Annotated in this window: 302 protein-coding genes, 4 tRNA genes, 1 rRNA gene, 1 other RNA gene, 8 pseudogenes and 1 riboswitch; of the genes and pseudogenes, 149 read left to right on the top strand and 167 right to left on the bottom strand. The window is 55.7% G+C overall.

The window, feature by feature from the left end:
• Positions 1-506: 506 nt before the first annotated feature.
• On the bottom strand, positions 507-1,880 hold the full coding sequence (locus ACOKCT_RS13285) for a PTS transporter subunit EIIC (RefSeq protein ID WP_103176941.1): 1,374 nt from the start codon (positions 1,878-1,880) through the stop codon (positions 507-509).
• A 274-nt stretch (positions 1,881-2,154) separates the two neighbouring features.
• Here ACOKCT_RS13285 and ACOKCT_RS13280 point away from each other — a divergent pair, with 274 nt between their 5' ends.
• Positions 2,155-3,354 carry an enolase C-terminal domain-like protein gene (locus ACOKCT_RS13280; protein WP_420193554.1) on the top strand — a complete coding sequence of 400 codons (1,200 nt, stop codon included), beginning with the start codon at positions 2,155-2,157 and terminating at the stop codon, positions 3,352-3,354.
• Here ACOKCT_RS13280 and ACOKCT_RS13275 read toward each other — a convergent pair.
• Positions 3,342-4,061, bottom strand: coding sequence for a GntR family transcriptional regulator (locus ACOKCT_RS13275; protein ID WP_156655217.1), 720 nt, complete (start codon positions 4,059-4,061; stop codon positions 3,342-3,344). The two genes, ACOKCT_RS13280 and ACOKCT_RS13275, sit on opposite strands and share 13 nt — an antisense overlap.
• A 36-nt stretch (positions 4,062-4,097) precedes the next feature.
• Entirely contained in the window at positions 4,098-4,937 is an 840-nt protein-coding gene (locus tag ACOKCT_RS13270) for an alpha/beta hydrolase (protein ID WP_103176944.1), read from the bottom strand.
• Positions 4,938-5,124: 187 nt separating this feature from the next.
• On the opposite strand from ACOKCT_RS13270, the gene ACOKCT_RS13265 reads away from it, so the two are divergent.
• The 5 genes from ACOKCT_RS13265 (at position 5,125) to fucR (ending at position 11,522) form a co-directional block, all read left to right on the top strand.
• Complete coding sequence (locus tag ACOKCT_RS13265) at positions 5,125-8,124, top strand: autotransporter domain-containing protein (protein WP_420193553.1); 3,000 nt, start codon at positions 5,125-5,127, stop codon at positions 8,122-8,124.
• Positions 8,125-8,306: 182 nt separating this feature from the next.
• Entirely contained in the window at positions 8,307-9,176 is an 870-nt protein-coding gene (gene yghU, locus ACOKCT_RS13260; RefSeq protein ID WP_103176946.1) for a glutathione-dependent disulfide-bond oxidoreductase, read from the top strand.
• A gap of 140 nt (positions 9,177-9,316) precedes the next feature.
• Positions 9,317-9,649: a glycine zipper family protein gene (locus ACOKCT_RS13255; RefSeq protein WP_103176947.1), complete on the top strand. Its 333-nt coding sequence runs from the start codon at positions 9,317-9,319 to the stop codon at positions 9,647-9,649.
• A gap of 176 nt (positions 9,650-9,825) precedes the next feature.
• Positions 9,826-10,809, top strand: coding sequence for a sensor domain-containing diguanylate cyclase (locus ACOKCT_RS13250; RefSeq protein ID WP_159339953.1), 984 nt, complete (start codon positions 9,826-9,828; stop codon positions 10,807-10,809).
• A complete protein-coding gene (gene fucR / locus ACOKCT_RS13245) occupies positions 10,806-11,522 on the top strand; it encodes an L-fucose operon activator (RefSeq protein ID WP_214422385.1) in 717 nt (238 codons plus the stop codon). Before ACOKCT_RS13250 ends, fucR begins: the two co-directional genes overlap by 4 nt.
• On the opposite strand, the gene ACOKCT_RS13240 is transcribed toward fucR, so the two are convergent.
• The gene (locus ACOKCT_RS13240; RefSeq protein WP_420193552.1) at positions 11,519-13,066 is read right to left on the bottom strand and encodes a methyl-accepting chemotaxis protein; all 1,548 of its coding nucleotides are present in this window, start codon (positions 13,064-13,066) and stop codon (positions 11,519-11,521) included. The two genes, fucR and ACOKCT_RS13240, sit on opposite strands and share 4 nt — an antisense overlap.
• Before the next feature lie 515 nt (positions 13,067-13,581).
• Between ACOKCT_RS13240 and ACOKCT_RS13235 the strand changes: the two genes are divergently transcribed.
• Positions 13,582-16,134: an autotransporter domain-containing protein gene (locus ACOKCT_RS13235; protein ID WP_420193551.1), complete on the top strand. Its 2,553-nt coding sequence runs from the start codon at positions 13,582-13,584 to the stop codon at positions 16,132-16,134.
• A gap of 42 nt (positions 16,135-16,176) precedes the next feature.
• Here ACOKCT_RS13235 and yghX read toward each other — a convergent pair whose 3' ends face one another.
• The gene (gene yghX, locus ACOKCT_RS13230; protein ID WP_103176952.1) at positions 16,177-17,064 is read right to left on the bottom strand and encodes a YghX family hydrolase; all 888 of its coding nucleotides are present in this window, start codon (positions 17,062-17,064) and stop codon (positions 16,177-16,179) included.
• Positions 17,065-17,147: 83 nt separating this feature from the next.
• On the opposite strand from yghX, the gene ACOKCT_RS13225 reads away from it, so the two are divergent.
• Positions 17,148-18,188 carry an aldo/keto reductase gene (locus tag ACOKCT_RS13225; RefSeq protein ID WP_159339951.1) on the top strand — a complete coding sequence of 347 codons (1,041 nt, stop codon included), beginning with the start codon at positions 17,148-17,150 and terminating at the stop codon, positions 18,186-18,188.
• A 91-nt stretch (positions 18,189-18,279) separates the two neighbouring features.
• Here the strand turns inward: ACOKCT_RS13225 and ACOKCT_RS13220 are convergent, their stop codons facing one another.
• The gene (locus ACOKCT_RS13220; RefSeq protein WP_103176954.1) at positions 18,280-18,768 is read right to left on the bottom strand and encodes a TIGR00645 family protein; all 489 of its coding nucleotides are present in this window, start codon (positions 18,766-18,768) and stop codon (positions 18,280-18,282) included.
• A gap of 81 nt (positions 18,769-18,849) precedes the next feature.
• Positions 18,850-19,353: an ESA_00282 family adhesion-associated protein gene (locus ACOKCT_RS13215; RefSeq protein WP_420193550.1), complete on the bottom strand. Its 504-nt coding sequence runs from the start codon at positions 19,351-19,353 to the stop codon at positions 18,850-18,852.
• A 105-nt stretch (positions 19,354-19,458) separates the two neighbouring features.
• Between ACOKCT_RS13215 and ACOKCT_RS13210 the strand changes: the two genes are divergently transcribed.
• The 3 genes from ACOKCT_RS13210 (at position 19,459) to ACOKCT_RS13200 (ending at position 21,338) form a co-directional block, all read left to right on the top strand.
• A complete protein-coding gene (locus tag ACOKCT_RS13210; RefSeq protein ID WP_103176956.1) occupies positions 19,459-19,863 on the top strand; it encodes a hypothetical protein in 405 nt (134 codons plus the stop codon).
• Complete coding sequence (locus ACOKCT_RS13205) at positions 19,856-20,308, top strand: cytoplasmic protein (protein ID WP_103176957.1); 453 nt, start codon at positions 19,856-19,858, stop codon at positions 20,306-20,308. Before ACOKCT_RS13210 ends, ACOKCT_RS13205 begins: the two co-directional genes overlap by 8 nt.
• A 133-nt stretch (positions 20,309-20,441) precedes the next feature.
• Positions 20,442-21,338, top strand: coding sequence for an SDR family oxidoreductase (locus ACOKCT_RS13200; protein ID WP_156655224.1), 897 nt, complete (start codon positions 20,442-20,444; stop codon positions 21,336-21,338).
• A gap of 104 nt (positions 21,339-21,442) precedes the next feature.
• On the opposite strand, the gene exbD is transcribed toward ACOKCT_RS13200, so the two are convergent.
• Positions 21,443-21,868, bottom strand: coding sequence for a TonB system transport protein ExbD (exbD, locus tag ACOKCT_RS13195; RefSeq protein WP_103176959.1), 426 nt, complete (start codon positions 21,866-21,868; stop codon positions 21,443-21,445).
• 6 nt (positions 21,869-21,874) lie between these two features.
• Entirely contained in the window at positions 21,875-22,606 is a 732-nt protein-coding gene (exbB, locus tag ACOKCT_RS13190; protein WP_103176960.1) for a tol-pal system-associated acyl-CoA thioesterase, read from the bottom strand.
• A 251-nt stretch (positions 22,607-22,857) separates the two neighbouring features.
• Between exbB and metC the strand changes: the two genes are divergently transcribed.
• Both metC and yghB read left to right on the top strand, forming a co-directional pair.
• Positions 22,858-24,045, top strand: coding sequence for a cystathionine beta-lyase (metC, locus tag ACOKCT_RS13185; RefSeq protein ID WP_103176961.1), 1,188 nt, complete (start codon positions 22,858-22,860; stop codon positions 24,043-24,045).
• A 141-nt stretch (positions 24,046-24,186) separates the two neighbouring features.
• Complete coding sequence (gene yghB / locus ACOKCT_RS13180) at positions 24,187-24,846, top strand: DedA family general envelope maintenance protein YghB (protein ID WP_103176962.1); 660 nt, start codon at positions 24,187-24,189, stop codon at positions 24,844-24,846.
• An 88-nt stretch (positions 24,847-24,934) separates the two neighbouring features.
• Here the strand turns inward: yghB and ACOKCT_RS13175 are convergent, their stop codons facing one another.
• Positions 24,935-25,834, bottom strand: coding sequence for an AraC family transcriptional regulator (locus ACOKCT_RS13175; RefSeq protein ID WP_103176963.1), 900 nt, complete (start codon positions 25,832-25,834; stop codon positions 24,935-24,937).
• Positions 25,835-26,029: 195 nt separating this feature from the next.
• On the opposite strand from ACOKCT_RS13175, the gene yqhD reads away from it, so the two are divergent.
• Both yqhD and dkgA read left to right on the top strand, forming a co-directional pair.
• Positions 26,030-27,193, top strand: coding sequence for an alcohol dehydrogenase (gene yqhD / locus ACOKCT_RS13170; protein ID WP_103176964.1), 1,164 nt, complete (start codon positions 26,030-26,032; stop codon positions 27,191-27,193).
• A gap of 105 nt (positions 27,194-27,298) precedes the next feature.
• Entirely contained in the window at positions 27,299-28,126 is an 828-nt protein-coding gene (dkgA, locus tag ACOKCT_RS13165) for a 2,5-didehydrogluconate reductase DkgA (protein WP_420193549.1), read from the top strand.
• A 90-nt stretch (positions 28,127-28,216) separates the two neighbouring features.
• Here the strand turns inward: dkgA and ACOKCT_RS13160 are convergent, their stop codons facing one another.
• Positions 28,217-30,391: a YgiQ family radical SAM protein gene (locus ACOKCT_RS13160; protein WP_420193548.1), complete on the bottom strand. Its 2,175-nt coding sequence runs from the start codon at positions 30,389-30,391 to the stop codon at positions 28,217-28,219.
• A 205-nt stretch (positions 30,392-30,596) separates the two neighbouring features.
• Between ACOKCT_RS13160 and ACOKCT_RS13155 the strand changes: the two genes are divergently transcribed.
• Entirely contained in the window at positions 30,597-32,090 is a 1,494-nt protein-coding gene (locus ACOKCT_RS13155; RefSeq protein WP_197431823.1) for a TrkH family potassium uptake protein, read from the top strand.
• 39 nt (positions 32,091-32,129) lie between these two features.
• Here the strand turns inward: ACOKCT_RS13155 and ftsP are convergent, their stop codons facing one another.
• The 4 genes from ftsP to ACOKCT_RS13135 all read right to left on the bottom strand — a co-directional run bounded on the left by ftsP (position 32,130) and on the right by ACOKCT_RS13135 (position 37,241).
• Positions 32,130-33,542 (bottom strand): cell division protein FtsP, encoded by a 1,413-nt coding sequence (gene ftsP, locus ACOKCT_RS13150; protein ID WP_103176967.1) that lies wholly within the window; start codon positions 33,540-33,542, stop codon positions 32,130-32,132.
• 58 nt (positions 33,543-33,600) lie between these two features.
• A complete protein-coding gene (gene plsC / locus ACOKCT_RS13145; RefSeq protein WP_103180982.1) occupies positions 33,601-34,338 on the bottom strand; it encodes a 1-acylglycerol-3-phosphate O-acyltransferase in 738 nt (245 codons plus the stop codon).
• Positions 34,339-34,460: 122 nt separating this feature from the next.
• Entirely contained in the window at positions 34,461-36,719 is a 2,259-nt protein-coding gene (parC, locus tag ACOKCT_RS13140; protein WP_159339947.1) for a DNA topoisomerase IV subunit A, read from the bottom strand.
• Positions 36,720-36,839: 120 nt separating this feature from the next.
• Positions 36,840-37,241 carry a YgiW/YdeI family stress tolerance OB fold protein gene (locus ACOKCT_RS13135; RefSeq protein WP_103176969.1) on the bottom strand — a complete coding sequence of 134 codons (402 nt, stop codon included), beginning with the start codon at positions 37,239-37,241 and terminating at the stop codon, positions 36,840-36,842.
• A 139-nt stretch (positions 37,242-37,380) separates the two neighbouring features.
• On the opposite strand from ACOKCT_RS13135, the gene qseB reads away from it, so the two are divergent.
• From qseB to ACOKCT_RS13105, 6 genes are all read left to right on the top strand, one after another.
• Positions 37,381-38,040, top strand: coding sequence for a quorum sensing response regulator transcription factor QseB (qseB, locus tag ACOKCT_RS13130; RefSeq protein ID WP_420193547.1), 660 nt, complete (start codon positions 37,381-37,383; stop codon positions 38,038-38,040).
• Positions 38,037-39,386 (top strand): quorum sensing histidine kinase QseC, encoded by a 1,350-nt coding sequence (gene qseC / locus ACOKCT_RS13125; protein ID WP_420193546.1) that lies wholly within the window; start codon positions 38,037-38,039, stop codon positions 39,384-39,386. The genes qseB and qseC overlap by 4 nt, the downstream gene beginning before the upstream one ends.
• A gap of 106 nt (positions 39,387-39,492) precedes the next feature.
• Complete coding sequence (locus ACOKCT_RS13120; RefSeq protein WP_420193545.1) at positions 39,493-40,074, top strand: NAD(P)H-dependent oxidoreductase; 582 nt, start codon at positions 39,493-39,495, stop codon at positions 40,072-40,074.
• A gap of 29 nt (positions 40,075-40,103) precedes the next feature.
• On the top strand, positions 40,104-40,418 hold the full coding sequence (locus tag ACOKCT_RS13115; protein ID WP_032614615.1) for a putative quinol monooxygenase: 315 nt from the start codon (positions 40,104-40,106) through the stop codon (positions 40,416-40,418).
• 193 nt (positions 40,419-40,611) lie between these two features.
• Entirely contained in the window at positions 40,612-41,052 is a 441-nt protein-coding gene (gene lysM / locus ACOKCT_RS13110) for a peptidoglycan-binding protein LysM (RefSeq protein ID WP_103176973.1), read from the top strand.
• Between the two features lie 20 nt (positions 41,053-41,072).
• On the top strand, positions 41,073-41,603 hold the full coding sequence (locus tag ACOKCT_RS13105) for a hypothetical protein (RefSeq protein WP_371816533.1): 531 nt from the start codon (positions 41,073-41,075) through the stop codon (positions 41,601-41,603).
• Positions 41,604-41,624: 21 nt separating this feature from the next.
• Here ACOKCT_RS13105 and ACOKCT_RS13100 read toward each other — a convergent pair whose 3' ends face one another.
• The 3 genes from ACOKCT_RS13100 to ACOKCT_RS13090 are packed head-to-tail and all read right to left on the bottom strand — an operon-like array spanning position 41,625 to position 45,925.
• Positions 41,625-42,812, bottom strand: a complete 1,188-nt coding sequence (locus ACOKCT_RS13100) for a glycoside hydrolase family 88 protein (protein ID WP_103176975.1) — start codon at positions 42,810-42,812, stop codon at positions 41,625-41,627.
• Between the two features lie 28 nt (positions 42,813-42,840).
• Entirely contained in the window at positions 42,841-44,085 is a 1,245-nt protein-coding gene (locus ACOKCT_RS13095) for an oligosaccharide MFS transporter (RefSeq protein ID WP_197431824.1), read from the bottom strand.
• 31 nt (positions 44,086-44,116) lie between these two features.
• Complete coding sequence (locus tag ACOKCT_RS13090; protein ID WP_420193544.1) at positions 44,117-45,925, bottom strand: DUF2264 domain-containing protein; 1,809 nt, start codon at positions 45,923-45,925, stop codon at positions 44,117-44,119.
• 166 nt (positions 45,926-46,091) lie between these two features.
• On the opposite strand from ACOKCT_RS13090, the gene ACOKCT_RS13085 reads away from it, so the two are divergent.
• Positions 46,092-46,931 carry an AraC family transcriptional regulator gene (locus ACOKCT_RS13085; protein ID WP_103176978.1) on the top strand — a complete coding sequence of 280 codons (840 nt, stop codon included), beginning with the start codon at positions 46,092-46,094 and terminating at the stop codon, positions 46,929-46,931.
• A gap of 71 nt (positions 46,932-47,002) precedes the next feature.
• Here the strand turns inward: ACOKCT_RS13085 and ACOKCT_RS13080 are convergent, their stop codons facing one another.
• Both ACOKCT_RS13080 and ACOKCT_RS13075 read right to left on the bottom strand, forming a co-directional pair.
• Positions 47,003-48,475 carry a Cu(+)/Ag(+) sensor histidine kinase gene (locus tag ACOKCT_RS13080; RefSeq protein ID WP_420193543.1) on the bottom strand — a complete coding sequence of 491 codons (1,473 nt, stop codon included), beginning with the start codon at positions 48,473-48,475 and terminating at the stop codon, positions 47,003-47,005.
• Positions 48,465-49,148, bottom strand: coding sequence for a copper/silver response regulator transcription factor (locus ACOKCT_RS13075; protein WP_103176980.1), 684 nt, complete (start codon positions 49,146-49,148; stop codon positions 48,465-48,467). Before ACOKCT_RS13075 ends, ACOKCT_RS13080 begins: the two co-directional genes overlap by 11 nt.
• A 184-nt stretch (positions 49,149-49,332) precedes the next feature.
• On the opposite strand from ACOKCT_RS13075, the gene ACOKCT_RS13070 reads away from it, so the two are divergent.
• The 4 genes from ACOKCT_RS13070 to ACOKCT_RS13055 are packed head-to-tail and all read left to right on the top strand — an operon-like array spanning position 49,333 to position 55,540.
• Positions 49,333-50,718 (top strand): Cu(I)/Ag(I) efflux RND transporter outer membrane protein, encoded by a 1,386-nt coding sequence (locus ACOKCT_RS13070; RefSeq protein ID WP_103176981.1) that lies wholly within the window; start codon positions 49,333-49,335, stop codon positions 50,716-50,718.
• Between the two features lie 29 nt (positions 50,719-50,747).
• Positions 50,748-51,098: a cation efflux system protein CusF gene (gene cusF, locus ACOKCT_RS13065; protein ID WP_420193542.1), complete on the top strand. Its 351-nt coding sequence runs from the start codon at positions 50,748-50,750 to the stop codon at positions 51,096-51,098.
• Between the two features lie 40 nt (positions 51,099-51,138).
• On the top strand, positions 51,139-52,401 hold the full coding sequence (locus ACOKCT_RS13060; RefSeq protein ID WP_420193541.1) for an efflux RND transporter periplasmic adaptor subunit: 1,263 nt from the start codon (positions 51,139-51,141) through the stop codon (positions 52,399-52,401).
• The gene (locus tag ACOKCT_RS13055; protein ID WP_325941814.1) at positions 52,394-55,540 is read left to right on the top strand and encodes a CusA/CzcA family heavy metal efflux RND transporter; all 3,147 of its coding nucleotides are present in this window, start codon (positions 52,394-52,396) and stop codon (positions 55,538-55,540) included. The genes ACOKCT_RS13060 and ACOKCT_RS13055 overlap by 8 nt, the downstream gene beginning before the upstream one ends.
• Before the next feature lie 156 nt (positions 55,541-55,696).
• Here ACOKCT_RS13055 and parE read toward each other — a convergent pair whose 3' ends face one another.
• The 5 genes from parE to nudF are packed head-to-tail and all read right to left on the bottom strand — an operon-like array spanning position 55,697 to position 60,106.
• Entirely contained in the window at positions 55,697-57,589 is a 1,893-nt protein-coding gene (parE, locus tag ACOKCT_RS13050) for a DNA topoisomerase IV subunit B (RefSeq protein WP_103176985.1), read from the bottom strand.
• Between the two features lie 28 nt (positions 57,590-57,617).
• The gene (yqiA, locus tag ACOKCT_RS13045) at positions 57,618-58,199 is read right to left on the bottom strand and encodes an esterase YqiA (protein WP_103176986.1); all 582 of its coding nucleotides are present in this window, start codon (positions 58,197-58,199) and stop codon (positions 57,618-57,620) included.
• Positions 58,199-59,026: a 3',5'-cyclic-AMP phosphodiesterase gene (gene cpdA / locus ACOKCT_RS13040; RefSeq protein WP_420193540.1), complete on the bottom strand. Its 828-nt coding sequence runs from the start codon at positions 59,024-59,026 to the stop codon at positions 58,199-58,201. The genes yqiA and cpdA overlap by 1 nt, the downstream gene beginning before the upstream one ends.
• Before the next feature lie 28 nt (positions 59,027-59,054).
• Positions 59,055-59,477, bottom strand: coding sequence for a DUF1249 family protein (locus ACOKCT_RS13035; RefSeq protein ID WP_003862516.1), 423 nt, complete (start codon positions 59,475-59,477; stop codon positions 59,055-59,057).
• On the bottom strand, positions 59,474-60,106 hold the full coding sequence (nudF, locus tag ACOKCT_RS13030) for an ADP-ribose diphosphatase (protein ID WP_159339938.1): 633 nt from the start codon (positions 60,104-60,106) through the stop codon (positions 59,474-59,476). Before nudF ends, ACOKCT_RS13035 begins: the two co-directional genes overlap by 4 nt.
• Positions 60,107-60,310: 204 nt before the next feature.
• On the opposite strand from nudF, the gene tolC reads away from it, so the two are divergent.
• The 3 genes from tolC to ACOKCT_RS13015 all read left to right on the top strand — a co-directional run bounded on the left by tolC (position 60,311) and on the right by ACOKCT_RS13015 (position 63,741).
• On the top strand, positions 60,311-61,732 hold the full coding sequence (gene tolC / locus ACOKCT_RS13025) for an outer membrane channel protein TolC (protein WP_103176989.1): 1,422 nt from the start codon (positions 60,311-60,313) through the stop codon (positions 61,730-61,732).
• Between the two features lie 174 nt (positions 61,733-61,906).
• Positions 61,907-62,578: a DUF1190 family protein gene (locus tag ACOKCT_RS13020; RefSeq protein ID WP_103176990.1), complete on the top strand. Its 672-nt coding sequence runs from the start codon at positions 61,907-61,909 to the stop codon at positions 62,576-62,578.
• Positions 62,579-62,580: 2 nt separating this feature from the next.
• Positions 62,581-63,741 carry a glutathionylspermidine synthase family protein gene (locus ACOKCT_RS13015; protein WP_159339937.1) on the top strand — a complete coding sequence of 387 codons (1,161 nt, stop codon included), beginning with the start codon at positions 62,581-62,583 and terminating at the stop codon, positions 63,739-63,741.
• Positions 63,742-63,822: 81 nt separating this feature from the next.
• Here the strand turns inward: ACOKCT_RS13015 and ygiD are convergent, their stop codons facing one another.
• Entirely contained in the window at positions 63,823-64,611 is a 789-nt protein-coding gene (gene ygiD, locus ACOKCT_RS13010; RefSeq protein WP_159339936.1) for a 4,5-DOPA dioxygenase extradiol, read from the bottom strand.
• A gap of 196 nt (positions 64,612-64,807) precedes the next feature.
• Here ygiD and zupT point away from each other — a divergent pair, with 196 nt between their 5' ends.
• On the top strand, positions 64,808-65,581 hold the full coding sequence (zupT, locus tag ACOKCT_RS13005; protein WP_103176993.1) for a zinc transporter ZupT: 774 nt from the start codon (positions 64,808-64,810) through the stop codon (positions 65,579-65,581).
• Positions 65,582-65,622: 41 nt separating this feature from the next.
• Here zupT and ribB read toward each other — a convergent pair whose 3' ends face one another.
• Positions 65,623-66,276, bottom strand: a complete 654-nt coding sequence (ribB, locus tag ACOKCT_RS13000; RefSeq protein WP_103176994.1) for a 3,4-dihydroxy-2-butanone-4-phosphate synthase — start codon at positions 66,274-66,276, stop codon at positions 65,623-65,625.
• A gap of 104 nt (positions 66,277-66,380) precedes the next feature.
• Positions 66,381-66,531, bottom strand: a riboswitch (FMN riboswitch).
• 120 nt (positions 66,532-66,651) lie between these two features.
• On the opposite strand from ribB, the gene ubiK reads away from it, so the two are divergent.
• A complete protein-coding gene (gene ubiK, locus ACOKCT_RS12995) occupies positions 66,652-66,951 on the top strand; it encodes a ubiquinone biosynthesis accessory factor UbiK (RefSeq protein WP_263951643.1) in 300 nt (99 codons plus the stop codon).
• Between the two features lie 74 nt (positions 66,952-67,025).
• Here ubiK and hldE read toward each other — a convergent pair whose 3' ends face one another.
• From hldE to ACOKCT_RS12980, 3 genes are read right to left on the bottom strand one after another with little or no spacing between them, the layout of a single operon-like run.
• Complete coding sequence (gene hldE, locus ACOKCT_RS12990) at positions 67,026-68,459, bottom strand: bifunctional D-glycero-beta-D-manno-heptose-7-phosphate kinase/D-glycero-beta-D-manno-heptose 1-phosphate adenylyltransferase HldE (RefSeq protein WP_103176996.1); 1,434 nt, start codon at positions 68,457-68,459, stop codon at positions 67,026-67,028.
• A gap of 40 nt (positions 68,460-68,499) precedes the next feature.
• Positions 68,500-71,358, bottom strand: coding sequence for a bifunctional [glutamate--ammonia ligase]-adenylyl-L-tyrosine phosphorylase/[glutamate--ammonia-ligase] adenylyltransferase (gene glnE / locus ACOKCT_RS12985; protein WP_420193539.1), 2,859 nt, complete (start codon positions 71,356-71,358; stop codon positions 68,500-68,502).
• Between the two features lie 18 nt (positions 71,359-71,376).
• Positions 71,377-72,678, bottom strand: a complete 1,302-nt coding sequence (locus ACOKCT_RS12980) for an inorganic triphosphatase (RefSeq protein ID WP_263950257.1) — start codon at positions 72,676-72,678, stop codon at positions 71,377-71,379.
• Between the two features lie 238 nt (positions 72,679-72,916).
• Between ACOKCT_RS12980 and ACOKCT_RS12975 the strand changes: the two genes are divergently transcribed.
• Both ACOKCT_RS12975 and ACOKCT_RS12970 read left to right on the top strand, forming a co-directional pair.
• On the top strand, positions 72,917-73,537 hold the full coding sequence (locus ACOKCT_RS12975; protein ID WP_039031844.1) for a TIGR04211 family SH3 domain-containing protein: 621 nt from the start codon (positions 72,917-72,919) through the stop codon (positions 73,535-73,537).
• 58 nt (positions 73,538-73,595) lie between these two features.
• Positions 73,596-74,837 carry a multifunctional CCA addition/repair protein gene (locus tag ACOKCT_RS12970; RefSeq protein ID WP_103177000.1) on the top strand — a complete coding sequence of 414 codons (1,242 nt, stop codon included), beginning with the start codon at positions 73,596-73,598 and terminating at the stop codon, positions 74,835-74,837.
• Positions 74,838-74,847: 10 nt separating this feature from the next.
• Here ACOKCT_RS12970 and bacA read toward each other — a convergent pair whose 3' ends face one another.
• Complete coding sequence (gene bacA, locus ACOKCT_RS12965) at positions 74,848-75,666, bottom strand: undecaprenyl-diphosphate phosphatase (RefSeq protein ID WP_420193538.1); 819 nt, start codon at positions 75,664-75,666, stop codon at positions 74,848-74,850.
• 103 nt (positions 75,667-75,769) lie between these two features.
• Positions 75,770-76,138 (bottom strand): bifunctional dihydroneopterin aldolase/7,8-dihydroneopterin epimerase, encoded by a 369-nt coding sequence (folB, locus tag ACOKCT_RS12960; RefSeq protein WP_103177002.1) that lies wholly within the window; start codon positions 76,136-76,138, stop codon positions 75,770-75,772.
• A gap of 107 nt (positions 76,139-76,245) precedes the next feature.
• On the opposite strand from folB, the gene plsY reads away from it, so the two are divergent.
• The 9 genes from plsY to ureG all read left to right on the top strand — a co-directional run bounded on the left by plsY (position 76,246) and on the right by ureG (position 83,078).
• Complete coding sequence (gene plsY / locus ACOKCT_RS12955; RefSeq protein ID WP_159339933.1) at positions 76,246-76,860, top strand: glycerol-3-phosphate 1-O-acyltransferase PlsY; 615 nt, start codon at positions 76,246-76,248, stop codon at positions 76,858-76,860.
• Positions 76,861-77,599: 739 nt separating this feature from the next.
• The gene (locus ACOKCT_RS12950; protein WP_263950256.1) at positions 77,600-78,427 is read left to right on the top strand and encodes an urease accessory protein UreD; all 828 of its coding nucleotides are present in this window, start codon (positions 77,600-77,602) and stop codon (positions 78,425-78,427) included.
• A 10-nt stretch (positions 78,428-78,437) separates the two neighbouring features.
• Positions 78,438-78,740 (top strand): urease subunit gamma, encoded by a 303-nt coding sequence (locus tag ACOKCT_RS12945; protein ID WP_039031754.1) that lies wholly within the window; start codon positions 78,438-78,440, stop codon positions 78,738-78,740.
• Positions 78,741-78,749: 9 nt separating this feature from the next.
• On the top strand, positions 78,750-79,064 hold the full coding sequence (locus tag ACOKCT_RS12940) for an urease subunit beta (RefSeq protein ID WP_103177005.1): 315 nt from the start codon (positions 78,750-78,752) through the stop codon (positions 79,062-79,064).
• Positions 79,057-80,760: an urease subunit alpha gene (gene ureC, locus ACOKCT_RS12935; RefSeq protein ID WP_103177006.1), complete on the top strand. Its 1,704-nt coding sequence runs from the start codon at positions 79,057-79,059 to the stop codon at positions 80,758-80,760. The genes ACOKCT_RS12940 and ureC overlap by 8 nt, the downstream gene beginning before the upstream one ends.
• A gap of 9 nt (positions 80,761-80,769) precedes the next feature.
• The gene (gene ureE, locus ACOKCT_RS12930) at positions 80,770-81,228 is read left to right on the top strand and encodes an urease accessory protein UreE (protein ID WP_103177007.1); all 459 of its coding nucleotides are present in this window, start codon (positions 80,770-80,772) and stop codon (positions 81,226-81,228) included.
• Between the two features lie 9 nt (positions 81,229-81,237).
• The gene (locus tag ACOKCT_RS12925) at positions 81,238-81,777 is read left to right on the top strand and encodes a HupE/UreJ family protein (RefSeq protein WP_103177008.1); all 540 of its coding nucleotides are present in this window, start codon (positions 81,238-81,240) and stop codon (positions 81,775-81,777) included.
• On the top strand, positions 81,777-82,451 hold the full coding sequence (locus tag ACOKCT_RS12920) for an urease accessory protein UreF (RefSeq protein WP_103177009.1): 675 nt from the start codon (positions 81,777-81,779) through the stop codon (positions 82,449-82,451). Before ACOKCT_RS12925 ends, ACOKCT_RS12920 begins: the two co-directional genes overlap by 1 nt.
• 9 nt (positions 82,452-82,460) lie before the next feature.
• Positions 82,461-83,078 carry an urease accessory protein UreG gene (gene ureG / locus ACOKCT_RS12915; RefSeq protein WP_103177010.1) on the top strand — a complete coding sequence of 206 codons (618 nt, stop codon included), beginning with the start codon at positions 82,461-82,463 and terminating at the stop codon, positions 83,076-83,078.
• Between the two features lie 263 nt (positions 83,079-83,341).
• Here the strand turns inward: ureG and ACOKCT_RS12910 are convergent.
• Positions 83,342-84,648: S8 family serine peptidase (locus ACOKCT_RS12910; RefSeq protein ID WP_420193555.1), on the bottom strand; the 1,307-nt coding region annotated here is incomplete at its 3' end.
• 897 nt (positions 84,649-85,545) lie between these two features.
• Between ACOKCT_RS12910 and ACOKCT_RS12905 the strand changes: the two genes are divergently transcribed.
• Positions 85,546-86,214: a response regulator transcription factor gene (locus ACOKCT_RS12905; protein WP_103177012.1), complete on the top strand. Its 669-nt coding sequence runs from the start codon at positions 85,546-85,548 to the stop codon at positions 86,212-86,214.
• 20 nt (positions 86,215-86,234) lie between these two features.
• On the opposite strand, the gene tsaD is transcribed toward ACOKCT_RS12905, so the two are convergent.
• Positions 86,235-87,248 (bottom strand): tRNA (adenosine(37)-N6)-threonylcarbamoyltransferase complex transferase subunit TsaD, encoded by a 1,014-nt coding sequence (tsaD, locus tag ACOKCT_RS12900; protein WP_159339927.1) that lies wholly within the window; start codon positions 87,246-87,248, stop codon positions 86,235-86,237.
• Positions 87,249-87,485: 237 nt separating this feature from the next.
• On the opposite strand from tsaD, the gene rpsU reads away from it, so the two are divergent.
• The 3 genes from rpsU to rpoD all read left to right on the top strand — a co-directional run bounded on the left by rpsU (position 87,486) and on the right by rpoD (position 91,575).
• Positions 87,486-87,701 (top strand): 30S ribosomal protein S21, encoded by a 216-nt coding sequence (gene rpsU, locus ACOKCT_RS12895; RefSeq protein ID WP_001144069.1) that lies wholly within the window; start codon positions 87,486-87,488, stop codon positions 87,699-87,701.
• Positions 87,702-87,817: 116 nt separating this feature from the next.
• Positions 87,818-89,563: a DNA primase gene (dnaG, locus tag ACOKCT_RS12890; RefSeq protein WP_103177014.1), complete on the top strand. Its 1,746-nt coding sequence runs from the start codon at positions 87,818-87,820 to the stop codon at positions 89,561-89,563.
• A gap of 122 nt (positions 89,564-89,685) precedes the next feature.
• Entirely contained in the window at positions 89,686-91,575 is a 1,890-nt protein-coding gene (gene rpoD / locus ACOKCT_RS12885; RefSeq protein ID WP_255410825.1) for an RNA polymerase sigma factor RpoD, read from the top strand.
• A 61-nt stretch (positions 91,576-91,636) separates the two neighbouring features.
• Here the strand turns inward: rpoD and mug are convergent, their stop codons facing one another.
• On the bottom strand, positions 91,637-92,143 hold the full coding sequence (gene mug, locus ACOKCT_RS12880) for a G/U mismatch-specific DNA glycosylase (RefSeq protein WP_103177016.1): 507 nt from the start codon (positions 92,141-92,143) through the stop codon (positions 91,637-91,639).
• Positions 92,144-92,268: 125 nt separating this feature from the next.
• Between mug and ACOKCT_RS12875 the strand changes: the two genes are divergently transcribed.
• The 6 genes from ACOKCT_RS12875 (at position 92,269) to ACOKCT_RS12850 (ending at position 95,736) form a co-directional block, all read left to right on the top strand.
• A tRNA-Ile gene (locus tag ACOKCT_RS12875) sits at positions 92,269-92,344 on the top strand.
• Between the two features lie 117 nt (positions 92,345-92,461).
• Positions 92,462-93,250 (top strand): hypothetical protein, encoded by a 789-nt coding sequence (locus ACOKCT_RS12870; RefSeq protein WP_114316749.1) that lies wholly within the window; start codon positions 92,462-92,464, stop codon positions 93,248-93,250.
• 135 nt (positions 93,251-93,385) lie between these two features.
• Positions 93,386-93,589, top strand: coding sequence for a helix-turn-helix transcriptional regulator (locus ACOKCT_RS12865; protein ID WP_077226360.1), 204 nt, complete (start codon positions 93,386-93,388; stop codon positions 93,587-93,589).
• Between the two features lie 117 nt (positions 93,590-93,706).
• A complete protein-coding gene (locus tag ACOKCT_RS12860) occupies positions 93,707-94,822 on the top strand; it encodes a YagK/YfjJ domain-containing protein (RefSeq protein ID WP_114316748.1) in 1,116 nt (371 codons plus the stop codon).
• A 27-nt stretch (positions 94,823-94,849) separates the two neighbouring features.
• Positions 94,850-95,413: a hypothetical protein gene (locus ACOKCT_RS12855; RefSeq protein WP_336997635.1), complete on the top strand. Its 564-nt coding sequence runs from the start codon at positions 94,850-94,852 to the stop codon at positions 95,411-95,413.
• A 152-nt stretch (positions 95,414-95,565) separates the two neighbouring features.
• Entirely contained in the window at positions 95,566-95,736 is a 171-nt protein-coding gene (locus tag ACOKCT_RS12850) for a hypothetical protein (protein WP_175637237.1), read from the top strand.
• 1,184 nt (positions 95,737-96,920) lie between these two features.
• Here ACOKCT_RS12850 and ACOKCT_RS12845 read toward each other — a convergent pair.
• From ACOKCT_RS12845 to ACOKCT_RS12810, 8 genes and pseudogenes are all read right to left on the bottom strand, one after another.
• Positions 96,921-97,058: an HNH endonuclease signature motif containing protein gene (locus ACOKCT_RS12845; protein ID WP_327061316.1), complete on the bottom strand. Its 138-nt coding sequence runs from the start codon at positions 97,056-97,058 to the stop codon at positions 96,921-96,923.
• Between the two features lie 112 nt (positions 97,059-97,170).
• A pseudogene (locus tag ACOKCT_RS12840) lies at positions 97,171-97,910 on the bottom strand (IS3 family transposase); the annotation flags it as partial.
• A 567-nt stretch (positions 97,911-98,477) separates the two neighbouring features.
• A complete protein-coding gene (locus tag ACOKCT_RS12835; protein WP_000851062.1) occupies positions 98,478-99,482 on the bottom strand; it encodes a LacI family DNA-binding transcriptional regulator in 1,005 nt (334 codons plus the stop codon).
• 29 nt (positions 99,483-99,511) lie between these two features.
• Positions 99,512-100,912, bottom strand: coding sequence for a sucrose-6-phosphate hydrolase (locus ACOKCT_RS12830; RefSeq protein ID WP_062779778.1), 1,401 nt, complete (start codon positions 100,910-100,912; stop codon positions 99,512-99,514).
• Entirely contained in the window at positions 100,912-102,282 is a 1,371-nt protein-coding gene (locus ACOKCT_RS12825; protein ID WP_420193537.1) for a sucrose-specific PTS transporter subunit IIBC, read from the bottom strand. Before ACOKCT_RS12825 ends, ACOKCT_RS12830 begins: the two co-directional genes overlap by 1 nt.
• Before the next feature lie 135 nt (positions 102,283-102,417).
• On the bottom strand, positions 102,418-103,935 hold the full coding sequence (locus ACOKCT_RS12820) for a carbohydrate porin (RefSeq protein ID WP_420193536.1): 1,518 nt from the start codon (positions 103,933-103,935) through the stop codon (positions 102,418-102,420).
• Positions 103,936-104,100: 165 nt separating this feature from the next.
• Entirely contained in the window at positions 104,101-105,024 is a 924-nt protein-coding gene (locus ACOKCT_RS12815) for an aminoimidazole riboside kinase (RefSeq protein WP_114316740.1), read from the bottom strand.
• 299 nt (positions 105,025-105,323) lie between these two features.
• Positions 105,324-106,471 (bottom strand): IS3 family transposase gene (locus ACOKCT_RS12810; RefSeq protein ID WP_114316739.1). Its coding sequence is split into 2 segments (ribosomal slippage): positions 105,324-106,234 and positions 106,234-106,471, totalling 1,149 coding nucleotides; the frame shifts between segments, so codons are not numbered across the junction.
• Between the two features lie 184 nt (positions 106,472-106,655).
• Between ACOKCT_RS12810 and ACOKCT_RS12805 the strand changes: the two genes are divergently transcribed.
• The gene (locus tag ACOKCT_RS12805) at positions 106,656-107,531 is read left to right on the top strand and encodes an MBL fold metallo-hydrolase (protein WP_114316737.1); all 876 of its coding nucleotides are present in this window, start codon (positions 106,656-106,658) and stop codon (positions 107,529-107,531) included.
• A gap of 102 nt (positions 107,532-107,633) precedes the next feature.
• Positions 107,634-108,161: pseudogene (locus ACOKCT_RS12800) on the top strand (EAL domain-containing protein); the annotation flags it as partial.
• On the opposite strand, the gene ACOKCT_RS12795 reads toward ACOKCT_RS12800, so the two are convergent.
• From ACOKCT_RS12795 to ACOKCT_RS12780, 4 genes are read right to left on the bottom strand one after another with little or no spacing between them, the layout of a single operon-like run.
• Positions 108,076-108,399 carry a diguanylate cyclase gene (locus ACOKCT_RS12795; protein WP_371414003.1) on the bottom strand — a complete coding sequence of 108 codons (324 nt, stop codon included), beginning with the start codon at positions 108,397-108,399 and terminating at the stop codon, positions 108,076-108,078. The pseudogene ACOKCT_RS12800 and the gene ACOKCT_RS12795 overlap by 86 nt on opposite strands.
• A 4-nt stretch (positions 108,400-108,403) precedes the next feature.
• On the bottom strand, positions 108,404-108,577 hold the full coding sequence (locus tag ACOKCT_RS12790; protein ID WP_371414002.1) for a hypothetical protein: 174 nt from the start codon (positions 108,575-108,577) through the stop codon (positions 108,404-108,406).
• A 9-nt stretch (positions 108,578-108,586) separates the two neighbouring features.
• The gene (locus tag ACOKCT_RS12785) at positions 108,587-108,796 is read right to left on the bottom strand and encodes a hypothetical protein (RefSeq protein WP_371414000.1); all 210 of its coding nucleotides are present in this window, start codon (positions 108,794-108,796) and stop codon (positions 108,587-108,589) included.
• Between the two features lie 19 nt (positions 108,797-108,815).
• Positions 108,816-109,049 carry a hypothetical protein gene (locus ACOKCT_RS12780; RefSeq protein WP_371413999.1) on the bottom strand — a complete coding sequence of 78 codons (234 nt, stop codon included), beginning with the start codon at positions 109,047-109,049 and terminating at the stop codon, positions 108,816-108,818.
• Positions 109,050-109,190: 141 nt separating this feature from the next.
• Between ACOKCT_RS12780 and ACOKCT_RS12775 the strand changes: the two are divergent.
• Positions 109,191-109,262, top strand: a pseudogene (locus tag ACOKCT_RS12775) (IS1 family transposase); the annotation flags it as partial.
• 283 nt (positions 109,263-109,545) lie between these two features.
• On the opposite strand, the gene ACOKCT_RS12770 reads toward ACOKCT_RS12775, so the two are convergent.
• A complete protein-coding gene (locus ACOKCT_RS12770) occupies positions 109,546-110,679 on the bottom strand; it encodes a glutathione-independent formaldehyde dehydrogenase (RefSeq protein ID WP_114316735.1) in 1,134 nt (377 codons plus the stop codon).
• A gap of 410 nt (positions 110,680-111,089) precedes the next feature.
• Here ACOKCT_RS12770 and ACOKCT_RS12765 point away from each other — a divergent pair.
• Positions 111,090-111,272 (top strand): annotated as a pseudogene (locus ACOKCT_RS12765) (transposase); the annotation flags it as partial.
• Positions 111,264-112,047, top strand: a pseudogene (locus tag ACOKCT_RS12760) (IS1 family transposase). The pseudogenes ACOKCT_RS12765 and ACOKCT_RS12760, both read left to right, overlap by 9 nt.
• A gap of 152 nt (positions 112,048-112,199) precedes the next feature.
• Here the strand turns inward: ACOKCT_RS12760 and ACOKCT_RS12755 are convergent.
• The 13 genes and pseudogenes from ACOKCT_RS12755 to ACOKCT_RS12695 form a co-directional block, all read right to left on the bottom strand.
• A complete protein-coding gene (locus tag ACOKCT_RS12755; protein WP_114316733.1) occupies positions 112,200-113,507 on the bottom strand; it encodes a tyrosine-type recombinase/integrase in 1,308 nt (435 codons plus the stop codon).
• A 326-nt stretch (positions 113,508-113,833) separates the two neighbouring features.
• The gene (locus ACOKCT_RS12750; protein WP_103177085.1) at positions 113,834-114,286 is read right to left on the bottom strand and encodes a hypothetical protein; all 453 of its coding nucleotides are present in this window, start codon (positions 114,284-114,286) and stop codon (positions 113,834-113,836) included.
• A 337-nt stretch (positions 114,287-114,623) separates the two neighbouring features.
• The gene (locus ACOKCT_RS12745; protein ID WP_159339926.1) at positions 114,624-115,613 is read right to left on the bottom strand and encodes a glycosyl hydrolase family 8; all 990 of its coding nucleotides are present in this window, start codon (positions 115,611-115,613) and stop codon (positions 114,624-114,626) included.
• 9 nt (positions 115,614-115,622) lie between these two features.
• Positions 115,623-116,090, bottom strand: a complete 468-nt coding sequence (bcsD, locus tag ACOKCT_RS12740; RefSeq protein ID WP_180210935.1) for a cellulose biosynthesis protein BcsD — start codon at positions 116,088-116,090, stop codon at positions 115,623-115,625.
• The gene (locus tag ACOKCT_RS12735; protein ID WP_420193535.1) at positions 116,090-119,962 is read right to left on the bottom strand and encodes a cellulose synthase subunit BcsC-related outer membrane protein; all 3,873 of its coding nucleotides are present in this window, start codon (positions 119,960-119,962) and stop codon (positions 116,090-116,092) included. Before ACOKCT_RS12735 ends, bcsD begins: the two co-directional genes overlap by 1 nt.
• 13 nt (positions 119,963-119,975) lie before the next feature.
• Complete coding sequence (bcsB, locus tag ACOKCT_RS12730; RefSeq protein WP_420193534.1) at positions 119,976-122,438, bottom strand: cellulose biosynthesis cyclic di-GMP-binding regulatory protein BcsB; 2,463 nt, start codon at positions 122,436-122,438, stop codon at positions 119,976-119,978.
• On the bottom strand, positions 122,435-124,555 hold the full coding sequence (bcsA, locus tag ACOKCT_RS12725; protein WP_114316629.1) for a UDP-forming cellulose synthase catalytic subunit: 2,121 nt from the start codon (positions 124,553-124,555) through the stop codon (positions 122,435-122,437). The genes bcsB and bcsA overlap by 4 nt, the downstream gene beginning before the upstream one ends.
• A gap of 22 nt (positions 124,556-124,577) precedes the next feature.
• The gene (bcsQ, locus tag ACOKCT_RS12720) at positions 124,578-125,384 is read right to left on the bottom strand and encodes a cellulose biosynthesis protein BcsQ (protein ID WP_103177091.1); all 807 of its coding nucleotides are present in this window, start codon (positions 125,382-125,384) and stop codon (positions 124,578-124,580) included.
• On the bottom strand, positions 125,375-125,947 hold the full coding sequence (gene bcsO, locus ACOKCT_RS12715) for a cellulose biosynthesis protein BcsO (RefSeq protein WP_420193533.1): 573 nt from the start codon (positions 125,945-125,947) through the stop codon (positions 125,375-125,377). The genes bcsQ and bcsO overlap by 10 nt, the downstream gene beginning before the upstream one ends.
• Before the next feature lie 460 nt (positions 125,948-126,407).
• A complete protein-coding gene (locus ACOKCT_RS12710; protein WP_263950248.1) occupies positions 126,408-127,070 on the bottom strand; it encodes a DUF799 domain-containing protein in 663 nt (220 codons plus the stop codon).
• An 11-nt stretch (positions 127,071-127,081) separates the two neighbouring features.
• Positions 127,082-127,426 (bottom strand): DUF4810 domain-containing protein, encoded by a 345-nt coding sequence (locus tag ACOKCT_RS12705; protein WP_103177094.1) that lies wholly within the window; start codon positions 127,424-127,426, stop codon positions 127,082-127,084.
• A 12-nt stretch (positions 127,427-127,438) separates the two neighbouring features.
• Positions 127,439-128,116: a CsgG/HfaB family protein gene (locus tag ACOKCT_RS12700; protein ID WP_156655249.1), complete on the bottom strand. Its 678-nt coding sequence runs from the start codon at positions 128,114-128,116 to the stop codon at positions 127,439-127,441.
• A 313-nt stretch (positions 128,117-128,429) separates the two neighbouring features.
• Positions 128,430-128,702, bottom strand: a pseudogene (locus ACOKCT_RS12695) (hemagglutinin repeat-containing protein); the annotation flags it as partial.
• 63 nt (positions 128,703-128,765) lie between these two features.
• Here ACOKCT_RS12695 and ACOKCT_RS12690 point away from each other — a divergent pair.
• Positions 128,766-128,903 (top strand): SymE family type I addiction module toxin, encoded by a 138-nt coding sequence (locus tag ACOKCT_RS12690; protein WP_156655251.1) that lies wholly within the window; start codon positions 128,766-128,768, stop codon positions 128,901-128,903.
• A gap of 38 nt (positions 128,904-128,941) precedes the next feature.
• Here ACOKCT_RS12690 and ACOKCT_RS12685 read toward each other — a convergent pair whose 3' ends face one another.
• From ACOKCT_RS12685 to ACOKCT_RS12660, 6 genes and pseudogenes are all read right to left on the bottom strand, one after another.
• The gene (locus ACOKCT_RS12685; RefSeq protein ID WP_103177098.1) at positions 128,942-129,238 is read right to left on the bottom strand and encodes a barstar family protein; all 297 of its coding nucleotides are present in this window, start codon (positions 129,236-129,238) and stop codon (positions 128,942-128,944) included.
• Entirely contained in the window at positions 129,235-129,708 is a 474-nt protein-coding gene (locus tag ACOKCT_RS12680) for a ribonuclease domain-containing protein (RefSeq protein ID WP_197431825.1), read from the bottom strand. The genes ACOKCT_RS12685 and ACOKCT_RS12680 overlap by 4 nt, the downstream gene beginning before the upstream one ends.
• A 279-nt stretch (positions 129,709-129,987) precedes the next feature.
• Positions 129,988-130,210 (bottom strand): annotated as a pseudogene (locus ACOKCT_RS12675) (VENN motif pre-toxin domain-containing protein); the annotation flags it as partial.
• 39 nt (positions 130,211-130,249) lie between these two features.
• A complete protein-coding gene (locus ACOKCT_RS12670) occupies positions 130,250-130,690 on the bottom strand; it encodes a hypothetical protein (protein WP_156655252.1) in 441 nt (146 codons plus the stop codon).
• Positions 130,687-131,034: a hypothetical protein gene (locus ACOKCT_RS12665; protein WP_103177100.1), complete on the bottom strand. Its 348-nt coding sequence runs from the start codon at positions 131,032-131,034 to the stop codon at positions 130,687-130,689. Before ACOKCT_RS12665 ends, ACOKCT_RS12670 begins: the two co-directional genes overlap by 4 nt.
• 42 nt (positions 131,035-131,076) lie before the next feature.
• Positions 131,077-131,355 (bottom strand): annotated as a pseudogene (locus tag ACOKCT_RS12660) (VENN motif pre-toxin domain-containing protein); the annotation flags it as partial.
• A gap of 157 nt (positions 131,356-131,512) precedes the next feature.
• Here ACOKCT_RS12660 and ACOKCT_RS12655 point away from each other — a divergent pair.
• The gene (locus ACOKCT_RS12655) at positions 131,513-132,682 is read left to right on the top strand and encodes a DNA repair protein (RefSeq protein WP_263950247.1); all 1,170 of its coding nucleotides are present in this window, start codon (positions 131,513-131,515) and stop codon (positions 132,680-132,682) included.
• Here ACOKCT_RS12655 and ACOKCT_RS12650 read toward each other — a convergent pair whose 3' ends face one another.
• Positions 132,683-133,447, bottom strand: coding sequence for a siderophore-interacting protein (locus ACOKCT_RS12650; protein ID WP_159339919.1), 765 nt, complete (start codon positions 133,445-133,447; stop codon positions 132,683-132,685).
• Positions 133,448-133,683: 236 nt separating this feature from the next.
• On the opposite strand from ACOKCT_RS12650, the gene ACOKCT_RS12645 reads away from it, so the two are divergent.
• Positions 133,684-134,226: a PadR family transcriptional regulator gene (locus ACOKCT_RS12645; RefSeq protein ID WP_159339918.1), complete on the top strand. Its 543-nt coding sequence runs from the start codon at positions 133,684-133,686 to the stop codon at positions 134,224-134,226.
• Here ACOKCT_RS12645 and ACOKCT_RS12640 read toward each other — a convergent pair.
• Together ACOKCT_RS12640 and ACOKCT_RS12635 are read right to left on the bottom strand one after the other, a co-directional pair.
• On the bottom strand, positions 134,223-135,773 hold the full coding sequence (locus tag ACOKCT_RS12640) for a methyl-accepting chemotaxis protein (RefSeq protein ID WP_103177104.1): 1,551 nt from the start codon (positions 135,771-135,773) through the stop codon (positions 134,223-134,225). The genes ACOKCT_RS12645 and ACOKCT_RS12640 overlap by 4 nt on opposite strands.
• Before the next feature lie 335 nt (positions 135,774-136,108).
• Complete coding sequence (locus ACOKCT_RS12635) at positions 136,109-137,629, bottom strand: methyl-accepting chemotaxis protein (protein WP_103177105.1); 1,521 nt, start codon at positions 137,627-137,629, stop codon at positions 136,109-136,111.
• 420 nt (positions 137,630-138,049) lie between these two features.
• On the opposite strand from ACOKCT_RS12635, the gene ygjG reads away from it, so the two are divergent.
• Positions 138,050-139,429 carry a putrescine aminotransferase gene (gene ygjG, locus ACOKCT_RS12630; RefSeq protein ID WP_420193532.1) on the top strand — a complete coding sequence of 460 codons (1,380 nt, stop codon included), beginning with the start codon at positions 138,050-138,052 and terminating at the stop codon, positions 139,427-139,429.
• Between the two features lie 68 nt (positions 139,430-139,497).
• On the opposite strand, the gene ACOKCT_RS12625 is transcribed toward ygjG, so the two are convergent.
• Positions 139,498-140,079 (bottom strand): helix-turn-helix domain-containing protein, encoded by a 582-nt coding sequence (locus ACOKCT_RS12625; protein ID WP_409201141.1) that lies wholly within the window; start codon positions 140,077-140,079, stop codon positions 139,498-139,500.
• A gap of 63 nt (positions 140,080-140,142) precedes the next feature.
• Between ACOKCT_RS12625 and ACOKCT_RS12620 the strand changes: the two genes are divergently transcribed.
• Entirely contained in the window at positions 140,143-140,832 is a 690-nt protein-coding gene (locus tag ACOKCT_RS12620; protein ID WP_103177107.1) for a B3/4 domain-containing protein, read from the top strand.
• 191 nt (positions 140,833-141,023) lie between these two features.
• Here the strand turns inward: ACOKCT_RS12620 and lsrG are convergent, their stop codons facing one another.
• From lsrG to lsrA, 6 genes are read right to left on the bottom strand one after another with little or no spacing between them, the layout of a single operon-like run.
• A complete protein-coding gene (gene lsrG, locus ACOKCT_RS12615) occupies positions 141,024-141,317 on the bottom strand; it encodes a (4S)-4-hydroxy-5-phosphonooxypentane-2,3-dione isomerase (protein WP_103177108.1) in 294 nt (97 codons plus the stop codon).
• Positions 141,314-142,201: a 3-hydroxy-5-phosphonooxypentane-2,4-dione thiolase gene (lsrF, locus tag ACOKCT_RS12610; RefSeq protein ID WP_103177109.1), complete on the bottom strand. Its 888-nt coding sequence runs from the start codon at positions 142,199-142,201 to the stop codon at positions 141,314-141,316. Before lsrF ends, lsrG begins: the two co-directional genes overlap by 4 nt.
• Before the next feature lie 11 nt (positions 142,202-142,212).
• Positions 142,213-143,214, bottom strand: a complete 1,002-nt coding sequence (lsrB, locus tag ACOKCT_RS12605; protein WP_103177110.1) for an autoinducer 2 ABC transporter substrate-binding protein LsrB — start codon at positions 143,212-143,214, stop codon at positions 142,213-142,215.
• A 1-nt stretch (position 143,215) separates the two neighbouring features.
• Entirely contained in the window at positions 143,216-144,193 is a 978-nt protein-coding gene (gene lsrD / locus ACOKCT_RS12600; RefSeq protein WP_103177111.1) for an autoinducer 2 ABC transporter permease LsrD, read from the bottom strand.
• Positions 144,194-145,225 carry an autoinducer 2 ABC transporter permease LsrC gene (lsrC, locus tag ACOKCT_RS12595; protein WP_159339913.1) on the bottom strand — a complete coding sequence of 344 codons (1,032 nt, stop codon included), beginning with the start codon at positions 145,223-145,225 and terminating at the stop codon, positions 144,194-144,196.
• Positions 145,222-146,709 carry an autoinducer 2 ABC transporter ATP-binding protein LsrA gene (gene lsrA / locus ACOKCT_RS12590; RefSeq protein ID WP_103177113.1) on the bottom strand — a complete coding sequence of 496 codons (1,488 nt, stop codon included), beginning with the start codon at positions 146,707-146,709 and terminating at the stop codon, positions 145,222-145,224. The genes lsrC and lsrA overlap by 4 nt, the downstream gene beginning before the upstream one ends.
• Positions 146,710-146,923: 214 nt before the next feature.
• On the opposite strand from lsrA, the gene lsrR reads away from it, so the two are divergent.
• From lsrR to ACOKCT_RS12575, 3 genes are all read left to right on the top strand, one after another.
• Positions 146,924-147,895, top strand: a complete 972-nt coding sequence (gene lsrR / locus ACOKCT_RS12585; RefSeq protein ID WP_103177114.1) for a transcriptional regulator LsrR — start codon at positions 146,924-146,926, stop codon at positions 147,893-147,895.
• Between the two features lie 32 nt (positions 147,896-147,927).
• Positions 147,928-149,508, top strand: coding sequence for an autoinducer-2 kinase (gene lsrK, locus ACOKCT_RS12580; RefSeq protein ID WP_103177115.1), 1,581 nt, complete (start codon positions 147,928-147,930; stop codon positions 149,506-149,508).
• Positions 149,509-149,692: 184 nt separating this feature from the next.
• Positions 149,693-151,714, top strand: coding sequence for an NADPH-dependent 2,4-dienoyl-CoA reductase (locus ACOKCT_RS12575; RefSeq protein WP_159339910.1), 2,022 nt, complete (start codon positions 149,693-149,695; stop codon positions 151,712-151,714).
• An 82-nt stretch (positions 151,715-151,796) separates the two neighbouring features.
• Here ACOKCT_RS12575 and rlmG read toward each other — a convergent pair whose 3' ends face one another.
• Positions 151,797-152,933 (bottom strand): 23S rRNA (guanine(1835)-N(2))-methyltransferase RlmG, encoded by a 1,137-nt coding sequence (gene rlmG / locus ACOKCT_RS12570; RefSeq protein WP_159339909.1) that lies wholly within the window; start codon positions 152,931-152,933, stop codon positions 151,797-151,799.
• Between the two features lie 85 nt (positions 152,934-153,018).
• Between rlmG and ACOKCT_RS12565 the strand changes: the two genes are divergently transcribed.
• The 4 genes from ACOKCT_RS12565 to sstT all read left to right on the top strand — a co-directional run bounded on the left by ACOKCT_RS12565 (position 153,019) and on the right by sstT (position 157,370).
• Positions 153,019-153,522 (top strand): YgjP-like metallopeptidase domain-containing protein, encoded by a 504-nt coding sequence (locus tag ACOKCT_RS12565; RefSeq protein WP_103177118.1) that lies wholly within the window; start codon positions 153,019-153,021, stop codon positions 153,520-153,522.
• A 70-nt stretch (positions 153,523-153,592) separates the two neighbouring features.
• Positions 153,593-154,591, top strand: coding sequence for a Gfo/Idh/MocA family protein (locus ACOKCT_RS12560; RefSeq protein ID WP_103177119.1), 999 nt, complete (start codon positions 153,593-153,595; stop codon positions 154,589-154,591).
• 271 nt (positions 154,592-154,862) lie between these two features.
• Positions 154,863-155,831, top strand: a complete 969-nt coding sequence (locus ACOKCT_RS12555; RefSeq protein WP_103177120.1) for a TerC family protein — start codon at positions 154,863-154,865, stop codon at positions 155,829-155,831.
• Between the two features lie 297 nt (positions 155,832-156,128).
• Positions 156,129-157,370, top strand: coding sequence for a serine/threonine transporter SstT (sstT, locus tag ACOKCT_RS12550; protein WP_159339907.1), 1,242 nt, complete (start codon positions 156,129-156,131; stop codon positions 157,368-157,370).
• An 86-nt stretch (positions 157,371-157,456) separates the two neighbouring features.
• Here the strand turns inward: sstT and ACOKCT_RS12545 are convergent, their stop codons facing one another.
• Together ACOKCT_RS12545 and uxaC are read right to left on the bottom strand one after the other, a co-directional pair.
• Complete coding sequence (locus ACOKCT_RS12545; RefSeq protein ID WP_159339906.1) at positions 157,457-158,944, bottom strand: UxaA family hydrolase; 1,488 nt, start codon at positions 158,942-158,944, stop codon at positions 157,457-157,459.
• A gap of 17 nt (positions 158,945-158,961) precedes the next feature.
• Positions 158,962-160,374, bottom strand: coding sequence for a glucuronate isomerase (gene uxaC, locus ACOKCT_RS12540; protein WP_159339905.1), 1,413 nt, complete (start codon positions 160,372-160,374; stop codon positions 158,962-158,964).
• A gap of 471 nt (positions 160,375-160,845) precedes the next feature.
• Between uxaC and ACOKCT_RS12535 the strand changes: the two genes are divergently transcribed.
• The 11 genes from ACOKCT_RS12535 (at position 160,846) to ACOKCT_RS12485 (ending at position 168,207) form a co-directional block, all read left to right on the top strand.
• Positions 160,846-162,144 (top strand): MFS transporter, encoded by a 1,299-nt coding sequence (locus ACOKCT_RS12535; RefSeq protein ID WP_159339904.1) that lies wholly within the window; start codon positions 160,846-160,848, stop codon positions 162,142-162,144.
• A gap of 177 nt (positions 162,145-162,321) precedes the next feature.
• The gene (exuR, locus tag ACOKCT_RS12530; RefSeq protein ID WP_159339903.1) at positions 162,322-163,098 is read left to right on the top strand and encodes a transcriptional regulator ExuR; all 777 of its coding nucleotides are present in this window, start codon (positions 162,322-162,324) and stop codon (positions 163,096-163,098) included.
• 350 nt (positions 163,099-163,448) lie between these two features.
• Positions 163,449-164,111, top strand: coding sequence for a DedA family general envelope maintenance protein YqjA (yqjA, locus tag ACOKCT_RS12525; RefSeq protein WP_059307126.1), 663 nt, complete (start codon positions 163,449-163,451; stop codon positions 164,109-164,111).
• A 4-nt stretch (positions 164,112-164,115) separates the two neighbouring features.
• Positions 164,116-164,499: an EnvZ/OmpR regulon moderator MzrA gene (gene mzrA / locus ACOKCT_RS12520; RefSeq protein WP_103180990.1), complete on the top strand. Its 384-nt coding sequence runs from the start codon at positions 164,116-164,118 to the stop codon at positions 164,497-164,499.
• A gap of 154 nt (positions 164,500-164,653) precedes the next feature.
• On the top strand, positions 164,654-165,022 hold the full coding sequence (locus ACOKCT_RS12515) for a DUF1090 domain-containing protein (RefSeq protein WP_103177128.1): 369 nt from the start codon (positions 164,654-164,656) through the stop codon (positions 165,020-165,022).
• Positions 165,023-165,051: 29 nt separating this feature from the next.
• Positions 165,052-165,357 carry a DUF883 family protein gene (locus ACOKCT_RS12510; RefSeq protein WP_103177129.1) on the top strand — a complete coding sequence of 102 codons (306 nt, stop codon included), beginning with the start codon at positions 165,052-165,054 and terminating at the stop codon, positions 165,355-165,357.
• 2 nt (positions 165,358-165,359) lie between these two features.
• Entirely contained in the window at positions 165,360-165,758 is a 399-nt protein-coding gene (locus tag ACOKCT_RS12505; RefSeq protein WP_103177130.1) for a phage holin family protein, read from the top strand.
• Entirely contained in the window at positions 165,755-166,069 is a 315-nt protein-coding gene (locus ACOKCT_RS12500) for a YqjK-like family protein (protein WP_420193531.1), read from the top strand. The genes ACOKCT_RS12505 and ACOKCT_RS12500 overlap by 4 nt, the downstream gene beginning before the upstream one ends.
• A gap of 220 nt (positions 166,070-166,289) precedes the next feature.
• Positions 166,290-166,682: a DoxX family protein gene (locus tag ACOKCT_RS12495; protein WP_168191992.1), complete on the top strand. Its 393-nt coding sequence runs from the start codon at positions 166,290-166,292 to the stop codon at positions 166,680-166,682.
• Between the two features lie 65 nt (positions 166,683-166,747).
• Positions 166,748-167,734, top strand: coding sequence for a glutathione S-transferase family protein (locus ACOKCT_RS12490; RefSeq protein ID WP_103177133.1), 987 nt, complete (start codon positions 166,748-166,750; stop codon positions 167,732-167,734).
• 107 nt (positions 167,735-167,841) lie between these two features.
• A complete protein-coding gene (locus ACOKCT_RS12485; protein WP_103177134.1) occupies positions 167,842-168,207 on the top strand; it encodes a DUF805 domain-containing protein in 366 nt (121 codons plus the stop codon).
• Between the two features lie 39 nt (positions 168,208-168,246).
• Here the strand turns inward: ACOKCT_RS12485 and yhaJ are convergent, their stop codons facing one another.
• On the bottom strand, positions 168,247-169,143 hold the full coding sequence (yhaJ, locus tag ACOKCT_RS12480; protein ID WP_103177135.1) for a DNA-binding transcriptional regulator YhaJ: 897 nt from the start codon (positions 169,141-169,143) through the stop codon (positions 168,247-168,249).
• A gap of 105 nt (positions 169,144-169,248) precedes the next feature.
• Between yhaJ and ACOKCT_RS12475 the strand changes: the two genes are divergently transcribed.
• Entirely contained in the window at positions 169,249-169,950 is a 702-nt protein-coding gene (locus tag ACOKCT_RS12475) for a pirin family protein (protein WP_103177136.1), read from the top strand.
• A 38-nt stretch (positions 169,951-169,988) separates the two neighbouring features.
• Here the strand turns inward: ACOKCT_RS12475 and ACOKCT_RS12470 are convergent, their stop codons facing one another.
• The 3 genes from ACOKCT_RS12470 to ACOKCT_RS12460 all read right to left on the bottom strand — a co-directional run bounded on the left by ACOKCT_RS12470 (position 169,989) and on the right by ACOKCT_RS12460 (position 173,340).
• On the bottom strand, positions 169,989-171,293 hold the full coding sequence (locus ACOKCT_RS12470; RefSeq protein ID WP_420193530.1) for a serine dehydratase subunit alpha family protein: 1,305 nt from the start codon (positions 171,291-171,293) through the stop codon (positions 169,989-169,991).
• A gap of 21 nt (positions 171,294-171,314) precedes the next feature.
• Positions 171,315-172,646, bottom strand: coding sequence for an amino acid permease (locus tag ACOKCT_RS12465; protein WP_156655264.1), 1,332 nt, complete (start codon positions 172,644-172,646; stop codon positions 171,315-171,317).
• Between the two features lie 283 nt (positions 172,647-172,929).
• Complete coding sequence (locus tag ACOKCT_RS12460; protein WP_263950241.1) at positions 172,930-173,340, bottom strand: Spy/CpxP family protein refolding chaperone; 411 nt, start codon at positions 173,338-173,340, stop codon at positions 172,930-172,932.
• Positions 173,341-173,491: 151 nt separating this feature from the next.
• Here ACOKCT_RS12460 and ACOKCT_RS12455 point away from each other — a divergent pair, with 151 nt between their 5' ends.
• On the top strand, positions 173,492-173,950 hold the full coding sequence (locus ACOKCT_RS12455) for a hypothetical protein (protein ID WP_420193529.1): 459 nt from the start codon (positions 173,492-173,494) through the stop codon (positions 173,948-173,950).
• Between the two features lie 343 nt (positions 173,951-174,293).
• Here the strand turns inward: ACOKCT_RS12455 and ACOKCT_RS12450 are convergent, their stop codons facing one another.
• Together ACOKCT_RS12450 and ACOKCT_RS12445 are read right to left on the bottom strand one after the other, a co-directional pair.
• Positions 174,294-174,878, bottom strand: coding sequence for a HEPN domain-containing protein (locus ACOKCT_RS12450; RefSeq protein ID WP_220317083.1), 585 nt, complete (start codon positions 174,876-174,878; stop codon positions 174,294-174,296).
• A complete protein-coding gene (locus tag ACOKCT_RS12445; RefSeq protein WP_220317084.1) occupies positions 174,865-175,914 on the bottom strand; it encodes a DUF262 domain-containing protein in 1,050 nt (349 codons plus the stop codon). The genes ACOKCT_RS12450 and ACOKCT_RS12445 overlap by 14 nt, the downstream gene beginning before the upstream one ends.
• A gap of 458 nt (positions 175,915-176,372) precedes the next feature.
• On the opposite strand from ACOKCT_RS12445, the gene ACOKCT_RS12440 reads away from it, so the two are divergent.
• The gene (locus ACOKCT_RS12440; protein ID WP_105604601.1) at positions 176,373-176,987 is read left to right on the top strand and encodes a recombinase family protein; all 615 of its coding nucleotides are present in this window, start codon (positions 176,373-176,375) and stop codon (positions 176,985-176,987) included.
• A 16-nt stretch (positions 176,988-177,003) separates the two neighbouring features.
• Here ACOKCT_RS12440 and ACOKCT_RS12435 read toward each other — a convergent pair whose 3' ends face one another.
• A complete protein-coding gene (locus ACOKCT_RS12435) occupies positions 177,004-177,354 on the bottom strand; it encodes a hypothetical protein (RefSeq protein ID WP_048998060.1) in 351 nt (116 codons plus the stop codon).
• Positions 177,355-177,534: 180 nt separating this feature from the next.
• On the opposite strand from ACOKCT_RS12435, the gene ACOKCT_RS12430 reads away from it, so the two are divergent.
• Positions 177,535-177,741, top strand: coding sequence for a hypothetical protein (locus tag ACOKCT_RS12430; RefSeq protein WP_141437889.1), 207 nt, complete (start codon positions 177,535-177,537; stop codon positions 177,739-177,741).
• A 46-nt stretch (positions 177,742-177,787) separates the two neighbouring features.
• Here the strand turns inward: ACOKCT_RS12430 and ACOKCT_RS12425 are convergent, their stop codons facing one another.
• The 10 genes from ACOKCT_RS12425 to ACOKCT_RS12380 all read right to left on the bottom strand — a co-directional run bounded on the left by ACOKCT_RS12425 (position 177,788) and on the right by ACOKCT_RS12380 (position 187,721).
• Positions 177,788-178,078, bottom strand: a complete 291-nt coding sequence (locus ACOKCT_RS12425; protein WP_063155291.1) for a hypothetical protein — start codon at positions 178,076-178,078, stop codon at positions 177,788-177,790.
• A gap of 338 nt (positions 178,079-178,416) precedes the next feature.
• Positions 178,417-179,682: a primase-helicase family protein gene (locus tag ACOKCT_RS12420; protein ID WP_227660981.1), complete on the bottom strand. Its 1,266-nt coding sequence runs from the start codon at positions 179,680-179,682 to the stop codon at positions 178,417-178,419.
• 582 nt (positions 179,683-180,264) lie between these two features.
• Positions 180,265-180,693: a hypothetical protein gene (locus ACOKCT_RS12415; protein WP_064179037.1), complete on the bottom strand. Its 429-nt coding sequence runs from the start codon at positions 180,691-180,693 to the stop codon at positions 180,265-180,267.
• A complete protein-coding gene (locus ACOKCT_RS12410; RefSeq protein WP_003844871.1) occupies positions 180,680-181,072 on the bottom strand; it encodes a hypothetical protein in 393 nt (130 codons plus the stop codon). The genes ACOKCT_RS12415 and ACOKCT_RS12410 overlap by 14 nt, the downstream gene beginning before the upstream one ends.
• 308 nt (positions 181,073-181,380) lie before the next feature.
• Positions 181,381-182,787 carry a tyrosine-type recombinase/integrase gene (locus ACOKCT_RS12405; RefSeq protein WP_226876165.1) on the bottom strand — a complete coding sequence of 469 codons (1,407 nt, stop codon included), beginning with the start codon at positions 182,785-182,787 and terminating at the stop codon, positions 181,381-181,383.
• Positions 182,788-183,062: 275 nt separating this feature from the next.
• Positions 183,063-183,440, bottom strand: an RNA gene (rnpB, locus tag ACOKCT_RS12400) — RNase P RNA component class A.
• A 32-nt stretch (positions 183,441-183,472) separates the two neighbouring features.
• The gene (garK, locus tag ACOKCT_RS12395; RefSeq protein WP_159339896.1) at positions 183,473-184,618 is read right to left on the bottom strand and encodes a glycerate 2-kinase; all 1,146 of its coding nucleotides are present in this window, start codon (positions 184,616-184,618) and stop codon (positions 183,473-183,475) included.
• Between the two features lie 60 nt (positions 184,619-184,678).
• The gene (gene garR / locus ACOKCT_RS12390; protein ID WP_103177141.1) at positions 184,679-185,569 is read right to left on the bottom strand and encodes a 2-hydroxy-3-oxopropionate reductase; all 891 of its coding nucleotides are present in this window, start codon (positions 185,567-185,569) and stop codon (positions 184,679-184,681) included.
• A gap of 31 nt (positions 185,570-185,600) precedes the next feature.
• On the bottom strand, positions 185,601-186,371 hold the full coding sequence (gene garL, locus ACOKCT_RS12385) for a 2-dehydro-3-deoxyglucarate aldolase (RefSeq protein ID WP_103177142.1): 771 nt from the start codon (positions 186,369-186,371) through the stop codon (positions 185,601-185,603).
• A 15-nt stretch (positions 186,372-186,386) separates the two neighbouring features.
• On the bottom strand, positions 186,387-187,721 hold the full coding sequence (locus tag ACOKCT_RS12380; RefSeq protein WP_103177143.1) for an MFS transporter: 1,335 nt from the start codon (positions 187,719-187,721) through the stop codon (positions 186,387-186,389).
• A 418-nt stretch (positions 187,722-188,139) separates the two neighbouring features.
• On the opposite strand from ACOKCT_RS12380, the gene garD reads away from it, so the two are divergent.
• Entirely contained in the window at positions 188,140-189,711 is a 1,572-nt protein-coding gene (gene garD, locus ACOKCT_RS12375; protein ID WP_420193528.1) for a galactarate dehydratase, read from the top strand.
• 127 nt (positions 189,712-189,838) lie between these two features.
• Here the strand turns inward: garD and ACOKCT_RS12370 are convergent, their stop codons facing one another.
• Positions 189,839-190,819 (bottom strand): Fic family protein, encoded by a 981-nt coding sequence (locus tag ACOKCT_RS12370; RefSeq protein ID WP_159339895.1) that lies wholly within the window; start codon positions 190,817-190,819, stop codon positions 189,839-189,841.
• Positions 190,820-190,823: 4 nt separating this feature from the next.
• Positions 190,824-191,687: a 16S rRNA (cytidine(1402)-2'-O)-methyltransferase gene (rsmI, locus tag ACOKCT_RS12365; protein WP_103177146.1), complete on the bottom strand. Its 864-nt coding sequence runs from the start codon at positions 191,685-191,687 to the stop codon at positions 190,824-190,826.
• A gap of 62 nt (positions 191,688-191,749) precedes the next feature.
• Between rsmI and ACOKCT_RS12360 the strand changes: the two genes are divergently transcribed.
• Genes ACOKCT_RS12360 through dolP form a run of 4 tightly spaced genes read left to right on the top strand, consistent with a single transcriptional unit; the run spans position 191,750 to position 195,417 of the window.
• Complete coding sequence (locus tag ACOKCT_RS12360; RefSeq protein WP_420193527.1) at positions 191,750-193,867, top strand: penicillin-binding protein activator; 2,118 nt, start codon at positions 191,750-191,752, stop codon at positions 193,865-193,867.
• A complete protein-coding gene (locus ACOKCT_RS12355) occupies positions 193,825-194,220 on the top strand; it encodes a YraN family protein (protein ID WP_103177148.1) in 396 nt (131 codons plus the stop codon). The genes ACOKCT_RS12360 and ACOKCT_RS12355 overlap by 43 nt, the downstream gene beginning before the upstream one ends.
• A gap of 21 nt (positions 194,221-194,241) precedes the next feature.
• A complete protein-coding gene (gene diaA / locus ACOKCT_RS12350; protein ID WP_032614385.1) occupies positions 194,242-194,832 on the top strand; it encodes a DnaA initiator-associating protein DiaA in 591 nt (196 codons plus the stop codon).
• A gap of 9 nt (positions 194,833-194,841) precedes the next feature.
• Positions 194,842-195,417, top strand: a complete 576-nt coding sequence (gene dolP, locus ACOKCT_RS12345; protein WP_103177149.1) for a division/outer membrane stress-associated lipid-binding lipoprotein — start codon at positions 194,842-194,844, stop codon at positions 195,415-195,417.
• Positions 195,418-195,450: 33 nt separating this feature from the next.
• Here dolP and ACOKCT_RS12340 read toward each other — a convergent pair whose 3' ends face one another.
• Positions 195,451-196,095, bottom strand: a complete 645-nt coding sequence (locus ACOKCT_RS12340) for an NAD(P)H-binding protein (protein WP_103177150.1) — start codon at positions 196,093-196,095, stop codon at positions 195,451-195,453.
• 126 nt (positions 196,096-196,221) lie between these two features.
• Between ACOKCT_RS12340 and ACOKCT_RS12335 the strand changes: the two genes are divergently transcribed.
• Entirely contained in the window at positions 196,222-196,740 is a 519-nt protein-coding gene (locus ACOKCT_RS12335) for a type 1 glutamine amidotransferase domain-containing protein (protein ID WP_420193526.1), read from the top strand.
• Here ACOKCT_RS12335 and ACOKCT_RS12330 read toward each other — a convergent pair.
• Positions 196,726-197,154 (bottom strand): YhbP family protein, encoded by a 429-nt coding sequence (locus tag ACOKCT_RS12330; protein WP_214422441.1) that lies wholly within the window; start codon positions 197,152-197,154, stop codon positions 196,726-196,728. The genes ACOKCT_RS12335 and ACOKCT_RS12330 overlap by 15 nt on opposite strands.
• Before the next feature lie 55 nt (positions 197,155-197,209).
• Between ACOKCT_RS12330 and ACOKCT_RS12325 the strand changes: the two genes are divergently transcribed.
• Positions 197,210-197,509 carry a GIY-YIG nuclease family protein gene (locus ACOKCT_RS12325; RefSeq protein WP_103177153.1) on the top strand — a complete coding sequence of 100 codons (300 nt, stop codon included), beginning with the start codon at positions 197,210-197,212 and terminating at the stop codon, positions 197,507-197,509.
• Here ACOKCT_RS12325 and ACOKCT_RS12320 read toward each other — a convergent pair.
• Positions 197,496-197,999 (bottom strand): GNAT family N-acetyltransferase, encoded by a 504-nt coding sequence (locus ACOKCT_RS12320; protein WP_103177154.1) that lies wholly within the window; start codon positions 197,997-197,999, stop codon positions 197,496-197,498. The genes ACOKCT_RS12325 and ACOKCT_RS12320 overlap by 14 nt on opposite strands.
• Positions 197,993-198,517 (bottom strand): ubiquinone anaerobic biosynthesis accessory factor UbiT, encoded by a 525-nt coding sequence (gene ubiT / locus ACOKCT_RS12315; protein ID WP_103824910.1) that lies wholly within the window; start codon positions 198,515-198,517, stop codon positions 197,993-197,995. Before ubiT ends, ACOKCT_RS12320 begins: the two co-directional genes overlap by 7 nt.
• A gap of 220 nt (positions 198,518-198,737) precedes the next feature.
• Between ubiT and ubiU the strand changes: the two genes are divergently transcribed.
• The 3 genes from ubiU (at position 198,738) to ACOKCT_RS12300 (ending at position 201,706) form a co-directional block, all read left to right on the top strand.
• Positions 198,738-199,733, top strand: coding sequence for a ubiquinone anaerobic biosynthesis protein UbiU (gene ubiU / locus ACOKCT_RS12310; protein ID WP_103177156.1), 996 nt, complete (start codon positions 198,738-198,740; stop codon positions 199,731-199,733).
• Between the two features lie 8 nt (positions 199,734-199,741).
• Positions 199,742-200,620 carry a U32 family peptidase gene (locus tag ACOKCT_RS12305; protein ID WP_156655270.1) on the top strand — a complete coding sequence of 293 codons (879 nt, stop codon included), beginning with the start codon at positions 199,742-199,744 and terminating at the stop codon, positions 200,618-200,620.
• 78 nt (positions 200,621-200,698) lie between these two features.
• Entirely contained in the window at positions 200,699-201,706 is a 1,008-nt protein-coding gene (locus tag ACOKCT_RS12300; RefSeq protein ID WP_103824913.1) for a luciferase-like monooxygenase, read from the top strand.
• Positions 201,707-201,788: 82 nt separating this feature from the next.
• Here the strand turns inward: ACOKCT_RS12300 and mtr are convergent, their stop codons facing one another.
• The 12 genes from mtr to ACOKCT_RS12240 form a co-directional block, all read right to left on the bottom strand.
• Positions 201,789-203,033: a tryptophan permease gene (gene mtr, locus ACOKCT_RS12295; protein WP_156655271.1), complete on the bottom strand. Its 1,245-nt coding sequence runs from the start codon at positions 203,031-203,033 to the stop codon at positions 201,789-201,791.
• A 143-nt stretch (positions 203,034-203,176) separates the two neighbouring features.
• Positions 203,177-205,075, bottom strand: a complete 1,899-nt coding sequence (locus ACOKCT_RS12290; protein WP_103177160.1) for a DEAD/DEAH family ATP-dependent RNA helicase — start codon at positions 205,073-205,075, stop codon at positions 203,177-203,179.
• Positions 205,068-205,148, bottom strand: a complete 81-nt coding sequence (gene yrbN / locus ACOKCT_RS12285; RefSeq protein ID WP_103177161.1) for a protein YrbN — start codon at positions 205,146-205,148, stop codon at positions 205,068-205,070. The genes ACOKCT_RS12290 and yrbN overlap by 8 nt, the downstream gene beginning before the upstream one ends.
• 106 nt (positions 205,149-205,254) lie before the next feature.
• Complete coding sequence (nlpI, locus tag ACOKCT_RS12280; RefSeq protein ID WP_103177162.1) at positions 205,255-206,139, bottom strand: lipoprotein NlpI; 885 nt, start codon at positions 206,137-206,139, stop codon at positions 205,255-205,257.
• Positions 206,140-206,249: 110 nt separating this feature from the next.
• On the bottom strand, positions 206,250-208,385 hold the full coding sequence (pnp, locus tag ACOKCT_RS12275) for a polyribonucleotide nucleotidyltransferase (protein WP_103177163.1): 2,136 nt from the start codon (positions 208,383-208,385) through the stop codon (positions 206,250-206,252).
• Positions 208,386-208,625: 240 nt separating this feature from the next.
• Complete coding sequence (gene rpsO, locus ACOKCT_RS12270; protein ID WP_032614416.1) at positions 208,626-208,895, bottom strand: 30S ribosomal protein S15; 270 nt, start codon at positions 208,893-208,895, stop codon at positions 208,626-208,628.
• 152 nt (positions 208,896-209,047) lie between these two features.
• On the bottom strand, positions 209,048-209,992 hold the full coding sequence (gene truB, locus ACOKCT_RS12265) for a tRNA pseudouridine(55) synthase TruB (RefSeq protein ID WP_103177164.1): 945 nt from the start codon (positions 209,990-209,992) through the stop codon (positions 209,048-209,050).
• A complete protein-coding gene (gene rbfA / locus ACOKCT_RS12260) occupies positions 209,992-210,393 on the bottom strand; it encodes a 30S ribosome-binding factor RbfA (RefSeq protein WP_103177165.1) in 402 nt (133 codons plus the stop codon). The genes truB and rbfA overlap by 1 nt, the downstream gene beginning before the upstream one ends.
• A gap of 101 nt (positions 210,394-210,494) precedes the next feature.
• Complete coding sequence (infB, locus tag ACOKCT_RS12255) at positions 210,495-213,182, bottom strand: translation initiation factor IF-2 (protein WP_103177166.1); 2,688 nt, start codon at positions 213,180-213,182, stop codon at positions 210,495-210,497.
• A 24-nt stretch (positions 213,183-213,206) separates the two neighbouring features.
• Entirely contained in the window at positions 213,207-214,694 is a 1,488-nt protein-coding gene (gene nusA / locus ACOKCT_RS12250) for a transcription termination factor NusA (RefSeq protein ID WP_103177167.1), read from the bottom strand.
• 28 nt (positions 214,695-214,722) lie between these two features.
• On the bottom strand, positions 214,723-215,175 hold the full coding sequence (gene rimP / locus ACOKCT_RS12245) for a ribosome maturation factor RimP (RefSeq protein ID WP_139156304.1): 453 nt from the start codon (positions 215,173-215,175) through the stop codon (positions 214,723-214,725).
• A 207-nt stretch (positions 215,176-215,382) separates the two neighbouring features.
• Positions 215,383-215,459 (bottom strand) — tRNA-Met (locus tag ACOKCT_RS12240).
• 286 nt (positions 215,460-215,745) lie between these two features.
• Here ACOKCT_RS12240 and argG point away from each other — a divergent pair.
• Positions 215,746-217,092 carry an argininosuccinate synthase gene (gene argG / locus ACOKCT_RS12235; RefSeq protein WP_114316586.1) on the top strand — a complete coding sequence of 449 codons (1,347 nt, stop codon included), beginning with the start codon at positions 215,746-215,748 and terminating at the stop codon, positions 217,090-217,092.
• Positions 217,093-217,256: 164 nt separating this feature from the next.
• Here the strand turns inward: argG and ACOKCT_RS12230 are convergent.
• The 6 genes from ACOKCT_RS12230 to rlmE form a co-directional block, all read right to left on the bottom strand.
• Positions 217,257-217,343, bottom strand: a tRNA-Leu gene (locus ACOKCT_RS12230).
• 13 nt (positions 217,344-217,356) lie between these two features.
• Complete coding sequence (secG, locus tag ACOKCT_RS12225; protein ID WP_039031650.1) at positions 217,357-217,689, bottom strand: preprotein translocase subunit SecG; 333 nt, start codon at positions 217,687-217,689, stop codon at positions 217,357-217,359.
• 221 nt (positions 217,690-217,910) lie between these two features.
• Positions 217,911-219,248: a phosphoglucosamine mutase gene (gene glmM, locus ACOKCT_RS12220; protein WP_420193525.1), complete on the bottom strand. Its 1,338-nt coding sequence runs from the start codon at positions 219,246-219,248 to the stop codon at positions 217,911-217,913.
• Positions 219,241-220,089 carry a dihydropteroate synthase gene (gene folP, locus ACOKCT_RS12215; RefSeq protein ID WP_103177172.1) on the bottom strand — a complete coding sequence of 283 codons (849 nt, stop codon included), beginning with the start codon at positions 220,087-220,089 and terminating at the stop codon, positions 219,241-219,243. Before folP ends, glmM begins: the two co-directional genes overlap by 8 nt.
• A 93-nt stretch (positions 220,090-220,182) precedes the next feature.
• On the bottom strand, positions 220,183-222,117 hold the full coding sequence (gene ftsH, locus ACOKCT_RS12210; protein WP_039031647.1) for an ATP-dependent zinc metalloprotease FtsH: 1,935 nt from the start codon (positions 222,115-222,117) through the stop codon (positions 220,183-220,185).
• A gap of 102 nt (positions 222,118-222,219) precedes the next feature.
• Positions 222,220-222,846 carry a 23S rRNA (uridine(2552)-2'-O)-methyltransferase RlmE gene (gene rlmE / locus ACOKCT_RS12205; protein WP_103177173.1) on the bottom strand — a complete coding sequence of 209 codons (627 nt, stop codon included), beginning with the start codon at positions 222,844-222,846 and terminating at the stop codon, positions 222,220-222,222.
• A gap of 122 nt (positions 222,847-222,968) precedes the next feature.
• Between rlmE and yhbY the strand changes: the two genes are divergently transcribed.
• A complete protein-coding gene (yhbY, locus tag ACOKCT_RS12200) occupies positions 222,969-223,262 on the top strand; it encodes a ribosome assembly RNA-binding protein YhbY (protein ID WP_032614629.1) in 294 nt (97 codons plus the stop codon).
• Positions 223,263-223,414: 152 nt separating this feature from the next.
• Here yhbY and greA read toward each other — a convergent pair whose 3' ends face one another.
• Positions 223,415-223,891 carry a transcription elongation factor GreA gene (gene greA, locus ACOKCT_RS12195; protein ID WP_103177174.1) on the bottom strand — a complete coding sequence of 159 codons (477 nt, stop codon included), beginning with the start codon at positions 223,889-223,891 and terminating at the stop codon, positions 223,415-223,417.
• Positions 223,892-224,137: 246 nt separating this feature from the next.
• On the opposite strand from greA, the gene dacB reads away from it, so the two are divergent.
• The 3 genes from dacB to pmrB are packed head-to-tail and all read left to right on the top strand — an operon-like array spanning position 224,138 to position 227,276.
• Positions 224,138-225,571, top strand: coding sequence for a serine-type D-Ala-D-Ala carboxypeptidase (gene dacB, locus ACOKCT_RS12190; RefSeq protein WP_156655273.1), 1,434 nt, complete (start codon positions 224,138-224,140; stop codon positions 225,569-225,571).
• 2 nt (positions 225,572-225,573) lie between these two features.
• Positions 225,574-226,236, top strand: coding sequence for a two-component system response regulator PmrA (pmrA, locus tag ACOKCT_RS12185; RefSeq protein WP_103177176.1), 663 nt, complete (start codon positions 225,574-225,576; stop codon positions 226,234-226,236).
• Complete coding sequence (gene pmrB, locus ACOKCT_RS12180) at positions 226,233-227,276, top strand: two-component system sensor histidine kinase PmrB (protein WP_103177177.1); 1,044 nt, start codon at positions 226,233-226,235, stop codon at positions 227,274-227,276. Before pmrA ends, pmrB begins: the two co-directional genes overlap by 4 nt.
• Positions 227,277-227,309: 33 nt before the next feature.
• On the opposite strand, the gene cgtA is transcribed toward pmrB, so the two are convergent.
• The 4 genes from cgtA to rplU all read right to left on the bottom strand — a co-directional run bounded on the left by cgtA (position 227,310) and on the right by rplU (position 230,138).
• Complete coding sequence (gene cgtA, locus ACOKCT_RS12175) at positions 227,310-228,482, bottom strand: Obg family GTPase CgtA (RefSeq protein WP_103177178.1); 1,173 nt, start codon at positions 228,480-228,482, stop codon at positions 227,310-227,312.
• Complete coding sequence (locus tag ACOKCT_RS12170) at positions 228,479-229,453, bottom strand: DMT family transporter (RefSeq protein WP_103177179.1); 975 nt, start codon at positions 229,451-229,453, stop codon at positions 228,479-228,481. Before ACOKCT_RS12170 ends, cgtA begins: the two co-directional genes overlap by 4 nt.
• Positions 229,454-229,549: 96 nt before the next feature.
• Entirely contained in the window at positions 229,550-229,807 is a 258-nt protein-coding gene (rpmA, locus tag ACOKCT_RS12165) for a 50S ribosomal protein L27 (protein WP_007673187.1), read from the bottom strand.
• Between the two features lie 19 nt (positions 229,808-229,826).
• The gene (gene rplU / locus ACOKCT_RS12160; protein ID WP_042325074.1) at positions 229,827-230,138 is read right to left on the bottom strand and encodes a 50S ribosomal protein L21; all 312 of its coding nucleotides are present in this window, start codon (positions 230,136-230,138) and stop codon (positions 229,827-229,829) included.
• Positions 230,139-230,394: 256 nt separating this feature from the next.
• On the opposite strand from rplU, the gene ispB reads away from it, so the two are divergent.
• Together ispB and sfsB are read left to right on the top strand one after the other, a co-directional pair.
• The gene (gene ispB / locus ACOKCT_RS12155) at positions 230,395-231,366 is read left to right on the top strand and encodes an octaprenyl diphosphate synthase (protein ID WP_103177180.1); all 972 of its coding nucleotides are present in this window, start codon (positions 230,395-230,397) and stop codon (positions 231,364-231,366) included.
• A 229-nt stretch (positions 231,367-231,595) separates the two neighbouring features.
• Complete coding sequence (gene sfsB, locus ACOKCT_RS12150) at positions 231,596-231,883, top strand: DNA-binding transcriptional regulator SfsB (protein WP_156655274.1); 288 nt, start codon at positions 231,596-231,598, stop codon at positions 231,881-231,883.
• 60 nt (positions 231,884-231,943) lie between these two features.
• Here sfsB and murA read toward each other — a convergent pair whose 3' ends face one another.
• From murA to mlaF, 7 genes are all read right to left on the bottom strand, one after another.
• Positions 231,944-233,203 (bottom strand): UDP-N-acetylglucosamine 1-carboxyvinyltransferase, encoded by a 1,260-nt coding sequence (murA, locus tag ACOKCT_RS12145; protein ID WP_039031637.1) that lies wholly within the window; start codon positions 233,201-233,203, stop codon positions 231,944-231,946.
• A gap of 52 nt (positions 233,204-233,255) precedes the next feature.
• A complete protein-coding gene (gene ibaG / locus ACOKCT_RS12140; RefSeq protein ID WP_103177182.1) occupies positions 233,256-233,510 on the bottom strand; it encodes a BolA family iron metabolism protein IbaG in 255 nt (84 codons plus the stop codon).
• Positions 233,511-233,636: 126 nt separating this feature from the next.
• On the bottom strand, positions 233,637-233,930 hold the full coding sequence (gene mlaB, locus ACOKCT_RS12135; protein ID WP_103177183.1) for a lipid asymmetry maintenance protein MlaB: 294 nt from the start codon (positions 233,928-233,930) through the stop codon (positions 233,637-233,639).
• Entirely contained in the window at positions 233,930-234,565 is a 636-nt protein-coding gene (mlaC, locus tag ACOKCT_RS12130) for a phospholipid-binding protein MlaC (RefSeq protein ID WP_103177184.1), read from the bottom strand. Before mlaC ends, mlaB begins: the two co-directional genes overlap by 1 nt.
• Positions 234,566-234,568: 3 nt before the next feature.
• Positions 234,569-235,129 carry an outer membrane lipid asymmetry maintenance protein MlaD gene (mlaD, locus tag ACOKCT_RS12125; RefSeq protein ID WP_103177185.1) on the bottom strand — a complete coding sequence of 187 codons (561 nt, stop codon included), beginning with the start codon at positions 235,127-235,129 and terminating at the stop codon, positions 234,569-234,571.
• A 4-nt stretch (positions 235,130-235,133) separates the two neighbouring features.
• On the bottom strand, positions 235,134-235,916 hold the full coding sequence (gene mlaE, locus ACOKCT_RS12120; RefSeq protein WP_420193524.1) for a lipid asymmetry maintenance ABC transporter permease subunit MlaE: 783 nt from the start codon (positions 235,914-235,916) through the stop codon (positions 235,134-235,136).
• Between the two features lie 7 nt (positions 235,917-235,923).
• Positions 235,924-236,736: a phospholipid ABC transporter ATP-binding protein MlaF gene (gene mlaF, locus ACOKCT_RS12115; protein ID WP_103177186.1), complete on the bottom strand. Its 813-nt coding sequence runs from the start codon at positions 236,734-236,736 to the stop codon at positions 235,924-235,926.
• Between the two features lie 228 nt (positions 236,737-236,964).
• Here mlaF and ACOKCT_RS12110 point away from each other — a divergent pair, with 228 nt between their 5' ends.
• From ACOKCT_RS12110 to npr, 11 genes are all read left to right on the top strand, one after another.
• Positions 236,965-237,942 carry a calcium/sodium antiporter gene (locus ACOKCT_RS12110; protein ID WP_263950235.1) on the top strand — a complete coding sequence of 326 codons (978 nt, stop codon included), beginning with the start codon at positions 236,965-236,967 and terminating at the stop codon, positions 237,940-237,942.
• A gap of 13 nt (positions 237,943-237,955) precedes the next feature.
• Positions 237,956-238,942, top strand: a complete 987-nt coding sequence (kdsD, locus tag ACOKCT_RS12105) for an arabinose-5-phosphate isomerase KdsD (RefSeq protein WP_103177188.1) — start codon at positions 237,956-237,958, stop codon at positions 238,940-238,942.
• Between the two features lie 14 nt (positions 238,943-238,956).
• Positions 238,957-239,523 carry a 3-deoxy-manno-octulosonate-8-phosphatase KdsC gene (gene kdsC / locus ACOKCT_RS12100; RefSeq protein WP_103824984.1) on the top strand — a complete coding sequence of 189 codons (567 nt, stop codon included), beginning with the start codon at positions 238,957-238,959 and terminating at the stop codon, positions 239,521-239,523.
• Positions 239,520-240,095, top strand: coding sequence for an LPS export ABC transporter periplasmic protein LptC (gene lptC / locus ACOKCT_RS12095; protein WP_103177189.1), 576 nt, complete (start codon positions 239,520-239,522; stop codon positions 240,093-240,095). The genes kdsC and lptC overlap by 4 nt, the downstream gene beginning before the upstream one ends.
• Positions 240,064-240,618 carry a lipopolysaccharide ABC transporter substrate-binding protein LptA gene (lptA, locus tag ACOKCT_RS12090; RefSeq protein WP_420193523.1) on the top strand — a complete coding sequence of 185 codons (555 nt, stop codon included), beginning with the start codon at positions 240,064-240,066 and terminating at the stop codon, positions 240,616-240,618. Before lptC ends, lptA begins: the two co-directional genes overlap by 32 nt.
• Before the next feature lie 6 nt (positions 240,619-240,624).
• Positions 240,625-241,350 carry an LPS export ABC transporter ATP-binding protein gene (gene lptB, locus ACOKCT_RS12085; protein ID WP_103177191.1) on the top strand — a complete coding sequence of 242 codons (726 nt, stop codon included), beginning with the start codon at positions 240,625-240,627 and terminating at the stop codon, positions 241,348-241,350.
• 47 nt (positions 241,351-241,397) lie between these two features.
• Positions 241,398-242,831 carry an RNA polymerase factor sigma-54 gene (gene rpoN / locus ACOKCT_RS12080; RefSeq protein WP_103177192.1) on the top strand — a complete coding sequence of 478 codons (1,434 nt, stop codon included), beginning with the start codon at positions 241,398-241,400 and terminating at the stop codon, positions 242,829-242,831.
• A gap of 22 nt (positions 242,832-242,853) precedes the next feature.
• On the top strand, positions 242,854-243,141 hold the full coding sequence (gene hpf / locus ACOKCT_RS12075) for a ribosome hibernation promoting factor (protein WP_103177193.1): 288 nt from the start codon (positions 242,854-242,856) through the stop codon (positions 243,139-243,141).
• An 82-nt stretch (positions 243,142-243,223) separates the two neighbouring features.
• Positions 243,224-243,715 (top strand): PTS IIA-like nitrogen regulatory protein PtsN, encoded by a 492-nt coding sequence (gene ptsN / locus ACOKCT_RS12070; protein ID WP_103177194.1) that lies wholly within the window; start codon positions 243,224-243,226, stop codon positions 243,713-243,715.
• 45 nt (positions 243,716-243,760) lie between these two features.
• The gene (gene rapZ / locus ACOKCT_RS12065; protein WP_032614487.1) at positions 243,761-244,615 is read left to right on the top strand and encodes an RNase adapter RapZ; all 855 of its coding nucleotides are present in this window, start codon (positions 243,761-243,763) and stop codon (positions 244,613-244,615) included.
• A complete protein-coding gene (gene npr / locus ACOKCT_RS12060) occupies positions 244,612-244,884 on the top strand; it encodes a PTS phosphocarrier protein NPr (protein ID WP_032614489.1) in 273 nt (90 codons plus the stop codon). Before rapZ ends, npr begins: the two co-directional genes overlap by 4 nt.
• On the opposite strand, the gene mtgA is transcribed toward npr, so the two are convergent.
• From mtgA to lptF, 5 genes are all read right to left on the bottom strand, one after another.
• Positions 244,881-245,606 carry a monofunctional biosynthetic peptidoglycan transglycosylase gene (gene mtgA / locus ACOKCT_RS12055; RefSeq protein WP_159339888.1) on the bottom strand — a complete coding sequence of 242 codons (726 nt, stop codon included), beginning with the start codon at positions 245,604-245,606 and terminating at the stop codon, positions 244,881-244,883. The two genes, npr and mtgA, sit on opposite strands and share 4 nt — an antisense overlap.
• Entirely contained in the window at positions 245,603-246,256 is a 654-nt protein-coding gene (elbB, locus tag ACOKCT_RS12050) for an isoprenoid biosynthesis glyoxalase ElbB (RefSeq protein ID WP_159339887.1), read from the bottom strand. Before elbB ends, mtgA begins: the two co-directional genes overlap by 4 nt.
• Before the next feature lie 230 nt (positions 246,257-246,486).
• Positions 246,487-248,820: an aerobic respiration two-component sensor histidine kinase ArcB gene (arcB, locus tag ACOKCT_RS12045; protein ID WP_156655279.1), complete on the bottom strand. Its 2,334-nt coding sequence runs from the start codon at positions 248,818-248,820 to the stop codon at positions 246,487-246,489.
• Positions 248,821-248,955: 135 nt separating this feature from the next.
• On the bottom strand, positions 248,956-250,038 hold the full coding sequence (gene lptG, locus ACOKCT_RS12040) for an LPS export ABC transporter permease LptG (protein ID WP_103177198.1): 1,083 nt from the start codon (positions 250,036-250,038) through the stop codon (positions 248,956-248,958).
• Positions 250,038-251,138, bottom strand: a complete 1,101-nt coding sequence (gene lptF / locus ACOKCT_RS12035; RefSeq protein WP_103177199.1) for an LPS export ABC transporter permease LptF — start codon at positions 251,136-251,138, stop codon at positions 250,038-250,040. Before lptF ends, lptG begins: the two co-directional genes overlap by 1 nt.
• A 266-nt stretch (positions 251,139-251,404) precedes the next feature.
• Between lptF and pepA the strand changes: the two genes are divergently transcribed.
• The 5 genes from pepA to ahr all read left to right on the top strand — a co-directional run bounded on the left by pepA (position 251,405) and on the right by ahr (position 257,952).
• On the top strand, positions 251,405-252,916 hold the full coding sequence (gene pepA, locus ACOKCT_RS12030; protein WP_103177200.1) for a leucyl aminopeptidase: 1,512 nt from the start codon (positions 251,405-251,407) through the stop codon (positions 252,914-252,916).
• A gap of 120 nt (positions 252,917-253,036) precedes the next feature.
• Positions 253,037-253,480 carry a DNA polymerase III subunit chi gene (gene holC, locus ACOKCT_RS12025; protein ID WP_103177201.1) on the top strand — a complete coding sequence of 148 codons (444 nt, stop codon included), beginning with the start codon at positions 253,037-253,039 and terminating at the stop codon, positions 253,478-253,480.
• Positions 253,480-256,335, top strand: a complete 2,856-nt coding sequence (locus ACOKCT_RS12020; protein WP_156655280.1) for a valine--tRNA ligase — start codon at positions 253,480-253,482, stop codon at positions 256,333-256,335. Before holC ends, ACOKCT_RS12020 begins: the two co-directional genes overlap by 1 nt.
• Positions 256,336-256,346: 11 nt before the next feature.
• The gene (locus tag ACOKCT_RS12015; RefSeq protein WP_103177203.1) at positions 256,347-256,850 is read left to right on the top strand and encodes a GNAT family N-acetyltransferase; all 504 of its coding nucleotides are present in this window, start codon (positions 256,347-256,349) and stop codon (positions 256,848-256,850) included.
• Between the two features lie 82 nt (positions 256,851-256,932).
• Positions 256,933-257,952, top strand: a complete 1,020-nt coding sequence (gene ahr / locus ACOKCT_RS12010) for an NADPH-dependent aldehyde reductase Ahr (RefSeq protein WP_103177204.1) — start codon at positions 256,933-256,935, stop codon at positions 257,950-257,952.
• An 86-nt stretch (positions 257,953-258,038) separates the two neighbouring features.
• On the opposite strand, the gene ACOKCT_RS12005 is transcribed toward ahr, so the two are convergent.
• A complete protein-coding gene (locus ACOKCT_RS12005; RefSeq protein WP_103177205.1) occupies positions 258,039-259,679 on the bottom strand; it encodes a dihydroxyacetone kinase subunit DhaK in 1,641 nt (546 codons plus the stop codon).
• A gap of 137 nt (positions 259,680-259,816) precedes the next feature.
• Here ACOKCT_RS12005 and ACOKCT_RS12000 point away from each other — a divergent pair, with 137 nt between their 5' ends.
• Positions 259,817-261,319: a helicase HerA-like C-terminal domain-containing protein gene (locus ACOKCT_RS12000; RefSeq protein ID WP_420193522.1), complete on the top strand. Its 1,503-nt coding sequence runs from the start codon at positions 259,817-259,819 to the stop codon at positions 261,317-261,319.
• Here ACOKCT_RS12000 and ACOKCT_RS11995 read toward each other — a convergent pair.
• Positions 261,296-262,240 carry a TIGR01212 family radical SAM protein gene (locus tag ACOKCT_RS11995; RefSeq protein WP_159339883.1) on the bottom strand — a complete coding sequence of 315 codons (945 nt, stop codon included), beginning with the start codon at positions 262,238-262,240 and terminating at the stop codon, positions 261,296-261,298. The two genes, ACOKCT_RS12000 and ACOKCT_RS11995, sit on opposite strands and share 24 nt — an antisense overlap.
• 681 nt (positions 262,241-262,921) lie before the next feature.
• Between ACOKCT_RS11995 and gltB the strand changes: the two genes are divergently transcribed.
• Together gltB and gltD are read left to right on the top strand one after the other, a co-directional pair.
• Positions 262,922-267,382: a glutamate synthase large subunit gene (gene gltB / locus ACOKCT_RS11990; protein ID WP_156655282.1), complete on the top strand. Its 4,461-nt coding sequence runs from the start codon at positions 262,922-262,924 to the stop codon at positions 267,380-267,382.
• 9 nt (positions 267,383-267,391) lie between these two features.
• Positions 267,392-268,810, top strand: coding sequence for a glutamate synthase subunit GltD (gene gltD, locus ACOKCT_RS11985; protein ID WP_103177208.1), 1,419 nt, complete (start codon positions 267,392-267,394; stop codon positions 268,808-268,810).
• Positions 268,811-268,845: 35 nt separating this feature from the next.
• Here the strand turns inward: gltD and ACOKCT_RS11980 are convergent, their stop codons facing one another.
• The 10 genes from ACOKCT_RS11980 to zapE all read right to left on the bottom strand — a co-directional run bounded on the left by ACOKCT_RS11980 (position 268,846) and on the right by zapE (position 278,155).
• Entirely contained in the window at positions 268,846-269,547 is a 702-nt protein-coding gene (locus ACOKCT_RS11980; RefSeq protein ID WP_231736565.1) for a DUF1120 domain-containing protein, read from the bottom strand.
• Positions 269,544-270,074 (bottom strand): hypothetical protein, encoded by a 531-nt coding sequence (locus tag ACOKCT_RS11975; protein ID WP_420193521.1) that lies wholly within the window; start codon positions 270,072-270,074, stop codon positions 269,544-269,546. The genes ACOKCT_RS11980 and ACOKCT_RS11975 overlap by 4 nt, the downstream gene beginning before the upstream one ends.
• Positions 270,071-272,443, bottom strand: coding sequence for a fimbrial biogenesis usher protein (locus tag ACOKCT_RS11970; RefSeq protein ID WP_420193520.1), 2,373 nt, complete (start codon positions 272,441-272,443; stop codon positions 270,071-270,073). The genes ACOKCT_RS11975 and ACOKCT_RS11970 overlap by 4 nt, the downstream gene beginning before the upstream one ends.
• A gap of 20 nt (positions 272,444-272,463) precedes the next feature.
• Positions 272,464-273,135 carry a fimbria/pilus chaperone family protein gene (locus ACOKCT_RS11965; RefSeq protein ID WP_159339880.1) on the bottom strand — a complete coding sequence of 224 codons (672 nt, stop codon included), beginning with the start codon at positions 273,133-273,135 and terminating at the stop codon, positions 272,464-272,466.
• 160 nt (positions 273,136-273,295) lie between these two features.
• The gene (locus tag ACOKCT_RS11960; RefSeq protein ID WP_159339879.1) at positions 273,296-274,009 is read right to left on the bottom strand and encodes a DUF1120 domain-containing protein; all 714 of its coding nucleotides are present in this window, start codon (positions 274,007-274,009) and stop codon (positions 273,296-273,298) included.
• Between the two features lie 449 nt (positions 274,010-274,458).
• Positions 274,459-274,950 carry a ClpXP protease specificity-enhancing factor gene (sspB, locus tag ACOKCT_RS11955; RefSeq protein WP_103177213.1) on the bottom strand — a complete coding sequence of 164 codons (492 nt, stop codon included), beginning with the start codon at positions 274,948-274,950 and terminating at the stop codon, positions 274,459-274,461.
• 5 nt (positions 274,951-274,955) lie between these two features.
• Positions 274,956-275,594, bottom strand: a complete 639-nt coding sequence (sspA, locus tag ACOKCT_RS11950; RefSeq protein WP_103177214.1) for a stringent starvation protein SspA — start codon at positions 275,592-275,594, stop codon at positions 274,956-274,958.
• A 312-nt stretch (positions 275,595-275,906) separates the two neighbouring features.
• The gene (gene rpsI, locus ACOKCT_RS11945; protein ID WP_003860436.1) at positions 275,907-276,299 is read right to left on the bottom strand and encodes a 30S ribosomal protein S9; all 393 of its coding nucleotides are present in this window, start codon (positions 276,297-276,299) and stop codon (positions 275,907-275,909) included.
• A 15-nt stretch (positions 276,300-276,314) separates the two neighbouring features.
• Positions 276,315-276,743 (bottom strand): 50S ribosomal protein L13, encoded by a 429-nt coding sequence (gene rplM, locus ACOKCT_RS11940; RefSeq protein ID WP_024551131.1) that lies wholly within the window; start codon positions 276,741-276,743, stop codon positions 276,315-276,317.
• Positions 276,744-277,030: 287 nt separating this feature from the next.
• Positions 277,031-278,155, bottom strand: coding sequence for a cell division protein ZapE (gene zapE, locus ACOKCT_RS11935; protein ID WP_103177215.1), 1,125 nt, complete (start codon positions 278,153-278,155; stop codon positions 277,031-277,033).
• Between the two features lie 190 nt (positions 278,156-278,345).
• Here zapE and zapG point away from each other — a divergent pair, with 190 nt between their 5' ends.
• From zapG to degS, 3 genes are all read left to right on the top strand, one after another.
• Positions 278,346-278,744: a Z-ring associated protein ZapG gene (gene zapG, locus ACOKCT_RS11930; RefSeq protein ID WP_103177216.1), complete on the top strand. Its 399-nt coding sequence runs from the start codon at positions 278,346-278,348 to the stop codon at positions 278,742-278,744.
• Between the two features lie 170 nt (positions 278,745-278,914).
• The gene (gene degQ, locus ACOKCT_RS11925; protein WP_103177217.1) at positions 278,915-280,282 is read left to right on the top strand and encodes a serine endoprotease DegQ; all 1,368 of its coding nucleotides are present in this window, start codon (positions 278,915-278,917) and stop codon (positions 280,280-280,282) included.
• 88 nt (positions 280,283-280,370) lie between these two features.
• Complete coding sequence (gene degS / locus ACOKCT_RS11920) at positions 280,371-281,438, top strand: outer membrane-stress sensor serine endopeptidase DegS (RefSeq protein ID WP_103180994.1); 1,068 nt, start codon at positions 280,371-280,373, stop codon at positions 281,436-281,438.
• Between the two features lie 68 nt (positions 281,439-281,506).
• Here degS and mdh read toward each other — a convergent pair whose 3' ends face one another.
• Positions 281,507-282,445 (bottom strand): malate dehydrogenase, encoded by a 939-nt coding sequence (gene mdh / locus ACOKCT_RS11915; protein ID WP_103177218.1) that lies wholly within the window; start codon positions 282,443-282,445, stop codon positions 281,507-281,509.
• Between the two features lie 404 nt (positions 282,446-282,849).
• On the opposite strand from mdh, the gene argR reads away from it, so the two are divergent.
• From argR to yhcN (ACOKCT_RS11900), 3 genes are all read left to right on the top strand, one after another.
• Entirely contained in the window at positions 282,850-283,320 is a 471-nt protein-coding gene (argR, locus tag ACOKCT_RS11910) for a transcriptional regulator ArgR (protein ID WP_103177219.1), read from the top strand.
• A gap of 378 nt (positions 283,321-283,698) precedes the next feature.
• On the top strand, positions 283,699-283,962 hold the full coding sequence (yhcN, locus tag ACOKCT_RS11905) for a peroxide/acid stress response protein YhcN (protein WP_103177220.1): 264 nt from the start codon (positions 283,699-283,701) through the stop codon (positions 283,960-283,962).
• Positions 283,963-284,074: 112 nt separating this feature from the next.
• Positions 284,075-284,338, top strand: coding sequence for a peroxide/acid stress response protein YhcN (gene yhcN / locus ACOKCT_RS11900; protein ID WP_103177221.1), 264 nt, complete (start codon positions 284,075-284,077; stop codon positions 284,336-284,338).
• 61 nt (positions 284,339-284,399) lie between these two features.
• On the opposite strand, the gene ACOKCT_RS11895 is transcribed toward yhcN (ACOKCT_RS11900), so the two are convergent.
• The 5 genes from ACOKCT_RS11895 to aaeX form a co-directional block, all read right to left on the bottom strand.
• Complete coding sequence (locus tag ACOKCT_RS11895; protein WP_103177222.1) at positions 284,400-284,669, bottom strand: barstar family protein; 270 nt, start codon at positions 284,667-284,669, stop codon at positions 284,400-284,402.
• Between the two features lie 44 nt (positions 284,670-284,713).
• Complete coding sequence (locus ACOKCT_RS11890) at positions 284,714-286,168, bottom strand: NAD-dependent succinate-semialdehyde dehydrogenase (protein ID WP_103177223.1); 1,455 nt, start codon at positions 286,166-286,168, stop codon at positions 284,714-284,716.
• 87 nt (positions 286,169-286,255) lie between these two features.
• Entirely contained in the window at positions 286,256-288,223 is a 1,968-nt protein-coding gene (gene aaeB, locus ACOKCT_RS11885; protein WP_263950221.1) for a p-hydroxybenzoic acid efflux pump subunit AaeB, read from the bottom strand.
• A gap of 5 nt (positions 288,224-288,228) precedes the next feature.
• Complete coding sequence (gene aaeA / locus ACOKCT_RS11880; protein ID WP_103180995.1) at positions 288,229-289,161, bottom strand: p-hydroxybenzoic acid efflux pump subunit AaeA; 933 nt, start codon at positions 289,159-289,161, stop codon at positions 288,229-288,231.
• 7 nt (positions 289,162-289,168) lie between these two features.
• Positions 289,169-289,372 carry a p-hydroxybenzoic acid efflux pump operon protein AaeX gene (gene aaeX, locus ACOKCT_RS11875; RefSeq protein ID WP_032614553.1) on the bottom strand — a complete coding sequence of 68 codons (204 nt, stop codon included), beginning with the start codon at positions 289,370-289,372 and terminating at the stop codon, positions 289,169-289,171.
• 177 nt (positions 289,373-289,549) lie between these two features.
• Between aaeX and aaeR the strand changes: the two genes are divergently transcribed.
• Positions 289,550-290,473 carry an HTH-type transcriptional activator AaeR gene (gene aaeR, locus ACOKCT_RS11870; protein ID WP_103177225.1) on the top strand — a complete coding sequence of 308 codons (924 nt, stop codon included), beginning with the start codon at positions 289,550-289,552 and terminating at the stop codon, positions 290,471-290,473.
• 34 nt (positions 290,474-290,507) lie between these two features.
• Here aaeR and tldD read toward each other — a convergent pair whose 3' ends face one another.
• From tldD to csrD, 8 genes are all read right to left on the bottom strand, one after another.
• Positions 290,508-291,953, bottom strand: coding sequence for a metalloprotease TldD (gene tldD / locus ACOKCT_RS11865; protein ID WP_156655286.1), 1,446 nt, complete (start codon positions 291,951-291,953; stop codon positions 290,508-290,510).
• A gap of 86 nt (positions 291,954-292,039) precedes the next feature.
• Positions 292,040-295,837, bottom strand: coding sequence for an AsmA2 domain-containing protein YhdP (gene yhdP, locus ACOKCT_RS11860; RefSeq protein WP_159339876.1), 3,798 nt, complete (start codon positions 295,835-295,837; stop codon positions 292,040-292,042).
• A gap of 42 nt (positions 295,838-295,879) precedes the next feature.
• Positions 295,880-297,349 (bottom strand): ribonuclease G, encoded by a 1,470-nt coding sequence (gene rng / locus ACOKCT_RS11855; protein WP_103177228.1) that lies wholly within the window; start codon positions 297,347-297,349, stop codon positions 295,880-295,882.
• Entirely contained in the window at positions 297,339-297,932 is a 594-nt protein-coding gene (locus ACOKCT_RS11850) for a Maf family protein (RefSeq protein ID WP_103177229.1), read from the bottom strand. Before ACOKCT_RS11850 ends, rng begins: the two co-directional genes overlap by 11 nt.
• 9 nt (positions 297,933-297,941) lie before the next feature.
• Positions 297,942-298,430 (bottom strand): rod shape-determining protein MreD, encoded by a 489-nt coding sequence (gene mreD, locus ACOKCT_RS11845; RefSeq protein WP_103177230.1) that lies wholly within the window; start codon positions 298,428-298,430, stop codon positions 297,942-297,944.
• The gene (gene mreC / locus ACOKCT_RS11840) at positions 298,430-299,446 is read right to left on the bottom strand and encodes a rod shape-determining protein MreC (protein ID WP_103177231.1); all 1,017 of its coding nucleotides are present in this window, start codon (positions 299,444-299,446) and stop codon (positions 298,430-298,432) included. The genes mreD and mreC overlap by 1 nt, the downstream gene beginning before the upstream one ends.
• A 62-nt stretch (positions 299,447-299,508) precedes the next feature.
• Positions 299,509-300,552 (bottom strand): rod shape-determining protein MreB, encoded by a 1,044-nt coding sequence (gene mreB, locus ACOKCT_RS11835; protein ID WP_000913396.1) that lies wholly within the window; start codon positions 300,550-300,552, stop codon positions 299,509-299,511.
• Positions 300,553-300,832: 280 nt separating this feature from the next.
• On the bottom strand, positions 300,833-302,773 hold the full coding sequence (csrD, locus tag ACOKCT_RS11830; RefSeq protein ID WP_156655288.1) for an RNase E specificity factor CsrD: 1,941 nt from the start codon (positions 302,771-302,773) through the stop codon (positions 300,833-300,835).
• 183 nt (positions 302,774-302,956) lie between these two features.
• Between csrD and ACOKCT_RS11825 the strand changes: the two genes are divergently transcribed.
• The 14 genes from ACOKCT_RS11825 to ACOKCT_RS11760 all read left to right on the top strand — a co-directional run bounded on the left by ACOKCT_RS11825 (position 302,957) and on the right by ACOKCT_RS11760 (position 315,910).
• On the top strand, positions 302,957-303,931 hold the full coding sequence (locus ACOKCT_RS11825) for an MDR family oxidoreductase (protein WP_103177233.1): 975 nt from the start codon (positions 302,957-302,959) through the stop codon (positions 303,929-303,931).
• Positions 303,932-304,008: 77 nt separating this feature from the next.
• A complete protein-coding gene (gene msrP / locus ACOKCT_RS11820; RefSeq protein ID WP_103177234.1) occupies positions 304,009-305,010 on the top strand; it encodes a protein-methionine-sulfoxide reductase catalytic subunit MsrP in 1,002 nt (333 codons plus the stop codon).
• Positions 305,011-305,610 carry a protein-methionine-sulfoxide reductase heme-binding subunit MsrQ gene (gene msrQ / locus ACOKCT_RS11815; protein WP_103177235.1) on the top strand — a complete coding sequence of 200 codons (600 nt, stop codon included), beginning with the start codon at positions 305,011-305,013 and terminating at the stop codon, positions 305,608-305,610.
• A gap of 233 nt (positions 305,611-305,843) precedes the next feature.
• A complete protein-coding gene (gene aroQ / locus ACOKCT_RS11810) occupies positions 305,844-306,296 on the top strand; it encodes a type II 3-dehydroquinate dehydratase (protein WP_159339874.1) in 453 nt (150 codons plus the stop codon).
• 22 nt (positions 306,297-306,318) lie between these two features.
• Positions 306,319-306,789 carry an acetyl-CoA carboxylase biotin carboxyl carrier protein gene (gene accB / locus ACOKCT_RS11805; protein WP_103177237.1) on the top strand — a complete coding sequence of 157 codons (471 nt, stop codon included), beginning with the start codon at positions 306,319-306,321 and terminating at the stop codon, positions 306,787-306,789.
• A gap of 10 nt (positions 306,790-306,799) precedes the next feature.
• A complete protein-coding gene (gene accC / locus ACOKCT_RS11800) occupies positions 306,800-308,149 on the top strand; it encodes an acetyl-CoA carboxylase biotin carboxylase subunit (RefSeq protein WP_103177238.1) in 1,350 nt (449 codons plus the stop codon).
• 109 nt (positions 308,150-308,258) lie between these two features.
• The gene (locus tag ACOKCT_RS11795) at positions 308,259-308,504 is read left to right on the top strand and encodes a YhdT family protein (RefSeq protein WP_103177239.1); all 246 of its coding nucleotides are present in this window, start codon (positions 308,259-308,261) and stop codon (positions 308,502-308,504) included.
• A complete protein-coding gene (gene panF, locus ACOKCT_RS11790; RefSeq protein ID WP_156655289.1) occupies positions 308,494-309,945 on the top strand; it encodes a sodium/pantothenate symporter in 1,452 nt (483 codons plus the stop codon). Before ACOKCT_RS11795 ends, panF begins: the two co-directional genes overlap by 11 nt.
• 11 nt (positions 309,946-309,956) lie before the next feature.
• Positions 309,957-310,838: a 50S ribosomal protein L11 methyltransferase gene (gene prmA / locus ACOKCT_RS11785; RefSeq protein WP_103177241.1), complete on the top strand. Its 882-nt coding sequence runs from the start codon at positions 309,957-309,959 to the stop codon at positions 310,836-310,838.
• A 142-nt stretch (positions 310,839-310,980) separates the two neighbouring features.
• Positions 310,981-311,721, top strand: a complete 741-nt coding sequence (locus ACOKCT_RS11780) for a carbonic anhydrase (RefSeq protein WP_159339873.1) — start codon at positions 310,981-310,983, stop codon at positions 311,719-311,721.
• Between the two features lie 329 nt (positions 311,722-312,050).
• Positions 312,051-313,016, top strand: coding sequence for a tRNA dihydrouridine synthase DusB (dusB, locus tag ACOKCT_RS11775; RefSeq protein WP_420193519.1), 966 nt, complete (start codon positions 312,051-312,053; stop codon positions 313,014-313,016).
• Between the two features lie 23 nt (positions 313,017-313,039).
• Entirely contained in the window at positions 313,040-313,336 is a 297-nt protein-coding gene (gene fis / locus ACOKCT_RS11770; RefSeq protein WP_000462905.1) for a DNA-binding transcriptional regulator Fis, read from the top strand.
• A 200-nt stretch (positions 313,337-313,536) separates the two neighbouring features.
• Complete coding sequence (locus tag ACOKCT_RS11765) at positions 313,537-313,701, top strand: DUF2556 family protein (RefSeq protein WP_039030652.1); 165 nt, start codon at positions 313,537-313,539, stop codon at positions 313,699-313,701.
• Positions 313,702-313,828: 127 nt separating this feature from the next.
• Positions 313,829-315,910, top strand: a complete 2,082-nt coding sequence (locus ACOKCT_RS11760; RefSeq protein WP_159339872.1) for a putative bifunctional diguanylate cyclase/phosphodiesterase — start codon at positions 313,829-313,831, stop codon at positions 315,908-315,910.
• Positions 315,911-315,920: 10 nt separating this feature from the next.
• On the opposite strand, the gene envR is transcribed toward ACOKCT_RS11760, so the two are convergent.
• Complete coding sequence (gene envR / locus ACOKCT_RS11755) at positions 315,921-316,559, bottom strand: acrEF/envCD operon transcriptional regulator (protein ID WP_159339871.1); 639 nt, start codon at positions 316,557-316,559, stop codon at positions 315,921-315,923.
• A gap of 395 nt (positions 316,560-316,954) precedes the next feature.
• Between envR and ACOKCT_RS11750 the strand changes: the two genes are divergently transcribed.
• From ACOKCT_RS11750 to ACOKCT_RS11720, 7 genes are all read left to right on the top strand, one after another.
• Positions 316,955-318,094: an efflux RND transporter periplasmic adaptor subunit gene (locus ACOKCT_RS11750; RefSeq protein ID WP_103177246.1), complete on the top strand. Its 1,140-nt coding sequence runs from the start codon at positions 316,955-316,957 to the stop codon at positions 318,092-318,094.
• A gap of 10 nt (positions 318,095-318,104) precedes the next feature.
• The gene (locus ACOKCT_RS11745) at positions 318,105-321,218 is read left to right on the top strand and encodes an efflux RND transporter permease subunit (protein WP_420193518.1); all 3,114 of its coding nucleotides are present in this window, start codon (positions 318,105-318,107) and stop codon (positions 321,216-321,218) included.
• Between the two features lie 319 nt (positions 321,219-321,537).
• A complete protein-coding gene (locus tag ACOKCT_RS11740) occupies positions 321,538-321,759 on the top strand; it encodes a lipoprotein (protein ID WP_103177248.1) in 222 nt (73 codons plus the stop codon).
• Between the two features lie 366 nt (positions 321,760-322,125).
• Complete coding sequence (locus ACOKCT_RS11735) at positions 322,126-323,151, top strand: amino acid ABC transporter substrate-binding protein (RefSeq protein WP_103177249.1); 1,026 nt, start codon at positions 322,126-322,128, stop codon at positions 323,149-323,151.
• A 68-nt stretch (positions 323,152-323,219) separates the two neighbouring features.
• On the top strand, positions 323,220-324,401 hold the full coding sequence (locus ACOKCT_RS11730; RefSeq protein WP_159339869.1) for an amino acid ABC transporter permease: 1,182 nt from the start codon (positions 323,220-323,222) through the stop codon (positions 324,399-324,401).
• A 9-nt stretch (positions 324,402-324,410) separates the two neighbouring features.
• A complete protein-coding gene (locus tag ACOKCT_RS11725; RefSeq protein WP_103177251.1) occupies positions 324,411-325,514 on the top strand; it encodes an amino acid ABC transporter permease in 1,104 nt (367 codons plus the stop codon).
• A gap of 7 nt (positions 325,515-325,521) precedes the next feature.
• Positions 325,522-326,280, top strand: coding sequence for an amino acid ABC transporter ATP-binding protein (locus ACOKCT_RS11720; protein WP_103177252.1), 759 nt, complete (start codon positions 325,522-325,524; stop codon positions 326,278-326,280).
• Positions 326,281-326,382: 102 nt separating this feature from the next.
• Here ACOKCT_RS11720 and rrf read toward each other — a convergent pair.
• Positions 326,383-326,498, bottom strand: a 5S ribosomal RNA gene (rrf, locus tag ACOKCT_RS11715).
• A gap of 43 nt (positions 326,499-326,541) precedes the next feature.
• Positions 326,542-326,617: transfer RNA gene (locus tag ACOKCT_RS11710), tRNA-Thr, on the bottom strand.
• Between the last annotated feature and the right edge of the window lie 65 nt (positions 326,618-326,682).

The raw sequence follows: 326,682 nt of genomic DNA, 5'->3' as shown, positions 1-326,682 counted from the left end.
GCATGTGTTAGGCCTGCCGCCAGCGTTCAATCTGAGCCATGATCAAACTCTTCAATTTAAGTTTGATGCTCGTGAATTAAACTTCGTAATGAATTACGTGTTCACTCAGAGACTTGGTATTCATTTTTCGTCCGAGGACGTTAAGAATCCATGTCACTTTGAGTGCCCACACAGATTGTCTGATAAATTGTTAAAGAGCAGTGCAACGTGGCTTTCGCTCACCGTTGCGAGGTGGCGTATATTACGCTTTCCTCTTTCAGAGTCAAGCGATTATTTTCGCTTTTCTCCTCAACCGGCCCGGCTGTTAGTGTGAAGTGATTCACATCCGCCGTGTCGATGGAGGCGCATTATAGGGAGTTCTCCGGCGCCCGCAACCCTTAAATGTCATAAAAATGACTGACTGCTGCATTCCCCAGCAAAAGCCCGCCTTATACCTGATTACCCACAGAGTTATCCACAAACATGCTGATATTCTCTGCTATATAGAGGCTAAGGCGGGTTCAGAATCACGCTGCGGTCTGTTCTTTGCGTACCAGAAGGGTGGTAAGTATAAAGGAGAGCACCAGCGAGATCGCCACACCCGCCAGAGCAAAGATAAAGTACGGCCCTATATAAGCAGGCAAACTGAAGATGCTTGACAGGATATAGCCATAGAGGCGCACCCCGAAGAAGGCGATAAAGGCTGATGCCAGCGAGCTGGCCACCGTGGCGGCGATAAAAGCTTTCTTGTAGCGCGTCAGGACGCCAAAGAGTGCCGGTTCGGTAATCCCCAGCAGCGCAGAGATGGCTGCCGACAGCGTAACGGTCTTCTCCTGACGGTCTCGGCTCAGCCGCCAGATAGCAAATGTCGCCCCCGCAATCGCCATATTGGCCATAAACATCATCGGCATCAGCATGTCGTAACCACGGTCGCTGAAGTTTTGCAGGGCAATCGGCGTCATTGCGTGATGCATACCGGTCAGGATCGCCACCGGACGGATAGCCCCGACGATAAGCCCGGCAAAGCTGGCCGACACGCCAAACAGTCCTTCTATAAAGAAGGCGAGTCCTTTACCCAGCCAAATGCCCACGGGGCCGATCACCACCAGTGCCGCCAGGGCGCCTATAAAGAGGGAAAGCGTTGGTGTGAACACGGTTTTCAATACATCCGGCATAATGCTGTCTACCCAGCGATGGATATAGCTTAATGCCAGCACCGAGAAGATCACCGGAATGACGCTCGAGGCATAGTTAAAGACGGAGACCGGTATGGCATTCATTAACCAGAGCGCGCTGACCGCCCCTTCCTGATGTGTCGCCAGGGCTTTCGCTGCTTCTATTAAGGAGGGATACATCAGACAGGCGGCAACCGCCGCGGCAAGATACTCATTCGTTTTGAAGATCTTTGCCGCCGACACGGCAAGAAAGAAAGGCAGAAAATAGAACACGCCGCTGGCAATCAGGTCGATAACCATAACAGTATCGCTTTTCGCTGATACCAACTTCAGTGCAATCAGCCCGGCCAGCAGCCCTTTTATCATCCCGGCCCCGGCAATGGCCGGAACAATCGGGCCAAACACGCCCGAGACGGTATCCATAAAGAGGGAGACCAGACTTTTACGCCCCTTCGTCGCCGTCGGCGCCTGATCGCCCCCTTGACCGAGTACCTTAACCATTTGCACGTACCAGCTGTTCACCTTCGGCCCAATAATCACCTGAAACTGATCGCTCTGCAGTTGCGCGCCCAGCACGCCCGGCAGATTTTTTATCGCGGTCTGATCAACTTTGTTATCGTCGATAAGATCAAACCGTAGCCGCGTCATACAGTGCCAGACTTTATTAATATTCCCCTGGCCGCCGACCAGATAAATAATATTGTTGATGGCTTCTTGCATCCCCATAAAGACTCCTGCCGGTATGGTTGTTGTTTTATTGATGCTCCGAGAATAATTAACCCCCCCATACAAAACAAACCAATAAAATTTGACACCGCTCACACTTAACCATCTAAAAGACGGTAAAACAATATGCAATGCACAATTGGTACGGTTTTTAATTAAAATAGAATAAAATAACTGACCAAAATAAATAATAAAAAAATGGTTTACCTGTAAACATTTTTAGGGCGATGATATTCCCATTCCGTATTTCCACAGCGCAGCAAAGGAGTTTTTCGTGACGCCTGTGATTATTAAAAATATCGAGTGTTTTATTACCCGCCCGGACCGACATAACCTGGTGACCGTGCGCGTCACCACCGAAAACGGGCCCATTGGACACGGTTGCGCCACCTTCCAGCAACGCCCGCTGGCGGTGAAAACCCTGGTGGATGAGTACCTTAAGCCGCTGCTCATCGGCCGGGATGCCAATAACATCGAAGATCTGTGGCAAATGATGAACGTTAACGCTTACTGGCGTAACGGTCCGGCAATGAACAACGCGATTTCAGGCGTGGATATGGCTCTGTGGGATATTAAAGGGCAACTGGCCGGAATGCCGCTTTATCAGCTGCTGGGTGGAAAAGCCCGTGATGCGATCCCGGCTTACAGCCACGCCAGCGGCGAAACGCTGGAGGAACTCTTTGCCTCCGTTGATAAACTGGTGGCGCAAGGCTATCGGCATATCCGCTGCCAGCTTGGTTTTTATGGCGGAACGCCATCGGCGTTACATGCCCCGGAAAATCCGACGTCAGGGGCCTGGTTCGATCAGCATGAATATATCGCGAATACCGTGGAGATGTTCCGCACCCTGCGCGAAAAATATGGCTGGAAACTCCATTTCTTACACGACGTTCATGAGCGATTATTCCCGCAGCAGGCGGTGCAACTGGCAAAACAACTTGAGCCTTACCAACCCTACTTTATTGAAGATATTTTACCGCCGCAGCAGAGTGCCTGGCTGGAACAGGTTCGCCAGCAGAGCTGCGTGCCGCTGGCGATGGGCGAGCTCTTCAATAATCCCGCTGAATGGCACGAGCTGATTGTGAGCCGCCGCATCGACTTTATTCGCTGCCACATCTCGCAGATTGGCGGCATTACACCGGCGCTGAAGCTTGCGCATCTCTGTCAGGCCTTCGGCGTGCGTCTCGCCTGGCATGGCCCCGGCGATATGACCCCTATCGGCGTGGCGGTAAATACGCACCTGAACATTCATTTGCATAATGCCGCCATTCAGGAATTTATTCCGCGTTCTGCCGCCACCGACAGCGTATTCCCTGGCGCGCCTGAGGTGAAAGACGGGTTTGTTTATCCGCCGACAGCGCCCGGCATCGGCACCGCCTTCAATGAAGAGCGAGCTCTGGCCTATCCGTTGGTTTATCGCCCGCATGAATGGACGCAAAGCCGCCTGCCGGACGGCTCGATTCACACGCCCTGATGTTGTCGCCAGGCTAAATTATCGCGGTTATACGGGCTGACCCAGGTGCAGGTGTAGTTGATATCAATAATATCGCTCACCTCAAAGACCCGCCCCCCCTCCAGTATTCCACGATTATTAATATGCATTGCTGGGCTGCCTTTTTTGCAGCCCAGTATTACCGCCTGCTCCCGGCTGACGCTGACCGCCCGGTAGGTGGTCAGCATATGGGAAATGATCATTCCTTTATTTAAGACGTACTGCTGAATGGAACGCTCAATCGCCTGCTGATTAAGATCGGGGAAATCGGCGGCCGGCATGCTGGACACTTCCAGCTGTACGGGCTGGTCATCGACGTAGCGCAGGCGGCAAAAGTGCCAGATAAAACTCTCTTCATCGATGCCGAAGATCTGCTGCGCCGCGCGATCGGGCCTCCTCTTATGCAGGCTAATCATCCGGTAACGCATCTGATCGAATCGCTTTTCCGTGATCGAATTATAAATCAGCGGATTATTGCGCGCATGCTCGTTGATCCAGATCCCCGAGCCCTGCACGATCCGCACCACGCCAATACTGACCAGTTTTTCCAGCGCCTGGCGGATGGTGAAACGCGAGACGCCATACTCTTCGGCCAGCTGTCTTTCAGGAGGAAGTTTACGTGGCCCTGCCGTGGTGTCCTGATAGATTTTGCTCAACAGATCCTGGGTCACAAACTCTTTCTTTTTCATTGTTCCATCCTGAAGTCACTCAACGTTGATCGCACCTCAACACTCCGGCAAATCTTGTGCCAGCAAGCGCGGCCAGACTGCCGCCCAGTCGGAGCCATGCCCCAACCCGCTGACCACCTCCGTTTGCACACAGTTCCCCCCCACCGCCTGTTGAAAACGTCTGGCGACGGCGGGCGGCACGGTGGTATCGGCTTCTCCACTGTAGTGGATCTGTGGCAGGACGCGAAGCGTAGGCGCACGATCAATAGCGCTTTCCGCCTCGGGCATCGGACTGACACGGTGCAGGGCATTGACATACGCCACGTCGAGATTGCCCGCCACCGTGCGCAGAGAGCGCACATCATTCCGTCGTTCGGCTAACAGCGCGGCGATATTACCGCCCCCGGAGTAGCCAACCAAATCGAGCTTCACGCCGGGATAACGCTTCACCATCTGGCTGAGCGCCTCATTCATCGCATCAATGACCGCAGGTGAAAAACGATCCTGCGTCCAGATATTTACACGGCAGTGCGCCGGCAAAGGCGGCCCGATAAACTGGCAGGGCCGGGCCAGATAAAGCACATTGGCATGGCTATCCGCCGCCGCCAGCATCAGGCCAACTGGATTACGAGGTGTCGGATTATCCGAGGGTGTGAAGCGGTTTTTCCAGGCAAAGCCATCCCCCTCGATATAGACCCGCAACGAAACAACCGGAGGCGTGATTCGATGCCAGCTGGTAATCGGGAAGGGATCTGTATCAAACTTCTCACTGATCAGACCACTCTCCCTGGCGATTTTTTGTACGGCACCCTGCGGATTGGCTGAAATACATCCCGCCAATAATAAAGATAAATTAATCAATACCGTTCCCTGCATTAAGTGAGGATATATCCTCATTCCGCCACCAGCCTTAAGTCAAATTATAAACATTACAAAAAATATGCAATAAATTCGCCCTGAAATAATTAAGCAGGACTTATTGTTTTCAGCAACGAATTGTATATTCTGCGCCCGAAGATATCGGATTAATCCGAAGAGATCGCCACAACCTTTGCACAATCATCGCTACTTATGACGGAATACCATGGAAAAGAAACGCCTTAGCCAGCTGATCTCCCTGCTGGTTGCATCGACGGCTGCGCACGCCTTCGCAACGTCTCCCGAGTTAATTATCGACACGCCAACGAGTAATATTCAGATCGCTGACGGAAAAGAGCTGGTGCATATTACCCATGCGGGAAGTATCACCGGCACCCCTACCAATGCCTTAACCGTGAACGCGGGCGTCACTGTAACGACACTTACTAATGATGGGATGATTAGCGACACCGTTGATAACCCATTATTGTTAAACAACAATATTGTTCAGATTGATGGAACAATAGATACGCTAAACAATAACGGCACCATCTCCAGCCAGAGCCTGTATCAAAACGGCAGCGTCGTGGCGGTGGGTGCGACGGGGGTGATTAACACCTTCACTAACAGCGGCACGCTCGAGAGGGTTTCGGGCTCTTACAACCTTTTCGGGTATAACAACAACGGTACCTTGAGCAATGCCGGGACTATCGGCACCCTGGTTAATGCCGTGGATGGCAAGATTGTGGGCTATCGCGGCATCAACAATCAGGGCACCATCGACAACCTGAATAATGCCGGCCTTATCTCTTCTGTGAATAACGATAACGGCATATTCATGGGGCAAAAAGGGGCCATTTTTAACAGCGGTACGATTGGCTCCCTGCATAACACCGGAACAATTGAAGGCGGCACGACCGATTATTACGGCAGCTCCGGGATCATCAACCAGGGCATCATTAACGCTATCGTTAATGATGAGAAGATTAACGGCAGCTCCTTCGGCATTATCAACTCCGGCACCCTTAATACCCTTGTTAATAACGGTAACATCACCGCCAACGACACCGCTGTCTATAACAACAGCAATAACAACAGCGTTATTGGCTCCATTGTGAACAACGGTGAAATCTCGGGTAACTGGAGCGGGATTTACATCTGGAACTACAACAACCAGGGCAACACGGAGATCGTCAATAACGGCCTGTTAAGCGGCGGGGGCTATGCCCTGTTTGTTAACGGTAATAATAGCGACACGGTAACCCTCACCAATACCGGCACCATTACCGGTGATATTTACTCCACCAGCACGGCACCATTAACTCTTAACGGTGGCACCACCATGGGCACGCTGACCGGCATCGACGGCGCGACGGGCACCATTACTGGCTCTAATGTCACATTTGGCAGCGGCTCGCTGCTGCTCAACGATAATGTCAGCACGTTTAGCGTTATCCCTGAGTATGGCCTGATGGCAATGCAGATGAGCGACGACATTGAAGTGACGACCGGCACCGTACTGAACGAAGCCGCGTCCCTTCAGGTCAATAACAGCATCAACATTCTGGGTGATTATCATCAGAAAGCGGCCGCAACGCTCATCTCCGGCATCTCCGATCTGGCCGAGGCTAACGGCGATGTGCTTGCCGACGCCGGATATGGTCGTCTGAACGTCAGCGGTAATGCCACTATCGACGCGGGCTCAAGCATCAATCTGCTGCGCACCGGCAGCACCTATAAGTTCGCTGAAGGGCAGCGCTATGTGGTCATCAACGCCAGTGGCGCCCAGACCGACTACCATGCCGATCAGCTGAACTATAAAGCGCTCGGCTACCGTGGTGCGGTCAACGGCACCGTGTATGAAGATGCGACGAGCAAGGCGCTGGTGTTAACCCTGGGCGCAGAGCCGGTCACTCCCGATCCGGTAGAGCCACAGCCCCAGCCGCAGCCGCAGCCTGAGCCGACGCCAGAAGTGACCCCGCCTGTGGTGACCGAGCCTGAGATCGCCCCGCCGGTCGTTACGACCCCGGCACAGCCGACCCAGCCTGCGCCAGCGGAACCCACACCTGCTCAGCCGACCAAACGGGGCTATGCCACTATCCCAAGCGCTACCGCGTCACTGGGCGGGCTGGCGAGCTACTCCGGTATCGCCTCACCGCAACTGCTGAATTTGTATAACGCCTCGCTGGCAATTGAAGGTAAACAAGAGGCGAACCGCGTTGGCGAGCGTCTCTCTACCAGCCAGAATCTCAACACCAGCTCAGCGGCAACCGTTGCCATCTCTACCGCTCAGGCCGTAGTGGGTGCTCACATCGATGCCGTGCGTAATCCACAGGCCTCCGGCGTGAGCGGGGTGGCAACCGGTGATGACTACGCAGAAAACTGGATTGTCTGGGGTCAGCCGTTCGGCGGTTATGCCCGCCAGCAGAGCAGTGACGACGTGAGCGGTTACTCAGCGAAATTTGGCGGCCTGATCATCGGTGCCGACCGTGCCCTGGGTGACGCCTGGCGTCTGGGCGCGGCGCTGAACTACAGCAACACCTCCGTACATGGTAAAGACAACCTGAGCGGCAACAACTCCACCGCCGATAACTATGGGGTGATTGGTTATGCGGCCTACACCGGCAATCCGTGGTATCTGAACCTCTCCGCGGGCCTGAACCGTCAGAACTACAGCTCCGTTCGCCGCGCCGATTTCACCGGTTTCTCCGGCGCGGCGCACGGCAAGTTCAACGGCCAGTCGGTCACTCTGCAAAGCGAGCTGGGTTACCCGATCACGCTGCCAGCCGACGTGGTACTGACCCCGCTCGCGGGCCTGACCTACGGTTATCAGCATGTGGAGGGCTACAGCGAAACTGGCGGCAATGGGATGGCGCTGGATGTCAGCAGCACCCATACGCAGTCGGTAGTCAGCGATATCGGCGCCCGCCTGGAGAAGAGCTTCTCCACCGGACTGGGTAATCTGACGCCGTTTGCCCAGCTCTCCTGGATCCACCAGTACGATAACCGCCAGGTCAGCAGCCATGCGACCTATGCCGCCGATGCCGTGGGTGAAACCAGCTTTATCACCAAAGGAGCTTCACCGGTGAAAGATATGGCCGGCGTAGCTATCGGCACCACGCTCTACGACGCCAACGATCTGAGCTTTGACGCGCGTTACGACCTGCAGGCCGGCGATCGTTACCAGGCGCATACTTTCAGCCTGCGTTTACGCAAATCGTTCTGATTGTTATGTCCCTTCAACGGGGCCCTCAGGGGCCCCATTTTTTTTACCCGGGTAAAACATTATGTTTTTAGCACACCTGCAGGCATCCCGTTGAGCGCATAATCTTATGCGCTCAGTTCGTTAAACCGTTCACGGCACAGCTGCTACACTGCCTCAACACCTCCACAAAAAGGCAGATCAACATGTCCGAGAATAACTACCAGCCAGCGAAAGTCTGGGAATGGAAGCAGAACAACAGCGGCGGCGCGTTCGCCAGCATCAACCGCCCAATCTCAGGCGCTACTCACGAGAAAACCCTGCCGGTCGGTTCACATCCGTTGCAGCTTTATTCACTGGGTACGCCAAACGGCCAGAAGGTCACTATTCTGCTGGAAGAGCTGCTGGCGCTCGGCGTCACCGGTGCGGAATATGATGCATGGCTGATCCGCATCGGCGAAGGCGATCAGTTCTCAAGCGGGTTTGTTGAGGTCAACCCGAACTCTAAAATTCCGGCCCTGCGCGACCACTCCACCACGCCGCCAACCCGGGTGTTTGAGTCCGGCAATATCCTGCTCTATCTGGCGGAAAAGTTCGGCCACTTCCTGCCAAAAGATCCGGCTGGACGAGTGGAAACCCTGAACTGGCTATTCTGGCTGCAGGGCGCTGCCCCGTTCCTTGGCGGCGGTTTCGGCCACTTCTATCACTATGCCCCGGTAAAAATCGAGTACGCCATTGATCGCTTCACCATGGAAGCCAAACGTCTGTTCGACGTGCTGGATAAACAGCTGGCGCGGGGTCGCTACGTGGCGGGTGAAGAGTACACCATCGCCGACATTGCCATCTGGCCGTGGTTTGGCAGCGTGGCGCTGGGCCAGGTTTACGGCGCGGCAGAGTTCCTCGATGCCGAAAGCTACAAGAACGTTCAGCGCTGGGCGAAGGATGTCGCCAGCCGTCCGGCGGTGAAGCGCGGGCGTATCGTCAACCGCACCAATGGCGAGCTGAGCGAACAGCTGCATGAGCGCCATGCGGCAAGCGATTTTGATACCAACACTGAAGATAAACGTCAGGGCTAACCCCTGTGCCGGGCGGGCCACCGCCCGGCGACGGTCAGATTACGTTGAGTTTCCCCACTACGGCATTATTGGCCTACCTGGCAAACCGCGCAGCTGGCAGTATCCCCAACGTCTCACTGCATATTTATAAGGGAACAGCCATGAAAACCATGAAAATCACTTTGATGATCGGCGCGCTGATCTTCTCTGCTACCAGCCTGGCGGCAGATAAAACCGCTACCGGGGCGCTGGTGGGTGCCACCATCGGCGCAGTAGCCGGGAAAAGCGTAAAATCCACCGTCGGTGGCGCGGTGGTTGGCGCGGGTACCGGGGCAATGTTTAAAAACGGTGAGAAAGGCAAAGCCGCGCGTAAGGGGGGAGCCATTGGTGCCGCTGTAGGGGCTGGTGCAGCCGCCGTAACCGGCAATAGCGTTCTCAAAGGCGCCGCCCTTGGCGCAGGGGCGGGCGGCCTGGTCGGCGAAGCGACCCACTAATAAAAATGCCAGGTGATTATTCCACCTGGCTTTTTCAGGCCCCTCATTTCTTATTTCCTGGCTGTTTATAAGACCTTCAATATAAGCCTTAACGCAAATCCCTCTCTTTTTTCAACACCATATTTACTTCCATCCAGTAAACTGGCATCAATAATTTCTTTCTTCAGATTATTCGCATGTCAGAAAAGGCGCTGAAACAACAGATTCAGAATCTCAAAAAGCACAATGCCCGGCTTGCCAGGCTGGCGCGTGACGCCCGAAACAAGCTCAGTGCTGCGCTCGACGGAACCGGTCTCTGTTTATGGCAGCTCGACGTTCCTACCGGCAAGCTGATTATCTATAACCGCCGCTGGGGTGCGATGCTGGGCTATCAGCCCAAGGAGCTGAACGCGCAGTTTGAGATCTGGCGTGAGCATCTGCATCCGGATGACAAACAGAACGTGCTGGATGCCTTCTACGATCACCTGCACGGCAAAACGCCCTTCTATGAAGCGCTGCACCGCATGCAGCACAAAAACGGCACCGTCACCTGGGTGCTGGACCGCGGACGGGTGACGGACTGGGATGAAAACGGCAACCCCCTGAAGGTGACCGGCACCCATATCGACATGACCAAAGAGAAGCAGTACGAAGAGCAACTGGCCCAGCTGGCTAATCACGATCCACTCACTGGCCTTGCCAACCGTCACGCATTGCTTAAGCACTTCGCCCAGCTTAAGGCCCAGGGGCCGCTCAGCATCGCTTTTATCGATCTTGATGATTTTAAAACGGTGAACGACACCTTTGGTCATCGCAGCGGCGATGAGCTGCTGATCCAGCTCAGCCAGCGCCTGCGCGATGCCTGTCCGCCGGAGGCCATCGTTGGCCGCCTGGGTGGCGATGAGTTCGTGCTGCTGTTGCCTTTCCCGCTTTCCAGTGTGCGGGTGAACAGCACCGCCCACCGTTGTCTGCAGGCGGCGCTGACGCCGTTCGAGCTGGATAATGGCCAGGCGCAGGTCGGCGCCTCGGTAGGGATTGACGAAGTGCTGGAGCAGGATGATTTCGTCAATGCCCTGCGCCGTGCCGACCGATCGATGTACCAGATTAAGCACACCGGCAAAAACGGCGTGGCGATTGGCCAGACGCCGCTCGCCTTCACCCGTACCGGAACAGAACCATGAAAAGCTCCCGTCATCAGGATCTTATCCGCCTGCTGGCGGCCTCCGACTGGCTGACAACAGAGGCGCTGGCCGCCGCGCTTGGCGTGAGTAAAGAGACGATTCGGCGCGATCTTGCCCTGCTGCAGCAGCAGGGCAAGATCGTGCGCCATCACGGGCGGGCGCGGGCGATCCACCCGGATCACCGCGACGGCGGAGAGCCCTTTGGCGCGCGGTTGAAAAGTCACTACGCGGATAAAGCCGATATCGCCCGTCATGCGCTGGACTGGGTCAGCGAAGGCATGACGCTGGCCCTGGATGCCAGCTCAACCTGCTTTCACCTGGCGCGGCAGCTGCCGGATATCGCTCTGACGGTCTTTACCAACAGCCTGCCCATCTGTCATGAGATGGCGAAGCGCGAGCGCATCACCCTGATCTGCTCGGGCGGGACGCTGGAGCGCAAATACCGCTGCTATGTGAATCCGGCCCTGGTGACGCTGCTGAAATCGCTGGAAATTGACCTGTTTATCTTCTCGTGTGAAGGGGTGGATGAGCAGGGTGTGATGTGGGATCCCACCCCGCACAGCGCCGGGTTTAAATCGCAGCTGCTGGGCCGCGCCAGCCAGTCGCTGCTGCTGATCGACAAAAGCAAGTTTCAGCGCTCCAGCGAAGTGAAAATTGGTCACCTGTCGCAGGTGACGCAATTGATCAGCGACGCGCAGCTTGCCCGGCGTTAGTCTGCCAGACGGAACTTCTGCACCGAACGTTGCAGCTCTTCGGTCTGGCGCTCCAGTGCGGAAGCCGCCGCCGACACCTGCTCCACCAGCGAGGCATTCTGCTGGGTCACGCCGTCCATCTGGGTGATCGCCACCCCAACCTGCGAAATGCCTTTGCTTTGCTCTTCCGAGGCGCTGGCAATCTGCTTCATGATGGTGGTGACGCCAGTAATGTCGCGCAGCACCGCCTCCATGGTGGTGCCAGTCTCGGTCACCAGTTTGGCCCCCTCCTCCACGCGGGAGACGGAGTCAGAGATTAACCCCTCGATCTCTTTTGCCGCGTTCGCACTGCGGCTGGCGAGATTCCGTACCTCACCGGCTACTACCGCAAAGCCACGCCCCTGCTCGCCCGCCCGCGCCGCTTCCACCGCCGCGTTGAGGGCCAGAATATTGGTCTGGAAGGCGATGCTGTTGATGACGCTGGTGATCTCCGCAATCTTCTTCGAACTGATGGAGATCCCGGTCATGGTACTGACCACATTTTCCACCAGCGCGCCGCCGCGACTGGCGCTGACAGAGGCGACGTCCGCCAACTCGCTGGCCTGCCGGGCATTATCCGCGTTTAGCTTCACCGTGGCGGTGAGCTGCTCCATGCTGGCGGCGGTCTCTTCCAGCGCCGCTGCCTGCTCTTCGGTACGGGACGAGAGATCGTTATTGCCGCTGGAGATCTCCGTCGCCCCGCGCCAGATGTTCTCGCTGCCTTTGCGGATGGTGCTCACCGCCTCGCGCAGGCTCTCCTGCATCGCCGTCAGCAGCGGTACCAGCTGCCCCACACAGTTACGGCCAAAAGGCGCGATCGGCTGGCTAAGATCCCCCTGCGCAATCAGGCGGAAATGGTGGCGGAGCTGCTCAAGAGGTTTCACCAGCATGGCAACCAGATAACGGTCAGCGAACAGCAGGATCAGCAGGCCGATAATCGTTGCGGTAATCATTACCGTGCGGGTAGTGCTGGTGAAGCCATCCACCGTCACCCGGGTGGTGTCGAGGATCGTGTCGGCGGCCTTATTGAACTGTCCGGCGCTCTCGCCAAAGGCGCGGCTTAGCGGTGGGGTGACATTGTTCGCCTGCTGGCGATAGCCCTCAAGGTTGCCCTGCTGAGCCAGCTGCATCTGGGGCTTAACGCCGTTATCCAGCAACGCCTGCCAGCTGGCGATCACCCGGGCGGAGACGTCGGCATCCATTGGCCCCGGCGACATGGCTTTCAGCTCGTCGAGCCTGATGCTCATGGTATCCAGCGCCTGCTGCACAGCGGCAAAATCGGCCTTGCCGCCTGCCGCCTGCGTCTCCATCGCGCGGCTCAGCCGGGTAACAAAACGGAAGTATTGATCGTTGCCCTGGCTGAGCACCGTCATCTGTCTGACCAGCTGGCGATCGACCTCATTGCCATCCGCCACGCGGGAGAGCGCCCATGAGCCATACAATCCCACGCCCGCCCACATTAAACAGAAGATACCCAGAATCGTCAGCATCACGAACCGGATTGTAAGATTACGAAATATACGCATAACTCTTTCCTTGCCTGAGGGAGATGTCGCCCGGAGGCGAGTATTACCCTCGTTATCGGCAAGAAAAGGCGAAGCAATACCTTTTCCTGGTTATTTTTATAAAACTTTTCATTTCTGTTTACCGGGCCGGAAAAGGATAATCACGCCAGGATAAATACCCCTCTAAATAACGTGATATTAGATTTCATAAAATTTACAAATGTAAATCAGGCTCTCCATTCATAATCCACATAACTCTAAAGGGTTAGTCCTCCGATCTCTCTTGACAGAGAATTTTCCTGTTCAAGCGGAAAAAGTCTTACTTTTTGTACGTTAATAAAACTGTAACATTCACAAAACAGATATATTTAGAAAAACCAATCATTTGTTTTTATAAAAATGGTCATTTAATGGCTTGATATAATTTCAAATTTCATTACACCCTTTTCGTCTGAGAAAGTTCTTAATTACGCATATCTGGTTTAAAAAGAATTCACTTTGATCCGGTTATAAGAGATGAAGAAATGCGTATTTCAATGAAAAGGACCTTGTTGTCACAGTGTGTATTACTGTCACTTGCCTCGTTTGCTACCCAGGCAGGCGAGACCCCTGCCACGCCTTGCCAGAATGGTGACACCACCCAGACCTGCGGCCTGAAAGAATATCCGGACGGCAGTTTCTATCAGGATCCAGGGGTCACTGATGCCGTTATGGCAAATGAAACAGCAACCAATATTTATATGGATGGTGACCGTAAAACAGGCGATACGCAGACCTTAACTGTGACAGGTACGGACATGTCCGGTTATTATATTCAAGGAAGCAATGGCGGTACCGTGAATATTAACGTCACTGACAATGCCAAAGTGGATATGATTGAAGTCGGTTCCGCATTCAAGACCACCAATACAACGATCAACGTCAATGACTCCACGCTGAACGGCCAGAACAGCGACGGGGCCTATCAGCGAGACAAAGATTATATGATGGGCGCCGCCATCTATCTCGACCCGCTCGATGCAGGGTACCACGACGTGAATATCAGCAACGACAGCGCACTGCATGGCAGTATTATCAGCGCCGGTCAGGGCACCCAAACCATCGCCATGAGCGACAGCATCATGGATAATGGCGGTATCTACGTCGGCAGCGATAAATCCGATACCTCCCTTACCCTGACGAACGCCAGCGTGGATGCAACTAACAGCCAGGTGGCGCAAAATCTCGATACCATCGTAGAAACACTGAGCCAGTACCAGCCCTTCCAGAATATCAACGTTGATGCCTTTAGCGATCTGGCAGTGGCACTGTACGGTACCACTCAGGATACGCTGGCACTGAACAACAGCACCGTGACCGGCGACATCGGGGTTATTAACGAAAAAGGCCAGACCAACCTGTCATTCACCAATAACAGCGTCGTGAACGGCAATGTGACGCTGGACGGTAACTCCACCAATACCGTTCTGGTGGATAACAGCACCATTAATGGCGACCTGAATGCCAGCCAGAACAGTGGCGATACCACCATTACTCTGCAAAACGGTGCTAACGTTGACGGCAATATTACGACCGGCGCAGGCGATGATACGGTGGTCCTGGTGAATGATTCCCACGTCACCGGTAATGTCAGCGGCGGAGACGGCAACGATACCCTGTCGATGGATGCGGGTAGCTCTATTTCCGGGCAAATTAATCAGTTTGAAACTGTGAATACCACCAGCGATAACAGCATCAGCCTCGACACCATTAACGATTCAACTACATGGAGTCTGCAAAACGGCTCCACCCTGACCGCCGACACCACGGGTAGTAATGCCGTAGTGAACATGAGCACCGATAGCCGGGTTAACTTCGGCCAGATCACCGGCTCCCGTAACGCTGTGGTAGTCAATAACATTACCTCTTCGGCGCTCAATCAGCAGAACATCGTGCTGGGGTCCTTTACCACGACTACGGCAACCACCACGCCGGAAACGGCCGCCAATGCGACCTTCAGCAACGGTCAGCAGCAGGTTGAAAACCGCAGCGCAGCTTATAACTACAACAATGCTCTGAGCATTGTGCCTGGCGATAACAGCCAGGACTGGAATATTGTCTTTAACAGCTCCCGCGGCGCACTGGCCAGCGATGTCCAGGGATTAGTCGCCGGGCTGGATGCAGCCGAACAGGCGGGCCATCAGGTCACTGATGACATCGCCAGCCATTTGGATCGCCTGCACTTTGCTGGCCTGACAGGTGAACAGCAGGAAGGGGCCCAGCTGTGGGGAGACTTCCTCTATCAGAACGGTAACTTCAGCAACGATGTGGATTACAAAAGCATCACTCAGGGCGCACAGGGTGGCGTTGACTGGACGGCGTACCTCGCTAACGGGGACAGCGTAACCGGCGGCGTGGCACTGGCCTGGACCCGTAGCCGCGTTGAAGATACCGCCAACGGCCCGGACAGCTTCAAGGACACCGTCTATGGTAACTACTACAGCCTGTATGGCGGCTGGCAGCAGGCGCTGAACGGTCGTCAGTGGGGCATGTTCGCCGACGCCAGCTTCAGCTATGGCGATATGCGCTACTCCCTCTCCGCGCATAACGTCACTGGCGACACCAGCGGCATGACCGAAGCGCTGCACGGCTCCACAGACGGTAGCCTGTATATGGCTCAGGCTCGTACCGGGGTGAACGTGCTGCTGCCAGGCGAAACCGTGCTGCAACCATACGCCATCCTCGGCTGGGATGAGACCAAAGCTAACGGCTTCTCCGACAGAGAAGTGACCTTTGCTGACAGCCAGGTCTCCTCCTGGAACGGCGGCGCGGGTCTGCGTCTGACCACCACCCTGACCGATCTGAACAAAAACGTGCAGATCATGCCATGGCTGGATGCCCGCGTGCAGAAAGAGTTCAGCGATGATACCGATATCCAGGCAGCGGATTATCACAACACCGCAGGTCATAACAACAGCATGGGAATGTTTGGTGCGGGTGTGAATGCCACTATCGCGCACAACTTCTCGGTAAATACCGGCATTTACTATGGCACGGGCGATGTCGATAACGACGCCAGTGTTCAGGCAGGTATGAGCTACAGCTTCTGATGACCACGCCTACCCGGTAGCCTGAGGCTGCCGGGTATTTTCTTAACTCAAATATTTCTCAAACCATCCCAGGGTTCTTTTCCACGCTAATTCGGCAGCAGGTTCGTCGTAACGCGGGGTAGAGTCATTATGGAACCCGTGGTTGACCCCCGGATAGATCCAGGCTTCGTACACCTTACCGTTAGCTTTAAGCGCGGCCTCATAGGCAGGCCACCCCTCGTTAACATTCTTGTCGTGCTCGGCGTAATGCAGCAGCAGCGGCGCCTTAATTTTGGCGACATCCGCCGCCGGTGGCTGGCGGCCATAAAAAGGGACCGCGCAGGCCAGCTCTGGCCAGGCGACCGCGGCGGCATTAGAGACACCGCCGCCGTAGCAAAAGCCGGTGATCCCCACTTTACCGGTAGCGTCCGGGTGTTTTTGCATAAACCCGATGGCGGCAAAGAAGTCGTTCATCAGCTTCGTCGGATCGACCTTCTGCTGCAGGATCTTGCCCTCCTCATCGTTGCCGGGGTAACCGCCCACCGAACTTAAGCCATCCGGCGCCAGGGCGATGTAGCCCGCTTTTGCCACCCGACGCGCCACATCCTCAATGTAGGGATTGAGGCCGCGGTTTTCATGCACCACCACCACCGCCGGCACTTTGCCGGTGGCTTTGGCCGGTTTCACCAGATAGCCGCGCACCTGGCCATGGCCGTCCGGGGAGGGATAGGTGATGTATTCGGGCAGGATATCGGGATCGGTGAATTTCACCTGCTCCGCGAGGGCGTAATTGGGCTTAAGCATATTAAACAGCGCCAGCGCCGTGACGCCGCCAACCGCATAACGGGCAGCCAGATTGAGGAACTCACGTTTGTTGATTTTGCCGTGAGCGTAATAGTCGTAGTAGTCGAGCAATTCCTGAGGAAAGTCTTTGGCGGTCATACGCGTCATCGCATATCTCCATGAATTGTGAACAAACTAAGGTTAGAATAGAAACGCTGTTTCGAAAATCAATCACTAAGAAAGGAGACATCATGCCCTGGAACGCCTCCCCTGACCGCTACGAGACGATGCAGTACCGTTACTGCGGTAAAAGCGGCCTGCGTTTACCCGCCCTGTCACTCGGCCTGTGGCACAGCTTCGGCCACGTCCACGCCCTCGACTCACAGCGCGCCCTGCTGCGAAAAGCCTTCGATTGCGGCATCACCCATTTCGATCTCGCCAATAACTATGGCCCACCGCCGGGCAGCGCGGAGGAAAATTTTGGCCGCCTGCTGCGCGATGATTTCGCGGCTTATCGCGACGAACTGATTATCTCCACCAAAGCGGGCTATGACATGTGGCCGGGGCCTTACGGTGCGGGCGGTTCGCGCAAGTATCTGCTCGCCAGCCTCGATCAAAGCCTCAAGCGGATGGGGCTGGACTACGTGGATATCTTCTATTCACACCGGGTCGATGAAAACACGCCAATGGAGGAGACCGCTTCTGCGCTGGCGCAGGCGGTGCAGAGCGGGAAAGCGCTCTACGTAGGCATATCCTCATATTCGCCGGAGCGGACCCAGAAAATGGCGGAGCTGCTGCGCGAGTGGAAAATTCCGCTGCTTATCCACCAGCCCTCATACAACTTGCTTAACCGCTGGGTGGACAAGAGCGGCTTACTGGATACCCTGGCCGCTAACGGCACCGGCTGCATCGCCTTTACGCCGCTGGCCCAGGGGCTGTTGACCGGAAAATACCTGAACGGCATTCCTGACGGCTCCCGCATGCAGCGTGAGGGCAAAAAGGCGCGCGGCCTGACGGAAAATATGCTGACCGAAGCCAACCTGAACAGCCTGCGTTTGCTCAATGAGATGGCCCAGGCGCGCGGACAGACGATGGCGCAGATGGCGCTGAGCTGGCTGCTGAAAGATGAGCGTGTCACCTCGGTACTGATTGGCGCCAGCCGGACAGAGCAGCTGGAGGAGAATGTGCAGGCGCTGAATAACCTGCACTTTAGCGAAGAGGAGCTGCAGCGGATTGACCAGCATGTGGCCGACGGGCAGCTGAATCTGTGGCAAGCCTCTTCGGATAAATAATTTCAGAGGATAGTGTCGGGTGGCGCTGCGCTTACCCGACCTACAGACTCCCCGTAAGCCTGATAAGCGCAGCGCCATCAGGCGTTTTGTCTTATTTGCGGCTCAGCTTGTCCAGATATCCCATCACAAATGCCGACAGCACAAACGTGAGGTGGATAATCACGTACCACATCATCTTGTTGTCAGGGATATTTTTGGCATCCATGAACACCCGCAGCAGGTGAATGGAGGAGATCGCCACAATCGACGCCGCCACTTTGTTTTTCAGCGACGACGCATCCATTTTGCCAAGCCAGCTCAGCTTCTCTTTATCCGCGGAGATATCCAGCTGCGAGACGAAATTTTCGTAGCCCGAAAACATCACCATCACCAGCAGGCCGCCCACCAGCGTCATATCCACCAGCGACAGCAAAAGCAGGATCAGGTCAGATTCAGCGATGCTGAATATATGCGGCAGAACGTGAAAAATTTCCTGAAAGAATTTAATACAGAGCGCCACCAGCGCCAGCGAGAGGCCAAAATAGACCGGAGCTAACAACCAGCGGGAGGCATACATTGCGTTTTCAAAAAAGCGTTCCATAGAGTCCTGTCTGCAAACGAAACCAGTGTGCAGTATATCGCAATGGCCCAAATTGTTTGCAACAACTAAACAACAGATCCCCTACACTTGCTCAGGCTTTACCACCGGGCGCTGATACTCAGGCCACACCAGCACCACCAGCGAGGGATACGCCTCGAGGCTGAACTCGCGAAAACACTGGCGCAGGTTCATCACCTCCAGATCGGTGTGCGACACTTTTTCGCCGTTCAGGCAGCGCTTCTTAATATTGTCGTAATATTTGTAGACCGCCGAGTTAAGATCGCTGCAACGACGCTGCGCCTCAAACAGGTCAGGAATGCTATTTATTTCCACCATATTCATTCGTTTAATTGTGGCATGGAGGAAATCAATATATTCATGGTTAACGCGCCAGTACCAAACCGGGGTAATCGCATTCATTAACACAGAAAAATGGTCTTCGCCCTCTTCTTTTGACATCCGCTCCGGCTGAGACGGGACGTGCGCGCTCCCCACATCGCTACTTTTATTGAACTCGCGCATCAATAAAAGAACTACGGCGGTAAGCAATAACAAAGTAATGACAGTATAAAAAATGCTGTTCATATAGGCAGGCTCCATTTTTTTTGATTTTAAATTTGCCTCATGTTATTGTCAACGAATCTCACACTCCAGACAACCCTACCCCGTTGAAATTAAAGGAAATATAAAATGTTGCCCGACAATCTGGTTCCGGCCAAGTTTCACATTTCTTCCGTGGAACCAAAACCGCCAGAAGCAGAAAGCAATGCCAATTTCACTAAGGGGAAAAGAACACTCGCTGATTACGCGCCAGATATATTAATTGGCGTTACCCGTACCGGTAACTCCCGCAATATGTTGCTTGAAGAGCACGATCGGCATATTAAAGACCGGTTATTTCGGGTAGTTAAAATCGAGGTGTTCGCCCGGCTGCTGAATGATTTGCAGGCGGAGGGGGAAATAGATGCCCAGGCACTAAGTCAAATATTGGCGGAAAAAACCGATGAGATTAACGAAGCCGGTAATGAAATCTGGTTGAATCTTATTACCTGCGAAAAAAACACGCCTGTGTTTTATACGCTAGAGGATGAATAACGTGAAGGATGTTGATAACAACAACGTTTATTTAGCTTTAGATGACAAAAAAAGCGATGAATTTATCTTAGAGCAAAACCTTGCCGCGCTTAAAGAGATTAAAAACGCTGAAATACAAAGAATTGCTAAAGATCTGCTCTCCATTCCGGCGGGCCTGGTGCGTCTGAAATGGCAGAATCGCCGTGAAATTTATCCATTGCAGGTAAAAGAAGAGATCTATGGCGCGACAATAAACGCCATTATGCAACAGCGTCCGGATTTAAAAGAAAAAATACTGGCGCGCCTGGAAACCAATTATCAATATATTCTGGCACGTGAAACCGCGACCCTGCGCGTCACCCGTAAGCTGGCTGATGAAGGCTATCGCACCACCAGCGTGACCACCGTTGCGCTGAATGAAGAGGTGCTGGCCGCCAAAGCGGACATTCCACCGCAAAAGCCGTAACCTCTCGCCGAACCCTGCCGTCTCGCCTGTTTCTGATCAGCCCATTTCTTTTAAGGATTATACTGAATAATCCTCACAGCCCAGTTGATTCTCCTAAGCTTAAAGTCTGATTAACCCCTCAAGGAGAACACCTATGGCAAACTCTCAGAGCAAAATTCAGGATCCGACAACCCAGTACTACACCGGCGAATATCCCAAGCAGAAACAGCCTGTACCGGGGCTGCAGAGCAAGATGGACCCGGTGCCGGACTGCGGCGAAAAGAGCTATAAAGGCAGCGGCAGACTACAGGATCGTAAGGCACTGGTGACAGGGGGCGATTCCGGGATTGGACGCGCTGCCGCCATCGCTTACGCGCGTGAAGGAGCAGATGTCGCCATTAACTATCTGCCCGCCGAAGAAGAGGACGCCCAGCAGGTTAAGCAGCTTATTGAAGAGGCCGGGCGCAAAGCGGTGCTCATCCCTGGCGACCTGAGCGATGAACAATTTGCCCGCTCGCTGGTACATAAAGCCCATCAGGAGCTGGGTGGGCTGGACGTGCTGGCGCTGGTAGCCGGTAAGCAGGTGGCGGTGGAGAAGATTGCCGATATCACCACCGAGCAGTTTAAGCAGACCTATGCCGTGAACGTGCTGGCTCTGTTCTGGATTACCCAGGAGGCACTGCCGCTGCTGCCCGCCGGGTCGAGCATTATCACCACCTCCTCGATTCAGGCCTATCAGCCGAGCCCGCATCTGCTGGACTATGCTTCCACTAAAGCGGCTATTCTCAACTTCAGCCGCGGGCTGGCGAAACAGGTGGCTGAGACCGGCGTGCGCGTCAACGTGGTAGCCCCTGGTCCTATCTGGACGGCGCTGCAAGTCTCCGGCGGTCAGCCTCAGGAGAAGCTCCCGCAGTTTGGTCAGCAGACGCCGATGAAGCGCGCAGGGCAGCCTGCGGAGCTGGCGCCGGTCTATGTCTATCTGGCAAGTCAGGAGTCCAGCTACGTGACCGCAGAAGTGCACGGCGTGTGCGGTGGGGAACATTTAGGCTGATGGTGCAGTGCCGGGTGGCGGCTTCGCCTTACCCGGCCTACGTTTCGCATGCAGGCGCCATCCGGCAAATACAAAAACGGCAACCCGTGGGTTGCCGTTTCTCTTTATTTCGCCGCCGCTTTCTCTTCGCCGACCAGACCAATTTTCAGGTAACCCGCCTGGTGCAGCGTGTCCATTACCTTCATCATGGTTTCGTAATCGACCGTCTTATCGGCGCGGAAGAAGACGGTAGTCTCTTTCTTGCCTTCGGTCAGGGCGTTCAGCGCCGGGATCACCGACTCATCGGTCACCGGATCGTTGCCGAGGAACATAGATTTATCGGCCTTTACAGAGAGATAAATCGGTTTTTCCGGGCGCGGCTGCGGCTGACTGGATGACGCAGGCAGATTCACCTTCACGTCTACGGTCGCCAGCGGCGCCGCCACCATGAAGATAATCAGCAGAACCAGCATAACGTCGATAAACGGCGTCACGTTGATTTCGTGCATTTCGCCGTTATCGTCCAGATTTTCATTAAGACGCATTGCCATGACGAATCAACCTACGTGAAATTTCTGAGCAGAACGAATCGGCTTAGCCGAGCTGGCGCTGAGATCCAGATCGCGGCTTTGCAGGAGCAGAACCTGGGCGGCAACGTCGCCGAGGGTCGCTTTGTAGCTGCCAATCATACGGGCGAAGACGTTATAGATCACGACTGCCGGGATTGCCGCCACCAGACCAATGGCTGTTGCCAGCAGCGCTTCGGCGATGCCGGGCGCCACAACCGCGAGGTTGGTGGTTTGCGTCTGGGCGATGCCGATAAAGCTGTTCATGATGCCCCAGACGGTACCGAACAGACCGACGAACGGCGAAATCGCGCCGATGGTCGCCAGGTAACCGTTACCCCGTCCCATATGACGGCCAACGGCCGCAACGCGACGCTCAAGGCGGAAGCCGGTACGCTCTTTAATCCCTTCGTTGTCTTCACTGCCTGCAGAAAGTTCGAGCTCGTTCTGCGCTTCGTTGATTAACAGGGTGGTCAGGCTCTTCGCCTGGAAGGAGGCGGCCATGTCGCTCGCCTGATTCAGGGTACGGGCTTCGGCCAGCTGCTGCTGCTCGCGCTTAAGGCGGCGTTTATGGGAAAGAAGCTCTACGCTCTTGCTAAAGAAAATAGCCCAGGTGACGACAGACGCCAGAATCAGGCCGATCATGACAATCTTCACCACGATGTCGGCATGATGATACATACCCCAGACGGAGAGGTCCGTCTGCATCAAATTATTACCCACTCGGTATCTCCAGGACGCAAATCACAAAATCTGAGCATAATAATATCAAAACAACGTCGAATTGATAGTAGTTCTCATTAGTATTTACATAGTGCCGTAAATTCGTTTCATTTTCCTTGCGCTTACGCAGGAAAAATTTCCCGGAAACAAATTTTAAAAAATTTTCCGCTGAACCCACTACCGTTAAGGTGACCATTTTTACTTTCGTGATAGTCTGGACGTCCAGACGTATAAAAACAGGTTGCGCAGACATGAAAGAGAAGCATCTTGATACCACCCTTGTCCAGGCGGGACGCAGTAAAAAATATACCCTTGGTTCCGTGAACAGCGTCATCCAGCGCGCCTCGTCGCTGGTGTTTGATACCGTGGAGGCGAAAAAGCACGCCACCCGTAACCGGGCCAACGGTGAACTGTTTTACGGGCGTCGCGGCACGCTGACCCACTTCTCGTTACAGGAAGCGATGTGCGAGCTGGAGGGCGGCGCGGGCTGTGCGCTCTTCCCCTGCGGTGCCGCGGCGGTGGCCAATACCATTCTGGCGTTCGTTGAGCAGGGCGACCATATCCTGATGACCAACACCGCCTACGAGCCAAGCCAGGACTTCTGCACCAAAATCCTCAGCAAGCTGGGGGTCACTACCGACTGGTTCGATCCGCAGATTGGCGCGAACATCGCCGAGCTGATCCAGCCCAACACCCGGATTGTGTTCCTGGAATCACCCGGCTCTATCACCATGGAAGTGCATGATGTGCCAGCCATTGTGCAGGCGGTACGCAGCAAAGCGCCGGACGCTATCATCATGATTGATAACACCTGGGCGGCAGGGGTGCTGTTTAAGGCGCTCGATTTTGGTATCGACATCTCGATTCAGGCGGCGACGAAGTACCTGATTGGCCACTCTGACGGGATGATTGGTACCGCGGTTTCCAACGCCCGCTGCTGGGAGCAGCTGCGCGAGAACGCCTATCTGATGGGCCAGATGGTGGATGCCGACACCGCCTATATGACCAGCCGCGGCTTGCGTACCCTCGGCGTGCGTCTGCGTCAACATCATGAAAGCAGCGTGCAGATTGCACAGTGGCTGGCGCAGCATCCCCAGGTGGCGCAGGTTAACCATCCGGCACTGCCGGGCAGCGTCGGACATGAATTCTGGCAACGTGACTTTACGGGCAGCAGCGGTCTGTTCTCCTTTGTGCTTAATAAACGCCTGAGCAATGACGAGCTCGCCGCTTACCTGGATAACTTCTCGCTGTTCAGCATGGCTTACTCCTGGGGCGGCTTTGAATCACTGATCCTGCCGAACCAGCCAGAGCAGATTGCGGCCCTGCGTCCCGGCGGCAAAGTGGACTTTACCGGCACCCTGATCCGCCTGCATATCGGCCTGGAAAACGTCGACGATTTGATTGCCGATCTGCAAGCCGGGTTTGCGCGCATTGAATAGCGCAGGGCCACAAACACACTCCGCGGACACTTTTCTCTCCATTAGCTGCAGAAAAGTCTGATTTGTTGCGTCTGCGATCAAAGCCCGCCGACGAAATAGGGAGTACAATAGCCTTATATATGCTGTTCCACAGGAAAGCCCATGGCTGTTATTCAAGATATTATCGCTGCACTCTGGCAACACGACTTTGCAGCGCTGGCGGACCCGCACGTGGTTGGGATTGTCTATTTCGTTATGTTCGCCACATTGTTTCTGGAAAACGGGTTACTGCCCGCCTCCTTTTTACCGGGGGACAGTCTGCTGCTGCTGGCAGGGGCGTTAATCGGTAAAGGGGTGATGGACTTTACCCCCACGATGGTGATCCTCACCTCAGCCGCCAGCCTGGGCTGCTGGCTCAGCTATTTGCAGGGCCGCTGGCTCGGCAATACGCGGGTGGTCAAAAGCTGGCTGGCGCAGCTGCCGCATAAATACCATCAGCGGGCGAACTGCATGTTTGACAGGCATGGCCTGCTGGCGCTGCTGGTCGGGCGTTTTCTGGCCTTTGTGCGTACGCTGCTGCCAACCATGGCTGGCATCTCCGGGCTCTCTAACCGCCGCTTCCAGTTCTTTAACTGGCTGAGCGCGCTGCTGTGGGTCGGGGTCGTGACCACTTTTGGCTATGCGCTGAGTATGATCCCGTTCGTTAAACGCCATGAAGATCAGGTCATGACCTTCCTGATGATCCTGCCTATTTTCCTGCTGGTCGCAGGGCTGGTAGGAACCATCGTGGTGGTGATCCGTAAGAAGTACTGCAACGCCTGAGGCGCTGCTGTCGTTGTAGCCCCGGTAAGCGTAGCGCCTCCGGGGAAAAGCGCCGGGCGGCACTGCGTTTGCCCGGCCTACATGTCAATCACATCCCCTGCATCATCCGCATCCGCGCCGCATCTTCCCCCGGCGTCACGCCAAAGTAGCGCTTGAACTCCCGGCTGAACTGCGAGGCGCTTTCATAGCCTACCCGCAGCGCGGCGGCGCTGGCTTTCATACCATCATGGATCATCATCATCCGCGCCTTATGCAGGCGGTAGCTCTTGAGATACTGCAGCGGCGAGGTGCTGGTTACCGACTTAAAGTTATGGTGGAACGCCGAGACGCTCATGTTGGCCTCAGCCGCCAGCTGATCCACGCTCAGGTTTTCGGTGTACTGGCTCTCGATGCGTTTCAACACCCGGCCAATCAGGCTGAAATGGGTCTGACGGCTGACCAACGCCAGCAGCGCCCCGCCGCCTGGCCCCAGCAGGATGTGGTAGAGGATTTCACGCACGATCTGCTTACCCAGAATCCGCGCGTCCAGCGGCCGCTCCATCACGTCCAGCAGACGTTCAATGGCGCAGAGGATCTCATCCGTCAGCGTGGCGGAGTTGATGCCGCTCGCCGCCATCGACGGGCGAAACAGTTCGTCCTCGCCAATGTCCATCAGCAGTTCCTGCAGTTGCAGAATATCGATATTTAAGCGAATACCTGCCAGCGGTACCGCCTCTGTCGCGAAAGTTTCACATTCAAAGGGTAAAGGTACTGTCAGGAGCAGATATTCGTTGGGGTCGTAACGAAATACCCGCTCGTTGATGTAGCCAATTTTGTGGCCAGAAAAGAGAAAAATGATACCCGGCTGATACATCACCGGCGTGCGGGCGTAGGGCTGAGTCCCATACAGCAGACGAACATCCGGCAGCAGCGTATCAAGATAATTTTCATTATCTTTCAGTTTCTTAATTTGTTCCGTTAGCTGCTGGCAGACGGCTTCACGTTTCATCTTCTCTCACTCCGGGTACGTTTTCCGACACCTGCAGTGTGCGCATTTTTTCCTTTTTTCTCCAGCACTGTGTAGAAATGGGCAAGACAACGGCAGGAATGTGCATTGAGAGGAGCGCGTGCGCTCGCCACAATGAGCACCATCAGGCAGCCCTCTGTGCCGCCCCGTTTTTTCACCCACCAAAGGGAACGAACAATGAACAATTTTAATCTGCATACCCCAACCCGCATCCTGTTTGGTAAAGGCGCCATCGCCGATCTGCGCGAGCAGATCCCGGCCAACGCCCGCGTCCTGATTACCTATGGCGGCGGTAGCGTGAAGAAGAATGGCGTCCTGGATCAGGTTTACTCCGCGCTGGAAGGCATGGACGTGCGCGAGTTCAGCGGCATTGAGCCAAACCCCTCTTACGAAACGCTGATGAAGGCGGTGAAAATCGCCCGTGACGAGCAGATCACCTTCCTGCTGGCGGTGGGTGGCGGCTCGGTGCTGGACGGCACCAAGTTCATTGCCGCGGCGGCCCATTATGATGAAACCATCGACCCGTGGCACATCCTGCAAACCGGCGGCAGCGACATTAAGAGCGCCATTCCGATGGGCTCCGTACTGACCCTGCCGGCGACCGGCTCCGAATCCAATAAAGGCGCGGTGATCTCACGTAAAACCACCGGCGACAAGCAGGCCTTTATGAACGAGCACGTGCAGCCGGTGTTTGCGGTGCTGGATCCGGTTTACACCTACACCCTGCCGCCGCGTCAGGTGGCGAACGGCGTGGTGGATGCCTTTGTCCACACCGTTGAGCAGTACGTTACTTACCCGGTAAACGCCAAAATTCAGGATCGTTTCGCCGAGGGCATTCTGCTGACCCTGATCGAAGATGGCCCGCTGGCGCTGAAAGAGCCAGAAAACTACGAAGTGCGTGCCAACGTGATGTGGGCTGCGACTCAGGCGCTGAACGGCCTGATTGGTGCCGGCGTGCCGCAAGACTGGGCAACCCACATGCTGGGCCACGAGCTGACGGCGATGCACGGCCTCGATCATGCCCAGACCCTGGCCGTGGTTCTGCCTGCGCTGTGGAATGAAAAACGCGACACCAAGCGTGGCAAGCTGCTGCAGTACGCTGAGCGCGTCTGGGGTATTACTGCCGGTTCTGAAGATGAGCGTATCGATGCGGCTATCGCTGCCACCCGCAACTTCTTCGAGCAGCTGGGTGTTCCGACGCGTCTCTCCGGCTACGGTCTGGACGGCAGTTCCATCCCTGCCCTGCTGGCAAAACTCGAGGAGCACGGCATGACGCAAATCGGGGAACATCATGACATTACTCTCGATGTAAGCCGCCGTATTTACGAGGCCGCTCGCTAACTGATTTTACGCGATTGCCTTCCGTTTTTCGGCATTTAGGCCAGGCTTAATGCACATACGCCACCAGGGGATCACTCCTGGTGGATGTCCAATGAAGGAGGAAAAATGGCAAACCAAACCGTAATCAAGCTTCAGGATGGCAACGTAATGCCCCAGTTGGGGCTCGGCGTATGGAAAGCCGGTAACGACGAGGTCGTCTCCGCCATTCATAAAGCACTGGAAGTCGGCTATCGCTCCATTGATACCGCTGCCGCCTACAAAAATGAGGAGGGCGTCGGCAAGGCCCTTGCCAGCGCTGGCGTACCCCGCGATGAGCTGTTCATTACGACCAAGCTGTGGAACGACGACCAGAAGCGTCCGGCAGAAGCCCTCCAGGAGAGCCTGGACAAGCTGCAGCTCGATTTTGTCGATCTCTATCTGATGCACTGGCCGGTTCCGGCTATCGACCATTACGTCGAGGCCTGGAAAGGGATGATTGAGCTGCAAAAAGCCGGACTGATAAAAAGCATCGGGGTCTGTAACTTCCAGGTTCACCATCTGCAGCGCCTGATCGATGAGACGGGCGTCGCCCCGGTGATCAACCAAATTGAGCTGCACCCGCTGATGCAGCAGCGCCAGCTTCATTCATGGAATGCGACCCACAAAATTCAGACCGAATCCTGGAGCCCGCTGGCTCCAGGCGGCGAAGGGGTCTTCGATCAGAAAATTATCCGCGATCTGGCCGATAAGTATGGCAAAACCCCGGCACAGATTGTTATTCGCTGGCATCTGGACTGCGGTCTGGTGGTGATCCCGAAATCGGTCACCCCGTCGCGCATCGCTGAGAACTTCAACGTGTGGGATTTCCGCCTGGATAAAGATGAACTGGGTGAAATTGCGAAGCTGGATAAAGGCAAGCGTTTAGGCCCGGATCCGGACCAGTTTGGCGGTTAGTAAAAAGCCGGGTGGCGGCTTCGCCTTACCCGGCCTACGTTCAGACTTGTAGGCCCGGTAAGCGCAGCGCCACCCGGCTTTTTTACAGGCTTAACCGGCCTTACGTTTTACACTCTTCTTCGTGCTCGCCCCACCGTTCGAACGCTGATGCACAATTGGCGTGTGCTTGGTCAGGGCCGGACGTTTATTGCGGTTCTGGCGGCGCGCTTCGCGCATCTCTTCAACCGTTGGCGCAGGCACCAGACAGTCGCGGCGTGAGCCAATCAGGTGCTTTTTGCCCATCTCTTCCAGCGCCTGGCGGATCAGCGGCCAGTTTTTCGGATCGTGATAACGCAGCAGGGCTTTGTGTAGACGACGCTGTTTGTCCCCCTTCGGCACCACCACATCCTCACTCTTATAGCCAATCTTACTAAGCGGGTTCTTGCCGGTGTAATACATGGTGGTTGAGTTCGCCAGCGGCGACGGATAGAAGTTCTGCACCTGATCCAGACGGAAGCGACGCTGCTTCAGCCACAGGGCCAGGTTCACCATGTCTTCGTCACGCGTGCCCGGGTGCGCGGAGATAAAGTACGGGATCAGGTACTGCTCTTTCCCGGCCTGCTTCGAATAGGTATCGAACAGCTCTTTAAAGCGATCGTAGCTCCCCATCCCCGGCTTCATCATCTTCGATAATGGCCCCTCTTCGGTATGCTCCGGGGCGATCTTCAGGTAGCCGCCCACATGGTGGGTCGCCAGCTCTTTGATGTAGCGCGGATCTTCCACGGCGATGTCATAACGCACCCCGGAAGCGATGAGGATCTTCTTGATGCCCTTCAGATCGCGGGCACGACGGTAGAGGTTGATCGTCGGCTCATGGTTGGTGTCCATATGTTCGCAAATGCTCGGATAGACACAGGAGAGACGACGGCAGGTCTGCTCCGCGCGCGGCGACTTACAGCGCAGCATGTACATGTTGGCGGTTGGGCCCCCCAGATCGGAGATGACGCCGGTAAAGCCCGGTACCGTGTCGCGAATGGCTTCGATCTCGTTGACGATAGAGTCTTCAGAGCGGCTCTGAATAATGCGCCCTTCATGCTCGGTGATCGAACAGAAAGAGCAGCCCCCGAAGCAGCCACGCATGATGTTGATCGAGAAGCGGATCATCTCATACGCCGGGATACGGCTGTTGCCGTATGACGGATGCGGCACGCGCTTGTACGGCAGCGCAAATACGCTGTCCATCTCTTCGGTAGAGAGCGGGATCGCCGGCGGGTTTACCCAGATGTAGCGCTCACCGTGCTTTTGCATCAGCGCACGGGCGCAGCCCGGGTTGGTTTCGTGGTGCAGAATACGGGACGCATGCGCGTAGAGCACCTTGTCGCTTTTTACCTTCTCAAAGGATGGCAGCAGCACGTAGGTCTTTTCCCACGGCTTCGGACGCGGCGGCTGCACCACGATGGCTTTTGCTTCGGCTTTCTTCGGCGCAACCGGCTTATTATCCGCACACGGCAGATCTTCGCCGTATGGATGCGGGATCGGATCGATTTTGCCCGGCATATCGATGATACGGGAATCCACCCCTTTCCAGCCCGGCAGCGCCTCTTTCACCATGATGGCGGTGTTACGCACGTCGCGGATGTCGCCCACCGGTTCGCCCTGCGCCAGACGGTGCGCCACTTCCACCAGCGGACGCTCGCCGTTGCCGAAGATCAGCATGTCGGCTTTGGAGTCCACCAGCACCGAACGGCGCACGGTATCAGACCAGTAGTCGTAGTGCGCGGTACGGCGCAGGCTCGCTTCGATACCCCCCAGGATAACCGGTACATCTTTCCAGGCCTCTTTGCAGCGCTGGGTGTAGACGAGGGTTGCGCGATCCGGACGCTTGCCCGCCACGTTATCCGCGGTGTAGGCGTCGTCGTGACGCAGCTTGCGGTCGGCGGTGTAGCGGTTGATCATCGAGTCCATGTTGCCCGCGGTAACGCCGAAGAAGAGGTTAGGCTTACCGAGGCGCATAAAATCATCTTTGCTGTTCCAGTCAGGCTGGGCAATGATCCCGACGCGGAAGCCCTGGGCTTCGAGCATGCGACCGCAGATCGCCATACCAAAGCTCGGATGATCGACGTAAGCATCACCCGTCACCAGGATAATGTCGCAGCTGTCCCAGCCAAGTTGGTCCATCTCTTCACGAGACATCGGCAGGAAAGGCGCCGGTCCAAAGCAGGCCGCCCAGTACTGCGGCCAGGAGAAGAGGTCACGATCCGGCTGGATCAGGGAAATTGCGCTCATAATGCTTCCGAAGAAAAAATAATCAAAGGGCGGCGATTATACGCTGTTCTTCTGTAATAAATGAAGTGGGGAACGCGCCAAAAGGGCGCCAGGTTAACGAAACTTCCACAAGCGCTGTAAACAACCTGCTAGAATGCCGCGCGCTGACGAATAACCGCTTTACTACGCAGGATTTTTAGCCCGTTTTTGCTCAGCAAAAACGGCCATGACGGGGAATGACACTTTGCGAGGCAGCCACTCTTCTCAGGTTTCCCAGCTACAGGTTGTGATGCATCTGTGCGGGTTTTTGGTGTTGCTTTATAGCTTCTCGATGCTGCCGCCGATGGCCATCGCGCTGGCAAATAAAGAGCGCAGCTATATCGCCTTTTTGAGCACCTTCGTGACCTTTTTTACCCTCGGAGGCGGCACCTGGCTGATGACCAAACATGCCGGGATCCAGCTGCGCACCCGCGACGGGTTTGTGATTATCGTACTGTTCTGGTTCCTCTTTTCGCTGATTAGCGCCATGCCGCTGTGGATGGATGACGCGCAGAAACTCTCGCTGGCGGATGCGCTTTTTGAAGGGGTATCGGGGATCACCACCACCGGGGCTACGGTGATTGGCGACGTCAGCGCCCTGCCAAAATCGTATCTCTACTATCGCGCGCAGCTCAATTTTATCGGCGGCCTTGGGGTCATCGTGCTGGCGGTGGCGGTGCTGCCGTTTCTCGGCATTGGCGGCATGAAGCTTTATCAGTCTGAAATGCCAGGACCGTTTAAAGAGGAGCGCCTCACTCCCCGGCTGGCGGATACCTCACGCACTCTCTGGCTCACCTATCTGCTGCTGGGGCTAACCTGCACGCTGGCCTACTGGCTTGCGGGGATGTCGTTCTTCGACGCGCTGTGCCACGGGCTCTCAACCGTCTCCCTCGGCGGCTTCTCCACCCGTTCGGAGAGTATCGGTTTTTACGACAGCCATGCCGTGGAGCTGGTCGCCGGGCTGTTCTCCCTGCTCTCCGCTTTCAACTTTACCCTCTGGTATGTGGCCATCACCCGCCGCACGCTGAAGCCGTTTCGCCGTAACCAGGAGCTAAAGTTCTTTCTGATTGCCGCGGCCATCATCATTTTGATCACCGCCTGGCAGGTATGGCATGCAGGGATGTACAACATCCCTGACAGTCTGGTGCATGCCTTTTTTCTTGCCAGCTCGATGATGACCGATAATGGCCTGTCGACCGGGGACTATGCCCAGTGGCCCGCGCACACCATCTTTTTACTGTTACTGGCCAGCTTCTTCGGCGGCTGCATCGGCTCCACCTGCGGCGGGATCAAGGCGCTGCGTTTTCTGATCATGTTCAAACAGTGCCGCCAGGAGCTGCACCAGCTTGGCCATCCACGCGCCCTTTTGCCGGTGCGCATCGGTAAAAGCGTGGTCAACGAGCGCGTACTGCGTTCGGTCTGGAGCTTCTTTTTTCTCTACGTCCTGTTTACCGCCTTTTTTATCTGGGCGCTGAATCTGATGGGGTACGATCTGTTCACCTCCTTCGCCACGGTCGCCGCCTGCATCAACAATATGGGGCTGGGATTCGGTGAAACTGCCTCAACGTTCGGTACGCTGACGGAAGGGGCAAAATACCTGATGTGCGTGGCGATGATTCTGGGGCGTCTGGAGATCTATCCGATACTGATCCTCTGCTCGCGCTTCTTCTGGCGGGCCTAGAAACAACACGCCCGGCAGAGGATGCCGGGCGGGAGAGAATTACGGGGCCGGATTCACCAGCAGCTGCCCCACCGAGCCGCGATCCGCCATCTCCAGCGTCTGGCTGTGGAACAGGAACGGGAAGTGCGGCCAGGAAGGCTGCCCGTAATAGACCAGCAGTTCCACCTGCCCGTCGACCCAGACGGTATCCTTCCAGCCTCTGTCTTCCGGGAACGGCATGGCGCCGTTGACGTTGCGGATAAGGAAACTCACCCCTTCGATATGGAACGACTGCGGCCTGTCGGCGCGCACCGTCCAGCGCTCCCAGGAGCCCTGCTGGGCGGTGATATCGATGCGGTTCACATCCCACAGCTGGCCGTTAATGCCCGGATCGTCGCCAAGGCTGATATCCCGGCTGCGCACCGGCGTACCGCTCAGGATCTCCTCCGACAGCAGGCGCATCGGCAGGGTATCGGTCACCAGCGGCAGCAGGCCGGTTGGACGCAGGGTTAACACCAGCGTCGAAACCAGAATGCTCGACGGCTCAAAGAAACCGCGCAGACGATCAACAATGCCCGCCGCCTCGCCACAGGTGATCGACACCTCTTCGCCGTTGGTCATATCCACCAGGATTTCGCGTCGCTCGCCCGGCGCCAGCGCCAGCTGTTTAACCGACACCGGAGCCGGTAAAAAGCCCTGATCCCCGGCAATGACGTGCAGCGCGCGGCCATCGCTCATCTGCAGTTGATAGCGACGCGAGTTGGAGGCATTCAGCAGACGCAGGCGTACCCAGCCGCGTGACACCTCGACATAGGGGCTTTGCGCGCCGTTGACCAGCAGCGTATCACCCACAAAACCGCCGCTGCCCGGCTCGCTGTACTCCGGCGTACCGAAATTATCCAGCCGCTTGTCCTGAATGATGAGCGGGAAGTCATCCACCCCGTAGTGGTTCGGGATCGGCAGGGATTTACTGACCTCATCCTCTATCAGCCACATCCCGGCCAGACCGTTGTAGACCTGCTGCGCGGTGCGGTTTGGGGTGTTGGCGTGATACCAGAGGGTCGCGGCGCGCTGGCGGACCGGCAGAACCGGTGCCCAGTCGGCGCTTGCGGACATCATGCGCGGCGCACCGCCCAGCAGCGGGCCCGGCACCTGCATCCCGCTGATGGTCATGGCGACGTTCTCCGCCAGGCGGTTGCTGTAGATCAGTTTGACGTCATCGCCGCTCCAGACGCGCACCGTCGGGCCGAGGTAGCGTCCGTTGATGCCCCAGACCGAAGCCCGGGTACCCTGAGTGAACGACCAGTGGGCGCGCTGTAGCGTCAGAAACAGCGGCTGCCCGCGGCGGGATTCCAGTAACGGCGGAATGGGCAGCGGCTGCTGCTGCCCGGCGGCGTTTGCCCTCAGCGGAACCGCGCCTGCACAAAGGGCGATCCCCGATGCCTGAATAAACTGACGGCGACTGAGTGACATAATGGCTCCATCTATAAACGCACTAACACACGGGAATTCGTTTTCCCTTTAAACCGGCTTAAACCTTGCCAGCAGCTTCTCGCTCTGCGACTTCTTTATCGAGCTCAGCGATTTTATTCAGCATTAATTCGCGGCAATGTGCCGCCAGCTCGCGTACCTGGTCTTTGCCATATTTACTGACATCGACCGGCGGCAGCATCTCTACGATGACCAGACCGTTACGCAGACGATTCAGGTTTATCTTATTCGATGTGTTGGAAACACACACTGGAATAATCGGTACGCCTGCCGCAATTGCGGCATGAAATGCGCCAGTTTTGAACGGCAGCAGGCCACGACCCCGGCTGCGGGTCCCTTCCGGGAACATCCAGATAGAGATCTTGCGCTTTTTGAAGTGGTTCACCACCTCGGCAATCGTGCCGTGCGCTTTGGCCCGGTTGTTGCGGTCAATCAGCAGGTTGCCGGTGAGCCAGTAGAGCTGGCCGAAGAACGGGATCCACAGCAGGCTTTTCTTGCCCACGGTGACGGTTGGCGGCTGCACGATTTTCGCTGCGGTCACCATATCGTAGTTATTCTGGTGGTTACCGATATAGATAGCGTTACCAAATTTCTCTGCCCCTTCCGGCAGACGCGTTTCCACCTTCAGGCCAAACAGCGGCGCCAGACGGGCAAACATGTGGCCAAAGGTGGCAACGTGTTTTGGATTACGCGGGCTGAACAGGCAGTAAACAGAGCCGAAGATACAGACCAGAATGCAGTAGATAACGGCAAGAATGGTTCGAACAATTAATAGCATAGCGACCTCAAAAACCCCTGACAGTTGGCGATTATACTGCAACTGTGAGCGGGTAACTCCTTTGTTTCTATAACGGATGTTTTTCACGAGTCCCCCTCCTGAGCGGAGGGGGAGGTGCTCTGTTACGCTTCGTTGTCGCCCGATGTCGCGCGGTGTGGAGAGTCGATCTCTACACGGTCAATGCGCTGCAAGCCACGCATCAGCGATCCTTTGCGTCCACGTTCGCCCACCACTTTCTGCAGCTCTTCCGGGCGCAGCTTGATTTTGCGTTTACCCACATGGATGGTCAACGTGCTCTGCGGCGGCAGAATAAAGAGGTGCGCCAGGCTGTCTTCCCCTTTTGCCGCATCCGCCGCAGCGATGTTGATGATCTTGTTGCCTTTGCCTTTCGACAGCTGCGGCAGATCGCTGAGCGGGAACATCAGCATGCGGCCCGCGGCGGAGATCGCCAGCAGCATGTCGTTCTCGTCTTCAATCACCAGCGGGGCCATGACCCGGGCGTTATCCGGCAGGCTAATCAACGCTTTGCCCGCACGGTTGCGCGAGATCAGATCGTTAAAGGTACAGATGAAGCCGTAACCCGCATCGGAGGCCATCAGCAGTTTCTGCTCATCACCTTCCATCAGCATATGCTCGACGGTCGCCCCTGGCGGCAGCGTCAGCTTGCCGGTGAGCGGCTCGCCCTGCCCGCGCGCTGACGGCAGCGTAATCGGGTCGATGGCGTAGCTACGCCCGGTGGTGTCGATAAAGGCCACCGGCTGGTTGCTCTTGCCCTTCACGGCGGCTTTGAAGCTGTCGCCCGCTTTGTAACTCAGACCCGGCGCGTCGATATCATGACCTTTGGCGCTACGCACCCAGCCGCTTTGTGACAGCACAATGGTCACCGGCTCGGACGGCTGCATGTCATGCTCGCTCATCGCTTTCGCTTCTTCACGCTCGTGCAGCGGAGAGCGACGCTCATCGCCGAAGGCATCGGCGTCAGCCTGCAGCTCTTTCTTCAGCAGGTTGTTCATCTTGCGTTCGGAGGCGAGGATCGCCTGCAGCTGATCGCGCTCTTTTTCCAGCTCATTCTGCTCACCGCGAATTTTCATCTCTTCCAGCTTCGCGAGATGGCGCAGTTTCAGCTCGAGGATCGCTTCCGCCTGGGTTTCGCTGATGCCAAAGCGCGACATCAGGGCTGGCTTCGGCTCATCCTCGGTACGGATGATCTCAATCACTTCGTCGATGTTGAGGAACGCCACCAGCAAACCTTCGAGGATATGCAGGCGCTTAAGCACTTTCTCCAGACGGTGATTCAGACGACGGCGCACCGTATCGCGGCGGAACGTCAGCCATTCGGTGAGGATCTCCAGCAGGTTTTTCACCGCCGGACGGCCATCCAGCCCGATCATGTTCAGGTTGATACGGTAGCTTTTTTCCAGATCGGTGGTGGCGAACAGGTGATTCATCACCGGCTCCATATCCACACGGTTGGAACGCGGCACGATCACCAGACGGGTCGGGTTTTCGTGGTCGGATTCATCGCGCAGATCGTCCACCATCGGCAGCTTTTTATTGCGCATCTGGGCGGCGATCTGCTCCAGCACCTTCGCGCCCGAGACCTGGTGCGGCAGCGCGGTAATCACCACCGCGCCATCCTCTTTGGTCCACACCGCGCGCATACGCACCGAGCCGCGACCGTTCTGGTAGATTTTGCGGATTTCCGCGCGGGAGGTGATGATCTCCGCTTCGGTCGGGAAGTCCGGCCCCTGCACGATATCCAGCAGATCGTCCAGCGTGGTCTTCGGCTGTTCAATCAGGATAATGGCCGCTTTCGCCACTTCACGCAGGTTGTGCGGCGGGATATCCGTCGCCATCCCGACGGCAATACCGGTGGTGCCGTTCAGCAGAATGTTCGGCAGACGCGCAGGCAGCATTTTCGGCTCCTGCAGCGTACCGTCGAAGTTGGGTACCCACTCCACGGTGCCCTGGCCCAGCTCGCTGAGCAGCAGTTCGGCATATTTTGAGAGACGGGATTCGGTATAACGCATCGCCGCGAACGACTTCGGATCGTCCGGCGCACCCCAGTTCCCCTGGCCGTCGACCAGCGGATAGCGGTAGGAGAACGGCTGGGCCATCAACACCATCGCTTCATAACAGGCGCTGTCGCCGTGCGGATGGTATTTACCCAGCACGTCACCCACGGTACGGGCGGATTTTTTAAACTTGGCGCTGGCATTCAGTCCCAGCTCAGACATCGCATAAACGATGCGGCGCTGAACGGGTTTCAGGCCATCTCCGATAAACGGCAACGCCCTGTCCATGATGACGTACATGGAGTAGTTCAGGTAGGCGTTTTCCGTGAATTCATGTAGCGCGAGGCGCTCTGCCATATCGCTCATTAAATGGGATTCCTCAACTCAGAAACCAGTTGGTTTCAGGCAATATTGCCGCAGATACTACCTTATCTGGCGAGTCGAGTCACAAAGAAAAAGGGGCCGGAATAGCGGCCCCTTGATGGGTTATTTATTCAGCTTGATAACCTGTTTCACGTCGATTTCGAAATCGTTCCACTCTTTATCGACCTTGCCCTGCAGCTCAACCTTATCCTGCGGCGTAATGGTCTGGCCGTTCCAGTGTTTATTGTCGATCTCCACCGTTACCGTGCCGCTCTCATCACGGAAGGTATAACGGTCGTCAGAGAGGCGCTCGGTAATCGTCCCGCGCAGTTTCACCCAGCTGTCATCCTTCATATCCTTGACCTTCTGCGCCGTGGTGAGGTTAGCGTCATTATCGACAAACCCGCCCTGCTGGGTTTGCGTCTGGGTTGCCGTCGCGGATGGGCCATTAAATCCCCCCTGTGCCGCAAACACCGGCGCGGAGGTGATCATCATGATGGCAGCAATAGCAGCGATTTTTTTCATCTTAACTCTCCCTTTAATGTCGTTTCGCAATCCATTAAACAGGGTAAACCTTAACAACTTCTTAAGCGGAAAATTTAAATTTTTTTACTGTACAGCTGTGCGTAACAGAGGGTTTACTGACGGCATCAGGGAGGGAAACATGCGCATTTTACTGGTAGAAGATGACAGGCTGATTGGCGATGGCATTAAAGCCGGGCTGACGAAAATGGGCTTTTGCGTGGACTGGTTCACCGACGGCGAAACGGGCCGTGCGGCGCTCTATAGCGCCCCCTACGACGCCGTGGTACTCGACCTGACGCTGCCCGGCCTCGACGGGCTACAAATCCTGCGCGAATGGCGGGCACAGGGGCGCGACGAACCGGTGCTGATATTAACCGCGCGGGATGCGCTCGATCAGCGCGTCGAGGGGCTGCGCCTGGGGGCTGACGATTATCTCTGTAAACCCTTCGCCCTGATTGAGGTGGCTGCCCGTCTGGAGGCGCTGGTGCGCCGCAGCCACGGGCAGGCGCACAGCGAACTGCGCCACGGTAAGATCACGCTCAATCCCACCAGCCTCGTCGCCACCCTGAACGGCGAAACTCTGGTGCTGAAGCCGAAAGAGTTTGCCCTGCTGGAACTCCTGATGCGCAACGCAGGCCGCGTCCTGCCGCGGAAGCTGATTGAAGAGAAGCTCTATACCTGGGATGACGACGTCTCCAGCAACGCCATAGAAGTCCCCATACACCATCTGCGCCGCAAGCTCGGCAGCGATGTTATCCGCACCGTGCACGGCATCGGTTATACCCTGGGTGACGCATGAAACTGACCCAACGCCTCAGCCTCAAGCTGCGCCTGACGCTGCTGTTCTTAGCCCTGTCGCTGACGGCGTGGTTTGCCGCGAGCATCGTCGCCTGGCACCAGACCACCGATAAGCTCGATAAGCTGTTTGACACTCAGCAGATGCTGTTTGCCAAAAGGCTGCTGACCATGGATCTCGACGAGCTCAAAGCCCCGGAACGCATGCGCGAGGTGCCGAAAAAAGCCCGTCACGGCCATCTGGATGACGATGCGCTGGCCTTCGCCATCTACACCCCCGAGGGCAAAATGGTGCTTAACGACGGCGAAAACGGACGCGACATTCCGTACCACTATCGCCGGGAGGGCTTCGACAACGGGCGGCTGGACGACGATAACGACGAATGGCGATTCCTCTGGCTCACCGCCCCGGACGGCAAATACCGGGTGGTAGTGGGCCAGGAGCGGGAGTACCGTCAGGAGATGGCGCTGGACGTGGTGCGATCGCAGCTCACGCCGTGGCTGGTGGCGCTGCCGGTGATGCTGCTGTTGCTTATCGTCTTGCTGAGCCGGGAACTGCACCCGCTGAAAAAGCTGGCGCAAACCCTGCGCCTTCGCTCACCGGATGCCACTGACCGCCTGCCGACCCACGGCGTGCCCGTTGAGGTTCGCCCGCTGCTTGATGCGCTGAATCATCTTTTCGCCCGCACCCAGGAGATGATGGCCCGCGAGCGCCGCTTTACCTCCGATGCCGCCCACGAACTGCGCAGCCCCCTCACCGCCCTGAAAGTGCAGACCGACGTGGCGCAGCTGTCGCTGGACGATCCTGAGGCGCAGGGCAAAGCGCTGAACCAGCTACACGCCGGTATCGACCGGGCATCGCGGCTGGTTGAGCAGCTCCTGACCCTGTCGCGCCTGGATTCACTGGAGAGCCTCGATGACGTGGAATCCCTGGTGCTGGCCGATGTTCTCCAGTCAGCGGTGATGGCGATCTACTCTCCGGCGCAGCAGGCCGGGATCGAGATGCGCCTGAACATCAACGCCCCGCAGGTCACCCGCCCAGGCCAGCAGCTGCTGCTGAGCCTGCTGGTGCGCAATCTGCTGGATAACGCCGTACGCTACAGCCCGCGCGGCAGTGTGGTGGAGGTTACGCTCGATAGCCGCAGTTTTACCGTCCGTGACAACGGAGCGGGTATTGCCCCCGAGGCGCTGGCGCGGATCGGCGAGCGCTTCTATCGCCCGCCAGGGCAGGACCAAACCGGCAGCGGGCTGGGGTTGTCTATCGTCAAACGGATTGCCGCCCTGCATCGAATGAGGGTAACACTCGGGAATGCGCCGGACGGCGGCTTTGCCGTCACCGTCGGCTGGTAGGGAATTATTGCTGCTATAGCAAAAGACTTTGCACATTTTGCTAATTTCACCGCACCGCTGTCGCGCGTAGAATAGCCCTCAGACTCGCTACTCTGAGGACAACTTAATGAGCAATATCTTAATTATCAACGGCGCAAAAAAATTCGCCCACTCCAATGGCCAACTGAATGACACCCTGACCGAGGTCGCGGACGGCTTCCTGCGCGACGCCGGGCATGATGTTAAAGTCGTGCGCACCGACGGCGAGTACGATATCCAGGCCGAAGTGCAGAACTTCCTCTGGGCTGACGTGGTGATCTGGCAGATGCCTGGCTGGTGGATGGGCGCGCCGTGGACCGTGAAAAAGTACATGGACGATGTCTTTACCGAAGGCCACGGCGCGCTGTATGCCAGCGATGGCCGCACCCGTTCAGATGCCTCGAAAAAATATGGCTCCGGCGGTCTGATTCAGGGGAAAAAGTACATGCTTTCCCTCACCTGGAACGCCCCGATAGAAGCCTTCACCGAAGAAGATCAGTTCTTCCACGGCGTGGGCGTGGACGGTGTTTATCTGCCGTTCCACAAAGCCAACCAGTTCATGGGAATGGAGGCGCTGCCGACCTTTATCACCAACGACGTGATCAAAATGCCGGACGTGCCACGCTATATCGCAGAATATCGCAAGCATCTGGCTGAAATTTTTGCTTAACTGGTTGCATGTTATCAGGAGAAATGACCATGCTTACCGTTATTGCTGAAATTCGTACCCGTCCTGGCCAACATCACCGTCAGGCGGTGCTGGATCAGTTCGCTAAAATTATCCCGACCGTTTTAGAAGAAGCCGGCTGCCACGGCTACGCGCCGATGGTGGACACCGCCGCGGGTGTCAGCTTCCAGACCACCGCCCCCGACTCCATCGTGATGGTTGAGCTGTGGGAAACCGTCGCGCACCTTGAAGCGCATCTGCAGACTCCGCACATGAAAGCGTGGAGCGAGGCGGTGAAGGGTGACGTTCTGGAAACGCATATCCGTATTCTGGAGAACGGGGTTTAACCCCTGTTTTGCCCGGTGGCGCTACGCTTACCGGGCCTACAAAACCGTAGGCCGGGCAAACGAAGTGCCGCCCGGCAATACCAACAGCACCGAATCTCAGGCCCGGTACGCATAGCGTTTCCGGGCTTTTTTTATCACCTCAAAACGCACCTGCTATGCTTACTTCTGATTTCATTGTTATCTGGAGGAAGGAATGGGTATTTTTAACTTCGTTAAAGAGGCAGGTGAAAAGCTGTGGGATAACCTGACCGATCACAAAGGTCAGAGCGATAAGGTGACTGAACACCTTAAAAAACTCAACATACCGGGCGCCGACAAAGTGCAGGTCAACGTCAACGACGGTAAGGCCGTGGTGACGGGTGACGGACTCACCCAGGAGCAGAAGGAAAAAATCCAGGTCGCGGTGGGGAACATCGCGGGCGTCAGCGAGGTGGAAAACAGCATCACCGCCACCGACACCCAACAAGAAGCCACCTACTATACGGTCAAATCGGGTGATACGCTGAGCGCTATCTCCAAAACGGTGTATGGCGATGCGTCGCAGTACAACAAAATCTTCGAAGCCAACCGCCCTATGCTCTCCAGCCCCGATAAAATTTATCCCGGCCAGACGCTGCGTATTCCAGAAGCCTGATAGCACCGCACCGAGGGAAGATGATGAAGATAGCCTGTCTGGGCTGGGGCTCGTTGATATGGAAAAGCGGCCCACTCCCCGTCGCCGGGGAGTGGAAAACTGACGGGCCATCGCTCCCCGTTGAATTTTGTCGGATCAGCGATGGCGGCGAGCTCGCCACCGCCCTCTGCATGAACGCACCTGCCGTTCCCGTGCTCTGGGCGTGGCTCAACGCGGAAACCCTGAACGTTGCCTGTCAGGCCCTGCGCGAGCGCGAAGGGATCCCTGAGGAACGTTGTGACGGTATCGGTTCGTTGCTGACTGGAGAGCGCCACACCGGCCTGCTTGCTAAATGGGCGGCCGAGAGAGGCATCGAGGCGGTGATCTGGACCGGGCTGCCACCGAGAAGCGCCTCACTGGAGGGGCGGGTGCCTACCGTGGACGAAGCGATTGTCTATCTGGATAGCCTGAGCGGCGAGGCCCGCCAGCACGCGCGGGACTATTTTGACCAGGTGCCAGCCCAAATCGACACCCCCTACCGGCGGGTAATCACTGAAGTGCTGGGGTGGTAACAACGCCACCCCAGCGTTTTCTTACCAGTACAGTTTCCAGCTCTGGGTAAAGCGCACCAGCGCTTCGACGTAGAAGTAATCCCCCCAACTGGCGCACTCGTCCACGCCTTTATTGCTGGCGAGGTGATACACAGAGTGTTTCAGCACGCCGTTGCCCTTCTCCTCTTTTCCCATCAGGTAGTGCCTGGTCAGCGAGGACATGATCCCTTTCGCCCACGCCAGATAGCGCTCGCGATCCGGGTCAGTCACCGGCAGGTGCTTCACCAGCTCCAGCAGGCCGCATACCGCAATCGCCGCTGACGATGAATCACGCAGCGCGTCGGTGCCCACCAGCGCCAGATCCCAGTGGCAGACGTAATCCTCCGGCAGGCGGTTGAGGAAGTAGTTTGCCAGCCGTTTTGACAGGGCGATCATCGTCTCGTCGCCGGTATAGATATAGCTCAGCAGAAAGCCGTAAATCCCCCACGCCTGGCCCCGCGACCAGCAGGAGTCGTCCGCATAGCCCTGCTGGGTATTACCGTAGCGCGGCGCGCCGGTGACCACATCCATATAGTAGGTGTGGAAGGTGGAGGCATCGTCACGGATAAGGTACGTTGCGGCCTGCATCACATGGGCTTTAGCGGCCTCGGCAAAGCGCGGATCGCCGGTCTGCTCCGTCGCCCAGTAGAGCAGCGGCAGGTTCATGTTGCAGTCGATGATCATCCGGCCAGCCTGTTCCGGGTCGGCCAGATCGCCCCACGCCTGGATGATCTTCGCCTTCTCGTGGAAGCGCTCCAGCAAAGCTTCTGCCGCCAGCAGCGAGAAGCCGCGCGCCTCGCGACTGCCGGTCAGCCGCCAGTCCGCCACGCAGGAGAGCGTGTAGAGGAAGCCGAGATCGTGGGTGTTGGTGTCGCTGCGCCCGGCAATGCGCAGGCCAAACGAGCGCGTGTGTTTTTGGGCCATCTCACGGAATTTCTCGTCCCCGCTCATCTCCCACGCCAGCCACAGCTGCCCGGTCCAGAAGCTGGTGGTCCACTCGACGTTATCGGTCAGGGGATAAAACCCCTCTTTGCAGGTTTCTGCCGGGAATTTGTCACCGAATTCCGTTAAATGACGGCTAATCAGGTCGAGGATATGGCTGCGTGCCGAGATTAATTCATCGCTAAAGGCGCGTTCATCCACGGGCACGGGAATATCGGCCAGACGTTCCTCGGTGATACGACTTAACATAATTCGATTCCTTCTTTGACGACGTAAATTAGTGATGTTCAGCAACGTTCAGCGTTTTTGCGCCGCGCCATTTGCTCTGGCAGGCGGATAACGTGAAGGCGGAAATAAGGGTAAAGGTCAGCGCCGTAGCGCCCATGATGATATAGGTCTGCTCAAAGCCGATGCGGTCATACATATAACCCGCAGGGGAAGAGACCACGACATTACCGACGTAGAGCATTGCCTGATAGCCCAGCAGATACATGGTGGCGTTCACGCGTTTATCGAAATGCTCGGCGATATATTTAAAGACCGACACCAGCAGGAGGCAGATCTCCAGACCGTACAGCGGCTTGAGAACCGAAATAAGCAGGTGCGAATCGCAGATCCCGGAAATAATCAGGCGCGCCCCGACAATCAGACCGACAATCAATAACCCACGCTTGGCGCCAATAAAATTCACGAACAGCGGGATGACCATATACATGACAAATTCCATCCCCGACTGCACGGTGCCCAGATAGCCAAAGACCGCGTTGCCCTGATGCACGTCATCAAAGAAGGTGACGAAATAGCGCGAGAACTGCTGCTCGGCGATAAACATCATCCACGCCACGCCCGCCACGTACAGGCAGAAGGCCCAGAATTTGCGGCTGCGCAGCAGGGCGTAAACATCCGCCGGAACGATTTTCTCTTTGGTCAGCACCTCACCGGCATGGGCCGAGTTGGTGTTCACCTTCAGGCTCAGGAGGACAATCAGCATAATGACCGACGCCACGCTGCCCATAATGAAGTTGTACGCAGGAGAGAGGTTAAACAGCAGGCCGGAGAACGACGATGCCACCGCCCAGCCGAGCGATCCCCACATACGGATCTGACCAAATTCCATGCCGTTCAGACGGCTGAAACGGTCGGAATAGGATTCGCACGCCGCGACGCCCGCATACCAGGCGAAACTTAAATAGAGCGCGCCGATAATAATCCCCAGCATGGTGTTGGACATTAACAGCGGCTGATAGACATAAATAAAGAACGGCGCCATCAGGGCGGACATCGCCACCACAAAATAGAGCAGGTATTTGCTCATGCCGATCTTATCCAGAATATAGCCATAGATCGGTTTCAGAATAACGGAGAAGACACCATTTACCGCAAATACGGTGCCGATCACCGAGCCGCTCAGGTTGGCTTTTTGCCCGAGCCAGATCGCCAGCAAACCAATACTGGCCGACCAGGTAAAGAAATAGAGAAAGATAAAACTGCTGATTTTGTAATATTCAGTTTTGTTGCTCATACCATCCTCGCCGATATCCAGGGTAAGGCTCTTATAAAATGAACGACAGCTTACGTTCGCTTCCGGGCGCGCAAATAACGACCCGGTTATCTTCTATTTTCAGTTGTGGTGTGTTTGCCTCTGCACGCGCTTTCCCGGAGGCGTATACCGCACTGCATAGCCAGCTCTCCCCCTGCGGGAGAGTGGTGGTCAGCACCGGAATGGCGGCGCATTCGGCAAACATGATGCTGCTGTTGGGTGGCGTCACCACGCTGTCAGGCTGACGGCTGATGACAGGCGACAGATCGACAATGACGCTGCTGCCGTTCGCGGCATTCAGATAACTGCCGCGCCCGATAAGCTGATGGTCGGTTTTCATTACCGCAAAACCGCCCTCCACCGTCTGCAACGTGCGGGCGCTGTTGATGCGGTGCAGGCGCAGATGCCACTCGCCAAACGGCACCAGCCAGCTCTCAATGTGGACGTCGTGCCACGGCGACCAGCGCGAAAAGATGAAGTTCTCGTCGACGCGGACCGCCTCGCATTCGCGGCGTCCGCGGAAGTAGTTATCACCATCGGCCAGCAGCAGCATGGAGTCGCAGGCAGCATGCTTGATGCCGAAGCGTCCGCGCTCGATGGTGAACCCAAAGCGGCTGGAGTAGGCAAATTTGGTGTATTTCGCCTCGGTGTTCACATAGTTGTTCAGCTCCAGCTGTCCGGCGGTGAGCATGGTGACGTGATCCGCCTGCATCAGGATCTGCTGGGCATGGGGAATGAGGCGCTTTTCGGCAAGCGCAGGTAATGGCTGCTCTTCTGCCTGCCAGAACGGATGGCTCTCCGGCAGGGCCAGAATCAGGTAGGTTTTCAGCGCCCAGTAAGGCGAGCCGGGGGAGTTATAGTCCTCGCACATCGCCAGGTTCGGGTAGGCGAAACCCAGCGTCAGGATCCCGTCGCGATCGGTCATCGGCTGTTGCTGCCACCAGCGCAGATGACGGAGGATGATCCCTTTCACAATCCCCGGCGTGAACACCTCCAGCCCGGAAAAAGCCACCGCACTCCAGAAGGCGACCATCGCGAAGCGGTAGGTCAGGCTGCGGCCAAAGGGCACCGAGGCGCCGTCGGCAGCGGACATATAGATAAAATCTTCCGCGAACAGGCGCGAACGCTGGCGCAGCACCTCTGCCCTCGCCTCATCACCGCTCAGGGTGGCGTAGAGCAAACCGTAAAAGTGAAACGCCATTGAGATGTAGTAGTCCTTTGGCCGTCCCGGACCGTCGGAGTACCAGCCGTCCCCCAGATAGTAGGTCTCCATCATGGCGAAGCGGCGATCGATGGCCTGCTGGTCGTAGGGCAGTCCGGCGCGCTTAAAGCCAAGCTGGACCATGATGGCGAAGTAGTTCCAGTTGCTGTCCGGCATCGTCGCGTCGGTGATCTGGTTCAGCCAGGCGTGCAGATTCATCAGCTCACGTTCGCTAAACAGTTCAGTAAGTTTGTCCTGTAGGAGCGCCAGCCCGAGGCCATAGGCCGCCATCTCCACCAGACGCTGGTCATAAGGCCCGGCTTCGCCCCAGTAGCCTGCGCTTTGCGGATCGGTGCCCTGCTTAATGGCGGCGATATATTTATCGCTGAACGGCGTACTGTCGCCTGCGGCCATCAACGGAAACAGCCCCCATAAGACACGGGAGAGCCCCTCCATCTGCGCCACATCCCGGGCGTAGTGCGCGCAGGTATCGCCCAGTGAAAACCGCGAACTCCCCGCCGGAAACTGATTATCTACCGCCGCAAGCCACATGTTCAGGGCCGCCACCAGATCCTGGCGGGATGACAACGGATTTGATTTTTCTTTATTTGCCGCGCACATACGCTTGTCCTCGCAATCAACTGCGGCAAAGCATAGTTAATCAACAAGGTGCAGAAATGTTAGCCGGGTCACAGGAGTGAGAGATGAATAAACCCGCAGTTGAGGAAATTTAAAATGGTGGTTTATAAAGAGGAAAGAAAAGGGAAAAGTTGAGTTTTATTGCACTATGCGCGAGACACCTACGCCGGAACACCTTGAGCTCATCACCCTGAACGATACCCTCGTGTCGTTCAGTCGTCTGTTCGCCAACACCGTGCGCTATCACCACTGGCATCAGTGTCTGGAGATCCTCTATGTCGAAGAGGGCTTTGGCGTGGCGATTGTCGATAACCGCCACTACACCATGCGCCCGGGGAGGCTGTTTTTCTTTCCCCCCTTTACCCTGCACAAGGTGATGGTCGACCCCCAGGCCGAAGCGAACTACCGCCGGACCATTATTCATCTCGATCAGCATGCGGTAATGAAAGCCCTGCGTGATTTTCCCCAGACCCAACAGCGACTCCAGAAGCTGTCCCAACGGGGAGGAGAAGCCTGGGTAGCGGACATGGCCCACTGCCACAGCCATATCGATCATCTCTTCAGCTGCTACCCGCCGCCGTTGAACGGCGAGCGCATCGCCAGCCTGCTGATTAGCCTGTTCGCCATGCTGCCGCACGATGACGAAGGCCAGCCCGGCAACAGCCACGGTATCGCCAGCCAGGTAATGTTCTGGCTGGATGAGCACTACCAGCATAAGTTCAGTCTTGATGCGCTGGCAGACGAGCTGGGTAAATCCCGCAGCTACGTATCACGGAAATTCCATGCGGAGACGGGAGAGAAAATTCACGATTACCTGAATACGTTACGATTACGCAAAGCCTGTGAGAGCCTGCTGCATTCAGACGCCAGCGTGCGGGAGATTGCCGCGCGGGTGGGGTTTTCAGACGTGACCTACTTTATCAGCGCGTTTAAAAAGGGGATCGGAGAGACGCCCTTACAGTACCGGAAGAATCATCTGCAGCCCTGAGACACACGGCTGCGCGCTCATGTTCATTCATCTCTGAAAAAATGACAGCATAGTGATACTTTTCCTGTTCATCATAACGGCGGATTAATGGCCCCTGACTGAGCAGGCAGCATCAGAATAAAGCGCGTCGAGGTTTTATCTGACTCAACGGATACCCGTCCATTATGGGCAGTAATAATGGATGTAACGATCGCCAGACCGATGCCGCTGCTGTTTTCATCTTTTCGCTGACGAGAGGGATCGACCCGATAAAAGCGATCGAACAGCCGGGATAAATGCACAGGCGCTATAGGCGTGCCCGGGTTTTCCACACTAATATGCACTTCCCCTTCCCCTGAGCGCAGGTGAACGGTAATGGTGCTCCCGCGTGGGGTATAACGGATGGCGTTTGACAGTAAGTTGCTTATTGCCCGACGCAGCATCAGCGGATCGCCCTCCACCGGGGTGGCCTGCCCCTCCAGGCTTAGCGCTACTTCGCGTTCCTCGGCCAGAGCTTCAAAGAAGTCGAAAACCGTGGCGATCTCCGTCGCCAGATCCAGCTTCTCTTTTTCCGGGATCAGCTGGTTATTATCTGCCTGGGCGAGAAATAGCATATCGCTGACCATTTTCGACATGCGTGAAAACTCCTCCAGGCTGGAGTAGAGCACTTCCTCCAGCTCTTTCACGTTACGTGGCTGGCTGAGAGCTATTTCGGTTTGCGTGACAAGATTAGTGATCGGGGTACGCATTTCATGAGCAATATCGGCAGAAAAATTGGACTGCCGGTTAAAGACATCTTCTATACGCTCAATCATATGGTTAAAAGAGATCACCAGCCTTTCCAGCTCAATGGGCACATTTTGGTTATTTAAGCGGACACCGAGATCGGCCGAGCTAATATTTTTGATCTGCTGACTTAAACTGCGGATAGGTTTATGCCCCTGATAGACGGCAAACAGCACAATAAAGATCACGATAATGCTGATTATCGACGCCATTATCATCAGCTTGTTTTTGAGGTCATTGATATAATGCAGATGAAAATTGATCGATAGCGCCATCAGTAAATTATAGGCGGGCGTGCCATCTGCTTTTTTGCCGATGGGTAGCATAATTATACGCCAGGCGCTGTGCTGCGCCTGCGCACTATCAGCCATTCCCTGGTGCGGGGCGGGATCACGCCATAAGAGCACATGTCCGGCACGCAAATCTCTGCCAGGGGCGGGATCGTTGAGAAGGGTGTTCAAATCGGGTCCGGTTGAGGACTGAAAAACCGGACGATTATCCCTATCCAGCAGCAAAACAGAGATATTGGCGAAGCCTGCCACGACATTTTGCAGGATTTCCAGCCGCTCTTTTTCCGGCTCCTCCTGATGGCTCAGTACCGTTTCGAGGGTGAAGCCTATCTGCTTCAAATCATGAATATCGCGCTCTTCGAAATGTGCCTTTACGGAGTGGATCATTACCCAGGTGAAGACAAAAAAAGAGGCAATGGTGGCGAGGCTGATAAAGAACGTGAGCCGCGTGGCCAACGAAAAAGGCCGGGGGGAGCGCCTAAAGATCATCTGGCACCTCAAGCATATAGCCTACACCGCGCACGGTCTGGATGAGCCGTGGTTCAAAATCGTTATCAATCTTGCCCCGCAACCTTTTCACCGCCACGTCGATGGCATTGGTATCGCTGTCAAAATTCATGTCCCAGACCTGAGATGCAATCAGCGACCGGGGCAATACTTCGCCCTGATGACGAATGAAGAACTCCAGCAAGGTAAACTCCTTGCTGGTCAGCGTGATGCGCGTTCCGTTGCGCGTTACCTTACGGCTGACCAGATCGAGGGTCAGATCGGCTACCTGAAACTGGCTTTCGACCATCACCGCCGCGCCACGACGGAGTAACGTCTTTACCCGGGCCAGCAGTTCGGCAAAGGCAAAAGGCTTAATCAGATAATCATCAGCGCCCAGCTCAAGCCCTTTGACCCGATGTTCAATGGTGCCCAGCGCGGTGAGCAGGAGAATGGGCATCCCTTTGTTGGCCGTGCGCAGCATCCTGACAATATCCCAGCCGTTCACATCCGGCAGCATAATGTCGAGGATCAACAGATCGTAATCTGCGGTCATTGCCAGATGAAAACCGTTCAGGCCGTTGTCTGCCAGATCGACAATAAACCCGGCCTCTTTCAGCCCCTTAGTCAAATACTCGCCGGTTTTTTTCTCGTCTTCGACGATCAGAATTTTCATGACGTTCTCTCCCTGCCCTGCGCTGCGAGCCTGAGATTTTAGGCATCCCGGATTCGATAGCAAAGGCATATTCCGCTTAATGACAGCTTTGTCATTTTCCTGTCACCCGTCAAACAGAGTCCGGAACGTAAAGTACCCGTCGTTGAACTACCCCCTTTAAGGATCCGCCCGGGCGAGAAAACCTATGCGTAAATTTCAATTAATGACGCTCAGCGTAAGTTTTATTCTGACCGGCTGTCTTTCGCTGGCACCGGAATATCAGCGCCCGTCCGCCCCGGTGCCGTCGCAATTCTCGCTCAGCCAGAATGCATTAGTGGCTACAACGCCGGGTTACCGGGATAGCGGCTGGGGGGCCTTTTTTGTCGATCCGCACGTCAAGGCTCTGATAGACGAAGCGCTGGTAAATAACCGCGATTTGCGAATGGCGGCGTTGAAAGTAGAGGAAGCCCAGGCGCAATACGGCGTAACGGATGCCGACCGTTTTGCGCAACTGACGATGGATGGCCGTAAAACAGTGAGCGGGAGAGTGGACGGGAATGCATCGACCACGGGGGACTATGAAGCAGGCCTCAACCTTAGCTTCGATCTGGATTTCTTTGGCCGCTTAAAAAATCTGAGTGAAGCTGAGCGTCAGGCGTATCTTGCCAGCGCCGAAGCTCATCGGGCGGTACATATTTTACTTATCTCGAATGTATCGCAGGCCTATTTCAATCAGCAGCGGGCCTGGGCCCAGCTCCAGGTGGCCCAGGAGACGTTAGCCAACTATGAGCGTGCTTATACCTTTGTTGAGAAGCAACTGCTGACAGGCAGCACCAGTGTGCTGGCACTGGAGCAGGCGCGTGGCGTCATAGAGAGCACCCGCAGCGATATCGCCAGGCGGCAAGGGGAGCTGGTGCAGGCCGATAACGCCCTGCATCTGCTGCTGGGTACCTGGAACCCGCTGCCGAAGAATGGCTATCGCGAGGATATTGCAAATAATGGCGTAGTATTACCGCCAAATCTCTCCTCAAACATTTTATTGCAGCGCCCGGATATCATGCAGGCTGAACACGAACTGCTGGCGGCCAATGCCAATATCGGTGCCGCCCGCGCCGCTTTTTTCCCGTCCATCACTCTCACCAGCGCGTTATCCAGCAGCAGTACCGAGTTATCCAGCCTGTTTTCTGCGGGCAGTGGGATGTGGAATTTTATCCCCAAAATCGAGCTGCCTCTGTTTAATGCCGGACGTAATCAGTCGAACCTCAGCCTGGCTGAAATTCGTCAGCAACAGTCGGTAGTGAATTATGAAAATAAGATCCAGACCGCCTTTAAACAGGTTGCGGATGCGCTGGCATTACGCCAGCACATTAGCGATCAGATTGCGGCGCAGCAGCGCTATCTCACCTCGCTGCAGATAACCCAACAGCGCGCCAGAGGCCTCTATCAGCATGGCGCGGTCAGCTATATCGAAGTGCTGGATGCCGAACGCGCCCTGTTTACCACCCGGCAGACCTTACTCGACCTTAACTACGCCCGTCAGGTAAACGAAATTACGTTATTCACCGCTCTCGGCGGCGGCTGGATTGAATAACCCCCTTACTTCACTCAGGAATTATCACGATGAAAACGCTCTCTACCGCACTCTTTTTCGGCCTCTGTTCCGCGACCCTGTTCAGCGCGCACGCCAGCGACAGGCATGACATGGCAAACATGCAGCCCACCGCGGCAACGGCAGAGCAACATCCGGTGGTCAACGCCACAGGAGAAGTCAAACATATTGATATGCAAGAAAAAAAGATAACCATCGCCCACGGACCTGTCGCGGCATTGAACTGGCCAGCAATGACGATGCGTTTCACCCTGACCCCCACGACGCACCTGCAGGATATTAAACCGGGCGACAAGGTTAAATTTACCTTTGTGCAGCAGGGCAACATCTCGTTATTACAGGATATCCACACCCAGGATTAATTTCGCCAGATACGGTGCACTGAGCGTGAATGGAATAACTATGATGCCTTTCAACATTAAAAACACAGCACTTATTGTCGGTGGCGCGATCCTGGGCGGGAGCATTACCGCGGGCATTGCTTTCTCTATTTCAGCTGCGCATTCGACCACGGAAGCTCCCGCCACAGAGCAGCACCGGCAAGTGCTGTTCTGGTATGACCCGATGTACCCCAACACCCGCTTTGATAAACCAGGCAAGTCACCCTTTATGGATATGGATCTGGTGGCGAAGTATGCCGATGAAGAGGGAGGGGAAACCCCTGCCCCTGGCATTCGCATCGACCCGACCCAGACACAAAACCTCGGCGTAAAGGTGGAGTCGGTTCGCCAGGGGCCGTTGCAGTATCAGCGGACCTTCCCGGCCAATGTCAGCTACAACGAATATCAGTTTGCTATCCTGCAGGCACGCTCAGCGGGCTTTATTGAGAAAGTCTATCCCCTGACCGTGGGGGACAAAGTGCGCAAAGGGATGCCGCTGGTGGACATGACTATCCCGGACTGGGTTGAAGCACAGAGTGAATATTTACTCCTGCAGGAGACTGGCGGGACAGGTACTCAAACTGAAGGGATCCTTGAGCGCCTGCGGCTGGCGGGTATGCCGGACGAGGCTGTACGGCGTCTCATCTCCAGCCGCAAAATTCAGACCCGCTTCACGTTGAAAGCGCCTATTGACGGGGTGATTACCGCATTTGATCTGCGCAGCGGGATGAACATCGCTAAAGACAACGTAGTCGCCAAAATCCAGGGTATGGACCCGGTGTGGATCACAGCCTCAGTGCCAGAATCCATCGCCTGGCTGATTAACGATACATCACAGTTCACGTATTCTGTGCCGGCATGGCCGGATAAAACGCTCTCCGTGAAGAAATGGTCGCTGCTGCCGAGTGTGGATGCGGCAACCCGCACGCTCCAGCTGCGCCTGGAGGTGGATAACCCGGACGAGACCCTGAAACCGGGTATGAATGCCTGGTTAAAACTCAACAGCCAAAGTCAGCCCATGCTGTTAATTCCTTCCACCGCGTTAATCGACAGCGGTGATGAGCAACGGGTTATTACCGTTAATAGCGAGGGGCGCTTTGTCCCGAAATTGGTTGAAGTGTTCCATGAATCCCAGGGTATCACCGCCATTCGTACCGGACTTACAGAGGGTGAAAAGGTCGTGTCGAGCGGCCTGTTCCTGATCGATTCAGAGGCAAACATCACAGGCGCGCTGGAGAGAATGCGTACCACCGGCCATTCGCACGAAGGGAAAGCAAATGATTGAATGGATTATTCGCCGTTCGGTGGCTAACCGTTTTCTGATGTTAATGGGCGTAGCGTTTCTCAGCATCTGGGGTACCTGGACAATCCTCCACACCCCGGTTGATGCCTTGCCGGATCTCTCTGACGTACAGGTGATCGTAAAAACCCAGTATCCGGGCCAGGCTCCGCAACTGGTAGAAAATCAGGTCACCTACCCAATCACCACCACCATGCTCTCTGTGCCAGGCGCAAAAACGGTGCGCGGCTTTTCGCAGTTTGGTGATTCGTATGTGTATGTCATTTTTGAAGAGGGTACCGATCGGTACTGGGCGCGCTCCCGGGTGCTGGAATACCTCAACCAGGTCCAGGGCAAACTGCCCGCGGGCGTAACGGCAGAAATGGGTCCGGATGCCACCGGCGTAGGCTGGATCTTTGAGTATGCGCTGGTGGATCGCAGCGGCAAACACGATCTGGCTGAACTGCGCTCTTTACAGGACTGGTTCCTGAAATATGAGCTGAAAACTCTCCCGGATGTTGCCGAAGTGGCGTCGGTGGGAGGCGTGGTTAAAGCGTACCAGATCGTGGTCGATCCTCAGAAACTAACCCAGTTCGGCATCAGTCTGGCGGAGGTGAAAGCCGCAGTGAATGCCTCCAATCAGGAGGCGGGGGGTGCCTCTGTCGAGCTCTCTGAAGCCGAGTATATGATCCGGGCCAGCGGCTACCTGCAAACGCTGGATGATTTCAATACCATCGTACTAAAAGCTGGCGTCAACGGTGTACCGATTTATCTGCGTGACGTGGCGCGGGTGCAGACTGGACCGGAGATGCGCCGGGGTATCGCTGAGCTTAATGGCGAAGGAGAAGTGGCCGGGGGCGTGGTGATCCTGCGTTCCGGTAAAAATGCCCGGGAGGTGATCTCCGCGGTCAAAAATAAGCTGGAGACGTTAAAGCAAAGCCTGCCGGAAGGGGTGGAGATTGTCACCACTTACGACCGCAGCCAGCTTATTGACCGGGCCGTCGGTAACCTGAGCCATAAACTGCTGGAAGAGTTCATTGTGGTTGCCCTGGTCTGCGCCCTGTTTCTCTGGCATTTGCGCTCCGCGCTGGTGGCGATTATTTCACTGCCGCTTGGCCTGTGCTTCGCCTTTATCATCATGCGTTTTCAGGGAATTAACGCCAATATCATGTCCCTTGGCGGCATTGCCATTGCCGTTGGCGCGATGGTGGATGCCGCTATCGTGATGATCGAAAATGCCCATAAGCGCCTGGAAGAGTGGCAACACCAGCATCCGGGCCAGAAGCTACGCAACGACACACGCTGGCAGGTGATCACCCAGGCGTCCGTTGAGGTTGGACCGGCGCTGTTTATCAGCCTGTTGATTATCACTTTGTCCTTCATTCCGATCTTTACCCTGGAAGGCCAGGAGGGACGCCTGTTCGGACCGCTGGCTTTTACCAAAACCTGGTCGATGGCGGGGGCTGCCCTATTAGCGATCATGGTGATCCCGATCCTGATGGGATTGTGGATCAGAGGCAAGATCCCGGCGGAAACCAGTAATCCATTGAACCGCCTGTTGATCCGCCTGTATCACCCCCTGTTGCTCAAAGTGCTGCGCTGGCCGAAAACGACCTTACTGGTGGCGGTGCTGTCGGTTTTGACCGTCATCTGGCCGCTCAATAAGATCGGGGGGGAGTTTCTGCCGCAAATTAATGAAGGCGATCTGTTGTATATGCCCTCTACCCTGCCGGGCATTTCCGCTGCGCAAGCGGCGGCGATGTTGCAAACTACCGATAAACTGATCATGACCGTGCCGGAAGTTGCGCGCGTTTTTGGCAAAACCGGAAAAGCGGAAACGGCAACCGACCCGGCACCGCTGGAGATGGTGGAAACAACCATTCAGCTGAAACCTGAAGATCAGTGGCGACCAGGTATGACGATGGACAAGATCGTGGCCGAGCTGGATAAAACGGTGCGCCTGCCGGGGCTGGCAAACCTCTGGGTACCGCCCATCCGTAACCGCATTGATATGCTCTCGACCGGGATAAAAAGCCCTATTGGCATCAAAGTCTCCGGTAGGGTTCTGGCCGATATCGACGCCACAGCAGAGCAGATTGAAGGGGTGGCCAGAACCGTGCCGGGGGTCACCTCGGCTCTGGCAGAGCGTCTGGCTGGCGGGCGCTATATCAACGTGGAGATCCAGCGCGACAGAGCGGCGCGCTACGGTATGACCCCAGCCGACGTGCAGCTGTTTATTACCTCCGCCGTCGGTGGGGCCATGATTGGCGAAACGGTGGAGGGCATTGAACGCTATCCTGTGAACCTTCGCTATCCCCAACGCTATCGCAATAGCCCGGAACAGCTGCGTCAGTTGCCCATCCTGACCCCGATGAAACAGCAAATCACCCTTGGGGATGTCGCAGACGTAACGGTCTCAACAGGCGCGTCGATGCTCAAAACAGAAAACGCGCGTCCCACAGGCTGGATTTATATTGATGCCCGCGATCGTGACCTGTTATCAGTAGTTAACGACCTGAAGCAGGCGATTGCTGAAAATGTGCAGTTAAAACCCGGCATCAGCGTAACCTTCTCCGGGCAGTTTGAATACCTTGAGCGCGCCAGCCAGAAGCTGAAATTGATGGTGCCGATGACATTACTCATCATCTTTGTGCTGCTGTATCTGGCATTTCGTCGCGTTGGTGAAGCGTTACTGATCATTACCAGCGTCCCCTTTGCCCTGGTGGGCGGGTTCTGGTTCCTGTTATGGATGGGGTTTCACATGTCGGTAGCCACCGGTACTGGCTTTATTGCGCTGGCCGGGGTAGCCGCGGAATTTGGGGTAGTAATGTTGATGTATCTGCGCCATGCCATCGAGGCCGATCCATCTCTGGACGATCCACGCACCTTCAGTACTGTAAAACTGGACGCTGCGCTGTATCAGGGGGCGGTTCTGCGTGTGCGGCCTAAAGCGATGACGGTCGCGGTGATCCTTGCCGGTTTGCTGCCCATTTTATGGGGCGCTGGCGCAGGCTCGGAAGTGATGAGCCGGATTGCTGCCCCGATGATTGGTGGCATGATCACGGCACCACTGCTGTCGCTGTTTATTATTCCGGCGGCCTATAAATTGATGTGGCTGCACAGGCACCGTCGCGCCCGCGTTTAGAAAGACTTTTCCTGGGCCTTTACCCGTTTGCGTTATTCAGCAGCTAACGCGGCGGATAAAGGCCTTATGAAAAGAGAACTCGCTGGTCAGCGATCGCTACGGGAGAGGCTCTGAGCAGCGATCTGCATCCGCAGTGAGGTCAGCACGGTAATGCCATCAACCCTCGATATCTGCCAGGTCGCCCTTCTCCTGCAGCCAGTTGCGGCGGTCTTCCGAGCGCTTCTTGGCCAGCAGCATATCCATCACCGCAGTGGTCTGCTGCTCATCTTCATCGCTGATGGTGAGCTGCACCAGACGGCGGGTATTCGGATCGAGCGTGGTTTCACGCAGCTGCAACGGGTTCATCTCGCCCAGCCCTTTAAAGCGCTGCACGTTAGGTTTGCCCTTCTTGCGTTTAAGCTGCTCTAGCACGCCCGCTTTCTCTTCTTCCGTCAGGGCGTAATAGACCTCTTTACCGAGATCGATACGGTACAACGGCGGCAGCGCCACATAGACATGGCCGTTTTTCACCAGCGTGCGGAAATGCTTCACAAAGAGCGCGCACAGCAGGGTGGCGATGTGCAGACCATCGGAGTCCGCATCCGCAAGGATACAGATCTTGCCGTAACGCAGCTGGCTGAGATCTTCGCTGTCCGGATCAATACCGATCGCCACCGAGATGTCATGCACCTCCTGGGACGCCAGCACCTCATCGGAAGAGACTTCCCAGGTGTTAAGGATCTTACCCTTCAGCGGCATGATCGCCTGATATTCACGGTCGCGCGCCTGCTTGGCCGACCCACCCGCAGAGTCCCCTTCCACGAGGAACAGCTCGGTGCGGTTCAGATCCTGTGCGGTACAGTCCGCCAGCTTGCCCGGCAGCGCAGGGCCGCTGGTGAGCTTTTTACGCACCACTTTCTTCGCCGCGCGCAGACGGCGCTGGGCGCTGGAGATCGCCATTTCGGCCAGCATTTCTGCGGCCTGCACGTTCTGGTTCAGCCACAGGCTGAAGGCATCTTTCACCACGCCGGAGACAAACGCCGCGCACTGGCGTGAAGAGAGCCGCTCTTTAGTCTGACCGGCAAACTGCGGATCCTGCATCTTCACGGAGAGGACGTAGGCGCAGCGCTCCCAGATATCTTCCGCCGACAGCTTCACGCCGCGCGGCAGGATGTTGCGGTATTCGCAGAACTCACGCATCGCGTCCAGCAGCCCCTGGCGCAGGCCGTTCACGTGCGTGCCGCCCTGCATGGTCGGGATCAGGTTAACGTAGCTTTCAGTCAGCAGCTCGCCGCCTTCCGGCAGCCACAGCAGCGCCCAGTCCACCGCTTCCGTATCACCGGCAAAATTACCGATAAACGGTTTTTCCGGCAGGGTTGGCAGGCCGTTAACCGCTTCGCCCAGGTAATCATTCAGACCATCCTGGTAGCACCAGCGCTGCTCGCTGTTGTTGACCTCATCCTTGAAGGTAATTTCTACCCCAGGGCAGAGCACCGCTTTCGCTTTCAGGATGTGCGTTAAGCGTGAGACCGAGAAACGCGGGCTGTCGAAGAAGCTCTCGTCCGGCCAGAAGTGGACGCTGGTACCGGTATTGCGTTTCGCGCAGGTACCGATCACCTGCAAATCCTGCACTTTATCGCCGTTCTCAAAGGCGATGTTGTAGACCTGGCCGTCGCGCTTAACGGTCACTTCAACGCGTTTGGACAGGGCGTTCACCACGGAGATACCTACTCCGTGCAGACCGCCTGAGAACTGGTAATTTTTATTGGAGAACTTACCGCCCGCGTGCAGGCGGCAGAGGATCAGTTCAACCGCCGGCACACCCTCTTCCGGGTGGATATCGACAGGCATGCCGCGCCCGTCGTCGATCACTTCCAGCGACTGGTCGGCATGCAGAATAACGTCAACGCGTCTGGCATGACCCGCCAGCGCTTCGTCGACGCTGTTATCAATTACTTCCTGGCCCAGATGGTTTGGGCGCGTGGTATCGGTATACATCCCCGGACGGCGGCGAACCGGCTCAAGCCCGGTGAGTACCTCAATGGCATCAGCGTTATAGGTTTGCGTCATGATTTAAACTAGCAATTCGCAGCGATTGTCAGAGGCTGTGCAGACCGAGAAAATCGACAATCTGGGTGAAATGATCCTCAAAGCCCGTGAAAGCGTGGTTGCCACCCTCTTCTACAGTCTGGCGGCAGGAGGCGTAATACGCCACTGCCTGGCGGTAATCCAGCACTTCATCACCCGTCTGTTGCAGCAGCCAGATAAGATCTGGCGCTTCCAGCGGATCAATCTGCATCACTTTGAGGTCGTAAATATGGCGAGACTCTAGCACATATTGCTGTCCGGTGTAGGGGTTCTCGTTGTGCCCAAGATAGCCCACCAGCAGCTCAAAAGGCCGCACCGCTGGGTTCACCACCACGGCGGGCAGCATAAAGCACTGAGAGAGCCAGGTGGCGTAGTAGCCACCAAGGGAAGAGCCCACCACACCGAAAGGCTCGCCGCCGTGCGCCATGACGATGGTCTCCAGCATCTCGGCAGCGTCAGCCGGGTACGGCGGCAATTGCGGGACGATCATCTCGACGTCGGGATGATGAACCTCCAGCCATTGGCGAAACAGCGTCGCTTTTGCCGAGCGCGGGGAGCTGTTGAACCCGTGCAGATAAAGGAGCGCAGACATCAGTAGCCTTCTGAAGCGGTATCCGGGCGGAACCGGGTGCCTTCCAGGCGGCAGACTTCGGTGGTCAACGAGCCGTCGGCATGCAGTTCCAGCCAGCGCCAGCCTGGCGCAATGGTATCTAACGTGAAGTTCGCGCAATGCGGTTTGAACTGCACGCAGGTAGAAGGCGTAGCCAGCAGGCGACGACCGTTCCAGTCGAGATCCTGCTCCTGATGGATATGCCCGCAGAGCAAGTGCTTCACCCGCGGGAATTTTTCCAGCACCTGATCCAGGGCGGCGGAGTTGCGCAGACTGTGCTGATCGAGCCAGCTACATCCTGCCGGCAGCGGATGATGATGCAGTAAAAGCAGGGTGTTGCGCTCCGGCTCAGCCGCCAGTTTCCCTTCCAGCCACTCCAGCTGAAAATCGCTCAGCTCACCGTGCGGCACGCCGAAGACCTGGCTGTCGAGCAGCAGAATCTGCCAGTGGTCGCCGGCGTAGACCCGTTTAGCGGGCGAAATGCCTGAATCCTGAAGTGCGCTGTACATCGCAGGTTGAAAATCGTGGTTTCCCGGTAACCAGACGCAGGGCGCGTGAAAGCTCGCGGTACCTTCAGCGAAATGCTGATAAGCCGCGGCGGTTTGGTCCTGCGCCAAATCGCCCGTTGCGACTATCAAATCGCATTCGCGCTTCTGGCCATGAATGGCTTCCAGAACAGCCTGATAACTCTCCCAGGTATTCACACCTAACAGGGTTTCATGCTTATTGGCAAACAGGTGAGTATCGGTAATTTGTAATACCCTGACTGGCGCCCCACCAGCAACAGTCAGGTTCAACAGGCTTTCCAAATGGTGTCCTTAGGTAGGTTTCACGACGCTAACAAACCGGAATCGCCATCGCTCCATGTGCTAAACAGTATCTTAGCCAATCAGCCAGAAACTGATTAATTTGATGCTTTTCGTCACGTTGATGCAACTTTTTATTTGGGTAATCATAACGCGCTTTGAAGCGGAAGATCTGCTGACTTGAACACACTTCAGCGACCATCGCGTCATGGTACAGCCGCACCGTCATCGACGGCAGGCTCCAGTAGCTGATGGAAGGTGCCGTTTGTTCAATCTCCACCAGCGTAGTGTAACGGGTTGATTCCGTAATCGTTAACCGATACTGCGCGTTGCTCACCTGATAGCTCACTGTTTCGCCGGGCGCGTCATTACGCGGCAGCAAACGGCGCAACTGGGCGAAGTTGGTTTCGCACAGGCGCATCATTTCAGGGAAGTCAGGTGTATAACGCTTCATTTTTTCCACTCGTTTCTTAATTCCTGATAGTGCAGCTGTAGCCATTGCAAAGCGATGACAGACGCCGCGTTGTCGATTTTCCCCTCTTCTACCCATTGATAAGCCTGCTCCCGACTTACCACATGAACACGAATATCTTCGTTTTCATCAACCAGACCGTGAATCCCTTGCGCGGTCGTGGCGTCCACTTCGCCTACCAGAACCGATAAACGCTCGCTGGTGCCGCCAGGGCTTGCCAGATAATTCGAAATCGGTTTTGTACGCCCAACCATCAGCCCGGCCTCTTCCATCGCCTCGCGACGGGCGACCTCATCCGGGGTCTCGCCTGCTTCAACCATCCCGGCTACCATCTCCAGCAGCCACGGGCTTTCGCTGGTATCCAGCGCGGCAATGCGAATCTGCTCTACCAGTACCACTTCATCACGCACTGGGTCAAAGGGTAGCAAGACTGCAGCATGCCCGCGCTCAAAAATTTCGCGCCGCACTTCGCCACTCATTTCGCCGTTAAACAGACGATGGCGAAAACGGTATAATTCCAGTGAAAAAAATCCGCTGTAGAGCGTTTCTCGTGCAATAATTTCTACATCGTTTTTTGTAAAAGTCACTGGCAACTTCTCTGGTTTATCCATGTTTGCATCCTGGTATAAATGGTGGCGTTAAGGTGAAATTCAATTCTGCTAAAATGCGGTTTCTACAACAGTATGGTAAATTGGTGCAAGTTACTGCCGCATGGCACGGAACGCCAACCTTTTGCAGTGGCGAAGTCTGCTAGAATCGGTAGATATTTTTTAAATTAGATCAGCGCTAACTAAGCTTCACAACAAGGAAAGCAAATGAAGAAATTGCTCCCCATCCTCATCGGCCTGAGCCTGACGGGTTTCAGCGCGGTGAGTCAGGCAGAGGACCTGATACAGGTTTATAAGCAGGCACGACTGAGTAATCCGGAACTGCGTAAATCCGCCGCCGATCGTGATGCTGCATTTGAAAAAATTAATGAAGCACGCAGCCCATTATTACCACAGCTGGGTTTAGGTGCAGACTATACCTATAACAACGGTTACCGTGATGCTAACGGCATCGACTCCAACGTCACCAGCGGTTCACTCCAGTTGACCCAGACGCTGTTTGATATGTCTAAATGGCGTACCCTGAGCCTGCAGGAGAAATCTGCCGGTATTCAGGATGTGACCTATCAGACCGACCAGCAGACCCTGATCCTGAACACGGCCACCGCCTACTTCAGAGTGCTGAGCGCTATCGATACGCTCTCCTATATTGAAGCGCAAAAACAAGCTATCTACCGTCAGCTCGATCAGACCACCCAGCGTTTTAACGTGGGCCTGGTCGCCATCACCGACGTGCAGAACGCCCGTTCGCAATACGATAACGTACTGGCGAACGAAGTGACCGCGCGTAACGACCTGGATAACGCCGTTGAACAGCTGCGTCAGGTCACCGGTAACTATTACCCACAGCTGGCTTCCCTGAACGTTGATCGCTTCAAAGCCGAAAAGCCGCAGGCGGTGAATGCCCTGCTGAAAGAAGCTGAAAACCGTAACCTGAGCCTGCTGCAGGCCCGCCTGAACCAGGATCTGGCCCGCGAGCAGATCCGCCTGGCACAGGATGGCCATCTGCCAACCCTGAGCCTGAGCGCCTCTACCGGGGTGTCAAACACCAGCTACAGTGGTTCACGAACCAGCGGAGCCCAGTACAACGACAGCGACGTTGGCCAGAATAAAATCGGCCTGAACTTCTCTCTGCCAATCTATCAGGGCGGCCAGGTCAATTCGCAGGTCAAACAGGCGCAGTACAACTTTGTCGGTGCCAGCGAGCAGCTTGAAAGTGCGCACCGCAGCGTTGTGCAGACCGTGCGTTCCTCCTTCAACAACGTGAATGCCTCTGTCAGCAGCATCAATGCCTATAAACAGGCCGTAGTGTCTGCTCAGAGCTCGCTGGATGCGTCAGAAGCGGGTTACGCGGTCGGTACCCGTACCATTGTTGACGTGCTGGACGCGACCACCACGCTCTATAACGCCAAACAACAGCTCTCCAATGCCCGTTATAACTACCTGATTAACCAGCTGAACATCAAGCAAGCGCTGGGTACGTTGAACGAGCAGGATCTGCTGGCGCTGAACGGCGCTCTGGGTAAACCTATCTCCACTACCCCAGAGGTTGTGGCCCCGGAAAATCCACAGCAGGCTGCCTCTGCTGATGGCTTAACCGCCGCCGCTGCGCGTACCACCAGCAACTAATGATGTCATCCGGCCAGGGCTATCCTGGCCGGGTATTATCGCGCTGCCCGACAAAAAAACGTAAGCCAACGTAAAGATCCCCCAGTTTCGCCCCCATCGCTTCAATTTCCACCACTCATCCTCTATTCTGAGCGTTATTTTCTGTGTTTTATCACTGGGTCCTGGAAGACGATCATGAAACGGACAAAATCCATTAATCACGCCACGTTCCGCAAAAGCTGGAACGCGCGTCACCTCACTCCTGTCGCCCTGGCGCTGGGCGCCGTGTTTATGCTGGCAGGCTGTGAGCAAAGCGACGAAACGGTTTCGCTCTACCAGAATGCCGATGACTGTGCCTCCGCCACCGGCAACAAGGCAGAGTGTACTACCGCCTACAACAATGCCCTGAAAGAGGCCGAACGTACCGCGCCGAAATATGCCAGCCGTGAAGACTGCGTGGCGGAATTTGGCGAAGGTCAGTGCCAGCAGGCGCCTGCTCCGGCTCAGGCGGGCACGGCGCCAGAAAACCAGGCGCAGGCGCAATCCAGCGGCAGTTTCTGGATGCCGTTGATGGCCGGTTACATGATGGGCCGACTGATGAGCGGCGGCGCGGGCTATCAACAGCAACCGCTGTTCAGCTCTAAAAACCCGGCCAGCCCGGCTTACGGCCAGTATACCGATGCCAGCGGCAAAGGTTACGGTGCTGCCCAGCCAGGCCGCACCATGACCGTTCCGAAAACCGCTATGGCGCCTAAACCGGCGACCACCAGCACCGTTACCCGCGGCGGCTTTGGTGAATCTGTTGCCAAACAGAACACCATGCAGCGCAGCGCGACCGGCACCTCAACGCGCTCAATGGGCGGCTGATAATGGAACGAGTCAGTATTGTTGAGCGCCCGGACTGGCGCGAAAAAGCCACCGAATATGGTTTCAACTTCCACACCATGTACGGCGAGCCGTACTGGTGTGAAGATGCCTACTACAAGCTGACCCTCGCCCAGGTTGAAAAACTGGAAGAGGTGACGGCGGAGCTGCATCAGATGTGCCTGAAGGTGGTGGAAAAGGTGATCGCCAGCGATGAGCTGATGACCAAATTCCGCATTCCGAAGCACACCTGGGGCTTTGTGCGTCAGTCATGGCTGACCCATCAGCCGTCGCTCTACTCCCGCCTCGATCTGGCGTGGGATGGCACCGGCGAGCCGAAGCTGCTTGAGAACAACGCTGATACACCAACCTCCCTGTATGAAGCGGCCTTCTTCCAGTGGATCTGGCTGGAAGATCAGCAGAACGCAGGCCATCTGCCGGAAGGCAGTGACCAGTTCAACAGTTTGCAGGAAAAGCTGATCGCGCGTTTCGCTGAACTGCGCGAACAGCACGGCTTCAACCTGCTGCACTTTGCCTGCTGTCGTGACACGGTCGAAGATCGCGGCACGGTACAGTACCTGCAGGACTGCGCCGCCGAAGCGGACGTTGCCAGCGAATTTCTCTACATGGAAGATATCGGGCTGGGTGAAAAAGGCCAGTTCACCGATCTGCAGGACCAGGTAATCAGTAACCTGTTCAAGCTCTATCCGTGGGAATACATGCTGCGCGAAGTTTTCTCTACCAAGCTGGAAGATGCTGGCGTGCGCTGGCTGGAGCCGGCCTGGAAGAGCATTATCTCCAACAAAGCGCTGTTACCGCTGCTGTGGGAGATGTTCCCGGACCATCCAAACCTGCTGCCCGCTTACTTCGCGGAAGATGACTATCCGCAGATGGATAAGTATGTCAAAAAGCCGATTTTCTCCCGCGAAGGCGCCAACGTATCGATTATCGAAAACGGTAACACCGTGGAAGCGGTAGAAGGTCCGTATGGCGAAGAAGGGATGATCGTCCAGCAGTTCTGTCAGTTACCGAAGTATGGCGACAGCTACATGCTGATCGGCAGCTGGCTGATCAACGATCAGCCAGCCGGGATTGGTATTCGTGAAGATCGGGCGTTGATCACCCAGGATCTGTCGCGGTTCTATCCGCATATCTTCGTGGAGTAGCCTGTGGTGCCGGGTGGCGGCTTCGCCTTATCCGGCCTACATCACTCCGCAGGCCCGGTAAGCGCAGCGCCACCGGGCGCTTTACCCCACCTGCACCGACAACATACTCAAGCTGCCCATCTCAATGCCGTCCACCGGTGTGGAAACGGGCTCCTGACCATCCCACGCGCCCAGGACATAGAGCAGCGGCAGGAAATGTTCCGCCGTCGGGTTTGAGAGCGAGCCGCCTTCATGCGCCAGATAGTTCACCAGGGGATGTTCTTCAGCCGGCCCCTGCCAGGTCAGGTTTGCTTTCACGTAATCGTTAAACGACGTTGCCCACGGATAGGGCGTGTTTTCTCCATGCCAGCGGGCTGTGCGCAGGTTATGCACCACGTTACCGCTGGCTACCAGCATGATGCCCTCGTCACGGAGCGCGGCGAGCTTACGGCCCATCTCAAGGTGCCACGCCGCCGGTTTGGTACTGTCGATGCTCAGCTGCACCATCGGGATGTCGGCATCCGGGTACATCTTGATCAGCACGCCCCAGGAGCCGTGGTCAAAGCCCCACGCCTCTTTATCAAGGATGACCGGGAGAGGCGACAGCAGCTCTACCAGCCGCTGCGCCAGGGCCGGTGATCCCAGTGCCGGATAGTGCGTGTCGTACAGCGCCTGCGGGAAGCCACCAAAATCATGGATCGTTTTCGGCGTTTCCATCGCGGTAACACCGGTGCCACGGGTAAACCAGTGTGCAGAAATCACCACGATTGCTTTCGGACGCGGCAACGTCTCTCCCAGATGACGCCAGGCGCGGGTATAGACGTTATCCTCCAGCGCGTTCATGGGGCTACCGTGGCCCAAAAACAGTGCTGGCATACGAGAAGATGTCATGATGATATCCTTACACAAGCTGTCGATTTGATAGCTTTACCTTACCCGTTAACAGGATAAGATGAACTCTGATAACCATGATGAAGATCATCAGGAAATTTGAATGTAAGGGATCTGTAAAGGCGATTATACCCGCTCGCTTTACGCGCGTTTAGCCTTTAATATGAATGATAATCATTATCATAAGGAGAGGTGAATGTCAGTTCCTCTGATTCTGACGATTCTCGCAGGCGCCGCCACCTTTATCGGCGCCCTGCTCGGCGTGCTGGGCCAGAAGCCCTCGAACCGCGTGCTGGCATTTTCGCTCGGCTTTGCCGCCGGGATCATGTTGCTCATCTCCCTGATGGAGATGCTGCCCGCGGCACTCGGCACCGAAGGGATGTCGCCGGTGCTCGGCTACGGGATGTTTGTTTTTGGCCTGCTGGGCTACTTTGCGCTGGACAGAATGCTGCCCCACGCGCACCCGCAGGATCTGATGCAGAAAGGGAGTCAGCCGCTGCCCCGCAACCTGCGACGTACTGCGCTGCTGCTGACCCTGGGCATCAGCCTGCACAACTTCCCGGAAGGCGTTGCGACCTATGTGACCGCCAGTAACAACCTGGAGTTAGGATTCGGTATTGCGCTGGCGGTGGCGTTGCACAATATCCCGGAGGGGCTCGCGGTCGCAGGCCCGGTCTATGCGGCCACCGGTTCAAAACGTAAAGCGGTCTTCTGGGCGGGTATTTCCGGCATGGCGGAGATTGCAGGCGGCGTACTGGCGTGGCTGATCCTCGGCAGCCTGATCTCGCCGGTGGTGATGGCGGCGATTATGGCGGCAGTGGCGGGCATTATGGTGGCGCTGTCGGTGGATGAGCTGATGCCGCTCGCCAAAGAGATCGATCCCAATAACAATCCCAGCTACGGCGTGCTGTGCGGGATGTCGGTAATGGGGCTCAGTCTGGTGCTGCTCCAGACGGCAGGAATAGGGTAAAAAAAACGCCGGGTTAACCCGGCGTTTTTTATGCTGCGTTATCAGCTGGCTTTGCGCTCATGCGCCTGGCGATACGCCACCAGATCTTCAATGGTGACCACCGCCATGTTGTGTTTCACCGCGAAGTCGATGCACTCCGGCGCGCGGGCCATAGAGCCATCATCATTGGTCAGTTCACACAGGACACCGGCGGGTTTGAAACCGGCCAGCGTTACCAGATCGATAGTGGCTTCGGTGTGGCCGCCGCGAGTCAACACGCCGCCCGGCTGCGCGCGAAGCGGGAAGACATGGCCCGGACGGTTCAGGTCAGAAGGTTTTGCACCGTCGGCAATGGCGGCACGCACGGTGGTGACGCGGTCAGCGGCAGAGACACCGGTGGTCACGCCGCTGGCGGCTTCGATGGTGACGGTAAAACCGGTGCCGAAGGCGCTGGTGTTGTTCTCTACCATCATAGGCAGTTCCAGCTGTTTACGGCGATCTTCGGTGATACACAGGCAAACAATGCCGCTGCCGTGACGGATGGTCAGCGCCATCTGCTCAACGGTCATGGTTTCGGCGGCGAAAATCATATCGCCTTCGTTTTCACGGTCTTCATCGTCAAGCACCATCACGCCGCGGCCTTCGCGAAGCGCAGCAAGCGCCTGCTCAACACGGTCAGTAGAGGTACCGAAAGAGGAAAGGAGCGTCTGATTCATGGTAAAAAAACCTCATTAAAATTATGGTTACCAGAATCAGGGCAGTCTTAGGAGCGCCGGAGTACGGCAAAAAAATAACGTGAGCGGGCCTCGCCCGACTGGTTCGTTACTCTCTCCCATCCGGACTTTAACCGTCGGCCCCGGAATTACACCGGATCTGCTGACCTTTGAGTATGCACCCAAAGCGCTCGCGGGCTTTCAACATGGTGTTGATTTACCGCCGGTGGGGAATTTCGCCCCGCCCTGAGAATAAGCGGGATAACTATAACGCTAATGATTATGTTCGGCAACGCATAAGCTTCACACAATTCTGGTTTAAGGATCCCCGTAACGCGCTACAATGGTTCTAAACATCTTTACTTCAAGGGAACTATGATGATCGACCCAAAAAAAATTGAACAACTTGCTCGCCAGGTCCATGAATCCATGCCAAAAGGCGTACGTGAGTTTGGTGATGATGTTGAGAAGAAGATCCGCCAGGTGCTGCAGGCGCAGCTGATGCGTCTGGATCTGGTCAGCCGTGAAGAATTTGACGTGCAGACGCAGGTTCTGCTGCGCACCCGCGAAAAGGTTGCCCTGCTGGAGCAGCGCCTCACCGAGCTGGAAAACCGCGGTGTTGTTGTTGATGAAGTGAAACCGGCCCCGGCGATCCCACCGGTAGACAATGTGGAATAATTCACACGGGTTACCGTAGGCCGGGTAAGGCGAAGCCGCCACCCGGCAAAAAAACGGGCCTTTCGGCCCGTTTTTTATTTCTCGCTATCTTTCTGGATCTTTTTGATGATGTTGGTGGTTGAACATCCGTCCTCAAAATTGAGCACCATCACTTCCCCGCCGTTGGCCCAGACCTCTTCGCTGCCCGCGATTTGCTCAGGCTTGTAGTCACCGCCTTTCACCAGCAGGTCCGGCAGGATCCCGGCAATCAGGCGCTGCGGGGTATCCTCTTCGAAGGAGACGACCCAGTCCACCGCTTCCAGCGCGCCTAGCACAATCATACGCTGCTCAAGCGGATTCACCGGACGGGTTTCACCCTTCAGACGTTTGGTGGAGGCATCGCTGTTCACCGCCACGATCAGACGGTCGCCCAGCTTGCGCGCGTTGGCAAGATAGGAGACGTGGCCCGCGTGCAGAATGTCGAACACGCCGTTGGTCATTACCACTTTCTCACCACGCTTACGCGCGGCGGCAACGGCCACTTTCAGCTCTTCTTCACTCATCACGCCAAAACCGGTATCAGCACGGCCACGCACCGCGTTTTCCAGCTCGATAGGGGAGACGGTTGAGGTCCCCAGCTTGCCGACCACCACGCCTGCGGCAGCGTTGGCAAAGTAGCAGGCCTCTTCAAGGGTATTACCGGCCGCCAGCGTCGCCGCCAGCACGCCAATCACCGTATCGCCCGCACCGGTGACGTCATACACTTCCTGCGCCTGGGTTGGCATATGCAGCGGCGCTTTGCCCGGTTGCAGCAGGGTCATCCCCTGCTCGGAACGGGTCACCAGCAGCGCGGAGAGATCGAAGTCGGCGATGATCTTCATGCCGCGCTCAACGATCTCATCCTCGGTTTTGCATTTGCCCGCCACCGCTTCAAACTCGGAGAGGTTCGGCGTCAGCAGCGTCGCACCGCGATAGCGTTCGAAATCGGTGCCTTTCGGGTCGATCAGCACCGGCACACCGGAAGCGCGGGCCAGCTTAATCATCTGCTGGACGCTCGCCAGCGCCCCTTTGGCGTAGTCGGAGAGCACCAGCGCGCCGATGTTGCCCAGCGCCTGGTTGATGCGCTCGTGCAGCGGCTCCGGATCTACCCCTTCAAAGCCCTCTTCAAAGTCGAGGCGGATCAGCTGCTGATTGCGCGACAGCACGCGCAGCTTGGTAATGGTCGGGTGCGTTGGAACAGAAACGAAATCACATTTAACGTTCACATCCGCCAGCGTCTTGCTCAGCGCCCGCGCCGCATCGTCGATGCCGGTCAGACCGACCAGACGCGAATGTGCGCCGAGAGAAGCAATGTTCATCGCCACGTTTGCCGCGCCGCCAGGACGCTCTTCAATGGTATCCACCTTCACCACCGGGACCGGGGCTTCCGGGGAAATGCGGCTGGTTGGCCCATACCAGTAGCGATCCAGCATCACATCGCCAACTACCATAACTCCAGCACGTTCAAACTCTGGCAGTGTTACTTTCATTCCTGACTCCAGAAAGATTCACAATTTGCGCGCGATAATATCACACTTGTTTTGTTACGCACGGTTCCACCAGCCACTTCTGCCAGCAGGCGCGCACCAGCTCCCGCTCGGCGTTAAAGCAGTCGAGCGGCAGATGACCGGGCTGCTCCTGCAACGCCAGATGATGCAGTTCATCGCGCAGCGTGGTGTAAGCGCGGGTGAGCGCCAGCGCCTCCTGCTCATCCATAATGTCGTTCTGCGCCAGCAGTTCCAGAATGCGCACGTTATCCGACCAGCGGGTCAGCTTCGGTTTGGCGTGGGCGTCACGCAGCACCAGATACTGGGTGATAAATTCGATGTCGGTAATACCGCCTTCGTCGGCTTTAATATCAAAGCGATCACGATGTTTATTTCCCAGATGGGCGCGCATTTTTTCACGCATCTCGCGCACCTCGGTCTGCAGCGTCTGGCCTTCACGCGTGGCGGTCAGCACGTCGCGCCGGATAGCATCGAACTGCTCCTTCAGCTGCGGATCGCCATAGACCACCCGGGCGCGCACCAGAGCCTGATGCTCCCAGGTCCAGGCTTCGTTCTTCTGATACTCGGCGAACGACTCGGTGGAGGTGACCAGCATGCCCGCCGCCCCGGACGGACGCAGGCGGGCATCCACTTCATACAGAATGCCCGACGACGTGCGGGTGCTGAACAGGTGCATGATGCGCTGGGCGAGGCGCAGGTAGAACTGACGCCCGTCGATCTCACGCTCGCCGTCGGTCATCACATCTACCGGGCAGTCGTGAAGGAAAATGAGATCCAGATCGGAGCTGTAGCCCAGCTCCCAGCCGCCCAGCTTGCCATATCCCACAACCGCAAAGCCGCGCCCTTCCCGATCGGCCAGGTGTTTCGGCTGGCCATAACGCGCCACCATCTGTACCCACGCCTGATGGACAACGGCATCAATAATCGCCTCCGCCAGCCAGGTTAAGTGATCGCTCACTTTCATCACCGGCAACGTTCCGGCGATATCGGCGGCAGCCACACGCAGCAGCTGCGCCTGTTTAAACTGACGCAGCGCCTCCAGCTGCTGCTCCTCATCCTCCTCCGGCACGCGCAGCAGATACTGGCGCAGCTCGTCCCGGTAGGCGTCGGTCGCCGTCGGCTGGTAAAGGGTATTGGGATCGAGCAGCTCGTCCAGCAGCAGCGGATAGCGCGCCAGCTTGCTGGCGATCATTGGCGAGGCGGCGCAAAGGGAAATCAGGTGCTTGAGCGCGCCCGGGAACTCGCTTAACAGCTCCAGATAGGTGGTGCGGGTGATGATCCCGCTGAGCAGCGGGGTCAGGCGCGACAGCGGCACCGGCGCATCGGCGCGGGAGCAGACGTCGCTGAGCAGGTGCGGCATCAGGTGATCGAGCACCTGACGTCCGCGCGGGCCAATGGCGCGCTTGTTCAGCTCCAGGCGGAAATCTGCAATCAGCGCCACCACCCGGTGACGGTCATCATTGCTGAGGTGGGCCAGCACCGGGGTAGTATCGTCCTCCTGCAGCGCATCCTGCCACAGCTCGCGCCAGTGCTCCGACAGCTCATCATCCTGTGATTCGCTCTCATCGTCGCCAATCAGGTCGTTAAAAATCCGCCGCACCGCGGCCATGTGCGCATCCAGCGCCTCGGTCAGCGCCTGCCAGTCGTCAAGGCGCATTCCCCAGGCGAGACGGGCGCGATTAAGCTCATCCCCCGGCAGGGTCTGGGTTTGTTCGTCGTTAATGCTCTGCAGCAGGTTCTCCAGCCGACGCAAGAAGAGGTAGGCCTCACGCAGGATCTGCGCATCCCCTTCCGCCAAAAGGTTCAGCTGTGCAATTGCCGCAAGCGTTGGCAGCAGGGAGCGGGATTGCAGCGACGGCTCGCGCCCGCCGCGGATCAGCTGGAACACCTGGACGATAAACTCGATCTCGCGGATACCGCCCGCCCCCAGCTTGATGTTGTCTTTCAGGCCACGCCGCCGCACTTCCCGGGCAATCATCCCTTTCATGTTGCGCAGCGACTGGATGACGCTGAAATCGATATAGCGGCGGAACACGAACGGGCGCAGCATGGCACGCAGCTCGCTGGCGTAGGCACCGTCGTTATCGCCCATGATCCGCGCCTTCACCATCGCGTAGCGCTCCCAGTCGCGCCCCTGCTCCTGGTAGTAGTCCTCCAGCGCGGCGAAGCTCAGCACCAGCGGGCCGCTGTCACCGAACGGACGCAGGCGCATATCCACGCGATAGACAAAGCCATCCTGGGTGGGTTGATCCAGGGCCTTAATCAGCCGCTGCCCCAGGCGGGTAAAGAACTGGGCGTTGTCCAGCTCACGGCGTCCGCCGCGGGTGGCACCCTTCTCCGGCCAGGCGAAGATCAGATCGATGTCTGAGGAAAAGTTGAGCTCGCCGCCGCCGAGCTTGCCCATCCCTAAAATCAGCAGCGGCTGCGGAGTGCCATCCTCACTGCATGGCGTACCCCATTCACGACAGCAGGCGTCGTACAGCCAGTCGCGGGCGGTGACGATCAGCGTCTCCGCAAGGTGACTCAACTGCTGCAACGTGCTCTCTTCACTCACCAGCATCAGCGCCTGCGCCCAGGCGATGCGCACCATTACCCGGCGGCGGAAATGGCGCAGCTCGCGCATCAGCGCGGCTTCATCGCCGACATCTGCCAGCGCGTCGCGTAACCACTGCGCGTAGTGCTGCCACTCGTCCGCCTGCGGCGGCGCGGCCTCAAGCCCGGTCAGCCAGTCAGGATGTGCCGTAACGCTCTCCTGCACAAAGTCGCTGAACGCCAGCACCTGCCTGGCCTGGTCGCTTAATGACGAGGCGGGTAATGTTTCCGGCAGACGCTCACATACCGTCTGCCACTGCTGCTGTAAGGGTGAAGAAAGCGGCATCATTGGGGTTCCTTGCCTGCGTTAACGTTTTCCGCTGTGCAGCCAGAATGGCTCCTGCGAAATGGCTTCGTTACGGAAATGCTCAATTTCAATGTGCTGGCGCGTCTTAATGGCATGCAGCAGCCCTTGCCAGTTTTCCAGCCAGGCGCGGGCCACCGGGCCGTCATACGCCCCTGACAGCAGCAACATGCTGTCGATGTTGCGCGCCAGACGAATCAGCTGATCGCCATACTGATCCCCCAGCGGATGGGCGAAGGTGGTTTTCAGTTCAGCAGCATGACGGGAGAGGTGAATATCGGCGAAGCGCTTAAAGTTATCCGCCATTTTGCTCTGCGCCTTCGCGTCGAGGAAGGTGCGCCAGCCGCGCGTCACCAGAAACTCGGTCAGCGCCAGTTTCGCGGTGGCGGTTTGCGGGCTGTAGACCGCCGTCTCGGCAGAGACATCCGACGCCATCAGGGTTTCGGTCTGGGTCAGCAGATCGCGTAAGTGAGCACTCGCTTTACGTGGCACAATGCCGCCGAACAGCGTCAGGCTATGACGTACCAGCGCCATCGCCGCCAGCACCTCGGCTTTCGCCCCTTTCACGCCGCGGACCCACAGCTCCTCGTGATACTGCCACTGGCTTAGGGCCAGCTCCAGCGAGGCTTCAAACCCCTGCTCGATAGAGGATTTCGGCGCGACGCGCATAATCTCCAGCGGTTTCAGGGTGCGCGGGGCATTGCCCTGGGCCAGATGATAGCCGCGGGCCGCCTTGCTCAGGCTCCCCTGACGCAGACCGCTCTGGGTCACCAGCTTACGCGCCAGCTTCAGCACGTCATCGGCGTGGCCTTCCAGCAGTTCAAGCTCCAGCTCGCAGATCGGCTCCTGGAACTCGCCCGCTTTTACCTCACCCCGGTCGAGGGCGATTTCAATGCGGCTTTTACCTTCGTTCACCAGCCACTTTTCGCGCCAGAAATCGGTGCTGAACAGCGGGCTGGCGCTCTCTTCCAGGCCCTCGGGGAGTTGACCTTCCGGCCACACTTCCGCCGGAAAGCGCGCCAGATCCAGCGCAGGCTGGTCAATATCAATGTTGTATTCCGGGCGCTGATGCAGACCGCCCACCACGCGACCACCAATTTTCATGGTCATCTCGTAGCGGCCATCAACGCCGCGGATGCGCAGCCCCCTGTCATGGCGACGCAGCCACAGGTCCTGAGTTTCGTAATAGATGTTGAGCAGTTGCACCGGCTCGTGATGTTCAGCTGTCAGCTGGTGCAGATGGTTTTTCAGCGCGTCGACGCTCTCATTTTCAACGATAAACTTTAATTCGATTTCCTGAGCCATGGCCTTGTTCTTTTGATTGCAGCACTGCGGGGTAAATTTAGGCGAACTTACTCGCCACTTTTTTGTCAGTAGATAGTATTTTGCGCCAGATTGCCACGCAATGAGCAATTTGACGGGCGTAAAGTTTGTTAAAGTGGCAAACCCTACACGGAGGATTCCGAATGCTGACGAATCCTTTGCGTGGAGAAGCCGTTACCACTACTATCGTTCCACTTTTTACGAAAATAACGACTGCCTGATGCTTAAATTACGCCTAATCGGACTGACATTACTTGCTTTTAGCGCCGCAACAGCGGTTCACGCTGAAGAGAAACGCTACGTTTCTGACGAACTGAATACCTGGGTACGTAGTGGTCCGGGTGACAATTATCGCCTCGTGGGTACGATTAATGCCGGCGAGGAAGTGGTGCTGTTACAGAGTAACGCCGACTCCAGCTATGGCCAGGTGCGCGACAGCAGCGGCCGTACCGCCTGGATCCCGTTAAAAGAGCTTAGCACCAGCCCAAGCCTGCGCACCCGCGTGCCGGATCTGGAAAACCAGGTCAAAACCCTGACCGACAAACTGACCAATATCGACGCCACCTGGAACCAGCGCACGGCTGAAATGCAGCAGAAAGTGGCGCAGAGCGACGGGGTGATCAACGGTCTCAAAGACGAAAACCAGAAGCTGAAGAACGAGCTGATCGTCGCCCAGAAAAAGGTGAGCGCAGCCAACCTGCAGCTGGATGACAAACAGCGCACCATTATTATGCAGTGGTTTATGTATGGCGGCGGCGTGCTGGGTATGGGTCTGCTGCTGGGTCTGGTGCTGCCGCATCTGGTACCGAGCCGTAAGCGTAAAGACCGCTGGATGAACTAAATCGCTATCTCTGCCACACTTACGTATTATTGCCATTTTTAATACGGGAGAGTGTGGCGTGAAGATTTATCTGGTCGGTGGTGCGGTTCGTGATGCGTTGTTAGGTCTGCCGGTCAAAGATAAAGACTGGGTGGTGGTAGGCGCCACACCTCAGGAGATGCTTGATGCGGGCTACCAGCAGGTAGGCCGCGATTTTCCTGTCTTCCTGCATCCGCAAAGCCGCCAGGAGTACGCGCTGGCGCGTACCGAGCGCAAATCCGGCGTCGGTTATACTGGCTTCACCTGTCATGCCGCCCCGGACGTCACCCTTGAAGAGGATTTGCAGCGCCGCGATCTGACCATTAACGCCCTCGCCCAGGATGAAAACGGCCATATCATTGATGCCTATGGCGGCCAGTCGGATCTGCGAAACCGCATTCTGCGCCATGTTTCCCCCGCCTTCTCTGAAGATCCGCTCCGCGTGCTGCGCGTGGCGCGTTTTGCTGCCCGCTATGCCCACCTGAGTTTTCGCATCGCCGATGAAACGATGGCGCTGATGGCCGCCATGACCAGAGCGGGCGAGCTGGAACACCTTACCCCCGAACGCGTGTGGAAAGAGACCGAGAATGCGCTCACCACACGTAATCCACAGGTTTACTTCCAGGTGCTGCGCGAATGCGGGGCGCTGAAGGTACTGTTCCCGGAAGTGGACGCCCTGTTTGGCGTGCCGGCCCCGGCGAAGTGGCACCCGGAAATCGATACCGGCATCCATACCCTGATGACCCTGAGCATGGCGGCGATGCTGAGCCCGGAGGTAGACGTCCGCTTTGCCACGCTCTGTCACGACCTCGGGAAGGGGTTAACGCCGCCCGAACTCTGGCCGCGCCACCACGGCCACGGTCCGGCGGGCGTGCGGCTGGTTGAACGGGTCTGCCAGCGGATGCGGGTCCCTAACGAGATCCGCGATCTGGCGAAGCTGGTTGCCGAGTTCCACGACCTTATCCACACCTTCCCGATTCTTAAACCGGCCACCATCATCAAGCTGTTCGACAGTATTGACGCCTGGCGCAAACCGCAGCGCGTGGAGCAGATCGCCTTAACCAGCGAAGCCGACGTGCGCGGGCGTACCGGGTTTGAAGCCAACGATTATCCGCAGGGGCGGTTGCTGCGTGAAGCCTGGGAGGTGGCGAAAGCGGTGCCGACAAAAGCGGTCGTCGAAGCTGGATTTAAAGGAGCAGAAATCCGGGAAGAGTTAACGAAACGGCGGATCCGGGCCGTCGCAGCCTGGAAGGAACAGCATTGCCCTCAGCCGAAAGACTGAGGGCGGGCAATCAGAAGAAGACCACGTATACCGCGGCCGCCACGATAAAGCGATAGATGGCGAACGGGATAAACGAGATGTGCTTGATCAGTTGCAGGAAGGTTTTGATGGCGATCAGCGCCACGATAAAGGCGGTGACAAAGCCCACGGCAAACATCGGGATGTCGCCCGCGGTCAGGAAGTGATAGCTCTTGTAGAGATCGAGCACGGTGGCGCCCATCATCATCGGCACCGCCAGCAGGAATGAGAACTCAGAGGCCGCATAGCGGCTCACGCCCATCAGCATCCCGCCTGAAATCGTCGCCCCGGAGCGAGAGAAGCCCGGCCACAGTGCCAGACACTGGAAGCAGCCAATCATAAACGCCTGACGGTAGGTCATGTCGTCCAGACCCGGCGCGCGGGGCTCTTTCGGCTTCAGCAGCTCGGCGGCAATTAGCAGGATACCGCCGACCACCAGGGCATACATGACGTTAATCGGGTTAAACAGCGACTTGATGGTGTCGTGGAGTAACAGACCCAGCACTACCGCCGGAATCATCCCGAGCAGAATGTGCAGCAGCGTTAAACGCCCTTTACCTGTGCCTTCATGCGGCGGATGACCAAAGTGGATGCCAATCAGGCCGAACAGGCGACGCCAGAACATCACCACCACCGCCAGAATGGATCCTAACTGGATCACTACCTCAAAGGTTTTCGCCGTTTCGCCTTCGAACCCCAGCAGATGGCCGACAATGATCATATGGCCTGTACTGGAAACCGGCAAAAACTCTGTCAATCCTTCGACCACACCCAGTATTGCTGCCACCAGCAGGGAGTGCATATCGCTCATCAATTAACCCCTAAAAGACAGAAAAAAGGGCTACCCAGGGGGTAACCGTAAAAGGAACAGCTCTAAGACTGATTTAACAGGAATTGGTTTAACTATTATACCTTTAAATGTTTCCTTTCAGATTTTGGCTACGTTCGATAATGACGCCCACATTGGCCGCCCGCGCAACCGCCCCCGGCTTGCTGACTTTGATACGCACCCATGGGGAGTTGAAGCGGCTGAGCAGCAGCTCCGCGACTTCTTCCGCCACGCGCTCCACCAGCGCAAAACGCTGGCCTTCCACGTGACTGATGACCGCGTCACTCACGTCGGCATAGCTCAGACAGTCGTTCACATCGTCGCTTTTTGCCGCGGCGAGGTTATCCCAGCCCATTTCGATATCGAACACGAGTTTCTGCTCGATGGTCTGCTCCCAGTCATACACCCCGATAGTGGTGATTACCGAAAGTTGCTCTATAAATACTATATCCATCACGACCTGCCTGGTTTTTGGCTAAACCGGATACCACTCCCGGCGAATTATGCGTATTATCCACAGATGCTAAGTACAAAACGACATTTTCAAAACGGAACAGCGTTATGAGTGCAATCGCGCCTGGAATGATCCTCCTCGCCTACCTTTGCGGCTCAATTTCCAGCGCCATTCTGGTCTGCCGTATCGCCGGGTTGCCTGACCCACGCGAGAGCGGCTCCGGGAATCCGGGAGCGACCAATGTACTACGAATTGGCGGCAAAGGAGCAGCCGTAGCGGTTCTGATTTTTGACGTTCTGAAAGGAATGCTTCCCGTCTGGGGCGCGTATGCACTGGGCGTCACGCCGTTCTGGCTGGGGCTGATTGCCATTGCCGCCTGTCTGGGCCATATCTGGCCGGTTTTCTTTGGTTTTAAAGGTGGAAAAGGCGTCGCCACCGCGTTTGGCGCCATTGCCCCCATTGGCTGGGATCTGACCGGCGTGATGGCCGGCACCTGGCTGCTCAGCGTGTTGCTGAGCGGCTACTCTTCGCTTGGCGCCATTGTGAGCGCGCTGATTGCGCCATTTTATGTCTGGTGGTTTAAGCCGCAGTTTACCTTTCCGGTGTCGATGCTCTCTTGTCTGATCCTGTTGCGTCACCATGACAATATTCAGCGGTTGTGGCGGCGTCAGGAGACGAAGATCTGGGCGCGGTTGAAGCGGAAGAATAAAGAGACGCGGTAGCTTATATTGAGTTTAGTGGAATAGTTACGTTCACTTTATGACCAACAGAATATGACGTTCCGGAACCCGTGAACGTGATAAGGGGGCCACCGCGGCCCCCTTATCAATCCCCGCGGCCCCGCGACGAAATCGGTGCTTCGCACTGCGCTCACCTCCCGACCTGCTGCCTGCGGTCGGCTCAACTCGACATCCTGTCTCGATTCGCCTCTGGCCGCCATCCCTGGCGTCCAGCCCTTGTCAGCCGGTCTCCGGTTCGCCGATTTCAGCGGGGACTCAACACCCGTGCCACATTCCGGCAATAAAAGAATTTGCAGAGAAATGACATTCTGTTTCCTTCAGACCGCAGCGAAGGCAGAGGGAGCGTGAGTCCGGCTGAAAATCGCTGAGGCGTTGACCGCAGGCCGGGGCGAGGCGCATGGATGCGCCGAGAGGGCGTGACCTACATGGATGTAGGATCACGCCCGACCCGTTAGCCGGAGGGAATAAGCCGAAGGGACCGCGAAGCGGCGATTTTCTTTGCCGGGAGCCGGGATTGTTAAGGGGGCGGCGGCAACCCCCTTAACACGTTCACCGCAGCGGGGCGTACATAACGCAGAGAAGTTATAGTGAACGGAACAATTCCACCACTCCAGAAAATAAGTGGGCGCTTAGCCCCCCCATCCATAAGCGACTCATATGACAGCCTTCATTTCCGCCAGGGCATACTAAAAAAACCCGACGGCGAGCAGATGGATAAAGCATGTCAGCAACTCAGGCGCATGAAAAAACAGTAAAAGGCTGGCAGGCATCCCTTGCCCTGCACTTTTCCTACTCGCCTGAGAAAACCCTCCTCCACTCTGCCCGCCACGTCGGGCCACTCACCGTGCAGCGCCCCTTTTATCCCGAAGGTGAAACCTGCCACCTCTATCTGCTGCATCCCCCCGGCGGGATTGTCGGCGGGGATGAGCTGGCGATTACCGTTCATCTTGCGGCCCATAGCCACGCGCTGATCACCATGCCCGGCGCCAGCAAGTTCTATCGCAGCAACGGCGCCCTGGCGCGGCTGGATCAGCACTTCACGCTGGAGGAGAACGCGACGCTGGAGTGGCTGCCGCAGGACACCCTTTTCTTTCCCGGGGCACAGGCCGCCCTGCGCTCGGTGTTCCATCTGCAGCGCAGCAGTACGCTGCTGGCCTGGGAGCTGTTTTGCCTGGGCCGCCCGGTGATTAATGAGCCCTTCAGCCACGGTCGTATTGAGAGCCGTCTCGAAGTCTGGCTTGAGGGTGAGCCGCTGTTAATCGAGCGCCAGCACCTGGCCGACGGCGATCTGACCCCCGTGGCGGAACATCCGTGGATCGGCACCCTGCTGTTTTACCCGGCGAGCGAAACACAGCTGGAGGAGGCCCGCGAAGCCCTGGCACCGCTGGAGCATTTCGCTGGCGCGACCCTCACCGACGGCCTGCTGTCGGTGCGCTTCCTCGCGCACGACAACCTGATTTGCCAGCAGGCGATGCGTGAGATCTGGCAGCGCCTGCGTCCGCAACTTACCGCCAAAGCCCCCTGTTCGCCCCGAATCTGGCACACCTGAGAGAAGCACGATGGAACTGACCCCCAGAGAAAAAGACAAGCTGTTGCTGTTTACCGCCGCGCTGGTCGCCGAGCGTCGTCTCGCCCGTGGCGTAAAACTCAATTACCCGGAATCGGTGGCCCTGATCAGCGCCTTCATTATGGAAGGGGCGCGCGATGGGCAGACGGTTGCGGAATTAATGGAAGCGGGCCGCCATGTCCTGACCCGCGCCCAGGTGATGGAGGGCGTACCGGAGATGATCCCGGATATTCAGGTGGAGGCCACCTTCCCGGACGGCTCCAAGCTCGTCACCGTTCACAATCCGATCCTGTAAGGGGGCAACATGATCCCAGGGGAATATCAGATACAACCCGGCCAGATCGTCATTAACGCGGATCGCGATACCCGGACGGTGATCGTCGAGAACCACGGCGACCGCCCGATCCAGGTCGGATCCCACTACCATTTTTTTGAGGTGAACCCGGCGCTTAAGTTCGATCGTGAGGCGACCCGAGGCTACCGGCTGAACATTGCCGCCGGTACCGCCGTGCGCTTTGAACCGGGGCAGAAGCGCGCCGTGACGCTGGTGGCTGTGGCAGGCGCGCAGCGTATTGTGGGCTTTCGTGGCGAGGTGATGGGTGAGGTCAACCATGGCTGAGATTTCACGTCAGGCATATGCCGACATGTTCGGCCCCACCACCGGGGATAAAGTCCGTCTCGCCGATACCGAGCTCTGGATCGAGGTGGAAAACGATCTGACCATCTACGGCGAAGAGGTCAAATTCGGCGGCGGAAAAGTGATCCGCGACGGCATGGGCCAGGGGCAGATGCTGGCGCAGGACTGCGTGGATCTGGTGCTGACCAACGCGCTGATCGTCGATCACTGGGGGATCGTCAAAGCGGATATCGGCGTGAAGGATGGCAGGATCTTCGCCATCGGCAAAGCGGGTAACCCGGACATTCAGCCCGGCGTAACGATCCCCATTGGCGCGGCCACCGAGGTGATCGCCGCCGAAGGGAAGATCGTCACCGCAGGCGGGGTCGATACCCATATCCACTGGATCTGCCCGCAGCAGGCGGAAGAGGCGCTGGTCTCTGGCGTCACCACCATGATTGGCGGCGGTACCGGCCCTGCCGCAGGCACCAACGCCACCACCTGCACGCCAGGGCCGTGGTATATCGCCCGCATGTTGCAGGCGGTCGACACGCTGCCGGTGAATGTCGGCCTGCTGGGTAAAGGCAACGGCTCCAACCCGGATGCCCTGCGCGAGCAGGTTGCCGCGGGTGCGATTGGCCTGAAAATTCATGAGGACTGGGGTTCCACCCCTGCGGCGATCGACTGCGCCCTGACGGTGGCGGATGAGATGGATATCCAGGTGGCGCTGCACAGCGACACCCTTAACGAGGGCGGGTTTGTCGAGGACACCCTGGCGGCCATCGCCGGGCGCACCATCCACACCTTCCACACCGAAGGGGCGGGCGGCGGCCATGCGCCGGATATCATCACCGCCTGCGCGCATCCCAACATTCTGCCCTCCTCTACCAACCCCACGCTGCCCTACACGGTGAATACCATCGACGAACACCTGGACATGCTGATGGTCTGCCACCACCTCGACCCGGATATCGCCGAGGATGTGGCCTTTGCCGAATCGCGTATTCGCCGGGAGACCATTGCGGCAGAAGATGTGCTGCACGATATTGGCGCCTTCTCGCTCACCTCGTCCGATTCACAGGCGATGGGCCGGGTGGGAGAAGTGATCATCCGCACCTGGCAGGTGGCGCACCGCATGAAGGTGCAGCGCGGTCCGCTGGCGGAGGAGTCGGGCGATAACGATAACCTGCGGGTGAAGCGCTATATCGCCAAGTACACCATCAACCCGGCGCTGACCCACGGCATCGCCCATGAGGTCGGGTCGGTTGAGGCGGGGAAACTGGCGGACCTGGTGGTCTGGTCCCCCGCCTTCTTTGGCGTCAAGCCAGCCACCATCGTCAAAGGCGGGATGATCGCCTGCGCGCCGATGGGGGACATCAACGCCTCGATCCCCACGCCGCAGCCGGTGCATTACCGGCCCATGTTTGGCGCGCTGGGCGCCGCCCGCCACGCCACCCGTCTGACCTTTCTCTCGCAGGCTGCCGCCGATAACAACATTTCGCAGCAGTTGAACCTGCAGAGCGCCACTGCGGTAGTCAAAGGCTGCCGGACGGTGAAGAAGGCCGACATGATCCACAACGGCCTGCAGCCGAACATTACCGTCGATGCGCAAACCTATGAGGTGCGCATTGACGGGGAGCTGATTACCAGCGCACCGGCAGAGGTTCTGCCGATGGCGCAACGCTATTTCCTGTTCTGAGGAGGACTCATGATCACCTTAACCCAACGCCTTGATCATCCCCATCCCGTTACCGCACACGTCACGCTGCCCATTGATGTGCGGGTAAAGAGCCGCGCCCGCGTAGTGCTTAACGATGGCCGTGACGCCGGGCTGATGTTGCCCCGCGGTCTGTTGCTGCGGGGCGGCGACCTGCTTGCCAGTGACGATGGTCATGAAGTGGTGGAGGTCATTGCCGCCCCCGAGCCGCTGTCGGTGGTGCACTGCGCGGATCCGTTCCTGCTGGCTCGCGCCTGTTATCACCTGGGCAACCGCCACGTCCCGCTGCAGGTCATGCCCGGCGAATTGCGCTATCACCACGATCACGTGCTGGATGAAATGCTGCACCTGTTGGGCCTGGACGTCACTTTCGCCACCCTGCCCTTTGAACCGGAAGCGGGCGCTTATGCCAGCGAAGGGCACTCCCACTCTCACGCTCATTCACATTAAGGATTAATTATGCGTAAGTTGTTACCCCTGCTTCTGCTGGCCTTCTCCCTGCCCGCGCTGGCCCATCCGGGACACGGCAGCGACAGTTTTCAGGCGGGCTTTTTCCATCCCCTGACCGGGCTTGATCATCTGCTGATGTTGACCGGCGCAGGCGTGCTCGCCGCCCTGAGCGGCCGCAGGCTGCTGATGCCCTTTGCCACTCTCGGCATGATGCTCACCGGGGCGATTGCAGGCAGCCTGCTGGGGGGCTTTAGCGGCATGGAGATGCTGATTATCGCCTCGCTGGCGGTGTGTGGTGCCATGATGTTCAAAACCGAAAACCGCCTGCTGCTGGCGGTGCCCGCGCTGGCGATGTTCCACGGCTGGGCGCACGGGGTGGAGATGGCAGGCCACAGCTTCTGGCTGTTTACCAGCGGCTTTATGCTCGCCAGCGCCGCGGTGCTGTGCGCAAGCTTTGCGGCAGGCCTGCTGCTGCGCCGTCACGACGGGCTGCGTAAAACCCTCGGCGGCGGGCTGATCGCCTCTGCCCTGCTGGCGCTGATGAGCTGATGGAGCCGTCCCGCCAGTGGTTGCGCCTGATGCAACTCGCCAGCAGCAGTCTGCCGGTGGGCTCTTTTACCTGGTCGCAGGGGCTGGAGTGGGCGGTGGAAGCGGGCTGGGTCACTACCCCGGCGGCATTCAAAGCCTGGCAGTGTCAGCAGATGGAGCAAAGCTTTTTCCGCGTCGATCTGCCGCTCTTTTCCCGCCTCTACCACGCCTGTGAACAGCAGGATCTGGCGAGCGCCGCGCACTGGACGGCGTACCTGCTGGCCTGCCGGGAGACCCGCGAGCTGCGGGAAGAGGAGCGCAACCGCGGGGCGGCGTTTACCCGGCTGATCAAAAGCTGGGAGGCGGATTGCCCACCTGACTGGCTGGCGCTGTTCCCGCAAAGCCAGCTATGCGGTATGGCGTGGCTCGGTGTGCACTGGGGCATCGGCCTGCGCGAGATGGCGCTGAGTCTTGGCTACAGCTGGATCGAGAGCGCGGTAATGGCGGGCGTCAAGCTGGTGCCCTTTGGGCAGCAGGCGGCCCAGCTGTTGATCATCGAACTCTGCGATCGCTTTACCGACGGGCTGGCGCAGGCGCTGTTGCTTTGCGATGACGAACTGGGCGCCGCCACGCCGCTGTCGGCCATCGCCTCGGCGCGCCACGAAACCCAATATTCACGATTATTCCGTTCCTGAGGAGTCTCTATGTCTGAGTACAAACACCCCCTGCGCGTGGGCGTGGGCGGCCCGGTGGGGTCGGGTAAAACCGCCCTGCTGGAAGCGCTGTGTAAAGCGATGCGCGACACCTATCACCTGGCCGTCGTCACCAACGATATCTACACCAAAGAGGATCAGCGCATCCTCACCGAGGCGGGCGCGCTGGAGCCGGAGCGCATTGTGGGGGTGGAGACCGGCGGCTGTCCGCACACCGCCATTCGTGAAGATGCCTCGATGAACCTGGCGGCGGTAGAAGCCCTGAGCGAGAAGTTCGGCAACCTGGATCTGATCTTTGTCGAGAGCGGCGGCGACAACCTGAGCGCCACCTTCAGCCCGGAGCTGGCGGATCTGACGATCTACGTGATCGACGTGGCGGAAGGGGAGAAGATCCCGCGCAAGGGCGGGCCGGGGATCACCAAATCCGATTTTCTGGTGATCAATAAAACCGATCTCGCCCCTTACGTGGGGGCCTCGCTGGAGGTGATGGAGCGCGACACCAACCGCATGCGCGGCGAGCGTCCGTGGACCTTTACTAACCTGAAAGCGGGTGACGGGCTGGCAAACATCATCGCGTTTCTGGAAGAGAAAGGCATGCTGAAGGTCTAAAAAAAGCCTGGCGTGACGCCAGGCTTGCCGATCATTTACAGGTGTTGTTCGACGCCCCCTCTTCACGCCATACGCCCCAACTGCTGAAGCCTTTGCCCGGCTCTTCCTGGCCCGGGTTGACGTACCACTGGTTAAACCAGATTTTACCGTTGTGGGACACTTTGGTGCATTTCACCGGATAGGCAATTTTTGGGTTATAGGCCGGAACGGTCTCTTTGGCCGGGGTTTCATCCTGGGCCGGGGTTTCGTCCTGGGCCGGGGTNTCGTCCTGGGCCGGGGTCTCGTCCTGGGCCGGGGTCTCGTCCTGAGCCGGGGTCTCGTCCTGCGCCGGGATGGCCGGCTTGCTGACCTTAATAGTCATGCTGTCCTGCGCTGTGCGGCCGTCCGCGCCGGTGGTGGTCAGGGTAAAGACCGCATCGCCCTCGGTATTCGCCGGGATCACCGCGTAGGCATGGGCGCTGTTCACGCTGCTGCTCAGGGTACCGTTCAGGTTCTGCTGCACAAAGAAGGTGCCAGCGCCTTTGGTCACGCTCCAGTTATACGATTTTGCATTGAGGCTTTGGCTGCCGTCCAGCGGCCAGGTTTTCACCCCCGACGTGGGTGACTCCATGCTGTAATCCGCGCCCGCTGCTGCCGTCGGCGCCGGCAGGGTATCGCCCCCATCCTTCAGGGCCAATATTTTGGCCGCCGCCCGCGCCATATCCGGCTGGGTGCCGATGGTCTGCCCGGTGCCGCTGGCGGCCGGTGTTCCGGTCTCCTGGAGGATTTGACGCATCTGTAGCGGCGTCACGGTGATCCCATGCGCTTTGGCGATCCCAGACAGGCTGGCCACCACGCCCGCCACGATGGGCGTTGCGGATGAGGTGCCGTTGAAGCTGCTGGTATAGTTGGCGTTAGGGGCGTTATAAAGCGGGCCGTAACCGGTGGTGGTGACATCGTTGCAGCCCCAGGAGGAGCTGGTGACGCGCTTGCCGTAAGTACTGAAGTGGGCGCGTTTACCATCTTTGGCGCAAAGCGCGCCGACGATAATCGCCCCGGAATCGCGAACGTTGGTATCCCACTTGCCGTTAAAGCCCGGCGCATCCAGGTTGATATTGCCGTTGCCTGCGGCGGTGACGACAAACACCCCTTTGTCAGTCAGGGCTTTGATAACATTGAAGTAGCTCTGATCGTTTTCAATCGGTATGTAACAGTTTTTTTGACAGGTACCGGCCACTTCACCGCCGTAGGTCTGCATGTTCAGCGACACCACGTCCCCGGCTTTGAGCTGAGGGATCAGCTTATACAGATTGCTTGAAGGCCAACCGGCATAGCCCACCTTGCTCTTCCAGCTCAGCCCGCGCACCCCGGCCCCGATATCCCGCCCGGCCAGAATACCCATGGAAGCTGTACCATGTTCCCGCTCAGAGCAGGCGGCACTGGTACTGGTGGCGCTGCCCTGGCTGAACGCGATGGGCGGTAAATTGACATGTTGCGGGTTCCAGGCGCAGTTTTCTGAAGAGACAAGGGTAATATCTTCCCCCTCATTGCCTTTATAAAGGTTGACACTGTCGCGGTTAACCCCGCCCATAAAATAGCCCGCGCGCTTTTCATCCGGCGCTTTTAAATAATCCTGGAGATGGCGAAAATCCGGCACTGAAACCGCACCGAGGCTGCCGCTGGATGCTCTTAAGCCAGGTCTGACGGCGCTGTTCTCTCCCTGCTCCTCTTCCAGCGAAACGGGAAGTGATTCCGGATAGATCGCTTCAATATTTTGATTATGTTCCAGCTCGCTAATAATGCTGTTGATGTAGTTCTTATCCTGGTTCTTATCGCCCGGAAGATTAATACGCAAATAGCGATCGAAGCCGTAGCGCTTATTTATCGCCGCCATTTCGGTGGTATTTTTATCGGCGGGATACATGGCGGTGGCTGCCAGTGAAGGGTCGCTCAGGGTCAGCGAAGGCTGGGCGCCCGCGTCTGTCGACGGTTTCAGCTTAACAATGATCGCATCGTAGGCAACGCCCTCCTCCGCCAGGGTGGCCTGAGGTACGGTATCGGCCCAGGCGGTGCTGGAGACGATCGCACAGATCAGTAACGATAAAATTCTTTTTTTCATTTTTGCCAACGTTCCTTAATGACATTTATTTATGTGAAATCCCTTTTTTCACAATGAAAGAAAATCATCGTCCAGCCAATAAGAGCCTTCTTCGAATAAATAAGAACTGTCTCTACGTGTATTAGTTTCCCGATCTTTTTTGAACGCGAAAATGTCAACCGCAACGCAGAGTAAAAATAACCAAAATAATATGCATAACGCGAAAACGACAGGCACTCAGGCGAATAATACCAGCCGCCATAGCGCAAGACATTTCTAATATTAAAAATATCTTCCAAAGGATAATTAATACGCTCTCGCGGGGGTTAAAATTGGTTTTATAAATACGCTGGCCGTTATCGTCTCAGCGTTCAATGCTGGAGAATTACGATGCGATTAAATTTAACCATTGCCGATGAGCACCCGCTGATTCGCCGGGGCGTCCGGGCGATGATCGACGACATGAATAGCGCTGGCGCAGCGATTGCAATCAACGATGAAACGGAGTCGACATCCGATCTGCTGAAAACGCTGACCCGAGAGCTTCCCGATATCCTGCTGCTGGGCTACACGCTTAACGGCGCCCACAGCGCCGATCCGCTAAGCCGTATGGAGGGGCTGGCGCTGGTAAAAGGCCTGCGCCAGCGTTTTCCGGGGCTCAAAATACTTCTGCTGGCCCGCTACAAGAATCCGCAGCTTCTCCGCCTGGCCATTGAGACAGGAGCAAAGGGGTACGTTAGCCACAATATAAACGCGAAAACCCTTCGCGACGCGCTCACCTGCTTAATGAATGACGACGTCTACGTCGAACCGGCGCTGCTGGAGCTGCTCTTCCCCGGTGAAAAGCCGGCCGCGGAGACGCTCTCCGCCAGAGAAGTGGACGTGCTGCGTTTACTTTGTAAAGGAGGGAGCCTGACGGATATCTCGCGTCGCATGCACCTGAGCATTAAGACCGTGAGCGCGCATAAAATTCGGGCGATGGAGAAGCTGCGGGTGAAAAATGACTGCCAGCTTTACTGCCTGCTGGCCCGCACCCGGATGTTTGATATTACCTTTTAACATCCGGGCCGGGTGAAAGATCAGGCCGCAGGCAGTTCGGCCAGTGGCCAGCGCGGGCGCACGGAGACGCTGAGATCCGCCGTGGCGTTCGATTTCAGACGCACCATACCGGCATAGGCGATCATCGCCCCGTTATCGGTACAAAATTCCGGGCGGGCATAGAAGACTTCACCGCGGCGTTTTTGCATCATCTCAGCGAGCTTCGCGCGCAGCGTGCGGTTGGCGCTAACGCCCCCCGCCATCACCAGGCGCTTAAAGCCGGTCTGATCCAGCGCGCGTTTGCACTTGATCATTAAAGTATCCACCACCGCATCTTCAAAGGCGCGGGCGATGTCGGCGCGTGTCTGCTCGTCGTCGTCATTATTCCGGATGGTATTGGCGGCAAAGGTCTTCAGGCCGGAGAAGCTAAAATCCAGACCCGGACGGTCGGTCATTGGCCGCGGGAAGACAAAGCGCCCTTCGGTGCCCTGCGAGGCCATTTTCGACAGCATCGGGCCGCCAGGGTAATCGAGCCCCAGCAGCTTGGCGGTTTTGTCGAACGCTTCACCCGCCGCATCGTCAATGGACTCGCCCAGCAGTTCGTACTGGCCAATACCGGTGACGCTGATCAATTGCGTATGACCGCCGGAAACCAGCAGCGCCACAAACGGAAATTCAGGGGGATTCTCTTCCAGCATCGGCGCCAGCAGATGCCCTTCCATATGGTGAACCGCGATAGCCGGAACATCCCACGCGAACGCCAGCGAACGCCCGACAGTGGCGCCCACCAGCAGCGCCCCCACCAGACCCGGACCCGCCGTGTAGGCCACAGCGTCAATATCTTTTGCCGTAAAGCCAGCCTCTTTCAGCGCCGCCTGGATCAGGGGCACCGTTTTACGCACATGGTCGCGGGAGGCCAGTTCTGGCACGACGCCACCGTAGTCGGCATGCAATTTTACCTGACTATACAATTGGTTGGCGACCAGCCCTTTTTCATCGTCGTAGATCGCGATGCCGGTTTCATCGCAGGATGTTTCAATACCCAGTACACGCATGACTTGTTTTACCTCACTCAGATACCGCGCAGTGTAGAGCCTGGGCGGGTTGATGTAAAACTTTCCTCACCCCTGGAGTTCACTTCGTGTATACTCCTCACCCTTATAAAAGTCCCCTTTCAAAAACGGCCGCGGTGCTTTACAAAGCAGCAGCAATTGCAGTAAAATTCCGCACCATTTTGAAATAAGCTGGCGTTGATGCCAGCGGCAAACCGAATTTATAAAGGTGAGAGTTACATGCCGGTAATTAAAGTACGTGAAAACGAGCCGTTCGACGTAGCACTGCGTCGCTTCAAGCGTTCATGCGAGAAAGCAGGTGTTCTGGCTGAAGTTCGTCGTCGTGAGTTCTATGAAAAACCAACGACCGAACGTAAGCGCGCTAAAGCTTCTGCTGTGAAACGTCACGCGAAGAAACTGGCTCGCGAAAACGCACGCCGTACTCGTCTGTACTAATCTATTGAGGACGCACGTCCTCAGTCGTCAGACAGAGTAGTAGTCGTAAGGCCGTGCTTCCGGAAGGAATGCGCGGCTTGTTTTCGTTTATACGTTCCTAAAAATTTCTGGGGCCTATGGCTGGACGAATTCCACGCGTATTTATCAACGATCTGCTGGCAAGAACCGACATTGTCGATCTCATCGACGCGCGGGTAAAGCTGAAGAAGCAGGGCAAGAACTATCACGCGTGCTGTCCATTCCATAATGAAAAAACCCCCTCTTTCACCGTAAACGGTGAAAAGCAGTTCTACCACTGCTTCGGCTGTGGCGCGCACGGCAACGCCGTCGACTTTTTGATGAACTACGACAAGCTCGAGTTCGTTGAAACCGTCGAAGAGCTGGCTGCCATGCACAATCTTGAAGTGCCTTATGAAGCAGGCAGTGGCCCCAGCCAGATAGAGCGTCATCAACGACAAACGCTGTATCAGCTGATGGATGGCCTGAATTCGTTTTACCAACAGTCTCTCAAGCAACCTGCTGCTGAGCCTGCGCGTCAGTATCTGAACAAGCGCGGACTGAGCGACGATGTTATTGCGCGTTTCGCTATTGGTTACGCCCCGCCCGGCTGGGATAACGTGTTGAAGCGTTTTGGCGGCAATAGCGAAGATCGTAAATCACTCATCGACGCGGGCATGCTGGTCACTAACGACCAGGGACGTAGCTATGACCGCTTCCGCGAACGGGTGATGTTCCCTATTCGCGACAAGCGTGGCCGGGTAATTGGTTTTGGTGGCCGCGTGCTGGGCGATGCCCTGCCGAAATACCTCAACTCCCCGGAAACCGATATTTTCCATAAAGGCCGCCAGCTGTATGGCCTGTATGAAGCCCAGCAGAATAACGCTGAACCGCAGCGGCTGCTGGTGGTCGAAGGCTATATGGATGTGGTGGCGCTGGCGCAGTTCGACATTAACTATGCCGTGGCGTCGTTGGGTACCTCTACCACTGCCGACCATATCCAGCTGCTGTTCCGGGTGACCAACACGGTCGTCTGCTGTTACGACGGTGACCGGGCCGGACGCGAAGCCGCCTGGCGCGCGCTGGAAACGGCGCTGCCTTATATGACCGACGGGCGCCAGTTGCGCTTTATGTTCCTGCCCGACGGCGAAGACCCGGATACGCTGGTGCGTAAAGAGGGCAAAGCGGCATTTGAAGCGCGGATGGAGCAGGCTCAGCCGCTCTCCACGTTTCTGTTTAACAGCCTGATGCCGCAGGTAGATTTGAGCACCCCGGATGGCCGCGCCCAGCTGAGCACGCTGGCGTTACCGCTGATTACTCAGGTGCCGGGCGAAACGTTGCGCATCTATCTGCGCCAGGAGCTGGGCAAGAAACTTGGCATCCTGGATGACAGCCAGCTTGAACGTTTAATGCCAAAACTGGCTGAAAGCGGAGCGGTTCGCCCCGCGCCTCAGCTAAAACGCACAACCATGCGTATACTGATAGGACTGTTGGTGCAAAACCCGGAGCTGGCCCCACGCGTGCCCTCTCTGGCGGGTTTAGACCACGAAAAGCTGCCTGGACTTGGCTTATTTGCAGAACTGGTCAACACTTGTTTGTCACAGCCAGGTCTGACCACCGGGCAACTTTTAGAGCACTATCGCGGAACAAAAGCCTCCGCAACCCTTGAAAAACTGTCGATGTGGGACGATATAGCAGATAAAGAGATTGCTGAAGAGACCTTCACCGACTCGCTCAACCATATGTTTGATTCGATGCTTGAACTGCGCCAGGAAGAGTTGATTGCTCGCGAGCGCACACACGGTTTAAGCAGCGAAGAACGCCGGGAGCTCTGGATGATTAGCCAGGAGCTGGCAAAGAAATAACAGAAAGACAAAAGTATTTAACGGCTTAAGTGCCGAATATCGATCGGGTAGATCCCGACAGCCGCACTGAGAGGCAGCGGCAAAAATACAAGTACGCCCTCGCTTTAAAGGTTGGCAGCCGTATCGCCGACACCAATCAAACGAATAAGTGTGGATACCGTCTTATGGAGCAAAACCCGCAGTCACAGCTGAAACTTCTTGTCCAACGTGGTAAGGAGCAAGGCTATCTGACCTATGCCGAGGTCAATGACCATCTGCCGGAAGATATCGTCGACTCCGATCAGATCGAAGACATCATCCAAATGATCAACGACATGGGTATTCAGGTGATGGAAGAAGCCCCTGATGCCGATGATCTGTTACTTGCTGAAAACTCAAACAACACCGACGAAGATGCAGAGGAAGCTGCTGCACAGGTTCTGTCGAGCGTTGAATCTGAAATCGGCCGCACCACCGACCCGGTTCGCATGTACATGCGCGAAATGGGTACCGTTGAACTGTTGACCCGCGAAGGCGAAATTGACATCGCTAAACGTATCGAAGACGGGATCAACCAGGTGCAGTGTTCCGTTGCCGAATACCCGGAAGCGATCACCTATCTGCTGGAGCAGTACGATCGCGTTGAGGCAGAAGAAGCCCGCCTCTCCGATCTGATCACCGGTTTTGTCGATCCGAACGCGGAAGAAGACATGGCCCCAACGGCGACGCACGTCGGTTCTGAACTCTCTCAGGAAGAGATGGATGATGACGAAGACGAAGACGACGAAGATGGCGATGACGACAGCAGCGATGATGACAACAGCATCGACCCTGAACTGGCTCGCGAGAAGTTCGCTGAACTGCGCGCGCAGTATGTCGTTACCCGCGACACGATCAAAGCGAAAGGCCGCAGCCACGCAGCCGCGCAGGAAGAGATCCTGAAGCTTTCTGAAGTGTTCAAACAGTTCCGTCTGGTGCCAAAACAGTTCGATTACCTGGTAAACAGCATGCGCGTGATGATGGATCGCGTACGTACCCAGGAACGCATCATCATGAAGGTGTGCGTTGAACAGTGCAAAATGCCGAAGAAGAACTTCATCACCCTCTTCACCGGCAACGAAACCAGCGAGACCTGGTTCAACGCCGCTATCGCGATGAACAAGCCGTGGTCTGAAAAACTGCGCGACGTGACTGAAGAGGTACATCGTGGCCTGCAGAAACTGCAGCAGATTGAAGAAGAGACCGGCCTGACCATCGAGCAGGTAAAAGACATCAACCGTCGTATGTCCATCGGTGAAGCGAAAGCCCGCCGTGCGAAGAAAGAGATGGTTGAGGCGAACTTGCGTCTGGTTATCTCTATCGCCAAGAAGTACACCAACCGCGGTCTGCAGTTCCTGGATCTGATTCAGGAAGGCAACATCGGTCTGATGAAAGCGGTTGATAAGTTCGAATACCGTCGTGGTTATAAGTTCTCCACCTACGCAACCTGGTGGATCCGTCAGGCGATCACCCGCTCTATCGCGGATCAGGCGCGCACCATCCGTATTCCGGTGCATATGATTGAGACCATCAACAAGCTCAACCGTATCTCCCGCCAGATGCTGCAGGAGATGGGCCGCGAGCCCACGCCGGAAGAGCTGGCCGAGCGCATGCTGATGCCGGAAGACAAGATCCGTAAGGTGCTGAAAATCGCTAAAGAGCCAATCTCCATGGAAACACCAATCGGTGATGATGAAGATTCGCATCTGGGTGATTTCATCGAGGATACCACCCTCGAGCTGCCGCTAGACTCTGCCACCACCGAGAGCCTGCGTGCCGCCACCCACGACGTACTGGCTGGCCTGACCGCCCGTGAAGCGAAAGTCCTGCGTATGCGTTTCGGTATCGATATGAACACCGACCACACGCTGGAAGAGGTGGGTAAACAGTTCGACGTTACCCGCGAACGTATCCGTCAGATCGAAGCGAAGGCGCTGCGTAAACTGCGCCACCCGAGCCGCTCTGAAGTGCTGCGTAGCTTCCTGGACGACTAATTCGTCCTGATGTAAAAAAGCTCCCTACGGGGAGCTTTTTTTATGGCTGACGCTTCAGAGCTTACAGCCCCCGCACGACCAGCGCCTCGTCCAGCTCCCGGTACGCCTCCACCAGCTTCTCCAGCGTTGCCCGGTTCAGGCCGCTCGGATTGGGCAGCACCCACACCTGCGTTACGCCGATGGTGATCTTCTGCTTTCCCCACTGCACCCCACGCTGGCTAAAAGCCTGCTCATACGCCTGCTTGCCGAGGACCGCCAGCGCCGCGGGCTGATAGTCCTCCATCTTTTTAACCAACTCGCGCCCGCCGCTGCGTAGCTCATGCAGGTTTACCTCACTCGCCTGCACCGTGGGCCGCTCCACCAGCATGGTGATGCCGCAGCGGGTATCCAGCAGCTGCTGCTCCTCTTCCGGCTTGAGCAATTTATCGGTAAACCCGGCCTGGTAAATCACTTTCCAGAAGCGATTACCGGGATGCGCAAAGTGAAAACCAGTATGGGCGGAAGACTTGCCCGGATTGATGCCGCAGAACACCACCCGCAGGCCTGGCGCCAGGATATCGCTGATCATTATTACTCCTGCTTATTGATTCAGGCTTTAAGTATAAAAGATTGAAAATGCGTTGTTTATAAAAACAGCAGGCAGGTGCGTATGGCTGGATTGCAGCGAGCAGTTACTTTATAATCCTCCGCCACGGCCCCTTAGCTCAGTGGTTAGAGCAGGCGACTCATAATCGCTTGGTCGCTGGTTCAAGTCCAGCAGGGGCCACCAAGTTTATCAAGGACTTAGACAGGAAACTGGCTAAGTCCTTTTTGTTTGGGTGAAATACAGGTGACGTAATGGGTGACGTTACTTCACCGTCACTTCCTATCGAGAATAGAAGGCTGTATGGATTTTTCAGAAATACTGGGTAAAAAGGTTCAGCAGCAAATTCAGCGTAACAAGCCGGGACCAAAAGACTGCGTCAGTCTGTATAATATTTTGCGCTCGGCCAAACATCACTACACACTCGCCACATATGCAGATCTTTCTTCAGCCCTCCTGACACTTCTGTCCGGTAAATTTGATATAAAATTCTTTATAATTAACAAGGACACAATCGTAGATACAGAGGTGATAAACTTTGGTCAATGTCTCGAATTGGATTACAAAAAAGGAAAACTGACATCTCCAGAGTTGGCGAATTATGTTGCCATCACTCCTACCCTGCTTCTGTCAGGGATCAATGAGTCTCTGTCAAATGAATCACTTCATACGCATGGCTTCTTACGTAACGAGATAGCGCCACTCCTTGATTTCGAACTTATGAATGTGGCTGAAGATAAAACGAATGATAAAGAAAAATATAGCCAAAGACTGGCAGAACGTGAGATTCAAAACCCTCCTCCGCTGAAAGGGGAAAACTATGCTATCAAGCGAGAAGAGTTACTGATCGCAGCTCTGGCGATTATTGGTCAAAATAAAAAAGACGGCAAAAAAATTATTGTCCCAACGATTACAGACCTTCTTGATGAGATCGAAAAACAAGCTAAAAAGTTTTGGCCTTCCACAGAGACATTACCTATGTCCCGCAAAGAAGCAGCTGAACAGCTCGGTTTTGCACTGAATCTATTTGCACGCCAGATTCAAGACCTTGAAAGCCTTAGGGCAATGAAAAAACAAAAAAGAAAAAATTAGGATAAAGAAAGAGTTGCGTAAGATCCTCGATGACCTTTCAGAAGGTGCGGAAGTAAACTCAATCTTAATCTGATTAACTCCTGATGATTTCAATACACTTCATTGGGAGTTAGCAGTTTGAAAAACAAATCATCCATGTCTGACAGAGTTATTGCCCTACACCAACCTCAGCGCCTGATTCGCATCAATGCAATGCTTGAACTTCTCGATTGCAGCCGTACCACCCTCTATCGTTGGGTAAAGTCTGGATATTTTCCTAAGCCACTGATGCGGAGCGGTAAAACGCTCGGCTGGCCCGCTAGTTTGTATGAAAACTGGCTTGCACAGAACGATAAATGAGCATTGTGTCAAAGGGCTGGAGTTTCCAGCCTTTCTTTTGCCTGTTGATGCAACCAGTTGAAACAATAAGCGCATCAATTCAGAACGGTGCAGCGAATCGAGCCTTAATGTAACTCCATGATAAATAATAAAACTCCTAGCAGAGATCCTATTCCTCAGAACCCGGTAATTAATAATATTACCCGGAGCTCTGCTTATCCTGTCATCAGACCTGGTGGGGAGTTTCTCTATGACAATGTCCTCTGGCCAGTCATGCCTGAAGAGAGCCAGCAGAATACTAAAATCATGAATTCACTGTTCCGGACCGTTGATAAAACTTACCGCAGCTGCTCTCGTTTTCTGGCAGTACGCTATGACTTTCACCTGCCTCAGTATAGCCCTGACAATAATGTTATTACGGAGTTTCATCAGCTGCTGATTCCCGCCCTCAGGAAGATCTATCCCAAAAGTTTCATGCGGGTATTTTGGGTAAGAGAGCAGAATAAGGCCCCCGCTCAGCATTACCATTATCTTCTGATGATGGATGGCAACGCTGTCCGCCATCCTCACAAAATTAACCAACTGGTGAAGTGCTATTGGAAACACGCTACTGGCGGTAGGGTCTGGCTACCTAAGCATGGATACTATCTGGTTAACCGGGACGATACCGAAGCTTTAACGGCATTGCTTCTAAGGGTTAGCTACTTTGCCAAGCGCTACTCAAAAACGCATGTCGCTGACAATATTGGCCTTTCCGGAACTCAACACTACTCATGCCTGAAAAAAGCCAGGCGCATTAAACCAGCTCAATTACAGATTAATCCTGCTTCTTCTGTGCCTGCACAGGAACATTGCCCTTTGCCCGGTAAGCTGGATTCTCTTTTTGCTGAAAAGGAAAACAGGGCTCAATTCAGTCAAATTGAAAACGAAACGCCAGAGGCCCTGCTCGCATATGTAACGATGCTGGTGGATAAAAAATCATTTCGTAGTAAAGCTCTTTTAAGAGCACTACGGCGACTGCATGCGTTTAAGAAAATCAGTCCGTTAATCACACCGTCCAGCACCATTAATTCAAGCACTAGTCCACATTGGCTGCGTCACTTTGAGCGCTACTATCGTGAATACTGGCCTTGCAATATTAGCGTTACGCAATATTGTCACTGGTATTACCTTAATCCAGGGACTGCAAGTCGTTACCTATGTAATTACCCAACGAATTTAATCAACCCATGGTTATTGAAAGCTTGGCTGTAGCAAATCACTAAAAATCAGGAGGGGTAAATGGATACTGAGAATAATAATGAATATGACTGGGGTCTTATCGAAAAAAACATACGCCGTATATATGGAAACAAAGCATATCGACGTATTACAGAGGATGAATGGTGGAGATGTAAATATTTAGAACGCCGAAAAAAGCTTAAAAAACAATTAGCACTAAAAAGAGACTTTGTTGTTAAGCCGTTGTTATTTCCTTCTTTTTACGATAATCCAAACACTATGGTGAAGAAAAATCGGCGAAACGGTCAACGCGGTCGGTGGAATATCGATAGGTTTTCCAGAAGAATTTATATTAAAGATTTGGGATCGCTTGATACCGTGGCGCATTTATTGACAAAAATGTCATGGCATCCCCACCACTCATATATTTTTGCTTTAGCACTCTATCCCGGCGTAACCAGCCAACAATTAGCAGATCACCTCGGAATGACCAGCTCAAACCACAGAATGGTATTTCGACGTTTGAACAATGACCTCTATCTCGTTGGCTGGCAATTTGTTTCATGTCAGATGGGTGCTCAAAACAAACCATGGGGCTGGTATCTGGAGAAATTTGAGGCGTGAACAGCGGATGAGATCAGGTATATCTGATCTCATCCGCTTTGCCTGTTCTGATACGTCTGATTAGGGTGGCCCTATAAATCACCAGACACTTCGCCTCTCTGAAAATAAGAGGTAGTCTTGGACCTATGTTTAACACCAGTCAGAATAATAAGATGGTTGAAGTTTTATCAGGAGCTGAACGGCGTCGCCGCCGTGCACCGCAGGAAAAAATAACCATTATTCAGCAGACAATGGAACCCGGTATCCGCACCATGCTCGACGGCAGCAACATCGGTTCATCCCCGCAGATGCGGGGAACGCTTACACCCTCACAGCGCCGTTAGCGCCGAAATCGAAAACCATTGGTTTTCATCCACAGGGAAAACAACTAAGAGTAAATTACACCAGCAGTAAAATTTGATATGAGCCGACGCGCCCAAAACATGCAAATTCCTTGATTTTAGTGATGAATGCTCAGTGGCTAAGATAAGCAAACTAAGCCTCATAAAGGCTAAATTACAGTTGATAGCAAAGTTATCGGAAGATAATTGAAAGTTTTCCCGCTAACGACCTATAAACCTGGGGACCGGATAAATGAACGTAGAGCAGAACAGGCAAGATGAGTGGCGCGCCATAGAGGAAAAATTATTGTTAAGCCATTGGTATTCCCCTCTATTTTTGCCGACCACAAAACTAAAGTGAAGAACAATCGACAAAACGGGCAACGCGGTTGGTGGTTTATAGATAACTTTTCCAGAAGAATTGACATTGAAAATTTGGGACCTATTGATAGCGTGGCACAACTGGTAAGGAAAATGTCCTAGCATCCCCATCACATCTATATTTGGGCTGTGGCCACTTACCCCGGTGTAACTAGTCAACAGTTAACAGATTGCCTGGGAATGGCCAGTTCAAACCACAGAATGGTATTTCGGCGTTTAAACAATGACCTCTATCTGGTGGGCTGGCAGTTTGTCTCATGTCAGGTGGGTGCTCAAAACAAACCATGGGGCTGGTATCTGGAAAAAATCTAAGAAGTGATCACCTGAAATGATCAAGTTCATCGGATCACTTCAACTTTGCATGCGCTGATACCTCTGATCACCTATCCCCAGAAGGCTATCATCGTTCAAAGCCGCACCCTGACAGAAGTTGGTAATGATTTTGGTGATTTGATCAGAGAAGTAAACGACACATAAACCTTTTGATCAAAACGCGGAAAAAATTTCGCTTGTCTCGTTACGGGTGATCAAAACAGTGATCAAATGATCACTCTGACGATACTCCTGGTTCTGAAATGGCTGCGAACAGTAAAGTCACAGGTTGCAGCAAGAATGACGGGTAAACCTGCTAATGGGAAATAGCAGCCCGACCCAGCGAGATTTGCATAAATCTCCTGCTGGTGATATTCCACTCAATATGGCAGTCCAAGACAGAAATGGCCATTCGTGTATGGAACCTGATAGAACTCATCTGGGGCTCCGCAAAGGCTCGGGTATTTTGTCACCGGCAGAATCAGACACGATACTTACACTAACATGATGCCATTGAAGGGATCCAAACGTTCTTGTCCGCTTTGACAAGCTCGCCATGACTTTATATGGCTGGCACGAAGTAATGCAGGAAATGAAATCCCGGTGAAAGGACAAGATGGAAAAAGTTTCATACATTCAGCTATGAACCAGCCCTGTCCAGCTCTGGCGGCAATCAATTGCTTGCGGGTAGTATCATCAAGACTTAAATCATCCTTTAGTGCCTGAATATCCCTTACCTCTTCAGAACAGGTCGAGAACAACGGCGAGGTACGCCCAGCGCTTACCTGTCAAGATATAGGTCACATCACCGCACCACACCTGGTTTGGCTCTGTTACAGCGAACTGTCGCTCAAGATGATTCGGGATAGCTACGTGCTCATGACCGCCACGCTTATACCGGTGAGTCGGCTGCTGGCAACTGACCAGCCCCAGCTCTTTCATGAGCCTGCCAGCAAGCCAGCGCCCCATCTGGTAGCCTCTCTGGGTTGCCATTGTGGCGATGCTTCTTGCTCCGGCAGAGCCGTGGCTGATGCCATGCAGTTCAAGTACCTGGCTGCGTAATACAGCCCGTCTGCCGTCTGGCTTTTCAGGACGGTTTTTCCAGTATTTGTAGCTGCTGCGATGGACCCCGAACACATGGCAGAGAGTGGCCACAGGATAACGCGCCCTGAGTTTCCCGATTATCGAGAACTGTTCAGGGAGTCCGACATCAAGAGCGCGGTAGCCTTTTTTAATATATCGTTTTCCATTTCAATGCGTTGTAGCTTTTTCTTCAGCTCACGTATTTCAATCTGTTCTGGGGTTATAGGGGAGGCTTTAGGTATTTTGCCCTGTCGTTCATCCCGCAACTGCTTTACCCATCGCGTCATGGTAGAAGGACCCACATCCATAGCACTGGCCGCAGCTGCAACGGTGTAGTTCTGATCAAGGACCAACTGAGCGGATTCGCGTTTAAACTCTGCTCTGAAATTTCTTTTTTTCATTGAGGCACCTGTAATGTTCTGAGGTGAGCATATCACCTCTGTTCAGGTGGCCAAATTCAGTAAACCACTTCAGTGCCGGTTCGGTTATCTGTTGGTGGTCAACCAGAAAAAGCTAATGCTTTTACGTAATAACCTGTAAAAGCCGTTTTGCTTTATCACTTACTGCCCTGGCAGGGGCAGTAAATAACTGTCGTGATAAAGTAATTCGGAAACAACCAGAGGTTTTTCTCTGCCATTGTACATTCATAGCTGCCGGTAGGCAGGCCATTCGGCAATCTCGCCTGCCTGTTACCTGAATGGTTCGCTGGTAGTCCATCAAAGTGAACATAAAACGCAGTACTTTCTTTAAGGTGAGCAACGTCCGCTCCTGGCACAAAACGGACTGTCATTGTCAGGCATTTTGTCAGCGGTCAGTTAATCCAGTCTCCCTGCGTGAGGCCAGGCAACTGCTCAAACGCCCTAATATGGTCGTTACCAGCACGATGCCGGCGCCAATGGTATGCCCGGCGATCGCCGGGCCGTTCAGACCAATCGGCATCCGCGTCGCTATTCAAAAATACTCAGTTATTACTGATGCCGAAACTGCAGCGTTGCGGGCAGGTAGCGTTGTAGCGTTTCGGGCGTATCGCCCTCGATCAGCTGGCTTATCAGATCGTAGCAGTGCCAGGCCAGCTGGCGATTATCCTGCTGGACAGTGTCGATACGCAGCGACAGCGAATCATAAAGATAGTGATCGTCAAAGCTCGTCAGATGAATATCGGAGTCGAGTAAATGGTGCTGGCTCATATAGCGCAGAACCCCTTCGAGCAGCCCGCAGGCGGCGGTGAATAGCGCCTTGGGCGGCCGCCCAAGGCGCGCGCAGAGTGCGGCAAACATCTCATAGCCGGAGCTGGGGTGGTAATTGCCGTTGATCACCCATTCCGGGCGCAGGGCAATACCCGCCTGAGCCAAACCCTGCGTGAACCCGGTCAGACGATCGCGGGAGGGCGACAGACGCGCCTGACCGCCTAAAAACCAGAACTCATCGCTATGCTGAGGCGCGATGCGGGAAATCAGTTCCGCCGTTGGGGTAATCGAATCGGTCATTACCAGCGGCAGCGCGCTTTCATTGGGGCACCGGTCAAACAGCACCACTGGCAGCTGTTGGCTGAGTTTGAGATAGTCGGCATCGTTGTGCATACAGGAAGCGACGATCATCCCGTCGACCTGGCGGGCAATCATATTATTGACCACCACGCTCTCCTGACCGGGGTTTTCATCAGTACAAGAGATCAACAGCTGGACGCCCGCCTCGCGGCACAGCATCTCCAGCTCATGGGCAAAGACCGCAAAGCCGTGGTTGGTAATCTCCGGCACCACCAGCCCGATGGTGTGGCTGCGGTTGTTGCGCAGCGAGCGGGCATGAATGCTTGGCTGATAGTGATGCTTACGGGCAATCGACAGTACGCGCTCACGCGTTTCCTGCGCCACGCGCAGCTCCTTGCCACGACCATTCAGTACCAAGCTGGCGGTCGCTTTGGAGACGCCAGCCTGTTCGGCTATATCTTTAATGGTTACGCGTTTGGTTTTCATTACGACGCCATGAGCCTGAAGCAAAACGCTTATTCTACCATGCAAGTTCGCAGCGGCCAGTAGCAGAATGCGTCCGGCGTGATGCCGGAGAATGTTAGCTGACCGGAGCAGGCCGGGAAGTAGCGGCTGCTCATCACCCCTTCACCGCCGTTTATGAAAATCTCCACGCTCGACTGGTCGATGAAAACGCGCAGCGAGCGGACGTTTCCGCGCCAGTAACGATAATGCATCTCGTCGCTGGCGAGACTGCGTCGGGCCAGGCGGAGTCCGCTGGCATCGCACTCAAGGGTTAATACGCCGCCAAAATCGAGGCTCAACATATCGTCCCCGCGGGTTTGCAAATCGATTTCCATCGGTGCCAGCGGCAGGGCGTTCCCCGACCAGCCGTTCGCTTCACCGCGCAGGGCGCTCAGTTCCCGTAGCGGACGCTGATAGAGCTGACCGTTGATAAACTCCAGCTCACGCAGGCAGGTCATCTGATGGATCCAGCCGTTGATGAGGGTCGGCTGAAGCATCTCTTCGCCCTCCGGCACGCCCATCCAGCCGACCAGCAGACGACGGCCATCACTGGTAAGCATGGTTTGCGGGGCGTAGAACTCAAAGCCGGCGTCCAGTTCGTGCAGTTCGCCATGGCTGAAAGCGCCACTAGCGTAATCAAACTCGCCCGCCATCCATACTGCCGGGTAGGTGTTCAGGTAACACTTTTCCTCGCGGGCAATCCCCTGCGGACAGCAGATTAGAATATGCTGGTCGCCGAGAGGAAAAAGATCCGGACACTCCCACATATAGCCGACGTCGTCGAGGCCATTGATGCCGTGGCCGGCGATTTCACTCATACTCGTCCACTGATGGAGATCCGCAGAGCTGAACAGCAGCACCTTGCCGCGCTTTTGCCGATCCTGCGCACCCAGCACCATGTACCACAGGTCTTCGTGTCGCCAGACTTTTGGGTCGCGCACGTGGCCGGTGTAGCCCTCCGGCAGCGGCAGGACCGGGCCGATTTTGCGGAAGGTGCCGTCGGCGCTTTCCCTTGCCAGGCATTGCCAGGCGGTTCGCCCTCCGTCGGCAAACTTCACGTTGCCGGTATAGCACAGGGTAAGCGTACCGTTGTTATCCACCGCGCTGCCGGAGTAGCAGCCGTTACGGTCATACTCTTCGTCCGGCATCAGCGCAATGGGCTCATGCTGCCAGTGTAGCAGATCGGGGGAGCTCCAGTGCGCCCAGCACTTAAACGTATGATCGCAGGCGAGCGGGTTCCACTGATAAAACAAGTGATAGCGTCCGGCAAATTCGACAAAGCCGTTGGGGTCGTTCATCAGCCCGGTGACCGGCGCAAGGTGCCAGCGCGGATAGTGGCTATCGGCCAGCGCACGTGGCTGGCCCTGTATTACTGCCTGCAAAATCGCAGGCAGTCGTGATGGAAGAGACATTATTCAGCGTCCGTTTTGTATTTCAAAACCAGGGAGACCGTAAAGGCGACGCCAAAGGCGATAACCATCCCGATAATGTAGTTCAACAGCGAACTGGCCTGCACGATGGCCATGCCGGGGATCGCTGTCAGGCCGACCGCGGTCATGTAGACGTGTACAGATACCACCCATGCGCCGCCCGCCGCACCACCAATCAGCGCCGCAATAAATGGCTTCACAAAGCGCAGGTTGATACCAAAAATCGCCGCCTCGGTGATGCCCAGCATGGCGGAAAACGCCGAGGGCAGAGTAATGGCTTTAATTTTTGCATCTTTGGTTTTGAACCACACCGCCAGACAGGCTCCGCCCTGAGCGACGTTGGCCATCGCCCAAATCGGCAGCAGGAAGTTGACGCCGATGAAGGGATTGCCCAGCAACCCGGCTTCAACCGCGTGGAAGCTGTGATGAATACCGGTAATGACGATAACTGAATAGAGACCGCCAAACAGTAACCCGGCGAGCCAGCCGGCGTGGCTAATCAGGGTGCTGAGGACAAACGAGATACCGTCGCCCAGTGCGCGACCGGCCGGGCCGATAATCAACAGGGCGATAAAACCGGATATAATCACCGTCAGGAACGGCGTCAGGATCAAATCCAGGGCATCGGGGATTGCGCGACGCAACTGCTTCTCAACGATGCTCATAAACCATACTGCCAGCAGTACCGGGAACACCGTACCCTGATAGCCGATCATGGCAATTTCGAAGCCGAAAAAGTTCATGGTGTGGAAACCCGCGGCCACGCCCCAGGCGTTAGTCAGCTCTGGATGAGTCAGAATGCCGCCAAGCGTCGCGCCGAGATAAGGATTACCGCCGAATTCGCGGGCGGCGGTAAAGCCAATCAGAATCGGCAGAATGATAAATGCCGCCGAGCTGCACATATCCAGCATGATGTAGATGGCGTTGCCCGGGTCAACCCAGCCGTATGTTTTGACCATTCCCAGCAGACCCATCAGCAGACCAGAGGCGACGATGGCAGGGATTATCGGCACGAAGATGTTTGATAGCAGGCGGGCGATGCGCTGGAACGGATTGAGCTTTTTTGCCGCGATGTCGGCGGCTTCCGATTTGCTGGATTCGCTAATACCCGCCGCCTGAGTAAAGGCAGCGTAGACCTTATTTACCACCCCGGTGCCGAAAATAATCTGCATCTGTCCGGCATTACGAAAACAGCCCTTCACCCCTTCAACTTTGCCGATGGCCTGCTGGTCGGCCAGCGAATCATCGACCAGCACCAGGCGCAGGCGCGTGGCGCAGTGCGCGGCGCTGGCGATATTTTCTTTGCCTCCAAGAAGCGGAAGCAGCGAGCAGGAAATCTGTTCAAAATCCATAGTACCCTCTTAAGGCTTAAACATTTTTATGTTGTCGTCCCGCGTTCACGGGAGCGCTTTTTCTGCGTCTTAGTTGAGTCCGGGGTGACAAAGATGCTCTGACCCCCGGCTATTCCTGTCATCAGGCGTAAGCCGTCAGAACCAGGTTTCCATCTGCATACCGAAAGACCATTCGCCGCCCGAGTTAAAACCGTCACTGCCCAGGGCGTCGTCGCTGGCGTAATTATTCAGTTTTTTGCTCCAGTCCATCCAGGAGCTATAGAAACGAATCTCCGGGCGACTGAAGAAATCACCGATACTGCCGACCTTAAATGTCGGGGCGAAGGTGAGCTTGTAGAAGCTACCGTTCACCGCCTGACGATCGTTATAACCTTCGGGTTTAAGATCCATGTACTGGTAGCTGCCTTCGTAGGCGAGAGCGAAATTCTGATTGATTGCCTGAATCAGACGCAGGTTGAATGTTGCCCACTGATAGCGGTCGCCATCGGCATAGCGGTCTTTACTGCGTTGCGCCAGCATTGCCGGGGCAACAGACCAGTTTTCGCTGAGCGGCGTGGTGCCGTAACTGGCAATGCGCCATGTGTCGGCTCCCGGACGAAGTGCGCCATCAGATCCGATACCTTTAACCTCTGCGCCCAGACCATGACCATAAAGCAGAGCGGTTTTACTGCTACCGTCGCGCAGGCCGTAGAAACTGTCGTTATGCAGGCCGAGCAGCGCATGCACGCCGGTGTTTGCCGCATCGCCTTTTACCAGATTGCCGTTGCTATCTTTACGCTCGTCGTTATCCTTCGCCCGCAGACCGCTGACCATCATCTGCAGCGGACCTGCGAAGTGATTCATGGTGAGGATATAGTTCTGCACGCTGTTGCTGGAATCATCAATGTCGCCGAAGTTACGCCCGTACAGGGAGAAATTACTCCGCAGGCCGTCGTTCCACTTCACGTCATAGATACCACCACCGGTACCGGCGAGGAACACGACATCAGAGTCAATCCAGTGAATATCGAAATTGTCGCGGTCGAAACGTTTCCCGGCCCACAGGGTGGAGCCCTTAAATGGCCCAGCGAACGTCGGCAGGTTACCCAATTCGACAAAGGCCTGACGAACGTTCAGATCGCTGGTGCTTGCAGTCCAGTCGTTATAAGAGGTTTGCCCGTCGGCGACCATCACCTTAAAGCGGGTCGTGGCCCCATTATCCAGGGTCTGCTTATGTTCAAGATTCATTTCAACATAGGTATCGGCCTGATTTCCCAGACGGCCGATAGCTCCGCCGGTTTCACCTGCCGGCGTTATGTAGGCTCCGGGTTTGGTGCTGGCGCCGGAATCATTCATTATCACGCCGGAGCGGGCGTAACCGTGAAACTCAAAGCCGCTTTTGTCATCGGCTTTTTTCTCAAGTCTGGCGGTACGCTGAGCCACTTCATGAGTCGAGTTCTGGTTTTTTTGCTGCTGCGCGGTGAGTTGCTGAACTTTTTTCTCCGCCGCCCCGGCGCGGTTTTCCGCCATTTGCGCCCTGTTTTCTGCCTCCTGCAGGCGTTTTTCCAGCGTGTTGAGTCGGGCTTCAATGGTGCTTATATCCGTTTGCGCATGGGCTGAGGCAGCGCTGGTTAGCAAAGCGATAAGCATAGCAAGTGTGCTTTTTCTGTACATGCTGTTGGCATCCCAAAAGTAAAAATGGAAAATGATAATTTTTGCTAAACCGGTTTAGTTGTTATGTTAAGCCCGACCTTTATTTTTCTTAAAACAAATATGCTAAACCGGTTTAATAAATGTGATGCATGCAACAAAGTGAGCCGCGCAAAGCGGCTTTAAGGATTAAAACTGACGGTTGAGATCGCGCTGATAGGGCAAGGCGGTCATCGCACCTTTGGCTGTGGTGGCCAGGGCGCCGCAGGTCTGTGCAAGCGTGAGTGTCGGTTCCAGTGCGGTTATGTCCGTTGGCATCCCGTTAGCCGCAAGGCTGGCGAGCAGTCCGGCGACAAATGCGTCTCCCGCGCCGGTGGTGTCCACGCTGGCCACAGGCCGGGCGTTGAAATGGGTAAACTTCTGCTGAAACGCGGCAAGCACCCCCGCTTTGCCCCGGGTCACCAGTAGCAATTCCGGCTGATAGCGCTCCGTTACGCTGGCGATTCCGTATGCTAAATCATTACTGCTGCTGATGAAGACCAGCTCCTCTTCCGATAGCTTTACCACGTTGGCCATGTGCAAAGCGCGATCGAGGCAGGCTAGCAGCAAGGCCTGATCCTGCCAGAGATCGGGACGAATATTAGGGTCAAAGCTGACCCGACCGCCGGCAGACCTGATGCTCTCCATCGCCGCGAAGGTAGTGCTACGGCTGGGCTCGGCGCTGAGCGCGATGGAGCAGACGTGCAACCACTGTCCGGCGGCAAACTGTGGCAGGTCTTCTTCAACCAGGAACAGATCCGCGCTGGGGCGTACCATAAAGGTAAAGGTGCGTTCCCCCTGGTCGTCAAGGTCGACGACCACAGTGGACGTGCGGTGCTGATCGTCGAGATACATATGGCTGACGTCGACCTGCTCCTGTTGCAGGGTATGACGCATGTAGCGGCCAAACGGGTCACCGCCGACGCGGCCGATAAATCCGCTGTTGCCGCCAAGGCGGGCAACCCCTACCGCCACGTTAGCCGGCGCGCCTCCAGGGCACTGCAGCAGGCGCCCTTCGCTCTCTGGCAGCAGGTCCACCACCGCGTCGCCCAGAACCCAAACTTTTGCATTCATGCTAAAACCCTCCAAAGCTAAACTTAATTAAACCGGTTTAGCATATTAAATCACAGTGACCGAGTGGGTGGAACGTTCCAGCCGGAAAAGCGCGGCTTATGACATAAAAACGTGAGCCGCCTTATGAAATAGCGTTGATTTGACAGCTGTGAAGACTGACGTCCTGGACACAAAACGTTACTGAGCGAAGAAGGCCAGACGTTATCAGGTCGGTCATGTATGACTGCGGGCACTGCCTGCCAGAGCCGTTCCCGGATGAACTGGCGGATGAATTCAGAATGTGAATCGCCACGGATAATCTAGACACTTCCGAGCCGTTGATAATACTGGTTTTCATATTCTGTCGGTGACATCTGATCGCTAGAACCATGCCGACGCTTACTGTTATAAAACATTTCGATGTAATCAAAAATATCGCTGCGGGCTTCTTCCCGCGTTCCGTAGAACTTTTTCTTTATCCGTTCGCGTTTCAACAACTGGAAAAAGCTTTCTGCAACCGCATTATCGTGGCAGTTACCGCGACGGCTCATGCTGCCCTCCAGTCCGTGTGATTTCAGGAACGACTGCCACTCATGGCTTGTGTACTGACTGCCCTGATCCGAATGAACCAGCACCTGTTTTTGGGGATTACGCCGCCATACAGCCATCAGCAGTGCGTTCAGGAAAATGTCCTTTGTCATCCGGGATTGCATGGACCAGCCGATAATTTTGCGTGAGAACAGATCAACAACCACAGCAAGATACAGCCAGCCTTCGTGGGTCCTGATATAGGTTATGTCGGTTACCCAACGCTCATCCGGAGCATCCGGATTGAACTGTCGCTGGAGCCTGTTGGGCGACACAATACTGGCCTCGCCTTTACGAGCCCGCGGGCTCCGGTATCCGACCTGAGCCTTTATCCCGACACGTTTCATCAGTCGCCAGACTCTGTTGACTCCGCACTGTTGCCCGCTGTCCCGCAGATTCAGATGGATCTTGCGATAACCATAGACGCATCCCGATTCCAGCCAGAACTGTTTAATCTGTCCTGTCAGTCTCAGGTCTGCCCGATGGCGTTGTGAATGCGGCTGCTGAAGCCATGCGTAAAAGCCACTGGGATGAACATCCAGCACCCGACAGAGCAGGCGAACAGGCCAGCAACGGGCGTTGTCACGGATAAAGGCGTACCTCAGTCGGACAGTTTTGCGAAGTACGCCGCGGCTTTTTTTAATATGTCCCGTTCGTCAGTAACCCGCTTCAGCTCTTTCTGGAGACGGCGGATCTCGGCCTGAGCATCTGACTGTTCTTTATGAGTGGAGGAATCCGGACCGTACTTCTTTATCCAGGCGTAAAGGCTGTGGGTGGTGATATCGAGACGTGTTGCAACGCTGGAAACAGAATAACCACGATCAACAACCTGTTTGACTGCTTCAATTTTAAACTCTTCGGGATAACGCTTACCGCTCATGGGCACCTCTCTTTAAGCCATCTTAAATGACTCTGAGGTGTCTGTTAAACCCGTGGCGATTCATCCTGCCGTGCTCCAGTTTATAAATGAGCGTTTCGCATACTAATTTGAGCAGTTCTTTTCTCAGAACACGTTATGATCTTTATGAAAATTTTTGTATCCCCTCACCGCAATGGAGTAAAACATGACATCACATCTGAACTGGCAGGCACCGGCCATCAATCGAAAAAAAGTGGGCGACATGACGGTGACCATGCTAAGTGATGGTTACCTCGACGTCTCCTTTGAACTGCTGTCAGGCATTGATGGGTCTCGTGCTGAAGCCCTGCTTCAGAAGCGGGGTGCCCCGGTATTACCTCGTATCAATATCAACGTTTATGTCATTCAGACACCTGAGCGTACCATTCTGGTTGACAGCGGCGCTGGTGGTATCAATGGCTGGGGCGGCCGGCTTCAGGTTGCCCTGGCAGCAGCAGGTATTGACCCCCTCGCTATCGATACCATCCTGCTGACTCACGCCCATCCAGATCATATTGGTGGACTTGCTGGTCCCTTACAGACTCCGGTGTTCCGCAATGTTCAGCAGCTTTTTGTTCATGAAAAAGAACTCGCTTTCTGGCGTGATGAAACCATTTCAGCAGGCGCGCCTGATGCGTTTAAGCCCTTCTTTGAAGTGGCAAAAAATGCCTTCAATGCTTATGACGATAAGCTGGTTCCATTCCGCGAGGAGTCGATTCTGCCCGGAATTCAGACAGTAGAACTGTTTGGACACACGCCGGGTCACAGCGGATATTTGCTGGGCGATGAAAAAGAGTCTCTGCTCATCTGGGGTGACATTGTTCATTTCCCTCACGTTCAGATTGCTCAGCCTGACGTTACAATCGCATTTGACAGCGATCCCGCTGCTGCGGCTGCCATTCGTGGCAAGCTGCTTGACCGTGTGGCTAGCGATAGTCTGGCCGTAAGCGGAATGCACTTTAACCTGCCAACTACAGGTAAGGTTGTGCGGGATGGCAGCACCTATGCGCTGAACTACGACCTCTGGTCACCTGCGGTATGATCCATCCCCTCCTGTTACGGCAGAGTGTACAGTCCGGGGACATCGTGAACACTTGTTCGGGGACATGGTAGACACTTACAACTAAGGCATAAGAACCCGTTTACGGACCGCACCATCGGCCGCCTTGTCCGCCTGCGCAACAGCTGCATCTAGCTCCCGGTGACCATAAACGCCAGTAGCCGGGACTTTGCCCGCGAGGGCTTTGCCGACGCGCTGGAGGCGAAGATGATAAAAGCGAAGCTTTCTCCCTCGCTGCTGGGCATTGAGTGCCTGGAGAGCGAGCGGATTATTGAAAACCTGGCGGCGATGCGCGGGCTGGAGATGCTGAAGCTGCGGGGGGGCGGGGTTTCGCTGGACGACTTCGGCACCGGCTACAGCAACATCAGCTACCTGCGGCGCATGCCGCTGGACGTTATCAAGCTCGACCGCACGCTCATCAGCGAAATCTTGTCAGACACCGCTTCACGCATCATCGCCATGCTGAAGGATCTGGACTACACGGTGCTGGCCGAAGGCGTTAAGGATGCCGATACGGTTACCGAGCTCACGGAGTACGGCTGCGACCAGGCGCAGGGATTCTTCTATTTCCGGCCGCTGCCGGAGGCGGAGCTTGACGAGTGGCTTTCGTGGAGCTGCGCGGCCAGTGCTGACCCGCTGCCACAGTTGCCAGGGACGCCACGCCTGCCGACACCGTCATGGCACCGACGAACGGGAACATCGTGGTGCTCACCACCTCGCGGATGCGCTCCGCCGTCCGGGCCGCATCCTCCAGCGCCGTCTGCAGCAGCAGGAGAATAAACTCCTCGCCGCCGAAGCGGCTGACCACGTCTCCCGTGCGGCAGGCCTGCCGTAGCAGGCTGACCAGCACCGCATCACCCGCATCGTGCCCGTACCAGTCGAAAGTGGTCGATATCAAGTGCAATCACGCACTGCGAGGCATCTTCGCGGCTCCTGTCCGCCAGCAGAGTAAAGCCACGCCGGTTGCAGAGCCCGGCCAGCGGGTCGGTCATGGCCTCGTCGCTGAGCGCGGCCATGGGGCCTGCCATGGCGTGGCGCTACTCCTCCTCCACGGCCTGCTTCAGACGGTCGGCCTCAAAGTACCAGGCCTTCACCGATGCCAGCGACGCGTCATTCCCCTCATCCCGCACCATGCCCGCCAGCGTCTCCAGGGGAGAGGCAATGCGCCCGGCCAGCAGGGTCACCACGGCGACCGTCAGGATAACGATGCTCAGCAGGAACCACAGTGCGTTTTCTGCCGTGCGCACCAGAATATGCCGGACCGTCTCAGAGGTCCCGGCGATAAAAATGTTCCAGTCCGTTTTGTGCAGGCTGGCGTAGCCCGTCCGCCTCCGAGCTGAACCGCCCGCTGTCCATGGAGGCCAGCCGCTTGCGCAGCGCGGAGTTCAGCGCCATTTTTGTTCCCATGCGTGACGGATCGTGGCTGAAGATGATGAGGCCGTCATTGCTGACGATAGAGCCGCGAGCGTAGAAATGCTGGCTCAGGATGTCGCTCAGCATGCTATGCTTTTGAGGTAGATTGTGCCGCCAATGTAGCCCAGGTAACTGCCGTGCGGCGTGAAGAGCGGCTGCGACAGAAACCACGTAGTTGCCCGTCGCCGAGGTAAAGGGCGCCGAAATAAACGGCTTCTGCGTGGCGATAGCCTGCCGAAATCGGTGGAGCTGCATGACAAAATCATCGGGCATTATCTGAACATAAAACACTATCAGTAAGTTGGAACCATTACCAGTTTCGTCTGCTAAGGCCAGCTAAAGTAAAAAGGTCAAAAAATGACCTTAACGTACAATAATTTTCGGTATCCAAACTGACCCCTAACAGATATAGTGATCCGATCCTCAGCGTCGGAGCAGGCCGCGCCACTCGGTAAAACTCCGGCATGGGCGCGCTTGGCAACTGGAGATATGAAGAATAATTACCTGACAGGGTACCTTTTTGCACCCTGTCAAAAGGGATGCGATTTCCCGATTTTTGCTTTCGCTTACCGGTCAACGTTATTTAAGGCTTAAGGATAACCTTTGTCCATCCCTCATCTCGATCATCGAAGTGTTTATATCCCACAGGAGCCTCTTCAAGCGAAAGACGGTGTGAAATTATTTGACCCGGGGTGGCTTTCCCGTGATGGATGAGGCGGGAAAGCTGACGGTTATAGGCCTTGACATTAGCCTGTCCGGTACGGATTGCCTGTCCTTTAAACCAGAAACTGCCAAAATCAAATGGCACCCTACCCTCTTTTGCAAGGTCAGATTCAGCGCCCGGATCCTGAGGAATAAAAACGCCAACCACACCAATTCCCCCTGTTGCTTTCGTTGATGCAACAAGACTGTTCATGGTGACCGAATTGTCTTCATGACCATGCTTGTTACAGCACTGATAGCCAACACATTCGCAGCCACAATCAGTACCGCGTCCATCCGTCAGGTCGAGAATTTTTTGGACTGCTTCATCACCAATAGCATTAATGCCTATAGCTCCCATTTTTTCTGCCAGAGCCAACCGGTCCTTATGCGTATCCACTACAAACACCTGTGAAGCGCCTTTAATGATCGCTGAATGAGCGGCCATCAAACCAACTGGACCTGCGCCATAGATGGCCACGCTTTCGCCAGGCTTTAATCCGGCAAGTTCTGTTGCATGCCATCCGGTAGGAAAAATATCAGAGAGCATAACATAATCATCTTCTTTTTCTGCCGCGTCGGAAGGAAGAACAAGGCAGTTAAAGTCGGCAAATGGTACCCGAAGCAGTTCCGCCTGACCGCCTTCCCAAGGCCCCATTTCAGCAAATCCATAGGCTGCTCCAGCTGTACCCGGATTGGTGGTAAGACAAAAGCCAGTCAGACCTTTTTCACAGTTTTCGCAAAAACCACATCCTACGTTAAACGGCAGGCAAACATAGTCACCCACCTTAATACGTTCAACGCCCGAGCCAATTTCTACCACTTCACCCAGGTTCTCGTGGCCCAGAATACGTCCCTGTTCGAAGCTAGTCCGGCCCTCATACATATGCAGGTCCGATCCACAAATATTGGTGGTGGTAATGCGAACAAGGACATCCGTAGGACGAACAATTTTTGCATCAGGTACGTCTTTAATCCTGACATCGTAAGGACCATTATAAATTACTGCTTTCATGTTTTTCTCCTTCTTACATCCGGAATCCGGAAGCAAACTGCTGCCCGGCGGGTTGGGGTATCAATCAAGCTTAGCTGCGATGACAGATATTGCGAAGGGTGGAGGGACGAGCTGGATGTTCCTTACCAGAGTACCAAGGCGTTTGTAAGCCAAGCACTTACTGATGAAGGCTGCCTTGAAAACGTTTAAAAATCATGGGTGAATACGTTTTCTAAGCAGACAGGCAAACACTACACAGACGTTTGCCTTTCCCTCAGTAAGTTCTGTACCAGTAGCGGATGTTGCTGAGGTTAATGGAAAAATAAGAGGTGTCTTCGCCTGCTGATTTTTACATCCAGTGTAGTGTTTCACTGAATTTGGCCACCTGAACAGAGGTGATATGCTTACTTCAGAACAACTCAGGCGCTCCAATGAAAAAAAATTTCAGTACAGAGTTCAAACGCGAATCCGCTCAACTAGTTGTTGACCAGAACTACACGGTGGCAGATGCCGCCAAAGCTACGAATGTCGGCCTTTCCACAATGACAAGAGGGGTCAAACAACTGCGTAATGAGCGTCAGGGCAAAACACCAAAAGTCTCTCCGATGACACCAAAAAAATCGAAAATCACCACAATGGCAACCCGGAGAGGCTACCAGATGGGGCGCTGGCTTACTGGCAGGCTTATGAAAGAGCTGGGACTGATTAGTGGCCAGCAGTCGACTCACCGGTATAAACGTGGCGGTCATGAGCACGTCGTTATCTCGAATAATCTTGAGCGACAGTTTGCCGTAACGGAGCCCAACCATGCGTGGTGATGTGACCTATATCTGGACGGGTACACACCAGAAAATCGTTGATATGACCATGAATGGCGTCGGATGCCGGGCAACCGCCCGCATTATGGGCGTTGGCCTCAACACGATTTTACGGCACTTAAATACTCAGGCCACAGCAGGTAACCTCCCGCATACAACCGGGCAGTGACGTTATTGTCTGCGCTGAAATGGACGAACAGTGGGGCTGCGGCGGTGCTAAATCACGCCAGCGCTGGCTGTTTTAGCGTATGACAGGATACGCAGGACGGTCGTAGCACACGTCTTCAATGAACGCACTATGGCCACGCTGGAGCTTCTTCTGAGCCTGCTGTCGCCCTTTGATGTCGTGGTCGTGGTATGGATGACGGATGGCTGGCCGCTGTATGAGTCACGCCTGAAGGGAAAGCTGCACATTATCAGCAAACGTTACACGCAGCGCATTAAACTGCATAACATGAATGTGAGACAGCCTCTAGCCAGGCTGGGAAGGAAGTCACTGTCGTTCTCAAAATCGGTGGGGCTGCATGACAAAGTCATCGGGCATTTTCTGAACATAAACCACTATCAGTAAGTTGGAACCATTACCCGTAAAAGGCCACATTGATCTTAAGAAACAAGGACCTGTTGGTAGAAAGTAAATTGAGCAACAACTTAAACACAACCGAAAACTGGCGAAAACCGTTGGTCTCGCCAGCAAATCCAGAGTTCCGATTTAAGTAGCCTTCATTTCTGCCGAAAAAGATTCACTACGTTGTTTTCTTGCTGTTGCTGGTGGTTGTTCACCCGCGACTCCCAGATTTCGAGTGCCTTACGCTTTTCAACCAAGTAATCGTAACGATCATAGTGTTTAGAACTTACATCCTGTAGGGCATGGTTCTGAATACGGTCACGCAGGTCTTTAGCGATACCCGCTTCCCCCATCAGAGTCTTACAGGTACGGCGAATATCACGAGCAATAAATGACGGGCTCAACGAAAAGTGTTCCCGATAATAGATGATGGCTTGCGCGAAGCTGTCTGTGCGCAGATGCTGTTCAGATTTGATGCGCTGCGGGAAGATGTAAGGGCTCTGATTAAGATTCTCAGCTTTCAACTTTTCGAGTATCCCAATGGCTGACTCAGTCAACGGTACCAGATGGTCTCTTTTATTTTTCGAAACATCCGCCACTATCAATAACGTCTTCTCTTCCCAGTTAATCGCACCCCAACGGCTGGAAACCAGTTCATGTGGCCTCTGGCCGCCCGTGTAGACACATAAGTTAAGCAATTGACTGATTAACAAGCCCACTTTTGGCGCTTTGGGGAAATCCCCCATCAATTGCAGCAACTCATCTAATTTCAGCCAGTTTGTACCCGGTTTTTCCGCTGCTGATTGTTTAGGAATGACACTGACTGGGTTCATCAGGAGCCCAAACATAACATTCTGCAGGTGGTTTGCCGGGTCGTTGTCTGCCTTCAATCCATAATTGAAGGCTGCCATTAGATAAGAGCGGACACGGTTTGCTTCAACCGAGGCTCCACGTTTGATAATAGCCGCCAGAATTTGTTTGATATGAGCGGGTGTAACGTCACGCGCTTTCGTCACTTTAGGTATAAATAGGTAGGTTTCTTTTTCCAGCCGGTACAGGACCTGTTGCCAGGTACGTTTGCCGTCTTCACGCATTTTGGTGGTGTAACCCAAAATGAGTTGCTCAATGCTGCCTTTGAGCTGGTCTTCGCGCTGTTGTTGTTCGGCAGTAAAGAGTTGTTCTGCGATTTCAGCTTTAGGAGATTTTCCTTCTTTAAGAAGGCCCGCATGTTCCTTACATTGCAGCCTTGCCTGAGCGAGTGACAACTCAGGAAAGCGGCCAAGCAGAATGAATTGCCGTTTACCCTGCCAAAAATAGCGATAGTAAAAAACTCGCTGGCCTGATGGCTCGACTTTCACCCCTAAACGCCCAGCCCCACGCTCACCGCTTTTGTCCCAGATGTAGTAAGCAGTTGTTTTCGGCTTTAAGCCGCTAATCATCGAGACAGTTAAATTATCAGACATAGCGTTTTCTGTTCTTCCTTCGTTACATCACCTAGCTGATTCTGGGTGATGTAGTGGGTGACGTAATGATGATACTGAAGGATAAAAAGCAGAACAACATGAAACAGCAATCATAAAATAAACTATTGTTATTTATATCCATTAAGTCTAATTGCAAAAATATGAAAAATCATGAAACATCAAATCCATATGACTCATAATCGCTTGGTCGCTGGTTCAAGTCCAGCAGGGGCCACCAGATTTTGGCTTTAAAATCAAAGAATTAAGCCACTCCAGTGAGTGGCTTTTTTTTACGCTAACACTAATAAGTAGCTTCTAGCACGCTCTCAGTGCGTCCGGTACGGCTCCCTCACATAATCCCGCAAGATATACACCAGATCGTGCAGCAGCCCGGTCAGATCCTCCGCGACTGCGCCCGGCAGCATATTCCCCAGTAACGCCTGATTCAGCGAACGCAGATATCCCACCATCAAACAGGTATCCTGCCAGCAGTCCGGCATGGCGGAATCCGGCAGCTCATCAACGGTGAGCTGGGCAATAAGGTGTGGGGGTAAATCTTCATCACACAGTTGCGCCAGTCGGGTGAGCACGTGCGACAGCCGTCCGCATAACGCCAGACGCGCGGTAATTTCTTTAGTTTCAAGCAGAACTGTTACCAGAGCCGCGCAACGATCCGTGACCTCAAACAGGTCAGCAGAGGCAGGCAGGGGCGAGGTGAGCAAGTGGCGGATAACGCTTTCGTCAGATTCGGGGTAAGTCAGGGTTGGGATCGTAGCCATAAGGCATCCTCCTTGTACGAGAAATAAGATCACCACCAGAGTTCCTACGCTCGGGGGGTGACGCTGACGGAGGTAGGAATGCCGACGTACAAGGGGATCGGCCAGCCTTTCGGCTGCTCCGCCAGCGCCACTGTAATCATATCGGGATACGCGCTGGCAGGACACCAGATCGTGAATCTGGGTCACCTTGTACTAAAGCGGGTTCCTACGCCCGGTTGCAGGTTTCACCGCAACGAGGAGACTCTACGCCCTGCTCTCCCCCACACAAAACAAAAAGCGCCACCGCAAGTCATTCTTGCGAGGCGCTTTCCAGAATCTCACCTTAGGAAGGTAAAACTTACCTTGCCAGCGACACCAGCATCTTCAGACTCGCAGAATAGTAATCCTCCTGAGCCGTGATCTGCGGCTCGCCCGCCGGGAGTTGCCCCATCGCCAGGTCACGCACCGCCAGCAGACCGCCGTCCATCATATAGGGCGCCGGATCGTTGGTGGTGATGTTCACCCAGGCTGGCGTCTGGGTACGGGCAAAACGTCCCCAGTAGGCGGTATATGGCGCCATCAGCGGGCTGGTTGGCTGATACCACTTCACGTAGAGCGGCACGCGGATCGCATCGTAGCTGAAGCGCGCCGGCCACTCTTTGGCCGGGGTTACGCGCCCGTCGGCGTACAGTGAAACCCAGTCCGCCGGGAGCTGCGTGTTGCCGAAGCGCATTTTCACCAGCAGCTTCTGCCCGTCATTGATCAAATCACGCCACACCGTCAGATGGCTGCGCTTCGCGAAATCCTCCCAGGCCGGGAAGATAAAATAGGAGGGGTTGAGATTCACATGGCTGTTGAGGTTAAAGCCTTTCGCGCCAGGCAGCATCACGCGGTAACCGGCAAAGCTGATCACATTGCGGGCCACCAGCTCTTTGGTGATGGCATCCGACGCGTTCAGGTAATTGCTGTCATTCCACTGGGTGCCCGCCTTTAACAGCGCCCAGGCGATAAAGGTATCGCCGTCGGTGGCATTGTTTTTATCCATAACCGGATCGGCGGCCACCGGGTTAAAGCGCCAGTAGAACAGGCCCGTCTGTGGGTTTTGCAGATTCTTTTTGGTCCAGCTCCAGATTTTGTCAAAACCCGCGCGATCGTTGTTGCGCACCGCCATCATCATGGCGAAGCCCTGCCCCTCGGTATGGCTCACGCTGTTGTTGCCGGTATCAATGATGCGACCATCCGGCATCAAAAACCGCGCCTTGTAACTCTCCCATGCGCTTCCAGCGAAAACCTGATGGCTTAACAACAGCCCCAGCGCCAGAACCACGATTTTAATTCGCTGCCACATGGCCGATCCTTATTGATTGTTTTGATATCTGAAATGGATAACCGTAGCCGAGGGGGATGCCTCCCGCCACAGTGAAACGTGCGATTTTCCGCCCTGCTCGCGCAGCCAGCGGGCGTAGAGCCCCTCCAGCACCGCGCTGAAGGCATGGTTCCAGGCCATCTGCTTTGCCTCTTCAGGCGGCACCGGCAATGCCGTATGCACGATGCGGATCGCCGTGTCGCTGGCATCAATATCAATATAGCCCCAGTTAAAGGCCGCCAGCCGGGCGTTGATCTGCTCTTCGAGTTCGCCCACCGTGTGCGCCAGCGTCAGCGGGAAGCGCTCGCCCAGGGTATCGCCCATCTGCACGAGAAAGGCGCGGCTCTGCGCCTCGCCGACGTTCGCCACCATCGTCTCAACCATCACGTGGATCAGTCCAAACCAGCCCGACTGGGACTGTTGATGCTGGTAATAGTGCAAAAGCTGTTGATCGTTCATTATTTATTCCCCAGAAGGTAGCGGAAGTAGAGGCTTGCGGTGCTTTCGTTGTAATCACCGAAGGTGTCATACCCAATCTGCCCGCCGATGGTCATATCTTTGTTGAGTTTGTAGTCCGTGGACGCGCGCAGGTTGTAGCCCAGGCCGTTTTCGCTGTTGCCTTTGTAGAACGCCTCTTTGGCGAAACCACGGGAGACGTAATCTTCCAGCTGGCGCTGCATGGCCGCGTCCGTCGGGAAGTACGGGCTCTCATCCTGGGAGTAGGACTGATAACCAATCGACGCGCCTAACCCGAGGTTCCAGTTGTCATATTTCTGGGTGTAATCCACCGGGAAGGAGACGCTGATATAGTCCTGCGGACTGAAATAGCCCCCCTGCCCGTAGCTGAAGTAGCTCAGGTTTTTGTCGAAGTTCATGTAGTTCATGTTGATGCCGGCTTTCAGCTCGCGGTCGGCGGCGTAGTAAGGGCGGAAATAGACCCCCGCAGAGCCGGTGACGCTGGTGTTGCTCGGCACGTTCTCCCCGACATAGTCGTACACGCCAAACCCGGCGTAGAAACCTGCATCGGTATTGTCATAGCTCAGCTGCGCGCTGCCGCCGTTTTTGGTGACCTGGCCCCACCTCTTGCCGCTGTATTTGTCCTCAACGCCAACATAGGAGAGGAGGCTGTCTACCACCGCACGACGCTCGCCGGTAAGCACCAGCTTGAGGTAATCGGTCAGCTGTGGCGACCACTGGATCCCACCCACGACGGTATTCAGATCCTGGCCCAGCGGCGTGGAGCCAACGTCAATTTTGTATTGATCCCCGGTGAGCGCCATCGCCACTTCCACACCCTGAGCGCTTTGCGAGCCCTGGGACGGCACCTTGATTTTGTCGATATTCGGCAGCTCAGGCGGCGTGGTGGTGGAGGCGTTATAGAGCTCTTCGGCCACGCCGCCCTTAATCAGCGCCCCGGTACCAAACCGGCGACTGGATTCATCGGACGAGGTACCCGCATCGAGGCTTATCGGCGTGACGTTAACGTCCAGGCGGGAATCACCGAACGGCACGGTGGACCACTGCAATGGCGCCTTGATCTCGGTGAGCTTGCTGAGCCCATCTTCGCCGTCACGCGCGCGCAGGGAGGTTGATCCCCGCGCCCAGGTGGCGGTTTTATCCACCAGCATCTCCATCATGTTATCCACCTGGCGCAGCGTACCGGCTTGGGCGGTTTCCACCGGCAGATCGGTGCGCACAGTACCCGGCGGCGCGGTCTGTGGATTACGCGCCAGCTGGGCCACCTGCCACGGCATCGCCTGGCCGTAGAGGGACGGCGACGCCGCCACCTCGCCGGTGCTGGAGGTACCCACAAACGGGTTGTCGGCCAGTGCCAGGCCGCCCAGCATTGGGGCGGTTTCACCGGTGTTATTCTGCAGGCCGAGCAGCTTGCCGCGCGCGGTGCGCAGATAGCTCATCGCCTGCTGATGGTTGCCTTCCGCCTCGGAGACCCGCGCCAGCAGCAGCAGGCGCTCCGGCGAACCGTCGTTGGTCAGCCCGGCGCTCAGCTGCTTCGCTTTATCGACGTTTTTGCTGGCCAGGGCCACATCGATCGCCCCGGCCCGCGCATCCTGCTGCGGTGTATCGCGGGTCATCAGGTAGTCGTAGACCACCCCTGCCTCTTTATTCATCTTGCCGGACTGATAGACGCGGGCCATCGCAAACATCAGATCGGTGTTCTGCGGATCGTTTTGCATGGCGCGGATCAGCTTGTCGTAGGCCGCGGCATAGTTGCCCTGGGTGCGCAGACGATCGGCCTCGTTGATCACGTAGCCGTTACGAATGCTCGCCAGCTGGGTTGGCGTACTGCGGGACTGCAACTCCGGGCTGGCAAGCCAGGCCTGGGCTTCGCTGCCCAGCCCCGCCTGATTGAGCACCGCCACCTGATCGGCATAATCCCCGGCGTTACCCTGCACGCCGCGGCGCATGTTGTCGTGGACCACGCTCACCGCAGTGGTGACATCCCCGCTCTGGGCCAGCATCCGCGCCAGCTTGCCCGCATCCGCCGGGCTTTGTGGCGGACGCGCCGCCAGGGCTTTCAGGGTGTTGGCCGCCGCGGTGCGATCGCCCTGCGCCAGATAGCGCTCGGCGACGTTCATCTGCAGGTTGTAGTTGACCCGCTGCGACAGCTCGCGCATATCGCGATTCTGGCTGGAGGCTGGAATGCGCGACAGCAGGGTTTGCGACTGCTGCCAGGCGTTGTTTTCACTGGCGAACAGCGCGGCAGCGTAGAGTTCACTGTTGCTGGCGTTCGGGCGGAAGGCCGGTGCCATGGTGTTGGCCGCCTCTGCGTCGCGTCCCTGTTTCTGCAACAGACGCGCAAGATCGAGACGCAGCCAGGGATCGGACGGATAGCGGGCCGTCCCCTGCTGCAACAGCGCAATGGCGCGCTGCCGATCGCCGTTGGCCGCCGCCTGCTGCGCCTGACGACGCAGCGGATCGGTCGGGTTGCCGCCGGAGACGCGCGGCTGGAGCCTCGCCTGCAGGCTGGCCGGCAGGGTCTGCAACATCGCCTGGGCTTCGGCGGTTTTGTTCTGCTCGCGCAGGACGTAGTAGAGGTTTTCCCGCGCCGCGCCGTTGTTCGGCTGCTCGGTCAGCAGGCCGCGCAGGGTCTGCTCCGCCGAGGTGTAATCTTTGTTATGCCGCTGGACGTCGGCGCGGAACAGCTTCGCCGCCGCCCCCTGTTCGCCACTGCGCTGGGCGAGCGGTGCGCTCAGGGCCAGCGCCTGGCTGACGTTACCCTGTTTGTAAGCCGCCTGCGCCTGGGCCAGCTGGCCGTAAAACTCGGCATCCTGCGCCTGCTGCTTGCGCTCCTCAGAGGCGCTTCCGCCCAGGCTTGCCGCACGGTTCAGGTACTGCGCGCCTGCGGCGTAGTCGCCCTTGCGCAGGGCCACGTAGCCCATCCCGGCCAGCGCGTCGGCATCTTCCGGGTTGGTCTTCAGCGCCTGCTCAAACTGGCTGCGGGCGGTGTCGGTATTGCCGCTGTTCAGCGCCACATAGCCTTCGCCTTTTGCCGCCCCGCCGATGCTTTTACGGAAGTAATCCTGCACTGCGGTATCGGTGGGATGGCGCTGGAGGTAGGTCTGGTAATAGGCTTCGTCACCCGCCTGCGGCCCCAGCCAGAGCAGAGCCTGACGCAGGGATTTATCCGCGTCCTGACTGCCGCTTGCCAGATCCTGGAGAATATCCATCCCCTCGCGGCGGGTGCTCTCCTGATAGGTGAGCACTTTGCCCAGCGCAATTTTGACGTTGTTATCCTGCGGGTACTGCACGCGCAGCTGACGCAGCTCGCTTACCGCCTGCGGATAGAGGGATTTGTCCCCCGCCATGGTCAGATAGTATTCCGGGGCCAGGCTCGGCGGCGGCTGGTTGCCGGTAAACAGGCTCTGCCAGGTGCTAAGCGCGGCGGGAATATTGCCGCTGCGCGCCTGCTGGCGGGCCAGCTCCAGCTGCCCGCGCGGCACCTGCTGCATCTGTTTGGCGTTATCCAGCGCCTGTAGATTCGCATCCTGCGGCGAGACCGCCGTTAAGCGCTCACGCCACTGCGCGGCCCCTTTCATGTCCCCAGCCTGCTGTGACCACAGCGCCATCAGGTAGAGCGCCTGGGTGTTGTTGGGGTCCACCATCAGCACTTTTTTCAGCGATTCCATCGCCAGGTTATCGTGAGACTTTTCGTGCCAGTAGTTCGCCTGGTCGAACAGCGCTTTCAGCGCCGGGTTATTGGCCGACTGCGCGGCATCCGCCGCCTGGGCGCCCTGAAGGCCCCCGAGCGCCAGCCCGCTGAACAGGCAAAGCACAGGCAGATGTCTGGCGGTTTTGTTTTTATTTTCCATAGTGTTACCACCCTTACTCACGATCTGAATCCTGTGGGTTAAGTCGTTTATGCGCGCGTTTTTTCAGTAACGAGTAGAGGCTCAGGCCAATAATCGTCGCGAACAGCAGGCCAAAAATTGCCAGCATGGCGGAGTGCTGCGTGGCATACCACACCACCATCATGTACCAGGGCATCTGGCCGCTCGGGAACTGCGGGCCGACGCGGAAGCTGCGCACGCCGTTTTCATCGGTGATGATCGCCGTATCGCCGCGGATCCCGGCGTTGATGCGGGCCGAGTTCAGGTCGTTATGCAGACGCGAAAGCTGTTGATCATTGCTGCCAATCGCCATCACCACCAGACGTTCCGGGTTCCACTGGGAGCGGAAGCTGACAAAGCCGCGCCAGGATTCGTTCGACGAGAAGTAGCGGTCGGCATCGACGCCCGACGCGTTCCAGTCGCCCTCCAGCAAGCGCTGCGCTTTTTCCAGCATCTTCGGCTCGCGCACCCCAAAGGTGTGTTCGTTGCTGATAAACGGCGACTGGGCCAGCAGCGCGCGGTTGAAGGCGGTTTGGTCCAGCGTGGAGACCGCCAGCACATCGCTGTTGCTCAGGCGCAGCAGGTTCGCCCCGCCAGAGGGCAGACCGAACATCACGCGGTTGTTGTTCAGCGCGGTCCCGGTGGCGTTACCGGAGCGGGCGGCGAGATCCAGCAGCGTGCCAATCTCGCTTTCGCTCGGGTTTTCCGGCAGGAGTAATACCGTCTGCGAGAAGTCCGCCAGACGGGTGAACGGGAACGAGGCGCCGACGAAGTAAGAGAGATTTGGCAGCAGCGCGAAGTGGCGCGAATTGCTCAGATCGATGCTGGAGTCTTCGTCGATACGGCTCTTGATGTTGTTATTGAGCAGCACGCTGCACGGCGCGTTCTCTTTGGTCTGGATGTTGAAATAGAGCTGCAGCTGGTTGTCGCCGTAAATCAGATAGGGCTCCAGCGGCATGACAAAGTTCTCCTGGCGCGCATCGCCGCCGAGCTTGTGCCACAGCCCTTCCAGCAGGCCCTGTTTATTTACCGGCAGGTTACGCAGGAAGGTGCCGTTAAAGGTCATCGACAGGTACGAACGCTGTTCGTCGATCCAGCTTTCGGACGGGAAGCGATAGGCTATTTTCAGCGGAATGGTGTCGCCATCCCACATGAAGAGATCCGGTGCGGCGCGGAAGCCAAGGGTCAGCGGCTCGTGCCAGATGCCGGTTACCGTCAGGCTCTGATCTTTACGCATCAGCTCGCTCAGCAACACCGGGCGGTCGGTGGCGATCCAGCGCGGGGCGTCATAAGGCTTGCTGACCGGGATGTTCTGGGCCTCCACCGGCAGGCTGGTGGTCTGGCCGCTGAACTCTCCGCGGGTCAGACGCCACGCGGCGCTTTTCAGTTGCTGCTCGTTATTGCCCACCACCAGCAGCAGTTTGTAGATCGGGTTGGCCGGGTTATCCACCACCTGGAGCATCGCCCCGTTAGAGGCGGGCAGCGTCAGGCCGCCAATCGACTCGCCCGGTTTGCCGAACAGGATGCCGTTTTTCTCCGGCAGCTGATCATGCAGGGCGTCAAACGAAATACCGCGGTAGTCCGCTTCGATCCCCAGCCACGAGGCGATCAGCGCCGCCGCGCCCACCTGCTCCGGCAGGGTTTTGGCCGGGAAGGCGAAGGTCAGCGTGGTCGGCGTCATCTGCATCTCATCAAGGAACGGACGCGGGAAATGGCTCAGATCCGCGCCAATGTTCAGCTGCTGCGCCTCCAGGTCGAGACGCGTGTTCGGCATGATGGTGACCTGATAATTGTCCGACAGATCCCGCTGGCACAACAGGGCGTCGCCGTCGTTGATTTTGAAGCTGATATTGTTGCGCGACACCACCATCGCCGCCGGGATCTCAAGCTGATAGCTCGACACGTTGCTGTCGGCAGAGCCCAACGGCACGGTTCCCAGCGGCTGGCCGTTAAGCATCAGTTGCAGGGTGGTATTACGGGCCGCCATCGCCGGAGAGACCTTCAGGTTCAGCTCCAGCTGGGCATTGGTGATCACCTGGTCCGCCGAGAGGGTGAAATCGATCCCCCCCTGAAGCTGCCCACCGCTTAACACCACACCATTGGGCTGCCCCATCTGGGCAACGGTGATGCTGCTGCTGGTGCCAGGGGTGATCCCCATCGGCACCGGAGAAGCAGGAACGGCATCGGGCGTCACCGGCATGGCCTCCGGCGCCGGGCTGGCAGCCGGTTCCGCAGCCGCCTCTGCCGCCGGTGGGGTCTGGAAAGCGGGCAGCGTATCGGGTGCAGGCAGAGAAGCTGGCGCCGCATCCGCAGCGGGCTGCGCCGCGTCGGTCCCCGGCGGCGGGAGATCCACCGGCAGCAGCGATTCCACGGTGGTCGGCTCTTCCGCCGTCACCGGCTGCGCCAGGACGCCAAATACAAACAACATCTGCAGCGCTTTGCGGGTCATCCCTTTCATACAGCGGTATCCTCGGTGGCGTTATTCCTGCGCCCTGCATCCTCATGGCGTTGACGACGCTTATTACGACGGTCTTTCCAGGTCAGCCAGAACAGATCAAATACGCTGCGAATAATGATAAACAACGAGCGGAACGGGTTGTCCTGCGGCTTAGGCGGGTTGATCCACGCATCGGCGCGGGCCAGCACCACGCGCACCAGTTCGCGACGGCGCTCCAGCGGGATCTCGGCGAACATCAGGCGAATGTACTGCTCATCGTGGGCAATGACGCTCACCGGAATACTGATCGCCCCGGATTGCAGCTGTAGCTCAATCTCTTCGATCTCATCGGTCAGGTGACGGTCGTCCACCACCGCAATACGGCAGCCGCCCATGGAGAGATCCAGAGTATGGCTGCGCGAGGAGATGCCGCTGGCGTAGTGGATCACCACCGGCACGTTGGCATCGATACGGATCGTCTTACGCGTCTGTCGGGTTTCACGCGCCACGGCAATGGCCGCCAGCAGGAAGATCAGGCTGTAGATACCCCAGCCGACGTTCAGGGCGATAACCATCGGATCGACGTTGAAATAGTCATGCGCGACGGCGCGCGTGATCCCGGCGACCACCCCTGCCGCCAGCAATACAGCGATGATCAGGTGCGGGCGGACAATGCTGAAGTCGAAATAGCCCACGTCCAGCAGCGCGCCTTTATCGGTTACGTTGAACTTGCCGCGTTTCGGGAAGATCAGGGTGATCACCGTCGGCAGCACCAGATGGAAGGCCAGCACGAGGTCATAGATCTCCCCCCAGAAGCTGTAGCGGAAGCGCCCGTTGACCCGCGAGTTCACATAGATACAGAGGAACAGGTGCGGCAGCATATAGGCGAAAATCAGGCTCGCCGAGGAGTGGATGATGTTCAGGTTAAACAGCAGGTAGGCCAGCGGCGCGGTGAGGAACGCCACGCGCGGCAACGCAAACTGGAACGAGAGCATGGCGTTGAGGTAGCACAGACGCTGCTGCCACTTCAGGCCGCGGCCCAGCAGGGGGTTATCGACCCGCAAAATCTGCGTCATGCCGCGCGCCCAACGGGTACGCTGGATCACGTGCACCACCAGGCGCTCCGTCGCCAGCCCTGCGGCCAGCGGAATATTCAGATAGGCCGACTTCCAGCCCAGGCGCTGCATCTTCAGCGCGGTGTGGGCATCTTCGGTAACGGTTTCCACCGCAAAGCCGCCAATCTCTTCCAGCGCGCTACGACGGATCACCGCACATGAGCCGCAGAAGAAGGTGGCGTTCCAGTTATCGTTACCGCGCTGGATCTGCCCATAGAAAAGCTGCCCCTCGTTAGGGATATCGCGGCCTGCGGAGAGGTTACGCTCGAACGGATCCGGCGAGTAGAAGTAGTGCGGCGTCTGCATCAGCGCCAGCTTCGGATCCTGCAGGAAGGCTCCAACCGTCGCCTGCAGGAAGATACGCGTCGCCACATGGTCACAGTCAAAGACGCAGATCAGCTCGCCTTTGGTGAGCTTCATCGCGTGGTTGAGGTTGCCCGCTTTGGCGTGGGAGTTGTCGTTACGCGTGATGTACCCTACCCCGACGTTGGCGGCAAACACCGCGAACTCGCTGCGCTTGCCGTCATCCAGCAGATAGATCTTCAGCTTATCCGCCGGATAATCCAGGCACTGCGCCGCCAGCACGGTATCGCGCACCACGTCCAGGCTTTCGTTATAGGACGGGATATAGATATCCACCGTCGGCCACTGCGACATATCATCCGGCAGCGGCACAATCTTGCGCTGTAACGGAAAAAGGTTTTGCAGATAACTCAAAATAATGGTTATCCAGATATAGAGTTCGGCGAGAAATAACCCGATCCCCAGGATGGCCTCAATTTCGGAATTAAAGTGCAGCGTCTGCGTGGCCCGGAACCAGATATATCGTGTGGACATTAACACCGCCACGATCATCATGATTACCGATACGCGGTGATGTTTGCTAAAGCCGAGCAGCAGCAGCGCCCCAATGCTGATTAAGCCGAAGATATACTGCTTCTGGCTATCCATTGGGGTGATAATAATGAGCACGGCGATAGGTGCTAAGACCAATAGCAGTAGATAAAACAGCGCCTTTTTCATAGGACGTCCCTGGAAATTGTCGTCAGAAACTGGAGGTTCTCAGGTTGGCGTGTACGGCGCCGTCCCCCACCTGGATACCCAAAATGCCCGCGATACGCTTACTCACCAGCTCGATATCGAACGCCGCCGCCGAGGTGGCGCTGAAATCCAGTATCGATTGCTGTGAGGCATTGGCCTCAGGCACGCTTTCATCCCGGTTGATCACACCAAGCAGGCGATCGCCGAGGCGTTGCTGTAAGAAGGCGGTGACGTCACGGCTGATATGGCGCCGGTTGTCACTCTGGTTCACCAGGAAATAGTATCCGGCCTTGTTGTTCGGCGGTTCGCCGCCGGTCAGCCGGTGGTTTTCAATGTGTGGCAGCAGTGACAGCGATGCGGTGTCGGCAAGCAGGGTCACCAGGTGCAGATCGGCCAGCGGGGAGATCGCCTTCAGCGCCGGGTTCGGCCCTGGCGGGAAGTCGGCCAGAATAACCAGCCCCGGATAGTTCAGCAGAGAACTTAACCCACGCGCCAGGAAATTGCTGTCGCTGGTGAGATTATGTTCAAAGATCAGGCGCTGCTCTTCCGTCACTTCACCGTAGGGCAGGACAAACATATTGTTGCCCGCCGTCAGCACCGACTGGCTCCAGTCGGCGGATTCATTGGCGCGGGCAACGTAGCCGCGTCCGTCAGACAACGGCACGCCAAAATGCAGACGCAGCGCGTTCTGTACGTCGAAGTCAATGGCCAGAACTTTACTGCCGGAACGTGCCAGAGCATAAGCGAGGTTGGCCGTGACCGTAGTTTTCCCGACTCCGCCTTTTGGCGAGCAAATACACACTAACGGCATGAAGCGATTCTCTCCAGGAGCGGTTGTAACGGAAGATCTTTCACCGGATGGCTGGCACGTTCAGACGCTTTGGTGGCGAACAGCTGCTCAAAGCGCACCGGCTCTGCAGGTTTTGGCGCGGGAGTGGCTTGCGCAATGGGCACTACCGGCGCAGGCGTAGCACGAAACTCAGGTTGCGGCGCAGGCGCCTCTTTCACCGGCGGCTGGCTTGCCACCTCAGGTTTAAGCTGTTCGAACAGCGAGGGCGCAGGCTGCATCGGCGCCTCTTTTTCGGTGCGGTCAACATTCATGCTTTGCATGATCGACGGCGAGGAAACGTCAGGCGCCTTCGTCAGACTGGCAAAGGCAGCATCCAGCTCACCGGGTTGCACTGCCTGGGGAACCGGTACGGCGACGCTGCCCGCTTTCGCCAGCGCCGCGTCATTATTCACACCTGCCAGCTGGTTGATGATCGCCCAGCCGCTACTGGAAGCCTGCTTGTTTTGCGCAGACAAGTCCTTGAAGTTGATGTCACCGGTGCGCGTTTTATCCTTGAAACGCTGCAAATCATCATAATTTTTCATGGCATTACTCGTGATTTACAAGTCAGTATTATTTGTTTCCTGCATGACTTTGCCAGGGACAACCTTTTTGTGGGAATACGAACGTGTAAAGGGGATCAGTGATTAACAACCGCCATAAAGCATTCCCTTTACGGGTAGTCATATTTGCTTAGTAAATATTCTAATGCATATTACGTAGAGCTAATACTATGTACAAGCTTATCGACAGATCGCGTAATTTCTCCACTTTCTGCCAGCAGCAACCCCCAACATACAGATAAAATATCGCTCCATGTCGCCCAGGCGAAAGATTAATCCAGCAAAAATATAGCACGCAAAGCTTAATATCGACAGGAAACTATAAGCAGGGTTTATGAAAAACAGGATAAAGGGGTGAGTATGGCGGGTGCACGGCAGCCTGGCGGGTAATGGGAAAGTTGCAGATAAATAATCCCGGCGCAGGGGCCGGGACTGAAGGAGATTACAGGGCAGTCTGTCCATATTTTGGCGAACGAGGCCCGTACAACAAGCCGCCAGGCCCTGCGCTGAACAGACGGGCGCTGGTCACCTGAGCGACATCATACGCTTTATCGGTTGCCGAATGCGCAATCTGGGTCACCGCCGCGCTGATCAACATACCCAACAAGCCACCGCCAGAATTACTCTGACCCTCATTGCTTGAAGCCGTGGCAATGCCTTTCCACAGCTCTTTCCCGGTGCGTAAATCCACTAACCGCGCCGCTGCGCTCACGCGCGTCTCGCTGCTAATCACCTGGTATGAGGTGCCGTAATCGGTGAGGGTGATGTACATCACCGCATCAGCACCAAAGATCTCGTCCAGTTTTTTCAGCGGGATCGCGCTGATATCGTCCGGATTGGTCACGCCGTTTTGTTTAAACGTCTCTTCCACCACCGCAACCGGGAACACGTAGTAACCGGACTCGGCAAGCGGCAGAGTGACGCTGCTCAGAAAGCCGTGACTGGCGTTCACGTCCGGAGAGGTATTTTTTGGCGGCAACACCAGGATGCTGCGTGGTTTGCTTTCCCGGAAGGCAGAATAATCAGCGGGCGGCGTCTTATTGGTGGAGCAACCCGTAACGATCAGCGTCAGTGCCAGGGTAAGGAGGGCTGAGATTCCTTTCATGTTACGTCCCTTTATTTTTTCGTGGTCAGGAAATGAATATACGAAGCCGATTCCGGATACTGCGTTTTTTCGGCATTAAATTCGGCCATCGCCAGCTCTCTGTTACCCGTATTGCTGTAGAGCATTCCCAGTTGGGCATGCACGCCGGGTGGAACAGGCTTGCTGCTTGCCCGTGACGCGTCGATCAGCTTCTGCAGGGAAGCAATTTGCTCCTGCGGGCTGGTTTTACCGGTGAAGTAGTCATAGACCGAGGTCTGATAATCCCCCCACGCATAGATCTTTTGCGGCGTATTGGTTGCACAACCTGCCAGGAGCAGTAGTGCTGCGCCAGTAACGAGCTTATTTATAGTTGCCATCATCAATTCCTTTTAATGTGTATTTGACGGGTTCCAGCCACCGTTCTCCGTCCCGGCAACCAGATTATTAACCGCTTCGCGAATGGCGAGATCCAGCACTTTGCCGTTGAGCGTAGCGTCGTAACTGGCGGTGCCGCCAAAGCCGAGCACTTCACGATTAGAGAGCGCGTATTCACCTGCTCCCTGCGAGGAGTAGATCACTTCAGAGGTGCGGACATTGATCACATTCAGGGCCACTTTTGCATAAGCCACCTGTGATTTCCCGCGCCCCAGAATGCCAAACAGCGCCCTGTCGCCGGTCTCCTTACGGCCAAACTCCGTCACGTCACCAGTAATGACATAAGTTGCCCCTTTCAACTGCTGGCGCTGACCACTGATGCCGGACTCGGTTTTAATCTCTTCCATGTTCGCGCGATCCAGCACGTTGAAACGGCCTGTTTGCTGCAGGTGAGTAATCAAAATGGTCCTGGACTGGTTCCCCAGATGGTCGACACCATCGGAGAATATTCCATTCATATAGCTGGAGCGGTTATCAAATTTCCCAACGGAGATTGGGCTGCGCTGGCCCTGCCAGGCGGTGTTATAGGTGGCGACTTTCGCGACTTCGACGGAACGGGAGGATTCCGTTGCACATCCTGTCAGCAGTAACGCGCTCAGGCAGAGCGAACTGATTAGTCCTTTTGTTATCATGCTATTCAAATTTCCTTATAATAAAACAGGCTAATTAAAAAAATTATTAGCGCCTCTCACTGACAATCATTTTCTATAAATCAAACCATGAGTCACTGGTTTTTTCATGAATACCAAATTGATTACTTCCTGTTATTCTCCTGACGCATATTTTTATTGGGGCATCTATTATGACAGGTGGCAATTTAATTACCTTATGTTGGTAACATTTTCAGATTATTTTGGGGTTTGCTTTTTTTCATTTAACAATAAAGATGCTGTGCCGATTTTTTTATAGGTGCTGACTATCATCAGGTTGTGCTGTCCGCGTCGCGCTGTTCTGCCTGGATTTATAATCGTTGCTGTCCTGCTGGCTACGCATCAGGAGGTCGCGTCCGATATCGGCCACGATGGTGTTACCGCTCACGTGCGCGCCGTCGAGGATGGCATCGCGCCCGCTGGTCATCGAGACCGTGCCGCCGCTGTCGAGGGTAGTTTCCGTCCAGGCAGTACCGTTACCCTTCTCATGGCCCTTCGCCGCATTCACATTGGCAAAGACGCCGATACCGTAGCCGCTGGTGCCGCCACCGATGCTGACCCCCACGCCCGATACGCGGTTTTATGCCCCGCGTTCCATTTTTACCAAAGCTGTTAAAAAGCCTGTATCTGCATGTCCATCTGGTATTCATTCAGCCCCTGCCTGCGACTGAACGGTAACTGGCTGGCAGAAGCGGGATTCAGCACCGACACGCCGGTCATAATCAGCGTTGAGCAGGGAAGACTGGTGATCGAACCGGTTAAGGGCTGACAGGTAAAAAGATCCCGGCGCTGAGGCCGGAAATTTCGTTATTTCAGAACATAATCAAATTTATCATCCCAAGAAAATTTAATATCCTGCTGCTTAGTTCGCTCAAAGATTTGAATGATTTTGTCAAAACATACACCAAGACGTTGACTCGATAGTTCCGAATGTAGCCATATTATTTTGACAGGTCTTTCCACATCCGTACTTAACCTATCCCATAACGCATCCAGATTTTTCCCGTAGTATGGGCCAAAATCTAATAGTTGAGCGAGAAGACTGTGAAAGTCAGATTCCGTATGTATATTTTGTCCATCCAATATAATTTCGTTGTCAGTCATTTCCACGTACCTATTGAAGTCGCCGTTCTATAATGATCTGTGGTGATGTAGAGAAGACCATCATCGGAATATAAAAGCCTTGTACCTGCTTGGTTGCTGCGTGACATTGTGTTGCTCAAGCCGACATCGGCTTCGTGCCATACACGTCCTGGTGCAGAAGGAAGTAAATTGGTCGAGTTCTCAAATACATCCCCTCCTATCTGTCCATTTGGAGTTGTATTATTTAATGCTTTCCCTGGTTTCCACCCATTAGCCATGGCCTCTGCTTTATTTACATAGTTCTGAGGCAACTGCCCTGTGTTACGTAAACTATCCACAAGTTCGTTTGCTGCTTCAGTTGTTTTCAGATCCATCTTCAACCCAGCATAGTTTGCCGCGTTGTGGGCTGCATTAGCCGCCACAGATTCAGCTTTCGCCGCAATGGCTTCTGCAGTCGTTTTCCCTATCCCTATCGCACCGGCAGCACCCACGCCACCCGGTACAATAGCTTCCGATAATTAGATACCGGCATTATTCAGACACAGCACCACATTTCCGGTATAGGCCTGGATAGCGGCCTGTGCTGCCGCGACTATCTCAGGTGTCGCAGCCGCCAGTACTCCACCACCCAGACCGGCTGGCAACGCCACCATCAGCGCATTCTGCATCGCCAGGCCCTTTTTGCAACTTTCGGAACCTGGATCCGTTGTGCAGGACATGACATTTTTAGCGCGTTCCTGCACGAATACAGTATGACCGTCTTCCGTTCCGCTCAGCAGGTTATTCTCAGCAGCATTCTTCCCTGCTCCCGCCCCCGCTGCCGCAGACGCCGTGCTGTCCCCGGCAAGCCCTCCGGCCATTCCCGCTGAAATCGTCGCCAGGGCGCTGACCGTCTGCTTCTGCTCCTCGCTCAGCTTCGACAGGTCGGTCACGTCAGGATAAAACCCTCCACCCCGCTACCGCTTTCGCCGCAAGCTCCCCGCAGCCGCGTCCGTGGTAGCGGGAGCCGCGTTTGCGCATCTTAGGAGATTATTAACTTATGACATCAGTCGTTGCAAAAATTGCTTCTTCATACTTCTCAAGGTTATTACTTAACCAAGTCTCACCTTGCCGTATTACATGAAATTTAACCACCGCACCAAATTCATCCATCGACACTATCATATTCAGTTTTTTATCGTTTCGTTCAAGGGACCATTTATTCAAAATGGTATTACAAAACAAACAAGCATAGTCTAAGTATCGTTCAGAAACATAATCATCTATATGAAAAGAGTTAACAAAACACTCAACACCAGTCTTATCCATCAAATAGTTATCATTTGGATAGACTGTAAAAAGAGCTGCAAGAAAAAAACAGTCTGCTTGCTTTACAAAACCTTTCTCAACCCATAAACAGAGTTCTTTTGGCAATACTAAGTCACTCCAACAAGCATTACGCAATGCCTCTAACATCAGCGAATTATATATCATTTTTTCTCTCCCAAATATTGAATCATTCCTTTATCTATAGCCTTTTCAAAAGATGTGTCTTTCAATAAATTATTCACTGATTTTGGCGCGTCCGGGAAAGAATAAGTTTTAGGATCATAGATATATTTATTACCCTTATTATCTTGATAGTGCAATTTTCCTGGCCTTTGGCCTGGATTAGGATTTTCGACATCGATACGTTCTTTGCCCGTTCCTTTCCATATAGTCTTGCTGGCCGTTTGAACACCATACTGACCCAGCATAGTGCTACTGTTGCTTTTTGCTACACCACCACCACCTTTCAGCGGATCGCCATCTGCACCTTCAATTCCAATTTTCAACATCGGATTTATATCGAAGATACCGGGCTTATCCTTACTCAGCTAGTTATTCTCAACCGCATTCTTCCCGGCCCCCGCCCCGGCTGCCGCTGAGGACGTGCTGTCTCCCGCCAGCCCGCCGGCCATTCCCGCCGAAATCGTCGCCAGGGCGCTGACCGTCTGCTTCTGCTCCTCACTCAGCTTCGACGGGTCTTTTACGTCAGGATAGAGCACACCCGCGATGGCTTTCGCCGCCAGCTCGCCCGTGGCCGCACCCGCGGCACCTGCCGCTGCACTGTTACCCTGGATGGCCGCCACGGCACCGCCCAGAATGGCGTGGGCCACCACCTTCGCTTCATCGCTCAGGTCGGAACCGTGACCGATACGGTAAGATTAACGCATTCCCCCGTCGCGCCATTCATCAGACATGTGTATTATTCCCTGTTGTTTTCCTGACAACTACCCTTAACTCAAATACTTAAGCGCAAAAGCGAAAAGCATCATGAGCACACCGATCAAACGGCTGGAAATCATTAAAAATGCTATCGAACTGGAAGATGACGACATCATCGAGAGTCAGCTGGCACGGTTAAAAAGCGAAGCCTTTGACGAGGAGCTGCGGGCGATCGTCGTGGCGCTTGAGCAGAAAAACTACACCGGGGCGATGGCGGCCATTACCGCATGGCTCCAGAGCCAGCGTGCCGTTACCACTTGGCGGGATCCGCAGCTGGCCGCCAGCAAGCTGGAGCTGAAAGCGCTGGAAGAGCGCCTGCGCGATCTTATCGATCGCCGTAACGCCCGCGTCCAGCAGCTGGACGAATTTAACGACCTCTACCTTACCCGTCTCGGCCCACTGATGAGCCAGATCCTCGCCCTGCGCAAAACCCTGGCGGAGCTGAATCTGCGTCGTCAGCAGGCAGAGGCGCGCCGCCGGGAAGCGGATTACCGCCGCTGCCAGCAGTATGTCGCCCAGGCGGTGGAGGTGCTGACGACCCTGACCCGGCACTGGCGGGATCAGCCTGCCGACTCGGTGCAGGCCGCCGCGGCGCGCAAGCAACTGCAGCAGCAAAGCAACCTGATCGCCAACCTGCTAGCCGAAGCCCAGGAGCTGGAAACCGGGTTGACCCGGGAAGAGGAGCCCGCCCGCCAGGCGCGGGACGAGGCCAACGATGAGTACGAAAAATACCGCGAGCAGCAGCATGAGGCGGAGATCCGGCTGCGCAAAGGCAAAGACCTCTCCGAAGAGGATCAGAACGAGTTAAAACGGCTCTGGCGCCAGGCGAGCAAGCTCTGTCACCCGGATCTGGTGGCGGACGAGCTGAAAGAAGAGGCGAACGCCATGATGGTGCAGCTGAACCAGGCGAAGCAGCGCGGCGACGTGAAGGCGATCCGCTCCCTGGTGGCCCGCCTGCATCAGGGGCTGGAGCCGCTGATGGCCAGCGACCGGCTGAACGATCTGACGCGTATCCGCAAAAAAATGGCCCAGGTTCGCGAACAGATCGACACCCTGGTGAGCGAGCTGGCGGAGCTGGAAAAAGAGGAGTCCTGGCTGCTGGTCTCCTCGCTGAGCAATATGGAAGCCTACTTCGCCCAGCAGGAGAAAGCCCTGCACGAGGTGCGCGCCTCGCTGGAACATCAGGTCAGCGAAGCGCAGCTCGACGACGTGGCCTGACTATTTGGCGTGCCAGTACGCGCTGGCACGCACCAGCTTCTGATCGATGGCGTCGGTTTCAAACAGGCGGCTCAGGTTTTTCACCACCTTCCCTTCCCCCGTCAGCCAGATGAAGTAATCGTCTGCCGGCACGCTGAGCGCCGCCAGACGATCCGCCACCGCCTGCTCGTTATGCCCCACCACCCAGGTGATGTTGAACTCGCTTAAGTGCGCCAGATAGTCCTGACAGGCGGCATCGCTCACGGTCACCACGGCGTGCACTTCCGGGCGCACCGGCAGCGCGCGCAGGGTCTCCAGACGACGGCGCAGGGCGGGCATGCCCGACTCATCACAGACGTACAGCTGCCAGGCGTAATCTTCCGGCACCACCAGCGAACCGCGCGGGCCGCCGATAGAGAGGGTATCTCCCGGCGTTGCCTCTACCGCCCACTGGCTTGCCACGCCGCCGTCGTGGATAAAGAAATCGAGCACCAGCTCGTGACGGGCCGCATCATACAGCGGGGTGTAATCCCGCGCCTGCGGACGGACGCCCTCACCCCACTCCACGCCCTCGTCCGTCACGACCGGAGGAACAAAGGTCGTGCCCTGTTCCGGGAAAAAGAGTTTGCAGTGGTCGTCGAAGCCGCGGGAGCTGAAGCCCTCCAGCGCTTCGCCGCCCAGTACGATGCGCTGAAAACCGGTACTGACGCGCTCCACGCGGAGCACAATCAGCTCGCGAAAGCGCAGGTCGTTGCGGACACGTTGAGGGTAGCGGGTAGTGGTCATAATGTGCCTTCGTGAAAGTGAAATCGATATATCGGAAATGAAAGTTAAATGATAATGATTGCTAATAAGCAGAATTGCAAGATTTTTTTGATATAGAAAGATTTCGCAATCCCAAAGCCAACCACACACATTAAAAACCTTAAATATTAGTAACTTAAATAAATTACGTGCGACGACGTTGCTTGTTTTTAAGATTTAGATATAAATTAGATATATCAAAAATACGGAGAAAGACGATGCGACACTCTCACGACCATGACCACCGCGATCACCCTCACCGCGGACGCGGCGGCGAACACCATCACGGCGGCCGCCGCCAGCGCTTCTTTGGACACGGCGAATTACGGCTGGTGATCCTCGATATCCTGACCCGCAACGCCAGCCACGGTTACGAGCTGATTAAGGCGATCGAGACCCTGACCCAGGGCAACTACACCCCCAGCCCGGGCGTCATCTACCCGACGCTCGATTTTCTGGAGGATCAGCAGTTTATTACGCTTAAAGAGGAGGAGAACGGGCGTAAAAAGATTGAGATCACCGTTGCCGGACAGCAGTGGCTGGATGAAAACATAGACCATCTGGAGCACATTCTGGCGCGCGTCAAAGCGCGTTGCGTGGGCTTTGAGCTGCGCAAAAACCCGCAGATGAAGCGGGCGCTGGATAACTTTAAAGCGGTGCTGGATCTGAAGGTGAATCAGGGAGAGACCAGCGACGCGCAGATCAAACAGATTATCGGCGTGATCGACCGCGCGGCGCTGGAGATCTCCCAGCTCGATTAAGCGGCGGCGACGCGGAACACTTTCACCAGCGCTTTCAGGTTCATCGCCTGCTCGTTAAGGGATGATGCCGCCGCAACGGACTCCTCCACCAGGGCGGAGTTCTGTTGGGTGGTGGAGTCAATCAGGCCAATGGCGCTGTTGATCTGCGAGATGCCTTCCGTCTGCTCATGGCTTGCCTGGCGGATCTCACGCAGGATGACATCCATCTCCTCCACGTTACCCACCATGCCATTAATCAGCCCGCTGGCTTTTTCCACCAGCGCCATCCCGTCCTGGGTCTGGCTGGTTGAGCTTTCAATCAGCTGACGAATTTCGCTGGCCGAGGTGGCGCTTTTCTGCGCCAGCTGGCGAACTTCACCGGCCACCACCGCAAAGCCGCGGCCATGCTCGCCCGCGCGCGCCGCTTCTACCGCTGCGTTCAGCGCCAGGATATTGGTCTGGAAGGCGATGGAGTCGATCAGATTGATGATGTCGGACATCCGGTTGGAGGTCTCGTTAATCAGGCGCATTTTGCTGGTGACCTGCTGCATCATCTCGCCGTTGTGTTTCACCACCCGGGCAGCGTCCGCAGAGAGGTTCGTCGCCTCGCCGGTATGTGAGGCGGTATTTTTCACCGTCGCGGTGATCTGCTCCATCGACGCCGCCGTTTGTTCAACGGAGCTGGCCTGCTCTTCGGTACGCGCCGCCAGATCCTGGTTGCCCGCCACAATCTGCGCCGCGGCGCTGGAGATGCTCTCCGAACCGGTCTGCACCTGCTGCACAATCTCCAGCAGACGGGCTTTCATTTCCATCAGCGCCGTGAGCAACTGGCCGGTTTCATCTTTCCCGTGCGAGGCAATGTTGCGGGTGAGATCGCCCTCGGCAATGGACTGGGCAAAGCCCACCGCCTCGCCCAGCGGACGGGTAATGGAGCGCACGATAAACCAGCCCATCAGGCTGCCCGCCACCACGCTGAAGAGCGTGATGAGGATCAGCACCAGGCGGTTGCTTTTAAAATCGCCCTCCACCTCTTCACCTGCGCGCTGCATCTGGGTGTTCTGGATCGCAATCAGCGCCTGCACCTTCGCCTTATAAGCCTGCTGCAGGCTGAGGGTGTTGGTCATCATCTCCTGAATCGCCCCCGCCCGATCGTTGTTCTGCACCGCCTGCAAAATGCGATAGCGGGAGTCAAGATACTGCTGGCGAACGCCGCGGATATCGGCCAGCACCTGCTGGGATTGCTTATCCTGGAGGGCCTTGTCCAGCTCCCCGAGGATCAGGGTGATACGCTCGCTGATCGCCTTCAGATGCTGCTCTGACTGCGCCGTGTAAGTGCCCTGATCGTCCAGCAGCATCAGCTGTTGGGTGCTAATAAATTCCTGAAAATTTTCGATTAACTGGTTGGCTTTTACGGTCGTGGGATAATCGCTGGTGATGATGGATTGCATCCCGTTATTTGCCCGGTTCAGGCTCAACAGAGATAAACTCGCACTTATCCCCATCAGGACAATAAAGAATCCAAACGCCAGAAATAATTTCGTGCCGATTTTAACGTCGTGTAAGAACATATTTACTCCATCGATGTGATTATTTCTCAGACGATCAGCGTTATCGGTAACTCTACCGCTAACTTTATGACTTTGATCGCTTTTTTATTTCATAATCACCGCAATGGATAGGCGCAGACTATTAATTTTAACTCATCGATCGTTATACAACCACCGGAACCGTTTTTTTGACAACGCCTCAGGGAAAACAGACGCAGGCAGAGAGAATTAACCGCGGCGATTTTTTTAATTATTTAATATTTAAGTAACAATAAATGATAAAAATAATGACAATTCGCCATAAAAAAACCGCTTACGCTGTGAAGCGTAAACGGCTTTTTTAGAACATTACTGACTCAGTGAAGGACGGTGACCGCATCCTCAAGGCGTTTAGCCCGGTGTTTCACCATCGCCGACACCTGGGCGCTGGTTTCCACCAGCGCGGCGTTTTTCTGGGTAATCGAATCCAGTTCCGCTACCGCGCGGGTCAGCTCCGACAGCCCGGACGCCTGCTCGGAGGTCGAATGGCTGATCTCCGCGATAAGCCGGGTGACGTTCTGCACTTTCTCAACAATATCGTCCATCGTGCGCCCGGCGGCATTGACCTGCTCCGAGCCCGACAGCACTTTACTGGCGCTGGCGTCGATCAGCTTGCGGATGTCGTTGGCGGCGGTGGCGCTGCGGCTGGCAAGATGACGCACCTCTCCGGCTACCACCGCAAAGCCTTTGCCCTGCTCCCCTGCCCTGGCCGCTTCTACCGCCGCATTCAGCGCCAGAATATTGGTCTGGAAGGCAATGTCATTGATCAGCTTAGTGATAGAGCCGATACGCTGGGTGCTGTCGGCAATCTCGTCCATGGTTTTGACCACGGTTTGCATCGCGTGTCCGCCTTCGGTGGCGGCGTCGCTGGCGGCGATGGAGAGCTTATCGGCGTCAACGGCGGTTCTGGTGTTGTTCTGTACGGTCATTGCCAGCTGGTTCATGGTCTCCACGGTCTGCTTCACGTTCGAGACGGTCTGGTGGGTGCGATCGTTGAGGTCGTCGTTGCCCCTCGCCAGCTGCTCGCTGCCGTCACGCACGTTGACGACCTGGCTGGAGACATCATTGATCAGCCAGCGGCACATCAGCCCGAGCTGACCGACCGCCCGCAGGGTCAGCCCCAGCTCGTCGCTGCGGTTGAGGTGCTCAACGCTGTTGCGCTCGCCCGTCGCCACCTTCAGCGCCTGACGCGCCACGTTCTCGATTGGATGCACGATCTGCTGCTCAAACAGGAGCGTACCCAGCAGCATGACCAGCGCGCTGGCGCCCAGCGCTGCCCATCCCGCACCGGTGGCAAACAGGGTGGCCGCCAGCACGGCAAATAACGCGGTCATCACGCCGCGGACCCGCCAGCGCAGCGGCATCGACGGGAGTTTGCCGGTCCAGCCTCTGGCAACCACCAGCCCTTTATGCACGCGCTTTTTGCTGCGCCCTTCGTTCAGCGCCTTATAGAGCGGCTCGACAGCGGCGATCTCTTCCGGCGTGGCCTTCACGCGGATGGACATATACCCGGTGGTCTGGCCGTTGCGCACCATCGGCACCGCATTCGCGCGCACCCAGTAGTGATCGCCATTTTTGCGGCGGTTTTTCACAATTCCGCTCCAGGGTTCGCCCTGTTGCAGGGTGTACCACATATCGGCAAAGGCCGCTTTTGGCATATCCGGGTGGCGGACCTGGTTGTGCGGCTGTCCTGACAGTTCGGCAAGCGTATACCCGCTTACCTGCACAAACGTGTCGTTGGCCTGCGTAATGTAGCTGTGCAGATCGGTGGTGGACATCAGGGTGGTGTCATCTTGCAGCGGGTATTCACACTGCGTGACAAACGGTTGAGGCGACATAGGCATCCCTTGCAGGTTACTTGAATGTTATTTTTGTGGCGTAAATATTTTACGGCGGTAACGAACATATCTTTAGTTGTTAAACATGCCTGAGATCGCAAAACGCCACTAAACCGCATTTTTTGTACGCTTTCTTAATCTATTGATTTCTAATGATTTCGATACGAAACTACTCCTGAAGGAGGATCCATATCTGCTCTCTCACCGCCCTAAAACAGAGCAAATGCACTGCTAGCGGGCATCTCTGTTTCTGAAAATTCCCTGCCGCAGCGGCCAGGCTGCGCTTTTGCATGATTAAATATTGTGTAACATTATTTTAACCTGGCGTTTATCCCGATTTTTGTTAAGGCCCTGGATGTGGCGTAAAGCCTGCAATACTTAATCCAGTATCATGTGATACGCCATCCCCGGGAGCACATCTTGAACAGGTTACCTTCCAGCGCGTCGGCCCTTGCCTGTACCGCGCACGCCTTGAATCTCATTGAGAAGCGAACGCTTGATCATGAGGAGATGAAACAACTTAACCGCGAGGTGATTGATTACTTCAAAGAGCATGTCAATCCAGGTTTTCTCGAATACAGGAAATCGGTAACGGCAGGCGGGGATTACGGAGCCGTAGAGTGGCAGGCGGGAAGTTTGAATACGCTTGTCGACACTCAGGGACAGGAGTTTATAGATTGCCTGGGTGGATTTGGTATTTTCAACGTGGGGCACCGTAATCCAGTAGTGGTTTCCGCCGTACAAAATCAGCTTGCAAAACAACCCCTTCATAGCCAGGAACTGCTTGACCCCTTACGGGCGATGCTGGCAAAAACGCTGGCGGCACTGACGCCGGGGAAACTGAAATACAGCTTCTTCTGTAACAGCGGCACGGAATCGGTCGAAGCGGCGATCAAACTCGCCAAAGCGTATCAGTCGCCGCGCGGGAAATTCACGTTTATCGCCACCAGCGGCGCCTTCCACGGCAAGTCGCTCGGGGCACTCTCTGCCACCGCGAAATCCACCTTCCGTAAGCCGTTTATGCCGCTGCTGCCGGGCTTCCGCCATGTGCCGTTCGGCGATATCAACGCCATGCGCACCATGTTGTCGGAATGCCATAAAACCGGCGATGAGGTGGCGGCGGTGATCCTCGAGCCTATCCAGGGCGAAGGCGGCGTGATCCTGCCTCCGCAGGGCTACCTGCCCGCGGTGCGTAAGCTCTGCGATGAGTTTGGCGCGCTGCTGATCCTGGATGAAGTGCAGACCGGCATGGGGCGCACCGGCAAGATGTTCGCCTGCGAGCATGAAAACGTGCAGCCGGACATTCTGTGCCTGGCGAAAGCGCTGGGCGGCGGGGTGATGCCGATTGGCGCGACCGTCGCCACCGAAGAGGTCTTCTCGGTGTTGTTCGATAATCCTTTCCTGCATACCACCACCTTTGGCGGCAATCCGCTGGCCTGTGCCGCGGCGCTGGCGACCATCAACGTGCTGCTGGAGCAGAACCTGCCCGCCCAGGCGGAGCAGAAAGGCGACATGCTGCTGGATGGCTTCCGTCAGTTGGGGCGTGAATACCCGGACCTGGTCCAGGAGGCGCGCGGCAAAGGGATGCTGATGGCGATTGAGTTTGTCGATAACGAAACCGGCTACAGCTTCGCCAGCGAGATGTTCCGCCAGCGGGTGCTGGTAGCAGGCACGCTCAACAACTCGAAGACCATTCGCATCGAACCGCCGCTGACGCTGACCATTGAGCAGTGTGAGCAGGTGCTGAAAGCGTCCCGCAAGGCGCTGGCGGCGCTGCGGGTGAGTGTAACTGAAGCGTAAAAACCGCCGGGCCTACAACGGCTTTGGTTTTTGTAGGCCCGGTAAGCGCAGCGCCACCGGGCGTTTTTTTACCGATGAAACTCCGCCACCGTCATGGTGAACCGCAGCACGTTTGCCCCTTCGTTCCCATAGCTGTGCGCCGCTTCGGTTTTTGCCACCGCCGACGCGCCAGCGACCACCTGCGTCACGCTCTCCTTCACCTTCAACGTGAGTACTCCCGCTTCCACGTGGATCAGTTCAAAGGTGCCCGCCGGATGCCCCGGTGAGGTAAAGCACTCCCCCGGCTGCATCTCCCAGCGCCAGAGTTCAATCATATCCGGGCCAGCCGTCCCCGCCAGCAGCCGGGCGCTACCGCCCTTCTCCCCCTGCCAGAGCACCGGGATCGCCGCTTCCTCGATAATATGCACCTGCGGCTCGCTGGCGACGTTAACGATCTCCGCCACCGAGACGCCCAGCGCCGCCGCCAGCTTGCAGAGGATCGCAATGCTGGGGTTGGCGGCCCCTTTTTCGATCTCCACCAGCATCCCTTTGCTGACGCTGGCGCGGCGCGACAGCTCGTCCAGCGACAGTTTTTTCTCTTTCCGCCAGTTGCGGATACGGTTCGCGACCGCCAGGCTTACCTGGGCCACGTCTGCACCGTGCTCGGTCATTATATTGACTTTATCAGTCACTGGTCATTACCATGGTATAAAACAGTCGATACAGGATTATTTATGTCCCTCCTTACGCCGTCAATAGATCCGCGTCTTGCCGGGATCGCGCCGGGGTTCCGCGCGCTGAGCATCGTGGTTGAAGCCGCGCCCATTACCGCCCCGGAAGTGGCCTCCGCCGCATTAGCTCAGGCCTGCCAGCAGGTGTTAAACGATGATTTTTCCTGGGCCGGAGCCCATCTCGCCGCCTGGGATGAGGTGTTTAAAGCCTTTGGCGCCAAACCGAAACGCACCCCCTGCTCCGCCAGCGCTCTGCGCAAACGGGTGCTGAAAGAGGGCACTCTGCCGCCGCTCGATCCGGTGGTGGATATCTACAATGCGGTCAGTATCCGCTACGCCATCCCGGTGGGCGGGGAAAATCTTGCCGCCTATACCGGGGCTCCGCGGCTGACGCTGGCCGACGGCAGCGAGCCGTTTGATACCGTTAAAGAGGGTCAGCCGGGCATGGAATATCCCGAGGTGGGCGAGGTTATCTGGCGCGACGACGTGGGAGTGACCTGCCGACGCTGGAACTGGCGACAGGGAGTGCGTACCCGGCTGGACAGCCAGGCGCAGACCATGTGGTTTATTCTCGAAAGCCTGCCCGCCATGCCGTTAGCGGCGCTGGAAGCGGCCGGGGATGAGCTGGTCAGCAACCTGCAACGGCTGATGCCGGGGGCAACAGCGCGGGTTCAGCTGCTGGAGCTGGTCTGAAAAACGCCGGGCGGCGCTGCGCTTGCCCGGCCTACAAAACCCGCACCATTTGAACCATTGTAGGCCCGGTAAGCACAGCGCCACCGGGCAACAAACCGCACCATCCCTGTAGGCCCGGTAAGCGCAGCGCCACCGGGCAACAGACCGCACAAGCCCATAGGCCCGGTAAGCAACGCGCCACCGGGCGATTTTTACGCCGGCATCAACCCGACAAAACAACGTTTTTTACGCGGCTCCGACATGAGATCCTCAAGCTTTTCCACACACGCCAGATAGTGCGGGGTCTGTTTATGCGCCGCTACTGCCTCCTCATCCTTGTAAGCTTCGTAGATAAAGAACCGGGTTTTCACCCGCGGATCCTGCAAAACGTCAAACCGCAGGTTGCCCGGCTCCTGGATCGCCCCTTCATGGTTGGCGCGAAATACCTCCAGAAACTCGTCCACCTTGTCCGGCTTAATGTTGATCTCCACTAAGGTCACGTTCATTGTGTTTCTCCTTGTTTTTCCTCCTGCCAGAACTGGTACGCCTCGCGGGCGCTCATCTTCTCGTGCACCACCTTCTTCACCGCCTTCAGCATCGCCAGCGGCGCGCTGGACTGGAAGATATTGCGTCCCATATCGACACCCGACGCCCCCTGATCGATGGCGCGGAAGCACATCTCCAGCGCCTCGTGCTCCGGCAGCTTTTTACCCCCGGCGATGACAATCGGCACCGGGCAACTGGCGGTCACTTTCTCGAATCCCTCTTCCACAAAATAGGTTTTAACGAACTGCGCCCCCATCTCGGCGGCAATACGGCTGGCCAGCGAGAAATAGCGCGCGTCGCGGGCCATCTCCTTACCCACACCGGTCACCGCCAGGGTCGGCATACCGTAGCGGTTGCCCGCATCCACCAGCTTGATAATGTTGTTGATCGACTGATGCTCATACTCACTGCCGATATAGACCTGCGCCGCCACCGCACAGACGTTGAGGCGCAGCGCATCCTCCATCGCCACCGCCACACACTCATTGGAGAGTTCACCCAGCATCGAGTTGCCCCCGGAGGCGCGCAGCACCACCGGCTTGTTGGTGGCGGGCGGCACGGTGCTTCTGAGAATGCCGCGGGTACACATCAGCACATCGGTTTCGCCGAACAGCGGCGCAATAGAGAGATCGATGCGCTCCAGCCCGGTGGTTGGCCCCTGGAAATAACCATGATCGAAGGCCAGCATCACCGTGCGGTTGCTGGTGGGGTTAAAAATGCGCGCCATGCGGGACTGCATCCCCCAGTCCAGCGCCCCACACCCCTTCAGGGTAAAAGGCACATTCTGCTGCGGCCGGTCGATGCCAAAGTTCTTGCCCTCTTTGATGTCGTCTAAATCAGCCATGTTCTCTCCCGTCAGAAGTCGTAGTTGTTGATGTTCTCTTTGGTAAACACCACCCGCTCCGGCAGCAGCACAATGCCGTTGCCTTTCGCTTCATACTGATAGCCCTGCACGCTGTTCGGCTCGACCTTCAGGGCGCCGATATCTTTGATCTCCACGCTGTCGCCGACGTTAAGATCGCCTTTTTTCAACAAACGATCGGCGACATTGACCGCAATTTTGCCCTGCTGCACCACATCCCACAGGCCGAAGGCTTTCACCGTGCCGCGCTCCACATACGGACGCATAACGTTCGGCGTGCTGAAGCCGACTATCGCCACCCCTTCCCGCTTCAGGTTTTCCGCCGCCTGGGCTGCCGCCGGCAGGGCGTTGGCATCCGGGGCGATGATCGCATCCAGATCCGGGTAGGCTTTTAAGATCCCCTCGGCGGTCTGCAAGGATTTGGTGGCGTCGTTATAGCCAAACTGGGTGGTGACGATCTGCCACTGAGGATGATCTTTGGCGATTTTGGCTTTCGCCGCGTTCACCCACTGGTTCTGGTCGGTGACGGTGGGACTGGAGTAGAAGAAGGCCACTTTGGCGTCCGGTTTGGTCACCTGCTTCGAGGCCATTTCCACCAGCAGGCCGCCGAGCTGTTCCGGGGTTCCCTGGTTGATGTAGATGCTGCGGCACTCCGGTTTGGTGTCGGAATCCCAGGTCAGGACTTTCACTCCGCGCTGCATGGCGCGCTTCAGCGCCGGGCAGAGGCCGTCCGGCGATACGGCGGAGACGATAATGGCGTTATAGCCCTGGTTGACGAAGTTATTGATCAGCTGCACCTGCCCCGAGACGCTCGGCTCGGTGGGGCCATCGTAGGTGACGTCCGTGCCCAGCGCTTTACCCGCCTCTTTCGCCCCGTTGCCGCCGCTGGTAAAGAAGCCGACCCCCACCAGTTTCGGGATAAACGCAATGCGGTCGGCGGCCTGCGCCGAGGCAACGCTTAATGCTACGGCCAGCACCATCAGTTTTATTTTCATCTTACGCTCCGGGTAGTTTTGTGAAGAGAGATCGCACCCACTCACGGTGCAGACTCAGTGAACGTCCCATCACCACCACAACCAACAGCGCCCCTGACAGCGCGCTCGACACCTGGTTGGGGATGCCGACCATCTGTAACCCCTGTTGCAGATACCCCACCAGCAATGCCGCCAGCGCAGTACCCAATACCGAACCTGAACCACCATAGATATTCGCCCCGCCCAGCACCGCCGCGGTGAGCGCGGGCATCAGCAGGTCGCGCCCTAAATCAGAGCGCGCCGAGCCGAAATAGGAGACCATCACCAGCGCGGCAATCGCCGAAGCCACCCCCACCAGGCCATAGAGCGCGTAGGACATGCCGTTAACCGACAGCGCCGCATAGCGCGCCGCGCGCGGATTCTGCCCAATCAGAAACAGATGGCGGCCAAAGCGCCCGCGATGGGTAATCAGCCAGAAGATAAAGGTGATGATCGCGAACAGCACCAGCGGGATCGGCAGCCCGATAACCGTGAGATTGGCAAAGGCCGTGAAGCTCTCCGGGAAACCACCAATGCCTTCGTAACCGGTCGCCCCGGCCATGCCCGAGAGCAGCAGCGCCCCGCCGCCGTAGAGGTAGAGTGTGCCAAGGGTGATCACCAGCGGGCTGATGCCGGTGTAGTGGATAAGCAAAGCGTTGAACAGACCACACAGCAGCCCGAGCAGCAGGGTGAGCGGGATCGCCGCCGCCATCGGCACGCCGGACTGCATCATCACCCCCAGCGCGATGGCGCACAGGCCAATGGTCGAGCCGAGGGAGATGTCGATGCCGCCGCTGATGATCACCAGCGTCAGCGGCAGCGCCACAATGCCGATGCAGATAAAATCGCTGGTACTGAACAGCAGCATGTTGATGTCGAGCATCCGCGGGTTAAGGGTGCCAAACAGCAGGATCTCCAGCACCAGTAACAGCAGCAGCGCCCACTCCCAGTTAAGCTTCATCTACGCCACCTCTTTTTTGCGTTTGGGAAATGGGGTGACGTGCTTCCCCCCTTTGTTGCCCGGCTGGAAACGGCTGTACTTCAGGGCCCGCTGATGACGCGCCAGCGCCTGGCGCAGCCGTCCGTCGAGTACCAGCACCCCCAGCAGCACCAGGCCAGCGATAAAGTCATTCCACCACGCCGGGAGGCGGAACAGCACCAGCACGGTGTCGATCTGGGTCAGGAAGAAGGCCCCCAGCAGGGCGCCGATTAAGGTGCCGGTACCGCCGAGCAGGGAGATGCCCCCAAGCACGCAGGCAGCGATGGCTTTCATCTCCAGCCCGCTGCCGGTCTGGTTCGGCACAAAGCCGATCTGCGCGGCAAAGACGATCCCGGCGCAGGCGGCCAGCACACCGTTGAGGGTGAAGGCCACCATCCGGGTGCGGTTGACTGCCACCCCCAGCTGGCGAGCGGCGGCGAGGTTATCCCCCACAGCGTAGAAATCGCGGCCAAAGGCGGTGCGCGACAGCGTCCAGGCCCCGAGAGCGGCGATCATCAGCACCACAAACCCCAGGGGCGATACCCCGAGCGCCACCGGCTCCGACAGCGCTTTCAGGCTCACCGGCAGCCCTTCAATCCACTTCCCGCCGGTCCAGAGCAGCATCGCCCCGCGCCACAGCCCCAGCGTGCCGAGGGTGGCGACAATCGCCGGAATGCGCAGCCCCACCACCAGCAGGCCGTTGAAGGCCCCCGCCAGCGCCCCGATCGCCAGCGCAAAGAGGATCGCCACCGGCAGGCCGTAGCCGTTGTTCAGCGCCACCCCCACGGCGATGGCGCACAGCCCGACAATCGAGCCGACCGACACGTCGATATTGCGGGTCAGCATCACCAGCCCGGCGCCGAGAGCCAGCAGGATCAGGATTTGCGAACTGGCGAAGATCATCCCCAGGGTCTGCAAACTGAGATAGGCCGGATTCAGGGCCACCAGCACCACAAACAGGGCGAGGATCGCCAGCAGGGCGCTGAGCTCGCGGTTTTTCAGGAGTGTTTTCATGCCTGCCCTCCGAAGGCCAGGGCCATCATGCGATCGAGGCTGACGGCGTGGCGCGGCAGTTCCCCGCTGAGCACCCCCTGGTGCATCACCAGCACCCGATCCGCCAGGCCGGGAAACTCATCCATGTCGCTGGAGATCATCAGCACCGCCACGTTTTGCGCCGCCACGCTTTTGAGAAGCCCATAGATATCGGCCCGGGCGGAGACGTCCACGCCGCGGGTCGGCTCATCAACAATCAGCAGCAGCGGATTGGCCTCCAGGCAGCGGGCCAGCAGCACCTTCTGCTGATTGCCTCCCGACAGGGTGCGCACGGTCTGATCCGGGCCGTTGAGTTTGATCCCCAGCGCCCGGTGATAGCGCTCCACCACCGCCGCCTCGCGTTTGCGCTGCTGCCAGAGCGAAGGTTCGTTCAGCGCCACGGTATTCCAGCGTACCGGCGCATCGAGAAACAGGCCGGAGACCTGCCGGTCTTCCGGGAGATAGACCAGCCCTTTCTCCAGCCGGGCGCTGACCGGATCGCGGTCGATCTGCTGGTTTTCGAGCCAGATCCTTCCGCCCCGCGACGGGCGCAGGCCGTAGAGCGTTTCGGCAAACTCGGTGCGCCCGGAGCCTACTAATCCCGCCAGGCCGACGATCTCCCCGGCGTAGATCTCAAGGCTAAGATCGATAAAGCCCTCCCCGGTGAGCGTCTCCACCCGCAGCACCGGAAAATCCTGCGCCTGGGTGCGGCGATTGCCGGGCAGCGCCAGCCACAGCTTTTGCGTGTCGCTCAACTGCGGGTCGCGGCTGACCGGGGTCATGGCGGCAATGAGCGCGTTATCGTCAAACTGCGCGGTTTCGCCGCTCAACACGATCGCCCCGTCGCGCATCACCGAGACATGGCTGGCGAGCTGACGAATTTCGGGCAGCTTGTGAGAGATAAAGACAATCCCGACCCCCGTCCCCTGGAGCGCGCGGATCTGGCGGAACAGGCGCTCCGTTTCGCCCGGTGTCAGCGAGGCGGTGGGTTCATCAAGGATGAGGATCTTCGCCTCGCGCATCAGCCCGCGCAGGATCTCCACCATCTGCTGATCCGCCACCTCCAGGGTGCTGGCGGCAGCGTCTAAATTGAGCTGGCACTGGAGCTGCTCCAGCTTATCCCCAAGACGCTGGGCGGTGGCCTGCCCGCGCGGCAGGCGGAAGAGAATGTTTTCCCGCACGCTGAGGTTCGGAAACAGCATCGGCTCCTGGGGCACAAGATAGATGCCGAGCTGGTGGGCCTGGCCCGGTTTGAGGCGAGCAAAAGGCTGGCCCTCAATAGAAAGTTCACCGCGGTCGGGCGTTTCGACCCCGGCGACAATCTTCATCAGGGTCGATTTCCCGGCGCCGTTGCCCCCCATGAGGGCATGCACCTGGCCCGCAAGCAGAGTGAAATCAATGTTTTTCAATACTGGAACGCCGGAGAACTGCTTCTGGATCCCGCGCGCCTCAATCAGTGCTCTCATTATCGCTCCGCTATTGAACAAATGATTTTTGAAATTAATAATGTTCAAAAGCGTAGACGGTGAACTATATTTACAACCGTGCAGGGATCACAGTTTTATGGATATGATCCCGATAATGCTGAAACATTCCGGAATATCCGTTTTGCCGTGTGGCTCACAGATTCAAGCTGCGGCAAAGCGAACATATGATCTAAATTTTGATAAGAGTTCAAATATGGCTGAGAAACGCGTTGCCGAAGAGGGACGATTTGCCGGACTGGCACTGACGGAAGAGGAACTGGTGGCGCGCGTGGCGTGGTGCTACTACCACGACGGCCTGACGCAGAACGATATCGGCGAACGGCTGGGTTTACCGCGGCTCAAGATTTCACGGCTGCTGGAAAAGGGCCGACAGTCCGGGGTGATCCGCGTGCAGATCAACTCCCGCTACGAAGGGTGTCTGGCGCTGGAGACCGCGCTTCAGCAGCGTTTCGGCCTGAAGCTGGTGCGCGTGCTGCCCGCCCTGAATACCCCGGCGATGAGCGTGCGCTTAGGGATTGGCGCCGCGCAGTCGTTAATGGGCGTGCTGGAGCCGGGGCAACTGCTGGCGGTGGGATTTGGTGAAACCACCATGAGCTGCATTCAGCACTTAAGCGGCTTTATCAGCTCCCAGCAGGTGCGGCTGGTGACCCTCTCCGGCGGCGTCGGGCCCTATATGACCGGCATTGGTCAGCTGGATGCCGCCTGCAGCGTCAGCATGATCCCCGCCCCGCTGCGGGTCTCCTCCGCAGAGGTGGCCGGGATCCTGAAGCGGGAAACCAGCGTGCGGGATGTGATCCTCGCCGCCACCGCCGCCGACGCCGCCGTGGTCGGCATTGGCGCCGTAAACCAGCGCCGGGATGCCACCATCTTGCGCTCCGGCTATATCAGCGAAGGGGAACAGCTGATGTTTGCCCGCAAAGGGGCGGTGGGTGACATCCTGGGCTATTTCCTCAATGCCGAGGGAGAGCGGGTATCGGATCTGGAGATCCACCGTGAATTACTGGGCGTCACCCTCGATGAACTGGCGCAGTTGCCCACCATCGTTGGCGTCGCCGGAGGAGAAGAGAAAGCCGATGCGATTTATGCCGCACTGAAGGGTCGCCGTATCAATGGCCTGGTGACGGAAGAGACGACAGCCCGCGCGGTGCTGGCTCTGGCCGGATAAGAGTCGCCCTGCGCCTGACACGAGGCAAGCTCATGAGTTACCTTTTAGCGTTAGATGCAGGGACAGGCAGCGTTCGCGCCGTGGTGTTTGATCTCCAGGGCAACCAGATAGCCGTCGGCCAGGCCGAATGGAAACACCTGAGCGTGGAGAACGTCCCCGGCTCGATGGAGTTCGACCTCGACACCAACTGGCGGCTGGCCTGCCAGTGTATTCACCAGGCGCTTGAGCGGGCGCACCTGAGCGCGGCGGATATCCAGTCCGTCGCCTGCTGCTCGATGCGCGAGGGGATTGTCCTCTATGACCGCAACGGCTACGCCATCTGGGCCTGCGCCAACGTCGATGCCCGCGCCAGCCGCGAAGTGGCTGAACTCAAAGAGATCCACGATTACCGCTTTGAATCTGAAGTCTATGACGTCTCCGGCCAGACGCTGGCCCTGAGCGCCATGCCGCGCCTGCTCTGGCTGGCGCACCATCGCCCGGATATCTACCGCAACGCGGCGACCATCACCATGATCAGCGACTGGCTGGCGGCGAAGCTCTCCGGCGAGCTGGCCGTTGACCCCTCTAACGCCGGCACCACCGGCATGTTAGATCTCTTTTCCCGCGACTGGCGGCCCGCGCTGCTGGACATGGCCGGGCTGCGGGCCGATATCCTCTCGCCGGTCAAAGAGACAGGGAGCGTGCTGGGAGCCGTTACCCGGGAGGCGGCGCAGCAGTCGGGCCTGCGGGAAGGCACGCCGGTGGTGATGGGCGGCGGCGATGTGCAGTTGGGCTGCCTGGGGCTGGGGGTGGTCCGCGCCGGGCAAACCGCGGTGCTGGGCGGCACCTTCTGGCAGCAGGTGGTCAACCTGCCGCAGGTGCGCACCGATCCGCAGATGAACATCCGCGTGAACCCGCACGTCATTCCGGGTATGGCCCAGGCGGAGTCGATCAGCTTCTTCACCGGGCTGACCATGCGCTGGTTCCGCGACGCCTTCTGCGCCGAAGAGAAGCTGATTGCCGAACGCATGGGGATGGACACCTACGCCCTGATGGAGGAGATGGCCAGCCGGGTGCCGGCGGGCTCTCACGGGGTGATGCCGATCTTCTCCGACGCCATGCACTTTAAGCAGTGGTATCACGCTGCGCCGTCGTTTATTAACCTCTCCATCGACCCGGAAAAATGCAATAAGGCTACCCTGTTCCGCGCCCTGGAGGAGAACGCGGCAATTGTCTCCGCCTGCAACCTGGCGCAGATTTCGAAGTTCTCCGGCGTCACCTTTGACAGCCTGGTGTTTGCCGGCGGCGGCGCGAAAGGGGCACTGTGGAGCCAGATCTTAAGCGACGTTACCGGCCTGCCGGTGCGGGTGCCGGAGGTGAAAGAAGCCACCGCGCTGGGCTGCGCCATCGCCGCCGGGAGCGGCGCCGGGCTGTATGATGATATGGCTGCCACGGGAGAGTCGCTGGTGAAATGGAGCCGGGAATTTACCCCCAATCCGGCACACCGGGCGTTGTACGACGGCATGATGCAGAAGTGGCAGGCGGTCTATGCCGACCAGCTCGGGCTGGTGGACAGCGGGCTGACAACGTCGATGTGGCAGGCACCGGGGCTGGTGCGCGCAACGGCGCCGTAAAAACGCTGGATGGCGCTGCGTTTATCCGGCCTACGGTTTTGTAGCCCCGGTAAGCGCAGCGCCACCGGGGAAGTTCTTTGAGATCTATCACAATCATTCGATCCCGCTTTTACCTTTCTTCTGCCGCTGGCTAAATTAGTAACTCATCCGACCACATAACAATAATTTTACACTGGAAGAGACTATGAGCCGCTACCCGTCGCTATTCGCCCCCCTCGATCTGGGATTCACCACCCTGAAAAACCGCGTGTTAATGGGCTCGATGCATACCGGGCTGGAGGAGCGGCCGGACGGTGCTGAGCGGCTGGCCGCGTTCTATGCCGAGCGCGCCCGTCACGGGGTGGCGCTCATCGTTACTGGCGGTGTGGCCCCTGCGCCATCCGGGGTGGCGATGGAGGGCGGCGCGGTGCTGAACGATGCGGCACAGCTGCCCCATCACCGGATCGTGACCGATGCCGTCCACCAGGAAGGCGGTAAAATCGCCCTGCAAATTCTGCATACCGGGCGCTACAGCTATCAGCCAAACCCGGTGGCCCCGTCGGCGATCCAGGCCCCCATCAATCGCTTTAAGCCGCAAGCGCTGACCCACGACGAGATCCTGACCCTGATCGATGACTTCGCCCGCTGTGCGGCGCTGGCGCGGGAGGCGGGCTACGACGGCGTGGAGGTGATGGGCTCCGAAGGCTATCTGATTAACGAATTCCTCGCTGCACGCACCAACCAGCGCGACGACGAATGGGGCGGCGACTATGCACGCCGGATGCGCTTTGCCGTCGAGGTGGTGCGCGCCGTGCGCGAGCGCGCCGGAAGCGACTTTATTATTATCTTCCGCCTGTCGATGCTGGATCTGGTGGAGGGCGGCGGCACCTTCGAGGAAACCGTCCAGCTGGCGCAGGCCATAGAGGCGGCGGGCGCGACCATCATCAACACCGGGATTGGCTGGCACGAAGCGCGCATTCCGACCATCGCCACCCCGGTGCCGCGCGCGGCGTTCAGCTGGGTAACCCGCAGGCTGAAAGGCAAAGTGTCGATCCCGCTGGTGACCACCAACCGCATTAACGATCCGCAAGTCGCAGACGATCTGCTGGCGAATGGCGATGCCGATATGGTGTCGATGGCGCGGCCCTTCCTCGCCGATGCGGAGATCCTCTCCAAAGCGCAAAGCGGCCGTGCGGATGAGATCAACACCTGTATCGGCTGCAACCAGGCCTGCCTGGATCAGATCTTCGTCGGCAAAGTCACCTCCTGCCTGGTGAATCCGCGCGCCTGTCATGAAACCCGCATGCCCATCGTTCCGGCCATCAGCAAAAAGCGGCTGGCGGTGGTGGGCGCAGGTCCCGCGGGGCTGGCGTTTGCGGTGAATGCCGCCGCACGCGGGCACAGCGTGACGCTGTTTGATGCCGCCGCTGAGATTGGCGGGCAGTTTAATATCGCCAAGCAGATCCCCGGCAAAGAGGAGTTCTACGAGACGCTGCGCTACTACCGCCGGATGATCGAGGTTACCGGCGTGGATCTGCGGCTCAACCAGTGGGTGACCGCGGACGATCTCGCCGACTTTGACGAGACGATCCTCGCCAGCGGGATCGCCCCGCGTCTGCCTGCGATCGAGGGCATCGATCATCCGAAAGTGCTGAGCTACCTCGACGTGCTGCGCGACAAAGCGCCGGTGGGCGATCGGGTGGCGATCATCGGCTGCGGCGGGATCGGCTTTGATACCGCCATGTACCTGAGCCAGACGGGCGAGGCCACCAGCCAGAATATCGCGGAATTCTGCGCAGAATGGGGCATCGACACCAGCCTGAATCAGGTGGGGGGCTTGCGTCCGGAAGGGCCCCAGCTGCCAAAAAGCCCGCGCCAGATCGTGATGCTGCAACGCAAGGCCAGCAAACCTGGCGAAGGGCTGGGGAAAACCACCGGCTGGATCCACCGCGCCACCCTCCTCGCCCGCGGCGTGAAGATGATCCCGGCGGTGAGTTATCAGAAGATCGACGACGAAGGGCTGCATCTATTGATCGGCGGTGAACCGCAGTTGCTGCCCGTCGATCATGTCATTTTGTGTGCCGGACAGGAGCCGAAGCGCGATCTGGCCGAGCCGCTGCGCGAGGCGGGCAGAACGGTGCATCTGATTGGCGGGTGTGATGTGGCGATGGAGCTGGATGCCCGGCGGGCGATTGCCCAGGGGACGGCGTTAGCATTAGCGATCTAAAGCATTGCCGGGCGGCGCTACGCTTGCACCGGCCTACGGTTTTGTAGGCCCGGTAAGCGTAGCGCCGCCGGGCAAAACAATCTTAACGGCGGCGACCCAACTTAACCGCTTTCAGCACCACGAACTTGTTGTTCGTCGCAATGGTGGTGCAGTTACCGAAGATCTTCTTCAGCTTGTGGAAGTAGTCCAGGTGGCGGTTGGCGACGATGTAGAGCTCCCCGTTGATTTTCAGGCAGCGACGCGCGTGGTGGAACATCTCCCAGGCGACGTTATCGGTCAGGGCGTGCTTCTGATGGAACGGCGGGTTGCAGAACACGGCGTTGAAGCGGAACGGCTCCACCCCCGAGAGCGCGTTGTTGATCATAAACTCGCAGCGATCCAGCGCCTCCGGCATGTTGGTCTCCACGTTGAGACGGCTGGAGGCTACGGCCATCGGCGATTCGTCGCTGAAGACCACGCTCGCTTCCGGGTTCTTCGCCAGCAGGGTCAGGCCGATCACCCCGTTACCGCAGCCGAGATCGACGATCTCCCCTTCCAGGTTTTCCGGCAGATGCTCGATAAAGAAACGCGCCCCGATATCCAGCCCGGTACGGGAGAAGACGTTGGCGTGGTTGTGGATGGTCCAGTCGGTGCCTTCCAGCTTCCAGCTCAGGGTCTCTGGCGCGTCGGCCAGGTCTGGTGCCGTGAAAGTACAGTTGATGAGGCGCGCTTTCTTCCAGGCAAGCGTTGTGGTGGTTGGCCCCAGCACTTTCTCGAACAGTTCCAGCGTAGAGGTATGGATATCACGCGCTTTAGCACCGGCGATAATGCGCGTCTCTGGCGTCACCACCTTGCGCAGCGCACGGAGCTGCTGCTCCAGCAGCGCCATCGTTTTCGGCACTTTGATCAGCACCACGCCCGGCGCCTGCGGGTAATCCGCGGTGCTGTCGAGGAATTTCACGCTGCCTTCATCGATGTCGTTGTAACGCAGGTTTTCCCGCGTCGCCAGCTCGCTTATGTATGAATCACCGATGCTGTAAGGGGTGTGTTCGGCCAGGGCGCAAGCCAGGGCGCCGAAAGCATCATTCAGGATCAGAACCGGGCCGCTGATTTCGGTGTCATCCAACTGTTGCAGCAGATAGTCATCCGCCGCTTCCCACGCCTGCAGCGGGTTAACGTCGTCCGTTTCCGGAAAACGTTTTAAGTCGAGTGAACGGAAACCGTTGTCTAAGTGGCTCATCGGCCCTCCTGAGTGGTAAAATTTCGGCGTTATCCCTGAAAAGGGTGCGTGAGTATACCCGTTTTCACACTGATGTGGGCTTTTGATGAACCAACTTCCTTATCTCCAGGGCTACCCGGAGCATTTACTTTCTCAGGTTCGTAGCCTGATTGCCGAGCAGAAGCTGGGCGCGGTGCTGGAAAAACGCTATCCCGGCACCCACGATGTCGCTACCGATAAAGCCCTCTGGCAGTATACGCAGGATCTCAAAAGCCGTTACCTGAAGAGCGCCCCGCCGATCAATAAGGTGATGTATGACAACAAGATCCACGTCCTGAAGAACGCGCTGGGTCTGCATACCGCCATCTCCCGCGTGCAGGGCGGCAAGCTGAAGGCCAAAGCCGAGATCCGCGTGGCGACGGTATTCCGCAACGCGCCGGAGGCGTTCCTGCGCATGATCGTGGTGCATGAGCTGGCGCACCTGAAAGAGAAGGAGCACGACAAAGCCTTCTATTCCCTCTGCTGCCACATGGAGCCGCAGTACCATCAGCTGGAGTTTGATACCCGGCTGTGGCTGACGCATCTATCGTTAAAGAGTAATGCGGATTAGCGCACGCGATTTGTCATGATGACGTGCTACAGTGGCTAAAGGTTCCCTGCTACGGAGTACGTAAACGTTTATGATACGTTTCGCAGTCATTGGGACGAACTGGATCACCCGTCAGTTCGTCGATGCCGCCCATGAGACCGGCAAATATAAACTTACCGCAGTCTATTCCCGCAGCCTTGAACAGGCCCAGACCTTTGCGAACGACTACCTCGTCGAACATCTCTTTACCTCGCTGGAGGAGATGGCGCAAAGCGATGCGATTGACGCGGTTTATATTGCCAGCCCCAACTCTCTGCACTTCCCGCAGACGAAGCTGTTCCTCAGCCATAAAAAACATGTGATTTGCGAGAAGCCGCTGGCCTCTAATATCGATGAGGTTGAAGCCGCTATTGCCCTTGCGCGGGAAAACCAGGTGGTGCTGTTCGAGGCCTTCAAAACCGCCAGCCTGCCGAATTTCCTGCTGCTGCAGCAGTCGCTGTCGAAAGTGGGCCGAATCCGCAAAGCCTTTATCAACTATTGCCAGTATTCGTCGCGCTACCAGCGCTACCTGGACGGCGAGAATCCGAACACCTTTAATCCGCAGTTCTCCAACGGCTCGATTATGGATATCGGTTTCTACTGTCTCGCCTCGGCGGTGGCGCTGTGGGGCGAGCCGCACCGGGTGCAGGCGACCGCCAGCCTGCTGGAAAGCGGCGTGGATGCCCACGGTCTGGTAGTGCTGGATTATGGCGATTTCAGCGTGACGCTGCAGCACTCCAAGGTGAGTGACTCGGTGCTGCCAAGCGAGATCCAGGGCGAGAACGGCGCGCTGGTGATCGAGAAGATCTCTGAGTGCCAGAAGCTGAGCTACGTCCCGCGCGGCGGCAAGCCTCAGGAACTGACGCAGCCTCAGCATATCAACACTATGCTGTATGAGGCAGAGGTGTTTGCGCGTCTGGTTGAAACCCAGGAAGTTAACCATCCGGGCCTTGCGGTGAGCCGTACCACGGCGAAGCTGCAAACCGAAATCCGTCGCCAGACGGGGGTGGTTTTCCCGGCTGACGGCCTTAACGCAGAAGTTACCGCGTAAAGCTGTGTAATGAATTAGCGCAGGCCATTGACGAAACCAATGGCCTGACATATTTTGTTACCTGCAAAGGGGAGTAACTTCCTGGTCGGTGGATCGTCATTACGATGCGTGTAATACCGCATCCGGTCGCCGGGCAACGAAAAAGGAATACGTGAGCGTATTCCTTTCTTGTTGTAAGTGAGACCTTGCCGGAAGGCGAGGTCTATGCACAAAAAACGCAACGGCTATCGTCTTCTGACGTTAGCCGTTTTTTTTGTGGAAGGAAAATTGTATGAATACTGTCGGTACTCCGCTGATGTGGGGAGGATTCGCCATCGTTGTGGTCATCATGCTGGCGATCGATCTCTTTTTGCAGGGTCGGCGCGGCGCGCATGGCATGACCATGAAGCAGGCGGCCGCCTGGTCGCTGGTATGGGTCACCCTCTCCCTGCTCTTCTGTGCCGCCTTCTGGTGGTATCTCTCCGTGACGCAAGGCCGCGCGGTCGCCGATCCCCAGGCGCTGGCGTTCCTCACCGGCTATCTGATTGAAAAAGCCCTGGCGGTGGATAACGTCTTCGTCTGGCTGATGCTGTTCAGCTATTTTGCGGTGCCTGCAGCCTTGCAGCGTCGGGTGCTGGTGTATGGCGTGCTGGGCGCGATCGTGTTGCGTACCATCATGATCTTTGCCGGTAGCTGGCTGATTACCCAGTTCGAATGGCTGCTCTATGTTTTCGGCGCCTTCCTGCTCTTTACCGGCGTGAAGATGGCGCTGGCGAAGGAAGATGAAACCGGTATTGGCGAGAAGCCGCTGGTGCGCTGGCTGCGTGGTCATATGCGTATGACCGACACCATCGAAAGCGAGCACTTCTTTGTGCGTAAAAACGGCCTGCTGTATGCCACGCCGCTGCTGCTGGTGCTGATCATGGTGGAGCTGAGCGATGTGATTTTCGCGGTCGACAGTATTCCGGCGATCTTCGCGGTGACCACTGACCCGTTCATCGTGCTGACCTCAAACCTCTTTGCGATCCTCGGTCTGCGTGCGATGTACTTCCTGCTGGCGGGCGTGGCGGAGCGCTTCTCAATGCTGAAGTATGGTCTGTCGGTGATCCTGGTCTTTATCGGCATTAAGATGTTGATTGTCGATTTCTATCACATCCCAATCGCCATCTCGCTGGGCGTGGTGTTTGGCATCCTGGTTGTGACCCTGCTTATTAACGCCTGGGTGAACCACCAGAACGATAAGAAGCGGCAGATCCAGTAAGGGGATTGTGCGGTCTGGTGCCCGGCGGCGCGACGCTTGCCGGGCCTACGGTTTTGTAGGCCGGGTAAGCGCAGCGCCACCCGGTATGACAACACGCAGCGGAGTAAAACGCGCTACCCGGCAAAAATGTAACCAGACAGTTAAAAAACATGACGCAGTACGTAAATTCCAGCATTTTGCTCTTCCCAGACTTCTCGCATTCAATATACTCATCCTGACAAACACACACCTCTAACCGGAATATAAGTGCCTGAGAGCATCTCCGGGACGGAACGCAATCTCACTGAAGGAATTTTTATGACCATGCAATCCCCGGGTTTGCTCGCGCGTCTGGCGCAGGGCAGCCTTGTTAAACAAATACTGGTAGGTCTGGTGCTGGGTATTTTACTGGCACTGGTTTCCAAACCGGCGGCAATTGCCACCGGCCTGCTCGGCACCCTGTTCGTTGGCGCGTTAAAAGCCGTCGCCCCAGTCCTGGTACTGATGCTGGTTATGGCCTCCATTGCCAACCATCAGAAAGGACAGAAAACCAACATTCGCCCGATTTTGTTCCTTTATCTGCTGGGCACCTTCTCTGCCGCGCTGACGGCGGTCATTTTTAGCTTCGTGTTCCCCTCCACGCTGCACCTCACCTCTGCAGCGGGCGATATCACCCCACCATCGGGCATCGTGGAAGTGCTTCGCGGCCTGCTGATGAGCATGGTCTCTAACCCGATTGACGCGCTGCTGAATGCTAACTACATCGGCATTCTGGTATGGGCCGTCGGGCTGGGCTTCGCCCTGCGCCACGGCAACGACACCACCAAAAATCTGATCACCGATATCTCTAACGCGGTCACCTTTATAGTGAAAGTGGTGATCCGCTTTGCGCCGATCGGTATCTTTGGCCTGGTCTCTTCTACTCTGGCAACCACCGGCTTTGAAACCCTGTGGGGCTATGCGCAACTGCTGGTTGTACTGGTGGGCTGCATGCTGCTGGTGGCGCTGGTCATCAACCCGCTGCTGGTGTTCTGGCAGATCCGCCGTAACCCTTATCCGCTGGTGCTGACCTGCCTGCGTGAGAGCGGCGTCTACGCCTTCTTTACCCGCAGCTCCGCGGCGAACATTCCGGTTAACATGGCGCTGGCCGAGAAGCTGAACCTGGATCGTGACACCTACTCCGTCTCTATCCCACTGGGTGCGACGGTGAACATGGCAGGTGCGGCGATCACCATCACCGTGCTGACCCTGGCTGCCGTGCATACCCTGGGCGTGCCGGTCGACCTGTTAACCGCGCTGCTGCTGAGCGTTGTGGCGTCGCTGTGCGCCTGTGGTGCATCGGGTGTGGCGGGCGGTTCTCTGCTGCTGATCCCGCTGGCCTGCAACATGTTCGGTATTCCGAATGAAGTGGCGATGCAGGTTGTGGCTGTGGGCTTTATCATTGGCGTGCTGCAGGACTCGTGCGAAACCGCGCTGAACTCCTCCACCGACGTGCTGTTTACCGCCGCGGCGTGTCAGGCTGAAGATGCGCGTCTGGCTAAGAACGCTTTACGTAATTAATAAAAAAGCCCGGTGGCGGCTACGCCTTACCGGGCCTGATTTTGGTTCGTAGGTCGGGTAAGCGTTAGCGCCACCCGACACCACACCTACAGCGTCACACCACTCTTGAAGATCGCCAGCTCGCGGAAGTCGTTTTTCTCGTTGCAAGCCTGTTTGCCATTGGCAATATCCACAATCACATCCACGAATTCCGTTAACAGCTGCGGCATCGCTTTGCCGTGGATCAGCTGACCGGCATCGAAATCGATCCAGTGCTTTTTCTTCGCCGCCAGCTCGCTGTTGGTGGCAATTTTCACCGTTGGCACAAAACCGCCATATGGGGTGCCGCGACCGGTGCTGAACAGCACCATATGGCAGCCCGCCCCCGCCAGGGCGCTGGTTGCAACGGCATCGTTACCCGGCGCACTAAGCAGGTTCAGACCCGGCGTGCTCAACCGCTCGCCGTAGCGCAGGACGTCCACCACCTGGCTGGCACCCGCTTTCTGGGTACAGCCGAGGGATTTCTCTTCCAGCGTGGTGATCCCGCCCGCCTTGTTGCCCGGGGATGGGTTCTCGTAAATCGGCTGGTTGTGGGCGATAAAGTACTGCTTGAAGTCGTTGACCATGGTGACGGTCTTTTCAAACGTCGCTTCGTCGCGGCAGTGGCTCATCAAAATGCGCTCCGCGCCGAACATCTCCGGCACTTCGGTCAGCACGGTGGTGCCGCCGTTGCTGATGACATAATCAGAGAACTGACCCAGCATCGGGTTAGCGGTAATGCCGGACAGCCCATCAGAGCCGCCGCACTCCAGACCAAACTTCAGCTCGCTCAGCTTGCCTGGCTCACGCTTATCATGGCGCATCGCCTCATACAACTCATGCAGATGCTCCAGACCGGCTTCCACTTCATCGTCCTGATGCTGGCACACCATAAAGTGTACGCGGGCAGGGTCGAAATCCCCCAGCGTCTCACGGAAGGCATCCACCTGGTTGTTTTCACAACCGAGGCCAATCACCAGCACCGCCCCGGCGTTCGGGTGGCGGACCATGTTTTGCAGCATGGTGCGGGTGTTGATGTGATCGTCACCCAGCTGGGAACAGCCGTAGGTGTGGCTGAACAGGAAGACGCCGTCGGTGCCTTCCGCCTGGTTAGTCTCTTTCAGGAAGCGGCTCTGGATCTGACGGGCTATGCCGTTGACGCAGCCGACGGTGGGCAGGATCCACAGTTCATTGCGGATCCCCACCTCACCGCTGGCGCGGCGGTAGATCTGAACGTCACGATCTGCCGCCTGGCGGCTCTCAGCCAGCAACTCAGGTTGATAGCTGTACTCATCCAGATCGCTCAGATTGGTGCGCGTATTATGGGAGTGAATAAATTCACCCGCCGCGATATCCGCCAGGGCATGGCCGATAGGCAGACCGTATTTGATAACGTTCTCCCCTTTGGCAATCGGCTGCAGGGCAAACTTGTGCCCGCGTGCCAGATCCTGGCGCAGGGTGACGGTCTGGTTGTCAAACGTCACCTCCAGGCCTTCGCTCAGGTCGGCCAGCGCGACCGCAACGTTATCCAGCGAATGGATTTTGATGTATTGCATATCAACCTCAGACGGCCTTAGTTCAGTTCAATAGCGAAGTAGTCGCGCGCATTGTTAAAGCAGATGTTTCTCACCATTTCGCCCAGCAGCTGAATATCGGCCGGCGCTTCGCCTGCGGTGACCCAGCGGCCAATCATCTGGCACAGAATGCGGCGGAAATATTCATGGCGAGTATAGGAAAGGAAGCTGCGGCTGTCGGTCAGCATGCCGACAAAGCGGCTCAGCAGACCAAGCTGCGCCAGCTGGGTCATCTGACGCTCCATGCCATCTTTCTGGTCGTTGAACCACCAGCCGGAACCGAACTGCATTTTGCCCGGCATCCCTTCGCCCTGGAAGTTACCGATCATGGTGCCCAGCACTTCGTTATCGCGTGGGTTCAGGCAGTACAGAATGGTTTTTGGCAGCAGGTTCTCTTCGTTCTGTTTGCTCAGCAGTCTGGAGAGCTCTTCGGCCAGCGGACGGTCGTTGATGGAGTCGAAACCGACGTCGGCGCCCAGCAGCTTGAACTGACGCAGGTTGTTGTTGCGCAGCGCGCCAATGTGGTACTGCTGCACCCAGCCGCGACGGGCATATTCTGCCGCCAGCCAGACCAGTACCGCAGTTTTGAACTGCGCCACTTCATGCTCGCTCAGGGTTTCACCCGCCAGGCGGCGCGCCAGGATGCTGTCCAGCTCGGCTTCGTTCGCCTCAGCAAACAGCACCACGTCCAGCGCATGGTCAGACACTTTACAGCCGTGAGCCGCGAAGTGATCCAGACGCTTCGTCAGCGCGGTCTGCAGATCGCCGAAACGGCGGATCTCGGTATCAGAGACTTCACTCAGCTTCGCCATGTAGTCGGCAAAGGTCGCCTGCTCAATGTTGAACGCTTTATCCGGGCGCCAGCTTGGCAGCACTTTCACGTCAAACGAGCTGTCTTTCGCGACAACGGCGTGATGCTCCAGAGAGTCAATCGGATCGTCGGTGGTGCCGACCATCTTCACGTTCATCTGCTTCATGATGCCGCGGGCAGAGAATTTATCCTGGGCCAGCAGCTCATTACATTCGTTCCAGATCTCATCCGCGGTAGACGGAGAGAGCAGCTTGCCGGTGATCCCGAATGGACGGCGCAGCTCCAGATGGGTCCAGTGGTAGAGCGGGTTACCAATGGTGTGCGGCACGGTCGCTGCCCAGGCATCGAATTTTTCACGGTCAGACGCGTCACCGGTACAGAGGCGTTCCGCCACCCCGTTGGTGCGCATGGCGCGCCACTTGTAATGGTCGCCTTTCAGCCAGATGTCATACAGGTTTTTAAAACGGTAATTTTCGGCGACCTGCTGCGGCGGAAGGTGGCAGTGGTAGTCGAAAATCGGCTGGTCTTTCGCGTAATCATGGTACAGGCGGCGGGCAAATTCGGTATCTAACAGAAAATCTTCAGTCATAAACGGCGTCATGTCGTCATCCTCTTAACGGGCACGTCAGAAAACAGCAATGTTCAGATGCTGCAAAGTTATCACACCAATTTCCAGAGGCCGATGATTTTTTCGTGAGTTAGATCAATAAACGTCGACAAATAATCTACATCTAAAGTGTTAAACAGCGCTTAACGCCGCGCCAGCTCTGGCCTGACACAGACTCGACATTACCCTTACAATTATTGACACATTTGTGATGTCACTCACCTTTTAAAGTTGTATGACAAGTTATCGTTCTGCCGTCGCAAATTATAAGCCGACGGAATGCATTACCGGTGCCACAGGCGTCGGACTCAGCGGTAAGGATACCGAATTATGCACGTTACTTATGGCAAGGTTCGGGCCGTACCGGGAGCATTCCCGGTTACGCCCTCCCGTTGAAAACATCTCACGCAATGCATAGAGATGCCCGTACTCCGGTGCGGCAATAACATAACGATGAGGTTTTACATGCGTAAAATTAAAGGGTTACGTTGGTACATGATCGCACTGGTGACGCTCGGCACCGTGCTGGGCTACCTGACGCGTAATACCATAGCGGCGGCTGCGCCAACGCTGATGGAAGAGTTGCACATCTCCACGCAACAATACTCCTATATTATCGCGGCCTATTCCGCGGCTTACACCATCATGCAGCCGGTAGCAGGCTACGTGCTGGATATTCTGGGTACGAAAGTTGGCTACGCCGTATTCGCCGTCACCTGGGCCATCTTCTGCGGCGCAACCGCGCTGGCAGGCAGCTGGGGTGGCCTGGCGCTGGCCCGTGGCGCGGTAGGTGCTGCGGAAGCGGCGATGATCCCTGCGGGTCTGAAAGCGGCATCCGAGTGGTTCCCGGCGAAAGAGCGCTCCATCGCGGTGGGCTACTTCAACGTGGGTTCCTCTATCGGCGCGATGATTGCTCCGCCGCTGGTGGTATGGGCTATCGTGATGCACAGCTGGCAGCTGGCGTTTATTCTCTCCGGCGTACTGAGCTTCGCCTGGGCGATGTGCTGGCTGATCTTCTACAAACACCCGCGCGATCAGAAGAAACTCTCTGATGAAGAACGCGACTACATCATCGGCGGCCAGGAGTCCCAGCACCAGACCAATAACGGCAAGAAGATGTCTGTTCTGCAGATTCTGGGTACCCGTCAGTTCTGGGGTATCGCCCTGCCGCGTTTCCTGGCTGAGCCTGCATGGGGTACGTTCAACGCCTGGATCCCGCTGTTCATGTTTAAAGTTTACGGCTTTAACCTGAAAGAGATCGCCATGTTCGCCTGGATGCCAATGCTGTTCGCAGACCTGGGCTGTATCGTCGGGGGTTACCTGCCACCGCTGTTCCAGCGCTGGTTCGGCGTGAACCTGATCGTCTCCCGTAAAATGGTTGTCACCATGGGTGCCGTACTGATGATTGGCCCGGGGATGATTGGTCTGTTCACCAGCCCGTATATCGCGATTGCGCTGCTGTGCGTCGGGGGCTTTGCTCACCAGTCTCTCTCCGGTGCGCTGATCACCCTCTCTTCTGATGTCTTCGGGCGTAATGAAGTGGCGACCGCTAACGGCCTGACCGGGATGGCAGCCTGGACCGCCAGCACCCTGTTCGCCCTGGTGGTCGGTGCGCTGGCTGACACCATCGGCTTTAGCCCGCTGTTCGCGGTACTGGCTATCTTCGACCTGCTGGGTGCAGTGCTTATCTGGACGGTGCTGAAAAGCAAGTCCGCAGAGGAGCTGTTGCAAGAGTCCGTTGGAAGGCCCGCGACTCAGAGCTAGATTTATTGCCGGGTGGCGCTTCGCTTACCCGGCCTACTAAACCGCCAGGGCGCGCAAGCGAAGCGCAGCCTGGTATATAAAAGCCGCTCCCGAGCGGCTTTTTTGCGGGTCAAATCTGGAGACAAAGGGGTAAAAGTGGTATAACAAATCATTAGCCATACCTTGCCTGGAGCGCATATGGAAATCAACGAACCCCGTCGTCTTTATCAGCAACTTGCTGCCGAGCTGAAATCGCGCATCGAGCAAGGCGTTTATCTGGTAGGCGACAAGTTACCTGCCGAGCGTTTTATCGCTGATGAGAAGAGCGTAAGCCGCACCGTGGTTCGTGAAGCCATCATCATGCTGGAAGTGGAAGGCTATGTTGAAGTGCGTAAAGGTTCTGGCATTCATGTTATCTCCAGCCAGCCAAAACACTCCCCGGCCCCGGACGAAAATCTGGAATTTGCCAATTACGGCCCCTTTGAGCTGCTCCAGGCTCGTCAGCTTATTGAGAGTAATATCGCCGAGTTCGCGGCGACGCAGGTGACCAAGCAGGACATCATGAAGTTGATGGAGATCCAGGACAACGCGCGTAAAGAGAAATGCTTCCGCGACTCCGAATGGGACCTGCAGTTTCATGTCCAGGTGGCGCTGGCGACGCAAAACAGTGCGCTTGCGGCAATCGTCGAAAAAATGTGGACTCAGCGCGTTCATAACCCGTACTGGAAAAAACTGCACGATCATATCGATTCCCGCACCGTGGATAACTGGTGTGACGACCACGATAAAATCCTTAAGGCACTGATTCGTAAAGACCCGCATGCGGCAAAAGTGGCGATGTGGCAGCATCTCGAAAACACCAAACAGATGCTGTTCAATGAAACCAGCGACGACTTCGAATTTAACGCCGACCGCTATCTTTTTGCTGAGAATCCGGTGGTTCACCTCGATAGCGCCGTCAGTCACGCAAAATAGTTTTCTTCACGCATCGGCAGGCGCTTCGCTGCGCCTTCCGGCCACGGTGGGTAAGTAAACATATATAGTGTCAGCCTTTGTAAATAGCCTCGCGTCTCCTCCCTGGGTTAAGACAAAATCTATCTGCGGTACATGCAAATACTGTGACGGATCCTATTGGCGTTTGTTACAATTAGATGCAATTTGCCGTTTAGCTTGTTAGTTAGTGCTTGCTTACTTAGCCATTTAACAGGGAACAGTTTGGCCACACACTGTGTCCGCGAGCGACCATAATGAAATTATAAAAAATGTCGCCGTGCTGTTTGACCCGGTTGACAGGTGCGTCGTTAACCGCTTTCCAGGAACACTGAATGGAACTTTTGACCCAACTACTTAATGCCTTATGGGCCCAGGATTTCGAAACGCTGGCCAATCCGTCCATGATTGGCATGCTCTATTTTGTCCTGTTTATGATTCTGTTTCTTGAAAACGGTCTGCTTCCTGCCGCTTTCCTGCCTGGCGATAGTCTGCTGGTGCTGGTTGGCGTGCTGTGCGCAAAAGGGGCAATGCAATTTCCGCAAACCGTCCTGCTGCTGACCATTGCCGCCAGCCTCGGCTGCTGGTTGAGCTATATCCAGGGGCGATGGCTTGGCAATACGCGTATCGTGCAGAACTGGCTATCGCACCTGCCGGCACACTATCATCAACGGGCGCATCACCTGTTCCACAAGCACGGGCTTTCCGCGCTGCTGGTGGGCCGCTTTATCGCCTTTGTCCGCACCCTGCTGCCAACCATTGCCGGTCTTTCCGGCCTTAGCAGCACGCGTTTTCAGTTCTTTAACTGGATGAGCGGCCTGCTGTGGGTGCTGATCCTTACCACACTGGGCTATCTGCTTGGCAAAACGCCGGTATTCCTGAAATATGAAGATCAGCTGATGTCCTGCCTGATGCTGCTGCCGGTCGTGCTGCTGGTGTTCGGGCTGATTGGTTCGCTGGTGGTTCTCTGGAAGAAAAAACATGGAAGTCAGGGCTAACGACATGGCCAATCCTAACGCGTCAATGCGCCGTCTCTCTTACGCCATGGTCGCGCTGGTGATGTTCAGCGCCCTGCTGCTGGCCTGGGCGGCGCTGCAAAAACAGGAATCGACGCTGGCGATCCGCGCGGTCAATCAGGGCGTCAGCATGCCGGATGGTTTCTCCATCTGGCATCACCTGGATGCCAACGGTATTCAGTTCAAAAGTATTACCCCGCAGAAAGATGTGCTGCTGATCACCTTCGACTCCAGCGTACAAAGCGCTGCCGCGAAAAAGGTGCTCGATCGCAGCCTGCCGCATGGCTATATCATTGCTCAACAGGATAATGACAATCAGGCGGTGGTCTGGCTGACCCGTCTGCGTGATACATCGCGTCTGTTAGGCTAAATTTCCACTATTCTGAATCTTTTCACTTACTTTGGTGATATCCCCGTTTACTTACTATGCTTAAGTACGCGGAGCACCTCTCACACGTACTCCGCACGACTCTGGAATTCGACATTTCCGCAGGTTACGTCGAAAACAATGGAAGGTTTCAACAATGAATTACCGCATCGCCCTGGGCCTCGCCCTTTTTTCTTTGAGCACAGCTTCGTTCGCTTCGTCTCTTTGTCAGGAGAAGGAACAGGATATTCAACGCGAGATCAGTTACGCTGAAAAGCATAACAATCAGAGCAGAATCAATGGATTGAATAAAGCGCTGAGCGAAGTTAAAGCTAACTGTTCTGATAGCAAACTGCGTGCCGATCATCAGCACAAAATTGCCGAACAGAAAGAAGAAATTGCTGAACGCCGCCGGGATCTGGCGGAGGCAAAGGAGAAAGGCGATGCAGACAAAGTTGCCAAACGTGAGCAGAAACTGCAAGAAGCGCAGAACGAACTGAAAGCGCTGGAGTCTCGCGATTACTGATTTAACGGACATCGTAACAGGAGAGAATCATGTCAAAAGATACCACGTCAGACCATTTACGCGCTGAACTGAAGTCCCTGGCGGATACCCTGGAAGAGGTACTGAGCTCCTCTGGCAATAAGTCGAAAGAAGAGCTGAGCAAACTGCGTAATAAAGCGGAGCAGGCCCTGCACGAAAGCCGCTATCGTCTGGGCGAAACCAGCGATGCGCTGGCTAAACAGACCCGTGAGGCTGCCGCGCGCGCTGATGAGTATGTGCGTGAGAATCCGTGGGCCGGCGTAGGTATCGGTGCTGCGGTTGGCGTTGTCATCGGCATGCTGCTTACGCGACGTTAATTATGGAAGATTCACGTCAACCACAAGGGCCCGCAAAAAACGTTCTCGGTATCGGACAGCGGATTTTGACTACTCTCGTCGGCATCGCAGAGACGCGTATCCGGCTGGCAGTAGTTGAACTGGAAGAAGAGAAAGCGAACCTCTTTCAGCTGCTACTGATGCTGGGGTTGACTATGCTCTTCGCCGCCTTTGGCCTGATGAGCCTGATGGTATTGATTATCTGGGCAGTCGATCCGCAGTATCGTCTTAATGTGATGATTGGCACCACCGTGGTGCTGCTGCTTGCTGCTCTGATAGGGGGAATATGGACGATGCGCAAAGTGCGCCAGTCGACCCTGCTACATCATACCCGTAAGGAACTCGCCAACGACCGGTCACTGCTGGAGGATGACAAAAAGTGAGCAGAAGCCGAGCGGAACGTGAGCGAGAAAAGGCATTTTTGCTGAGCCAGATCCAGCAGCAACGGCTGGATCTGTCGGCTGGCACCCGTGACTGGCTGGAAGCCACGCACAGCTATGACCGCGGGTGGAATATGTTTCTGAACCTGCGGGCATGGGCGCTGATAGGGAGCAGCATTCTGGCGGTGAGGGCCGTGCGCCATCCGAATATGCTGATCCGCTGGGCGCGCCGCGGTCTGGGCATCTGGAGCGCGTGGAAGATGATTAAAACCACCCTTACCCAGCAGCAGCTCCGCAAACAAGAAACCCGCTGACGTTTACCCTGCCTCACCCTGTAAAGCGCCTCCTGGCGCTTTACTTTTATCCTTCCCTTCTTATTACTCAATATCTTTGATAAAGATTGACAGTTTTCCTTGCTAACAATCCCCATTCGCCCCGTTTATGATTCTCTCCATCGACAGCGAGACCGCGGCATACGCCCGATTTTGCACAATAAATAGTATTTACAGCCCAAGTGGTTCCCTGGAGAGTAAGATGAAAAAATTAGAAGATGTTGGTGTACTGGTAGCGCGCGTTCTGATGCCAATCCTGTTTATTACCGCTGGCTGGAGCAAAATCGGGGGTTACGCCGGTACGCAACAGTATATGGAAGCGATGGGCGTTCCGGGGTTCCTGCTGCCGCTGACCATTCTGCTTGAACTGGGGGGTGGCCTGGCCATTCTGTTCGGTTTCCTGACCCGGACTACCGCACTGTTCACCGCAGGCTTCACACTGCTGACCGCGTTCCTGTTCCACAGCAACTTTGCGGAAGGGGTGAACTCTCTGATGTTCATGAAAAACCTGACTATCGCAGGCGGTTATCTGCTGCTGGCTATCACCGGTCCTGGCGCGTTCAGTATTGACCGCGTCCTGAATAAGAAGTGGTAAGCACGCTATACTGAATCAAAAAGCGAGGGGATCTCTCCTCGCTTTTGCTATCTAAGGAGGAATAGATGGGACAACTCGTAGACGGCGTCTGGCAGGATACCTGGTATGACACCAAATCAACCGGGGGGCGTTTCAAACGTTCTGTTTCGGCCTTCCGTAACTGGCTCACTGCCGACGGTGCGCCTGGCCCGAGCGGCGAAGGCGGCTTTGCGGCTGAGAAAGATCGTTACCACCTCTATGTTTCTCTGGCCTGTCCGTGGGCGCATCGCACCCTGATCGTCCGTGCCCTGAAGGGGCTGGAAGCGCTGATCCCCGTCTCGGTGGTGCATCCGCTGATGCTGGAGAACGGCTGGACTTTCGGCGATGATTTCCCGGCGGCGACCGGCGACTCGCTCTATCACCATGATTTTCTCTACCAGCTCTACCTGCACGCCGATCCCCACTACACCGGCCGCGTTACCGTTCCGGTACTGTGGGATAAGAAAAATCAGACCATCGTCAGCAATGAGTCGGCCGAGATCATCCGCATGTTTAACACCGCGTTTGATGCTCACGGCGCCCGGGCAGGCGATTTTTATCCGCCCGCGCTGCGCGATAAGATCGATGACCTGAATAGCTGGATCTACGACAACGTGAACAACGGCGTCTATAAGGCCGGGTTTGCCACCAGCCAGGAAGCTTACGACGAAGCGGTGACCAATGTCTTTGCCTCGCTGGAGCGGCTGGAGCAGATCCTCGGCCAGCACCGCTATCTCACAGGTGACCAGCTGACCGAAGCCGATATCCGCCTCTGGACCACGCTGGTGCGCTTTGACCCGGTTTACGTGACCCACTTCAAGTGCGACAAACACCGGATCAGCGATTACCTCAACCTGCACGGATTCCTGCGCGACATCTATCAGATGCCGGGGATTGCGGAGACGGTCGATTTTGGCCATATCCGTAACCATTACTATCGCAGCCATAAAACCATTAATCCGACGGGCATTATCTCCATTGGCCCGTGGCAGGATCTGAACGAACCGCACGGGCGCGACGTCCGCTTTGGCTAAGCCTCAGGGGCGCTTTTCTGGCGCCCTTTACCCCCCTTTTATTCCCGTCTATGCTTTAGTGGATCGCTTAAAAAACAGATAATTAATTGCTGCGGAGGCCACAAGAAATGGACTGGTATCTGAAAGTACTTCGAAATTATATTGGGTTTAAAGGGCGCGCCCGCCGCAAAGAGTTCTGGATGTTCACCCTGGTGAACTTCATTCTGATCTGCGTGCTGGGGCTGATCGACAAGATGCTGGGCTGGGAGCGGGCTGGCGGCGAAGGCATTCTCACCACCGTGTATGGCTTGCTGGTACTTCTGCCATCTTGGGCCGTGCTGTTTCGCCGGCTGCATGATACTGACCGTTCAGCGTGGTGGCTGCTGCTGGTGCTTATCCCGGTGCTGGGCTGGATCATTATTCTGATCTTCAACTGCCAGCGCGGTACGCCAGGTGAAAACCGTTTTGGGCCGGATCCGTTGCTAAACAACTGATAGTTTGCCCGGCGGCGCTGCGCCTGCCGGGCCTGCAATTTACTTCTGGGTGAACAACTTCTGGATCTCACGCAGACACCAGGATTTGGCCTCGCCCATGCTGTCACGACGCCACGCCATAATAATATCCACTTCACTGGTATATTCCGGGCTCACCACCCGCAGCCGCCCTTCGGCAATATCTTTCTCAACGAACGGATACGGCATGGTCGCCACGCCCAGCCCAGCCAGCAGCGCCTGACGCTTATCTTCAAGGGTGCTGACGGTGAGGCGCGGCTGTTTATCAAGCAGCTGAACGGTTAGTACCGGGCGCTCGCGGGCGGTATCGGCCACCGCCACGCCGCGGTATTTTACGCGGGTCACTTCCGACAGCGGCTCGGGTTCCTGATGAATCGGATGATCCGGTGCGGCGACATAGACATTCATCACGGTATAGAGCTTGCGGGAGTTGATTTCGGACGAGGAGCGGAAGTGCATATCCGGCGCGATCACAATATCCGCCCGGCCCTGCTCCAGGCGCTCCCACGCCCCGGCGAGCACTTCGGTAATAATTGAAAGCTGGGTATTGGCTTTTTCCGCCAGGCGATCCACCAGCGGGTAGAGCGCAGTGGTGGGTACCAATGCTTCGGTGACCAGCGTCAGATGCGTTTCCCAGCCGCGGGCCAGCGCTTCGGCGTCGGTGGTCAGTTTATCCGCCGCCTCCAGCAACACGCGCCCGCGCTCCAGCAGCATGCGGCCAACATTGGTGAATTTTGTTCGGTGACCAGAGCGGTCAAACAGCACCACATCCAGCTCTTCTTCCAGTTTCTGCATGGTGTAACTCAGGGCAGAGGGTACGCGCCCCAGTTCATCCGCTGCCGCCGCAAAGCTGCCGCGACGATCGATGGCGTCCATCACGCGCAGCGCTTCAAGGGTCAATGCTCTCTCTTTAGCCATGGCGTTCTCATTCAGGAAATTTGAACATACCGGGCAGAATATCTGGCTAACAATGCAGCGTCCATACCTTTACCATTGTTTTAGTGTAAAGAGAGGTCAAGTTTTATGATTACGACAAGAACAGCTAAACAGTGCGGACAAGCCGATTTCGGTTGGCTGCAGGCCCGCTACACCTTTTCCTTTGGACACTACTTTGACCCGAAACTGCTGGGCTATGCCTCTTTGCGCGTGCTGAACCAGGAGGTGCTCGCACCCGGCGCCTCATTCCAGCCGCGTACTTATCCAAAAGTGGATATCCTGAATCTGATTCTTGAAGGCGAAGCAGAGTATCGCGACAGCGAGGGCAACCATGTCCAGGCGAAAGCCGGTGAAGCATTGCTGATAGCCACTCAGCCCGGTATCAGCTACAGCGAGCATAACCTCAGCAAAGATAAGACGCTGACGCGCCTGCAGCTGTGGTTAGATGCCTGCCCGGAGCGGGAAAATCCGCTGCTCCAGAAGATCGATCTGCTGGATGCCAAACAGCAGCTGCTGGCCTCGCCAGATGGCAGCGCAGGCAGCCTGCAGCTCCGCCAGCAGGTATGGCTGCATCATATCGAGCTGGATAAAGGGGAGCGTCTGAGTTTTCAGCTGCACGGCCCGCGCGCCTACCTGCAATCTATCCACGGCACGGTACATGCGCAGACGCCCGCTGAGGAGCGTGAAGCGTTAACCTGCGGAGATGGTGCGTTTATTCGCGACGAGGCGAATATCACCCTGGTGGCCGATACGCCGCTGCGTGCGCTGTTGATTGATTTGCCGGTCTGAACCGCCGGCCTCTCCCCGTACAAGGAGAGGCCGTTATTTCAGGCGACTTTCTCCGCCATGATCTCAATGATCTGTTTATCCGTTGCCTGCATTGAACGGCATGCAAGTGAGCACAGATTGGCGATGGACTGTTCCACATCGTGCGCCACAATCCCTTCGTTGCCGGTCACGGCGCAATCATCAAGCGCCATCATTACCGATTTCCAGGCACTGCTGACGCTGGTTGAGACTTTCATCGCGCAGCTGTTCGATGCTCCATCGCAGATCATTCCGCTGACGTCGCCAATCATACTGCTGATCGCCATCTCAATCGCCTTATAGCCCCCGTCCAGCAGCCATGCCATACCTGCTGCCGCGCCCATGGCCGCGGTCGTCGCCGCGCACAATGCCGACAGGCGAGGAAGCTGGTAATGGATATAAATGGCCGAGAGGTGCGAAAGCATCAGGGCCCGCGCCAGTTTTTCCTCATCAGCCTGGAGATATTCCGCCACGACCAGAACCGGCATCGTTGCCGTAATCCCCTGATTACCCGAACCGGAATTGCTCATCGCAGGCAGTGTCGCTCCGCCCATTCGGGCATCTGACGCGGCGCTGGTGCGGATGATTATCTCCGATCCTAACCCCTGGTCGATAAAGCCGCGCGCCTGCTGTCTATGCAACGTCGCGCCAATATGGAGTCCCCATTTGCCGGTTAATCCCTCCCTGGAGAGGGCGTCGTTTAGATGCCCGGCTTCCAGGATAAAACGAATGGCGGAAAACGGAACATGCTCGATAAACTCCAGGATCTGCGACAGCGACGTGCTCGACAGCACTCTCAGGGGATCGCCGCCAGAGCTCTGCGGCTGCTCATCCAGCATAAAGCGTGTTTCGCCCTGATAGCTGATCTGCACGACCCGCGTGTGTCCTCCCGCGATGGTGACGCTTGCCGACTCCGCCCCGGCATAGACAATGGCGCGGGAATAAAGGATTTCGTCGCAGGGTTGCTGCAGTTTTACCTGCACTTTTCCTGCCGCCAGCAGCGCTTTAGCGCGGGCAATCGCCTCGGGCGAAGCATCTTTTAAAACCTCCAGCCCGCCCCGGGGATTGCCACCAATCGCCCCCAGCGCAGCCGCAACAGGCAGGCCAACCATGCCAGTACCTGGTACTGTTACACCCAGTCCATTCTTCATAAAATTCGGTGAAACCCACGCCTCAATTTGCGTGATTTCTCCGCTTAGCTGTTCAGCCGCGATGGCACAAGCCAGCGACAGCGAGACAGGTTCTGTACATCCCAGGGCAGGTTTAACCTCTTCCTGCACCGCGTGAATAAACAGGTTCCATAAAGGGTTTATTTGTTCAGACATCGTTACGACCTTTATTGCACATCAGGAAAAAGCGAGGAAAGGAGAAACACAAAGCAGTAGCCCGGTGATAATAATAATCACCAGCGACACGCCTTTGTATTTATGCAGCGCAGGGACCTTGTAGACCAGCCACGCCGGAATTAAACAGCCCACCATGCCAAAAATAGGGCTGCAGATAGAGGTGAAGCTCAGCACAGGAGCATTTAATACAATGGCGCTCCAGGCAAGCAGTATGGCAAACACCATAATGCCGCGCTGTACGGTGGATTCATTGATTTTATCCGCCGGCAATTTGCGGCGCAGGATATTCATCACAATGCCTTGCGTCGCTTCACGAAAGCCGAGATAGACGCCAAAGAAAGCGGTCATCACAGCGAAGATATTCAGAATAACGCTGACGATTTTTACCCAACCCGCACCATCACCACTAATAAACTGCGCGGCAATTGCCAGGGCGGAAATATTCTGTTCATAGGCTTTGACCGCTTCCTCATGCCCCATCGCGAGGGTAAAAGAGACCGCGTAGAAAAAGACCGTCACAAACAGAATGCCAAACGCGATATTCATCGCCCGCAGGGCTTTGTACCGTGCCACTTCGATCGATTTTGCGCGGGAGCGGTAGGAGATCACCATTGGGCTGAGCGTCTGGATAAACAGAATGGAGGTGAGGGTAAACGGCAGCGTAATGATGGCATTCTTGATCAGCAGCCCCATCGGCGGCAGCGCGCCAACGTTATAGAGGTGCCACATACCAATCATTGAGATGCCCAGAGCCGCTACCACCAGCAGTTTGGTGAGCACCATCAGGCTGGAGACTTTAAACAGCAGTTTTTCACCCCGGGAAGAGATCGCCACCAGGATACAGATCAGTAATAAGCCATAGAAAGGGTTTTCTGACAGCAAACCGTCCGTCACGCCGAAGGTATGCAGATAAGAGGCGCTGTCGTTGGTAATCGCCGTGGAATATACAAACATCCAGATAACCAGCATGACAAAATAGAGCGCCCCTAACAGAATGCCCCAGTTTTTACCCAGATAACCGCTGATCACGCTCGGATAATCTTTGCACTCCGGCGATTCCGCCAGCGTATTAATAAACAGGCGCTGAAAGAGATACATCGCCGGATAACCAATGATGGAAGAGAGCAGAAAAACCCACAGGCCCATTAATCCCACCTGAACCGGGAGAAAAACAATACCGGCACCGATTGCCATGCCGATACTCATAATTATCCAACCGGTATCATTACTGTCGAATTTAATCGCTTCTTGCCATTCACTCTCACTCATTCCAGCCCGTCTTGCTGCCGGTGAGTCGCTCACAATTACGCTATTATTTGTCGCCGTATCCATTAGGCTCTCGCTTATTTTGTAGGGTAAACAGTTATTTTTATGGATATCTGCTCATCAGCGATAATGACCAGAGAGGTGCAGGCGTTTGTTATTCGTGTGGAAATATCATATCCGGAGAGGAAGAGAAAAAAATCACAACGTTAGTGGGGTTTTTGGCTAAAAAAAGAAAAAATTACTCTTTTTAAAAAAGAAGTGGGGCTACTTTTCTCATTGTGACGCACTTCAAGGAATAAAAAACCCGCGACACGCGCGGGTTGTTGAGCACTGGTACGTTAATGACAACTTATTCGCTCAGAGTCTGGGCGATTTGCGATCTGACTTCTGCCCGCTGCTCTGCCGTCAGGACCTGGCTCACATCGAAGTAATATTTCACGCGATAGTAACGCGCCTGCTCCTCAATGCGGCTGAACGCAGCCAGCTGATCTTTCACTGCCTTCTCATCCCATTTGCCGGACTGGATCACGTCAATCAACGTGCCATTTTTCACATCGCTGGTCGGGATTTTCTGCACGTTCTCTTCCAGCTGCTGGTGCAGAGCCTTAATTTTCGCGGTCTGTTCGCTGCTGAGTTTTACTTGCTGAACGATAGGATCCTGGGCAGGCTGCGGTGCGGTTGTCACTTCTGCCGCCTGCGCCACACCCGCAAAGCCTGTCATCGTTGCCGTCAGCAGCGCGATCCGGAAAATCTTTTTCATCTCACAATCCTCAATTATCTGTCAGGGAAGAACCGGAGTATTTTTCAATTACGGATGTTGATCTGTGAGGAAGTATATAAACAATTTTAAATGTAAATGCCGGGATGAGGGCAGAAAGCAAAAACCCCGCCGAAGCGGGGTTTCTAAAGAGTTGAAGCTGACCGATAAGCCGCATTCTTTTGGGTATAGCGTCGTTGGACAGTCATTCATCTTACCGCCAAGAAGCAAAAACCCCGCCGAAGCGGGGTTTTCTGAAGAGTTGAAGCTGACCGATAAGCCGCGTTCTTTTTGGTATAGCGTCGTTGGACAGTCATTCATCTTACCGCCAAGAAGCAAAAACCCCGCCGAAGCGGGGTTTTCTGAAGAGTTGAAGCTGACCGATAAGCCGCGTTCTTTTGGGTATAGCGTCGTTGGACAGTCATTCATCTTACCGCCAAGAAGCAAAAACCCCGCCGAAGCGGGGTTTTCTGAAGAGTTGAAGCTGACCGATAAGTCAGCTTTGTATCCCATTTCATCAGACACCAGAGGCGGTGGAATGCGGGTTGTAGCCCATAATGTATCCCATTCCGTATCTCATTTGAAGAAATTAGAACAATTTTACTTGAACTGATAATTAGTTTGCAGAAATATTAAAACGTACAAACACGTTGATGTTATAGATATAGCATTTAACGATGCAGTAGAACTGGAAAAAGATTGTATACTGTCCCGCAGAAGACCATTCCGAAAACCTAACATGATTAAATACACAATCCAGCCCATGCATTGCGAGTATCTCCATACCCATATGAAATATGCATTAGTTTATTTCACCAAGCTTCAATCGCAGCCAAGATATACTTAAAACCCCGTAGCCAGATCATTCAAACATTAAGACAAGGGATTAATCATAAAAAAGCAGAGCCATAATACATAATGGCCCTACTGCGTTTACGCTTAAACGGTAAGTTAATCTATTCGCTATCAAAGACTGCTTTATCAATAGCCATCATATACTTCAACAACAAATCAATATAACCATTTATATCTGCAAGACTGATATCATTCGCATGATCATTATGATGAATAATGTTATTTCTTTTTGTTACTATGGTATTAACAATATCTTTGTGAGAATTAAAATCGCTTGAGGTCACGAGATTAATACCAAAGTAAGAAAATGCCTTAATCGTTTTATAAGGGTTTCCAGATAAACCATCTGAAATTTCGCCTTTATCAACTGTCAAATCAGCATCACTATATTTTAAATCTTGCTCTTTAAACCCTTTTTTGTTGATCCGCCAAACTAAGAAGTTATGTGGTAAACAAGCACTTTTAATTCTATTATTTATCTTTTCACAATGCCATGCAGCCACGTCAGTCAAATAAGACTCAAGATATGTGCAAAGAGTAATAAGATATGACTTAACAAAAAAATTCACATTTTTGTTAAAAAATTCATTCTCATTCGCTATGATATTTCGCTCTGTGTCTGTAATAACCTCCTTTAATGATAAAAATAACGAACGATATCTTTCATAGCATTCAGTATTTTCCATCTATAATATCCTTGAGGATTTTGACCCAACTCTCTCTACGTCTATTTACAGAGGCTTTATTTTGCAACCCGCCAGACAAAGTTCTTTTAAATTCAGCGCTTGAGCAAAGATCGTTATAACCACGGCGGATAACTTCGGCTTTTTGATTTACGATATCATCACTCAACTTTCCAATTGTTGGCATTAAAATATCATAATGAACCAATCCTTTTCTTTTCCTTTTTACTGTAGGATTAGTAAATACATCATCCCCAAAAATTTTCTCACACTTTGCCAAGGATGATTTAAACTTTTCCCTCATTAAATTTAATTCATCGGCTGTACTTTTTGAGAGAGTTTCCATCTGATTATCTAAAAAGTCTTTTAAAGTATTATCAAAGTCTTTGAAGAAATCGTCTTCATAGAATGCAAAGAACCGCAACACCTGCTCATCCGGCTCTCGGCTATCTCTTTTAGCTGTTGTGGCTTCTGCCAAGCCAAAATTGCTAATCGCATCAATCTTGCCTAATTCTTCTAACAAATCATCAAATCCACCAGGATATAACGCATGTCTTATTTCCTGGTCAGACAGTTTAACAGCACCTTGGTTAAGCCTTGAGAAAATCTCTCTAATGAGAGACTTAGAATTCTCTTTCCTCAGAACAATACACCTTATCGTTGTTGACTCAAGTTCCGGACGTAATGAACCTAACTCAGAAAACTTCTTGCCCTCTAATTCTTTAAATGTTGTCATCCCTTCTAAGGCAAATTCATCATCTAAAAATTTCTGAATGGTCGTTAGTCGCTGAACTCCATCAATAACAATATGATTACCATCATCATCCTCAGCAAAATAACAAGAAGGTAGCGGTATACGCATTAAGCAAGATTCAATAAACTTTGAAGACCTAAGCCATCCGTCCTGATCCCATTTGTATTTACGTTGAAAGTCTGGATTTAATATTAGTTTAACAGGATTAGATTTCATCCTGGAACATAATGTCTCAAAAGGATAATCTATAGGGAATAAATTTAAAGTCTTATCATCATTAGCCATACAAAAGTCCTTGAAAGTACTAAATCGGAAAAAATCGGCAACCCTAAATAGCAGTGTTTACCATTTTTAATGCCGTCCGTCAAAAATTATGCAGAACTTATTGATATCCCTCGCAATTTCACTCTTAGCTGGCGAAATGATGAGGTACATAGCCAAAGCCGATCACTTTTGACACCTACCCACAGAGCGGAATATATCTCTGATAGTATGAGATACGATCAAGTAGCTTTTGGATATCCACTGGCACAATTGGAGAAGATGCTAAGCACAATGTTTTTCGCCCTCCCATGTATTGCTGGCAAGCGTCCCAAATATCAGTGAGATGATATCTCTTTTGGGTATACCTCACTGACAACGTGATATTTAGTATCAATAGGGTGTTGGTAGTATAGAATTGATAACGTTTCATGTGTGCTGTATACTTTGAGTGTTGAAGTAAAACCTCAAAGAGACAAAAGATGAACGTCCTAATTTATGCACGAGCCTCTACCAGAGAACAAGATTCCACACGTGCTGTCCCGGCGTTGCGTGAGTTTGCAAGGGAGCGTGGTTGGGCTATCAGTAAGGAATATGTCGAGAATGCTTCCGGGGCTTCCCTTGAACGTCCTCAGCTATCGCTGTTGCTTGATGAGGCTAACAATGGGGATTTGTTGCTGGTGGAGTCTATTGACCGCCTGAGTCGTCTGGAGGCTGTCCAATGGGAAAGTTTGAAGCGTACCATCCAAGATAAGGGACTGAAGCTGGTAGTGGTGGATTTACCCACCTCGTGGAAAATGCTTCAAGGGGATAAATCGTCATCTGTGGTGGATGGCATTATGGCAGCAGTAAATAACATGCTGATCGATATGCTGGCTACTATGGCCCGTCAGGATTATGAGACTCGACGTGCACGTCAAAAGCAAGGTATCGAGAAAGCAAAAGAGGCTGGTGTGTATGTCGGTAAAGCTAAGGATGAAAGGGCGCGGGAGGTTGTTAAATCTTTACTCAGTGCAGGACACAAACCCGCTAAAGTAATGGAACTGGCTGGAGTATCACGCGCCACTTTTTACCGCATCAAGAAGGAAATGGCGTGATTGCTCACGCCTAATTTTAAGCCTCAGAACACAAACTAAGCGTATAGATAGCGGTCTGCCCGTCGTTGTTAGTTGGGCGCATAACGAAAACAGGATCACTCCCGTTGTCAATGTAAGTAACCGCTATTCCACCGTCTGGGGTGGCGTACATCTTCGCAATACTTTTCTCTCCAATGAAACCCAGCCGCCAGGTTTTACCACCCATGCTCACTTTCATGCTTTTGTCCTGAACATCAAGACGAGTCTCGACTGAGGATTTTTGGCTACCAGAATCGATCTGCCCTTCCTGGATCGCCTTACAGGTGAACGTGGTTGCACTTGAGGCGAAGGGGAGAACGATCAGCGCCGCGAGAATCAATCTTTTCATGGTCTTCCTTTTTGCTGTGAGTTAGGTATTCATCGGGAGTCATTATAAAACCATCAATTGATAAAAACGATCGATTTGCATTGAATTGATCGATTAAATTGATCAATCTTGAAACTATAATCCCTATGCACAGTTGTTGGGAGCGATGGGTTTTGACAACGGAATCAAAGGAGAAAGTTTGTGACAAGAGTAATATTGGCGATATCAGGGCTATTGTTCTCGCAGTTTGTGGCAGCAGAGCAGATCACAATGTCCGATCCTCAGCAGGAAACGACGGAGAGCGGGAAAACGCTATACACGTATCAGAACAGCAATTACCTCTTCACCTACGTAACTAAGGGGAAATGTCCGTATACCAAAACCTTTCAAACCGATGATGCAAAGTAAGTGCACAGCAATGTGATGAAAACGCCACTCCTGCCGTACATTTTTATCAATCACAAGTGCCTGTAGAGGCAATAAACCGCCCATCTTCAATACGCCAGCGCCACGCTCGGTTTCCACTCACGTTCAGATAGAACTCTTCCAGATCGTAATTAATCGGCTCACGCGATTCTGCTGGTAGGATTACATCGTTCAGATCCTGCTGCAAAACCAAGAAACCAGGAACTACCTCTACGAAAGGCAATCCCTCCCATTCGTTGTAAACACCGTTTATAGCGCCTGTTGGTGCACCCAACGCTCTTAACTGAGCATCAATTTCAGAGTTTTTTTGTCTTGCCATAGATAAAGTCTCCGGCGCTCTACTGCGCCATTTGGGGGAATGATGAATCCTGTCCGACATTCCTCGGATCAGGGGATAGATAAGTTTTTTTAATTTCGCGTTTACACGAAGTTGTTAAGCAAACATGCGTTTTCGTCGTGGTGGCGACCTTCGCCATTAGCCAAGGTGCCACGCATAACGAACGATTGGACACGTGTTATGTTCCAACTGGGTTGTCACAGTCTTAATGAATAAGAAAAAAAGATTTAGGGCCGTTAGGGACGCTTGCCCCGTTTAGGCCTTATTTCCCAAGGGCTGGGATAGTACGGCTCTATTTTGTCAGGGCCGTTTTAGGGCTGTTATGCAGCTTCGATCTGAGGGTAGTATTTCGACAGATACCATTCACGGGCGTGTCCCTTATCCATGTCAGAATGATACCAAAGCGCACCCTTTGTTAACGGAGTGTCCTTAAATCGAGTGAGTGTGAATAATCTTGCGCTGGTATAACCGTGTTTACTTAGCCAATCCGTTGCTTCATTGTCCCGACTAAATGCCGGACAACCTTCACGAAAAGCATTGAAAGAGAACACTTGGTGGCTTTCGGTGAATACTGCCGCTTCTGACTCTGCCGGGGAGACACTTGCCTGTTTCATCCGTTCCAACGCTGCGCTGTGTGGTGGTCGGTATGGATTGAAGTCACTGAGATCGTATTGCATGAACCAACGATAGACGGCCTCCAGCCCGCCAGCTTCTAACCAGTCGCTAAGGCGTGCGATGAATGCTGCTGTTTCATCGTGATCCACTTGGTGCTTAATGAAGTGTGTCGCATAGTGCCGGCGGTCGTTATCGTCAACTTCTATTGGCGTTGGACTGTTGCTAAACGTCATGAATCGCGTGTATGTCGCTACCTTACGGGCATTCTCGTACAACGGTCTAATGTCCACTGTTGGTTCGGTCTGTATAGACTTCAGTGATTCTGCAACTCGGCGGCTTGCTTTCGGAGGATCATCGAAAACAATTATCAGATTATCGGCTAACGCACCGTTATGTTTTTCGGTTAGTTGGGAGTAGCTCGAATAATGCTTTGTTTGCCCCGCCAGCAGCGGTGAAAGTATTTTCTGGAAGAGAAATCCTTTGCCCGTGCCGGTATCAGATGGGATCACAAGATGCCATGTTGGACGCTCTTCTGGGCGCTGGAAACAGTGAGCTAACCAAGCGCAGACGTTGGCGCGATCGTCTCCATCAGGGAACATCCTCACCAAGTATTCAAACCATGGTGTAAGGATGTCTACTGGAGACTTGTCACTGGAGAATTTGCGAAATGTATTAAGAATCCCATCGTCAGAAAGGCCAGACGGCAACGCCGGATTGAAGATACTTTGGGCAATGTATGGAAGTGTTCGAAATACAACGGACTGCCATAGTGGATTCCATGAGTTCCCTGAAAAACGAGCGTAATGTACCGCAAGGGAATCGAGACTATGATCGGTGCCTGTGTTGATGTTGCGCAACTTAACGCCACCAGGCAGTGAAATCAGGGCGTATCCCTGGCTACGCAGGTGAAGCGAGAAGGCTTCAACTGGGGGTGGGGGTGTGGCTGTGTGTGTGGTCGTCTCTTGTGTCATAGGTGTCGTGCTCCTGTGCGTCGTATAAAAGTTTAATAATCTGTGCTGCGCGTGAACGGTGTTCGCGCGTATTGTCCAGCCATTGTTCAATGTCTTTTGGAACGATTAATTGCATGGCTTAGCATCCTGTTTTTGAAGGCTTTTCATAAAGCAAGTGGTCGTAGTACGCCCATGCTGTCCCGTAGTAAACGGCGAGATTTCGGAGGTACGTTAGGAAGCGTTCCCAGCTTAGGTAGGGCCAGATCTCCAGAGCGAACTCATAAAGTTGCGTGGTTACTGCGTCATTACGTCCCAACCATGCATCAAATAACGGCTGAGCGAACTGCTGCGGCTTCCAACCCTGCTGAATTAGGAAGGCTCGCACCTTTCCCTCAAACGTGTTTGTTGAGCGATTGAGGACCAACCTACATGTCCCTGTATCGTGGTCATGGTCGATGCATGGAGAATTTAGTCTGGTGCCCGTAATCGGGTCTTTACCATCCTGGAGTGAGGACATCATTTCTCTGTAAGCCGGGCGTTGCCGGGAGGCTAACCGCCGGGAATCTGACGGCATAGCGAACTGTTGAAATTGTGCGTCTACCATCACACCTCGAATGCTGCGAAGATCGCTTGTTCAGTAGTGATAGCGTCTTTGGCTGACTGTTCGGCTGCTGCTGCTTCCTGCTTTCGCTGGCGTTGTTGACGGACGATTTCCAACACTTCTGCGGCGATATCCGACTTCAGACGTTCAGATGCCGCCGCTACAGCCTCCTGGCGTTCCTGTACCAGCAGAATCTCCGGTTTAAACATGCTCACCTCGAAGAAAGGCGAAGATTGATAATGGTTGCAGGCTTGAGGATTGAGGATGTAACCGTTGTCCAGATAAGCAGCCGCCTTAGTGATGACCAGCGGGAATACCTCGTTGAAGACGATGGTGGTGCTGACTTCGGACAATGCTACTTTTTCCGCTTGCGTGATACGTTCGTCATAAAGACGCTGGATGAGGGCTGTTTGTTCTTTAGTTAGTTTCATTAATAATGCGCTCCTTTGCTTTAAGAATTTTGTTCAGATTTATGGACTTGCAGCACTTACAGCGGAATGGGCTATCGGTGCTGGTGGCAGTTTCGCTAAGAAAATACTCGTCGCGATGATGGATAAGTCCGCTTTTTTCATACTCATTGAGATGCAGATGGGCGTTGTTGTAGCCCCATCTCTCCACGTACTCTTCAAAGGTGAAGACGTGATGTTGCTGGTGTTCCAGCCAGAGAAGGAAGCCGATTCGTTTCGGTGTCTGTGGCAGGCCCAGCAGTTTTAGCCGCGATTTGCACGCGTGCCATGTGGTGTGGTCAACCTTGCCGCGCAGACGTGCGGAGTCCGTTACGTCGATTGACGCTAAGTTTTTATTTTCCAAATAATGATTTCCTGATGGTAATAAAAAACCCGCAAGCGGATTGATCCAGCCTACCAAGGAGAAGAGGCAGAAACTGGCACCTGCGGGATTTTATGTGTTTCGGTGGGATGTCGGGGAAATCTTCCCCTTAATTACATAATAACACGAATCATTCTCATTTGTCAAGCACTTTATGAGTTTCACTATTAAAATCAATAAATTAAACCATTGGAAGCGGTGGCGTACCTGATGAGAAAAACACGCTGTTTGCCATAATTTATAAAAGTAGGGGGAATCTCCCCTGCACTTACAGGAAGGTTGATGAGAGTTTAGTCCCAGCAAATACCATCAACCACTGGAAGTAAATTCGTCACAGTAAACTTGTGGGTGTATCGCTGGGTTTGCCCTTCCCCACTATGCTCATGTCCGACCACCTTCTGAACTGGCGTAAGCTCGTTAGTTTTTCGCGCTTCTGTAATAAATGTGTGGCGAAGGCTGTGCACGACGCGGCGAGCGCCATAATCATTGAGATAAGGGATCTCAAGAACCTCACGAATATCGTGGAAAAAGTGGGTGATCTGGTTGAAGTTAGTGAGGTCAGGGAAAAGCGAATCGCCAGCAGAGAATCCCTCTACATAGTCCAAAAATCCAAGATCAAGCAGATGAAGTGATAGCGGTACTTGCCTCGTACCTGCTTCGGTTTTGGTATCATCAATCATGATGTAGTAACGCTGGGAATCATCATCAAGACGAACATCCGAACGCTTTAGTTTGGCGATCTCTGCCCGACGTGCACCAGTATAGGCAAGGAGGAGCGGTATCCACTTTTTCCAACCTGATAGATTTTTGAAATGGGCCACCAGCCTGCGCATTTCTGTTTTGCTGTAGTCTCCATAGCTTTTGCTGTGTGCTTCATAACGAACGTTTAGCGTCGGTGAAGATGCCAGTATATCCATTTCAGATGTTAGATAAGTAGAGAACAACCCCTGGCATAGCTTCAGATAATCTTTAACGGTCTTCGGTGCCACACGGTCATCCTCGGGAACCTCATCCAAATCTAAACACTCCCGAACCGTCATCTTGTTATATGGCTTCTTGTTCTGACGGGGTAGACCCGCCACCACTTCCAGCAAGTTTTTGATATCGCGGCGGGTGATTTTGTCCACTGGCGTATCAGCCCCCAGCACTTCTCTGATGACCATGAAGTACTTTTCGTTCCCCTTCCGAATCTTCGGATTCCAATCTGATTTGAACACCAGAAAACCATCCCATGCCTTTTGCAATGTCATGGCTGGCGCAGAATCTTCAACCGGAGACACTGCGACAGGTAGAGGGATTTTCTGTTTCAGATCGTTGAGGATCTGGGAGTACGTCGAAAAATCTTTACTCAGAAAAGCTGCATTGGCCTTCTGCGACTGGTGCAAAAGAATATCGTACTTTGACGCTGCGGCGACAATGGCACTTTCCATACCTGAAATATCGAAACGCTGAGCCAGAGACTCAAGAAAAAAAGATTCCGTCGGGGATGCTTCGCCGTTGAAGAGTTGATCTTCATAGAACTCTTGAAAAAACTGTGCGAACGCCCGACCAGTATCTGGTGATAACGGTGGGGTTACATCTCCCCTTATTTTTCGCTGGCGAGCGTCGGCGGGGATATTCTCAACATAGCCATAAATCTCTGCATGTTGCGCGGCTACGAAAGCATCAATGTCATGCTGGGATAGCTTTTTCATCATTCGTATGATTCTCTGTAACTGATCGCGGTGGATAGTACCAGATCGCAAAAGAGCGAAGAATGGCGTTAGTCGGGAGATCAGGAACTGACATCGGCGTGGGCTATCCGTACCAAGCGAGCAACGGAAAAATTGATTATCAGACAATCTGAAGTAAGCGTAAAAAACGCCGTTACGCTGAAGCGTATGAGGTAGGTAACAATCGTTGATGTATCCCATTCTGTATCTCATTTATGCTTCTAAGTGCCTGAGATACATCAACTTATTGTTTTTAAAGAAGTTGAAGCTGACCGATAAGCCGGGTTCTGTCGTTGGACAGTCATTCATCTAGGCCAGCAATCGCTCACTGGCTCAAGCAGCCTACCCGGGTTCAGTACGGGCCGTACCATGTGAACCCCTATTTGGCCTTGCTCCGGGTGGAGTTTACCGTGCCACGGACTGTTACCAGCCGCGCGGTGCGCTCTTACCGCACCCTTTCACCCTTACCTGATCCCACTTGCGTGGGCCATCGGCGGTTTGCTCTCTGTTGCACTGGTCGTGGGTTTCCCCCCCAGGCGTTACCTGGCACCCTGCCCTATGGAGCCCGGACTTTCCTCCCCTCCGCCCGTCTCCCCCGAAAGGGACGACGACGAAGCGGCGACTGTCTGGTCAGCTTCGGCGCGCAGTATAGAGGGTTTGCGCCCCGCTGTCACCCTTCGGTGAGCATCCCTACCCGTAGGGTGGCGGCAATATTGCGCGAGGCGCGATAAATATTGTCAAACGCGCCGCGGAACGCCTCTTCCAGGGTGCTGATACTGGTCAGGACGCTGAACACCGCATCGATGCCATATTGATGAACCACCCCGACGTCGCTGGTCAGGCTGCCGGCGATGCCGATGACCGGCTTGCGATATTTACTGGCGACGCGCGCCACGCCCACCGGCACTTTGCCGTGAATACTTTGACTGTCCAGGCGCCCTTCGCCGGTCACCACCCAGGTGCAGTCGTGAATATGCTCTTCGAGATTCAGCGCCTGGGTGACGATTTCAATGCCGCTCTTCAGCTCCGCGCCGAGGAACGCCATCAGCGCGGCGCCCATGCCGCCTGCCGCACCCGCACCGGGGACATTTTTAACCTCAATACGCAGCGCGGTATTAATCACATCGGCGTAGTGAGAAAGATTGTTGTCGAGCTCGGTGATATTGGCTTCTGTCGCCCCTTTCTGCGGGCCGAAGATGCGGGAGGCACCCTGCTCGCCGATCAGCGGATTGCTCACGTCGCAGGCCACCCGTATCGCGCAGGTTTTGAGACGCGGATCGAGCAACGAAATATCAATATTGTTTAACGCCATCAGGCTGCCACCGCCGTGGCCAATCTCGGTGCCGTTGGCATCGGTCAGTTTTGCCCCCAGCGCCTGAACCATCCCTGCGCCGCCGTCGTTGGTTGCGCTGCCGCCAATCCCGATAATGATATTGCGCGCACCTTTATCGAGTGCGGCAAGGATCAGCTCGCCCGTCCCGCGGGAGGTGGTAATCAGCGGGTTGCGCTGTGCCGGAGGAACCAGTGCCAGTCCGCTCGCCGCCGCCATCTCAATAAACGCCGTCACGCCATCGCCGGAGATCCCCCAGCAGGCATTGACACTTTCGCCCAGTGGCCCCGTCACTACTGCATGCTGCATCGTGCCATTGGTGGCGGCAACCATCGCTTCAACCGTGCCTTCCCCGCCATCCGCAACGGGAACCGAAACATACTCTGCATCGGGAAAGATCTCCCGAAAGCCTTTTTCTATCGCCTGCGCTACCTCGGTGGCAGACAGGCTTTCTTTGTAAGAGTCAGGGGCGATTACGATTTTCATAGTTATAGCCTGTTACCGCTTAAGGCAAAAATAGCGGGCGCGTTCCCGCGCCCGTCTTTGTTAGCGAGAAACTTCCACTTTCGCTAGTTTTTCGTAATAGCACGCGAGGGCGCTGTGGTCTGCCGTTCCCAGCCCATCTGCGCGCAGGGCCTGCATCATCTCCATTACCGCCGCGGTCAGGGGTAGCTGTGCCCCCACGCCGTGAGAGGTATCCAGCGCGTTCGCCAGATCCTTGATGTGCAGATCGATACGGAAACCCGGCTTGAAGTTACGATCCATGACCATTGGCGCTTTGGCATCCAGTACGGTGCTGCCCGCCAGGCCGCCACGGATGGCCTGATACACCAGATCCGGGTTAACGCCCGCTTTGGTCGCCAGGGTCAGGGCTTCAGACATCGCGGCGATGTTCAGGGCCACGATGACCTGGTTTGCCAGCTTGGTGACGTTACCGGCACCAATCTCACCGGTATGCACCACGGAGCCGGCCATCGCTTTCAGCAGGTCGTAGTATTTGTCGAAGATGGCTTTGTCGCCGCCCACCATCACAGAGAGGGTGCCGTCGATAGCTTTCGGCTCGCCGCCGCTCACCGGCGCATCCAGCATGTCGATGCCTTTTGCTTTTAACGCCTCGCTGATTTCACGGCTGGCCAGCGGTGCGATGGAGCTCATGTCGATCAGCACGGTGCCAGGTTTTGCCCCTTCGATGATGCCGCCTTCGCCCAGCGCCACCTCTTTAACGTGCGGGGAGTTTGGCAGCATGGTGATGATCACATCGCACTGCTCAGCAATGGCTTTTGCCGTGGTGGCCGTTTCTGCGCCTGCGGCGATCACTTCGGCAATGGCTTCCGGGTTACGGTCTGCAACCACCAGTGAGTAACCTGCTTTGATGAGGTTTTTACTCATTGGTTTACCCATGATACCCAGGCCAATAAAACCAACTTTCAGTGTCATAATTGCGTCTCTCTTTATTCAGTGGTGGTGGTTATTTCTTGAAGGAATCCGCTAACTTCTGGGTGGCGGAGCGGAACACGCCGAGATCGCTGCCGACGGCGACAAAGGTTGCGCCCCATTCCAGATAGCGGCGGGCATCAGCCTCGACCGGTGCCAGAATGCCGCACGGCTTACCGTGCGCTTTGGCACGGGCAAAGATATGCTGGATGGCGCGCTGCACTTCCGGGTGATTTGCGTTCCCCAGGTGGCCAAAGGCGGCCGCCAGATCGCTTGGGCCGACAAAGATGCCGTCTACGCCGTCAGTGGCGGCGATGGCATCGACGTTGTCCACGCCCTGCTGGCTCTCAATCTGCACCAGGATGGTGATGTTTTTGTTCGACTGGGCGAGGTAGTCCGGCACGGTGCCAAACATATTGGCACGATGGGAGACCGACACGCCGCGAATGCCTTCTGGCGGATAACGGGTGGAGGCCACCGCCTGCACCGCCTCTTCGACGTTTTCCACAAACGGGATCAGGAAGTTATAGAAACCAATATCCAGCAGGCGCTTGATGATCACCGGCTCATTGGTCGGCACGCGCACCACCGGCGCGCTGTGGCTGCCTTTCAGCGCCATCAGCTGCGGGATAAAGGTGGTGACGTCGTTCGGCGCATGTTCACCGTCCAGCACCAGCCAGTCAAAACCTGCCAGTCCCAGCACTTCGGTGCTGATTGGGCTTGCCAGCGCGGACCAGCAGCCAATCTGAATCTGATGTGCCGCGAGGGCCGCTTTAAATTTGTTTGGGAAAATATCGTTACTCATCGCTTATACCTTTGCTTATTTCTGCAATTCCATACGTTTGATGTCGCCCACTACGAACAGGTAGCAGAACATCGCCATCAGCGCCGAACACCCTACGAACAGCAGTGCCGCGTTGAACGAATGCAGCTCACTGACCAGATAGCCAATCACCAGCGGAGTGACGATTGACGCTACGTTGCCAAAGACGTTAAACACACCCCCGCACAGGCCAACAATCTCTTTCGGTGCGGTATCGGATATGACCGGCCAGCCCAGGGCACCAAACCCTTTACCGAAGAAGGCCAGCGCCATCAGCGCGACCACCAGCGTGGTGTTGTTGGTGTAGTTGCACAGAATGATTGAGGAGGCCAGCAGCATACCCAGCACGATCGGCAGCTTACGCGCCAGGGTAATCGACTTGCCTTGCTTAATCAGGTGATCCGAGAATACGCCGCCCAGTACGCCGCCGGCAAAGCCGCACAGCGCCGGAATGGATGCCACCAGGCCCACTTTCAGAATCGACATCCCCTTCTCCTGCACCAGATAAATCGGGAACCAGGTGAGGAAGAACCAGGTGATGGTGTTGATAAAGTATTGCCCGAAAAAGACGCCCAGCATCATGCGGTTAGACAATAACTGTTTGATGTAATGCAGCTTCGGACCGCTGGCCGCTTTGTCGCCTGGCTTTTTGTGGTCCATATCGACCACCGCGCCGCCCTCCTTAATGAACTTCAGTTCATCGGCGCTTATGCCTGGATGGTCGGTCGGGTTATGAATAAACTTCGCCCACATGCCGGTCAGCACAAAGCCAATCACACCCATTACGGTAAAGACATGTTCCCAGCCCCAGGCGAAGGTCAGCCAGCCGAGCAGCGGGGAGAAGAGCGCCAGCGAGAAATATTGCGCGGCGTTAAAAATAGCTGATGCCGTACCGCGCTCTTTGGTCGGGAACCAGGCCGCCACGATACGGGCGTTAGCCGGGAAGGATGGCGCCTCGGAGAAGCCGAGCATAAAGCGCATAAAGAACATTGAAATGCCCGCCCACGCCAGCGGGAAAAGATCGACAAACCCCTGCAGGAAGGTGAACAGCGACCAGAAGAAGAGGCTGTAGGTATAGACCTTTTTCGAGCCGAATTTGTCCAGCAGCCAGCCGCCGGGGATCTGCATCAGCAGATAGGCCCAGCCGAAGGCGGAGAAGATGTAGCCCATCGACACGGCACTTAATTGCAGCTCTTTGGCGACTTCCGTTCCGGCAATAGAGAGCGTGGCGCGGTCAGCGTAATTGACAGCGGTAACAATAAAAATGATGAGTAATATTAAATAACGGGTGGGGAAACCCTTTTTAGTTTCAACGGTAGTATCCAGCAACATATTTATTTCCTCTGGTACATCAATGAAATTATTTTTATTGTTTTAAGAAAGAGGCAGTCCTGATTATTTTGCTCATTAGAGAGAGGTAATTACGGTTAATTAACCAAATCCATGAAAGCGTTAATGAGTATAATCAAGCGCCCACCACCACGCATTGTCGCATTGCTCAATTATCAACTTTATTGTGAATATTATTTTGAGCATATGCACAAACCCCTGGGCGCTGATGCACAGATTTCGCCATTGCTCCCCTTATGGGCAGGCCACCGTCATAAATGAGTGATCGCGATCACATTATTAATTCCCCATGCCTGACATTCTTTATTCCACTGAGCAGAGTCTTTATTTTTTATAACGAGAAAATATAGTTACTCTTTGATCAATTAATTATCCCCCACGCGCTGGAGAATACTGGACAATGGCCGACATCGAAATTCGTCAAACGTCGCCGACCGCGTTTTATATTAAGGTACATGAGACCGATAACGTGGCGATTATTGTTAACGATCAGGGGTTAAAAGCCGGAACGCGTTTCCCGGACGGACTTGAACTCATCGAGCATATTCCACAGGGCCATAAAGTGGCGCTGGTGGATATCCCGGCGCAGGGCGAAATCGTGCGTTATGGCGAAGTCATCGGCTACGCCGTGCGCGCCATCCCCCAGGGCAGCTGGATTGATGAGTCGCTGGTTGCCCTGCCGGAAGCCCCGCCGCTGCACACCCTGCCACTGGCAACCCGCGTACCGGAGCCGCTACCTGCGCTTGAAGGCTACACCTTTGAAGGTTATCGCAATGCGGACGGCAGCGTAGGCACCAAAAACCTGCTCGGCATCAGCACCAGCGTGCACTGCGTGGCGGGCGTGGTCGATTATGTAGTGAAGATGATCGAACGCGATCTGCTGCCAAAATACCCCAACGTCGACGGCGTGGTGGGTCTGAACCACCTTTACGGCTGCGGCGTGGCGATCAACGCTCCGGCGGCAATTGTCCCTATCCGCACCATCCACAATATCGCCCTGAACCCGAACTTCGGCGGCGAAGTGATGGTTATCGGCCTCGGCTGCGAGAAGCTGCAACCCGAAAAGCTGCTCCAGGGTACTGAAGACGTGCAGGCGATCCCGGTGGATGACGCCAGCATCGTGCGTCTGCAGGATGAGCAGCATGTCGGCTTCCGGTCGATGGTGGATGACATTCTGCAGGTCGCTGAGCGCCATCTGGCAAAACTGAATCAGCGCCAGCGTGAAACCTGCCCGGCCTCTGAGCTGGTGGTGGGAATGCAGTGCGGCGGCAGCGATGCCTTTTCGGGCGTGACCGCCAACCCGGCAGTGGGCTATGCCTCGGATCTGCTGGTGCGCTGTGGCGCCACGGTAATGTTCTCCGAAGTGACCGAAGTGCGCGACGCGATCCATCTCCTGACGCCGCGCGCCATCAACGAAGAGGTGGGCAAACGCCTGCTGGAGGAGATGGCCTGGTACGATAACTATCTCGACATGGGCAAGACCGACCGCAGCGCCAACCCGTCACCGGGCAACAAGAAAGGCGGCCTGGCGAACGTGGTAGAAAAAGCGCTGGGCTCCATCGCCAAATCGGGCAAGAGCGCCATCGTTGAAGTGCTTTCCCCGGGTCAGCGCCCGACTAAACGTGGCCTGATCTACGCCGCCACGCCAGCCAGTGATTTCGTCTGCGGTACCCAGCAGGTGGCCTCCGGGATCACCGTTCAGGTCTTCACCACCGGTCGCGGCACCCCGTACGGCCTGATGGCGGTGCCGGTCATTAAAATGGCGACCCGTACCGAGCTGGCGAACCGCTGGTTTGACCTGATGGATATCAACGCGGGCACTATCGCTACCGGCGAAGAGAGCATTGAGGATGTGGGCTGGAAGCTGTTCCACTTCATCCTCGACGTGGCGAGTGGACGTAAGAAGACTTTCTCCGATCAATGGGGATTACATAACCAGCTGGCGGTATTTAACCCGGCTCCGGTGACCTGAGTTTGCAGTAAACCTCCTTTAGCATGGCTTCGGCCATGCTTTTTTTTGCCTTTCGTTCTGGCTGATGCGCGCCATTCCGAATTTTTGCCGATCTGAAGTAATTATCGTCTGACGGGACAAGCGCTGCCTATCTTAAGACCTGCCAGTACCCACCTTTTCTGGCACCGACCCGTTGTACCTTACCCTTGCTTTGTAATGCGCTAAGGTAGCGTTCTACCGTACGGGAGGTTACACCGAGCATTGAGGCCAGGGTAGAAGCTGTCATTTTTGGCTGGGCAATCAGAAGTTGCAGGATGGCATCCTCTTTTTCCGACATTTGTTCCGACATTTGTTCCGACAATGCATGCGGGGTTGCGATACTTTCACGCAGCGCATCGGCAAGATTGTGTAGCATAAATTCTACAAAAGCCGTGCAATCGCTGGCTTTATCACACTGCCCAAGGATGGCGTAGTACCGCTCTTGCTGAAAGTGGATCAGCGTTTCCACCGGCAACCAGGCCAGCTCGGCACGCCAGTGGCTGAGGATAAGAGTCTGCCAGAGACGCCCCATACGGCCATTACCGTCGGCAAAGGGATGGATAAATTCAAATTCATAGTGGAATACAGAGCTGGCAATTAGCGGGTGCAAGTCTGTGGCATTAAGCCAGCCAAGCAGCTCATCCACCAGACGAGGTACCTGAGATGCAGGAGGTGCCATATGCACCAGTTGGTTACCACGATAGATCCCGACATCCCCCTGGCGCAGTTGCCCGGGATTATCTACGAGCCCCTTCATCAGGAGCCGATGGGCACTCAGCAAATCTTTCAGACGACTGGCTTGCCAGATATTCAGGTGCTCATAGGCCTGGATGGCGTTTCTGACTTCCTGAATATCTTTTGCCGGGGCCAGCACCCGCTTTCCATCCATAATTGCGGTCACCTGCCCGGTGGTCAGCGAATTATGTTCAATGGCTAACGACGCCTGGATAGTACGAATACGATTCTCTTTACGCAGCAGAGGTGAAGCTCGCCCCGTATAAGCAGCCCAGTGTCCCAGCAGTTCTCCCGTTTCAACCACCAGATTAAGGATTGCAGACGTAATCGTAAAAGGCGGTTGATAACGGCTCACGAGCTTACTCCCCCTGCTGCTCCAGCGCATATTTATACAGCGCATTCTTTTTCACGCCGTGGATCTCCGCCGCCAGCGCGGCCGCTTTCTTCAGCGGCAGTTCAGCCTGCAGCAGCGCGAGGGTGCGCAGGGCATCCGCAGGCAGGGCGTCCTCTTCGGCCTTGTGCCCTTCGACAATCAGCACCATCTCGCCCTTGCGGCGGTTTTCATCCTCTTTCACCCATGCCAGCAGCTCGCCAACCGGCAGGCCGTGGATGGTCTCCCAGGTTTTGGTCAGTTCGCGGGCCAGCACCACGTAACGCGCCTCTCCCCAGACGGCGACCATATCTTCCAGGCTCTCCAGCAGACGGTGGGTCGATTCGTAGAAGATCAGCGTGCGCGGTTCGGCTTCCAGCGCCTTCAGCACGTCGCGACGACCTTTGGATTTGGCGGGCAGGAAGCCTTCGTAGCAGAAGCGGTCAGACGGCAGACCCGCCGCGCTCAGGGCGGCAATGGCGGCACACGGCCCCGGTAACGGGACAACCCGAATGCCCGCCTCGCGGCAGGTGCGGACCAGATGGTAGCCTGGATCGTTAATCAGCGGCGTGCCGGCATCGGAGACCAGGGCGATGTTCTGCCCCTCTTTCAGCTTTGCCACCAGCGTCTCGGCCTTTTGCTGCTCGTTATGATCGTGCAGGGCAAACAGGCGGGCGTTAATGGCGAAGTGTTGCAGCAGCAGGCCAGTGTGGCGTGTATCTTCAGCCGCAATAAGATCAACGCTTTGCAATACGGTGAGCGCACGTTGGGTAATATCAGATAAATTCCCGATAGGAGTAGGTACAATATATAGCTGACCCTGAGAATTATCTGCCGTTTCGTGTTGTTTCATTGTTTCATCCGTATTGCCGATTTAATATTGAGCATTGCGTAAAAAATATCACTGGATACAGTATGGTACCCTTAACGTTTTTTCATAATAAAGCCACGCGCAGCCTTCCGCTGGTGCTGGCAGCCCTGTTCTTTGCAGGCTGTGGCACACAGGCGCCCGATCAAAGTGCTGCCCACATGGAGGGTACAGCCCAGGCTGACTCCGGCTTCTATCTGCACCAGATGGAGCAGAGCTCGAATGATACCAGGATCAACTGGCAATTACTCGCCATTCGTGCACTGCTGAAAGAGGGTAAAACCCAGCATGCCACCGATCTGTTTAACCAGTTGCCGCAGGATCTGACCGATACCCAGCGTCGCGAACAGTCCCTGCTGGCCGCCGAGCTGAAAATTGCGCAGAACGATGCTGCCGGCGCTAAGAAGATCCTCGGCAATATCGACATCAGCGCGCTGGATAAAAATCAGCAGGCGCGTTTCTGGCAGGCAGGTATCGCCGCTGAGCAGGGGCGTCCTTCCCTGACGCTGCTGCGGGCGTTGATCGCCCAGGAGCCGCTGCTCTCCGCTGCCGAAAAACAGAAAAATATCGATGCCACCTGGCAGACGCTCTCCGCCATGAACCCCGATCAGGCCAATGCGCTGGTGATTAACGCCGACGAGAATATCCTGCAGGGCTGGCTGGATCTGCAGCGCGTCTGGTTCGATAACCGCAACGATCCGGATATGCTGAAAGCCGGAATTAAAGACTGGCAAACCCGCTATCCGAATAACCCGGGCGCAACCATGCTGCCAACGCAGCTGGTTAATGTACAGAACTTCAAGCCAGCCTCCACCAGCAAAATCGCCCTGCTGCTGCCATTAGGTGGCCAGGCCGCCGTCTTTGGCCGCACGATCCAGCAGGGTTTTGAAGCGGCGAGAAACGGTACTGCCGCCGTCGCGGGCAGCGCAGTTCCCGCCCAGGTCGCCCAGGCCGCTAATGCCGGTGATGTGGTGAGCCCATCCAGTGCCGAAACCAACGATCTGACCGCGACCCAACCTGTCGCTGCCCAGCCAGGCACGCTTCAGAATCCGGTGCAGGCCCCTGCCACCCCTCAGCCTGTCGCCGCGCCGGAAGGCAACGTACAGGAAGGTAACGTGCAGGAGCCGGTGCAGACTCCGGTCACGACACAAGAGACGCAGACCGTCGCCCAACCACAGGTCATGGGTAACCCATCTGCGGAGATAAAAGTGTATGACACCAGCAACCAGCCGCTCGATCAGGTGCTGAGTCAGGTGCAGCAGGATGGCGCCAGCATCGTAGTCGGCCCGCTGCTGAAAAACAACGTGGACGAGCTGGTGAGAAGCAACACCCCGCTGAACGTGCTGGCGCTGAACCAGCCGGAGCAGGTACAGAATCGCCCGAACGTCTGCTACTTTGCCCTGTCGCCAGAAGACGAAGCCCGCGATGCGGCCCGCCATATCCATGAGCAAGGTAAGCAGGCTCCTCTGCTGCTCATCCCGCGCAGCCAACTGGGCGATCGCGTCGCGACTGCCTTTGCCCAGGAGTGGCAACAGCTGGGTGGCGGCATCGTCCTGCAGCAGAAATTTGGCTCAGCCTCAGAACTGCGCGCAGGCGTGAACGGCGGAGCGGGTATTGCCCTCAGCGGTAGCCCGGTGACTGCCAGCCTGCCGCAGCAGCAGAGCGTGACGATTGGTGGTCTGACTATCCCGGCTCCGCCAACGGATGCGCAGATCAGCGGCGGCGGTAACGTGGATGCGGCCTACATTGTCGCCACCCCGGAAGAGATCGCCTTTATCAAACCGATGATCGCCATGCGTAACGGCAGCCAGGCGGGCGTGTCGCTGTACGCCAGCTCACGCAGCGCACAGGGCACCGCAGGCCCGGACTTCCGTCTTGAGATGGAAGGGCTGCAGTACAGCGAAATCCCGATGCTCGCAGGGGCAAACCCAGAGCTGATGCAGCAGGCGCTCAGCAGCGTGCGTAACGACTACTCGCTGGCGCGCCTGTATGCCATGGGCGTGGATGCCTGGGCGCTGGCGAACCACTTCACCCAGATGCGCCAGGTGCCGGGCTTTACCCTTAACGGCAATACCGGCGATCTCACCGCCACTCAGGACTGCGTGATTAACAGGAAGTTATCATGGCTCAAATACCAGCAGGGACAGATCGTTCCGGCCAGTTAACCCGCAAACAGACCGGCGACGCGCGCGAATTACAGGCGCGTCGCTGGCTTGAGCGCAAAGGACTGCGCTTTATCGCCGCCAACGTTCGCGGACGCGGCGGTGAAATTGACCTTATCATGCAGGACGGCCCGTCCATCGTGTTCATTGAGGTGCGCTACCGCCAGTCATCCCGTTACGGCGGGGCCGCCGCCAGCGTGACCCGGGCCAAGCAACAAAAATTGTTACACACCGCCCAGTTGTGGCTTGCCCGGCATAATGGCAGCTTTGACACTGTGGATTGCCGGTTCGATGTGGTAGCCTTCACCGGAAACGCCATCGAATGGTTCAAAAACGCCTTCGGCGAAGACGCGTAAATCAGATCGTTAAGGGATACCGTGCTCGAAAGAATTAAGGTTTGCTTCACGGAAAGCATTCAGACTCAGATTGCAGCAGCAGAAGCGCTGCCGGACGCCATCTCCCGTGCGGCGATGACGCTGGTTCAGTCCCTGCTTAACGGCAACAAAATCCTCTGTTGTGGTAATGGCACCTCGGCCGCCAACGCACAGCATTTTGCTGCCAGTATGATCAATCGTTTTGAGACAGAGCGCCCCAGTTTACCTGCCATTGCACTTAATACCGATAACGTGGTCTTAACGGCGATTGCCAACGATCGTCTTCATGATGAGATCTACGCCAAGCAGGTGCGCGCGTTAGGGCATGCCGGTGATGTCCTGCTGGCCATCTCCACGCGCGGCAACAGCCGCGACATCGTGAAAGCCGTGGAAGCGGCCGTCACGCGCGATATGACCATCGTTGCGCTGACCGGTTACGACGGCGGTGAGCTGGCAGGGCTGTTAGGTCCGCATGATGTTGAGATCCGTATTCCTTCCCACCGCAGCGCGCGCATTCAGGAGATGCATATGCTGACGGTGAACTGTTTATGCGATCTGATCGATAACACGCTTTTCCCTCACCAGGATGATTAAGGAGTAAACATGAAGGCACTTTCGCCCCTCGCAGTCCTTATTTCTGCGCTGCTGCTTCAGGGATGTGTGGCTGCAGCGGTAGTGGGTACCGCCGCAGTGAGTACCAAAGCCGCGACCGACCCGCGAACCGTGGGCACGCAGGTGGATGACGGCACCCTTGAACTGCGCGTGAACAGCGCACTCTCCAAAGACCAACAGATTAAGAAAGAAGCGCGTATTAACGTAACGGCTTATCAGGGCAAGGTTTTACTGGCCGGCCAGGCGCCGAATACCGAACTTGCCTCCCGCGCGAAGCAAATTGCGATGGGTGTAGAAGGGACGACCGAGGTATTTAACGAAATACGTCAGGGCCAGCCGATTGGCCTGGGTGCCGCCTCAAATGACACCTGGATCACCACCAAAGTGCGCTCCCAGCTGCTGGGTAGCGATCAGGTGAAATCCTCTAACGTGAAAGTGACCACCGAGAACAGCGAAGTCTTCCTGCTCGGCCTGGTGACCGAGCGTGAAGGTAAAGCGGCGGCGGATATCGCCAGCCGGGTGAGCGGCGTGAAACACGTGACTACCGCCTTCACCTACATCAAGTAATCTCCCCCGCCCTCTGCCGCTGGCAGAGGGCGCTCATTCCTCTCCCTGCGCCTGCTCCCTGATTTTCGCCGACGGAATAACATTGACTCCTGCCGGTGCTGCACCCAGCGCCTCCTGTAGCATAACCTGCGCCACATCCCGCGCCTCGACAGACTTCCAGTTGCCGGGCAGCAGACTGAACAGCGGGGAAAACAGCGACTCGCTGAAGCGATGCTTCTCCCGCTCCCCCAGCAGCATTGACGGACGCACAATGGTCAACCGCTCCCACTTCTGGGCGATCAGGGCCTCTTCCATTTTGCCTTTCACCTTGTTGTAGAAGAACGGCGAATGCGCGTTAGCCCCCATGGCGCTCACCACCAGGAAATGCTTCGCCCCGAGTCGTTTGCCGGTCAGCGCAGTATCCACCACCAGCGTGTAATCGGCATGGATAAAGGCCTCTTTGCTGCCCGCCTCACGCCGGGTGGTGCCCAGACAGCAAAAGACGGTATCTACCGGATCCTGAACCTGTGCCAGCGCATCGGTCAGTTGCGGATCGTGGGGATTAAACACCCCTTCGATATCGCCCAGCGGGCGACGCGTCGGGGCGGCGATATAGTTGATCTTCTGCTCCTGGATTAGCATACGCAGCAGGTGCCCACCCACAAGGCCGGTCGCGCCGGTAATTAAAACCTGACTCATTACTCCTCCTTTGCAGATTAGTCCGTATGCGATTTCATGCCGCTCAACCACACTTAGTGGTCTGAACGTTAAGTATTTACCACAAGCTGGAAAAAAGCTGTCTGAAGCCAAAACAACGGAGGAAGCATGAGCAAGAAAATTGCGGTCTTGATTACCGACGAGTTTGAAGATTCAGAATTTACCTCACCTGCCGAGGCGTTTCGTAAGGCGGGCCATGAGCTGATCACCATTGAAAAAGAGGCAGGCAAAACGGTAAAAGGCCATAAGGGCGAGGCCAGCGTGACCATCGATAAAACCATCGATGAGGTGAGCCCGTCTGACTTTGACGCCCTGTTACTGCCGGGTGGGCACTCCCCGGACTCGCTACGCAGCGATACGCGTTTCGTGACCTTTACCCGGGATTTTGTCTCCAGCGGGAAACCGGTCTTTGCTATCTGCCACGGCCCACAGCTGCTCATCAGCGCTGAGGTTGTGCGCGGACGTAAACTGACGGGCGTGAAATCGATCGCCATCGATCTGAAAAACGCCGGGGCCGATTTTCACGATCAGGAGGTAGTCATCGATAACGATCAGCTGGTTACCAGCCGGACGCCAGAAGATCTTATCGCCTTTAACCGTGAGGCGTTGCGCTTACTCGGCGCGTAGCCAGTGATGTTTTTTGCCAAAGCCTAACGTGTTGTCAGTGAACTTCAGTTCATCCAGACGGATCTCCCATACCGGAGCTGGCATGGCAGCGGCAACCGGAAAGCGACGAAGATAGTGCTTGCGCATCACGTCGCTTTCCTCTCCTTCCAGACGACGAATCTCCCCTTTGAACTGCACCCCGCGGATTAACGCCACGGTTTTGGGCTGCCCGTTGACGGTGCCTGCAACTTTCGCCTGTTTGCCGCTCATCTGCGCATGACGGGTTTTGTCTTCGCTTAAGACGTAGAACGCGACGCGCTGCGGGTCATAATAGTAAAAGGCATTGGCACACCACAGCTCATCGTCTTGGTGTACGCACCAGGTGACCACGTGCTGCTTCGCCAGCCAGTGGTTGATGGCGGCCAGAGTTTCCATTTCGCTTCTCTCTCATGCTAAGGTGCACTCACCTTAACATACTGAATCTGTCGCCGTGTGCTGGTTTCTCTATCTTGTTCGAACCGCTGATAATGCGCTCTATACGGGCATCACAACCGATGTGCCGCGCCGCTTCCTGCAACATCAGACGGGAAAAGGGGCGAAGGCGTTGAGGGGTAAAGGAGAGCTGACGCTGGCGTTTTCCGCGGTCGCAGGCGATCGCTCGCTGGCGCTCCGGCTGGAGTACCGCATTAAACAGCTCACGAAGCGCCAGAAAGAGCGCCTCGTCAGCGGAGACGGGACGTTTGAGGCGCTACGCGAGAGCCTGCAAAGGCCGCCGGTTAAAAGCTATTGAAGCGATCGTGGTATTCCACCAGGCCGCTCACGCCGTTAAGCGCATCGTCGGCCAGACGGTGGACCTGGAAAGCCGACTCGGTGCCCGGCCAGCGGCAACGCAGATCGTAATGTGCCGCTTTCTCGAAGCCTAAACGGCTGTAGAAATCCGGATCGCCCAGCGTCACGACCGCGGCGTAGCCAAACTCATTGAGTGAATCCAGCCCTTCGTAGACCAGCTGGCGCGCCAGGCCCTGTCCGCGATAGTTTTCATCCACCGCCAGCGGCGCCATGGCAACCCACTGCAGCTCTTCGCCCTGCACGATGACCGGGCTAAAGGCCACGTAGCCAACGACCTGACCTTCATCATCGGTGGCGACCAGACCCAGCGTAATCAGGCCGTCTTCACGAAGATCGCGAACCAGTTGCGCTTCACCTTCCCCTTCAAACGACCGGCGTAATAAGGCGTCAATACCCGGGGCATCGATGCCAATTTCTACTCGAATCAACATGGCTCACCTACAGAAGTGTGTTTACTTTCCGGCGGAGTTTTCAGACCCGCCTCGACAAAATCGGCCAGTTGCAACAGGGCCACGCGCAGCGGCTTCGGCATCTGTTCCAGTTCAATCGCATCCATCAGGTTTTTGACATACAGACCTAACTCGGTATCGCCTTCAATCACCAGACGACGCTGGAAGAAGAGCGTGTCGGGATCCTGCTTGCGTGCCGCGATCATCAGCAGATCGCTGGCGTCAGCGCTAAAGCTGACGTCCGCCTCGGCGGATTCGCGCACCACCAGCTGTTCATTTTCAACGGAGGTGTACCAGCGCAGACCAATATCCCGCACCTCGATACGTAACCAGCGCCCTTCAAGAAATTCCAGCTCGCCATCCGCCAGCGCCTGGCGGAATTGCCAGCTGAGCACCTGCTCCAGTACCTGGCGCTTCAGGGCAAAGGGCGCGAGCTTAACCGGCACGCTCAGCAGCGACGGGCCAAATTGTACGAGACGTGAACGCAGTTTATCCAGCACGAGCAATACTCCTGATATCTATGGTCCTGATATTTTGCCATATCCAGTCGTCGGTATAGCGGGGTAAATCAACAAACTGACATCCGGCGTAACCCATTATTGGTGTCATCAATACGCCATTAGCTGCCTTAAATCAAAAATTGTCGCCGGATGGTTAATTAAAATCCCTGTTCGATAACAATTTTGCATCCCTCTGGGGCTGCGAACGTCAGGATAAATTATGGAGCTGCTCTGCCCTGCCGGGAACTTACCGGCGCTAAAGGCGGCCATCGAAAACGGCGCCGATGCGGTTTATATCGGGCTGAAGGACGATACCAATGCCCGTCACTTCGCTGGTCTCAATTTTACCGAGAAAAAACTGCAGGAAGCGGTGAGCTTCGTACATCTTCATCGCCGTAAACTGCATATCGCTATCAATACCTTTGCCCACCCCGACGGCTATCAACGCTGGCAGCGCGCGGTGGATATGGCGGCACAGCTGGGTGCCGACGCCCTGATTCTGGCCGATCTCGCCATGCTGGAGTATGCCGCAGAACGCTATCCCCACATTGAGCGCCATGTCTCCGTACAGGCGTCTGCTACCAACGAAGAGGCCATACGCTTTTATCATCGACATTTTGAGGTGTCGCGCGTGGTGCTGCCGCGCGTGCTCTCTATTCATCAGGTTAAGCAACTGGCGCGGGTCACGCCAGTTCCGCTGGAAGTTTTTGCCTTTGGCAGCCTGTGCATCATGGCTGAAGGGCGTTGCTACCTCTCTTCTTATCTCACCGGGGAATCGCCCAACACCGTGGGCGCCTGCTCCCCTGCCCGCTACGTGCGCTGGCAGCAAACCCCGCAGGGGCTGGAGTCGCGTCTGAACGAGGTGCTGATCGACCGCTATCAGGATGATGAAAACGCCGGCTATCCGACGCTGTGCAAAGGTCGCTATCTGGTGGATGGCGAGCGCTACCATGCACTGGAGGAGCCCACCAGCCTGAACACCCTTGAACTGCTGCCGGAACTGCTGGCCGCCAATATCGCCTCGGTGAAAATCGAAGGACGCCAGCGCAGCCCGGCCTATGTCAGCCAGGTGGCAAAAGTGTGGCGCCAGGCGATCGATCGCTGCATGGCAAATCCGCAGAGCTATACGCCAGAACCGGCGTGGATGGAGACGCTCGGCTCGATGTCCGAAGGCACGCAGACCACGCTGGGTGCGTATCACCGTAAATGGCAGTGAGATAAAGCATGAAATATTCATTAGGACCGGTGCTCTATTACTGGTCGAAAGAGACGCTGGAAGACTTTTATCAGCAGGCGGCAACCAGCCAGGCGGATGTGATCTACCTCGGCGAGGCGGTCTGTAGTAAGCGTCGCGCTACAAAGGTGGGTGACTGGCTGGAGATGGCGAAAACCCTGGCCGACAGTGGCAAGCAGGTCGTGCTCTCTACGCTGGCGCTGGTTCAGGCCTCGTCAGAACTGAATGAGCTCAAGCGCTACGTGGAGAACGGTGAATTTCTGCTGGAGGCCAGCGATCTCGGCGTAGTGAACCTGTGCGCCGAGCGCAAGCTGCCGTTTGTCGCCGGGCATGCGCTGAACTGCTACAACGCCGTGGCGCTGCGCCTGCTGCTCAGACAGGGGATGACGCGCTGGTGTATGCCGGTGGAACTCTCCCGAGACTGGCTGGTGAACATCCTGGCGCAGTGCGACGAGCTGGGGATCCGCAATCAGTTTGAAGTGGAAGTGCTCAGCTACGGGCATCTGCCTCTGGCTTACTCCGCCCGCTGCTTTACCGCGCGTTCAGAGAACCTGCCGAAAGATGAGTGCGAAACCTGCTGCATCAAATACCCCAACGGACGCAGTATGCTGTCGCAGGAGAAACAGCAGGTGTTTGTCCTTAACGGCATTCAGACCATGAGCGGCTACGTTTACAACCTCGGCAACGAACTGGCCTCAATGAAAGGGCTGGTGGATATGGTGCGTCTGTCGCCGCTGGGCACCGATACCTTCGCCATGATCGACGCCTTCCGCGCCAATGAAAATGGCGCTGCCCCACTGCCGCTGACGGCGAACAGCGAGTGCAACGGCTACTGGCGACGTCTCGCCGGGCTGGAGCTGCAGGACTAAAAAAGGCTCACTTTGTTAACAACGACTGTAAAATTTTAATGCACTATTAAAGATTCACCGTCGACAAAGTGAGCTGCTATGACTGATAAATCCATTCCGTTTTCGGTGCTGGACCTGGCGCCGATCCCTGAAGGCTCCTCGGCAAGGGAAGCCTTTACCCACTCACTGGATCTCGCCCGCCTGGCTGAACAGCGCGGCTATCATCGCTACTGGCTGGCGGAACACCACAATATGGTCGGGATCGCCAGCGCCGCCACCTCAGTGCTGCTCGGCTATCTGGCGGCGAATACCACGACGCTCCATTTAGGCTCGGGCGGCGTGATGCTGCCTAACCATTCGCCGCTGGTTATTGCCGAGCAGTTTGGCACCCTCAATACCCTCTATCCGGGCCGTATCGACCTGGGACTGGGTCGCGCACCGGGCAGCGATCAGCCTACCATGCGCGCCCTGCGTCGCCATATGAGCGGTGACATCGATAACTTCCCCCGCGACGTGCTTGAACTGGTGGAGTGGTTTGATGCCCGTGACCCAAATCCGCAGGTGCGTCCGGTGCCGGGCTACGGCGAGCAGATCCCGGTGTGGCTGTTAGGCTCCAGCCTCTACAGCGCGCAGCTGGCCGCGCAGCTGGGCCTGCCGTTTGCGTTTGCGTCGCACTTTGCGCCGGATATGCTGCACCAGGCACTGCATCTCTATCGCACTAACTTTAAGCCTTCGGCGCGGCTGGAAAAACCGTATGCGATGGTGTGCATCAACATCATTGCCGCTGACAGCAACCGCGATGCGGAATTCCTGTTTACCTCCATGCAGCAGGCCTTTATGAAGCTGCGCCGCGGCGAGACGGGGCAACTGCCACCGCCGGTGGAGAATATGCACCAGCTGTGGTCGGCCTCAGAACAATATGGCGTGCAGCAGGCGTTAAGCATGTCGCTGGTAGGGGATAAAGCGAAGGTGCGTCACGGGCTGGAAGCGGTGCTGCGTGAGACGCAGGCTGATGAGATCATGGTCAACGGGCAGATCTTCGATCACCAGGCGCGTCTGCATTCGTTCGATCTGGCGATGCAGGTGAAAGAGGAGCTGGTGGGGTAGTTTTTTGCCGGGCGGCGCTGCGCTTGCCCGGCCTACTCCATCCCTGTAGGCCCGGTAAGCGAAGCGCCACCGGGCATTATGTTCACTGATATACAGGCAGCAGATTAAAGCTCGACAGCACGTGGACCACTGCGTTGCCGATACCGAAGATCAGGATCAGCGCAATCATCGGCTTGCCGCCCCAGACGCGGAATTTTGGGCTACCGAAGCGCTTGCGTGATTTACGCGCCAGCAGCGCCGGAACAATCGCCGCCCAGATCGTTGCCGCCAGCCCCGCATAGCCAATGGCATACAGGAAACCATTCGGCCACAGCAGGCCACCAATGACCGGCGGCAGGAAGGTCAGCAGCGCGGTTTTCAGACGCCCCAGCGCAGAGTCATCAAAGCCACAGAGATCGGCCAGATAGTCAAACAGCCCCAGGGTCACGCCAAGGAACGAGCTCGCCACGGCGAAGTTGGAGAAGATCACCAGCAGCAGGTCCAGACTGCGGCTGTTGAGCACGCCACTCAGCGCCTGCACCAGCACATCAATATTCCCGCCCTTCTGCGCAATGCCGATGAACTCCGGACGCGGAATGTTACCCATCGTCCCCAGCAGCCAGATGACATACAGCCCCAGCGCCAGCAGCGTGCCGTAGACCAGGCAGCGAGTGATGGTGCGCGGATCTTTGCCGTAATATTTCATCAGGCTCGGCACATTACCGTGATAGCCAAACGACGCCAGACAGAACGGCAGGGTCATCAGCAGATAGGGTGAATACGACGTGTTGCTCTGCGCCACGTTAAACAGCGTGGCGGGCGTAACATGCCCCAGCAGGCTGCCGAAGGTCAGGAAAAAGGTGATGACTTTGGCGCCCAGCACAATGGCCGTCATCCGGCTCACCGCTTTGGTACTCATCCAGACGATAAACGCCACACCCAGGGCGAAGCAGAGCCCCGCCAGCCGCGCCGGTACGTTCAGCGACATCTCTGCGAAGGTGTGATGCAGAATTGAACCGCTCGCCGAGATATAGGCGTAGGTCAGGATATAGAGCACAAAGGCAATGGAGATACCGTTGACGATATTCCAGCGCTTGCCCAGCAGGTCGCGGGTGATGGTGTCAAAGCTCGACCCAATGCGGTAGTTGAGATTAGCTTCGAGGATCATCAGCCCCGAGTGCAGCATACAGAACCAGGTAAAGACCAGCGCCGCCAGCGACCAGAAGAACCACGCCCCGGACATGACCACCGGCAGGGAGAACATCCCCGCACCTATGATGGTGCCGCCGATGATCACCACACCGCCGAGCAGTGAAGGTGACGTTTGGGTGGTGGTTAGTGTCGCCATACAGCCTTTTCTCCAGTCAATAATTTGGGACCTGCATCTTAATGTGCTGCACTGTACCAGTACAATAGTACAAAAGGAATAAAAAAAGCCCCGATAAAAATATCGGGGCTGTATATTTTACTTTACGCTACAGGGCGTGAAGCTTACGCGTCACGACGACGAACCGGGCCATCTTCGCGACGTGGGCCACGGCTTTCACGACGCTCACCGCTGAAACGGCCTGCACCTGGTGCAGCCCCTTCACGACGAGGACCACGACCGCCTTCACGACGCTCGCCACCGAAGCTGCGGCCACCGCCACGACGTTCGCCGCCACGGTCCGGACGCGGCTGAGCATCGCCCAGCAGCTGCATGTTCATCGGCTTGTTCAGGATGCGGGTACGGGTAAAGTGCTGCAGAACCTCGCCCGGCATACCTTTTGGCAGTTCGATGGTGGAGTGGGTACCGAACAGCTTGATGTTACCGATGTAACGGCTGCTGATGTCGCCTTCGTTAGCGATCGCGCCAACGATATGACGAACTTCAACACCATCATCACGACCCACTTCAATGCGGTACAGTTCCATTTCGCCAGCATCACGACGTTCGCGACGTGGACGGTCTTCACCACCACGCTCTGGACGGTCGCCACGCGGGCCACGATCGTTGCGGTCGCCACGACGTTCGAAACGATCGTCACGGTCACGGAACTCACGCTTAGGACGCATCGGTGCATCTGGCGGCACGATCAGAGAACGTTCGCCCTGCGCCATCTTCAGCAGTGCAGCGGCCAGCGTTTCGATATCCAGCTCTTCGCCTTCGGCGGTCGGCTGGATCTGCGTCAGCAGCGCACGGTACTGATCCAGATCGCTGCTCTCCAGCTGCTGCTGGACTTTCGCGGCGAATTTTTCCAGACGGCGTTTGCCCAGCAGCTCTGCGTTTGGCAGGTCTGCTTCTGGAATGGTCAGCTTCATGGTGCGTTCGATGTTACGCAGCAGACGACGCTCGCGGTTCTCAACGAACAGCAGCGCACGGCCCGCACGACCTGCACGACCGGTACGGCCGATACGGTGAACGTAAGACTCGGAGTCCATCGGGATGTCGTAGTTAACAACCAGGCTGATACGTTCAACGTCCAGACCACGTGCTGCCACGTCGGTTGCAATCAGGATATCCAGACGACCGTCTTTCAGACGCTCCAGCGTCTGCTCACGCAGCGCCTGGTTCATGTCGCCATTCAGCGCTGCGCTGTTGTAGCCGCTACGCTCCAGGGCTTCTGCCACTTCCAGGGTCGCATTTTTGGTACGAACGAAGATGATCGCCGCATCAAAATCTTCTGCTTCCAGGAAACGCACCAGCGCTTCGTTTTTACGCATACCGTACACAGACCAGTAGCTCTGGCTGATGTCCGGGCGAGTGGTCACGCTGGACTGGATGCGCACTTCCTGCGGCTCTTTCATGAAGCGGCGGGTAATGCGACGGATCGCTTCCGGCATGGTGGCAGAGAACAGGGCGGTCTGATGACCTTCCGGGATCTGCGCCATGATGGTTTCTACGTCTTCGATGAAGCCCATGCGGAGCATTTCGTCAGCTTCATCCAGTACCAGACCGCTCAGTTTAGAGAGATCCAGCGTACCGCGTTTCAGGTGATCCAGCAGACGACCCGGCGTACCGACGACGATCTGTGGACCCTGACGCAGGGCGCGTAACTGCACGTCATAACGCTGGCCGCCGTAAAGGGCAACCACGTTTACGCCGCGCATGTGTTTAGAGAATTCAGTCATAGCTTCCGCCACCTGAACAGCCAGTTCACGGGTCGGAGCCAGTACGAGGATCTGCGGTGCACGCAGGTCCGGGTCAATGTTATTCAGCAGCGGCAGCGAGAACGCTGCGGTTTTACCGCTACCAGTCTGGGCCATGCCCAGCACGTCACGACCAGAGAGCAGATGTGGGATACATTCTGCCTGGATCGGAGATGGTTTTTCGTAACCCAGATCGTTAAGGGCTTCAAGGATAGGAGCCTTCAGGCCCAGATCTGCAAAAGTGGTTTCGAATTCAGCCATGTAGTACGAGTGCCTCAATGTCAATGGCGGCCAGTCTACATAACTTATCGTGAAAATTTTCAGTAATTTTCATTGAAAGTGTGAACCGGCTCAAAGTAGGTGTATTGACGAACAACAACGCCCTCACCAGTAAAGGTGATGGCAATCAAAAGATTACGGGCTGATGTTTATGTCGTCAGCTATTGCTGGTCCGATTCTGCCAGGTCGTCATGCTCCTGGCCCAAGAGCGATAATTCCAACAATGCATAACGGTGCTCAACGTAGTTGTGTACGTTGTTAGCAACCGCTAACTTGAACAGTGCCGTAGCGCTGTCCGTATCCCCCAGACTTAGGTAGTACTTACCTAAATAGAAGTTGGTTTCACTGAGATGCTCAGCGAGCGAGGTGTTATCCGTTGCGTCCGCCTTCAAGCGTTCCATTAGCGTTGCTTCGCTAATGTCGCCCAGGTAGAACTCGACAATATTCCATCCCCACTGCTCCTTGTCCGATTTGTCGAAGCGTTGCTTTAACGCGTCTTTAGCCTGCTTTTCGTCGAGCTTCTGCTCAACAATGAAAAGCCACAGGCTACGGAAAGGATCGTTAGGATCGTCTTGATAAAACGCCAGCAGATCATCTTGCGCTAACTTGTCACGACCGCCGTAATACAATGCGATACCGCGATTCAAGTGCGCGTAGTTGTAAGTTGGATCAAGCTCAAGTACAGAATCAAACGCTTCATAGGCAGCATCAAAATTGCCTGCCTGCGTTAAATAAATGCCTAAGTAATTGAATACTTCAGGCATATCCGGTCGGATCGCCAACGCTTGTGAAAAATCATTTCGCGCCAGTGCCCTCAGACCGAGACTATCATACAACACTCCGCGCTCATATAAAAGCTGTGCGCGTTCGTCATCGGTTAAAGCCCGACTGGCAAGAATTTGTTCCATGCGTGCCAGAATCACTTCCTGCTGCAAAGTCGGTTGCAGTGGCACTGCGAGGACTTCACTTTTACGCCAGGCAGAGTTGCTGCATCCTGCCAGCGTCAAAGCTGTCGCAACGAAACACCAGCGCAGAAAAGGCTTCATTTCCCACTCCCGAAGACAACTATTGGATGAACGTCCTGTCCCCCGGCGGCTTAACAAGGCGTCCTGCCTGATAACAAGCCCCCCGCTTGCACGGGGGGCAAACGGCAACCTTACTCGCCCTGTTCGCCAGCCGGAGCTTCCGGCGCAGCGGCAGGCTGAGACTGCTCGGTCGCTTCTTTGATGCTCAGACGAATACGGCCCTGACGGTCAACTTCGAGAACTTTAACCGGCACTTCCTGACCCATCTGCAGGTAATCGGTCACTTTCTCAACGCGCTTGTCAGCGATCTGAGAGATGTGAACCAGACCTTCTTTACCGCCACCGATGGCAACGAATGCGCCAAAGTCAACGATACGGGTCACTTTACCATTGTAGACACGGCCCACTTCGATCTCGGCAGTGATCTCTTCGATACGACGGATAGCGTATTTCGCTTTCTCGCCGTCGGTCGCTGCGATCTTCACAGTACCGTCATCTTCGATTTCGATGGTGGTGCCAGTCTCTTCGGTCAGAGCACGGATAACAGAACCGCCTTTACCGATAACGTCTTTGATCTTGTCCGGGCTGATCTTAATGGTGTGGATACGTGGAGCGAACTGAGAAATATCGCCACGCGGCGCGTTGATCGCCTGTTCCATCACGCCCAGGATGTGCAGACGTGCACCTTTAGCCTGGTTCAGCGCAACCTGCATGATCTCTTTGGTGATGCCTTCAATTTTGATATCCATCTGCAGAGCAGAGATACCTTCGCGGGAACCCGCGACTTTGAAGTCCATGTCACCCAGGTGATCTTCGTCGCCCAGGATGTCAGACAGAACAACGAAGTTGTCGCCTTCTTTCACCAGACCCATTGCGATACCCGCAACGGCCGCTTTCACCGGTACGCCCGCATCCATCAGTGCCAGAGAAGCACCGCACACGGAAGCCATAGAAGAGGAACCGTTAGATTCGGTGATTTCAGAAACCACACGAACGGTGTACGGGAATTTATCAGCATCTGGCATCACAGCCAGCACGCCGCGCTTCGCAAGACGACCGTGACCAATTTCACGACGCTTCGGCGAGCCAACCATACCGGTTTCACCTACGGAGTACGGAGGGAAGTTGTAGTGGAACAGGAAGCTGTCAGTGCGCTCGCCCATCAGTTCGTCGATGTTCTGTGCGTCACGGGCAGTACCCAGGGTCGCGGTAACCAGCGCCTGCGTTTCACCACGGGTGAACAGCGCGGAACCGTGAGTACGTGGCAGCACGCCAGTACGCACATCCAGACCACGGATCATATCTTTTTCACGGCCATCGATACGCGGCTCGCCTGCCAGAACGCGGCTACGAACAACGTTTTTCTCGATAGCGTGCAGGATTTCGCCGAGCTCGTTAGCGTCCAGGGACTCATCTTCTGCCACCAGCGTAGCGATGGTTTCAGATTTGATCGCGTCAACCTGGGTATAACGCTCTTGCTTGTCGGTGATGCGGTAAGCATCGCTCAGACGCGCTTCGGCCAGGGCTGCAACGCGCGCATTCAGCGCGTCGTTTGCCGCTTCTGGCTGCCAGTCCCAACGTGGTTTACCGGCTTCTTTCACCAGGTCGTTAATGTTCTGGATAACGATCTGCTGTTGGTCGTGGCCAAAGACCACCGCGCCCAGCATCTGGTCTTCGCTCAGCAGTTCTGCTTCGGATTCAACCATCAGTACCGCCGCTTCTGTACCGGCAACAACCAGGTCCAGCTTGCTTGACTTCAGCTCGTCCTGAGTTGGGTTCAGAACGTACTGGTCATTGATGTAACCCACGCGCGCAGCACCGATAGGACCGTTGAATGGAATACCAGACAGGGAGAGGGCTGCGGATGCGCCGATCATCGCAACGATGTCCGGGTTAACCTGTGGGTTAACGGAAACAACGGTCGCGATAACCTGAACTTCGTTAACGAAGCCTTCCGGGAAGAGCGGACGAACCGGGCGGTCAATCAGACGCGCGATCAGGGTTTCGCCTTCGCTTGGACGGCCTTCACGACGGAAGAAACCACCCGGGATTTTACCGGCAGCGTAAGTACGCTCCTGGTAGTTTACGGTCAGTGGGAAGAAGTCCTGACCTGGTTTAGCTTTTTTCTGGCCAACAACGGTCACGAATACCGCGGTGTCATCCATGCTTACCATAACAGCAGCAGTAGCCTGACGTGCCATCATGCCGGTTTCCAGCGTAACGGTATGTTGACCGTACTGGAATTTACGAACGATCGGATTCAGCAAGATTCTGTCCTTTCTTAAATGAATGACAGCACACCAAAGGCGTGCTGACTTTTACCGGACCTTCTTCGCATCCTCGCGACTAATGACAACCGACACCCCCATGGGTGAAGCCTCTCATTAGCCGCGCGAACCTCTGCAATGAAGATCATTTATAGCAACAATACATTAGTTTCCAGTGAATTGCTGCGGTCTGGTTGAAAAAAGGGGCCATAAGGCCCCCTTTTCTGAAACTCGCAAGACTTAGCGACGCAGGCCCAGACGCTCGATCAGCGCGGTGTAGCGTGCAACATCTTTACGTTTCAGGTAGTCGAGCAGTTTACGACGCTGAGAAACCATGCGCAGCAGACCACGACGGCTGTGGTGATCTTTTTTGTGCTCTGCAAAGTGACCCTGCAGGTGGTTAATCTGTGCAGTCAGCAGTGCAACCTGAACTTCGGTAGAACCGCTGTCGTTAGCATCACGACCAAACTCAGAAACGATTTTAGCTTTAGCTTCAACGCTTAGAGACATTTTAAAACTCCAAAATTTAAAGAATGAAAGGAGGCCGATCTCTAATTCAGCTTTCCCATGTATAACGTATGCCAATTGTTAAACAATTTACCAGACGTTAAGCCGCAATATTCTACCCGCCTCCCCTGCTTATCGCAAGGCAAGGCGTCAGCTTATGCCGGATATTCAACCACCAGACGGCGTGGGGCAACACGACCTTCGTCGTCGATTTCACCCATCCCGATAAAGGTGTTGTCATCCCCTTCCGTAACGCGCACCAGCCCTTGCGCCGGGACATTCGTCGTGCGCACCGGGTTGCCGTTTTTAAAGTAAACGGAGGAGGTCAGCGGCAGATTGACAACCGGATAGTCCGAAGCAGGACTGTCCATTGGCATCAGTAATGGGTCAAGCAGGTCCGCAGCCTCTGTGCCCTGCTCCTGCGCCTGGTCCACCAGCGCCTGCAGCTGCTCCAGCGTCACCATACGTTCAGCCGGGTACTTGCTGACTGCCAGACGACGCAGATAAATAACGTGCGCGCCACAGCCCAGCTTCTCACCCAGATCGTCGATGATGGTGCGGATATAGGTGCCTTTTGAGCAATGCACTTCCAGCTCCAGCTCATCGCCTTCGTGACGAATGAATAGCAGCTCATAGACCGTAATCGGACGGGCCTCGCGTGGCACCTCAATCCCCTGACGCGCATACTCATAGAGCTTTTTGCCCTGATACTTCAGCGCCGAGTACATGGACGGCACCTGTTGGGTGTCGCCACGGAAGCTCTCGAGCGCGGCATCAAGCTGTTCGCTGCTGAACGTCACCGGACGCTCTTCGACAACCTGACCATCGGCATCGGAGGTGTCCGTGCGCTGGCCAAGCTTTGCAATCACGCGGTAGCGTTTGTCCGAATCCAGCAGATACTGGGAAAACTTGGTCGCTTCACCCAGACAAATCGGCAGCATACCGGTCGCCAGCGGATCCAGCGCCCCGGTGTGCCCCGCGCGGTTGGCGTTATATATACGCTTAACTTTTTGCAGCACGTCGTTGCTGGATGCACCCTGCGGTTTATCCAGCAGCAGCACGCCGTGCACGTCGCGACCGCGACGACGAGGACGACTCATCAGTCCTCCTTTTTATCGTCCGGGTTCACACGACGCTCATCATCCTGCTTCACCACGCTGGTGACCAGGTTGGACATGCGCATCCCTTCGACCAGTGAGTTGTCGTAGAAGAAGGTCAGCTCTGGCACGATACGCAGGCGCATCGCTTTGCCAAGCAGAGAGCGGATGAAACCAGAGGCTTCCTGCAGCGCTTTAATACCGTTCTTAACCGCGTCTTCATCCTGGTCATTCAGGAAGGTCACGAACACTTTGGCATACGCCAGGTCGCGGGACATCTCCACGCCAGACACGGTGGTCATCATCCCCAGGCGCGGGTCTTTGATTTCGCGCTGAAGGATGATTGCGATCTCTTTTTGCATCTCCTGAGCCACGCGCTGCGGGCGACCAAATTCTTTCGCCATAATAAATTCTCCAGACAAAAAAGGGGCCAAAGCCCCTTTTGAAATTTAATGCCGGGTGGCGCGAGGCGATCCCGGCCTACAATCGGCAATCTTAGCGAAGATTACGCGATAGTGCGTTGGATCTCGATGATCTCGAACACTTCGATCATATCGCCAACGCGAACGTCGTTGTAGTTCTTAACGCCGATACCACATTCCATGCCGTTACGGACTTCGTTAACGTCATCTTTGAAGCGGCGCAGGGATTCCAGCTCACCTTCGTAGATAACCACATTGTCACGCAGTACGCGGATTGGGTTGTGACGTTTGATGTTACCCTCGGTAACCATACAGCCCGCGATCGCACCGAATTTCGGTGATTTGAACACGTCACGCACTTCAGCCAGACCGATGATCTGCTGTTTCAGTTCCGGAGACAGCATACCGCTCATCGCCGCTTTCACTTCGTCGATCAGGTTATAGATGACGGAGTAGTAACGCAGATCCAGGCTTTCCGCTTCGATCACGCGACGCGCAGAGGCATCAGCACGCACGTTGAAGCCAACCAGAATCGCGTTGGACGCTGCAGCCAGGGTTGCGTCGGTTTCGGTGATACCACCTACGCCGGAACCGATGATCTTCACTTTCACTTCGTCGGTAGAGAGTTTCAGTAAAGAGTCGGAGATCGCTTCCACAGAACCCTGAACGTCAGCCTTCAGAACCACGTTCACTTCGTGAACTTCGCCTTCGGTCATGTTGGCGAACATGTTCTCGAGTTTAGATTTCTGCTGACGAGCCAGTTTAACTTCACGGAATTTGCCCTGACGGTACAGCGCAACTTCACGCGCTTTCTTCTCGTCACGAACAACGGTCACTTCATCACCGGCCGCCGGAACACCGGAGAGACCCAGGATTTCCACAGGAATGGATGGACCCGCTTCCAGCACTTCGCGACCCAGTTCGTCACGCATTGCACGAACACGGCCATATTCGAAGCCACACAGCACGATGTCGCCTTTGTTCAGGGTACCTTCACGTACCAGAACGGTCGCAACCGGGCCACGGCCTTTATCCAGGAAGGATTCGATTACCGCACCGCTCGCCATACCATTGCGAACCGCTTTCAGCTCCAGAACTTCAGCCTGCAGCAGGATAGCGTTCAGCAGGTCATCGATACCGGTACCCACTTTTGCAGAAACCGGGATGAACTGAGACTCACCGCCCCACTCTTCCGGCATAACACCGTACTGGGACAGTTCGTTTTTAACGCGATCCATGTCCGCTTCTGGCTTATCGATTTTGTTCACTGCAACAACCAGAGGCACCTGCGCCGCTTTCGCGTGCTGGATAGCTTCGATGGTCTGTGGCATGACGCCATCGTCTGCTGCGACAACCAGAACAACGATATCCGTTGCCTGAGCACCACGTGCACGCATGGAGGTAAACGCGGCGTGCCCCGGGGTATCCAGGAAGGTGATCATCCCGTTATCGGTTTCTACATGGTATGCACCGATGTGCTGGGTAATGCCGCCTGCTTCGCCGGAGGCAACCTTCGTAGAACGAATGTAGTCCAGCAGAGAGGTTTTACCGTGGTCAACGTGACCCATGATGGTCACAACCGGTGCACGCGGCTCAGCTGCTGCGCCAGTGTCACGGTCGCTCATTACCGCTTCTTCCAGCTCGTTTTCACGACGCAGGATAACTTTGTGGCCCATCTCTTCGGCAACCAGCTGTGCGGTTTCCTGGTCGATAACCTGGTTGATGGTCGCCATTGCGCCCAGCTTCATCATCGCTTTGATGACCTGAGAGCCTTTAACCGCCATCTTGTTAGCCAGATCGCCAACGGTGATGGTTTCGCCGATCACAACGTCACGGTTAACGGCCTGCGCTGGCTTCTGGAAGCCCTGCTGCAGAGCGGAACCTTTACGCTTGCCGCCTTTACCACCGCGAACGGCAGCACGTGCTTCTTCACGGTCAGCTTTTGATTCGGCGTGCTTGTTGCCTTTTTTGGCTGGACGCGCGGCTTTTGCACTACGCGTGCGGCCACGACCACCTTCAACTTCACGGTCGTTGTCATCTTCTGCCTGACGCGCGTGCTGGGAGGTAGTGACGTGATAGTCGCTGGTGTCTTCGGACGGTTCAGCGGTATTCACCCCGTTTTTCTCGTTCTCTTCTGCCATACGGCGCGCTTCTTCAGCAACGCGACGGGCTTCTTCTTCGAGCTTGCGGCGGGCTTCTTCTTCCGCTTTACGCTTCAGCTCAGCTGCTTCATTTTCACGGCGGGCTTTTTCTGCCTGGGCGGTTTTGGTCATATCGTCAGTCTGTTGATTGCTCACTTTGTCTTTTTCCGCAGCGTCGCGCTTCGCTTTTTCAGCGGCGTCACGTTTCGCTTTTTCTGCGGCCTCACGTTCAGCTTTTAATACTGCCTCACGTTTGGCGTTTTCTTCCGCCTCACGCTGGGCTTGCTCTTCCGCTTCACGCTGTGCCTGCTCTTCCGCAGCGAGGCGCTCTGCCTCTTGCGGATCACGTTTTACAAAGGTGCGCGTCTTGCGGACTTCGATTTGTACCGATTTGCTTTTTCCACCGGTACCTGGAATGTTTAACGTGCTACGCGTTTTGCGCTGCAGCGTTAACTTGTCAGGCGTTGAACCATGTTCACGGTTCAGATGCGTTAACAAGGTTTGTTTTTCTTGCGCGGTCACCGAGTCATCAGCGGACTTCGGGATCCCTGCATCAGCAAATTGCTGTACCAGGCGATCCACGGAGGTCTGAATCTCAGCAGCCAGCGTTTTTACAGTTACATCAGTCATGCTGTTCCTTCCTGCTACAGTTTATTACGCTTCATCGCCGAACCAGCAGATATTACGTGCGGCCATGATGAGTTCGCCGGCTTTCTCGTCGGTTAAACCTTCGATATCGGCCAGGTCATCAACGCCTTGCTCAGCGAGATCTTCCAGCGTACAAACACCACGGGCAGCCAGCTTGAACGCGATCGCACGATCAAGACCTTCCAGATTCAGCAGGTCATCAGCCGGCTTGTTATCACCAAGGCTTTCTTCCTGAGCCAGTGCCAGGGTGGTCAGTGCGTTTTTAGCGCGTTCACGCAGGGCTTCAACGGTGGCTTCATCCAGACCGTCAATTTCCAGCAGTTCTTTCATTGGCACATAGGCCAGTTCTTCCAGCGTAGAGAAGCCTTCTTCAACCAGAACGGTGGCGAACTCTTCGTCAATGTCCAGATGCTTAGTGAAGGTATCAATCGCTGCATGGGCTTCAGCCTGGTGCTTCGCCTGCAGGTCGTCAACGGTCATCACGTTGAGTTCCCAGCCGCTCAGCTGCGACGCCAGACGGACGTTCTGACCGTTACGGCCAATCGCCTGTGCCAGGTTACCGGCTTCAACGGCGATATCCATGGTGTGCTTATCTTCGTCGACGACGATAGAGGCAACATCCGCCGGAGCCATCGCGTTAATCACGAACTGCGCCGGGTTGTCGTCCCACAGAACGATATCAATACGCTCGCCGCCGAGTTCAGTCGAAACGGCCTGAACGCGCGCGCCACGCATACCGACGCAAGCACCGACCGGATCGATACGTTTGTCGTTGGTTTTCACCGCGATTTTCGCACGGGAACCCGGATCGCGGGCAGCTGCTTTAATCTCGATAACTTCTTCGCCGATTTCCGGCACTTCGATGCGGAACAGTTCGATCAGCATCTCAGGCTTAGAACGGGTCACGAACAGCTGAGCACCGCGGGCTTCTGGACGCACGGAATAGAGTACGCCGCGAATACGGTCGCCCGGACGGAAGTTTTCGCGTGGCAGCATATCTTCACGCAGGATAACCGCTTCCGCGTTGTTACCCAGATCCAGGGAGATGTTGTCGCGGTTAACTTTTTTCACCACGCCGGTGATGATCTCACCTTCGTGCTCGCGGAACTGGTCAACAACCATCGCACGCTCAGCTTCACGAACTTTCTGTACGATAACCTGTTTCGCGGTCTGCGTGGTGATACGGTCGAAGGTCACAGATTCGATCTGATCTTCAACGTAATCATCAATGTTCAGGCTTTCATCTTCGAAACGCGCCGCTTCGAGGGTGATTTCCTTCGTGGGTTGGGTCACTTCTTCAACGATAAGCCAACGACGGAAAGTATCGAAGTCACCGCTTTTGCGATCGATTTCAACGCGGACATCGATCTCTTGTTCATATTTTTTCTTGGTTGCCGTAGCCAGTGCACTTTCCAGCGCTTCGAAAATTTTCTCACGCGGCAGGGCTTTCTCGTTGGAAACGGCTTCAACAACAGCCAAAATTTCTTTGTTCATCGCGGGCTTTTCACCTCAATCCAGACTGTTAAAAGTGGGGAACCAGGTTCGCCTTCTGGATATTACTCAGCGCGAACACTTCATCTTTGCCTTCGACTGTAACCGTGATCATCTCACCATCAACGGCTTTAATAACGCCTTGCCATTTACGGCGGTTCTGTACGGCCATGCGCAGAACGAGAGCCACTTCTTCACCAGTAAAGCGCGTGTAGTGTTCAGCCGTGAACATTGGTCTGTCGAGACCAGGCGAGGAAACTTCCAGGTTGTAGGCAACAGTAATGGGATCTTCAACGTCAAGAACCGCACTCACCTGGTGGCTGACATCAGCACAATCATCAACATTGATGCCATCTTCACTATCAATATAGATGCGCAGCGTGGATGTACGACCCCGAACGAATTCGATGCCGACCAGTTCGTAGCCCAGTGCTTCGACCGGTGCTGTAATCATCTCTGTTAATTTTTGCTCTAATGTGGACAAGCCCACCCCCAAGACGTAAAAAAAGGGCATAAAGCCCAGTTATTCTGTAGTCAGATAACAAAAAACCCCGATAAATCGGGGCTTTAGATAACTGAACCCTATAGCCACAACTGTGGCCTGGAGCACTTTCAAAAAGAATTTTTTCAAATCCAGCTACGAAGGCGCTAAGTCTTCACAGTATATTTGAAAAAGGACTTTATAGGAAAGTGGTTGCGGGGGCCGGATTTGAACCGACGACCTTCGGGTTATGAGCCCGACGAGCTACCAGGCTGCTCCACCCCGCGCCTGAAACGTGGCAAATTCTACTCGCTGTGGGTAAAAAATGCAAATAATGCTGGGATTTGGTACCGAGGACGGGACGTAAAATCGGCATACAGTATATTGATAGCGTACCCCCGCTGTCAACCCTGTGAACAGCAGCGATTCAGGCGGGAAATTTTTACAAAAAATACATGAATCTCTTTCGGTACTTGCCAAAAGATGATTAAATGAAAACTCACTTATTCTGCATAAACATGCATTTTAGAGTGAAGCGATCACTCATCAGTCAATCAAGCAGGGTTTTATTTTATGACGACGATTCTCAAGCATCTTCCGCAAGGACAACGTATTGGCATCGCTTTTTCCGGCGGTCTGGACACCAGCGCTGCACTGCTGTGGATGCGCCAGAAGGGAGCGGTTCCGTATGCATATACTGCGAACCTGGGTCAGCCGGATGAGGACGATTACGAAGCCATCCCGCGTCGCGCCATGGAGTACGGTGCAGAGAACGCACGCCTGATTGACTGCCGTAAGCAGCTGGTTGCCGAAGGTATCGCTGCTATTCAGTGCGGCGCTTTCCACAACACTACCGGCGGGCTGACCTATTTCAACACCACGCCGCTGGGCCGTGCTGTTACCGGTACGATGCTGGTTGCTGCCATGAAAGAAGATGGCGTCAACATCTGGGGCGACGGCAGTACCTATAAAGGCAACGATATCGAGCGCTTCTATCGTTACGGCCTGCTGACTAACGCCGAGCTGCAGATCTACAAGCCGTGGCTCGATACCGATTTCATCGATGAGCTGGGCGGCCGTCATGAAATGTCTGAATTTATGATCGCCTGCGGTTTCGATTACAAAATGTCGGTCGAGAAAGCCTATTCAACCGACTCCAACATGCTGGGTGCTACCCACGAAGCAAAAGACCTGGAATACCTGAACTCCAGCGTGAAGATCGTCAACCCGATCATGGGCGTGAAGTTCTGGGACGAAAACGTCAAAATCCAGGCAGAAGAAGTGACCGTGCGTTTTGAACGCGGCCACCCGGTTGCCCTGAACGGTCAGACCTTCTCTGACGACGTGGAACTGATGCTGGAAGCTAACCGCATTGGTGGCCGTCACGGTCTGGGTATGAGCGATCAGATTGAAAACCGTATCATCGAAGCGAAGAGCCGTGGCATCTATGAAGCCCCGGGGATGGCGCTGCTGCACATCGCTTACGAGCGTCTGCTGACCGGCATTCATAACGAAGATACCATCGAGCAGTATCACTCCCACGGTCGCCAGTTAGGTAAACTGCTGTACCAGGGCCGCTGGTTCGATCCGCAGGCGCTGATGCTGCGTGATGCCCTGCAGCGTTGGGTGGCGAGCGCCATCACCGGTGAAGTGACCTTAGAACTGCGTCGCGGCAATGACTACTCGATTCTGAATACGGTCTCTGACAACCTGACCTACCAGCCAGAGCGTCTGACCATGGAAAAAGGTGATTCTGTCTTCTCGCCGGACGACCGTATTGGTCAGCTGACGATGCGTAATCTGGATATCACCGATACCCGCGCCAAGCTGTTCACCTATACCGAGAACGGTCTGCTCTCCGTCTCCACCGGTAACGGCCTGCCGCAGGTTGAGAATCTGGAAAACAGCGATAAGCAGTAATCGCGAATTAAGATGCAAAAGGCGCCTGAGGGCGCCTTTTTTATTGCCGAATTTCGTGACATGTAGGGCGGGCAAGCGCGGCGGTGCAACGCTTGCCGGGCCTACGAAAAGACAACGCACAGACGAAAAAAAAGACGTCTTTCGACGTCTTTCTTTCGGAATATTGGTACTGAGGATGGGACTCGAACCCACAAGCCCGTTAGGGCACTACCACCTCAAGGTAGCGTGTCTACCAATTCCACCACCTCAGCACAGATACTACTCTTACTGCGGGATATCGCTGGTCGGCTTAGCCGGTGCAGCTGGCTGAGTCTGCTCAGATTTCGCTGGCGCGCTCAGGTTATCCCACTCGCTTCCTTTGTTGATCTTGTTGCTATTGATATTGCCAAGCGCCAGACTGATGATGAAAAACAGCGTTGCCAGAATCGCCGTTGCGCGGGTCATGAAGTTACCAGAACCACTTGAACCGAACAGCGTACCAGAAGCGCCTGCTCCAAAAGAGGCCCCCATATCAGCGCCTTTACCTTGCTGCAGCATGATCAGCGCTACCAGAGCGATGGCTACAATAAGGAAAACAACCAAAAGAGCTTCGTACATAATCAACCTGTTCCTTGCGGATTTGCCGCATACCAATGCTTCAACCAATAAGCAGGAATTTTGCTTTCCCACTGAAGCGGGTGTGAATACTAACCAAAGCGAATGACCTTCGCAAGGGCAATTTCAGCTCATTGTATCAAGTGCGGAAAAAAACAGCAAAACCGCCACAGCTGTACAAAACAAAGGCGGCATAAGCCGCCTTTTTAAACACTTACCAGAGGTTATGCAGCTTTTACCGCATCAGCGATGCGATGGGCAAACTCGGTGACCTGTGCTTCGTCTTCCCCTTCCACCATCACACGGATCAGCGGTTCGGTACCCGACTTACGCAGCAGAACGCGGCCACGGGAGCCCAGCGCCGCTTCCACTTCAGCCATCACCGCTTTCACGTTCTCGTTTTCCAGTGGATCGCCCTTACCTGCCGTAAAGCGAACATTGACCAGGATCTGCGGGAACATTTTCATCCCACTGCACAAATCGTGCAGGGACATATGGTTACGCACCATCGCTGCCACAACCTGCAGGCTCGCCACGATCCCGTCACCGGTAGTGGTTTTATCGAGCAGGATCACGTGACCGGAGTTCTCCGCACCGATGCGCCAGCCTTTCTCCTGCAGTTTTTCCAGTACGTAACGGTCGCCAACCTTCGCGCGCGCAAACGGGATACCCAACTGCTTGAGCGCCAGCTCCAGGCCCATGTTGCTCATCAGCGTTCCAACGGCGCCACCGCGCAGCTGTCCCTGACGCAGCCCTTCGCGGGCGATGATATAGAGGATCTGGTCGCCATCGACTTTATTGCCTTCATGGTCAACCATGATGACGCGGTCACCATCGCCATCGTAAGCAATCCCGAGATCGGCCTTCTCCGCCAGTACGTGCGCCTGCAGAGCGCGAACATCCGTTGCACCTACCTCGGCATTGATATTCAGACCGTTTGGCTCGCAACCGATGGCAACAACCTGCGCGCCCAGTTCGCGGAATACGTTAGGGGCGATGTGGTAGGTTGCACCGTTAGCGCAGTCCACCACGATTTTCAGATGACCCAGGCTGAGTTCGTTCGGGAAGGTGCCTTTGCAAAATTCAATGTAGCGACCCGCAGCATCGACGATACGGCTGGCTTTACCCAGCTCAGCGGAGTCAACGCAGGTCAGCTCTTTTTCCATTTCCGCTTCAATCGCTTCTTCAACGTCATCCGGCAGTTTGGTGCCGTCAATGGAGAAGAATTTGATGCCGTTATCGTAGAACGGGTTATGCGAGGCAGAGATCACGATGCCCGCTTCGGCACGGAACGCGCGGGTCAGATAGGCCACTGCGGGGGTCGGCATAGGGCCCGTGAAAGAGGCGGAGAGCCCAGCGGCAGACAGACCCGCTTCCAGTGCGGATTCGAGCATGTAACCGGAAATACGCGTATCTTTACCGATAATGATTTTGCGCGACCCGTGGCTTGCCAGCACCTTGCCAGCCGCCCAGCCTAACTTCAGTACAAACTCAGGAGTGATTGGCGCATCGCCCACGCGTCCACGAATGCCGTCGGTACCAAAAAATTTACGATTACTCATAGCGGGAGTTTTCCTTAGCTGCCAGTGTGGCTTCCACCACTCGCATGGCTTCTGCTGTTTCTTTTACGTCATGGACGCGAATTATATGTGCTCCCTGCATCGCTGCAATCACCGCACAGGCCAGGCTGCCACTTAGACGTTCTGATGGCCCAACGTTAAGCAGTTGGCCTATCATGGATTTTCTCGACATTCCGACCAGCAGCGGCAGGCCAAAATGGTGAAACTCCGATAAGCGCGCAAGAAGTTCGTAGTTGTGAGAGAGATTTTTACCGAAACCGAAGCCCGGGTCGAGCAGCAATTTCGCTTTTGCGATACCGGCACGTTCACAGCGCGCAATATGCTCTTCAAAGTAGCGGTTCACGTCCGCAAACACGTCGCTGTATTTCGGCGCATCCTGCATGGTTTTCGGCTGGCCCTGCATATGCATCAGGCATACCGGTAAACCGGTCTCAGCAGCCGCCTCAAGCGCACCGGGCTCGGTGAGGGAGCGAACGTCATTGATAATGTGAGCGCCCACTCTTGCCGATTCGCGAATCACCTCAGGTTTGGAGGTATCGACAGAGATCCAGACTTCGAAACGCTGGGCTATCGCCTCAACGACCGGGATAACGCGCGATAACTCTTCATCAACACTGACATCCGCAGCCCCAGGTCGCGTTGACTCTCCACCTACGTCGATGATCGTCGCGCCAGCGTTGATCATCAGATTCGCATGCCTGACCGCATCAATAAGCGAGTTATGCGTGCCGCCATCGGAAAAAGAGTCTGGCGTGACGTTCAGGATCCCCATCACATGGGGATGAGAAAGATCGAGATAAGAATCCTGGGCGAAGAGTTTCATAGCAAATCCCTGATTTTTGGTTAAGCAGACAAGAAAAACCCCGGGGCAAGCCCCAGGGTTTCAGGTTAAGAGAAGATCATTGACAGCGGTGGCTTATTTATCGCCCAACTGTTCTGACATGGTGTTACCCGGGTTTGGCGTACGCGGTTCATCGACCGGACGCGGCGCACGTGGCGTACCGTTGTTGTCAGAGTTGTTAGAGGCACCTGGATCTTCCCAGCCCGCAGGCGGACGAACATCACGGCGAGCCATCAGGTCATCAATCTGCGGCGCATCGATGGTCTCATATTTCATGAGCGCATCTTTCATGGCGTGCAGGATATCCATATTGTCATTCAGGATCTGACGGGCGCGACCGTAGTTACGTTCAATCAGCGCTTTCACTTCCTGGTCGATGATACGAGCTGTCTCATCGGACATATGTTTCGCTTTCGCCACGCTGCGGCCAAGGAACACTTCGCCTTCTTCTTCCGCATAGAGCAGCGGACCAAGTTTGTCGGAGAAGCCCCACTGGGTCACCATGTTACGCGCCAGGTTGGTCGCGACTTTAATGTCGTTAGACGCACCGGTCGAAACATGTTCCACACCGTAGATAATCTCTTCTGCCAGACGACCACCATAGAGGGTTGAAATCTGGCTTTCCAGTTTCTGGCGGCTGGCACTGATAGCATCGCCTTCCGGCAGGAAGAACGTTACGCCAAGCGCACGGCCACGTGGAATAATCGTCACTTTATGCACCGGATCGTGTTCCGGCACCAGGCGACCGATAATCGCGTGACCCGCTTCGTGGTAAGCCGTGGACTCTTTCTGCGCTTCCGTCATCACCATGGAGCGACGTTCCGCACCCATCATGATTTTGTCTTTCGCTTTCTCGAACTCCACCATGGAGACCACACGCTTGTTGCCACGGGCAGCAAACAGTGCAGCTTCGTTCACCAGGTTAGCCAGATCGGCACCGGAGAAGCCCGGCGTACCACGTGCAATAATTGCCGCATCGATGTCCGGAGAGAGCGGTACGCGACGCATATGCACTTTCAGGATCTGCTCACGGCCACGAACGTCTGGCAGACCAACCACAACCTGACGGTCAAAACGACCTGGACGCAGCAGCGCAGGGTCAAGAACGTCCGGACGGTTAGTTGCGGCGATAACGATAATGCCTTCGTTACCTTCAAAGCCATCCATCTCAACCAGCATCTGGTTCAGCGTCTGCTCACGTTCATCGTGACCACCGCCCAGGCCCGCGCCACGCTGGCGGCCTACGGCGTCGATTTCATCGATGAAGATGATGCACGGTGCGGCTTTCTTGGCCTGTTCGAACATGTCACGCACACGAGATGCACCCACACCCACGAACATTTCAACGAAGTCAGAACCGGAAATGGTAAAGAACGGCACCTTCGCTTCACCTGCGATGGCTTTCGCCAGCAGGGTTTTACCGGTACCAGGAGGACCTACCATCAGAACGCCTTTCGGGATCTTACCGCCCAGTTTCTGGAAACGGCTCGGCTCACGCAGGTATTCAACCAGTTCACCCACCTCTTCTTTCGCTTCGTCGCAACCTGCAACGTCAGCAAAAGTGGTTTTGATCTGGTCTTCCGTCAGCATACGCGCCTTGCTCTTGCCGAACGACATGGCGCCTTTGCCACCGCCGCCCTGCATCTGACGCATAAAGAAGATCCAGACGCCGATAAGCAGCAGCATCGGGAACCAGGAAATGAAGATAGAAGCCAGCAGGCTTGGCTCTTCCGGCGGCTCGCCGACAACCTTAACGTTTTTAGTCAGCAGGTTATCAAGCAGCTTAGGATCGTTCACCGGAATGTAAGTCGTGTAACGGTTACTATCTTTCTTGGTAACGTTGATCTCACGTCCGTTGATACGCGCTTCGCGAACCTGATCCTGGTTGACCTCTTGCAGGAAGGTAGAGTAGTCCACCTTACGGCCATTAGACTCGCTGGGCCCAAAGCTCTGGAATACTGACATCAGCACAACGGCAATGACCAGCCAGAGTATTAGGTTTTTCGCCATGTCACTCAAGGGATTAACCTCTTATTACAACTGTGTTAAAAACAGCGTCAGGATACTCTGTATCCGATTTATTTCAAACTTTCGCCTGAAATTCACCGGTTATCATTTTCGCCCGGTCGCTACAATATACACTTCACGTGAACGCGCACGCGAAGAGTCCGGTTTACGAACTTTGACCTTCGTAAACAGGGAGCGAATTTCCTTCAGATACTCCTCGAAACCTTCGCCCTGGAACACCTTTACTAAAAAACTACCACCCGGCGCTAATACATCACGACACATTTCTAACGCCAGTTCTACCAGATACATGGAGCGGGGGATATCCACCGCCGGTGTTCCGCACATATTTGGCGCCATATCGGACATGACAACCTGAACTTTACTGTCACCTACCCGTTCAAGTAACGCTTTCAGTACTAATTCATCACGAAAATCGCCCTGAAGGAAGTCCACACCAACGATAGGATCCATAGGTAAAAGATCGCAGGCGATAATTCGGCCCGTTCCGCCGATTTGCGTTACCGCATATTGCGACCATCCACCGGGCGCTGCACCGAGGTCAACAACTGTCATCCCCGGTTTAAAGAGTTTGTCACTTTGCTGTATTTCATCAAGTTTAAACCAGGCACGGGAACGTAACCCCTTTTTCTGTGCCTGTTGAACATATTTATCGCTAAAGTGTTCCTGGAGCCAGCGGCTCGAGCTAGCAGAACGCTTTTTACCTGTCATTTAACTTTCCGTCCTGGTTCATCGTAGCCTGTGGTGTAAATTTCCACTCAGCAATTTGGCGATATTAGGGAGATGGCGGTAGAATGAACCGTTTTCAATCCCAACGTAAGCAAAAATATACGATGAATCTGAGTACTAAACAAAAACAGCACCTTAAAGGTCTGGCACATCCGCTCAAGCCTGTAGTTATGCTTGGCAACAATGGTTTGACCGAAGGGGTACTGGCCGAGATTGAACAAGCGCTGGAGCACCACGAATTAATCAAGGTGAAAATCGCCTCTGAAGACAGAGACACCAAGACCTTGATCGTGGAAGCAATCGTGCGCGAGACCGGCGCCTGTAATGTACAGGTCATCGGTAAAACGCTGGTGCTCTACCGCCCATCTAAAGAGCGTAAAATCTCGCTGCCACGCTAAGATTATCCTGAATTGAACACATTTACTGTGTAAAACGAGGGGTTTTTCTTTAGCAGGTGAGCAAAATGCCATGCTCCTTGAGTTGATAAAAGGCCGCTATGCGGCCTTTTTCCTATCTTTACAATCTATCAACATCTGTCCGGGGATGCGAATTACAGGTAATCAACCTTGGTAATTTCGAATTCCACTTCGCCGCCTGGCGTACGGATGGTGACGACATCGTCCTGCTCTTTCCCCACCAGACCGCGTGCGATTGGCGAGTTTACTGAGATCAGATTCTGCTTAAAATCAGCCTCGTCATCACCCACGATGCGGTAGGAGACCTCTTCGTCCGTATCCAGATTGATCACGGTGACGGTAGAGCCAAAAATCACGCGTCCGTTATTTGGCATTTTTGTGATATCAATCACCTGCGCATTTGACAGCTTGGCTTCGATATCTTTGATACGCCCTTCGCAGAACCCCTGCTGCTCACGCGCGGCGTGATACTCAGCATTCTCTTTCAGATCGCCATGCTCACGTGCTTCCGCAATGGCGGCGATGATTTCAGGGCGGCGAACAGATTTCAAAAAATCCAGCTCTTCACGCAGTTTTTCAGCACCACGTAAGGTCATCGGAATAGCTTGCATTTGTTATACCTCTTTGACATTCCTGTTAGGTACGGTTAACCGACCCGACTACTGGCCCCGCAGGCATCACAGCCTGGCACAGGTCAGAAGCAAAAGAAAACTGACCCGGAAACAATGTTCCAGGTCAGCAGCAATTTTTCAGTTTGATACGTATTTTAACGCGAAGTTCAGTATGGGTCATCGTTTACTTTACAGGGCGTTGGGCCGTAGTATGACGGTTTGTTTCCGGGTTGTTAGCGCGAGATTATGCGATTTTCCAGATTTATCATCGGATTGACCACCACTATTGCGTTCACTGTCCAGGCAGCGAACGTTGATGAGTATATTAATCAGCTGCCCGATGGCGCCAATCTTGCCCTGGTCGTGCAAAAGGTAGGAGCTCAGGCGCCTGAGATTGATTATCACAGCCAGCAGATGGCGCTGCCTGCCAGTACCCAAAAGGTGATCACGGCGCTGGCTGCCCTGCTGCAGCTTGGGCCCGACTTTCGTTTTACGACCACGCTTGAAAGCAAAGGCAACATTGAGAACGGTGTGCTGAAAGGCGATCTTATTGCCCGTTTTGGCGGCGATCCGACATTTAAGCGTCAGGATATCCGCAACATGGTCGCCGTGCTAAAGAAGTCTGGCGTACAGCGCATTGAAGGCAATGTGCTTATCGATACGTCCATTTTTGCCAGCCACGATAAAGCCCCCGGCTGGCCGTGGAATGATATGACTCAGTGCTTTAGCGCCCCGCCCGCGGCCGCGATCGTCGATCGCAACTGCTTCTCCATTTCTTTATACAGCGCGCCCAAACCGAACGATTTAGCCTTCATTCGGGTGGCCTCTTACTATCCGGTCAACATGTTCAGCCAGGTGCGTACCCTGGCGAAAGGTTCCCCGGAAGCGCAGTACTGCGAACTGGATGTCGTCCCGGGCGATTTGAACCGCTTTACCCTGACCGGCTGTCTGACGCAGCGGGCCGATCCACTGCCGCTGGCCTTCGCCATTCAGGATGGCGCAAGCTATGCCGGGGCGATCCTTAAGAATGAACTGAAGCAGGCCAACATCACTTACAGCGGTACCCTGCTGCGTCAGACGCAGAGCAACGAGCCCGGCACCGTGATTGCCAGTAAGCAGTCGGCGCCGCTGCACGATCTGCTGAAGATCATGCTGAAAAAATCGGACAACATGATCGCCGATACCGTATTTCGCATGATTGGGCATGCCCGCTTTGGCGTACCTGGCACCTGGCGTGCCGGTTCAGATGCGGTTCGTCAGATCCTCCGCCAGCAGGCTGGCATCGATCTTGGCAACACCATCGCAGTCGATGGTTCGGGTCTGTCGCGCCATAACCTGATCTCTCCTGCCACCATGATGCAGGTCCTTCAGTACATTGCTCAGCACGACACTGAACTAAACTTTATCTCAATGCTGCCGCTCGCCGGTTATGACGGCTCCCTGCAGTACCGTGCGGGCCTGCACGCCGCGGGCGTCGATGGCAAAGTCTCCGCCAAAACGGGCTCCCTGCAGGGGGTGTATAACCTTGCCGGGTTTATCACCACCGCCAGCGGACAGCGGATGGCATTCGTGCAGTATCTTTCTGGCTACGCGGTGGAACCTGCCGACCAGCGTAACCGCCGTATCCCGCTGGTGCGCTTTGAAAGCCGGCTTTACAAGGACATTTATCAGAACAACTAGCGATGAAATTACTCATTGTTGAAGACGATCTGCTGTTACAGGAAGGACTGGCGCTGGCGCTCTCGGCTGAAGGTTACACGCTTGATTGCGCGGGTACCGCCGCCGAAGCTGATGGCCTTATCCAGAGCGGCGAATACAGCCTGGTGATCCTCGATCTTGGCCTGCCCGATAAAGATGGCGCCACCCTGCTAAGCCAGTGGCGCCGACGGGGTATCGATAATCCTGTGCTGATCCTGACCGCCCGCGACGCGCTGGAAGACCGGATTAACGGCCTGGACTCCGGTGCCGATGACTATCTGGTGAAGCCCTTTGCGCTGGCAGAACTTCAGGCGCGCGCCAGAGCGTTGATCCGGCGCTATCAGGGGCACAGCGATAACCTGCTCAGCGATGGCGATCTGACGTTAAATCTGCAAACCCAGCAGGTTTTACAGCAATCCCAGCCGGTCGAAGTGACCCCTAAAGAGTTTGCTCTGCTAACCCGGCTGATTATGCGCACCGGTCAGACCGTCCACCGGGAAACCTTACAGCAGGATATTTACTCCTGGCAGGACGATCCCGGCTCTAATACGCTGGAGGTGCATATTCATAATCTGCGACGCAAGCTGGGCAAAGACCGGATCAAAACGGTACGCGGCGTGGGATATCGCCTTGAGAGTCAAAAATGAACAGCATGCGCCGTCGTCTGATGGTGCTGTTGGCAGTCATTCTGCTTTTCTTTCAACTGATCAGCGTCATCTGGCTCTGGCATGAGAGCCGGGAGCAAATTAGCTTTCTGGTGAGCGAGACGCTGTCGGCAAAATCCCGCAACCAGCATGTCGAGAAAGAGATCCGGGAGGCGATCGCCTCGTTGCTGGTCCCTTCGCTGGTGATGGTCGGATTTACCCTGCTCTTCTCTTTCTGGGCCGTCAGCTGGATCACCCGTCCGCTGAATCAGCTACGCACCAGCCTTGCGAACCGTTCTGCCGATAATCTTACGCCGCTGCCGATGTACTCCGATATGGAGGAAATAGGCGCCGTCACCACCTCGCTGAATCAACTGCTCGCCCGGCTGGATCAAACCATTCAGCAGGAGCGCCTGTTCACCGCTGATGCCGCACATGAGCTGCGTACGCCGCTGGCGGGTATTCGCCTGCATCTGGAGCTGATGGCGCAGTCAGGCTCGCCTCAGGCGACGACGCTGATTACCCGAATCGATCAACTGATGCATACCGTAGAGCAGCTGCTAATGCTGGCCCGGGCGGGTCAAGCTATGGCCAGCGGCCACTACGACACGGTTAACTGGAGCGAAGCCATTATTGCGCCGCTGGCGCTGGAGAATGAGGTAAAAAGCCATACCCTCATCTGGCCGCAGGCGAGCCCACAGAACGTACAGGGCGATGCAATCCTGTTACGGCTAATGTTGCGCAATTTGCTGGAAAACGCAGTGCGTTACAGCCCGGCGGGAACCACTATTGAAGTCGCCATGCAGGAGGTCGACGGCGGTACGCAGGTGAGCGTCAGCGATCAGGGGCCTGGCATAGATGAAGCCCATCGCCAGTCGATTACCGAGCCGTTTCGCCGCATCGATCAACGCTATGGCGGAAGCGGGCTAGGGCTGAGCATCGTTCAGCGTATTGTACAGCTGCATCGCGGCAAGCTGACGCTGGAGAATCGCCCCGAAGGCGGCTTGATAGTCACCTGCTGGCTGCCAGAAACACTGAATTAAAAAGCCCCCTTGATAAGGGGGCTCTTGACGGTCTTAACGCTTATAGATGAATTCGACGCCTTCTTCGTCATCTTCATCCCAGTCGTCATCCCACTCTTCGTCGTCTTCTTCCACCTGCTCTTCAAGCTGCTGACGGTGGTAGTCATCCCACATGAATTCGACTTTCTCAGGCTGTTTCGCTTCTTCTGCCTGCGTTACCGGGTTCTCGATGATGAAGGTCATCACATCCCAGCACAGCTCTTTCACGCCCATCTGGCTTGCGGCGGAGATGAGATAGTACTTGTCTTCCCAGCCCATCGCTTCGGCAATGGCTTTCGCCTTCGCTTCGGCTTCCGCTTTATCCATCAGGTCGATCTTGTTGAAGACCAGCCAGCGCGGCTTGGCAGCCAGTTTGTCGCTGTATTTTTCCAGCTCGCCGATAATGATACGGGCGTTTTCCACCGGATCGGAACCGTCGATAGGATCGATATCGATGAGGTGCAGCAGAACGCGGCAACGCTCAAGGTGCTTCAGGAAGCGAATACCCAAGCCCGCCCCTTCGGCAGCGCCTTCGATCAGGCCCGGGATATCGGCCACGACGAAGCTCTTCTCGTTGTCCATACGCACCACGCCGAGGCTGGGTACCAGGGTGGTAAACGGATAGTCGGCCACTTTTGGTTTGGCCGCAGAGACAGCACGGATAAAGGTGGATTTACCTGCGTTTGGCATCCCCAGCATACCCACGTCCGCCAGCAGCATCAGTTCCAGCTGCAGATCGCGCTTATCACCCGGCGTACCCATCGTCTTCTGACGCGGGGTACGGTTAACGGAGGATTTGAAACGGGTGTTACCCAGACCATGCCAGCCGCCTTTAGCGACCATCAGGCGCTGACCATGCTTGGTCATATCACCCATGGTTTCGCCAGTACCCTGATCGATAACGCGCGTTCCGACAGGGACTTTAACCGTGACGTCTTTTCCGCGTTTACCGGTACAGTCACGGCTCTGGCCATTCTGACCGCGCTCAGCACGGAATGATTTTTCGAAACGGTAATCGATCAGGGTGTTGAGGTTTTCGTCCGCCTCTAACCACACGTCACCGCCGTCGCCGCCGTCGCCGCCGTCAGGGCCGCCACGGGGAATGTATTTTTCGCGGCGGAAGCTTACGCAACCATTACCGCCATCACCTGCCACGACCAGGATCGTTGCTTCATCAACAAACTTCATTTTACTCTCCGTAAATCATTCGCCTGAGCGGGGGCCGCTTCATTTTTGCGCCAACGTCCCCAAAGACGATGACCAATGGCGGAATACATCGCGCCCGCAACCACGACAAACGCACCGAGATAAGCCAACAGGTTTAACATCGGTTTGACGAAGAAATCGGGCCAGGCCATTGATAATAAATCTGAAAATAACAGTGTAAATAGTGGCGTTAGCGTAATCAGCGCACTTACCTGCGCTGCCTGCCAGCGCGCCATCGCTTCTGCCAGCGCGCCATAACCCACTAACGTGTTCAGACCACAAAAGATCAGACACGCCAGCTGCCAGTCGCTTAACTGGGAAATGACTCCCGGCTTCGCCAGTGGCAACAGGGCAATAGTACATAAAGTGTACAGCAAAAACAGAATCTGCTGTGACGCCAGACGGCGTAATAACACCTTTTGCGCGACGCCATAACTTACCCATACCGCCGCCGCGCCCACCCCAAAAATCACACCCCAGGTGTAATCCGTCAGGCGGGTAAAAATCTCTATCAGACTGGTATTGAAGAACAACACCAGACCGCAAAGCAGCATCAGTGCCCCGATAATCTGCGTGCCGCGCATCTTCTCCTTCAGGATAAAGACGCTGGCAACCATCATGCCTACCGGCGAGAGCTGGCCAATTACCTGCGAGGCCGTGGGACTGAGGTATTGCAGGGAAGAACTGAACAGAATGAAGTTCCCGAACAGGCCGCCTGTCGCAATCGCCAGCAGCACCAGCCAGCGCGGTTTGCGAAAGATGCGCAGCGGAGGGAGCTTACCCTTTAGCGCAAGGATAATGCCCAATCCAATACCGGCCATCAGGAAGCGGTAGAAGACCACCGTTGGCGGCTCCATCACTTCCAGTACCTGCTTCATTGCAATTGGCAGCGCACCCCAGCACATTGCGGTAGTGAGCGCCAAAAGAATACCAATGCCGGCCTGCTGCTTCATGCCCGTTTTCCCTACCGAAAAAATTACCGGGTTTCCAATGTAAAAAGCCCCGCAACACGTTGCGGGGCTTTAATCCGTTACCGGACCGAGAAAACCTTACTCAGCAACAATGCTGATGTATTTACGGTTGTTCGGGCCTTTAACTTCAAATTTCACTTTACCGTCTGCTTTAGCAAACAGAGTGTGGTCACGACCGCAACCTACGTTGTTACCCGCGTGGAACTTAGTGCCACGCTGACGAACGATGATGCTACCCGCCAGAACGGTTTCGCCACCGAAACGCTTAACGCCGAGGCGTTTAGCTTCTGAATCGCGACCGTTACGTGTGGAGCCGCCAGCCTTTTTATGTGCCATTTAAATCTCTCCTCAGGTCTTAGGCGCTGATGCCAGTAATTTTCACATCAGTGAACCACTGACGGTGGCCCTGCTGCTTACGGTAGTGTTTACGACGACGAAACTTAACGATTTTAACTTTCTCGCCACGACCATGAGCAACAACTTCAGCTTTGATAACGCCGCCATCAACGAAAGGAACGCCGATTTTGACTTCTTCACCGTTTGCGATCATCAGAACTTCAGCGAATTCAATAGATTCGCCAGTTGCGATGTCCAGCTTTTCCAGGCGAACGGTCTGACCTTCGCTTACTCGGTGTTGTTTACCACCACTTTGGAAAACCGCGTACATATAAACTCCGCTTCCGCGCACATCCTCGTGTGATTCAGAGTGCGCTATAAATATTCACAATAGGGCGCGAATATTACGCAAAACGCGAGCCTTTGACAAGTGCTACAGTCAATACATGAAGAAAAAAAACACAACACGTACGGTAACGTTTATCTGCCGCGTTTTTTCAGTACAATCAGCGCTACTATTGATAAACCGAACCCTTCGTTAGCCCATTTGACATGTGGTAAACAGGACTTAAAGCCCGGCTTTTGCGATGAATTTAGAAAAAATCAATGAGTTAACCGCGCAAGATATGGCGGGTGTGAATGCAGCGATCCTGGAACAGCTCGATTCTGACGTTCAACTAATCAATCAGTTGGGTTATTACATCGTCAGCGGCGGGGGTAAACGCATCCGTCCGATGATCGCTGTGCTGGCCGCCCGCGCGGTCGGCTATCAGGAGAACGCGCACGTAACGATCGCAGCGCTGATCGAATTTATCCATACCGCCACGCTGCTGCATGATGACGTTGTCGATGAGTCCGATATGCGTCGTGGCAAAGCCACTGCCAACGCCGCGTTCGGCAATGCAGCCAGCGTACTGGTAGGCGATTTTATCTATACGCGCGCTTTCCAGATGATGACCAGCCTGGGATCGTTGAAGATCCTGGAAGTGATGTCCAAAGCGGTGAACGTCATCGCGGAAGGTGAAGTTCTGCAGCTGATGAACGTCAACGACCCGGACATCACCGAAGAGAGCTACATGCGGGTGATCTACAGCAAAACCGCCCGTCTGTTTGAGGCCGCTGCCCAGTGCTCCGGTATTCTGGCCGGCTGTACTGACGAGCAGGAGCGTGGGCTGCAGGATTACGGGCGCTACCTTGGCACCGCCTTCCAGCTGATTGACGATCTGCTCGACTATAGCGCCGACGGCGAAACGCTCGGCAAGAACGTCGGTGATGACCTGAACGAAGGTAAACCGACGCTGCCGCTGCTGCATGCTATGCGTAACGGCACCCCTGAGCAGGCTAAGCTTATCCGCGAAGCCATTGAGCAAGGAAACGGCCGACACCTTCTGGAACCAGTACTGGAAGCAATGGCAACCTGTGGTTCCCTGGAATGGACGCGCCAGCGTGCAGAGGAAGAGGCCGATAAAGCGATCGCCGCACTTCAGGTCATCCCTGACAGCCCATGGCGAGATGCCCTGATCGGGCTCGCGCATATTGCCGTTCAGCGCGATCGATAATCCTCAATGAACTCTCTTTTACGTGAAAAGAGAGTTCCAATAAGCTCCAGTTTTTATCCATCAAATTGTTAAATAATCCGCTTACAGGCCCTATGATTAAAGCCCTGGCAAAATCCGAATATTGCCTCCTGTAATGCGAACTTTTTAGAACCGATGTTCGAAGAAGGTATAGTAACACTGTCATTTAAGAGGAAATGACGTACATGTACCCGAACAGAGGGATAGCTGAATGGATAAGAAATTTACCGACTGGCACTCGGCCGATATCATCGCCGCGCTGCGTAAAAAGGGAACATCGCTTGCTGCAGAATCCCGCCGTAATGGCCTGAGTTCATCCACCCTGGCAAATGCGCTGACCCGCCCCTGGCCAAAGGGAGAACTGATCATTGCTACGGCACTCGGCACTGACCCCTGGATTATCTGGCCATCGCGCTACCACGACCCGATCACGCACGAATTTGTCGACAGAACGCGCATGATGCGCCAGAAAAAACAAGAAAAAGAGCGCCAGGAATGACGCTCATCTAAACGGGACTAGCAACCCCCCGGTCAATGTGGCAGGGGGCTGCCGGGACGATTACTCGCCTTTTACACGCTCAATATTTGCACCCAGGGCGCGCAGTTTATCTTCAATGCGTTCATAGCCGCGATCGATGTGATAAATACGATCCACGAGCGTCGTACCTTCCGCAATACAACCTGCCAGCACCAGGCTCGCAGAAGCACGCAGATCGGTTGCCATCACCTGAGCACCAGACAGTTTCTCTACGCCATGACAGATCACGGTATTACTTTCGATCTCAGCGTGGGCGCCCATACGGATCAGTTCCGGTACGTGCATAAAACGGTTTTCAAAGATCGTTTCAGTGATCACACCCGTCCCTTCCGCCACCAGGTTCAGCAGAGTGAACTGGGCCTGCATATCGGTCGGGAATGCCGGATGCGGAGAGGTACGCACGTTAACGGCTTTCGGACGCTTACCGTGCATATCCAGGCTGATCCAGTCTTCGCCAGTTTCAACATCGGCACCCGCTTCGCGCAGTTTTGCCAGTACCGCGTCCAGCGTATCAGGCTGGGCGTTGCGGCAGACGATCTTACCGCCGGAGATGGCTGCAGCGACCAGGAAGGTCCCGGTTTCGATACGGTCAGGCAGGACGCGATATACACCACCACCCAGACGTGCAACGCCTTCAATGGTAATACGATCGGTGCCCTGACCGGTGATCTTCGCGCCCAGCGTATTCAGGAAGTTCGCGGTATCCACGATCTCCGGCTCGCGCGCGGCGTTCTCGATGATGGTGGTCCCTTCGGCCAGCGTCGCTGCGGACATGATGGTGACGGTAGCGCCAACGCTTACCTTGTCCATCACGATGTGGGCGCCTTTCAGACGGCCATTCACGGAGGCCTTCACGTAGCCCTCTTCCAGCTTAATTTCTGCGCCCAGCTTCTCAAGGCCAAAAATGTGCAGATCCACCGGACGCGCGCCAATGGCGCACCCGCCCGGCAGAGAGACCTGGCCCTGCCCAAAACGGGCTACCAGCGGACCCAGCGCCCAGATGGATGCGCGCATGGTCTTCACCAGATCGTAAGGGGCTGAGAAGTTATTCACGTTGCTGGCATCGATCCATACGGATCCGTTACGCTCAACCTTGGTACCCAACTGGCCGAGCAGTTTCATGGTGGTATCAATGTCTTTCAGCTTCGGTACGTTCTGGATCTCTACCGGCTCTTCCGCAAGCAGTGCGGCGAAGAGGATCGGCAGCGCGGCATTTTTAGCGCCGGAAATTGTGACTTCGCCCTGGAGACGCGTCGGCCCCTGAACACGAAATTTGTCCATGTAATTACTCTCTGTATGAATTCAACCGTGCTGCGGGCAAATCACCCTCAGCTCAAAAACCGTTTAGTTTGCGATCGCGTGCCCACTCTGTAGGGGTAAACGCCTTGATCGACAGGGCATGGATACGATTATCCGCGATATATTCCATCAGCGGCGCATAGACAGCCTGCTGCTTCTTCACGCGGCTCATGCCGTCAAAAATCTCACCCACAGCAATAACCTGAAAGTGGCTGCCGTCGCCGGAGACGTGGACTTCCTGAAGGGCGAGTGCGTTCATCAGCACTGTCTGGATTTCATGATTTTCCATGGGTTCTATATCATCTGGTAGTGAAAACAAGCCCAACATCTTAGAGCAAAGTGGCGCGGTCTTAAATAAGCAAAAAGCCCCGACGATGAAACTGTCAGGGCTTTTGATAGTAACGTACTGAAAAAATTAGCGGGGCAATACGTCTTCCGGCAGATTATAGAGCTGGGCCAGGGTGACGACATTGTCGCTGACGCCCGAAAGCGTCACCGGGATGCCCTGCTGCTTGCCCGTTGAGACCAGATGAACCAGCAACGCTACACCCGCCGTATCCACGCGAGAGATACCGCTCAGGTCGATACGGGAAACCCCCTTCATGGCATCGTCCCGCGCATCCCACAGAGGATTCAGATAATCCTGATCCAGCTCGCCTGAGAGTAATAACGTCTCACCCTCACGGGTCCAGCTCAACTGCGACATAATTACTTGTTTCCTTCCAGGGTAATTTTCTGACGTGCAATGCTGTTCAGCTGCGCGGTCAGACCATCAATGCCCTTGGTACGCAGCAGATCGCTCCATTCGTTCTGCTTGGTGGTGATCATGCTGACGCCTTCCGCAATCATGTCGTAAGCCTGCCAGTTACCGCTCTGGGTGTTCTTACGCCACTGGAAATCCAGACGCACTGGCGGACGACCGTTCGGATCGACGATGGTCACGCGAATAGGCACGATGGTCGCAGAACCCAGCGGCTGTTCCGGTGCGATCTGATACGTCTGACCGTGGTACATGGCGAGAGCCTGACCGTAGGCCTGCTTCAGATATTCACGGAACGCAGCGAAATAGGCTTCGCGCTGCGCAGGCGTTGCGTCTTTGTAGTAACGGCCCAGCACCAGCGCGCCGGCATATTTCACCTGGACATAGGGCAGCAGTTCCTGGTCAACCACATCACGCAGGTAATCAGGATTGGAGCGGATCTTCGGCTGCTCATTTTTAAGGCGGTCGAAGGTTTTCTTTGCTGCCTCATTCATCTGTTGATAAGGATTGCTCTGATCGGCTGCGTTAGCTGCAGTCAGAGGGGCAATCATCAGCATGGCAACCATTAACAGTCGTTTAATCATGAATTACTTCTCCTGAGATGAATTCGTCGTGCCAACAGGCGGCGTAATGTCACTCTGCGCAGGGGTCTGCGCAGCTTGATTCTCGTCACCCCCTTTACTGTTGCTGTTGTAAAGGAACTGACCAATCATATCTTCCAGCACCATGGCTGATTTCGTATCCTGAATCACGCCACCGTCTTTCAGGATAGTCGTTCCCAGCTCGGGATCCTCAAAACCGACGTTCAGCGCCAGATATTGTTCTCCTAACAGACCGGATGTACGGATAGAGAGGGAGCTGGTGTCCGGGATATGGTTGTAGCGCTCTTCGATATCCAGCGCCACGCGTGGCAGATAGGTTTTCTCATCGAGGGTGATATCGGCAACACGCCCTACTACCACCCCGCCAATACGCACCGGAGAACGGCTCTTCAGGCCACCGATGTTATCGAAGGTGGCATAAATACGGTATGTCGGCTCGGTGCGGATGGTCGTTACGTCCGCCACTTTAAAGCTTAAAAAGAGTGCTGCCAGCAGCGCCAGCAGGACAAATACGCCAACCCAAATTTCTACTTTTTTCGTTTGCATGAACTCATTTCCCAAACATCAGTGCGGTGAGCACAAAATCCAGAGCCAGTATGGCCAGCGACGAATGAACAACGGTACGGGTGGTTGCCCGGCTGATACCGGCAGAGGTCGGGATCGCATCGTAGCCATTGAACAGCGCAATCCAGGTGATCGTCACGGCAAATACCGCGCTTTTAATCAGGCAGTTAACCAGATCCAGACGCCAGTCAACGGCGCTTTGCATCGCTGACCAGAAGAAGCCGGCATCGATCCCTTTCCACTGCACGCCAACCATCGAACCGCCCCAGATGCCGACCGCGACAAAGAGGATCGTTAACAGCGGCAGCGAAATCATACCGGCCCAGAAGCGCGGCGAGATGACCCGACGCAGCGGATCCACGGCCATCATTTCCATACTGGAGAGCTGCTCCGTGGCGCGCATCAGGCCGATTTCAGCGGTCAGCGCTGAACCGGCACGCCCTGCGAATAACAGCGCGGCGACCACCGGCCCCAGCTCACGAAGCAGGGAGAGCGCCACCAGCATTCCGAGGCTGGTTTCTGCGCTGTAGGTGGTAAGAACCAGATACCCCTGCAGCCCCAGCACCATCCCGATAAAGACCCCGGAAACGATGATAATGAGCATCGACAGCACGCCGACATTATACAGCTGGCGTACCAGCAGAGGGGTATGTTTGCGGAATTCCGGTTTCCCGACCAGCGCATTGAATAACATCAACCCGGCACGCCCGAACGTCCTGATGGTTTTTATGCCACGGTGTCCGAGAGCGGCCAACGCATTTAACAGCATGAGTGGCTTAACTCCCTATTCCCAATAGATCTTTATGATAATCACCCGCAGGATAACGGAACGGCACGGGGCCATCTGCAATGCCGTCGAGGAACTGACGGACTCGCGCATCGCTGTTGGTCTGCAATGATTGGGCACTGCCATGCGCCACAATTTTTTTATCCGCTACGATATAGGCGTAGTCGGCAATGCTCAGCACTTCCGGTACGTCGTGAGATACCACAATACAGGTTACACCCAGCGCGCTGTTCAGCTCAGAGATCAGTTTGACCAGCACGCCCATGGTGATAGGGTCCTGCCCGACAAACGGCTCATCGAACATGATCAAATCGGGTTCCAGCGCAATCGCGCGCGCCAGCGCCGCCCGGCGGGCCATACCACCAGAGAGTTCAGAAGGCATCAGCTTCGCCGCCCCACGCAGTCCCACAGCCTCGAGCTTCATCATCACGGTGCTTTTCAGCAGCGCCGGCGGCAGGCGCGTATGCTCGCGCAGCGGGTAGGCGACATTATCGAAGACATTCATGTCAGTAAATAGCGCCCCGGACTGGAACAGCATGCTCATGCGTTTACGCACGGTATAGAGGCGCGAACGTGACATCGCCGGAATATTTTCGCCATCAAAAAGGATCTCGCCCTCGCCTGGCGGAATTTGCCCCCCAATCAGGCGTAACAGCGTTGTTTTACCAATGCCGGAGGGGCCCATGATGGCGGTAATTTTACCGCGGGGCACGGTGAGAGAGATGTTGTCAAAAATGACCCGGCTGCTGCGCGTGAAGCTGACGCCACGGACATCGACTATATTCGCCTCATTCAGGCTCATGTACATTTCCTTTCTGTTGCCGGTTCAGGATCAGCTTGATGCCTGATTTCGCCGCAAACCCAACATTTTTACAGAATATTACCTCTGCAGGTAAGCGAAAGCTGGCATTTGTTTTACTTTTACAGCGCATAAAGTCAAAATTAGGATTCGTTACATCTACAGACAGTATGCAGCGGCAGAGATTTTTTCTCAGTGGACCGGCGAGTATACCTGAAGAAAGGACTTTTGATGCTTCTTGCAACGGCACTGTTAATAATTGGTTTACTTTTGGTGGTCTACAGTGCCGACCGTCTGGTGTTCTCCGCTTCTATCCTCTGCCGTTTGTTGGGTGTTCCCCCCCTGATTATTGGGATGACGGTGGTCAGCGTAGGCACTTCCCTGCCGGAGATCATCGTCTCTGCGGCCGCCTCGATGCACGATCAGGTTGATCTTGCGGTGGGAACGGCTATTGGCTCCAATATCGTCAATATCTTGCTCATCCTGGGCCTGGCTGCGCTACTGCATCCTTTTCGCGTGCATTCTGATGTTCTGCGGCGTGAATTACCGCTAATGTTAATTGTCAGCCTGCTGGCGGGTTATGTGTTATATGACGGGCAGTTAACCCTCAGCGATGGCATTTTTCTGCTGGCGCTGGCGGTCATCTGGCTGTTTTATATCGTGAAGCTTGCCCGGGCGGCAGAAAAGCAAGGCAGTGACACGTTAACCCGCGAACAGGTGGCAGAGCTGCCGCGTGAGGGGAACTTACCCGTCGCGCTGCTCTGGCTGGGCGTGGCGTTAATCATCATGCCCATGGCGACGCAGATGATTGTAGATAACGCTACGGTTCTGGCCAACTATTTCGCCATGAGCGAGTTAACCATCGGCCTGACGGTGATTGCCATTGGTACCAGTTTGCCTGAGCTCGCAACGGCTATCGCCGGGGCGCGTAAGGGTGAAGACGACATGGCGATTGGCAATATCATCGGCTCGAATATTTTTAATATTGCTATCGTGCTTGGCCTGCCTGCCCTGATTGCCCCTGGCGCGTTTAATCCGCTCGCGTTCAGCCGCGATTATGGGGTGATGGTCTTAGTCAGCGTAATTTTCGCCCTGCTCTGCTGGCGGCGAAAAAGGCAGATTGGTCAGGGCGCTGGTGCGCTGCTGACGGTGGGATTTGTCGTATGGATGGCGATGCTGTACTGGCTCTCGCCGCTTTTCTCTGGGTAAACGGAAACGCATTATGTCGCAAATAGAATTGCAGCCGGGTTTTGACTTTCAGAAAGCAGGAAAAGAGGTTCTGGAGATTGAACGTGAAGGTCTGGCGCAGTTAGATCAATACATTAATCAGGACTTTAGCCTGGCGTGCGAAAAACTTTTCCACTGTCCTGGCAAAGTCGTGGTGATGGGGATGGGTAAATCTGGCCATATTGGCCGTAAAATGGCAGCGACCTTCGCCAGTACCGGCACGAAAGCGTTTTTCGTCCATCCCGGCGAAGCGGCGCATGGCGATCTGGGTATGGTTTCGTCACAGGATATCGTCATTGCGTTATCCAACTCGGGCGAATCGAATGAGATCCTGGCGCTGATCCCGGTCCTGAAACGCCTGCACGTTCCCCTGATCTGTATTACCAGCCGTCCGGAGAGCAGCATGGCGCGCGCCGCAGATATCCACCTGTGCGTTAAAGTGCCAAAAGAAGCCTGTCCCCTGGGGCTGGCGCCGACCTCCAGCACCACTGCCGCGCTGGTTATGGGTGATGCGCTGGCCGTCGCCCTGCTGGAAGCGCGCGGCTTTACCGCCGAAGATTTCGCCCTCTCCCATCCGGGCGGTGCGCTGGGACGTAAACTGCTGCTGCGCGTGAATGATATTATGCATACGGGGGATGAAATTCCGCACGTCAGTAAAGAGGCCTCCCTGCGCGATGCGCTGCTGGAAATTACCCGTAAAAACCTGGGGATGACCGTCATCTGCAACGATCAGATGAAGATTGAGGGTATCTTTACCGACGGGGATCTCCGTCGCGTGTTCGATATGGGTGTGGATGTCCGTAAGCTGGGTATCGCCGATGTGATGACCTCAGGCGGCATTCGGGTGCGTCCCGGCACGCTGGCCGTTGAGGTACTGAACCTGATGCAGTCCCGCCATATCACCTCCGTTATGGTTGCCGATGGCGACCAGTTACTGGGTGTGGTACATATGCATGATCTTTTGCGCGCAGGCGTAGTGTAATGAAGGATAAGACAATGATTAATACGGGTGCATCCCTTGCAACCTGTTATGGCCCGGTAAGCGCGCAGATGATGTCGCAGGCCGAGAAAATTCGCCTGCTGATCCTGGATGTGGATGGCGTGCTGTCAGACGGCCTGATTTACATGGGCAATAATGGTGAAGAGCTGAAAGCGTTCAACGTGCGTGATGGCTATGGGATTCGCTGTGCCCTGACGTCTGGCATAGAAGTTGCCATCATCACCGGACGTAAGGCTAAACTGGTAGAAGATCGGTGCGAAACGCTGGGCATTACCCATCTCTATCAGGGGCAATCCGATAAGATGGTCGCTTTCAGGGACTTACTTGGTAAACTTGCGATTGCCCCGGAAAACGTTGCCTATGTCGGAGACGATCTTATTGACTGGCCAGTGATGGCAGAAGTTGGGCTTAGCATCGCCGTGGCCGATGCCCATCCGCTTTTGATCCCACGCGCTGACTATGTCACCCGGATTAACGGTGGCCGTGGCGCAGTACGAGAAGTCTGCGACCTGTTACTGCTGGCGCAAGGTAAGCTTGATGAGGCCAAAGGGCAATCGATATGAGTAAAACCAGACGTTGGGTTATTATTCTGCTAACGCTTGTCGCACTGGTACTGATTGGTGTGAATCTCGCTGACCGGGACGACGAACAAGCGCCGACGGTCAACACCAACGATCCAACGTATAAAAGCGATCACAGCGATACCGTCGTTTACAGCCCGGAAGGGGCGCTGAATTATCGCCTTATCGCTCAGCACGTTGAGTATTTTTCCGAACAGGGCGTCTCATGGTTTACTCAACCCGTGATGACCACGTTTGATACCGATAAAATTCCGACATGGTCGATTAAAGCAGATCGGGCAAAACTGACGAATGACCGTATGCTTTATCTGTATGGCCATGTTGAAGTGAATGCGCTGACCGCAGATGCGCAGTTGCGCAAAATCACGACCGATAACGCACAGATAAATCTTGTGACGCAGGATGTAACATCGCAGGATCTGGTCACGTTATACGGCACAACATTTAATTCCAGCGGTCTGAGAATGCGCGGGAACTTACGCAGCAAGAACGCAGAGCTGATTGAAAAGGTTAGAACCTCTTATGAAATTCAAAACAAACAAACTCAGCCTTAATTGTGTTATAGCCAGCGCCATGCTGGCCCTTAGCCTGCCTGCGCTTGCTGTGACGGGTGATACCGAGCAGCCGATTCATATCGAATCCGATACGCAATCACTCGATATGCAAGGCAACGTGGTGACCTTTACCGGCAACGTGGTTGTGACTCAGGGCACCATCAAAATTAATGCCGACAAAGTGGTGGTGACGCGTCCTGGCGGTGAGGACGGGAAAGAGATTATCGATGGCTACGGCAACCCGGCCACCTTCTATCAGATGCAGGATAACGGCAAGCCGGTGAAAGGCCACGCCTCCCAGATGCACTACGAGCTGGCGAAAGATTTCGTTGTCCTTACCGGTAATGCGTACCTGGAGCAGCTCGACAGCAACATCAAGGGCGACAAGATCACCTACCTGGTCAAAGAGCAGAAAATGCAGGCCTTCAGCGAGAAAGGCAAACGCGTGACCACCGTACTGGTTCCATCGCAGCTGCAGGACAAAAATAGCAATCAGGCCCCGGCACAGAAAAAGAGTAACTAATTCGTTATGGCAACATTAACTGCAAAGAATCTCGCCAAAGCCTATAAGGGCCGCCGCGTCGTGGAAGATGTCAGTTTGACCGTCAACTCCGGCGAGATTGTCGGCCTGTTGGGTCCTAACGGTGCAGGTAAAACCACCACCTTTTATATGGTGGTGGGCATTGTTCCGCGCGACGCGGGTAACATCATTATTGATGAAGAAGATATCAGCCTGCTGCCCCTGCACGCCCGTGCGCGCCGCGGGATCGGTTATCTGCCGCAGGAAGCCTCAATTTTCCGTCGTCTGAGCGTTTTCGATAACCTGATGGCGGTGCTGCAGATCCGCGATGATCTGACTGCCGAACAGCGTCAGGATCGCGCCAACGAGCTGATGGAAGAGTTCCATATCGAACACCTGCGCGACAGCATGGGCCAGGCGCTCTCCGGCGGTGAACGCCGCCGTGTGGAAATTGCCCGTGCGCTGGCGGCTAATCCGAAATTTATTCTGCTCGATGAACCGTTTGCCGGGGTTGACCCCATTTCGGTTATCGATATCAAACGTATTATTGAGCATCTGCGCGACAGTGGCCTCGGGGTTCTCATCACCGACCACAACGTACGTGAGACGCTGGCGGTGTGTGAGCGTGCCTATATCGTCAGCCAGGGCCACCTCATCGCCCACGGTACCCCGCAGCAGATCCTCGAAGACGATCATGTTAAGCGCGTGTATCTTGGGGAAGACTTCAGACTCTGATAGGGTAGAAGTTAAGACTCGCGTAAACGGAGAAAAATGCTCTGAACATGAAGCAAGGTTTGCAATTAAGGCTCAGCCAACAGCTGGCAATGACGCCGCAGTTACAACAGGCTATTCGTCTGTTGCAACTGTCGACGCTGGAACTGCAGCAGGAGCTCCAGCAAGCGCTGGAAAGTAACCCTCTGCTCGAGCAAACCGATCTTCACGATGAGGTAGAAACGCAACAAAGCCAGGATAACGAGACCCTCGACACGGTGGATGCTCTTGAGCAAAAAGAGATGCCTGACGAGCTCCCTCTCGATGCCAGCTGGGATGAGATCTACACCGCCGGCACGCCATCCGGTACGCGCGCAGACTACCAGGATGACGAGCTGCCGGTCTATCAGGGCGAGACCACCCAGTCACTGCAGGATTACCTGATGTGGCAGGTGGAGCTGACGCCGTTCTCCGATACCGATCGCGCCATCGCCACCTCCATTGTGGATGCCGTGGATGAGACCGGCTATCTGACCGTGTCGCTGGACGATATTCTGGAGAGCATAGGCGATGACGAGATTGAGCTTGAAGAGGTCGAAGCGGTCCTGAAACGCGTTCAGCGCTTTGACCCGATTGGCGTTGCCGCGAGAGATCTCCGTGACTGCCTGCTCATTCAGCTTTCGCAGTTTGTTAAAGAGACCCCGTGGCTGGAAGAGGCCCGGCTTATCATCAGCGAACATCTGGATCTGCTTGCCAACCACGATTTCCGCTCACTGATGCGCGTCACGCGGCTGAAAGAGGAGATCCTGAAAGAGGCGGTCAACCTGATCCAGTCGCTGGATCCGCGCCCGGGGCAATCTATCCAGACCAGCGAGCCGGAGTATGTTATTCCCGATGTGCTGGTGCGCAAACATAACGGTCTGTGGACCGTAGAGCTGAATTCCGACAGCATTCCCCGCCTGCAAATCAATCAGCAATACGCCTCAATGTGCACCAGCTCGCGCAACGACTCGGATAACCAGTTTATCCGCAGTAATCTGCAGGAAGCCCGCTGGCTGATCAAAAGCCTTGAGAGCCGCAATGATACACTACTGCGCGTCAGCCGCTGCATCGTGGAGCAGCAACAGGCGTTTTTTGAGCAGGGTGAAGAGTTTATGAAACCGATGGTGCTGGCGGATATCGCCCAGGCCGTCGAGATGCATGAGTCGACCATTTCTCGCGTGACGACGCAGAAGTATCTGCACAGTCCGCGTGGCATTTTTGAGCTTAAGTATTTTTTCTCCAGCCATGTCAACACCGAAGGCGGCGGCGAAGCCTCGTCGACGGCCATTCGGGCGCTGGTGAAAAAATTGATCGCCGCGGAAAACCCCGCGAAACCGCTGAGTGACAGTAAGTTGACCACCATGCTGTCCGAACAAGGTATCATGGTGGCACGCCGCACTGTTGCGAAGTATCGAGAGTCTTTATCCATTCCGCCGTCAAACCAGCGTAAACAACTGGTCTGACACAACCGATAAGGAAGACACTATGCAGCTCAACATCACAGGACACAATGTCGAAATCACTGAATCCCTGCGTGAATTTGTGAATACCAAATTCGCTAAGCTCGAGCAGTATTTCGAGAGGATCAACCAGGTCTATGTTGTGTTAAAAGTGGAAAAAGTGACTCATATCTCGGATGCTACCTTGCACGTCAACGGGGGCGAAATCCATGCCAGTGCGGAAGGGCAGGACATGTACGCGGCTATCGACGGCTTGATTGACAAGCTGGCACGACAGCTAAACAAACATAAAGACAAACTGAAACAACACTAATTGTCCGGGCAGTTAACGGGTGCAGGACGGCCTGTTGTGAAACACAACGGGCCCTTTGTACAGTTAGCGCTTAGGTGAAATTATGATGAATAACGATTCCACTCTACAACTGAGCAGTGTCCTTAATCAGGAATGTACCCGCAGTGCCGTTCACTGCCAGAGCAAAAAACGTGCGCTGGAGATCATCAGTGAACTGGCCGCAAAACAGCTGAGTCTGGCGCCACAAGTGGTATTTGAAGCGATCCTCACCCGCGAAAAAATGGGCAGTACCGGCATCGGTAACGGCATCGCCATTCCACATGGCAAACTGGAAGAGGATACTCTGCGCGCTGTAGGGGTGTTTGTTCAACTGGAAACACCTATCGCCTTCGATGCCATTGATAACCAGCCGGTCGATCTGCTGTTTGCCCTGCTGGTGCCAGCCGATCAGACCAAAACGCATCTGCACACGCTCTCGCTGGTGGCTAAACGTCTGGCGGATAAAACCATCTGTCGTCGTTTACGCGCGGCGCAGAGCGACGAAGAGCTTTATCAAATTATTACAGAAACGGAAGGCAATCAGGATGAGGCGTAATCGGGTGATGGCTTTAACATCTGTGGTCCTGAGGAGAAACGGTACATGGTGCTGATGATCGTCAGCGGGCGTTCGGGCTCCGGGAAATCGGTCGCCCTGCGCGCGCTGGAAGATATGGGCTTTTACTGCGTGGATAACCTGCCGGTGGTGCTTCTGCCCGAGCTGGCCCGTTCGCTGGCGGATCGGCAGATCTCTGCGGCAGTCAGCATCGACGTGCGTAACATGCCTGAATCGCCGGAGATCTTTGAGCAGGCGATGAGCAACCTGCCGGAGGCCTTTTCACCTCAGCTGCTGTTCCTTGATGCCGATCGCAACACGCTGATTCGCCGCTACAGTGACACCCGCCGGCTGCATCCGCTCTCCAGTAAAAACCTGTCGCTGGAAAGTGCCATTGACCAGGAGAGCGATCTGCTGGAGCCGCTGCGCTCGCGCGCCGATCTGATCGTCGATACCTCAGAGATGTCGGTCCATGAGCTGGCGGAGATGCTGCGTACTCGATTACTGGGTAAACGCGAACGCGAGCTGACGATGGTCTTTGAATCGTTCGGCTTTAAGCACGGTATCCCTATCGATGCAGACTACGTGTTTGATGTGCGCTTCTTACCGAACCCGCACTGGGATCCGAAGCTGCGCCCGATGACCGGCCTGGATAAGCCGGTTGCTGCCTTCCTTGACAGACATACGGAAGTGCATAACTTTATCTATCAGACGCGCAGCTATCTTGAACTCTGGTTGCCGATGCTGGAGACAAACAATCGCAGCTACCTGACGGTGGCGATTGGCTGTACCGGGGGCAAACACCGTTCGGTCTATATTGCTGAGCAACTGGCTGACTATTTCCGCTCGCGCGGTAAAAACGTGCAGTCCCGTCATCGTACGCTGGAAAAACGTAAAACATGACCGTAAAGCAGACCGTTGAAATCACCAACAAGCTGGGCATGCATGCGCGCCCGGCGATGAAGTTATTTGAACTGATGCAGGGATTTGACGCGGAAGTTCTGCTGCGTAACGACGAAGGCACCGAAGCCGAAGCCAACAGCGTAATCGCTCTGCTGATGCTGGATTCGGCAAAGGGCCGTCAGATCGAAATTGAGGCCACCGGCCCGCAGGAAGTGGAGGCGCTGGCAGCGGTTATTGCGCTGTTCAACGCCGGGTTTGATGAGGATTAATGCAGCTTATTGGCCTGCATAAATCCTTCCCCACCGAGCTGGCGCATCTGGCGCAGGATCCATGCCTGACGGCTACGTACATAGCCTGATGGCGCACTGGCCTTAAAGCGAATCGGGTTCGGTAACACAGCCGCCAGCAGCGCGGCCTCCGACGCCGTCAGACGGCTGGCAGGTTTGTTGAAATAGCGCTGCGCCGCAGCTTCGACACCAAATATCCCTTCGCCAAATTCCGCGATATTGAGATATACGGTCAGGATCCGTTTCTTACTCCACACCGTTTCGATACCCAGCGTAAGCCCGGCTTCAAAGCCCTTTCTCACCCAGCTGCGACCGTCCCATAAAAACAGGTTTTTCGCCGTCTGCTGAGAAAGCGTCGATGCTCCGCGGATACGGCTCTCGTTACGATCGTTATGCGCTAGCGCCTTCTCGATCGCCCCGACGTCAAACCCCCAGTGCTGAGGGAATTTTTGATCTTCGGCGGCAATCACGGCCAGCCCCATCCAGGGGGAGATCTCATCCATACTCACCCAGTCAGAGTGCGCAACGTAGCTGAAATTACCGCTCAGCCAGTTGCTCACCTGACGTTCAACCATTACCGCTGAAAACGGCACCGGCAGGAAGCTGAACAGGGCGATGCCCCCACCCCAGAAGACCGCCATAACCAACAGAATGCGAATGACGATCCGTCTTAACCAACCCGCTTTCGGACGTCTTAACTTCATGCAGCGAGCACCAGTACGCGCGTAACCAGCTTCTCAATGCCCGTCGCCGCTTCCGCAATAGTTTGTGCCAGCATGTAAGCGGGTGTGGTGACGATCCTGTTCTCTTCGTCGACCACGATATCATCCACCGGACAGGGGATATGCTCACCGCCCATATCCTCGATAGCCTCAGCAGTATCAATATCCGTTCCGATGGTCAGGCGCAGCGGCATATCAAAAATGGCCGGCAACATCGCAGGGGCGATACAGATAAAGCCCAACGGTTTGCCGGCTTCATGCATCTGCAGCGCCAGCGCTTTTAAATCACCGTCTACCCGGCAACCACTCCCCTGGGCGGCAAAATCACTCAGGTTTTTTGCCGCGCCAAAACCGCCTGGCACAATCAGTGCGTCCAGCTCGGTAGCCCGCGCCTCGCTGAGCGGACGAACCTGTCCACGGGCGATCCGCGCAGCCTCAATCAGGACATTACGGCTCTCGGCCATCGTTTCGCCGGTCAGGTGGTTGATCACGTCTACCTGGGTTTTATCCGGTGCGAAGCAGACCGCTTCGGCGCCGTTACGCGCCAGAGCCAGTAGCGTCAAAACAGCTTCATGAATTTCAGAACCATCGTAAACACCACACCCGCTGAGTACCACGCCAACCTTTTTCATCCTGCGATCCCTCTCGAAAAATGTTAAATGCACATTAAAGATTCTGATTAAAACGGTATGCTTCACACATTTAACTGATTCATGTAACAACGTATTTAAGATTTGCTATCTTAACTGCGTGCGGCCTAAAGTTTCCGGCTACGTCATTTACGAAAAAACTATTCCTATTCAGGCGCAGCCAAGATTTCCCTGGTGTTGGCGCAGTATTCGCGCACCCCGGTCTACCGGGGTCATTTTTTTCTGCTTTCCACCCAGGCTTTTAGCACGGCGACATCGTTCTGCCACTCCTGCTTCATCTCCTCAACCCATTCACCCACGTTATCTTCCCAAGCGGGTAAATCCGGAGACTGAATCTGCTGTCCAAGCTGCTGCAGATGGCGCAAACCCACCGATCCGGCCGCACCTTTGATCTTGTGTCCCTCTTCAACGATGCCTTTCTTGTCCCGCGCCGTCAGGTTTGACTCGAGCAAGTTTAAATAGCCCGGCATCATCTTCTCGAAGATGGCCAGGCCATCGGTGATCAACTTCGGACCAACCAGATCGATGTACTGCTCGAGCATGTCGATATCCAGCAAAGACTGTGCTTTCTCTGTATCTACCTTCGTCATGGTGCTCTCCTCTTCGTCACAGGTGTCCCAGAACTTCTTGATCATGGCGGTTAAGGCGGGTACCGCCAGCGGTTTGCTCAGTACATCGTCCATACCGGCATCCAGGTACTCTTTTTTGTCTTTCAGCACGTTGGCGGTCAGCGCCACCAGCGGCGGCAGTTCGTCGCTGGCGTAACGGCTCGTCAGTTCGCGCGAGATATCCAGCCCGGTCATGTCCGGCAACTGAATATCCAGCAGCACCAGGTCATATTCGCCCGGCGTGAACATCTCCAGCGCGGCTTTACCGGTCATAGCAACATCCACGCTGCTGCCCAGTTTCTCCAGCACCGATCGCGCGACAATCACGTTCAGCTCGATATCTTCCACCAGCAGCACATGCAGGGCAGGCAGCGGCATATCATCATGGGCAAAGGTGTCCTCGACCTCTTCCGCCACTGCCGGGGCCCGAACGCTGAGTTTAAATACAGAGCCGTGCCCAGGGTTGCTGGTCACCGTGATATCACCGCCCATGCTCTTCGCCAGGCGGCGCGATACCGCCAGACCGATGCCGGTCCCGGTAGCGGGTTTGCCCCCATGGCTGTCTTTAACCTGGTAATACATGGCAAAGATTTTGTCCTGCTCCTCCTGTGGAATACCAATCCCGGAATCTTCCACCTCGAAGTGCAGCATCTCCCCCTCGCCGTAGCGCACGCGAACTGCCACCTGGCCACTCTGGGTAAATTTGACCGCGTTGCTGATCAGGTTCCACAGGATCTGGCGCAGGCGCGTACCGTCGGTCACCACCTTATGCGGCAGCGGCAAGGTCGGCTCCAGCACAAAGCGTAGCCCTTTCTGCTGCGCCTGCAGACCGGAGAGGTTTTCCAGATCGGCCAGGAAGCTGGTGAAATCCACCGGCTGGTTATCCAGCTGGACTTTGCGCCGCTCCATCTTATCCATATCAATAATATCGTTGAAGATATTGCCGAGCGTAACCGCCGAGACATGGATGGTTTTAAGATATTTCTCCTGCTCGGCCGTCAGTTCGGTGTCGAGCAGAATGCGGCTTAACCCGACGATACCGTTAAGCGGAGTACGCAGTTCATGGCTGATAGTGGAGATAAAGGTCGTTTTATCCCGGCTGGCGCGCTCCAGCGCATCCTGGTAACGCTTACGCTCGGTAATATCACGCCCGAAGCCCATCAGCCCGTGGCGTTTCCCGACGCGGTCGTAATAGGGCACTTTACGGATTTCGAAGCAGGCTTTGCGCCCGTCCGGGTAGTCGAGCCACTGCTCGTAGGTCAGGGAGACGTTGTGACGGAACACCTTCTCATCGGTTTCGATAACTTTGGCTGCCGCCTCCGGAGAGTAGACATCCTGCGGACGCAGATTGATAAGCTGTTTTTCGCTCTTTCCGGTCAGTAACTCCATCGCCCGGTTACAGCCGGAAAACTCTTTATCTTCATTGCGGTAGAAAACCAGGTCCGGGGAGGCATCAAGGAAAGAGCGCAGGAACGAAGACTGCTGCTCAAGCTGGATCTGCGTCTGCTCACGCTCTTTCATCTCGATTTTCAGCTGTTCCAGCGTAGTCTGGCGCTCAGCCTCCGCTTTTTCTCGATCTGAGATCTCCTGGTTCAGCTGAGCGATGTTGTCTTTTAGCTGCACGTTGAGCTTCAGATCGCGCTCGCGCATCTCTTCCAGCTTTTCCACCAGCCGGGTCAGCCGCTGGCGGGACTCCTCCAGTTGCTCAACTACTACCGAGAGGAAATAGACCGCCCAGGGCGTAATCAACAGGCCAAAGAAAATGGAACGTATAAGATCGATACTCTCAACCTGGCCATGGAGCACCATGGTAATGGCCATCTGCACCACAATCGCCAGCACTACCAGCGCCAGCGCCAGCAACAGGGAGAAGCGCACCAGGCCAAGCTTCATCATCAGATCGACATAGTATTGCGCCAGTAACCGAATTTGCTTCATAAGGGATCTCTTCACGACGTCATCGCACAATAATACTCAAATTCCAGGCAAGACGTTGAAGGTTGTGCAAAAAAGTGAGGGGTAAAACAGGGGATGCGCCTCACTTCCCGGGCAGGGAAGCGAGGCGGGAGGGGGTCAGGAGCGCTTCAGCAGCAGCCAGAGGCTGATCACGAAGAAGGAGGCACTCGGCAACAGCGCGCCAATCACTGGCGGTATACCGTACACCAGCGTCAGCGGGCCGAAGATTTGGTCCAGAACGTAGAAGACAAAGCCGAAGCTGATACCTGTCACGACACGCACCCCCATCGGGACGCTACGCAGCGGGCCAAAGATAAACGACAGCGCCATCAGCATCATCACCGCCACCGAGAGCGGCTGGAAGACCTTGCTCCACATGTTGAGCTGATAACGCCCGGAATCCTGGCCACTCGATTTCAGGTACTTCACGTAGTTGTACAGGCCGCTGATGGAGAGTGCATCCGGATCCAGCGCAACCACACCGAGCTTATCCGGCGTCAGGTTGGTTTTCCAGGTGCCAGAGACCGTTTGCGACCCGGTGATCTGTTTTGGATCCTGCAGGTTTGATTCATCTACCTGCGACAGACGCCAGACCTTGTTATCAGTATCAAACGTGGCCGACGCGGCGTAACGCACCGCCTGCAGACGACGCTGGTCGTTAAAGCTGTAAATGCTCACACCGCCGAGGGAGTTATCGCCCGTGACGCGTTCGATGTAGACAAAGTTATTGCCATCTTTCGCCCACAGTCCCTGCTGGGTAGAGAGCAACGAGCCGCCATACATCATTTGCGCGCGGTAGTTACGCGCCATCTGTTCGCCCTGTGGCGCAACCCACTCGCCCATCGCCATGGTCAGCAATACCAGCGGGATGGCCGTTTTCATGACGGAGAGCGCCACCTGCATACGGGTAAAGCCGGAGGCCTGCATGACCACCAGCTCACTGCGCTGCGCCAGCATCCCCAGCCCCAGCAGCGCCCCTAACAGCGCCGCCATCGGGAAGAAGATTTGCACATCTTTTGGAATGCTGAGCAGGGTATACATGCCCGCCCCCATGGCATCGTAGCTCCCCTGCCCGGCCTTTTTCAGCTGGTCCACAAACTTGATGATGCCGGAGAGCGACACCAGCATGAATAAGGTCATCATGATGGTGGTGAAAATGGTTTTACCGATATAGCGGTCAAGAACGCCAAACGCCTGCATTACACCGCTCCTTTACGCATAAACCGGGCCCGCACGCGGCGCATCGGCACGGTGTCCCACAGGTTGAGGGCAACGGCCAACAGCAGATAGAGTCCGTTAATCACCCATGTCCAGATAACCGGGTCAATTTTTCCTTTGCCACCGTTCGATTTGATCGATGTCTGCAGCAGGAAGAAGACCAGATAAAGCAGCATGGCGGGCAACATGGAGAGCACCCGTCCCTGACGTGGGTTTACCACGCTAAGCGGCACCACCATCAACGCCATCATAAAGACGGTAAACACCAGCGTGATTCGCCAGTGCAGCTCCGCGCGGGCGCGATTGGTATCGGTGTTGATCAGCGTGCGCATATCCATCTGCTCGGTATCGCTGGGATCCAGCGCAACCGCCTGATGACCAATAATTGCCTGATAGTTCTGGAAGTCAGTGATACGGAAATCACGCAGCAGCGCCGTACCTTCAAAGCGGGTGCCTTTGTTCAGCGTCACAATCTGCGAACCGTCTTTCCCCTGCGCCAGCTGACCGGAATCGGCCACCACGACAGAGGGACGGGCATTGCCCTTGGGACGGATTTGCGCAAGGAATACATCGTTAAAGCGGTTGCCATCCACGCTTTCGATAAACAGCACGGAGTTACCATCCGTTGCCTGCTGGAACTGCCCCTGGGCCAGCGCGGCCATACCAGGGTTGGCTTTCGCCTCAGCCAGCACTTCATCCTGATGACGAGAAGAGACAGGACCGGCCCACATAACGTTCACGGCGGCCACGATGCCGGTGAATAACGCCAGGAGCATAGCGGCTTTAACCAGAACCGCTTTGCTCAGACCGCACGCATGCATGACGGTGATTTCACTTTCGGTATAGAGTTTACCGAGCGTCATCAGCAGTCCGAGGAAAAGGCTAAGTGGCAGGATAAGCTGCGCCATTTCCGGCACGCCCAGCCCAAGCAGGGAAAGCACCAGATTTGTGGGAATTTCGCCATCAACAGCCGCGCCGAGGATCCTTACCAGTTTCTGACAGAAAAAGATCAGAAGCAGGATGAAGAGTATCGCCAGCTGGCTTTTGAGCGTCTCCCGCACCAGATATCTTATGATTATCACATTAAATACGCCCGTAAAAACCCGTCTCTTTGCAGGAAAATCGCTTGTTTCATGGCTTAAACGTCATTTATTCTCTTGAGTCGTCGAAATCATCGCTAAGATTAGAACACCCGACGGATTCGCGCTTCAGGAGTTATTATGACGTGCCGAAACCGTAATAACGTAAGATTAACACGAAGTCACCGCAACAGCGGGTACGAGTTACGAAAGGTTTCAATTCTATCCGTAGCTGTCGCTGTTGTCTTTAAGATTCAGGAGCGTAGTTCATGGAGTTCAGTGTAAAAAGCGGTAGCCCGGAGAAACAGCGGAGTGCCTGCATCGTTGTCGGCGTGTTTGAACCCCGCAGACTCTCTCCAATCGCCGAACAACTCGATAAAATCAGTGACGGCTACATCAGCGCCCTGCTGCGCCGCGGCGAGCTGGAAGGCAAACCGGGCCAAACATTGCTGCTGCATCATGTGCCAAACGTCCTCTCCGAGCGTATCCTGCTGATTGGCTGCGGCAAGGAGCGTGAGCTGGACGAGCGCCAGTACAAACAGGTCATTCAGAAAACGATCAATACGTTGAATGATACTGGCTCAATGGAGGCCGTCTGCTTCCTGACCGAACTGCACGTTAAAGGCCGCAACACCTACTGGAAAGTACGCCAGGCGGTTGAAACGGCCAAAGAGACCCTTTATAGCTTCGATCAGCTGAAAACCACCAAAAGCGAACCGCGTCGTCCGCTGCGTAAGATGGTCTTTAACGTCCCGACCCGTCGCGAGCTGACCAGCGGTGAACGCGCCATTCAGCATGGCCTGGCTATCGCAGCCGGTATCAAGGCCGCGAAAGATCTGGGCAATATGCCGCCAAACATCTGTAACGCGGGCTACCTTGCGTCGCAGGCGCGTCAGCTGGCTGACTCCTACAGCAAAAATGTCGTCACCCGCGTAATTGGCGAACAACAGATGAAAGAGCTGGGGATGCACTCCTACCTCGCCGTCGGCAACGGTTCACAAAATGAATCCCTGATGTCGGTCATTGAGTACAAAGGCAACCCGGCGGAAGATGCACGCCCGATTGTGCTGGTGGGTAAAGGCCTGACCTTCGACTCCGGCGGTATCTCCATCAAGCCTGCCGAAGGCATGGACGAGATGAAGTACGACATGTGCGGCGCGGCGGCGGTTTACGGCGTAATGCGCATGGTGGCCGAGCTGCAGCTGCCAATTAACGTCACTGGCGTGCTGGCGGGCTGCGAAAACATGCCGGGCGGGCGCGCCTATCGTCCAGGCGACGTCCTCACCACCATGTCCGGGCAGACCGTTGAAGTCCTGAACACTGACGCCGAAGGCCGTCTGGTGCTGTGCGACGTGCTGACCTACGTTGAGCGCTTCGATCCGGAAGCGGTTATCGATGTTGCCACCCTGACTGGCGCCTGCGTGATTGCCCTGGGTCACCACATTACCGGCCTGATGTCGAACCACAACCCGCTGGCGCATGAGCTGATTGGTGCCTCTGAGCAGGCGGGCGATCGCGCATGGCGTCTGCCGCTGGGTGACGAGTATCAGGAGCAGCTTGAGTCTAACTTTGCGGATATGGCAAATATCGGCGGTCGTCCTGGCGGTGCAATTACCGCGGGCTGCTTCCTGTCGCGCTTTACCCGCAAGTATAACTGGGCACACCTGGATATCGCGGGCACCGCATGGCGCTCCGGTAAAGCCAAAGGCGCAACCGGCCGTCCAGTGGCTCTGCTGTCGCAGTTCCTGCTCAATCGCGCCGGTTTTAACGGCGACGAGTAAAGGTAAATGCCGGGTGGCGGCTTCGCCTTACCCGGCCTACAAACGGCAGTAAACCGTAGGCCCGGTAAGCGTAGCGCCACCGGGCTTAAGCATTTAAAGTCACCACAAGAAACCCCATATATGAAAAACGCAACGTTCTATCTTCTGGACAATGACACCCAACAGGATGGCTTAAGCGCCGTTGAACAACTGGTGTGTGACATTGCCGCAGAACGTTGGCGCGCGGGTCTTCGCGTGCTGATTGCCTGCGAAGATGAGCAGCAGGCCATCCGTCTGGATGAAGCGCTGTGGGCACGACCGCCGGAAAGTTTTGTTCCGCATAATCTGGCGGGAGAAGGACCGCGCGGCGGTGCGCCGGTGGAGATCGCCTGGCCGCAAAAGCGTAACAGCAGTCCACGCGATATTCTGATTAGCCTGCGCAGCGGCTTTGCAGATTTTGCCACCGCTTTCACAGAAGTGATAGACTTTGTCCCTCACGAAGATTCCCTGAAACAACTGGCGCGCGAACGCTATAAAGCGTACCGCCTGGCTGGTTTTAACCTGAATACGGCAACCTGGAAATAATGGAAAAGACATATAACCCACGCGATATCGAACAGCCGCTTTACGAGCACTGGGAACAGCAGGGCTATTTCAAGCCTAACGGCGATGAAAGCAAAGAGTCCTTCTGCATCATGATCCCGCCGCCGAACGTCACCGGCAGTTTGCATATGGGGCATGCCTTCCAGCAGACCATCATGGATACCATGATCCGTTACCAGCGCATGCAGGGCAAAAACACCCTGTGGCAGGCCGGTACTGACCACGCGGGTATCGCTACCCAGATGGTGGTTGAGCGTAAGATTGCCGCTGAAGAAGGTAAAACCCGTCACGACTATGGCCGCGACGCCTTTATCGACAAAATCTGGCAGTGGAAAGCTGAATCTGGCGGCACCATTACCCGTCAGATGCGCCGTCTCGGCAACTCCGTGGACTGGGAGCGCGAGCGCTTCACCATGGACGAAGGTCTTTCCAACGCCGTTAAAGAAGTGTTCGTCCGTCTTTATAAAGAAGACCTGATTTACCGTGGCAAGCGCCTAGTAAACTGGGACCCGAAACTGCGCACCGCCATCTCTGACCTGGAAGTGGAAAACCGCGAGTCGAAAGGCTCCATGTGGCATATCCGCTATCCGCTGGCCGATGGCGCAAAAACGGCAGACGGTAAAGATTACCTGATTGTCGCGACCACCCGACCGGAAACGCTGTTGGGCGATACCGGCGTGGCCGTTAACCCGGAAGATCCGCGTTACAAAGATCTGATTGGTAAATTTGTGGTGCTGCCGCTGGTGAACCGCCGTATTCCGATTGTGGGCGACGAACACGCCGACATGGAAAAAGGTACCGGCTGCGTGAAGATCACCCCGGCACACGACTTTAACGACTACGAAGTGGGTCGTCGTCACGCCCTGCCAATGATCAACATCCTGACCTTTGACGGCGATATCCGTGAAAGCGCAGAGGTGTATGACACCAAAGGTAACGAATCCGACGTTTACTCAAGCGACATTCCGGCTGAGTTCCAGAAGCTGGAGCGCTTCGCCGCGCGTAAAGCGATCGTTGCCGCTGTCGACGCCCTGGGCCTGCTGGACGAAATCAAGCCACACGACCTGACCGTCCCTTATGGCGACCGTGGCGGCGTGGTGATCGAGCCGATGCTGACCGACCAGTGGTACGTCCGTGCTGACGTACTGGCGAAACCGGCGGTTGAAGCGGTCGAAAACGGCGACATCCAGTTCGTGCCAAAACAGTACGAAAACATGTACTTCTCCTGGATGCGCGATATTCAGGACTGGTGTATCTCCCGTCAGTTGTGGTGGGGTCACCGTATCCCGGCATGGTATGACAACGAAGGCAATGTCTACGTTGGCCGTACTGAAGACGAAGTGCGTCAGGAAAACAACCTGAGCGCTGACGTTGCCCTGCGTCAGGACGAAGACGTACTGGACACCTGGTTCTCCTCCGCGCTGTGGACCTTCTCCACCCTCGGCTGGCCAGAAAACACCGATGCGCTGCGTCAGTTCCACCCAACCAGCGTGATGGTCTCCGGCTTCGATATCATCTTCTTCTGGATCGCCCGCATGATCATGATGACCATGCATTTCATCAAAGATGAAAACGGCAAGCCGCAGGTTCCGTTCCATACCGTCTATATGACCGGTCTGATTCGTGACGACGAAGGCCAGAAGATGTCCAAGTCGAAGGGTAACGTTATTGACCCTCTGGATATGGTTGACGGTATCTCTCTGGAAGAGCTGCTGGAGAAACGTACCGGCAACATGATGCAGCCGCAGCTGGCTGAGAAGATCCGCAAGCGCACCGAGAAACAGTTCCCGAACGGCATTGAGCCGCACGGTACTGACGCCCTGCGTTTCACTCTGGCGGCGCTGGCCTCTACCGGCCGTGATATCAACTGGGACATGAAGCGCCTGGAAGGTTACCGTAACTTCTGTAACAAGCTGTGGAACGCCAGCCGCTTTGTGCTGATGAACACCGAGGATCAGGATTGCGGCTTTAACGGCGGCGAAATGACCCTGTCCCTGGCAGACCGCTGGATCCTGGCTGAATTCAACCAGACCATCAAAGCGTTCCGCGAAGCGCTGGATAACTATCGCTTCGATATCGCGGCAGGCATTCTGTACGAATTCACCTGGAACCAGTTCTGCGACTGGTACCTGGAGCTGACCAAGCCGGTCATGAACGGCGGCACTGAAGCGGAACTGCGCGGCACGCGCCATACGCTGATTACCGTTCTGGAAGGTCTGCTGCGCCTGGCGCACCCGATCATCCCGTTCATCACCGAAACCATCTGGCAGCGTGTGAAGGTCATTGCGGGCATCAATGCTGATACCATCATGCTGCAGCCGTTCCCGTCCTTCGATGCCACGCAGATTGATGAAGCCGCCGCATCCGATACCGAATGGCTGAAGCAGGCAATCATTGCGGTGCGTAATATCCGTGCCGAAATGAACATCGCCCCGGGCAAACCACTGGCGCTGTTGCTGCGCGGTTGCAGCGAAGCGGCACAGCGTCGCGTGACCGAGAACAGTACCTTCCTGCAGACCATGGCACGTCTGGAGAGCATCACCGTGCTGCCAGCCGATGATAAAGGTCCGGTCTCCGTGACCAAAATCATCGACGGCGCCGAGCTGCTGATCCCGATGGCAGGCCTGATTGACAAAGATGCTGAGCTGGCACGTCTGGCGAAAGAAGTGGCTAAAGTCGACGATGAAATTGGCCGTATCGAAAGCAAACTGTCCAATGAAGGCTTCGTTGCCCGTGCCCCGGAAGCGGTGATCGCCAAAGAGCGTGAAAAGCTGAACGGTTATGCACAAGCAAAAGCGAAGCTGATTGAACAGCAGGCGATCATTAGTGCGTTGTAATGAGTGAAGCAATGCGTGTAAATGCTCCAGTAACGGCGCACCTGCGCCGTATCACCGCCACGGATAACCCGGCCATTGCCGGCGTTATCCGCCGGGTATCTGCCGAATACGGCCTGACGGCCGATAAAGGTTATACCGTTGCGGACCCCAATCTCGACGAACTGTACGCCCTGTACAGCCAGCCGGGACATGCCTATTGGGTTGTCGAGCAGAACGGGCAGGTTGTGGGCGGCGGTGGTATTGCACCGCTCGCCTGCAGCGAACCCGATATCTGCGAGCTGCAAAAAATGTATTTCCTGCCCGTCGTCCGTGGACAAGGCCTGGCGAAAAAACTGGCGTTACAGGCGCTCGATCATGCCCGCGCGCAAGGGTTTAAGCGCTGCTACCTTGAAACCACCGCCTTTCTGACCGAAGCCATCAGGCTGTACGAGCATCTCGGCTTTGAGCATATTGACCAGCCGCTGGGCTGTACCGGCCATGTTGATTGCGAAGTGCGGATGCTGAAAACGCTGTAACCTCTCTCCTGCCCCCTTCTGTTAAGCGGTTGTAAACTGAATGCTCTACACTCTCAGTTCAACACCACGAAGGGGAAAACTGATGTCAAAGATAAAAAGCTACGCCGCACCGCAGGCGGGTGCAGAGCTTGAGCTGTACGAATACGATGCAGGCGAGCTGAAAGCAGAAGACGTCGAAGTGCAGGTGGATTACTGCGGCATTTGCCATTCCGACCTGTCGATGATCGATAACGAGTGGGGCTTCTCACAATACCCGCTGATTGCCGGTCATGAAGTGATCGGTCGCGTTGTTGCCCTGGGCGATGCCGCACAGGATAAGGGGCTGAAAATTGGTCAGCGCGTGGGCATTGGCTGGACCGCCCGTAGCTGTGGTCATTGTGATGCCTGTATCAGCGGCAACCAGATCAACTGTCTGCAAGGGGCCACACCCACCATCCTGAACAACGGCGGCTTCGCCGACAAACTGCGTGCCGACTGGCAGTGGGTCATTCCTCTCCCTGAGCAGATGGATATTGAATCTGCCGGTCCGCTGCTGTGCGGCGGGATCACGGTCTTTAAACCGCTGCTGATGCACCACGTCACCGCCACCAGCCGCGTGGGGGTGATTGGCATCGGTGGTCTGGGCCACATTGCCATTAAGCTGCTGCATGCGATGGGCTGTGAAGTGACCGCCTTCAGCTCAAACCCGGCCAAAGAGCAGGAAGTGCTGGCGATGGGGGCTGACAAAGTGGTCAACAGCCGCGATCCCGAGGCGCTGACCGCTCTGGCGGGGCAGTTCGATCTGATCATCAACACCGTAAATGTCGATCTCGACTGGCAGCCCTACTTTGAAGCGCTGGCCTATGGCGGAAACTTCCATACCGTCGGTGCCGTGCTGAAGCCGCTCCCGGTTCCCGCCTTTACGCTGATCGGTGGCGACCGCAGCATCTCCGGTTCCGCAACGGGCACGCCGTACGAGCTGCGTAAACTGATGAAGTTTGCCGGCCGCACCGGTGTCGCGCCGACCATCGAGATGTACCCGATGTCGAAAATCAACGAAGCGATCCAGCATGTTCGTGACGGCAAAGCCCGTTACCGTGTGGTATTGAAAGCGGATTTTTGACGTGAATGTGCCGGGTGGCGGCTACGCCTTACCCGGCCTACATGTGCTTTGTAGGCCCGGTAAGCGTAGCGCCACCGGGCGTTTCTCTACAACCGCACCAGAGCCGTAAACACCTCGGCCACCGCAACCGCGCCAGGATCGGCAACGCCCTGCAGATTCTCTTTGTTCACATAGGATGAGCGCCCCGCTCCGGCTTTGCCCATGCTCGTCGTGGCATCTGCCCCCTCTTTTGCCGCCCTGACGGCAGCCTGAAGCCCCTCTTTCTGCCACGCTTCCAGCGCGGGCTGCAGCGCATCGATCAAGGTGCGATCGCCCAGATCGGCGCCGCCATAGTGCTTCATTTGCGCAAGCCCGGTCAGCAAAGCATCCGGCAGAGGCTTGCCGCTACGCAGCGCCTGCCCGGCGGCGGTAAAGAAGATCGACATCAACACCCCGCTCGACCCGCCCATCACCGTTGCCAGCCGCTCCCCCACCACCAGCAGCAGCTGCGGCAGATCGTTCAGCGGCAGGCGATCCTCCTCCAGCCATTGCGCAATGTCCCGCGCACCTTGCGCAAAGGTTGAACCGGTATCGCCATCCCCCACTTTCGCGTCCAGGGCGTTAAGGCGGTTTTCCAGGGCAATTAACCGCTCCGCCACCGCAGCGACGTGCTGCGCCACCTGCGCATTTGCCGACGGGGTAAATTCTACGCTGTCGTGCAGCGGGGTATGGGTCAGCGTACGCAGCGGCGCAAAGGCGACGGGCTTTTGCCAGCCCAGCGTCTCCACCGGGGCGTTCAGCGCCTGCTCAAATGCCGCGTTCAGCTTCAGCAACGATAACGAAAAGCCTTTCATGTCCAGCGAGCTCACCAGCGGCGCCGGGCCAATCAAATACGCAATCTGATCCTTCAGGGCGGAATGGGCCAGCTCTTTGGTCAACAGCGCCATCTCCAGGGCCGACACGCCGCCGAGGTTGTTGATCAGGATCGCCAGTCGCCCCTGCCCCGCCTGCGCCAGCAGGGGTTGCACCAGCGTATCGATAATGGCTTTGCTGTTTTGTGTCTCTACCACCGAGGCCCCGGGCTCGCCGTGGATCCCCAGCCCCAGCTCGACATGGCCTTTTTTGATGCGCCCTTCTTCGTCATCGCTGCCCGGCAGGTTGCAGGTCTGCATAGCCACACCCAGGCTCCAGAGATTATCGCAGGCCTGGCGGGCCATATCGCGCACCTCGTTTAGCGACTTGCCCTGTTCGGCAGCATACCCGGCTACCTTATGCACCAGCGCGGTTCCGGCGATGCCGCGCGGCTGCTTGTTATCCGGCAGGGCAATGTCATCGGCCACGATCACCATCTCCACTTTGAGCCCGTAGCGTTTGGCCTTTTCTGCCGCGAGGCCAAAGTTGAGACGATCCCCGGTGTAGTTTTTGACGATCAGCAGACAGCCCCGATCGCCCGTGACGGCCACAATGGCGCTGAGCACCGCCTCGACGCTGGGGGACGCAAACAGATCGCCGCAGACGGCCGCGGTCAGCATCCCTTTACCAACAAAGCCCGCGTGCGCCGGTTCATGGCCGGAGCCCCCGCCGGATATCACCGCCACGCGACTTTTATCCCAGTCGGCACGCACCACCACGCGGATAGCCGGATCGATATCCAGCCTGGCGAGATTGCCGTGCGGGGCGGAGATCAGCATCCCTTCAATGGCATCATTCACCAGCTGTTTGCGGTCGTTAAAGAAGAATCTGGACATAGCTTTCCAATATGTTGTTAACCGTATGCAAAAGCATAGTCCGCGCTGCGTAATGCGCTGCAAACTAAGAAATTGACACATTCATTTTGCCGTCAGGTTGCCTATACTCCACCCAGGATTCCACGAGGATGCGCATCATGAGTACACCCCTGCTGATTGCCCGGACGCCGGACACTGAGCTGTTTTTGCTGCCCGCGATGGCAAACCGTCATGGTCTGATCACCGGCGCAACGGGCACGGGGAAAACGGTAACGTTGCAAAAGCTGGCCGAGTCATTTTCCACTATTGGCGTGCCGGTGTTTATGGCTGACGTGAAAGGCGATCTCAGCGGCGTTGCCCGGGAGGGGGCCGCATCGGATAAGTTACTCGAACGGCTGAAGAGTATTGGCGTGACCGACTGGCAGCCGCAGGGCAACCCGGTGGTGACGTGGGATATTTTCGGCGAGCATGGGCACCCGGTACGGGCGACCGTTTCCGATCTCGGCCCGCTGCTGCTGGCACGTCTGCTCGATCTGAACGAGGTGCAGACCGGCGTGCTGAACATTATCTTCCGCATTGCCGATGACCAGGGGCTGTTGCTGCTCGATTTCAAAGATCTGCGGGCCATTACGCACTATATCGGGGATAACGCCAAAGCCTTCCAGACGCAGTACGGCAATATCAGTCCCGCCTCCATCGGCGCCATCCAGCGTGGCTTACTCTCCCTGGAGCAGCAGGGAGCTGAACACTTCTTTGGCGAGCCGATGCTCGATATCAGGGACTGGATGCGAACCGACAGCAACGGCAAAGGTATTATCAACATCCTGAGCGCGGAAAAGCTCTACCAGATGCCGAAGCTCTACGCGGCCAGCCTGCTCTGGATGCTCTCAGAGCTCTATGAACAGCTACCGGAAGCGGGCGATCTGAACAAACCGAAGCTGGTCTTCTTCTTCGACGAAGCCCATCTGCTGTTCAGCGATGCGCCGCAGGTGCTGCTGGATAAGATCGAACAGGTGATCCGCCTGATCCGCTCTAAAGGCGTGGGCGTCTGGTTCGTTTCGCAAAACCCGGCCGATATTCCTGATAACGTCCTGGGCCAGCTGGGTAACCGCGTCCAGCATGCCCTGCGCGCCTTTACGCCGAAAGATCAGAAAGCGGTCAAAGCCGCGGCGCAGACCATGCGCGCCAATCCGGCCTTTGATACCGAGTCCGCTATTCAGGCGCTCGGCACCGGCGAAGCGCTGATCTCTTTCCTGGATGCCAAAGGCAGCCCATCTATGGTGGAGCGCGCGATGGTCATTGTGCCCTACTCCAGAATGGGGCCGATTAGCGACGACGAGCGTAACGGGCTGATCAACCATTCCCCGCTCTACGGAAAATATGAAGATCAGGTGGACCGGGAGTCCGCGTTTGAGATGCTGCAAAAAGGGGTGCAGGCCACCACAGAGCAGCAGCAGGCGCCAGCCGCTAAAGGCCAGTCCGTGGCGGTCGATGAGGGCATTCTCGGCGGGTTAAAAGAGATTCTGTTTGGCAGCACCGGGCCGCGCGGCGGTAAACGCGACGGGGTGGTGCAAACCATGGCGAAAAGCGCGGCACGTCAGGTGACGAATCAGATTGTCCGCGGTGTGCTGGGCAGTTTACTGGGCGGACGCCGGAGATAGCGTGGGTACCCAGGGTGTGCCCAGCGCCGACCCCTGCACGCCCTGCTCGTTCAGATAGCGGTCCAGCTCTACCATCCCCGTCCAGCGATTCTCACACCACAGCGGTGCCAGTAGCGTTGGGCGACGGGCGCTGGCGGAGATGCGGTGATAGACCACTTCCGGTGGTGTGTGGCGAATCATCTCCCCGGCGGTGAGAACATACTCGTCCAGCTCAATCCCGTTCAGCCGCCCGGCTTCCCACGCTTTCGCCATAATGCTGCCACTGACGATATGCAGCGGGTGCAGCTTGATGCCATCCACGCCGGTCTCTACCACACTGTGCAGGGTTTCCAGTGCGTGATGTCGCCCTTCTCCCGGCAGGCCAACAATAAGGTGGGTACAGACCTTCAGCCCGCGCTCGCGCGCCAGCCGGGTGGTGCGCTGATAGCAGGCAAAATCGTGACCACGGTTGATGCGGTGCAAAGTTTTATCGTGGGCGGTCTGCAATCCCAGCTCCAGCCAGATCTCGTACCCCTGCGCTTTATATTCGCTGAGCAGATCCAGTACCGCTTCCGGTACGCAGTCGGGGCGGGTGCCGACGCAGAGCCCGACGATATTCGCCTGGCTCACCGCCTGTTGATACATCGACCGCAGCACCTGTACTTCAGCCCAGGTACTGGTATAAGCCTGGAAATAGGCCAGATACTGCTTCGCCCGGTTAACCCGCGTGGACTGATGGGCGAGCTGGGCAGCGATAGACTGGTACTGCTGCGCTTCGTCAGCAAAAGAGGCCACATTACAGAAGGTACAGCCGCCGCGTCCGATAGTGCCGTCGCGGTTCGGGCAGCTAAATCCCCCGTGGAGCGACAGCTTATGAACCTTTTGCCCGTACCGGCGCGAAAGATCCCCACCAAACATATTGACTAATTTCTGTAACTGCATAATCTGTTAGACCGCCCCGTTGAAAGGGGACAAGCCTGCCATTTTTAACCGCCGTCGGCGATGACCTGGATCAATCGCCCTGGTGCGCTTTTATCTTTTGAATAATTAACCAGGATAATTGCAATTTCATTCACCGCCTGCTTAATTACTTTTCCTTATGTTCTGATGGTTTTTTTCATTTATATCGTCTTTGCTGAAAAACAGTGACATCATGCGGGCTTTAGTAGCATGACAGCATTTAATCCTGCTTAAATCGCACTATTTAGCATGCTACAGCGATAATACCGCTTTCATATAGTGAGTCAGATCACACTCCCCAAAAGCCCACAGCAAGGTTACAGTGATGTGAAAGCAGCTAAATATATAATTAAATCAATGATATAACCTGTTAGTAGCACATATCTGGATAAATAAGATTGCCATTTGACCTGTGTACAGATTCCCGATAAGTTGGAAATCCGCTGGAAGCTTTCTGGATGAGCAGCCTGCTCATCATATTTATGCAGTAATTGAGATTCCCTCTGAAGCAAGTCCTCAAACTTGTTTACCTGCGCGAAAAGGATATTAAGAGGGCGAATGCGAGGTACGCGTATGAAGCGCAAACCCCGTCGCCATGCTCTTTCTGTGCCTGTGCGCCACGGTTCAGTGGGAAGCCCGACGAGCCTGGGGAGGTTCACTGATATGTTGTACGATAAATCCCTTGAGAAGGATAACTGTGGTTTCGGCCTGATCGCCCACATAGAAGGCGAACCTAGCCACAAGGTAGTGCGTACCGCTATACACGCACTGGCCCGTATGCAGCACCGTGGCGCTATCCTTGCGGATGGTAAAACCGGCGACGGTTGCGGTCTGCTGCTGCAAAAACCGGATCGTTTCTTCCGTATCGTGGCGGAAGAGCGCGGCTGGCGTTTAGCCAAAAACTACGCTGTCGGCATGCTGTTCCTGAATCAGGACGCTGAAAAAGCCGCCGTATCACGCCGCATCGTCGAAGAAGAACTTCAACGTGAAACCCTCTCTATTGTCGGCTGGCGCGATGTGCCAACCAACGAAGGGGTGCTCGGTGAAATCGCCCTCTCCTCGCTGCCTCGTATCGAGCAAATCTTTGTCAACGCGCCTGCGGGCTGGCGTCCGCGTGATATGGAACGCCGCCTGTTTATCGCCCGCCGCCGCATTGAAAAACGTCTCCAGGACGATAAAGAGTTCTACGTTTGTAGCCTCTCGAACCTGGTGAACATCTATAAAGGTCTCTGTATGCCGGCTGACCTGCCGCGCTTCTACCTGGACCTGGCGGACCTGCGTCTGGAATCGGCCATTTGCCTGTTCCACCAGCGCTTCTCCACCAACACCGTACCTCGCTGGCCGCTGGCTCAGCCGTTCCGCTATCTGGCGCACAACGGCGAGATCAACACCATCACCGGTAACCGCCAGTGGGCCCGCGCCCGTACCTATAAATTCCAGACCCCGCTGATCCCGGATCTGCACGATGCCGCGCCGTTCGTTAACGAAACCGGCTCGGACTCCAGCTCCATGGATAACATGCTGGAGCTGCTGCTCGCCGGCGGGATGGATATCGTCCGCGCCATGCGCCTGCTCGTTCCACCGGCATGGCAGAACAACCCGGATATGGATCCGGAGCTGCGTGCCTTCTTCGACTTTAACTCCATGCACATGGAGCCGTGGGATGGCCCGGCGGGTATCGTCATGTCCGACGGTCGCTTTGCCGCCTGTAACCTCGACCGTAACGGTCTGCGTCCGGCGCGCTATGTCATCACCAAAGACAAGCTGATCACCTGTGCCTCCGAAGTAGGCATCTGGGATTACCAGCCTGACGAAGTGGTAGAAAAAGGCCGCGTTGGCCCTGGCGAGCTGATGGTCATCGACACCCGTGGCGGTCGCATCCTGCACTCCGCGGAAACCGACAACGATCTGAAGAGCCGTCACCCGTATAAAGAGTGGATGGAGAAAAACGTCCGCCGTCTGGTGCCGTTCGAAGATCTGCCGGATAACGACGTGGGCAGCCGCGAGCTGGATGACGATACCCTCGCCAGCTACCAGAAACAGTTTAATTACAGTGCGGAAGAGCTGGACTCTGTTATCCGCGTACTGGGTGAAAACGGCCAGGAAGCGGTCGGCTCTATGGGTGACGATACCCCGTTTGCCGTGCTCTCCAGCCAGCCGCGCATTATTTATGACTATTTCCGTCAGCAGTTCGCGCAGGTCACCAACCCGCCGATCGACCCGCTGCGTGAAGCCCACGTAATGTCGCTGGCGACCAGCATTGGTCGCGAGATGAACGTCTTCTGCGAAGCCGAAGGCCAGGCCCACCGTCTGACCTTTAAATCGCCGATCCTGCTCTACTCCGATTTTACCCAGCTGACCACCATGCAAGAGGAGCACTACCGCGCCGACACGCTCGATATCACCTTCGACGTGACCGAAGCGAACCTCGAAGAGACGGTGAAAGCGCTGTGCGATAAGGCCGAACAGATGGTGCGTAACGGTACCGTTCTGCTGGTGCTGTCCGACCGTAATATCGCGAAGAACCGTCTGCCGGTTCCGGCGCCTATGGCGGTGGGTGCAATCCAGACCCGCCTGGTGGAGAAGAGCCTGCGCTGCGACGCCAACATCATTGTTGAGACCGCAAGTGCGCGCGACCCGCACCACTTTGCCGTGCTGCTGGGCTTTGGTGCGACGGCGATCTACCCGTACCTGGCCTACGAAACGCTGGCAAAACTGGTCGACACCAACGCCATCGAAAAAGATTACCGTACCGTGATGCTGAACTACCGTAACGGCATCAACAAAGGTCTGTACAAGATCATGTCCAAAATGGGCATCTCGACCATCGCCTCTTACCGCTGCTCGAAGCTGTTCGAAGCCGTTGGTCTGCATGATGATGTCGCCGATCTCTGCTTCCAGGGCGTGATCAGCCGTATCGGCGGAGCGGGCTTCAGCGACTTCCAGCAGGATCTGCTGAATCTCTCCAAACGCGCCTGGCTGGCACGTAAGCCGCTGGATCAGGGCGGACAGCTGAAGTACGTGCACGGCGGCGAATACCACGCCTATAACCCGGACGTGGTTCGCACCCTGCAACAGGCTGTCCAGAGCGGCGAGTACAGCGATTATCAGCAGTATGCTGAGCTGGTTAACAACCGCCCGGCGGCCACACTGCGTGACCTGCTGGCGCTGAACCCGGGTGACGAGGCTGTGAGCATTGACGACGTAGAGCCTGCGTCTGAACTGTTCAAACGCTTCGATACCGCTGCGATGTCCATCGGTGCGCTGAGCCCTGAAGCCCACGAGGCGCTGGCCGAAGCGATGAACAGCATCGGCGGCAACTCTAACTCCGGCGAAGGCGGTGAAGATCCGGCGCGCTACGGCACCAATAAAGTGTCGCGTATCAAGCAGGTAGCATCCGGTCGCTTCGGTGTGACCCCAGCGTACCTGGTCAACGCCGACGTGATTCAGATTAAAGTCGCTCAGGGTGCAAAACCGGGCGAAGGCGGCCAGTTACCGGGTGACAAAGTGACCCCATACATCGCCAAACTGCGCTACTCGGTACCGGGCGTGACGCTCATCTCCCCGCCGCCGCACCACGATATCTACTCTATCGAGGACTTAGCGCAGCTAATTTTCGACCTGAAACAGGTCAACCCGAAAGCGATGATCTCCGTGAAGCTGGTTTCCGAACCGGGTGTCGGCACCATCGCCACCGGCGTGGCAAAAGCCTATGCGGATCTCATCACCATCGCCGGTTACGACGGCGGCACCGGCGCAAGCCCGCTCTCCTCCGTGAAATACGCGGGCTGTCCGTGGGAGCTGGGTCTGGTGGAAACCCAGCAGGCGCTGGTGGCTAACGGCCTGCGTCACAAGATCCGTCTGCAGGTGGATGGCGGCCTGAAAACCGGTCTCGACATCATTAAAGCGGCGATTCTGGGTGCAGAGAGCTTTGGTTTCGGTACCGGCCCGATGGTGGCGCTGGGCTGTAAATACCTGCGTATTTGTCACCTGAACAACTGCGCAACCGGTGTTGCTACCCAGGACGAGAAGTTGCGTAAGAACCACTATCACGGTCTGCCGTTCAAAGTGACCAACTACTTTGACTTCATCGCCCGCGAAACCCGCGAGCTGATGGCGCAGCTGGGCGTAACGCGTCTGGTGGATCTGATTGGCCGTACCGACCTGCTGAAAGAGCTGGACGGGTTCACGGCTAAACAGCAGAACCTGAAGCTTTCCCGCCTGCTGGAAACGGCTGAGCCTAAGGCGGGCAAAGCGGTCTACTGCACCGAGAACAACCCGCCGTTCGACAATGGCGTGTTGAATGCGCAGCTGTTGCAGCAGGCGAAGCCGTTTGTGGATGAGAAGCAGAGCAAAACCTTCTGGTTTGATATTCGCAACACCGACCGTTCCGTAGGCGCGTCGCTCTCTGGCTACATCGCGCAGACGCACGGCGACCAGGGCCTGGCTGCCGATCCGATTATCGCGCACTTCAGCGGTACCGCGGGCCAGAGCTTCGGCGTCTGGAACGCCGGCGGCGTTGAGCTGTACCTGACTGGCGATGCCAACGACTACGTCGGTAAAGGCATGGCGGGCGGTCTGCTGGCGGTACGTCCTCCGGTGGGTTCTGCCTTCCGCAGCTGTGATGCGAGCATCATCGGCAACACCTGTCTGTACGGTGCCACCGGTGGTCGTCTGTTCGCCGCAGGCCGTGCAGGTGAGCGTTTTGCGGTGCGTAACTCCGGTGCTATCACCGTGGTGGAAGGTATCGGCGATAACGGCTGTGAATACATGACCGGCGGGATTGTCTGCGTACTGGGCAAAACGGGCGTTAACTTCGGTGCAGGTATGACCGGTGGTTTCGCCTACGTACTGGATGAAGACGGTGAGTTCCGCAAACGCGTGAACCCGGAACTGGTGGAAGTGCTGGAGGTTGATAGCCTGGCGATCCACGAGGAGCACCTGCGTGGTCTGATTACCGAGCACGTGCATCATACCGGTTCCGTGCGCGGCGAAGAGATCCTGGCCAACTGGCCGGCGTTCTCTGCGAAATTCGCGCTGGTTAAACCGAAGTCCAGCGATGTTAAAGCCCTGTTGGGTCACCGTAGTCGTAGCGCAGCAGAGCTGCGTGTGCAGGCGCAGTAAGGAATTCAGATGAGCCAGAATGTTTACCAGTTTATCGACCTGCAGCGTGTGGATCCGCCGAAGAAGCCGCTGAAGATCCGTAAAATTGAATTTGTTGAAATTTATGAGCCGTTTTCCGAAGGCCAGGCCAAAGCACAGGCAGACCGTTGCCTCTCCTGCGGCAACCCGTACTGCGAGTGGAAATGTCCGGTACATAACTACATCCCGAACTGGCTGAAGCTGGCTAACGAAGGACGTATTTTTGAGGCCGCCGAGCTCTCTCACCAGACCAACACCCTGCCGGAAGTGTGCGGCCGCGTGTGTCCGCAGGACCGTCTGTGTGAAGGCTCCTGCACCCTGAACGACGAGTTCGGCGCGGTGACCATCGGCAATATTGAACGCTATATCAACGATAAAGCGTTTGAGATGGGCTGGCGCCCGGACATGACCGGCGTGCGTCAGACTGACAAACGCGTGGCGATCATTGGTGCCGGTCCGGCAGGCCTGGCCTGTGCCGACGTGCTGACCCGCAACGGCGTGAAGGCGGTGGTGTTTGACCGTCATCCGGAGATCGGCGGTCTGCTGACCTTCGGCATCCCGGCCTTCAAGCTGGAAAAAGAGGTGATGACCCGCCGCCGTGAAATCTTCACCGGCATGGGCATTGAGTTCAAACTCAACACCGAAGTGGGCCGCGACGTGATGCTCGACGATCTGCTGAAAGATTACGACGCCGTATTCCTGGGCGTGGGTACCTATCAGTCGATGCGTGGCGGGCTGGAGAACGAAGAGGCGCCGGGCGTATACGACGCGCTGCCGTTCCTGATTGCCAACACCAAGCAGCTGATGGGCTATGGCGAAACCGCCGACGAGCCGTTTGTGAGTATGGAAGGCAAACGCGTAGTGGTGCTGGGCGGGGGCGATACCGCGATGGACTGCGTGCGGACCTCCATTCGTCAGAATGCGGCACACGTAATCTGCGCATACCGTCGTGACGAAGAGAACATGCCGGGCTCAAAACGCGAAGTGAAAAACGCGCGTGAAGAGGGCGTGGAATTCCAGTTCAACATCCAGCCTCTGGGTATTGAAGTGAATGCCAACGGCAGAGTGAGCGGCGTGAAGATGGCGCGTACCGAGATGGGAGCCCCGGATGCCAAAGGCCGTCGCCGCGCCGAGATTGTGGCTGGTTCGGAGTTTGTGATCCCGGCTGACGCGGTCGTCATGGCGTTCGGTTTCCGCCCTCACAGCATGGAGTGGCTGGCGAAGCACAGCGTCGAGCTGGATTCACAGGGCCGCATCATCGCCCCGGAAGGCAGCGACAACGCGTTCCAGACCAGCAACCCGAAAATCTTCGCCGGTGGCGATATCGTTCGCGGTTCAGACCTGGTGGTGACCGCCATTGCCGAAGGCCGTAAAGCAGCTGACGGCATCATGAACTACCTCGAAGTGTGATCCTGACGGATCGGCGGGCCTGCTCGCCGATCCGATTACAAGTAAACAAGGCTGATAACGGCTTCACCATCCAGCTTAATCGTCTGGCTACTTCCTAACGCGTTCGCCACCGTGGCGCTAACCTGCAACGGTATCGTGGCTGTGCTGATGGGTTGCGGAGCCAGCGTGCCTTTTTGCACCAGGGTATAAAAATAATCCTGCTTTGTTGGCAACGGCAGCAGGTCACTTTTTTCCCAGGTTCCTTTCGGATTTACCGCACCGGCAACCTCCACCGCCACGCTGCGATCGCCATCTGATGCGATGACATTCATGGCATCAATCTGCACGGCATAACTGCCGATGGGCTTGTTTTCCGCCGTCATGCCCAGGCCAAACAGCCGTGATGGATCACTGACATACTGACCGCCGTTAATCTGAAAACGTGGCCCTTCCTGGCCTTGATTATCCCTGCCCCAGACGACCGAAGTGGCCCGCGTATCCCGCGCGGTGATGGCTACCGCCGTGGACGATTCACAGGTGATGCTCAAAACCAGATCCCGCGTTCCCAGCTGTGTAAAAGCGTTGCGGGTTAAGCTCCCGGCGCTGCGCGAATTGAAGTCCACAACGCCATTATTGCTCAGGACGGGCGTGCAGGCAGCGGCATCGGCGGTAAGCTCAAAATCAATACTGACGGTGTCACTCGCCATGACAGGCACCGCCATGAAGGCCGCAATTAGCAGGCAAAAACCACGCATCATTGCCCCTCCAGGTTTATATTCAGGTTTCCGCGCCAGGTGGTCTGTTCCGTTACCGGACCGGGTTTAACGCGCGTCGCCACCAGCAGGGAGATGGAGGCATTTTTGCCAAACACCTCATCGCCGTTGCTGAATGCCAGCCCCTCGTTCAGCGACACCTGTAACGTTTCACTGCTCCCGGAGCGGAGCACGGTATCCGCTCTGTTTACCGACGCAAGACGCACCGGACGATCGTCAACGTACGCATGTGCTGCCGTAATGAGCATCTCCCCTTCGCTACCGAATGAGAAGGTGCCGTTATGCGGCAGGTCGCTGCCGAAAAACAGCCGTATTCGCTGCGGTTCGCTACAGCTCACCTGCACTTTAATCTGTTTTTCCGGAAGCGTTATCCACGGCCCGGTAGCCTGCTGTCGCTCGGCCGGGCTTAGCCGGGTGTAGGCGATCTTTTGCTGGCTGGCGATAAGCTGGCACTCCGCCAGGCTCTGGCATGGTATTAACCCTATCGCCGCCAGCAGCAGATAATATTTCATTGGCATACTCCTTTTGCCGTTTCATAAAATACGTTCGTCTGCGCCTGTTCTGGCAGGGTCAGCTGAATGCGGCAACTCCCGGATTCATCCAGCGCCACCAGCCCCTGTCGCGCGCTGGCGTTGTTCAGAAATACCACGCCATCATCAACCGAGGTGGTAAGGTAGTTGCCTTGCGTATCCATAATGGCTCTGTTTTTCGGCAACTTTTTACCATCCTGCATGGTCACTTCAAGCAAGACGCGGCGCTGGGTTATAGCCGCAAAATGAACCTTACTTACCGATCCCCTGCCCAGACTCAGGAAACGAGTCCCGTTGCCAACATCCATATTCTTTGGCAACGTTTCGGTATGTAACTCCACACGCGAGTTTTGCCACGCGTTCAGCGAAGGCAGCACCGCGTAGCCGCGGGCATCCGTCCATACCGGCCCCTGCGGCGTGTCGATTTTAATACCGGCAATCGGCTGATCCAGCGAGACAATTCCAAAGGTGTCACGCACCGGCAACGGCGAAAAGGTGACGCCTTCTCCGTGCGCCACGATGCCGCCCTGCAGAGAGCCCGAATAGCTGCGTTGGCTATCGTTGGCCATGCTGGCGTTAAGCATCAGCTGGGAGTAGTGCAGGTTACTGCTTAGCCCCGCGCTGATGCTTTGGTCCTTCTCTTTCTGGTCAAACTCTGCCCCCAATGAATAACCATTTTCATTCGAGATATTTCCCATCACCGTGGAGCCATAGCGGGTGGAGCTGCCCTCCCGGCGGACGTAAGTGTTTACGTTGCTTTTGCCGAGCGGGAAGCTGACATTGAAGTAGAACAGATCGTCTTTTTTACCGTTGGTATCGCTCAGCTGATGCTGCCAGTTGGCCGAAACATAGGCTGAAAACAGATTGCTTCCCCATCCCGCGTTGATATACCGCGTTTTGCCGGACTGGTTGCGGTTCTTCGTTTCGTAAAGGCTGGCGCTGAACGTCCCTGCCTTGCTGGTTTGCCACTGCAATCCAACGGCATAGTCATGCTTTTTGATCGCCGTAAAACCGCGGTCAATAAACTCCGAGAACTCCCGATAGCCCGGCGAGTAATAGCCCGCCGACGCGGTCACGCTGATGCCTATCGCTGACGTCAGGCTGGCTTCGAGACGATAGCTTTGTCCCTGGCGCGCGTTTTCATGGTCATAGGACTGATTGACCTTCAGGCTCAGCAGGGTCGAAGAAGAAGGCGCCGTATTCAGGCCGACGCCAGCGGCCTGGAAATCCCGGGCCAGTATTGCCCCCAGGTTGATATTACTCCCGGGCAGCAGCCGCCAGCCGCCCGACGCGCTCAGCACCAGCGGTTTTTTGTTGTAATCATCGCTTACCTGGCCAAACGCCAGAAACAGACCAGCCGGATTACCCAGCCTCTGCAGAAAGAGTGAGGCAGGGATCGTATAGCTGTGCCGGGTGCCGTCGGTCTCGACAACCGTTACGCTGAGATCGCTGGTGTAGTTGCGCAGAGCAACATCAGTAAGCGTAAAGGGCCCCACCGGAACGAGGGTCGAATAGACGAGCGTACCCTGCTGGCGAATCTCTACGCGCGCCTGCGAGGTATTAGCGATCCCGCTCACCCTGACCATGCTCTGCTGCGCATCCAGACCGCTTTCCGGCGACAGGGAGACGCCGTACAGACTGGTCCCCTGCAGCAGTCCGTTATTCATGCTGACTTCACCCATTTGTGCGGTTGTGCGCAAATTAACAAAGGTGCGCTGCAAATAGGTCTGGCTGTTTTCGCTGTTAAACTGGCCTTCCGACTGGCTTAATAACTGGTTGGTGCGCAGTAGCCACCCGGCGACGTTCACCCCGCCTTCAAGCTGAGCCTGAGACCAGGTAGAGCTGCCGCCGCTATATTCGTTGCGCGAAGACATGGCGGAATAGTTAAGAACGGCGGCGGTTCCCTCCATGGCAAAATCCGTAACAGTTTTACCCGGTTGGGCGATCTCTTCAGGGGGGATCACCAGCTCGATCATCTCCTGGCCGGGATCGGCCTTTACCACGGTCTGAGGATGGAGTTTCAGATAATCGTAACACCCTTCCTGATAGTCGCTGGGGATACGAATATGGGCATGCTCCATTAATGACTTGTCGAAGCAAAGCTCGCCCTGCCGCTGGAAATGCGCCAGCGTGCGACCTTTATTCTGCCCGTTAACTTTCAGCGTAACCGTCGTCTGCCCGGGCATAAAACGTGCTTCCTCAGCAAAATATGACGAAACCGCGGGATCGATGCCCAGCGACCTTAAGGTTTCACTATCAAATTCGAGAGAGCCTGCGTCGATTTCAACGGCTTTCCCCTGGCGTGCGCAGAACATACTGACTGCACACATAAGCAGCGTTCTTTTAAACATCCTTGTTTTCCCTGAACGACTTACTGTAATGGTGCTATATATTTTTCACCTTTGTATCCATAACGGCTGGCGGGATAAAAATGCACTTCCGTATCCGCTTTATTGGGTAAGGCTACGGTCGTGCTGGTGTGCGGCAGTAAATAGGTATTTTTCAGCGCACCCTGTTGACCGGATGGTAATGTTGTAAACCCGGCCGCCATACGAACCACATAATTTGAGGGATTGGTGACGACCAGAGAATTGCCCTGCTTATGCCATTTAAGATGCTTCCAGGGAATGAGATCCTGGGCGAGCCCCGCCGGATGAATAATTACCGGTAAATCCTGGCGAATGGTGACTGCAACCCGCTCTTTGCCCTTTTCCCTGGGTGGTATACCTTCGAAGGTTACTCTTTTGAGCTCTTCCTGCATCAGCGGCTTTTGTAACTGCAGCATAAAACGCATTCGCTGTACGGCCCCCGCCTCAACCCTTACAACGGGTTGAGAAACAATAACGCGAACACCTTTATCGCTTTCTGGCAAATCCACAATATTAGTATAAAGCAACGCAGGTCTGGAATCCGTATTCCTCACGTTCATACTGGCTTCCCCTTTGTCGGCATCAATTAATAATACCGATGTTTCGGGTACCATACCGGAGGCGTAACTCTGCACAGAAATAAATAAAAGAGAGTAAATAATGCTACGCTTCATAACATGCCCTTCAGCTGCGATAATGGAAAAGATTATTAACTCCCAGAAAGGGTATTATGAATCCTGAAATGTAATTGTTTGACAGTAACAGGTGTCAAATATTCAAATGGAGTGCGGCGTGTTTTTATTATTAAATCGCCGCACTCATTATTTTTATGGCTTACAGATAAACAAGGCTCAGAGTGGCATTACCGTTCAGAACAATTTCATCAGCACCCAGTACAGAACTGGGCTGCACGGCTGCGGCAATTTTCATCGGTACAGTCATTTCTTTGAACATCTTCGGTTCTGTGGAACCTACCTGACCTACAGTAACAATACGCGAGTTATCATTACTCTGGTTCCCGTAAGACGCGGCACGCCAGGTTGCCCCGTTATTATCAGAAACAAGCAGGTCTGCCGCTACGCTATCTGCAGTCATCTTTGCGCCATCTACGGCGACAGTATAGGCACCGATTTTCGCATCATTGGTCGCCACACCCAGACCAAAGCCGAAATAGCTTTGTGTGATGCTCGGGCCACCTGCGAATACAGAATTAACATATGCACTGGAAGAGAGGGTGACAGCGGAGCTGGCGCGGTTATCGGCCATGGTGAAGCCAATAGCTGTTGCGGCATCACAGGTTACGGTTAAGGTAATATCTTTAGAACCCAGCTGCACCAGGGCATTGCCAGCGGGAGCTTTTCGAATTGACGAGGCAGCAATGGAACCAAAAGCGACTTCACCGCTATTGCTTAATGCCGGGGTGCACGCAGCGGGAAGAATGGTGCCAGAGACTTTCATGGTGACATCGTCAGCAGCATTCACCTGAGCAGAGACCAGCAGTGCAGCGCCCACAGCCAGAGTGGCTACGTTCTTTTTAAACAGAGTCATTTTATTCTTTCCTTAATGTTATTAACCAGCAACTTTCCCGGTTGGCCATGTTTTAACAACCAGATACGCTTTACTATGAAATATATCATTCATAGACTATTTGTAAGAAATAGTGTCGACAAGACTACAGGATAAAATGACGGCCATCATTTAAGTTCGCTACATCAACCTTTCATAACTTCTAAAGATATTTATTTTCATAAAGTTAGCGCGTCGAACACGAGAAGGAATTTTATATTGAAGCTTCTACCAACGGCTAATTCTTTTCATAAAAATAAACCCACCCAATAACCAAAAGCAATTCATCATAGTTACGAATGCTTTAAGGAAATAAAAAAATATGCTTTAGGATATATAGTGTGATAAACATCATTGCCAAAAATAATAAAATAACAATATATTGATGATTCTAAATATCAGACAAAAAAAGGGCCCATGGGGCCCTTTTTTTATTTCACTACACGTAACGCCGGACGCCCACCGCGTGGCGGCGGGGTGTCGTCTGGATCATCGTCGTGATCGGGCTTATCGCCATCGATAATCGACATGACCGGTTCGCTTTCACTCTCGGTCGCGCCATGCTCATCATTGAGGCTGGAAACGTCTTCATCGTAAGCCGCTTCCGGCTCAAACATGGTGCCCGCGCCGTTTTCCCGTGCGTAAATAGCCAGTACAGCAGCCAGCGGCACAGAAACCTGACGCGGAACGCCGCCAAAGCGGGCGTTAAAGCGAACTTCGTCGTTCGCCAGCTCAAGACCACCCACCGCGCGCGGCGCAATGTTCAACACAATTTGCCCGTCACGTGCATATTCCATAGGAACCTGCACGCCCGGTAACGTCACATCCACTACCAGGTGCGGCGTGAGCTGGTTATCCAGCAGCCATTCATAGAAGGCACGCAGCAGATACGGACGGCGCGGAGAAAGCTGTGACATTTCCACAATGATTAACCCCGGCCGAGACGCATTTCACGTTCAGCTTCAGTCAGAGAAGCAAGGAAGGAGTCGCGTTCAAATACGCGCGTCATATAACCTTTGAGCTCTTTCGCACCAGGACCGCTGAATTCAACACCCAGGGTTGGCAAACGCCACAGCAGCGGAGCCAGGTAGCAATCCACCAGGCTGAACTCATCGCTCAGGAAGAACGGACGCTGACCGAACACCGGTGCGATCGCCAGCAGCTCTTCACGCAGCTGTTTACGCGCTGCATCGGCTTCCGAAGAGGAACCGTTCGCAATGACGTTCATCAGCGTATACCAGTCTTTCTCGATACGCTGCATGTACAGACGGCTTTCCCCACGCGCAACCGGATAGACCGGCATCAGCGGCGGATGCGGGAAACGCTCATCCAGATATTCCATAATGATACGGGATTCCCACAGGGTCAGCTCACGATCCACCAGCGTTGGTACGCTCTGGCTTGGGTTGAGATCAATAAGATCCTGAGGCGGGTTATCCTTTTCCACATGCTCGATCTCAAAACTGACACCCTTCTCGGCCAGCACGATACGAACCTGATGGCTATAAATGTCAGTAGGACCAGAAAACAGCGTCATTACCGAACGTTTGTTGGCAGCGACAGCCATGAAAACCTCCAGGTATATTCAGAATTTTTACTGCTACCGGCCATACAGGCCAGCCAGATGTTTTGTTGCCCATCCCAGGGAATTCCTACTCTTGTTCAAAAAGAGAACAAAAATCGAGCATTCACCATTATTTGGGCAGAAAAGTGGATGATAGTTTACCAGATTTTGCGACCTTTGTGGTGAGGGTATTCTGGAAATGCGGAAAAAGAGGTCAGAAAGGGCGTCTGGATGTGGATGCGTTGAACATGAACCATAAAAAAACCCGCCGAAGCGGGTTTTTCGCAAATTGTTGTCTGCCGAAGCAGAAAGCAATTAACGCTTGGAGAACTGTGGACGACGACGTGCTTTACGCAGACCCACTTTCTTACGTTCAACCTGACGAGCGTCACGAGTAACGAAGCCAGCTTTACGCAGTTCAGAACGCAGGGATTCGTCGTACTCCATCAGAGCGCGGGTGATACCGTGACGGATCGCACCTGCCTGACCGGAGATACCACCACCTTTAACGGTGATGTACAGATCCAGTTTTTCTACCATATCAACCAGTTCCAGCGGCTGGCGAACTACCATGCGGGCAGTTTCACGACCGAAGTATTGTTCCAGAGAACGCTGGTTGATTACGATTTTACCACTGCCCGGTTTGATGAACACGCGAGCGGCGGAGCTTTTGCGGCGACCAGTGCCGTAGTATTGATTTTCAGCCATTGCCTATAATCCCGATTAGATGTCAAGAACTTGCGGTTGCTGTGCCGCGTGGTTGTGCTCGTTACCTGCGTAAACTTTCAGTTTACGGTACATAGCACGACCCAGCGGGCCTTTTGGCAGCATGCCTTTAACCGCGATTTCAATCACACGCTCAGGACGGCGGGCAATCATCTCTTCAAAGGTCGCTTGTTTGATACCGCCGATGTGGCCGGTGTGGTGATAGTACACTTTGTCAGTACGCTTGTTGCCGGTTACAGCAACTTTGTCAGCGTTCAGAACGATGATGTAATCACCGGTATCGACGTGCGGAGTGTATTCCGCTTTGTGCTTACCGCGCAGGCGACGAGCCAGTTCGGTAGCCAGACGGCCCAGAGTTTTACCGGTCGCGTCAACAACATACCAGTCGCGTTTTACGGTTTCTGGTTTAGCTGTAAAAGTTTTCATTAAAAGCTTACCCAAATAAATAAGTTACACGTTGGTGAACACCCAAACGTTTAGTAGTTGAGGTTCACACGACATTGTCCAGCAAACCTACCCCTTCGAATAGCCTATGCCGGCGCAGAGAAAGTTTTGGGAAAAAAACCTTCTTGTAACGTGGGGTCGCAAGATTATAGAGAAGTCAGGGGTAAAGATCGACCCTTAATTGTGATTTGAAGCGGGTTTTTACGGGGAGCCGAAAAGCCGGGCGGCGGTGGTGCCTTATCCGGCCTTGCGCGCTTAACGGAGGAGATTTACGGCATATGCTGGCGCTTCAGATATTCTTCGCTTTGCATCTCCTGCAGGCGTGACAGGCAGCGCTGGAACTCAAACTTCAGTCGCTCCCCCTGATAGATCTCATATAAAGGCACGGCTGCGCTCACCACCAGCTTAACGTGGCGTTCGTAGAACTCATCCACCAGCGCGATAAAACGTCGGGCTTCGCTCTCCATCAACGTAGTCATCACCGGCACCTCAAACAGCATCACGGTATGGAACAGGCGCGAGAGCGCAATATAGTCATGCTGGCTGCGGGCATCGACACAGAGGGTGGCAAACGACACGGCGAGGGTCTGGTTGACGACGCCCAGCGTTTGCAGGGGACGATGGTTTACCTCCAGCACCGGGGCGTTACCCCGCTCCGCGCCGGCAAGCGCCAGCCACAGCTTGTCCATCTGCTGTTGCGTGTCGTCATTCAACGGCGAAATCCACAGATGGGCCTGGGTCAGCGTACGCAGACGGTAGTCGATGCCGGCATCCACATTCATGATGTGACAATGCTCTTTAATCGCCGCGATAGCCGGCAGGAAGCGGGCACGTTGCAGGCCGTTACGGTAGAGCTCATCTGGCGGAATGTTTGATGTCGCCACCAGGGTGATACCCCGGTCAAAGAGCGCTTTCATTAATCCGCCCAGCAGCATGGCGTCGGTAATATCCGAGACAAAAAACTCATCGAAGCAGAGCACATCGGTTTCAGCTTTAAAACGCTCAGCGATGATATCCAGCGGATCGCTCTGCCCCTGCAGGGCCGTCAGCTCTTCATGCACCCGCAGCATAAAGCGGTGAAAGTGCAGACGCTGCTTACGCGTCCCCGGCAGGCTCTGGTAAAAAAGATCCATCAGCCAGGTTTTGCCGCGCCCGACGCCCCCCCACATATATAAGCCGCGCACTGGCGTGACGCTCTGCGGCGCTTTCTTGCCCAACAACCGTCCAAATGCGGCTTTTAACCCACCGGAAGGCGCAGCTTCGGCTGGCCGGGCCGTCAGCTCATGCCAGATGCCGTCCAGACGGCTTACCGCTTCACGCTGTACCTCATCTGGCTGGTGGGAGCCCTCGCTCAGGGCCTGTTGATAACGCGATGTAGGGGAGAGACTTTGCATAATGTTATTGTTATTCCTTCAATTAATACCCGTCATACTGCTCAGTTGACGAAAAAAAGGCCGTTCTACAGTACGCGATGATGCGGCGGGATTCCACTTCTAAGGAAATAGCGGTTATAGTGGCATAATCAGGCCCTGGCATGGAGCCGAGCCAACACCCTACGGAACCACAAGACAACGGGAGAAGTTCATGACCTGGGAATATGCGCTAATTGGTTTAGTCGTCGGCATCGCTATCGGCGCCGTGGCCATGCGTTTTGGTAATCGCAAATTGCGTCAGCAACAGGCGTTGCAGTACGAACTGGAAAAGAACAAAGCTGAACTGGACGAGTATCGTGAAGAGCTGGTCAGCCACTTTGCTCAGAGCGCCGAGCTGCTGGACAACATGGCGCATGACTACCGTCAGCTTTATCAGCACATGGCGAAAAGCTCCAGCAGCCTGCTGCCGGAGATGAGCGCGGAAAACAATCCGTTCCGTAACCGTCTGGCCGAGTCCGAAGCCAGTAACGATCAAGCGCCTGTACAGATGCCACGTGACTACTCCGAAGGGGCTTCCGGCCTGCTGCGCGGTGGCGCAAAGCGCGACTAATCGCAGATCGAAAATAAATTTTACGGGCGCAGCCTTTGCGCCCGTCCTTTCTTCCTGACCCCAGCTATTATTTAGTCAAACACCTCATTGTTCAGCGTTTTAAAATTCAATAACATCAGTCTGTTTCAGGGCCGTTATCCCTTCATTCCAGGTTGCGAGAGCCAGCAAAAATGAACAAAAAAAATCAGCTGTTGAGCGCGTTAGCATTGAGTATCGGTTTATCCCTGTCGGCCTCGTATCCGCTGGCTGCCGCACTCCCTTCGCAGGTTCCCGGCGAGGCCGCCCTGCCGAGCCTGGCGCCAATGCTGGAGAAAGTCCTGCCCGCCGTCGTAAGCGTGCAGGTCGAAGGCACCGCGGTGCAAAGCCAGCGTATTCCGGAAGAGTTGAAGAAGTATTTTGGCGATGAAGCTCCTGACCAGCAGGGACAGCCCTTTGAAGGTCTGGGCTCCGGGGTCATCATCGACGCCGCGAAGGGCTATGTCCTGACCAATAACCACGTCATCAGCCATGCCGATAAAATCAGCGTGCAGATGAATGATGGCCGGGAGTTTGATGCCAAACTGATTGGCGGTGACGATCAGAGCGATATCGCCCTGCTGCAGTTGCAAAACCCAACCGGCCTGACGCAAATCGCCATTGCTGACTCCGATAAACTACGCGTCGGCGATTTCGCGGTGGCGGTGGGTAACCCCTTCGGCCTCGGCCAGACCGCCACCTCCGGCATTATCTCCGCGCTGGGCCGCAGTGGGCTGAATCTTGAAGGGCTGGAAAACTTTATCCAGACCGACGCCTCCATTAACCGGGGTAACTCCGGCGGCGCGCTGCTGAACCTGAACGGCGAGCTGATTGGCATTAACACCGCCATTCTTGCCCCTGGCGGCGGCAGCGTCGGGATTGGCTTTGCCATTCCCAGCAACATGGCACGCACGCTGGCCCAGCAGCTGATTGAATTTGGCGAAGTGAAACGTGGCCTGCTGGGTATTAAAGGCACCGAGATGAGTGCGGATATCGCCAAAGCGTTCAACCTGAACGTGCAGCGCGGCGCCTTCGTCAGCGAAGTGTTGCCGAATTCCGGTTCCGCAAAAGCGGGCGTGAAATCCGGGGACGTGATTGTCAGCCTGAATGATAAACCGTTAAGCAGCTTTGCCGAACTGCGTTCGCGCATCGCCACTACGGAGCCGGGTGCGACGGTTAAGCTTGGCATTTTGCGTGACGGGAAGCCGCTGGATCTGCAGGTCACGCTCGATAAAAGCACCTCTTCTTCGGCCAGCGCAGAGATGATTGCTCCCGCGCTACAGGGGGCGACCTTAAGCGACGGACAGTTAAAAGACGGCACCAAAGGCATCACCCTCGAAAGCGTCGAGAAGAGCAGTCCTGCCGCGCAGGCTGGGCTTCATCAGGACGATGTGATTATCGGGGTGAACCGCGTTCGCGTGCAGTCTATCGCCGAAATGCGCAAGGTGCTGGAGAGCAAACCTACCGTTATCGCCCTGCAGATCGTGCGTGGTAACGATACGCTCTATATTCTGCTGCGCTAAGCCTGTACCTGTCCGGACATCACCCCGTGTGATGTCCGGATAAGTCATGTTATGCTGCTTGCGTTCTCCCTTTAACGACGCCCGTATCATGGTTTTTAAGCTCATTCGTTCGGTCGCCATCGGCCTGGTAGTAGGTGGCCTGTTACTGGCCGCGATGCCCTCTTTACGTCAGTTCAATCAGCTGGCTGCGCCGCAGTTCGACAGCGCAGATGAAACGCCTGCCAGTTATAACCAGGCAGTACGCCGCGCCGCCCCTGCGGTGGTTAACGTCTATAACCGTGGGCTAAACAGCACCAGCCATAATCAGCTGGAGATCCGCACCCTTGGCTCCGGGGTGATTATGGATGAACGCGGCTACATTATTACCAACAAACATGTGATCAACGATGCCGATCAGATCATCGTGGCGCTGCAGGATGGCCGCGTCTTTGAGGCACTGCTCGTGGGCTCCGACAGTCTGACGGATCTGGCAGTCCTCAAAATCAACGCCACGGGCGGCCTGCCCGTTATCCCCATCAACCGTAAGCGGACGCCCCATATCGGCGACGTGGTGCTGGCCATTGGCAACCCCTATAACCTCGGACAGACCATTACCCAGGGGATCATCAGCGCAACCGGGCGTATCGGCCTGAACCCATCCGGACGGCAGAATTTCCTGCAGACGGACGCGTCCATCAACCATGGCAACTCCGGCGGCGCGCTGGTGAACTCGCTGGGCGAACTGATGGGCATCAACACCCTCTCGTTTGATAAAAGCAACGACGGGGAAACGCCCGAAGGGATCGGCTTCGCCATCCCGTTCCAGCTCGCTAACAAGATTATGGATAAGCTGATTCGCGACGGACGCGTGATCCGCGGCTACATTGGTATTGGCGGGCGTGAGATTGCTCCGCTGCATTCTCAGGGTGGCGGAATCGATCAGATCCAGGGGATTGTAGTGAACGAAGTGACCCCTGGCGGCCCAGCGGCAGAAGCGGGTATCAGGGTTAACGACGTGATTGTCTCGGTGAACGGTAAACCGGCCGTGTCGGCGCTGGAAACCATGGATCAGGTGGCGGAGATCAGGCCAGGCTCTATCATCCCGGTGGAAGTGATGCGTGATGATAAGAAACTGACCCTGCAGGTGACCATTCAGGAATACCCGGCCACCAACTGAGTTGGCAGGCATAAAAAAACCGGAGTTCATACTCCGGTTTTTTATTGCCCTGACGGGAAGCGCGTCGCTTATTTATTAACGAACTCTTCGCCCAGAACGATATCGTTCTTCAGGGTTTCCAGCATGCCAGCCATCGCCTGCTGTTCAAACGCGCTCAGGGTGCCGATAGACTTACGCTCTTCGATACCGTTTTTACCCAGCAGCAGCGGCTGAGAGAAGAAGCGCGCGTGCTCGCCGTCACCTTCAACGTAAGCGCATTCCACCACGCCTTGCTCACCTTGCAGGGCGCGGACCAGAGAGAGGCCGAAACGTGCCGCAGCCTGGCCCATAGAGAGGGTTGCAGAGCCGCCACCCGCCTTCGCTTCCACCACTTCGGTGCCGGCGTTCTGGATACGTTTGGTCAGGTCAGCCACTTCCTGCTCGGTGAAGCTCACACCTGGGATCTGGGACAGCAGTGGCAGAATGGTCACACCAGAGTGGCCGCCGATAACCGGGACTTCGAGCTCGGTTGGCTGTTTGCCTTTCAGTTCCGCAACAAAGGTGTTGGAGCGGATGATGTCCAGCGTGGTTACGCCGAACAGTTTGTTCTTGTCATACACGCCCGCTTTTTTCAGCACTTCTGCCGCGATAGCCACAGTGGTGTTAACCGGGTTAGTGATGATACCGATGCAGGCTTTCGGGCAGGTAGTAGCAACCTGCTGAATCAGGTTCTTAACGATACCCGCGTTCACGTTGAACAGGTCGGAACGATCCATACCTGGCTTACGCGCCACGCCTGCGGAGATCAGCACCACGTCTGCGCCTTCGAGCGCCGGGCGAGCATCTTCACCGGAGAAGCCTTTGATTTTAACAGCCGTCGGGATGTGGCTGAGGTCTACCGCCACACCAGGTGTTACCGGGGCGATATCATAGAGAGAGAGTTCTGAGCCTGCAGGCAGCTGAGTTTTCAGTAGTAGGGCAAGCGCCTGGCCGATACCGCCAGCAGCGCCGAGGACTGCGACTTTCATCCTAAACTCCTTATTATGGTGAGCTAACTTTCTGTTACTCCGTCGCGGCGACCTTAATTCAGCAGATCAATAAATACAATCGTGATGTATCAGGAATTAGCGGTCACGCGCTTTTCGCTTCTGCCGGAAAGCTATCGGGCGTTATGCGATAACTAAGCAACGAATCAAGAGGTGGTTACAATACACCCTCGCCAGCCACCAAAACAACATCAATTTGATAACATTTAATTTACTTTTAAGCTTATTTGCGAGGCGTGACGCAGGCATGTTCCTTGATAACGAATTTTGATAAAATCACTCCCTTTCATAACATTATTTCAGCCTAACATTGGGCAGATAGTTTGCATAAAAATTCATCCATGTGCATAATAATGTTGTTTCTACCGCTATATTTCGGGTGATTTATGCGAATCTCTTCTAAACAAGAAGAATTGGTTAAAGCGTTTAAAGCGCTGCTTAAAGAAGAAAAATTTAGTTCCCAGGGGGAGATTGTCCAGGCTCTACAGGATGAGGGTTTTGAAAACATCAACCAGTCGAAAGTCTCCCGCATGTTAACCAAGTTCGGCGCGGTGCGTACCCGCAACGCCAAAATGGAGATGGTCTACTGTCTGCCAGCCGAACTGGGCGTCCCGACCACCTCGAGCCCGCTGAAGAATCTGGTACTGGATATCGACTATAACGAAGCTGTGGTGGTGATCCACACCAGCCCGGGTGCGGCACAACTGATTGCGCGCCTGCTCGACTCGCTGGGTAAAGCGGAAGGTATCCTCGGCACTATTGCCGGTGACGACACCATCTTCACGACCCCGGCCAATGGTTTCTCCGTGAAAGATCTCTACGAAGCCATTCTGGTACTGTTCGAACAGGAACTCTGATCCCCTTCCCTGCCGCCGCTCGCGGCGGGGAACCTTCTGCTCCCGCCCCGTTTCACCCTACAATCTGTTATCTGTAATTTAACAAATAGTGCGTTTTTCTGCCTCATTGCTTTTACACAGCGAATGATAAACCACAAGATCGCACAAATAATCAAAGTTACATATCTTATTAATTTTAATAGAAATAACTGCTCAAGCCCCGCTTATCTCCCTGCTTTTTATTTCTTTTCGTTATATAAAATCCCTTGTTTAATTCTTGACCACCCAAGAAACAATTAGCATGGTATTAATTTATGCCGTTATTAGTGTATACTTGTTTTTGTGATGAGGGTCACGAAACGACGACCCCAGTAAAAGAATATGACGAGGAAAAGAATCATGAAAATCAAAACTACCGTAGCCACACTAAGCATTCTCTCTGTCCTGTCTTTCGGCGCCTTTGCTGCTGATGCGATCAACGCCGAGCAGGCTCAGTCTCGTGAATCTATCGGTACCGTTTCTATCGGTGCGATCGGAACCTCTCCGATGGACATGAACCAGATGCTGAACAAAAAAGCGCAGGAACAGGGTGCCTCTTCCTATCGCGTTATCGAAGCGCGTACAGGTGACCACTGGCATGCAACTGCTGAGCTGTACAAATAAGTCGTACCGAGTATTACCCGTACTACCCGATATCTCTGTTCAACGGCACCAGGCATAAAAATAGCAGCACAACCCTTCTTGCCGTTGAGCCTGCACTCCAGGAGTAAAGACTATGAACACTAAATTAATTATCGCCGCTGGTTTCGCTTCCGTTCTCTCATTTGGTGCCAGCGCTGCTGTACATCAGGTAAACGCCGACCAGGCGCAAGGCCTGCAATCTATGGGGAGCATCTCCGTAAGTGAAGTGGCCGGCTCGCCGATGGATGTCCGTCAGGCTCTGGCCGCAAAAGCTGAAAAAGCGGGCGCCAGCAGCTATCGCGTTACTGAGCTGAATACCGGTGATCACTGGCATGCCACGGCCGAGCTGTACAAATAAACCCTCGTCGTATTGATATACGACTTGCCCCTGCTTCGCAGGGGCTTTTTTATATCCTGCACTAATGTACGTTAAAGCGAATCTGCCCCTCCAGCTCCTCTTCCGCCTCATCAAACAGCAGGATCAGCGCCCCAAAGCGTCTGCGCAGCTTTTCCGGTAAATGGATGAATTCGATTTCAAGCGGTAGCGGCAACTGGCTGCTGGTCACTATTTCCCACAGGGAGTCCAGATCCGTCACCCTCTCTTGCCCTATACCGAAGGTCCGTGAAAACTCACGGTAGAACGCCTCCTGACTGTCAATTTCATCAAAATCAAACGTATAGATATTCATGCCAGCCACCCCGTCCAGGTGAGCGGCTTCTGCCGCTCTGCCAATTATAATCCCCCGATATGCAGGGTTTTGACTTCCAGGAACTCCTCCAGCCCCAGCACTGACCCTTCGCGGCCCAGCCCCGACTCTTTCACCCCGCCAAAAGGCCCAAGCTCCGTGGATACCGCGCACTCGTTTATGCCGATCATCCCGCTCTCAAGGGCCTGTGAAACGCGGAACACCCGCTGCAAATTCTGAGTATAGAAATAGGCAGCCAGGCCAAACGGTGTATTGTTGGCGCGCTGGATCACCTCCTCTTCAGAGGTGAAACGGAAGCAGGCCGCCACGGGTCCGAAGGTCTCTTCGCTGGCAAGCGCCATCCCTTCATGGCAGTCTGCCAGCACCGTCGGTTGCCAGAAGTTGCCGCCGAGAGCATGGGCTTTGCCGCCCGCCAGCACCGTCGCCCCTTTGGCGACGGCATCCTCCACATGCTCACGCACTTTTTTCACTGCGGCAGGTTCAATCAACGGCCCGACGACGGTCCCCTCTTCCAGACCGTCACCCACTTTTAAGTCGTTTACGGCAGCGACGAGTTTGCTGACAAACGCCTCATACACCGACTCCTGAATATAGAAGCGGTTAACGCTGACGCAGACCTGCCCCGCGTTACGGAATTTATTGGCTATTGCCCCTTTCACCGCCGCATCGATATCGGCATCGTCAAAGACGATATAAGGCGCATTCCCGCCCAGCTCCATCGACACTTTTTTCATGGTCTCGGCGGCATTGCGCATCAGGGTTTTGCCCACCGCCGTCGAGCCGGTAAAGGAGATTTTGCGCACCTCAGGGCTATACATGATCGCGTCGCTTATCTCAGCGGTATTTCCCGCCACCGCGTTGAGTACGCCATCCGGGACCCCCGCTTTTTTAGCCAGAGTGAGCAGCGCAAAGGCGCTCAGCGGCGTGTTATTAGCCGGTTTAATCACGCCGGTACAGCCTGCCGCCAGCGCCGGGCCCAGCTTGCGGGTCAGCATCGCCATCGGGAAGTTCCACGGCGTGATAGCCGCCACCACGCCAATGGGTTCGCGGGTGGCAAGAATGCGGGAGCCGGGTTTAACAGGAGGGATGATTTCGCCGTTGGCGCGTTTGGCCTGCTCGGCAAACCACTGGATGAAACTGGCCGCGTACTCCACTTCCCCTTCCGCCTCTTTCAGCGGTTTGCCCTGCTCGGTGGTCATCAGCTGGCCAAGCCACTGCTTGTTTTCAATGATTAATTCATACCAGCGATAGAGGATGGCCGAACGCTCTTTAGCGGTTTTTGCACGCCAGGCCGGGAAAGCCCGGCTCGCGGCGGCGATGGCCTCTTCGGTCTCTTTCTTGCCTGCTTTTGCCACCTGGGCTACCACAGCCCCGGTCGACGGGTTAAGTACATCGAATGTGGTATCGAGCGTTTTCCATACGCCATCGACTAAATATCCGGTCTGAAATAGCGCACTATCCTGAAGAGACTGGGTAGTCATGTATCCTCCCATTTTGAGTTTATGTCCTCGCCAGGATAAGTATAGTCACAAAAAAACCGACGCTTATGGCGTCGGTTTTAGGAAGGATTAGCTGTCGGTCAGGGCATTCTGGTATCGATGCAGCATGCCCACCAGCCGCTGCACCGGTTCGGTCACCTGTCGCGGCGCCTCCCAGATACGCAGTTTTTCCTGATAGATTTCCAGCTCCGCCAGCAGCTGCGTGAAATAGCGTCGGCGCTTATCGTCGCTGGAGGCTGAAATCACATGATCGGCAGTACGGCGCAGCTGGCGGTGGAACGCAGAGAGATCGTCATTCACCGGAATCGGCGCGTTGCGCAGACGCTGGTGGGCGATGATCAGCGTCAGGGCCAGGCGGAATTTCGCCAGATCGCCCGGGAACTTGTTCAGCAGTAAAAAGAGCTGCTGATAGAGCGCAGGCAGATGGTTCTCTTTACGTCGGGCGGTATTGGTGGTCATCGCCGAGACGGCGGCAGAAACGAACTGGTTCAGCAGCACGCGTCCGGTTCGGGCCTGAGAGTTATCGCGCACCAGCAGGATCACCATCATCGCCAGGAAGCAGCCGACAATCTGTCCCAGCGCGCTGTCGAGAAACTGGCTGAAGTGGAACGTCATCGGGTTATCCAGGACCAGAATATTGATGGTACTGGCCAGGGCCCCCAGCGATCCCAGGCGTCGCTTCTGTACCTCGATACCAATAAAGAAGGCCATAACCGCGAGACTCAGACAGAGCAACAGCATGCTTTGCTGGGTTGACGGGAGGACCACCAGGAAATAGAAAGCGCCAATCGGCAACGCCGCCAGGGTGCCGTACAGAAAATCGAGCGCCACCATCCGGGGATTAGGCAGTCGCATCGCCAGCGAGGTGACCACCGCGATCATCACCATCGCGCCGCTTCCGGAGGTCCAGCCGGTCCAGAGCCAGAAAAGCGTCCCCAGCATACAGGCCAGCGTGGTACGCCAGAAGTTAACCATCGCATGGTGGCGCTCCGCCGACTCGGCTTTTACCACCACTTCCCCCTGCAGTACCTCCTCTTCGGTGGCGCTGATTTTAGTGTTGCCGATAACGCCGCGTTTGAGCAGCAGGTAGCGCGTCGCCGCGCCGACCCAGGTATAGATGGTGACCGGGGTATCGCGTTCGCCGGTCCAGGCGATGACCCGGCGCATGCGTTTGAGCTGCTTATGCACGTCCTGAGCAGTGGCAACGGGGGTGGCAAACAGCTCGCGGAAGGTCCCGGTGATCGCCTCGGGGCGCGTGTTCTGGAGCAGATAGGTTTCACAGGCCTGGGTGATGAGGGTTAAGGAGACGGTATTAAGTGCCTTCAGGCGGCGGTTTGCCCGCGACCAGCGCGACGACTCCATATTGAGGTTGCTGCGCATCCCCTCCAGCGCGGTGGTACGACGCACCAGCGCGCTCCAGGCGTTATCGACCTCTTCACTGTCGCCGTGCTCGATGCACAGCTGCATGAGTTGATACTGGGCAACGATCAGCGCATCCAGCTCGCGATCCACCTCCTGTTTGATCGAGCGGGGAGAGAAGAGCAGATCCGCCACGATCGCGCAGACGATCCCCATCACGATCTCACTGCAGCGCTCTACGGCAAACTGTGGGGCCAGCAGGGGATTGGCCTGAATGGTGATGATAATAATCAGCGCCGTATAGCCGGAAAGGCCCCAGGCGTAGGAGTTCTCCACCCGCACCAGGGAGGAGATCCAGGTACAAAAACCGGCCCAGATACAGCACACCATCAGCATCAATAGCGGGGTGCGGATCATCAGGATCACGATGGTGAGCGCCGCCATACAGCCGATAAAGGTGCCGACGATACGCAGCATCCCGCGATAGCGGATGGCGCCGGAGTAAGGCTCACCGCCTGCGGCAAACGCCGGGCCGGCGGCGACAATCGCGGCCGTCAGCACCGCCCAGCGGGGCGTTTCCAGCTGAAAATGAAACCCGACAAACAGCGCCAGCACGATGGCGAAGGCCAGCTTAATCGCGAAGCGCAGGTGCTGGTTGGCGATGGAAAAGATACCCATGGCGATTAACCAAACTCGCGCAGACGGTGGGCAATTTTGCGGAACAGCGAGTCGTGGCGTGCATCCCGATCTTTCTCACCGGTGATCACCACCGTCGCCGTCGTTCCTGCTGGCCACAGGTCGCCCTGCTGTGCATCCAGACGAATACGCACCGGCACGCGCTGCGCCAGACGCACCCACTCCAGATTGGAATCTACCGTCGCCATCCCTTTGCCGTCGCGGGTGGCGCTGGCGTTAGTCACCCCTGCCGCTATGCTGTCGACAGTACCTTTCAGCACCTGGTTGCTGCCAAGGGGAGTGATCTCCGCCCGGTAACCCGGACGGACATTTTCCAGTTTGGTCTCTTCCATATAGGCGAGTACATAGAAGGAGTGCTGTTTCACCAGTGCCACGGCGGTGGAGCCGCGGGTAATAAATTCACCGGTATAGACGTTGAGGTTGGTTACCCAGCCATCGGACGGGGCGCGGATGACGGTGCGCTCGAGATCGAGCTTCGCCAGATCGCGTGTGGCCTCGGACTTCGCCAGCTGATGCAGTACGGTTTGCAGCACGTTGTTGGACTGGTCAATCTCCTCGCGGGACATCGCCTGCACCCCCAGCTTATTACGGCGCCCAGCCTCACGACGTTTTTCCGCCGCCAACGCCTCGTAGTAAGAGACATCCGCTTCGGCTTGTTCCAGCGCTTTCCGGTAACGAGGCTGGTCGATGGTAAACAGCACCTGATCCTTTTTGACCAGCTGGTTGTCATGCACATTGACGGCGGTGATCAGCCCCGCCACATCGGGGGCGATGGCGACGATGTCAGCGCTAAAACGCGCATCACGCGTCCACGGTGACTCAGTGTAATAGACCCACGCGCGAAAAATAGCGATGAACGCGAGGATGACCAGTGCCACGGTAATGGCGGTACGGGAGATTTTTCTTGTTAGTGTTTTCACATCAACCTCAAACAAACAGGCGCGATACCAGATAGAACAGGCAGCAATAGAGCGCGGAATTAAACAATGCAGGGTGCCAGACGAAATCATAGATCCCGGTTGGAGCCAGCACCTTTCGCACCAGCCAAAAAATCGCCAGTGATAAAAGCAGTTCGAAGAATATCGGTGGGAACGACAAACCGAACACCACGATAACGGGAAACAGACTCATGTTGACCTTGATTAGAGCGAGCAGGCGAAAGAATTATTCAGCGTACACCACCGCAGAAGTGGCCAGAAAAGCCGGGCGAGAGTGGCGTAGCTATAATGTATTAATAATATATTAGCGTAACTGTTATGCTGTTATCTATCATATGTGATCTAAATCACTTTTAAGCCAGAGTGAATAATGGAACGTCTAAAACGGATGTCAGTTTTTGCCAAAGTCGTTGAGCTGGGCTCCTTTACCGCCGCGGCCAGGCAACTACAGATGAGCGTCTCTTCTATCAGCCAGACCGTTGCCAAACTGGAAGATGACCTCCAGGTGAAGCTTCTCAACCGCAGCACGCGCAGCCTCGGCCTGACGGAGGCAGGGAAAATCTATTATCAGGGCTGCCGGCGAATGTTGTATGAAGCCCAGTCGGTACATGAGCAACTCTACGCCTTCAATAACACCCCCATCGGCACGCTGCGCATCGGCTGCTCTTCAACTATGGCACAAAATGTCCTGGCTGAAATGACCGCTGAGATGTTGCAGGAGTATCCGGGGCTGACGGTTAATCTGGTCACCGGTATTCCCGCTCCGGATCTGATCGCCGATGGCCTGGATGTGGTGATCCGCGTCGGGGCTTTGCAGGATTCGAGCCTCTTTTCGCGTCGTCTGGGGAGCATGCCGATGGTGGTGTGCGCGGCGAAAAAATACCTCGCCAGAGCGGGTATCCCGGAAAAACCGGCGGACCTCAGCAATCACGCCTGGCTGGAGTACAGCGTGCGGCCGGATAATGAATTTGAGCTGACTGCGCCAGAGGGTCTGTCAACAAAGCTGCTGCCGCAGGGGCGTTTTGTCACTAACGATCCGATGACCATCTCCCGCTGGCTGGTGGCTGGAGCCGGGATCGCCTATGTGCCGCTGATGTGGGTGATCAACGAGATCAACAGCGGCGAGCTGGAGATCCTCTTCCCGCGCTATCAGTCGGATCCACGCCCGGTTTACGCGGTCTATACCGAAAAGGATAAGCTGCCGCTGAAGGTGCAGGTGTGCATTAACTATCTGACGGACTATTTTGTGCAGGTGGCGACGCTGTTTCAGGAGATGCGGGGAAGGAAGGAGTAACCCTCTCCCGCGGGAGAGGGTCAGGATGAAAAGATTACGCAGTACCACCGACGGTCAGGTTATCCACTTTCAGGGTTGGCTGACCGACGCCTACCGGCAGGCTCTGCCCCTCTTTACCGCAGACACCGACGCCGTTATCCAGCTTCAGATCGTTACCCACCATTGAGATCTGCTGCATCGCTTCGATGCCGGAGCCAATCAGGGTGGCGCCTTTCACCGCTTTGGTCACTTTGCCCTTCTCAATCAGATAGGCTTCTGAGGTTGAGAAGACAAATTTACCGGAGGTGATATCCACCTGGCCACCGCCGAAGTTCGGCGCGTAGATCCCGTAATCAACGGATTCGATAATTTCCTGCGGCGTGGATTTACCCGCCAGCATATAGGTGTTGGTCATACGCGGCATCGGCAGGTGCGCGTAGGATTCGCGACGGCCATTGCCGGTTGGCGCAACGCCCATCAGGCGCGCATTCAGCTTGTCCTGCATATAGCCTTTCAGGATGCCGTTTTCGATCAGCACGTTGTACTGGCCCGGCGTGCCTTCATCGTCGATGGAGATCGAGCCACGACGATCGGTCATGGTGCCATCATCCACTACGGTACAGAGTTCCGAGGCTACCAGCTCCCCTACCTGACCGCTGAACACAGAGGTGCCGCGGCGGTTGAAGTCGCCTTCCAGACCGTGGCCTACCGCTTCGTGCAGCAGTACACCAGGCCAGCCTGCACCCAGCACTACCGGCAGCGTACCCGCAGGCGCCGCCACGGCAGAGAGGTTAACCAGCGCCATGCGCACCGCCTCTTTCGCCCAGGCGTCGGCACGCACTTCGCCATCCACCGGATTGAGGAACCATTCATAACCGAAACGACCGCCGCCGCCGCTGGAGCCGCGCTCGCGTTTGCCATCCTCTTCCACCAGCACGCTGACGGAGAGACGCACCAGCGGACGCACGTCGGCGGCCAGGGTGCCGTCGGTTGCCGCCACCAGAATCAGCTCATATACGCCGCTCAGGCTGGCCGAGACTTCCTGTACGCGCTTGTCTTCCGCGCGGGCGACTTTGTCCACCCGGCGCAGGATATCCAGCTTCTCTTCACGACTCATGCTTTGCAGCGGATCGACGCTGGTATAGAGCGCAGAGTGCTGCACTTCACCCAGGGTTTTCACCCGGCCATCGCCACTTTCGCGCACGATGGTGCGGGCCGCCTGCGCGCTCTGTTCCAGCGCGGTCAGGCTAACCTGGTCCGCATAGGCAAAACCGGTTTTCTCACCGCTAACGGCACGTACGCCGACGCCCTGGTCGATGTTATACGAGCCATCTTTAATGATGCTGTCTTCTAAAACCCAGGATTCGTGATAGCTCGACTGAAAGTAGAGATCGCCGTAGTCGAGACGGCGTTCGGTCAGTTGACCAAGAATGGAAAAGAGGTCCTGATGGCTCAGGCCGTTCGCTGCCAGCAGATGTTCACTTACCAGGTTCAGACTCATCGTTTTGCTACTCGTTCGTTGCCGTCCACAGGACGTATCTAAGATCTTATCTATTGAGAGTGAGGCAATTAATTGCCCGCGTCAAATCATTGCTGTGCATCTTTGCGAGGCTGACGCAGCACTTCATTAATCTGCGGTTTATCCACCGGGCCGGTAATGTGATAGCGCAGAATGGAGACTTTGCTCCACAGCGGCCCCAGCACTTTACTGGCGGCAAACACCGCCGCGCCCACAATCGGGTTAACGGCAAAGGCCGCCGCCACGCCGACGGTGGCGGAAATTTCCGGCGCCACCACCGCTTCCATATCCAGCTCACGACGCACCAGATTGACGGAGCCTTTCATGGCGATATCTGCTTCCAGCCCGTCCACCAGCGTATCGTCGGTGTGCAATACGCCATCTTTGATCCACGCGGTGCTGCGGATCGAGTCGAAGTAGAAGCCTTCATTAAAGGTATCGTTGAAGTCAAAGCGCAGCTTGCGCAGCAGGGCGTCGAAACTGAGTAACCGCAACAGTTGCCCTGCATGGCCGGTGCTGAGATCGGCGATTTCACCTCTCCCCAGCCGCGTTTTCAGAATGCCGTTAAGCGAGGCTTCGTCAGGCTTCCAGGGCATGTCGCGCCAGTGCAGATCGTAATCGACATCAAACGATGAACCGCGAATCGGGGTCGTGACGCCAAAATAGTTAGCGGCGGCATCCAGCTTGTTGCCCTTAATTTGCCCCTTCAGAGAGGTGCGCTTCTCGCGGACGCCGTTCACCCATTCGCCGTTGGCGGTCAGGCGCCCGAAGCCGGTATCAATCAACCCTCCCGCCAGGGTCAGGGTATCGCCCTTGATGGTGAAATCGCCATTAACTCGGCCATACTTCTGTCCCCAGAGCCAGCACTCGGCGCAGCGCAGCTGTAGGTCAGGCCAGCCGCTAAAATCGATTCGTGAGGTACTGGATAACGGCGAGACGTTATTGCTTGTCCCGGCGGTGACGGAGGCCGGATTGTAATAGAGATAGCGGATCTGCGCCTGCCACGGCGCGGTGTCACGCATCAGCAGGCTGGCGTTGATCTCCCGTCCCTGGGCATCGATTTTCGAACCGTTGAGGGTGGGCTGCGAGACAATGCTCAGGTTATTCCACTGCTGCCCGCCCAGCGTCAGCGCTGGCGTGCGCACCGTGATGTGTTGCGGGAACTGCGCCGCTTCATCCACATTTTGCCCCACCCCGCGCTGGAAAAGCGCCAGCCATTCTGCCCCGTCCATCGGCGGCAGGTTGAGCTCTATACCCGCCTGCTCCGGCAGCGGCGGCAGGGTGCGGCTGTCGGTGGTCCAGATGGCGCGATCCAGCGTCAGCTTACGGTTCAGCAGCCAGCGGCTGTTAAAGTGATTTGTCCCGCTGGCGTTGCCGGTCAGGGTAAAGCTGTTGAGATCCCCGTCGACATTTAGCTTCACCGGCAGCGGCTCGCCTGCGCGCTTGTTCAGGGGAGAAGGCAGATCGCTGCTGACGCTTTTCAGGTCGCCGCTGATGTCCACTTTGTAATGCGGGGTGCCACGATAAGGCAGATCGATCGCCACCTTGCCGTTCCACGGTACACGGCCTTCAAGGGACTGGCTGACCACTTTGGGCAGCACATCCATCCGCGAAGGTTGCCAGCTGGCATCCATATTGACCGCCACCTGGTAGGCTTTCTCGCCCTCGGTGGTGGAGAAATCGATCTTCACCGGCTGGCTGAACCAGTTTGCGGTCAGCGGCCCGCTTTTCAGATCGCCATTCACGAAGCTGAACTGGCCGGTCAGGTTTTTCAACGTGCTGTTCAGCGGCTTGATGAACAGGCTGTTATTTTTCAACCTGACGTCGCCTTCTGCGGTGGTCATGGTGCCGTCCAGCGGGATATCCAGATGTAAGCGAGCATTCACATCGCCATCCAGCTGGAGCTGCTGGAGCGTGGCGCCCAGCGAATCGTCTAACGGCGTCTCGTCAAAATAGGGTCCAACGGCTTTTCCAGGCCCGTTGATATCGGCGTCGATCAGCAGTTTTTCTTTTGAATAATCGGGGATCACCGCCGTCAGGTTGCTGGCCTTCACGCCGCCCAGCGCCACGCCATCGGTTTTCATCCACAAGCCGTCATTGATAAAGTTGAGCTCAATATCGAGGTTTTTCAGCGCCGGCCAGTCAGGCTGGAAGGCATAGGTGGCGTTGCGTAACGGCACCAGCACCTGGAACTGCCCTTCGTTGTGCTTGTAGGGGAAGAGATGCGGATTGCCGCCATACGCCAGGGTGGCGTTGTCCGCCTGCCCGCCCTGAATGGCGCCGCTCAAATAGTCCACCAGCGCTTTACCCATCAGGTTTTCAGGAAAATAGCGCCAGGCCTGTGAGCCGTCGTCGGTGCTGATGCCCGCCAGGATCCCCAGCCAGGGCTCATCGCCCGCCGGTTGCAGATAGCGGAAATCACCCCGGGCATGCACCGCTTTGGCTTTCACGTCGATGTCGCGCCCGTCGAGCTGGAAACCTTTCTCGTTCTTCAGCCAGTGGAGGGTGGCGGTCCCTTTTTCAATTTCCAGCGGCGCGCGGAAGACCGTTTCATACGGCATTTTCGCGTCACGCATATGGGCCACCAGACGGCCATCTTCCATGCTGCCTTCCAGCGTGCCGCTAAAATGCTCGGCGCCCGGCAACATCTCCCACTGCTTCCAGGCGAGATCGGTCCAGGCAATGTTGAAGCGGGTTTTTTCTGTTGCCTGCAGCGGAATATCCAGTGCCAGGGCGTTGATCGCCCCCACCGGCTGGGTGGCCTGCCAGACTTCGCCCAGCGCCGGAGAGAGTTTCGCCGCAAGGGTCCGTAGCCCCTCAAGGCCAGACAGCTCCAGATTGCTGGCGCGAATGCGCAGTTCATCGCTGCGTTTACTGTCAACGCCGCCCACATCCTGCGCCGGAATCCAGGCCAGCGACAAGGCCCCGCGTGGCCAGGCTTTGTCATCCAGGGTGATACGGGTATCCGGAATGGCGAACTGCCAGCCCTCATTGGCACGGGTCACATGGGCGGTGAGATTATCCACAGAGAGCTGATGCTGACGCGTTTCCCCCGGCCAGGTGGCGCCGCCCTGCTTTAGCCAGAGATCGCCGCTGGCGAACTGGCCGTTGGTGAGGGTCATCCAGCCTTCAATGCTAAAGCGCGCGGTTTCGAGCTGCATGTCCTGCTGCAGCCACTCTCCCAGCCAGGGTTTGACGTCCACGTCGTCGGCCTGCATCCACACTTTACCGTTATTCAGCAGGCCATTGTCGTCACGCAGATCCATACGCACCTGCATCACGCCGTGCTGTCCGTTCAGGCTGGAGAGGCTGACCTGGCCTTCGGCGCGATGGCGCTCTTTGCCGTTGAGCCAGGTTAACTGGGGGATCGCCAGCTCGGCACGCTGCCCGGAAAGGGTGATAAAGCTTATCTCGCTGTCGCGCAGATCGAAATGATCGAACTGGCGCAGAAAGAGATCGCTGATGCGGTTGGCTTCGAAGCCTTCGCCCTGATCGTCGCTGCGCAGCGGGGTGTTGGTCAGAAATTGCAGCTGATAGAAGGTGAGATCGCGAAACTGCCAGCGCAGGTGCAGCAGGCTTTGCCAGACATCCAGCGCCAGGGTCACACGCTTAATCTTAACGTGGCCGCCATCCTTCAGCTGCGCGTTGATGTCGCGCACTTCCAGGGTCGGGCCAAAGTTTTGCCAGCTCGCGTTGAGCTGGCTGGCCGCGACGGGCACACCGGTCGCGGATTCGATCTTCGCCAGCAGCTGCGGGCGCCAGTTGTCCAGATGCGGCAATACGAGACGCAGCCCGCTTACCAGCAGCGCGACAATCACTATCAGCGTTGCCCCTGTAAGCAGTAAAATCCCCGGCAATCGCCTCACGCGTCTCTCCTTGTCAGCCGTTTTCTCGCAGCACGCTGCGTTTTACATCATCACCACGTCAAACTGCTCCGGGTTATAGAGCGGCTCGATTTGTACTTTTACCTGTTTGCCGACAAAGATTTCCACTTCCGCCAGAGCGTGTGACTCTTCCCCTTTCAAGGCTTCCGCCACCGAAGGAGAAGCATAGACCAGGAAACGGTCGGAGTCGTAGGCGTGATGCACGCGAACGATCTCACGCATGATCTCGTAGCAAACCGTCTCTACCGTCTTCACCGTGCCGCGACCATGGCAGGTTGGACACTCGTTACACAGCACATGCTCCACGCTTTCACGGGTGCGCTTGCGGGTCATTTCTACCAGCCCAAGCTGGGAAAAGCCGTTAATGCTGGTTTTCACGCGATCTTTACTCAGCGCCTGCTCCAGCGAATGCAGCACGCGACGGCGGTGGTCTTCGTTACTCATATCGATAAAGTCGATGATGATGATGCCACCCAGATTGCGCAGACGAAGCTGACGCGCAATGGCCTGCGTCGCTTCAATATTGGTGTTGAAAATGGTGTCGTCCAGATTGCGATGCCCGACAAACGCCCCGGTGTTGATATCCACGGTGGTCATCGCTTCGGTCTGGTCGATAATCAGATAGCCGCCGGACTTCAGCTCGACCTTACGCTCCAGCGCGCGCTGAATTTCGTTCTCAACGTCGTAGAGATCGAAGATGGGCTGTTTGCCGGTGTAGTGCTCCAGCAGGCCCGGCATTTCAGGAATGTATTCCGCAGTGAATTCGAGCAGCGCATCATAGGTCAGACGGGAGTCGACGCGGATGCGATCGAGCTGGGCATCGGCGAAGTCACGCAGGACGCGCTGGGCCAGCGCCAGTTCACCGTACAGCTGACAGCGGGTCTGGTTGCGTTTTTTACGCTCCATCACTTTGGTCCAGACGCGTTTCAGGTAGGCGGCATCCGAGGCCAGATCCTCTTCGCTAATCCCCTCTGCGGCGGTGCGAATGATAAAGCCGCCCTGCTCATCGCAGTAAGCACTGACGACTTTTTTCAGCCGTTCGCGCTCGCTTTCACTTTCGATACGCTGGGAGACGCCAACGTGTGACGCGCCAGGCATAAAGACCAGATAACGGGAGGGTAAGGTAATGTCGGTGGTCAGGCGCGCCCCTTTGGTGCCCAGCGGATCTTTCACCACCTGCACCATCAGATCCTGGCCCTGACGCACCAGCTCGGAGATATCACGGACGGTAAACTGCTTCTGCTCTTCTCCCGCCACGCATTCGGTGTGCGGCATGATATCCGAGGCGTGTAAAAATGCCGCTTTATCGAGTCCAATATCTACAAATGCCGCCTGCATACCCGGTAGTACACGACTGACACGACCTTTGTAGATATTGCCTACTATTCCGCGTCGCGCTTCGCGCTCAATATGGATTTCCTGAAGAATGCCGCCATCAATATAGGCCACACGGGTTTCCGATGGCGTTACGTTTACCAACAATTCAGCCGTCATAATTATCCCTTCCCTCACGCAGTGAGTTAAAATTGCTCAGCAACTCATACGTTTCCACCAGCGGTAAGCCGACTACGGCGTGATAGCTGCCATTGATCTTCCTGACAAAACAGCCACCCAACCCTTGAATACCGTATGCACCTGCTTTATCCATAGGTTCACCGCTGGTGATATAACCGGCGATATCCTCATCTGTGAGTACTCTGAACGTGACATCGGTGACAACCAGACAGTCGAGCACGTGCTGACGGTCAGCCAGCGCGACGGCGGTCATCACCTGATGCGTTTGTCCGGACAATTTGCGCAGCATCCTGAAGGCATGCTCGCCGTCGTGAGGTTTCTCGAGGACTTCACCGTTAAGGATCACGATGGTATCTGCGCCCAGCACCGGTAAATCGCGCGGCACCTGCGCCACGCCAGCCTGCGCTTTCTCCCGCGCCAGGCGAGAGACATACTGCTGAGCGCTTTCGCCCTCAGCCCGTTTTTCCTCAATGCCGGTAACGATACGTTCAAAAGAGAGACCCAACTGCGTGAGCAACTCCTGACGGCGCGGGGAGCCGGAAGCGAGATATAAAGACGTCATAGAAACCTTTTATTGCACGGCAAATTGCTGGCGGACCTTACGCATCAACAGGAACAGCCATGGCCAGAGCACACCGTTTACTACACTACTCCAGAACACTTCCGGACGGAAAGAGACGTTGATCACTAAAAACTCTGCCCAGAAAACAATGATATCCGCGGCCATGGATAACAACATCACCACCAGCGCCTGTTGCCAGAGCGCCAGATTACGAAAGAGCTGATATTTCAGTGCGACCAGGTATGCGATGATACTCATGGACAGCGCGCGTACGCCAAGCGTCGAGCCACTGATCAGATCCAGTATGGCACCCATCACAAAACCTGTGCCCACATTTACGCGGTGCGGCAGAGCGAGGATCCAGTAGAGCAAAATCAGCAGCACCCAGTTTGGCCGGAAAACGAGAATGTCGTCCGGCCAGGGCATGACTTGCAGCAACAGCGCGATCAAAAACGAGAGCCAGATAACCCAGCGTCCCTGGCTACGGTAGCTTGCCACTATTGCCCTCCCGGAGAGAGTTGCGGTGGCGGCGGCGCATCAGGCGGTGGCTGGGTCAGCCCTGTCGCTGGCGCAGGAACTGGCGCAGGCGGCCCCATGGAGTTTGGCGCAGGCAGAACCTGCGGCATCATCTGCATCAGACGTTCATTCGCCACGCGGTGCACCTCTTCCGGCGTCATGGGATTGCTACCGTTACGATCGGCGCCCCACAACAGCAGCAGATAGCGCAGACGCTGTAAGCCCGCGGTAGGACGTGCCTGAATCACCGTATACGCGCGCTGAGTATCCAGCTTCACGGAGGAGACCACCCCAACCGGGTACCCTTCCGGGAAACGCCCGCCGAGACCGGAGGTCACCAGTACGTCACCCACGCGAATATCGGTATTCGCCGGCAGATGTTCCAGCTGTAGATCGTCCGTACAACCGTTACCGGCGGCGATCACGCGGATGTCGTTACGCAGAACCTGGATCGGCAGCGCATGGGTCGCATCGCAAATCAGCAATACGCGGCTGGTGAGCTTAGCAACGGCTACCACCTGACCGACGACGCCTTTATCGCTGATAACAGGCTGACCTTCGTAGACGCCATTAACGCTGCCTTTGTCGATGACCACCTGATCGCTGTACGGATCGTTAACGGTGGAGATCACCTGGGTCACCATCTTCTGCTCATCCTGACGCAGCGGGGAGCCCAGCAGCTCGCGCAGACGGGCATTCTCCTGCTTGTACTGGCCCAGCATCAGCAGTTCGCTGTTTTTCAGCAGCAGTTCCTGACGTAACGCGCGGTTTTCAAGTTCGAGTTGATCGCGTGAGGACAGAGTTTGCGAAACGCTGTCGAGTAATTCACGGGGACCATTTGATACAAAATAGAAAGGACTGACGGCGGTATCCATGTACGTTCTGATCTGGCTGAACGTACCGAGGCGGCTATCGGCAATAATGACACCAAGCGCTACCAACACCCCAAGGATGAGGCGAAACTGTAGCGACGGGCCACGGCTAAAAATTGGCTTCATAGGCTATGCGTACTCTCGCGTCAGAGAGAAAGGGTAGCCATCCGCTACCCTTTCACACCTGACTACTCTTCGCTGAACAAGTCGCCGCCGTGCATGTCGATCATCTCCAGCGCCTTGCCGCCGCCACGGGCTACGCAAGTCAGTGGATCTTCTGCAACTACGACAGGAATTCCTGTCTCTTCCATCAACAGGCGGTCGAGGTTACGCAGCAGCGCACCACCACCGGTCAGAACCATACCGCGCTCGGAGATATCGGAAGCCAGTTCCGGCGGGCACTGCTCGAGGGCAACCATGACGGCGCTGACGATACCGGTTAACGGCTCCTGCAGCGCTTCGAGGATCTCATTGGAATTCAGGGTAAAGCCACGCGGAACCCCTTCTGCCAGGTTACGGCCGCGAACTTCGATCTCGCGAACTTCATCACCCGGATAAGCAGAACCGATTTCGTGCTTGATACGCTCTGCGGTGGCTTCACCGATCAGAGAGCCGTAGTTACGGCGAACGTAGTTAATGATGGCTTCGTCAAAGCGGTCGCCACCGATACGTACCGAGGAGGAGTAAACCACACCATTCAGGGAGATAACGGCCACTTCAGTGGTACCGCCACCGATATCCACCACCATGGAACCGGTTGCTTCGGAAACCGGCAGACCCGCGCCGATTGCCGCCGCCATTGGCTCTTCAATCAGGAAAACTTCACGCGCACCAGCGCCCTGAGCGGATTCACGAATAGCACGACGTTCAACCTGGGTAGCGCCAACCGGCACGCACACCAGAACACGTGGGCTCGGACGCATAAAGCTGTTGCTGTGCACTTGCTTGATAAAGTGCTGAAGCATTTTCTCGGTCACGAAGAAGTCAGCGATAACGCCGTCTTTCATCGGACGAATGGCAGCGATATTACCCGGCGTACGGCCAAGCATCTGCTTAGCGTCATGGCCTACAGCCGCTACGCTTTTCGGTGAACCAGCACGATCCTGACGAATGGCCACAACTGAAGGCTCATTCAGTACGATGCCTTGTCCTTTTACATAAATGAGGGTATTCGCGGTACCCAGGTCAATGGACAGGTCATTGGAAAACATGCCACGAAATTTTTTCAACATACTAAGGGATAATCCTGAAAGCTGGGGCGGAAAACAAAATCCGCTTACTTTACCAACCACACGCAGCAGCGACAAGGCGCAAAAATCGCCTGCTACGGTGAAAATTAGTGCAGCACGTTTCCTTTGTTACAAATCGTCGCCTGACTCCCTCAGGGCTGAGAAAACAGCAGCGTTCCTCACGTACATTTGTAACCCGTTAAAGGTCGTTCACTGTCATTTTGCTCGTCATACATCACGCTACAGGCGCGATATTCTACGTGAAAACTCACCAAACGGCAGGTTAAACAGAGTATCTTTGCGAATATTTTTTCACATTGCTGTCAAGAGGCTGAGAGGCCGCAAAAAAATCGCCCTGACCCCCTGTCACGCCGCGCTCTGTCAATGTCTGCCATTCCGTTCGCGACCGCACACCCGTAGCAAATACACGCGTTTGCGTTCCTTTGCACGCTTCCACCAGGCTCTGTACCAGCAGCTGGTTTTCCGTGCGCTTTTCAATATTTCTTACCAGCCCCGGATGCAGCTTCAGGAGCTCAACCTCCAGCGCCTTGATCCAGCTGGTGCTGACCAGCGTTAAACCCGCCTGCGTCACCGCGACGCGCGCGCCCAACGCGTTAATCAGCCGAACAACCGGCTGTAACCGACTGATGTGTTGACAAACATCCGCCTCTGCAAGTTCAAAAATAATCCGTTTCCGCTGCGATTTTTCACATTGCATCAGCAGATCCCGCAGCCAGCGCTGGAAACGCGGGCGGATCAACGACTCCACCGTCACCTGCAGCGCCAGGTTCTCTTCGGGCCAGTAGGATAAAAATGGCATCAAGCGCGATATCTGCTGGCGGTCGTACTCTTCAGACAGGCCAAACTGCAGGATCATCGGCAGATACTCGGCCGATACCACCTCTTCGTTGCCGTCGAAGATTCGACAGAGCAGTTCCCGATGATGGACCTTGCCGCTGGTCAGCACCGCCGGTTTTTGGTAAATCCGCGGTCCGCCTCGGGTCAGCATCTGCTCGATTAAGGTTCGCCAGCGCACGTTGCCGCGTCCTTTTTCGGGCAGGGAGTCATCATAAACCGCCCAGCCGTTCGCCCCTTGCAACACCGCATTACGGGTGGCAGCCTCGGCATGTTCCATCACCTGCTCGGTAGACTGGCCGCCGCGCCAGGCGCAGATGCCGATATGCACCATGTCATCACGATCGAGCATTTTGCTGGGTGGGAGCGCATCCACCGATTTCAACAGCAGCCCGGCAATGCTTTCAGACTCCTTCAGCGTGCGGTGCGGCAACAATACGGCGTAATCACTGCGGTGATAGCGTGCCAGCAGTGCGCCGGGGTAACGCATGATAAAGGTGGAGAGCATATTAATGAGCGTAAACTGCTGCTCCTCCGCCACTGCCCGCCCCCAGTTATCTTTCAGCAGATCGAAGTCCGGCAGACGGATAATCATCACCACCCCATGTGTGCCCACGTTCTCCTGATCTTCCAGCAAAGTGCCCAGCTGATTATCAAAGAACAGGCGGTTATTGAGGCCGGTTTTATTGTCCTGGGCGGCATAGGATCGGATCAGGGTATCTATCCGGCTGCGCTGGTCGCTGGCGAACTGAATTTCGGACAGCAAAACGTCCAACGCGCTGCTGGTGCGTGAGGGCCACTCATAGACCGAGCCGCGCACCTGCGCGCCGCGTTCACCGTTAAGGATCCGCGTAGAACGCGACTCCAGTAGCTCCTGTCCGGCGAGCTGACGCCGCAGCCAGCGCACCGCCAGGAAGATCAGCACCACGATGAAAATCACCGCCACCGTGAGCGGTGCGGTGGTCATCAATGAACGAAAATAACTGGTCATTGGGTCCAGATAGACCAGGCTTATCGTCATACCGGGGTTTTTCAGGGAGGGGACGGTGAGCTGGAGCATCTGCGGAGGTGAACCCACCTGCCGGTAATGCGTATGCCCGGTGTGGCTTAAAAGGAGGTTGCCGCCCTGCTTAATCTCCACCCGCATGATATCCACCGGGGCCATCAGCTCATCCAGTTGACGGGAAAGTTCTGGAAAGGGTGTGCTGACAAGGCGGGAATCAATCACTGACGCCACGGAGTGGACGCGGTTCGCCAGTTTTCCCTGGATCGCATTATAAAAACTGAGCGAGCAGCCGATAAAGGTGACGAATATGGTCAACCCGGTAAGCAAGGAGATAAAAGCGGAGAACTTCGTCGATAATCGCATCCTTGAGATTACTCCGTGAGTTGGTGAGGATAGCAAGTAAGTACTAACTCGCAATACGGCACTGGCATACTACCAAATCAGGTGTATCTGGCAATTTATTGCGTTAAATCGGCATTGCATGTCATTGAGCGAGTATAGTCTCCAAAAATTTTTTTCCAATCATCATGCTGAGTAAGGAATCGTATGCAGGCTTTGATCTTAGAACAGCAGGAAGGCAAAACTCTTGCGTCAGTACAATCTATCGAAGAGAGCCGCCTGCCTGAAGGCGCCGTGACTGTAGATATCGACTGGTCCAGCCTTAACTATAAAGACGCCCTGGCCATTACGGGCACCGGAAAAATTATCCGCAATTTCCCAATGGTTCCAGGTATCGATTTTGCGGGACGCGTACATGCCAGCGAAGACCCACGTTTTCATGCCGGCCAGCAGGTGCTGCTGACCGGCTGGGGCGTGGGGGAAAACCACTGGGGCGGGCTGGCGGCGCAGGCGCGCGTCAACGGCGACTGGCTGGTACCCATGCCAAAAGGGCTGGATGGCCGGAAAGCGATGATCATCGGTACCGCCGGCTTTACCGCCATGCTCTGCGTAATGGCGCTGGAAGAGGCCGGAGTACGTCCTGAATCGGGTGAAGTGGTGGTGACGGGCGCCAGCGGTGGCGTCGGTAGCACGGCGGTTGCCCTGCTGCATAAGCTGGGCTATCAGGTCGCGGCGGTCTCTGGCCGTGAAAGCACCCATAACTATCTGCGTTCCCTGGGCGCGAGCCGCATTCTGGGCCGCGACGAGTTCGCTGAGACCCGCCCGCTGGAGAAACAGATCTGGGCCGGTGCCATTGATACCGTGGGCGACAAAGTGCTGGCGAAAGTGCTGGCGCAGATGAACTACGGCGGCTGCGTCGCGGCGTGCGGCCTGGCGGGCGGTTTTGCCCTGCCAACTACGGTGATGCCGTTTATTCTACGCAACGTCCGTCTGCAGGGTGTCGATTCGGTGATGACCCCGCCAGAGCGCCGTGCCCAGGCCTGGGAGCGACTGGTTCGCGATCTGCCGGCCGCCTTCTACGACCAAAGCGCCACTCAGATTAGCCTTGAGCAGGCACCGGAGTATGCCGCGAAGATCATCAATAACCAGATCCAGGGCCGTACGCTGGTGAAGCTGGCGTAATCTTCAAATTTTCGTGACATATTCGCTTTAAACCCGCTCCTCCGTCATGCTTAGAAAAATGCATGACGGAGGATGCCATGAAAGTGAAACCCCTGACGGAAGCCGATATCACCGCGGAATCCGTTTTTATGCTCAAGCGCCGCCAGATCCTGAAGATGCTGGGGATCGGCGCTGGTGCGCTGACCCTTTCGCCTCTCGCCCAGGCCGACCTGCTGGACTGGTTCAAGGGCAACGATCGCCCAAAAGCGCCACCCGGAAAACCGCTCACCTTTACCCAACCTGCCCAGTGGCAAAGCCAGCTTGCGAAGACGCCTGAAGAGAAAGTGACGGGCTATAACAACTTCTATGAGTTTGGCCTCGATAAAGCCGATCCTGCCGCCAACGCCGGCAGCCTGAAGACCAATCCCTGGACGCTGAAAATCGACGGCGAAGTGGCAAAACCGCTGACCCTTGATTACGACGACCTGACTAACCGTTTTCCGCTGGAAGAGCGAATTTACCGTATGCGCTGCGTTGAAGCCTGGTCGATGGTGGTGCCGTGGATAGGTTTTCCGCTGCATAAACTGCTGGCGCTGGTAGAGCCCACCAGCAATGCGAAGTATGTCGCCTTCCAGACCCTTTACGCCCCGGATATCATGCCTGGCCAGAAAGATCGGTTTATTGGCGGCGGACTTGATTACCCTTACGTGGAAGGGCTGCGCATTGACGAGGCCATGCACCCACTTACGCTGCTCACCGTAGGTGTGTATGGCAAAGCCCTGCCACCGCAAAACGGCGCACCCATCCGCCTGACCGTACCGTGGAAGTATGGCTTCAAGGGGATCAAATCGATTGTCAGCATCAAGCTGACCCGCGAGCGCCCGCCTACCACCTGGAACCTTGCCGCTCCAGACGAGTACGGTTTTTACGCCAACGTGAACCCGCACGTCGATCACCCGCGCTGGTCGCAGGCTACCGAACGCTTTATAGGCTCAGGCGGCGCGCTGGATGTGAAGCGCCAGCCCACGCTGCTGTTTAACGGCTATGCCGACCAGGTGGCCTCGCTCTACCGCGGCCTCGATTTGAAGGAGTTTTTCTAAGTGCGTCTGACGGCAAAACAGATTACCTGGCTGAAGGTCGCCCTGCATCTTGCAGGGTTACTTCCTTTTATATGGCTCTTCTGGGCCGCCAGTCATGGCGGCTTTAGCGCCGACCCGGCTAAAGATATCCAGCACTTTACTGGCCGGACGGCGCTGAAATTTTTACTGGCGACTCTGCTGGTTTCACCGCTGGCGCGCTATGCAAAACAGCCGCTGCTTATCCGCACCCGTCGCCTTCTGGGGCTATGGTGCTTCGCCTGGGCGACGTTACACCTCACCAGCTATGCGTTACTGGAGCTGGGCATCAACAATCTGGCCCTGCTGGGAAGCGAACTGGTGACCCGTCCATACCTGACGCTCGGGATCGTCAGCTGGATAATTTTGCTGGCTTTAACCCTCACCTCTACCCAATATGCCCAGCGAAAACTGGGGAGGCGCTGGCAACTTCTGCATAATTTCGTTTATCTTGTCGCGATCCTGGCCCCCATCCACTACCTTTGGTCAGTGAAAATTCTCTCGCCACAGCCGATCATCTACGGGTTACTGGCTTTAGGGCTTCTGGCATGGCGTTATAAGAAGTTTCGCCAGTGGTGGCGATAGTGAACGAAAACGTGCGTATCCCCGCAGATCGTTTAACCTTCCTGGGCATTTATCCGAATGCTGTTGATAATCTTCCCTGATAAGACCAGTATTTAGCTGCCAAATGCTACGAAATCGTTATAATGTGCCACTTTGGTCTCCCCGACGGGTTTTTCGTAGCCTGAGAGGGTGACAATCGTGCATCGAAGGTATATTTTGTTTTTTACCGGAGAATCGCAGGAGATAGCGGCACAATGGCTGACAAGTTTCACATCTTAGTTTTAAACGGACCGAACCTGAATATGCTCGGCACCCGTGAACCCGAGAAGTACGGCACGCTGACGCTCACCGATATTGTTACACGTCTGGGTAGCGAAGCAGCGGCGCTGAATGTGGAACTTGACCATTTTCAGTCGAACGCGGAGTACGCACTCATCGACCGAATTCATCAGGCTAAAGAGACCACAGACTATATCCTGATCAATCCGGCCGCGTTTACGCACACCAGTGTTGCTATTCGCGACGCGCTGCTGGCAGTGAGCATCCCGTTTATCGAGATCCACCTCAGCAACGTGCATGCGCGGGAGCCGTTCCGCCACCACTCCTACCTGTCGGATATCGCCACTGGCGTCATCTGTGGACTGGGGGCTGACGGTTATTCATTCGCTTTACAGACAGCGGTAAAACGCCTGTCACAATCACACTAAACAAAGAGTACGGAACCCACTCATGGATATTCGTAAGATTAAAAAACTGATCGAGCTGGTTGAAGAATCAGGCATCTCCGAACTGGAAATTTCTGAAGGCGAAGAGTCTGTACGCATCAGTCGTGCAGCGCCAAACGCAGGCTTCCCGGTTATGCAACAAGCTTATGCTGCACCAATGATGCAGCAGCCAGCGCTGTCTAACGCTGTCGCGCCAACAGCGGCTCCAGCAATGGAAGCGCCAGCAGCAGCGGAAATCAGTGGCCACATCGTACGTTCCCCAATGGTTGGTACTTTCTACCGCACCCCGAGCCCGGACGCGAAAGCGTTCATCGAAGTGGGCCAGAAAGTTAACGTGGGCGATACCCTGTGCATCGTTGAAGCCATGAAAATGATGAACCAGATCGAAGCAGACAAATCAGGTACTGTGAAAGCGATTCTGGTCGAAAGTGGTCAGCCGGTTGAATTTGACGAGCCGCTGGTCGTCATCGAGTAACGAGGCGAACATGCTGGATAAAATTGTTATCGCTAACCGTGGCGAGATTGCCCTGCGAATCCTTCGTGCCTGTAAAGAGCTGGGCATCAAGACCGTCGCTGTGCACTCAAGCGCGGACCGCGATCTGAAACACGTATTACTGGCGGATGAGACGGTCTGTATTGGCCCGGCTCCGTCCGTCAAAAGCTATCTCAACATCCCGGCCATCATCAGCGCCGCTGAAATCACCGGCGCGGTGGCTATTCACCCGGGTTACGGCTTCCTCTCTGAGAACGCCAACTTTGCTGAGCAGGTTGAACGCTCTGGCTTTATCTTCATCGGCCCGAAAGCTGACACCATTCGTCTGATGGGCGACAAAGTGTCTGCGATCACCGCAATGAAGAAAGCGGGCGTACCGACCGTACCAGGTTCCGACGGCCCACTGGGCGACGATATGGATGCTAACCGCGCCCATGCGAAACGCATTGGCTACCCGGTTATCATCAAAGCGTCCGGCGGCGGCGGCGGTCGCGGTATGCGCGTTGTGCGCAGCGATGCCGAACTGGCCCAGTCTATCTCCATGACCAAAGCGGAAGCGAAAGCCGCGTTTAACAACGACATGGTCTACATGGAGAAGTACCTGGAAAACCCACGCCACATCGAAATTCAGGTGCTGGCTGACGGTCAGGGTAACGCTATCTATCTGGCAGAACGCGACTGCTCCATGCAGCGTCGTCACCAGAAAGTGGTCGAAGAGGCACCAGCACCAGGCATCACGCCGGAGCTGCGTCGCTACATCGGCGAGCGTTGCGCCAAAGCCTGTGTGGATATCGGCTATCGCGGGGCGGGTACTTTCGAGTTCCTGTTCGAAAACGGCGAGTTCTACTTCATCGAGATGAACACCCGTATTCAGGTTGAACACCCGGTTACCGAAATGATCACCGGCGTTGACCTGATCAAAGAGCAGCTGCGTATCGCTGCGGGCCAGCCGCTCTCCATCAAGCAGGAAGAAGTGATTGTCAAAGGCCATGCGGTGGAATGCCGTATTAACGCCGAAGACCCAAACACCTTCCTGCCAAGCCCGGGTAAAATCACGCGTTTCCACGCGCCGGGTGGTTTTGGTGTGCGTTGGGAGTCTCATATCTACGCCGGTTACACCGTACCGCCGTACTATGACTCAATGATCGGCAAGCTGATCTGCTACGGCGAATCCCGTGATGTGGCGATTGCCCGCATGAAGAACGCCCTGCAGGAGCTGATCATCGACGGCATCAAAACTAACGTTGATCTGCAGATGCGTATCATGAGCGACGAGAACTTCCAGCATGGTGGAACCAACATCCACTATCTGGAGAAAAAACTCGGTCTTAATGAAAAATAAGCCTGCATAAGCGTAAAAAGGTCGGTTAATCCGGCCTTTTTTTATTTCTGGGGATCGCCAGGCCCCATAAGGTACAATCCCCGCTTTCTTTTTCCACAAGGGACAAAAAATGGACAAACGTTTTGTTCAGGCCCATAAAGAAGCGCGCTGGGCGCTGTGGTTAACCCTTCTCTATCTCGCGGCATGGTTAGTGGCCGCTTACTTACCTGGCTCTGCAATCGGGATCACCGGTCTGCCTCACTGGTTTGAGATGGCCTGCCTGCTCATCCCGCTGGTGTTTATTCTGCTCTGCTGGGCGATGGTGAAATTCATCTATCGCGATATTCCGCTGGAGGATGACGATAATGCAGCTTGAAGTGATCCTGCCCCTCGTCGCGTATCTTTTTATTGTTTTTGGCCTCTCTGTTTACGCCATGCGCAAACGGACAACGGGCACGTTCCTGAACGAGTATTTTCTTGGCAGCCGCTCGATGGGTGGTATTGTGCTGGCGATGACCCTGACCGCCACCTATATCAGCGCCAGCTCTTTCATTGGCGGCCCGGGCGCGGCCTATAAATATGGGCTGGGCTGGGTATTGCTGGCGATGATCCAACTGCCCGCCATCTGGCTCTCGCTGGGCATTCTGGGGAAAAAATTCGCTATCCTGGCGCGTCGCTATAACGCCGTCACTCTCAATGACATGCTCTTTGCCCGCTACCAGAGCCGCCTGCTGGTCTGGCTGGCCAGCCTGAGCCTGCTGGTGGCCTTCGTGGGTGCCATGACCGTGCAGTTTATCGGCGGCGCGCGTCTCCTTGAAACCGCAGCCGGTATTCCCTATGAAACGGGCCTGCTGATTTTTGGGGTCAGTATTGCGCTCTATACCGCCTTTGGCGGCTTCCGCGCCAGCGTGCTCAATGACACGCTGCAGGGCATGGTGATGCTGGTCGGCACCCTTGTGCTGCTGGTGGGCGTGGTGCATGCCGCGGGCGGGTTAAGCCACGCGGTGGAGACACTGCAAGCCATCGATCCGAAACTGGTTTCGCCGCAGGGTGCGGACGACATTCTGTCGCCAACCTTTATGACCTCCTTCTGGGTGCTGGTCTGCTTCGGGGTGATTGGTTTACCCCATACCGCCGTGCGCTGCATCTCTTATAAAGACAGCAAGGCGGTACACCGTGGGATTGTCATCGGCACTGTCGTGGTGGCGATCCTGATGTTCGGTATGCACCTTGCAGGTGCGCTGGGCCGGGCGGTAATACCTGACTTAACCGTGCCGGATCTGGTGATCCCTACCCTGATGGTGAAAGTGCTGCCGCCGTTTGCTGCCGGGATCTTCCTTGCTGCGCCAATGGCGGCGATCATGTCGACAATTAATGCTCAACTGCTGCAAAGTTCCGCTACGATCATTAAAGATCTCTATCTGAATATTCATCCTGAGCAGATGAACAACGAGCGCCGCCTGAAGCGGATGTCAGCCGCGATCACCCTGGTTCTGGGCGCGTTGCTGCTGTTGGCCGCGTGGCGACCGCCGGAGATGATTATCTGGCTCAACCTGCTGGCGTTCGGCGGGCTGGAAGCGGTGTTCCTCTGGCCGCTGGTGCTTGGCCTCTACTGGGAGCGCGCCAATGCAGCCGGTGCGCTGAGCGCAATGATTGTCGGCGGCGTGCTCTATGCCGTGCTCGCCACCTTTAAAATTCAGTATCTGGGCTTCCATCCGATTGTGCCTTCGTTACTGCTAAGTTTGCTGGCGTTTGTGGTGGGGAACCGTTTCGGTCAACCCGCTCCGCAGACCGCCGTCATTTCTACTGATAAATAAAGAGTTTTGCCATGCCGTGGATCCAACTGAAACTGAATACGACCGGCGCCAATGCCGAAGAGATGAGCGATGCGTTGATGGAGGCCGGAGCGGTCTCCATCACCTTCCAGGACACGCATGACACGCCGGTGTTTGAACCGCTGCCGGGTGAAACGCGTCTGTGGGGCGATACCGATGTCATCGGTCTGTTTGATGCCGAAACCGACATGGCCGAGGTTGTGGCCATTCTGGAAAATCATCCGCTGCTGGGTGCAGGCTTCGCGCATAAGATCGAGCAGCTGGAGGATAAAGACTGGGAGCGCGAATGGATGGATAACTTCCACCCGATGCAGTTCGGCAAGCGTCTGTGGATCTGCCCGAGCTGGCGCGACGTGCCGGATGAAAATGCGGTAAATGTGATGCTCGATCCGGGCCTGGCATTTGGTACCGGTACCCACCCGACCACCTCTTTGTGCCTGCAGTGGCTGGATGGTCTGGATCTGGACGGCAAGACGGTGATCGACTTTGGTTGCGGCTCCGGGATCCTCGCCATCGCGGCCCTGAAGCTGGGTGCGGCAAAAGCGATTGGGATCGATATCGATCCGCAGGCGATTCAGGCCAGTCGCGACAACGCTGAACGCAACGGTGTCTCCGATCGCCTTGAGCTCTATCTGCCGGATGACCAGCCGCAAGCCATGAAAGCCGATGTCGTGGTCGCTAACATTCTGGCTGGCCCGTTACGGGAACTGGCGCCGCTAATCAGTGTGCTGCCCGTTGAGGGGGGTCTGCTGGGCCTTTCCGGTATCCTTGCCAGCCAGGCTGAAAGCGTATGCGATGCCTACGCCGAGCTGTTCACTCTTGATCCGGTCGTGGAGAAAGAGGAGTGGTGTCGCATAACAGGTTGTAAGAAGTAATCACTCCAGCGTGGTCATCCCTGGCCACGCTATTTTTTTACCCGCAATAACACTCTTTCCCGAATTAATTCTCCTGTAAAATAGTAATAACTAATTGTTTTTATTTATTATTTTACTCATTACCATTTATAAGGAGAATATAATGAAAGCTTACGTTAGTAAGGCGGCGGTACTTGTCCTCAGCTTAATGTCAGTCTCAGCATGGGCGTCCCATTGGAGTTATGAAGGCGAAGGAGCCCCCGAGCATTGGGGAGAGATAGACAGTAACTTCAAAACCTGCCAGACCGGTATGTACCAGTCGCCGATCAACGTCGAAAAAACCCTCAAAGCACATATTCTTCCCCTTGCAACCCACTATTCCGACGGTCCGGTAACGTTAACGAATAATGGGCACACTATTCAGGCTGGCGAGAAAGACGGTACAAACGACACTATTACCCTGGATAATCAGGCCTGGACACTGCAACAATTCCACTTCCATGCCCCCGCTGAAAACATGATCCACGGTAAAAAGTTCGCGCTGGAGATGCATCTGGTTCATAAAAACGCAGCAGGTGAGATAGCGGTTGTGGCCGTCATGTTCAACACAGGCAAGGCGAACGCCGAACTGGACAAATTGTGGAGCGTCATGCCGCAGAAGGCGGAGCAAAGTACCCCACTTACTACGCATCTGGACCTGAATAAACTCTTGCCACACGAGAAAACGTACTGGCGTTATAGCGGTTCCTTAACCACGCCACCCTGCTCAGAGGGGGTGATCTGGATTGTCATGCAACACCCGCTCACATTGTCTGTAGCCCAGCTGGAAAAATTTACACGAACTATGCACCACGATAATAATCGCCCGGTACAACCATTACATGGCCGTACTGTCGTGGAATAACGCTCGCTTTTCATCCTGATATCATGTTCTAAAATGCGACCTGGATCGCAAAGAAGCGGGATAATCTGCTGTTAAAAACAGCAGATTATCCCGAATAACCAATTCATTTATCAGAAACGATAAGAAGTTACGGGAAAATGTTACACCCAACGAAACAACACGCCCGCGCTAACCCAATGATTTAAATGATGAATAAATTCAATGGGAGTAATAGAGCGGCGATTCATTGATCTACCGCAGTGGATTGTTCAAAGTTTGGCCTTTCATCTCGTGCAAAAAATGCGTAAGATACGCCGCCTTGCAGTCACAGTATGGTCATTTCTTAACTCATGCGTATCGGAAACCACCAGCTCAGAAATCGCCTGATCGCAGCACCTATGGCAGGTATTACCGACCGACCATTCAGGACGCTGTGTTATGAGATGGGAGCAGGATTAACCGTTTCAGAGATGATGTCGTCTAACCCGCAGGTTTGGGAAAGCGATAAATCCCGTCTTCGGATGGTGCACATTGACGAACCAGGTATCCGCACCGTGCAAATCGCCGGGAGCGTGCCTGAAGAGATGGCAGATGCCGCGCGTATCAACGTGGAAAGTGGCGCCCAGATTATTGATATCAATATGGGATGCCCGGCCAAAAAGGTGAATCGCAAGCTTGCAGGTTCAGCCCTTCTGCAATACCCCGATCAGGTGAAGTCGATCCTGACCGCGGTTGTCAGCGCAGTGGACGTTCCTGTTACGTTAAAGATTCGCACGGGTTGGTCGCCGGATCACCGTAACTGTGTAGAGATTGCCCAACTGGCCGAAGACTGTGGCATTCAGGCCCTGACCATACATGGACGCACCCGCGCCTTTTTGTTCAACGGTGAAGCTGAATACGACAGCATTCGGGCAGTTAAGCAGAAAGTTTCCATTCCGGTTATCGCGAATGGCGACATTACTGACCCGCTTAAAGCCAGAGCTGTGCTCGACTATACAGGGGCTGATGCTCTGATGATAGGACGTGCGGCTCAGGGAAGACCCTGGATCTTTCGGGAAATCCAGCATTATCTGGACACTGGGGAGCTGCTTGCCCCGCTGCCGCTGGCAGAGGTTAAGCACTTGCTATGCGCGCATATTCGGGAACTGCATGACTTTTATGGTCAGGCTAAAGGGTACCGAATCGCGCGTAAACACGTATCCTGGTATCTCCAGGAACACGCTCCGGATGACCAGTTTCGGCGCACATTCAACGCCATAGAGGATGCCAGCGAACAGCTGGAGGCGTTGGAGGCATACTTCGAAAATCTTGCGTAATGAAATAAAGAGCTGACAGAACTATGTTCGAACAACGCGTAAATTCTGACGTACTGACCGTTTCCACCGTTAACTCTCAGGACCAGGTAACTCAAAAGCCCCTGCGTGACTCGGTTAAACAGGCACTGAAGAACTATTTTGCTCAACTGAATGGTCAGGACGTTAACGACCTGTATGAGCTGGTACTGGCTGAAGTTGAACAGCCCCTGTTGGACATGGTGATGCAATACACCCGCGGTAACCAGACCCGTGCTGCTCTGATGATGGGCATCAACCGTGGTACGCTGCGTAAGAAACTGAAAAAATACGGCATGAACTAATTTCGATTAGCTAAATGCTTGTTTAAAAAGGCGCGAACCGGCATGGGGAAGCGCCTTTTTTTATGCCTGTTGTTCCCCTGTTTTTTGTTCTCCACCCCCTCGTTATCTCCCGAAACGTAAACATCTCTCAGCCCACTTCTCAGCCGCTATTTTTCGTGTATATTTCCTGCACTCTTGTCAATTGTCCCCGGAAATTCCGAATGATCCGTAAGTATTGGTGGTTAGTCGTCTTCGCGATTAGCGTTTTCCTTTTCGATGCGCTGTTAATGCAGTGGATTGAGTTGATGTCTACGGAAACGGACCAATGCCGCAACATGAATTCGGTTAATCCGCTTAAGCTGGTTAATTGCTCGGATCTAGATTAAGCCCCTGCTTTTCCTCGAAAAATGTGCGGTTTTAAAAACCTTTGAGGCATCTTTATTGGATGATAATGTCTCAGCCCGTCTCACCCGGTATCACGTAATACCCCACTGCGTATGAGTTGATGAGATCATGCTGGTTAGCCAATACGACCAACTTCTTGTGGTTATCTCCTTTGTTGTCGCCATTCTTGCATCCTATACCGCGCTGAATATGGCAGGACGGGTTGCCGGCAGTACCGGCGTCGCGGCACATATCTGGCTGACGGGCGGGGGGATCGCCATGGGTATCGGGATATGGGCTATGCATTTTATCGGCATGCTGGCGATGGATATCTCCATGCGGATGAACTACGACCTGCCAAAAACCGCCCTTTCCATGCTGATCGCTATTGGCGCCTCACTGTTTGCCCTCTGGCTGGTGAGCCGCGACCACTTACGCAGACGTCGCTTGTTTACCGGCGCGGTGATTCTGGGAGCGGGCATCGTGACGATGCACTACACCGGCATGAAGGCCCTGCAGGTAGCGCCCGCTATCGTCTGGGATATGCGCTGGGTTGCACTGTCGGTGGTTATCGCTCTCCTCGCCTCGCTGGCCGCCCTGTGGCTGACGTTCCGTTTACGGCGGGATGCCGCCCAGGTCGCGCTGATGCGTGCGGGCGCTGCGGTGCTGATGGGCATCGCGATTGCCGGCATGCACTATACCGGCATGAAAGCGGCCCAGTTTCCGCTTCAGGTGCACATGCATCATCAGGGGGTGAACGGCAGCTGGCTGGCGGTGCTGGTGAGCGTTGTGGCGCTCTCTATCTTGGGTATAACGCTGCTGGTTTCTATGTTTGATGCCCGGCTGCAGGCCCGCACCTCCCTTCTCGCTTCATCGCTGGCGGAAGCCAACCGCGAACTGGCCCAGCTGGCGCTGCACGATACGCTGACCCGCTTGCCGAACCGCGTGCTGCTGGAAGATCGCCTCGAGCAGGCAATTAACAAAGCCGATCGCGAAGGCAAACTGTTTGCCCTGCTGTTTATGGATCTGGATGGCTTCAAAGCTGTTAACGATGCCTACGGCCATGATACGGGCGATAAGCTATTGGTTGCCGTGACGGAGCGTCTGGAACAGCCCCTGAAGGGCCAGTACACTCTCGCCCGTATTGGTGGCGACGAGTTTGTGCTGCTGGCCGAGATCGACTCCCCGAACGACGCCGCATCGCTCGCCAGCGCGCTGGTGCATGTCGTCGACCAACCCTTCAGCCTTGAGCTGTATGATGTGGTAGTGACCCTCAGCGTGGGCATCGCTATTTATCCCCATGATGGCAAAAACCAGCGCGAACTGATGTTCAACGCCGATGCGGCGATGTATCACACCAAGCACATGGGGCGTAACGGCTACCACTTCTTCCAGCCGTCGATGAATACCCTGGCGCAAAATCAGCTACAGCTAATGAACGATCTGTGGCTGGCGCTGGAGCGCAAGGAGCTGCATCTGGTTTATCAGCCTAAGTTCCAGGCGCCGGTGGGCCCCATTGTCGGCTTTGAAGCCCTGCTGCGCTGGCAACATCCTGTCCAGGGCTTGTTATCCCCCGACCAGTTTCTGCCGCTGGCGGAGAAAAGCGGGCTGATTATTCCTATCGGCAACTGGGTAATTGATGAAGCGTGCCGCCAGCTACGCGAATGGCATCTTAACGGCCATACTGAATGGTCGATGGCGGTAAACCTCTCTACGCTGCAGTTTGAACAGCCCCAGCTGGTGGAGACGGTGATGGGCAGCCTGGCACGACACCGTATTCCGCCGCATACCCTGATTCTGGAAGTGACCGAAACCACGGCCATGAATAACCCCGATGAGAGCGTCCGGGTGCTGACTGAGTTAACTCAGGCCGGAGTAAAAGCCTCGATCGATGATTTTGGCACCGGCTATTCCAGCCTGCTCTACCTGAAAAAGTTGCCCGCCTGTGAGCTAAAAATTGATCGGGCGTTTGTGAAAGATCTCAACAGCACGGGTGATGATGCGACCATCGTATCCGCCATTGTTGCGCTGGCAAAAACGCTCAACCTGAAGGTGGTTGCCGAAGGGGTCGAAACCGAGGAGCAGCAGACCTTTTTGACCAGTCTGGGATGTAATACGCTACAGGGCTATCTGCTGGGTAAACCCGTCACGGCGCAAGCTGTCAACGCGCTGAGCCACGATCCGCAGGCCATGCTGACCCAGCAAATCTGACGCGATGCCGCTATGAGGCGGTGTCGTATTCTCTGTGGGCTAGCGGCAACGTTGAGAGGATATTATCGACCAGTTCCGGGGCCTGCCGGTAGAGATCCAGGTGTTCCGGGCTCATTAACCAGTTTTTAATCAGCCCGCAAAAAAAGCCATGGAAAACAATTAACGTCGTGTCGATATTGATCTGCGCGGAGATGCTGCCAAGCATAATGCCTCTCTGCAATATTTCACGGACGTTTTCATAATTGAACCCGATCCTTTTACGAATTTGATTTTCTGAGATCATATCCTCATCAAATTCACATTTGTGATACAGGATCTGCAATAAGGTCCGCTGGCGGCTGTCCCGGGCAATATATTGCAAAGCAGTAACAAACTGCTCACGCAAAATTAATAATGGATCGCTCTCTTCCGCCTGCGACAGTTGACCGCGAATAATCTCGCGCAGCGGGCGTTGCTCCTGCCAGATAGCGTTAAATATCTCGGCTTTACTGGCGAAATGCCAGTAAACGGCCCCCCGTGTCAGGCAGGCGGCATCGGCGATATCCGTCAGCGTCGTGTTGGCGACACCCCGCATGGCAAACTGCTCTATTGCCGCCTCAATCAATAACTGGCGTGTCTTCTGCGCCTCAGCTTTGGTTTTGCGCGCCATAGAAAATCACTCATTTAACGGATTGGTTACTTTTATAAAACAATGACGACAATCGTCGGAGCAGGAATTATCCATCAGTCAGAAAAATAAATATGAACAAAAAAAGTTAACCTGCCTAACTTATAAACCGCGATGATACTTGCCATGCATTTAATTCACAAAAAACATGAATGCATCTAAAGCAAAACGGCCAGCAATACATAGCCGGACGTGCTATATCATTCTTTACGCTCACTTGCTGCTCTTTTTTTTATCCTCAGTTCATTCTCCGCACTTATAAATCAAAAACCCGCACGGTCATTCTTTATTATTGCGCCCGCCGTTTTCCGTTTTACCTCTCCTTAACGCATAACCCTTGTCGGTGAATGCGGATTGATGATCTTGAAGGAATAGTCATGACGCCTAATTTCAGGTTTTTACCCTTATCCGGTTTTATCATCGGTGCCGCATTGCTTGTGGGTTGTGATGATCATGCAGGCCAGGCGAAGCAGCCGCCGACTCCACAGGTCGTGGTGCATGTCGTGAAAAGTGCGCCGCTGGAGGTGACCACCGAACTGCCTGGCCGGACCGATGCTTACCGCGTCGCCGAGGTTCGCCCGCAGGTCAGCGGCATTGTGCTGAAGCGCAACTTTACTGAAGGCAGCGACGTAAAAGCTGGCGAGTCGCTGTATCAGATCGATCCCGCCTCCTATCAGGCCGCATTTGATAGTGCGTCGGGCGAGCTGGCCAAAGCCCAGGCAGCCGCCAGCATTGCTCACCTGACGGTAAAACGCTATTTACCTCTGGTCGGCACACAGTACGTCAGCAAACAGGAGTACGATCAGTCAGTGGCGAACGCCCGTCAGGCTGATGCCTCGGTGATTGCGGCCAAAGCCGCTGTCGAAACCGCGCGCATCAATCTTGCGTACACCAAAGTGACGTCACCTATCAGCGGGCGGATCGGTAAATCCAGCGTCACCGAAGGGGCCCTGGTTGCGAACGGACAGGCCACGGCACTGGCAACGGTTCAGCAGCTTGATCCGATTTATGTCGATGTCACCCAGTCCAGCAATGATTTTATGCGTCTCAAGCAGTCCAGCCTGCAGACCGGCGAAGGCACCCGCAGCGTACAGCTGCTGATGGAGAATGGTCAGCCCTATCCACTAAAAGGATCGCTGCAATTCTCGGATGTCACCGTGGATGAGAGCACCGGCTCCATCACCCTGCGGGCTATCTTCCCCAACCCGCAACATATCCTGCTGCCCGGCATGTTTGTCCGCGCGCGTATTAACGAAGGCACCCAGCCGCACGCCATTCTGGTTCCGCAACAGGGCGTTACGCGAACCCCGCGCGGTGATGCCAGCGTGATGGTGGTCAACAGTAAAAACCAGGTTGAAGCCCGTAACGTTGTCGCCCCTCAGGCGATTGGCGATCAATGGCTGATTACAGACGGCTTACAGGAAGGCGACCGGGTGATTATCAGCGGGCTGCAGAAAGTACGTCCTGGCGTCGCGGTGGTGGCGACGCCGGATACCGCTGCGCAGAAAGTGGGATAAGGAACAGAGCATGGCTAACTTCTTTATTCAGCGCCCAATCTTCGCGTGGGTGCTGGCCATTATCCTGATGCTGGCGGGCGGGCTTGCGATCCTCAAGCTGCCGGTGGCGCAGTATCCCACCATTGCGCCACCTGCCGTGGCTATCTCGGCGACCTATCCCGGCGCGGATGCCCAGACGGTGCAGGATACGGTGACCCAGGTTATCGAGCAGAACATGAATGGTATCGATAACCTTATGTACATGTCCTCCACCAGCGATTCAGCGGGCAGCGTCACCCTTACCCTGACCTTCCAGTCGGGCACCGACCCGGATATTGCTCAGGTACAGGTGCAGAACAAGCTGCAGCTGGCCATGCCGTTACTGCCGCAGGAAGTGCAGCAGCAAGGGATAAGCGTGGAGAAGTCGAGCAGCAGCTTCCTGCTGGTGGCCGGTTTTGTCTCGGACAATAAGAACCTGAGCCAGGACGATATCTCGGACTATGTCGCCTCTAACGTCAAGGATGCTATCAGCCGCACCTCCGGGGTGGGCGATGTGCAACTGTTTGGCGCCCAGTATGCGATGCGTATCTGGCTGGATGCGAATAAGCTGAACGCCTATCAGTTGACGCCGCTGGACGTGATTAACCAGTTAAAAACGCAGAATAACCAGATTGCCGCCGGTCAGCTCGGCGGAACGCCGTCGGTGCCGGGCCAGCAGCTCAACGCCTCCATTATCGCCCAGACGCGCCTGAAAACCGCAGAGGAGTTCGGCAACATCACCCTGAAGGTCAATCAGGACGGGTCGATGGTGCATCTGAAAGATGTCGCCCGCATTGCGCCAGGCGGTGAAAACTACAACATGGTGACCAAAATCAATGGTCAGGCGGCGACCGGGCTCGGTATTAAGCTCGCTACCGGTGCCAACGCGCTGGATACCGCCGCGGCGATCAAAAGCAAACTGGCGCAGCTGCAAGCCTTCTTCCCGCAGGGGCTGAAGGTGGTCTACCCCTATGACACCACGCCGTTCGTTAAGATCTCCATTCATGAAGTGGTCAAGACGCTGTTCGAAGCCATCATTCTCGTCTTCCTCGTGATGTACCTGTTCCTGCAAAACCTGCGGGCCACGCTCATCCCGACCATTGCCGTACCGGTGGTTCTGCTGGGCACTTTCGCGGTGCTGGCGGCGTTTGGCTTCTCGATAAACACCCTGACCATGTTTGGTATGGTGCTGGCAATAGGCTTGCTGGTGGATGATGCCATCGTAGTGGTGGAGAACGTCGAGCGCGTGATGGTGGAGGAGAAGCTTCCGCCAAAAGAGGCGACACAAAAATCGATGTCGCAAATTCAGGGGGCGCTGGTCGGCATCGCCATGGTGCTCTCAGCGGTATTTATCCCGATGGCCTTTTTCGGCGGCTCCACCGGGGCGATTTATCGCCAGTTCTCTCTGACCATTGTTTCGGCGATGGCGCTCTCGGTGCTGGTGGCGCTGATCCTGACCCCTGCTCTGTGTGCCACCCTGCTAAAGGCCCCCAGCGAGCATCATGCGAACAAAGGCGGCTTCTTCGGCTGGTTTAATGCCCTGTTCGACAGAAGCGTGGCCCATTACAGCAACAGCGTCAGCCATATCCTGCGTAAGACGGGCCGCTACCTGGTGGTCTACATCCTTATAGTGGGCGGTATGGCGGTACTGTTCCTGCGTCTGCCCACCTCCTTCCTGCCGGAAGAGGATCAGGGCGTGTTTATGACGATGGTGCAGCTCCCGGCGGGCGCGACGCAAAGCCGCACCCAGAAGGTGCTGGATCAGGTTGAGCACTACTACCTCAACAATGAGAAGGCCAACGTAGAATCGGTGTTTACCGTTAACGGCTTCAGCTTCAGCGGCCAGGGGCAAAACGCCGGGGTGGCGTTTATCAGCCTGAAGCCCTGGGAGGAGCGCCCGGGTGCGGCAAACAGCGTTGGGGCCATCGTCAGCCGGGCAACACGGGCCTTTAGTCAGATCAAAGACGGGCTGGTCTTCCCGTTCAACCTGCCCGCCATTATCGAACTCGGCACCGCAACGGGCTTCGATTTTGAACTGATTGACCAGGCCAACCTGGGACATAACCAGCTGACGCAGGCGCGAAACCAGCTGCTGGGCATGATCAAAGAGCACAGCGATATGCTGGTGCGTGTGCGTCCCAATGGGCTGGAAGATACCCCGCAGTTCAAGCTGGATATCGATCAGGAAAAAGCGCAGGCGCTGGGCGTGAGCGTATCGGATATCAACCAGACCATCTCCACCGCGCTGGGGGGAACCTATGTCAATGACTACATCGACCGTGGCCGGGTGAAGAAAGTCTATGTCCAGGCGGATGCCCACTTCAGGATGCTGCCGGAGGATATTAACCGTCTCTATGTCCGCAGCGCCAACGGTGAAATGGTGCCGCTCTCCGCGTTCAGCCAGTCGCACTGGATCTACGGCTCACCGCGCCTGGAGCGCTATAACGGCAGCCCTTCCATGGAGATCCTCGGGGAAGCCGCTCCCGGCAAGAGTACCGGTGAAGCCATGGTGCTAATGGAAAAACTGGCGGCGAAACTGCCAACCGGCATCGGTTACGACTGGACAGGCATGTCTTATCAGGAACGGCTCTCCGGCAACCAGGCGCCTGCCCTGTATGCCATCTCGCTGGTGGTGGTGTTCCTCTGCCTGGCGGCGCTGTATGAGAGCTGGTCGATTCCTTTCTCGGTGATGCTGGTGGTGCCATTAGGGGTGGTTGGCGCCCTGCTGGCCGCTTCCCTGCGTGGGCAGAATAATGATGTTTACTTCCAGGTGGGGCTGCTTACCACCATTGGCCTGTCGGCCAAGAACGCCATCCTGATTGTCGAATTTGCTAAGGATCTGATGGAGAAAGAGGGGAAAGGGATTATTGAAGCCACGCTGGAGGCATCACGCATGCGTCTTCGTCCTATCCTTATGACCTCACTGGCATTTATCCTTGGCGTGTTGCCGCTGGTCATCAGTCACGGAGCGGGCAGCGGCGCGCAAAACGCCGTGGGTACCGGCGTGATGGGCGGTATGCTTTCAGCTACCCTGCTGGCAATCTTCTTTGTGCCGGTCTTCTTTGTGGTAGTACGGCGACGCTTTACGCGTCATCGTGAACAGTAATGGGTAAAGGCGCTTCGGCGCCTTTTCTTATGATAATAAACAGAGAGTTAGCCTTACTATTTATTTACCTTATTGATTAGCGGTCCAATAAATTGTTTGCTCACGATTTCAGCACCTGACTGTTTACTCTGTCGCTCTCCTCAATCTCTCCATTATTGCCCGGCAAGAATGACCGTTTCTCCATATTTTTTACAATCCAAATAATTTGAGATTATTGACGTTTCATGGCGAATTTGAAGCGGTGGTAAAATAGCCTCCAGCTTTGCAGAAGTCGTTACTGGTTATATCGCAAAGTTAGATTTCATTTTGAGGTAACACCATGAAAAGATTCATTTCGGTTGCACTCCTTGCCACGTTGCTTGCGGGCTGTGCACATGACTCACCGTGCGTACCGGTATACGACGATCAGGGCAGACTGGTTCACACCAATACCTGTATGAAAGGCACCACGCAGGATAACTGGGAAACCGCGGGGGCAATCGCAGGTGGCGCAGCGGCTTTAGCTGGCCTGACACTGGGTATCATTGCCGTGTCCAGGTAATCCAGAAAGTGCGGATCCGTCCGCGCTTTTGCTTTTTCATTGCAGATGAACAAATAAGCCTGAATGGGCCCACATCTTATTTTGTTTCTATTTTCCCGCTATTAACCCTCCGTTTTATTTCTCCCTTTACCCATCCATATTTTGCTCTGATTTGTGGCGCAGATTGTAATTTCGCACCATTTCAGGGCGCTCGATTTAATTATCACTGCCTGCATCCTGCTTCACGCGTTGTGTAATCCCTTATGACGTTAAAAGTAAAAGCTGGCATTACGTTTGCTTTATTAACGTCGGCCACAGCCACAGACAGGTTAAAGCGTTTATAAACGCCTCACTATAACGATAATTTTTCGCTACACAGGATGCATTATGAAAAAGATGATGATGGCCAGCCTCGCCGCTGCAGGTGTGCTCATTGCAATGACCGGCCAGGCTCAGGCGGGTGCCACTCTGGATGCAGTTAAACAAAAAGGGTTTGTGCAATGCGGGATCAGTGACGGTCTGCCGGGTTTCTCTTACGCAGACGCCAACGGTAAGTTCTCCGGTATTGATGTTGACGTGTGCCGTGGCGTTGCCGCTGCGGTATTCGGCGACGACACCAAAGTGAAATATACCCCGCTGACGGCGAAAGAGCGCTTTACTGCCCTGCAATCCGGCGAAGTGGATATGCTTTCGCGTAATACCACCTGGACCTCATCCCGTGATGCCGGGATGGGAATGACCTTTACCGGTGTCACCTATTACGACGGCATTGGTTTCCTGACGCACAATAAAGCGGGTCTCAAAAGTGCGAAGGAGCTGGATGGTGCCACCGTCTGTATTCAGGCGGGTACGGATACTGAACTGAATGTCGCCGACTATTTCAAAGCCAACAACATGAAATATACGCCAGTGACCTTTGACCGCTCTGACGAATCCGCCAAAGCGCTGGAGTCCGGCCGCTGCGATACCCTGGCCTCGGATCAGTCTCAGCTCTATGCGCTGCGGATCAAGCTGAGCAATCCGGCGGAATGGATCGTCCTGCCAGAAGTGATCTCCAAAGAGCCGCTGGGGCCGGTCGTCCGTCGCGGGGATGATGAATGGAACGCTGTTGTTCGCTGGACGCTGTTCGCCATGCTCAACGCGGAAGAGATGGGGGTCAACTCAAAGAACGTCGATGAGAAGGCGGCTAATCCGGCCACGCCTGATATGGCCCATCTGCTGGGCAAGGAAGGAGATTACGGCAAGGATCTGAAGCTGGATAATAAATGGGCGTACAACATCATTAAAAAGGTGGGTAACTACGCGGAGATCTTCGAGCGTAACGTTGGATCTGAGAGCGCGCTGAAGATCAGCCGTGGGCAGAACAACCTCTGGAACAATGGCGGCATTCAGTACGCGCCGCCAGTACGCTAAGCATCTTGCTGTAACGGGCACTGCCAGTGCAGTGCCCAGTCCAGAGTCATGGTTACCCGAGGTTTTATATGTTCCATCGCCGCTTAGCCCTGAAAGGAGCTTTCTCCTTTTCTAATCCTGCGGTTCGCGCCTGGCTGTTTCAGATCCTCGCTGTTCTCGCTGTCCTGGCCGTCGCGATCTACCTGTTCCACAACACTGTTACCAACCTCAGCACACGCGGCATTACGTCGGGCTTTGCCTTCCTTGACCGTAGTGCAGGGTTTGGCATTGTTCAGCACTTAATTGATTACGGTGAAGGCGATACCTATGGCCGCGTATTCCTTGTCGGCCTGATGAATACCCTGCTGGTTTCAGCGTTATGCATTCTGTTTGCTTCTCTGCTGGGCTTTTTCCTCGGACTCGCGCGTCTCTCGGATAACTGGCTGCTGCGTAAGCTCTCCACGTTTTATATCGAGACCTTCCGTAACATTCCCCCGCTGCTGCAGATCTTCTTCTGGTATTTCGCCGTCCTGCGCAATCTGCCTGGCCCCCGTCAGGCGGTGGATGCGTTCGATCTGGCCTTTTTAAGCAACCGCGGTCTCTATATCCCCGCGCCGCAGATTGCCGAAGGGATGCTGGCATTGCTGGCCGCGCTGGCGTGCGCCATCTTGGTTTCCATTGCGCTGTTTCGCTACAATCGCACGCATCAGATTAAAACCGGGCAGCTACGGCGCACCTGGCCCGTCACCCTGGCTTTAGCAGTGATCCTGCCGTGGCTGGCGCATACAATAGCTGGCCCGGCAATGCACTGGGATGTTCCGCAGCTAAAGGGGTTTAACTTCCGGGGTGGCATGGTATTGATCCCGGAGCTGGCCGCCCTGACGCTGGCGCTCTCCATCTATACCTCGGCCTTTATCGCAGAAATTATTCGCGCCGGTATTCAGGCCGTTCCCCATGGTCAGCATGAAGCTGCTCGCTCCCTTGGGCTCCCGAATCCCGTCACCCTGCGCCAGGTCATCATCCCCCAGGCCCTACGGGTGATCATCCCTCCGCTGACCAGCCAGTATCTCAACATCGTGAAAAACTCCTCTCTCGCGGCGGCGATCGGCTATCCCGATATGGTCTCGTTGTTTGCCGGCACCGTTCTTAACCAGACCGGCCAGGCAATAGAAACCATTGCCATTACGATGTCGGTCTACCTGATTATCAGCCTGACCATTTCACTGTTGATGAACATCTACAACCGTCGTATCGCGCTGGTTGAACGCTAAGGAACCATGATGACAAAAGCGGTCTTGTCTCACCCTGCGCGTCCGGCCACAACCGGCAACGGACGCATCATTAACTGGGCTCGTAAAAACCTGTTCTCCAGCTGGAGCAACAGTTTGCTCACCCTGTTCTGCTTCTGGCTGATGTGGGAACTTATCCCGCCGCTCATTAACTGGGCATTTTTGCAGGCTAACTGGATCGGTACCACCCGCGCCGATTGCACAAAAGAGGGAGCCTGCTGGGTCTTTATTCATCAGCGCTTCGGCCAGTTTATGTATGGGCTCTATCCCCACGATCAGCGCTGGCGCATCAACCTTGCGCTGGTTATTGGGCTGCTCTCTGTCGTTCCCATGTTCTGGAAGAAGTTACCCCAACGGGGACGATACATCGCCTGTTGGGCGGTGATCTATCCCCTGCTCGTCTGGGGGCTGTTGTATGGCGGCGTGCTGGGGCTGGATCGCGTTGAAACCCGCCAGTGGGGCGGTCTGACGCTGACGCTCATTATCGCCTCGGTAGGGATTGCCGGCGCATTGCCATTAGGGATTTTACTGGCGCTGGGTCGCCGCTCAACCATGCCGGTCGTGCGCGTCCTCTCGGTAATTTTTATTGAGTTCTGGCGCGGCGTTCCGCTTATCACCGTGCTCTTTATGTCTTCCGTTATGCTGCCGCTGTTTATGGCGGAAGGCACTACCATCGACAAGCTGATCCGCGCCCTGGTCGGCGTCATTCTGTTCCAGTCTGCTTATGTCGCTGAGGTCGTGCGCGGCGGATTGCAGGCGCTCCCCAAGGGCCAGTATGAAGCAGCCGAATCGCTGGCGCTGGGTTACTGGAAAACGCAGGGACTGGTGATCCTTCCCCAGGCGCTGAAGCTGGTGATCCCGGGTCTGGTGAACACCATCATTGCGCTGTTTAAGGACACCAGTCTGGTGATCATTATTGGATTATTCGATCTGTTCAGTAGCGTGCAGCAGGCTACCGTCGACCCGGCGTGGCTGGGCATGTCGACAGAAGGCTACGTTTTTGCAGCCCTTATCTACTGGATTTTCTGTTTTAGCATGTCGCGCTACAGCCAGCATCTGGAAAAGCGCTTTAACACCGGGCGTACACCGCACTGAGGAACCTATGAGCCAGATAACTATGACCCCCGCTGACGCGATGATTACCCTGGATAATGTGAATAAGTGGTACGGGCAATTTCACGTTTTGAAAGACATTAACCTGAAGGTAAAGCAAGGCGAGCGCATCGTCCTTTGCGGGCCTTCAGGCTCGGGTAAATCAACAACGATCCGCTGTATCAACCATCTGGAAGAGCATCAGCAAGGCCGGATTGTGGTGGATGGTATCGAGCTGAATGACGACATCCGCAACGTTGAGCGTGTCCGCCAGGAGGTAGGCATGGTCTTCCAGCATTTCAATCTGTTCCCTCATCTGACCGTTCTGCAAAACTGCACCCTGGCGCCTGTCTGGGTCCGTAAGATGCCGAAAAAAGAAGCTGAGGCACTTGCCATGCACTATCTGGAGCGGGTACGCATTGCTGAACACGCCCATAAGTTTCCCGGGCAGATCTCGGGCGGGCAGCAGCAGCGCGTGGCCATTGCCCGCTCTCTGTGCATGAAACCTAAAATTATGCTGTTTGATGAGCCGACTTCAGCACTCGATCCCGAGATGGTGAAAGAGGTTCTGGATACGATGATAGGCTTGGCGGAATCGGGAATGACCATGCTCTGCGTCACGCACGAGATGGGCTTCGCCAGAACCGTTGCGGACCGGGTGATCTTTATGGATCGCGGAGAAATTGTTGAGCAGGCGCCGCCGGAAGAGTTCTTCTCTCACCCGAAATCAGAACGTACGCGCGCGTTTTTGTCGCAGGTTATCCACTAATGTTGATTGGCCCGGCGGCGCTGTACGCGCCGGGCCCTGTTTTTTTATGGTGCAGAAATGCAAAAAGGCCATCCTTTCGGATGGCCTTTTCACTTAATTGATGTCTGGCAGTTCCCTACTCTCGCATGGGGAGACCCCACACTACCATCGGCGCTACGGCGTTTCACTTCTGAGTTCGGCATGGGGTCAGGTGGGACCACCGCGCTACAGCCGCCAGACAAATTCTTTTACTTCTTGCCGAACTTTAACCTAAGTATAAAGTGGTGCTGATACCCAGAGTCGAACTGGGGACCTCACCCTTACCAAGGGTGCGCTCTACCAACTGAGCCATATCAGCACGCTAAATTTGATGCCTGGCAGTTCCCTACTCTCGCATGGGGAGACCCCACACTACCATCGGCG

The organism is Leclercia sp. M-A074-M (assembly GCF_965195605.1).
Lineage (GTDB): Bacteria > Pseudomonadota > Gammaproteobacteria > Enterobacterales > Enterobacteriaceae > Enterobacter.
The sequence above is the reverse complement of the archived record's forward strand: the minus strand, read 5'-3'. Positions and strand labels throughout refer to the sequence as shown.

Excerpts from the sequence above, each read along its gene's own strand:
- ACOKCT_RS12565 (WP_103177118.1), top strand. The coding sequence starts at position 153,019 with ATGAACCAACTTCCTTATCTCCAGGGCTACCCGGAGCATTTACTTTCT.
- bcsA (WP_114316629.1), bottom strand. The coding sequence starts at position 124,555 with ATGAAAAAGGCGCTGTTTTATCTACTGCTATTGGTCTTAGCACCTATC.
- pmrA (WP_103177176.1), top strand. The coding sequence starts at position 225,574 with ATGAAATTACTCATTGTTGAAGACGATCTGCTGTTACAGGAAGGACTG.
- ACOKCT_RS12475 (WP_103177136.1), top strand. The coding sequence starts at position 169,249 with ATGATTACGACAAGAACAGCTAAACAGTGCGGACAAGCCGATTTCGGT.
- ACOKCT_RS13020 (WP_103176990.1), top strand. The coding sequence starts at position 61,907 with ATGAAACGGACAAAATCCATTAATCACGCCACGTTCCGCAAAAGCTGG.
- ACOKCT_RS13100 (WP_103176975.1), bottom strand. The coding sequence starts at position 42,812 with ATGTTAAGTCGTATCACCGAGGAACGTCTGGCCGATATTCCCGTGCCC.
- pmrB (WP_103177177.1), top strand. The coding sequence starts at position 226,233 with ATGAACAGCATGCGCCGTCGTCTGATGGTGCTGTTGGCAGTCATTCTG.
- panF (WP_156655289.1), top strand. The coding sequence starts at position 308,494 with ATGCAGCTTGAAGTGATCCTGCCCCTCGTCGCGTATCTTTTTATTGTT.
- ACOKCT_RS12575 (WP_159339910.1), top strand. The coding sequence starts at position 149,693 with ATGAGCCGCTACCCGTCGCTATTCGCCCCCCTCGATCTGGGATTCACC.
- lptC (WP_103177189.1), top strand. The coding sequence starts at position 239,520 with ATGAGTAAAACCAGACGTTGGGTTATTATTCTGCTAACGCTTGTCGCA.
- mzrA (WP_103180990.1), top strand. The coding sequence starts at position 164,116 with ATGGCCAATCCTAACGCGTCAATGCGCCGTCTCTCTTACGCCATGGTC.
- qseB (WP_420193547.1), top strand. The coding sequence starts at position 37,381 with ATGCGCATTTTACTGGTAGAAGATGACAGGCTGATTGGCGATGGCATT.
- ACOKCT_RS12645 (WP_159339918.1), top strand. The coding sequence starts at position 133,684 with ATGCGACACTCTCACGACCATGACCACCGCGATCACCCTCACCGCGGA.
- zupT (WP_103176993.1), top strand. The coding sequence starts at position 64,808 with ATGTCAGTTCCTCTGATTCTGACGATTCTCGCAGGCGCCGCCACCTTT.
- ACOKCT_RS11970 (WP_420193520.1), bottom strand. The coding sequence starts at position 272,443 with ATGTTTAAAAGAACGCTGCTTATGTGTGCAGTCAGTATGTTCTGCGCA.
- ACOKCT_RS12710 (WP_263950248.1), bottom strand. The coding sequence starts at position 127,070 with ATGAAAGGAATCTCAGCCCTCCTTACCCTGGCACTGACGCTGATCGTT.
- glmM (WP_420193525.1), bottom strand. The coding sequence starts at position 219,248 with ATGAGTAATCGTAAATTTTTTGGTACCGACGGCATTCGTGGACGCGTG.
- ACOKCT_RS12905 (WP_103177012.1), top strand. The coding sequence starts at position 85,546 with ATGCGATTAAATTTAACCATTGCCGATGAGCACCCGCTGATTCGCCGG.
- ACOKCT_RS13115 (WP_032614615.1), top strand. The coding sequence starts at position 40,104 with ATGCTTACCGTTATTGCTGAAATTCGTACCCGTCCTGGCCAACATCAC.
- ACOKCT_RS13160 (WP_420193548.1), bottom strand. The coding sequence starts at position 30,391 with ATGAGCGCAATTTCCCTGATCCAGCCGGATCGTGACCTCTTCTCCTGG.
- ACOKCT_RS12705 (WP_103177094.1), bottom strand. The coding sequence starts at position 127,426 with ATGGCAACTATAAATAAGCTCGTTACTGGCGCAGCACTACTGCTCCTG.
- ACOKCT_RS11995 (WP_159339883.1), bottom strand. The coding sequence starts at position 262,240 with ATGCAGTTACAGAAATTAGTCAATATGTTTGGTGGGGATCTTTCGCGC.
- ureE (WP_103177007.1), top strand. The coding sequence starts at position 80,770 with ATGATCACCTTAACCCAACGCCTTGATCATCCCCATCCCGTTACCGCA.
- ACOKCT_RS12770 (WP_114316735.1), bottom strand. The coding sequence starts at position 110,679 with ATGAAAGCAGTAATTTATAATGGTCCTTACGATGTCAGGATTAAAGAC.
- rpsU (WP_001144069.1), top strand. The coding sequence starts at position 87,486 with ATGCCGGTAATTAAAGTACGTGAAAACGAGCCGTTCGACGTAGCACTG.
- truB (WP_103177164.1), bottom strand. The coding sequence starts at position 209,992 with ATGAGTCGTCCTCGTCGTCGCGGTCGCGACGTGCACGGCGTGCTGCTG.
- ACOKCT_RS11895 (WP_103177222.1), bottom strand. The coding sequence starts at position 284,669 with ATGAATATCTATACGTTTGATTTTGATGAAATTGACAGTCAGGAGGCG.
- rng (WP_103177228.1), bottom strand. The coding sequence starts at position 297,349 with ATGACGGCTGAATTGTTGGTAAACGTAACGCCATCGGAAACCCGTGTG.
- ACOKCT_RS13035 (WP_003862516.1), bottom strand. The coding sequence starts at position 59,477 with ATGAAGCGTTATACACCTGACTTCCCTGAAATGATGCGCCTGTGCGAA.
- ACOKCT_RS13200 (WP_156655224.1), top strand. The coding sequence starts at position 20,442 with ATGGCAAACTCTCAGAGCAAAATTCAGGATCCGACAACCCAGTACTAC.
- ACOKCT_RS12805 (WP_114316737.1), top strand. The coding sequence starts at position 106,656 with ATGACATCACATCTGAACTGGCAGGCACCGGCCATCAATCGAAAAAAA.
- ACOKCT_RS13275 (WP_156655217.1), bottom strand. The coding sequence starts at position 4,061 with ATGAAAAAGAAAGAGTTTGTGACCCAGGATCTGTTGAGCAAAATCTAT.
- ACOKCT_RS13015 (WP_159339937.1), top strand. The coding sequence starts at position 62,581 with ATGGAACGAGTCAGTATTGTTGAGCGCCCGGACTGGCGCGAAAAAGCC.
- lsrB (WP_103177110.1), bottom strand. The coding sequence starts at position 143,214 with ATGAAAATAAAACTGATGGTGCTGGCCGTAGCATTAAGCGTTGCCTCG.
- lsrA (WP_103177113.1), bottom strand. The coding sequence starts at position 146,709 with ATGAGAGCACTGATTGAGGCGCGCGGGATCCAGAAGCAGTTCTCCGGC.
- ACOKCT_RS11725 (WP_103177251.1), top strand. The coding sequence starts at position 324,411 with ATGACAAAAGCGGTCTTGTCTCACCCTGCGCGTCCGGCCACAACCGGC.
- glnE (WP_420193539.1), bottom strand. The coding sequence starts at position 71,358 with ATGATGCCGCTTTCTTCACCCTTACAGCAGCAGTGGCAGACGGTATGT.
- dusB (WP_420193519.1), top strand. The coding sequence starts at position 312,051 with ATGCGTATCGGAAACCACCAGCTCAGAAATCGCCTGATCGCAGCACCT.
- ACOKCT_RS12505 (WP_103177130.1), top strand. The coding sequence starts at position 165,360 with ATGGAAGATTCACGTCAACCACAAGGGCCCGCAAAAAACGTTCTCGGT.
- lysM (WP_103176973.1), top strand. The coding sequence starts at position 40,612 with ATGGGTATTTTTAACTTCGTTAAAGAGGCAGGTGAAAAGCTGTGGGAT.
- bcsQ (WP_103177091.1), bottom strand. The coding sequence starts at position 125,384 with ATGCCGTTAGTGTGTATTTGCTCGCCAAAAGGCGGAGTCGGGAAAACT.
- greA (WP_103177174.1), bottom strand. The coding sequence starts at position 223,891 with ATGCAAGCTATTCCGATGACCTTACGTGGTGCTGAAAAACTGCGTGAA.
- ACOKCT_RS12425 (WP_063155291.1), bottom strand. The coding sequence starts at position 178,078 with ATGGCAAGACAAAAAAACTCTGAAATTGATGCTCAGTTAAGAGCGTTG.
- ACOKCT_RS12860 (WP_114316748.1), top strand. The coding sequence starts at position 93,707 with ATGATAAATAATAAAACTCCTAGCAGAGATCCTATTCCTCAGAACCCG.
- exuR (WP_159339903.1), top strand. The coding sequence starts at position 162,322 with ATGGAAATCAACGAACCCCGTCGTCTTTATCAGCAACTTGCTGCCGAG.
- ACOKCT_RS12340 (WP_103177150.1), bottom strand. The coding sequence starts at position 196,095 with ATGAGTCAGGTTTTAATTACCGGCGCGACCGGCCTTGTGGGTGGGCAC.
- ACOKCT_RS12945 (WP_039031754.1), top strand. The coding sequence starts at position 78,438 with ATGGAACTGACCCCCAGAGAAAAAGACAAGCTGTTGCTGTTTACCGCC.
- lptG (WP_103177198.1), bottom strand. The coding sequence starts at position 250,038 with ATGCAGGCGTTTGGCGTTCTTGACCGCTATATCGGTAAAACCATTTTC.
- cusF (WP_420193542.1), top strand. The coding sequence starts at position 50,748 with ATGAAAACGCTCTCTACCGCACTCTTTTTCGGCCTCTGTTCCGCGACC.
- ACOKCT_RS12555 (WP_103177120.1), top strand. The coding sequence starts at position 154,863 with ATGAATACTGTCGGTACTCCGCTGATGTGGGGAGGATTCGCCATCGTT.
- ACOKCT_RS11980 (WP_231736565.1), bottom strand. The coding sequence starts at position 269,547 with ATGATGCGTGGTTTTTGCCTGCTAATTGCGGCCTTCATGGCGGTGCCT.
- ACOKCT_RS12700 (WP_156655249.1), bottom strand. The coding sequence starts at position 128,116 with ATGATAACAAAAGGACTAATCAGTTCGCTCTGCCTGAGCGCGTTACTG.
- degQ (WP_103177217.1), top strand. The coding sequence starts at position 278,915 with ATGAACAAAAAAAATCAGCTGTTGAGCGCGTTAGCATTGAGTATCGGT.
- ACOKCT_RS13285 (WP_103176941.1), bottom strand. The coding sequence starts at position 1,880 with ATGGGGATGCAAGAAGCCATCAACAATATTATTTATCTGGTCGGCGGC.
- ACOKCT_RS13060 (WP_420193541.1), top strand. The coding sequence starts at position 51,139 with ATGATGCCTTTCAACATTAAAAACACAGCACTTATTGTCGGTGGCGCG.
- ACOKCT_RS13255 (WP_103176947.1), top strand. The coding sequence starts at position 9,317 with ATGAAAACCATGAAAATCACTTTGATGATCGGCGCGCTGATCTTCTCT.
- ACOKCT_RS12870 (WP_114316749.1), top strand. The coding sequence starts at position 92,462 with ATGGATTTTTCAGAAATACTGGGTAAAAAGGTTCAGCAGCAAATTCAG.
- ribB (WP_103176994.1), bottom strand. The coding sequence starts at position 66,276 with ATGAATCAGACGCTCCTTTCCTCTTTCGGTACCTCTACTGACCGTGTT.
- hpf (WP_103177193.1), top strand. The coding sequence starts at position 242,854 with ATGCAGCTCAACATCACAGGACACAATGTCGAAATCACTGAATCCCTG.
- nusA (WP_103177167.1), bottom strand. The coding sequence starts at position 214,694 with ATGAACAAAGAAATTTTGGCTGTTGTTGAAGCCGTTTCCAACGAGAAA.
- ACOKCT_RS12670 (WP_156655252.1), bottom strand. The coding sequence starts at position 130,690 with ATGATATATAATTCGCTGATGTTAGAGGCATTGCGTAATGCTTGTTGG.
- ACOKCT_RS12465 (WP_156655264.1), bottom strand. The coding sequence starts at position 172,646 with ATGGATACGGCGACAAATAATAGCGTAATTGTGAGCGACTCACCGGCA.
- ACOKCT_RS12335 (WP_420193526.1), top strand. The coding sequence starts at position 196,222 with ATGAGCAAGAAAATTGCGGTCTTGATTACCGACGAGTTTGAAGATTCA.
- ACOKCT_RS13085 (WP_103176978.1), top strand. The coding sequence starts at position 46,092 with ATGCGCGAGACACCTACGCCGGAACACCTTGAGCTCATCACCCTGAAC.
- ACOKCT_RS12690 (WP_156655251.1), top strand. The coding sequence starts at position 128,766 with ATGTCCATCTGGTATTCATTCAGCCCCTGCCTGCGACTGAACGGTAAC.
- ACOKCT_RS12745 (WP_159339926.1), bottom strand. The coding sequence starts at position 115,613 with ATGTGGCAGCGAATTAAAATCGTGGTTCTGGCGCTGGGGCTGTTGTTA.
- mreB (WP_000913396.1), bottom strand. The coding sequence starts at position 300,552 with ATGTTGAAAAAATTTCGTGGCATGTTTTCCAATGACCTGTCCATTGAC.
- rpoN (WP_103177192.1), top strand. The coding sequence starts at position 241,398 with ATGAAGCAAGGTTTGCAATTAAGGCTCAGCCAACAGCTGGCAATGACG.
- tsaD (WP_159339927.1), bottom strand. The coding sequence starts at position 87,248 with ATGCGTGTACTGGGTATTGAAACATCCTGCGATGAAACCGGCATCGCG.
- ACOKCT_RS13240 (WP_420193552.1), bottom strand. The coding sequence starts at position 13,066 with ATGCGTATATTTCGTAATCTTACAATCCGGTTCGTGATGCTGACGATT.
- yrbN (WP_103177161.1), bottom strand. The coding sequence starts at position 205,148 with ATGAAAATTACTGAAAATTTTCACGATAAGTTATGTAGACTGGCCGCC.
- holC (WP_103177201.1), top strand. The coding sequence starts at position 253,037 with ATGAAAAACGCAACGTTCTATCTTCTGGACAATGACACCCAACAGGAT.
- zapG (WP_103177216.1), top strand. The coding sequence starts at position 278,346 with ATGACCTGGGAATATGCGCTAATTGGTTTAGTCGTCGGCATCGCTATC.
- rbfA (WP_103177165.1), bottom strand. The coding sequence starts at position 210,393 with ATGGCGAAAGAATTTGGTCGCCCGCAGCGCGTGGCTCAGGAGATGCAA.
- cgtA (WP_103177178.1), bottom strand. The coding sequence starts at position 228,482 with ATGAAGTTTGTTGATGAAGCAACGATCCTGGTCGTGGCAGGTGATGGC.
- ACOKCT_RS12320 (WP_103177154.1), bottom strand. The coding sequence starts at position 197,999 with ATGTTGATTCGAGTAGAAATTGGCATCGATGCCCCGGGTATTGACGCC.
- npr (WP_032614489.1), top strand. The coding sequence starts at position 244,612 with ATGACCGTAAAGCAGACCGTTGAAATCACCAACAAGCTGGGCATGCAT.
- ACOKCT_RS11965 (WP_159339880.1), bottom strand. The coding sequence starts at position 273,135 with ATGAAGCGTAGCATTATTTACTCTCTTTTATTTATTTCTGTGCAGAGT.
- lptA (WP_420193523.1), top strand. The coding sequence starts at position 240,064 with ATGAAATTCAAAACAAACAAACTCAGCCTTAATTGTGTTATAGCCAGC.
- ACOKCT_RS12755 (WP_114316733.1), bottom strand. The coding sequence starts at position 113,507 with ATGTCTGATAATTTAACTGTCTCGATGATTAGCGGCTTAAAGCCGAAA.
- sspA (WP_103177214.1), bottom strand. The coding sequence starts at position 275,594 with ATGGCTGTCGCTGCCAACAAACGTTCGGTAATGACGCTGTTTTCTGGT.
- garL (WP_103177142.1), bottom strand. The coding sequence starts at position 186,371 with ATGAGTAACGATATTTTCCCAAACAAATTTAAAGCGGCCCTCGCGGCA.
- lsrG (WP_103177108.1), bottom strand. The coding sequence starts at position 141,317 with ATGAACGTGACCTTAGTGGAGATCAACATTAAGCCGGACAAGGTGGAC.
- ACOKCT_RS13175 (WP_103176963.1), bottom strand. The coding sequence starts at position 25,834 with ATGAAACGTGAAGCCGTCTGCCAGCAGCTAACGGAACAAATTAAGAAA.
- plsY (WP_159339933.1), top strand. The coding sequence starts at position 76,246 with ATGAGTGCAATCGCGCCTGGAATGATCCTCCTCGCCTACCTTTGCGGC.
- yhaJ (WP_103177135.1), bottom strand. The coding sequence starts at position 169,143 with ATGGCTAAAGAGAGAGCATTGACCCTTGAAGCGCTGCGCGTGATGGAC.
- lptB (WP_103177191.1), top strand. The coding sequence starts at position 240,625 with ATGGCAACATTAACTGCAAAGAATCTCGCCAAAGCCTATAAGGGCCGC.
- rapZ (WP_032614487.1), top strand. The coding sequence starts at position 243,761 with ATGGTGCTGATGATCGTCAGCGGGCGTTCGGGCTCCGGGAAATCGGTC.
- ACOKCT_RS11735 (WP_103177249.1), top strand. The coding sequence starts at position 322,126 with ATGAAAAAGATGATGATGGCCAGCCTCGCCGCTGCAGGTGTGCTCATT.
- prmA (WP_103177241.1), top strand. The coding sequence starts at position 309,957 with ATGCCGTGGATCCAACTGAAACTGAATACGACCGGCGCCAATGCCGAA.
- rplU (WP_042325074.1), bottom strand. The coding sequence starts at position 230,138 with ATGTACGCGGTTTTCCAAAGTGGTGGTAAACAACACCGAGTAAGCGAA.
- yqhD (WP_103176964.1), top strand. The coding sequence starts at position 26,030 with ATGAACAATTTTAATCTGCATACCCCAACCCGCATCCTGTTTGGTAAA.
- ACOKCT_RS11745 (WP_420193518.1), top strand. The coding sequence starts at position 318,105 with ATGGCTAACTTCTTTATTCAGCGCCCAATCTTCGCGTGGGTGCTGGCC.
- ahr (WP_103177204.1), top strand. The coding sequence starts at position 256,933 with ATGTCAAAGATAAAAAGCTACGCCGCACCGCAGGCGGGTGCAGAGCTT.
- bacA (WP_420193538.1), bottom strand. The coding sequence starts at position 75,666 with ATGAGCGATATGCACTCCCTGCTGGTGGCAGCAATACTGGGTGTGGTC.
- dnaG (WP_103177014.1), top strand. The coding sequence starts at position 87,818 with ATGGCTGGACGAATTCCACGCGTATTTATCAACGATCTGCTGGCAAGA.
- ureC (WP_103177006.1), top strand. The coding sequence starts at position 79,057 with ATGGCTGAGATTTCACGTCAGGCATATGCCGACATGTTCGGCCCCACC.
- qseC (WP_420193546.1), top strand. The coding sequence starts at position 38,037 with ATGAAACTGACCCAACGCCTCAGCCTCAAGCTGCGCCTGACGCTGCTG.
- elbB (WP_159339887.1), bottom strand. The coding sequence starts at position 246,256 with ATGAAAAAGGTTGGCGTGGTACTCAGCGGGTGTGGTGTTTACGATGGT.
- ACOKCT_RS12355 (WP_103177148.1), top strand. The coding sequence starts at position 193,825 with ATGGCTCAAATACCAGCAGGGACAGATCGTTCCGGCCAGTTAACCCGC.
- ACOKCT_RS12560 (WP_103177119.1), top strand. The coding sequence starts at position 153,593 with ATGATACGTTTCGCAGTCATTGGGACGAACTGGATCACCCGTCAGTTC.
- ACOKCT_RS12445 (WP_220317084.1), bottom strand. The coding sequence starts at position 175,914 with ATGGCTAATGATGATAAGACTTTAAATTTATTCCCTATAGATTATCCT.
- msrP (WP_103177234.1), top strand. The coding sequence starts at position 304,009 with ATGAAAGTGAAACCCCTGACGGAAGCCGATATCACCGCGGAATCCGTT.
- ACOKCT_RS12665 (WP_103177100.1), bottom strand. The coding sequence starts at position 131,034 with ATGTTGAAAATTGGAATTGAAGGTGCAGATGGCGATCCGCTGAAAGGT.
- ACOKCT_RS12015 (WP_103177203.1), top strand. The coding sequence starts at position 256,347 with ATGCGTGTAAATGCTCCAGTAACGGCGCACCTGCGCCGTATCACCGCC.
- rplM (WP_024551131.1), bottom strand. The coding sequence starts at position 276,743 with ATGAAAACTTTTACAGCTAAACCAGAAACCGTAAAACGCGACTGGTAT.
- tolC (WP_103176989.1), top strand. The coding sequence starts at position 60,311 with ATGAAGAAATTGCTCCCCATCCTCATCGGCCTGAGCCTGACGGGTTTC.
- ACOKCT_RS12330 (WP_214422441.1), bottom strand. The coding sequence starts at position 197,154 with ATGGAAACTCTGGCCGCCATCAACCACTGGCTGGCGAAGCAGCACGTG.
- ACOKCT_RS12940 (WP_103177005.1), top strand. The coding sequence starts at position 78,750 with ATGATCCCAGGGGAATATCAGATACAACCCGGCCAGATCGTCATTAAC.
- uxaC (WP_159339905.1), bottom strand. The coding sequence starts at position 160,374 with ATGACGCCGTTTATGACTGAAGATTTTCTGTTAGATACCGAATTTGCC.
- ACOKCT_RS12440 (WP_105604601.1), top strand. The coding sequence starts at position 176,373 with ATGAACGTCCTAATTTATGCACGAGCCTCTACCAGAGAACAAGATTCC.
- garD (WP_420193528.1), top strand. The coding sequence starts at position 188,140 with ATGGCCGACATCGAAATTCGTCAAACGTCGCCGACCGCGTTTTATATT.
- aaeR (WP_103177225.1), top strand. The coding sequence starts at position 289,550 with ATGGAACGTCTAAAACGGATGTCAGTTTTTGCCAAAGTCGTTGAGCTG.
- folP (WP_103177172.1), bottom strand. The coding sequence starts at position 220,089 with ATGAAACTCTTCGCCCAGGATTCTTATCTCGATCTTTCTCATCCCCAT.
- kdsC (WP_103824984.1), top strand. The coding sequence starts at position 238,957 with ATGATTAATACGGGTGCATCCCTTGCAACCTGTTATGGCCCGGTAAGC.
- rlmE (WP_103177173.1), bottom strand. The coding sequence starts at position 222,846 with ATGACAGGTAAAAAGCGTTCTGCTAGCTCGAGCCGCTGGCTCCAGGAA.
- ACOKCT_RS12655 (WP_263950247.1), top strand. The coding sequence starts at position 131,513 with ATGAGCACACCGATCAAACGGCTGGAAATCATTAAAAATGCTATCGAA.
- parC (WP_159339947.1), bottom strand. The coding sequence starts at position 36,719 with ATGAGCGATATGGCAGAGCGCCTCGCGCTACATGAATTCACGGAAAAC.
- hldE (WP_103176996.1), bottom strand. The coding sequence starts at position 68,459 with ATGAAAGTAACACTGCCAGAGTTTGAACGTGCTGGAGTTATGGTAGTT.
- fucR (WP_214422385.1), top strand. The coding sequence starts at position 10,806 with ATGAAAAGCTCCCGTCATCAGGATCTTATCCGCCTGCTGGCGGCCTCC.
- envR (WP_159339871.1), bottom strand. The coding sequence starts at position 316,559 with ATGGCGCGCAAAACCAAAGCTGAGGCGCAGAAGACACGCCAGTTATTG.
- ACOKCT_RS12865 (WP_077226360.1), top strand. The coding sequence starts at position 93,386 with ATGTCTGACAGAGTTATTGCCCTACACCAACCTCAGCGCCTGATTCGC.
- dacB (WP_156655273.1), top strand. The coding sequence starts at position 224,138 with ATGCGATTTTCCAGATTTATCATCGGATTGACCACCACTATTGCGTTC.
- ACOKCT_RS12850 (WP_175637237.1), top strand. The coding sequence starts at position 95,566 with ATGGTTGAAGTTTTATCAGGAGCTGAACGGCGTCGCCGCCGTGCACCG.
- ACOKCT_RS12435 (WP_048998060.1), bottom strand. The coding sequence starts at position 177,354 with ATGAAAAGATTGATTCTCGCGGCGCTGATCGTTCTCCCCTTCGCCTCA.
- ACOKCT_RS12790 (WP_371414002.1), bottom strand. The coding sequence starts at position 108,577 with ATGGCAGGCCCCATGGCCGCGCTCAGCGACGAGGCCATGACCGACCCG.
- ACOKCT_RS13205 (WP_103176957.1), top strand. The coding sequence starts at position 19,856 with ATGAATAACGTGAAGGATGTTGATAACAACAACGTTTATTTAGCTTTA.
- bcsO (WP_420193533.1), bottom strand. The coding sequence starts at position 125,947 with ATGAAAAATTATGATGATTTGCAGCGTTTCAAGGATAAAACGCGCACC.
- ACOKCT_RS13220 (WP_103176954.1), bottom strand. The coding sequence starts at position 18,768 with ATGGAACGCTTTTTTGAAAACGCAATGTATGCCTCCCGCTGGTTGTTA.
- dkgA (WP_420193549.1), top strand. The coding sequence starts at position 27,299 with ATGGCAAACCAAACCGTAATCAAGCTTCAGGATGGCAACGTAATGCCC.
- rsmI (WP_103177146.1), bottom strand. The coding sequence starts at position 191,687 with ATGAAACAACACGAAACGGCAGATAATTCTCAGGGTCAGCTATATATT.
- ACOKCT_RS13225 (WP_159339951.1), top strand. The coding sequence starts at position 17,148 with ATGCCCTGGAACGCCTCCCCTGACCGCTACGAGACGATGCAGTACCGT.
- ACOKCT_RS12920 (WP_103177009.1), top strand. The coding sequence starts at position 81,777 with ATGGAGCCGTCCCGCCAGTGGTTGCGCCTGATGCAACTCGCCAGCAGC.
- exbD (WP_103176959.1), bottom strand. The coding sequence starts at position 21,868 with ATGGCAATGCGTCTTAATGAAAATCTGGACGATAACGGCGAAATGCAC.
- ACOKCT_RS12470 (WP_420193530.1), bottom strand. The coding sequence starts at position 171,293 with ATGTCTGAACAAATAAACCCTTTATGGAACCTGTTTATTCACGCGGTG.
- lsrD (WP_103177111.1), bottom strand. The coding sequence starts at position 144,193 with ATGAAGCTTAACTGGGAGTGGGCGCTGCTGCTGTTACTGGTGCTGGAG.
- ACOKCT_RS11765 (WP_039030652.1), top strand. The coding sequence starts at position 313,537 with ATGATCCGTAAGTATTGGTGGTTAGTCGTCTTCGCGATTAGCGTTTTC.
- ACOKCT_RS12170 (WP_103177179.1), bottom strand. The coding sequence starts at position 229,453 with ATGAAGCAGCAGGCCGGCATTGGTATTCTTTTGGCGCTCACTACCGCA.
- ACOKCT_RS13070 (WP_103176981.1), top strand. The coding sequence starts at position 49,333 with ATGCGTAAATTTCAATTAATGACGCTCAGCGTAAGTTTTATTCTGACC.
- ACOKCT_RS12780 (WP_371413999.1), bottom strand. The coding sequence starts at position 109,049 with ATGCTGAGCGACATCCTGAGCCAGCATTTCTACGCTCGCGGCTCTATC.
- yqiA (WP_103176986.1), bottom strand. The coding sequence starts at position 58,199 with ATGTCTGCGCTCCTTTATCTGCACGGGTTCAACAGCTCCCCGCGCTCG.
- ACOKCT_RS12380 (WP_103177143.1), bottom strand. The coding sequence starts at position 187,721 with ATGTTGCTGGATACTACCGTTGAAACTAAAAAGGGTTTCCCCACCCGT.
- nudF (WP_159339938.1), bottom strand. The coding sequence starts at position 60,106 with ATGGATAAACCAGAGAAGTTGCCAGTGACTTTTACAAAAAACGATGTA.
- ACOKCT_RS12685 (WP_103177098.1), bottom strand. The coding sequence starts at position 129,238 with ATGACTGACAACGAAATTATATTGGATGGACAAAATATACATACGGAA.
- yghX (WP_103176952.1), bottom strand. The coding sequence starts at position 17,064 with ATGACGCGTATGACCGCCAAAGACTTTCCTCAGGAATTGCTCGACTAC.
- ACOKCT_RS12830 (WP_062779778.1), bottom strand. The coding sequence starts at position 100,912 with ATGTCTCTTCCATCACGACTGCCTGCGATTTTGCAGGCAGTAATACAG.
- lsrR (WP_103177114.1), top strand. The coding sequence starts at position 146,924 with ATGGCTGAGAAACGCGTTGCCGAAGAGGGACGATTTGCCGGACTGGCA.
- garR (WP_103177141.1), bottom strand. The coding sequence starts at position 185,569 with ATGACACTGAAAGTTGGTTTTATTGGCCTGGGTATCATGGGTAAACCA.
- ACOKCT_RS12005 (WP_103177205.1), bottom strand. The coding sequence starts at position 259,679 with ATGTCCAGATTCTTCTTTAACGACCGCAAACAGCTGGTGAATGATGCC.
- dolP (WP_103177149.1), top strand. The coding sequence starts at position 194,842 with ATGAAGGCACTTTCGCCCCTCGCAGTCCTTATTTCTGCGCTGCTGCTT.
- ACOKCT_RS12820 (WP_420193536.1), bottom strand. The coding sequence starts at position 103,935 with ATGTACAGAAAAAGCACACTTGCTATGCTTATCGCTTTGCTAACCAGC.
- ACOKCT_RS13080 (WP_420193543.1), bottom strand. The coding sequence starts at position 48,475 with ATGATCTTTAGGCGCTCCCCCCGGCCTTTTTCGTTGGCCACGCGGCTC.
- ACOKCT_RS11780 (WP_159339873.1), top strand. The coding sequence starts at position 310,981 with ATGAAAGCTTACGTTAGTAAGGCGGCGGTACTTGTCCTCAGCTTAATG.
- mtgA (WP_159339888.1), bottom strand. The coding sequence starts at position 245,606 with ATGAAGTTAAGACGTCCGAAAGCGGGTTGGTTAAGACGGATCGTCATT.
- ACOKCT_RS12020 (WP_156655280.1), top strand. The coding sequence starts at position 253,480 with ATGGAAAAGACATATAACCCACGCGATATCGAACAGCCGCTTTACGAG.
- ACOKCT_RS12825 (WP_420193537.1), bottom strand. The coding sequence starts at position 102,282 with ATGGATTTTGAACAGATTTCCTGCTCGCTGCTTCCGCTTCTTGGAGGC.
- yghU (WP_103176946.1), top strand. The coding sequence starts at position 8,307 with ATGTCCGAGAATAACTACCAGCCAGCGAAAGTCTGGGAATGGAAGCAG.
- ACOKCT_RS12925 (WP_103177008.1), top strand. The coding sequence starts at position 81,238 with ATGCGTAAGTTGTTACCCCTGCTTCTGCTGGCCTTCTCCCTGCCCGCG.
- ACOKCT_RS13055 (WP_325941814.1), top strand. The coding sequence starts at position 52,394 with ATGATTGAATGGATTATTCGCCGTTCGGTGGCTAACCGTTTTCTGATG.
- yhcN (WP_103177220.1), top strand. The coding sequence starts at position 283,699 with ATGAAAATCAAAACTACCGTAGCCACACTAAGCATTCTCTCTGTCCTG.
- ACOKCT_RS13155 (WP_197431823.1), top strand. The coding sequence starts at position 30,597 with ATGACGGGGAATGACACTTTGCGAGGCAGCCACTCTTCTCAGGTTTCC.
- mlaD (WP_103177185.1), bottom strand. The coding sequence starts at position 235,129 with ATGCAAACGAAAAAAGTAGAAATTTGGGTTGGCGTATTTGTCCTGCTG.
- fis (WP_000462905.1), top strand. The coding sequence starts at position 313,040 with ATGTTCGAACAACGCGTAAATTCTGACGTACTGACCGTTTCCACCGTT.
- ACOKCT_RS12855 (WP_336997635.1), top strand. The coding sequence starts at position 94,850 with ATGGATACTGAGAATAATAATGAATATGACTGGGGTCTTATCGAAAAA.
- aroQ (WP_159339874.1), top strand. The coding sequence starts at position 305,844 with ATGGCTGACAAGTTTCACATCTTAGTTTTAAACGGACCGAACCTGAAT.
- yhbY (WP_032614629.1), top strand. The coding sequence starts at position 222,969 with ATGAATCTGAGTACTAAACAAAAACAGCACCTTAAAGGTCTGGCACAT.
- ACOKCT_RS11795 (WP_103177239.1), top strand. The coding sequence starts at position 308,259 with ATGGACAAACGTTTTGTTCAGGCCCATAAAGAAGCGCGCTGGGCGCTG.
- sstT (WP_159339907.1), top strand. The coding sequence starts at position 156,129 with ATGACCATGCAATCCCCGGGTTTGCTCGCGCGTCTGGCGCAGGGCAGC.
- ACOKCT_RS12640 (WP_103177104.1), bottom strand. The coding sequence starts at position 135,773 with ATGTTCTTACACGACGTTAAAATCGGCACGAAATTATTTCTGGCGTTT.
- gltD (WP_103177208.1), top strand. The coding sequence starts at position 267,392 with ATGAGCCAGAATGTTTACCAGTTTATCGACCTGCAGCGTGTGGATCCG.
- mtr (WP_156655271.1), bottom strand. The coding sequence starts at position 203,033 with ATGGCGACACTAACCACCACCCAAACGTCACCTTCACTGCTCGGCGGT.
- rpsI (WP_003860436.1), bottom strand. The coding sequence starts at position 276,299 with ATGGCTGAAAATCAATACTACGGCACTGGTCGCCGCAAAAGCTCCGCC.
- ACOKCT_RS13090 (WP_420193544.1), bottom strand. The coding sequence starts at position 45,925 with ATGTGCGCGGCAAATAAAGAAAAATCAAATCCGTTGTCATCCCGCCAG.
- ACOKCT_RS12405 (WP_226876165.1), bottom strand. The coding sequence starts at position 182,787 with ATGATGAAAAAGCTATCCCAGCATGACATTGATGCTTTCGTAGCCGCG.
- mlaE (WP_420193524.1), bottom strand. The coding sequence starts at position 235,916 with ATGCTGTTAAATGCGTTGGCCGCTCTCGGACACCGTGGCATAAAAACC.
- ACOKCT_RS12305 (WP_156655270.1), top strand. The coding sequence starts at position 199,742 with ATGAAATATTCATTAGGACCGGTGCTCTATTACTGGTCGAAAGAGACG.
- ACOKCT_RS13235 (WP_420193551.1), top strand. The coding sequence starts at position 13,582 with ATGAAAAGGACCTTGTTGTCACAGTGTGTATTACTGTCACTTGCCTCG.
- ACOKCT_RS13270 (WP_103176944.1), bottom strand. The coding sequence starts at position 4,937 with ATGAGGATATATCCTCACTTAATGCAGGGAACGGTATTGATTAATTTA.
- ACOKCT_RS13095 (WP_197431824.1), bottom strand. The coding sequence starts at position 44,085 with ATGAGCAACAAAACTGAATATTACAAAATCAGCAGTTTTATCTTTCTC.
- ACOKCT_RS12450 (WP_220317083.1), bottom strand. The coding sequence starts at position 174,878 with ATGGAAAATACTGAATGCTATGAAAGATATCGTTCGTTATTTTTATCA.
- gltB (WP_156655282.1), top strand. The coding sequence starts at position 262,922 with ATGTTGTACGATAAATCCCTTGAGAAGGATAACTGTGGTTTCGGCCTG.
- ACOKCT_RS12460 (WP_263950241.1), bottom strand. The coding sequence starts at position 173,340 with ATGAAAAAGATTTTCCGGATCGCGCTGCTGACGGCAACGATGACAGGC.
- ACOKCT_RS13250 (WP_159339953.1), top strand. The coding sequence starts at position 9,826 with ATGTCAGAAAAGGCGCTGAAACAACAGATTCAGAATCTCAAAAAGCAC.
- infB (WP_103177166.1), bottom strand. The coding sequence starts at position 213,182 with ATGACTGATGTAACTGTAAAAACGCTGGCTGCTGAGATTCAGACCTCC.
- ACOKCT_RS12635 (WP_103177105.1), bottom strand. The coding sequence starts at position 137,629 with ATGTCGCCTCAACCGTTTGTCACGCAGTGTGAATACCCGCTGCAAGAT.
- ACOKCT_RS12300 (WP_103824913.1), top strand. The coding sequence starts at position 200,699 with ATGACTGATAAATCCATTCCGTTTTCGGTGCTGGACCTGGCGCCGATC.
- ACOKCT_RS12950 (WP_263950256.1), top strand. The coding sequence starts at position 77,600 with ATGTCAGCAACTCAGGCGCATGAAAAAACAGTAAAAGGCTGGCAGGCA.
- csrD (WP_156655288.1), bottom strand. The coding sequence starts at position 302,773 with ATGCGATTATCGACGAAGTTCTCCGCTTTTATCTCCTTGCTTACCGGG.
- ftsH (WP_039031647.1), bottom strand. The coding sequence starts at position 222,117 with ATGGCGAAAAACCTAATACTCTGGCTGGTCATTGCCGTTGTGCTGATG.
- ACOKCT_RS13105 (WP_371816533.1), top strand. The coding sequence starts at position 41,073 with ATGATGAAGATAGCCTGTCTGGGCTGGGGCTCGTTGATATGGAAAAGC.
- ACOKCT_RS11960 (WP_159339879.1), bottom strand. The coding sequence starts at position 274,009 with ATGACTCTGTTTAAAAAGAACGTAGCCACTCTGGCTGTGGGCGCTGCA.
- ACOKCT_RS12625 (WP_409201141.1), bottom strand. The coding sequence starts at position 140,079 with ATGACCGAGCACGGTGCAGACGTGGCCCAGGTAAGCCTGGCGGTCGCG.
- metC (WP_103176961.1), top strand. The coding sequence starts at position 22,858 with ATGAAAGAGAAGCATCTTGATACCACCCTTGTCCAGGCGGGACGCAGT.
- aaeX (WP_032614553.1), bottom strand. The coding sequence starts at position 289,372 with ATGAGTCTGTTTCCCGTTATCGTGGTGTTCGGTTTGTCGTTCCCACCG.
- parE (WP_103176985.1), bottom strand. The coding sequence starts at position 57,589 with ATGACGCAAACCTATAACGCTGATGCCATTGAGGTACTCACCGGGCTT.
- argR (WP_103177219.1), top strand. The coding sequence starts at position 282,850 with ATGCGAATCTCTTCTAAACAAGAAGAATTGGTTAAAGCGTTTAAAGCG.
- murA (WP_039031637.1), bottom strand. The coding sequence starts at position 233,203 with ATGGACAAATTTCGTGTTCAGGGGCCGACGCGTCTCCAGGGCGAAGTC.
- ACOKCT_RS12515 (WP_103177128.1), top strand. The coding sequence starts at position 164,654 with ATGAATTACCGCATCGCCCTGGGCCTCGCCCTTTTTTCTTTGAGCACA.
- rlmG (WP_159339909.1), bottom strand. The coding sequence starts at position 152,933 with ATGAGCCACTTAGACAACGGTTTCCGTTCACTCGACTTAAAACGTTTT.
- ACOKCT_RS13265 (WP_420193553.1), top strand. The coding sequence starts at position 5,125 with ATGGAAAAGAAACGCCTTAGCCAGCTGATCTCCCTGCTGGTTGCATCG.
- ptsN (WP_103177194.1), top strand. The coding sequence starts at position 243,224 with ATGATGAATAACGATTCCACTCTACAACTGAGCAGTGTCCTTAATCAG.
- ACOKCT_RS11975 (WP_420193521.1), bottom strand. The coding sequence starts at position 270,074 with ATGAAATATTATCTGCTGCTGGCGGCGATAGGGTTAATACCATGCCAG.
- ACOKCT_RS13135 (WP_103176969.1), bottom strand. The coding sequence starts at position 37,241 with ATGAAAAAAATCGCTGCTATTGCTGCCATCATGATGATCACCTCCGCG.
- ACOKCT_RS13210 (WP_103176956.1), top strand. The coding sequence starts at position 19,459 with ATGTTGCCCGACAATCTGGTTCCGGCCAAGTTTCACATTTCTTCCGTG.
- ACOKCT_RS12975 (WP_039031844.1), top strand. The coding sequence starts at position 72,917 with ATGCTTAAATTACGCCTAATCGGACTGACATTACTTGCTTTTAGCGCC.
- ibaG (WP_103177182.1), bottom strand. The coding sequence starts at position 233,510 with ATGGAAAATCATGAAATCCAGACAGTGCTGATGAACGCACTCGCCCTT.
- degS (WP_103180994.1), top strand. The coding sequence starts at position 280,371 with ATGGTTTTTAAGCTCATTCGTTCGGTCGCCATCGGCCTGGTAGTAGGT.
- ACOKCT_RS11750 (WP_103177246.1), top strand. The coding sequence starts at position 316,955 with ATGACGCCTAATTTCAGGTTTTTACCCTTATCCGGTTTTATCATCGGT.
- arcB (WP_156655279.1), bottom strand. The coding sequence starts at position 248,820 with ATGAAGCAAATTCGGTTACTGGCGCAATACTATGTCGATCTGATGATG.
- ACOKCT_RS12360 (WP_420193527.1), top strand. The coding sequence starts at position 191,750 with ATGGTACCCTTAACGTTTTTTCATAATAAAGCCACGCGCAGCCTTCCG.
- lsrK (WP_103177115.1), top strand. The coding sequence starts at position 147,928 with ATGAGTTACCTTTTAGCGTTAGATGCAGGGACAGGCAGCGTTCGCGCC.
- ACOKCT_RS11720 (WP_103177252.1), top strand. The coding sequence starts at position 325,522 with ATGAGCCAGATAACTATGACCCCCGCTGACGCGATGATTACCCTGGAT.
- ACOKCT_RS12620 (WP_103177107.1), top strand. The coding sequence starts at position 140,143 with ATGTCCCTCCTTACGCCGTCAATAGATCCGCGTCTTGCCGGGATCGCG.
- ACOKCT_RS12485 (WP_103177134.1), top strand. The coding sequence starts at position 167,842 with ATGGACTGGTATCTGAAAGTACTTCGAAATTATATTGGGTTTAAAGGG.
- ACOKCT_RS12490 (WP_103177133.1), top strand. The coding sequence starts at position 166,748 with ATGGGACAACTCGTAGACGGCGTCTGGCAGGATACCTGGTATGACACC.
- mug (WP_103177016.1), bottom strand. The coding sequence starts at position 92,143 with ATGATCAGCGATATCCTGGCGCCAGGCCTGCGGGTGGTGTTCTGCGGC.
- ACOKCT_RS13120 (WP_420193545.1), top strand. The coding sequence starts at position 39,493 with ATGAGCAATATCTTAATTATCAACGGCGCAAAAAAATTCGCCCACTCC.
- ACOKCT_RS13075 (WP_103176980.1), bottom strand. The coding sequence starts at position 49,148 with ATGAAAATTCTGATCGTCGAAGACGAGAAAAAAACCGGCGAGTATTTG.
- ACOKCT_RS12535 (WP_159339904.1), top strand. The coding sequence starts at position 160,846 with ATGCGTAAAATTAAAGGGTTACGTTGGTACATGATCGCACTGGTGACG.
- mlaF (WP_103177186.1), bottom strand. The coding sequence starts at position 236,736 with ATGAGCCTGAATGAGGCGAATATAGTCGATGTCCGTGGCGTCAGCTTC.
- rpmA (WP_007673187.1), bottom strand. The coding sequence starts at position 229,807 with ATGGCACATAAAAAGGCTGGCGGCTCCACACGTAACGGTCGCGATTCA.
- ACOKCT_RS11760 (WP_159339872.1), top strand. The coding sequence starts at position 313,829 with ATGCTGGTTAGCCAATACGACCAACTTCTTGTGGTTATCTCCTTTGTT.
- yqjA (WP_059307126.1), top strand. The coding sequence starts at position 163,449 with ATGGAACTTTTGACCCAACTACTTAATGCCTTATGGGCCCAGGATTTC.
- pepA (WP_103177200.1), top strand. The coding sequence starts at position 251,405 with ATGGAGTTCAGTGTAAAAAGCGGTAGCCCGGAGAAACAGCGGAGTGCC.
- mdh (WP_103177218.1), bottom strand. The coding sequence starts at position 282,445 with ATGAAAGTCGCAGTCCTCGGCGCTGCTGGCGGTATCGGCCAGGCGCTT.
- bcsD (WP_180210935.1), bottom strand. The coding sequence starts at position 116,090 with ATGAACGATCAACAGCTTTTGCACTATTACCAGCATCAACAGTCCCAG.
- ACOKCT_RS11890 (WP_103177223.1), bottom strand. The coding sequence starts at position 286,168 with ATGACTACCCAGTCTCTTCAGGATAGTGCGCTATTTCAGACCGGATAT.
- accC (WP_103177238.1), top strand. The coding sequence starts at position 306,800 with ATGCTGGATAAAATTGTTATCGCTAACCGTGGCGAGATTGCCCTGCGA.
- ACOKCT_RS12415 (WP_064179037.1), bottom strand. The coding sequence starts at position 180,693 with ATGAAACTAACTAAAGAACAAACAGCCCTCATCCAGCGTCTTTATGAC.
- ftsP (WP_103176967.1), bottom strand. The coding sequence starts at position 33,542 with ATGTCACTCAGTCGCCGTCAGTTTATTCAGGCATCGGGGATCGCCCTT.
- ACOKCT_RS11730 (WP_159339869.1), top strand. The coding sequence starts at position 323,220 with ATGTTCCATCGCCGCTTAGCCCTGAAAGGAGCTTTCTCCTTTTCTAAT.
- yghB (WP_103176962.1), top strand. The coding sequence starts at position 24,187 with ATGGCTGTTATTCAAGATATTATCGCTGCACTCTGGCAACACGACTTT.
- mreC (WP_103177231.1), bottom strand. The coding sequence starts at position 299,446 with ATGAAGCCAATTTTTAGCCGTGGCCCGTCGCTACAGTTTCGCCTCATC.
- lsrC (WP_159339913.1), bottom strand. The coding sequence starts at position 145,225 with ATGAAAACACTCCTGAAAAACCGCGAGCTCAGCGCCCTGCTGGCGATC.
- ubiU (WP_103177156.1), top strand. The coding sequence starts at position 198,738 with ATGGAGCTGCTCTGCCCTGCCGGGAACTTACCGGCGCTAAAGGCGGCC.
- ACOKCT_RS12510 (WP_103177129.1), top strand. The coding sequence starts at position 165,052 with ATGTCAAAAGATACCACGTCAGACCATTTACGCGCTGAACTGAAGTCC.
- ACOKCT_RS12110 (WP_263950235.1), top strand. The coding sequence starts at position 236,965 with ATGCTTCTTGCAACGGCACTGTTAATAATTGGTTTACTTTTGGTGGTC.
- argG (WP_114316586.1), top strand. The coding sequence starts at position 215,746 with ATGACGACGATTCTCAAGCATCTTCCGCAAGGACAACGTATTGGCATC.
- rpsO (WP_032614416.1), bottom strand. The coding sequence starts at position 208,895 with ATGTCTCTAAGCGTTGAAGCTAAAGCTAAAATCGTTTCTGAGTTTGGT.
- ACOKCT_RS11850 (WP_103177229.1), bottom strand. The coding sequence starts at position 297,932 with ATGACGTCTTTATATCTCGCTTCCGGCTCCCCGCGCCGTCAGGAGTTG.
- ACOKCT_RS12420 (WP_227660981.1), bottom strand. The coding sequence starts at position 179,682 with ATGACACAAGAGACGACCACACACACAGCCACACCCCCACCCCCAGTT.
- ubiK (WP_263951643.1), top strand. The coding sequence starts at position 66,652 with ATGATCGACCCAAAAAAAATTGAACAACTTGCTCGCCAGGTCCATGAA.
- ACOKCT_RS12735 (WP_420193535.1), bottom strand. The coding sequence starts at position 119,962 with ATGGAAAATAAAAACAAAACCGCCAGACATCTGCCTGTGCTTTGCCTG.
- ygiD (WP_159339936.1), bottom strand. The coding sequence starts at position 64,611 with ATGACATCTTCTCGTATGCCAGCACTGTTTTTGGGCCACGGTAGCCCC.
- plsC (WP_103180982.1), bottom strand. The coding sequence starts at position 34,338 with ATGCTATTAATTGTTCGAACCATTCTTGCCGTTATCTACTGCATTCTG.
- ACOKCT_RS12495 (WP_168191992.1), top strand. The coding sequence starts at position 166,290 with ATGAAAAAATTAGAAGATGTTGGTGTACTGGTAGCGCGCGTTCTGATG.
- ACOKCT_RS11740 (WP_103177248.1), top strand. The coding sequence starts at position 321,538 with ATGAAAAGATTCATTTCGGTTGCACTCCTTGCCACGTTGCTTGCGGGC.
- zapE (WP_103177215.1), bottom strand. The coding sequence starts at position 278,155 with ATGCAAAGTCTCTCCCCTACATCGCGTTATCAACAGGCCCTGAGCGAG.
- tldD (WP_156655286.1), bottom strand. The coding sequence starts at position 291,953 with ATGAGTCTGAACCTGGTAAGTGAACATCTGCTGGCAGCGAACGGCCTG.
- nlpI (WP_103177162.1), bottom strand. The coding sequence starts at position 206,139 with ATGAAGCCTTTTCTGCGCTGGTGTTTCGTTGCGACAGCTTTGACGCTG.
- aaeB (WP_263950221.1), bottom strand. The coding sequence starts at position 288,223 with ATGGGTATCTTTTCCATCGCCAACCAGCACCTGCGCTTCGCGATTAAG.
- ACOKCT_RS12650 (WP_159339919.1), bottom strand. The coding sequence starts at position 133,447 with ATGACCACTACCCGCTACCCTCAACGTGTCCGCAACGACCTGCGCTTT.
- ACOKCT_RS12815 (WP_114316740.1), bottom strand. The coding sequence starts at position 105,024 with ATGAATGCAAAAGTTTGGGTTCTGGGCGACGCGGTGGTGGACCTGCTG.
- ispB (WP_103177180.1), top strand. The coding sequence starts at position 230,395 with ATGAATTTAGAAAAAATCAATGAGTTAACCGCGCAAGATATGGCGGGT.
- kdsD (WP_103177188.1), top strand. The coding sequence starts at position 237,956 with ATGTCGCAAATAGAATTGCAGCCGGGTTTTGACTTTCAGAAAGCAGGA.
- ACOKCT_RS12545 (WP_159339906.1), bottom strand. The coding sequence starts at position 158,944 with ATGCAATACATCAAAATCCATTCGCTGGATAACGTTGCGGTCGCGCTG.
- ACOKCT_RS12980 (WP_263950257.1), bottom strand. The coding sequence starts at position 72,678 with ATGGCTCAGGAAATCGAATTAAAGTTTATCGTTGAAAATGAGAGCGTC.
- ACOKCT_RS12000 (WP_420193522.1), top strand. The coding sequence starts at position 259,817 with ATGAGTACACCCCTGCTGATTGCCCGGACGCCGGACACTGAGCTGTTT.
- lsrF (WP_103177109.1), bottom strand. The coding sequence starts at position 142,201 with ATGGCTGATTTAGACGACATCAAAGAGGGCAAGAACTTTGGCATCGAC.
- sfsB (WP_156655274.1), top strand. The coding sequence starts at position 231,596 with ATGGATAAGAAATTTACCGACTGGCACTCGGCCGATATCATCGCCGCG.
- ACOKCT_RS11825 (WP_103177233.1), top strand. The coding sequence starts at position 302,957 with ATGCAGGCTTTGATCTTAGAACAGCAGGAAGGCAAAACTCTTGCGTCA.
- ACOKCT_RS12835 (WP_000851062.1), bottom strand. The coding sequence starts at position 99,482 with ATGAAAACCAAACGCGTAACCATTAAAGATATAGCCGAACAGGCTGGC.
- folB (WP_103177002.1), bottom strand. The coding sequence starts at position 76,138 with ATGGATATAGTATTTATAGAGCAACTTTCGGTAATCACCACTATCGGG.
- ACOKCT_RS13215 (WP_420193550.1), bottom strand. The coding sequence starts at position 19,353 with ATGAACAGCATTTTTTATACTGTCATTACTTTGTTATTGCTTACCGCC.
- ACOKCT_RS12845 (WP_327061316.1), bottom strand. The coding sequence starts at position 97,058 with ATGAAACTTTTTCCATCTTGTCCTTTCACCGGGATTTCATTTCCTGCA.
- ureG (WP_103177010.1), top strand. The coding sequence starts at position 82,461 with ATGTCTGAGTACAAACACCCCCTGCGCGTGGGCGTGGGCGGCCCGGTG.
- ACOKCT_RS12750 (WP_103177085.1), bottom strand. The coding sequence starts at position 114,286 with ATGGCTACGATCCCAACCCTGACTTACCCCGAATCTGACGAAAGCGTT.
- accB (WP_103177237.1), top strand. The coding sequence starts at position 306,319 with ATGGATATTCGTAAGATTAAAAAACTGATCGAGCTGGTTGAAGAATCA.
- ACOKCT_RS12290 (WP_103177160.1), bottom strand. The coding sequence starts at position 205,075 with ATGGCTGAATTCGAAACCACTTTTGCAGATCTGGGCCTGAAGGCTCCT.
- garK (WP_159339896.1), bottom strand. The coding sequence starts at position 184,618 with ATGAAAATCGTAATCGCCCCTGACTCTTACAAAGAAAGCCTGTCTGCC.
- mlaC (WP_103177184.1), bottom strand. The coding sequence starts at position 234,565 with ATGATTAAACGACTGTTAATGGTTGCCATGCTGATGATTGCCCCTCTG.
- yhcN (WP_103177221.1), top strand. The coding sequence starts at position 284,075 with ATGAACACTAAATTAATTATCGCCGCTGGTTTCGCTTCCGTTCTCTCA.
- secG (WP_039031650.1), bottom strand. The coding sequence starts at position 217,689 with ATGTACGAAGCTCTTTTGGTTGTTTTCCTTATTGTAGCCATCGCTCTG.
- bcsB (WP_420193534.1), bottom strand. The coding sequence starts at position 122,438 with ATGAAAGGGATGACCCGCAAAGCGCTGCAGATGTTGTTTGTATTTGGC.